The following is a 451,273-nucleotide window of genomic DNA, read 5'->3' on the forward strand; positions in this document are numbered from 1 at the left end:
TCGCGCCAGCCTTCCTCAAACGCAAAGCGGTAGATCTGCTTGGCCGCCGACAGCCTGCGCGCCCGGGTGGACCGCGCCAGTCCTTGCGCGTCGCAGTTGATCAGATAGGCCTCGATGTCGTCCTGGCGGGCTGTCAGGAAACCCAGGGTGCGGTGTTCCAGCCAGGCGGTCAGGTCCTTAAGGTCGCGGCCATAGGCCAGAAGCGTGTTCTGCGAGGCGCCCGCTTCGGCCGCCTGGGCGTCGAGGAAGGTTGATATCCATTGGAAATTTTCCCGTGGGGGCGCCATGTTACTGATGCTCCAGCAGCATCAGCTGCAAGGCGGCGCGGCGGGCGGTGTCCTCCAGCCCGACAGCGCGGAACGCGGCCAGCGCCGCGGTCAGGTCGCCCAGATTGCCGTCGGCGCCTTGGGCAAACAGCACCATGCTGCGCAGGATCGCTTCGCCCAGCTGGCCGTTGTTCAGTATTTGCCGGATCGCGGGCGGCACCGGGGCGGTTGTGTCAAACCCCAATGCTATGGCTTTAGCCATCGGCGACGGGGCGGCAGCGTCACCAGGCCGGCCCTGGGCCAGGGCTGCCAGGAACGGGTCATTTGCGCCGGCGGCCTGGGCATCATGCGCGGCCAATTCATAAGACGGCGACAACAGGCGGATGCGCCAGGCCAGCGCGGCGGTCCGGCCGCTCAGGCCTGCCCGCGCCAGCGGCTCGCCAAAGAGGTCGGCAAACACAGTTTCAGTGCCCGCCTGTTGCATCGCATCCCAGGTGCGGGGCAGCGAGCGGGCAATGGCTTCTGCGTTGCCGGAGCCAAGGTCGCTTTCCAGCTGCTGAACCGCTGCAACCCGGTCCCAGATCCCGCCGGAAGCGGCGGGTTTACGGGCGCTGAACAGGCCAAGATACTGATTGGGGTTGAGCGCCCCGGCTCGCGCCAGCCGCTCTGCCGCCTCCAGCTGCGCCTTCCAGCCGGCAATGTCGCGCAGATCTGCCGCGGCAAAGGCCGGTGGCAAGGGCGCGGTGGGCATCGCCTCGCCAATGGTCTCGAACAGGCGGAAGGTCAGCGGGTCCGGATCCGCCGGGCGGCGCAGCGGCGGCGCCTGCTCAAATAGATCGGGGTTCAAAAAACGGTCAAGAAGCTGCATCTGGTTTTCGGGCAGCAGCTCCAGCGCGTGGGCAGTTTCCATCATCAGTGCTGCCGTGGGCCAGTCGCTGCGCCGCGCTGCGCAAAAGATCCTGGCCGCGTAGCTGTCTGACAGATGCGGCGAGGCGGTGAGGGCGGCGCAAGAGGCGTCCTCGCTGCCGGTCAAAAGGGTGGCGTCAAACCAGCGCGTGAAACGGTCCTTGCTGTCCGTGGGGCCTGCATGTTCAACCAGAGCCTGGGAGGGATCCGTGGCCCCCAGCGCCAGCAGCCGGTCCAGCCGGGCCAGCAGAATCCGGTCGCCTGCCGCGGACGGCGGCCGGGATTCCGACAGCAGCAGTGTGAACAGCAACGCCTGCATCGCCGGGCTGCCGCGCACTGGAACGGTTTCAATCAGATGGCTCACATCATCGGCAGCGCTGCCGCGCCACAGATCGGCCGGCAGGCCGGTTGCCGAGGCCGGAACCAGCCCGATGGGCGGCACCAGTGTTTCCAATGGTGTGACCGAAACGGACGGAAATGCAGCCGTGCCTGCCACTGGCGGCTCCAGCAGCACAGTGCCTGGCAGCCCGTTGCGCGGCTGTGGCTGGTTCAGCCAGTCAATCGCCGCCAGGGGTTCATTTGCAAGCGCACTGCCCGCCATCACCACCCCGGCGGCAGCCGCCCTAATCCGCATTCAGCACCACCGGTTTGCGCACCTCAGTGCTGGGCGCGCGGAAATCCGCACCGAACCAAGGCCCTACATAGGCATAGCCCACCAGCCCGATAGCCGCCAGAACCGCCAAATAGACCAGATACTTAATCAATCGCCCCATGGTATATCCAAAGCCTGTTTCCTGCTCTTTTGCCCAAGTTATATATTCCCTTTTCCGCAAGATCACGTCATTCACTGAAGAATGAGCGAAAAAGAGCAAAGCAGCGGCCAGAAGGCAGCAGGCCCGGTGCCGGGGAAGTTGAAGAAGACCATCGTGATGGTGGGCATGATGGGCGCCGGCAAGACCGCCGTGGGGCGGGCGCTGGCGGCCCGGCTGGATGTGCCTTTCCTGGACAGCGACCATGAAATCGAGGCCGCTGCCAACATGACCATCCCCGAGATATTTGCCCGCGACGGCGAGCCGTTCTTCCGCCAAAAGGAACGCCAGGTGATCGCGCGCCTGCTGGAGGAGGAACGCGGTGTCCTGTCGACGGGCGGCGGTGCGTTTCTGGCGGAAGAAAACCGCAATGTGATAACCGCCAAAGGGGTCTCGGTCTGGCTGCAGGCCGATCTGGAGGTTCTTTGGAACCGGGTGCGCCACCGCGACACCCGGCCGCTGCTGCGCACAGCCGACCCGCGTGCGACCCTTAGCGGCCTGTACCGCGACCGGGTGCCGCTTTATGCCAAGGCGGATCTGACCGTTGTCTCAGATGGCCAGGCGGCAATTGAAACCATGGTTGACCGGGTGCTGGAAGCCTTGCAGGCACGCCCCGATGTATTGGAGTGGACATGATGGAACGCAGGGTTCACGTGCCTCTGGACGGGCGGGCCTATGATGTGGTGATCGGCCCCGGGTTGCTGGCGCAGGCGGGGGAGCGGATCAAACCGTTGCTGAAGCGGCCGCAGGTGGCGGTGCTGACAGACGAGACCGTGGCGGAAAAGCACCTGGAGGGTCTGCGCGCCGGGCTGGCAGCCGCAGGTGTTGAGATGACCGCGCTGGCGCTGCCGCCGGGCGAGGCGACCAAGGGCTGGCCGCAGTTCACCCGCGCGGTGGAATGGCTGCTGGAGCAGAAGGTCGAGCGGGGCGACGTGGTTGTGGCCTTTGGCGGCGGTGTGATCGGCGACCTGGCTGGATTTGCCGCTGCGGTGCTGCGCCGGGGCGTGCGGTTTGTGCAGATCCCGACCTCGCTCTTGGCGCAGGTCGACAGCTCGGTCGGCGGCAAGACCGGCATCAATGCGCCCCAGGGCAAAAACCTGATCGGAGCCTTTCACCAGCCCGCGCTGGTGCTGGCCGATACATCCGTTCTGGAGACCCTGACGCCGCGCGATTTCCTGTCCGGTTACGGCGAGGTGGTGAAATACGGGCTGCTCGGGGACGCCGGATTTTTTGCCTGGCTCGAAGAACACGGTCCCGCTCTGGCCGAGGGCGACGTCGCAGCGCGGGTTGAGGCGGTGGCGCGTTCGGTGCAGATGAAGGCGGATATTGTCGTGCGCGACGAAACCGAGCAGGGCGACCGGGCGCTGCTGAACCTGGGCCATACCTTCTGCCACGCGCTGGAGGCGGCCACCGGCTATTCCGACCGGCTGCTGCATGGCGAGGGCGTGGCCATCGGCTGCGCCCTGGCGTTTGAGCTGTCGGCCAAGCTGGGGCTGTGTTCCCAGGAGGATCCCAGCCGGGTGCGGGCCCATCTGAAGGCGATGGGCATGAAGACCGATCTGGCCGACATTCCGGGCGATCTGCCGGGGGCAGAGGTGCTGCTGGATCTGATGGGACAAGACAAAAAAGTTGTTGCCGGTCAGCTGCGGTTTATCCTGGCCCGCGGCATCGGCGAGGCGTTTGTAACGGGAGACGTTCCGCCGGAAACGGTGCTGGAGGTGCTGCGCGGCGCCGGGGCCTGAACCCGGAAAACAATACCGCAAAGCAATTAGGGCAGCCGCAGAGGCTGCCCAATTTATTAACATCCTAACTCCGGTCCTTAGCGGATCAGGCTGCGGCGCTGCTGCCAAAATCCTGATCTTCCCAGTCGTCGGCATCAAAATCGATCGCCGCCACTGGAGGCGCATAAGCCTCCGGACCACCCAGCGCGTTCTGAGCCGGGTCAACCTCGCCGACGGCAAACTGCTGGACCAGTTCGCGCAGTTCCTGGGCCTGCTCGGACAGTGAGGTGGTTGCAGCAGTGGTTTCCTCGGCCATAGCGGCATTTTGCTGTGCCATCATCTCCAACTCGCCAACGGCAGTGTTGACGTCGCCCATTTGCGAAGACTGTTCCTTCATATTGCCGGCAATCTCAATGACAAGGCTGGAAATCTCGGCGACTTGATCGTTTACCTCCGACATTGCAGTGCCGGCTTGGTCCACCAGTGCAGCGCCGTTCTTGACCTGTTCCGAACTGCGTGCAGTCAGCTCGTCAATCTGCTGGACTGCATCGGCGCAGCGCTGCGCCAGCATCCGCACCTCGCTGGCGACCACGGCAAACCCGCGGCCTGCTTCGCCGGCGCGAGCGGCCTCAACCCCGGCATTCAGTGCCAGAAGATTGGTCTGGAATGCGATATCCTGAATCACCTTGGTGATCTGCGAGATTTCCTGTGAGGACTCCTGCAGTTTGTCCATGGCGACAATGGTATCCTTGACCACCGCATCACAGGATTTAACCCCGTTCTGGGCGCTGTCCGCCAATTGTTCCGCCCGGCCGGCATTGTCTGCCGACTGCTGAACATTAGCGGTCAGCTCGCTGATCGAATGGGTGGTTTTCTCCAGCGTGGCCGATTCCGCTTCGGTGCGGTGGGCCAGGTCCATTGAGGCTTCGGCAATGGATTTGGTGCTTTCGTCAACGCTGCTGGTCAATTCGCCGATGTTGGAGATTGATACGCTCAGCGCCTGCAGCGAGTCGTTCATATCCATCCGGATCGATTTGAACTCTTCCGGGAAAAACTCTTTGATCGGCTTGTCCAAACGTTTGTGCTGGAGGTCCATCAGCGCTTCGCCGATGCGGCGTGCAACAGTCATGACTTCTTCGCGGCGCTGCTTTTCCTCCTCCATACGCTCTTCCTGTTTGCGCTGGGTCACAGTGCGCAGATCCACCACATTGCGGGCCACCGTACCAATTTCGTCCCGGCGGTTTGCACCTGGCACGTCAACGTCTGTTTCGCCGCTGCCCAGTTTCTTCAGCGCGCCATTCAGAACCGACAGGCTCTTGGTCATGTCGCGTGCGATGAGCGCGCTAAGGCCCAAAACCGCAACCAGAAGCACGCCGGTGAACACTGCCATTTCCGCCAGCAGAAACTTGTTGTCCGCATCGAATCCGGCCATGTCCCGTTCCAGGTGCTCGATCAGGATCCCCTCTTTTTTCTGGAGCACCTTCAGCGCTTTGCTGGCTGCCGCAAACCACTGTTCAGCCGTCATTTCGGTCTGGGCCCCGCCGTTTAGGATGCCTTTGCGGACGTCCTCGAACTTTGTCATTTCAGGCGAGGTGAACAGCCCCTTCACGGTTTCGCGGTCCTCCGCAGTTGCAAAGCCCATGAACATCGACAGACGTTCCTTGAACACTTCATGATAGGCGACAAAGGTCTCCCGGTCGGCCGGTTTCCAGCCATGCTTGAAGCCGGCAGCGCCGGCAGCCCGTTCCAGCCCGGCGGCATCAATTGCGCGCATGAAAAAGGACAGCGCGACGGCCTCCTGCGAGATCACCGGATTGTCTATGGATTTAGCCAATGACAGCCCGGTTTGAATGAGGGCCGCGTTCAGATCTGTGTAGTAGGAAAGGGTCCGCTTCAGCGAGAGCGTGTGCCCGTCGATCTTTTTGCGGATGTCTTTTTTCTTGGCCAGTTCGGCCCGGGCAAATTGGATGGCCTGCACTGCCTCAATCGGGAGGAGGGATTTATCAATGTGACTGATCTCGGCCAGATAGGCCTCCATCGCGGTGTTGTTTTGCAACCGGACCTGGACCAATTTGTCCGGCGCGGTGGTGGCAGAGCTTTCCAAATAGGAGGCGCTGAGGCCACGCTCCAGTTGCAAATTGTGAACAAGGCTGCTCATATGCTCGATCACCTCTCCGGCCTCGGCCGTGTTGACCTGCGCGTTTTTGTTCAGCTGAAGCAGTGTCTGCCCCATGAACCACAGTGAGAGCATCAGCGGGGCAGCCACCAGAATGGCGATCTTTGTTTTGACCGGCAGATGCCCTAGAAATCGCATACTCATAGTCTGAATCCTTGCTGCAAAAATACTGTCAGTTGAATTCAGCATATTCGATATGTCTTAATATTTGCCTATTGCACTAACCGCGGGCTGCCGCGCAGGCAGCGGGCTGATATGCTGGCGCCGGCGCACATCCGCTGCCCGGCAAAGCGTTCACTTCGGCGTCAATGGGGCGCGGCACTGCTGGTTTGGCCAATTTTGTTGGCGAGAATCCGCAGCATGATGGCCTGCGCCATATGAACAGCCGTATGGTCATCCAAGGCGGTGGTCTGCCCATCAGGATCGGTGGCGCGCTGGTTGGCGGCATCGGGGTTGGTGGCGCACCTGGCGGCCACCTGGACGAAGCCTGCGCACGCGCCGGGCGGGATGCAATCGGCGCCGAATGACCGGAGCGCAGCCTGCCACTCAGGTAGCAGGTGCCCTTACGACAGAGAGGTCTGATATGATGAAATGTGTTCTGGCTCTGATCCTGAGCGTCTTTTCCGCTTCGGCGCAGGCGCAGACTGCTCCCTCAGGGGCCGAGATCGCCAGCTATGGGGGATTGCATCGCGCCGCCCGTACCGGAGATCTTGTGGAAATTGCCCGCCTTATCGCGGCGGGCGCCGACCTTAATGCCCAGGACCGCCGGGGCCGCACTCCCGCCCATGTCGCGGCCTATGCTTCACACGATGACGCTCTGCGCGCCTTGGCTGAGGCGGGGGGCGGCATGAATGCTCTGGAGGGGCAGGCTTACGACGTGGTGACCATTGCTGCGGTGAACGACGACCCTGAACTTATGTCGCTTGCCATCGAGCTGGGCAATGACCCGGGGCTTACCACCAGCCCCTATGACGGCACCGCTTTGATCGCCGCCGCCCATTTGGGACATGTTGAGGTGGTCCGCCGCCTGATCGATGCGGGTGCACCGCTTGATCATGTCAACAACCTGGACTGGACCGCCCTGATTGAGGCCGTGGTTCTGGGCGATGGAGGATCAGATCACCAGGAGGTCGTCCAACTGCTTGTGCAAGCCGGTGCAGATCAGAGCATAGGCGACCGCGACGGTGTCACACCAATTCAGCACGCCAAGGCGAGGGGGTTTGAACAGATCGTTTCCATTCTGTTGCCCCGCAATTGATACTTCGCAGCGCCCTGCAACCGGTTCTTGCAACGAAGCGCAATAGATGGGCGACAGCAGCATCGCTTCGCAAAGATGCAAAATCAGCGAGTTCTGCAAGGAGTCCGGTGCAGCTGGCCAAAATGGAAGTTGTTCCCTGTTCAGGTATTTGCACCCATGTTCATATGGGGAAGTGTGAAACTAAACTTCGGACTCTGATGGATGGGGCAGGGCGGCTCTGAAACCCCTTATTTTATTGGGGGTCTGGAGTAGTGTCAGATTTTGTAGCACTGGTTGCAGCACCAAGTTTCGTAGCTGAGGCTTGGATTGTGTTTTTGTAACACAGATCAGACGCAGATTCGCGACCAAAACCCCAGAACGTAAAGCCTTCTGATGGAGTTGATAAGCTTCCCCGGCAGATCGGAAATCAATGCACCCTGACCCTAGCGGTGGCCTAAATGCACCCTGACCCTAGCGGTGGCCTAAATGCCCACTTCGCGTTGGATGATTTCAATATTGGCCTTCAAAAGTACATAGCCGACCTGCTTGAGGAAAAAAGTTGAGCCTGCTGTCCCTTACCCAACGTGCGGGATCTCACTTAGGGGCACGTTGCTTGTGCGCATGGCTCTCAGGCTTTCACAAGGCAGGCCGAGTTGAAGCGTCCCCATTTTAACTTTTCGCTCAAGGGCCTCAGGTTCGATCCCGAAGTAGTCCTTGGGCATTTGTCGGAATGGAACTTCTTCACACCCATCATGGCGGGCTAACAGCAACATCAGTGTGGTCACGGGTGTCTCAATGCCCCCTCAGCTTCAGCTCTTTCTTGGCGGCAGGGTAGTGGCCCGGCAGTGCTCGAAATGGGGCGCTGGAACTTGGGGCGAAAAAAGTGCTACACGGCGCCGTCGGTGCTACATTCTGTAGCACCGCACCCAAAAACGGGGCTAAATCGGGCCGAAACGGGGAAAACGCGCGAAATGGTGAATCCAAGAAACCAAGAAAATTCAGGGTTTTCCGACGTTCGGCGTGCTGCACGCCTATCCATTGCGCCGATGATGGATTGGACGACCTCCGATTGCAGGTATCTGCACCGGCTCTTGAGCCGGGAGGCGCTGCTGTACACCGAAATGGTGACCGCGCCGGCACTGGTGCGCGGCGGGGCGTTGCATTTGCTGGACTTCAATACCGCCGAACATCCCGTTGCTTTGCAGCTTGGAGGGTCTGACCCGGACGAACTGGCAGAAGCCGCGCGGCTGGGCGAACAGGCGGGGTATGACGAGATCAACCTCAACTGCGGCTGCCCCAGTGACCGGGTGCAATCCGGCGCCTTTGGTGCGGTGCTGATGCAGACCCCGGAACTGGTGGCAGATTGCGTCGCAGCGATGCAGGCAGCTGTGAAGGCTGAAGTCACTGTCAAATGCCGCATTGGTGTCGATGAGCAGGAGCCGGATGAGGTGCTGCCGGACTTCCTGGACAAAATCCGCGCGGCGGGCTGCCAGCGGGTGACGATCCACGCTCGCAAGGCTTGGCTGAAGGGGCTTTCTCCTAAGGAAAACCGGGACATTCCACCCTTGGATTATGATCTGGTGCACCGGATGAAGACGGCGTTTCCTGATCTGCATATCTCGATCAACGGCGGTATTGCGACGCTGGCCGAGGCCAAGGCGCATCTGGACCGCGGTCTGGACGGGGTGATGGTGGGCCGCTCGGCCTATCACCAGCCGGCCGGGGTTCTCTGTGCTGCGGACCCGGAGATTTTCGGGACGGGTTCTGTAAGCGATTCTGCTGAGGCGGTGATGCTTATGCTGCCTTACATCGAAGAACGGCTCGGCAACGGCGCTAAGCTGAACCAGATCACCCGGCATATGCTGGGGCTGTTTGCCGGCCGCCCCGGCGCGCGGCAATGGCGGCGGATGCTGTCCGAGGGGGCCTGCCGCGCTGGGGCCGGGCCGGAACTGGTGGAGCGGGCGCTGGCGCAGGTTGCGGACCGCGCGGCTGCATGACGCGGCGGCTCGCAGGCTATAGCCTTGTGCAAGCGGATTGCGGCGGCTAACCCTTTGCCGGTGAAGCCAGCCTTGAGGTGCCCTGCATGACTGATCCTGCCCTGACCGCCGCCCTATTGCCAGCGCCTGCGATAATGATGCAGATGGCAGGGCTGCTGCTGGTGATCGGCGCATTCGCCGGGGTTCTGGCAGGGCTATTGGGGGTTGGCGGCGGCATCGTGCTGGTACCGGCCTTCTTCTATGCTTTTCAAACACTTGGATATGGCGGCGATCAGCTGATGCAGATCTGCCTTGCGACCTCACTGGCGACCATTATCGTGACCTCTCTGCGCTCGGTTCTGAGCCATAACAGGAAGGGCGCGGTGGATTGGCAGATTTTGCGCAACTGGGGCTTTGGCATTGCGCTGGGGGCGATCGTCGGCGTTCTGGCAGTGTCTTCCTTGCGCTCCACCGTGCTGCAAGGGGTGTTTGGCGGGATGGCACTGGCGATCGGCTGCTACCTGGGGCTGGGCCGCGCCGACTGGCGGCTGTCTGAAGCCATGCCTAAGGGGGCCAAACGGCTTATGCTGTCTCCCTTGGTCGGGTTTTTGTCTGTGCTGATGGGCATCGGCGGCGGCAGCTTCGGAGTCCCTTTGATGACCCTGCACGGGGTGGCGGTGCATCGGGCGGTGGCGACCGCTGCAGGCTTTGGCGTGATCATTGCGGTGCCGTCGGTCGCGGGGTTCCTGCTGTTGGATCTGGACCCGGCCACGCGGCCTCCGTTCACCGTCGGGGCCGTTAATCTGGCGGCGTTTTTCATTGTGATCGCGATGACGCTGATCACCGCGCCCTGGGGCGTGAAGCTGGCCCATGCAATGGACCCCAAACCGCTGAAGCGGGTGTTCGGGGCCTTTCTGGTGCTGGTGGGGCTCAACATGCTGCGCAAGGCATTTGGATATTGAAGGCTATGAATACGCAATTCGAACAGTTTCAGGACAAGGGCTGGGTGCGTTTCGCCCAGGACCGCCAAGTGGCAGCTTGGGCCGCGGATGCGTTGCAGCATGGCATCCGGTCGCTGGACGACCCGGCCTGCGCTGAGTGGTTCCAGTGCGAACGGACCTGGTTCATTGGGGTCGATGCGCTGCCGAATGACGCTGCGGGCCGTCTGCCGGATGGCCCGCCGCTGTCCGGCGCGCCGGTGGAGTTCATTACGCAGAACCTTGGCGCGATCCCGGACCTGCACCGGGCGCAGGTGTCTTCGGTCTTTCCCGGCTATCCACGGCCGCGCCCGGGCGAAGGCGAGGCGGCCTTCCGCTACCGCGTCAAACGCGATGCGGCGCATGTGGATGGGGTGAAAATGTTTGGCGAGCACCGCCGCCGCAAGGTGGAGGAGCCGCATGCCTGGGTGCTGGGGATACCGCTGAATGAAAGCAGTCCCGATGCTTCACCCTTGGTGATCTGGGAGGGCAGCCACCACATCATGCGCCGCGCCTTTACTGCCGCGTTTGAGGGGTTATCGCCAGAGGACTGGGCGGATGTGGATGTGACCGACGCCTATACGGCTGCGCGCGCCGAGGTGTTCGAGACCTGCCCGCGGATCACTGTGCATGCCAAGCCCGGTGAGTCTTATCTGATGCACCGGCTGTGCCTGCACGGGGTTGCACCCTGGGGCGCGGCGGCAAATGCGCCGGAAGAGGGCCGCATGATTGCATACTTCCGCCCGGAGCTGGCGGATTGGACCAAGGGGTGGCTGGCGGAAGGGTGAGCTGCCGAATTTGATGTAAACACTGGCAGTCAAAGAGCATTGACCTTGGAGCAAGATGAAAAGGGTAATTCTTCCATTTTGATTGTTGGTGGCCCTTGTGCTGCTGGCTTACCAGTCCTTGATCGCTTGGGATGTGCGCAATACGAAACACTTCTATCGCGCCTATAGTTATTTTTTGACTGATGCCGCAGCGCTTGGGTGTCTTCGTAAGGAGACGCTGATAAAGGCCGCAAAGGCGAGGGGCTGGGGTTATGAAGATAACCGCCAGCCTCCGTACCGCTCCTGGTCGCCGGACGAATTTGCGGAAACACTCAGAGTGTTTGTGGAACCCCAGCTGAATTTTGCAAAAGAACCGGGTGTTACGCTTTTCTTCGATGAAGGGGGTTGCTTGATCTCGTAGCAGGCTGACGGCCGGTTTTGTCAAATGAGTAGCTAAGTGCCGAGAAACGCCCGGAACAAGCCGCAGGCGCCGGGCGAGCGCCTGCCCGTCCCGGCGGGCTGGCGCTTTTGAGAGGGCGGTTCGGCATTTCAGCCGGGGACTTGCGTTGCAGGGATAAAGCGGCAGTATCCAATCTTTGAGGCGCCATCCCACGGGCAGGCGCTCCCCTCTGATTCCATGATATGGCTTGGTAACACATTGGCTTTTTGGTAAATGTGTCTGGGTTGGTTAAATATGCAGGCTTTGCGAATAGGTCAGCAATTCAGCCTGAATGTTTCGCGCGCGAAACATTGGGTCAGTGCTTATTCCGCATGATTTACAGAGCCTTACCCAGCCGCGCGCCGCGCTAACTGCGCTTTAACCGGGCGCTGCGGCCGCCGCGGCGCTTGACCAGTTTGCTGGCGCGCTCCGGCAGATCGTTCATGATGCCGGCACGGTCCTCGTTGGTCATTTTCGACCAGTCGCGGATCTCGTCAATTGTGCGGTAGCAGCCGGTGCAGATGCGCGACTCGGGGTGGACGACGCAGATCTTGATGCAGGGGCTTTGGATCTCGTCCCGTTTCCATACGTCGTCAGTCATCATTCACCCGTTCTTCAAATGCCGCATCCGGTCCAATGCCCCCTGAAGAATATAGGAGGCCGCGACGTGGTCGATAACCTCTGCGCGGCGTTTGCGTGTCGTATCTGCCTCAAGAAGCGCTTTTTCTGCCGCAACGGTACTGAGGCGTTCGTCCCAGAAACCAATAGGCAGTTCGGTGAGCCGGCCCAGGTTGCGGGCGAAGGAGCGGGTGGATTGGCAGCGCGGCCCCTCAGAGCCGTCCATGTTGCGGGGCAGGCCAAGGACGATCCCGCTGATGTCGCGCATCGTGATGATTTCCAAAAGGCGGGCGGCGTCCAGTGAGAACTTCTTGCGCTTTACAGTTTCCAGCGGCGTGGCCACGGCACCGATGCGGTCGGAGACGGCGACGCCGATGGTCTTGGTGCCAAGGTCCAGCCCCATCAGTGCGTGCATCGGCGGTAGGGCAGCGGCGAAATCTTCGAAAACATCGTGGATCATTGTGCAATCCCCGCCTGTGCTGCGATGGTTTCCAGCAGCGCCAGCGCCTCCTGATCGGCGGCAAAGGCGTCGCGGGCCTCGCCATAAATCCTGCGGGCGCGGTCGGTGTCGCCGAGAACCGAAAGGGCGCCGATGAGCCGGGCCCATTCTTCGGCCGAGCCGCCTTCGGTTGCCAAGCGGTCCGACAGCCGGGTGACCATCCCGCGGATCATCTCCTGCCGGTCCTCAGCGCTGAGTTCGCTGGCGCCGGCCATATCCTCGGCACTGGGGCCGGGCAGGGCGGGGGCGGTGGTGCCGCCGGGTGCAATCGGCTGGTACTCAACACCGGCGCGAAAGGCCATTTCCTCGATCTGGCCTTGGATGCCCTTGATCCAGGGCGCGTCCGCGGGGCCTGCCCGCAGGGTTGCCGCCCATTCGCGGTAGGCCAGGTCCGGGCGGCCGATCTGCCCCAGCATCAGGCCCCAGTAATAGCGGGCAGGCCCGTGTGCGGGATCAATGGCGCGGGCTTTCTGCAGGTCGGTCTGGGCCTCGGGCGAGACATAGCCGCCGGCGGCCATGATCTTCAACTCGGCCAGTTCAGTGAAGTCGCGGGCATTGACCTGACCCTCTGCCAGCCGGATGTAATTGGTCTTGGCAGCATAGGCGGCCTGAAAATTACCAAGGTTCGCCTCGTGCTGCGCCAGCAGGGCCTGGCCCTGGGCATCGTCCGCACGTTCACTAGCCGTCTTGCGCAGCTGCTCTACCAGTGTGACGTAACCTTCCTCGACCTGCGGTTTGGGCAGGGCGGGCACTTCGGCCTCAGCCTCGGTTTGAGAGGGGCGGTTTTCGGCGCGTTCACCGGCCAGCTGGATACGGTCCTTCAGGCCCAGGTCGCCATAGCCCGGCGCGCCCAGCTGCCAGTAGATCCCCAGGGTGCCGCCGGTGATCAGCAGCGCTGTTGCTATGCCAAAGACCAGCGACAGGGTTTTAGGCTGCGAGCGTCCCGATTGCGCCTGCTGCAGCTGGGTATCGGCGGCCAGGATGCGGCGGGAAATCTCGGTTCGGATGCGGTCGGCGTCGCCTGCATTGATGACGCCGCGGGCAAGGTCCTTGTCCACTTCGCGCAGCTGCTGGCGGTAGACACGCAGGTCGTAGGCCGCGGCGGGTTCGCCCAATGTGCGGGCGCGAATAAGGATCATGGCCAGCAGAAAGGCTGCCGAGAACGCGATAAGGGCGGTGACTGTCCAGAAAATCATGCCGTCTCCGAAGTTTGGGTTGCATCTATATGCGGAGGCGGATGAACAAAAGGGTCAAACTGCCGCGCCCGGACGCCTCCCGTTGGATTGCGACCGTTTCTTATGTCGCAATATCGCAGAAACAGGGCGATAAACGGCACTGGTCTGTTATGCATTTCAGGCATACCCGCTACCAGACACGAACCATCGGATTCGCTCATGAAACGCTATTCAGCTTTTGCCGTCGCGCGGGAAGCCCTGCGCTATCACACCGGATGGGAGCGCGCCTGGCGCTCGCCTGAACCCAAACGCCATTATGATGTTGTCATCGTCGGGGCGGGCGGGCATGGCCTTGCCACTGCCTATTACCTGGGCAAGAATTTCGGCATTACCAATGTCGCAATCATCGAGAAGGGCTGGCTGGGCGGCGGTAACACCGGCCGGAACACCACCATCATCCGCTCGAACTACCTGCAGGACCCGTCCGCTGCGATCTATGAAAAGGCGCGCAGCCTGTATGAGACCATGTCGCAGGATCTGAACTATAACGTGATGTTCAGCCCGCGCGGCGTGATCATGCTGGCCCAGACCGAGCATGAGATCCGCGGCTACAAGCGCACCGCGCATGCCAACCTGCAGCAGGGTGTCCCGACCGAGTGGATCACCCCTGAGCGGGTCAAGGAACTGGTGCCGATCATCAACCTGCACGGTCCCCGTTACCCGGTTCTGGGCGGCTTGTGGCAGGAACGCGGCGGCACCGCCCGTCACGATGCGGTGGCCTGGGGCTATGCGCGGGCCTGTTCCGACATGGGCATGGACATCATCCAGCAATGCGAAGTCACCGGCGTGCGCACCGAGAACGGCCGCACCGTGGGTGTCGACACCACCAAGGGCGCGATTGACTGCGACAAGATCGGCATGATCGTTGCGGGTAATGCTTCGGTTCTGGCCGAGCGGGCGGGCTTCCGTCTGCCGATGGAATCGGTGGCCCTGCAGGCGATGGTCTCCGAGCCGATCAAACCCTGCATGGATGTGGTTGTGATGGCCAACACCGTGCACGGCTACATGTCCCAGTCCGACAAGGGCGAGATGGTCATTGGCGGCGGTACCGACGGGTTCAACAACTATACCCAGCGCGGTTCGTTCCACCATATCGAGGAAACCGTGCGCGCCCTGATTGAAACTTTCCCGATGGTGTCGCGTCTCAAGATGCTGCGCCAGTGGGGCGGCATTGTAGATGTGACCGGCGACCGCTCGCCCATCATCTCGAAAACGCCTGTGCAGAACTGCTTTGTCAACTGCGGCTGGGGTACCGGCGGCTTCAAGTCGATCCCGGGGTCCGGCTGGGCGATGGCAGAACTGATGGCCACCGGCCATTCGCCGCTGACCGAGGAGTTCTCGATGATGCGCTTCAAAGAAGGCAAGTTCATCGACGAGAGCGTCGCTGCGGGTGTGGCACACTGATGCCGCGCGCCGCCGCAAAATTCTTCGAAGAATTTTGCCAAGGATTTTTGAAAATCCTTGGCCCCCAGTTGGAGAGGTCCGCACAATGCTGATCCTTGAATGCCCTTACTGCGGCGTCAAAGCCGAAGAAACCGAACTGGCCGCGGGCGGCGAAGCGCATCTGAAGCGCTTTGGTCCCGGCTCCTCGGATGATGAGTTCCATGACTATCTGTTCATGCGCGAAAACCCCAAAGGCGTTCATTTTGAACGCTGGCGCCATTCCAATGGCTGCGGCAAGTGGTTCCACGCCGCCCGCTGCACCATGACGCTGGAGGTCTTTGGCACCTACACTGCCCAGACCGCCGTGCCGACGCAGGAGATCATGGACAAGATCACCGCAAAACGCCCCGGCTGGTCCTGGCGCGAATTCTCGGACGGTCAGAAATGATCCGCCGCCTGACTGAAACACCTGCTTTTCTTTTGAAAGGTCTGCGCACATGAGCACGCGTCTTGCCAAGCATGGCCGGCTGATCGACCGCTCCAAACAGATCGCCTTCACATTCAACGGCAAATCCATGAAGGGTTTTGCCGGCGATACACTGGCGTCCGCCCTTCTGGCCAACGGCCAGGTGATGATGGGCCGCTCGTTCAAATACCACCGCCCGCGCGGCGTTGTCGCATCCGGTTCGGAAGAGCCCAATGCGCTGATGCAGCTGGGTGTGGGCGACCGTTACGAGCCGAACCAGCGCGCCACCACCACCGAGCTGTTCTCGGGGCTGTCGGCGAATTCGCAGAACCACTGGCCGAGCCTGGAGTTCGACGTTCTGTCGATCAACAACAAGCTGTCGCGGTTTCTGACGGCTGGCTTCTACTACAAGATGTTCATCCACCCGCGCCCGCTGTGGAAACATGTGTATGAGCCGATCATCCGCAAATCCGCCGGTTTGGGCAATGCGCCTGACGCCGAGCTGAAGGATGCCGACACCTACGAGCACTTTTACTTCTTTGCGGATGTGCTGGTGATCGGTGGCGGCGTTGCCGGCCTGCAGGCCGCCAAGGCGGCTGCGGCCACCGGCGCCAAAGTGCTGGTGATGGAGCAGAACAACCATTGGGGCGGCCGGGCACCGGTCGACGGCGGCACCATCGACGGTGAAGCCCCTGACGCCTGGATCGCCAAGACCCTGGCCGAGCTGGGTGCGATGGAGAACGTTACGCTCCGCGACCGCTGCATGGTGTCGGGTGTCTATGACCACGGCTATGCCCTGGGCTATGAGCGTCTGACCGACCACGCGCCGGGCCAGGGCGGTCCGCGCCACCGTCTGTGGCGGGTCCGTGCCAGCCAGATCGTCACCGCAACCGGTGCCATTGAACGGCCGCTGTCCTTTGCGGGCAACGATGTGCCGGGCGTGATGCTGGCTGGTTCGATGCGCGACTATGTGGTGAACTGGGGCGTGAACCCGGGCCAGAAGGTTGTGGTTGCCACCAACAACGACGATGCCTACCGCACCGCATTGGTGCTGCATGAGGCCGGCGTCGAAGTGGTCCGTGTGGTTGACACTCGCGAAACCGGCGGCGGCGAACTGATGGAAGCAGTCCGCGAAAAGGGCATCCGGGTTGAGCTGGGCCGTGCCATTGCCAAGGTGAAGGACGGCAAATGCGTGACCCAGGTCTCCATCTGCGCTCAGAACGGTGAAGGCGGCGCCCGCGAAGACGTCGAAGCAGACGCGGTTGCCATGTCCGGCGGCTGGTCACCGGTGGTCCACCTGTGGTCCCACTGCGGCGGCAAGCTGACTTGGGATGACAAAAACGCCAACTTCCGCCCCGATGCCTCGCGTCCGCCGCTGGGCCATGACGGCAACGGCTTTGTGGTTCCGGCTGGTGCCGCAAACGGCGAATTCGGCCTGGGCGCGCTGCTGGAAGACGCGGCTGCGGCCGGCGCCAAAGCGGCTGAGGCTGCTGGCTTCCCGGCGAAAACCGTGGCGGCTGCCAAGGGTGTCTCTGAGAATGAGGCGCAGATGGAAGCGGTCTGGCTGATGCCGGCCAAGGCAGACATCAAACTGCGCATGAAGTCCTGGCTGGACTATCAGAACGACGTCAAGGTCTCCGACGTGCAGCTGGCTGCGCGCGAAGGCTATGAAAGCGTCGAGCACACCAAGCGTTACACCACGCTGGGCATGGCGACCGACCAGGGCAAATTGTCCAACATCAACGGTCTGGCGATCCTTGCGGACGCGCTGAACTCGGAAATCCCGTCTGTGGGCACCACCACCTTCCGTCCGCCGTACCACCCGATCTCGATCGGTGCGATTGCAGGTGAAGCACGGGCCGAGATCTTCCAGCCGGTGCGCAAGACGCCGATCTATGACTGGATGGACAAGAACGGTGCGGATTGGGAACCCGTTGGCCAGTGGCGCCGCCCGTTTGCGATCACCCAACCCGGTGAGGACCGTCATGCCGCGGTGAACCGCGAGGTGAAGAACACCCGCGAGAACCTTGGCCTGCTGGATGCCTCGACCCTGGGTAAGCTGATTGTCAAAGGGCCGGATGCGGGCAAGTTCCTGGACATGCTCTATACCAACATGATGTCCACGCTGAAGGTCGGAAAATGCCGCTATGGCCTGATGTGCTCGGAGAACGGTTTCCTGATCGACGACGGCGTTGTTGCCCGCATCGACGAGGACACCTTCCTGTGCCACACTACTACTGGCGGTGCCGAAAGCATCCATGGCCACATGGAAGAATGGCTGCAGACCGAATGGTGGGACTGGAAAGTCTATGTTGCCAATGTGACCGAGCAGTATGCGCAGGTTGCCGTGGTCGGCCCCAACGCCCGCAAGGTGCTGGAAAAGCTGAACGCGCAGGCAGGCGGCGGCATGGATCTGTCGAAAGAGGCGCTGCCGTTCATGGAATGGCGCGACGGTCAGATCGGCGGCTTTGATGCCCGCGCTTACCGGATCTCCTTCTCGGGCGAGCTGTCCTACGAGATCGCGGTTGCGGCCTCAGAAGGCCAGGCGTTCTGGGATGCGCTGATGGAAGCAGGCAAGGAATTCGGCGTCATGCCTTATGGCACCGAGACCCTGCACATTCTGCGCGCCGAAAAAGGCTTCATCATGATCGGCGACGAGACCGACGGCACCGTGATCCCGCAGGATCTGGGTCTGCATTGGGCGCTGTCGAAGAAGAAGGAAGACTATCTGGGCAAGCGCGCGCAGCTGCGGTCCCACATGGCGGATCCCGATCGCTGGCAGCTGGTTGGCCTGGAAACGGTGGACGGTTCGGTGCTGCCCGACGGCGCCTATGCATTAGGTGAAGGCGTCAACGCCAACGGCCAGCGCAATATGATCGGCCGGGTGACCTCAACCTATCATTCCGCGACTCTGGGCCGCGGTATCGCCATGGGCCTGATCAAACACGGCACCAAGCGGATGGGCGAAGTGGTTGAATTCCCGGGCACTGACGGCAAGACCTACAAGGCCAAGATCGTTGATCCGGTCTTCTACGACAAGGAAGGGGAAAAGCAGAATGTCTAAGGCTGTTTCCGTACTGAACGGCGCGCAGTTCTCCGGCCTGGCCAAGGTCGAGGATGCAGGCCTGCAGGGTATGATCACCCTGCGCGGCGATCTGGAGTCATCGGTTTTGAAGGCGGCTGTCAAGGCCGCCACCGGCGCCGAAGTTCCGGCCCGGGGTTCCATCACGGTTGCCGAAAACGGTGCCGCTGCCTGGATGTCGCCGGACGAGCTGCTGCTGCTGGTGCCCTATGAGGATGCGGTTGCCAAAACCGCGGAATTGGCTGGGGCGCTGAAAGGCGAACACGCGCTGGCGGCAAATGTCTCTGACGCCCGTGCCTTCTTCCGCCTGTCGGGTGAAGGTGCGCGAGAGGTGCTGGGCAAAGTGAGCCCGGTGGATTTTGACGCAGCGGTATTCAAGGCAGGCCAGTTCCGCCGTTCGCGCCTGGCACAGGTGGCTGGCGCCTACTGGTTGAACGAAGACGGCAGTTTTTACATCGTCTGCTTCCGCTCTGTCGGCGAATATGTGTTCAAATTGCTCAGCACGGCGGCGCATCCGCAAAGTAAAGTGGGTGTTTACTAAAGTTTTCACTCGCTTTTTGCTTGTGACGCCATCACGCGTCATTTACGGTGCCCTGGAGACCTTCCAGGGCATCTTTTTTTGTTTTTCGCTTCCCTGGAAGTTTACATTTTTACGATTGCAACTGTTTGATTTGATACCCTTTCTTTCAAGTGGGGGTAGGTTTTGTGACGATGTTTCAGGGAGCGGCTGATGGGTCTGCCGGCATGCGGAATTTTAGCACTGGCCATTTCACTGTCCGGGGGCGGGGCAGTGGCCGAAACAAGCTTTCGTTGCGATCTGAAACCGATTTCCGGCGTTACTTGGGTTCCCGGCCGGATTACCGTGCATTTTTCCGATGATTTCACCACTGCAAAGGTCACTGATGCGGCGTTTGGTGTGTCTGTTGCCGCTAAGGTTTCGCAGCGCAGCGAGACATCTTATGCGATCAGCTGGTCATTGCCCGGGCTTGCTGTGCTGACGGACAACGGGCAGGCAAAGCCGCGCTTCAGGGCTGTGCTGAACACCGCAAACCTGAAGATGAGCATTCAATCAATCCGCCCCGGGAGCACAGAGCAGCCGCCGCGCGGTTCCGGAACGTGCCGCCGGGAGCCGTCTTTGTCGCTGCTGGCCCAGAACCATATCGGTTGGAACTAGGCGGGTAATCTAAGGCCCGGCGGGGCAGGCTATGGGCTGCAGCGCAACTGCAGATTGCCGTTGCATCGGAGCCGGTATCCCTGCATCACTGCACAGCAAAAAAATGGAACCATCTAATGAAACGATATCTATTGGCTGCATCCATTCTGCTGTCAGCCGCGTCCGCCGCAGCGGCGGGAGGAAAAGACACCATCACATATGATTGCGCGATGAAGGTGTTTACCAACAATGGCTGGATTGCCCCGCGGGTGCTTGTCATGTGGGACGAAGAAAACCAGTCTGCGCAGATCTATGACGGGTATATACACAAACTGGTCGGAGAGCCTATTCCGGCTAAAGTCTCGCCGCGAAACGAAATTTCCTACAACTTGGACTGGCGGGTGAATAACATTCCGGTCAGCAATGCCCGAATGACGCTTGATGGATTGTATTCAGCTGTTTTGAATACCAAGCAGAACACTCTGTCGATCCGCGGCGTCATTACGGGTGTCGCCAATCAGCCGCGTGGCAAAGGTAAATGCATCGTCAAAAAAGGCTGAGGCCGGCATCGCGCCAGCCGGACCAGGCTGGCATCGCCTTTTTTGCACATAGACCTTGCGCGGAAATGGGGCCTTGGCTCTTGACCTGATAGCGCGCGCACAGCATGTATCTGCGCAGGAACGCAATCTTTTTCACAGGGGGCCCAAATGGCTTTTGAACTTCCCGATCTTCCTTATGCACACGACGCCCTGGCTGCCAAAGGCATGTCGGCCGAGACCCTGGAATACCACCACGACCTGCACCACAAGGCCTATGTCGATAACGGCAACAAGCTGATCGCCGGCACCGAGTGGGACGGCAAGTCGCTGGAAGAGATCATCAAAGGCACCTATGACGCCGGTTCTGTTGCCCAAAACGGTATCTTCAACAACATCTCGCAGCTGTGGAACCACAACCAGTTCTGGGAAATGATGGGCCCGGGCGCCAGCGCAATGCCGGGTGAGCTGGAAAAGGCGCTGATCGAGTCGTTCGGCTCGGTTGACGAGTTCAAGTCGCAGTTCTCCGCAGCAGGCGCCGGCCAGTTCGGTTCCGGCTGGGCGTGGCTGGTTAAGAACGCCGACGGGTCGCTGGCAGTGACCAAAACCGAAAACGGCGTCAACCCGCTGTGCTTCAACCAGACCGCACTGCTGGGCTGCGATGTGTGGGAACACTCCTATTACATTGATTTCCGCAACAAGCGTCCGGCTTACCTGACCAACTTCCTGGACAATCTGGTGAACTGGGAAAACGTCGCCTCGCGGATGTAAGTCCTGAGCGGCATGAATTCTGGAGCGCCCGGTCATCCGACCGGGCGTTTCTTGTTTGGACCGGCGGCTGGCGCGTATTGCGCACGGCCCGCCGGAACGGGGGAACGGTGATGACAGAGGCAGCCAAGGGCATACTGGCAATGGTCTCGGCCTGCGTGGTCTGGGGGCTGTCGGGGATCTACTACAATGCTTTGTCGCATGTGCCGCCGGAACAGGTGCTGTCGCACCGGGCATTGTGGTCGTTTCTGTTTTTTGCCGGCGTGCTGCTGTTTCAGGGCCGGATCGGCACCTTAACGGCAGCTTTCACCAGCAGGCGAAGCACATTGTTTCTGGTTCTCGCAACAGCGATGATCTCGCTCAACTGGTTTGTGTTCATCTCTTCAGTGCAGACCGGTTATGCCACCGAGGCGAGCCTGGGGTATTATATCTTTCCGTTGCTGAGCGTACTGCTGGGGCGGCTGGTCTTCGGTGAGCAGCTGACCCGGGCGCAGGTCGCGGCAGTCGGGCTGGCGGCACTGGCGGTTGCGGTGCTGTCCTTCGGGCTGGGCGCAGCGCCCCTGATTCCGCTGGTTCTGGCGGTTAGCTTTGCCCTTTATGGCGTTGCGAAGAAACAGATTCCATTAGGTCCGGTGGTGTCCGTCACCGCCGAAGTGCTGCTGATCCTGCCAGTGGCGCTGGCAGTGATCTGGTTCACCGGCGGCGCGGGTTTTCTGGACGGCACTTTGACCGCTGTGATGCTGGCGTTTTCCGGTATCCTGACCGGGCTGCCGCTGATCCTGTTCAGCTATGCCGCCAAACGGGTGCGGCTGGGGACGGTAGGTGTGTTGCAGTACCTGAACCCGACACTGCAGTTCCTGGTAGCGGTGCTGGTCTTTGCCGAGCCGTTCACCCCCTGGCACAGCGCCGCCTTTGCGCTGATCTGGAGCGCGGTTGCGGTGTTCTCGTTCTCGGCCCTGCGTCAGGAACGTGCGTCGCGCAGGGCGGCAATGGCCGCGACCGGGGTGTCAGCCCAGATCAGATAATCCGCGGTGTCCTGACCGGCAAAGCCCTGGCTGACGATATGGTCCAGCAGGTCGCGCAGCTTGTCCCAGTAACCAGCGGTGTTCAGAATCACGATGGGCTTGCCGTGCAGGCCCAGCTGGCGCCAGGTGAGCGCCTCGAACAGCTCATCCAGCGAGCCGGCGCCGCCGGGCAGCACCACGACCGCATCGGCGTTCCACAGCATGACCTTTTTGCGTTCATGCATGGTCTCGGTGACGACATAGGTGCTGAGATCGGATTTGCCGACTTCGCGCTTTTCCAGGTGGCCGGGGATCACGCCAAAGGTTTCGCCGCCCGCGGCCTGGGCGGCGCGGGCGACCTCTCCCATCAGTCCGACATCACCGGCGCCATAGACCAGCCGCATCCCGTTTGCAGCGAGTGCAGTGCCAAGATCCTGTGCGGCTTGGGTATAAGCGGGCAGCGCTCCGGCACGGGAGCCGCAATAGACACAGACGGATTTGATGCTCATCGGCCAGCCTTTCCGTGGAATTTCAAAGTGAAACGCAATTGGTGTTTTGACCCGTGATAGCGGGATTGGTAGGTTTGCTCAACTAAGCGGAAGGTAACATTCCGCAAATGCCGAAGGGATCGAAATGGCGGAAGCATCTGGAAGCGGGGGCCTGGGGGCCCTCACAATTGGCGGTATTGCCGGCGTGGCCGTGGTGCTGGGCGGCGTGGCGCTGTTCCAGCTTGGGGTGTTCGGCAGCGGCCAGCCAGGCAGCGGGACGGCGGACGGGCAGGCGGGCGGCCAGGCTGCAAATGGCGGCGCCGCATTCACGGGGGATGGAGATGAGTCCGGCCAGCCGCTGCAGAACCGGCCATGGGCCGAAGCTGAAAATGCGGAAACTGAAACTGCAATTGCGGCTCTTGACGCCTCCGGTGATGATGCTGAACCTGGCACCCCGTCAGCAGCCGCGACGGCTGCGGACCCGGAACCAATGCCGGAAGCCGCCGCTGTAACAGGATCTGCTGAAACAGCGGCTTCTGACAGCCCGGAGCAAGTTGAAGAGCAGCCGGTAACTGCTGAGGCTGAAACTGAAATTCCACCAGGTCAAACTGCCGGAGCTAAGGCGCAGCCGGAACAGATCGCCTTGGCCGAACCTGCGGTTGTTGCGCCGGACGCCGGTCAAGCGGCACCGCAGGCGCCAGATGCCGAGGACGGTGTTTTTGTTCTGGAGGCCCCCGAACTGGATCTGGTGCGGGTCGATACTGAGGGTGCAGCAGTGATTGCAGGGCGCGCGCAGGCGGGGGTGCGTGTTTCGGTCTTGCTGGACGGCGAAGTGCTGGAGCAGCTGGAAGTGCCGGCGGGCGGTGAATTCGTCTCTCTGACCACGATTGCGCCAAGTGGTGATGCAAGGGTGGTGTCGCTTCTGGCCGAACATGACGGGCAGACAAACGCCTCGGGGGCGTCGTTTATCCTGGCGCCGGCGGGTCCGGTTGCGCCCGTTGAAATGGCGGATGCAGCCGCCCAGACGGCGCAGTCTACAGAAACCGGAGCTGCACAGGCAGAGGCTGCGGAATCTGACGTCACCGCGCAAACTCAGGAACAGGTTGCGGCCCTGGACCTTGCAGCGGAGGGTGACGCGCAGCAGACTGCTGCCGAAGCCTCGGTTGCAGGAACGCCGGGTTCAGGCAACACTGTAGCGGGCACGGGGCAGTCAGCAGATGCGTCCGGAGCTGAGGCTTCGGCTACTGCAGCAAAGGTTGTGCCAGCCGGCGAACCCGAGGCGCCGCAACCGCAGGGCCAGACCGTGGCCGTTCTGAGGGCGGATGCGGATGGCATCGAGGTGGTGCAGCCGGCAATTCCTGCCGATCCGGAATTGAGCGACGAAGTGGCATTGGATTCAATCAGCTACAACGGCAGCGGCGGGGTTGAGCTGTCGGGACGGGCGCAGCCGCAATCACAGGTGCGGGTCTATGTTGACAACCGGCCGGTGGCCGAGCTGGGTGCCGCGGCAGACGGGCGCTGGAGCGGCCGGCTGGAGGATGTGGCGCCAGGCATTTACACCCTGCGCCTGGACGAGGTCGAACCGGCAAGTGGTGCGGTGGTCAGCCGTCTGGAAACCCCGTTCAAACGCGAAGCGCCCGAAACACTGCCGCAACCGGGCGGCGACGCAACGCCGGATCAGCCAGTGCCATTGATTCAGGCGGTAACAGTGCAGAAGGGTGATACGCTTTGGGCGATTTCGCAGCAGAAATACGGCAGCGGCTTTCTGTATGTCCGGGTTTTTGAGGCCAACCGCGGCGCGATCCGCAATCCCGACCTGATTTATCCGGGGCAAGTCTTTACTGTTCCGGAGTAACGCCACAGAACCGCGCCCCTGCGGCGCGTTTTTCCTGTCGGCCCCTCGCAAATCCGTGAACAGGTGAATATCTGAAGGGGTCAAGCCAGGAACAGACATGACCCAGACAGACCAGGCCGCCGTGCCGCTGCAAGCCGAAACCGCCGAAGACGAACGCCGCTCCGGCCTGCGCACCTTGCGCAGGGTGGGGCCGTATCTGTGGCCCAAGGATAACCGCGCCGTGAAGGTCCGGGTGGTGCTGGCGCTGGCGGTGCTGGTCCTGGCCAAGCTGATCGCGGTCTATACGCCGATGCTGTACAAAGACGCGGTCGACAGCCTCGCCGGGGAGGGCGTGCCGCCGCTGGCTTTGGGCGCCGTCGGGCTGACGGTGGCCTATGGCATGTCGCGGGTCCTGACCACTGGTTTTCAGCAACTGCGCGATGCAATCTTTGCCCCGGTCGGGCAGCGTGCCCTGCGGCGTTTGGCGCTGGAGACCTTTACCCATATCCACCGCCTGTCGATGCGCTATCACATCACCCGCAAGACCGGGGGCCTCAGCCGGATCATCGAGCGCGGGGTGAAGGGCGTCGAATTCCTGCTGCGGTTCATGCTGTTTTCCATCGGACCGCTGATCCTGGAGCTGACGCTGGTAGCGGTGATCCTGACGGTGCTGTTTGACGCCTGGTATCTGGCAGCCGTGGCCGGGACCATCACGCTTTATGTCTGGTTCACTTTTGCGGTGACCGAATGGCGGGTGAAGCTGCGCCGCGAGATGAACAAGCAGGACACCGACGCCAATCAAAAGGCAATCGACAGCCTGCTGAATTACGAGACGGTCAAATATTTCGTTGCCGAGGAACGCGAGGCGGCGCGTTATGACGGGGCGATGCGGGGCTATGCGCAGGCGGCGCTGAAAACAGCCTATTCGCTGGCAGCGCTGAATTTCGGCCAGAGTATGATTATTACTGCGGGCCTTATCGGGGTCATGGTGATGGCCGCGATCGGGGTGGAACGCGGTGCGCTGACGGTCGGCGATTTTGTCATGGTCAACGCCTATATGATCCAGATCACCGTGCCGCTGAACTTCCTGGGCACAGTTTACCGCGAAATCCGCCAAAGCCTGGTGGATATGGGCGAGATGTTCGATCTTCTGGAGCAGCCCGCCGATGTAAGCGACCGTCCGGGTGCGGGGGAATTGCAGGTCAATGGCGGCCGGATCACGCTGGAGGATGTGCGGTTTTCCTATGATGCCGGACGCGAGATCCTGAAAGGTGTCTCGCTGGAGGCAGAGCCTGGACAGACGGTGGCGATTGTCGGCTCTACCGGATCAGGGAAATCGACCATCGGACGGCTGCTGTTCCGCTTTTACGACGTCACCGGCGGTGCGCTGAAGATCGACGGGCAGGACGTGCGCGACGTTACCCAGAAAAGCCTGCACCACGCGATTGGTGTGGTGCCGCAGGACACCGTGCTGTTCAACGACACGATCCGTTACAACATCGCCTATGGCCGCGACGGGGCCACTCAGGCCGACGTGGAGCAAGCGGCGCGCGACGCGCAAATCCATGACTTCATCGCAGCCCTGCCAGAGGGCTACGGCACCCAGGTCGGTGAGCGCGGACTGAAACTGTCGGGCGGCGAGAAGCAGCGGGTTGGCATTGCCCGCACATTGCTGAAGAACCCGCCGGTGCTGCTGCTGGACGAGGCAACCTCGGCGCTGGACACCGACACCGAGCAGGACATCAAGGAAGCGCTGGCGCGGGCCGGGCAGGGACGCACCGTGATCACCATCGCGCACCGCTTGTCAACCATTGCTGAGGCGGACCGGATTGTGGTGCTGGAACAGGGAGAGATTTCCGAGACCGGCACGCACGACGAACTGCTGGCGCAGGATGGCCGCTATGCCCGGCTGTGGCAGCGCCAGCAGGCGGAAAAGGACACGGCCTGACGGTAAGCTGCGGAAAGGGCAGCGAGCGCAAATCGCTCACGGAAAAAGGCCGGTTCAGCAACCGGCCTTTCCTGTTTTGTGCAGTATTAAACCGGACTTAGAAATCGTCCCAGCCTGCGTTTGCTACTTTGGCAGGCATCGGAACTGCTGAATCGAATTCGATATCTTCACCATGTGCGCTTGGACCTGCCGGCGCTGTGTCTGCGGATGTGCTGCGCGCGGCCGGGGCGGCCAGCCCGGCAATTTTGAATTGAGCCACAACCTCTGCCAGCTTACCCGCATCGGTGTGCAGCATGTGGCCGGCAGCGGTGGCTTCTTCGACCATGGCGGCATTTTGCTGGGTGACTTGATCCAGCTGGCTGACGCCGGTGTTGATTTCGCTCAGGGCGGTCGACTGCTCGGCAGCGCCTTCTGCAATGTTGGAAACCAGTTCCGAGACAGTGTTGACACGGTCCACGATGCCGACCAGCGCCTCGCCGGTTTCATCAACCAGATCAACCCCTTGCTTCACGTGTTGTGAGCTGTCACCGATCAGTGTCTTGATCTCGGTTGCGGCATCGGCAGAGCGCTGCGCCAGAACCCGGACCTCGGAGGCGACAACGGCAAAGCCTTTGCCGGATTCCCCGGCTCGGGCCGCCTCGACACCTGCATTCAAGGCCAGAAGATTGGTCTGGAAAGCGATGTCGTCGATAACCGAGATGATCTGCGAGATTTTGATCGAGGATTGCTCGATTTCGTTCATAGCGGCAACCGCGCTCCGCACCACTTCGCTGCTGCCTTCGGCTTCCTGGCGGGCTTCCTGCATCGTGTGTTCCACGTTGCGGGCCCCTTCGGCCGCAGATTTCACAGAGGACGTCAGCTGCTCCAGCGCGGCGGCGGTTTCCTCCAGGGTGGCGGCCTGACTTTCTGTGCGGTTCGACAAGTCGTCTGAAGCGGTGCTGATTTCGGTTGCACCATTGTTGATGCTGCCGGTGGCCGAGATCACCTGTGTGATGGTCTCTTTCAGCGTGGTCACCGTGGTATTGAAGCTTTGGCGCAGCTGATCGTACTCTTCGGGGAAGGCCTCGTCGATGGAACATTCGAGGTCGCGGCTGGATAGACGGGCGAGATTTTCTTCAAGTTTGCCGATGACATCAATGCGGTTGGCATCGATGGAGGCGAGCTTGTCTTCAGCTTCTGCCAGCGCAGCACGGGTTTGCTCCATTGCGCGGCTGAGATTGCCGACTTCGGTGTCGGATTGCAGATATGCCGGCTCGAAATCGAAATCCTTGCGGGCAAGTCTGTCAAGGTCTGCCTGAAGGACACCGAACTGTTCGGTGAAAGACGTGATCAGGCGCCGGCCGATGATGCCGCTGGCAGTTAATGACAAGGCAACCGCCGCCAGGGTAAAGATCAACGCTTGGCGGGCATTGCTTTCTTCTTCCAATGTGAGAGCAATCATTGCGCCGGTAACTGCATTTTCAACATCCCTGAGGGAGCTGACCCAACCGGTTGCCCGCTCAAACCAATTCTGCGACGTGTAATCAGGTGCCGAATTGCCCGGGCCAGCCTCCAGAATTTCGGTGCGGATGCCGGGCAGCCCGGTTGCCTCCAGGCCCGCGCGGATGTCCAGCTCGGGCAGCAACCGGCCGAACGCAAGGCCGGCGATGTCGAGAAGCTGTTTCTCTACGGCTACGGTATCGGTGAACCAACGGTAGATATTCGGGGTGAAACTGCCCTGGCTAAAGCCGACTGCTCCCGCAGCCCGTTGCTGGCCTGCAGCCTCCTTGGCAAAGGCCAGGCTGACCAGGCCGGCGCTGTATTGCACCACTTCTGCGTTCTTCATCTGCAGCAGCTGGGCGCTTGTGTCGTGCAAAAGGCTGGTGATCATTGCGGAATAGCGGGTGCCCATCTGGCCCGGTGTCAGCGTCTGAGAGGTGATTGCCTCACGCAGCGCGGCAAGCTGTTCTAAATGCTTCAGCGTGCCTGCTGCTGTCTGCGGCACATCTTGCAACGCCTCGTCCGCCTCGGCTCTGGTGCTGTTCAGGTCATCTGCGCCGGATTCGCCGCCCGAAGACAGGTGAACTGCGGACAGGCCGCGCTCAACCTGCAGGAGGTGAATGACTTTCATCAATGAAACAGACTCGCTGGTCTGTGCCTGCGAGGATTTTGCACTTCGAAAACGATCCCAATCCGACAGAGCCTTGAAGCCGCCAATACCGGCGAGCGCGGCAAACGGGATAACGATAAGTGCCAGGATTTGTGATCGTAAAGACATTTCTGTTCCTCAAAAAATACGTGCAAATCCAGGGGAGCCTGCTTTCTCCCAACTTTAACGTGCGGAAAATAACATCTGGTGAACTTTGGTGGAGACGGGTCTTTTGCGGATGGAATGCCCGCTCACCGGTTGGAAACGGGCTGCAAAGGCAGCCCTAGCCGGACTGCGGCAGGGCCGGCCAGTGCTGCAAGGGTCTGCGCGATACGGGCATGGTCATTGCCCAAGTGGTGGCCGCCCTCAAAAACCACCTGCTGCGGTCCTGGCAAGCTGGAAGCCGGGCAGGCGCTGACGGTCTCTTTGCGGCCATACAGGCATAAAATCCGCTCGGGCGGCAGGCTGGCGGCCAAGGCGTCAATGGCCGGAGCCACCTCAACCGAGCCGGTCTTCCGGCCTAGCCACCCGCCAACGACGATTTCAAATCCGGTGTGCGTCTCCGGCGCAATCAGGCCGACACCTGCCAGCCGTGCCCGAAAACGCTCCGGCAGCTCAACGGCGGCGAAGGGCAGGGTGTTGGCGCCAAGCGAGAACCCCAGCAGCAGCACCTTGTCCCGCCCGAATACAGTGCGGAAATGTGCGTCTATGCGGACAAGATCCGCGGCGATCTGGTCCGGGCGTTTCTCCTGCCACATGTAACGCAGGCTGGAGATGCCGGCCACCGGAATGCCCCGTGCTGCCAGCCGGTCGGACACCTGCTCGTCAAAATTGGCCCAGCCGCCGTCGCCGGACAGAAAGATGGCGTAGGTGCCGCCGGCAGGCGCATCCGCATCCTGGTGAATAGTAAGAGGCAGACCGTCCAGGCCGGAACCTGCGGCGGCGGTCTGGGTGTCAAAGGCGTGATCGGTGCCCGCAAGGCGCAGGTAGCTTTGATAAAACGCGCGGCGCGGGTCGGGTTCTGGATCGACCACGGTGGCGCCGGCAATGCCGTTGGCGGCGGAGACGGTCCCCGGCTGCGTGATATCCAGCCATCGCACCGGGGCCTTTCCCGCCTGCGCGTCTGTCAGCGCGTTGCCTGCGCAGAGCACAGGGGACGCGTCGAAGTGCACGGTGACCAGCCCCTTGAAGCTGTTGGGCGCGGCGCCGGCGGCGTGGAGGGCGATGGCCGCGCCCTCGCCATAGCCGGACAGAACCGGCGTGCGGGCCAGGGCGCCCTGCTGCTGCTGGGTGCGGCGGGCGAGGCCGGACAAAAGCGGTGCGGCGGCAGCACAATCCCCGCCGGCCTGCGACAGCAGCGCCCGCCCGTCCACGCCGATAACCAGGGTATGCATGTCCGACAGGCGCTGCGCCCGGGCGGCCAGCTCTTTGCTCCAGCCTTCGGCGCCGGTGATGATCAGCGCTGTCGAGCGGGCCTCCTTGCCGTCCGGAATTATGACAGCGGATGGCTGCAGCCCGCGCGCATCCGATTGTCCGGGATAGGTGCCGGCGGTGAGAAACAACAGGGCCGCGGCCCAGGCGAACCCTTTGCGGAGATCAAGTTGCCGTGCCATGTGCTGCCTTCCGGGACTTATCCTCGTTTACCGGCAGAATAAGCATAACTTTCCTGCGGAACCGTGAACAGCGCCGGGGTCTTGCCAGGCAGAAGTTTACGCTGGGGAAGCCGTAAGCAGTATTCCCCATTGACCGGCAAAGCGACGTACCTAAAGTGCTGCCATTCCGGGATCAGCGGCACAGGCGCCGGCTGACCAGATCGAAAGGACAATCAGATGAAGACCCTTCTACCTGCCGCCGCCGCGGCTGCCCTCCTGGCCTTTCAGGCCCCGGCCTTTGCCGAGGACCTGGAATTCCTGCTGATCAATGACAGCAGCGCCGATTTGGTTGAGTTCAATGTATCCCCGGCGTCTTCCAGCAATTGGGAAGACAATCTGATGGATGGCGGCTATCTGGCGCCAGGTTATGAGATCGGTGTGGTGATTGCCGATGGCGCAACCACCTGCGTCTACGACATCCGCGGCAGCTTTGACGATGGATCCGAAGCAGAAGACTTTGGTCTCGATCTGTGTGATCTGGGTGAATACACCTTTACCGACTGATCCGGGCAACGGCTGGGAGCGCCCCGGCTGCTGCAAAGAAAAGCCCCGCCGGAGCGGGGCTTTTTTGTGGCCGGTTATTCGGCTGCGCGCAGGCGGCCCTGCGGTGCGGGCGGTTCGGGTTCTCCCTCCTCCGCCGGGGCTTCCATCGTTTCGGGGATCTCGCTTTCGACCCACTGGATTTCCGTCGTCGGCAGCTGGCGCGCCTTTTTGAACAGGCGCGAGTCCTGCGCGATGCGGCTGGAGCGGCCGCGGGTGATCCGCGACAGCGCCCGGCCCAAGGCGCGCATGTAGGTGGCGAACCACACCCGGATGGCCAGCAGCGAGGGGGTGACCACCAAGGTCAGCACCGTGGCGATGCCCAGGCCGAATACCACAGCGGTTGCCAGCTGTTTCCACCACAGCGCGGTGGGGCTGTCGATCGAGTAGCCGCCGTTGATGAAGTCCAGGCTGACGCCGAACATCATCGGGGTGAGGCCGGCCATCGTGGTGATAGTGGTCAGCAGCACCGGGCGGATACGTGCCTCGGCGGTGCGGATGATCGCCTCGATACGCGGCATCTGCTGGCTGAACTCCTGATAGGTGTCGATCAGCACGATGTTGTTGTTCACCACAATCCCCGCCAGCGCCACGATGCCGGTGCCGGTCATGATGATCGAGAACGGCTGTTGCATCACCATCATGCCGATCAGCACGCCGGTGGTGGACAGAACCACTGCCAGCAGCACCAGAGCCGCGTTGTAGAAGCTGTTGAACTGGGCCAGCAGGATCACGAACATCAGCGCCAGCGCGCCGGCAAACGCCTTGGACAGGAAAGCGCCGGATTCCTCCTGCTCCTCCTGGTCGCCGGTCCATTCCCAGCCGATACCGCGCGGCAGCGGGTCGCTTTCCAGCCACTCGGTAATGACGGCGATCCGCTCGTTCGGGTTTACCGGGCTGACCCTGGCACCGTCCTCAAATGCTGCCTTCAGCGCCTCAAGGCTTTCGGCACCCGTCAGCTGGACCAGCTGCAGGGTCTTGCCGTTGGGCGAGACGATGGTTTCTCCGGTTGCCTGCGTGCCTTCGGGCAGGTCCTTCAGCAGCGCCAAGCGGGTCATTTCGCCGGTATCCGGATCTTCGATCACGGCCTTGCTCAGACCCGCGTCCACGTCGGCCTTCACGTCATAGTAGCGCTCTTGGCCGATGCGGTTGATCTGGGCAAGTTTCGGCACCGGCTGGCGGGTGATGAAGTTGGACAGCGGCACCAGCCCGTCGGCAGTGCGGACCTTGAGGTTATCGAGCGTTGACAGCACCCGGTCCTGCTCCGGCAGGCGGACGCGGATATCGATTTCTTCGTCCGAGCTGTCCATCCGCATGTCGCCCAGCAGCACGCCGCGTGTCACAAGCTGCACCATCGCGCCTACGGTTGCCACATCGGCGCCGTAGCGGCCGGCCTTTGTCACATCGACGTCGATCTGCCAGTCAATGCCGGGCAGCGGCAGGCTGTCTTCGATCAGGATCAGTCCGGGGGTGTTTTCAAAATGCTCCCGTGCGGCCAGGGTGGCAGAGGTCAGGTCGTCCCAGCCGTCGCCGCGCAGGCGCAGGTGCACTGGTTTGCCGGAGGCAGGACCTTGCGCCAGGGCTCGGACCTCAACTTCGAACCCGGGCAGCTTGACCATTTCGGCGTTCAGCTCATCGAGAACGGTGTTGCCGTCGTATTCCTCGGCAATGAGTTCTTTTTCAAACCCCAGGTATTTGCTCAGCAACCCGCCGAACCAGCCGTCCAGCGGCTCGCTGTCGGTGGGGCGGTCTTCCCAGGGGATGATCTCAAACTGGACCTGGCCGATGGTATCAGGCGGCAGCTGCGCGCCCGAGCTGTCGGTGTTCAGCCCGCCGTCGCCGGCAAAGGAAAAGACGTTGATCACAGCGTGGTGCTGCAGGATGATATCTTCGGCGGCGCGGACCATTTCGTCCTTTTCCAGCAACGAGATGTTGCCGCGGGCGCGGACGTAGGCGGTGGCTTGCTCCGGTTCTGAATCCACAAAGAACTCAACGCCCAGGTTGTTCTCACCGAAGGTCTTGAACACCGTCATGATGGAGAAAGCGACCACAGCGATGGTCACAATGGGCATTACCGGGTTGCCGGCGATGAACTTGATCACATGGCCAAAGGGTGTGTGGTGGTAGCCTGGGACGACTTCTTTCTGCTCGCGTTCGATCTTGACCGCGCTAAGGGTGATGGAAGCGGCAAAGGAGGCAAGCGTGAAGACCAGCCCGCCAAACAGCACGCCGCCCAATCCGCCGGCCCCGCCGCCCAGCAGGTAAGACGGGTTCAGCATCTGCATGGCGCCTGCAAACATGCCCCACATGGCCACCGGCACCAAAGCGGCGCGCAGCCACCAGGGCGCGACCATGCGCAAGGCGCGCGAGGCGCCTTCAAACGTGCGGCTGATGCGGCCGGTGACACCGCCCATGACAGGGAGGTAGATCAGCGCAACCACCAGCGAGGCGGACAGCACGAAGATCATTGTGACAGGCAGCATTCCCATGAATTCACCGGGCACACCGGGCCAGAACAGCAGGGGCAGAAAGGCACAAAGCGTGGTCGCGGTGGAAGACACCACCGGCCAGAACATCCGCTGCGCCGCCTCGACATAGGCGTGCATCGGGCCGGTGCCCTCCTTGATGCGCTTGTCGGCGTATTCGACAATCACGATGGCGCCATCCACCAGCATGCCCACGGCCAGGATCAGACCGAACATCACCATGTTGGAAATGGTGACGCCCATCAGCGCCAGGAAGGCAAAGCACAAGAGGAACGAGGTCGGGATCGCAAAGCCGACCAGCAGTGCTGCACGGCTGCCAAGCGCGGACAGAACAACAATCATCACTAGCGCCACGGCGGTCAGAACCGAACCTTCAAGCTGGCTGACCATCGAGCCGACAACGCGGCTTTGGTCGTTGGAGGTGCCGACTTCGACCGCTGCCTGCAGTTCCGGCGGCCACTTGGCCTTGGACGTGTTGATGGTCTCCTTCACCAGGTTGACGGTGTCGATGACATTGTAGCCCTTGCGCTTGACCACCTGCAGCGCCACCGTGTCGCCGCCGTTAAAACGGGCGGTGCCGACCCGGTCCTCGAAGGTAAAGTTGATCTGCGCCAGCTCCCCAAGGGTAACCACACGGTCGCCGTTGGTTTTGACCGGCAGCTGATAGATATCCTTCACTTCGTCGAACGAGGAGGGGATCTTGACCGCAAAGGTGCCCTGCGCGGTTTCCACTTCACCTGCCGCAATCAGCTGGTTGTTGTTCTGCACAACATTGATCAGCTCAAGTGCTGTGACGTTATAGGCCTCCAGCCGCAGCGGGTCGATCAGCACCTCGACCATCTCGTCGCGGTTGCCGGCGATCCCGGCTTCCAGTACGGCGTCCAGGGCTTCAAGGTCGTCCTGCAAGTCCTTGGCAATACGCGCCATTGTGCGTTCCGGCACCGCGCCGGTCAGGTTCACAATGACAATCGGAAATTCCGAGAAGTTGATCTCGGTGATCGAGTATTTCTCGGCGCCTTCGGGAAACTCTGCCTCGGCCTTGTCCATGGCGTCGCGCACGTCGGCCATGATCGCGGTCTTGTCCCAGCCGAAATCAAACTCCAGCGCCACACCGGCATAGCCTTCGGCGGCGGTGGAGGTCATCTTATCGAGCCCGTCAAGGTCGGCCAGCTCGGTCTCCATCACCTTGACCATCAGGGATTCGGAATCCTCGGCCGAGATGCCGGGGAAGGGGACCGAGATGAACAGGGCAGGGATTTCGATATCCGGCTCGCCCTCCTTGGGCAGCATCGAATAGGCGACGCCGCCGACAAGCAGCGAGATTGCTATAAAGGCGAGGACCATCCGGGCACGGCCGGCAGCCCAATCGACGATGCCAATCACTGTTCAGTCTCCCGGTAGGTGGCCGCCACGGCGACGCCTTCGGTCACAAAATCCTGCCCCACCACGATCACATCCGCAGTTTCGGGCAGGCCGCCGAGCCAGACGCCGTCGGCCTCATCCCTGAGCAGTTGCACAGGGTAGAATACCACGGTGCTGTCGGAACCGACAACACGCACGCCCAGCTTGCCTTCGTTGTTCAGCGTCAGCGCCGATTGGGGCAGCTTATGCGCAAGCCGGCCGGCTGAAGAAATCGCAATATCCGCCGTTTGGCCGTCACGGATGCTGAGATCCGGGTTGGGCACGGTGATTTCCACCTCAAACGTGCGGGTGTTCGGGTCGGCAGAGCGGCTGAGGAAGGTGACTTCACCCTGCACCTGCTGGCCGGTTGCCAGCTCGGCCCCCGCCGTGGCGCCCAGGGTCACCTTGTTCACCTCGGCCTCGGGCACGTAGCCAACCAGCTTGATGGTGTCGAGCTGGATTACCGTGCCGCACAGGCTGCCGGGTTGCAACAGGCTGCCCAGCTCGGCGGTGTCGCTTTCCAGCAGGCCGTCAAACGGCGCAGTGATGGTCAGGTGGCTGAGTTCTTTTTCTGCTGTGGCCACGGCGGCCAGCGCCGTGCGCTCCGCCGCCTCGGATGAAGCCAGCCGGGTTTCCGATGCATAACCGCCCTGCGACAGCTTAGAGGAGGCGGTCAGATTGATCCGGGCTTCTTTCAGCTGGGCCTGCGCCTGCAGCAGCATGGCCGGGCGGGTGCCGGGGTCCAGCTCGCACAGAAGGTCGCCCTTCTTAACATGGGACCCTTTGCGCAGAGGTTCGGATATCACGGTCGATGTGATCTCGGCCCGGACTTCGACCTGACGGACCGCCTGGGTCTGGCCGCGCAGGATGACCGCGCTGCCGATGGTGCGCGCCTTGCTTTGCAGGGCCACCACGCCAACGCGCGTGTCTGCGGCTTGGGTCAGCGCCTGGCCGTCATCAGTGCCGGTTTCGGCCTCGGCTGCCTCCGGAGCATTCTCGCCCCGGGCAAAGGCCATCAGATCGTCGCGCTCAAACACAACCAGATAGAGGCCGGCCGTCACAGCCACTGCAGTCAGCATCGGAATGATACGCATATCGGGTCTTCCTGTTTCTTGTCTGGTCCCGGGTGCAAAATGAGCCATAGCCAGAATACGGCGGGGCCTGCTCACAACGGGAGTCGCGCGTATGTGATAAGCCTGATATAGGAGATGTCCATTCTAAACTAAGTGGTTTAGTTCACATTTCTTGCTTTTCTGGCGTAATTGCCGGCGTTTCTGGTTTAAACGCGCCACTTGGCTTGGGCTTTGAGCCGGGTTAAGAGGGGCGCAACGCATTCAATACCGGTTTGGGCGGAACGTCCGGGCCGCGCATATCAGGGGCTTTTCATGAGCGATACCGACAGCTTTATCGACGAGGTGACCGAAGAGGTCCGCCGTGACCGGCTTTTCCTGATGCTGAAGCGCTATGGCTGGATCGGCGGTGCTGTGGTGGCGCTGATCGTCGGCGGCGCTGCGTTTCGTGAGTACAGCAAGGCACAGGACCAGGCGGCGGCCGAAGCGCTGGGGGATGCGATCACCGCGGCGCTGGAGATTGACGGCAGCGGCAGCCGGTCCGAAGCGCTGGCTGCAGTTTCAGCCGAAAGCGCAGGCGGCGCGGCCATTCTGAAGATGCTTGAAGCCGGTGCGCTGGCGGACGCGGGGAACACTGCTGAGGCAGTGGCGCGGCTGGAAGCCGTGGCAGTCAATGGCGAGCTGCCGCTGATTTACCGCCATATCGCCAGTTTTAAGGCGCTGGCCCTGCAGTCCGGAACCCTGAGCGCCGGCGACCGGCGTCTGCAATATGAGGCGCTGGCCCAGCCGGGCGCGCCGCTGGCGCTGCTGGCATCCGAACAGCTGGCGCTTTTGGAGATTGAAGAGGGCAACAGCGCTGCCGCAATCACCCGGCTTCGCGGGATTGCGGCGGATGCGGCTGTGAGTGCGGACTTGAAAGAACGGGCCACTCAGGTGATTGTGGCGCTTGGCGGCTCCGTTGGGGATGCCTCTGCGCCTGAGGGGTAAGGCGCTCCGCGGATGGGAACTTGCGGAACACGAACGGCAGACAGGGCAGGGCAATGACAAAAAACAGAACTTTCTCCCGGGCACGGGCATTTTTGTGCGGCACCGCAGCGGTGGCAATTCTGGCCGCCTGTTCGGAGGAGGAGATCATCCTGCGCGGCGAACGCGAGGACATCCGTCCAGAGGCCGCAATTGAGGTGGTTAATCAATCCCGCGCGATTTCCTTGCCCAAGCAGGTGGCAAACGCAAGCTGGGCCCAGGGCCACGGCGCCGAGGCCACCCGCACATCGCATCCGGCGCTGTCGGCGGCGCCGCAGCGGATCTGGTCCGCGTCCATCGGCGACGGCGATGGGCGGCGCCAGCGTATCACCGCAACACCGGTTGTCGGCGGCGGGCGCATTTACGCGCTGGACAGCGCAGCACAGGTCTCGGCGGTATCGCCGCAGGGCCAGGTGCTGTGGCGCAGCACGCTGATCCCGGCAGCAGATGACGAGGGCCAGGCAACCGGTGGCGGTTTGGCCTATGACGATGGCGTGCTCTACATCTCCTCGGGCTATGGCGTGCTGACGGCGTTGAACGCCGCTGACGGCAGCCTGATCTGGCGCCAGGAGCTGGACGCCACCGGATCCGGCCAGCCGCGGGTCAGCGGCGGGCTGGTTTATCTGGTGGCTGGCGATGACACCGGCTGGGCGGTCAACACCAAAGACGGCCGCATCGCCTGGCAAATTGAGGCTTCGCCCTCGGCGTCGAACATCCTTGGCGCGCCTGCGCCTGTGGTGACCAATGATCTGGCGGTATTTGCCTTTGGATCCGGCGATCTGATCGCCACCTTCCGCCGCGGCGGCCTGCGGCGCTGGAGCGCGTCGGTCTCCGGCCAGCGCACGGGTCAGACCCTGTCGCGGATCAGCGATGTGACCGGTGCGCCGGTGGTTTCGGGCAAGCGCCTTTACGCAGGCAACAACTCAGGCCGCACCGTGGCGATTGATCTGGAAACCGGTGACCGGCTGTGGACCGCGCGCGAAGGCGCCTCTGGAACCGCATGGCCCGCGGGCGGCAGCCTGTTCCAGGTCAGCGACCAGAACCGGCTGCTGCGTCTGGATGGCGGCAGCGGCGAGGTGGTCTGGGCAGTGGATCTGCCTGGGTTTCTGAAGGACAAGCCCGGCAAGCGCGGTCGGATCCATGTGCATTACGGCCCCGTTCTGGCGGGCGGGCAGATCATTGTCGCCTCCAACGACGGCCTGCTGCGGTTCTTCAACCCGCAGGACGGCAGCCTGACGCGAACCATTGAAGTGCCGGGCGGCGCCACCACCGCACCGGTTGTTGCAGGGCGGACGCTTTACGTGGTTTCCTCCAAGGGTGAATTGCTGGCATACCGCTGATCCGTGTTTCCGGGTGGCGGAAGCCGCCCGGATGCGTTATGAGCCGCGTCTGAATCGCAGAAAGCTGGTCTGATGTCCTTTACCCTCGCCATCGTGGGCCGTCCCAATGTGGGCAAGTCCACCCTGTTCAACCGCCTTGTGGGCAAAAAGCTGGCTTTGGTCGACGACCAGCCGGGTGTCACGCGCGATTTGCGCGAGGGCGAAGCGCGGCTGGGCGACCTGCGGTTTACAGTGATTGATACCGCGGGTCTGGAAGATGCCACTGACAACTCGCTCGAGGGCCGCATGCGCCGCCTGACCGAGCGGGCGGTGGATATGGCCGATATCTGCATGTTTATGATTGATGCACGCACCGGCGTGACACCGACCGATGAGCTGTTTGCCGACATCCTGCGCCGCAAATCCGCCCATGTGATCCTGGTTGCCAACAAGGCCGAAGGCAATGCCGCCGAAGCCGGTGTGCTGGAGGCCTACAGCCTTGGCCTGGGCGAGCCCTTGCGCTTGTCCGGCGAGCATGGCGAAGGGATGCCGGATCTGTATTCGGTTCTGATGCCGCTGGCGGAGAAGTTTGAATCCGAAGCGGTGGATCATTCGCCGGTCACCGATGTGGTGCTGGACGAAGAAATCGGTGAGGACGAGGCTGAGAGCATTCCCGAGCCGACCGATGCCAAGCCGCTGCAGGTTGCTGTTGTGGGCCGCCCCAACGCGGGCAAGTCGACGCTGATCAACAAGATCCTGGGCGAGGACCGGCTGCTGACCGGACCCGAGGCAGGCATCACCCGCGATGCGATCTCGCTGCGGATGAACTGGAACGGCGTGCCGATGCGGGTGTTTGACACGGCCGGCATGCGCAAGAAGGCCAAGGTGCAGGAAAAGCTGGAAAAGCTGTCCGTGTCCGATGGCCTGCGCGCGGTGAAATTCGCCGAAGTTGTGGTGGTGCTGCTGGATGCGGATATCCCGTTTGAACAGCAGGATCTGCGGATTGCCGACCTGGCCGAGCGCGAGGGCCGCTCGGTTGTGGTTGCAGTCAACAAATGGGACATCGAAGACAACAAGCAGGAAAAGCTGCGCGACCTGAAGGAAGCCTTCGGCCGCCTGCTGCCGCAGCTGCGCGGCGCGCCTTTGGTGACGGTTTCGGCCAAAACAGGCAAGGGGCTGGACCGGCTGCATGACGCGATCATGCGCGCCTATACCGTGTGGAACCGCCGGGTGCCGACCGCGGCGCTGAACCGCTGGCTGGTTGGCATGCTGGAACAGCACCCGCCGCCAGCACCGCAGGGCAAGCGGATCAAGCTGCGTTACATGACCCAGGCCAAAAGCCGCCCGCCGGGGTTTGTGGTGATGTGCTCGCATCCCGATAAGCTGCCGGAAAGCTATAACCGCTATCTGGTCAACGGCCTGCGCGAAGATTTCGATATGCCCGGCACCCCGATCCGGCTGTATATGCGCGGCCAGGGCGACAAGAACCCCTACAAGGGCAAGCGGGCCAAGAATGCCGGCGCTTTGGCCAAGCATTTGAATAAGCGCGGCGGCGGATCCAGCTAGGGCAGGGTGCTCCCGCCCGGCCTGCGGCATTTCCAAAGAAATACCTAGGCCCGTTGGGCCCGGCGCCGCCCTGACGGGCGGCGCTGTTGCGTTGCGCGGGGCTGAGCGGCCTTTTGCCTGCTTCATGCGGGGCTTAGCCTCTCTGTGTTTCCTTCACTGCTGCAGATTGATACCTTTCAAGTTGAATGGATTATCCGGTGATAACCTTGTTTTTGCACAAGGCGGAGTTATCTGGAAACCTACTTTGGACGGGATGCGCGTTTTTTTGGACGGGATGCGCGTTTTGCACAGCTGTCACGCATCGGCTTTAGGGACGGGTTCATGGATCTGAGGACACATACGCGTCAATTCACACAACAGGACAACCGGCTGGCGTCGCTCAGCTATTTTGGAACATTTGCGGTCTACTTTGCGGCGCTTACCGTGGCTGTCGCCTATGCCGGCCAGTGGTTTGCGATGCTGCCGGCAGGTGTGGTTTTTGCCTTTGCCGCAGTGCGGCTGTATGTGCTGCAGCATGACACCGGGCATCACTCGCTGTTTGAAACCCGGATCCAGAACGAGATTGCCGGCCATGTGCTGTCGCCCTTCACCTTTGCGCCGTTTGAGGTGATGAAGCAGAACCACAATCTGCATCATTCCAACATCGGTAATCTGGAGCACCGCGAGACCGGCGAGATCCACACCATGACCGTGCGGGAGTGGAAGACGGCCGGGTTCTGGGAGCGGCTGGGCTACCGTTTGTACCGCAATCCGCTTGTGCTGGTGCCGCTTGGGGCGGCATTCACCTATTTTATCCGTTACCGCTGGCCCAAAAATACCCGGCGTTTCGGGGCGCTGGGGGTGGTCCTGCATAATATGGTGATCGTGGCCATGCTGGCGCTGCTGTACCGGGTGGCAGGGATAACCGGCATCTGGATCTGGCTGGCGTTTTCATTCCTGGGCGGCATGATCGGTGTTTTCCTGGTCTACCTGCAGCATAATTTTGAGGACACCTATTGGGACCGCCGTCCGGATTTGAACCCGCAGGTGGCGGCGCTGCAGGGGTCCTCGTGCCTGGATTTCGGCTGGATCTTCGACATGGCGGTGGCCAATATCACCCTGCATGATATCCATCATTACAATGCCCGCATCCCGTCCTACCGGCTGCGCCAGTGCCATTACAGCTTGCCGCCGGAACTGGGGCTGCGCCGGATCAAATTTGCCGAAGCAGTGCGAGCGCTGACGCTGAAGCTGTGGGATGAAGATAAGAAATGCCTGGTGCCCTTTCCGGGCTGAGGGGGGCATTTGATGTAAGGGGCCGTAACCTGCGCGAATAGTCCAGGCTCATCCGATCTTGCCGGCGTGGGGAAACCGCTGCTGCACAGCATCACGGGTATCGTAACCAGACCTGCGGTGGTACTGCTGGAGGCTGCCAAGGCTTAGACGGCTGCGGCTGCCGGGCCTTGCGTGCCTGAATATCTTGCGTGCCTGAATATAAGGAGACCCGGTTCGTGAACGGAAAGAGTCCAGAGAAGAAAGTGGTCAAACCATCGGCAGGTAAGGCTTCTGATAAGTTGCAGGGTGAGCTGAACGCCAAGCTGGAAGCCGCCGAGGCCGCGCGCCGGGCAGCGGAGGATAAGGCCGCCAAGGCGCAGGCCAAGGCCCGTAAAGCCAAGCGTAAAGCGGCGCAACTGGCGGTGGAATTTGCAGCGGCAAGAATTAAAGCCAAGCAGAAGGCCAAGAAGGTCAAGGCGAAAGCGAAAAAGGCCATCGAGAAAGAAAAGGCAAAGGCCCAGGCAATTCTGGCAGCCAAAGGTGCCGGCAAGAAGAAGATGAAGAAATAGCGCGTAAGGCGTTGAGTGAATAGAAAAAACCGGCACCCATATGGCGCCGGTTTCTGTCTTGCACTGGCGTTTGGGTCAGGCCAGTGCACCATCCGCGGTCAGGGTCAGCTTGCCGCCCAGATAAGGTGCCAGCACCTCGGGCAGTTTCACAGAACCGTCGGCCTGCTGGCCATTCTCCAGCACTGCGATCAGGCAGCGCCCCACTGCCAGGCCGGAGCCGTTCAGTGTGTGCACAAATTGCGGCTTGCCGCCATCAGCGGGCTTGAAGCGCGCATTCATCCGGCGGGCCTGGAAGTCACCGGTTGTCGAGACGGAGGAAATCTCGCGGTAACTGTTCTGACCTGGTAGCCACGCTTCGATATCAAAGGTGCGGCGTGCGCCAAAGCCCATGTCGCCGGTGCACAGCACCACGGTACGGTAAGGGACGCCCAGTTTCTCCAGCAACCCTTCTGCGCAGCGCAGCATGCGCTTTTGCTCGTTATCAGACTCATCCGGGTGGGTGATCGAGACCATTTCGACCTTTTCGAACTGGTGCTGACGCAGCATACCGGAGGTGTCCTTGCCCGCGCTGCCTGCCTCGGAGCGGAAACACTGGGTGTGTGCGGTGAGCCGGATTGGCAGTTCCGCTTCGTTAAGCACGTCACCGGCAACAGAATAGGTCAGCGTGACCTCGGATGTGGGAACCAGCCACCAGCCGTTCGTGGTTTGATAGCTATCATCGCCGAATTTCGGCAATTTGTCGGTTCCGTACATGGCCTCGTCGCGTACTAGGACGGGTGTCTGGGTTTCGATCAGGCCGTTTTCGTCCACATGGGTGTCGAGCATGAATTGCGCCAGCGCCCGGTGAACGCGGGCAACTGCACCGCGCAAGAAGACAAACCGCGCACCGCTGGTCTTGGTAGCGGTTTCAAAATCCATGCCGGCAGCAACGCCGGAAATCTCGAAATGTTCCTTAGCATCAAAATCTAGCGCCCTCGGCTCACCCCAACGGTTCACTTCGACATTGTCGTCCTCGTCTGCGCCCTGGGGCACGTCCTCGGCCGGCAGGTTAGCGATGCGGGCCAGCATATCGGTCAGCTGCTGATCCAACTCCTTGGCCTCGGTGTTCATCACCGCCACTTCGGCCTTCTTCTCGGCCACCAGCGCGCGCAGGCGTTCAAACTCGGCCTCATCGCCGCGGCCCTTGGCGGCGCCGACTTCTTTGGAGGCCTTGTTCTGCAGGGCCTGGGCGGCCTCTGCCGCCTGGATTTTGGCGCGGCGCGCCTCATCCAGCGCCAGGATCTCGGATGACACGCCCGCATCCCCGCGCCGCGCCACAGCGGCGTCGAATGCGGCAGGGTTTTCGCGGATAGCGCGGATGTCATGCATGAGAGTCTCTCCTAGCGTTGAATTGTGATTTGAATCAGTAGGCCCATCCTATGACGCAAGGGTGAACAAAGGGGAAGGGGCGCGCGCGGTCTATGTGCAACTTGGGGATGCCGGTCACTGGGCAAGCGGATTGGTCGGCCTTTCCCGGCACGGTATCCAGGCAATCCTGCAACGGCCTATCCCGGCTGCGCTTTTGCTTTGCGGCAGCCTTGCAACCCATCCCCCCAGCGCATAGGTTCCGCTGCAAATTTCCGGCATGAAACCTCATGCCGCTTTGACAGAAGGAAAATCCCATGGACAGTGGCGCAATCGCCCAATTTCTCCCGCTTATCCTGATCTTCGCGATCATGTACTTCCTGCTGATCCGGCCGCAGCAGAAGAAGGTGAAAGAACATCAGAAGATGGTTGATCAGCTGCGGGTGCGCGACCAGGTCGTGACCCAGGGCGGTCTGATCGGCAAGGTGTCCAAGGTCAAGGAAGACGGCGAGATTGAAGTAGAAATCGCCGATGGCGTGAAAGTGCGTGTCATCAAGGCGACCATTGCCCAGGTGCTGAGCAAAACCGACCCTGTGTCGTAAGCTTAGACCTGTAACAAACTGAAAAGGCAGGGCAATGCTGCAAATTGATCTCTGGAAGAGGGTGCTGATCTGGCTGGTGTGCGCGGCCGGCCTGATGCTTGCCCTGCCAAACGGATTTTACACCCGCGTCGAACAGGCCAACGACGCCGCGGCGGATATCATCGCCAAGGGCGGGACGCCGGAACGGTTGCAAGCGGTCGGTCAGTGGCCGTCGTATCTGCCGTCGGGGCTGGTGAACCTGGGTCTCGATTTGCGGGGCGGCGCGCATCTGCTGGCCGAAGTGCAGGTCGAAGACGTCTATGAGGCGCGGATGGATGCCCTGTGGCCGGAGGTGCGTGATGCGCTGCGGCCCGAGCGCGGCACTGTTGGCACGTTCCGCCGCCAGCCGGGGCAGGCGGATGAGATTCGCGTGAAAATAACCAAGCCCGAAGGCATGGCCCGTGCGCTGGAAGCGGTGCGCGAGCTGGCCAATCCGATTACCACATTGACCGGTGTGGGCGCCAACGACATTGAAGTTTCCGCCGAAGCCGGCACCCTGGTGGTGCGCTTGAGCGAGGCAGAGAAAATTGCCTCGGACGACCGCACCGTGCGCCAGTCGCTGGAAATCGTGCGCCGCCGGATCGACGAGGTCGGCACCCGCGAGCCGACCATCCAGCGCCAAGGCGCTGACCGGATCCTGATCCAGGTGCCGGGGATTGGCTCTGCTTCAGAGCTGAAGGCGATCATCGGCACCACCGCGCAGCTGACTTTCAACCCGGTTGTGGGCCGCGGCAGCGACGCAGATGCGGCGCCGGGTATCGGCAATAAGATCATCCCGTCACTGGATGAAAGCGGCATTTACTACACTATCGAAGCTGCTGCTGTAGTGACCGGCGAGGACCTGGTGGATGCGCAGCCCTCGTTCGACCAGAACGGCCGGCCTGCGGTGACGTTCCGCTTCAACACCTCCGGTGCGCGCCGCTTTGGCGATTACACGGCGGAAAACATCGGCTCGCCCTTTGCCATTGTGCTGGATGACGAGGTCGTCTCGGCCCCGGTGATCCAGTCGCATATCCCGGGCGGTTCGGGCATCATCACCGGTAATTTCAGCATCGAGGAAAGCACCAACCTGGCGGTTCTGCTGCGCGCAGGCGCATTGCCGGCAGGCTTGGAGTTCCTGGAAGAACGCACCATCGGCCCCGAACTGGGCCAGGACAGCATTGATGCGGGCAAGATCGCCACCATCGTGGCCTTTATCGCGGTGCTGGTGTTCATGGGGCTTAGCTATGGTCTGTTCGGCCTGTTTGCCAATGTGGCGCTGATCCTGAACATCGCGCTGATTTTCGGCATGCTCAGCCTCATTGGCGGTACGCTGACGCTGCCGGGCATTGCCGGTATCGTTCTGACGGTTGGTATGGCGGTGGACGCCAACGTGCTGATCTTTGAACGCATCCGAGAAGAGCTGAAGGCGGGCCGCGGTCCGGCCAAGGCGATTGACGAAGGCTACTCCAAGGCGCTGAGCGCCATTCTTGACGCCAATATCACCACATTCATCACTGCGGTGATCCTGTTCGCCATGGGCTCCGGCCCGGTGCGCGGCTTTGCGATCACCCTTGGGCTGGGCATTCTGACCTCGGTTTTCACCGCGATCTTTGTCACCCGGCTGATGATCATCATGTGGTTTGAACGGCGCCGTCCGAAAACGATTGAGGTGTGATATGCGGTTAAGACTTGTTCCTCAGAAGACCTCATTCGATTTCTTCAAACGTGCCAAGCTGTGGCTGGGCATCTCAGCCATGATGATGGTGGTGGGGGTTGCCTCCTTCCTGCTGCAGGGGCTGAACTTCGGTATCGATTTCCGCGGCGGCACAACTCTCCGGACCGAAGCGTCTGAAACCGTGGATGTGGGCGCTTACCGTGATGCCATTTCGCCGCTGGGGCTGGGGGATGTGTCGATCACCGAGGTGTTTGACCCGACCTTCGAGGAAGACCAGTACGTCGCGATGATCCGCATCCAGGCACAGGACGACGGCGAGGCAATCTCGGGCGATATGGTCGAGACGCTGAAGGTTTCGCTGGACGCGGTGGCACCGGGCATCAAGTTTGTGTCCGTCGAATCCGTTGGCCCCAAGGTCTCGGGTGAGCTGATCACCACGGCGATTTACGCGGTGGCCCTCGCGATCGGCGCCGTGCTTGTCTATATCTGGCTGCGGTTTGAGTGGCAGTTCGCGCTTGGCGCGGTGGCGGCCCTGGTGCATGACGTGGTGCTGACCATTGGTGTGTTCTCGGAACTGCAGATCAAGTTCGACTTGGCCATCATCGCCGCCCTGCTGACCATCGTCGGCTATTCGCTGAACGATACGGTGGTTGTGTTCGACCGGGTGCGTGAAAACCTGCGCCGCTACAAGAAAAAGGATTTGGCCGAGGTTCTGAATATCTCGATCAACGAGACCCTCAGCCGGACGGTGATGACCTCTGTCACCACGCTCTTGGCGCTGATCTCGCTGTATGTGCTGGGCGGCGACGTGATCCGCGGCTTTGTCTTTGCGATGATCTGGGGTGTTCTGGTCGGGACCTACTCGTCGGTCTTTGTGGCCTCCACCATCCTGCTGAAACTGGGGGTGAAGCGCGACTGGTCGAAACAGGCAAACACCACCGGCAACCAGTTCTCGAACATCGATGCTTGAGGCCTTTCAGGCAGCCCTGGCCACGCCGGGGTTGTTCTGGCTTTTGCTGACTATTGGAGCCGCGGGATTAGTCCGCGGCTTCACTGGTTTTGGCACCGCGATGATTTTTGTGCCCGTCGGCGCGCAATTCCTGCCCTCGGCAGATGTGGTGTTCCTGATGGTGCTGATGGGGGTGTTTTCCACCATCACCCTGTTCCCGCAGGCCTGGAGCAAGGCCGACAAGGCCGAGGTCGGCGCGCTGGCAATGGCCGCCGCTGTCACCGTTCCGGCCGGTCTGTGGGTGATGTCGCAGCTGGATCCGCTGACCCTGCGCTGGCTGGCGGCAGGCGTGATCGGGGTGACGCTGGCGGCAGTTGTTTCCGGCTGGCGCTGGCAGGGGCGGCTGGGCTGGCCCGGCCGGTTTGGCATCGGCGGGGCGGCTGGCATGGTTGGCGGCATGACCGGTCTGACAGGACCGGTGATCATTGTCTTTTACCTGGCTAATGTGCGTGATGTGGCGCGGGTGCGCGCCAACACCATCGTGTTTCTGGCGGCGCTGGATGTGGTGATTGCGGTCAACCTGGTCTTTGGCGGGCTGGCCAGCCTGCAGGCGGTGATCCTGGCCGCACTGCTGGGCATCCCCTATGTTGTCACCACGCTGACCGGCAAGGCGCTGTTTGATCCCAAGCTGGAGAAGCTCTATCGCTTTGCCTCCTATTCCGTGATTGCGCTGGCCGTGTTATCCAGCCTCCCGGTGTTTGACTGAAAGGACCCCCCCATATGCGCCTGAATGAAGTGAGCTTTTCCGACGCGCAGCCGATTGACGGCTATGGCGCAGGATTCTTCCGCATCGGCGGGCAGGTGCATCAGGGCGCGGTGCTGACCTCGGCGGCAGGGACATCGGCCTGGGGCCGCTATGCGGATGACGCGCCGCTGCTGGCGCTGGCGGGGGAGGTCGACGTGCTGTTCATCGGGACCGGCGCAGAGATTGCTCATATCCCGGCGGAACTGCGCAAAACGCTGGAAGGGGCCGGGCTGGGGGTTGAGGTGATGAACTCGCCCGCCGCCTGCCGCACCTATAATGTGCTGCTGTCCGAGGGGCGCCGGATTGCCATGGCGGCGCTGGCGGTCTGACTTTCTGAAGATGTATTTGACCTGCCGCAAAGCGGGATGCGGCTGCATGGTCTTTTGATGCGCGGGCACAACGGGATAAGCGAACTTCATGACATTGACTGTGACGGATCTGAGCGTGGCGCGCGGCGGTATACCGGTGCTTGAGGGCCTGAATTTTGCTCTGGCGCCTGGCAAGGCGCTGATCCTGCGCGGTCCCAATGGCATTGGCAAGACAACTCTGCTGCGCACTGTTGCCGGATTGCAGCCGCCGCTGAAGGGGCGAGTCGAAGGAGCCGAGGATCAGATCGCCTATGCCGCCCATTCAGACGGGCTGAAGCCGACGCTGACGTCGGCGGAGAACCTAACCTTCTGGGCCAGTGTTTTTGGCCGCAATGGCATTGAACAGGCGCTGGACGGGTTTGATCTGCAAGCCCTGCGAGACCGGCAGGCAGGTGCGCTGTCAGCGGGCCAGAAGCGCCGCCTTGGCCTCAGCCGGATGCTGGTTACCGGGCGGCCCATCTGGATCATGGATGAACCGACTGTAAGCCTCGATAAAACCTCGGTAGCGATGTTTGCTGATGCCGTGCGCACGCATCTGGGGCAGGGCGGTTCTGCCCTGATTGCCACCCATATCGATCTGGGGCTGGAGGCCGGGGTGCTGGACGTTGGCCCCTATAAGGCCAAGCCGCTGGCGCTGGATGACTTTGATGGAGGTTTCCTGTGATTGCGCTGCTGATACGGGATCTCCGGCTGGCCTTCCGGGCCGGCGGCGGCTTTGGCCTTGGCCTTGCGTTCTTTCTGATCGTAACTGTGATGGTGCCGTTTTCCGTCGGTCCGCAGTCCGATCTTCTGGCTCGCATCGCTCCAGGCGTTTTGTGGCTGGGCGCGCTGCTGGCCTGCCTCTTGTCCCTTGACCGGCTGCTGGCGCTGGATTGGGAGGACGGCTCGCTCGATCTGCTGGCCACAGCCCCCTTGCCCTTGGAAAGCACGGTGACGATCAAGGCGCTGGCGCATTGGATTACTACCGGGCTGCCGCTGGTGATGGCGGCACCGGTGCTGGGGGTGCTGCTGAACCTGCCGGCACAAGGCTTTCAATGGCTGGTGGTTTCCCTGTTGCTGGGCACGCCTGCACTGTCCGTTATTGGCACCTTTGGCGCCGCTCTGACTGTGGGGCTGAAACGCGGCGGGCTGCTGATGTCGCTTTTGGTGATGCCGCTGTATGTGCCGACGCTGATCTTTGGCTCCGAAGTGGCCCGCCGCGGGGCTGAAGGCATGGCTGTTCAAACACCGATGCTGCTGCTGGCCGGCATCTCCGCCGCCTCCATCGCCTTGCTGCCCTTTGCCAGCGCCGCTGTCCTGCGCGTCAATTTGCGCTAGGCGGTTTCAACGAGCCGTGAATTGAGAAACCCGAGAACAAGAGCTAAATAGCCAACATGTCGATCTGGAAATACGCCAATCCAAAGAAGTTCCTGACCACCACCGAAAAGGTGATGCCGGTCTTGTGGATCAGTTCTGCCGTGCTGATCAGCGCGGGGCTGATCTGGGGATTTTTCTTCACGCCTGACGATTACCGTCAAGGCTCCACTGTCAAGATCATCTTCCTGCATGTGCCTGCCGCGCTGATGGCCATTAACGCGTGGTTCATGATGCTTGTGACCTCGCTGGTCTGGGTGATCCGCCGCCATCACGTCAGCGCGCTGGCCGCCCGGGCTGCGGCGCCCGTGGGTATTGTAATGACGGTTATCGCGCTGATCACCGGTGCGATCTGGGGCCAGCCGATGTGGGGCACCTGGTGGGCCTGGGATCCGCGCCTCACGTCTTTCCTGGTGCTGTTCCTGTTCTACCTCGGCTACATTGCCCTGTGGGAGGCGATCGACAATCCCGACACCGCCGCGGACCTGACCTCAATTCTGTGCCTGGTGGGGTCGGTCTTTGCGGTGCTCAGCCGCTATGCAGTGAACTTCTGGAACCAGGGGCTGCATCAGGGCGCGTCGCTGAGCCTTGATGAAAAGGAAAACGTGGCTGATGCGTTCTCCAACCCGCTTTATGTCTGCATGGCGGGGTTTGTGCTGTTGTTCATTGCACTGGTGTTCTACCGCACTGGTACCGAAATCCGCGCCCGCCGCATCAAGGCATTGATGGCGCGCGAACGGCTGGAGGCCTGATGCCCGATCTTGGAAAATACGCCGATACGGTGCTGTCGGCCTATGGTGCCTCGCTGCTGCTGCTGTTGGCGCTGGTGGTGCTGACAATTCTGCGCGGCCGCAAGGTGCGCCGGGAAATGGAAACCCTGGAAACCCGGATGAAGCGCAATGGCTAAGATCTCTCCGCTGATGGCGGTCCCCGGTATCGTGTTTGCGGGTTTTGTCGGCCTTGCCCTGGTGGGCATGTTCCGCGAAGACCCCAACAGCCTGCCGTCCGCGCGCGAAGGCCAGCCCGCGCCGCCGCTAGCGCTGGACGAATTTCCTGGCAAGGAGATGTTCACAGACGAAACCCTGCGCGATGGCAGTGTGAAGCTGGTGAACTACTGGGCCAGCTGGTGCGCGCCCTGCCGGGCCGAGCATCCGAACCTGGAAGCGCTGTCCAACGAGGGCATTCCGGTTTACGGCATCAACTACAAGGACCAGCTGGCCAATGCCGAGGCCTTTTTGAATGAGCTGGGCGACCCTTACGCAGCGATTGGCCGCGACGAGAAGGGCCGCATGGCCATCGACTGGGGCGTGTACGGCGTGCCGGAAACCTATGTGGTGGACGGTGAAGGCAAAATTGTACTGCGTTGGGCCGGACCGATTACCCAGCGGGTGATCGAAAACACCCTGCGCCCGGCGATGGAAAAGGCGGCAGGTCAGTAAACAGGCGGCAGCGCCTTAGCCAGGATCATGCAGGGTGAAATTGCGGAAGTCCGGTTCCTTTGACGACAGCGCAAAGGCAAGCGTTAGGTCTTCCTGCTTGGAACGCCAAATCAGATACTCGCTGAACGCCTCCGCGCAAGTCCATCTTTGAAAGACCGAAATCTCGTCCCGGTCCGGGGCGAGAAGGGTTTCGGCTTGTTGGCATTCCGGAAAACCGCGAGCCGCCTCCACCATCTTTTTCACAAGAACTGCCAGCTCGGTGTATTTACCGGGCAGCGGGTGCAATTGAATGATCACAGCTTCCGTCACGAAACGCTCCATGTTCAGCGGGCTGGGCCAGCTTGACGGGCAACTGGAAACTTCTGGTAAATTTGCGCAAACGTCAGTCGAAGATGCTGAGATCCAGCGCCAGGCCTGTTCCCATCCAGATCGCGTGATCCCGATGATCAGCCAGGGCGTCACTGGTTTCCGGATGGGCAAAGACAATCAGCCCATCGCGGTTCAATGCCAGCCAAGGCAGCAACTTGGAAAACTGCTCCGGGCTGGCCTCCAGCTGGCAGGACCATTTGGGGTGCGGTCCGACGGGTTTTTCATGCATGCGCCCCATCTCTGCTCCAAAGAGTTCGGCAGCACGCTGGCAAAGAGCGCGGGCCTGCACTGCGGTGTTTTCATCAAAATAGATGTGGGCGTGATAGCCTGTGATGCTGTCTGTGTGTTTCATGCCACCACTTTTTCTAAGGTGTGTGCCCAAGGCAATCTGCAGATTGCGAACAGCCAGTGTGCAATGCAACGCAGTACCCGGCGGCACGGGCGCCATGCCGCGCTTTCAATACGAAGGCCGGGGTCTTATGGTACCGAAAAAGTCCGGAAATCCTGCTCCCGCCGCATGGTGGCGCTGCGGGCGTCCAGATCGCCGCGGTCGGCACGCCAGACCAAATAGCGCTCCAAATGGTCATTCGACTCCCATAGGTGGAAAACGGCAATTTCAAAACGCGCGCGGTTAATGCCGGCATGGGCTTCAATGCAGCCAGGAAAACGTCTGGTTTCCGGAAGCATTTCCAGAACTGCCTCAACGTGTTCGTCAAATGTGTCCACATCCGGGTAAACGACTGCTATTACAGCTTCTTTCATGATATTAGACCCGGTCAATCAAGGAGTGTCGCGAGGGGAAAAGATGTATTCATGCTTAATGTTTACACAGCTGAACCGGGCGGTATAGCAGGTATTGATACCAGGAATATATCGCTTTGGTTGTGCCTGCGCCAATTCGGAAAGACACTGGCAATGCCATTACAGGTTCTTTCATTTTACTGTGGGATAGGTCGGAAGCATAAGGCAAGCGGGAGCGGTAATGTGCAATCCTGCTAAGCTGGATACCGCCCGTATGGAGAAGGCTAGGAGAGTGGAAAAGCCGACTGGATTCGTCAAAGTGCTGCTGGCATGCTTTGCTGCCCTTAGCGGGTTGGCTGACACTGCGCGTGCCGACTCTGTACTGACATTCTGCTATGATCCCTATCCGCCCTACACGCTGGGATCCGGCGGCATTCCTGATGGCGGGCTGAAGGTCAAACTGCTGGAGGCCGTGACGGACCGGATTGACGGGCTAAGGGCCGTTGTTGTTCTGCTGCCTTGGCAGCGCTGCCTAGCACAGGCTGAATCCGGGGAGGCCGACGGCATCCTTCCGTTGTTTAAATCCACCGCGCGCGCTTCCTATCTGGCCTTCACTGAGCCGACCTTTCTGCAGACCAACACATTCTGGTACAACCGCGAGCGCTATCCGCAAGGGCTGGATCTTGACGAAGGATATGCGCGGATTTCCCGGCTGCGGCTGGGGATGGTGAACGGCAGCGTGATTGATCAGGAGATGGAACGCGCCTTTGAAAACAACAACCGGATCGTTCGCGGCGGCGATGTGGAAGGCCTGATGCAAATGCTGCTGTTTGGTCAGCTTGACCTTATCGCAATTGATGACGCGGTCGGGCGCTACCACGTCGTGCAAAACGGCTGGCAGAACAGAATTGCGTCTGTTGCCACTCCGATTTCCAGCACCTATTCGCACTTTGGCCTGTCGCGGAGTGCTGGCGCAGATGCCTATTTGGACGTGTTCAACCGGGTGATTTCCGAACTGCAGGCAGACGGCACGATTGCAGAGATCCTGAGCAGTACCATCGCTCCGTAGCCCGGACGGTCTGCAGCATCCCTGACATAAAAAGGGCGCCCGGCGGGCGCCCTTTCACATTTTCGCTTCACTGTTGTCTTACGACTTGGCCAGGTTCCGCAGCACATAGTGCAGCACGCCGCCATGTTCGATGTATTCGATCTCGGGTGCGGTATCGATACGGCACTTCAGCGTGATCTCTTTCACAGAACCGTCCGCCATGGTGATTGCGCAGGGCACTTCCTGCAGCGGCTGGATGCTGTCCAGTCCGCTGATCGACACGGTTTCCTCACCGGTCAGGCCCAGCGATTTGCGGCTGTCGCCGCCGGTGAATTCAAACGGGATCACACCCATGCCAACCAGGTTGGACCGGTGGATACGCTCAAAGCTTTCAGCGATCACAGCCTTGACGCCCAAGAGCGCGGTGCCTTTGGCCGCCCAGTCGCGCGAGGAGCCCGCACCGTACTGTTCTCCGCCGAACACCACCAGCGGGGTGCCTGCTTCCTGATGCGCCATCGAGGCATCAAAGATCGAGGTCTGTTCGCCATCGGGGCCTTTGGTATAGCCACCTTCAACGCCGTCCAGCATCTCGTTCTTGATGCGGATGTTGGCAAAGGTGCCGCGCATCATGATCTCGTGGTTGCCGCGGCGTGAACCGTAGGAGTTGAACTCGCGCGGCTGTACCTGACGTTCCAGCAGATACTGGCCTGCGGGCGTGGTGGTCGCGAACGAACCCGCGGGCGAGATGTGGTCGGTGGTGACCATGTCGCCCAGAACCGCCAGAACCTTGGCGTCCTTAATGTTCGAGATGGTGCCCGGCTCGGTGCCCATGCCCTGGAAGTAGGGCGGGTTCTGGATGTAGGTCGAGGTTGCGGGCCAGTCATAGGTTTCCGCATCGGTGGTCTCCACCGCCTGCCACTTCTCGTCGCCCTTGAAGACGTCAGCGTATTTCGACAGGAAGGCCTCGCGGGTGACGGTCTGCTCAACCAGTTCCGCAACTTCCTGGGTCGAGGGCCAGATGTCTTTCAGATAGACGTCATTGCCGTCCTTGTCCTGAGCGATGGGATCGGACGCCAGGTTGATGTCCATGGTGCCGGCCAGCGCATAGGCCACCACCAGCGGCGGCGAGGCCAGGTAGTTGGCGCGCACGTCAGGCGAGATGCGGCCCTCAAAGTTGCGGTTGCCCGACAGCACCGAAGTTGCCACCAGATCGCCCTCGGCAATTGCCTCGGAAATTTCCTGCTGGATCGGTCCGGAGTTGCCGATACAGGTGGTGCAGCCGTAGCCCACCAGGTTGAAGCCGACCTTGTCCAGATCCTCCTGCAGGCCAGCGGCCTCCAGATAGGCGGACACGACCTGCGAACCCGGTGCCAGCGAGGTTTTGACCCAGGGCTTGCGGTCCAGGCCCAGGGCCGCCGCCTTGCGTGCGACCAGGCCAGCGCCGATCATCACATAAGGGTTCGAGGTGTTGGTGCACGACGTGATCGAAGCGATCACGACCTTGCCCGATTCCATAGTGTAGTCTTCGCCCTTGACGGCGACTTCCTTGCCCATCGGACGTTTGAAGGTCTCTTCCATCTCTTTCGAGAAGGCGGATTTGGCACCGGTCAGTGCGACATAATCCTGCGGGCGTTTCGGGCCGGAAATCGCCGGAACGATGCTGCCCATGTCCAGCGACAGGGTGTCGGTGTAGACCGGCGCATAGTCCGCACCGCGCCAGAAACCGTTTTCCTTGGCGTAGGCTTCGACCAGCGCGATACGGTCTTCGTCGCGGCCGGTGTTGCGCAGGTAGCGCAGGGTCTCATTGTCGATCGGGAAGAAACCGCAGGTGGCGCCGTATTCAGGCGCCATGTTGGCGATGGTGGCCCGGTCTGCCAGCGGCAGACGGTCCAGGCCGGTGCCATAAAATTCGACGAATTTGCCAACCACGCCCTTGGCGCGCAGCATTTCCACGACTTTCAGCACCAGGTCGGTGCCGGTGGTGCCCTCAAGCATCTGGCCGGTCAGCTCAAAGCCGATGACCTCGGGGATCAGCATCGAAATCGGCTGGCCCAACATCGCGGCCTCGGCCTCAATGCCGCCAACGCCCCAGCCCAGCACGGCCGCGCCGTTGACCATGGTGGTGTGGCTGTCGGTGCCAACCAGGGTATCCGGATAGGCGACCTCATCCCCGTTCTGATCCACATCGGTCCAGACGGTTTGCGACAGGTATTCCAGGTTCACCTGGTGGCAGATGCCGGTGCCCGGCGGCACAACGCGGAAGTTGTTGAACGCGTTCTGGCCCCACTTCAGGAACTGGTAGCGCTCCATGTTGCGCTCATACTCGCGGTCGACATTCATCTGGAACGCGCGCGGGTTGCCGAATTCGTCAATCATAACCGAGTGGTCGATGACCAGATCAACGGGGACCAGCGGGTTGATCTTGGCAGCCGAGCCTTTCAGCCCCACGATGCCGTCGCGCATGGCAGCCAGATCGACAACGGCGGGAACACCGGTGAAATCCTGCATCAGCACGCGGGCCGGGCGGTAGGCAATCTCACGCGGGTTCTTGCCGCCGTTGGCACCCCATTCGGCAAAGGCCTTGATGTCGTCGGTGGAGACGGAAAAGCCGCCATCCTCAAAGCGCAGCATGTTTTCCAGCACCACCTTCAGCGCGGCGGGCAGCTTGGAGAAATCGCCAAAGCCTGCTTCGGTGGCTGCGGGGATGGAATAATAAGAGATCGACTTGCCGTTGACGCTGAGCGTTTTACGCGCTTTGGCATTGTCTTGTCCGACGGTGATAGGCATGTTTGGCCTCCCTCAAGGATTTGAAATCGGGGAATTCGCTGCCTGCTAAATGCATGAGGAAGATTAAGCATTCAATAGCCCAATCGCCGCAGGGGGCACTTTTGTATGCAATAGTACACATTTTTTGCGGTGCAACGGGCCTGCTCCGTTCAATCCCGGCTCAAAAATGATTGATTGGCGTATTTGCAGGCACATCTTTAGACCAGAAGCCTAACAAACGAAGCGGGCGATTCATGAAACTTCTGGCGTCGATCATTGCAGCTTGGGGCCTGGCCCTGCCGGTATACGGCCAATCCGCAGCGGAACCTGTGGTGGTAGAGCTTTATACGTCACAGGGGTGTTCGTCCTGCCCGCCGGCCGATGCACTGCTGCATGAGCTGGCTGCGCGCGACGATGTGCTGCCGCTGGCGCTGCACGTGGACTACTGGGATTACATCGGCTGGAAGGATCAATTTGCCAAGCCGTCCCATACCAAGCGGCAAAAGGGCTATGCGCATGCGGGCGGGCGCAGAATGATCTATACGCCGCAAATGATCATTATGGGTCAGGATGATGTGGTCGGCGCCGATGCAATGGAGGTGGCCGATGCCATCGGTAAACACCAATCCAAGCCGCGTCCGGTGTCGCTTTCGGTGGAGCGGAACGGGGAGGATCTGGTGATCCGGCTGCAGCCTCGGGTGCAGATGGGCGACGCGAGGCTGCTGGTGCAGTTGGTGCGCTATACGCCCGAAAGATCCGTCAATATCACCCGCGGTGAACTGGCCGGTAAGACCTTGAGCTATGCCAATGTGGTGGAAGACTGGCAAATCGCAGCGGAATGGGACGGGGCAGGGGATCTGGAACTGTCAGTCCCGGTGCCGGGCCGCCAGCCTGCTGCCGTCGTGGTGCAAGAGGCACCCTTTGGCCGGATCATTGCCGCTGCCCGCGCCGAGTAGCAGCCTGAGTCAGCCCGCCTCGGGATTTGCCTTCCTGCCGGGTTTGGGCAGCGGAACATAGGGTTTCCAGCGGCGGTGGATCCAGAACCATTGGCCGGTGTGCTTGCGCACGATGGCTTCCAGATCCGCGCTGAGGGATTTGGTCATGGTGAGCGGATCGGAATGCGGGATCTCAGCGCTCATCACGATCTCGAAGTCCAGACCGTTGTCCTGGCGCACCGCGTAAACAGGGATGACAGCAGCGCCGAATTTCAGCGCCAGTTCGGCCGGCACGGTAGAGGTGACCGCAGGTTTGCCGAAGAAATCGATCAGCTCTCCGCCCTGGGCGTGAAGATCAGTGACGATTGCCGCGATGCCGCCCTTTTTCAAATGCCGGACAAGCGCGACCATGCCGCGCTTTCCCTGTTCGAACAGGGGTTCGCCGTTGCCTTTGATTGCTGCCACGTAATGGTCGTTGAAATAAGGGTTGGCCATCCGGCGGTAAAGCGCACCCATCTCGAAACCGCGGGCAAACAGCGCTGCGCGGGCGGCATCGTAATTGCCGAAATGCGCCGTTGCCAGCAGGACCGGCCGTCCTGCTGCACGGGCCTCTTCCAGCGCTTTCAGGCCGGGGCCGGTAATGGGGGCAGCCTTGGCGCGGTCGTGAAAAGGGGCGCCGGCATAGATTTCGGCTATCATCCGGCCCGCATTATCGCTGACGTCCCGGTAAAGCGCGCGGGGATCAATTTCCGCCAGCTCGGGGCTGACAAGATCCAGGTTGCTGCGCACCCGCTTTTCGAACCCGGCCAGCCGGCCCATAGCTGTCACCAGCCGGCCCATCATGGGCACCCTCAACCCATAGGGGATCAGCCGCGTGCCAACCAGCAGCCCGCGCAGAAACAGGTTGCTGCCATAATATTTGACATGGCTCCAGGTGGAGAGCTCGGAAGGATCTACGGGCATGGCGTCTGGATGGCTGCGGCGCGGGAATGCGCCCGGAAGCCCGCATCATACGCAGCCGGACCGGCAGGTACAAGCCGCTCGCAGGCGCGGGCAGAATGGTCTGCGCGCCTGCCGTCCCGGCGCAAGTTGCGGATCTTAGCCGCCGTCCTCCTCATCGTCGTCGGATTTCAGATCAATCTCGCCTGTTGCCACCAAATCGCGCATCGCCGAGATGATCATGCTGAATGCCGCCTCGCCATCGCTGCGCTTGACCTTGCCGCGCTCGCCCACTTCCTCGCGGATATTGTCTGCCATCCGGCTGGACATGTTCTTGAGCAGGAATTCGTTGGTTGCCACGTCTTCCTCGTCGGTGGCAAAGGCCATGGCCGTGACCAGATCCGGCTGCGACAGCACCCGCATCAGCTTGGGCACGTCGATCGGCTGCATCCGTTCACCGATCAGCGCATAGGTGAAGATCGCCTTGCGCACCTTGGTGGCAAAATCCTCATCCTCTTCATCCAGCGCTGTCAGCACTTCATCACGTTTGGCTGCCGCCGCTTCGGTCAGAATGCCGCCAAGACGCTGCCCCGGAGTCTCATCAAAGGCGAGATCGGGCCGGGCTTCGACCTGAGCGGCAAGCGACAGGCCGATCCGGTCCACGGTGTCGGGCGTCACATTGGCGGTGTGGCTGACGGCATAGGTGATGCGGCGGGCAATCGGGCCGGGCAGATGCACCAGCATTTGCGCCGCTTTGGCGGTGTCCAGCTTGGACAGCAGAACCGCGGCCACTTCTGTGCTTTCCGCCTCGGCCAAGCCGGCCAGATCTTCGGGCGGCAGCTGTTTCAAGCGCTCCCATGGGTCACCGAACTGGCGCACACCGGCTTCCTTGCGCAGACGGCTGTGGGTGTGGCGGCTGATCTTGCCTTGCATCGCATTCAGCGCACCGGCCAGGCCATTGGGGAAATGCAGGCCAACGTTGTCCAGCAGATCGGCAAATTCGCCGACCACCGTATTCAGCGTATCGCGATCGACAATGCTCATCTTGCCCATCTGCTGGGTCAGCTCCAGCTGCAAGTCGTCCGGCAGCTCCTCCAGCGGGATTTCTGCGCCTTCATTCAGCAGCAGCCGGACGATAATTGCGGCCTTTGCCTTGCCGCTCAGCCCGCTGCCGCCCCCGCCGCCCAGAGGGGCCGGGGCACCGAACCCGCCCAGATCCGGCCCGCCAGAAGCCATCGGAAGCGCCAGCAAATTGTCTTGAGGCATTCTCGCACCCTACCAAAGATTCTTCTTGATCATCGAGGGCAGGATAGGCCGCAAGCCGTAAAGAAAGGCTGAAGCTAGTAGCTGTAAGTTGCACCTGTTTCCAAGGCGTTGCGCAGCGAAGCTTCGGCCCAGGTGCCATCACCGCCCCGTGCCTTGATCTCTTTCCACTGTATCAGGGCCGCGCCGTATTTCCCCTGATTCACAAGGCCTTGGCCCATATAGGAGCGGGCAAGTATGTTATCCGGATCCTGTTCAAGCGCCTGATCGTAATAGGCCTGCGCCAATTCCAAATTTCCCAGCTTGCGATGGGTGAAACCCCAATAGGTCAGCACCAAGGTTTCCTGCTGGTCCGGCGCCGCGCTCAGCACTGCCTGTGCATCCTGCTGGCGGCCCGCATAGGCCAGCTCGCGCGCCGCATTCAGCAGGTCCTGCTGGTTCAGGGACGATTTCTTGGGCCGCACGCAGCGTTTCTTGTTGGGGTCCCAGATCCGCTTGCCCTTGCAGGTCTTGGTGGTCTCGGAAGGTTTCGGCGGGTTCCAGTCATTGCCGCCTGCGGCATAAGCCGTCATCGGCAGGGTCAAGGCAGCGGCGAGAGCAAAATAACGCATGTCGTCATCTCCTGATGCTTAAAGTCGTGATCAATGTACCCTTACAACCCGCGGGCCGGCCAATTTATTCACATCAAAACTGCGGGAGATGAAAATAGTTCAGAAGTCATTCAGTCGGCAAGCGGTTGTGCAAAGGCGGTTGAGAACCACGCCAGAAGGAGTTCAAACCGGATCTTTCCTTTCTTCGTCCCAGCCTTGGTGATGCGGCCGCTCCCGACGGCACCAATGTGCCAAGGTGGGTCTGCAACGATCCACAAAGAAGAGCGGTCATGCCGGAGATTATCACGGTCGGGCTCGATCTGGCCAAGAATGTGTTTCAGGCCCGACAGGCAGATAGAGCGGAACAGCCTGTTCTGCGCAAGAAGCTGCGGTGGGGTCAGGTGCCGGCCTTCTTTAGCGAGTTGCAGCCCTGTGTTGTCACGATGAGAGACTGCGGTGGCGCGCATCACTTGGGCCGCGGGATCAGCATGCCAGGCCACGATGCACGCCTGATCCCGCCTGCAAATGTCAAGCCCTTCGTCAAGCAACAGAAGAACGATGCCGCCGATGCCCCGGAAAGCGGTCTGCCAGCTGGTGCGATCCCCACACTCAAGGTGCTGATCGCGGCCTTGACCCCGATGGAGGCAGAGATTGCCAAGCTCAATGCCGGGCTTCGGCCCGCTGATCTCTACGGCCATCGCACCCTTGCGCTGCCGCCTGGGACGTTCCGCAAGGCCCGCGATTTTGCGGCTTGGCCCAGCCTCACGCGCCGACAGCATTCGACAGGCAGCAAACAGCGGCTGGGGGCTGCGACGAGGTACAACATCACGAACTGGCCTTCGTACAGCGAGCCATTGATGCACCATTGGTTCGAGCACAATGGCGAGCGCACTAAAGCAACGCGGATTGCTGTCGGTCTTGATTGATCCCGGGATGATCTGGGTGCCGCCACCAAGCGGCAAACGGGGTCGGCTGCGGCAATTCAGTGACGTATCAATCCAGACGTGCCTGACCACTGCCCGGCATCAAAGCTGAGGATGAAGGCGGGCGGCTTGAAGCGCCACACCTGGCGCAAGATACACATCGGTATCGATGAGGAAACATTGGAAGTCCGGGCGATTGAGGTCACCAGCAGCAACATCGGTGACGCGCCCTTGTTGCCTGAACTGCTGAGCCAATTCGCGCCAGAGCTGGGCATTGAACGGTCACCGCTGCCGGGGCCTACGACACGCGCAAATGCCGCGACGCGATTGCAGCTCGCAATGCTCATGCTGTCATTCCACCGCGCAAGTACGCCAAGCCGTGAAAACCCGCAACTGCCGGAGCTACCACCCGAAGCGCGGCGGTCAACGCGTCGCGGTTCCTCGGCCGCGAGCTGTGGCGGCGATGGAGCGGATTTCACCGTAGGAGCCGCGTCGAGATATGAGCCGGATCAGAAAACGATCCGGGGAACCGTTTTCCGGGTGATTGGATGAACTGCCTGAAACCGTTGGGCCAGTCGTTGATGGCACGGGACTTCGAACGCCATGCCGCGGAAATCCAGGTCCGCGTTGCCGCGCTCATTCGCTACACCGCTCTGAGCATATCTGTCACAGAGCCCGTAGGGTAAGCCCGTCCTGGGAAAGGGGGAGTCTGCCCGTCATCCGATTTGCGCAACAAAGCCGTTTAGGTTCACCGTGGACTTCCGGATGCGCATCAGCTCAATCAGCAACCTGGCCCGCAAGTGGATATTCAGCAAAGGGCGGCTGATGGGGCGCCGCTCGGTTTTGTAAAATACTCCACACTGGCCTGCCGCACCCCGCCGGGGCCGATGTCCCGGGCGGGGAGAGGATTTTTCAAGTCGCTGGTCAGGAAGTCAACCTCGTCGTAGATGGCCGGTTTATTCTTGCAGTAGGCCAGATCCAGACCCAAGGCCGTCCCTTTGCCAAGGATCAGATTGCCGCTGTGAAGGTCGCCGTGGAAAGGCACGCGGTTGCAGGGGGCGGCCTGAAACTGTTGTGATTGACCAAGGAGCTGTTCCAGAAATGCAGAGTAGTGATCCGGTTGCGCGCAAACATCGTCACCAGCCGCTAGTTTGTCAATTTCGGTTAAAACCCAGTTCATCCAGAAGTTTTGCGGTTCGCAATGCTGGTATTTAGGAAGATGGTTAAGCCATTTTCCGCAACGCCGGAAACCTGATTGGCCTGTGCTTGTGATTGCGAGGTCCGCAAGGCATCCGAGGCGGTCCGGCCTTCGGCAAATTTGGTGATCTGAAAGTTCTTGTCTGCTCACAGGTAGACTGGGCCGGCAACCTCGCAGCCATTTGCCGCCGTGAAACGGGGGCGGAGCTGTTCGAACGGGCGGAACTCCCTTTCGATCCATGGGGTGCTGGAATTGACGTCTTTCTTGAGGATCAGAACGGTGCCGCTCTCATGCATGAGGGAGAACACCATCTGCTGCCGTCCCGGATCAGTGGACTAATGGATACAATTTACGCTGAAACAGCATTCCGGGCCTATGGCCGCCTGAAATTACTGCAGGTGGCGCCGGATCAGGGCTTCGCCAAATTCTGCAAACAATTGCATGGGCGGTATGAGCGATGCCTGGGTTAAGGTTTCCGTACCATTCCCTTTCAGGTGCAGGATGAACCCCGGATGAAGAAACGCCCCGCCATGCTGACGGGGCGTTCACATTGGTTTCCAGGAGCCGGTTTACTCGCCGAACACCCGCTTAAAGATCGTATCGACATGTTTGGTGTGATAGCCCATGTCGAATTTCTCGTTGATCGCCTCTTTGCCAAGGGCCGCAACCACATCGGTATCCGCCAGCAGCAATTCGCGGAAATCAACCCGGTCTTCCCAGACTTTCAAGGCGTTGCGCTGTACCATGGCATAGGCGTCTTCGCGGTTGACGCCGGCCTGGGTCAGTGCCAGCAGCACCCGCTGCGACATTACCAGACCTGGGAATTTGTTCATGTTGTCCAGCATGTTCTCGGGGAACACCAGCATCTTGTCGATAACACCAGCCAGACGGTGCAGGGCGAAATCCAGGGTGACGGTGGCGTCGGGGCCGATGCCGCGCTCAACGGAGGAGTGGGAGATATCGCGCTCATGCCACAGCGCCACGTTTTCCATTGCGGGCACAACGGTCATGCGGACCAAGCGCGCCAGGCCGGTCAGGTTTTCGGTCAGAACCGGGTTCTTCTTGTGCGGCATCGCCGAGGAGCCTTTCTGGCCCATCGAGAAGAATTCGGCACCCTCCAGCACCTCGGTGCGCTGCATGTGGCGGATTTCCACGGCAACGTTTTCGATCGAGGATGCGATGACACCGAGGGTGGCAAAGAACATCGCATGACGGTCGCGCGGGATCACCTGGGTCGAGATCGGCTCAGGCCGCAGGCCCAGCTGCTCGCAGACGTGATCCTCGACCGCGGGGTCAACATTGGCGAAGGTGCCGACGGCGCCGGAGATTGCGCCGGTGGCGACTTCCCAGCGGGCTTTTTCCAGACGGTTCTTGTTGCGGTCCATTTCGGCATAGAAACGGGCAAAGGTCAGACCCATGGTGGTGGGCTCGGCGTGGATGCCGTGGCTGCGGCCGACGCGCACGGTGTTCTTATGCTCCAGTGCGCGTTTCTTCAGCGCCGCCAGCAGCTTGTCCATGCCGTCCAGCAGAATATCGGCGGCACGCACCAGCTGCACGTTCAGGCAGGTGTCCAGCACATCAGACGAAGTCATGCCCTGATGCACAAAGCGGGCTTCTTCAGAGCCGACATGCTCAGCCAGGTGGGTCAGGAAGGCGATGACGTCGTGCTTGGTGACGGCTTCAATCTCGTCAATGCGGGCGACGTCGAATTCGACGTCCTTGGCTTTCCATACGGCATCAGCGTTTTCGCGCGGGATCACGCCGAGGTTGGCCATGGCTTCGCAGGCATGGGCCTCGATCTCGTACCAGATCTTGAATTTGGTTTCGGGCGACCAGATGGCGACCATTTCAGGGCGGGCATAGCGCGGGATCATGGGCGAAAGCACCTTTATGTGATTGTGCAGCAGATGCCGGGCCTATTAGATCAGGTAAGGCGTGACAGCAAGGCTGGGAGACGGACATGAGGCACATTGCCCTGATGATTGCGGTATCATTGACCGTTTCGCCGCTTGCGGCGGCGGAATGGCGGGCGTTGAGCGGAGAGGACGTGCAAGCCGCGCTGGCAGGGCGCAAGCTGGTCTATGGCAGCGGCGCCTGGCAGGAGTTCCGGGCGTCGGGACGGACGTTGTACAATGCCGGCCATGACAGCTGGGGCTACTGGGGGGTGCGGGACGGTAAATACTGCTCCACCTGGCCGCCGTCGGACCTGTGGGCCTGTTTTGTTTTGGAAAGCGATGGAGCGGCAATGCGGTTTGTGGATGAAAGCGGTGGCATCACTACTGGCCGCTACTCTGAATAACAGCAAGGGCGGTCTCCCGCCTGCGCTGCGGCCTTCTGGCGAAGGCCTGCCGCAGTTGGGCCCGGCGCCGCGCCTTGGCGCGGCGCCGGGCCCAAGGCCGCTGCCGTTGCAGGTTTCCTGCAAGGGCCGGGCGCGGGAGATCCGGGAATATTGAAAGTTAGGCAGTCGCCGCCTGGGGTGTGGTCTCCAGATGCGTCACCACCTTGGCGCCGCTCTCCAGTGTCCGGTGCACCGGGCATCTGTCTGCAATCTCCATCAGCTTGGCCCGCTGCTCCCCGCTCAAGGGGCCGCAGAGGTGGATCACACGGGTGAACTGGTCGATTTTGGCAGGTCCCGTCGGCTGGGCATCCTGGGCGTGCACCTTGTCATGGCTGACATCTACGCTGATCCCCTCCAACGGCCAGCCCTTGCGGCGGGCATACATGCGCAGCGTCATCGAGGTACAGGCACCCAGCCCGGCCGCCACAAAGCCGTAAGGCGACATGCCCCGGTTGGTGCCGCCATAGGCCAATGGCTCATCTGCAAAGGTGTGGTGATAGGGACCGGATTGCACATCCTGCAGGAACCCCTCCGGGTCCGCCTCGGTCACCCGCAGGATGCCTTCGGGGGCACCGGGCGGCGGCGCGGGCGGGGCCATTCTGACATAGCGCCCGGCCCAGGCGGCAATCACTTCGGCGGCATATTCTGCATCCGCAGCACGGGTGATCAGGTGATCGGCATCATCCAGGGTGACAAAGCTTTTGGGGTGTTTGGCCGCGGCAAAGATCGAGGCCGCATTGTCGATGCTTACTGTTTCGTCCCGCGGGGCATGCAGCACCAGCAGTGCAGCCTTGAGGCCGGTAATTGCAGGCTCCAGCGCTTCGGTGTTGATATCATCGACGAATTCCCTGCCAATGACAAAAGGCCGCCCGCCCAGGCAGACTTCGGCACGGCCTTTGGCTTCAATCTCGGGCAAGGCAGCGTCGAAATGATGCGAGACATGGCCGGGATCAAACGGCGCGCCCAGTGTCACCAAGCCTTTGACAGACGGGATGCCTGCCCGCGCCCGCAGCACCGCCGCGCCGCCCAGGGAATGGCCGATAAGCAACGAGGGCGCCATGCCGCGCGAGGCCAAATATTGCGCCGCCATGATCAGATCCGCGACATTAGAGCTGAAGGAGGTGTTTTCGAACTCCCCTTCGGAATGCCCCAATCCGGTAAAGTCGAACCGCAGCACCGCGATCCCCATCGCCGCCAGCCGCCCGGCAATCCGTCGTGCCGCCGGGATATCTTTGGAGCAGGTAAAACAATGGGCAAACAGCGCCGTTGCAAGGACCGGTCCCTCGGGCAGATCAAGGCGGGCAGCAAGGGGTGTTCCGGCATGGCCGGGAAAGGAGATGCGTTCAGCGGGCATGGGCGTGGCCTTTGTTGGGTGTTCTGCATAGATTGAGCGCGCAATGAGCCCTGAACAAGGCGGCAGCCCGCAACGTCACGGGAAGGTGAAGGCAGATGAGCGCAATAACTCTGAGCGGCGTTGGATGTTTCAAACCCCGGACAGCCCGTGACCGGGAAATGTGGCGGCGTTTGCGGGAGTTTTGCGAAGGCGAGCCTCAGGCCTTTGGCCGCAATGCTGAGACCGGCCATGTGACCGGATCAGCCTTTGTGATGTCACCGGACATGAAATGCGTTCTGCTTACCCATCACCGGAAGCTGGACCGCTGGCTGCAGTTGGGCGGCCATTGCGATGGCATTGCCGACGTGCCTTTTGCCGCGCTGAAAGAAGCTTATGAGGAAAGCGGGCTGTCCCGGATCAAGCCGTTGTCCGGCCAAGTGTTTGATGTGGATATTCACGAAATCCCGGAAAATGCGCAGGACCGCGCGCATCTGCATTATGATGTGCGCTATCTGTTTCAGGCAGAGGCCGGGGATATTGCGGTGAGCGGGGAATCCCACGCGCTGGCCTGGGTGCCGCTGAACCGGCTGCATGAGGTGACGGAGGCACCGGGTGTTTTGGTGCTGCGTGAAAAGCTGGCGCTGTTCTTAAGCGGAGGCGCCTGACGGCGCCGCAGGGTATCCCGGCCCCGCCTGTACAGGCGGGGCCGGCAGTTCAGGTCAGGCTTCCCCCATGAGTGCCTTGTCGAACGGGTATTTGGTCAGATTCTCGTAGCCGTCCGCAGTGATCAGCACCTGGTCTTCCAGCTTGATCGAAAAATCACCGCCTTCAGGGGAGATCAGCGCTTCGACACACAGAACCATGCCCGGTTCCAGGTCATAGTCAAAGGCGCCCTCGACCATCTGGTCCGGGTAAGCAACCAGCGGCCATTCATCGCACAGGCCGACGCCGTGCATCATGCAGCCGTATTTCTGCTTTTGGAACTGCGCATCCAACACATGGCAGCCGCGTGACAGTTCCTGGATGTTCACGCCGGGTTTCAGCATCTCCATATTGTGGCGGATGTGTTCGACGCCGTGCTGCATGGCATAGACCATATCGGCGCGCGGTTTTTCATCGCCGATCCACCAGCTGCGCGAGATATCGATGCAGATCCCGTAGGACCCCACCAGATCGGTGTCAAAGCTGATCATCTCGTTGTTCTGGATGATGCGGGGGCCGCATTCCTGGAACCAGGGGTTGGTGCGCGGGCCGGAGGCCAGCAGCCGGGTTTCGATCCACTCGCCGCCGCGACGGATGTTTTCCGCATGCAGCACCGCCCAGACGTCGTCTTCCGCGATATTGCCGCCGGGCACCTCTTCGCGGGCGAACCGTTCCATCGCGGCCACTGCGGTTTCGCAGGCGTGATGGGCGCAGCGCATTGCCAGGATCTCGTCCGGGCCTTTCACCGCGCGGCATTTTTCGGTCAGCTCTTCGCCAGGGAGGATCTCCAGGCCTTGCGCCTCCAGCGCGCGCAGCCCGTGCAGCATGACCTTGTCCACTGCCAGGCGCTTGTTGCTGCCGCTGTGTTCCTCCAGCAGTTTGCGGACCTCGTTGGAGAACACATCGGCGGCCACATCCACCTTGTCGCCGCGGTCGAAGTAGAACAGATCAGCGCCGGCGCGCTGTTCGCGCACCAGCGGGTTGAATTCGCTGAGGAACGGCGACTGTTTATAATCCCACAGCACCATATAGCCGTCAGCGCAGATCAGCAGGGCGCGAAACGGGTTGTGGGTGTTCCACAGCTGCATGTTGGTGCTGTCGGTGGCATAGCGGATGTTCAGCGGATCAAATACCAGAAGGCCGGCATAGCCGCGGTCGTTGATGAAACGGGTCAGCCGCTCCCAACGGAATTTGCGCATGGCCTGCAGGTCAGGAAGCTGCAGACCGGCCTCGGCCCATTCACCAAAAGCCAGCTGGGTCGGGCCGATCTCAACCCGGTCATTGTTGTTCGGGGTGTTGTCGCCCAGATTGGCGCCGCGGGTTGGATCAATTTTGCGGATGTCGCGGTAATGCTCGTTCATGCGTGGCCTCCGTCGCTGCACAGGTTTGTCCAGTGTGCAGCCGTCTATTGGCGGAAGCGCCGCAGAAAACGACGGGTTTTACAGTCGTTTCTGACCCTTGGGCATCGGATAATGTGAACCGTGAAGGTGGGATATCATCAAACGTGGCAGTCCGTGTTGATACACAGGGCCTATGGCACCAGCGGGCGGGCAGCCTGCACCATTCCGGCACTTTCCAAATACAGCAGCAAAGCTGTCAGAAGCATAAGATGGCTGATGAAGCGCAATCGGCGGGTGCCCGCAGTGCTGAAAGCGGCAATCGCCGTCGACCTGAGTTGATACGCCCAGCCGCGGTAGGGGCTTTGGGCTTGTTCCGGTTTACGGGCCCTGGCCTGAGCGCGATCCGTTTTCTGGATTTCTTCTGGTTCGCTTTGGGTAAGTCTGACGGCTTGGAACGCTTGGTCGCAGTGGGCATCAAGAGCCAGCGCAGCTTGATCAACCGGAGTGAAACATGCCCGGCCGCGCAGCCTGACAGGAGCGGGTTGTTCCCGCCGGGTTTCGGCTGGCCCTGGTGTGGCTTGCAGGCTGCTTTCCGGATTTGGCTCGAACACGCTCAGGAACTGTTCGCACGTCAGTGCCACATCGGATTCGCGCCATTCAACCGAAGTTGCCTCGACAGCAGGAAGCAGCCGCCGCAGCATTTCGGCCAGGAACAGCTCCGAAATCTCCTGATCGCAATAATCGGGAAAGGCGGGTGTCAGCGAAAGTTCCAGCAGTGCCGCGGGCTGCAGCATCGAGTTTGTCAGCCGGCTGGCGCGCCGCAAGGGGACCCTGCGCAGCCGTACAGTCACCAGGTAATGGTCACATTGAATTTTGGCTGTGTTTTCTGCCCGTGCCTCAATTGTTTCTGCCGGATGGCCGAAATCCTCGAGCGTGTCCACAACAGCCGAAACCGCTGCTGAAAGGGTCCCGGTATCGCGGGCTTCCAGTCCAAGCCTGCCTGTATACTGCACTTTCTCTGCCACCGTCCGGATCCTCCATTCAGGGTGCCGTTAAAAGAAGGATAAAATTTGAACGAGTTGAAAGTGGGGCGGAAAACACGGCGTCAGGCGAAACAGCGCGAACAGAGTTGCAGGAAACAGGGCGTTGTTGATGCTCTTGTTTTTATTGGGTTTAATTCGATGGGTTCGATTTGGGTGGCTGGATTGCGGCCCAATTGCGGCGGCCGGCGGACACATTGATGCCCTAGAGCCTACAATGGCGCGGGAATCATCTTCACTGTTCCTGGCGGTCAAAAGGGCAGACGCAATACAGCCAAAGGAGCAGGCAGAAACCTTGCCTGAAATTTTCTTGGTTGCGGCTTAGCCGTCGATCTGCCGCCCCATGATTGCGAGAGACTGCTGATAAACAGTTGCGGCGTTCCATTCTTTCAGAACCCGGTAGTTCGGCTCGCCCTGCTGATAGCCCTTGCCGGGTTTCCAGCCTTTTTGGCGCAGGTAATTGGCGGTGGAGGCCATCGCGTCCCCCATATTGTAGAAATCCACCCGCCCGTTACCGTCCCAGTCGATCCCGTATTGCAGCGCATTGCCGGGCAGGAACTGGGTATGGCCCAGCTCGCCGTGCTTGGCCCCCAGCGTGGCCGGGGTGATGGCGCCCTGATCCACCAATTTCAGCGCCCCTAGCGCATGCGGGCGGAAAAAATCGGAGCGGCGGCAATCATAGGTCAGCGTCACGATGGCGGAAACCACCTGGCTGTCGCCCATATAGTTGCCGAACGCGGTCTCCATCCCGTGGATTGCAATCAGAACGCCGGCGGGCACGCCGAATTTCCGCTCAAGTGCGGCATAAAATTCCGGGTTGCGCGCCTTGCGCTTGCGGCCCTGCGCCACGATGGTCGCCGAGCCGCGGATCTGCATGAATTTCTCCAGCGAGTATTTAAAGCTCTTCTGGTTGCGGTCAGCAGAAATCGTGCGGCGGGCATATTGCGCATTGGCCAGCGCCTGCAGCCCTGCCTTGCGCACGCCTGCGCGCTTGGCCTCGTTCTGAAAATCCCGCTTCCAGGCGTCAAACCCGGATGAGGTATTGCCGCAAGGCGCGGCCAGGGCAGGGGAAGCTAGCAGAGTGGAAATCAGGGCAGAGGCCAGCAGACGGCGCATGAAAGAATCTCTCAAATGTGACTCGTAGCTTTCAGCCTAACGTGCTGGCCGCGCGTGTCTAACGGGAAAAGCCGTGCATGGTTCCCATTTACCTAAGCAAAGGCTGTTCCGGCGGCCAGGGCAAGCCCGTCCGCCACCGCTGTCATGGCATTTCCTGTTTCAACGCGGGCGTTTGGACAGATGCTGCGCATTTGCGCCTGAACCGCCCCCAGCAGCGAAGAGCCGCCGACCAGCACGATCCGGTCCACGTTGCCAGCAGTAAGACCGGCCTGCGCCAGTGTCTCGGCAGCGCAGGCCCCGATGGCTGCGGTCTGTTCTGCCAGGGTCCGGTTCATTTCTGCGGCGGGCAACGGCACCGACAGGCCGCGCTGCAGCAGCTTCAGGTCGATCGCCGCCGCGCCGCCTGCGGTGTTGGCCTGGATCTTGCCGCGCTCAACCGCAAAGGCCAGTTCGTGCCCCAGTTCGTCCTCCAGCACGTCAACCAGCCGGGTCAGCCTGTCCGGTTCAACCGCATTGGCGGCCAGGTCCTTTGCGGCCCGGCGGTTCTCCGGACTGTAAAGGAACGGGATCATCTGCCAGGTGGCCAGATCGTTGAACAGCCGGTTCGGGGCCGGCAGGGTGCCGCCGCCAAAACTGTTGCGGATCTGGCTGCCGCGTCCCAGCAGCGGCATCACATGATGGATGCTCAGCTGCCGGTCAAAATCGGTGCCGCCCAGCCGCACCCCGTGCGAGGCCAGGATGCGGGTTGCGCCGTTTGCGTCCTGTTCAAAGGCGGTAAAGTCCGAGGTGCCACCGCCGATATCGACAATCAGCCCGCGGCCCGGCGCAGGTGCTGCAGCGCGCAGGGCGGCTTCGGGTTCATACAGGAACAGCACATCCTGAAAACCCGCCTCCAGGTAACAGGCGCGCAGGTCCTTTTCGGCCTGGATATTGCGGGCCTCATCCTTGGAATGAAACCGCACCGGCCGGCCGGACAGCGCGTGGGTGAATTCCATATGCGTCGCCGTCTCGGCGCGGGTTTTCATCTCGGCCAGAAAGCGGGCGATGAGGGTGCCGAAACTGATCCGCTCGCCGCCCAGCCGCCGTTCCTCATGCAGCAGCGGCGTGCCCAGCAGGCTTTTCAGGGCGCGCATGAAACGCCCCTCGTCACCGTTGATCAGCGCCCGCGTGGCGCTGTGGCCGATCCGCATGGCACGCGCGCCGTCCTCAAAAAACACAGCGGTAGGCAGGGTCTGCTCGCCAGGTTCCATCTCGACCAGCCAGGGCCGGCCGGCCACGGCAATCCCCGCCGCCGAATTGGAGGTGCCAAAGTCGATACCAAGGGTGTTGGGGGCAGTCATGGGAAGGCTCCTGTCTGCTGGGCTGAGCCGCGCGGAATACTGAAAGTGCCGCCCAAGAGCAAGAGGTGCAATAGAAAAGGGCGCCCCGAGGGACGCCCTTTCTAAACATGGTGCTGCAGCTTAGCAGCTGTAGTACATGCCGAATTCGACCGGATGGGGGGTGTGCTCGTACTTGTGCACCTCTTCCATCTTCAGCTCGATGTAGCCGTCGATCTGGTCTTTGGTGAACACGTCGCCCTGCAGCAGGAAGTCGTGGTCGGCGGCCAGCGCGTCAACAGCTTCACGCAAGCTGCCGCAGACGGTCGGGATGCCTTCCAGCTCTTCGGCCGGCAGATCGTACAGGTTCTTGTCCATGGCTTCGCCGGGATCGATCTTGTTCTTGATGCCATCGAGGCCGGCCATCAGCAGCGCGGCAAAGCACAGGTAGGGGTTTGCCGCCGGATCGGGGAAACGGGCCTCGACGCGCTTGGCTTTGGGGCTTTCGGTCCACGGGATCCGTACGCAGCCGGAACGGTTGCGGGCGGAGTAGGCGCGCAGAACCGGGGCCTCAAAGCCCGGGATCAGGCGCTTGTAGGAGTTGGTGGACGGGTTGGTGAAGGCATTCAGGGTCTTGGAATGCTTCAGAATGCCGCCGATGAAATACAGCGCTTCCTGGCTGAGGTCGGCGTATTTGTCGCCTGCAAACAGCGGCTTGCCGTCTTTCCAGATCGACATGTTGACGTGCATGCCGGACCCGTTGTCGCCATAGATCGGCTTCGGCATGAAGGTCGCCGATTTGCCATAAGCGTGCGCCACGTTGTGGATCACGTATTTGTACTTCTGCAGCTCGTCCGCCTGTTTGGTCAGGCTGTCAAAGATCAGGCCCAGCTCGTGCTGGCAGGAGGCAACCTCGTGGTGGTGCTTGTCGACCTTCATGCCCAGACGTTTCATGGTCGAGAGCATTTCGGAACGCAGGTCCTGCGCTTCGTCGGTCGGGTTCACCGGGAAATAACCGCCCTTCAGGCCCGGGCGGTGGCCCATGTTGCCCATCTCGAACTCGGCGTCGGTGTTCCAGGAACCGTCGGTTGCGTCTACTTCATAGGACACCTTGTTGATGGTGTTGGAGTAGCGCACGTCGTCAAACAGGAAAAACTCCGCTTCGGGGCCCATATAGGCCACATCGCCGATGCCGGAGGACTTCAGGTAGGCTTCAGCCTTCTGGGCGGTGCCGCGCGGGTCGCGCTCATAGGCTTCGCCGGTGTCGGGCTCAACAATCGAGCAATGGATGCAGAGGGTTTTCTCGGCATAAAACGGATCGATATAGGCAGACGTGGTGTCGGCCATCAGTTTCATGTCGGAGTTTTCAATCGACTTCCAGCCGGCGATCGAGGAGCCGTCGAACATGAAGCCTTCTTCGAGGAAGTCTTCGTCGACCAGGTCCACGTCCACGGTCACGTGCTGCAGGCGGCCGCGCACGTCGGTGAAACGGATGTCGACATAGGCGACGTCGTCTTCACGGAGAGTCTTGAGAACTGCGTCTACGCTCATTCCCTTAGTCCTTCTTTAGAGATGTCTTGGAGATTTTCTGTTAACTTACAACGCGTCCGGGCCGGTCTCGCCGGTGCGGATGCGGATGGCTTGCTCGACGGGCGAGACAAAAATCTTGCCGTCGCCGATCTTGTCGGTCTTGGCGGCGTCGACGATGGCCTCGATCGCTTGGTCGACCTGATCGTCGTCCAGCACAACCTCGACCTTCACCTTGGGCAGAAAGTCGACCACATATTCAGCACCGCGGTACAGCTCGGTGTGGCCCTTCTGACGGCCAAAGCCCTTGACCTCGATGACGGAAAGACCCTGGACGCCGACGTCCTGCAACGCTTCCTTCACCTCATCCAGTTTAAAAGGCTTGATGATGGCTTCGATCTTTTTCATCGGAATGGCTCCTCGCAAGCTTGTTGAGGGTGTCATTTCACTTCTAAATGAAGGCAGCAATGCGCGGCTGTGCAGCTGCGGCAATTCTGGCCAGGATTTGAGTGTCGCCGCCTAAAAATTAAGCACTGCGCCCAAGGATTGCGCAGAATTGAATCGGGAAAGAAGACGAGATGACCGAACTGCTGACCGCCGCCCAGATGCGGGCCATCGAACAGGCCGCCATTGAGTCCGGCGAAGTGACCGGGCTGGAGCTGATGGAGCGGGCCGGGCAGGGGGTGGTTGAGGCCATTTTCGAAGAGTGGCCAGAGCTGGCAGAAGAGCGAGGGGCCGACCCCTCGCGCTCCCCGGAGTATTTTGGGAAAGATGAAAAGCCGCGCCGGGCGGTGGTCCTGTGCGGGCCGGGCAACAACGGCGGCGACGGCTTTGTGGTGGCGCGGCTTTTGAAGGAGCGCGGCTGGGAGGTGGAGGTGTTTCTTTACGGCGACCCGGACAAGCTGCCGCCGGATGCGAGGGTGAATTATGAGCGTTTGGGTGCGGGCACTGTAAAGCCGTGGAGTACAGAAGCTGTTGGTAACGCGGAAGGGAGCCTTTTCGTGGATGCAATTTTTGGCTCTGGATTGTCGCGTGCGCCGGACAGTTCTGTCCTTGAGCCGCTGACCAAACTATACACCGAGGGCAGAACTTTGAACCGGATGGTAGCGGTTGATGCGCCAACAGGTCTTTGCATGAACAGTGGTCGCGCATTGTGCCTGGAATATGGTGGTAACTGGAGCTGGCTTACAGTCACTTTCCATAGATCCCGTATTGGGCATTTCGTTGACGATGGGCCGGGTTACTGCGGGAGCCTGCGCACCGTAGATATTGGGCTGGCCGGGTTTGAAGCCGGGAAGGGCTTTCTGGCCCAGCAAGATGATTTCCCTGGAATGAATGAGTGCGGCGGGACGAGCGGCGAGGGTTTTGTAAACCTCGTAGATCACCGGCGGTCAGGTTTACTGCCCAAAAATAGAGAAGAGCACAAATATTCCCACGGCCACGCCCTCATCCTCTCCGGCGGCCACGGCAAAACCGGCGCGGCCCGTCTTGCCGCCCGCGGCGCCCTGCGGATCGGGGCAGGGCTGGTCACCGTCGGTTCGCCTCGCTCGGCGATGTTTGAAAATGCCGCCAATCTGACCGCCATCATGCTTCGCCAGATCGACGGAGCACATGGGCTGGTGGAGCTGATGGAAGACGAACGGCTCAGCGCTATTTGCCTTGGCCCCGGCATGGGGCGCGGTGCGGATACGCAGGCGATGGTATTCGCCACATTGAAGGAAAAACGGGCAACCGTGCTGGATGCAGATGCGCTTACCCGGTTCGAGATGAAGCCGGAGGTGCTGTTTGAGGTTTTGCATGAAGACTGTGTGATCACCCCGCATGGCGGTGAATTTGCCAGGCTGTTTCCGGATCTGGCCGAGAAACTGAATGCGCCAGCCACCACAGGCCCGGCTTATTCTAAAGTGGATGCCACCCGCGAGGCGGCAATACGCGCGGGTTGTGTGGTGCTGTTCAAGGGGCCGGATACGGTGATTGCAGCGCCGGACGGCCGCTGCTCGGTCAATTCCGCGCATTACGAACGTTCTGCCCCCTGGCTGGCCACCGCCGGGTCGGGCGATGTGCTGGCGGGCTTCATCACCGGGCTGATGGCGCGCGGGTTCTCTCCGATGCAGGCGGCGGAAACTGCCGCCTATGTCCATGTGGAATGCGCACTGGAATTCGGCCCCGGCCTGATTGCCGAGGACCTGCCAGAGCAGATCCCCGCCGTGTTCCGCAAACTGGGGCTGTAACGCTCCGGCTCAGGCTGCCGGGCGCAGATCTTCGTCCGGTGCGGCTGCCGCGGCCAGTTCCAATCCGCCTGCATAAATCACATGCGGGCGGGAAAACTCCAGGATCGTCAGATCCATCATCTGCAGACCCAGATCACGGATGAATTCGCCATCCACCAGCTCATAGGCCGGCACCACTGCCTGCGGCTGGCCGAACATTGCCTTGGCGCGCCAATCACGGACCAGGACCCGCTGGTCCCAAGGGACGGTCAGGTCGCTGTCTGCGCGGGTGTCGCCAAGCGATCCGGCAGAAATGCACACGGCTTGCAGCATGGCGCGGCGGGTGCGGACCGCTTCTACCCGGGCCATGCCCTGGGTGCGGGTGATGAGGCTGCCGCCTGCTTTAACCTCTTCCGCTGCGCGCTCACCCTCGCGGGTCAGCACCAGGGTGCCGCGCAGCAGGCTGATGTTCTGACTGCCCTGATACAGGCGCCGGGGCTGTGCTTGGCCGCGCATCGCCAATTGCGCGCGCAATGCCGCATTACCAAACGGTTTCATGTTGTTACTCGCTCTGTCTGCCTCAGACTTTTTTGTGAATCTATGCCAGAACCGGATTCCAGGCCCAGCTTTTTCCGGCGAAAGCCTGCCCATTGTTGCAATTATGCGGACGGATTGTTGCTGTTTTGCACAGGGCGCCCAAGGACGCGTTTTCCGCTCGCATCCGCCGCTGTCCTTTGATAATCACCGCGTCACACAAAGCATTTTTGTGTGCGTGCGGGTGTGGCGGAATTGGTAGACGCACCAGATTTAGGTTCTGGCGCCGCAAGGCGTGGGGGTTCGAGTCCCTTCACCCGCACCAACTTGATTTTCAGGTAAATTTCTACAAACTCAGCGCAGCGAGTGTTCTGCGCTATGTTTTATACTCTTGATCATGTTCTTATTATGTTTCGGCGTGGCCGGGCTGTCTTGGATAGCTGCCTTTGCTTGGCCTGTTCTCATCCCAGCGGGTGGCAGGATCGACCCCAAGTGCCGGATCCTGCGAGGTGGGCGAACGGCAGCTTTGGTAAAATTCCTGGTACGCTGCATCGCTTGTTCCGAAACGATCCCCGGATCATTTTATTGAGGCTGGTCAACAGGTTCAGGGCGGCTCTACCCCAAACAGGTTGCGCTCTTTGGCCAGATAGGCGAGGCGCGCGGTTGACTTGCAGCCGAACTTTTGCCGCATCCGCAGAAAACTGGTTTTCACTGCTGATAGAGAGAGCGTGAACTGCTCTGCGATCTCATCATAAGACATCTCCTGCTGGATATGCAGGCGCAGCATCTCCAGTTCTTTCCCGGAAAGGGACGGGGGGGGAAGCAGCGAGTCAAAAAACTCGGTGACAACCATGCTCAGCCTGCGCATCTCGGTGTCCGAAAGCTCCCTGTCCTGCCGGGAAACAAACACCATCGATCTTTTTGACCCCGTCAGAGCCGCAAAGGCAGCGCCATATACCAATCCGTACCGCTGAGACTTTTCGAGTATCTGCAGAGGGTCGGGCAGCTGAATGGCCGACCAGCGTATGGCGCCTTCGTTCTTCAGCGCCCAATTGAATACAGGGTCATGAAGGAAGTAGTTTTCCCGGTCATACTGTTCCTTCCATTTTTCGTGGAAGGAACATTCAAAGTGCTCATACCCCATGATTGAAAAGTTGACCATGAGAGTGAAACCCGTGGTGCTTACTTCGTTGATCGCGGATCTGCAGGCCGAAAAAGCCTCGGCAATCTTTGTGCTGTTTGCTCCGTCCGAGGGCAGATTCGTTGTAATCACAGATTTTGGCATCTCAACCTTCCACCCCGAATGACTTGCGACTTAAGTCTCACTGCCGGCAACCTTGGTTGTCTTGCCCGCAACCTAGGTCGCATTTGATGTGACCAGAGTTGCAAATAGAATGCAACAGTCAGGTAGTTATGGACAAACGAAAATCTACCTTTAGGTGTAATTTCTGCGCAGGGAAGGTGGAAACCTGTACTGGAGATACATTTATGCAAAACGGATACGCCAGGAGCGAGGCCAAGGCCCGGACATGTATTGAAACTATGGTTGTCCGGTTTGAGCCGGTGCGGCTGCCAAAGTCACTGAGAAGTCCAGATCAGGATGTGCTGGACGCCTTTATGTCGTTGCGCAAGAGCGTGTTTGCGGACGGCAAAAACTGGCGCGTGTGGCTGTCCTGCCGAAGCGATCTGGATCAATACGATCACCTGGACGCCTACTACATTATCGCATTTGATCCTGCCACAGGCGAAGCGCTGGCCGGTGCGAGGCTGCTGCGCACAGACCGCGGGGGCCGCCATCCAGGCAGATCCGAAATGACTTATATGGTGCGTGATGCGGTCCGCGGCATGCTTCCCGGGCTGCCCACAGACCTGTGTGATGAAGAGCCGCCGTGCGATCCCGCGGTCTGGGAACTCACCAGGTTTGCATCGAATGGTGCCGCGGGAGCAGGGCAGCTGGTGTTGCAGCGGCTGCGGACATTTCTGCAGGAGCTGGGCGGAGAACGTTTCGTTTTTCTGTCTCCGCCGGTTGTCGCACGGCTTGCCAAGTCCTCAGGCTTTGCAAATGTCGTCCCGCTTGGCCCGCTCAGGGGCGATCAAAACGGCAAGTACCGCGTTTATTCTGCCGATGTGCCCCAGCCAGGAAGCAGCGAAGCGTGAAGATCTTTCTGTTTTTTTGCAGACAGCACAGCTGCGACGGCACTCACGGCCCCAGATGGAAATCCGAGCACTCCCGCATGTCAAAGATTAACACTCAGCAAAGTATTTCCGACTGGCGCATCCTGTCCGAGCTTCAGGGCATCCCGCGGGCGTCTCAATTCGTCATGATGGGCGGCGAAGTCAGGCTGGTGCGCGGGGAACAGTCAGCTGCGCCCGAATGCCGGTGGTCAGTTCAGCTGCACGGGTTTTCCGCACGCGGCGCCACATTGCGCGATGCGCTGGACAACTGGATAGTGATAGCTGGACTAAGCCCCTTCGGCATGCCGTAAGCGCTGGCCCGGCGTTCCAAGCGCATCGCCTTGGAGCAGGCTGGCCGCGGATGGCGCAGGCATTCCGGAAGCCATGCCGCGCAGCGGCTCTAGCTGGATCTGATCGCTTGGGTTCAAGGCGCAGGTTGGAAGATCTGATCCTTGCGGGACGCAGCGCACTGAAGTGCCCCGTTTGTCCGGGACGTTTTTTTGCCGGGCTCCGCTGCGCTGTTCTGTGCAAAAATGAATGCAGTATTGAGCGTGTGCGCAGGGTTGCAGAAATTGCATGCCCCCTCTGAGCCTGGTGATTGGGTGAAAGTGACCTTTTTCACCTAACGCATTGCCCATAGGCGGTTTCTTGCAGGCTTGAAGTTGCTGTAGGCAAAAATCCGCCTATTCATTTCTCCTGATCCCGGGGTGAATTTTCAACCCTGAAGGGGCGGAAAAACGCGTGATAGCTCCTGGCTCAAGCGGCGGTCTCAGGGATGGAGAGACATGCTGCTGACGGAACAGGAGACCTGAAGAAAATGAGCAATAAATTTGCAGCGCGCGCAGGCGCGGCCACTTTGGCAGCGGCGCTTGCAGCCCCGGCATTTGCGGGCCCGACTTACACCAATGACACTGGCGGCAGCTTCCGCTGGTACGGGCAATTCAACCCGTCGTTCCAGTCCTTTGATGACGGGCAGGAAGACTTTAACCGTCTGGTGGACAACGAGGCGTCAAATTCGCGCATCGGTTTTGAGCTTGAGCAAGCTTATGGCGAAAACACTTTGCGGTTCCGCTTCGAGACTGCCTTTGGCTTTCGTGGCTCGGACGGGGTCAGCCAGCTGACCATCGGCGACAACATCAGCTGGGACCGCACCAACATCCGCCATGTTGATTTCCAGTTCGACACTGCCAGCTATGGCCGCTTCTCGGCAGGTCAGGGCTCGATGGCAACCGACGGCATCACCGGCGCGGATTTTTCGGGCACCGGCCTTGGCGCCTCCAACTCTGTTGCCGACTCCGCGGGCGGCTATGCTTTCCGCACCACCGGCGGCGCTCTCAGCGGTGTGGATATCGGCGATGCCTTCACCGATCTGGACGGCGGCCGTCTGGGCCGGGTCCGCTATGACACCCCGGAACTGGCGGGTTTCACTCTGTCCACCTCTTACGGCACTGACGTGCTGAAGGACGCAAACGACCGCGAAAGCTATGACGTGGCGGTGCGTTGGGCCAATGATGACGCGGCAGGTTTTGCCATCGACAGCGGCATCGGCGCCTCCTGGACCGAAGAAACCGGCAAGGCCGACCAGCGCGATATCTCCGGCTCCTTCGCGGTGCTGCACAAGGCAACCGGCCTGTCGCTGAACCTGGCTGCGGGCGAGCGCGACATTGCGGGCACCTATGCCTATGCCAAGCTGGGCTACAAGGCAGATTTGATCGCGGCGGGCTCCACCGCGTTCTCGGTTGATTACTACGATGGTTCGGACATGGTGACCGCCGGTGACAGCGCCGAGTCCTGGGGCATTGCCGCGGTCCAGAAGATCGACGCTTACAATGTCGAAACCTATCTGGCCTACCGTGACTATTCCTATGCTGAAACCAGCGCCACCACCTATCAGGATGCCAATGTGATCCTGGCCGGTGCCCGCTGGAAGTTCTGAACCTTCCTCCCTCGGTTGCAGAACGGAAAACACGCCCCTTTGCGGGCGTGTTTTTCATATTCGGGCACCGGAAATCCGCGTGATTGCGCGGCAAACCGGCAATGCCTCTTGCGCCGGGGCGCCGGGGGAAATAGAAGACCGCAAATTGTCTGGGGGCGCCTGCGCGCACGCGCCCCGAATCTCTATGGGGTATAGGATGCAGGTCACCGAGACGCTGAACGAAGGTCTGAAACGCGGCTACGCTATCACCGTTACGGCTGCTGAGCTGAACGAGAAGGTCAACGAAAAGCTCGTCGAAGCGCAGCCGGAAGTCGAAATGAAGGGTTTCCGCAAGGGCAAGGTGCCGATGGCGCTGCTGAAAAAGCAGTTCGGCCAGCGCCTGATCGGCGAAGCCATGCAGGAAGCTGTTGACGGTGCCATGAACAAGCACTTCGAGGACAGCGGCGACCGTCCGGCGCAGCAGCCCGACGTGAAAATGACCAACGACGAATGGAAAGAAGGCGACGACGTCAATGTCGAGCTGGCCTATGAGGCGCTGCCGGAAATCCCCGAGGTCGACTTCTCCGGCGTCGCGCTGGAAAAGCTGGTTGTGAAGGCAGAAGAAGAAGCCGTCACCGAAGCGCTGACCAACCTGGCCGACACCGCCAAGGAATTTGAGGCCCGCGAAGACGGTGCGGCTGCAGAAGACGGCGACCAGGTTGTGATCGACTTTGTCGGCCGGATCGATGGTGAAGCCTTTGAAGGCGGCGCAGGCGACGACTACCCGCTGGCCCTCGGCTCCAACTCCTTCATCCCCGGTTTTGAGGAGCAGCTGATCGGCTCCAAAGCCGGTGAAGAAAAAGACGTGACCGTGTCCTTCCCGGAAGAGTACGGCGCCGAGCATCTGGCCGGTAAAGAGGCCGTGTTCTCCTGCACCGTGAAAGAGGTGAAGGCCCCGAAAGCGGCCGAGATCAACGACGAGCTGGCCACCAAATTCGGCGCTGACGATCTGGACGCGCTGAAGGCTCAGATCAGCGAGCGTCTGGAAGCCGAATATGCCGGTGCAGCACGTGCCGTGATGAAGCGTGCGCTGCTGGACCAGCTGGACACTCTGGTCTCCTTCGATCTGCCGCCGTCGCTGGTCGAGGCCGAAGCCAAGCAGATCGCGCATCAGCTGTGGCACGAGGACAACCCGGAAGTCGAAGGCCATGATCACCCCGAGATCGAAACCACCGACGAGCACAACACCCTTGCCGAGCGCCGCGTGCGCCTGGGCCTGCTGCTGGCCGAGCTGGGCCAGAAAGCCGAAGTCGAAGTGACCGACGCCGAAATGACCCAGGCGATCATGGCGCAGGCGCGTCAGTATCCGGGCCAGGAACGCCAGTTCTTTGAATTCATCCAGCAGAACGCTCAGATGCAGCAGCAGCTGCGGGCGCCGCTGTTTGAAGACAAGGTTGTCGACCACATCGTCGCGCAAGCGAAGGTTACGGAGAAAGAAGTCTCCAAGGACGATCTGCAGAAAGCTGTCGAGGCGCTGGACGAGGAGTAATCCTCTTAAGCCGTCAGCATTACGGAAAGGCCGCCTTTGGGGCGGCCTTTTTCGTTGCGGCCGGCCTTACAGAACAACCCGGTCCTGCAGCCATACCAAGGACGGGTAGGCGGCCAGCCAGATCCAGAAGAACCGGTTCAGCCCGAACAGGCAGGCATTGGCCAGATGGAACAGCGCGGCGGTGAACAGCGCCAGCACCAGTGTCTCGCGGCTGAACAGGGCCAGCGGAAACAGCACCTCGAACAACATCACAGCCCAGCCCATGAACCACAGCAGCCGCGGGCGGTCCGCCAGCCCGCGCAGGTCCTCGCTGACCGGGTAGGCGGAGAAGCGGAACACGTCCTGAAGCGCCCGGCCGGAGCGCCACTCGGGGTTCACGATCTTCACCTGGCCGGAAATGAAGTAGCAGATCACCAGCTGCCCGGCGAGATAGGCGAACGCGTATTCCTGCCACTGTTCAGAGGGCAGCCAGCGGGCTGCAGTGAGGCAGCAAAGAACCAGAAGGCTCATCTTGTCGCTGCCGCCGTTATAGGGGCCTTGGAACCGCTGCAGAATCAGCAAGCCCAGTCCGAGCAGTCCCAGCAGCACCCAAGGTGTGGCAATGCCGAACAGCAGGAACCCGGACATTATCAGGCGGGGTCCGTAAATCACCTGTTCATCCCGGAGCCCGGCCAGATGTTCGGCGCTTTGCTGCATAAAGGCGAGCGCCAGCAGGATCTCGGTCAGGCGCAGGGCCAAATCCAGTGTCATGCGGAGGCCACTCCAGCCACCAGATGCGGTTCGGATAGGTAGGTTACGGCCATGACCAGCCGGCCATCCCCGGCGCGGTCGGTGAAAACCAGCCGGAACTGCAGATAGGGCAGCCGGGCACCGGGCGGCAGCGTGCGCTCCAGCTCGGCGGTGATCCGGCGCAGGATCTCCTGCCGGCTGTGGCCGGACGGCGCCAGCGTCAGCCGTTCCGCGCAGCTGACCAGGAACAGGTTTTCGTTCCAGCGCGGGTTCCATAGCATCCGGCAGGCCATTGCCCAGGGCGCCAGATGCTGCGGGCGCGGCCGGAATTCATGCCACTGGGCTGGCGTGCTGGCGGCATTGGCAAGCATGGCCCATTCCACCCGCGGCGACGGATCCACCGCCTTGAAGAACCGCCAGGATGGCATCAGGGCAGGAAGCAGGAGTTTGATCAGGCTCAGCATGACGCCAGTTAAGCGGCTGCTGATTACAATTCCCCTAAAATGCAGGCCGCAGCCGGGTGCTCCCGCCCGTCCTTGCCGTCTTGCTGCGCAAGACAGCGCGTCCCGTTGGGCCGGGCAGCGCCCTGCCGGGCGCTGCGGCCGCCTGCGTCACCGGGGCTTCAGGGGCGCAGGCCGGTTTCCTTCAGCATGCCGCGGCGCTTGGCCTCGTGGTAATAGCCGCGGGAATAATGTTTGACGGCCTGATCCTGACTGCCGTCCGAGATCAGCCAGGCGCCGCGCAGGTATTTCACTGAGTATTGCAGGTTGGTGCCGGCATCCAGCAGGTCCTTGGGCTTGCCCTGGAACCCCATCGAGCGCGCGGTGGCAGGAAGGATCTGCAGCAACCCGTAATAGGGCCGGTTCACCGCATGGGGGCGGTGGGTGCTTTCGCGCACGGCCAGCCGGTGCACCAGGCTGCGCGGCACCTCGTAATGATCGGCCCAATAATTGATCTTTTGCCGCAGTTCGGGCGTTTCATTGGGGTACAGCGGAGGGGCGGTTCTGCTCGCCTCAGGCGGAGAGGCGGTGCTGCTGCAGGCTGTAAGAACAGCAGTTGCAAAAATAAAGATCAGAGTGGTCCGGCGCGTCATGCGGCCTCCGAAAATTGTTATCCGGAACCAGACTAGCCGCATCGCCGCAAGCTGCAACGGCGGTGTTGCCGGGGGTTCCCCGGACCGGCAGAGAACTGCCGGAACCAAGCAGATGTCCGCCTGTCCCAGCCCCGATCAGACGGCGGAAGGGTCGATCAAACTTTAGTCATTAGAGATTTGTTAAATATGGATTCCTACTACATATTGAGGATGCGCATTGAGGCAGAAACAACCCTCAGGGCAGTTAGCCCCTCACGCCTGTGGGGCCGCTGACCAAATCGGGCAGAGGGGGCCGCGGCTGTTTCCCAACTTTTCCGCGGTCCCTATAAGCGCCGGGTTCTACCTGAAACATGCATCACACCAGCAAATTCACCGGGAGCCGGTCATCGGATGGCCGCGGTTCTTCCTGTTGTTGGTGTTCATCATGCGCTGGCTGCACTCAAAGCCAACCGTGCCGTCTGCCGCGCAGAATACCCCGCGGATGACAGCACCTGCATCAGATCCTGCTTTGCCCGGCGCCTTGACGTTGTGCAGTGCCATCCTGGCGGCACTGGAACAGGTTCGCGCCAAACCGGGCGGCATCAGGCCCGCGCACAGGTGTGCGTCTTTGCTGCGATCTGCAGGTCCTTGACCTGTCAGCCTGGCGGCACTCCGGAGTTATGGGCTGCAGGACTGGGATCCGTCCTGAGAAGGGGGCTGCGCAGCAGACCCCGAAGGCGTGAATAACCCGTTTCCTGGTTTGATCATTCCCTGCGGCACCGGGTCGGAAATCGCCTCGGTTTTGAAGACCGGCGTGTCGAACCTGTGCCCGCGCAGCAACCGGAACAACAGCCGGCGGCGCAGGGCCAGTTCCTCTTGCTCCAATGATTTTTCCATATCACGGCCCCGTTTTTATCCTTCTCCCGGCACCATCCTGCCAAAGGAAGGCAAACGGGAGGTTTATGGGGGAGGTGTATGTTCCTACAACTTAGGACATCTTTTCAAACTGTTAAGGTAAAAAAGAAAAGGCCGCTCAATCGAGCGGCCTTTTCCCTGTTTCCCTGATCCGGTTGGATCAGTTGGTTTCTTCGCCAGCGGCGTCAGCAACCGGCGCGTCGTCGTCGTCAGACGCGGCGGAACCGATATCGTCGAACAGTTCCGAGATCTCGTATTCAGCAGCGGCTTCCTCTTCGGCGGCCAGCTCCTGGATCGATTTACCGGATGCCTGCAGTTCGGCTTCTTCGACCGAGCGGGCAACGTTCAGATTGATGACGGCTTCGACTTCCGGGTGCAGGCGTACGGAGACAGAATGCAGGCCGAGGTATTTGATCGGAGCGATCAGAGCGACCTGTTTCTTGTCGACGGTGAAACCGTCTGCGGTTGCAGCATCGGCTGCGTCGCGCGGGGTGACCGAGCCGTACAGCGCGCCCGCGTCCGATGCGGAGCGAATCACGATGAACTGCTGGCCGTCCAGCTTTGCCGCCAGAGCCTCGGCCTCTTTCTTGGTTTCCAGGTTGCGCGCTTCCAGCTGCGCTTTCTGGTCCTCAAAAGATGCGATATTGGCCTCAGAGGCGGTTTTCGCCTTGCCCTGCGGCAGCAGGAAGTTGCGGGCGAACCCGGGCTTTACGTCAACGACGTCGCCCATCTGGCCCAGCTTTGCAACGCGCTCAAGAAGGATAACTTGCATGTGCTTATCTCCTTACTTCACGGCGTAGGGCAGCAGGGCGAGGAAGCGGGCGCGCTTGATAGCACGGGCCAGCTCACGCTGCTTCTTGGCCGAAACGGCGGTGATGCGCGACGGTACGATCTTGCCGCGCTCGGAAATGTAGCGCTGCAGAAGACGGGTGTCTTTGTAGTCGATCGCCGGTGCGTTGTCGCCCGAGAAGGGGCACACTTTGCGGCGGCGGAAAAACGGTTTGGCTGCCATGGTTTAGCGTCCTTTTCTCAAGCTAAGATCAGCGGCGCTCGCGACGGGTGTCGCGTTCATCGCGTTTCTGCATCTGGACCGAGGGGCCTTCCTTGTGCTCGTCGACCTTGATGGTCAGGACGCGCATCACGTCGTCATGCAGACGCATCAGGCGTTCCATTTCCTGAATGGCGCCGGCAGAGGCGTCAGTCTTCAGGAAGGAGTAATGCCCCTTGCGGTTCTTGTTGATCTTGTAGGCCATCGTTTTGACGCCCCAGTACTCCTGCTCGACCAGCTTGCCGCCGTTGTCGGACAGAACAGCACCGAAATGTTCGATGAGGCCTTCAGCTTGCGAGTTGGACAGGTCCTGACGCGCAATCATGACATGCTCATAGAGTGGCATGCGAACTCCTGTTTGTGTCTAGGCGCATTTCATAGAACGGGCATTAAAGCTTCCGCTGCCCGGTCACGAGAGGCTGCGCGGATCGAAAATGTCGCGGAAGCAGGGCCTCCTATACAGGCTGCGGCTGAAAGAGCAAGGCAAAAGGGCGGTTTCACGCCGCCGGCCGCTGCCGCCGCTGCAATACCGCTAGCCCGCCGTATTGATGCCCCAAAGCAGGTCTTCACTGATTAACGAAGCCTTAACGCGGGCAGAAACCGCGGAGCCGGGCCATCCGGCAGGTGCAGCTTGAAAAAGGGCAATCAAATGGCAGTGACAGACCAAACCCCGCCGCAGGTTACCAAAACCCCCGGAGCCGCTGCGTTTGGTGCGATGGCAGCAGCTGTGCCGCTTAGCCTCAGACTCGAGGCCAATTGGAAGCTTCGGGTTGCGCTGCTTCGGGTTCTGGGGGCCGCGATGATCCTCAGCTCCACCGGATTGTGGCTGGTGCCGGGTTCCGGCGCCGATCCGGAAATGAACCTGATCAGGATCGGTATCTCGGTTGCCTTTTTGCTGATTGGTCTGGTGCTGATGACAACGCATGAACCGGGCAACCGGCCCGAAGCCTGCTTTGATCCGGTGCGGCGCGAACTGCGGGTGCTTCAGCGGGATGGCCGGGGCCGTCCGTGTACCGTGTTGCGCCGCAGCTATGACACCTTGGGCGGGGCGCGGCTGACGGCGGTGTCGGTGCAATTGTATGAGACCGACGGCAGCTTGCTGATCGAGCTGCCCATCGGCTCTGCCGCGATGCGCAGCCAGCTGCGCGACCAGCTCAGCGGTGCGGTGCGGATCCTGACCTGACCCGCCTTCACATTTTCGCGAGGAAAATCCGCCGGCCTTTCCGGCGGGTTTTGTGTTCGCCCGTTCACAGGTAATGTTGGTTTTTGCGGGCTTCCCTTTCGGGCGCATGCGCCGCATCTGTTGCCTCATGATATATTCTGACGGAGCTTTTCCCATGAAAACGACCCTGATTGCTGCCGCCCTGGCCGCTGTTGCTGTAACCGGCGCTGCTGCCGCCCCGGAAAAATACGTGCTGGATTCCAGCCACAGCCAGATCCTGTTTGACTACAATCACCTGGGCTACTCGACCACCTATGGTATGTTCGCCGGCTTTGAGGGCGAGATCATGTTCGACCAGGAAGACCCGGCAGCCTCCAGTGTCGCGGTGTCCATGCCGCTCAGCATGATGTTCACCGGCTGGCAGGCCCGTTTCGACCATTTCATGACCAAGGATTTCTTTGACGCAACCGAAGACGAAACTGTCAGCTTCACCTCCACCGCGATCGAAGTGACCGGCGACAACACTGCCAAGATCAGCGGTGATCTGACCCTGAACGGCGTGACCAAACCGGTGGTGCTGGACGCCAAGCTGAACCAGACCGGTGACCACCCGATGGCGAAAAAGCCCTGGGCCGGTTTTGACGCCACCACCTCGGTGCTGCGGTCGGACTACAATCTGGGCCAGTTCGCGCCTTTCGTCAGCGACGAGGTGAACATCAAAATCTCGGTCGAAGCGATGAAGGCCGACAGCTAAGGCTCAGCCTCTGCTTTGAAAGGCTTGCCGCCAGCTCCACCGGGGCTGGCGGTTTTTTGTTGCCCGGCCGCCAACCCGTCTTCTAGCCCGGAGATAGATCTGGCGTTGGATCCGGCGCCGGGCCCCTCGCCAAAGCGTGACAGAAGTTCATTGGTGTTCTCCTAGCCGCTGCGGCAGGCTGTAACCGGCCCCTCCGGCCGCTTAAAAAAGGAGGCATCATGTTTCGCCTAGGCTACTTCGTTTCAGCCGGTGCGGCATTGGCCCTCGCTGCCAACCTGGCGTTCACACCACCGGCTGCCGCCCATGATTCAGGCCGTGATACGGCCCGCGCCATTGCCGGGCTGATTGCTCTGGGTCTTATTGCCAAAAACCTGAATGACCGTAATGACCGTCACCGCGGCTACACGCATTCGTATCAGCCGCGCACCTACTACCGGCCGCATCGCGGCCGCGGCCATTACGCGGGCCGCCACAGGAACCATGACCGCGGCATACACCGCCACCGCACCCGCCACGGCGGCTATTACCGGCACCGTCACTGACATTTCGATGCGGTAAAACCTGTTGCGCAGAAACAGACCGGCTGAAACGGCACAGCGCCGCGCGTCAGCGCGGCGCTGTGCCCAAGGCTGCCAGGGGGATCAGCCCGCTGATCACCCGCAGGCGCGGGAGGGCTCCGGCCCCGGATCAACCGGCACCCGGATCTGCCAGCGCCCGGATTATTCCGCCCGTTTGGCCTCCAGCTCCACCGGAACCTCCACGGCAAACCCCAGCGAACTTTCATCCGGCAGGCTTTTGCCAATGCCGAAATCGAGACGGTTCAGGGTCAGCGTGCCGGCCATCATTGCGGTGCCGCCCTGCAGGTCCAGGCTGAAGGGCAGGGTGACCGGAACCGTCTGGCCCTTGATGGTCAGGGTGCCTGATGCCTGATATCCTGCGGCCAGCTTTTCGATATCCGCCTTGAACAGGGCAGTTGGGAAATTTGCGCTGTCAAAGTAATCGGCGCCCATGGCCTGACCGGCAACCGATCCCAATTCCAGAGACGGGATCGACACTGTCACCTCCACATCACCCGCCGGACCCGGGGCCGCGGGTTCCTCAAAGTTGATCACCGCAGCCCACTCGCTGAAACTGCCCGAAATGACGCTACCCATCTGGGTGACGGACAGGCCTAGTGTACCGGACTGCACCGCCCAGCCGCCCCCGGCCGCAGGGTCTACTGCCACAACTGGGGTCACGGTGCCTTCCGTGCCGTGATCCTGCGCGTTCCCGTGGCTGTGGTCATGACCGCCAAAGACACCAATGGCCGCGCCGCCGCCCAAGGCGCCGGCCCAGACCGCCAGCGCTGCCAGCACCGGCATCAGGCTGTGGCTTTGCGCGGGCGGCTGCGGCAGGTCAGCACGGCCCGGCAGCATCCGGCGCAAAGTGGCGTCGCGGTCCATCACATGATGCTTCAGCGCCCCGGCAATATGCAGGCCCAGCGAGGCGGCCAGGGTCCAGACCAGAACCCAGTGCAAGCCGCCGAAAAAATCCGCCGCGTGGTCGGACTTCGGCACAAACGGCAGGCTCTGCCCGAACGGCCACCAGATCGGCGCAAAACCGGTGGTCGCGGCGTGATGGATCCACCCCGACAGCGGCACCGCCACCAGCGAGCCGTACAGCAGCCAATGCACCATCTCCGCCGCCAGCGCCTCGGCCTTGCGATCGGGATGCAGCAGGCCGGGTTTCGGCTGGCTCAGCGCCCACAGGATCCGCAGCAGCGCCGTAAAGAACACCGCAACCCCCACAGTCTTATGCAATGAGAACAGCAGGGTGGCCCGTGCAATCACCGCCTGGCTGCCGTCAAAGCCGGGGCTTTGGATCTCATGCGCCAGCTCATTGGCGAAATACCCTAGCGGAAAGGCCGAGAAAATCAGCAGGGCGGTCAGCCAGTGAAACGTTTTGGCGACACTGCCGTAAGAGGTGAACGTGTTGGCACGGGACATTGGCGCGCATTTCCTTGTCAGATTCCGGTGGCTCTAACCTAACTGCGGGGGGCTGCGTTGCAACGGCAGGAATTGTCAGCCGGTGCACAGCTTTGGTGCGCAAAGTGCGGCTTTGCTTGTACGCAGGGGAAAGGCCCGCTAAATCAGGCAAAACGTTAAAACAGACGAGGTCTTCAATGACGATCGCATTTGTGTTCCCGGGACAGGGTGCCCAGACCATCGGTATGGGCAAAGCACTGGCCGAGGCTTATCCAGCCGCCAAAGCCATCTTTGACGAGGTGGATGACGCTTTGGGTGAAAGCCTGAGCCAGCTGATCTGGGAGGGCGACATTGAAACCCTTACCCTGACCCAGAACGCTCAGCCCGCGCTGATGGCCACCTCGATGGCCGCCATGCGCGCGCTGGAGGCCGAAGGCGTCACCATCGGCAAGGCCTCCTTTGTGGCCGGCCATTCCCTGGGTGAATATTCGGCGCTGGCTTCGGCGGGGTCGATTTCGGTCGCTGACACTGCGCGCCTCCTGCGCACCCGCGGTCTCGCGATGCAGAGCGCGGTTCCGGTGGGCGAGGGCGCCATGGCCGCGATCCTGGGCTTGGATCTTGAGGCTGTGCGCGCCGTGGCAGAGGAGGCCGCGCAGGGCGAGGTTTGCCAGGCGGCCAACGACAATGACCCGACACAGGTGGTGGTCTCCGGAACCAAGGCAGCGGTCGAACGCGCTGCGGTGATCGCCAAGGAAAAGGGCGCCAAACGCGCGGTGATGCTGCCGGTCAGCGCCCCGTTCCACTGCGCCCTGATGCAGCCCGCAGCTGACGCCATGGCCGAAGCGCTGGCGGGTGTGGACATCAAATCCCCGGCGGTGCCGCTGATCGCCAATGTGCGCGCCGACGCAGTGACCAGCCCGGATGAAATCCGCGCATTGCTGGTGGAACAGGTGACCGGCTCGGTGCGCTGGCGCGAAAGCGTGCAGGTGATGGCCGCCAACGGTGTGACCGAATTCTGGGAAATCGGTGCGGGCAAAGCCCTGTCCGGCATGATCCGCAAGATCGACCGTGCGCTGGTTTGCCGCCAGGTGGGCGCCCCCGAAGACGCCAAGGCTGCCGCCGAAGCATAAAGGGATTTAGCCGGCGCGCGCCCGTGCCGCGCCGGCCTCTGATATAAAGGACAAAAAAATGTTTGATCTGACTGGCAAGAACGCCCTTGTGACCGGCGCTTCGGGCGGCATCGGCGGCGACATCGCCCGCGCCCTGCACGCCGCAGGCGCCACCGTGGCCCTGTCCGGCACCCGTGAAGAGCCGCTTAATGCCTTGGCCGAGGAGCTGGGCGAGCGCGCCCATGTGCTGACCTGCAACCTGTCGGATGCAGAGTCGGTTGAGGCTCTGCCGAAACAGGCGGCTGCCGCCATGGGCTCTGTCGACATTCTGGTGAACAACGCGGGCATCACCCGTGACAACCTGTTCATGCGCATGAAAGACGAGGAATGGGAGAGCGTGCTGAACGTGAACCTCACCTCGACCATGCGCCTGTGCCGCGGCGTGCTGCGCGGCATGATGAAGGCACGCTGGGGCCGCATCATCAACATCTCCTCGGTCGTGGGCGCCACCGGCAACCCCGGCCAGGCCAACTATGCGGCATCTAAGGCCGGCATGGTGGGTATGTCCAAATCGCTGGCCTATGAGATCGCCAATCGCGGCATCACCGTGAACGCGGTTGCCCCGGGCTTTATCGCAACCGCAATGACCGACAAGCTGAACGATAGCCAGAAAGACGCGATCCTGACCCAGATCCCGGCCGGCCGCATGGGGGAATCGAAAGAAATCGCCTCAGCCGTTCTGTATCTGGCCAGCCAGGAAGCGGGTTATGTCACCGGCACCACGCTGCACGTGAATGGCGGCATGGCAATGATCTAAGCCCCGCGCCAACCTGTGCCATGCATTGCCCTGCAGCCTGCCTGCAGGGTATTTCCATGTCTGCCCCGGCCTGACCGGGCCGTAGGAACGGTGCAGGTTTCGCTGCCAAGCAGTTGAAAAGGAGCGGATTTGCGAAAAATTTGCTCTGGGCCTCTTGCAAGCACTTGATTACGGGGCCATCTGCACCCTTCATAGCCGCCAGAAGGCATCTGGCCCCGGCTGCTGTGACCAAGCGAAACCGTTTGCCTTGGCCGCGGTCTATGTTATAGGCGGCGCATATCTGTACTGGTGTTTCCCCAAGGGAGCCGCCGCACTGTCCCCGCCCGGCGGGGATTACAACGCCCGCTCCGGGCAATAACCACGCCGCCCGAACGGGCAAGGGCAGAACTGGGCAGAGTGCCCTGAAAGACGAGGAATAGACATGAGCGACGTCGCAGACCGCGTAAAAAAGATCGTTGTTGAGCACCTGGGTGTAGAAGAAGACAAGGTCACCGAAAACGCTTCCTTCATTGACGATCTGGGCGCAGACAGCCTGGACACCGTGGAACTGGTGATGGCGTTTGAAGAAGAGTTCGGCATCGAGATCCCGGACGACGCAGCCGAAACCATCCAGACCTTCGGCGACGCGGTCAAATTCATCTCCGAAGCGTCCTAAGCCACGCTTCCGGAGAACCGGACCCAGCGGCGTCTTCCCATCGGGGAAGGCGCCGTTTTCGTTTGTCCGGCAGGGCTCTGATTCCCATTTTGCCGGAAAATTTGCGGGGTGTTTGTTTGCGCTATCAAGCGACAGCTCCGCTGCGCCGCAATTGTTCCATAAATCGTCATGATACGGCGTTCCGGCGGCAGCGTTCCGTGCTAATCTCTTTGTAAGAGGCAAAACTTAGGAGATAGGCATCATGATGATTTACCCCACTATGGAGATTCAGAACGGCCGCTGCGTGAGCCTCGAAAAGGGCCGCCTGGATGAGCCGATGATCTGGCATGTGGATCCGGTGGAAACCGCCAAGGGCTTTGCGGCCGCCGGGGCGGAATGGATGCATGTGACCGACTTCAACGCAATTGAAGGCGATCACTGCAACGAGGAGCTGATCTGCGACATCATCCGCGGCGCCGGCATTCCGGTGCAGCTGGGCGGCGGCATCCGCTCACGCGAGCATGCCGAGCATTGGATCGACAAAGGCGCAGGGCGCGTCGTGATCGGAACGCTGGCCGCGCGCGATCCGCAGCTGGTTCAGGAACTGGCCAAACACCACCCGGACCAGATCGTGCTGGCCGTGGATGTATACCAGGGCCAGGTGATGACCGATGGCTGGCGCCAGTCCGGCGCAATCTCGCCCGAGGACTTTATCGCGGCGTTTGATTCCGCGCCACTGGCGGGAATCATTGTCACCGATATCGACAGCGACATGTCGGATCTCGAAGCTCAGCTTGGCCTGATTTCCGCCCTCGCGGAAAAGTCCCGCACGCCGGTGATCGCCAATGGCGTTGTGCGCAGCTCGGATGATGTTTCGCGCCTGAAATACATCTACAATATTTCCGGTGCGATGATTGGCCGGGCGCTGTTCCGCAAAACAGTGACTGTCGAGGAAGTTCTGGAAGTGGCCCGGCCCGAACCCGAGCCGGTCGCCGAGTTCCAATAAATCAATGCCTGCGGATTTTGGTCCGCAGGCGATTTTTTGCCCCTGTTGCGGCCATCCTTCGAGTGGCCCGGTACTGAAGGCAGGGATCCGGAAGGCCGGCAGCATGTTGCTGGATCATGCTTCGTTGGCGGCGGGTTCCGGTTGTTGCTGACCCGGTTGATTTGAATTGAGCAAGGCTTTCATATCGGCACGCAGCAGTTTGGCATTGAATTTGATGCCGAAATAGTCGGCGTTCTGCCACATAATCTGCGCGTCAAAAGACGCCACACCGGGCACCGAGGCGATTACAGCCTCTTTGATATTGAACTGCGGTTCGCGCGGTTCCTGCGGTTGCTCCAGCACCCGGATTTTTGCACCCACCCGGCTAATGTCCACAATTTTTGCAGGGAACCGGCGCTGGCGGCAGTGCAGGGTGCACGGCAAAGAGCAATGGTAACGGCGCCTTAGCCGCAAGCGTTTGCGCGTGACTCGCTCTGCCAAAAACAGGCCGGCGCCGGCGAGAAGCAGAGCTAAGAGAGAACTGGCAATAGCGGTCCTCCGCCGGTACGGCAGCAATGGGCCGAGGTTTGCCTGTGCCTGACCGATTTGCATGTCTTTCGGTACGAAATCGCAGGGCAAAGAAACGATCTGTCGGGATAAATTCTCCAGCAAGGCCCGTGCGCCCAGCCGCCGCGCACTGACCTCCGCCCGTTCCCGTCCATGGATACGGTATACTTCGAGAAGGCCTTTTTGTTGTGTAATCAACCTCATGGTAAGCGGTTCATAGGCCCCCATGCCCGACCTGCGCATCCGCATGCGCAGCGGTACGGCCGGGTGGTCAGCCATCCAATGGCGAAGGTTCTTGGCCTGGCCGTCCTGTTGCCCGGTCCGCAAATAATCCAGGAATTCACGCATCTCATGCCGCATAAGCGCGAGATCCGATTGCAGCATGCAGGTCGCCCTGGATGATGCGGCAGCCATGCCTGCACTGCCGCAAACCACAGCCGGGGAAATCGAAAGAGCGATAATCAATGGCCAGTGTTTCAATACAGGACCCTTCCGGTCATGAGAGGAAGTGCAGTCGCGGTGTTGGATGCAGTAGAACCACTCAATGGATAATTGGATACCGTTAACACCCTCTATGCGGGTATATAATTCACCATAAAACCGGCAACACCGTCCGGAGTTGCACCTTACGGTGTGTGACATTGGCCGGTGATTTCGGAACTGAAAAGACACGCAATGCGCCTGCCGCCTGGCAAGTCCGTGCGGGACATGTCAGGTTCGCGTGTCTTTTCCAGGCGGTTTCATTTGGAAGGGCAGTTGAATTGCACAGTTTTTGTGCTGGACCCGCCGGATCCTTTGGCGCGCCGGAGGGCTGTTATATACCGAGCCGCACTTCTTCACGCAGGCCGTCGCCCTGAAGCGGGAAGGCCTCAAGCAGGCGGTGCAATTGCATGAAGTTGAAATCCTTGGAGAATTGGACGCCGCAATAGCCGGGGGTTTGCCAGCGGACCTGGGCGTCCATTGTGTATCCGCCGAAATTGAGGGTCACCCGCCCAGACACTTCGCAAGGGCTGTCGGGGCGCACCTTGGCGCCGGCCCGGCTCAGATCGACCAGATGAGCTTGGACTGTCCGGCCGCCCGCCTGCAAGACGCAAGGCACTGCGCAGGGGTAGCGTTTCGTGCGGCGGATTTTGCGGATGCCGATCCGGTCCAGGAAATACAGCGCACTGCCGCCCAGAACCAGAAACGACAGCCAGGCAATTGCGGCATTTCTGATTTGCTGGCTCTGCCGTGCATCGCCCGCAGCCACGGCAACCAGCTTGCTGCCATTGCCGCTTTCCTTCACCCGGTCGCAGGGCAAAGCTTCGACACGGGTTCCGAATTCCGACGCCAGCACCGGGGTGCCCATATGGCGCGCAGTTTCAAGCGCGGCGGCCCGGCCCTGGCTGGAGAGGATTTTCAGCAGGACCTGCTGCTGCTGTAAAAGCTCCTGCATGCCGGCAGCGACGGATTGAATGCCAACCGCTTTCATCCGCTGCCGCATCGGCGCGGGCGGGTTTGTGCTGATCCAGCTGCGCAGATGCTGCACATAAAATGCATTCTGGCCGGAGCTGAGATAGGCGAGGAACCCCTTGGACGCCCGGTGCAGGTTCGACAATTCCTGATGCACAGCGCAACTGGCGGCTGCGCGTTCCGGCAGCAGTCCAATAACCAGTAAAAATGCAGTTAGCGGGAGCCAATTGCGCATGGCGGGGCCGTTCCTTTATGCCTTTGGACTAAAAGAATGACGTATAAATGCAAATGTGCCGTTAACGCAGGCGGCTTTTGGGGGCCGCCCAGACCGCCCAAGCTGCGCAGGGCACAGGCAGCAGCCACAGGGATGCTCCGGCGACCAGAGGCGCCTCTAAGCGCAATTTCCGCCGGCCTTGGCTTTGATCTTCCCAGTGGCGGAAATTTGCCAGTCTCTCGCGGCTGGCCGGCACCCGGATCTGAACCGCGGCTGGCAACGCCGGGACAGCAACATGGAAACCGGCGGAGCAGCGGCGGCAATTAAATCAGGGCACGGATCACCGGTGAAACAAGCATAGGCAATGTACTGTCAGCATAGCGGAGAGAAAAAGACGGGCTGGAGGAAAATTGGCCCAGACCTCCAGCCCGGTTTTGGCAATCCACGAGGACGGATGCCGAGTTCTGTCATCATCGCGCTATCAACCTAGGGGGTATTGGTTAACAATAAATTCCACTCTCGCAATCTCTCCGTGAAATGCACATTGCACATGGCGACACTGCAGATCAGCCCGCTCTTGCACCCAGCCGCCATTCCAAGCTATTTGAACGGACGGATTGCCGAGGCAAAGGAGAGCAAGGAATGCGTCGAGTAGTTGTCACCGGACTGGGCCTGGTCACCCCGCTGGCCAGCGGAGTCGAAGAAACCTGGTCCCGGTTGCTGGACGGCCAGTCGGGCGCGGGCCCGATCACCCTGTTTGACGCCGAAGCCAGCGGTGTAACCACCACATATGCCTGTGAGGTGCCGCGCGGCGATGGCTCCGAGGGCACATTCAACGCGGATGACTGGGTCATCAAGAAAGACCAGAAGAAGATTGACGACTTCATTCTATATGGCATCGCTGCTGCGGATATGGCTGTGCGGGACGCCGGCTGGACGCCCGAAGATGAAGAAAGCCGCCTGCGTACCGGCGTGATGATCGGCTCTGGTATTGGCGGGTTGTCGTCGATTGCGGACACCGCCGTGATGATCAAGGAAAAAGGCCCCCGCCGGGTGTCCCCATTCTTTATCCCCGGTGCGCTGATCAACCTGATCTCGGGCCAGGTGTCGATCCGCTTTGGCTTCAAGGGCCCGAACCATTCGGTTGTGACCGCCTGTTCGACCGGCGCCCACGCCATCGGCGATGCGGCGCGGCTGATCAAATCCGGCGACGCCGACGTGATGATCGCAGGCGGCGCCGAGGCCGCGATCTGCGAGATCGGTATCGCCGGCTTCAACGCCTGCAAGGCGCTGTCCACCAAACGCGCCGACGACCCTAAAGCGGCCTCGCGCCCCTATGACGCCGACCGCGACGGTTTTGTCATGGGCGAGGGCGCCGGCATCGTTGTGCTGGAAGACTACGAGCACGCCAAGGCCCGCGGCGCCAAGATCTATGCCGAGGTGCTGGGCTATGGCATGTCGGGCGACGCCTACCACATCACCGCGCCGTCCGAGAATGGCGAAGGCGGCGAACGCTCAATGAGGGCGGCGCTGAAAAACGCGGGCCTGGAGCCGTCTGCCATTGACTATATCAATGCGCATGGCACTTCGACCATGGCCGACACAATTGAGCTGGGTGCGGTTGAACGTCTGTTGGGCGACCACGCTGCCAATGTCACCATGTCTTCGACCAAATCGGCTACCGGGCACCTGTTGGGCGCGGCTGGCGCGATTGAGGCGATCTTCTCGATCCTGGCGATCCGCGATCAGGTTGCACCGCCGACCATCAATCTGGACAACCCCGCCATCGAAAGCCAGGTGGATCTGGCCCCCAACGCCAAACGTGAGCGTAAGGTTGAGATTGCTCTGTCGAACTCCTTTGGGTTTGGCGGCACCAATGCCTCGGTGATCTTCGGAAAGGCCGGCTGATGTGGCGCAGCCTCGCCTCCAACATGCTGACAGTGCTTATTGCGGCTTTGTTCCTGCTGGGCGGTCTGATCCTGTGGGGCAAATCGCAATACACCGCTGAAGGCCCGCTGGAGACAGCGATCTGCCTGCGGGTCGAGCGGGGCTCGAACATGGCACGGGTCAGCCGCGATCTGGAAACCCAGGGCGCGGTCGCCTCCGCCGCCATCTTCCGCCTCGGCGCCAAATACAGCGAGAAGACCGGCCAGCTGAAGGCCGGCAGCTTCCTGCTGGAACCGGGCTCTTCGATGGAGCGGATCATCGACGGGATCACCCATTCCGGCGCCTCCACCTGCGGCACCGAGATTGTCTATCGCGTCGGCGTGACCCGCACTCAGACCGTGGTGCGCGAATTGGATCCGGCGACCAATAAATTCGAGGAAAAGGCCGCCTTCATCCTCGGCGAAGGGGAGGCTCCTGCTGCCTATACCGAGACCCGCCAGGAGGCCGACACCCGTTACCGGATTGCGCTGGCCGAAGGCGTGACCAGCTGGCAGGTGGTTGAGGCGCTTAAGGCCATGGATGTGCTGAACGGCGACCCCGGCGAACGCCCGGGGGAGGGCCTCCTGGCGCCCGACAGCTATGAGGTCACCACCGGCACAGACCGTGCCGCCGTTCTGGCTGAGATGCAGGAGCGCCAGCAGCTGCGCATCAACGCCGCCTGGGAAAGCCGGTCCGCGGATGCTGCGGTCGGCAGCCCCGAAGAAATGCTGGTCCTCGCCTCGATCATTGAGAAGGAGACCGGCGTTGCCTCTGAACGCGGGGTGGTCTCCTCGGTCTTCACCAACCGCTTGAACCGCGGCATGCGGCTGCAGACGGACCCGACGGTGATCTACGGCGTCACCAAGGGCGAAGGTGTCCTGGGCCGTGGTCTGCGCCAAAGCGAGCTGCGCAAAGCCACGCCCTGGAACACCTATGTGATCGAAGGCCTGCCGCCGACTCCGATCGCCAATCCCGGCATGGAAAGCCTGGAGGCCGCGGTGAACCCTGAAGCCACGGATTATGTGTTCTTTGTTGCCGACGGCACCGGCGGCCATGCGTTTGCCGAGACGCTGGACGAGCACAACAGGAATGTGGCCAAATGGCGCGAGATCGAAGCCCAGCAGCAGAACAACTGAGGCTGATGCCAGGGCCGGAATTAGGGCCGGAATTTGTGCCGGGAAACAGTCTGCGGTGAGATATCCATGAGCAGGAAGGGCGCCCTTGGGGCGCCCTTTTTGGTGCAAGCTTTGGGGCCGCCGTTATGACAGGCCGGCTTCACGTGTAGATGCAGATGTAGAAATTTGTCCCGCTCTGGTAACCGCCGCATTTATCATAGAATTCAATGGTCGCCTTGACGGTTTTTCCAGCCAGCGCGCTGAACTGCGCGCTTAGGTCCACTGGCTGCATCGGCGTCACCACACCGGAACAGCCATTGCTGTAGTCATGTGAATATGTGGCGGTGTTCTCTGGATCGCTTTGGTCCGTCATGGTCAGTTTGACCACATCGTCAACGGATGTCTGGCCTTCGCCGCTGGGGCCGCCGGACATCACGATTGTGGCGTTTGCCGGAATGTTCACATAGTGGAGTGTGGCATCATAAAAGATCTTTCCGGCATCCCCGGGTACAGGTGTCGATTCCTGCGCGGTGGCGATCTGGTAGTTGGTCCAACCCATGTGCGGTTCCTCGTTATCAAAAAAATGACGTTGCTGCACGGCGTCGTGCAGAATTGACGCTACAATCCTGGATTGCATTTCGGGAAGGGTGATTTTGTGAAAGATGCGCATCATTTAAATCACCTCAGATTTATGAGCATCCGCCCTTGCCTTCCTCGTTTACAATGGCTTGGGCTGCTTTGCCCAAAGATGTGTGCCACCCGCCTGTGCGGCTGCCCGTTGCGCACCCACCGTTCGCAGCCCGGCCTGTAACTCTTGACTTTTGCTGATGGTTCGTGTATAGGTTGTATTGCAGCTGGAAGAAACAAGGACGGCCCCGGACTCCTCCGCCGGTGGCCGCCGTTCTTTCTCTTGTGCGGACAAAAAACGCATGAGGCAGACAAATTCATGACAGATCACCCAACAGACCAGGACGGCGCCGCTGTGCTGACGCGGCAGGTGCATTACACTGCCGATCTCCTGCGATCCCTGCAGGAGAGCATCCACCGCCTGCGCAACGAGGCAGAGGAGCTGCGCGAGCAGCTCGACGCGGAAGGCGCCGATGAAGCGACCGGCGCCAAAAGCCAGATCAGCAAGCTGGAACAGCTGATCCGCGATTGCCAGAAAGTGGAGAGACTCCTTGCAGAACAAAGCACCGAATTCGCCCGCATGCTCAAATCCGAACATGAACTCGATCTCGTCGCAGCACGCGCTGCTGTCGAGCGCGGACTTTCTGGCCTGCGTTCCGCTCTCGCTCCAGAACTGGTTCTTGAATGAGCTGGACCGCAAGTCGCTCTGCGCGCTGCCGCATCTCTTTGATATCTGGGCGCTGGACCACCAGCGGCCGCCGCCGGGCGGCTGGCGTGCCTGGGTGATCCTGGGCGGCCGCGGGGCCGGCAAGACAAGGGCAGGGGCCGAATGGATCCGCACCCTTGCCGAAGGGCCGCGCCCGCACGATCCCGGCACCGCCCGCCGCATTGCGCTGGTGGCGGAAACCTATGACCAGGTGCGCGACGTGATGATCCATGGCGACAGCGGTATCCTGGCCTGCTCGCCGCCCGACCGGCGGCCCAAATGGAAGGCCTCCGAACGCAAGCTGATCTGGCCCAACGGCGCCGAGGCGCAGGCGTTTTCCGCCCACGACCCCGAGGCCCTGCGCGGCCCCCAATTCGATGCCGCCTGGGCGGATGAGCTGGCCAAGTGGAAAAAGGGGCAGGAGAGCTGGGACATGCTGCAGTTTGCCTTGCGGCTGGGCCAGGACCCGCGCGTCTGCGTCACCACCACGCCGCGCAACGCACCGGTGCTGAAACGGCTGCTGGCCGCCCCCAGCACCGTGCAGACCCACGCCGCGACCGAGGCCAACCGTGCCAACCTCGCACCGTCCTTCCTGCAGGAGGTGCGCGCGCGTTATGCCGGCACCCGTCTCGGGCGGCAGGAGTTGGACGGGGTAATGCTGACCGATGTGCAGGGGGCGCTCTGGACAAACGCCGCGCTGGTCGCTGCACAGGTGGCAGAGGCTCCGCCGCTCGACCGGGTGGTGGTGGCGGTGGATCCAGCGGTCAGTTCGGGGAAATCCTCGGACGCCTGCGGCATTGTGGTGGCCGGTGCTGTCACCCAAGGCCCGCCGCAGGACTGGCGCGCCTATGTTCTGGCGGATTGCACCGTGCAGGGCGTTGGGCCGCTGGCCTGGGCCCAGGCCGCAATTGCCGCCCGCGATACCCATGGCGCCGACCGGGTTGTGGCCGAGGTCAACCAGGGCGGTGCCTTGGTGGAGACCGTTCTGCGCCAGGCCGACCCCATGGTGCCGTTCCGCGCCTTGCACGCAAGCAAAGGCAAATCCGCCCGCGCCGAACCGGCTGCCGCGCTGTATGAGCAAGGCCGCGTCAAACACCTGCCGGGGCTGGGAGAGCTGGAGGACCAGATGTGCCTGATGACCCCGCAAGGCTACCGCGGCAGCGGCTCGCCCGACCGGCTGGATGCGCTGGTTTGGGCCCTGCATGAGCTGATCATTCATCCAGCGGCGAAACTGCAGCTGCCGCAGGTGCGGGTCTTGTAGACGCAGCCCCGCCGCAGGCTGGGGGCTGCGGAAATGAAAGACCAGGGAATGGCAGCATGCAACGCTGCCATTTTCAGTTTTTACAATCGGTTACATCAAGGTGTTGCGCCCCCTGCGTACGCACCGCTGGCCAAATCTTCAGGCCTCTCTGTCATTAATCATCCTCAGCAAAGGCGCAACAGGCCCTCCGGCACAGAGCGCCCCAAACAGCAACCATGAGGAGCGGACAATGGTCTTTGACCTGCTGCGGCGCAACAAGCCCGAAACCCCGGAAACCGCCCTGGAACAGAAGGCCAGCCAGACCGCCCGCGTGGTCTCCTGGCAGGGCGCAGGCCGCACCGCCTGGAGCCCGCGCGACAGCGTCTCCCTGACCCGCAGCGGTTTTGCCGGCAATCCGGTCGGCCACCGGGTGATCCGTATGATCGCCGAGGCCGCCGCCGCGGTGCCGCTGGTGCTGCAGGACAGCCGCCAGCGCTATGACAGCCACCCCTGGCTGGCGCTTCTGGCCCGCCCCAACCCGGCGCAGGGCCAGGCCGAACTGCTGGAGGCGCTGTATGGACACCTGCTGCTGTCCGGCAACGCCTATATTGAAGCGGTGACGGCAGAGGACATCGCCCCGGCAGAGCTGCATGTGCTGCGCTCCGACCGGATGAACGTGGTGCCGGGGCCGGACGGTTGGCCCGCGGGTTTTGACTATGTTGTGGGCGGGCGCAAGCACCGCTTTGCCAACGATCCTGCCCAATCCCCGATCTGCCATATCAAAAGCTTCCACCCGCAGGACGACCACTATGGCCTGTCATCGCTGCAATCGGCGGCAATGGCGATAGATGTGCACAACGCCGCCTCCCGCTGGTCCAAGGCGCTGCTGGACAACGCAGCCCGTCCCTCCGGTGCGCTGGTCTGGAAAGGCTCGGATGGCCATGGCCGCATGTCAGAGGAACAATTCCGCATCCTAAGTGACGAGATTCAATCAAACTTTCAGGGCGCCAAAAATGCCGGCCGTCCGATGGTTTTGGAAGGCGGCCTGGACTGGAAGCCAATGGGCTTTTCGCCCTCCGACATGGAATTCCAGAAAACCAAGGACACCGCCGCCCGCGAGATTGCGCTGGCCTTCGGGGTGCCGCCGATGCTGCTCGGCATTCCCGGCGATGCAACCTACGCCAACTACCAAGAGGCCCACCGCGCCTTTTACCGGCTGACCGTGCTGCCCCTGGTCTCCAAGGTCACCGCCGCGCTGGCCGATTGGCTGACCGGCTGGACCGGCGAGGTCCTGACCCTGAAACCCGACCTTGATCAATTGCCCGCCTTGGCGGCCGAGCGCGAGGCGCAGTGGCGCCGGGTGTCTGGCGCGGATTTCCTCAGCACCGCGGAAAAGCGGCAGCTGCTGGGTTTGCCCGCAGAAGCCCCCGACGCGCCGCAAGCGGGGGGCGGACAGGATGACTGAGCACCCGATGCACGCATTCGATTGTTCACCGGGACTGCGCCTGTCCGCCCATGAGCGGGTCGCCCAGATCCAGAACGAGGCTGTGAACCGCCGTCTCGACCGGATCGAACAAATGATGGAACGGCTGGAGAAACGCCTCTGGCTCACTGTCTACGGCGTTGCCGCGGTGATCCTGGCGCAGGCCTTTCAATCCTTCTTGACGGTTCAATTGCCGTAACAACAACAACTTGCGAGGCAAATATCATGCAGGGACCACCCCGGCTTGAACATAAATTCGCACGCTTCGGCGAGGATCTCTCGCTGAAGGACGCAACAGAAATCAGCGGCTACGCCAGCCTGTTCGGCCAGACCGATCAGGGCGGCGATGTGGTGGTGCGCGGCGCCTATGCCGCCTCGCTGAAGGCGCTTCAGGATCAGGGCCGCACAGTCAAGATGCTGTGGCAGCACGACCCGGCGCAACCCATCGGCGTCTGGGACGAGGTGCGCGAGGACAAGCGCGGGCTTTACGTCAAGGGCCGCATCCTGACCGCCACTCCCAAGGGGGCCGAGGCCGCCGCACTGATCGGGGCCGGCGCCATCGACGGCCTGTCAATCGGCTATCGAACCGTGAAATCCAGCCGCGGTCAGGACGGCACCCGCCAATTGACCGAAGTGGAGCTGTGGGAGGTGTCGCTGGTCACCTTCCCGATGCTGCCCGCGGCGCGGGTGGCGGGCAAATCCTCCGCCCTGGATGCCGAGGCAGACGCATTGCGCGCACTGGCCACAGGCCTGCGCCAGATCACCAGTGACCTCAAGGCAGGACAACAATTATGAGCAACCAAGACCTCCCGGACATCTCCGGGGACATAGCGCCCCTGGCGCATGAAGTGAAACAGGCCGTCACCGGCTTTCTTCATGAATTCAAGGGCTTTCAGAACGACGTGCAATCAAGGCTGAAACAGGCAGAAGAGCGAGTGAACATGCTGGACCGTAAGACAATCTCTCAGAACCGCCCCCATCTGGCAGCCAGCCAGGACGCGGGCGCACCGCATCAAAAGGCGTTCAACGCCTACCTGCGCAGCGGCGATGACGACAGCCTGCGCGGGCTGGAACTGGAGGGCAAGGCGATGTCCACTGCCGTGGGCGGCGACGGCGGTTATCTGGTCGACCCGCAGACCTCGGAAACCGTCAAAGCGGTGTTGAACGCCTCCGCTTCGATCCGCGCTGTGGCCTCTGTGGTGCATGTGGAGGCATCGTCATATGACGTGCTGATCGACCACAGCGAAATGGGGGCCGGCTGGGCCAATGAAACCGGCCCGGCGGCAGAGACCTCCACCGGCACTATCGACCGCATCTCGATCCCGCTGCATGAACTCAGCGCGCTGCCCAAGGCGTCGCAGCGGCTGTTGGATGACAGCGCTTTTGATATCGAGGGCTGGCTGGCCGACCGCATCGCCGACAAGTTCTCCCGGTCCGAGGCCGATGCCTTTATCAACGGCGACGGCGTCGACAAGCCCCGAGGTTTCCTTGACTATACCGTGGCTGATAACGACATCTGGAGCTGGGGCAGCATCGGCTACAAGGCGACCGGCGTGGACGGCGAAATCGGCAACGGCGACGCGATCATCGACCTGGTCTATGCGCTGGGGGCGGAATACCGCGCCAATGCCACCTTCATTCTGAATTCCAAGACTGCGGGGATGCTGCGGAAACTGAAAGACGCCGATGGCCGCTTTCTGTGGTCCGACGGCCTGGCCGCGGGTGAGCCCGCACGTCTGATGGGCTACCCGGTGCTGATCGCCGAGGACATGCCGGATCCGGCCGCCAACAGCTACCCGATTGCATTCGGCGATTTCCGCGCCGGTTACACGATTGCCGAACGCCCGGACCTGCGGGTGCTGCGCGACCCCTTCAGCGCCAAGCCGCATGTGCTGTTCTACGCGACCAAGCGGGTCGGCGGCGACGTCAGCGACTTTGCTGCGATCAAGCTGATGAAATTCGGCGCGAGCTAACGCTTTGCGCTGATGGCGGACCGGCAGACCGGTCCGCCGGCGGGCATGCACCCCACAGTCTTTTGCCGTCCAGCTGCTCCCCTCCGTCCGAGCGGCAAGGGATGGTGCATGCCCGCCGAACCCCACCCGGACAGCAGATCAGGGCCGCAGCAGGGGAAGGCCCGCAGGAGTGAGATGATGATGCTGAGCGAAGTGACACCCGTGCCCGAGGCCGCCCTGCCGCTGGCCCAGTTCAAGGCGCATTTGCGTCTGGGCACCGGCTTTGGCGAGGACAGTCTGCAGGATGAGGTGCTGTTTGGCTTTCTGCGCGCCGCCCTGGCAGCGATCGAAGCCAGGACCGGCAAGGCGCTGATAACACGAGAATTCGAGCTGGAGATCCGCCACTGGCGCGACCGCGCCCGGATGATCCTGCCCATCGCCCCGGTGCAATCGGTGACCGGCGTTGCAATACGCGACGCCGGCGGTACCGAAACGGTTCTGGATGCCTCCCTTTATCACCTGGAGCGCGACAGCCAGCGCCCGCGTCTGTGCCCGGCAGGCAGCCTGCTGCCGGCTATTCCAACCGGCGGTCTGGCGCGGATTTCCCTGCAGGCTGGCATGGCCACGGACTGGGGCGGTTTACCCGCCGATCTGGGTCAGGCGGTGATGCTGCTGGCCGCGCATTACTACGAATACCGGGCCGACACCGGCCTCCATGGCGGCTGCATGCCCTTTGGCGTGACCAGCCTGATTGAACGCTACCGCAGCCTGCGGCTGACATTGGGAGGCCTGGTATGAAAAACCCCCCGAAACTCACCCGCAAGCTGGTGCTGGAAGACCCCCAGCGTGAGGCCGACAGCGCCGGCGGCTTTACCGAGACCTGGGTCGCGCTTGGCACCCTTTGGGCCGAGGTGAAGTCGCTCACCGGGCGTCTGAGCAGGGACAGCCTGTCATTGCAGAAATACCGGATCACCCTGCGTGCAACGCCCGAAGGCTTTGCATCCCGGCCCCGCCCGGATCAGCGATTCCGCGACAGCAACAGGATCTACCGTATTGATGCAATTGCAGAATCTGATCCAGATGCCCGCTACCTGACGTGTTTCGCGGTTGAGGAGGTGAGCGGATGACCTATGCCATCGCAGGCGGGCTGCAATCCGCCGTCTACACCCATCTGACCGGCGACACGGGCCTCACCGCTCTGGTCGGCGACGCGATCTATGACGCGATCCCCGCAGGCCCCTTGCCGCAGACTTATGTGGCATTGGGATCAGAGGAGGTGCTGGACCGTTCCGACAAATCCGCGGGCGGCGCCGAGCACCGGTTTTTTATCACCGTCACCACCGACACCGCCGGTTTTGCGGGCGCCAAGGCCACCGCCGCGGCGGTCTGCGACGCGCTGGTTGGCGCCTCGGTACCACTGACCCGCGGCCAGTTGACCGGCCTCTGGTTCGACCGGGCCAAGGCGGAACGGCTGAACACCGGCGGCCGCCAGATCACCCTGCGGTTCCGGGCGCGGGTGGATGACGTCTGAATATCAGGACACCCTTAAAACCAATTGAAATACCGGGAGAAAACCCATGACAGTTCAAAACGGCAAGGACCTTTTGGTCAAAGTGGACATGAACGGCGCCGGCCTGTTTGAAACCATCGCAGGCCTGCGCGCCACGCGGATCAGTTTCAACGCCGAAAGCGTCGATGTGACCAGCCTTGAAAGCCAGGGCGGCTGGCGCGAGTTGCTGGCTGGTGCTGGCGTGCGCTCGGCGAGTATCTCCGGTTCCGGCATCTTCCGGGACGAGGCGACGGATGAACGCGCCCGGCAGTTGTTTTTCGAAGGGCTGACGCCGGAATTCCAGGTCATCATCCCGGATTTCGGCATCGTGCAGGGGCCGTTCCAGGTCACTGCGCTGGAATATGCCGGTAGCCACAACGGCGAAGCGACCTATGAGCTGTCGCTGGCCAGTGCCGGTCAGCTCAGCTTTGCAGCGGTTTGACCAATGGTGAACCCGCACGCAGGCGAGGCGGAATTGCTCGTAAATGGAAGATCTTACGCGCTGAAGCTGACTCTTGGCGCGCTAGCAGGGCTGGAGGCCGCGCTGGAGGAAGGCGCGCTGGTGGATCTGGTGCAGCGGTTTGAGCAGGGCCGGTTTTCCGCCCGCGACGTGCTGGCGCTGCTGGCGGCCGGCCTTGAGGGCGGCGGGCATGACCTTAGCCGTGATGACCTGGCATCGGCCGCCATTACCGGCGGACCCATGCAGGCGGCGCGGGTGGCGGCGGAGCTGCTGGTGCGCAGCTTTGCTGTGCCGGAAGGCAAATGACCGCGCTCGACTGGCCTGCCCTGATGCGCGCCGGCATGGCAGGCCTCAAGCTGCTGCCGCGCGACTTCTGGCAACTGACCCCGGCAGAGCTGCGGCTGATGCTGGGCGAGGCCGTAGCACCGCAGCCGCTTGGCCGGGACCGGCTGGCGGCGCTGATGCAGGACTTCCCCGACATCCCGGGCCCTCAGGAAAAGGAGACAACAGATGGCTGACTCGTCATCAATGGCAGAACTGGAATTGCAAGGCGAGGCTTTGGGAGAAGCGCTGGACGGTGCCTCTGGAATGGCTGCTGTCTTTGCAGAAACGCTGGGCCGTGTGAAGGAAGGGTTTTCCGAAACCGGCCGCGATGCGCAGATACTGGACCGCAGTCTTTCCAATGGTTTGCGGCGTGCTTTTGACGGGCTGGTTTTCGACGGCGACAGTCTGTCGGAGTCGATGGACACGCTGGCGCGCTCGATGATCCGCACCACCTACAACGCGGCCATGAAACCGGTGATGAACCATGCCGGCGGGTTGCTGACTGACGGCCTCACCTCGCTGATCGGAAACATCCTGCCTTTTGCCGATGGCGCCGCCTTCAGCCAGGGCAAGGTGATGCCGTTTGCCAAGGGCGGCGTTGTCACCGGACCAACCGCATTCCCGATGCGCGGCGCCACCGGGCTGATGGGCGAAGCGGGGCCAGAGGCGATCCTGCCGCTGACCCGCGGCGCTGACGGGTCGCTGGGCGTGCGCAGCCAGGGCGGCGGCGGGGTCAATGTGGTGATGAATGTCTCCACCCCCGACGTCAAAGGCTTTGAACGCAGCCGCAGCCAGATCGCCGCACAGCTGTCCCGCGCGTTGTCACGCGGCGGGCGAAACCGTTAACTACGGAGGGTAACCTAATGAATTTTCACGAAGTCCGCTTTCCTGCTTCGCTCAGCTTCGGCTCGGTCGGCGGGCCTGAACGGCGCACCGATGTGGTGACGCTTGCCAACGGGTTTGAAGAACGCAACACCCCCTGGGCGCACTCCCGCCGCCGTTATGATGCCGGTCTGGGCCTGCGTGCGCTGGAGGATATCGAAACCCTGATCGCCTTCTTCGAAGCCCGCCAAGGGCAGCTGTACGGCTTTCGCTGGAAGGACTGGAGCGATTACAAATCAGCCCGGCCCAGCGCCGAGGCGGATTTCCGCGATCAGGTGATTGCCACCGGCGACGGCAGCACCGTAACGTTCCAGCTGGCCAAGACCTACCGGTCGGGGGAGTTCACCTATCAGCGCCCGATTGCCAAGCCGGTAGCGGGTTCTGTGCGGGTCGGCATCGAACAGGATGAGCTGCGCGAAAGCGTGGATTACCAGCTGGACACCGCCACCGGGTTGATCACGCTGGCGCATCCGCCGGAGGTCGGCCTTAGCATCAACGCCGGCTTTGAATTCGACGTGCCGGTGCGTTTTGATACCACTGGCATCCAGACCAGCGTGGCGTCGTTCCAAGCGGGTGAGGCGCCGGCGGTGCCGGTGGTGGAGGTCCGGGTATGAGCAGTCTTTCCAACGCATTGCAGGCCCATCTTCAGTCCGGCGTCACCACGCTCTGCCGGGCCTGGGCGCTGGAACGGCGTGACGGCACGGTGCTGGGGTTCACCGATCACGACTGTGTGCTGAGCTTTGACGGGTTGCGCTTTCAGCCAGGCAGCGGGCTGACGGCACGGGCCGTAAGCCAGGCCACCGGTCTGTCTGTCGACAACACCGAAGCGCTGGGGGTTTTAAGCGACGCCGCCGTGCGCGAGGCGGACATCGAGGCAGGACGTTTTGACGGTGCTGAAGTACGCTGCTGGCTGGTGAACTGGCAGGATGTCTCAATGCGCTGGCTGCAGTTCCGCGGTTCGATCGGCGAGATCCGCCGTGCGGGCGGTGCGTTCGAGGCTGAGCTGCGCGGGCTGACGGAGCTGCTGAACCAGCCGTTGGGGCGGATCTATCAGAAACCTTGCACGGCGGTGCTGGGCGATGCGGCCTGCCGCTTTGATCTGGAGACGCCCGGCTACGCGGTTGAGCTGCAGACCGTCGCAGTTGAGCGCAACGAGGTGTTCCATTGGGACGCGCTGCCGGGGTTTGAACCGGATTGGTTCGCCGGCGGGCGGTTGACGGTGCTAAGCGGAGCGGCTGCGGGACTGTGGGGCGCCGTGAAAGCGGATCAGACCAAGGCCGGCGGGCGCCGGGTCACCCTGTGGGAACCGATCCGTGCGGCAGTGGCACCAGGGGATATGGTCCGGCTGGAGGCCGGTTGCGACAAGCGCATGGAGACCTGCCGGCTGAAGTTCAACAATTTGGTGAATTTCCAGGGATTCCCGGACATCCCCGGCGAGGACTGGGTGATGGCGGTGCCGCGCCAGTCCGGCATGAACACCGGGGGCAGCAGACGATGAGCAGGGTGGTTCGGGCCGCCCGCGGCTGGATCGGCACGCCTTATGTGCATCAAGCCGCCTGCAAGGGTGCGGGCTGCGATTGCCTGGGCCTGATCCGGGGCCTGTGGCGGGAACTGTACGGGGCCGAACCCGAGGCGCCGCCCGCCTATACGATGGACTGGTCCGAACCGCAGGGGGCTGAGGCGCTATGGCGGGCCGCGGCGCGGCATTTGATGGCGAAACCCTTGTTTGAGGCTGCCGCCGGCGATGTGATCCTGTTCCGGATGCGCGACGGCTCGGTGGCCAAGCATCTGGGGGTGCAGTCCGCAGTTGGCGAAACAGAACCGGGGGCAGCAGCGGTCAAGCCGGGCCCCGCCTTCATCCACGCCTATGCGGGCCATGGGGTTGTCGAAAGCCCGCTGAGCCCCCCCTGGCAGCGCCGCATCGTGGCGCGGTTTCAATTCCCAAAGGAGCTGATCTGATGGCAACCATTCTTCTTTCTGCCGCTGGTGCTGCGATTGGCGGCACAATCGGCGGCACCGTGGCGGGGCTGTCCTCGGCGGTGATTGGCCGCGCGGTGGGCGCCACTTTGGGCCGGGTGATCGACGAGCGGCTGCTGGGCAGCGGCGCCGACCCGGTGGAGACCGGCAAGATCGACCGTTTCCGCCTGACCCAGGCCAGTGAAGGCACGCCAGTGACGCAGGTCTATGGCCGGATGCGGCTGGGCGGACAGGTGATCTGGACCTCACGGTTTCTGGAAACAGCCTCCACCACCAGCGGCGGCGGTGGCAAGGGACGTCCCAGTCAGCCGCAGGTGACCAGCTACAGCTATTCCGTCTCGCTGGCGATTGCGCTGTGCGAGGGAGAGGTCGCGCATGTGTCCCGCGTCTGGGCCGATGGCGAGGAAGTGGCGCCCAAGGATCTGAACATGACCGTCTACACCGGCAGCATGGACCAACTGGCCGATCCGGTGATGGAAGCGGTAGAAGGTGCGGGGCAGGTGCCCGCCTACCGCGGCACGGCTTACGTGGTGATGGAAAACCTGGACCTTGCCCGTTTTGGCAACCGGGTGCCGCAGTTTTCATTTGATGTGCTGCGCCCTGAACAGCCCGCCAGCAGCAGCCATGCGCAGGATCTGGGCCGGCTGGTGCAGGGGGTGGCGCTGATGCCCGGCACCGGCGAATACGCGCTGGCATCAGATGTAGTGCAGTATTCCGGCGGGCCGGGAGATGCCAAGCCGGCCAATGAGCATACGCCCTCCGGCCTCAGTGATCTCAAGACCTCGCTGAACGCGCTGGAGGCTGAGCTGCCGGCCTGCGGTGCGGCCTCGTTGATTGTGTCGTGGTTCGGCGGCGACCTGCGTTGCGGCGATTGCACGCTGAAACCCAAGGTGGAGCATAAGCACGCCGAGGGCAGCATGCCCTGGTCCGTCAGCGGCGTGACCCGCGCCGCGGCCGAGGAAGTGCTGAAGAAGGACGGTGAGCCGCTCTATGGCGGCACCCCGGCGGATGCCTCGGTGATCCAGTCGATCCGCGAGATGCAGGCGCGCGGCCTGCGGGTGATGTTTTATCCGTTCATCCTGATGGATCAGGCCGAGGACAACTCGTTGACCGATCCCTGGACCGGGGCGGCCGGCCAGCCGCATCTGCCCTGGCGCGGGCGGATCACACTGTCAGCGGCACCGGGGCAGCCTGGCTCTCCCGATGGTACCGCGGCAGCAGAGGCTGAGGTGGCGGCGTTTATTGGCACTGTCACGGCGGCGGATTTCACTGTGGGCGACGGTACTGTCACCTATACCGGGCCGCAGGAATGGAGCCTGTCACGCTTCATCCTGCATAATGCCGCGCTGTGTGCGGCGGCCGGCGGGGTGGAGGCCTTTTGCATCAGCTCGGAAATGCGGGCGCTGACGCAGATCCGCGGTGCCAGCGGCTTTCCCGCAGTTGCGGCGCTGAAGGCATTGGCAGCGGAGGTGCGCGCGCTTTTGGGGGCGGAGACCAAAATCGGCTATGCCGCCGACTGGTCGGAATACTGGGGCTATCAATCGCCCGGTGGCGACCGCTATTTCCACCTGGATCCGCTGTGGGCGGATGCCAATATCGACTTCATCGGCATCGACAATTACATGCCGCTCAGCGACTGGCGCGAGGGCGAGGACCATCTGGACGCGCAATCCGGCGTGCCGGCGATCTATGACCCGGATTACCTGCGCAGCAATGTCGAGGGCGGCGAGGGGTTTGACTGGTATTACCATTCACCCGAGGCGCGCGAAGCGCAAATCCGCACCCCGATCACCGACGGCGCCCATGATGAGCCTTGGGTGTGGCGCTATAAGGATATCCGCAGCTGGTGGGCAAGCGAGCATCACGAGCGGATCGGCGGCGTGCGGCAGGCGGTGGCGACCGAATGGGTGCCGCAATCAAAACCGGTCTGGTTCACCGAACTGGGCTGTGCGGCGATCGACAAGGGCACCAATCAGCCGAATAAATTTCTGGATCCGAAAAGCTCGGAATCAAAACTGCCTCGCTATTCCAACGGCTTGCGCGACGATCTGATGCAGATCGCCTATTTGCGGGCGTTTCTGGGCTATTGGGGGGAGGCCGCCAACAACCCGCTGTCCGAAGAATACGAGGGGCGGATGCTGGACATGGCCAACGCCTATGTCTGGGCCTGGGATGCGCGGCCGTTTCCGGCCTTTCCCAGCCGCATTGAAATCTGGAACGACGGCGAAAACTACCTGCGCGGTCATTGGCTGAACGGCCGCGCCGGGCAGCGGACACTTGGATCGGTGGTGGAGGAGGTCTGCCACCGCTCCGGTCTGTATGACATTGATGTCACTGGTCTTTACGGCGTGGTGCATGGGTTTGCGAACCCGGATGTCAGCGACGCGCGCACGGTGCTGCAGCCCCTGATGCTGCGGCACGGGTTTGATGCGGTGGAGCGTGACGGGCTGCTGAAGTTCCGGATGCGCCAAGGGACAGGCGCCGAGGCGCTGGCGCTGGCGCATTTGGCCGAGAATGACGAGATGGACGGCAGCCTGGAGCTGGCCCGCGCCAGCGAGGCAGAACTGGCTGGCCGGGTGCAGCTGCGGTTCACCGAATGGGGCGGCGACCATGCTGCCGGCTCGGTTGAGGCGGTGCTGCCGGATGAGGCGACGCATAGTGTCAGCCAGAACGAGCTGCCGCTGGCGCTGACCCGTGCCGAGGCACGCCAGGTGGTCAGCCGCTGGCTGGCTGAGGCGCGGATTTCGCGCGATACGGCGCGGTTCTCGCTGCCGCCCTCGATGCTGCATCTGGGGGCGGGGGATGTGGTCTCCCTGCCGGTGGAAGGCGGTGACCAGCTGTACCGGATCGACCGGGTGGAGCAGGCCGAGGCGCAGATGGTGGAGGCGGTTCGGATCGAACCCGGCGTCTATGATCTGGCTGCGGTGGCCGAAGAGCTGCCGGGGGTCAATGCCTTTGCCGCCCCCGGACCGGTGCTGCCGTTGTTCATGGATCTGCCCCTGATGCGCGGGGATGAGGTGCCGCATGCGCCGCATCTGGCGCTGACCGCGCAGGCCTGGCCCGGCAGCGTTGCGGTTTATGGCTCCGGGGCGGATGAAAATTATGCGCTGGAACAGGTGGTTGCGGCGCGGCAGGTGGTCGGGGTGACACAATCGCCGCTGTTCGCCGCCGGCTCTGGGCGCTGGGATCTGGGGGCGGATCTTCAGGTCAGGCTGATCTCCGGTTCGCTGGAAAGCCGAACGGCGGAGGCCGTGCTGAATGGTGTCAACGCGGCGGCCATCGGTGACGGCACATCCGGAAACTGGGAGCTGTTCCAGTTCCGCGAGGCAGAGCTGATTGCGCCGCAGACGTATCTGTTGCGCGGCCGGTTGCGCGGACAGCAGGGCACGGATGCGCTGATGCCTGAGGTCTGGCCTGCGGGATCATTTGTGGTGCTGCTGGACGGAACGCCGGTGCAGATGGAACTGGCGCCGGAAAAGCGGCGCCGGCTGCGCCACTACCGGATCGGCCCGGCGCGGCGGGCGCTGGAGGATCCGTCATATCTGCATCTGCAGGAGGCGTTTGAGGGCGTTGGCCTGCGCCCCTATGCGCCGGTGCATTTGCGGCTGGCAGGCGGCTTGGGGGCGGACATTGCGGTTTCCTGGGTGCGCCGGACGCGGATTGAGGGTGACAGCTGGGAGCTGGAGGAGGTGCCGCTGGGCGAAGAGATCGAATCCTACCGCATCCGGGTGATGCGCGGGACCACGGTGCTGCGGGAGGAGAATTCCGGAACGCGGGGCTGGACCTATCCGGCGGCACTGCAAACGGCGGACGGGGTGCAGCCGGGCGACAGTCTGGAAATTGCGCAGCGCTCCGCTCGGTTCGGCGCCGGACCTGCGGCCAAACATGTGCTGGGATGAGGCTTCCGGTGTTGCCGGGGGATGTCTCTGCCGTTGCACGGGCGCTGCTGGCGGTGCCGGAGAGCGACCGGCTGCACCTGTGCCGCCGTATCTTAAGCGGCGCGGCGGAGGCGGCGGCGCATTGCCGCCGGATGGGCCGTCTGCATCCGCGCTGGGGCGATGGGTCTCTGAGTGCGGCAGCCCGGCGGTTCGCACTGGCCGGTGAGCCGTTTCTGGATGATCCGGATTATCTCAGCTGCACCCGGCTGGTGCTGCGGGAACTGGCGGCTGTGATGGGCGCGGAGCGGAGCGCTCCCGCCCGCTGATCCATGCAGGGAACCTGCCCGGCCAGCCGTTGGGCGCAGCGCCGCCTGGCGGCGGCGCGGGTGTGTTGCAACTAAGGGCGGGCGCTCGCCCGGCGCTTGCGGCTTGATTCCGGGCGCAAAAGCCTGTCACCCCGAAGCGCATCTGATACAGCTGAGCGCCGCCGGGTCCAGCGCCAGCCGGGCGGTGATCTGCTGTTTGAGTTGCGCCTGATCCGACTCATTCATTTCAAAAATATGCCTCATCACGGGTTTGCGTTTGCTGCATTCCCCCTTAGATGGGTAGTCTGAGCGGAGAAAGGACGTTGACCCATGGCAAAAACACAGCAAGCCGTTACTCCGGTGGATCCCGTATGGGACCGCATCACCCGCGAAGCTGAGGAGGCCGTGGCCACCCAGCCGCTGATGGGCGGCCTGGTCCATGCCTGTATCCTGCACCACAAGACGCTGGAGAAGGCGCTGTCCTACCGGATCGCCGCCAAGCTGTCCTCAAACGAGATGTCGATGACAATCCTGCGGGAAATTGTCGATGACGCCTATGCGGACTGCCCGGAACTGGTCGAGGCGGCGCGAGCCGACCTGATGGCGATCAACGAGCGCGACCCGGCCAGCCACCGGCTGCTGCAGCCGATCCTGTATTTCAAGGGGTTCCAGGCGGTTCAGGCCTATCGGGTCAGCCATTACCTGATGGAGCAGGGACAAAAGGATCTGGCCTATTTCTTTCAGATGCGCACCTCGGAGATTTTCGGCATCGACATCCACCCCGGCGCCCGGATCGGCAAGGGGATCATGATCGACCATGCCCATTCCATCGTGATCGGCGAAACCGCGGTGGTGGGCGACAATGTGTCGATGCTGCATTCGGTGACCCTTGGCGGCACCGGCAAGGAAGAGCAGGACCGCCACCCGAAGATCGGCGATGGCGTGCTGATCGGCGCGGGTGCCAAGGTGCTGGGCAACATCAAGGTCGGCCATTGCAGCCGGATTGCTGCCGGGTCGGTGGTGTTGCAGGAGGTGCCGCCCTGCACCACGGTGGCGGGCGTACCGGCCAGGATTGTTGGCGAAGCGGGCTGTGATCAGCCTTCTGTCAATATGGATCAGGTGGTGCCGGCGGGGTCCCCTGCTGCGGAGTGAGGCACCCGGCGCCGGCCGCGGGATTTGAGTATTTGTAAGAAAGATGAAGGGGCGTTTGGCGCCCCTTTTTTGGTGGCCGGATTTGTGGGGTAAGGGACTGGGATCGCGCTTCTTTTCTTAGGCTTTCCAGCCTTGTTTCCGTCTGCGCTTGGGCGCTGGCTGAGCATGTGGTTCTGCTTCGGCGGCAACGCTTTGAACACCAGTCTTTCCTTGCGTGGCTGCGGCGGTCTTTCCTTGATCAGAGGGGCGGTGATGGGCATATGTTTTGGAAGCAATTGCAAACTGAGACGACAGGAACGGGGGAAAGACGATGATTTACACAACCGAAGGCCGCGGCCGTCTGTATGGGTCGATCCTGGAAACCGTGGGTGACACGCCGGCCATCCGGCTGAACCGGATCGCGCCGGATCATGTTCAAATGTATGTGAAGTTTGAGGCGTTCAATCCGGCGGGATCGGTGAAAGACCGGCTGGCGCTGAACATCATTGAGGCTGCTGAGCGCGAGGGCCGGCTGGCACCGGGGCAGACCGTGGTGGAGGCAACCAGCGGCAATACCGGGATTGGCCTTGCAATGGTTTGCGCCGCCAAGGGTTACCCCTTGGTGATCACCATGCACGACGGGTTTTCCGTCGAGCGGCGGCGGCTGATGCGGATGCTGGGCGCCAAAGTGGTTCTGACCCGCAAGGAGGACAAGGCCGTCGGCATGGTGGTGAAGGCCAAGGAGCTGGCCGAAGCAAACGGCTGGTTCCTGGCGCATCAGTTTGAGACCAAGGACAATGCCGACATCCATGAGAGCACAACTGCGCGGGAGATCCTGGGGGATTTTGACGGGCAGCGGTTGGATCATGTGGTGCTGGGCTATGGCACCGGCGGCACGGTCACCGGCCTGGGACGGGTGCTGAAGGGCGCGCGGCCGGATCTGCAGATCACCCTCAGCGAGCCGGCAAATGCGGCATTGGTGCAGTCGGGTGTGTTGCAGGCGCGCAATGATGAGGGCGAGCCGGCGGCGACGCATCCGGCGTTTAATCCGCATCCCATTCAGGGCTGGACCCCGGATTTCATCCCGCTGGTGCTGCAGGAGGCGCTGGACAAGGGCTATTTCGATAGGCTGGAGCCGGTAGGCGGCGACGAGAGCATTGCTTGGTCCAAGCGGCTGGCGGCGGAGGAAGGGATCCTGACCGGCATTTCCGGCGGAGCCAGCCTGGCGGCGGCAATCAAGGTGGCAGAGAGCGCGCCGGAAGGTTCCGTTCTGCTGGCGATGCTTCCGGATACCGGTGAGCGCTATCTGTCGACGCCGCTGTTTGACGGCATCGCGGCGGAGATGGACGCGGATGAGGCGGCGCTGTCGGCCTCGACGCCCGGCTATCAGTATTGAGAGGTTAGCGCGCCGCCGCTGATGGCGCGGGCGCGGCGGGTGTTGCGCAGGTGAGTATTTTTGAAAAGATGAAAGGGAGCGGGGCAGCTCCTTTTTCCGTCTGCGTTCAGCCGCTTGTCCGCGTGTTTTGAGGCAAAGAAAAAGCCCCGGTTTCGGCCGGGGCTTTTTACGTTTCGCAGTGAAGGCGGATCAGGCCAGCATCACCATCGGGTTTTCCAGGTTGTCCTTGATCGCGTTCAAAAGCTCCGCGCCAAGGGCGCCGTCGATCACCCGGTGGTCCACGGACAGCGTGACAGACATTACGGTGGCCACCGCCAGTTCGCCGTCTTTGCCGACGATGGGCTTTTTGACGCCGGCGCCAACCGCCAGGATGCCGGCATGCGGCGGGTTCACGATGGCGTCGAAATTGTCGATGCCGAACATGCCGAGGTTGGAGATCGCAAAAGAACCGCCCTGGTATTCATGCGGCGCAAGCTTGCGGTCGCGGGCGCGTTTGGCCAGGTCCTTCATCTCGGTTGACAGCGCAGAGAGCGACTTCATGTCGCTGTCCTGCAGAACCGGGGTGAACAGGCCGCCTTCGATGGCGACGGCGACAGCCACATCGGAGGCTTTCATTTTCAGCACCCGGTCGCCGGCCCAGACAGCATTGGCATCCGGCACCGATTGCAGCGCCAGGGCGCAGGCCTTGATGATGAAGTCGTTGACCGAAAGCTTTACGCCGCGGCCCTCAAGCTGTTTGTTCAGCTCACCACGGAATTTCAGCAGCGCATCCAGGGGGATGTCGCGGCGCAGGTAGAAATGCGGCACCGTCTGCTTGGCCTCGGTGAGGCGGGCGGCAATGGTTTTGCGCATGCCGTCCAGTTTGACCTCTTCGAAGTCGCGGCCCTCGTACATGCGGGCGACCATGTCTGCTGAAGGGCCGGTTGCCGGTGCTGCGGCAGCCGGGGCTGCGGCGGCGGGTGCAGCGTCTGCTTTCGGGGCAGCGGCGGCTTGCGGCTTGGCGTCCATCACGTCGGCCTTGACGATGCGGCCTTTGGGGCCGGAGCCCTTAATCTGGCTCAGGTCCAGGCCCTTGTCCGCGGCAATGCGGCGCGCCAGCGGTGACGCGAAGATCCGGCTGCCATCAGACGCAGCGGGGGCTGCCGGGGCTGGCGAGGCCGCGGCAGGAGAGGGTGCGGCAGCGGGCCCCGGCTCTGCTGCAGCAGCGGCAGGCGCTGCGGCGGGTGCGGAAGCTGTGCCGATGTCATCAGCGCTTTCGCCGTCTTCCAGCAGCACCGCAATCGGCGTGTTGACCTTCACGCCTTCAGTGCCTTCGGGCACCAGGATCTTGCCGACCACGCCTTCGTCCACGGCTTCGAATTCCATGGTGGCCTTGTCGGTTTCGATCTCGGCCAGCAGGTCGCCGGAGGAGACAGTGTCGCCTTCCTTGACCAGCCATTTGGCAAGGGTGCCTTCCTCCATGGTGGGGGACAGCGCGGGCATCAGGATTTCAGTGGGCATCTTGAGGCTCCTTACCGGTAGGTCACTTGCTTCACGGCTGCGACCACCTCATCCGTGGTGATCAGCGCGTGGCGTTCGAGATTGGCTGCATAGGGCATGGGCACGTCCTTGCCGGTGCAGGTGATGATCGGCGCATCGAGGTAATCGAAGGCCTGTTGCATCACTTCCGAGGCGATGTAGCTGCCGACCGAACCCTGCGGCCAGCCTTCCTCGACGGTGACCAGACGGTTTGTCTTCTGCACGGATGCGATCACCGTGGGCAGGTCCATCGGGCGGATGGTGCGCAGGTCGATGACCTCGGCTGAGATGCCGTCTTCTGCAAGTTTATCAGCCGCTTCCAGCGCATAAGTCATGCCGATGCCAAAGGAAACGATGGTGGCATCGGTGCCTTCCCGCCAGATCCGGGCCTTGCCGAAGGGGACGGTGTAATCGTCCAGCTTGGGCACATCAAAGGCGCGGCCATAAAGGATCTCGTTCTCGAGGAAGATCACCGGGTTGTTGTCGCGGATCGCGGTCTTCATCAGGCCCTTGGCGTCGGATGCCGAATAGGGCATCACAACTTTCAGGCCCGGGATCTGCATGTACCAGGCGGCATAGTCCTGGGAGTGCTGTGCGCCGACGCGGGCGGCCGCACCATTGGGGCCGCGGAACACCATCGGGGCGCCCATCTGGCCGCCGGACATATAAAGCGTCTTGGCCGCCGAATTGATGATGTGGTCAATCGCCTGCATGGCGAAGTTGAAGGTCATGAACTCGACAATCGGGCGCAGGCCCCCGAAGGCCGCACCAGTGGCGATGCCGGCAAAACCGTGCTCGGTGATCGGCGTGTCGATCACCCGCTTGGCGCCGAATTCGTCCAAGAGACCCTGGGAAATCTTGTAGGCGCCCTGATATTCGGCGACTTCCTCGCCCATCAGGAACACGTCTTCGTCGCGGCGCATTTCTTCGGCCATGGCGTCACGCAGGGCTTCGCGGACCGTGGTTTGCACCATTTCGGTGCCTTCCGGGTAGTCCGGTTCCAATGTCACGGAGGCGACCGGCGCAGGCGCGGCAGCAGCGGCGGGGGCTGCGGGCGCCGCAGGTGCCTCGGCGACCGGCGCTTCGCTGGCTGCGGCGGATGCCGGCGCAGCGGACGCGTCGTAGCTCTCGCCGTCTTCGACCAGCACCGCGATGGGCGTGTTCACCTTGACGCCCTCGGTGCCTTCGCCGATCAGGATCTTGCCGACGATGCCTTCGTCAACGGCTTCGAACTCCATCGTGGCCTTGTCGGTTTCGATCTCGGCCATGATATCGCCGGAGTTCACGGTGTCGCCTTCCTTGACCAGCCATTTGGCCAGGGTGCCTTCTTCCATGGTGGGCGACAGGGCGGGCATAAGAATTTCGGTTGCCATATCAGTTGCTCTCCGCAGGAGTGATCATTCCGACGATGTTGCCTTGACCGTCCTCAACATAGGCGCAGCGGCCAATGCCGGGATAGTCCTGGGGCGGCAGCGCCTCGGCGCCGCCGTTGCCAAGCGCCCAGCTGTAGCGCTCGTCACAGTCGCCGACTTCAAAGGTCATGGTGCCGCCGCGGACCGGGCCGCCGGCGGCAGGGGCATCGCCCATACGTTTCATCAGGCCGCCGGTCACGCCATGGGCCATGCCGATATCGGCGCCTTCGATCAGGTGATACGCCATATCTTCGCCGCCCGGCATCGGCTCAAACTGCCAGCCGAACAGACCGCTGTAAAAGGCCTTAGCAGCCTCAACATCCGTTGCGTGGATTTCGAAATGCGGCATCAGGCACTGGCCTCCTGCGGGACGTCGTCCGCATAGATGTCGGTCCAAAGCTCGTCGAGCGCGGGTTCCGGGCTTTCCTTGGCGAAATCTGCGGACTTGGAGACGATCTCCTTGATCTCCTTGTCGATCGCCTTGAGGTCGTCTTCGGTTGCGTGCTTGCCGGTCAGCAGCATCTCGCGGACCTGCTCGATCGGGTCGCGCTCCTCGCGCATTTTCTGGACCTCTTCGCGGGTGCGGTATTTGGCCGGATCCGACATCGAGTGGCCGCGGTAGCGGTAGGTTTTGACTTCCAGGATATAGGGGCCGTCGCCGCTGCGGCAGTGGGAGACGGCGCGCTCGCCGGCCTCTTTGACGGACAGCACGTTCATGCCGTCCACTGCTTCACCCGGAATGCCGAACGCCTTGCCGCGTTCCCAGATTTCGGCGCTGGAGGTGGAGCGCTGCTGCGAGGTGCCCATGGCGTATTGGTTGTTCTCGATCACGAAGACCACCGGCAGTTTCCACAGGGCGGCCATGTTGAAGGTCTCGTAGACCTGGCCCTGGTTGGCAGCACCATCGCCGAAATAGGCAAATGTCACGCGGCCGTTGCCCTTGTATTTGTCGGCAAATGCGAGACCGGCGCCGAGCGGCACCTGGGCGCCGACGATGCCGTGGCCGCCATAGAAATGCTTCTCCTTCGAGAACATATGCATGGAGCCGCCTTTGCCCTTGGAATAGCCGCCCTCGCGCCCGGTCAGTTCGGCCATGACGCCGTCCGGGTCCATGCCGCAGGCCAGCATGTGGCCGTGGTCGCGGTAGGAGGTGACGCGCTTGTCGCCTTCCTCGGCTGCGGCCTCAAGCCCGACAACAACCGCTTCCTGGCCGATGTAGAGGTGGCAGAAGCCGCCGATCAGACCCATGCCGTAAAGCTGACCCGATTTTTCCTCGAATCGGCGGATCAGCAGCATTTCGCGGTAGTGTTTCGTCAGCTCTTCGGCAGAAACGTTTGGTTTCTTTGCGCTTTTCCTAGCGGCCATGGTGGTCGACTCCCCCTGCAGGCTAGATAGTTTAGTGTTAAACCAATTGATACCCGGTTTTGACCCGGCTGAATAGTGTTATTCTGCCGCGGGGTTTCCGCCGCGTAAAAATCCGCCCATGGAACGCAAAAATGCCACGCAGCAAACAGCAAGCGCGGCACAAGCGGGGACGGACCGGAGGGCGTTTAGCGGATGACAATCTCGTCGGCGCGGACAAGGCCAAGCACCGAGCGGGCCTGCTCATCCAGGAGATCAAGGTCGAGATAGTCGTCGGACAGGCGGCGGGTCAGGTTTTCCATGCCGCCGATCCGGGACTGGAGACGGTCGAGATCCAGCCGCAGTTCTTCTGCTTCGGCTTGGATCTCGACCCGTCTGAACAGACCGAAGTCGCCCTGTACCGCCGCAAAGGTGAAATACGCGCTGAGCGCGAAGGCGATGGCAAAAAAGGCGATGGCGCCCAGCGACGGGCGATTGCTTCGGGTCACTTTGGAGGTGCCTGTATGTTACTGCTCAAGTTTTTGTTTTTGCGCCGTTTCCCGGCGTCTGCCCTTGTTATGCCACAACCGAATCGGCTTGTGAATCCTAAAACTGTCCAAAGCGGGGAAAATTTGCGGAAGGTGCTCGGTATTAACGTTGCTGAAACCGCTGTTGCTAGCAAACCCTCAGATGTTCATGTGCAATTTCGCGGAAGTCATCGGTAAAATTCTTGTCCGACGGATCGAGATTGAAAACCGCTTCTCTGATGCGTTCTAGGCCTGCACAATGGTACTGGTCTTCGGCCTGGTAAAGTTCCGTGGCATCACCTGTCTTGTCGATGGAGTGGAATTTGGCTTCCAGCAGCTGGCGCTCTGTGCTGTTGAGGCTGAGGCATGACCAGAGGTCGTATTTCGCCCGGTAGGATGCAAAGGCGTCCGGAAATTCATCCTCTGTGCCGGCGCCGTCCTCGGGCAACGATTTATACAGGGTGAAAAAGGAGCGGATATGGTCTTCCAGCGCAACAGTGGAGGCAATGTGCTTGTTCCAGACCTCAAAGCTCTCGGCGCTTGGGTCATCGGCCGGAACTTCTACCAGGTTGTTTGCGTGACTTGCAGGTGTTTCGTCCAGCCACGCGGCTTTCTCTGAGGTTGTCAAGGCGTGCCATTGCGGCGCGCAATAACGGTCGACGATCCCTATCAGGCGGGTGTTTTCCTCCGGTGTTCGGGATTCTTCAGACAGGACGGCAAGCACAAGCGCTGCTGTGCAAAGAAACAAAAACCCAGCCAAAAGCAGTCTAAAGGTTTTCATCAAAAATCCTCTGGTATTGGCGCATGACTGACAGCGGCATGCGGCGAAAATGCGGGGGTGTTTCAGGGGAGAGGGCAAATGGCGCAAAAGGCAGCTCAACAGAAAACCGCCGCAGAAGGAGGTCTGCGGCGGTCCGGTTCAGCCAACAGGTAGGCAGCTGTGCCGCTTCAGGTGCATTCCAGCGCCGCGACGCCGGGCAGCTCCTTGCCTTCCATCCATTCCAGGAAAGCGCCGCCGGCGGTGGAGATATAGGTGAAATCGCCTGCCGCGCCGGAGGCGTTCAAGGCGGCTACAGTGTCGCCGCCGCCGGCCACAGAAATCAGCTGGCCCGAGCGGGTCATGGCGGCTGCTTTCAGCGCAGCGGCGTTGGTGGCGGCGTCAAAAGGTTCCAGCTCAAACGCGCCAAGGGGGCCGTTCCAGATCAGGGTCTTGCTGTTTGCAAACACCTCGATGATGCGGGCAACGCTGTCGGGGCCTGCGTCCAGGATCATGCCGTCCTCGGGGCACTGGTCGGCGGGCAGGATTTCATGGGGCGCGTTGGATTCGAACTTCTTGGCGACCACGATGTCGGAGGGCAGGATGATCTCGCAGCCGGCGGCTTCAGCCTTGGCCAGGATTTCGGCTGCGGTGTCCTTCATGATGCGTTCGGCCAGCGAGATGCCAACCGGCAGGCCTTTGGCCACCAGGAAGGTGTTGGCCATGCCGCCGCCGATCACCAGGTGGTCGACCTTTTCAATGAGGTTGCCCAGAAGCTCCAGCTTGGTGGAGACCTTGGCGCCGCCGACCACGGCGGTCACCGGGCGCTGCGGCTGGCCCAAGGCGCTTTCCAGCGCTTGTAGTTCTGCCTGCATCAGGCGGCCGGCGCAGGCGGGCAGCAGGCGGGCGATGGCCTCGGTGGAGGAATGCGCGCGGTGAGCGGCTGAGAAGGCGTCGTTGCAGTAGACCTCGCCCAGGCGCGCCATGCCGGCGGCCAGGTCGGGGTCGTTCTTGGTCTCGGCGGCATGGAAGCGGGTGTTTTCCAGCAGCAGCACTTCACCCGGCTGCAGCGCGTCTGCGGCGGCCTCGGCCCCGGCACCAATACAGTCGGCGGCAAACAACACGCGGGTTTCAAAGGCGCGCTCCAGCGTCGGCACCAGCTGGTTCAGCGACAGGTTTTCGCGGCGCTCGCCGCCGGGACGGCCGAAGTGGGCCAAGAGGATCGGCTTGCCGCCCGCGGCCAGAATATCGCGCACCGAAGGGGCAATACGGCGGATGCGGGTGGAGTCGGTGACAACCCCGTCGACGATCGGCACGTTGATATCCACGCGCACCAGCACGCGCTTGCCGTTCAGATCCATGTCGTCGAGTGTTTTCCAGCCCATCAGCGAGACCCCTTATGGTGAAAATGCAGGTAAATCCGCGGGCTGTTTCGGGGGTTTTTGCGCATCAGTCAATGCTCCCTTGGCATTTCCGGGCGCGGGCCTTAGGTATCTGTGCAAATTTCGACGACAGGAGAGCCAGATGGCCGAGATTAAAGATCCCGAAAACACCGTTATTATTGAACTGAAAGACGGCAACGTCGTGATTGAGCTGCTGCCCGACGTGGCGCCGAAACACGCCGAGCGGATGAAGGAACTGGCCCGTGCCGGCGAATATGACAACGTCTGTTTTCACCGGGTGATCGACGGCTTCATGGCGCAGACCGGCGACGTGGCCAATGGCGACATGGAAGACGGTTTCAACATCCGCATGGCGGGCACTGGCGGTTCCGACCTGCCGAACCTGCCGGCCGAGTTTTCCAAGCTGCCGCATGACCGCGGAACCCTGGGCGCGGCGCGCTCGGCGAGCCCGGATTCGGCAAACTCGCAGTTCTTCATCAACTTCAAGGACAACCACTTCCTGAACGGCCAGTACACCGTTTACGGCCGTGTCATTGAAGGCATGGAGCATGTGGATGCGATCACCAAAGGCGAGCCGCCGGCAAACCCGGACCGGATGATCTCGGTCAAGGTTGCTGCGGATGCTTAAAAGCCTGTCCCTGGTAGCCCTGCTGGCGGCAGGGCCTGCCTTTGCCACCGGCCTGGAGGTTCAGGTCGAGGGCGAGGCCAACGGCACCATCAAGATCGACCTGTTCGAGGATGTGGCCCCCGCCCATGTGGCGCAGATCACCGCACTGGCCACTGAGGGCCAGTATGACGGGGTGGTGTTCCACCGGGTGATCGAGGGCTTCATGGCGCAGACCGGCGATGTTGAATTCGGCAAGGCCGGCGGCGACATGAGTGCTGCCGGGCGCGGCGGCTCCAGCCGTCCCGATCTGCCGGCTGAGTTTTCGGACCTGCCGTTTGACCGCGGTGTGGTTGGCATGGCCCGTTCGCAAAGCCCTAACAGCGCCAATTCGCAGTTCTTCATCATGTTTGATGCGGGCCACTTCCTGAACGGCCAGTACACGGTTGTCGGCAAGGTGACCGGCGGCATGGATGTGGTTGACGCGATCAAGCTGGGCACAGGCGGAAACGGCGCGGTGATCGGCCAGCCCGACGCCATGACCAAAGTGACCGTCACCGAATAAGCACCTCCGGTTTTCCGGAAAATCCAAAGCCCGTTCCCGGTATCCGGGGGCGGGCCTTTGCCGTTGCAGCCCTGCGCTGTGCCAGGCCACTGACATGATGTCACAAGCCTGTGTTTCCCACTGTTCAGTCCCGGCTTGTCCCGAATACTGGGGGTTCAGCGGGGAGCGTGTGATGCTGGGACGTTTGTTAATGAGTGCGGCTGTGTTTTTGCCCTGGATGGCGCAGGCCAGTCCCGCAGAGTGGAAACGGGAATGGCCGAAAACCGATTTCAGCCGGACGAGTGTCGGGGATTGGGGCCAGATCCGCTCTGGCGGGGTGCCCAAGGACGGCATTCCGGCGCTGGATGCGCCGCAGTTCACGGCGGCGGCCGAGGACCGGCGGCTGATGCCGCGAGAGCCGGTGATCGCGCTGGAGATAGAGGGCGCGCCGGCCCGTGCCTATCCGCTGCGGTATCTGACCTGGCATGAGATTGTGAACGACGAGGTGGCCGGGGTGCCGGTGGCGGTGACCTATTGCCCCTTGTGCAATTCCGCGATGACATTCGACCGGCGCACCCGGGCGGGGGTGCTGCGGTTCGGGGTCAGCGGCAAGCTGCGCTATTCCGATATGGTGATGTATGACCGCGAAACCCAAAGCTGGTGGCAGCAGGCGATCGGCACCGGCATTGCCGGCGAGATGAGCGGCCAGCGGCTGGCCAGCCTGCCCAGCTGGGTTGAAAGCTGGCAAGAGTTCAAAGCGCGCAACCCGGATGGTCTGGTGATGGCGCAGCCTGGCTATAACCGGCGCTACGGGCAAAACCCTTACCGGGGGTATGACACGTCGGAGTGGCCGTTTCTGTATGACGGCACCCCGCCGCCGCATGGGCTGGCACCGCTGGACCGGGTGGTGCGGGTCGGCAGCCGGGCCTGGCCGCTGGCGCGGCTGGCAAAGACGGGCGAGATCCGTGAGGCAGGCGTGGTGCTCAGCTGGCGGGCCGGGCAGGCCTCGGCGCTGGATGCGGGCACGCTGGCCAAGGGACGGGACATCGGATCAGTCCGGGTGCGCGATGCAAGCGGATTTGACGTGGCGCATGATGTGATGTTTGCCTTTGCCTTTCACGCCTTCTGGCCGGACGGGCGCTGGATGCTGAAATGACAAAAGGCGCGCCGCCGGGGCGCGCCTTGAGCAGGTCATTGACCGTGATGGTCAGAACAGGAAGTTGTCCGCGTCCTGCAGCTGCGCCACGGTGATGTCTTCCACCAGAATGGTGACATTGGCAAAGGAGACCAGGACATCGTCGCCTTGGCTTTCAAAATCCAGCTGGCTCAGCCGGCTGGCGCCGCGGCCGATGGCAATATGGTCCTCACCGGCGGTGAAATCGGTGATAGTGTCGTTACCGTGGCCTTTGTGGAAGACGAAGGTATCCGCCTGGCTGCCGCCGGTCAGCACGTCGTTGCCCTTGTGGCCCAGCAGCATGTCGCGCCCGGACTCGCCCTTCAGTGTATCGCTGCCGCCGCCGCCGACCAGCAGGTCGTTGCCCGAATTGCCGATCAGAACGTCCTTGCCATGGCCGCCCTTCAGCTCATCGGCGCCGCCGCCGCCCAGCAGCCTGTCGCCGTGTTTGCTGCCAATCAGCAGATCATCGCCCATGCCGCCAATCAGCAGGTCGCGTCCGCTGCCGCCCCAAAGGTCGTCATCGCCATCGCCGCCGTTGAGCGTATCGCGGCCGGCGCCACCCAGCAGGCGGTCATTGCCATCTTCGCCCAGCAACAAGTCGCTGCCGGACAGACCGGATAAGGTGTCATTGCCGGCGCCGCCCAAGATCAGGTCGCTGGAAAGCCCGGCGGATTTGTCTCCGGTCAGGGAATTGCCGCTGTAGCTGCCGGCTGTCAGGGCAAAGGTCCGGTTGGAAAACTCCAGCTGTTCGATCGAGGACACAATATCGCGGCCATCGCCCGAGTCGATTGTGACCGTGCTGAAATTTGAGGAGAAAGACGCATTGCCGAATGTGTCGGCAATAATCAGGCGATCCGTGCCGCTGCCGCCGTACAGCGTGTCGTCGCCGGTTCCAAGCTTGATTGTATCATTGCCGCCATGGGTGAGCCAGCGCTGTCCCTCGGCCATGTTGGAGGTGATGGTATCGCTGCCGGCCAGAATGGATGCTTCCAGACGTGCGCCGCTGGAAGATGCGAACGTGTAGAAGTTCATCGAAAAGCCGGAGAACGAAAGAACTGGAGTTCCGTAGGATGTGATGCTGAGAGACTTAAGCGTCCAGGAATAGGGGGACGCGGAGGAAAAATCCCCGGTCAGGCTGAAGCCAGCCCCGTTGGTGCCGGTAAAGACAATCAGGCTGGAAGTTTGCGTTGTAATGCTTGCGTTGGCAAAATCCGGAGAATTCAGGTCATTGAGCGACCATGTTCCGCTCGGATCATTCAAGTTTACTGTCGCCATTTCCTTTAAGTACCCTTCTCGATGTGCCGCGTGCCGGGCCGCAGCCTTGTATTTTCCGTGTTAACTATCGGTCTCAACTCGTGGCTGCAAGGTAAGGAATACAAGATACCGTTGCGGGATTGGCAGAATGCGGAGCTGCCCCGGTACAAAAAAGCCGCAGGCGTTGGCCTGCGGCTTTTGAAATGGTCATGCCGGATCCGGCAGTAACGGCGGATCAGCCCTCGGCTTTATGCGCGGCGGTGGCAGCTTTTACCGCTGCGGACGGCGCCGGGGCAGGCGCGGCTGCCGGGGCGGCCGCCGGGGCGGATTTGCGGCCGCCCGGGTTCAGCGGGTCGTCCTGGCGCTGTACGGAGCCTTCGAAGTGGGCGCCGCTTTCAATTGCGATGGTCTTGTGGATGATATCACCTTCGACGCGGGCGGTGGCGGTCAGGCGCACCTTCAGGCCGCGTACGCGGCCAACGATGCGGCCGTTGATGACCACGTCATCGGCGGTGACTTCGCCCTTGATGGTTGCGGTTTCGCCTACCGTCAGCAGATGCGCGCGGATGTCGCCTTCAACCGTGCCTTCGACCTGGATGTCGCCGGTGGTCTTGACGTTGCCTGTGATGTGCAGGTCCGAGCTGAGCAGCGACGCGGCGGGCTTGGCCTTGGGGGCGCTGGACCTGTAGTCGCTGACCGGAGCCGCCGGCGCCGCAGTGGGTGCCGGGGTCGCTTCGGCCTGTTTCGGCCCGGGCTCGTTGATTTTGCTCTTAGAAAACATTTCTCGCAGCCTTGATGTAGATCATGGGGTTTACAGGTTGCCCGTTGACCCTGACCTCGTAATGGAGGTGGGTCCCGGTGGACCGTCCGGTGTTACCCATATCAGCAATGTGATCCCCGCGCGAGACCCTTTGGCCCTTTGTCACGCGGAGTTTCGAGTTATGGGCGTATCTGGTTTCGATGCCGAAGGCGTGGCGGATGGTGACCATCCTGCCGTAGCCCGACTGCCAGCCGGCATGGGTGACGACGCCGTCGGCAGTGGCAAAGATATCGGTGCCGGTGCTGCCGGCAAAATCCGACCCTTTATGCAGGCGGCGGCCGCCGGTCTTGGGGTCGCGCCGGTAGCCGTAGCCGGAGGTCTGGCGCACCTGGCCCAGGTTCACCGGCGTGGCAAACGGCGCCTGCTGGGCGGCCAGGCGGTAAAGGTTCAGCTGATCCAGCTTGGCCAGGATGCTGTTGGCCCGCAGCGCTTCGGCTGTGGGTTCTTCACCGCGGGTCGACATTGCCAAAGGGGCAAGCGGCCCGCCCTGGCCGTTATAGCCGCGGCGGACCTGTTCCAGAATGCGCTCAGGCGGCATGCCGGCGTTGCGGAACATCTTGTCGAGCGGGGTGACAGAGACCGCCACCGCTTCTTCCAGCTGGCGGAAAATCTGGCTGTTGCGCTCGTCCATCAGCTGCAGTTCCAGTTCCAGCTCGTCGCGCTGGCCGATGGCGTCGCGGGCATCGGCCATGATCCGGTCGCGCTCGGCTGCGGTGTCCGACAGCACCCCGGCCAGCAGGTCCATCTGCGCCGAAGCGCTGGCGATGACGGCGTGGGGGGCGTTCTCGTCCTGGGTGTCTGCCTTGAGCTGCGCCAGGGATTTTCGGGCGGTGTCGCGCTGGCGCATGGTGTCGCGCAGGGTGGACTGGATAACCTCGATGCCGGTTTCCAGCTCGCGGCGGCGGGTTTCCGAGGCCAGAAGCTCGGACTGCATCATCGAAATCTGTGTCAGCGCCGCATTGAAACGGTCCTGCGCCGCCAGGGCCTCAACGGCGCGGATGTCGCGTTCATCGGAGATAGCGTTAAGCCGCTCGCGGTAGGTTTGCTGATCGCGTTTGGCCAATTCGCGGAAATTGCCCGACCCGATACTGTCCATCAGCACAATCGCGGTGGCGACAATGGTCCAGGCGGTAAACAGGGTAACGCCAGCGACGGCTGCCAGCTGGGTTTCCGAGCGCAGCCGGATGAAGCGTGTATCGTTGTCGGACTTCAGGAACACCCGCCGCTCGGGGAAGCGGCGTTCAAGGAAGCTGTGGATTCTGATCGCGAGCCGTGTGCGCAAAGTCTGGTCCCTGTCCCGTTCTGCACAGACCCCTCAAGGCGGAGCCGGTGCCTTGGGCGAAGTGAATAGACAGGGCGGGGCAATTGGGCAAGCCTGTTGACCCTTTGAGCAGGGAAGCGGCGGGAGGAGCCGCTTGATAGGCGGAAATTTGCCGAAGAAACCGGGGCTTGCGCCGGGGGGGGGCCGGCTAAGTTGCCGGGTTTTATCCGGACCTCAATCCGGGGAGCGGCCGATCAGGCGCAGGATAGCCACCAGAACAATCCCGTAAAGCACGTGGCCAGCCAGGGCGACCCAGGCGATTCCGGTGAAGTTCAGGAAGAACGGCAGCCCGGCGATGGCGGTGATGCCGCCGATGGCAAATACCCAAAGGCCAAAGCCATAGAGCGCAGACGGCAGCAACCAATGGGTGCCGCCTGCCACCCGGTTCCAGACGGGAGCAAATAGGAACAGCCAGCCCGCCGGGTAGCCGATCAGGCCGACCAGGTAGAGATGCACAAAATAACCGGCAAAATCACCTTTTGGCAGGCCCAGGCTGCCCAGAAGGCTGCGGGCCAGCCCGTGCGGCGACAGGCTGGCGAATCCGATGCCAGGGCTGATCACCTGCCCCCAAAGGTCAAAAGCGTTGGTGGCAAAGAAGCCGGAAATGAACATCAGGCCAAGGGTTTGGATATTGAACCCGGGGCAGGCGGGAAGGGTGCGGCGGTCGGCGGACGTCATGGCGGTTGGTCTTCCTGTGCAAGGGCAAGCTGGCGCTTTGCTTCTGCTCAACATCGGGACGGCGGCCGCAACGTCAATTCGCTGCGGTGCGATCTCACTGATTGGTGATCCGGCCCGGGCCTCGTTGCGAGGAGTGTTACAGGACCCTTTGGTGCGGCGGCGGCCGCAGGCAGCAGGTCCGGTTCAGCTGCCGGGCAGCACCCGGGCCTGATCGGCCAGCGGCCAGTAGAAATCCGGCGGCAGGCCGGCATCGGCGCGTTTTTCTTCGTTGAACGGCGGTTTGAGTGCGCCGTGGAAATACTTGCGCACCAGCGCGTGGAACACTTCCTTGGGATCCAGATTGTCCCGTCCGCAGAGGAAATTGAACCATTTGGAGCCATAGGCGACATGGCTGACTTCCTCGGCATAGATCACTTCCAGAGCGTCTACCGCCTGGGTGATGCCGGCCTTGCGGAAGACCCCGATCATGCCGGGAGTGACGTCCAGCCCGCGCGCCTCCAGCACCATCGGCACCACCGCGAGGCGGCCCATAAGGTCTTGCGCGGTGTCTTCTGCTGCGCGCCACATGCCGGCATGGGCAGGCAGGGCGCCATACTGGCTGCCCAGCGCTTCAAGACAGTCGCACATCAGGTTGAAATGTTTGGATTCCTCATCCGCCGCCTGGACCCAGTCGTCAAAGAATCCCATTGGCATCGGCACATGGGAAAACCGCGCGATGATGTCCCAATGAAGGTCAACGGCATTGAGCTCGATATGGGCCACCGCGTGCAGCAGGGCAATGCGGCCGGCCTCGGATCCCGGTTTGCGCTTGGGCACGTCGCGCGGATGCAGCAGCTCTGGCCGGTCCGGGCGGGCTGGGTGCATCGGCGGCGCGGCGGTGCCGATGGCGATCTCCGGCGCATCGCCTTTGCGGTAAGCGAACCACTCGGCGGCATGGCGGCGGGACAGCTCGGTCTTGGCGCGCCCATCTGCGGTGGTCAGCACCTCGGCGGCGCGTTCAGCAAGCGAAAGGGGCTGATGGGTCATGCGACGTCTCCTCAATCGGCGGGATGCGCCGGGTTCACCTGATTTGGCCGCCGGAGTCCAGAGCAGAAACCGGGGCGCTCCCGCGCCTGCGGGTGATCAGCAGGCTGATCACCCTGGCAGCCTTGGGCCGCGCCGCGCGCCGCCCCGCGGGCGGCGCCGGGCCCAACGGTGAGGGCTGCTCTTGCCAAAGAGCAGCCAGAGCGGGCGGGAGAGCCCCGGCTGGCGGATCAGAGCGCCCGGACGGCGGCCAGCACCTCGTCCACGTGGCCATCGACCTTAACCTTGCGCCAGATGCGGGCGATGCGGCCATCGGCGCCAATCAGAAAGGTGGAGCGTTCAATGCCCCAGTGCTTCTTGCCGTACATGCTCTTTTCCTTCCAGACGCCATAATCCTCGCAGACGGTGCCCTCTGCGTCCGACAAAAGCGGCGTGGTCAGCCCGTGTTTGGCGGTGAAATTCTCATGCTTCTTCAGGCTGTCCTTGGAAATCCCGAAAACGTGAGCACCAGCATCGGCGAATGCCTGCAAAGCCTCTGAAAAGCCGATGGATTCTTTGGTGCAGCCGGGGGTATTATCGCGGGGATAGAAAAACAGCACCACGGGCGCGCCCTGGAGGCTGGACAAAGTGACCTCTCCGCCGCCGCCGCGGGGCAGGGTAAAGGAAGGGGCGGGATCTGAAACGTCGAGCATTGGCCTGTCTCCGGTCATTTGCGCACATCATTGCGCGGCAAACATAACCCATGAGCAGCAAAGGGAAAGCTGAGATCAAACCTGCCGGCGAGAATAACCGCGCTGCTGCTGAGGCGGTGCCCGTGAAGGGTCCGGGGCCGGGTGCTGAAGCCGTGCCTGGACGAGGTTCGGAGCCAGGTACGGAACCGGGCGCGGTGCCAGGTCACGGCGCGGTGCAACGGCCTGCGCGCCGCCGCTGGCGCTGGCGGCTGCTGCGCGGGTGTATCTGGGTGCTGGCGCTGCTGAGCTTTCTGGCAGCCGCTGCTGTCTATTTCGGGATCGGCACCCGGCTGGATGCGCCGGATTGGGTGCGGAGCCGGGTGGAAACCCGGATTGAGCGGCATCTGAACGGGCTGCAGATCGAATTCGGCGCCATTCACGTGGTCGTGAACAAGGGCTTGCGACCGCGGGTCAGTCTGAAGGATGTGGTGCTGCGGCACCCGGATGGCACTCTGTTCGCACAGCTGGCCGATGCCCAGGCCAGCTTGGCGATGCGGCCGCTGCTGCGCGGCAAGCTGCAGCCCAAGCAGATTTCGCTGAACGGCTTGTTTGCGGCCCTGCGGCGCAACAAGGACGGTTCTTTTGCGATCAGCTTTGCCAGCGGCGGGCTGCCGTCGCGGCAGGCGGGCAATCTGGCTGAGCTGATCGAGCAATGGGACAGCCAGCTGCAAAAACCGGTGCTGGCCGCGCTTGCCGGCATGGAGACCAGCGCGCTGACGCTGTCCTACACTGACGACCGGCTGGGCCGCGCCTGGACCTTGGACGGCGGCCGGATCGGTTTGAAGCGCGACGGCAGCACGGTGTCCCTTTCGGCGGTGTTTTCGGTCCTGAGCGGACGCGGCGGCGTGGGCACAGTGGAGGCGAGTTACACCTCTGAGATCGGCAGCCCCGGCGCCGAGTTCGGGTTTCTGGTGTCGGACATCGCCAGCGAGGATATCGCGTTGCAAAGCCCGGCGCTTGGCTGGCTGGGGGTGCTGCGGGCGCCGATTTCCGGTTCCTTGCGCGGCGAGGTGTTCAGCGACGGCGGGATTGCTCCGGTGCAGGCCAGCCTGCGCATCGGCGAAGGTGTGATCCAGCCGGCCGCCCAGACCCGGCCGGTGCCGATCACCGGTGCGCGCAGTTACTTCACCTATTACCCGGCAGAGCAGCTGCTTAAGTTCTCGGAACTCAGCGTGCAAAGCGGCTGGGGGTCCGGGGTGATGCAGGGGCAGGCGAGCCTGGCCGGGGTGCAAAACGGGCAGCTGACCGGGTTGGTGGGGCAGCTGCGGTTTTCCGATCTGGAGCTGAACCCGCGCCGTCTGTTTGAAACTCCCGTCAAATTCCCCGGGGTTGATGCGGATTTTGACCTGAGCCTTGCCCCGTTCCGGCTGCGCCTGGGCGAGATGCTGGTGCGGGACGGGGACAGCCGCATTCATTTTGACGGCGATATCGGCGCCGGGCCTGAGGGCTGGGATTACGATCTGAACGGCAGCGTTGACCAGGTGTCTGTTCAGCGGGTCAAGGAACTGTGGCCGGAGCCGCTGGCGCCGAACCCGCGTCTTTGGGTGCGGGAAAACCTGCGGGACGGGAACGTGCGCAATGTCGGGTTTCACATGCGCGGGCGCGGCAGCGGCAAGCCCTTTGTCAGCCTGGATCTGGCCTTTGACGGCGCCGAGGTGGTGTTTCAGAAATTCATGCCGCCGGTGCGCAAGGCCGCGGGCCAGCTGAGTCTCTACGGCGACCGCTTTGTGGTGACGGCCTCCGGCGGAACGGTGACGGCTGAGCAGGGCGGCGAGGTTGAGGTGGCGGGCACGTCCTTTATCATACCGGATGTGTCGGCCAAGGACGGGACCCCTGGCATTGCCCGGATCATGGCGCGCGGCACGGCGACGGCGGCGCTGTCGCTGCTGAACCGGGAACCGCTGCGGGTGATGGATAAGGCGAACCTGCCGGTGGATCTGGCGGAAGGGCAGGTGGAAGCGGAGGGCACGCTGGCGCTGCCGCTGCAAAAGCAGGTGCCGGTAGAGGAGATCCTCTATCATTACCGCGGTACGGTTCGCGCCGTGGAAAGCAGAATACTGGTGCCGGGCCATGTCGCGGCGGCCCCGGTGCTGGACGTGGAAGGCAATCAGAGCCAAGTGCGCCTTAGCGGCGCAGGCAGCCTGTCCGGTGTTCCGCTGACGGCCAGCTGGCAACAGCGGATCGGCAAGGACGCGCCGCCGGACAGCCGGGTGGAGGGGACTATTGAATTGTCGCCGCAGGCGGTGGAGGCCTTTAATCTTGGCCTGCCGCGCGGGGCGGTCTTTGGCAAAGGCCAGGGGCAATATTCCGTGGATCTGGCCCCAGGGGCGCCGCCGCGTCTGGTACTGCAGTCGGATTTGGCGGGGCTTGGCCTGCGGATCCCCGAGATCAGCTGGCGCAAAGGCGAGGCGGCAAAGGGGGAGCTGTCGGTTTCGGCGCTGCTGGGCGAGACCGCCGCGGTAGAACAGCTGACGTTGCAGGCGCCTGGGCTGGCTGCCACCGGGAGTGTAGCCACGCGCAAAGGCGGCGGGCTGGATCAGGCGGTGTTTTCATCCGCACGGGCAGGGGATTGGTTCCGCGGGTCTGTGACTTTCCGCGGGCGCGGTGCAGCACCGCCCGCCATCGAGGTGACCGGCGGCCGGCTGGATCTGAACCGTTCGCCGTTTTCGGCAACCTCAGCCAGCGGTGGCGGCAGCAGCAGCGGCGGCGGCGGGTCGAGCCCGGTAACCCTGCGGCTGCAGAACCTGCAGGTGACCGACAGTATCGGGCTGCAGAATTTTCAAGGCCGGTTTTCCACCCAGGGCGGCATGAACGGCGAATTCACCGCCCGCCTGAACGGCCAGACCCCGGTGGCGGGCACCGTGGTGCCGCAGAACGGCGGCACCGCGGCGCGGATCCGGGCCAATGATGCAGGGGGCGTGTTCCGCTCGGCCGGGATGTTTGAACATGGCCGCGGCGGCCGTTTTGAGATGACCCTGATCCCGGCGGACAAGCCGGGCGAATACGACGGCAAGGTCAATGTGCGAAACATCCGGATCCGCAATGCGCCGTCAATGGCGGCGATCCTGAACGCGATCAGCCTGATCGGGCTGCTGGATGAGATGACCGGCCAGGGCATTCTGTTCACCAGCATGAACGGACGGTTCCGGCTGGGCGCCTCGCATCTGATCCTGCATCAAAGCAGCGCGGTCGGCCCGTCGATGGGGCTGTCACTGGACGGCAATTTTGACCTGGAAAACAGCCGGCTGAACATGCGTGGCGTGATTTCACCGATTTACCTGGTCAACGCAATCGGCAGAATTCTGGCACCGCGCGACGGCGAGGGGCTGATAGGTTTTACCTTCACCCTGCGCGGCACGGCGGATGATCCTGCGGTCTCGGTCAACCCGCTGGCGGGGCTGGCGCCGGGTTTTCTGCGCGAGATTTTCCGCGGCCCGGCGCCAAAGGTTCCAGGCCAGCAGCGCGCCTTTACGGCGGAAGAAGAAGAAGCGCAAGAAGAGCGCAGGCAGTTCCGGACACCGCGGGGCGCTGACAAGTGACCCTGACAAACGGCGAAAAACACCGTAGATTTCCCCTGCAGCACAGCCTATAGCGCGCGACATGAAACTCAGCGATTTCGACTTCGACCTGCCCGACGATCTGATTGCCACCCGGCCTGCCAATCCGCGCAGCGCGGCGCGGCTGCTGGTGGCTGCTGGCGGGGACCTGCATGATGGCCGGGTGACCGATCTGGTGCAATGGCTGCAACCCGGCGACCGGCTAGTGCTGAACGACACCAAGGTGATCCCGGCCCGGCTGAGCGGGCAGCGCCACCGTGACAGCGCGCAAGGCGCCGTGGCGGCCAAAATCGAGGCGACCCTGCTGGAGCCGCGCGCCGATGGCACCTGGGCGGCGCTGCTGAAACCGCTGAAAAAGATCAAGCCGGGTGAGGCGATTGTTTTCTCGGACGATCTGAGCGCAACGCTGGAAGGGATTTCCGAAGGCCAGGGGCATCTTCGTTTCAATCTGAGCGGCACGGATTTTGACACAGCGCTGGCTGAGGCCGGCGCGATGCCGCTGCCGCCCTATATCGCTGCCAAACGCGCCGCGGATGAGCAGGACAAGACCGATTACCAGACCGTCTGGGCCCGCAATACCGGCGCGGTGGCGGCGCCGACCGCCTCTTTGCATTTCGACGCAGCGCTGCTGGATGCGCTGACCGCGCGCGGGGTGGACGTATCCTATGTCACCCTGCACGTGGGCGCGGGCACCTTCCTGCCGGTCAAGGTCGAGGATGTGACCACCCACCGGATGCACGCGGAATGGGGCAAGGTCAGTGAGCAGGCTGCGGCAGAGATCGCCGCCACCAAGGCCGCTGGCTGCCGGGTGATCCCGGTTGGCACCACCGCGCTGCGGCTGATCGAAAGTGCAGCGAGGGACGGACAGATTCACGCTTGGGAAGGCGATACGGATATCTTTATCTACCCCGGATTTGATTTCCAGGTGGCGGATGCGCTGATGACCAATTTCCACCTGCCGAAATCGACCCTGCTGATGCTGGTGTCAGCGCTGATGGGCCAGGAAGAGATCCGCCGGATCTATGAACACGCTGTCGGCAACCGCTACCGGTTCTTTTCTTATGGCGACGCGTCGCTTTTGATCCCGGCTAAGGCGGATACACCTCAGAAAAGCGGCGCGAATCCATAGACAAGCGCCGCAACCATGACCCCGTATAGCGCAATCCGGGTCATGAAATTGAAATCTGAATCAGCGATACCGGCCACGCGAGCCTTGATCGCCCGTACATAACATTCAAATGTGATGGCAGCCCGTCCCTTGTGGAGGGCTGCTTTGCTTTCAAAGGAGGCATAAAATGCTGCAGGTGCTGTCGAGCGCATGGGCGCTGCTCTTGGGTATGATGCTGCTGATGGTCGGCAACGGCCTGCAGGGCACCATGCTGGGTGTGCGGGGCGAGCTGGAAGGGTTTTCCACCTTCCAGATGTCGATTGTGATGGCGGCCTATTTCGTCGGCTTCCTGGGCGGTTCGCGGCTGGCGCCGGAGATGATCCGCCGGGTTGGCCATGTGCGGGTGTTTGCGGCCTTGGCCTCATTCATTTCGGCGGTGATGATCCTGTATCCGGTGCTGCCGAATACCGTCGCCTGGGGGCTGGGGCGCGTGATCATCGGGTTCTGCTTTTCCGGCGTGTATGTGACGGCGGAAAGCTGGCTGAACAACTCTGCGGACAATTCGAACCGGGGCAAGGCGCTGTCGCTTTACATGATCGTGCAGATGGTCGGTATCATCGCTGCGCAGGGGCTGATTCAGGTCGGCGATCCAGCCGGTTACGAGGCGTTCATCATCGCCTCGATCCTGGTTTCGATCTCCTTTGCGCCCATTCTTCTGTCGATCTCGCCGACCCCGGCGTTTGACACCACCAAGCCGATGACCCTGCGCGAGATCATGCGGATTTCGCCGCTGGGCTGTGTCGGCATGTTCATTCTGGGCGGCGTGTTTTCCGCCCAGTTCGGGATGAGCGCGGTTTACGGCGCCGCTGCGGGGCTGAGCCTGGGCAACCTGTCGCTGTTTATCGCGACCTTCTATATCGGCGCCACTATCCTGCAGTATCCGCTGGGCTGGGTCTCGGACCGGATGGACCGGCGGCTGCTGATCATGGTGGTGGCGGCTGCAGGCGGCTGCGGCGCGGTGCTGGGCTTTTTCTACGGCATGGACTTTAAGATGCTGCTGGTTGCGGCCTTTATCATCGGCGGCCTGTCGAATCCGCTGTATTCGCTGCTGATCGCCTATACCAACGACTACCTTGAGCATGAGGACATGGCGGCGGCATCAGGCGGGCTGGTGTTCATCAACGGGCTGGGCGCCATTGCCGGCCCGATGATCACCGGCTGGCTGATGAGCGACGCGGTGTTTGGCCCGGCTGGCTTCTTTGCGCTGATTGCGGCGCTGATGTTCTTGATGGCCATCTATGCGGCTTACCGTATGACCCAGCGCGCTGCGACGCCGGTTGACGAGACCGGGAGCTTTGCCGCGATGTATCCCAGCTCGACGCCTGTGGCGGTTGAGTTTGCCCAGGAGTACGCGATTGAGACCGAGCTGGAAGAGCAGGAAACCGCCGGCGAGGAGAATTGATTGCGCTAACCAGCCGGAATTGTGAGGATTATTTCACACAGAGGTCTTGCCTGTCGCAATTTGTGACCCAAGGTTACTTGTAATGGTAATGTAAAATGGCCTGAAGTTAGGGTCAGGAAAAACTTGGAGTTACGACCGATGACTGGTCCCGAAGAGATACTTGCATTCTGGCTCGATAAGGTTGGGGAAAAGGGATGGTATCTGCAGGATGACGCGCTGGATCAGGAGATCCGCACGACGTTTCAAAAGACCTGGGAGGAGGCCTGCGAGGGCAGGTTTTCCTTCTGGCTGACCTACCCCAGCGGTACCCTGGCCTACATCCTCCTGATGGACCAGTTTCCCCGCAACATGTTCCGCGGCGAAGGCAAGGCGTTTGCCTCTGACCGGGCGGCGCTGTCGGCGGCCAAGGTGGCGATCAACAAGAAATGGGACAAGAAGATCGACGAACCGGCGCGCCAGTTCTTCTATCTGCCCCTGATGCATTCCGAAAACCTGTGCGACCAGGAACGCTGCATCCGGCTGATGCTGGAGCGGATGCCCCGGACCGGCACCAGCAACCTGCTGCATGCCCGGGCCCACCGCGAGGTGATCCGCCAGTTCGGCCGCTTCCCCTACCGCAACGAGGCGCTGCACCGCGCCAGCACCGCACCGGAGCTGGATTACGTGATGGCGGGCGGCTACGGCGAGACCGTGCGGCAAGTGCAAGCTGCCGGCTGAACCCGGATCTGAAGCAATAGAAAACGCCGCGCCCTGAAAGGGGCGCGGCGTTTTCTATTGGGGGGCGCCAGCCGCTGTCTTTCCCCGGTGAATGCAAAATTGTGCTGGCAGGATGTTTGCCTGCAGCATAGCCTGTTCAGACGGCGTTGCGCTGTTTCTTGCATGGCCGCTATGCCGCAGCAGAGGATGATTGCAGTGCAGAAAAAAATAGTTTAACGGTAAACTAGTTTTGGAACCTGTTCGAGGGCGAGGGAGCACCATGGCCGCACAATCTTATGACGTGATCGTAATCGGCGCCGGGCCGGGGGGCTATGTCGCGGCCATCCGTGCCGCACAGCTGGGTCTGAAAACCTGCATTGTCGAGCGCGAGCATATGGGCGGTATCTGCCTCAATTGGGGCTGTATCCCGACCAAGGCGCTGCTGCGCTCCTCTGAGGTGTTCCACCTGATGGAGCGGGCCAAGGATTTCGGCCTGAAGGCGGAAAACATTGGCTATGATCTGGACGCGGTGGTGAAACGTTCGCGCGGGGTGGCGAAACAGCTGTCCTCGGGCATCGGCCACCTGATGAAGAAGAACAAGATTGCTGTGGTGATGGGCGAGGCGTCCCTCCCGTCCAAGGGCAAGGTGTCGGTCAAGACCGACAAAGGCACCGAAGAACTGACTGCCAAGAATATCGTGCTGGCCACCGGTGCACGGGCGCGTGAACTGCCGGGGTTGGAGGCCGACGGCGATCTGGTCTGGACCTACAAGCACGCGCTGCAGCCCGTCCGCATGCCCAAGAAACTGCTGGTGATCGGCTCCGGCGCGATCGGCATTGAATTTGCCAGCTTCTACAATACGCTGGGTGCTGACACCACGGTGGTTGAGGTGATGGACCGGGTGCTGCCGGTGGAAGACGCCGAGATTTCGGCCTTTGCCAAGAAGGCCTTTGTCAAACAGGGCATGAAGATTATGGAGAAAGCCATGGTCAAGCAGCTGGACCGCGGTAAAGGCAAAGTCACCGCCCATATCGAGGTTGGCGGCAAGGTAGAGAAACAGGAATTCGACACCGTGATCTCTGCCGTTGGCATCGTCGGCAATGTCGAAGGTCTGGGGCTGGAAGAGCTGGGCGTCAAAGTCGACCGCACCCATGTGGTGACCGATGAATACTGCCGCACTGGCGTAGATGGCCTTTATGCCATCGGCGACATCGCCGGCGCGCCCTGGCTGGCGCATAAGGCGTCGCACGAGGGGGTGATGGTGGCGGAGCTGATCGCAGGCAAACACGCGCATCCAGTAAAGCCCGAAAGCATTGCCGGCTGCACCTATTGCCAGCCGCAGGTCGCCAGCGTTGGCTATTCCGAGGCGAAGGCCAAGGAACTGGGTTATAACATCAAGGTCGGGCGCTTCCCCTTCATCGGCAATGGCAAGGCGATTGCGCTGGGAGAGGCGGAGGGCATGGTGAAGACCATCTTTGACGCCAAGACCGGTGAGCTGCTGGGTGCCCATATGGTTGGCGCCGAAGTGACTGAGCTGATCCAGGGCTATGTGGTGGGCCGCCAGTTGGAGACCACCGAGGAAGATCTGATGAACACCGTCTTCCCGCATCCGACGCTGTCCGAGATGATGCATGAGAGCGTGCTGGATGCCTACGGCCGGGTGATCCATATGTAAGCTGCGCATGCAGCGGAGTTTGAAAAGGCGGCCTGTGACAGGCCGCCTTTTTCTTTGGCGGCTGGGCTCTGGTCCCGGCGCCGGGTCCGGGGTAACCAGAGGCTGATCAAGGGATACAACAAGGGCAGCAGCCATGACGGCATCCGGAAATTCGCGCTGGGGGCTGATCCTGGCGGTCTGGGGCGCAGGCCTGGGGGCGGCTGCGCAATACGGCAAGATCAGTGTGATCTTTGGCCGGATGGGGGAACTGTACCCGGAGGCGGGCAACGCGATCAGCTTTTCCGTGTCGCTGGTCGGGACTTTGGGCATTCTGCTGGGGGCTGTGGCGGGGCTGTATGTGGCGGCCTTTGGCTACCGGCGCACGCTGGTCTGGGCGCTGTGGGCGGGGGCGGCGATGTCTGCTTTGCAGGCGCTGCATCTGCCGTTCGGGGTGTTTCTGGCGTCCCGAGTGGTCGAGGGGCTGTCGCATCTGGGCATTGTAGTTGCCGGGCCGGTGCTGATTGCGCAGCTGAGCTCAGACAGTGGGCGCGGGCTGGCGATGACCCTGTGGAGTACCTTCTTTGCCGTCGCCTTTACCCTGCTGGCCTGGTTCGGCCTGCCGCTGGCGGATGCCTGGGGTCTGCTGGCGTTGTTTGGTGCCCACGCGGGCGTAATGGCGGGACTGGCGCTGCTGCTGGGCTTTTCTTTGCGCGATGTTCTGGTGCCGGAGCGGGGGCCGCTGCCGCGGCTTCGGGAATTGCCGGGGCTGCATCTGCCCATTTACCGGTCTCCCTGGACTTCGGCGCCGGCCGCGGGCTGGCTGTTTTACACCTGCTGTTTTGTGGCGGTGCTGACGGTGATCCCGCCTTATATCGCCGAGGACATGCGCGCTTTTGTGCTAGGGATGATGCCGCTCGCCAGCATTGCGGTGTCGATGACCCTGGGGGTGTATCTGCTGCGGTTCCTGCCGGGGGTGCGGCTGGCGCAGCTGGGGTTCCTGGCCTGTGCCGCTGCCGCCCTGTGGCTGTGGGCCATGCCCGGCGCGCCGGCCGCCTGTATCGCCATGGCGGGGGCTATGGGGCTGGTGCAGGGCGGCTCCTTTGCGGCGGTTCCGCAGCTGAGCAGCAGTGCGGCAGCGCGGGCGCAGTCCAGCGGTGCGATGGCGCAGATGGGCAATCTGGGCAATACCATCGGCACGCCGATGATGGTGCTGGCACTGGCTGGCGGCGGCTTTGGTGGCATGATGGCGGTGCTGCTGGTACTGTTCCTGAGCGGTGCTGCGGTGCATGGTCTGCTGTCAGCGCGGCGGCGCAGCATGGCGTAACGGGGCCTCTCCCGCCCGTCACCGGCCCCCGTGCCGGGGCCGTCGCCCGTTGGGCCTGGCGCCGCAAGCGGCGCGCCGGATTCCGGTTGAAATCCGGGCCGGAAAACGCGTGTTTTCCGGTTTGATCCGGGGTCGGCGCAACCTGCTGCCAGCTGCTGTCAGCAAGTTTTGTCCTGTTCGTGATATGTTCTTTTTTGGGGCTTGGCGTTTCCCGGTGCATTCCCTATTTGTATGGCGGGCGTTTGCCGCTGGTTTGGCAGGCGCGGGCACGGGGGCAATATGGCTGAGCTGAAATCCATCGAAGTACGCGGCGCGCGCGAGCATAATCTGAAGAACATCGACGTGGATGTTCCGCGCGATGAGCTGGTGGTGATCACCGGCCTTAGCGGCTCGGGCAAGTCCAGCCTGGCGTTTGATACCATCTATGCCGAGGGCCAGCGCCGCTATGTCGAGAGCCTGTCGGCCTATGCCCGCCAGTTCCTGGATATGATGGAAAAGCCGGATGTCGACCACATCAGCGGCTTGTCTCCGGCGATTTCGATTGAGCAGAAGACGACGTCGAAGAACCCGCGCTCAACCGTTGGCACGGTGACCGAGATTTATGACTATTTGCGGCTGCTGTTTGCCCGCGCAGGCACGCCCTATTCCCCGGCCACCGGCAAGCCGATTGAGGCGCAGCAGGTGCAGGACATGGTCGACCGGATCATGGAGATGGAGGACGGCACCCGCGGCTATCTGCTGGCGCCGATCGTCCGCGACCGCAAGGGCGAGTATAAGAAGGAATTCCTGGAGCTGCGCAAGCAGGGCTTCCAGCGGGTGAAGGTGGACGGCGAATTCTATGAGCTGGACGAGCCGCCGGTGCTGGACAAGAAGTTCCGCCATGACATCGACGTTGTGGTCGACCGGCTGGTGGTGCGGGAAGGCATGGAAACGCGGCTGGCAGACAGTTTGCGCACCGCGCTGGATCTGGCGGACGGCATCGCCATTTTGGAAACCGCACCCAAGGAAGGCGATCCGGAGCGGATCACCTTCAGTGAGAATTTCGCCTGCCCAGTCAGCGGCTTCACCATTCCCGAGATCGAGCCGCGGCTGTTTTCCTTCAACGCACCGTTCGGGGCCTGCCCGGAATGCGATGGTCTGGGGGTTGAGCTGTTCTTTGACGAGCGCCTTGTGGTGCCGGACCAGTCCCTGAAGGTCTATGACGGCGCCCTGGCGCCCTGGCGCAAGGGCAAGTCGCCCTATTTCCTGCAGACGATTGAGGCCATCGCCAAGCATTACCAGTTCAACAAGAACACTGTCTGGAAGGACCTGCCCGAGAAGGTGCAGCAGGTGTTCCTGTATGGTTCTGGCGAGGAAGAGATCATGTTCCGCTATGACGAGGGCGGGCGGGTTTATCAGGTCGAACGCACGTTCGAGGGCGTCATTCCGAATATGGAGCGGCGCTACCGCGAGACCGATTCCAACTGGATCCGCGAGGAGTTCGAACGTTATCAGAACAACCGCCATTGCCACCATTGCGAGGGCTACCGGTTGCGCGCCGAAGCGCTGGCGGTGAAGATTGCCGGCGTGCATGCAGGTCAAGTGGTGCAGCTGTCGATCCGCGAGGCGCTGGCCTGGATCGAGGATGTGCCGAACCATCTGAGCCAGCAGAAACAGGAGATCGCCCGTGCTATTGTGAAGGAGATCCGCGAGCGGCTGGGGTTCCTGAACAATGTCGGGCTGGAATACCTGTCTCTCAGCCGTAACTCCGGCACCCTTTCCGGCGGCGAGAGCCAGCGGATCCGGCTGGCGTCGCAGATCGGCTCAGGTCTTACGGGCGTGCTTTATGTGCTGGACGAGCCCTCGATCGGGTTGCACCAGCGCGACAACGACCGTTTGATCGGCACCCTGAAGAACCTGCGCGATCAGGGCAATACGGTGATTGTGGTGGAGCACGACGAGGACATGATCCGCCAGGCGGATTATGTGTTCGACATCGGCCCCGGCGCCGGGGTGCATGGCGGCGAGGTGGTAAGCCACGGCACGCCCGGAGCGGTTGCCTCGGACGTGAATTCGATCACCGGCCAGTATCTGTCGGGCACGCGGGAAATCGCGGTGCCTGCCAAGCGCCGCAAGGGCAACAAGAAGAAGATCAAGGTGGTCAAGGCCACCGGCAATAACCTGAAAGAGGTCACAGCCGAGTTCCCGCTGGGCAAGTTTGTCTGTGTGACCGGTGTGTCTGGCGGTGGCAAGTCGACACTGACGATTGAGACGCTGTTCAAGACCGCCTCGATGCGGCTGAACGGCGCGCGCCAGACCCCAGCGCCTTGCGAGAGCATCAAGGGGCTGGAGCATCTGGATAAGGTGATCGACATCGACCAGCGTCCGATCGGCCGTACGCCGCGGTCGAACCCGGCGACCTATACCGGCGCCTTTACCCCGATCCGCGACTGGTTTGCCGGCCTGCCGGAGGCCAAGACGCGCGGCTACAAACCCGGGCGGTTCTCCTTCAACGTCAAAGGCGGCCGCTGCGAGGCCTGCCAGGGCGATGGCGTGATCAAGATCGAGATGCATTTCCTGCCCGACGTTTATGTGACCTGCGAAACCTGCAAGGGCGCGCGCTATAACCGCGAGACGCTGGAAATCAAGTTCAAAGGCAAGAGCATTGCCGATGTGCTGGATATGACGGTGGAAGACGCGCAGGAGTTTTTTCAGGCGGTGCCGTCGATCCGCGACAAGATGGATGCGCTGATGCGGGTTGGTCTGGGCTATATCAAGGTGGGCCAGCAGGCGACGACGTTGTCGGGCGGCGAGGCGCAGCGGGTGAAGCTGTCGAAGGAACTGTCGAAACGCTCGACCGGGCGGACGCTGTATATTCTGGATGAGCCCACAACAGGCCTGCATTTCGAGGATGTGAAGAAGCTGCTGGAAGTGCTGCACGAGCTGGTGGAGCAGGGCAATTCGGTGGTGGTGATTGAGCATAATCTGGATGTGGTCAAGACCTCCGACTGGATCATCGACATCGGACCCGAGGGCGGCGATGGCGGTGGCGAGATTGTTGCGGCGGGCACGCCCGAAGCCGTGGCAGATGAGCCGCGCAGCCACACCGGGCGGTACCTGAAGGACATTCTGGCGGCACGGAAGGTGGCGGCGGAGTAAGGGCAGGGCACTGTCCCTCACGTTGGATGGAAGAGGGGCGCTGCCCCTCTTGGCCTTTGGCCAATTCACCCCGGAGTATTTCTAGAAAGATGAAAGGGGGCGGTTTCCCCCTCCTTTTTCATGCAGTCTGGGCAGCGGCGGGGCGGGCCAGTAACAGCGGCACCAGGAACAGCAGCAGGAAGGGTGTGTTCATCACCACATTGAACCAGGCGCCCGCAGCGAGCGAGCCGAGGCTGTCGGGGATGTACCAGGCCAGCAGCGCCGGGATCAGCAGGCGGCGGCCAAGCGCCGGGTCGGCGCTGTAGATATGCTCTGTGACCAAATAAATCAGCAGGCAGAAGCCGCACATCAGCCCGCCGCTGATTGCGGTCATCAGGGAGGCCGCGCCCGGGGTGAGCGCCTGGGCGCCGTCCAGCGGCAGGAAGGCGAGATCGATGAACAGGCTTAGTGCAGTGCCGAGCGGGGTGGCCAGCGCCAGCACCATGGCGAGGCCGAAAGCGGCAGAGAGAATCGAGACGATCTTAAGCATGCGGATTGATGCGGCGTGGGTCATTGAAAGCTCCTGATGATGTCTGCGCGCAGAATGCGGTCAGGTGCGGAAGCGAAACAATTACCTTGGAGGTAAGTGAACTTCTGATTGTGGCCGTCTATGCTGCGGCAAAAGGAGTCAGCTCATGGCGGAAGGTTTCGGCGCGGTTCTGAAGAAATGGCGCGGGCTGCGGCGGATGAGCCAGATGGCGCTGGCGCTGGAGGCCGGGGTCTCGGCGCGGCATCTGTCTTTTCTGGAGAGCGGAAGGTCGCGGCCGAGCCGCGGCATGGTGCTGCGCTTGAGCGATGAGCTGCAGGTGCCGGGCGGGGCGCGCAATCAGCTGCTGGCGGCTGCCGGCCTGGCACCTGCCTTTGCCCGGCGGAAACTGAACGATGCGGAATTGGCGCCGCTGAAACAGGCCGCTGAACAGATGATGATCGCGCATGAGCCGTATCCGGCGCTGATGATCGACCGGCATTGGCGGCTTTTGCGCCTGAACCGGCCTGCGGCCCTAATGCTTGAAGGCGTTGGGATCCGTGCGGGCTGCAGCCTGATTGAGGCTCTGCTGGAGAACGCCGGTCTGCGGGAAGCGCTGGAGAACCTGCAGGATATCGAACGGCTGAGCCTGGCCCGGCTTAGAACCGAGCTGGCCCATTTCGGCGAGGATCCGGTGCTGGAGCAGGCGGTGGAGCGGCTGCAGCGGATGGTGGCGGCCTCGGGCAGCGCACCGGAGGGGGAACTGCCCGCGGTGATCCCGGCCCGCTACCGGTTGGGCGGGCAGGTGCTGTCGTTCTTTTCCACCATTACCCAGTTCGGCGGCACTGGGGATCTGGCGATGTCAGAGCTGCGAATCGAAATGCTGTTTCCGGCTGATGAGGCCACGCGGGAGGCGATGGCCGCTATGGGCGGCCGCTAGCAGGCAGTGCGACCGGTCAGTTCGCCAGGTCAGTTCGCCAGGTCCGCCTCTGCACCGATCAGGCGCAGCACTTTCTGGGTCTCGCGGTTCACCTGATAGACATAGCCGCCGGCCTGAACATAGCTGCCAAATGGGTCCGGTGCCCATTCGCCGGGAGTCCCGATCCAGATGTATTCATCCAGAATATGGTCGCCGCGGCGGTAGAACTTCTTGGCATGGTCCGGCGGCACGCAATGCGATGAGGTCTTGGCCAGGCCCACCGGGCAGTGCAAACCTGCCTGGTCTGACTTGCCATGCCCGATGCTATTGCCCGCAGCAAGCGGAATAGCCACGGCACATGCGGCTGTGAGAACAATGATGGAAACAAAATAACGGCGTACCATTTACAACGGGTCCTTTCCTGGTCGCCTTTGACATAACGGGCCAGGCGCGAAATCCAAGAGGGCGGTAAAGCCGGCGGCGGCGGCCCGCCTGCAGCTGCTTACGCGGCGGCAAGAACCCGCGCTTCATGGCTGCGCAGGGCCAGCCGCGCCGCATTTCCGTATCCGCGGCCGGTTTCAGCGCAGAGTTCCGGGAACAATTCGCGGATTTCCGCCAAGGTGCCTGCGTCAAATCCTGCCGCTGTTTGCGGGCCGGGCTGGTAGCTTTCGCTGAGGGCGCCATCGGCCCAGAGAATCTGGTGGCGGCCGAACAGCAGGTGGACATACTGCGCTTCCTGCATCTCCAGCGCCGGGCGGATGGTGCTGTCGTTCACCAGGTCCTTTGCCTTGACCAGTACCTCACCCTCGCCGAACAGCAGCTCGGCGCGGCTGCCGGAAACCAGCATCCGGTGCTGCGGCGACACATAGAGGTCGCGGGTATTGCCGCAGCTGCCCTTGGCAAAGCGGATCGGAGCAGTTTGCGGCGTGCAGGCGATACGGCGGCTGCCCGCCCATTGCAGAACCTGAGGGCCGTTGTCGTAGGTCAGAACCTCCATGCCGGGGCGCAGATCCTCGACCCGCATCTCGCCGCCGGGCACCCGGATCATGGTGCCGCGCAGGAAGCAGGGAACCGTCTGGTTGATCTCAACCAAACCGGTGTCGGAGTTGCCCAGGCCGTTGTCTGCAGTGTAGTTGAAGTAAACGGTTTCCAGGTCGCCGTCGGTGACGACGGTCAGGGTGCCGTCGGCGTTCAGGGTGATCTGCTGACCGGTGGCCAAGGTCACGGTATCCCCGGCCGAGACGGCCTGGTCGTTGATATGGGTGATGGTCAGCGTGCCGGCGGCGGCGGTGTCGTTGTCCAGAACATCCACCACACGGGTCTTGTTGATCGCGATATCTTCCTGGTCATCCTGCGCAACCACCGCTGTCTGTACTGAGCCGCCGGCAATCAGCAGGTTGGTGTCATAACTGCTGTCCACAGTATCGGCGACGCCGATCTTGAGGGTGTTGATCTGCCCTGCATTCACCGGAGCGACAAAGGTCAGGGTGATGGTGAACCCGTCCATTTCGGTGTTGAACTGGTCGCCGGTGTTATCGACATAGACGTTTTCGGTGCCATCGTTGATATTGCCGATCGAGGCGGTGCCGTTGCCGATGGAGACCTGGGCCTCGACCCCGTTCACCCATACGCCGACCACGTCATTGTATTGCGAATTGGCGAACTCGGGGTATTCCTCGGACGACAGCACAAAGTCGATGGTCAGCAAGTCGCCTGCAGGAGTGAAGTCGATTTCCAGAAACGAGGCATCGCGGGTGGCGGCACCGGCCAGAGCGTTGAAATCCGCGTCGTTGTTGGCGCCGGTGGTATTGGTGCTGGTGTTGCCGCGGATGTTTGTGTTGGTGGTGCCGCTGCTGTTGGTAAAGTCGCGGGCGTAACCTGTCGACAGGATCACGCCGGAATCTGCGGGCGCAACGCCGGGTGTGGTTGTATCAGCGCCGGAATAGATGCCCGAAGACAGATTGTCGCCGCTGTAGCTGGCGCTTTCAACCGTGACGCCGTCGCCAAAGATTTCCTCCGCCATCTGGGCGGCAGTCGCAGAGGAGTTGATGTTCAGTTCCGTTGCCGTGGCCATAACAGACAGCGCGCCTCCGGGTGTGCGAGAATTTACGATCGCTTACCGGAATGCTGGGGAACTGAGACAGAACTGTGGCGGACTGGCGCCGAAATCCTGGAGTTTACTCGAATTTTAGGGATATTTTAAGAAAGCCGGATACAAGAGGCGGCCCGGAACAGGCCGCCTGACAGGTCATTTGTTCAAAGCCTGCGGTTGAAGAGGCAGGCCTCAGCCGTTGCGGCTGCGTGTCTCAAACCGGGGCAGCATGGCGGAAAAGTCCATGCCTTTGCCGTCTTCGTCCTCGACGAATTTCTTGTACAGCGCCATGGCCAGTTCACCCATCGGCGTGTCGGCGTCGGCGCTGGCCGCGGCTTGCTGGCTAAGGCCCAGGTCCTTCAGCATCAGCTCAGCCGCAAATCCGGGCTGGTAATTGTTGTCGGCAGGCGATTGCGGGCCGACACCGGGGGCGGGGCAATAGGCATTCATGGTCCAGCTATAGCCGGAGGATGTGGAGACCACGTCGAACATCTTCTGCCGGTCCAGGCCCAGTTTGTCTGCCAGCGCAAAGGCCTCGCAGGTGGCAATCATGGTGACGCCGAGGATCATGTTGTTGCAGATCTTGGCGGCTTGGCCAGCGCCGGCCTCGCCGCAATGCACAGCCTTCTGGCCCATGATATCAAACAGCGGTTCGGCGGCGGCAAAGGCATCAGCCGAGCCGCCGGCCATAAAGGTGAGCGTGCCGCCGGCCGCACCGCCGATGCCGCCGGAGACCGGGGCGTCCACGGACAAAAGACCTGCGGCGTCGGCCTGTTCGGCCACCGCGCGGGCCGAGTCCACATCAACGGTGGAGCAGTCGATGAAGGCAGCGCCCTTGGTCATCGCCGGGATGATCTCAGCGGCGACAAGGCGCAGGATGGCGCCGTTGGGCAGCATGGTGATGACGGCCTCTGCACCTGCCGCGGCCTCGGGGCCGGAGGCGGCCATGGTCACGCCTTCGATGCTGACATCGGCCATATCAAAACCGGTGACCTCATGGCCTGCCTTGGCTAGGTTGGCGGCCATCGGCCCGCCCATGTTGCCAAGCCCGATAAATCCGATTTTCATGTGAGTTCCTCCTCGAATGTCAGTGCATCAGCGCCCAAGGGCGCCAGCATGTCTTCAATCGCCTGGGCCGGCACCGGCTGGCCCGCATATTGCCATTTCGGATTGCGGTCCTTGTCAATGATCTGGGCACGGATGCCCTCCAGGAAATCGCTCTGGTCCATGGCGCGGAAGGTGAAGCGGTATTCCAGATCCAGCGCCCGGCGGATGGCAGGGCCATCAGCACGCAGGCGGCGCAGCATTTCCAGCGTGCAGGCCATCGACAGAGGCGAGTTGCGGCTAAGAGGCTTCAGCGTCGCGGCGGCAAAATCGCTGCCCTCGGCCTGGAGGCTGGCTTGAATGTCTTCCAGTGAGTCCTTGGCGAAATGGCGGGTGATATCCGCCAGTGCCGGGCGCAGCTTTCCTTGCGGAGCGGGCAGGGCGGCGTCCTCCACCAGTTTAGCGGCGCCGGTTTCTTCCAGCGCGGATATCAGCGCGGGCCATTGCTCTTGCGGGATGAAAAAGTCAGCAAATCCCGCAAGGATCGCGTCATCCGCGCCCATCCGGGCCGCTGTCATGCCAAGATATTCACCCAAATGGTCCGGCGCCAGCGCCAGCATCAGTGATCCACCTACATCCGGCACCAGGCCGATGCCGACCTCGGGCATGGCAATCTGGCTGGTCTCGTTCACCACCCGGTGGGTGCCATGGCAGCCGATGCCGACACCGCCGCCCATGGTGAAGCCCTGCATGAAACTGATCACCGGTTTCTTGTATTCAAAAATCAGCGCGTTCAGCCGGTATTCATCGCGCCAGAAGGTGCGGCCATAGCTGTAGTCGCCCTTGGTGCCGGTATCATACAGCTCGGCAATGTCGCCACCGGCGCAAAAGGCCTTGTCGCCCTCGGCATCGATCACCACCAGCTTGACGCTGTCGTCATCGGCCCAGCCGCGCATGGCGGCATCAATCGCTATGCACATCTCATAGCTCATCGCGTTCAGCGCCTTGGGGCGGGTAAAGGTGATGCGGCCAGCCTGGCCGGTCTTGCGGATATGGATATCACTCATCCTGGGTGCTCCATCGTGGTGTTGCGCCAGTGTGTTTTTGTCGGCTGCAGTTTACTCAGCTATCAGCTGGCGGGCGACGATCAGGCGCATGATCTCGTTGGTGCCTTCCAGGATCTGATGCACCCGCAGGTCGCGGACGATCTTCTCAACACCGTAGTCGGCCAGATAGCCGTAGCCGCCGTGCAGCTGCAGGCAGCCGTTGGCCACGTCAAAGGCGGTGTCGGTGACCATCAGCTTGGCCATGGCGCAAAACTTGGAGGCGTCATGCGCGCCGGTGTCCAGCTTCCACGCCGCCTGGCGCAGGAAGGTGCGGGCAGCCTGCAGGCGGGTTTCATATTCCGCCAGCCGGAACTGCAGCGCCTGGAACTGGTTGATGGATTTGCCGAAGGCCTTGCGCTCGGACATGTATTGCACGGTCTGGTCCAGCGCCGTCTGGGCGCCGCCCAGGGCACCCGCCGAAATGTTCAGCCGCCCGCCGTCGAGGCCTGCCATGGCGTAGGAAAAGCCTTTGCCTTCCTCGCCGATCAGGTTGTCCGCCGGGATCGCGCAATCGTCGAATTGCACCTGCGAGGTGGGCTGCGCCTTCCAGCCCATCTTGTCCTCCAGCGCGCCGAACGACAGGCCCTGCGCGCCATCCTCGACCACCACAGTGGAGATGCCCTTGGGGCCATCCTCGCCGGTGCGGCACATCACGACATAGGCGTCGGAGTAGGAGCCGCCGGAGATGAACGCCTTGGTCCCGTTCAGCACATAGCCCTCATTGCTGCGCTCGGCGCGGGTTTTGAGGGCGGCGGCGTCGGAACCGGAACCGGGTTCGGTCAGGCAATAGGAGAAGATCTTCTCCATCGTGCAAAGCGCGGGCAGCCATTTCTGCTTGGTCTCTTCAGAGCCGAACTTGTCGATCATGCCGCCGCACATGTTGTGGATCGACAGGAACGATCCAATGGCGGGGTCCGCCATCGCCAGTGCTTCGAACACCAGGGTGGCATCCAGGCGGGTCAGGCCGGAGCCGCCGTATTCCTCGGAGACATACAGCCCGCCAAATCCCAGCTCTGCCAATCGCGGCCACAGGGATTTGGGGATGGTGCCGTCTTTTTCCCACTGCCGGGAATGCGGCGCGATGTTTTCCTGGCCGAACGCATGGGCCATATCGAAAATGGCCTGCTGTTCCTCAGTCAGCGCGAAATCCATAAGCAGCTCCTCCCGTCGCTCAGATGAATTGAACAGTTGTTTATTTAATAGCGGGCACGCGGCGCTGAGGCAAGCTGCGCAAATGCAAAGCTGCCGTGCAGTGTAGCGGGTGTAGCGGGACACTTCGCGTTGCAGTGCGGGACACTTCCCGTTGCAGCAACTCGTTTTTGCGATTTCCCTGATTTTTATGCCTGAAACGGGGGGTTAGCCAGTCCGGATCTGCGCCGGTTCCGCGATTTGACGCCGCGATTTTGGGACACTTCGCATTGCAGTACGGGACACTTCCCGTTGCAAACTGCCTAGTTCCGCCGCCCAAAGTGTAAAAAAACGCCGGGCGGCGGAGGGTTTTTAAGGGCGCTTAAAGGGAGTGTTTTACGGGTTGGGCGGGACCTTGCCGCCGTTCGCAGCAGGTGCAGCCCAGGCGGAACCGTGTGGCGGCAATGCGCAGATTGCGACCCTATCGAACTTCATGTGAACCCCTCTTGCCGACACGGCCTGGAAAAACAACGGGCATCTTTTATGATGCCCGTTGTTTTACTTGATACCTTCACTGCAACTGTCGTTGTTCAAAAGTTATCCCATCCTTGGGCCACACGAAGCTCTTCCTGCTCGAATGCAGGTTCCGGATAGGAGTTGGATTGATCCGGCTTTCCAGGCCGAGAAACCAGTTCCCGGCCCTCAGATCCGTCTCTGAACTTGGACACTTCTTGAGTCAGCTGGCCTGCATCATTCGATAACATCTGGCTGGCCGCCGAAGTTTGCTCCACCATGGCTGCGTTTTGCTGAGTTACCTGGTCAAGCTGTGATACGCCCTGATTGATTTCCAGCAACGCTGTTGATTGCTCCGAAGCGCCGGTGGCAATTTCCTGAATATGTTCGGAGATAGTGGCAACGCTCTTAATAATCTGCTGCAGTTCTTCGCCGGATTTCCCAACAAGGTCGACGCCAGTGATCACTTGTTGGTTGCTCTCGCCTATCAACTGTTTGATTTCGCCAGCAGCGTCAGCTGATCGTTGTGCAAGCGCCCGAACTTCAGAAGCAACGACGGCAAAGCCGCGTCCGGCCTCTCCGGCACGTGCTGCCTCAACCCCAGCGTTCAGTGCCAGAAGATTGGTCTGGAAGGCAATATCATCAATCACACCGATGATCTTCGAAATCTGCTCTGAAGAGCTTTCGATTTTCGCCATAGCGCCAATTGCACTACCCACGACTTCGCCGCTTTGCACGGCAGAAGTTTTAGCTTCAGCCACAATGCCTTCGACCGTCCGAGCGCCCTCAGCAGATGCTTTCACGGTCGCAGTCAGTTCTTCGATTGCTGCAGCTGTTTCTTCCAAGGTCGCTGCCTGGCTTTCAGTTCGTTGCGAAAGATCATTGGCAGATTGTGAAATCTCATCTGCAGTGCGGCCAACCGCCGATGACACTTGCTTCACCGCCGATATAGACGTGCTAAGCTGTTCCAGAGAATGATTGAAGGTTTCTCCCAGTGTTCCAATGTCCGGCAGATCAGAAATCGCCACTCTGTGCGTCAGGTTGCCTTTGCTCAATTCCTGAAGCCCCTCTCCGATTTCTTCAAGGCCGCGGCGGCGTTCTGTGATGTCTGAAGCAACTTTTACAACCCGTTCCACCTTGCCATCTTCACCTTCAACTGGGGCATAGGTGGCCTGAATCCAGATTGTCTCACCAGATTTAGTCAATCGGGGAAACTGGTCCGAGAAAACCTTGCCATTCGCGAGGTCTGACCAGAACGATTTGTATTCAACGGTGGCGACTAGATCAGGTGAAACAAACATCGAATGGTGCCGCGCCTGGATCTCTTCTAGGCTGTAGCCTAACGCGTTCAGAAAGTTCTGGTTCGCAGTAATGATCGTTCCGTCTGGGTGAAACTGAATAGTCGCCTGTGTGCGATCGACCATGCCGGCGATGATCGCATTCATGTCGTCTTTTTTAGTTGTTTTTGGCTTCTTTGTCTTAAAAAACATTAGCTTTACTCCAAGGGTTTCTGGGCCGAACTCCTGTGGGTAAATGTGATAACTCGAAAATGATATAATATCGTTAAATGCCTGAGTGCCGATTGCCGAGGTGCTTTAAAAGGTGATTTCCTTTTGAAAAATCTGGTTATGAAGCCGGTGGGTGAAGTCAAAGGTTAGCGCAGGTAGTGACCTTGAGGCTACTATTGAGAAGAGCTTGTCGTGTGACCGCTTGGGGCGGTACGCGACAAGTCGTGCTGACTAAAGGTCGCAGGATGGTCAAGGTCCGCAAGGGGCTGCAACCGGCCCGGGCCTCCCGTTTCCGGGAGGCGGTTTGTTTCAGCTTTCAGCAGCGGGGCCGGCCATGGCTGCATCAAATGCGGCCCGCACAGCAAACCCGGCCAGATCTGCATCGCTGAGTGCGGCGATCTGCGCCTCCACAGCTTCTTCCGCATCAAAACAGCTCTGCACATGGGCCGCGACGGCAGCGGTGATCTGCTCCAGGTCGGCGCGCGTCAGCTTGATCCAGCCATCGGGGGCCTTCCAGGAGAACGGCTCGCTCTTGATGCCCAATTGCAGAGCAAACAGCGCCTCAGTGAGGTCTTCGCGGGTTGTGCGGTCGGTGCGGGCGTGGAATCCGCTGGGCAGCGTGATGCCGCCGTTTTGGATCTGCCACCGGGTTCCGGCCAGATCGGACAGGAGCGCCGCGCGGGCGGCTGCCGCGACCTGCTCAGCCGTGGTGATTTTCAGGGAGAACGTCATGCTGCAACCTCGCCGGTCTGGGGTTTGCGAACAATTGGGTCAGGCACCGGGCCGCTGGCGACGGTGAGCGTCGGCGGGACAACAGACTGGTCCGGCTCTGCAGTTGCCTCGAAAAAGAACCACCGCACCTGAACATGCAGCTCGCCATCGATCCGCTCGATGCGCCCTATGAACGGATGGTTTTCGCCTTCCGGTTCGGCAAAGCCGCCATCGGGGACATCGGACAGATCAAAGGACACGCCGCCCACAGTGATCACATCGCCGCTCACATTGGCGCTGGTTTCAGATTGGCCGGGAGGACCGGCCACACAGATGCAGGTTACTTTCATGATGATCTCCTTTAATACCAGCGGCCTTCGGCCCTGAGGCTGCAAGGCGTTGCAGTTCGCCCGCCCGCAGTGTCGTGCGCGTTCCAGGACACAGCCAAAACAGACGGCGCCCGTGCGCCACCAATGATGGCATTTGCAGAGGACCGGGCAGTGATATGAACGGTAAGATTTGTCGTCGTAGAGAAAGCTGCCGGGAAGTCCCAAACAGAGTCAGCGCCACTGTCCGCAGTGATGGCTTTAGTGCAGATTTGCGTCCCATCAGCGAAGCGCACCCACTCGCCAGTGGGGCCGCTGCCGCGCTTGGGGACTAGGCTGATCCAGTCCTGCAAAGCTCCGCCGTCCTTGATCCGCGTGAACATCTTACCGCTGGGATGCGCGATCAGGATTTGCGCCGCATTGTCGGCGTTGTACTGGAACTGAAGGAGACAGGAGCCGGAAGAAAACGCCTCGCCTGCTGGCAGGGTGGAATTTCCCAACACCGCGGAGGTCAGAAAGTAGGATCCGGATGTAGCGATGTCATCAATGTTGTCATTCGGGACCGGGGCGCCCTTGTCGCCCCAACCGAAGGCGTTTGTCAGTAGCAGCTTGTCTGCTGTGGCATCCGTCGCGCTGGACTGCACCGCCGCGCCGCTGGCAGCACCTTCCTTGAGGCGGAGCTGCCAATTGCCCCCGGCTTTCAGCGCCACCTCATTGCTGGATGGCCAGCCCAGGCCGGTGTCTTCATCGCCCAGCTTGACCACATCGGTGCTGAACTTGCCCTGTCCGGGGCCGTCCGCAACGGCTTGAAACGTGCCGGTCAGCGCCTGCACGCTGGCCACCACATCATGCGCCAGCGACATAGTGGGGAACAGCGCATAGATCTGCCCGGCCGCCGTTGCGCCCTGGTACATGGGGGTGATTGTCAGGAGCGTGCCGCTGCTGACCGCCAGCACCTCGTAAACCCGCCCGTCCGGGCCGACAAAGCCCCAGCCCGCCTGCGCGCTGCCAAAGAAGCTGGTGCCGGTGCCGGTGACGATTGCGCTGCCGTTCACAACGCTGACTGTTCCTGCCTTTGGCCATGCCATAGGGCTGCTCTCCTTATGTTACCTGGAACACTGTCCATTCGATTTTCGGGTTGTTGAAATAGACGCCGCCCCATGCTTCCAGATCGATGGCGAGAAACACCCGCTGATCGCTGCCGCTGGCCCAATGCGGGTCCACCAGGGCGGAAGGATCTTTGCGCCAAGCCGCTATTGGATCGGGGTTGGCGCCGCCGAAACCATTCCAGCGCGCCCCTGGCTGGATTGATGTATTGAGGGTCCAGAATGTGTTGTTGGGGTCCATGCCGCCTTGCGCAGTGCCGGTGGAGGAGATTGACGCAGCGGCGGCCAGGGCAACACGCTGCGCCTGCCAGACGTCCAGCTTGCCAACCCGGATGCCGGTATTCACAAAGGCCCAGCGGGCGCCGTTGCCGATTGCCCCCGGAGCCGTGAACGATCCCTGCGCCAGAACCATGGGCCGGGACAGAACCACCCCCGCCGCCTTGATCTGCCCGGTGTCAAAGTTGATCTTTATTCCGGCGGTTGGAATGCCGTTGGCATCCTGCGCGTAATCATCGCTCTTGATCACGTTTGCGATTTCAGCGCGCCCGATGGATGCCGCCCCAAGTGAGACGTTCTCCATGTAGACGTTCGCTGGATACACCCGGCCATTGATCGTGCGGTCCTCGGTATAGACCACAAAGGGGCTGCGCTTCTGCGCGCCATCAGGTGAGACGATGGCGAATTTGTCCGCCTGAAACGCAATCTCGGATGCGGGTTCTCCCTCGTCATCCAGATCAGACCGCACCACCATTCCGGCCACATGGCCGTTATTGTCGATGCGCAGGGTGTATTCCCCCATCACGCCATCCACAGTCTGCATGGTCTGCTGAATGCTGGTGCTGTTGTCGCCAACATCCGATTGCAATTGCGTGATCGCCGTGGCCTGGCTGGACACATTCCCTTCGGCACCAGTCACACGGGTGTCCAACTGGCTGAGGGCGGTGGCCTGTCCGGCAACATTGCCCTCGGCATCATCCAGACGGCTGTCCAGGCTGATGAGGCTCTGGCCGTGACTGGTGATAACACCTTCCGCACTTGTGACCCGCGCATCCAGTTGCGATTGCGCCGTGGCCTGGCCGGAAATACCCCCTTCCGCGTCGTCCAGGCGGGCTTCAAGGCTGATCAGGTTTTGACTGTGGCTGGTGATGGTGCCTTCTGCGGTGCTGACACGGGTTGTCAGCGCGCTGGAAGCGGAGGCCTGGGCGGCGATGTCGCCATCCAAGCGGACTTCCAAAGCATCAATGCTGCTGGCCAGTGCCGCATCGCCGCTGGCGCGCACCAGCTTTTCCGATTCAATCAGCGCCACGCTGTTTTCAATCGCCACGCCAAGGCTTGCCGTGATGGCTGCTGTTGCGCTGCGGTCATCATCCACCCGCGCCCGGATATCCTGTGTGGCATAGGCAATCTGGGTTTTCAGGGCTTCGCGCTGTTCATAGGCCAGCAGCAATTGCTCCAGGGTGGCAACATCCTGAGTGCCTAGCTGATCATGCAGGGTCCGCACGTCGCTCACCGACTGGGTGATCGCCGGGCCGTCCAGGGTGCTGATCTGCACCTCTGCCGAGGACAGGCGGCTTTCGGCGGCGTCAAAATCCGCCTGATCCACCTTCAGGGTGATGGCCTCTTGCGCGGCGTCGATATCCACTTCCGCCGAACTCAGGCGGGCGTCCATCCCGTCCACTTCGGTTTGCGTGGCCTTGAGGGCGATTGCCGCCTCCGCCGCGTCCAGATCCGCCTCAACCTGATTGACCCGCACCTGCAGCCCTTCAAACACCGGGAACTGGCTTGGATCTGTCAGCGCAATAGAAACCTGCTGGTTGACGTAGGCCTCTGTGGCAGTCAGGGAAATGCGGGATTCTGCGGCGGACAGCCGGATTTCCGCCTCGCTGATCCGTTCCGCTTCCGCAACCACGCCATAGATCCGCACCGTGCCGGTGTCCGGGTCCTGATAGATCCCGGCGTCCGCCATGCGGGCGTCTATTTTGGACAGTTCGGTCAGCATCCACAGCACTTTGTCCCCGATGACCCCCAGCGCTTCGGCGGCATGGAAGCTCTGCACATCGCGGATTTCCAGATCACGCTGCACCGCGCCTTCCAGCGGCGCGATCTTGTCCAGGACAAGCTGGTCATCCAGCGCGGCAGCGGCGGCATTGGCATCATCGGAAATTGCCTGCCAGGTCTCCTCGGCCAGCATGTCCGGCTGCAGCTTGAACGCGGGCGTGGTGACCGGCAGCCAGGCGGTCCACTTGGTGTCCCTGGTCTTTGAGATGGCCTTGGCGCGGGCCTCGTATTCGGTGCTGCCCTGCATCGGCTCCAGGCGGAAGGTGCCCAGCTCCAGATCGGCGGTGCTGGCGCTGAAGCGCTCGTCGTCGCCGTCCTTGACGCGGACCTGGAAAGAAACGCCGTCCGCCGTGAAGGCAAGGGAAGGGGTCCAAACTGCCCGGATGCCTACGCCGCGGACAATGCCGTTTGCGTCCTTGATCTCGATACCGGAGACGCCAAAGCCCGGCACCCCGGCGTCCTGGGTGACGATGGGCGCGGTGACCTGCGGCAGGTCCGGGGTTTCCAGCGCCAGGTCCGGATCAAAATCGCTGTGGTCCCATTCCCGCAGGCTGACAGAGACATTCAGCTTCAGCAGGTCAAAGGCCATCTCGGTGATGGTGAAGGTCTTGCCGCTGTAGCCGTACCAGCCAGAAGTGAAACGGGTCTTCAGCAGAGGCCGCAGGTTGGAATACTCAGGCGGCAGCGGCAGCCGGTGGGTACGGAAGCGGCGGTTTTCCTTCAGCAGCGCATTGCCGATCTGGCGCGCTTGCGGGGTGTTGAACACCATCGGCAGCTTCAGATCGAAGACACGCTCGCCGCCGTCTTCCGCTTCCCATTCCGGCCGGGTCAGCGTGACCGGCGCGGACGGGTTCCACAGCGCATTCGGGGACGGATGGGTGATTGTGACGGCGTTAAAGGCCTTTTCCAGGCCGGGAAAAGGGTCATGCTTCCAGCCTTCAGAGACCAGCAGGTCGTCTTCGGTCAGATCGGCTGCATAGGTGTCAACAGATCCCACCAGCGGATACCAATAGCCGCCCAGCTCGACAATCTCGGCATTTGCGGCGGCAAAGATCTCCTCAAGGAAATCGGCCGGCGGTTCTTCAAAGCGGATCTCCATGCCGCCGCGGAACTGCGGCCGGTTGTTGCTGCCCACACCCAGATCGCAGGCATCCATGGCCGCCGCCCATTCGGTGTAAGGCATGTCCCCGGCCGGAAAGCCGCCGCCCCAGACACTGCCGCAGGGCAGGGTAATGCCGCGCATGACTGTATAGGCCATGACCATCAGGTTTTCGGTGGGCTGCCAGGTCGATTGATCGTCCCAGCGCTGGGGTCCGTTGCCCCCGGCGGTGCTGTCCTGGCGCACATCATAAAAGCCCGGTCCGTTCAGCTCAAAGCGGACCTGCGGCCTGCCGTTCGGATATTGCTTGTCGCTGCGGTAGAAGGTCAGGATCGCATAGTTAAGGCCGGTCAGGATATGGTCTTCGGTCCAGGGCCGGTCGGGGTCTTCGGCATAGAGTTCGACCAGGCGCGGATCCGCTGCCAGTTGGCTGCCGTCATAAAACCGGATCCAGCCGTATCCCCAGCCGTCATCCGCGACTTTGTTCAGGATCTGGTAGCCGACGTTCGGGTCCCAGTCCGTGCCGATCTCCGAGTATTCGCCGTCGATGATCAGGCGGCGCAGGCTGGCGCCGGGGAGGTCGCCCAGCTCAATCACATGGGTCAGATAAACCCGGTTTTCGCCATGGCTGTTCTGATAGACCAGATGGCCTGCTGTGGCGAAGCGGCCAACAACCGAGCCTTGCGGATCTGTCCCGCCGGTCGTGGTCGCCGAGGTCTGAATGCCGGGGCGGCGCTGCTTGCGCTGCTGGAACTTCTTCAGCAGCAGCGAAATGCCGGTGGAAACCAGCGTCCGCAGCGCAAAGGCCGCGATTGCATTGGCGGCAACATATGCCTTGAAGGCGGTGCCAAGTGCCACCAGGACAGCCCCGACCGAGGCGGCCTCGGCGGGCTGGCACAGCACCAGCAGGAACAGCAGGGCATAAGACAGCAGCTTCATGGCCGGAACACCCGTTCCGCCCGGTCAAGGTGCAGGTAGTCCAGCCCTTTGAAGCCCAGAACATGGATCTGCGGGCCGCCGATAATCCCCAGTGCGGTGTGGCCGCCCTCGCTGATTGCGGCAATGTCGCCCGGCCGGGAACTGCCCCAGCCGTCGATTTCCGCCAAATGGGCCGCGGCCAGGTCGTCCAGATCCCGGTAGCCGGCGCCCTTCAGCTTGGTGCGGCCTTCATCAAGGCTGCGGTATTTGCCGCGCCAGGCGCTGGCCAGGTCAACGCCCGTGCAGGCCTTCACCCAGCCTGCCGCAAAGAACGCGCAGTCGAATTGCGACGGCTTCAGCACGCGCTTGGCAGCCCGGATGCCGCTCAGATAATCCAGCAGGAGTTCCGCCCGGTTTTGCATCAGGTCCCCCACGGCACCGGCCATTCACCGGCCACGTCGCTGTATTCGCGGCCCCGGTCGTCGGCGTTGCGGCGCTGCAGTTCGGCGTTTGAACGCTTCAGGGGCAGGCCCTGGGTCAGCTTGCGGGCGGGCGATACCAGGACAAGCTGGGTGAAACTGGGTTTGCCCTTGCCGCCCAGCTCCTCCGGCGCTTCGTTTAAAACGCCCTTAAACATGCGTTTAACCGGGGGCATCAGGTTGCCGGTGTCCAGGTCGAAGACTGCGGAATGGATCTGCACTTCAGCGTGGCGGGGATCATACTGCTGCAGGAGCTGCTTCACCTCGTCCAGCATCGGCGGCAGCTTGACCCGGTACTGCCGCACCTGAAAGCCAGGCGCCGCGATGATCGGGGGCACATCGATCACGGCACCCGCGCCGTAGTAGGTGCGGATCCCGCCATCGATCAGGAATTCCTGATGATCATCGCCGGTCCAGAACCCCAGGGTTTCCGGGGCGCCGGTGGTGCGGTTCCTGGCCTGAAACCACAGAAGGACGCGGGCGTCGGTGCCGCGGCGTTCTGCGAGCTGCTGCTGTGCTTGTGCGGAATAGCTCATGGTTACCTCAGCGTCTGCAGCCAGTTGAAAGAGCCGCCTTCGGTCACAGCCGAGCGGCCCTCGCCATACTGTGCGGTGGTGAGGGTGGCCTTCAGGACCGGGTTGCCCAGCGTGATCGCGGCACCAAGGGCAGCACCCGGCCGGATGAACGGGGTGACCTCGATGTCTGCGGCAACACCAGCACCAGAGGCCACCGCGCCGGTCGAAATGCGGTGGTAGGCGTAGCGGGTTGGATTGGCGCCATAGGTGAAGCCCAGAAGGTCGCCGCGGCTGAGGATGTAGCCCGCAGGCAGGCCGGAAATATCCAGCTCGCGGTTGTTCGGGTTCAGCGCCTCGATGACGGGTGCGGAGCTGCCAAGGATGAATTTTTCCGGGTCGGCCGCCGGGTGCGGCTGGCGGGTGTCCCACAGCAGAAAGGACGCGCCGGGTTCGTCCAGCAGCGACAGGCGCGCCTCGATGGCGGCAATGGCGCTGTGGTGGTCCTTGTCCAGGACAATGCGCCCGCCCCACAGGCGGCTGCCGAGCCGGTGCTTGATCACGTCGCCGCCGTGGGTTTCCGACGTGGTATTGGCGGCACCCGGCCGGGAGGTGATCCGGGCGATGGGCAATGTGTCAAAAAACTCGCTGAGGGGGAGGGGCCAGGCCAGTGCCATCATCAAACCTTGTATGGATCTTCAAGAGTGTCTTTCACGGTCGAGCGGGCGGGGCCTTGGTCATAGTCCCGGACCACCTCGACGCTGATTTCCGAGGCGCGTTCTTCCACCACCGCCTCGAACATCGGTGAGGGCAGAAGGCGGACTGTCATGGCCGGGCGGGTTTGCCCGGCCGCCGCCGACGGGGGCGCACTGGCGGCGGCGCCGGGAACAATTCCGCTTGCAAAACCGGGGATTTCCACGCCGTCATTCATCGCCTGCAGGATCGGGCGGTAGCGGCGGGTGGCCTTGGCGGTGATGACGCTTTCACCGGCAGACAACCGTGCCCGCACTTTGTCATCCCGGTTGCCGCCATCGCCGTAAACCATGCCAACAGTGCCGTCTGCGAAACCCAAGGCATTCAGGATGATATTCCCGCCGTCGCTGCCGGTGCTTTCACCGCCGCCAAACAGGCCGCTGCCGATGTTGAAAAGCTCGGCAAGAGGCCCCTTGCCAAAGAACACGGCTTCAGCGGCGGCGCGGATGATTGCTTCTTTGACGCGGTCCCAGGCGTCTGCGGCGGCATCGCCGCTGGACGTCAGCGCATCGCCCAGATCCTGGCCGGTTGCCTTCAGCCAATCAGCGGCCTCTTTGGTTTGCTCCAGCGCCTTTTCTTCTTCCAGCCGTTGGCGGATGATGGCTTCAACCGCCTTGCGTTCTGCATCGGTGGCGTCCTTCAAAACGTCCCGGTGCCGGATCATTTCCTGCATAACCGGGTCGGTTTCTTTCAGGACGTCCAGCCGCTCCCGCTCCCGCGCGATCAGCCGCTCAATGGCCTTTCGCTCAGAGTCATGCTGACTGGCACCACTGCCGCGGCGCGGCGTGCGCGGATTGGAGGGCAGATCCACGTCCGGCAGGCCCTGATCGCGGTAAATGTAATCCGGGTTTCCGGCGCCTGCGCCTTCGCCGCGCGGGTCGTTGAAATCCGGGTTCGCACGGATGCGGCCCATGATCTCGTTGCCCTGGGCTTCCAGCAGGTTGGTTTTCAGGCGGTGGGCTTCATCCGCGGCCAGGGTGATATTGCCCGCCATATCGGCATCGGCCACCCCGTTGGCAGCATCCCAGGCCGCCATCAGCTCGTCCTTCAGCTCCTCGGAAACATCAAGCGCGTCAACTTGCTGCTGAAAGGCCTCGCGCTCTGCCTGCAGCCGGAGTTCGGCGACTTCCACGCTGCCCGCGCCCTGTTCGTTCATAGCCTGGCGCAAGGCTGCTTCCTGCTGAAGCGATGCGATCAGCGTTTGAGCGTCCTGCTGCTGTTCTTGGGACGCCGTCCGGGTCTGGGCATAGTAGGCATAGGCAGAGGCCAGGCGTTCCTGGTAAGGGTCCCGCGCTTCATTTGCGGCGTTCCATTGCTCAAGCAATGACGCCTTCAGCTCGTCGCTGATCCGCAGTTCTTCGACCTTGGCCTGAAACGCTTCGCGGGCCTGGGCAATCTTGAGATTGTGAACCTCAGCCGACTTTTGGCCGTGCGCTTCAATGGCTGCGGTCAGAGCTTCTTCTGCAGCCAGTTCTTCGCTCAGAGCCTGGGCCTTGGCCTCGCTGGCCGCATCCCGGCCATCTTCCATAGCCTGAATTTCCCGCAGCTTCAGCGCCAACTGGCGGAGCATGGCCAGTTGGGCGTTTTCTTCTGCAGTGATTTTCCCGGAGAATTGGGCGGCGGCCTCGAAGCTGGCGATCAGCTCCTCTACTGCCTGCACCTGGTCCTGCACAGACCCGCTGGCCGCGGCGCCCAGACCTTCGAAGTCATTCAGGACTTCGTCAATCATGGCCTTATGAGTGCGGCGGAACTCCCCATAGAACACGTCAAAATCAAACAGGCCGCTGAGTTCCAGGCGGTCATCCAGGCGGAAGCTGTTCAGGTCCAGGCCGCTCTCATCAAGTGTAACTGCGATGGTGGCTTCGGCTTCGAGCTTGAGGGTGGTCAGAGCATTTTCGCGCAACCCGTCCAAAAGGATCTGGGCTTCCTGCCAGGCGTCACCGAATTTGGACTGCAGGTCATTTGTTGAGACCGATGCAGCCTCAGCGGCCTCGGAATAGGCCTTCATCTGGTTCTCAAGATCGCCGATGGCATCTTCAAAGGTGCGCGCTTCGTCGCTTGCACTGGTCAGCCACTGGAATAGGGCCGCACCGGCAGCGATGCTGCCAATGGTTAGCAGGTTCAGCGGGCTGATCATCCGAAGCAAGCCCTGGCGGAGCATGTTCACCGCACCGGCAGCGCCCGCGTTGCCGAATACCTGGGTGATTTGCGTACCTTGCTGGAGGGCAAGCTGAACAGGTGCTTGCCCGGCTGCAAGCATCACCCAGATATCATTGAACTGAGCGGTCAGGTTGCCGACTTGTCCGGCAGCAAGCGCGCTGTTCTGGCCGATCCGGACAACGTTGTTGGCCAGCCCGTCTTGCGCTGCATCGAGCACTTCAGCCTGGCCAGCCGCCGCGCCCGACGCCGTCCCCAGTTTTTTGATCTCGGCGGCTGCCTTGGCTTCTGCAAAACTCAGAACCTCAGCGGATTTCCCCGTGGCGTCTTTTGCCCCTTTCAGCTCCTTCAGCTCCTGAATGCCCTGAGAGGCATCCATCAAGACTTTTCCGGAGAGGACGAAGGGCATGATCAGTTTCCGCTGCTTTCGGCCAGAACGCCGCTTTCAATCATCTGGACCTTGGCAAACAGGTCCGGGGTCATTTCGGTGCCGCTGAATGCCCAGGCGGCCTGGGCGCCGGGGTAGTTCAATCCGGTGATGCGGCTGCGGCCGTCTGCCAGGGCGATCCGGTTCAACTGTGTGGCGGCGTCGAGGAAGGCTTCCACCGCCTCCGCATTTTGCCGCCAGACGCCCTCCGGATCTGTCCGGCCCGGCCGCCCTGCAGCCATCAGCTCTTTCGGGATGCCCAGGGTTTCGGCGTCTTCGTCTTCCTCGCACCGGGCGGGCGAGCTGCTGAACAATTTGCCCTGCACCCACGCCCGCCCGGCCCAGATCAGTTTCCCGGCAGAAGACCGTTCATGCCGTTGTGATAGGCCGCCATCAGGGCGATCCGGGCGTAGGGCAGTTTGAAGACGGTCTCGCGGATCTCTTCATTGTAGGGAATGGGCTTGCCATCCGCTCCGGCCAGGTCACCCAGGGAAGCCACAGCCTGGCGCAGGAACTCTTTGGTGCCCTCAATATCCGCCATGCCGAGACCGTTGAGTGCGTCATCGTCCATGGCGTTGAAAGTGGCCTTGAAGTCCTGCTCGTCTACGCCGTCATCTTTGGGCACACGGACTTTCACGGTGCGGGTAAAGGTGGGGCGCTCGATGATATTGAACACTGGGGTTTGCTCCTTTGGGATCAGGCGAGGGTCAGCGACCACTGGCTGTTCAGGGCGGCGGCGCGGGGCACCAGGCGCAGAGGCCATTCCTTGATGCCCTGGGACTGCGACAGCCCCGGCCGCTGCATCTGGGCAGTGGGCAGGTTGAGGGTGGCGATCTTTCCGGCCTCGGTGCCGTGGGTCAGAGCCACGGCGGGCTGGTCCATGTTCATGGCCATCTGGAACGGGTTGAAATCGGCCAGCGGCATGGCGTTCACTGTGGTTTCAAACAGTTCTGATTTGTCGGTGATCAGAATATCTTCAGAGCCGACCAGGAACCGCGGTTCAACCTTGTTGCCCAGGGCCAGTTTGGCGGTCTTCATGACCAGGCTGGTGCCGCCGATGGTGAATTCAGGGGTGTTGTTGTGGCTGACAATTGTCGGCTCGGTCCAGGATGCCAGGTCAACAGTCGGCGGCGCGGTGTCGGCGGGCAGCGTGAACAGGCCGGTGAGGTCGAACTTGATCTTGGGCGTAGCTTGGGCATCAAGCATAAACTCCGCGGTGCCGCGGGTGCCGAGCATGACATAGCGGGTGCCGCCGATGCTGATATGCACGGTCCCAGCCTCCTGGCCAGTCACGATGGGGCTGTACACGACGGAGGTGCCCGCAGTGATGGTTTCGGCAACCGCGCAAGCACGCAGCAGCGGCCCCCAGGCCGGGGGCGTGCCCGCAGCACCCGAAGCGCTGAGGTCCACGGTCAAGGCCAGCTTGGCGTGAATATCCGTCGGGATGGTGCCGTTGGCACTCATGCCGGGCTGTTCCAGGTCGCGGTCCTGGTCCTGGCCTTCCATCGGCTTGAAGGTCACATCATAACCCAGGATGGCATTGGCCGCCCCGGTCGGGGTGGCGTCGTCGCCATAGGTGCTTTCCAGCTTGAACAGGATGCGCTTGTCGCGCCAATATTCCGGGGCGGCCATTTATGCCTCCTTTTCCTTGCGGGCGGGTTTCGCCGGGGCCTTCGGCTTCGGATCTGCAGCGGGCTTTTCAACCTGCTTCAGTTTGCCGTCAGGCTGGCGGGTAAAGCTGCCGCCGGATTGGGGCAGGGGTGGCTTGCTCATGATGTGACCCTCAGTTCGGTGTTGATGGAAAAGACCAGCTCATAGAGGAGGCGGCCGCCGGTGATGGACAGCAGGCGGCCGCGGTCCACCTGAAACACGCCGGGGCCAGCCTCAGGCGCCCAGCCCGCCAGGGCAGAGGCAACGCTGGTAATGAGCGGGTCCACCTCTTCCAGCGCTTTGGCGCCGGTCTTGGATTGGCTGGGGGCTATCAGCAGCACGGAATAGGCACGGGCCAGCGCCTGGGTGAAAGCCCCGGTGCCCGCCTCGGCTTTGCCGCCTTTCAGGCCCGCGGGGGAGACCGTCGCCGTGGCATTCTGCGGCAGGCGGTTGCTCCGGATCATTTCGACCAGGTCAGCCACTGGCTTTGCCCGGTTGGACAGTTCCGGCACCTGGGCGTTCAAGCGGCTGACAATCGCATCCAGCATCAGATGAACCCTTTCAGGTTCTTGGCGGTCAGCGGGCGTTCGCGGTCGGTGACGCGCACGCCGTTGCCGGGCTGGGTGGCGGGTTCGACGCCAGCAACGGGCAGGCGGATCCTGCCGCTGGAAATCTTGTCCAGGGTCTCTTTGGCGTCCTTGTACTCGTCCTTGATTTTACCTTCGGGCGAGTAGGTGTGCAGCTTGTAGATAACGATGGCTTCCGCCAGCTCCTCGATGAGCGGCGGGGTCACACCCAGCGGCAGAACGTAGCGGCCCTGCAGATGGCCGTCGATCAGCGCATCAGCGCCTTCGATGGCGCCGACAACCACGGTGTCGTCAATCTGGCCGGTCGGTTCGTCTGCGCGGTCTGTCAGCTCAATCAGCAGACTGTCGCCGTACCGTTTCGCCAGCTTGCCCAGAGTGGTGTAGGCCATGGTGCCCTCAAATGATCAGGAAAAGGGGAAGGGATGGCAGCGCCAAAGGGGCGCTGCCGGTTTACTCGCTGTCCAGCGCTTGAACGACCTTCAGGCCTTCGAGCGTCTTGAACTCTGCCGGGGTCAGTTCAACCGTGTCGTTCTCAGTGTCCGGGGCGTAGGTTTCGCCGTTGTATTTCAGCTCGCTGAGAACACGGGCGCTGACCTTTTCGGCATCATCCTTTAGCGGTGCTGTGGTGCCTCCGGCGCGCCCTTCAGCCGCCGCAATGGCTGCCTTCAGGTTGTCGTTCGAGATGTTGCCGGGAAGATCCAGCTTCAGCTCCTTGGCGCGTGTGAATAGGGCTTTGCGTTCACTCATGACCGCCCCCTTATGCCGCCACTGCGTTCTGGATGTAGTAGCCGACGTCTTTGGCGACGATCACCTCTTTCACCCGCTCGCCGCGCCGGATGCGGTAGCCGCCCTGCAGGCCAATGTCCTTGTCCTCAATACGCCCGGCGATTTTGCCGCCGAATTCCGCAGTGAAGCCCCAGGTGATGCCGCCGCCCTGGGATGTTGCCATCTTGTTGATGTGCAGCAGGGAGATATTGTTGCCCCAGGCGCGCTGCAGGTTGGCAGCCTGGTTCGGTTTCGCGGCGTTGAAATAGGCATCGCCAATCAGCAGCCGCTTGATGCCCTCACCGGAAAACAGTTCAAGGAACTGCTGGCGGGTCACAATGCCTTCGCTGGTCAGGTTGCCTTTGACCGCGTTGACGAGTTTCGGGTGCGAAGACAGTGCCGTCCAGACTTTGCGCCCCATCACCATCGTGTTGGCCGGCATGATCAGCGTTTTTTCAAGCCCGGTTTTGATGATGCCAATCGGGTCGGAATTGGCGTAGTCGGAAAACTGGTCGCCGCCCGCCAGAGTGGTTTTGCGGCCGTCCGCATAATTGTCTGCATTGTGGACGGTACGGGCCACCCGCACTTCCCGGATGTTTTCAATGGTCTCGGATACCATTTCCACCGCATGGCCTTCGGGGTCGAAGTTCGACACGCCTGCAGCACGGGCAGCGGCAGCGGCGTCAATATCGGAAATCGGTACGGGAGCGTCCAGGCCGTAGTCTTCCACTTCGGACGTGCGCTGAGTGCCGCCGAATTCGAGCTGGTTGACCCGGCCTTTACGGCTGACACGCGCGTCGGGCGTATTGAACGCTTCTTCAACAGGGTATTCAGTCCAGCTGAACTTTTCGCCGGGCACGGTATGGCGGGGCATCACCTCATCGGCGATGCGGGAGGCCTCCGGGTTTTTGTAGCCGACCGCAATGGCGGTCAGGATCGGGTCAGATTGAAACGGGCGGGTAGGCGCCATGGTCAGATCCTTTCAGGAAATCAGGCTTCGTGCAGCAGGCCAGGGGCCAGGAAGGCCATGATGGTGTCGCCAGCGATGCCGGGTTCATCGGCAAAGCCGACAATGCGCAGGGTGGTGGAAGCGGTGGCCACGGCCAGGACGGCGGCGGCGTCGGCATCAGAGGTGAGCGGGTCACCGGCACTCACCGGACCGCCCAGGATCACGGGAACCAGACCGGCGCGGTGCACGTCGCACATGCCGCCCGCCGCAGCACCCATGCTGTCCGAAACGCCCAGGGACGCGGCGGTATTGCCGTCTGCCAGGTCAATTGTCTGGCCGTTTGCCGGATCAGCAAATTTGACGATGCGGCGGCCGGTGATCTCAGAAGCGGCTTCATAGCCGCGGATGAAGGCCGGGATCATGCTTTGCCCTCCTGCACAGCGTGCACCGCTTCGGTGATGCTGATTTCAAAACCGGCCTTGGCCTGCTGCAGTTGGTAGGCGGTGGCTTTGCCCGCCAGTTCGGTGGCATTCAGCGCCAGGCTGGTGCCGCTGCCGGGGGGTGTATCCGGCAGCAACTCGCCTTCCACCTTGGGAAAGCCATTGATCATCGCCTCGGTGCGTTCCGGGTTTTCCTGGTGCATGGTGATGAAGGTGTCGCGCTGCGGCTTTACGCCCATGCGCATGTCGGCAATGGCGCCGTCCACAAAACTGGTGGCGGCGGCTTTCTTGTTGCCTTCCTTCAGGGTGCTGAATTCATCCGACAACCCTTTCAATGAAGACTGCAAGGCGATGATTTGAGCATCCTTGCCGGTGGTGTCGGCGTTGGCGCTTTGGGCGGCAGTCAGAATATCTTTAGCGCCCGCATCTTCAGCGCAGCCCAGGGCAATGCCGATCTGGCCAAGCTGGGATTGCAATTCAGTGCTTTTCTCGCTGGGCTTTCGTGCCTTCAGCGCTTTGGTGATGTCCTCCTCGCTGGCATCGGCCGCAAGGCCCAGCAGCTTGGCGACGGTTTCCCGGAACGGCATGGTTTCACTCTCCTGGTTAAGCGCGGTCAGCCCGCGCAGATTTGGCTGATTGACGAGGGACGCCCGCGGGATGGCGACGATTTCCCGCCCGGCCGGCTGCAGCAGGGCGACAACCGGGGAAATGCCCGCAAAGGCGCGGTCTTCGAGCAGTTCACGGCCCTTGCCGGTCCATTCGACCTGGCCCCAGATGCCGTCTTCACGGGCCTGCATCCTGGTGATCCAGCCGCGTGCGGGGGCGGGAAGGCCCTTCGGGGCGGCAAGATCAGTCGCATGATTGACGTCGATCGGCAGCTTGCTGACCCCGTCAAAGCTGGCTGCAATGATCTTTTCTGCGTCGGTTACTTGATACGGCCCCCGGCTGTCGTTGGTTTGCACCAGGCCGGATTTGGTGGGCAGAAGATGCACCCAATCCGGAACCCCGGCGCCGTCGGCGCTGGGGAGTTCGGATTGGATCGCAATTGCGGTGGTCTGATACGTTTTTCCCATGCCAGCGAATGTCGCAGGACCGGAAAAGAAAAAATGCCCGCAACGGTTTGCGGGCACTTTGCTATTTCAGCGCTTCAGGCAGGTTGGCGCGGCAGATGCCGCCGGTCAACCCCGGCTGTTTGCCGCCGTTTCCAGCCACTCTTCCAGTTCCAGCACCATGTTGTCCTGGTCCTCATCGGAAAGGCCGATGAACTCGCGGGCAGGGATGCCGCCCCAAGGGATTGAAGACCCGTTTGAAGCGGTGCCAAAGGCGCCTTTGGCAGCCCCAAACTGCATGACAGCGGCCTGGATGGCATTGGAGCCGTACTCCAGCCCGTCCTTGTCGGCCTCATAGAACAGGCTGTTGCGCATGTCTCCGGATTGATTCAACGGCGCGCCATAAGAGAGGCCCAGCTTGGCGTAGCGGTCGATTGTCGTCTGGGAGCGGGGGGCAAAGGGGGTTCCGTCAGGGTTTTCGCCCTTCAGCATCCGGTCCTGAGTGGAGCTGATCAGGTATTCGCCCAGATCCGCCATGGCCTCGGAGGGGTCATCCAGTGCGTCCCGGAGCGCTTCCAGCATCGGGTCCAGGGTGTCCGTGTTGTAAACAAGTCCGCTCATGGCTATATTCTACCTGCTTTCGTTGGGGGCATCAGGCCGCCAGGCTCATAACCTGGAACCGTGTTCGGGCGTTCAGGCCGGGGACCCTTCGGAAGCTCTTCTTCCCCACATGGATTGAATTGCCAGCATCCGGCGCTTCTTGCCGCGGATCTCCATGGCCACTGTGTATGTGACGCCGCCAATCCGGCGCGAAAACCGGACCACGGGCAAACCGGCCCGTGTCTCGCCCGCCGCCTTGATGACGTCAGGCTGATTCAGAATGCGGGGCAGAAGCGCGTAAGTTTCCGCACTGATCGGGATCTGGCCGCGCAGGGCTTCAGAGGCGGCGCCGTGTCCCGAAAGGATGTGCCGCACTGCAGGCGCGTCCAGCGTGAAGTGATAGTTTTCCAGATCGCTGCCCAGCAGGTCATTCACCCGCTGCCGGTGCGCCTGGGTGAGGCGGCCCATGGTCCGGACCGGTTGAACCGCGCGGCCTTCCTGCACAGCTTTGGCATAGCGGCGCAGGTCGGTCATCAGTGACGGCAGATTGCGGTAGGCGCTGGACAGTGCATCCTGCTGGACTGCCGGGAAATCATCCAGATACGCACGGGCAATAGAGTACGGCCAGTTTACCGTCTTCTTGGCCATGGCCTGCACCAGGTCGGCAACAGACGCGCCGGGTGCCTGGCCCCAGCCTTCATCTATGCCGGCAGGCGCGCCGGTTTCGGCCAGGGGAGCATCCCAGCCGTCCCGGAGCTTTACACCCGGCTTGCCGCCGCGCCGGATCGCCCCGGCAATTGAGCGGGCGCCAAAGACATTGCAACTGCAGCCAAAGCCGTTCTGCGGAAAGGCAATCAGCCAGAAGCCGTGGCTTGAGGGAAGGATAAGCCCGTCCCAGGACAGGTGCTGCAGGCGCGGCTCCAAGGATCCGCCGTGCCGGTAGACAAGATAGGGGAAATTGCCGTCGCGGAGCTGCGCCCAGCGTCCGGCCATATAGCTGGTGCGCATATTGGTGCGGTAGATGGTGCGCATCCGCCAGTTGCGGCCTTTTTCGCTGCCTTCACCAGCCCAGCCGGTCCAGCCGCGCCGGGCGACGATGGCCCGAAAATCATCTTTGAACGCCTCAAAGCCGGTGCCTTCCACAATCGCCTTGTCCACCGCGGCGGCCAGATCTGCCAGCAAGTCGGCCTTTGCGGCTCCGGCTACGGCAAAGGATCGGTCGTGGGCCGCCCCTGCAAGGTCATCCCAGGCCGCCGTGGGAACCAAATCCCCCAGCCGCAGCCGGAAGGCCGCGGCCTGCTCTTTGAATGGCCGGCGGAAAGTGGCGGCCAGCGCATCAGTCACCGGCTTCATCCTCGGCAGCAGCCCGCCCGCCAGCCGCCGCCGCCGTGATGGCATCGGTCAGGGAAACGGTCAGCCCGGACGCGTCCAGATCGGAATAGGCGTTCAGCAGGATTTCCCGGAATTCCTCAAAGCTGGACGCCGCCTCAAACATGGCTTCAATCTGATCCAGCATCCCGTCCACCGCCGGGCCTGCTTCCAGCTCCAGACGGGCGGTCAGATCCGGAATTGGCGACACCCCCGAAAAATCGCCCGTAGAGGGCTGTTCGGACTGCAGGGCGGTATCGCCCCCTGAATTCCCGTTCCGGGTATAAAACCCCCCTTTAAAAATGCTCTCAGGGGTATTCCTGTTGCCTGCGCCCGGTTGCAATCCCGGCTGAGGCGGGGTTTCGGGCGGTTTGCCCAGGATTGCGTCTTTCGCCTTCGGTGCAGACAGCCCCAGCTTGTCCAGGACTTCTTTCTGAGAAACCTGCAGCCCGGCAGCAACCCAAGGCACAGTCGCGTCTGTCCAGGCCTTCAGGTCTTCTGCTTCAGGGCGCGCAATGACCAGGCGCGGGTAAACCTTCTGCGGCCCGTGGTTCAGGTCAATGAAGGGGCGCACCAGTTGGCGGTTCAGGATCGCTGCCAGCATCCGGCCATCGGCGCGTTCAATATCCTCCTGCACTTCGCGGTGCTCTTTGCCGGACCCAAGCCCGCCGGTAACCGCATCGGTGGTCGAGGTCTGCCCCAGGACGGCCTTTGACGTTTGCTTGTCCAGCCAGTCGGCGCGCTTTTCGTAAAGGTCGGACGAAGCGCCGACATTCGGGGCCGCAACAATATCCACCGACATACTGGCCGGCATGATGGCGGCGCAGTCGCCAGCGATATCAGCGACAGCTCTGAACAGTGTGTTTTTCTCGGCGTCCGATGTGCCAGGCGCGTATTTTCCGATTCTGATCGGCTGGCCGAATGTCTGGGTGAATATTGACCAGTCCCGCTGGGTGTAGGCCTTGAACATCCAGGACCAGCTTGCAATCCGGGCCAGACCGGACCGGAGATACAAGCCGGACTTTGCCGGCATTGGGGCAAAGATGAACTTGAAAGGAGACAAGGGCACTTCCCGGCCCTTGTCATCCAGCAGAAGCGGGGTGCGCAGATCCGTGCGGTCGAACCGAAACCAGCGCTGATCGCGCCATTCCAGGCGCTCCGGCTGATACTGGCCTTCGGAGTAATCCCAGATGATTTCCGTAAAGGAATAGCCTTTGCCCACGGCATCCAGGATGTTGAAAATTTCCTCGGTCAGCTCGTCCCGCTTCAGCCAGGCCCGGATCAGTTCGGCGTGCTTCTTTGCGTCGGGCGTGTCGGCGCCGGGTTCCACCGTGATTTCCAACTGGCTGACAGCCCGCTTGCGGGTGCCCAGAACGGCCAGGTAATGCGGGTCGCGTTCTTCAATGGTTTCCGCCAAGCCCATGTAGCGGATCGGGTCGCCGTGATCCGCCGCCCGCAGGATGCTGGCCAGGACAACAGGGTCCAAGCCATCAGCGGGATATCCAAAGACCGGCGAACGCGCGCCGCCAACTGTGGCGGCGGCGACCTCCTTGGTGAGTTCGGCACGTTTAACAGGGCGTTTAAAGGTGTCAAAAATCTTGCCCAGCCTGCCCATTAGCGGCCTCCCCAGAGCCAAAACCGGAAATTGCCGAACCAGCCGGTGCCGCGCACCCGGCCGGATGCGGTCGGCAAGGTTGCTTGAACCAGTTTTGCGCGCTCATTATTCCACTGCTTTGCCTGCTGCTGCGCGCGGCGTGCTTTGCTCCGCTTGCGCTCTTTCTTGCTGCGGGCCATCAAATCCCCCCTCTCAATTTTGCGCCCAGGGGCTGGCGCCACCACCCTTTGCCAACGCCCTGGGGCGTGCCGAACGGGTGGCCGCCATCGCTGTCCAGGCTGCCGTCTGCATGTTGTGTATTGGCGCCGCGGTAGGCGATTTCGGAATAATCCTGGCGGCTGGCGAAATAGGCCAGGGCGCTGGCCACGGCGCTGTCGCCGTGCCGGTCCAGCCCGTCCGTGCCTTTCATGCGGAAATTGTCGGGCACCTTAATGATGCCGTTCACGTACTGAAGGGACTGGTGGTCCTGCACCACGTCTTCGTGGGCGCACAGCACAATAGTCTTGTCGACGAATGCCTCAATGTAAGGCGGCATTTCACGCGAATACCATTCACGGCTGAAGCTCACTTCAATGATCCGCTCGCCGTACCGCTGGGCGGCCTTTTCGGCCAGGTAGGCGCCGTTGCCGGTTTTATCCAGCGCGCCTTTGATGAAGTTCGGGACCCGGTCGCAGATGTAATAGAGAATGTCCCGCTGCTGGTCGAACGGGATGTTGCGCAGTTCCACCAGCAGCTTGGTTTCCCGGACCAAGCTGCTGGTGATTTCCTGAATGACAATGTCGGTGGCGTCGCCGGAGCGGGCAAAGTCTTCGCCCATCACATGCTTGCCGTTTTCGTTCAGCCCTTCCAGCACTGGCTTCAGGTGTTCTTCGCACCAGTCCAGAGCTGTTTTCTTGCGGATCTCATCCGGGGCGTTCTTGAACTCGTCCGGCTGTTTCAAGCGGTGATAAGGCACGCCCTGTTTGGTGCAGGCTTCGATCTGGACGCGGGTCAGAGCGGCGCCTTCGGCCTCGGCCGGGATGGCGTCCAGTTCCTGGCGCATGGCAGCGGTGCGGGACCCGTAGGCGGTGCGGATTGTCTTTTCCCAGGCGTCCTGGCCTTTCTGGCTCCACTCTTTCTCCCGCATCAGGCAGACGCGGCGGTACAGGCCGTTTTCAACGGCATCGCCGAACGGGATGTGATGAACCTGGTAGGGGGTCTTTCCGGCCCTGGCTTCCCGGATCAGCTCATTGAACGGGTTCAGAATGCCGTTGTGGGTGGAGATAATCCGGACCTTGCCGCCCCAGATCAGCATCGCGCTTACCGCGTCAATGACTTCGCGCACATCCTTGTGGAAGGCGGCCTCATCAATAACAACGATGCCCTGCAAACCCCGGATGTTGGCCGGGTTGGAAGACAGCGCCTCAACCCGGTAACCGCTGGCAAAGGTGACCCGGTAAGCCGTGATGAACTTGCTGGTGCCGTCCTCTTTCTTATCCTCAAACAGGTGTTCTTCAATATCGACCAGCTCACCGGCGACTACCTTGGCGAAATGCGCAACATAGCCGATGAATTCCCGGCCCTTTTCCTTGGTGTCCCCGATGTAGAACACGTTGTCGCCGCCTGCGGCCTTGGTGCTGGCGGCGGTGAGCGTGTCGTCCAGGGCCTCAGCAAAGGTAATGCCGGTGCGGCGGCCTTTTTCAGCGATTTTCAGATCGCTGTTATCTTCCAGCCAGGTCTTCTGATGCTCCATCAGAATGCCGTCGGCGAGCGGGTCCAGGTCCTCCGGCAGATCCGCACCCAGGCGCAACCCGTCCGGAAGTGTTTCCGCATCGCGCGACAGGATCGGTTGCTGCGGGGCCAGATCAGCTTCGGGTTTCATGTGCGCAGGCCCAGCACGCGGTTGCGGATATTCTCTGCCCGTTCCGGCGAAAGCCCGGCCTCGGAAACCGCTTCATCCAGGCGGCCGGCCATTTCAGCCTGCGCTTCTTCGCGGGCTTTCTTGGCGACACGCTGGCGTTCTTCTTCCAGCATTTTTTCCCGCAGACCGGCCGAATGCATCAGATCTTTCAGTGTGCGGGCGAGGTTGGCCAGGCTCTTGGCGTCAATCTGGTCGCCTTTTTCTGCCACCGCTTGCATGAGCTGGAACATCGCCGCAGCAATCATCTGCATCAGCGCCCGGTGCATTCCGCTTTCGGCTTCAATATCCATGTCCGCAAGCAGGGTTTCTGCAATCGCGAAGGCATCGCGCTGGGTTTTCAGGAGCTGGGAGAAATTCCCGACCGCTGATTTTCCGACGCGGAGTTCCAGGCCTTTTTCATCCAGCCAGAAATTCAGATCCTCAGTGACGCCGTGAATGTCACCAAAGCCCCGCTCCTGCAGCGCAAGGGCAAGCCGTTGGCGGATCTCCAGCGGGACAAGGTCAAGTTTCTTGGGAGGCGGCATGTGTCAGCTCCCAGGGCGGGGGCGCTGAATTTTCGGATGGCGGGCGATGCCTTGGGCAATTTCAACGCCGCGTGTGGTGGCGGTGACCACTACGAAACTGCCGTTCCGCTCGATTTGAGCCAGGCCTTGCTCCTGTAGCCATTCGAGTTCGGTTTCGGTTTGGTCGCGAGTGTAGGCGATACCGACGCGCGGCAGTTGGCTGGACAGCATCGACACATTCGACGTGTAGCCGGGCGCATCCTCAATGAAGCGCAGAATTGCGATACGGGCATGTTCCCGCAGAGTTTCGTTGTAGTTCATCAGTTGCTCCCGTTCAGCAAATGGTCTTCATGCCTGGTCACAACGTTTTCCAAGCGGCCCATGATTTGCTGATTTCCTTCCAGGACCGCTTCCATCCGGCCCATGGTTCCGTTGATGCGCTCCATGGCGAGTTCTATCTTGTGAACGTCTTCGCGGGTGGGCATCGACTTGATGGATTGCTCGACAGAAATCAGCCTGTTTTCGTGCCGGTCCATCCTGTCTGAACCCTGCTTAAAACGCTCGTCAACGTTCGTCCGGCGACCGCTGATCCAGACGTAAACTGCGGTTCCCAAAGAACCGGAAAATGTCACCAGGGCCAGAACATTGGACCACGTGAATGTGGGGTCGAACTCCATCAGTGAAGCTCCCCCGCCGGTTCCGGTTCCGCCAGGCCGATGGCCTGAAACTCATTGCCGTGCCCAAGGACGCAGGCCGCGCCGCCTGGCGCGGTGGCCGATATCGTCCAGGCGCCGGTGTCCGGAGAAACGAACAGATGGATGGCGTTGCCGTTCTTGGCGAGCATTTCAGCCGCCGGGGCTTCGCCGTGATGCTCGAACAGAACAGCGGCCAGTTCATCGAAACGGGCATAGCACTGTGCAGCCGCAGCAATAGGCTGGGCGAACAGCCCCAGCGCTATGGCGGCGGTGAGGGCGAGAACCCTGATCACGCGGCACCGCCTTTCATACCGGCGATCACCGCATCCTTGTTCTTGGAGCCGACCGACGAGCCGAAATAGAAGTTCAGCACCTGGCTAAGCCCGGTGGCAAGCGAACCGATCAGCAGCGCCAGAACTGGGCCGCTGTCTACGGGCAAGCCGTTCAGGGTCACATAGGCCAGAACGGCGAAGAACCCGACAATCACCACCGCGGCCAGAATGCCGGGTGTGCGGTCCTTGGTTTGAACCTGGCGGGCGCGGGCGCTGGCGCGGTCATCGGCGGCGATGCGTTCCAGCTCGATGCCGGCGGCCTGAAGCTGGGCGGCAAACTCGGCGTCCACCTGTTTCAGTTTGGCCAGATCAGCGGCAGACGCGCCCAGGATGGCCTGTTCCACCTCGTCGGCGGAGGCGCCCTGGCGGCCCATGAACTGCGTGGCAAGGGCATCAACAGCCACCCCGGCCATCGGCCCGCCCAGGGCCGCCGCGACGGTCGGTGCAACAGCGCCCAGAAACCGGATGATTTTGGCTTTGTTCTTCATGTCTCAGCTCCTCGGAAACCAGGGCGGGAAAAGGTGACGGGGGCCGCGTAGCTCTTCACGATCCACCCCGCGATGCCGCCAAAAATGATCTTCAGCCATTCGCGCCCGCCGACGGTCACAGAGGCGATGACCGGCACGCGGGTTTCATCGGGGATTTGCGCGATCACGTTGGGATTGAAGCTGGGCCAGCGGCGCATATTGAGCGTGTCGCCGGGTGTGCTGATGATCACAAAATCATCGGCGGCGGGGGTTTCCGCATCGCCCAGTTCCGCCTCGGCCGGATCGGTGCGGCCAAGGATAAGCGACCGGATATGTTCCAGCGGGAAAAGCGGGTTGGTGTCCACCTTGCGGCCGGGGGAGACGTACCAATGCGTGGTAATGTCTTCGAGTGATGGAATGGACGAAAACAGCGTCTGCAGCAGGCCCACCAGCGCTGTGATTTGAGCCTCAGTGTAGGGCATCCACAGGCCGTGCCCGTGCTGAGGCGTTTCGGCTTCTTCAATGCCGTATTCCAGAATGCTGAATTTCTGGCCGAACCAGGTGCGGGCGGATTGCTCCGATGCCCGCGTCATGCGGCCGGGGTTCACCATCTCGATGCCGATGGAGAACCCATTGCACCATTCGCGGCCATGATACTCTGATTTCCCGGCGTGGCTGGCTTTCCGGTTGACCGGGACCTGCTGCTCGATGTGCCCGTCACGCTCGATCACAAACTGGACCGACACCTTGGCGTCGTTACTCTGCAGGTAGCGGGCGGCGTTGCCCTTTTCGATCCGGCTGGCGGTGTCGTGAAGAATGACCAGGCTGGGTACAATCTCGCGGCCAATCCAGCGCGCTTCCTTGAAATCTATACCAGTGACTCTGCCGTATTGGATGCCCATTTCCGGCCCCTTAAAACCCCATTTCAATAGGATTCAAATTGACGGGGGGCGGGCAAAAAAAATGCCCGCAACGGCTTGCGGGCTATTTTTCAGAAGAAGGACAATTGGGCCTCATCGCCGGGCGGCCGCTCGTCCAGGTACTTTCGCACAGTCACGTCAGACACGCTGAGCTTGCGGGCAATATCGCTAATATTCAAGCCCATTGAGCGGTAGACCTTGGCGCGCCATTTCTTCGCAATCGGGGTGCGCCGCTGCAAACGGTGGGACACAGAACCAAGAGCCCTTGCCTTCGCATAGCCGACAACGCCCACAAGCTTGGAGGTTTGCCGGGGCTTCAGGGAATACCTGACTTCGGTTCCGCCGAATGCTTCCAGAAACCTCAAGGTATCCTGAAGGCCAAGCACTTCAAAATAGGGCTGCACTTGGGCGGTGGGCCGGGGAAAGGTAGGGGTAACGTCGCCCATCAGCTCCTCCCATTGCGGTGTTTCCGCCGGGAGCGTTTGCCCGGAGTGCTTGCTGGGGTAACGGTTGTCACCACGCCGTTCTCAAGCACGTAGCGGCGGCCACCGCTGATCACAGCAGTTGCCTCCGGGTGGTCCTCAGCCAGTTCGACATTGCGGCGGATCCTGCGGCGCACGGCGTTGACGTTCAGTCCTTCGGCCAGTTCAAGGTGGCGGATGACGGCTTTGTCAGAAACGAAATAGCGGGGTGGCTTCATCGCTGATGATCCTCCCAGGCGAAGTCGATATCCGCCCGCTGGCCCCAGCTTTTCAGGGCCTGAATAACCTGGTCGATCTGATCATGCTGGCGCAGCATATCCACGTCGGCAGGAACCGATTGCCAGGTCTTTTCAAACCGGGAGCGGATGAACTTGTTTAAACCTTTGCGGCTGGGGTCGCGCAGTTCGCCGACAGCGCCCAATTCACGCCACAGAACGTGCACCAGGCGCAGGTCGGCGCGGGGCGCCTGTTTGTGCTTTTTGGCACCGCTGCTGGCTTTGAAACCATCCGATTTAAGGCGCTTTAAAACACTGTTTAAATCGGCCTCGGTCATGTCTTTCATGGAGGCTTTGCCGGTGACGGCAAGCTGCAGATCGCGGCGGCCGTCACTGTCGAGGCCCAGCTCACGGCAGCCGACGTGGATCTTTTGCTGAAGCGTTCGGGTCATCAGGAGGCCTCGCTCAACACGGCCGCAACCGGGTGGCTTGCAGCTTCGTCGGCTTCCATGCGCTGCCGCGCTTCGGCCATTTCTTCCCGCACGATGGCGTCAAATCGTTCCGGGGAAATGCGGGAGACCTCTGCCCCCTGTTTCAGCAGCGCCACCGCGTTTCCCAGCACACGGCCAGCCCAGCGTTGTTTCTGCGTGTAAACACGGAAGCTGCGCCGGGCTGCATCACGGATTTCGTCTTCGGTCATTGCCATGTTAGGGTTCCTGCTGCCGGTTTCGGATTGCTGCACGGGCTTCGTCGCGCTCTTTGCGCAGGATGCTGGCTTCCAAATGGCGGCCTATCAGGCTCGCCGCCATGAACGCGCCAAAGGCTTCAGCTGGCCACCACCACGCAAACGGCAGCGCGATGTAAGCCCCGTAATTCAATGCAACTGAAAGTGCTTTACGCTCCGTGCGCGGATCACGGCTGGGAGGCTGTGAAGAAGGCATAAGCCAATGCACTTCAAAGCCGTCGGCTTCCATGGCAAGGGCCTGATTAACGGGCATTTCAACGCTCCACAGGAATTCGCTGCCTTTCAAATGCACTGTGCTGCCTTCGGGGGCGGTGCTGAGGTCGGCGAATTTCGCGGGTTCGTGGGGTGCGTGTACGTCAGAAATTGGCATACAGTTTTTCCTCAAATTGGATTACTCGGCGAACTGGCGGGCCAAAGTGGCCTCCAGCACTGCGCTGCGGTTTTGGAGGACGCTCAGGGGCAGGCTCAGGGCCTCTGAAATCTCTTCCAGCTCCTGCGGCGTGGCGGCCAGCAGTTTGCCGTCCAGGCGACCGGAATTCAGCCGCATGGCATAGCCGCGTTCCAGGACCGCCCGCACACCGCCGGAAACCGGGCTGTCGTCGCCTGAAGCATTTGCAGGGCTGCGCTTGTCGAAAAGGGTCCTATGGTTCATCACAACAGCTCAAACCTTGGCCATATCCAAAGGCAGGCGCGTTTCACGCATCGCAGGGTTCGGTTCGCGCGGGTCTACGTAGTAGAAACGCACATAGGTGTTTGCTACGTCCCGGATGATGGCCTTCTCTATAGCATCCATGGCTTTCAGCCACAGCGGGTGGTCGAACTTATGTTCACGCAGCCCAAGGATGCCGTAGGTGTCGACGCGTCCTCGGCCGTTCAACTTGAAAACCCCGCTGACGATTTCCTTGATGGTGTCGCGGCTGTCTTCCAGCTCCTCTTCCAGAAACTCGAAAATAAGAGCCTTCGCAGATTCCAGCTCAGGCCCGAAACTGACCGATTTGGCGACTTCCCGGCGGATGACGAGCCGTCCGCAAATGCTCCGCAGCAGCAGGTTTCCTTCCTTGCCGCCGACGCGGACACCTAAGTCGTCCATCATCATTTCGGAATAGGCCGACATCTCTTGCAGAACATCGTTTTTCAAGCAGCCCATGCCGTCGTTCAGGCCCTCAGCGCGGGGAAAGAACTTTGTGACGAGGTCATGGGCAAGTTGCTGGCGTGGCTCCACTTCACTGTAGGCCACATAAGATCCATCAGGGCGTTGGATCAGATCTTCTTTCTTGGGTCGTTCAGTCATGAGTGGTTTTCCCTTGGCTGCTCATCAGATCAGGGCCGCCGCGCCCTGATGACCGCGCCCGGATGAACCGGGCGGGTTTCGCATCGGGTCAGGCGTTCAAGAGGTCTTTCACCGCTTTGTGGGCCTTGAAACTCAGCCCGGACGATGCCGCGATTTGCAGGCTTTCACCGGTTTTGGGGTTGCGGCCAGGCCGTGCGGGGCGGTCCTTGCGGGTGAAGCTGCCAAATCCGTGCAGCGATACTTCCTGTCCGCTCTTGGCCGCTTGGGTGATCTGTTCCAGGATGGCTTCAAGTGTGGCGCTTACGTCCTCCTGGGTGCGGTCTTGGTTTTCTGCAATGACGCGGATCAGGTCTTTCTTGGTCAGTTTAGCCGCCATGGTCTTGTCTCCTCTGGCTGGGTGGTGCGCGGGTTTGCGCGGGGTTCAGGCGCCTGTTGGGTCCAGGCGGTCGGCAATGCGGCGAAGGAAAACCCCAAGCCGGGTTTTGAAGGGAAGCCGCGCTTTCATTTTTCGAATTCCCTAAATGTCGGACGGGGTTGGAAACCGGACCTGTTCATCAGTCACCTTGATGAACAGTGCAGCGGCGGCAGGCCCGGTCCATGTTGATTGAGAACGGGTCGCTTCCAGTTTTGGCCCCACTCTTGAGGCGCCAACTCAGGCAGGTTTCGCTTGAAATTTCCTGTGCAAGTGCGGGGCAGTTGACCGGAGCGTTCATGTAGACTTCGCGGACCCGCTTCTCGATGTTTTCAAGGCTCGCGCTGTATGTACGGCTAATGACTTGGCTGACGGCCGTAGCGCTGATTTGCAAACGCTTGGAGACTTGGTTTTGAGAGGCCCTGTCGCATTCGGTTGCGAGCACTGTGATCCAATCCGGGATACCGCTTCCCCAGACGTCCTGTGCGATCAACAGCTTCTTGTTCATTAAATCCGGCCTCCTGCCGCCCAAGTGATTTTGTCCAGGTTTTCGTCAATCATGACCCTGACAGACCGCTTCATCGGAGCAATCGGCCCCGTGTCCCGGGCCAAGTAGACCTGTGTGTCGGGCCGAAGTTTCTGCTGCCCGCGTTGCAAACGGAGATAACCCGCCTGCAGCAAGTCCTTCAGATACCCGGTGACAATTTTCTGATTCAACTCTGGACGAGCCGGGTGTGCAGCCGCCAGAATGTCCCTCGGTGTTCCGAATTCCATCAGGCGCAGCGCAATCCAAATCGCGCCTTCATTAGAGTTGTTGTGATCAGCTACTGCCTGCCGGAATTCTGAATAGGATTTGACCGTCCAAAACGTCTTGTTGCCGTCCCTTGCCCAAATCTTCATTTGGCCGGCACGCTTCAACCTGCGGAAAAACCGGTCCCGTTCGTTAGCAGAGGACGCAGGGAGAGCTTCGCGCACCCCTTCCAGTGTGAAAAACTGTCGTGCAGAGACATAGTCCCAGACCCGCATTTCAGTCGGAGTGCTGGGTTCCGCCAATTCGGTAATGCCCGGGCCGCTACGGGCAAACACTTCGGCACCGTTTCCCCGAGCAACAAGGACAATTTCTCCGCTGCGTTCCAAGCTTTCAATAACGTTGGAAACCACGTGTCCCGGGTGCTGACACTCCTCTTTGATCTCGGATTTTGTGAAGGTCTCTTTGCCTTCAATGATTGCTATTAGATCGCGCTTGCAATCGCTCAGCTCGCTGATGCTCATACCTTCAAACCCTTGCGCGGAATTGGGGCTGAGTTGCTTTCGGAAAAATCAATATGTCCGGCCGTGGCTGCATCGACTTCGGCAAAACCATGGGCAACCGCCCATTCGTCAATCTGTACAAGTTCCTTGCAGATTAGGCGTGCACTGCCGGTGCAACGGTTGACAACAATTTCCAGCAGATCATTGCTGATAGTAACTCCGTCAGCGTAATAGGAAGCCAGCATTCGCGCGTCTGTCAGGTCCGAAGGCTGCGCTGGACACCAGGTGCAACGGCTGCTCAAAGCGCCGTGCATTTGCAAGTACTGCGGCAGTTCATCCGTTCCAATCAGTACAACTGTCGCTTGGCTGTTGTCGCCAAGCACACGAATTGTCTCCATGAACAGCTCTTGTTTGACGATCAGGTTCACTTCATCAAGCAGCAAGGTCGTGCCGCTAGAGCGCAAGGCGTCTATTAGCGCATCCATGTACTCGCCCCATTGGGCCGATTTGCGTAATGGCGGGAGGTTCATTGCGCGCGCAATGCTCTTTAGAAAGTGCTTTACGGTCCAGCCCTTGACGTAAGATACATGCACGGCATCAACCATGTTCAAGGCAAATGACGCTGAATATGTTTTGCCGTAGCCATATGGGCCATGAAACACACCAAATCCGGGCATGCCGAACTTACGGGAGTTGAGCTTTTCTATTAGCTCGGCCATTAGGGCGACATTGGTTAACGGTTGCAGCCCCTTACCGATGCTGTGCGATTGCGACATGTTAAGTCCTATCCTGTACTGTCCGTTACGGTTTCTGCTCCCGCACAGAGAGCTAGCCCGTGTTGTTTTGGTTGAGCTGATGCATCGCTAAACGCGCGCGGTATTCATGGTGGTTCTGGAACCGGCTCAGCCAGTCCAGCTCCGCTTTGCCAACCGGTTTCCCGGCCTGTGCGCGGTGTTCGATTTCCAACGCTTGTTCAAATCGCGCTTGGGCGGTTTCGGCGGGTTTGAAACCGGCTTCAGCGGGTGCGGGGTTCTGTGCCTTTGCTTTAAAGCTGACAACCAGAGCGTCCCGCGCCCGGTCTGCTTCTTTGGCGCGCTTGGCGGGTGCGGCATGACGCGGAGACGGCTTCGCAAATACGGGCTTCACCACTTTGGCTTCCACCAGTGCGGTGGTTTCCTTGCGGGTCCCGTTCAGATCGGCCCCAAGCTGTGCCGGCGTATGCGGCGCGTAGAGCTTGGCCAGTTCTTTTTCTTTTTTGACGATATCACGCTTCCGTTTAGCGGTGACGCGCGCATCCTCGTGGCTGAAGAAGCCGATTTTCTGCTGGCATTCGGCAAAGCCCAGGTGTGCGCCGTGGGGTGTGTAAATATGCACTCCGCTGTGCAGATCTTCGGGGTCAAACCGGATCACAATATTCCGGCCCGCCTCCTGGCTCATCCAGTCGCAGTGATAAACATTGCCCAGAAATTTCAGGCTGCCATTGTTTTTGTGAAGCTTGCCCGTCTCCTGCCCCATCAGCCACAGATTGCGCTGCTCCTCTGTCGCCCTCAGGATGTTGGCCGTGGCATAGCTTTCGGCAAAGGTTTCATCAAAGCTGCGGCCTGCAGCCGTATCCGTCCGGCGTCCTGTCCGGGCGTTGTGTTCTTCAATGCGCTCTTCCAGAACCGCAACGAATTCATGCAGAGGGACCGCGTGGGAGCCGTAATTTTCGGGTTTGGCATCTGGACGGTTTCCGACATACGCACCCGCGAAACGCACATCTTTGGCGATGTCATTCGCGTGACCGCCAAAGGCCCGCTCGATAGGTTTAGACTGGCCGCTTGCCGGTTGTGCCCAGGTCAGGTTGATGCCCAACAGCGTTAATACGCCGTGCGCATCATCATCGCGCACCTTGAACCGGAACCGGGTAGGGGACCCGCCCGTCATCCACTTGTTCGCAAATTCATGGCCGTTGTCGAACAGGCAACGCTTTGGGATGCCCCAATTGTCTACCATCTCCCCAAAGGCGGCCATCACCATGATTTTGTTAGGGTCACAGTCTACCCGCCAGGACAAAAATTTGCCTGAGTAAAGGTCCTGAAACGCAATCATCTGCGGGCGGCGGATCTTACCGTCCGGCCAACGGACGAAAACATCAAACTTGTGGCAATCCGCGTTCACAGCCTCCAGCGCATGCAGAGAGGATCTATCTCTGATCTGCGCGGGAAAGCAGCGCATCAGCCCGCGCGGGCCTTCGCGTTTGTACACCTGGGTGGTGCGCGGCACTTCGGCATCCATCCAGCGTTTTGCGGTTTTCAGGATTGGAAATTCCCAGCCCCGATGGCTCGCAACACGAACTGCGTCTCGGTAGCTCTGTGCAAATGTCGGCCCCTCCATCCGCAGGAAGGCACTTTTCAGCCAGTCCATGAACATTCTGAACTTGCTGCGGTCCTCAGTTTTGGTGCGCTTTTTGGGCGGCTGTGGCGCCAGATAGGCCAGGTGATCCGCCGCCGGAATTCCTTCAATCAGCCCCAGCCAATTGTAGATGGTGCGCGGGCTGATCTTGTATTCATCAGCAATTTCACCCACGGCCTGAACGTGAACTGTGCCGCTGCTGTGCAGAAGGCCTACTTTCGCAAGCGCATCCAGCCGCCGCGCCGCCTCTTTCTTGTTTTTCTGGGACAGCTTTTCATAGGCTACCCAAGCGGCGGCACGGTCGGGGCGCTCCGCCGGTACTGGCTCGGCGGCTTCCTGCATCACCAGTTTTTCACGGGCGGCAGACGGCAGAACAGACCAATGATACGACCACCCGCCGCCGCGCCCAGGTTTGCGTTTGATGGCGCCGGGCACCTTGCGCCAGCCGCTGCGTTCGGCAAAGGCGTTCACATTCTGCACGGTGCCCGGCAATCCCGGCAGCTTTGCCTCGGCAATCTCTGCCGCCGTCCACCATTCCTTTTCGGGTGCGATGCCGCTGTCCATCAACCGGCCTCCCGGTTGTGGGATTGAAACTTCACAACTTCAGAGGCGGGTGTTTCACTGTCTTCGGCATCCTGCAAAAGCTCCAGCAGCTCATCGCGGAATTTCTCCGCAAACTGCGTCCGTGCAGCTTTGGAACCGCGCCGCCAGGCGTCGGCCATCTTGGAAAGCTGCTGGTCCGTGGTGGATAGCACCGCCGCTCCGGGGGTCTTTTTGCGGGCCAGAACCTCTTTGGCGGATTTCGCTTCACCGCTGCCCAGGGCCGCGCAGATCGCACTGCGGTCTGTCTGTTCGCCGCATTTGGCGATGTGTTCCAAATCCGTAAACTGCACCTTATTCGGTGACTGCCGGAGCAGGGCAATTTCTTCTTTGGACAGTTCTTCACCGACTTTGATCAGACGGCGAATGTGCCGGTCTCCTTTGCCGAACACCTCGGCGGCATTGGCGGCAAAACTGCTAACGGACATAATGTCCGTTAGCACTCTGTTCTTTGCGCGCCCGCCTGCGCTGCCGCGCTTTGCTTCGGGGTTTTCCCGCTCATACAGCTCTTTATGCGCGGCCAGAAACACGGCCATATCCAGCGGCGTCAGCGGTGCGCCGGCCACATTTGCGTCCACCTCAATGCGGATGGCCTGGTCATTGGTGCATTCGCTGACCTTGACCGGCACTTCTTCCAGCCCGGCTTCCTTGGCGGCGGTCAGGCGGTGCAACCCGTCCATCAGCCGGTAGCCGTCTTTGACCCTGCGCACCAGCAGCGGCTGCAGGATGCTGCCGACCTCATGGATGGACGAAACAATGCTGGCAACCGCTGTGGGGGAGGCCGTGCGCAGGCGTTCTTCCACTTGGATATCAGCAGCCGGAAGGGTTTGAATTTTCTGCCAATTTGGAGGGGTCATTGGGGATGCTCCACTTTGATTGAATTCAGGGGTTTCAAGGGATGGCCTGCCGTTCTGTGCGGCATGGCCGGCGGTGTCAGCGCGCAGGGGCTTGAAGCTGCCCGTTATGATCTGCGCGCCGGGCATCAGTGCTTGCTAGCCAGGAAGTCGTTGAAATCGTCCAGGGCGCCGTCACCGGCCAGGCTGGCGACTAGATCCGCCACCCGGCGCTGTGTTTCAGCCAGGGCTTCAACTGCTGCGTCCACTTCTGCGGCACGTTCGCCGACCGTTTTCCAGCGGCGTGTCTGAGCCATCCTGTGACGGCTTGCAGCGATAACCAGGCGTTCGCGCTGCGCTGCGTATTCTGCTGCTGCGGCGCGCAGTTCGGTGGCCCGGTCAGGTACGGTTTTCTTGAAAAAGATATCGGTGCCGGTCATTTCAAAAAGGCTCCAAACAAGAACAGGAAGGGCAGGGCGAAGGCGCAGATGCTCCCAATAAAGTCGTCGAAAAGGTCCGAAGGACTTGGCCACACAGCGCGGAACTCTTGGCCCCAGGCCGTCCAAAATGGGACGGCGCTGGGACCCGCTCCGGCGAGTGGTAAGCGGGAATAAAAAGGCCCCGGCAGCGCATCCCTGCTGCCGGGAAGTTGAGCCAGGCCGCTGCTAGCAGGCGTGCGGGACTGGCTGGGAAGATTGGACAGGCAGATCATTTGTCGGCCTCGGATTTGAGGCGCTCTTCGAATTTCTTGAGGGCCTCAAGGCGGTCAAGGGCGTTTTCAATTTGCTCCATTTTTTCAACGGAGGGGAACTTGAACTGCTTGGCGAGCCAGTGGCCGTAGTAAGAGGGCTCCAAGCCAGCTTTCACGGAAAGCCCGCGCAATGATAAGCCGAGCGCATTGCGGCGTCTCTCGCACGCCTCGGTCATCCTCTTCCATTTCTCGTGGTCTTTGGTGCTGTGGCTAGTCATGTTCCGCAATCGCATGTTTTCGACTTATATATCGTATTATCGAGATTAATCGCGCGTTGTCAATTCGACTTATTAGTCGTATTGTTGAGACCAACTAAGCGTAGCGGTGGCGTGAGACGTGGAAGACTGGCGAGTAAGACTGAAGGCGGAGCTGAATCGGAAAAGGGCCGAGGAGGGCTTGCTTATAACCAAGCTGTCAGAGGCCTTGGGCTGGAGCCGTGACCGAGTCGGCAGGATGACAAATCCCAACAGCAATCCTGGGATTCAGGACGTCATCACCATGTGTGAGAAGGCCGGTATTTCAATAAGCTACGTGCTTACTGGTAAGAGGGAGGATCCCATTTATGACGGGGTCATCACCGAAATGTCGAAGCTGACGAAATCCGAACTCAATTCCTTGAAGAACCACTTGAGTTCGGCTCCCCTGAAGCCCGACCTTGACGAAGATCCCGACAGTAATTGAAGACCTTGTTAGCCTCATCCGGCTTCAGGGATAGTACGCGCATCACGAGTTCAAGTAGCAAGTCAGTGTTCATATTCGGCACAAGTTCAATTTTGGAATGTTCAATAATGGAACCTTTGGCATGACAGATAGCGATTGGCAACAACTAAGGGGTGAGTTGCTTGCATTCGGAAGGCGAGTGTCCAGCGACGGCTTCACGGCTGGATTTGATTTTATTGGGGGTATCCCGGCGGAAATCGTTACCACCTTCTCTGAGGACTGGTTGGCGGAGTACCAGGAGCGCGACTACTTGATGGTTGACCCGGTTGTCATTTGGGGAGCGCAACACGACGGCGTTAAATCCTGGAGCGAATTGTCGCGGCTGTTCCCCAATGTCTCCCCGAATGTAATCTCCATCGCCAGGGAGCGAGGAATGAAGCACGGAACTGTTGTTTCTATGACCGTCAACAGGAAGAAGGCGATTATCGGCATTACCCACGATGCCCTGGAGCTATCGGTCGAAGATCTCCGCGCCCTGCGCGGTCTCTTGGCGAATATGCTCATCGCCTGTCCCGAACGGCAGGAAGAGGTTCTTACCATGAAAGGGAAGAAGTACATTTCCCAGGTAGCCGAGGGGATGACGGACCAGGAGATTGCGAACTTGGAGGGCCGTTCCGTCAGGGCCGTTGCCGCTCTCCGCGAGCGAGTGACAGAAAAGCTAGGTGTGTTAACACTGCCGGCCGCTGTTCTGAAAGCTTACAAGTCGCGGATTATAGACTAATTAATCGCTGATTAGTTGTGCTGTTCAGCGTTACTCTACCGCTTTCAAACTCGGAGCGGTAAATGCAAAACGTGCTGATTGTAGACGACAAAAACATGGGGATTTACGGGGGGCTTCTGCACGAGCAGTTCAGGCAGCGTCACGCCCTCTTTGCGGAGGAACTCGCGTGGGACGTGCCCCGCTCATCTCAGATTGAACGCGACCAATACGACCGCGCAGAAACGGTTTACGTGCTGATTGAGGAGGGTGGGCGGCTGACCGCATATGCGCGGCTGCTTCCTACAACCGCGTCTGTGAATTACGGGTCCGCAGCCTTCAGCTACCTGGTGCGAGACGCTTGCTTGGGTAAGCTTCCTGGTATCCCCTCGGATATTTTAGAAGGCCAGGACCCGCCCCGGTCAGATGGCATCTGGGAGATGACGCGCGTCGAAGCCCAGGGGAAAAAGTCACTCGTGGCACTTTTTGAGGCGACCAATGCGTTTCTAGTGTCGCGAGGCGCACATAGTGCCATCACTTTCACCAGACGGAGCTTCGCTGGCATCCTCAACAAGCTGGGCTTTCGCACCGAAATACTCGGCAGAGAAGTGGACTACGGTGGCAAGCCATATTGCTCGATGATGACGACACTCATCAGTAGCCGAGAATAGAACTTTGCGTTGAAACTTGTCTGTTTGGACGCGCGCTGCATTCCCGCTGTGTAATCTTCATCAAGCGGTAGCGGCCAAGTGAACATAACGGTGCTTATAGGGTGAAAGCACCCGTTAGACCGGTCGTGCAGGGCGTCGGAGCGATTGGGAAATCGGCGCCCTGCTCATAGAGCACTAGGAACCCATCAATAGGTCAACTAAGCGGCAACCGGCTGGCAACTAGGCACGGTGTCGCGGCTGGCTTCACGGGCCGGCTATGCAAGCAAATCGCGCTGCTTTGAGTACTGCATGTGCGAGGCTTACCAAAGCAGCCGCTCAATGTTACCGATCGAAATGCTAATCCGCCCGCAAAGCAGGGCTTGAATGGTCCGACACAGGCGTAATGCCAGGAAAAGTGGACTAAGCACTCCGAATCAAAAAGTAAAACGCCGTCGTGGCGGTTGCACGGCGGCGTCTATATCTTGTTGTGAGTCGAAGCTCAGAACGAAATGTGGTAGCTCAATCGGGATTGCTCATTGCCATCTCTCCTTCTTTGTTGTGGCTCACACCACATCGTTGTTCAACATAGCCTGTCCTGCGATGATTTCAATCAGGTTAAGCCAAGGTCTGATTAAGTGACTATTTTTCACAGTTGGGCGAATGACACTTCGAGTCTGTTGATCCTGGCCATGAGACAAAGCGTTCCGAATGCCGCGCAGTCTATCAAGCGTATTTCGAACGCCGTTGTTTGAAAATGTCTCGAGCTCGTCCTTTTTCGTGATGAGAGGCTTTACCGAGTATCCGCCATCGAACTGAGTAGGAGTACAGAAGAAGTCCTTATGTCGCTCGACCTCGCACCACAGGTGTTTCATGTCGAGTGTAGCCATAACAAGGTGCTGGGCCTTTGGAATATCTTCGGTTGCGTGTTTCGTCGAGAGAGCTTCAACGACTGACTTCATCGTCTCGTCCAGGTCCGCCAGTGCGTGTGGTGCCGACAGCAGTTGGCGGATCTTCGACTTAGTCTGAACTTCAATAAAGTGGAAGGCTAGGTATTCCACAATCCGATAGCAGGTGAGGAAGGTGACGATCTCGTTGGAGGAAAGTGTAGCTTCGCGCCAATAGGCCAAAGCGTTGACGTCGATCTCACGACCGCGGATTTGTTCAGGAAACTGCCCGTGAAGGTATCTATCTCGTGCTTCATAGCCGGACAAGGCAGGGTCATGGATTAAGACCTGAGGAGCCTTTGTGTCATAATACGACATATAGGCGTTCAAGTTGTCGATTAAGCGGTCTAGGTGCTCCCAGGGCATGTCACCAAGTTGGATGAAAAACGATATCGGTTCACTTAGCGCGCGACCGGAGGGGGTGTTGCCCCCCCGCTCCTTATCTCGAGCTAGCATCATGAACGACATCATGTTTCGGTAGTTTGTGCTTGTGGAGTTGGTAACCGGAGACGCAGAAGAGGCTATGGACATGAGTTCCTCGGTAGACATTGCGAACCAGCACTGGTGAACTCTCCCAAGGAAGTGAAACTCGAAGTTTCTTTTCACAATAACTTGGCTGGATTCCGTGAGGCGGTACGCCGTCCATATCACTTCCAGCAATTGTTTATCGCGGTGATAGATCGCTGAATACTTTTCGGGCAGTGTGCAGGCATTCAACGCTTGAAAGAGCTGAGCTTGTGCTTCCATATCGCTGGGGACATGAAGAGCCACAGTCTTGTCTCCCCAGGGTTTTGCAATGGTAACACTTTGGTCTTCCTCGGCCACCAGCTGCGAATATGGGTTTTCTTTAATGAAGATTTCCAGGCTTTCAGTCGCTTCCTCAATATCAATGCTCACTGGGTGTTCCTTCAAATTCTACTTTATGCATGTGAATCATTGTGATCGTAACTTCCGGAAGAGTGGAGTCCGACGCCCTCACTGTACGCGTGATATAGCTAGCCTCAGACTTGTTGTCACGGCCGTTCAGCCCGAGCCAAAATCGCGTTCAAGTTCAGACTAAGTGCAGTGCGAGGCAAGTAGGCCCCACCGCCTTGTTTATAAGCGTTTAATTCCATTCTTGAACGCTTGACCAAACTTCGGCCCCTGTCGTTCAAGTTCGGGAAGACAGATTGCGGCGCCGTTCGTCTGCCATCCTGCCTGAATGCCCCAATTTATAGGCGTTTCAGGCAGCTTTCAGAGTTTGCAACGGGAAGTGTCCCGAAATTGGCCATTCGCGCTGTGTGGGCCATTCTTCCGGGTATTGAAGGACAAACGCTCCGCAGGCTGCTCCTGGGGTAGCCCTTCCTGAAAGCCCTTTTTTATATGGCCCCATCCGGGTTCTTCCGGCTTCCTCCGGCCTCTTCCGGTTACTGCAATATCAAGTGTCCCCTAACAGGGACACTTCGCGTTGCAGTGCGGGACACTTCCGGTTGCAGCAACTCATTTTCGCGAGTTCCCTGATTTTTAGGCGCAAAACCGGGGTTTAGCCAGTTCGGATCTGTGCCGGTTTCTCGATTTGACTCAGGGATTTCGGGACACTTCGCATTTGATACTCGAAAATCCGCTGCCCAGAACGAATAAGAACGCCAGGCGGCAGAGGGTTTTAAATGCCCATTAAAGGGGGGCTTTACGGTTTTTGAAGGCTTCAAGGCGGTTTGCCTCAAACCTCGAACTCCTTCTTCAATTCGAGATACGCGCGCGATGCAGCCATTGGGACCACCCCGTTACCGGCTGCAGCGGATCGGTCCACCCCGCAGGCCAGCCCATTATCCAATCGGTGAAGGCAGGGTTCTGCTGCAGCAGGGCTGTCCCCTTCGAGTGCGCGTCCCCAGCCAGCAAGGTCACCAGGCATCGGGGGGAAGAGGCCAGCGGCCCCGGCGTCCAGCCGGTGGCCTTCATCAGATCCCACATCACCGTCCAGCACAGCCCCGCTGTTCTCAGCGAGACCTGGCCCCCGGCCTGATTCTGATCCGCTACAAACAGGAAGCTGCCGGGCCCCATCCGGATCGAGGTCCGGTTGCCCCCCTGCTTGTACGTCGGCGTGGGCCAGAATGAAGAGCCTTTGCCTGATATGAGACCCGCCGACTTCAGCCGCCGATTGCACGCGCGCTGCAACCCGGTAGCCCATGCCTTGAAGGTCGCCGACGACGTCCTGCAGGCCAAGGGTGAGATGGCCGGCGACGTTCTCAAAGAAGCACCATTCCGGCTGCACTTCGCTGATAATGCGGGCGACGTCCGGCCAGAGGTGCCGGGGGGCCTGGTCGCCTTTGCGGTCACCGTTGAAGGTGAAGGGCTGGCAGGGATACTGGTGCGGTAGATGGTCCGCATCCGCCAGTTCCGGCCTTTTTCGCTCTGCTCCCCAGTCCAGCCGGTCCAGCCGCGCCGTTGTACAATGGCCCGGAAATTATCTTTGAACGCTGCAAAGCCAGTGCCCTCCACATCGGTTTTTTCCAATGCAACGGCAAGATCCGTCAGCAGGACGTTCCGGAATTCTTCAAAGCTGGACGCCGCTTCGAACATGGCTTCAATCTGATCCAGCATCCCATCCACCGCCGGGCCTGCCTCCAGCTCCAGGCAGGCGGTCAAATCCGGAATTGGCGGCACCCCCGGAAAATCGGCCGTAGAGGGCTGATCGGCCTGCAGGGCACGCGCCCTGAATAACCGTTCCGGGTATTACCTCCCCTATGAATGCTCTCGGGGGTATTTCGTTGATTGCACCTGGTTGGACACCCGACTGAGGTGGGGTTTCGGGCGATCTGCCCAGGATTGCGACTTTTGCATTCGGTGCAGACGGCCCCAGATTGTCCAGGACCTTTTACTGAGAAACCTGCGGCCCGGCAGAAACCCAAGGCACGGTCGCGTCGGTTCAGGTCTTAGGCTCGTCTGTTCGCTTAAGCGCCTTGTTATCTTCCTTGAGACTTCCTGCAATGCCGTCGAAAATTTTCTGGTTCGTGCTAGGGTTTTTCTGATCCACCGTGTGGTCCCTACGAGGGCAGAATTTGGCAAGGCGTGCATCCAGGTATGGGCAAAATGCAGGTTAGGTGTTTGATCCCATGGTTTGATGGTGGGATCTGCTCTTTGGAATGGAAGGAAGCATTATGGGACAAGTTCGTCACGGGAGCGCCACGCACTGTCACCTGGCAGGCGGTTTGCATGGCAAATCTGCCGAGAGGGCACGCACGCCATCAGAGCAGCAATACAGCGATCCGCTGCCCGGCAGGGTTATGCGAAGCATGATCCCGAAAGGGACAAGCTTCGATCGCGGCACTGAGCAAGGAGCTGGACATCAATCCCAAGACCGTTGCGAAGTGGCGCAAGCATGCGACGGTGGAGGATTTTAGGACCGGGCCGAAGGAGCCGCGTTCAACCGTTCCCTCCGAAGCGGAGGAGGCAATGATCGCCGCATTCCGGCGGCATACGCTACTGCCGTTGGATGATTGCCTTTATGCTCTCCAGCCGTCGATCCCGCATCTGACGCGGCCGGCGCTGCATCGGTGCCTTCAGCGGCATGGCATCTCGCGCTTGCCGGATGCCGCGGGTGACAAGCCAAAGCGGCAGCGGTTCAAGCGATACCCCATCCACTGCCCGGCAGTGCATGTTCACATGCATGAGAGGGGGGCTTCTTTCACATTGGCATCGCCGAGGTTCAGAAGGTGGAGGGCAAGCTTTATCTCTTCGTGGGCATTCACTGCCCGGCAGTGCATTCGCAACGCGAATGTCACGAGAGAGACCGGACCAGCAAGTTCGCCATCACCCAACTCGTGGACAAGGCAGATCGCAAGACAGCTTGGGAGCCCCTCGAACACCTGCTCAAAGCCGTTCCTTACCGGATACATACGATCCAGACCGATAACGGCATCCAGTTCCCCGAGCAGCTACGACAGATGTCCGAAGGTCTTCCTGTCAGCAATCGCGCTTGCCGCCCTCGTCATCTACTGGCTTTGAAACTCAAGGAGTCCAGAGCCTAGAGCGTTGGTCCCTACTTTTCCCAGAAAAGTCAGGCAGCGTTGTGTCGCAGCCAGGGATTCCTGCCGCGTTCGGTTGATCAGCCCCACTTGAATGGTCCAGTTTGATTGTTAGTGCATGACTGGCCTTGGGTCCATCTGGACGATGGTTTCCGGCGCCGGTGGGCGATAGCCCAGAGCACTATGAGGGCGTTTGGTGTTGTCGTGTTTCCTCCAGTCTTCGATGAGGATTTGCGCCTCGCGCAGGCTGTAGAAGATTTCGCCGTTCAAGAACTCGTCCCTGAACCGTGCGTTGAAGCTCTCGCAATATCCGTTCTCCCATGGAGACCCTGGTTCGATGTATGCGGTCTTCGCGCCAACAGCCTTGATCCAGTTCTGGACGGCCTGAGCAACAAACTCCGGACTGTTGTCTGAACGAATGAACGACGGCGCCCCGCGCAGAATGAACAGGCCGCTCAAGACATCGATGACGCTGCCTGAGTTCAGCTTGCGATCCACACGAATGGCAAGACACTCCCGACTGTACGCGTCGATGATGTTCAGTGTCCGGAAGGCTTTTCCATCGTCAGTGCGGCAATGCACGAAGTCATATGACCAGACATGGCTGCGCCGTTGTGGCCGAAGACGCGCACACGATCCATCGTTCAGCCAGAGCCGTCCCTTTTTCGGCTGTTTCATTGGTACTTTCAGCCCCTCTCGCCGCCACAGCCTTTCGACCCGCTTGTCATTCACATGCCAGCCAGCGTCCCTCAGCAAAGCCGCAATCCGACGATAGCCATATCGACCGTATTGTCCCGCCAGCTCGATCATGCCGGCCGCCAATCGTTCTTCATCAGCGCGGCCTACTGGCACTTTGCGCTGCGTGGATCGATGCTGTCTCAGAACCCGGCATGCCCGGCGCTCCGGGATGTGCAGTTCAGCACGAGCGCGATCAATGCAAGCGCGGCGGCGAGCGGGGCTTAGAAGTTTCCCTTCGCAGCTTCCGCCAAAATCAACTTGTCCAGCGTCAAGTCAGACACCGCCTTTCTCAGCCGTTCATTTCCTTCTGAAGACGCTTCAGTTCTTTCAGCTGGTCCGTGCCCATTCCACCGTACCTCAGCATCACGCTTGAACCAATGGCGCTGCGATGCTTCGATCTTCCAGCGATAAGACGTCTGTTCAGTCACACCAATCTGACGGATCGCATCCAGACGCGGCATACCTTGCCCAGTCAGAACCTCAACTTGCCGTAACTTCGTGACAGTCTCCTCGGGCTTTGGCCGTTTGTTGGCCATGGTATTCCTCCGTTTTCCTAAACATAGCGGAGGACCACTTCAGTGGGGGAAGACCAGCATGGCCGACAAAGAAAACAGTGAAATTGCAGAAATCGCGCGAAAGGACGGGCTGGATATTGCCGTGGATTTGAAGGGGTATACAAAGGACAACCGCCTGAACATCTTTAATGAACGGCTGGCTCCTTTAATGAACGGCTGGCTCCTGTGCATGTTGCATATCTGGGTTACCCCGGCACCAGTGGTGTCAAGGAAATGGACTACATGGTTGCTGATCCCGTCACGATACCGGCTCAATTGCGAAAGCACTATACCGAAAAAATCCTGTATATGCCCGACTGTTATCAGCCAAATGACGACAAACGCTCCGCATCGGCGAACAAGCCATCCCGTTCCGATGTTGGATTGCCGGAGGATGCGTTCGAATTTTGCTCTTTCAATAGTCCGTACAAGGTTTCACCCGAAGAGTTCGATATTTGGATGAAACTCCTGAAGAAGGTACCGGGCAGCGTCCTTTGGTTCTATTGCAATGAAAGTGAAGCTCAGAAAAACTTTGTCAAAGAAGCTAAGAAGCGAGGTGTTTCCGCCGACCGGATAGTTTTCGCCGGATTTGCAGATCAAAGTGATCACCTGGCCCGCTTGCCTCTTGCAGATATCTTTTTGGATACTTTTGCAGTGAACGCGCATACCACCGCAAGCGACGCTTTGTGGGCCGGGGTGCCTGTTGTCACCAAAATTGGCAAACAGTTTGCGGCGCGTGTCGCTGCCAGTCTACTCCACAACGTTGGAATGCAGGAACTTGTAGCCAGTTCGCCTCAAAAATATCATGCTCTTGCACTCAAACTGGCACGGGATCAAAAGTATTTTGCAGATGTGAAAGCAAGGGTCAAACAGGGGATCGCAGAAGGGCCTCTGTATGACACTCAAAAGTTTACTCGTAATTTCGAGGCCTTGATGGAAAAGGCCGTTGACCGGTTCAACGCGGGCCTGAAGCCGGAACACATCAGCTTGACCTGATCTCGGGTTAGCGGAATGCAACGGAGCGTAGTCACGTTTGCGCTCCGTTTTTTTGCAATTTTGAACCCGGTCTTCTGGCTACAGCAACCGGACCTGGGTGCCGATCTGCACCATTTCAAACAGCTCCTCGGCGTGCTGATTGTACAGGCCGATACAGCCGGAGGAGCTTTGCCGTCCGATCTTGCGGGTGTCGTGGGTTCCGTGCACCAGATAGGCCGGCCAGTCCAGATACATTGCCCGGGTGCCCAGCGGGTTGCCGGGGACGCCGCCCTCGATCCGGACCGGCAGGGTCGGATCACGCTCGCGCATGGAGGCGGTTGGGGTCCAGCTTGGGTTTTCCCGTTTGCGCACCACTTTGGTGTAGCCGCGTTTGGTCAGATCCTCGGTCATCGGCACAGAGGAGGGGAACAGCCGGTAGGTTTCACCATCCGCCCCCCAGTAGTGCAGCGCGCGGGAACTGATATCGGCGAGCAGGCAACCGGCGCCAAGCGTGTCGAAATGATCCTGCCAGTTCTGTTGGGTGAAGGCGGACAGGTTGCGCTGAACCGGCACTTCCTCACGGATTGCGGGTTCGTTTTGCTGAAAGGCGTCGGTGGATTGCGCGCGCAGGATGGCCGGGCTGGCCAAAGAGGCGCCGATGCCGGCCAGGGCGGCGCGGCGGGTGATGCGAAGTTTGGTCATTTTTCCTCTGCCAAGCTGCTCGAAAACTCCGCTGCAAGATAAGCAAGCGGACGGGTTTTCCTAGGGGCGGCATACTGGAATTGCCGCGCCTCACAAGCTTGTGTTGGGAAAAGCGGCGGAAGACCGCCGCCGGGGTCCGGGTTTCCCGCCTGGCTTCAGGCCTGCAGTTGGCGGGCCTGGGCAAAGGACAGCAGGCGCTTGCTGTCTTCGTCCCACAGGTGCAGCCGCGCATTGGCCAGGCTTTCGCGGATGGTCATCCGGTTGCCTTCGGACAGTTCCGCATGATCGCGCAACACTTCGGTCAGGCGGTAGAACGGGATGCGGCTGTAGAGGTGATGCACATGGTGGATGCCGATATTGGCGCTGATCCACTGCAGAACCGGCGGCAGCACATAGTGCGAGCTGCCATGAAGGGCTGCGTCATGCAGCTGCCAGTCTTCTTCCTGTTCCCATTGCGTGGTCTCAAACTGGTGCTGCACATAGAACAGCCACATGCCTGCTGTTGCAGCGACCAGTGTTGCCGGCACAAAGATCAGCAGAAGCGGCATCAGACCGCCAAAGTACCAGATAATGCCGACAGCTGCGAGGATCACCGCATTGGTGCCCATCGCGCTGATCCAGTAGCGGGCCTGGTTCATCAGACCGTAGGGAATGCGGTTTTGCAGGAAGAACAGGTAGCCGGGGCCAAAGCCGAACAGGGTCACAGGGTGGCGGTAGATCCGGTACATCAGCCGGTCCCAGCGTCCCAGTGCCCGGTATTCGGCCACCGTCATCGTGTGGATGTCGCCCATGCCGCGCTTGCCCAGGTTGCCATGGGTGCTGTGATGGATGGAATGCGTGCGGCGCCAAACGTCATACGGGGTGAGGGTCAGAACGCCGATGATGCGGCCGACCCAATCGCTGACATGGCGGTTGCGGAAGAAGGAACCGTGCCCGCAATCATGCTGAATGGTGAACAAGCGCAGCAGGAAAGCCGCGATCAGAATGGAGATCGCCAGCGTCAGCCAGTAGCTGACCGACAGCGACCACCAGGCCAGAGCCCAGAGCAGGAGAAAGGGGACAACCGTGACCGCCAGTTCAAACGCGCTGCGTCTGTGATCGGGTTCCCGGTACTGCGCGAGGACCTTCACCCAGTCGCGCGCCGTTTTCTCGGCCGCCTGCGGCCTGGTGGGGTCTGGGGAGTTGCTCATACGCCTGCCGTTTTATTTGTCTGATGCAGACCGGATAGACTACCAGACGCGTGGGGCAAGTGAAATTCTGCCGCAGGCCCGCCAAAACAGGGTCAATTCAGCCTAAACCGCAAAATAGTGATCGATTGGCCCCGGATTTTCGAAGTCTGATCAAAAAAATGAGGCCCCGGAAATCCGGAGCCTCTGAGTGTTTCCAGCCTGGCCGGAAGGTCAGTCCATTGCTTTGAAGTTGAACTCGCCGCCTTCTTTGATGCCTGAGGGCCAGCGCGAGGTCACGGTCTTGGTGCGGGAGTAGAACTTGAAGCTGTCGGGGCCGTGCTGGTTCAGGTCGCCGAACATGGATTTCTTCCAGCCGCCGAAGGTGTGATAGGCCAGCGGCACCGGGATCGGCACGTTGATGCCGACCATGCCGATGTTGACGCGGCTTGCGAAATCACGGGCGGTGTCGCCGTCACGGGTAAAGATCGCGGTGCCGTTGCCGTATTCGTGATCCATCGCCAGTTTCAGCGCGTCCTCGTAAGTTTCCGCGCGGACGGTGGACAGAACCGGGCCAAAGATCTCCTGCTTGTAGATCTCCATGTCCGGGGTCACGCGGTCAAACAGATGGGCGCCGACAAAGAAGCCGTCCTCGTAGCCCTGCAGTTTAAAGTCGCGGTTGTCGACCACCAGTTCCGCGCCCTGATCGACGCCGGACTGGATCAGGCCCAGGATGCGCTCCTTGGAGGCCGCGGTCACAACCGGACCCAGATCCACGTCGTCGCCTGCGGTATAGGGGCCGACTTTCAGTTTTTCGATGCGCGGGATCAGCTTTTCGATCAGCTTATCGGCGGTTTCCTCACCCACCGGCACCGCAACCGAGATTGCCATGCAGCGTTCGCCTGCTGCACCGAAGCCTGCACCGACCAGCGCGTCTGCTGCCTGGTCCAGATCGGCGTCGGGCATCACGATCATGTGGTTCTTGGCGCCGCCAAAACACTGCGCGCGCTTGCCGTTGGCGGTGGCGCGGGAATAGATGTACTGCGCAATCGGGGTGGAGCCGACAAAGGACACGCCTTGGATGATCTCGCTGTCGAGCAGGGTATCAACCGCTTCGCGGTCGCCGTTCACCACCTGGAACACGCCTGCGGGCAGGCCGGCCTCGACAAACAGCTCGGCCAGCATCAGCGGCACCGAGGGGTCGCGCTCGGAAGGCTTCAGCACCACGGCGTTGCCGCAGGCAAGGGCCGGGCCGACGTGCCACAGCGGCATCATCGCGGGGAAGTTGAACGGCATGATCGAGGCCACCACGCCCAGCGGCTGGCGCATGGAATACATGTCGATGCCGGGGCCTGCGCTGTCGGTGAATTCACCCTTCAGCATCTGAGGCGCGCCGATGCAGTATTCGATCACTTCCAGACCGCGCTGCAGGTCGCCCTTGGCGTCGGGGATGGTTTTGCCGTGCTCGCGGCTCAACGCCTCGGCCAGCTTGTCCATGTCGCGGTTCATCAGGCCGACCATGGCCATCATCACGCGGGCGCGTTTCTGCGGGTTGGTGGCGCCCCAGGCAGGCTGTGCAGCGGCTGCTTTTTCAATGGCGTCAGTGGTTTCCGCAACGCTGGCCATCGGGCAGAGATACTGCACTTCGCCGGTTGCAGGGTTGAAGATATCGTCAAAGCGGCCCGAGGTGCCGGAGACCAGTGCGCCGTTAATAAAATGGCCGAGTTCTTTCATCGGATCCTCCTCTGTTCATCTTGCCTTAATCCTAGGCTTGCAAAAATCATCGGAAAAGAGGAAAGATTTCAAAGAGGCTTTGCAGGAACGCAAAAGGTTAACAGAACGTTAGCAGCAAGACGGAGGACCCGGGCCAATGGATCCGCAGTGGGATGATATGAAAGTGTTTTTGGCGGTGGCACGGGAGGCAAGCCTGTCGGGCGCCGGCCGTATCCTGAAAATGGACCCTGCCACGGTGGGGCGGCGGGTCGCCCGGTTTGAGGCCGCACTGGAAACACCGCTGTTTGTGAAATCGCCGCAGGGCTATGCGCTGAGCGCTGCGGGCGACCGTCTGCTGGTCCATGCCGAAGCGGCCGAACAGGCCATGCGCGCCGGAACCGAGGCGCTGAGCGGACCCAGCGACACCATGTCCGGGCAGATTCGCATCGGCGCCCCGGATGGCAGCGCCAACTATCTGTTGCCGCAGGTCTGCGCCCGGATCGCCGAGGAGAACCCGGATCTGGACATCCAGATCGTGGCGCTGCCGCGGGTGATCAACCTCAGCCGCCGCGAAGCGGATATGGCAGTGACCGTCAGCGCGCCGACAGCGGGCAAGCTGCTGGTGCAGAAGATCTGCGATTACCGGCTGCATCTGGTCGCCTCGCGCCATTACCTGAAGAACCATCCGCCGATCAACGGGCTGGCTGATCTGAAGGGCCACAAAATGATCGGCTACATCCCCGACATGATTTTCGACAAGGAACTGGACTACCTCAACGACATCGGTGTCGAACGGGTGGCGCTGGCGTCGAATTCCGTGTCAGTGCAGATCAAGATGGCAGCGCAGGGCACGGCGATCTGCATTGCTCATGATTTCAGCTTGCCGGCCCACCGGATGCTGCGCAAGATCCTGACCGACAAGGTCAGCCTCAGCCGCAGTTTCCATCTGGTGCGCCACCAGGGCGACCAGCGCAGCGAGCGGTTGAACCGCTTTGCCCAGGCGTTGTCGAAAGGCATCCGCGACGAGGTGGCCCGGCTGGAAGCCTTGACTTAAAGCTGCGTTGCGGCACACTTAATTGAAACGCGCCAATATTATGGAGGTCTGCAACGTGCTCGTTCAGGTCATTTTGAAGTCCAAAGCCACCAACGGTGTGGTCACGATCAAGCCGGATGCCAGCGTGTCGGAAGCAGCCAAGCTTTTGGCAGAGAACAAATTCGGTTCCGTTGTAGTTTCCGCGGATGGAGAAAAACCCGATGGCATTCTGTCTGAGCGCGATATTGTCCGCGAGCTTGCCGCCACCGGGGCCGGCTGCCTGAGCAAACCTGTCAGCGAATACATGACGCGCAAGCTAGTGACCTGCACCAGCCAGTCGAATGTCGGCGGTGTGCTGCAGCAGATGACCGAAGGGCGTTTCCGCCATATGCCGGTTGTCGAAGACGGAAAACTTGTTGGGATCGTAACGCTTGGCGATCTGGTCAAAGCGCAGCTGGCGCAGGTGGCAATGGAGAAAGATGCCCTGCAAGGCATGATCATGGGGCACTAAGCCGCAGCGGCGGCGTCCGTATTTCTGCCCTCTTGCAATGATGGCCGCAAATATGTTTGCCTGTGCAAAAATTCTGACAAGGCAGGAGGCCGCCCATGCGTGTGGGTCTGTATCCCGGCACATTTGACCCGATCACCATCGGGCATATCGACATTATCCGCCGCGCCAGCGCGATGGTGGATAAACTGGTTATCGGCGTGGCAATCAACCGCGACAAGGGGCCGCTGTTTGACCTGGAAGAGCGGGTTGAGATGATCGAGGCGGAATGCGCCGAGCTTAGCACCGAAACCGGTACCGAGATTGTTGCGCATCCGTTTGAAAACCTGCTGATCAACTGCGCCCGCGACGTCGGCGCCCAGATCATCGTGCGCGGTTTGCGGGCGGTTGCCGATTTCGAATATGAGTTTCAGATGGTCGGCATGAACCGGGCGTTGGACAGCTCGATCGAGACCGTGTTCCTGATGGCAGAGGCTCGGCACCAGGCGATTGCCTCCAAATTGGTCAAGGAAATCGCCCGGCTTGATGGCGACGTGTCGAAATTCGTCACCCCGCTGGTCAATGACAAGCTGCTGGAGCGTCTGGGCAAGACCGCCTGAACCGGCGTGGCGCAATTCCGCTGCACAGTGCGGACCGCAAGCTGACCCGGCAGGGGCGCTGCCCCTCTTGGCCGCAGGCCAATTCACCCCGGGGTATTTTGCACCAGAAAGAAGCAAAACCGGCACAGGCGGCCGCGAAACCTGTGGAAGGCGGCCACAGGCCGGTCAGCGCCAGAAGGCGACCCAGTCGATCAGGGTAAACAGTTTCTTGCCCAGGAAGATCATGTGCTGATCGCCGAACATGGCAATGTCGATCACCGCGGCGGCAATCAGGAACACGCCGAGGGAAATGGCAATCCGGTTGGTCATCGGGGCTCCGCCGCAATAGAAAACGCCCGCCCAGATAACCTGAGCGGGCGTGAAGTCTCAAGGGGTTAGACTGAGATTAGCCCAGTTTGCCCATGGCAACGGCCACATCAGCCATGCGGACCGAGAAACCCCATTCATTGTCGTACCAGGCCAGCACCCGCACCATGCGGCCGTCCAGCACCCGGGTCTGATCCGGCGCAAAGATCGAGCTTTCCGGTGAGTGGTTGAAGTCGCAGGAGACCAGCGGTGCGGGCTCATAGCCCAGAACGCCCTTCATCGGGCCTTCGGCGGCTTCCTTGACGGCGGCGTTGATCTGCTCGGCGGTCACATCGCGGCCGGCGCGGAAAGTCAGGTCCACGGCGGAGACATTCGGGGTCGGCACGCGGATAGCAGAACCGTCCAGGCGGCCCTTGAGGTTCGGCAGTACTTCACCAAGCGCTTTGGCGGCGCCGGTTGAGGTCGGGATCATCGACATGGCAGCGGCGCGGGCGCGGTACAGGTCGCTGTGGCGGCGGTCCAGGGTCGGCTGGTCGCCGGTATAGGCGTGGATGGTGGTCATGATGCCATGCTCGATGCCAAACGCCTCGTCCAGCACCTTGGCCAGCGGTGCCAGGCAGTTGGTGGTGCAGGAGCCGTTGGAGATCATGGTGTCGGCAGCGGTCAGCTGGTCGTCGTTGACACCGAAGACGATGGTCTTGTCGACGTTTTTGCCGGGGGCGGACAGCAGCACTTTCTTGGCGCCGCGCTCAAGGTGCGCCTTGGCCTTCTCGCCGTCGTTGAACTTGCCGGTGCATTCCAGAACCACGTCGCAGCCCGACCAGTCCAACGCGCCCATGTCGTAGGTGGAGAACATCTGCATGTCGCCGCGGCCCAGGTTCATGGTGCCGTCGCCGATGGTCACTTCACCCGGGAAACGGCCATGCACGCTGTCGTATTTGATCAGATGCGCCGCGGTCTCCAGCGGGCCGGTGGCGTTCACCTTGATCACTTCGATGTCGTCGCGGCCCGAGGCGGCGATGTGCGACAGGGTGCAGCGGCCGATGCGGCCAAAACCGTTGATCCCGACTTTGATGGTCATGAGTTACGTCTCCAAGCGAGCAAAAACCTTTGACCGCCATATAGACCGGGGCTGATGTGGTCTAAAGAGGTAAAAGCGTCATTAAATGAAACTGTTAGCGCAAAAAGCGAGCGGTGGCGCTAACGGTTTGCGACGGTGGCGGTAACGGAAATCCGCTGTTCCGCCGCGGTGGCGCTAACGCTTGTGCTGCGGCGCGGAAGCGGGCAGATTGCCCCCGAACGCGGACAGGATTTGAGGGATTTGGCATGAGCGGTTTGCTGGCGCTTCTGGATGATGTTGCAGGGATTGCCAAGGTTGCGGCGGCCTCGGTCGATGATGTGGCAGCGGCGGCGGGCAAGGCCGGCGCCAAGACCGCAGGCGTGATCATTGACGACGCGGCAGTGACGCCCAAATATCTGCAAGGCTTTGCGCCTGCGCGCGAGCTGCCGATCATCTGGCGCATCACCCGCGGCTCGCTGTTCAACAAGCTGATCCTGTTGATGCCGGTGGCGATGCTGCTGGCCAATTTTGCGCCATGGCTAATCACGCCCTTGCTGATGCTGGGCGGCTGTTACCTGTGCTTTGAGGGGGCCGAGAAGGTCTTTCACGTGCTGTTCCCCCATGCCAGCCACGCCATCGACGAGGACATGAGCATCAAGGACCCCGGCCATCTGGAGGAGCAGAAGATCAAAGGCGCGATCAAGACCGATTTCATCCTGTCCGCCGAGATCATGACCATTGCCCTGGCCGCGATTGAGGCGCCGAATGTCTGGATGCAGGCGGCAACGCTGGCGGTGGTGGCGATTGGCGTCACGCTTGCGGTCTACGGTTCTGTCGCGGTGATCGTGAAGATGGACGATGTGGGCCTGTATCTGGCGGGTAATGCACCGACACCCATCGGCCGCGGTCTGGGGCGCGGGCTGGTCAAGTTCATGCCGGTGCTGATGAAGATCCTGTCGGTGGTCGGCACCGCTGCGATGCTGTGGGTGGGCGGCTCGATCATCATCCACGGGCTGGAGGTGTTGGGCTTTGGCTGGCTGGGCCATTTGATCCACGACTGGGCCTATGCCGTGGGACATGCAGTGCCTGCTGCCTGGGAAGGCTTTGCCGAGTGGAGCGCCAAGGCGGCGATGGACGGGGTGTTTGGGGTGGCGCTGGGGCTGCTGCTGATCCCGCTGGCGACCAAGGTGATTGGGCCTGTGATTAGTAAGTTCACCCAACCCTAAAGTGATTCCGAAGCCCCAAAGCTAGTAGAAACGAAAAGATAAGCCCAAGGACAGTTTGTATACCCGCGAAAAATTTCAGGACGGAAGGAAGTTGCTCCACCAACTTCTGCTCCACCAGCTTTCCTAAGCCAAAAAAACTAAAAGTATTGCTGAATGAATATCCCAGCCCTGTCCAAAATGGAGTTTCTGGTGAGTTATCAAGGACCGCAGAAGAGCTAACAAAATAACCAAGGTAAGCAGCACAGCCGAGGCCCACGAGGAAAAGCAATGAGGCTAATGGACGGCCAATAGAGTAACCGTAGTTAGAAAACCAACCGTAAAGCTTTACTAAGAGACTATACCATCCTTTGGGCTGCCCCTTAGCTCTGAACTCCAACCTCGTAAAAAAGTGGGCGTCCTCTGGGCGTTGCAATTCCTCCATCCGGCGACGTAAGGCCGTGAAGCTATTGCTTTCGATTTTTAACTGAAGCGGGGTGTAGGGCTCATGTGTCCCAAAGCGATCAATGGAAGGTGTTGGAAAACCCCAGTTCTCTGGTTTCAACGGAAAGACAGTGTCTTCTGGCAGTGTCGCTTCATAGAATTTCGGGCAGCCACCATAGAAAATAGTGTCGTCAAACCGGGCGGCTTCTTCAAACTTGGCTTTGGTGAAGTCAGCGTTCTTAAGCTGGGCTTTAGAGAAAGTTGCTTGCCGCCAGAATCTAGCATTTCTGAATTCAACAGCGTTACCAATCCATCCGATGTTACCCATCTTAGCCTCACGAAAGTAAGCAAAGCGTTGGAAGTGGGTGTCTGAAAAATGCGCAGCCGCCAGAATAGATTTTTGCATTGAAAAATTCATGCTGAATTTTGACCTGCTGAAATCAATCACGAACGGGAACACCCTGTTGGAAAGCAGAACAGACTTCTCAAACACCAGCTCGCGAAAAGAAATTGTGGAAAAGCCGTGCATAGCATCTGGGTCGGGTAGCTTCTCAAATGGAATGTTTGCTAGTTTGAAGCGTTCTTCAATGTGCTGAATTTCTCTATCAGATAATGGGCGCATCTCCTCAGGGTCAACCTCAAGTGTTTTAGCAAGGTTTTCCCTGAATTCCTGCTGCAGGGTATGAGCCATGAAGCCGTTCCAGATACGGCGGTTTTTCTTTTCGAAACTCCCATCGAAGCCAGCCGCATGTTCTCCGTGTGTTGTAGCCAACAGGTAAAACGGATTGCTTTCTGCCAAGGCTAAGCCAGTGTCGAGCATGTTAGGTAATCACTTTAAGGAATTCGCTTCTGTCAGGGTAAAGTGTTGGTCCTGATATGAAAAGGGGCGCTGTGGATAGCGCCCCTTAGGAATGTTTTGTTGGCTAACAGTGACTCAGCCCAGCAGCTCTTTCACCTTCGCCACCGTGCCCTCAGCCGTAATGCCGAAGCGTTCGAACAGTTCGCCTGCCGGGGCAGAGGCGCCGAAGCGGTCCATGCCGACGAAACCGGCTTTCTTCTCCTGGCCGCGCTCGCCCAGCAGCCAGCGGTCCCAGCCGCCGGCGCGCATGGCGGCCTCAATACCCACACGCACCGGGCCTGCGGGCAGGACCTTGCGGCGGTAGGCTTCGTCCTGCTGTGCAAACAGCTCCATGCAGGGCATGGAGACGACGCGGGTGCCGATGCCCATCGCTTCCAGCTTGGCCTTGGCTTCCATCGCAACGGAAACCTCGGAACCGGTGGCGATCAGGATCACCTGGCGCTTACCCTCGGCCTCGGCCAGCACATAGGCGCCTTTTTCGACCATGTTGGTCAGCTTGTGTTCGGTCCGCACGGTCGGCAGGTTCTGACGGGTGAGCGTCATCACCGAGGGGGTGTCCTTGGAGGTGAGGGCGATTTCCCAGGCCTCGGCGGTTTCCACGGTGTCGGCGGGGCGGAACACATAGGTGTTCGGGGTCGCGCGGCAGATTGCCAAATGCTCCACCGGCTGGTGGGTCGGGCCGTCTTCGCCGACGCCGATCGAGTCGTGGGTCATCACAAACACGGTCGGGATCTTCGACAGAGCGGCCAGACGCATCGCGGGGCGGGCATAGTCGGTGAAGCAGAAGAAGGTGCCGCCGTAAGCGCGCACGCCGCCGTGCAGCACCATGCCGTTCATCGCGGCCGCCATGCCGTGCTCGCGGATGCCCCAATAGACATAGCGGCCCTTGCGGTTGTCGGTGTCAAAGGTGCCGAGATCACCGGTCTTGGTGTTGTTGGAACCGGTGAGGTCAGCCGAGCCGCCGACGGTTTCCGGCATCAAGGGGTTGATGACGGCCAGCGCCATTTCCGAGGATTTGCGGGTGGCGACCTTGGGTTGCTCTTCGCTGACCTGCTTTTTCAGCGCCTTGATGGCGGCGGACAGTTTCTTGGGCGCGTCCAGCGCATAGGCGCGGTTGAAACGGTCCTGCTTTTGCGACGACAGCTCGGCAAAACGGGTTTCCCAGGCTTCCCGTTCGGATTTGCCGCGCGCACCGATTTCTTCCCACTGGGATTTGATCTCGCTCGGCACTTCAAAGGCGCCGCCGGTCCAACCATAGGCGTCCTTGGCCGCCTTCAACTGGTCCGCATCGGTCAGGGCGCCGTGGCCCTTGGAGGTGTCCTGCGCGGCGTGGCCCAGGGCAATGTGGGTTTTGCAGGCGATCATCGACGGTTTCTTGGACTTCTTGGCGGCCTCGATGGCCTCGTCGATGGCCTTGGGGTCGTGGCCGTCGATTTCCAGTACCTGCCAGCCCGACGCCTTGAAGCGCTGCACCTGGTTGGTGCGGTCCGAAAGCTCAACCGTGCCGTCGATGGTGATGTTGTTGTTGTCCCAGAACACAATCAGCTTGCCCAGCTGGTGGCGGCCGGCAAGGCCGATGGCCTCTTGGCTGATGCCTTCCATCAGGCAGCCGTCGCCGGCGATCACATAGGTGTGGTGATCGACAACCTTGCGGCCGTAATGGGCGCGCTGCATTTCTTCTGCCATGGCAAAGCCGACGGCGTTGGAGATGCCTTGGCCCAGCGGACCGGTGGTGGTTTCAACCGCGTCCAGCAGGAAGTTTTCCGGATGGCCCGCAGTCAGCGCGCCGGTCTGGCGGAAGTTCTTGATCTGATCGAGCGTGACCTGCTTGTCGCCGACAAGATACAGCAGCGAATAGATCAGCATCGAGCCGTGGCCCGCCGACAGGATGAACCGGTCGCGGTCCGGCCACTGCGGGTTGGATGCATCAAATTTGAGGTGCTTTTCGAACAGCACGGTCGCCACATCGGCCATGCCGATCGGCATGCCGGTGTGGCCGGAATTGGCGGCGGCGACGGCGTCCAGTGCCAGCGCGCGAATGGCGGCGGCCTTGTTCCAATGGTCGGGATTGGCGGTGCGCAGGGCTGTCAGGTCCACTTGGATCGTCCTTTGGCGTTAACAGGCAATTGCTGCGCTCAATAACAGCGATGCCGCAAAGATCAAGCATGGTTGCGCCTATGTCTGCTATGTTGCGCGAAGTTGGCGCGGCAAGTGGTTGAAAGACAAGGGGGGGTGTTTTATCCCTGAAAGGGAAGAACTGGCCCATGTCGGCGGCAGATGCGCGATTCGCGCGGGCGCCGGAATGAATATGGCACTGATGTGGACGGGTGAGGGACAGGCATGAACCAGATTGAAGAATTGCAAGGCCGCATCCAGGCGGCGCTGGAACGTATCGGCACCGGCACGGCTGCGCTGCAAGAGGCGCGCGAAGCGGATAAGGTCAAGGCCGCAGAGGTTGCTGCCGAGGCCGCTAAGGCGGCGGAAGCGGCTGCTGCCGGGGCCGCGACGGCTGAGATTGAACAGGCGCTGGAAGAAGAAAAGCTCGCCAATGCCCAGCTTGAAGAGCGGGTGAAGGTGCTGCGCGCACGGCTGCAGGAAGCCGGAAACCAGGCTCCCGCCGCAAATGAAGATATTGCGGCGATGGAAGCCGAGCTGCAGTTGTTGCGCAACGAAGCTGGCGATCCGGCGGAAAAGGAAGCCCTGCGCGGTGAAGTTGCGCGCCTAAAGGGCGAGCTGGAAGCCGCGGCAAATACCGCCGCCAGTGACAAGGAAGCGCTGGAAGACCAGCTGTCTGAAGCCCAGGCTGCCAATGACAGCCTGAAGGCTCAGCTGGAGGAGGCGTCGGCTGCTGCGGCAGCACCGGCGGAAGCGGCCCCGGCCCAGGACAGGGGCGCCGAGATTGAACGCCAGAATGAAACCCTGCTGCGGCTTGATACCGAACTGCAGCAATTGCGCCAGGCCAACGAGGAACTGCGGGCCTCCAACACCGCGCTGCGCGATGCAAATGCCCAAAGCCTGGGCGATGCCGGGCTGATCAACACGGCCATGGAAGCCGAGATCGAGGGGCTGCGCGCGGCGCAAGCCAGCGACCAGGCCCAGGTCAACGCGGTGCTGGCCAAGCTGGAACCGCTATTGGCCAATGCCCGCAACCTGCCGGAAGGGGAGGAAGTCTGATGCCCGAAGTAACGATAATGATCGGCGGCCGCGGCTTTGAGGTGTCCTGCCAGGAGGGTGAGGAAAGCTACCTGCATTCTGCTGCCAAGATGCTGGACGACGAGGCGCAAGTGCTGTCGGACCAGATCGGCCGGATGCCCGAGGCGCGGATGCTGCTGATGGCCGGGTTGATGCTGGCCGACAAAACGGCGGCGGTTGAGGACCGGATCAAGGAAGTCGAGGCCGTCCTGGCTGAGCGTGACCAGGAGCTGGCGGATCTGCGCGCCATGCCGGCACCGGAACCGGAGCGGATCGAAGTCCCGATCGTGCCGCCGCAGGTCGCCGAGAGCCTTGCCGAACTGGCCGCCCGGACCGAAGCGCTGGCACAGGAAATCGAAGAAAAAGCCCAACCGGCAGGCTGAGAACCCGCAGGCTGGGAACTGGCGCGGGCCTGCGCGGCAGCAGAGGAAAACGGCAAAATATTGTTCGTTTTCCGGCCTTTGCCGGACCCGCCGGAAACACTGTTTTTCATGTAATCAGGCCGCCCGGTGCTCGTCCGTGGCGAGTGTTTGCGGTAGCTTCACCGCACGGGCAGAAGTCCTGACGCAGTGGAGCCGCACAGAATGTACGAAGCATTGATCCTGGGAGTCTTGTTGCTGGCCGGCGCCTCGGCAAGTGCTTATGACTTTGACCTGCCGCTGCCGGAAGAAGAGCAGCCCGATACAGAACCCACAGAAAATTCCGACCGCCTGCAGCTTGGCGATGAGGCGGACAGCATTGATGCCGGCAGCGGCAATGACCAGGTGCGTGCCGGTGGCGGCGATGATACTGTCTCCGGCGGCCTGGGGCTGGACATCCTGCAAGGCGAGGGTGGCGCAGATCAGCTGTCTGGCGGCGAATTCCACGACATTCTGCTGGGCGGTGCGGGCGCGGATGTGCTAGACGGCGAAGGCGGCAAGGATATCCTGTTCGGCGGCACCGGCGACGACACGCTGATAGGCGGGGACTGGGATGATGTGCTGGCAGGCGGCGAAGGTTCGGACGACTTGTCCGGCGGGCGTGGCAACGACAATCTCTTTGGCGTCAGTGTTGACCCGGAGCCGGACGCCGGGACACTGAAATCTCTGCGCGACGGCAAGGTGCTGGCAGAGAATATTTTTGCCCTGTCCGCGGATGATGAGGCTGACACGCTGGACGGCGGCGATGGCAACGACTTCCTGGCCTTGGGGGCAGGGGATACCGCCATTGGCGGCAGCGGCAAGGACGTGTTTGAGCTGCACCGTGATCCGGATGCAAACGGCGTAATCACGATTAAGGATTTTGAGGCCGGCACCGATACCGTTCGGGTCGCTGGCGGCAATACCGGCGGTTTCAGCATCCAGCGGGAGGAAGACAGCGGCGATGCGCTTGTCCTGGAGAACGGCAAACTGGTTGCAAGGCTGCTGGGGGCCGGCGACAGTTTTGCCTTGGAAAACCTGGGCTTTTTGGGCAATGCATCCGCGAATGCAGGCTGACCCGGCCTGAATAGCCACCGGTTTCGCGGCTGTGATTGCAGACCTGATTTCACTGTTTCTCTATGGGGAACAAACCGTTTACGGCAATTTTTAGGCAAAATAACAACAAAATCTGGACCAATTTGAAGAATTCCCGTAGCTGAGTTGTGATGTATTTCTGCTTTCTACTTTTGGGGGACTAAATGATTGGCGCACTTGTTCTAAGCACATTGGCAGTTGCCGGCCTGGCGATCAGCTTTGATGACGGCGATGATAACGCGCCCGAGCCGGATCCCATTGATGAAAACCCTGAACCTGTACTGCCGGGAACCCTTCCTACGGATGGGCCGGACGATCTGGTCCTGGGGGATGAAGACGATGTTCTGGACGCAGGAACCGGGGCCGACCGGGTGCAGGCCGGCGGCGGCAATGATCAGATCTCGGGCGGCGAGGGCAAAGACACAGTTCTGGCAGGCGACGGCAGCGACACGGTGTCCGGCGGCGCGTTTCATGATCTGATTTACGGTGGCAACGGCAATGACCTCCTGTCCGGCGACGGCGGCCTCGACACGATTTTCGGTGAAGGCGGCAACGATACGCTGGACGGCGGCGACTGGAACGACTCGCTGGTTGGCGGCCTGGGCTATGACAGCCTGACAGGCGGCATCGGAAACGACGTTCTGATTGCCGGCGCCGGAAAAGACGTGGCCTATGGCGGCGAAGGCAACGACACTATCTCCGGCGGCGAATTTCACGACATTGCCTATGGCGGTGCCGGAAACGACTCGATTTCCGGCGATGGCGGTATTGATGTTCTGTTCGGCGACGGCGGCGACGATACGCTGGACGGCGGTACCTGGGATGACGACCTGATCGGCGGCGATGGCGCGGATGTTTTGAATGGCGGCGCCGGCAATGATGCTCTGAGCGGGGTAAACCTGACGCGGGACCTGACACCGGAAGAGGTTGCCAGCCTGCGTGACCAGGATGAGGGTGCAACGCTTGAGGGCGTCGGATTCTCCAACGCGGCAGATGGCGCCGATACGCTGGATGGCGGTGCCGGCAATGACTTCCTGCTGATGGGCGCCGGCGATACCGGAACCGGCGGCGAAGGTCAGGATGACTTCGGCCTGTATATGTCGCAGGACGCAACCGGTGTCATCACCATCACCGATTACACAGCGGGCGAAGACGTGGTTCAGCTGGTTTTTGACAATGGCAGCGAAACCGTGAATGCCGACGACTACAGTGTTGAAAATGATGCGGAAACAGGCGATGCGCTGATCCTGCAGCAGGGCGAGGTTGTGGCCCGGTTGCAGGGGGCCGGCGATACCTTTACCGCCGATGACCTGGTGCTGATCGACGCGGCGTAAAACCCCGCATCAGTCACGAAACAAAAAAGGCCTGCCGCAACGGAATGCGGCAGGCCTTTGTTATGAAAAGAGCCTTCAGCTTTTAACCGTTGGCTTCGCGGATCTTGTCGGCAGCATCCTTGTCAAAGGCGATGCTGTTCTGTTCGAACATGCCGTCCAGCTCGCCTGACAGGGTCATCTCGGTGATGATGTCGCAACCGCCGACGAATTCGCCCTTGATGTAAAGCTGCGGAATGGTCGGCCAGTCGGAGTATTCCTTGATGCCGGAGCGGATGTCCTCATCCGCCAGCACGTTCACATCGGTGTAGTCAACGCCGATGTAGTTCAGAACCCCAGCCACGCGAGAGGAGAAGCCGCACTGGGGCATTTCCTTGGTGCCTTTCATGAACAGCACCACGTCGCTGGCTTTGACGGTTTCGTCGATGCGGGATTTTACGTCGGTCATGTGTCGTTGTCCTTTTGGCGTTGCCACCGGTCGCGGTTTGTTAGGATATAGGGGAGAAGCTTCGGGAAAGTAAGCCCCGTAACCAGGGTCATCACTCTGGCGACCGCGTTTAGAAGCGGTTCAAATACTTGTTGATGATACCCGCACCCATTTCAGCTAAACGCTCCTGCTTTTCCAGTTTAAGCTCTGCTTCTAGTTCCGGATGTTTGCCGTCCAAAGGCATAAGCGGCATTTCCTTTGGCCGTGGCTTGTCCTTACGTTTGATAAACAACAAGGCTCCTAACACCAGAGCAGGCCATAGGAGAATGCCTGCCCAGAGAAGCCAAATTGAGTTCATGTTACTCCGGCGCTTTTGTCGTCAGGGCCAGGGCGTGCAGTTCGCCGTCGGGGCCGTCCATCTTGCCTTTCAGCGCGGCATAGACGGCGCGCTGCTGCTGGACGCGGTTCTTGCCGCGGAAGCTTTCGTCGACAACCATTGCCGACATATGCACGCCATCGGTGCCCGCCACCTGGATTTCGGCATCCGGGAAGCTTTCGCGCAGCAGTTCTTCAATTTCGTGGGCTTGCATGGGCATGCGGGGAAGTCCTTTGTCTGGTTTGCCAAAAATGTAGGTGTGCGGCAGGGGCTGTGCAAGCAGGATTAGGCGTGGTCTTGCGCAAAAGGCGCAATGCTTTCGACAAAATCAGGCACTGCTGCCAGGGCCTCCTGCACGGCGTCTTCCTCGAAATCCCAGACCGACGACGGTGCCTCCGGGCAGAGCGCGCGCGTCAGCTCCTCGCAGCGGTCCTGCAGATCCTTTGGCAACGGCAGCGCGGTGGCTTCCTGCAGCACCAACAGCGCCTCGTGGATCGGCCTCAGCACCCGCAGGGCATAGGTCATATGGGTCAGCAGATCCGGGTCGTCCTGCCAGGTCTCGCCGTCAAACAACACTTGCGTCACCCGCTGACCGGCACCGGCGCAGGAATAAGCCACGCAGCCTCCAAAGCCGCATTTGGCCAGGTCATTGTGAATGTTACAGCGGAAATCCGGGGCGAGGTTGGGGCAGGGGATGTCTGCCGCCTTCAACAGGCCGAAATCCTCATGTTCCTCAAACGGATAGGCCACACAGCACAGGCCTGCGCAGCGGCCGCAATCCTCGGTCAGTTCAGGTAGAGACATGGGGGAGCCTCCGGGGGAAAGAAAAAGGCGGGACGGCTGTGCCATCCCGCCCTTGTTCATGTATCAATCGCAGCCTGAAGGGGCCAGAAATCAAGCCACGGCAGCGGCAAAGCTTGAGCGGAAGATGTCTTTCAGCTCAGCCAGCGGGGCCTCGGAAGCACCAATCTTCACCATGTCGCCGCCGAACTTGCCGACAGTAACCAGCGGCACACCGGCCTGGCCGGCGGCCAGCATCAGCGCCTCGGCCTGATCAAAGTTGCAGGCGATCAGGTAGCGCGCCTGGTCTTCGCCGAAGACAGTCTGGGTGTCGCCCGCGTCAATCTGCACGCCGACGCCGGCTTCCTCGGCCAACTCGAACGCCGCCAGAGCCAAGCCGCCGTCGCCAAGGTCGGTGCAGGCTTTGATGAAATCGCGGTTGGCGCGGATGAATTCGCCGTTGCGCTTCTCAGCCTCCAGATCGACCGCGGGGGCGTCGCCGTCCTCGCGGTTAAAGACCTCGGCCAGCAGCGCCGACTGGCCCAGGTGGCCAATGGTTTCCCCCACCAGCAGGGCGACATGGCCTTCGCGGGCTTCGCCGGTGATCGGCTCTTCGCCCGCGGCAATCAGGCCGACGGCGCCGATGGTCGGGGTCGGCAGGATGCCCTTGCCGTCGGTCTCGTTGTACAGCGACACGTTGCCGGAGACGATCGGCATATCGAGCGCCGCAACCGCCTCGCCGATGCCCTTGATGGCGCCGACGAACTGGCCCATGATCTCGGGTTTTTCGGGATTGCCGAAGTTGAGGTTATCTGTTGTTGCCAAAGGCTTGGCGCCCACAGCTGTCAGGTTGCGGTAGGCCTCGGCCACCGCCTGTTTGCCGCCCTCATAGGGGTTCGCCATCACGTAGCGCGGGGTCACGTCCGAGGTGAAGGCCAGCTTCTTTTCCGTGCCATGCACCCGGACAATGCCGGAACCGGCGCCGGGCCGGCGGGCGGTATCGCCCATCACGGTGGTATCGTACTGCTCATAAACCCACTGCTTGCCCGCGTAGTTGGGCGAGGTGAGCAGCGCCTTGAGGCCATCAATCGGGTCGATGGTGGGCACATCGGCGTCGGTCAGCGGTTCAGCCGCCGGAGTCGGGATCCAGGGGCGGTCGTATTCCGGCGCGGTGGAGGCCAATTTGGACAGTACCAGATCCGCCTTCACCTCACCGTTGTGCAGGATCAGGAAACGGTCTTCGGCAATGGTCTCGCCGACGATGGCAAAGTCCAGGTCCCATTTCTCGAACACCGCACGCGCTTCGGCTTCCAGCGACGGCTTCAGCACCATCAGCATGCGTTCCTGAGATTCCGACAGCATCATCTCATAGGCTGTCATGTTCTCTTCGCGCTGCGGCACGTCTTCCAGGTTCAGCTTGACGCCCAGCTTGCCCTTGTCGCCCATTTCCACGGCCGAGCAGGTGAGGCCAGCCGCACCCATATCCTGGATCGAGATCACAGCGCCGGTCTGCATCAGCTCCAGCGTGGCCTCCATCAGGCGCTTCTCGGTGAAGGGATCGCCAACCTGAACGGTGGGGCGTTTTTCCTCGATGGTGTCGTCGAATTCTGCCGAGGCCATGGTGGCGCCGCCGACGCCGTCGCGGCCGGTCTTGGCGCCCAGGTACACAACCGGCATGCCAACACCCGACGCGGCGGAGTAGAAGATGCCGTCGGTCTTCGCCAGGCCCGCCGCAAAAGCATTCACCAGGCAGTTGCCGTTATAGGCGGGGTGAAAGCGGACTTCACCGCCCGCGCAAGGCACCCCAAAGCAGTTGCCATAACCTCCGATGCCCTCAACCACGCCGTTGACCAGTTGACGGGTCTTGTGGTGGGACGGCTCGCCAAAGGACAGCGAGTTCATCGAGGCGATGGGCCGCGCGCCCATTGTGAAGACGTCGCGCAAGATGCCGCCAACCCCGGTTGCCGCGCCCTGATAGGGTTCGATGTAGGAGGGGTGGTTGTGGCTTTCCATCTTGAAAACAACGGCGTCGCCGTCGCCGATATCCACGATGCCGGCGTTCTCGCCGGGGCCGCAGATCACTTGCGGGCCGTCGGTCGGCAGGGTGCGCAGCCATTTCTTGGAAGACTTGTAAGAGCAGTGCTCGTTCCACATCGCCGAGAAGATGCCCAGCTCGGTGAACGTCGGCTCGCGCCCGATGATTTCCAGGATCAGATCGTATTCGTCGGGCTTCAGCCCGTGATTGGCAATCAGTTCAGGCGTGATGGCGGGTTCCTGCATCCGTAAACGTCCCCAATGGCTGCGATTGCGCGCCTTTTAGGGCAAGGAGGGGCGCGGGGGAAGCGGAATTAGACGAATTCCGGCCAGATGCCGGCCAAGGCGTCTTTGCGCCGCAGCGGCTGGCCTGCTGAGCCGGGTTAAGCTTTAGTCTTTTCAAAGCGGTAGAATTGCGGGCGCGGAGCCGGACGGGCGCTGAAATTACAAGCATGACGAAAGTCCGCACTGGTTGGAAAAAGAAAGGAAATGACTTTGTTTTTTTCGTGCTGCTATCCAAGGGCATGTCCGGACCCAATGGCGGGCCGCCGCAAGCTGTCAGGATCAGGGCACGCTTATCAAGACCGCCTGTCGATCAATACCCCTTTGGGGCCAATGTGTTACGGCCAAAAAAAAGGCCGAGCACTAAGCTCGGCCGAAGTCCAACAGGGAGGTATGAAGGGGGGCGAAGCCGCCGCCTCCATGAGCTTCATTTAGGGCGCCGGGCCTGCCCCTTCAAGGGGATTAATGTCAAAGATGGGTCAATGCTGGTATGCGGAAATTGCATGGCTTGGGGTACTGCACCGGTTCGAACAAATCAAAACGGGCCACGCCGCTGCATTGCAGCGCGAATTTAGCCCGTTGATGCGCTGGCGCGGTTCAGAGTTTGCCCAGCTCTTTCATGTGTTTCCGGTGCGCCATGATTTCGGACTGCACAAAGTCGCGGAACGCGCCGACCCGCTGCGAATGGCGCAATTCTTCGGGATAGGCGAGGTAGACCGGAACGCTGTGCTGATCCTCTTCCGGCAGCACCTCGACCAGTTGCGGGAATTCCTCGGTCACATAATCCGGCAGGATACCAACACCCAGATTGTGCAGCACGCCCTGCAGCACGCCGAAGTAATTGTTCACCGTCAGCAGCGATCCCGGGTTATGCGCCATCAGCATTTTGCCCAGCACCGCGGCTGAGCCCACTTGGGCGGACCGCTGGTTCTGGCAGATCAGCCGGTGCTGGGAAATGTCTTCAACGGTTTCCAAGGTGCCGCGCTGTTCCAGATAAGACGGCGAGGCATAAAGCCCCATCCGCACCGTCATCAGCCGTTTGCGCACCAGATCGGCCTGGCTCGGCTCCTTCATGCGGATTGCCACATCAGCCTCGCGCATCGGCAGGTCCAGCACACGTTCCTCCAGCATCAGGTCGATCTTCAGATTGGGGTATTGTTCATACAGTTTGGTCAGCCGCGGCGCCAGCCACAGGGTACCGAACCCGACAGTTGTAGTGACACGCAGTTCGCCGAACACTTCCTCCTCGCTGTCGCGGATGCGGGCAGAGGCGGCTTCAAGCCGGGTGGACATGGATTGGGTGGCGTCAAACAGCAGCTCACCCTGTTCGGTGAGAATCAGTCCGCGCGCATGGCGGTGGAAAAGCGTCGCATTCAGGCTTTCCTCCAGTGCCCGGATCTGGCGGCTGACCGCCGATTGCGACAGATTCAGCCTGTCACCGGCATGGGTCAGGCTGCCCGCATCGGCCACCGCGTGAAATATTCTGAGCTTATCCCAATCCATATGCGTTACTTTCTGTGCGTTTGGGGCCGACTGTATGAAATCTTAGTTATGTATCAGTTTCGCTGACGCAAGCGAGCAAAAACGAAAAAAAAGCGGCTATTCAGGTCAGCATTTATGACCTATTCTTGGGGTCAGAAAGTGCAAGCTAATCCCGGTTGAGGAGGCCACGATGAGCACGCCGAAAATCTCACTTAATGATAAATACGACCTGACGAAATCGCCGGTGCTGCTGAACGGCACCCAGGCGCTGGTGCGGCTGATGCTGATGCAAAAGCACCGCGACCAGGCGGCAGGTCTCAATACCGCCGGACTTGTCACCGGCTACCGCGGTTCGCCCTTGGGGGCGGTCGATTTGCAAATGAGCAAGGCCGAAAAGCACTTGAAGGCGGCGGATGTCACCTTTCAGTACGGGCTGAACGAAGACCTGGCCGTGACCGCCCTATGGGGTGCGCAGCAGGCCGAGGTCCGCGGCGAAGGCAAATACGACGGTGTCTTTGGCCTGTGGTACGGCAAGGGGCCGGGTGTCGACCGCTCGGGCGATGCGATCCGCCATGCCAATATGGCCGGCTCGTCAAAACATGGCGGCGTGCTCCTGGCGATGGGCGATGACCACACCGGCGAAAGCTCCACCGTGCTGCACCAGTCGGAATGGTCGCTGCTGGACTGCTACCTGCCGATCGTCAGCCCGGCGGGTGTTCAGGAAATCCTGGACTACGGCATCTATGGCTATGCGTTGTCGCGCTTCTCGGGCCTGTGGACCGGCCTTAAGACCATGAAAGACACGATTGAGGTCACCTCGGTTGTGGATGCAAACCCGGACCGGATGCAGCTGGTCACACCGGAATTCGACATGCCGGCTGACGGGCTGAACATCCGCCTGGACGACGACCGCTTCCGCCAGGAAGACCGGATCATCGACTACAAGCGCTTTGCGGCAGAGGCCTTCAGCCACGCCAACAAGATGGACAAGCGCATGTGGGGCAAGCCCGGCGCCAAGATCGGCTTTGTGGCCGCCGGCAAGAACTGGCTTGATCTGGTGCATGCGCTGAAGCTGCTGAACATCGACGAAAACATGGCCGAACGGTTGGGGCTGACCACCTATAAGGTGGGTCAAACCTGGCCGATGGACATGAAGGGTTTCCACGATTGGGCCGAAGGGCTGGATCTGATCGTTGTGGTCGAGGAAAAGCGCAAACTGATCGAGATCCAGATCAAGGAAGCGATCTTTGACGACCGCCAGGGCCGCCGGGTCTATGGCTGGTACAAGGGCGGCGCCGGCAGCATGCACCGCGAGGAGCTGTTCCCGACCCGTTACGCGCTCGACCCGATCATGATCGCCGAAAAACTGGGCGGCATCCTGATTGAGGAAGGCCGCGAGACCGAGGCCATCCGTGCCGGCCTCGAAAACCTGTCAGAGGCCCGCCGCGCCGACAACGCCGAGGAAATCGCAACCCGCTTGCCCTACTTCTGTTCCGGCTGCCCGCATAACTCGTCAACCAAACTGCCGGACGGGTCCCGCGCCTATGCCGGCATCGGCTGCCACTTTATGGTGCAATGGATGGACCGCGAGACCACCGGTTTCACCCATATGGGCGGCGAAGGTGTCAACTGGGTGGGCGAGGCGCCGTTCTCCAACCGCAAGCATGTGTTCCAGAACCTCGGCGACGGCACCTATAACCACTCCGGCGTACAGGCGATCCGGGCCGCATTGGCCGAAGGCACCAACATCACCTACAAGATCCTCTATAATGACGCGGTGGCGATGACCGGCGGGCAAGCTGCCGAGGGCGGGCTGACCGCGCAACAGATCGCGCATGAGCTGACCGCGATGGGCGTCAAGACCATCGCCGTGGTCTATGACGAGAAGGAAGACGTCGACGCGGCCTTGTTCCCGGCGGGCATGCGGATGCATGAACGCGCCGAAATGATGAAGATCCAGCGCGAGTTCGAAGAGGTCGAGGGCGTCTCTGCCATCATCTACATCCAGACCTGCGCGGCTGAGAAACGCCGCCGCCGCAAGAAGGGCCAGTTTCCGGACCCGGATCAGCGGGTGTTCATCAATACCGACGTCTGCGAAGGCTGCGGCGATTGCGGGGTGCAGTCGAACTGCGTCTCCATCGTGCCCAAGGACACCGAACTGGGCCGCAAGCGCGCCATCGACCAGTCCTCCTGCAACAAGGACTTCTCCTGCGTCAACGGCTTCTGCCCGTCCTTCGTGACAGTCGAGGGCGCTAAGATCCGCAAGGAGGCGACGGCCGACATCGACCTGCCGCATCTGCCAAAACCGGAACTGCCGGAGATTGACGGCACCCACAACGTGGTAATCACCGGCGTCGGCGGAACCGGTGTTGTGACCATCGGCGCCATTCTGGCACAAGCCGCACAGATTGACGGCAAGGGCGCCGGGCTGATGGAAATGGCCGGCCTCGCCCAAAAAGGCGGCGCAGTGCATATCCACTGCCGGATTGCCAATTCACCCGATGATATCTCGGCGATCCGCGTCGCCACCGGCGAGGCGCATGCGCTGATCGGCGGTGACCTGGTGGTGAGTGCGGGGGCCAAGACCCTTGGCCTAACCTCTACCGGCCAGACCGGCGCAGTGGTGAACAGCCACGAAATCATCACCGGCGAGTTCACCAAGAACACCGAGTTCAAGGTGCCGTCGGACCAGTTGGAAGTGGCGCTGCAGGCCCGCTTGCGCGACCGGGTCGATTTGTTCGACGCGTCCGAACTGGCCCGCGCCACCATGGGGGATTCGATCTTCTCCAACATGATGGTGTTCGGCGGTGCCTGGCAGCGCGGCCTGGTGCCTGTCAGCCATGAGGCGGTCGAGCAGGCCATCACGCTGAATGGCGCTGCTGTTGAGCGCAACCTGCGCGCCTTCGATATCGGTCGCTGGGCGGTGCTGCACCCCGAAGACGCAGCCCGTCTGAGCCAGCCGGACGCATCAGAAAAGCCGAAAACCCTCGAGGAGAAGATCGCCTTCCGTGCCGATCATCTGGTGGCATTTCAGGGCAAAGGTCTGGCCAAGCGTTATACCAAACTGCTCGACGGCATCAGCGATCCCGCGCTCAAGGAAGCGGTGGCAAAGGGCTATCACAAGCTGTTGTCCTACAAGGACGAATACGAAGTCGCCCGCCTGCTGCTCGACAGCCGCGCCAAGGCGGAGGCGGAGTTTGAAGGCGATCTCAAGCTGTCCTATCACCTGGCACCGCCCATGCTGGGCGGCACCGATGCGGACGGGCGTCCGAAGAAACGCAAGTTCAGTGCAAGCATGGAGCGCGGGTTCCGCCTGCTGGCCAAGCTCAAACGCTTGCGCGGCACACCGCTCGACGTCTTCGGCTACACCGAAGAACGCAAGATGGAGCGCGCCCTGATCAAGCAATATGAAGCGGACATGATGGAGTGGCTGCCGAAAGCGGCGCCGGACATCATTGAGCCTTTGCTGGCATTGGCTGAATTGCCGCTCTCGATTCGCGGTTTTGGTCCGGTGAAGATGGCAAATGAGCAGAAAGCCGCGAAGCGCCGTGAGGAGCTGCTGGCAGCCCTGCGCCAGGGCGGCGTGCCGCTGAAACAGGCGGCAGAGTAACCAGGGGCAGGGCGGGGCACTCCCGCCCGCTCCGGACCATCCGCAGGATGATCCTTCCCGGTTGGGCCCGGCGCCGCGCTGACGCGCGGCGTTTGCCGTTCCGCCGCTTCTTTCTGGTCCTGAATACCCCGGGGTCCGGGGCAGCGCCCCGGTCTGGCTTTGCAGCAACGATACTTGCGGCGTTCTGGCGCCTATGGCTAAAGACACAAAAGCACTTATGGATTTCTTTCGCAAAGCGACGTATGAGCTTTCTTCAGTACCGCTCAAATCCTACGGGTACGGGGTTGAGTTCGAAGAGTAACACCACGCGTGAGAAGGCGACATGGCTGTAGGCATCTTTGATTCAGGACTGGGCGGGCTGACCGTCCTTGACGCCGTGCAGAAACGTCTGCCGGATTTGGATTTCCTTTATTACGGCGACAACGCCCGCGCGCCTTACGGTGTGCGCGATGCCGAAGATGTCTATCATCTGACCAGGGCTGCGGTCGAAGATATGTGGAGCAAAGGCTGCGATCTGGTGATCCTGGCCTGCAACACGGCCTCTGCGGCGGCGCTGCGCCGGATGCAGGAGGGCGGGCTGCCCAAGGGCAAACGGGTGCTGGGGGTTTTTGTCCCTCTCATTGAAGCGCTGACAGAACGGCAGTGGGGCGACAATTCGCCACCGCGCGAAGTCGAAGTGAAACACGTTGCGCTGTTTGCCACGCCTGCAACTGTCGCCAGCCGCGCCTTCCAGCGGGAATTGGCGTTCCGCGCCATCGGCGTCGATGTCGAGGCCCAGGCCTGCGGTGGTGTGGTGGACGCAATCGAGGACGGCGACATGATCCTCGCCGAGGCCCTGGTGCGCTCCCATGTGGATGCCCTGCAACGTAAAATGCCGCATCCGCAAGCCGCCATTCTGGGCTGCACCCATTACCCGCTGATGGAGCAGACTTTCCAGGCGGCATTGGGGCCGGGGGTCAAAGTGTTCAGCCAGGGCAATCTGGTTGCGGACAGTCTGGCGGATTACCTGGCACGGCATCCCGACATGCACGGCACTGGTGCCGGCGGTTTCTTCACCACCGGAAACCCGGGCCGTGTCAGCGACCGGGCGACCCAGTTTCTCCGACGGGAAATCACCTTTCAGGCCGCCTGAGACCAGACCGCGCGGAACCTTGTTCCAGGTCAAAGTGCACGGGCGCATTTCCACCTAATTCTCTCCGCAGATGGCTGCGGAACGGCATATCACATCGAAAGACGAGGTCTGACATGACCCATAAAGTGGCTATTCTTGGCGCTTCCGGCTACACTGGCGCCGAACTGGTGCGGCTGATCGCCCAGCATCCGAACATCGATATTGCGGCGCTCTCTGCCGACCGCAAGGCTGGCATGACGATGGCGGAAGTTTTCCCGCATCTGCGCCATTTGAAACTGCCGGTACTGTGCAAGATCGGCGAGATTGACTTCTCCGGCATAGATCTGTGCTTCTGCGCTCTGCCGCATAAGACCAGCCAGGAAGTAATTGCGGCGCTGCCCGCAAACCTGAAGATCGTGGATCTGTCGGCAGACTTCCGGCTGCGTGATCCGGCAGAGTATGAGAAATGGTACGGCAACCCGCACAGTGCCCTGAAACAGCAGAAAGAGGCTGTCTATGGCCTGACCGAGTTCTACCGGGATGAGATCAAGTCCGCGCGTCTGGTGGCCGGCACCGGCTGCAACGCAGCCACCGGTCAGTTTGCCCTGCGCCCGTTGATTTCGGCTGGGGTCATTGATCTGGACGACATTATTCTGGATCTGAAATGCGCCGTCTCAGGCGCCGGCCGGTCGCTTAAGGAAAATCTGCTGCACGCAGAGCTGAGCGAGGGCTACAATGCCTATGCCATCGGCAGCACCCACCGGCATCTGGGCGAATTCGACCAGGAGTTCAGCAAGATCGCGGGCCGCCCCGTAAAGGTGCAATTCACCCCGCATCTGCTGCCGGTCAACCGGGGCATTCTGGCGACCGTCTATGTAAAAGGTGACGCGCGGACGATCCATGAGACCTTTGCCAAGGCTTACGCAAATGAACCCTTTATCGAACTGCTGCCCTTTGGCGAGGCCCCCAGCACCCACCATGTGCGCGGCTCCAACTTCTGCCATATCGGTGTGGCGCAGGACCGGATCGAAGGCCGGACCATTGTGATCGCCGCACTGGATAACCTGACAAAAGGTAGCAGCGGCCAAGCCTTGCAGAACGCAAACCTGATGTTAGGTGAGACTGAGACCGAAGGTCTGATGATGGCGCCGCTGTTCCCCTGATCCGGGGGGCGGCGCAGGCAGGGACCTTGAAGTGAGGACACCATGAAGAACCTGAAGAAACAGCGCCGGATCCAGGTCATTGCCGTTGCCGTAGTGGCTTTGGTGGTTGCAACCGCCCTGATCGGCTATGCCATGCGTGACGGGATCAACTATTTCCGCTCGCCCAGCCAGGTGGCCGAGGCACCGCCGAAACCGTCCGAAGTGTTCCGCATCGGCGGGCTGGTTGAGGAAGGCACGCTGCAGCGCGGCCAGGGTGAAACCGTGCGCTTTGCGGTCACTGATGGCGGTGCGACGGTACAGGTTGCCTATACCGGTGTGCTGCCGGATCTGTTTGAAGAGAACCAGGGCATGGTCGGCACCGGGCGTTACGTGAACGGTGTCTTTGAAGCCTCTGAAATCCTGGCGAAACATGACGAGACCTATATGCCCAAGGAAGTCATGGATGCGCTGAAGGCGCAGGGGGTCTATCAGGAGCCTGAAACCTGAGACCGGTCTCTGAGCAAATGGCTCCCGCCCCAAATGCGCCTCCCTTCGGGGAGGCGTTTTGCGTTGGGCCGGGCGCCGCGCGGTGCGCGGCGCGGCAGCGTTCCTGAGGCGGTGTTGCGCAATATGCGTACGCCGCTGTCAGGAGATCTTTTCGTATTTTCACGATGATTGACTCACCAGAAAAGGGTGAGGTTCGATGCAGAGTGTAAAAGAAATCGCCGCTGAGATTGTGGCGCGGGAAGGCGGCTTTGTGAATGATCCGGATGACCCCGGCGGCGCCACCAAATACGGTGTGACCATTGGAACCCTGCGGCGGCTGGGGCTGGATGTGACCGGCGACGGGGATGTGGACGCCGGGGATGTGAAGGCGCTGACCCGCGCGCAGGCCGTGGCCATTTTCATCCGCCACTATTTCGAAGCGCCCCGTATCGCCAGCCTGCCGGAGTGCCTCCAGGCCACGGTCTTTGATATGTATGTGAATGCCGGCAGCAACGCGGTGCGCATCCTGCAGCGATTGCTGCGCGATATGGGGTACAGGGTTGCGGTGGACGGCACAATCGGACCGCAGACGGCAGGCGCCGCCGCCGATGCTGCCACCGTTGATGCGACGGGCCTGCGCGACGCCTATGGCATCGCGAGGCGCAATTATTATTTCCGTCTAGCGGACCGTCGGCCGGCCAGCCGGAAATATGCCCGCACCCGTGCCGGCGGCAAAGGCGGCTGGATCAAACGGGCCGAGGAATTCATCTCGCCGAACTACCATCTGAACCAGCAGGCCTTTCAGGAAAGGACCGCGGCATGGGGATGATTTCCGACCTACTGGGGCTTGTTTTTGGCAGCCAGCGTAATGTCTTGCGGGAAACTGCCGAAGTCTTTCGCGAAAACGCCGAAGCCGGCGCCGGTCGCGCACATGAGGTGCAGATTGCAGCGCTTGGCCAGTTTGGCACCGAATTTCAGCAGCCCGCAAAAGGCTGGTTTGACCGCCTTATGGATGGGGTGAACCGGTTGCCGCGCCCTCTGCTGGCGCTGGGGACGCTGGCGCTGATGGTGTCTGCGCTGAGCGACCCGGTGTGGTTCGCCGCCCGGATGCAGGGGCTCGCGCTGGTGCCGGAACCGTTGTGGTGGCTGCTGGGCGTTATTGTCTCCTTTTATTTCGGGGCGCGGCATCAGGTGAAGGCACAGGAGTTTCAGCACGGTCTGGCGGCCAGCATGGCCCGGGTTCCCCAGGCCGTCGAAAACATCGCCGCGCTGAACAGACTGCGGGCCGCTTCACCTGCGGCGGCCTCCACCGGAACTGACGCCGCAGCGCGGCTTCATGCCACGGGCGCAGAGGCAAACCCGGCACTTGAAGCCTGGAAAGCCCGTCGCGGCTGATCACATTTTAGCGGCTGCGGCGGCATGGCGCGGCGAATGCCATTGGCGCCCGCAGCAGACAGGCGTATAGGAAAATACATGATTACAGAGCTTGGCCACTTCGCCCTTATCCTCGCCTTCATGATTGCCATCGTGCAGGCCGTTATCCCCTTGATCGGCGCGCATAAGCGCTGGCCCGGCTGGATGGCCGTGGCGGAACCGGCGGCACAGGCGCAGTTCCTGTTCACCGCCTTTGCCTTTGGGGCGCTGACCTGGGCGTTCATCACCTCAGATTTCTCGCTGAAGCTGGTGACGCTGAACAGCCATTCGGCCAAGCCGATGCTGTACAAGATCTCCGGCACTTGGGGAAACCACGAGGGATCGATGCTGCTGTGGGTGCTGATCGTTGCCCTGTTCGGGGCCATGGCCTCGGTTTTTGGCGGCGGGCTGCCGCCAACGCTGAAGGCGCGGGTTCTGGCGGTGCAGGCAGCGATTGGTGTGGCGTTTTATGCCTTTATCCTGTTCACGTCGAACCCGTTCCTGCGCCTGGCGGTGCCGCCGTTTGACGGGCAGGATCTGAACCCGCTGCTGCAGGATCCGGGCCTCGCCTTCCATCCACCGTTCCTCTACCTTGGCTATGTCGGGCTGAGCATGGCGTTTTCCTTTGCCGTGGCCGCCCTGATCGAAGGCCGCATTGATGCCGCCTGGGGCCGCTGGGTGCGGCCCTGGACGCTGGCGGCCTGGATTTTCCTGACCATCGGTATTGGGCTGGGCTCCTGGTGGGCTTATTACGAGCTGGGCTGGGGCGGGTTCTGGTTCTGGGACCCGGTTGAGAATGCCTCGTTCATGCCCTGGCTCTTGGCGGCTGCGCTGCTGCATTCCGCCATCGTGGTGGAGAAACGAGAGGCGCTGAAAAGCTGGACCATCCTGCTGGCAATCCTGGCCTTTGGGTTCTCGCTGATCGGGACATTTATCGTGCGCTCGGGTATCATCACCAGCGTGCACGCCTTTGCCAATGACCCGGAACGCGGCGTCTTCATTCTGTTCATCCTGGCCTTCTTCACCGGCGGCGCGCTGACGCTGTTTGCCGCCCGCGCACAGGCGATGGAGGCCAAGGGCGTCTTTGGCATGGTCAGCCGCGAAAGCGCGCTGGTGGCCAATAACATCCTGCTGGCGGTCAGCTGCTTTGTGGTCTTCTTCGGCACTGTCTGGCCGATCCTCGCGGATATGCTGTTGGACCGCAAGCTGAGCGTCGGCCCGCCGTTCTTCAATTCTGCCTTCACCCCCTTCATGATCGCGCTGGGGTTGATCATGCCGGTTGGCGCCATGCTGCCGTGGAAACGCGGCCGGATCGGGCGCACAGCCTGGCAGCTGCGCTATGTGTTTGTGCTGGCAGTGTCGCTGGGCGTGCTGGCCTGGGCGCTGCAGACAGGAAAGTCCGCGCTGGGGCCGGTGGGGCTGTTCCTCGGATCCTGGATGGTGTTCGGCGCGCTGGCCGACCTGTGGCTGCGCAGTGGCAAATCGGGCCGCCTGCAACGGATGCTGCGGCTGCCGCGCGCCGATTGGGGCAAGGCCGTGGCCCATGGCGGGCTGGGCATAACCATCTTTGCCATCGCCGGCCTGACGGCCTGGGAGCAGGAGGATATCCGCGTGGCCCGCATTGGCGAACCCTTTGACGTCGGTGCCTTTACCCTGATGCTGACGGATGTCAGCCGCGAACAGGGGCCGAACTATTTCACCACCAAAGGCCGGGTCGAGGTGACGCGCAACGGCCAGCCCGAAGCGGTGATGTTCCCGGAAAAACGCGACTATCCAGTCAGCCGGATGCCAACCACCGAGGCTGCGATTGATTACCGTGTCACCCGTGACCTTTATGTGGTGCTGGGCGATCAGCAGGCCGATGGCAGCTGGACCATGCGCACCTATATCAAACCCCTTGCCAACTGGATCTGGGGCGGCTCGATCCTGATGGCGCTTGGCGGGCTGCTGAGCCTTAGCGACCGCCGCTTCCGCGTCGCCGCCGGTGCGCGCAAATCACCCGGAGCAGGAGTGCCGGCAGAATGATGCTGCGAATAATGATCCTGGCCGTGGCCGCGTTGCTGGCCGTCTCGGTGCTGGCACCGTCGCCTGCTCTGGCGGTGGAGCCGGATGAGGTTCTGGCCGATCCAGCGCTGGAAAGCCGTGCGCGGGAGCTGTCCAAGGACCTGCGCTGCCTGGTTTGCCGCAATGAAAGCATTGATGAATCCAATGCCGAACTGGCCCGTGATCTGCGTGTCCTGGTGCGCGAGCGGCTGGTGGCAGGCGACAGCGACGGCGAGGCGATGAGTTTTATCGTCGACCGTTATGGCGAGTATGTGCTGCTGCGCCCCACCACCGGCGGCGCCAACTGGCTGTTGTGGGCTGCAGGTCCGCTGATGCTGCTGGCCGCCCTTGTGATCGCCGTCTTCTATGTGCGGGGACGCGCCCGCGCGCCCAAGGCCGCCGAGCAGGGGCTGAGCGCCGACGAGCGGGAGCGGTTGCGGAAAATCCTGAAGGATTGACGCCGGGTCCGGCTTTCCGGCAGGCGGGCTTTCCGTCACCATACCGGCAAACGGCCAGGCACACGCGTTTCTGGCCCCTGAACGCAAGTTACGTGAGGCACTCCGATGGACTATAAGGAAATCCTGTTTTCTCTGCAGGACGGGCTGGCGGTTGTCACCCTGAACCGCGAAGCGCGCAAGAACGCGCTTAACAGCCGGATGCGGTCCGAGATCACCCATGCGATGCGCATGGCGTCTTCCGAGGCCCGCGCTGTGGTGCTGACCGGGGCAGGCGATGCGTTCTGCTCGGGTCAGGATCTGAGTGACGCTGGCAGCAATGGCGGCCAGCTGGATCTGGAGCGCACGCTGCGCGACGAATACCTGCCGATGCTGCAGGCGATTTATGATTGCCCGGTGCCGGTTGTGGCGGCCGTCAATGGCGCCGCGGCCGGGGCGGGCGCCAATCTGGCGCTGGCCGCCGATGTGGTGATCGCCGCCGAAAGCGCCTTTTTCATGCAGGCCTTCAGCAAGATCGGCCTGATCCCCGATGCCGGCGGCACCTGGTTCCTGCCGCGTCAGATCGGTCTGGCAAAATCGATGGGGGCAGCCCTGTTTGCCGACCGCGTCAGCGCCCGGCAGGCCTGCGACTGGGGGATGATCTGGGAAGCGGTGCCGGACGCCGAGTTCGAAGCGCATTGGCGCGCCCGCGCGGAATATCTGGCCAGCGGCCCCAGCAAAGCCTTTGCCGCCACCAAATCCGCCCTGCGCGAAAGTTTCGGGCGCACCTTGGCCGAGCAGCTGTCGGAAGAAGCGCATCTGCAGGGCCAATGCGGCAAGACCCGGGATTTCCTGGAAGGGGTGACTGCGTTCATGGAAAAACGCCCCGCGAAGTTCGAGGGGCGCTAAGGGGACTGGGAGACCTGGGGCGTTCGGCCCCGGTCCGCTCCTTACTCGATTATCCGAACCTGGACGGAATTCTCTGAAACCAACCCGCCAGCACCTTGCAGCCGGGCAAAAACCTCGCCATTGGCCAGCAACAGTGCGTCCTGCGCGTCGCTGTTTTCGTCCTGTTCGGATTCAACGGTGATTTCGGGCGCTGGTCCAACCCCATCGTGATAGTAGACGATCATGTCGTGATCGCGGTCATAGTCGGTTAAAACCACAGGCTCATCCCCGGCTTCGATCCAATCACCCAAGGCCAGATCATCATAACCTTCGCCCAGCGTTACGGTATCGCCTCTGCCTGCGACAACATTGTCGTCGCCGAACCCAGCCCGGATAACATCGGGGGCCTCGTCTATATCCTGGCTGACGTCGTATTCCAGTATGATGCGGACGTCCGGGTCGTCGTTGGCGGCCCATTCTCTGCCAGCTTCCAGTACATTGTCCGGATCAAAGGCGCTGGTCGACACAATGAAGTCGTTGCCTGCGTCCCCAATCAAGGTGTCGCTGCCCTTGCCGTCAATGATCGTGTCATGGTCGGAGCCACCCCGCAGGAAGTCGTCGCCTTCACCGCCAACCAGCAGATCCTGTCCGCCTTGGCCGAATAGCCGGTCATCCCCGCCATTTCCAGCCAGAATGTCGTGACCGTCATTGGCAAAGATCGTGTCATCCCTGGATGCACCGGAAAGGTCGTCGTTGCCCTTGGTTGCATCTGCGGACGTGTCGGCGGCAGGTTCTGAATCGTCATCCGAGTCCAGAACTGCAAATGTGCCCGCGGCCAGGGACAAGCCAAGCAAAACCAGTAGTTCCATTCCGTGAATCCCGTTTTTCTTTGGCGTGCAGCCTGGAGCATTCCGCTTGCATGCAATTCCGCCAAAGCGTGAAATTTGTTAAAAAATAACTACTTAGTTGAGGATTATCAGTCAATATTTTCAGGGTATTGTGCGATTTATGCAAAAAATTGGCCGGATCCTCCGGCATTGTCGCCACTCACGCAAGAATTCTACTGACAACTAGGCGGTGCCAGGCCGGGATCAAACCTTGTCAACCGCCAGTTCAGAATCAGTTCAGAATAAAAAACGCCCCGCAAAAAGCGGGGCGTTTGGACGTTCATTGCAACTGGCGGTCAGCGCTTTTCGATGTCGATGTAATCGCGCATGGTCTCGCCCAGGTACAACTGGCGCGGGCGGCCGATCTTGTTCTGAGGGTCAGCGATCATCTCTTTCCACTGCGAGATCCAGCCGACAGTGCGCGACAGCGCAAAGATCGGGGTGAACATCGACGTCGGGAAGCCCATCGCCTCAAGAATGATACCCGAGTAGAAATCGACGTTGGGGAACAGTTTCTTCTCGATGAAGTAGGGGTCGTTCAGCGCGGTCTGCTCCAGCTCTTTGGCAACCTGCAGCAGCGGGTTGTCCTCGACGCCGAGCAGGTCCAGAACCTCGTCCGCGGATTGCTTCAGCACGGTCGCACGCGGGTCGGTGTTCTTATAGACGCGGTGGCCGAAACCCATCAGGCGGAACGGATCGTTCTTGTCCTTGGCGCGTGCGATAAATTCAGGGATGCGGTCGACCGAGCCGATTTCCTTGAGCATTTCCAGGCAGGCCTGATTGGCGCCGCCGTGGGCCGGACCCCAGAGGCAGGCAATGCCGGCCGCGATACAGGCAAACGGGTTTGCGCCCGAGGAAGAGGCCAGACGCACAGTGGAGGTTGAAGCGTTCTGTTCGTGATCCGCGTGCAGGGTCAGGATGCGGTCCATCGCCCGGCTCAGGATCGGGTTCACGTGGTATTCCTCAGCCGGAACCGAGAAGCACATGTGCAGGAAGTTGGCTGCGTAATCCAGATCGTTCTTCGGATACACAAACGGCTGGCCGATCGAGTATTTATAGGCCATCGCGGCAATGGTCGGCAGTTTGGCGATCAGACGCACGGCGGCGACTTCGCGCTGCCACGGATCGGTGACGTCCAGCGAGTCGTGGTAGAAGGCCGACATCGCGCCGACCACGCCAACCAGCGTCGCCATCGGATGCGCATCGCGGCGGAAGCCGCGGAAGAAGTTGTGCATCTGCTCATGCACCATGGTGTGACGGGTCACACGGGTCTCGAAATCCTCCAGCTGGGTGACGGTCGGCAATTCGCCGTATAGCAGCAGATAGCAAACCTCGAGATAATGGGACTTCGATGCCAGCTGGTCGATCGGGTAGCCGCGGTGCAGCAGTTCGCCCTTGTCGCCGTCAATATAGGTGATGGTGCTGTCGCAGCTGGCGGTCGAGGTGAAGCCCGGGTCATAGGTGAACACACCTGCCTTCGCGTAGAGCTTGCGGATGTCGAGAACATCGGGCCCGGCCGTTGGCGAGAAAATGGGCAGCTCGTAAGTTTCACCATTCAGGCTGAGCGTGGCAGATTTCTGTGTCTCGGTCATGGATGTCCCTTCCTGTTACAGGCACGAGAGCGGCCGTGCAGGCGTCTTCATGCGGGGCAGCGCCTGCGCGGAGTCGCGCAGGGGTTGTGTTATCAAAACAGGCTTACCCGGGAGTTAAGGACCGGTCTCAGCCTGTTGCGTCTTGGAGCCGGGCAATGGTTTCATCGCGGCCCAGAATCAGCATCATATCGAACACCGAAGGCGTTACCGCCCGGCCCGCCAGTGCTGCCCGCAAAGGGCCTGCCAGCTTGCCGAACTTGGTATCATGGGCTTCTGCAAATGCGTTCAGAAGCGCCTCCAGATCGTCACGGACCCAGCTAGCATTTTGCAGCTGCGGCGTCAATTCACCCAGTATACCATCGGATACAGAAGATAGCGCCTTTTCCGCCTTCGCATCCCGGTCAATTGGCCGTGAGGTAAGGATAAAATGCGCTTTTTCAAGCAGTTCAGGGAAGGTGCGCGCCCGGTCCTTGAGGCAATACATCGCAGCCTGCAAACCCTGTGACTGCGCGTCATTCAGGGCAGTTTCTCCGGCTGCGTCCAGATATGCGCTGATTTCATGCCGCAGTGCGGCGTCGTCGCTAACGGCGATATGCTGACCGCTGAGATTCTCCAGCTTCTTGGTGTCGAACCGGGCCGGGCTTTTGCCGATACCGTCAAAGTTAAACCACGCCTTGGCCTGATCGTCCGTAAAAAATTCGTCATCGCCATGCGACCAGCCCAGACGGGCCAGATAGTTGCGCATGCCTGCCGCCGGATAGCCCATCGCCTGGTATTCCTGCGCGCCCAAGGCACCATGACGTTTGGACAGTTTTTTGCCGTCCGGCCCGTGGATCAGCGGGATATGCGCCCAGACCGGCACGTCCCAGCCCATCGCCTCATAGATCATCATCTGGCGGGCGGCGTTGTTCAGGTGGTCGTCGCCGCGGATCACATGGGTGACGCCCATATCGTGATCGTCGACCACAACCGCCAGCATGTAAACCGGCGTGCCGTCCGAGCGCAGCAGGATCATGTCATCAAGCTGATCATTCCTGATGGTGACGTCGCCCTGAACCTCATCTTTGATAACGGTAACGCCGCTTTGCGGCGCTCTGATGCGGATCACAAAAGGTGCATCCGGGTGGCTGGACGCATCGGCGTCGCGCCAAGGTGAACGGTAGAGGGTGGATTTGCCTTCGGACTTGGCTTGTTCACGGAAGGCGGCAATTTCGTCCTGGCTGGCAAAACACTTATAGGCTTTGCCGTCGGCCAGCAATTGCCTGGCAACTTCGGCGTGGCGGTCTGCGCCCTCAAACTGGCTGATCACCTCGCCATCATGGTCCAGGCCCAGCCATTCCATGCCCTGCAGAATGGCGGCGGTTGCCTCGGGCGTGGAGCGTTCGCGGTCGGTATCCTCGATCCGCAGCAGGAACTTGCCGCCGCGGCCCCGGGCATACAGCCAGTTGAACAGCGCAGTGCGGGCGCCGCCAATATGCAGAAAGCCGGTGGGAGACGGCGCGAAACGGGTGACAACCGGTTGGGTCATGAGCGGGATTTACCTTTTGGAAACCATGTGAGGTTTAGAGTTTCAGCCTGTCTACCGGGCCAGAAGGCGGGGGGCAAGCATGCGGCCGACCACAGCCATTGCAGACCTGCTGCAGGCGCAACGGGGACATCTGTTCCCCTGGACCCCGGTGTTTCTAGGGGCCGGGATCGGAGCCTATTTTTCTTTGAAGTTTGAGCCAGGCGCCGCCGAGTTTGCCGGGCTGGCGCTGTGTGCGCTGCTGATGGCAGCCGGTGCTATGTCCCGGCGGCCGCTGGCATTTTTGCTGTGGGCGCCAGCACTTACAGCGGCGGGGCTGTGCCTGGCCGGGGCACGGGCGCACCGGGTGTCGGCTCCGGTCCTGGATTTCCGCTATTACGGGGCGGTGGAGGGACGTGTCGTGGCTGTCGACCGCTCGCCGACCGACGCCCTGCGGCTGACTTTGGATCAGGTTCGGCTGGACCGGGTGGCGGCGGAAGATACGCCGGCCCGTGTCCGCATATCATTGAAAGCGCTGGAACAGGTGCCGCCGCCCGGCGCCAGGATCATGACCACCGCGCATTTGCTGCCGCCGCAGGGACCTGCCGAGCCCGGAGGGTTCGATTTCCGCCGCCATGCCTGGTTCAAGCAGTTGGGCGGTTTAGGATACACAAGGGTTCCGGTGCTGCTGGCAAAGCCACCCGGCCAAGGCCTGCCAGTGGACCGCCTGCGCCGGAATATGGCGCAGGGCTTGCAAGACCGTATTGCAGGTGAGACGGGCGGGTTTGCAGCCGCAATTACCACCGGCGACCGCAGCGGCGTGGGGCAGCAAACGCTGACTGCCCTGCGGCAAAGCAACCTGGCGCATCTGCTGGCGATCTCGGGATTGCATATGGGGCTGCTCACCGGATTTGTCTTTGCGGCGCTGAGAGTTGCGTTCAATCTGATACCTGTCCTGGCCCTGCGCTGGCCGGTCAAGAAACTGGCAGCGCTTGCGGCGCTGATTGCCGGCGCGGGATATCTTGCCTTGTCAGGCGGCAATGTGGCGACAGAGCGGGCCTTTGTCATGGTGGCGGTGATGTTTGGCGCTGTGCTGCTGAACCGGCGTGCGATTACCCTGCGCGCGGTGGCGGTTGCCGCATGGATAGTGCTGCTGCGGCGGCCGGAAAGCCTGCTGAGCCCTGGTTTCCAGATGAGTTTTGCCGCGACGGCTGCGCTGGTCGCGGTCTTTGCCGCGTTGCGGGACGGGGAGGTTCCGCTGGGGCCGCGATGGCTGCGGCCGGTTCTGGCGCTGGTGATTTCCTCTGCGGTGGCCGGGGCCGCAACAGCCCCCTTTGCCGCCGCGCACTTCAACACGGTGCCGCATTACGGGCTGCTGGCGAACCTGTTGTCGGTGCCGGTCATGGGATCGGTCGTCATTCCGGCTGCGGTGCTGGCGTTGTGCCTTGCACCGTTCGGCCTGGAAATGATCGGGCTGACAGTTATGCGATGGGGGCTGGACTGGATCCTGGCAGTTGCGCAGGCCGTCTCGGAATTTGAAGGGGCGCTGTCGCATGTACCTGCGCCCAGCCACTGGGTGCTGCCGCTGTTTGCTGCGGGCATGCTGTTTGCGGTGATCTGGCAAGGGCGGCTGCGGCTGGCAGGGCTGCTGCCGGCAGCATGCGCGCTGCTGATGTGGAACGCGGCAGAGCGTCCTGTTGTCCTGATTGCGGATTCCGGCGGGCTGATTGGCGTGATGACGCCGCAAGGCCGGGCCTTGTCCCGGGCCAAAGGGCAGGGGTTTACTGCGAAAATCTGGCTGGAGAATGATGGCGACCCGGCAGGACAAATCGCCGCCGCGGCGCGCTGGAGGGGTGAAACAGAGGCTTTGCCGATTTGGCAAGGGCCGGGATTCCGGCTGGTTCATGCGCCTGGGAAACGTAAGCTCGCGCAGGCAAGTGGCTGTAAAAAGGGAGATATCATCGTTTCCACGGTCACGGCGCAAACACCGGAAAACTGTCTGCTCCTGACACCGGCAGTGATGCGTCAAACGGGCAGCATCGCCGTGACCGCAACAGGCGGCTTACAGACATCCCGCAGTGTGTCGGGACAGCGGTTGTGGACTGGATGGCAGCCGGAGGGGGCTGAAATCAGCCGCCTCCGGAGGATTCTTGGCCAGGAAAACCCTTAATAAGTGCGGATCAGCCCAACCAGCTGGCCCTGGATCTGCACCTGGTCTTCCGGGTAGCGCCGGGTTTCATAGGCCGGGTTGGCGGCTTCCAGCGCGATCATGCTGCCCTGGCGCTGGTAGCGTTTCAGCGTGGCTTCGTGCCCCTCGACCAGTGCAACAACGATATCGCCATTATCAGCAGTACCGGTTTCACGGATCACTACGATGTCGCCGTCATTGATACCGGCCTCGATCATCGAGTCGCCCTTTACTTCCAGCGCGAAATGCTGGCCGTTTGGTGCGATCATGCCGCCCGGAACCGCCACCTGGTGTGACACCTGGCTGATCGCCTCTATTGGCACACCGGCGGCGATGCGGCCCATAACGGGCAGTTCCACCGCGGCCAGGCGCATTGGGTCTGCGGCGGCAGGGGCAGGCGCCGCGGGCTGCGCTTGGCCGCCGTCGATCACCTTTGGTGCAAAGCCTTGCGGGTCCGGCCCGCCGCCCAGGCTTTCCGGCAGGCGGATAATCTCAATCGCGCGGGCACGGTGCGGCAGGCGGCGGATAAAGCCGCGTTCTTCCAGTGCAGTGATCAGCCGGTGAATGCCTGATTTCGATCTTAGATCCAGTTCGACCTTCATTTCATCGAAACTGGGCGGCACACCGTCACGCTGCAGGCGTTTGTGAATGAATTCCAGCAGTTGCAGTTGCTTTTTTGTGAGCATCGCCGCTCCCTCCGCGCCTCGGGTTTTCTTTTGTTCTACGCATGTTCCCGTTTTGTGTCAATATCGCAGTCCCTGGCGTGGTGCAGAAGAGAACGCGCCTGGGGCGCGTGCCTCCGGCGGGGGTATTTTTGCAAAGGTGAAGGGGAGTTAGATCGGCAAGTATTGCACAGTATCGCCTATCCTGCGCGCGCCGTCCTTGGGCGGGCGGACCAGCAGGGCGTTGGCCTCAGCCAAAATGGTGAGCAGGGAGCTGTCCTGGTTGTCAAACGCTTGCAGCTGGCCGTTTTGCACATTTGCGCGCATGTAATGCTCGCGCGGGCCATTGGCCATCAGCGGGGCGCAAAGGGCGGCCGTCAGCAGCTGCTCCTGCGCCGGTGCAGGCAACCCCAGCATGGATCGCACCATCGGGGCCAGAAACACGTGGCCGCAGACCATAGCCGATACTGGGTTGCCGGGCAGGCCAACCATAGCAGCGCCATTCATCCGGCCGGCCATCAGCGGTTTGCCGGGGCGCATCGCAACTTTGTAGAAACTGCGCTCCATCCCAAGATCCTGCGCCACCTTGCCGACCAGATCATGATCGCCAACCGAGGCGCCGCCGATGGTGACAACCAGATCAGCGCCCTCGGCCAGTTCAAAGGCTGTGCGCAGCGAGCTTTCGGTGTCACGGGCGATAGGCAGGATGCGGGCAAGGGCGCCAATGTCTTCGAGCATCGCTTTGAGGCCAAAGGTGTTGGAGGCGATGATTTGGTCCGGTCCAGGCGTGCCGCCGGGCATCACCAATTCGTCGCCAGTGGAGATCAATGCAATCTCCGGGCGGCGGGTGACGGGTATCGCGGGGATGTTCATAGCGGCCAGCAAGGCAATGTCAGCCGGTGTCAGGCGCTTGGGGGCCGTGACGGTCTGGCCATCGGTGAAATCGCCGCCGCGGGGCCGGATATTGTGGTTGCTGCCGGGGGCGCCGGTGATGGTGATAAGATCCCCGTTGCGGGTTATATCTTCTTGAATAACAACGAAACTTGCACCTTCAGGCACCGGTGCACCGGTAAAGATACGCACGGCCTGGCCCGCGCCCGCGCGGCCCTGAAATGCGTGACCGGCGGCGGCTTCGCCGATCACCTTGAACATGGCGTGCAGTTCGACTTCCGCGGCGTTCACAGCGTAACCGTCCATTGCGGAGGCGGAGAACGGCGGCTGATCACGGCGCGCTTGCAGATCGGCCGCCAGCACCCGGCCTGCAGCCTGCGCCAGCGGAACCTGTTCGGTTTCAAGCTGTTGAACAAGCGATAAAAGATGCGCGCGGGCTTCGCTGACCGGGATCATTTACACCTCGTACTTACCTGATTTTCCGCCATCTTTCAGCGTCACACGGATGCCGCCGATCTGCATCGCCTTGTCCACGGCCTTGGCCATATCATAGACGGTGAGCGCGGCAGTGGAGACGGCGGTGAGCGCCTCCATCTCAACCCCGGTCTGGCCGGTGGTCTTGACCGTGGCCTCCACCCGCACGCCGGGCAGCTCCGGGTCCAGCGTCAGCTCTACCGCAACCTTGGTGACCGGCAGCGGATGGCAAAGCGGGATCAGATCCGGCGTCTTCTTGGCACCCATGATGCCGGCCAGACGGGCAACGGACAGAACATCGCCCTTCTTGGCACGGCCTTCGGCAATGATATCAAAGGTTTCCCGGGCCATGGTAATGTGGCCCTCGGCGGTGGCGATGCGCGAAGTTACCGCCTTGTCCGAAACATCAACCATATGGGCGTCGCCCTTGGTGTCGAAATGGGTGAGGCTCATTGCGGTCCTCCTTTACATCATACCGGGCATTAGCGGATTGGCGAGCAGCGCACGGGTGGCACCGGCGACATCGTCCTGCCGCATCAGGCTTTCGCCGATCAGGAAAGTGCGCGCACCATAACGGGCCATGTCGCTGAGGTCTTCAGGCGTGGACAGCCCGCTTTCGCAAACGATGGTGCGGTCGGCTGGCACCATGCGCGACAGTTCCCGGGTGGTGTCCAGTGTGGTCTCAAACGTCTTGAGGTTGCGGTTGTTGATGCCCATCAGCGGCGATTTCAGGTTGCAGGCGCGCTCCAGCTCGTCGGCGTCATGCACTTCCAGGAGCACATCCATACCCCAGTCAAAGGCGCTTTGCTCCAGTTCCTGCGCTTGCGCGTCCGAGACGGAGGCGAGGATGATCAGGATGCAGTCCGCCCCAAGTGCGCGGGCCTCGGCCACCTGATAGGTGTCGTACATGAAATCCTTGCGCAGCGCGGGCAGCGAACAGGCCGTGCGGGCCTGGGTCAGGAACTCCTTGGCGCCCTGGAAGCTGGGGGTGTCGGTCAGGACGGACAGGCAGGTCGCGCCGCCGTCCTCATAAGCCTTGGCCAGTTCGGCGGGTTCAAAATCAGGGCGGATCAGGCCCTTGGAGGGGCTGGCCTTCTTGATCTCGGCAATCAGACCGTAACCGCTGCGGTTGGCCTGCATCAGGCTGTCGGCAAAGCCGCGCACCGGGGAGGCTTCGCGCGCCTCGGCCTCGACCGCCTCCAGCGGTTTGGCGGCCTTGTCTGCGGCGACTTCCTCAAGCTTGTAGGCCTTGATCTTGTCGAGCACGTTTTTGGTCATGCCAGTTTCACTCATGCCTGGGCCTCCGTTGCTGCGTTCCAGTCTATGGCAGTTTCACCGCGGGCGGCGAGCCAATTGTTTACTTGTGAAAAGGGCCGGGACCCGAAGAAGCCGCGCCGCGCCGACAAGGGCGAGGGATGGGCGGTTTTCAGGATCAGGTGATCGCCCGGTTTGATATGTTTTTCAAGCTTTTGTGCAGCATTTCCCCAGAGAATGTACGCGGTCGGGCGCGCGGAGGTCAGTTCCAGCACCTGATGCACCAGATGGTGCCAGCCAAGGTGCTTGTGACCGTTTGCCTCGCCTGCGGGAACTGACAGGGCTGTGTTCAGCAGCAGCACGCCTTGACGCGCCCAGCCGCGCAGGTCTGCATTCGGGCGGGTGACACCAAGATCATCCTCCAATTCCTTGTAGATATTGGACAATGAGCGGGGAAAGGGGCGGACGTCCGGCTCTGCTGAGAAGGCGAGCCCATGGGCGTGGCCCGGCGTCGGATAGGGATCCTGCCCCAAGATCACAACGCGGGTGTTTTCCGGCTGGGTCAGCTCCAGCGCAGCGAACCGCTGGTGCGCGGGCGGCAGGATGGTCCGGGGATCTTCAGAAATTGCGGCTGAGATCCCGGGCCATTGGTTGGTGAAAAAGGGAAGACTGGACCAGGCGCCCAGCCCCGGCGGAAGATCGGTCATGCGGCTGAGGTGATCCGCGCCAGTGCCTCGACCTTTGATTTGGCCGCGCCGCTGTCGATGGACTCGGCCGCGCGCGCGACACCTTCCTTGAGGTCGGCAGCCTTACCCGCGACAACCAGCGCAGCGGCGGCGTTCAGCAGCACCGCATCCCGGTAGGCAGAGGGCGTGCCTTGCAGCAGCACCCGGAAGGCCATTGCGTTTTCTTCAGGGCTGCCGCCGATAATCTTGTCAAAACCGTGCACCGGCAGGCCTGCGTCCTCGGGGTGGAGTTCGACATCGCGGATGCTGCCGTCTTCCTCCAAAGCGGAGACCCAGCTGACGCCGGTAATTGTCAGCTCATCCGTGCCGTCAGAACCATGCACCAGCCAGGCGCGCTCGGACCCCAGGGCTTTCAGCGTTTCCGCCATCGGCCGGATCATCGCGCGGCTGAAGGCGCCGGTCAGCTGCCGTTTCACGCCGGCCGGGTTGGTCAGCGGGCCAAGGATGTTAAAGATAGTGCGGGTGCCAAGCTCGGACCGGGTGGGCATGACATGCGCCACCGCCGGGTGATGCATAGGCGCCATCATGAATCCGATACCGGCCTCATTTATAGCCTTTTCAACCACTTGCGGGCCGACCATCACGTTAATGCCCATCTGGGACTGCATGTCGGCAGTGCCGGATTTGGAGCTGAGGTTGCGGTTACCGTGTTTGGCAACCACCACGCCTGCGCCGGCCGCCACAAAGGCAGTGGCGGTGGAGATGTTCAGAGTGTTCTTGCCGTCACCGCCGGTGCCGACGATGTCCATGGCACCTGCCGGAGCTTTCACTGGGTTGCATTTCGAGCGCATCACGGCGGCGGCAGCTGCGTATTCATCCACGCTTTCGCCGCGGGTGCGCATCGCCATCAGCAAGCCGCCGATTTGGCTGGGCGTGGCCTCACCCTCAAACAGCAAGGTGAAAGCGGTTTCGGCTTCTTCGCGGGTCAGCGACCGTTCCGCCGCGGCGCCGATGAGCGGTTTCAGGCGGTCGCTCATGCGGACACCTGCATCACGTCGAGAAAGTTTTTCAGCAGCGCGTGGCCGTGCTCAGACGCAATAGATTCCGGGTGGAACTGCACACCGTGAATCGGCAGCTCCTTATGCTGCAGGCCCATGATAGTGCCGTCTTCCAGTTCAGCGGTGATTTCCAGGCAATCCGGCAGGCTGTCGCGCTCAACCACCAGAGAATGGTAGCGGGTTGCGTCAAAAGGCGTCGGCAAGCCTTTGAAAACACCGGTATCCTTGTGGTGCATCTTACCCATTTTACCGTGCACGATCTCGTGGCAGCGGATCACCTTGCCGCCAAACACCTGGCCGATGGTCTGGTGGCCCAGGCAGACGCCCAGCAAGGGTGTGCCGGTTTCAGCTGCGGCTTCGGTCAGCGCCAGGCAGATGCCGGCCTGATCCGGGTCGCAGGGACCGGGCGACAGCAGAATGCCTGAGGGCTTCATTGCCATGGCTTCCTGCACGTTGATGGCGTCGTTGCGGCGGACTTCCATTTCCGCGCCCAGCTCACCCAGATAATGGACGAGGTTGTAGGTAAAGGAATCGTAGTTGTCTATCAGCAGCAGCATCGTAGCGGGCTCTTTTAAGGGTGGCGGGCCGGGGCCGCGCCGCAGTATAGTGGTCGAAACATACATGTTCAGGGATACGGGGCAGCGTCAAGGGCAGGATAGGCGAATGCCGGAGTGAACAGAAACAGGGTTCGCTCAGGCACGTTGGTAAGGCGCGGCACCGAAAACGGATTGAGAGGCAAAACAGGCATGCGTGGATTTCTGGGCGGCGTGAGTGTCGGGGCATTGCTGGCCGCGGGCGGGCTGGCGATGCTGTCTTTGTCGGTGCCCTTGCCGGACAGCGGTGTCGATACCGCAGCGGGGCCGGCACCTGCCGCGCATGATCCTGGCGATGCGCCGCAGATGCCAAACGGCGGCACGGACGCCACGGACGCCGCCGGAGCGCCCGCCAGCAGCCAGGGACGTGATGCAGATCTTGTTGAGGCACAGCCGGCCGCGCCGGCCGAAACCGGTGGCAGCGATGACCTGAACGCGCTTGCAGGGGCGGATACCGCGCCGGCCGGCAAACCTGAGGTCGGGCAGTCAGCGGCGCTTATCGCTTCCGGCGATCCGGAAACAGCGGCAGCACCCGGTTTGGCAAAGGGGCCAGATGCGCCTCTGCCGCAGGCCGTTCAGCCGGCGGCGCCGCCGGCCCCGGGCGCTGAGGCTGCCGTAATAGCTGCCACCGAGCCAGCACCGGAACCCGCGCCCGAGGCGCCCGAAAATGCACAAGAGGATACAGCTGAGGCTGCGCAGCCTGAGGCCATGGTGGTTCCGGTTGAGACACCGCAGTCCGCTGCTGTTCTGGCGCCGGATATCGGCAGCGCGCCGCAGGCAATCACGCTGCCGGTAATCGGTGCGGCACCGGTTCTGCCAGAGGCCGGCGGCGACAGCGGTGAGAGTATTTCTGACAGCGAAACTGTTCCGGACTCTGCGGTTGCAGGGCAAGAGGCTTTGGCACCAAGTATCGGCACACCTGTTGTTCCGCTGACCGACCGGGACAAGCCGCAGGACGCCGGGTTTGCCACTGCGGCGGTATCCGGCCAGCCGCCGTTTACCGCCTATGCCGAACCTTTTGACAATCCGGAAGACCGGCCGCTGATGTCGATTGTACTGATCGACGACGAGGGGGCGGTCGGGGCCGAAGCGCTGGCGGAATTCCCCTATCCGTTGAGTTTTGCCATTGATCCGGAAGACCCGCAGGCTGCATCCAAGATGGCCGCGCGCAGGGCGGCGGGGTTCGAAGTTCTGATGCTGGCGGATCTGCCGCGATCTGCGTCGCCGCAGGACGCGGAGACCGCGCTGGAGGTTTGGCGCGGCAAACTGCCGGAAGCCATGGCGATCCTCGAAGGGATCGGGACCGGGGTGCAGGGCAACCGGGCGCTGGCGGATCAGGTTGCAGCAGTTGCGGCCTCGGCCGGCTATGGGCTGGTGACCCAGGACAGCGGGTTGAACACGGTGCAGAAATTGGCGCTGCGCGACGGCGTGCCGGCCGGTGTTGTGTTCCGCGACTTTGACGGCGCTGGTCAAAACCCGCGGTCGATCCGGCGGTTTCTGGATCAGGCGGCGTTCCGGGCCGGGCAGGAAGGCGCGGTGATCATGCTGGGACGGTTGCGCCCGGATACGATTTCAGCGCTGCTGATCTGGGGCTTGCAGGACCGGGCTGCCCGGATTGCGCTGGCGCCGGTCTCGGCCAGTTTGGAAGCAAACCTGCCGGCTAAGTGAAAACGGCGCCCAAGGCGGGCGCCGTGCCTTCGGCGAGGGTATTTTGAACCAGAAAGAAGCCGCAGCGCAGCCCTGCGCTGCAAGTCCTAGCGGTTGCCGTTGCCGGTAAAACGGGCAGCGTCCGCTGCCGCGCGGCGGATGGCATTGGATTTGTGGACGGTCTCCATATACTCCGCCTCTGGGTCGCTGTCATAGACCACGCCGCCGCCGGCCTGGATATAGAGGGTCTGATCCTTGACGATGGCGGTGCGCAGCGCGATGCACATATCCATGTCGCCGCCTGCCGAGAAATAGCCGACACCGCCGCCGTAGACGCCGCGTTTTTCCGGCTCCAGCTCGTCAATGATTTCCATCGCCCGAACCTTGGGGGCGCCGGAGACGGTGCCTGCGGGCATCCCGGCAAAGAAGGCGTCGAGCGCATCCTTGTCCTCAGCCAGCTCACCCACGACGTTTGAGACGATGTGCATCACGTGGCTGTAACGCTCGATGATGAATTTCTCGGTCGGACGCACGGTGCCGATTTTGGCGACCCGGCCGGTGTCATTGCGGCCCAGATCCAGCAGCATCAGATGCTCGGCCAGTTCTTTTTTGTCGGCCAGCAGGTCTGCTTCCAGCGCCTTGTCTTCTTCAGGTGTGGCGCCGCGGGGGCGGGTGCCTGCGATCGGGCGGATGGTGACCTCTTGTCCAAACACGCGGACCAGGATTTCCGGGCTGGCGCCCACCACCTGAAAGCCGCCGAAGTTGAAGTAGAACATGAAGGGCGACGGGTTGGTGCGGCGCAGGCTGCGGTAGAGCGCAAAGGGCGGCTGGGGAAACGCTTGCGTCCAGCGCTGTGCCGGCACCACCTGAAAGATGTCGCCCGCACGGATGTAGTCCTTGGCCTTTTCCACCGCGGCCATGTAGCCCTCTTTGGTGAAATTGCTGACCGGCGGCGCAACCTCATCCGCGTCGCCCAGATCGCGGCTTTCGGCAGGCATGGCACGTTCCAGATCGCGCACCGCGTCCATCACCCGCTCGGCGGCTTGGGCATAGGCGGCCTTGGCGGTCTGGCCGTCGCTGGACCAGACCGGCGACACCACTGTGACCTCGCCCTTGACCCCGTCCAGGACGGCAATCACCGAGGGGCGCAGCATCAGCGCGTCGGGCAGGCCGAGGGGGTCGGGGTTCACATCCGGCAAGTGCTCAACCAGGCGGATCATGTCATAGCCAAGGTAGCCGAACAGGCCGGCCGCAGCCTGCGGCAGATCGTCTGGCAGGTCGATCCTGCTTTCGGCAATCAACGCCCGCAGGTTGTCCATCGGGTTGCCGTCCTGCGGGGTGAAATCATCCGCATCAAACCGGGCGGAGCGGTTGAGGCTGGACTGCTCCCCATGGCAGCGCCAGACCAGATCAGGTTTCATGCCGATGATCGAATAGCGCCCGCGCACCTCGCCGCCGGTGACGGATTCCAGCATGAAGGCATCCTTTTGGGCGCCGGTCAGCTTGAGCATCAGCGACACCGGCGTGTCGAGGTCGGCGGCAAGGCGGGTATAGACGACCTGGTTCTCGCCGGCCTCATACGCCGTGGAGAATGTGTCGAAATCGGGGGTCAGAGCCATGGGTGCTTGCCTTGATTACTGGAAGTTTGCCTGCGCTGCATTCAGCGCCTGCTGGTCGACACGGGGTTCGGCGCGGGCCTGGACGTCTTGCACAAAGGCCTGGAACAGCTCTTGTGCCAACGCCTGGTCCAGCTGCGCCTGCAAAGCCTGGCTGAGCAGGTTCATGTCTTCACTGGCTTCCGGCGGCAGGATACCGTCAAGGCGGACAACCACGGCTGACTCCGCATCCTGCACCAGGCGGAAGTTTCCGACCTCCATTTCGAAGACCTGATTGACCAGGTCCGCGGGTACCGTGTCGATGTAGGCGGTGCGGGTCAGGCCGGTCTCGGTTTTGACCTCTGCGCCTTCGGCAAAGCTGCCAGCGGTTTCAGCCTGGGCCAGAAGCGCCTCGCCCTGCTCACGCAGCGCGGTGGTCAGGCGGTCGGCCTGCCATGCGGCGAGGACCTTGTCCTTGGCATCGGCAAAGGGTTCCGGACGTTCCGGCAGAACCTCGTCCAGGCGCAGGGCGAACAGGCTGCCATCGTCCAGGAAGTCCACAGCCGGGAAGTCCTCGGCGGTGACGGCGGCGGCGGCGGTGCGGAAGCCTTCATAAGCGGCGATGCCATCACTGGTATTGTCTGTCCAATGGATCTGAACCAGCTCCAGCCCGCTTTCGGTTGCCAGCTCTTCGAGCGTAGCACCACCGGCTAGAAGGTCGTCGATGTCTTCGGCCTGGGCCTCTACCAGACGGCGGGTGCGGTCTGAGGCCAGTTCCTCGCGCAGCTCCGGCGTCGCCTGTTCAAAGGTGGTGATCTGTGCCTCCAAGCGGCCGTTCACACGGTACAGTGCCGGGCCAAGATCCGAGGGCAGTGGGCCGGCCACATCGCCGACCTGGGCGGCAAACACATCGGTGCCCGCGGCGCCGAGAGCGCCCATAGTCACGTCGCCCATGTCAATGTCCTGCAGGGTCAGGCCGCGGGCATCAACCAGGCTTTCGAACGTCGCACCGCCGGTTTCCAACTGTGCCTTGGCGCTGGCAGCTGCATCGCCGTCAGCAAACACCAGGCGTTCCACCAGACGGCGCTCGGGCACTTGGTACTGGCTGGAGCGGTCATTGAACAGCTGGAGCAGGGCGGCCTCGTCAATCTCCACTTCATCCAGCAGCATCGAGGGGCGCAGCGCGGCGTAGGTGATCACCTTGGTTTCCGGCAGCATGAACTGGTCCTGTGCGGCCTCGTAGAAGGCTTGCAGTTCGGCATCCGCAGGAACCTGGGCGGTCAGCGCGATGTCAGCGGCATTGATCTGCACATAGGAAAAGCTGCGGCGCGCGCCGATGAAACCGGTCAGGGTTTCGGTCAGGATCCCCGGCATTTCAGTGCCGGACAGAACCGCGTTCTGGACGATGGTGCGGGCGGCTTCGCGGCGCAGATCGTCCTCGAATTCCTTTTCCGACAGGCCTGCGTTGCGAAGGGCAAAACTATAGGCTTCGCGGTCAAAGGCACCGTTCACGCCCTGGAAGGCATCAATGGCGCCCAGTTCTTCGATCAGGTTTTCGTCACCGATCGACAGGCCCAGGCCCTTCGCCTCGTGATCGAGCGCTGCCAGCGAGATCAGGCGGCCAAGGACCACCCGGTCCAGACCAAAGGCGCTGAGCTGCGCCATGGAGACGGCCTGGCCGGTTTGCGCCTGCAGGCCGCGCTGCTCGCGCTGCAATTCGCGCACATAGGTGCCGATGCTGACTTCCTCGTCGCCGACACTGGCAACCGAGGAGGCGGAGCTGGTGAAATTCACCGCGCCAAATCCGGCAAGGCCGACGATCAGCATCCCCATCAGGATCCAGACAAAGGTTTTGGATAGCTTTTTCATGCCTGCGGCCATGATGCCCTCTTTATTGTTCTGCCGTGCAAGGGGTCGCCTTGCAGCGGGAAATGCCGCTGACTGAATACGCGGCTGCCCGCAGAGGGGCAAGATGGTTGCGGATCAAACTGCTGCGTGATCAGGGATTAAAGGCGGCCAGCCGGTCAAACAGCGTCTGGATGCTTGTCCGGTCCACATTGGCAAAGGCGATGCGGAACTGGCGCGCGCCGGCCGGATCATCTTCGGGCATGAACATGGAGCCCGGCAGCATAAGAACCGAAGCCTCTGACACCAGCCGTTTGGCGACCTCCCCGGACGGCAGGTCGAACGGATGCGCGACATAGGCAAAATAGGCACCGCAACCGAGCAGCTTCCAGCCCTTGGCGGCCAGAACCGGAAATCCGTCTTCGATTGCCGCGCGGCGGTCGAGAATTTCCTGCCGCTCCCCGGCCAGCCAGCCCTGCAGGTTTTCAATCCCCCAAAGAGCGCCGGCCTGGCCCAGCTGCGAAGGGCAGATGGTGACGGTGTCCAGAAACTTCTCCATTTCGAACATCTTATCCGGTGAAGCAGCAACAGCGCCGACCCGGTGGCCGGTCAGCCGGTAAGCCTTGGAGAAGGAATAGAGGTGGATCAGGGTCCGGTCCCAGCCGTCCTGCTGGAACAGCCCATGCGGGGCGCCTTCGCGGCTGTCAAAATCGCGGTAGGTTTCGTCCACGATCAGAGCAATGCCCCTGGCGCGGGCCAGATCAAAGAAAGCCTGCACCAGCCCGGAAGGGTACTCCACGCCGCAGGGATTGTTCGGAGTGACCAGCACAATGGCGCGGGTGCGTGGGCTGATCAGCGCCTCAGCCGCGGCAAGCTCTGGCAGCATTCCGCCGCCAACCGGCAGCGGCACGGCAGTGACGCCGGCCATGTCCAGCCACATCTTGTGGTTGAAGTACCAGGGCACGGGGATGATCACCTCATCCCCCTCGCCGCAGAGCGCGGCAATCGCAGCGGCAAAGGCCTGGTTGCAGCCGGAGGTGATGCCAACCTGCTCTGCCCGCACGTCTGCCTGGTAGTGGCCGGAGATTTGCCGCGCCAGCGCCCGGCGCAACGGGTCATTGCCCAAGACGGGCCCGTATAGATGCGCCTCAACATCATTGAGCGCAGCATCCGCGAGTGCCTGGCGCAGACCTTGGGGCGGCGCTTCTGCCGGCGCGGCCTGGCTGACATTCAGCAGCGGGCGCTCTGGCGGGAATTCAACCCCGGCCACCCAGCGGCGCGATTCGACGATGGGCGAGACAAATGTGGCTTGGGTGCGGGGAAGGGGCATGTGAGGCTCCGGGCGGCGGCAGATAATGTCAGGTGCGCCGGACCGGGCGCCGGCACATGTCTGGCACGGCGGCATGGACAGCTCAAGCGGTAACGGCTGATGCCGCCATGGCCAAAGAAAAAGGCGCGCTGTAACGCGCGCCTTAAAACTCTTTCTGTCCGGGCGGGATCAATCCTTGCCGCGGTAGGGCTCCACATATTGCAGCGCCATGTCCCAGGGGAAGAAAATCCAGGTGTCCTGGCTGACTTCGGTGATGAAAGTGTCCACCATCGGCCGCCCCTTGGGCTTGGCATAGACGGTGGCAAAATGCGCCTTGGGGTACAGCTGGCGCACCAGATCCAGGGTTTTGCCGCTGTCGACCAGATCGTCGATGATCAGGATCCCTTCGCCATCGCCCATCAGACCGGCATCCGGGGCTTTCAGCACTTCGGCCTCACCCTGGGACTGGTGATGGTAGGACCGCACCGAGATGGTATCGACGGTGCGGATGTCCAGCTCGCGGCTGACAATCATCGCCGGCGCCATGCCGCCGCGGGTGATCGCCACGACTGCGCGCCATGCGCCTTCATCAGGGCCTTGCCCGTCCAGCCGCCAGGCCAAAGCGCGGCTGTCGCGGTGGATCTGGTCCCAGCTGATGTGAAAGCCTTTTTCGTGCGGCAGACGATCGGTCATGTTATTTGCTCCCCGCAAAGTCGCGTCAGCTTGCCGGAGCCCGGACAGCGGTCCGGGCGTCCATGTTTTCAGTTACTTGGAGATGTCCGGCGCATCCACCGCCTTCATGCCCACCACGTGATAGCCGGCATCCACATGCAGGTTCTCGCCGGTCACGCCCGAGCTGAGGTCGGACAGAAGATAAAGCGCGGATTTGCCGACGTCATCAGTGGTCACGTTGCGGCGCAGCGGTGAATTGTACTCGTTCCACTTCATAATGTAGCGGAAATCACCGATGCCGGAGGCGGCCAGGGTCTTGATCGGGCCGGCCGAGATCGCGTTGACGCGGATGCCGTCCTTGCCCAGATCCTCGGCCAGATATTTGACCGAAGCCTCCAGCGCCGCCTTGGCCACACCCATCACATTATAGTGCGGCATCACCTGCTCGGCACCGTAATAGGTCAGGGTCAGCAGCGAGCCGCCCTCGCTCATCATCTTCTCAGCACGGTTTGCCACCGCGGTGAACGAGAAGACCGAGATGTCCATGGTCATCTGGAAATTGCTGCGGCTGGTGTCGACATAGCGGCCGCGCAGCTCGTTCTTGTCGGAAAAGCCGATGGCGTGGACAACAAAGTCCAGCTTGCCCCATTGGGCCTCAAGCCCGGCGAACAAAGCGTCAATGGACGCTTCGTCCGAGACGTCGCACGGCAGCACGATATCGCTGCCCAGCTGCGCCGCCAGCGGGGCGACCCGCTTTTTCAATGCGTCGCCCTGATATGAAAAGGCAAGCTCGGCGCCGGCATCGGCGCAGGCCTTGGCAATCCCCCAAGCGATGGATTTGTCATTGGCCAGGCCCATGATGAGGCCGCGCTTGCCGGCCATCAGGTGATTAGACATGCAGGTTCTCCGCCTGTGATCTGTGAATTAGAGGGTGTTTAGTATGCCGCGCGGGCCGCTTCAAGGGTGCACGCCCTTGTCGCGGCGCCGGAAGCTGCATAGGTTGCTGCCAAATCCGCAAAGAGGTGCCCGATGACCGACCGTACAGGTATATTTGCAGGTGACGATCCGTTTGCCATCGCCCGGTCCTGGCTGGGAGAGGCGGAACAGGCCGAACCCAACGATCCCAACGCCATTGCCCTGGCCACGGTGGACGGGACCGGAATGCCGAACAGCCGCATGGTTCTGCTTAAGGAAATCGAAGACGGCGCCTTTGTGTTCTACACCAATTACGAGAGCGCCAAGGCGCAGGAGCTGGATCAGGCCGGCAAGGCCGCCTTTGTGGTGCATTGGAAATCGTTGCGCCGCCAGATCCGGGTGCGCGGCACGATCACCCGCGAAGACGGGCCGCAGGCGGATGAATATTACAAGTCCCGCTCGCTCAAAAGCCGGCTGGGGGCCTGGGCCTCAAAGCAATCACAGCCGCTGGACAGCCGCGGCACGCTGATGGCCGAGGTGGCCAAGGTCACAGCCATGAAGGGTCCGAACCCGGACCGTCCGCCGTTCTGGGGCGGTTTCCGCCTGGTGCCGGTTGAGATAGAATTTTGGGCAGATGGCGCATTCCGGCTGCATGACCGGTTTCGCTGGCGCCGCAATAATGCAGCTGCAGAATGGGAAATCCTGCGGCTTAATCCATGAGCGGAAATGGCAAAGGCTTACCTAGGGTCAAGAGTAATTTCATGACAATTTCTAGACTTTTTAGCTTGAAATCCAAGGTCAGAATCGCGCATCAGGGCACCATCAAAATAAAAAAAACGCGGTAGGGAAAAGTACGTGGCAGAAGATCTGAGCAGCTTGCAGCAAATCCAGGGGCTGGTGAAGTGGTTCGATCCCGCCAAAGGATACGGATTTGTCGTATCTGACGAGGGCGGCGCGGACATTCTGCTCCACGTGAATGTATTGCGTAATTTCGGCCAAAGCTCTGTCGCGGACGGCGCCAGGATCGAGATTGTCACCCATCAGACCGACCGCGGTGTCCAGGCGGTTGAAGTGATCTCCATTCAGCCGCCCGAACGTGATGATACCCCGGTGCTAAGCGATTTTGCCGAACTGGACATGACCAGCCTGCAGAACGAACCGCTGGAGCCTGCCCGGGTCAAATGGTTCGACAAGGGCAAAGGGTTCGGCTTTGCCAATGTCTTTGGCCGCGGCGAGGATATTTTCCTGCATGTCGAAGTGCTGCGGCAGTCCGGGCTGGCGGATCTGCAGCCGGGGGAAGCTTTGGCAATGCGGGTGATCGACGGCAAACGCGGCCGCATGGCGGTAGAAGTGCTGGCCTGGGAGGCTGCAATGCTCCCCGGCGACGAGGACTGAGATTGTGATGCGGCGCCTGCTTCACTGGAGCTTGGGCGCCTGCATGGCATTTGCCGCCGGCACCGCGCTGGCATCTGACTGCCAGCTTGCACAGGCCGATCTTCGCGGCGACTGGGGGCAGGCGGGATTTACCGTTGAAATTGCCGCTACAGAGGCGGAGCGCGCCCAAGGGCTGATGTTCCGCGAAGACCTGCCGCGCGGGGCAGGGATGCTGTTTGTCTATGACAGCCCGCAGCCTGCGGCGTTCTGGATGAAGAACACTCTGATCCCGCTCGATATTATTTTTCTGAATGAACACGGGCTGGTGACCTCGGTTCACGAGAACGCCGTGCCTGGCGATCTGACCCCGATTCCGGGGGGGGACGCTGTCTTTGCAGTGCTGGAAATCAACGGCGGGCTTGCCCGCAAATACGGTATCGCGGCAGGCTCGCAGATGCGCCATGAAATTTTTTCCCTCAGCGGCGCAGTTTGGCCCTGTTAGGGGTTTCCAAATCAGTTTGGCAGAGATAGGAAGGCGCACGGTCCGGGGCGTGGCGCAGTCTGGTAGCGCACCTGTTTTGGGTACAGGGGGTCGTGAGTTCGAATCTCGCCGCCCCGACCATACTTCTTCAATAAGTTGCAGCGAATCTTTGCCGGGTAAAACCCGGGGCAAAGATTCGCTTCCCGTATTTGGTGAACTGAAACTGCGTAGTTCAATCGGGGGTGCTATTGCTTTCTTAATGCACTGTTAAGACACCCTTAACCAATTGCCGCTGAGTCGCATCAAAAGGTTAATCGGAGGCTGGCTGTCCGAAGGTCCGTGGCAGGAAGCCACAAAAAATCGCTTCTAAGCTGTGCGCCCTGTTTTCAGCCGGTACAGCTGCATGGTTTTACACACCCATCACCTCTGGCCGGTACGGCCGCTGTCCTTCTGCAAGGCAGCAAGTCACTCACCCGTCAAAGGAAATCCGAACAGGCAGCAGCGCAGTCCGAAGACATTGAACGGGACAGGGCCTGTGGATGAATCAACGCCCCGCCGCAGACCCTGCAATCCGCGGAAACCGTCAACAGCAAAGATAGTTGCCAAAGTGTAAATTTGCCGTTGACCCTTAGTGTCCGAATACGCCAAATTGTGGACACCGGTTGCGACGGCACTAGATCTGGTGGGTGACAGAGCCGAAGCAACAACGCTGAAAACAACAGACAGCCCTGTGAGAATGGCCGGCGAGGGCCGCAAGCGCGCTATATGCGGCGTGCGACGGGTGTTTGTGTTTTCCGTGACCGGATCTGACTGGCGCTTGGGGGCGCCGCGGCAAATAGACGACGAATGCTTGAAAAGGGGCTGAGCATGAAGATCGAACGGAAGTTCACCAAACCCGGACAGGATGCCTATGCTGATCTGGCCTTTCTCTCGGCCACATCGGAGATCCGCAATCCGGACGGGACCATTGTTTTCCGGCTCGACAACATCGAAATTCCCGCATCCTGGAGCCAGGTCGCCAGCGACGTCATCGCCCAGAAGTATTTCCGCAAGGCCGGCGTGCCGTCGCGGCTGAAGAAAGTCCGTGAAAAAGGCGTTCCCGAATTCCTGTGGCGCTCGGTCCCTGCGGACGGCGCGGTGCTGGGCGGGGAAACCTCCTCCAAGCAAGTGTTCGACCGTCTGGCCGGCGCCTGGGCCTATTGGGGCTGGAAGGGCGGTTACTTCTCCTCCGAGGAGGACGCCCGCGCCTTTTACGACGAGATGCGCTATATGCTGGCAACCCAGCGTTCCGCCCCTAATTCCCCCCAATGGTTCAACACCGGTCTCCATTGGGCCTATGGCATCGACGGCCCGGCCCAGGGCCATCACTACGTCGATTACAAGACCGGCAAGCTGACCAAGTCCGACAGCGCCTATGAGCATCCCCAGCCGCATGCCTGTTTCATCCAGTCGGTCTCGGATGATCTGGTCAAGGACGGCGGCATCATGGATCTGTGGGTGCGTGAGGCGCGCCTGTTCAAATACGGCTCCGGCACCGGCACCAATTTCAGCCATCTGCGCGCCGAAGGCGAGCCGCTGTCCGGCGGCGGCAAGTCCTCGGGCCTGATGGGGTTCCTCAAAATCGGCGACCGCGCGGCGGGCGCCATCAAATCAGGCGGCACAACCCGTCGAGCAGCAAAAATGGTGATCGTGGACGCCGATCACCCGGACATCGAGCAGTTCATCGAATGGAAGGTGCTGGAAGAGCAAAAGGTTGCCTCCATCGTCGCCGGTTCAAAGATGCACGAAAAGATGCTAAATGGCATTTTCGAGGCGATCCGCAGCTGGGACGGCGGTGAAGCAGATGCTTATGACCCGGCGGTCAACACCGGGCTGAAGGCCGCGATCCGCGAGGCCAAGAAGGTGGCGATCCCCGAGACCTACGTCAAGCGGGTGCTGGACTACGCCAAGCAGGGCCATACCTCGATCGAATTCCCGACCTATGACACTGACTGGGACTCCGAGGCCTACAGCTCTGTCTCCGGGCAGAACTCCAACAACTCGATCCGGGTGACTAACGCCTTCCTGCACGCGGTTGAAAAAGACGCCGACTGGCAGCTGATCAACCGCACCGACGGCAAGGTCGCCAAAGTGGTGAAGGCCCGCGAGTTGTGGGAGAAGGTCGGCCATGCGGCCTGGGCCTGCGCCGATCCGGGCATCCAGTTTCACGACACCGTGAATGAGTGGCACACCTGCCCGGAAGACGGTGAGATTCGCGGCTCAAACCCTTGTTCGGAATACATGTTCCTGGACGACACCGCCTGCAATCTGGCGTCGCTGAACCTGCTGACCTTCCTGAAGGACGGGCTGTTCCAGGCGGATGACTTCATGCATTCCTGCCGCCTATGGACGCTGACACTGGAAATCTCGGTGATGATGGCGCAGTTTCCGTCCAAGGAAATCGCGCAGCGTTCTTACGATTTCCGCACCCTTGGCCTGGGCTATGCCAATATCGGCGGCCTTTTGATGAACATGGGCTACAGCTATGACTCGGATGAGGGCAGGGCGCTTTGCGGTGCGTTGACCGCGCTGATGACCGGCGTGTCCTACGCCACCTCGGCCGAGATCGCCGCGGAACTGGGGCCGTTCCCGGGGTATGCAAAAAACTCAGACCACATGCTGCGTGTGATCCGCAATCACCGCAACGCTGCAATGGGCAACGCGGACGGCTACGAGGCGCTGTCGGTCACGCCGGTGCCGCTGGATATCTCCAACTGCCCGGACGCGCTGCTGGCTGATCTGGCCGCCAGTGCCTGGGACGAGGCGCTGGAGCTGGGCGAAAAGCACGGTTACCGCAACGCCCAGACCACAGTCATTGCGCCCACTGGCACCATCGGCCTGGTGATGGACTGCGACACGACGGGCATCGAGCCTGACTTCGCCCTGGTGAAGTTCAAGAAGCTGGCCGGCGGCGGCTACTTCAAAATTATCAACCGTTCGGTTCCTTCTGCACTGGAGGGCTTGGGCTACAGCTCTGCCCAGATTGAAGAAATCGCATCCTACGCAGTTGGCCATGGCTCTATTGGCAACGCGCCGGGCATCAACCACACCTCGCTGGCCGGCCACGGCTTTGGCCCCAATGAGCTGGCCAAGGTGGACGCGGCACTGGAATCGGCCTTTGACATCCGGTTTGTGTTCAACCAGTGGACCTTGGGCGAAGATTTCTGCACCGGTGTGCTGGGCATCCCTGCGCCCAAGCTGAATGATCCGACCTTCGACCTGCTGCGCCACCTGGGCTTTACCAAGGCGGACATTGACGCGGCCAACGACCACGTCTGCGGCACCATGACCCTGGAAGGCGCGCCGCATCTGCAGCAAGAACACTATGCGATCTTTGATTGCGCCAACCCCTGCGGTAAAAAAGGCAAGCGTTTCCTGAATGTTGACAGCCACATCTGCATGATGGCAGCCGCCCAAAGTTTTATTTCCGGCGCGATTTCCAAGACCATAAACATGCCGAATTCGGCCACCATCGAGGACTGCCAGAAGGCCTATGAGCTGAGCTGGAGCCTGGGGGTTAAGGCCAATGCGCTTTACCGTGACGGCTCCAAGCTGAGCCAGCCGCTGGCGGCGGCACTGGTCGAAGATGACGACGACGCGGCAGAAGTGCTGGAGAGCGGCGCGCCGCAGGAGAAGGCAGCGGTACTTGCCGAAAAAATCGTCGAGAAAGTGATCATCAAGGAGGTGCTGAAGTCGCACCGGACCAAGATGCCGCAGCGGCGCAAGGGATATACCCAGAAGGCAGTTGTCGGCGGTCACAAAGTCTATCTGCGGACCGGCGAATACGAGGACGGCAACCTGGGTGAGATCTTCATCGACATGCACAAGGAAGGCGCAGGCTTCCGGGCGATGATGAACAATTTCGCCATCGCGGTGTCGGTCGGCCTGCAATACGGCGTGCCGCTGGAAGAATTTGTTGACGCCTTCACCTTCACCAAGTTTGAGCCCGCCGGCATGGTCCAGGGCAATGACTCGATCAAGAACGCCACCTCGATCCTTGATTACGTGTTCCGCGAACTGGCCGTCAGCTATCTGGACCGTACCGATCTGGCACATGTGAAGCCCGAGGGCGCAAGCTTTGACGACCTGGGCCGCGGCGAAGAAGAAGGCGTGTCGAACCTGAGCGAGCTGAGTGAAAACGCAGCCTCGCGGTCGCTGGAAGTACTGAAGCAAATCTCCTCGACCGGCTATCTGCGCAAACGGCTGCCGCAGGAACTGGTGGTGCTGCAAGGCGGCCAGACCGAAGTATCGGCACTGGGAACTGGAACTGATCCGGTTGCCGCGTTGCAATCGCTGGTGCCAGAGACCGGTGATGCACCTGTGCAGCCCGGAGGCGGAATGGATGCGCGCGTCAAGGCAAAAATGCAAGGCTACGAGGGCGAGGCCTGCGGCGAATGCGGCAACTACACGCTGGTCCGCAACGGCACCTGCATGAAGTGCAACACTTGCGGCGGAACCTCCGGCTGCAGCTGAAGAACACCGTCTGCGTCTCTGATTTTCCCTCGGTGGCGCAGACGGATACTGGAAGCGGTGATACTGCTTCCAGCGCTATCAGGAATGGGTGCGCCCGTTCTGAACACCGGGAAGGCCCAGGTAAGAAAACTTTCGGGCAGTCAATGAAGGAGCCTGACCGGTGATAACTGGCTTCCTCTGTTTTCAGGGGAAGCCATTTTCTTGACTGCGGGCGGGCTGTTTACTGCATCAGGTAAATCTCATAATGAGAATTATGTTAAATTATCACTCATCAACAGACCGCCTTAGCGCAGATTAAACATATAATTTTCAATCCCTTGCCGGACGCAGTAAACCTTCCTGTGCGACGCTGGCGATCAGCTGGCCGTCTTCCGTGTAAATAGATCCACGATTGAAGCCACGGCCGCTGCCGGTAAACGGTGCATCCATTGTGTAAAGATGCCAGTTCTCGAATTGAACCGGTGCATGAAACCACATTGCATGGTCCAGGCTTGCGGTCATGGCGCCGGGTTTGTGAAACGTCAGCCCATGCGGCCGCATCGACGATCCGAGCAAGCCAAAGTCGGAGGCATAAGCCATCAGGATATGCTGCAGCTCAGGACCGGCGCCTTTGGCAGCCTCCATTCTGATCCACATATGATTGATATCAGATGTGTTTTCCGGCTCCAACGGATCCCGCGGCGCAACTTCGCGGATCTCGAATGGCCGCGGCCTAGTGAATTCATCGCGTTTGGCCGGATCCACCCGGAATGCATTGCGCAGGAGGATTTTGTCGCGCGGCTCCAACGCGGCCGGCGTTGGAACATTCGGCATTTGGTGCTGATGCTCCCAGCCTGGTTCCGGTGCATGAAAGGATGACGCCAGGTTCAGGATCTGCTTGCCGTTCTGCATCGCCACCACCCGCCGGGTGGTGAAACTGCGGCCGTCCCGTGCTGGGTCAACCTCGTAAATGACTGGTCTGGACGGGTCACCCGGACGAATGAAATACGCGTGAAGAGAATGACATAAACGTCCGGAAACAGTTGCATATGCTGCCGTCAGCGCCTGTGCGATCACTTGGCCGCCATAGATGCGGGTCGGCGTTTCGCCGCCGGAACCCGATCCGCGGTAGAGATTTGTATCAAGCTCTTCCAGATCCAGCAGATCAAGGAGAACTTTGGCAGTATCCGGCATGTGCAGCGCTTTCATTGGTCTTTTCTGATGCAGAACGCTTATCTTAGCTGGAACTGCGGCAGTTGGAAGTCACTCGGCTATGGCGCCATGGATCAGCGCCTTGAGTTCCGGCCGTGCCGGGTATGAACTGGAAGGCGCCAGCTGGGTCAAAAACACCACCGACACATCAAGCTGCCGGTCCAGCCAAAAGAACGTTGACGCAATGCCGCCCCAGCTGAAGTCGCCAACCGATCCCGGGCACCGCGCCCGTGCCGGGTTCAGAACAACAGCGCCGCCTAGGCCAAAACCCATGCCCTCCATCGGCTGTTCGGCAAAGCTTTGCGGGCCCATTGAGGCAATGTCGCCTGTAAGGTGGTTTTGCATCATGAAATCAGCGGTTTGCGAGCTGATGATAATGCCGCTTTGACTGCGGCCGCGGCGCCGGAGCATTTCGGTGAATTTCATGTAATCATCAATTGTGCCGATCAATCCACCGCCGCCGGAGTGCATTTCAGCCCGCCAGAACGGAGAGTGCGGGTAACTATCTGTCAAGCGCAGGCTGTCGGCGCCGGTCACTGCGGAATTCAGCGCCATGGCGTCAGCCGCCAGCGGCGTATAGAGAGAGGCAAACCGGCTCCCTGCCCCGCTGGGCGGCTGGAACCCGGTCTCAGTCATTTCCAACGGTTCAAAGATTTCTTCTTGCAAGAACCGGCCCAGAGGTTTGCCTGAAACAACCTCTGCAACGCGGCCCAGCACATCAGTCGCAACGGAATATTCCCAACGGGTTCCGGGTTGGAAGGCCAACGGCAGCCCGGCAAGCCGGGTCACCATCGGGGCAAGTGATCCGTGGTCGGGCTTGAACAGCAGATCCTCCTGGGCCATGACTTCCGGCAGAACACCTGGGTTGAACGGGTAACTCAGCCCGCTGGTATGGGTCAGCAGCTGGTGCAGCGTCGGAGCAGCGCAAGGTTTGGTCTGGCTGATCTGGGTGGCTCCGGGTACTAGCGCCTGCATATCATTGAATTCCGGAAGGAAATCGCTGACAGGCGCATCCAGATGGAACAGCCCTTGTTCCAGCAGAGACATCACAGCCACAGACGTCACCGGCTTGGTCATCGAATAGAGGCGCACCAGCGTGTCACGGGTGAATGGCAGGTTCTCCTCGATGTTGCGCAGACCTGCCGCGTGGAAATACTGTTCCTCGCCGCGGCGGCGGATTAAAAGGGCGCTTCCCGGATATTTCCCTTCATCCACATAGCGTTGCTGCCAGCGCCTGATGCGTTCCAGCCGGTCTGATCTCATCGCTGTGCCCTATCACTGCTCTGCCTCTTCCATCCGGACTGTATACTGCCGTTCTAAAGGAGACGAGCCGGCAGACGTTGCATTTCTGGCATCGGGGCGCAGGTGCCGGAATAAGGGCAGAATAAAATTCAAAGGCCCCGATGACTGTTCTGACTGGAAATAGAAACGCTCAATTTGGAAATGGGCTGGAATTGAGTGCCGCGCAAATGCTTGCGGCGGCGGGATCAGTAAATTCCAAAATTTGAATTTTTCCAATTTATGCGCGTTTGCGTGTTCGCATTTGCAATAAATTTGTCTTAGAAGTTCAAAGGGAAGGACGAAAAGGAAACGGATCCGATGACGAGCATTCTGGTATTGAACGGCCCCAACCTTAACCTGCTTGGCACCCGGCAGCCGGACGTCTATGGCTCGGTCACCCTGGCGATGGCCGAACAGGCCTGCGCCGATCATGGTCAGAAACTCGGGGTTACGGTCAGCTGCTTCCAGTCGAACCATGAAGGGGCGTTGATTGATGCTATTCATGCGGCCAAGGGGCAGCATCAGGGGATCATCCTGAACGCCGGCGCCTATACGCACACGTCCATTGCCCTGATGGATGCGTTGATTTCCGTAGAGATCCCGGCCGTTGAAGTGCATCTCTCCAATATTCATGCACGCGAGCCGTTCCGGCACACCTCCTATATCGCCAAGGCGGCGCTGGGGCAGATTTGCGGTTTTGGCGCGCAGGGGTATCTGTTGGCGCTGGATGCGTTGAAGGCACATTTGGAAATGGCTGCAACAGCATGAAGGTAAAGGATTACCTGAATTTCATTTGCGGCGCTCAAAGCCTGGAAGAGCTGTGGCACGCGCATGTCCGGCAAATGTCCAGGTTCGGGTTCGACCGGCTGATCTACGGATACACCCGTTACAAGACGGAAACGTCGCTGGGGGATCCGGATGATTTTGTTATCCTGTCCAACCACAACAGCGAGTATTTGAACGGATTCCTGCATAAGGGGCTGTACTTCCATGCGCCGATGCTTCGCTGGGCCTTGGACAATGAAGGCGCCGGCAGCTGGCGCATTGTGCAGGACATGATTGCCGGCGGGACGCTTGGGCCCGAAGCCCAAAGAGTGCATGAGTTCAATCAGAAGCTCGACATGAATGCCGGTTATACCGTCAGTTTCTACTCTGCTTCTCCCCGCTACAAGGGCGCCATATCGCTGGCTGCAAAGCGGGGCATGTCTCAGGATGCGGTGGATGCGCTGTGGCAGAAGTCGGGCGATGACATCGTGCTTATGAATAATGTCGCCCATCTGAAAATCCTCACCCTGCCCTACACGGCACCAAACCGCAGCCTTACCAAACGGCAGCGGGAGGTTCTGCAATGGGTTGGCGATGGCAAAACCACTCAGGACATTGCACTTCTGATGGAGCTTACACCCGCGACGATTGAAAAACACCTGCGCCTTGCCAGGGAATCGCTTTCTGTCGAGACAACCGCCCAGGCTGTTTTGAAGGCGGCGTTGCACAATCAGATGTATATCATGGATGCCTAGGCAGCCGCTTGACCGCGGATGACCGGGCCGTGCTGCCGCCGCGCTGGCGTCAATTTCAGATTTCGCCCCGCCGTCTTTGATCGCTTGCAAGCGGCGGAAATTCAACCGGTTTTTCAATCCGGCCCGGCCTGAACTAAGCCGTAAGAGGTATGGAATTCTATACTACCGTTATAGGTTGATTTTCTGCATGTTGCCCCTGTTCCGTGAGTGGTGGCTTTAGCCTAGGAACTAATGGGTAACGACCCTTGTGATTTCAAGGCTCTCCTACCTGATCAGGGACAGACACGTATTGTTCTGCGTCTGTTCCGGATACAGAGGGGCCTCGCCCATCCCCATCAGTGGGGTCCCTCACATCCCTTTTGCGGGCTCCGTTCCTTCACAAATGCAAAGACCCGTTCAGCCACTGGGCCCTGCATTCCGCATGCCGGGGGCGATGCGCACAAAAAAACCGGCAGGGCTGTCCCTGCCGGTTCTTGAATTCAAGCGTAAAACTGAACAGCCCGAATTGGCCCGGATCAGCCCTGTGCGGCTTTGGCGACTTCGGCTGCAAAGTCTTCTTTTTCGACTTCGATGCCTTCACCGACTTCAACGCGGGCAAAACCGGTGATGGTTGCGCCTGCTTCTTTGGCTGCGGCTTCAACAGTCAGGTCCGGGTTCACAACGAACTGCTGGTTCAGCAGGGTCGATTCCGCGACGAATTTCTTCATCCGGCCAACGATCATCTTTTCAATCACCTGCTCCGGCTTGCCGGATTCGCGGGCGATGTCCATCTGAACCTGCTTTTCCTTCTCAACCACAGCGGCGTCCATGTCTGCTTCGGACAGCGCGGCGGGGTTGGCAGCTGCAATGTGCATTGCAATCTGCTTGCCGATCGCGGCGTCGCCGCCGTTCATGGCAACCAGAACACCGATTTTGCCCATGCCTGCGGTGGCGGCGTTGTGCACATAGGACACAACGGTTTCGCCTTCCAGCGCGGCCATACGGCGGACCGACATGTTTTCGCCAATGGTGGCGATCTTGTCGGTGATGGTGTCAGCAACAGTTTTGCCGCCCATGTCAGCCGCTTTCAGCGCTTCGACGTCCGAAACACCCAGCGCAGCCTTGGCGATACCGCCGACCATTGCCTGGAATTCAGCGTTCTTGCCGACAAAGTCGGTTTCCGAGTTCACTTCGACGGCAACACCTTTGTTGCCTTCGACGATCACGGCAACCAGGCCTTCTGCGGCGGTACGGCCGGATTTCTTGGCAGCCTTGGCCAGGCCTTTGGTGCGCAGCCAGTCAACCGCGGCTTCCATGTCGCCGTTGTTTTCGACCAGGGCTTTCTTCGCGTCCATCATGCCTGCGCCGGTGGATTCGCGCAGTTCTTTCACCATAGCAGCAGTGATTGCCATCTTAGGCTCTCCTCAATTCAAAAACAGATTTGGGGCAGGTGATACCCTGCCCCGCATGTCAGTTCCGTGACGGGACGGATCAGGCGTCAGCAGCAGCGGCTTCTTCAGCCACGGCTTCTTCGGCCGGCGCTTCTTCGAGCGCGCCCAGGTCAACGCCTGCGGCACCCAGCTGAGCGGACATGCCGTCAAGTGCCGCACGGGCAACCAGGTCGCAGTACAGCGAGATGGCGCGCGATGCGTCGTCGTTGCCCGGAATGATGAAGTCCACGCCATCGGGGGAGCAGTTGGTGTCGACAATAGCCACAACCGGGATGCCCAGTTTCTTGGCTTCGGCGATGGCCAGCGCTTCTTTTTTCACGTCGATGACGAACAGCAGGTCCGGCACGCCGCCCATATCACGGATGCCGCCCAGAGACGCTTCAAGCTTCTCCTGGTCGCGTTCCATGCCCAGACGCTCTTTCTTGGTCAGGCCTTCGGCGCCGCCCGCCATTTTCTCGTCGATTTCCTTCAGGCGGTTGATCGACTGGGAAACGGTTTTCCAGTTGGTCAGAGTGCCGCCGAGCCAGCGGTGGTTCATGAAGTACTGAGCCGACTTTTCAGCCGCTTCGGCAATCGGGCCGGCTGCCTGGCGCTTGGTGCCGACGAACAGGACGCGGCCGCCTTTGGCAACGGTGTCACGGACAACCTGCAGCGCCTGGTCCAGCATCGGAACAGTCTGGGTCAGGTCCATGATGTGGATGCCGTTGCGCGAACCGTAGATGAACGGTGCCATGCGCGGGTTCCAGCGCTGGGTCTGGTGGCCGAAGTGAACGCCAGCTTCAAGCAGCTGACGCATGGTGAACTCAGGAAGAGCCATGCTAATATATCCTTTCCGGTTTCAATCCTCGGCGGGGGTTCAGAGCAAATGCTCCAACCGGGGGTCCGTCAGGGATGTCTCCCCTGATCAGGCCAAACCCCGCCTGCGGGTTCGTAGGCGGGCTCATAGAGCAGAAATTGTCAGCTGACAATAGCGGAACCGGAAGAAACCGGTTCCCGCCTGATTTTTCAACCCTTCAAAGCGCTCAGGTGGCCGTCTTTTACCAGTTGCCCTGCGGCCGCAGCCAGCGCTTTGCGGTCCGCAAAATCCGCAACCTTCAAGGGCTGGTGGTAAGTCAGCTCCACCTGGCCCTGCCGCGGGGCTGCCAGGATCTTAAGAAGATGCGGCCCGAAATCCATATCTCCCCACCAGCCATAGAACCGCGCCGGGGCGCCAATGGGCGCGCGGTAGCGCACCGAAACAGGCTGGATATGCAGATCTGTGCGCAGTTTCTCAGAAAAGAACGCAGCAAAGAGCGTTGTTTTAAATGGCAAAACCCGCAAACCATCGGTAGAGGTGCCTTCGGGAAAAAACAGCAGCTTATGGCCGGCCAGCAGGCGCTGTTCAAACATGTCGGCCTGTTCCCTGGCTTTCTTGGGATTGCGTTCGATAAAGACAGTACCAGTGGCCCGCGCAAGCCAGCCGATCCCCGGCCAATTGGCAACCTCCGCCTTGGAGACAAAGTAGATCCGCTTGCGCGCATTGAGGGCAAAAATGTCCAGCCAAGAGGCATGATTGGCCACCACGGCCCCATTTTGACGCATCAGCGTTCCGCGGGTTTTGAAGCGGATCCCCAGAATGCGAAAGGCATTGCGGCAGACAAACTGCGTGATGAACGGCGTGGCCGGCCGCTGCAGGCCAAAGACCGGCCGCTCGATCAGCCGCAGGGCCAGCAATACCAGCAGCCCGCCAAAAACCAGCACAGCCAGCGGCAACCCGCGCAGCAGCACCAGCAACCAGCCCAAGGCGCTGATCCGCAACGGATCCGGCGCCTCTTCACTTTGCCAGCTGACGCTCATCCCCGGTCCTTGCCTCCGGCATATATCCTGCGCTGGCGGTCGTTCATTTGCGCGGTGTCCAGGATCAGGCACACATCGGTGGTGTTGAAGGCCTGATCGACAAAGGCGCCGTCGCCGACATATCCGCCCAGCCGCAGATATGCTTTGATCAGCGCAGGGGTTTCCACCATCGCACGTTTGCGGTTCAGATCACCTGCGGGTACCAAGTTCATGGACTGAAACGCTTTTGACCGTACACGCAGCTCGGGCGGCGCCAGATGATTGTGGTGCAGCATGGCCAGCGGATTGGCCAGCGCAGCGGTATCAGTGCCGTGAAAACTTGCAACCCCGAAAAGAACCTCGATACCGTGGGTCTCCACATAGTCTGCCAGCCCGGACCAAAGGTGGAACATCGCCATGCCGCCGCGGTAATCCGCATGCAGGCAAGAGCGTCCCAGCTCCAGCAGCTTGCGGCCGGACGAGCGCAGCACGGTCAGGTCATATTCATCCTCGGAATAAAACTGCCCGGCTTTCGCGGCCTGGTCATCGCGCAGCAGCCGGTAGACACCGACGACCATGCCCCTAGTGTCATCTATAACCAGCATGTGGTCAAAGAACGGGTCGAACTTGTCCCGCTCCAGCCCCGCATCATGGTCCACCAGCGCACCGCCGCCGCCAAGCTCGCGCACAAATACGTTGTAACGCAGCGCCTGCGCGGCGCGCAGCTCTGCGTCTGTTTCTGCAATCTTGACGGAAAATTCCGGCGGGCTGTCTTGCATTCGATCACCTTTGCGTCGATCAGGCTTGAGCGCATCCCTGTATTAAGGCAAAGAACGCGCAGCATTTAAGGCGAATTAGATGGGGTTCGTTAACTCTTCATAAACCGTTATGGATCAAAGACGGGAATAAGGGAGACGCGCGCTCCGTCAATCACAAGCTTGCCTTGGTCGGGGAAATTAACGGTGATCTTGCCGCCCGCGTTCGACTGCACCTGCCCGATGCCCCATTCAGGGTGATCCGGGTGCCGGACGAACATGCCGGGGGCTAAAATTGCGTTGAGGTCATTCATTGGCGGGTGGCCCAGTTCGGAGGAAGTATAAGTTATGGGTGTAGATAACGCCAATCTGGCTGCATTGGTAGGGTCCCGGATCTGCCATGATCTGATCAGCCCTGTCGGTGCCATAAACAACGGTCTGGAACTGCTTGGAATGGCTGGCAGCATGTCCGGCCCCGAGCTGGAGCTGATCTCAGACAGCGTCGCAAATGCCAATGCCCGCATCCGTTTCTTCCGCATTGCCTTTGGCGCTGCCGGCGACCAGCAGATGGGCCGGGCCGAGTTGATTTCGGTGTTGGAGGACATCAGCAAGGGCGGCCGGATCAATTACCAATGGTCGCCCCTGGAGGGGTGCACCCGCAGCGAGGCGCGCCTGTCCCTGTTGGCGGCACTGTGCCTGGAATCCGCCCTGCCCTATGGCGGCACAGTTAAGATTTTCTGCGCCGGCGGCAAATGGACAGTAATGGGCGAAGGCCGCAAGCTGAGCGTGGATGATGAGCTGTGGGCGCGGGTCAGCGGCGGCAATTCAAATGCCGAGATCACGCCGGCGCTGGTGCAATTTGCGTTGCTCCCCGAGGCCGCCAAGGAAGCAGACCGCACCGTCCGGCTGGAGCAGAGCCTGGAAAAGATCACGCTGCAGTTCTAATCTGCAGCAATTTTCGCAAAGAAACGCCGGGCCAACCGCCCGGCGTTTTGCATTTGATACCGATTAGGCCCTGGTGGCTCCGTCGCCGCGCACCAGGTATTTGAAGCTGGTCAGCTGAGTGGCGCCGACCGGACCGCGCGCGTGCATCTTGCCGGTGGCGATCCCGATTTCCGCGCCCATGCCAAACTCTCCGCCGTCGGCAAACTGGGTCGAGGCATTTTGCATCAGGATCGCGCTGTCGAGTTCAGCAAAGAACTTCTGAACCGCAGCCTCATCCTCGGTGATGATGCAGTCGGTGTGCTGGGAATGATGCGTGCGGATGTGCTGGATTGCTTCATCAATATCCGCAACTTGTTTGGCTGCAATGATGGAATCCAGATATTCCTTGCCCCAGTCCTCGGAGCTGGCAGCAATCATACCACTCGGACCGGGAAGACCGGCCTCAGCGCGGATTTCCACGCCGGCGGATGCCAGGGCTTCCAACACTGCTTTACCCAGCGTTCCTGCGATGTCCTGATGGACAAGCAGGCATTCCACGGCGCCGCAGATGCCGGTGCGGCGGGTCTTGGCGTTCAGCACCACATCCAGCGCTTTTTGCGGGTCGGCGGATTTGTCGAGGTAAACATGCACGATGCCTTCAAGATGGGCAAAGACCGGCACCCGGGCCTCGCGCTGGACCAGACCCACCAGGCCCTTGCCGCCGCGGGGCACAATGACATCGACATAGTCTGTCATGGTCAGCAGTTCCTGCACCGCCGCCCGGTCACGGGTCGGCACCAGCTGCACGGCGTCTTCAGGCAGGCCCGCAGATCTCAGGCCTTCAGCCAGGCAGGCGTGGATCGCCTGAGAGGAATGGAAGCTTTCCGAACCGCCGCGCAGAATGACCGCGTTACCTGATTTCAGGCAGAGCGCGCCGGCATCCGCGGTCACATTCGGGCGGCTTTCATAGATTACCCCGATCACCCCCAGCGGCGTGCGGACGCGCTGGATCTTGAGGCCGGTGGGCTGTTCCCACTCTTCCATCACTTCACCAACCGGATCGCGCTGTTCTGCCACCGCGCGCAGACCGTCCACGATGCCCTGGATGCGGGGCTCGTCCAGCATCAGCCGGTCCATCATCGCGTCGGACAGGCCTTTGTTCCGGCCGAACTCCAGATCCTTGACGTTTTCAGCGATGATCTCAGCCCGGCGGGTCCAAACCGCCGTGGCTGCGCCGATCAAGGCGGCATGTTTGCGCTCGGCACTGGCCGTGGCCAGGATTTGCGCCGCTTGCTTTGCACGTTTGCCAAGCTCCGCCATCACGGCGGGAATGTTTTCATTGTCTTTCATGTGTCTCGCGCCCTTGCCGGTCCTTTTATGGCACATCGGGTGCCTGCCGGCTGGAATAGATTATCAGATGGTCTGCTCAAAGCGCCATATCATCGCGGTGGATCAATGCGGCGCGGCCAGGATAGCCTAGCGTGGCCTCGATCTCTTGCGATTGGCGCCCCTGGATGGCGCGGGCCTCGTCCGCTGTATAGCGTGACAGCCCCTGCCCCAGTTTGCGCCCGTCTGGGCTAAGGATGGCCAGCGGATCGCCGCGGCCAAAGTCACCCTCCACATGACGCACACCTGCGGGCAGCAGGCTGTTACCTGACATCAGCGCGCGTGCAGCACCGTCGTCGATGGTCAGAACTCCGCGCGTTTTCATCGCGCTGATCCAGCGTTTTCGTGCGGTTTGCGGGTCGCCCTGTCCGGTGAACCAGGTGCACGATGCGCCATCTTCAAGTGTTTTCAAAGGGTTAAGTGGCGAACCTTCAGTGATTACCATGGCGCAGCCGGCTGCAGTGGCCATCTTAGCCGCCAGCAGTTTGGTGATCATCCCGCCTTTGGACAGGCCAGAGACGCCGTCGCCGGCCATCGCCTCAATCTCCGGTGTGATCTCGTCAATCCGGTCATAGCGTTCCGCTTTGGGATCCAGTGCCGGGTTTGCGCTGTAGAAACCGTCAACATCGGACAGCAGGATCAAGGCATCGGCGCCAACTGTCACCGCCACCTGTGCCGCCAGCCGGTCATTGTCGCCATAGCGGATTTCGTCTGTGGCGATGGTGTCGTTCTCGTTGACGATCGGCACCGCGCCCATCCCCAAAAGCGTTTCCAAAGTGGCGCGTGAATTCAGGTAGCGGCGGCGGTTTTCGCTGTCTTCCAGCGTTACCAGCACCTGCGCCGTAGTGATCCGGTGCGGCGCCAGTGCCTCCTCATAAGCGCGGGCCAGACGGATCTGGCCAACTGCTGCTGCGGCTTGGGATTGTTCCAGCGGCAGGTCCGCGCGCGGCAGGCCCAGCACACCCCGCCCCAAGGCAATCGAGCCGGAGGAGACCAGCACCACGTCGGTGCCGCCGGCCTTCAGCCAGGCGACATCATTGGCCAAGGAATGCAGCCAGCCTGCACGCAGCTCACCGGTTTTCCGGTCGACCAGCAGCGCCGAGCCGATCTTGACGACAATCCGTTTCGCCGACTTCAGGGCCGCCAAGGCGCTTCCTCCTCGACGGGTTTCATGCGGACGCGGTCATCGTCGATTTCTGCCCGGACCGCGCGCAGCACCTCGTTCAGACCTTCGCGGCTGACGCCGGACATCATCATGACTGGACCGCCAACTGCGGCCTCCAATGCGGCGCGTTTTTCGTCGCGCTCCTCCGGGTCGATCGCATCCACCTTATTCAGCGCAGTGATCCGGGTTTTGGTGGCCAGAACGCCGCCATAGGCTTCCAGCTCGCCGATGATGGTCTGGTAATCCTCAACCACTGTGTCGGAGGTGCCGTCCACCAGATGCAGCAGCACCGCGCAACGCTCCACATGGCCCAGGAAGCGGTCGCCGATCCCTTTGCCTTCGTGCGCGCCTTCGATCAGGCCGGGGATATCGGCCACGACAAATTCGGTATTGTCGATGCCGACCACGCCGAGGTTCGGATGCAATGTGGTAAAGGGGTAATCCGCGATCTTGGGGCGCGCGTTGGAGGTTGCCGACAGGAAGGTCGATTTGCCCGCGTTGGGCAGGCCAAGCAGACCTGCGTCGGCAATCAGTTTGAGGCGCAGCCAGATGGTGCGCTCTACGCATTCCTGGCCCGGATTGGCCCGGCGCGGCGCCTGGTTGGTGGCCGATTTGAAGTGCAGGTTGCCAAATCCGCCATTGCCGCCCTTGGCCAGCAGCACCCGCTGACCGACTTCGGTGAGATCCGCCAGAACGGTTTCCTGGTCTTCGTCCAGGATCTCGGTCCCCACGGGGACGCGCAGAATAATGTCGTCGCCATCCTTGCCGGTGCGCTGCCGGCCCATGCCGGACTGGCCGTTTTTGGCAAAGAAATGCTGCTGATAACGGAAATCGATCAGGGTGTTCAGCCCGTCGGTCACCTCGGCCCAGACCGAACCGCCCTTGCCGCCATCGCCCCCGTCCGGCCCGCCGTATTCGATATACTTTTCGCGCCGGAAGCTGACACAGCCGTTCCCGCCGGCGCCCGAGCGGATATAGACCTTTGTCAGATCGAGGAATTTCATGACAGCTCCTTAATGCGGCGGGATCCTGTGCCCGCCCGCGCAGTACACGTGTCCCGCCAAAGCCCCAGGGACCTGGCGGGAATGTTTCGTTTGCCTTACCGCAAAGCGCGCGCCGCGCCAATCACAGTTTTCGGCTGTAGGTCCAGGTCGGGACAGAGGCATCGCGGGCCACCGAATAGCTTTCGGCGTCGCCAAGGTAATCAAAGCCGCAATGGATCAGCACCCGGGCCGAGGCCGGGTTGTCCTGAAACACCGAAGCAAACATCGCTGCGTTGCTTTGCGGATTTGCATCCACCAATGCCTTTACCGCGGCAGAGGCAAGCCCGGTATTCCAAAACGGCGGTGCCGTCCAATAGGACACTTCCGACTGGTTGCGGTCCATCCGCTTGAGGCCGATCACGCCTTTCAGCTCGGCGTCGCCTTCGGCGGTGCCATCTATCACCCAGACATCCTCGTCCCGCTCTTCGGCCATGGCGCGGGCGACAAAGGCCTCGGCGGCGCCGGGTGGCAGCGGATGCGGGACCGAGCGGGTCATGCGGGCAACGCGCGCATCGCTGACGTAATGTTCAATCAGCCCGGCATCGGATTTTCGCAGCGGCCGCAAAATAAACCGTTCTGTTTCGATGGCCTGCTGACACACGATATGTTCCAAGTTCATGGACGTGCTCCTCCTCTGCCTGTGTACTTCTGGCGGCAATTGTCATTGTTGTTGCGGCGATGCTTTTCAGATGTGTTCGCCCTGCCCCTGGAGCAAGCCCCAAGGTCTTCAATTCGCGCAAAACTACTTGTTGGTCCGGCGTGAACACCGAACTGCAGCGGCACAAAATCGAGGGGGCTGGAAACAGCAGGAAAACTCATCATGAACTCGCAGACGCAAAAAAGAAAAGGGGGACCGGTCTTATAACCGATCCCCCTAAAGATTTCTTTACCCTTCGGGTCGGTTTACTCAGCGGCCTCCGCCACCGGGAGAACCGATACAAAGGTGCGGTTTTTCAGGCCTTTGCGGAAGGTGACAGCACCTTCGGCGGTGGCAAACAAAGTGTGATCCTTGCCAATGCCTACGTTTTCGCCCGGCCAGAATTTGGTGCCGCGCTGACGCACGATGATATTGCCTGCGATGGCCGCCTGGCCACCGAAAAGTTTCACGCCAAGACGGCGGCCCGCGGAGTCGCGGCCGTTACGTGAGGAACCGCCAGCTTTTTTATGTGCCATTCTCTCTCTCCTTAGCCTTTAGCCAGATCTTTGGCTTGCTCAACCCACTCGGGCTTCACTTTGACCGCTTCGATACCAGCAATGTCGTCTTCGGACAAGGCTGCGATCTGGGCAAAGGTGGTCAGGCCTGCTTCGTTCAGCTTTTTGACGGCAGCAGGGCCAACGCCGGTCAGCTGGGCCAAATCGTCCGAACCAGCAGCAGGTGCAGCTTTGGCAGCGGCTTTCGGAGCAGCTTTGGTTGCGCCCGATGCCAGGATCTCGGTGATCCGGACCAGGGTCAGCTTCTGACGGTGGCCTTTGGTGCGCTTGGAGGAGTGCTTCCGGCGGCGCTTCACGAAGTTGATCAGCTTTTCGCCTTTGATCTGGTCGATCACTTCTGCCTTTACGGCAGCGCCATCTACCAGCGGAGCGCCAACAACAGGTGCGTCGCCGCCAAGCATCAGAATTTCGTCGAACTGGATGGTGTCGCCAGCGTCTGCAGCAAGTTTCTCAATGCGGAGGATATCGCCCGCTTGAACCTTGTACTGCTTGCCGCCGGTCTTGAGGACCGCAAACATGTGCGTCTTTCCTTTTATACCCGCGTCCTACGGCCCCCTTGCGGGTGTTTCGGCAAATGCCGCCTCGAACAGCGCGCCCGTGTCATGGGCGTATTACAAATGAATCCCGGCGCACGGAGGCCGGGCCGGGATGCGGGCTTATGGTTCGGAATGCATCAGGTGTCAACCGTTTTCCACACCCTGCGCCAACAGCCTGTGCAGGATCAGATATCCTGCCCGGGTGTCAGCTCTGCCATCCGGTGCGCTAGTTCTTCAAAGCGGTTGGCTGTGATCTCATATTGCACAGCGTTGAGCAACTCATAAACCCGTTGCATGGGCGCCTCTTCCAGGGCCATGACATAGGCCTCGACTTCTGCATCGCTGAATTCCTGATAGGTATAGGCCGAGGCGGCCAGGCTGGAGGCCTGCAGGCTGAGGCGCAGTTCGCCCTCCTGCGCCTTCATCAGAGCCCGCAAGCCGTCGGCGTCCAGCTCCAGCTTGATCACCCCGGCAGCGGCGGCGGCCATAAGGAAGCGGAACTGGATCTGCTGCAGCGCCTTTACGCCTGCCTCTGCGGCATCAATTGCGGTTCCCATCCGCTGGTACATTGCGACACGTGTGCTGCCGTCCTTGACCATATCCGCGATAATGCGGTTGCCTGCCAATTGCTTTACCGTGTCATCTTCGACCTTATGCGAGGCGTTTTCCGCCCGCACCAGGCGCTGCCCCAGATCGCTGGCATAAAAGGCCGCCGCGTGATCCAGGGCTTCATCGTCCAGCGTGCTTTCGAGGATCTCCAGCGCCAGGCTGCGCATTTCAGCGGTATCAAAAACGTCCCCGGACAATTCGGTCCATTGGCTGCCAAAGGCGCCTGCATCCAGCCCCAGCATGTCCGGTGCGCTGGAGGCGGACAAGGCAATGCTGTCGAGCGCGACGTCAAAGCCGGTCACTTCCAGAAACGCCTCAACCCTCTCACGGTCTGCGGCCAGGCCGGTCTGCGGCACTCCCGCGGCAGCCAAACACAGCAAAGTCAGGATACGTAAAAGCACAGCGGGGGTTTTGAGCGGCATCTGCATAAAGCAAATTTAGGCAAAAACCTTTGGCTGGCAACGGCAAACCGGCTTTTTTTGCCACGGCCGCATTTCCCGCTTGCACGCGCCCGGAATCAACCTTAAACGCTGCCCCACCAGACCCCCGCGGAGAGGTGCCGGAGTGGTCGAACGGGGCGGTCTCGAAAACCGTTGAGCCTTCACGGGTTCCCAGGGTTCGAATCCCTGTCTCTCCGCCATTTTCCCCTTGATATCGATAGATAATTATCCGACCCGCCCGGATGGGATGGCCTCGGTGGTATTGGTCTATCTCGGCATAGTTTAACGACTTTTCGCCCTGTCAGCTGTGCTGGCTATGCCAGGATGCCCTCGCCCATGCCGCCGGAGGCGACCATTCGGATGTCCCAAAAAGACGAAGCCCCGCCAGGCTGGGCGGGGCTCGTAGCCGTGGGTGGTTTTCGCTTCGTCCAACAGTTGAACGCTGCCGGGATCGCGCCAACCAAATGAAGTGCGCGACATAAGCTGTTGATAAACGAAAAAGGCCGGACACTTCTGCCCGGCCTCTTGTTCAGTCTGACTGCACGGATCAGGCGCGGCGGCGGCGGCCGCCGGCGCGGCCGCCACGGCCACGGCCTTCTTCGCCTTCTTTGGCAGGCTCTTTGTTAAACTTGATCCAGTCGCCGCCATGCGGGTCGTTGTTGGTCAGGAAGTTGGCAGCGCGAATGGCCTCCATTTCCTTGCCGGCGCGCGGCATGGTGGAGCCAAGGCCGAACATCTGAACAAAGGCTTCATCTTCCATGCCCTCGGGCAGGACGATGCCGGCGGCTTCAACTTCCGCCCTTTTCTCGGCGATCTTCTTCTGCGTGATGGGCAGAGCCACCGGGTTCATAATCGCCGAGGTCATGCCCGCACCCATTGCCATCGGCAGGAAGGCGTTGTTGATGCCGTGACGGTTCGGCAGGCCAAAGGAGATGTTGGACGCACCGCAAGTGGTGTTCACGCCCAGCTCTTCGCGCAGACGGCGGACCAGGGCAAACACCTGCAGGCCGGCAGTCGCCATTGCACCAACCGGCATCACCAGCGGGTCAACCACGATGTCATGTGCGGGAATGCCGAAATCGGCAGCGCGCTCAACGATCTTTTTGGCGACGGCGAAACGCACATCGGGGTCTTCCGAGATGCCGGTGTCGTCGTTGGAGATCGCCACGACCGGCACATTGTATTTTTTGACCAGCGGCAGGATCTGCTCCAGGCGCTCTTCTTCGCCGGTGACCGAGTTCAGCAGCGGACGGCCTTCGCAGACTTCCAGGCCGGCTTCCAGCGCGCCCGGCACCGAAGAGTCGATGCACAGCGGCACATCGACCAGCCCCTGCACCAGCTCGACGATCTTCTTCATCAGCGGCGGCTCGGTCTCGTTCGGGTTCGGGTTTGAGTTATAGACCACACCCGCGTTGATATCGAGCACGGTGGCACCGGCCAGAACCTGTGCCACGGCGTCTTTTTCAACGGTGGAGAAGTCGCCGGCTTCCAGCTCGGCTGCCAGTTTCTTGCGGCCGGTCGGGTTGATGCGCTCACCGATCACACAGAACGGCTCGTCAAAGCCCAGGACCGCGGTTTTTGTTTTTGATTCTACGACTGTACGGGTCATTTTCGATCCTTAGGGTCTTAGGAGTTAACCGGCTTGGCGGAATCGCCGCCGTTGTTGATCGCCCAGGTGGCATTGGTCTTGATGCCGCCCAGCGGGAAGAAGTGGACCTTCTCGATTGCGAAATCGGGGTTGGCCGCCTTATGTGCTGCCAGACCCGCCAGAACCTCGCCCGGCTCATGCGGCAGCAGCAGCTTGGAGACGTCCTTGGCGCGTTTCTGCAGCACTTTGAGCGAAGGGCCGACACCGCAGGCGATTGCAAATTTGATCATGGTCTGCAGCTTGGCCGGGCCGGCGATGCCGATATGAACCGGCAGGTTCATGCCGCGGTCGCTCAGCTCGTTCACCCAGTCGATCACCGGCTGCGCCTCAAAGCAGAACTGGGTTGCCAGCGCCATCTCAGCGTCAGTGCGCTTGGAGAATTCCTGTTTCCAGTCCAGCGCCGCATAGGTGTTGGCACGGCCGCCCTTGGGGTCGATGTCCAGGTTCGGCTCGGGGTGGCCGGCAACGTGCAGGTTGGTAAAGCCCGCGTCGTCGAACAGGCCGGTTTCCAGCAGCTGCATCGAGCTGTCGAAATCGCCATGCGGCTTGGCTACGCCGCCGGCCAGGATCAGGCCCTGCTTGACGCCGGCTTCGCCCTGGTAGCGGTTGATCCAGTCGCCCAGCGTGGCCTTGTCCTTGATGATACGCGCCGGGAAGTGCGGCATCACATCATAGCCTTCACCGGCGATGCGCTTGGCAGTGTCGACCATGTCCTCGATCGGGGTGCCTTCGATATGCGCGACATAGACACGGGTGCCGGCGGGCAGCAGATCGCGGAAATCATCGACCTTGGCGGCGGTGCGCGGCATCACTTCGATGGAATAGCCTTTCAGGAAGGCTTCCATTTCGGGGGTGGCAGTCTGGCCAGCACCAGAATCGCGTTTCTTAAAGTTCAGCAAAGCCATCACGGCCTCCCATAGTGGTGTCAGGCTCACGCCCATCCGTCATTTGCAATCAGGGTCTTCAAGCGGTCCTGATCGTATTCTGTTTCCAAGCGGACTGCCTCGGCTTCGGCAACATCGGCCGCTTCGCCTTCGGCGGCATAAGGCGCGGCCTTGCGCCACTCGGCAAGATAGGCATCCGCGTCCTTGGCGTTCACCTTCATGGCCGCGCGGTCGATGGCCTGCTCGAACCGTTCTTCGAGCTGGCGTTTGGCGCCGCGGCGGCCTTTGCCAACGATGACTTGCGCGGGGATATCGCGCCAGTATACGATCGTAACGTCGGGCATGCCTAATTTCCTCCTAGCCTGGATAGACCACGTTCTAGAGCGGCGGCCGCCCGCACGTTGGTCGATTTTCGACAACACGATGGGATTGAGCGACGTTTTGCTGCCGGGACACTAGCTTTGTGCCGTTTCGAATGCCACAGGGGTTTCCCGCCAAAATATTCATGTGGATTATGAGATATCCTCGAAGCTGCGGAAATTGCTTCGCTTCCGCCGTCTGGCGCTTGCGCCGCTGCACCGGCGCCCCTATTGTTGTCGTTAACACGATAATCGGAGGGCGTGAATCATGGCGCCCAGGCGCTCGAAAGGTGCGGGCGCGTTTCCCAAAGCGGTCGAAACCCCTGCACCGGCCCGGCCCGATCCTGATGCGCTTTATGCTGCGCTGGATCTGGGTACAAATAGCTGCCGCATGCTGATCGCCCAGCCCAAGGGCAGCGGCATTCATGTGGTCGACAGTTTCTCCAAGTCGGTGCAGCTCGGCGCCGGGCTGGAGCGGACCGGACGATTGTCGCGGTCCTCGATGGCGCGCACCATCCAGGCGCTGCGGATCTGCCAGCAGAAATTGAAACGCAACAGGGTCCGGCGGATGCGGCTGGTGGCAACCGAGGCCTGCCGCCGGGCAAAAAACGCGCGCGAGTTCATCCGCCAGGTGAAGCGGGAAACCGGTCTGACGCTGGAAATCATCCAGCCGGAAGAGGAAGCGCGTCTGGCGGTGATTTCCTGCGCGCCGCTGGTCTCTACCAAAACGGATCAGTTGCTGGTGGTCGATATCGGCGGCGGCTCGACCGAACTGGTGTGGATCGACATCTCATCAGTCCCGCGGCGCGACCGCCCCTCTGCGATCATGCGGCTTCATAACGGGTTCCATACCACCGAAAGCCCGTTTCCCGCGGCCAAGGTGGTGGATTGGATTTCCGTGCCGCTGGGGGTTGCCACATTGCGGGACCAGTTCAACGATGTCGAAGACGACGCGGCACGTTTTGCGCTGATGAGCTGGTTTTTCGAGGAAAACCTGGCTGATTTTGCGCCCTATAAGAACGAACAGACCCGTACCGGGTTTCAGATTGTCGGCACATCGGGCACGGTTACAACTGTGGCAGCGTCGCATTTGGGGCTGAAACGCTATGACCGGACCAAGGTGGACGGGCTGCGGATGACCAGCGATCAGATTGACAAAGTGATCCGGGGGTATCTAGAACTCGGGCCTCTGGGCCGCCGCCGCGATCCCCGCATCGGCGAGGACCGCCAGGCGCTGATCATGTCCGGGTCTGCAATCCTGCAGGCATTGCTGCGCTGCTGGCCGACCGACCGGCTGTCGGTTGCGGATCGCGGCCTGCGCGAAGGGCTGCTTTATGCACAGATGAGCGCGGATGGCGTTCTGGAGGACGGCCCTTACTAGGCGGGGCCGGAAAAAATGGATATTTCCGGGCCGGAATTTTTACAGAATTCCGCGCACCGGCGCAAATGGTGACGATGATGGCAAAGACGCCGACAGGTAAGAACACATCCGGACGCGGTCAGCGCGATCTGAAGGTCAAGGTGAAATCCGCGCGCGGGCGCAAGCTCAGCTCGACGCTTTGGCTGCAGCGGCAGTTGAATGACCCCTATGTCAAACGGGCCCAGGCCGAAGGCTATCGCGGGCGCGCAGCCTATAAGATCATGGAAGTGGACGACAAATACCGCTTTCTGGTGCCCGGTGCACGGATCGTCGATCTGGGCTGTGCGCCCGGCGGCTGGGCGCAGGTGGCGGTGAAGCGCATCAATGCTTTGGGCGAGAAACAGGGCAAGGCGGTGGGCCGCATTATCGGCGTGGACCTGCAGGAAGTTGAATCGCTGGCTGGCGCCGAGTTCCATCAGCTTGATTTCATGGAGGACGGCGCCGACGACAAGGTCAAGGAATGGCTGGGCGGCAAGGCTGACGTGGTGATGTCGGATATGGCCGCCGCCAGTTCCGGCCACAAGCAGACAGACCATATGCGGATCATCTCGCTGTGTGAAACCGCCGCTTACTTTGCCTTTGACGTTCTGGAGGAAGGCGGCACCTTTGTGGCCAAGGTTCTGGCAGGTGGCGCCGAAGGCGAGTTGCAGAAGCTGTTGAAGCAGAAGTTCACCAAAGTGGCAAACATGAAGCCGCCCTCCTCCCGGTCGGACAGCTCTGAGAAATTTGTGGTGGCAACCGGGTTCCGGGGCTAAGGCCCCGTCAGACCCGGCGGCTGTGCGGTGCGGTCAGCGACCGCGTCGCCAGATCGCGCAGCAGGATAGCCTCATCACCCTCGCCGTCAGCCAGCCGGGACACCCGCAGCTTGCGGCTGACATGGCTGGCCATTTCACGCTGGCGCATCAGTTCAAACAGGCGCATGTGGCGCAGTTTGTTTTGCAGTTTTGTCATGATGGCCCCCTTCTGGATCCGCTTCTTCCTGAAGATCTAAAAGGTGATTGGGCCGCTAGATGGGCTCAAATGAGGCAGGACTGCCTTATTGTTGAAGAAATGGAAACAGTTGCTGAAAACCTGCAGCTTTCATGACCGGCCCATCCCGTTGGCGATCTCGATCAGCGCGCCGTTGAATTCCGCCCCCAGGATCAGGATAGCTGAATTCAGATAGAGGAAGATCATTGCGGCCATGGCGCCCGCAAGCCCTGCGTATGTGGCCGAGTATTGCGCAAATGAGCCGACGTAAAACGCAAAGCCGCTGCCGCAGGCCAGCCACAGCAGAAGGGTCAGGATTGCGCCCGGCAGGATCCGCCGCAAGCGGTGCACCCGGCCAGGCAGCAGCACATGGAACGCCAGCACCGCGCCAGTGGGAAGAGCCAGCGCCAGAATGCCCCTCAAGCCCTTTTCCCAGCCTTTTGGAACACTGTCGAAGGGCAGCAATTGCGCGATGTGCCTGACATAGAGCGGCAGTAGCACCTCAAACACGGTAACGGCCAGGATACCCGCCCCGCCTAGAACGACCAGCCCGATGCACAGCGCCCTCGACCGCCAAAACGGTCTTGTGTCCGTATCATGATAAGCCTGCACCATGGCGGTGCGGACGGCATCGACGCCATTTGATGCAAAATAAAGCGCAAACAGGCCGCCCAGAGTGACAAGCTGGGTATTTGATGTCTGCAGCACCGCTTTCAGTTCGGTCAGGATCGGCCGTGCCACCGCGTCCGGCCAAACGCTGAACACTTGTTCCGTCAGGGTTTCCATGGCGACGTCCTGCGACAGCAAACCGGCAACAGTCCCCGCCAGCGCCACAGTAAACAGAACAAACGGAAACAGCGCCAGCATCATCGACATGGCGATATGGCTGCTCATCACCCAGCCGTTTTTCCGGTTGAAGCGGCGGGCGGCGTCTAGCAAGGCTGCAGGCCAGCAGCGTAATGGCGGCAGGATTGGCATAGGCGTAAGGTTCCACAACCATTAGGAAATTGCCAGCGGCAAAGAACAAACACACTGATTTCCGCTTGCCGCAGCCCGGCCAAGTGTAGCAGGCACCGCCTTTCAGTATTAATTTGAAATCAAACCGCTATCTTAGGATCTCCAGATGTTTTGGATTGTTCTTAGCACCACGGCTATTGCCGCAACCTGGGCCGCTGCCGGATTTGCAGCCCTTCGTGCAGCCCGCACCGCGCGCACACCTCAAGGGGCCATTGGCTGGACCGTCTTCCTGCTGGCTGCGCCGATAGCCGCCCTGCCTGCCTACATGATCTTTGGCCACCACCGGTTCAAAGGGTACTGGACGGCTCGCCACGCTGCAGAACAGGCGGTTGCTGCGACGCGGACCTATACCAGCGCCCAATCCGGAGAGGCGCAGCAACTGCCGGTAAACACAGCGCCCTTTGAGGCCATTGCCGGCATGAACGTCTGCCACGGAAACGGATTGAAACTTTTGACTGATGGCGAATACACATTTAACGCCATCTTCGAAGCGATTGATAACGCGCAGGAATATATCCTTGTTCAATACTACATTCTGCGTGCGGACGGTGTCGGCAAACAGCTTCAGGCCAAGTTGATCGAGGCCGCACAGCGCGGTGTGACGGTTTGGTTCATGACAGACAGTATCGGCAGCCGGAAGCTGCCCCGCAGCTTTGCAGGCGCGCTGGAGGAGGCCGGTGTGAACATGGTTGATCCCGCGGTTCAACGGCCGCCTTGGCACCGGCTTCGGATCAATTTCCGCAACCACCGGAAAACCGTTATTGTGGATGGGCGGACCGGATTTACCGGCGGGCTGAATGCCGGCGAGGAATACATGGGGCTGGATCCTGTTATGGGTCCCTGGCGGGATACCCATGTGCGGCTCACCGGACCGGTTGTTCAGCAGCTGCAGCTTTCTTTTGCCGAGGATTGGCACTGGCGCACGCAAGAGCCGGTCCTGGATCTGCTGAACTGGGACGCTGAACCGTCACCGCAAGACCGGCCCGGCTTGATTGCTTCGACCGGCCCCGGCGATAGCATCGGCAACGGGTCCATGCTGTTTTTCTCGGCAATCACCGCTGCACAGGAAAAAGTTTGGCTGGCCTCCCCGTATCTGGTTCCGGATCAGGAGGTGCTTGCTGCCTTGAAACATGCCGCGTTGCGCGGGCTGGATGTCCGGATCCTTTTGCCGGAATCCATTGACCACCACCTGCCTTGGCTTGCGGGCTTTGCATTTTTTGATGAACTGCGGGAGGCAGGTGTTCATATCCTGCGCTACCGGGGCGGCTTCATGCATCAGAAATGTTTTGTTATTGATGACCGGATATCGGGTGTGGGCACGGCAAACCTCGACTACCGGTCATTCCGGCTGAATTTTGAAACTATGGCCTTGTTTTTCGACCCTCGGTCCGCGCGCGAAATCTCTGAAATGCTGGCCAGTGATTTCCAGCGTTCTACCGCGCTTACACAGCCGCTGGACCGGCAGGCATTGCGCATTCGATTGCTGGCTCCCGTGGCGCGGCTGCTGGCGCCTGTGCTTTAATTCCTTGCCCTATGTGTTTCTCCGTTCAAGGAAAACAGCCGCCCCATTGCGCTAACCAGAAAGGCCGTGCTGATACCAAAGCCGAATAACCCGGTGACTGCAGCAAAGGCGGCAAAAATCCGCAACGCCGGCCCTAGTACAACGTCGCCGTAGCCAAGCGTGGTATAAGTCGCCAGAGAGAAATAGACTGATGTGTTCCAGTCGCCGATCGCACCGACCAGGACAAAAGCAGCGGACCAGATCCAGACCTGAGCCGTATGACTGCCCAGAATTATGAAAATCGCCACCACCAGCATAATGCCGATCTGCCAGGGCCTGAAGGGTTTGGCAAAGCCCGCCGACATCCTGTTCAGCACGGCGGAACACAAAACCAAAACAGAGATTTCGAGGATCAGGCAGACACTCAGATAGACTGAGCCCCACAGCAACTGGTTCCATAGCGTCATCTTGGCTCTCCCGTCGGTGTAGGGCTGTGTTGGGGCTTTTCAGCAGCTTAGAAAGGTACTCCGCAACGCTTAACCATAAGAAAGCCGGATGGGCCAGCCTTTGTGCCGCACTGGACTTCTTCCTGGCGGAGGTATTGAGTGCCGTTGCAGGCATTGAAGACCAAAGCGCAGGAGGGTACCGCAGGATGGTTTTGAAGATCCGCAATGTTATCAAAACCTATCCGGGACAAACGCCGGAAAACGCTGTCTTGCGCGGGGTGTCTTTGGATTTGGCGGCTGGCAGCAGCCTGGCGCTGACGGGTGACAGCGGCTCCGGTAAAAGCACATTGCTGCACTTAGCCGGGGCATTGGATCGTTTTGACAGCGGCGAAATTGAAGTTGCCGGCACCCCGCTTTCAAACCTCAGAGACCGGCAGCGCGCCGCGTTGCGGCGAAAAGAAGTTTCTCTTGTTTTCCAGCAGTTTAATTTAATACCTTCACTCAGTATTTGGCAGAATATCGCGTTGCATGCGCGGTTGGGAAACCGGTGGGACCCTGATTGGGGGCAAGTGCTGGCGGACCGTCTTGGCCTGGCCGGTTTACTCGATCGCTATCCAGAGCAGCTCTCGGGCGGGCAGCAACAGCGGGTTGCCATTGGCCGTGCCCTGGCCTTGCGTCCCAAATTGCTGCTGGCGGATGAGCCGACCGGGAACCTGGATGAAACCGCCAGCGCGGCGGTGATGGACCTGATGCTGGAACTGGTCCGGGAGAGCGGCGCGGCCCTGTTTCTGGTCACGCATTCCGCAGCCATTGCCAGGATGCTGGACCAGCGCCTGCATTTGCAGCTTGGCCAGGCCGCATGATCCGCTCCGCGCTGAGTGCCATCCTGTCGCACTGGCGCCGGCATCCTCTGCAACTGGCAACGCTGATGGCCGGGCTGGCCCTGGCAACGGGGCTTTGGTCTGCAGTTCAGGCAATCAACGGCGAAGCCCGCGCCAGTTACGCACGCGCCGCCGAGCAGCTAGGCACAACAGCTGCGGACCGGCTGGCGCCGGAAGACGGCGCAATCCCGCTGCAGCAATACGCAAGCCTGCGCCGGTCGGGCTGGCAGCTGACCCCTGTTCTGGAAGGAACTGTCAGGTTCAAGCGGCAAAGCTTTGATATCATGGGCATTGATCTGTTAAGCCATCCGCTGGTTCCGGCCCTGGCCGAGGCGGCAGAGCAGGATGACACACCTGCACTGGATGCGTTGCTGCCGCCGGGCCGGTTTTTTGCACACCCGGAAACCGCGCAGGTGCTTTCTGCCGCGCAAAGTGAACACCCGGTCACCCAAACGGACAGGTTGCCGCGCGGTGTGCTGATCGCCGATATCAGTTTGGCCAGTCGGCTGCTGCGCCAGCCGGACAGTCTCAGCTACCTGATTATTCTGCCGGATCAATTGTCCGGCCTGACACCCCTGCAGCAACTTGCCCCGGGCCTGACCCGCATTCCAGCCCGGAACGCAGCGGCAGATACGGCGCGGCTTACCGACAGTTTTCACCTCAACCTGACAGCCTTTGGTTTGTTGTCCTTTGCTGTTGGGCTATTCATTGTTCAAGGGACCATCGGCCTCAGCCTGGAGCAGCGCCGCAGCATGATCCGGACCTTGCGCGGGCTGGGCGTTCCGATGCGGGTACTGGTTGCCCTGTTTTCAGCCGAGCTTGCGGTTGTTGCGCTGATTTCCGGGATTGCGGGGCTGGCCGGAGGCTATCTGGTGGCTGCAGCACTGCTGCCGGATGTTCAGGCCACGCTGTCCGGGCTCTACGGCGCCTCGGTGGACGGCGCCCTCAGCTTGCGTCTTGAGTGGGTTTTGTCCGGGCTGGCAATGGCCTGCGGCGGCACGTTCCTGGCCGGGGCGCAGGCGCTTTATGCCTTATGGCGGATGCCCCTGCTGGCCGCACCCGCAACCCAGGCTCGCGGGCAGCAGGCAAGCAAGTCACACCTGGCGGCGGCGATTGCAGGTGCTGTCTGTTTGCTTTCTGGAATTGTGGTCATCCTTATCTTTCAAGGACTTATTGCAGGGTTTATCTTTCTGTCCGGGCTTATGCTGGGGGCTGCACTGATGCTGCCGCTGCTGATCTCCGCTGGCCTGCGGATCGGGGCGCGGCTGTGCACACGTCCATTTGCCGAATGGCTGTGGGCCGACACCCGGGCGCAATTGCCGGGGATGTCACTTGCCCTGATGGCGCTGCTTTTAGCGTTGGCGACGAATATTGGCGTCGGAACAATGGTTTCCAGCTTCAGGCTCACCTTTACCGGTTGGCTGGACCAACGCCTGTCGGCTGAAGTTTACGTGACCACGACAAGCGATGAACAAGGAGCGAAGCTGACGCTGTGGCTGGAGGAGCGGGGCATAACCGTGCTGCCGTTCCGGCGCAGTGACATCCGCTACAAGGGGGCTCCGCTGCGGATATACGGCATTGCGGATGATGAGACCTACCGGCAGAATTGGCCGCTGCTGGAGGCGTTGCCGGAGGTCTGGGACCGTGTCGCCGCTGGAGAAGCCTTGCTGGTCAATGAACAATTTGCCCGCCGTCATGACCTTAGCCCCGGGCATTCTTTGGCTCTGGCACCGGACTGGGAGCTGACAATTACCGGAATCTACTCCGACTATGGCAATCCGAATGGGCAGGTGATCGTCTCCCTTGCCGCACTGCTGGCCCGCGCACCGGATATTCCCAACCGGCAGTTCGGGCTGCGGCTGCCTGCTGATGATGTGCCGGAGCTGATCAGCTCCATTCGTGAAGCATTTGAAATACCGCGGGAAAACATCGTTGATCAGGCGGGCATCAAGGCCCGCTCTCTGGGCGTCTTTGACCGGACCTTCACCATCACTTCCGCGCTGAACCTGCTGACCCTGGGAGTGGCCGGATTTGCCATGCTGACCAGCCTTCTTACCCTGTGGAGCCAGCGATTGCCGCAACTTGCACCGGTTTGGGCGATGGGTCTTAGCCGTCGTCAGCTGGCCGGTGCCGAAATCCTGCGCAGCCTGCTGCTGGCCGCGATCACCGCGGTTCTGGCCTTGCCGCTGGGCTTGGCTTTGGCCTGGGCGCTGCTTTCCGTCATCAATGTTGAGGCGTTTGGCTGGAAGCTGCCGATGTATCTGTTTCCAGGCGACTGGCTGCGGCTTATCCTGCTGGCCCTGCTGGCCGCGGTGGTGGCAGCCGCCCTGCCCGCGCTCCGTCTCAGCCGCCTGGATCCTGCGGAACTGCTCAAGGTGTTTGCCAATGAACGTTAGACCCATTTTCACGTTCCTCCTGGCTGGCTGGGCCACTGCAGCCCTGCCGCAGGGTTATGCCGGGCTTGGTACTGAGGCCGAGGGGTTTGCGGTACCAGAGCTTGGCCGCCAGCTGTCTTTTCCGCAGGATCACGGCGCCCATCCGGATTTCCGCATTGAGTGGTGGTACTTAACCGCCAACCTGACAGACGCCGGCGGCAAGGACTATGGCATTCAGTGGACCTTGTTCCGGTCCGCCTTGGCTCCGGGAGAGGCCGAGGGCTGGCAAAGTCCGCAAGTCTGGATGGCCCATGCGGCCGTGACAACGCCGGACCAGCACCTGTTCGCCGAACGCCTTGCCCGCGGCGGCGTGGGCCAGGCTGGGGTTTTGGCTGATCCTTTCGACGCCTGGATCGGGAATTGGCAGATGCGCTCCACAGGAGAGGCAATTGAAAAGATAGAGATAACGGCCTCAGGCCAAGAGTTTTCCTATGACTTGCAGCTCAGCGCTGATGGTCCGCTGGTGCTGCATGGAGAGGATGGTTATTCCGTGAAGTCCGCCAGCGGCCAAGCGAGCTATTATTATTCTCAACCGCATTATCAGGTGTCCGGAACGCTGGACCTGCCCGGCGGCCCGGTTGACGTCACAGGGCATGGCTGGCTGGACCGGGAATGGTCAAGCCAGCCGCTGGCAGAGGATCAAAGCGGCTGGGACTGGTTCTCGCTCAGCTTTGACAGCGGCGACAAGCTGATGGCGTTTGTTCTGCGTGGCGGGAGCGGTGATTTCACCTCAGGCACATGGATATCCGCAGACGGCAGTGTGGAAACATTGTCGCCTGGCGCCTTTCACGCCGAGGCGCTGGCTGCCAGCGATGTCCACGGCCGGCAGATCCCCACCCGCTGGCGTGCAAACCTGCCGGAGAAAGGCGTTTCCGTTGAGGTTCAAGCACTTAATCCGCAAAGCTGGATGGGAACCTCGTTTTCATATTGGGAAGGACCGGTGTCGGTCAGCGGCAGCCACTCCGGCAAAGGCTACCTTGAGATGACCGGCTACGAGTAAGGGCGCCCGCAGGCGCCCATAGTGTTTTCAGCGAACCACAAAGACCGAGCAGTCCGAATGCCGGATCACCCGGGCTGCATTGGGCCCGAGCAAATAGTCCTTCAAGTCCGGCTTATGCGCGCCGATCACGATCAGCCCGCTGCCCGCCGTTTCGGCCACCTTCAGGATCTCCTGATAGGCTTTGCCGGTGGCCACCAGATGGCGCACCTTGGCATTGCCTTCCTCTCCCAGCACCTTGATGCAAAGATCACGCAGCCGCTGGGTGGTGTCCTTGACCGCTTTTTGATGGTGGTGTTCCTCAAAGAAGCCCGACACCCAGCTTTCGCCAAAGTCCGGCAGGACGTTGACGACATCCAGCTGGGCGCCGTCCAGATCCGCCAGCCGGGCGGCCTGGGTCAGCACTTTTTCGTCGGACGCCGGATCACTCAGTTCCAATGCACACAGTACGGGTTTGTTCATGCCGCTACTCCTTCCTGTTCACGCGCACGACCGCGCTGCATCATTGCAATGAGGGCCACCAGCAGCAGCGCAGGGATAAAGATCAGCTCCTTGGGCAGCTGGCTGGCCGGGGCCTGGATCGTTGCAACCCGCACCGGTTCATCGGCGTAAAAATCAAAACTCTCCAGATTGGGTGCTGCCGGGGTGCCGAACATCGGCTCGTCCAGTTTCACAACCCCGTCTTCTTCCAGCAGCAGCAGCCCATAGGCATCCACCGCTTGCTGGCCGCCAGTGCCATCAGCGGTCAGGATCATGGTGGTGCCTTTGATCTCGGAGGTATCAAAATCAGGGCCTTCAACCGTGATCCTGAACTCCGCTCCCGCTTCCGCTTCGTCCAGGGCCTGAACCAGCTGGGCCGGCGGCACCTGCTCAAAGGGCGGCATCACCCGGTCCATGAAGAAGTCCGGCCGGAACAGCGCGAAGGCGGCGAAGATCAGCAGGATGCTTTCATAGATCCGGCTGCGGCTGACAAAATAGCCCATGGTGCCGGCAGTAAAGACCAGAATGGCGATGGTGGCCGATATCGCCACAAGGATGCCCTGTATCCAGGTCACATCGATCAGCAGAAGATCGGTGTTGAAGATGAACACAAACGGCAGCGCCACGGTCCGCAAGGAGTAGAAGAAGGCAATGAAGCCGGTGCGGATCGCATCGCCGCCCGACACCGCTGCCGCAGCAAAGCTGGCCAGCCCCACAGGCGGTGTCACATCCGCCATGATCCCGAAGTAGAACACAAACAGATGCACCGCGATCAGCGGCACAATCAGACCGGACTGGGCGCCGAGTTCGACCACCACACCGGCCATCAGCGAGCTGACAACAATGTAGTTCGCCGTTGTCGGCAGCCCCATGCCCAGAACCAGCGAGAGGATACCCACCATCACCAGCATCAGGATCAGGTTGCCGCCCGAAACAAACTCAACCAGTTCGGACATCACCTGCCCGACACCGGTCAGTGTCACGGTGCCAACGATCACCCCCGCAGTGGCCGTGGCCAGAGCGATGCCGATCATGTTGCGCGCGCCGTCGATCAGCCCGTTCCACAGGTCGTGGACGCCTTCCATAAAGGCATTGGCCATATTGCTTTGGCCGCGGAAAATCGCCTTGAGCGGTTTCTGGGTCAGCAGGATCACAAACAGCAGTGCGGTCGCCCAGAATGCCGACAGGCCGGGTGACTTCTGTTCGATCATCAGGAAGTAGACCAGAACGATGATCGGCAGCAGGTAATGCAGGCCTGCCTTATAGATCTCGCTCACAACCGGCAGTTCGACCTCTTTGGCGTTCGGGTCGTCCGGCACCAGATCGTCAACGCCGGAAGCCAGCCACAACAGGGCCGCATAGGCTGCGAACACAAGGGCTGCCAGTGTCAGCCCGGAGGCGCCCGGCATTGCCGAGGTGATCCATTTGACCGGGTATTGAACGCTATAGCAAAGGGCCGCAAAGCCGGCAAAGAACAGAGCCATGCCGCCAATGGTGCGGCCCATGGAAACAACGCGGTTGCCCAGCGTCGGCATGTTCCGCTTCACCGCCTCCAAATGAACGATATAGACCAGCGCGATGTAGGAAATCGCGGCGGGCAGGAAGGCATGGGTGATCACCTCGACATAGGAGATGCCCACATATTCCACCATCAAGAAGGCCGCAGCGCCCATCACCGGCGGCATGATCTGGCCGTTGACTGAGGAGGCAACCTCGACTGAGCCTGCCTGTTCGCTGGTAAAGCCCACCCGCTTCATCAGCGGGATGGTGAAGGTTCCGGTTGTCACCACATTGGCGATGGAGGAGCCGGAGATCAGACCGGTTGCGGCAGAACCCACCACGGCCGCCTTGGCCGGGCCGCCACGCAGGTGGCCAAGCGCACCAAAGGCCATTTTGATGAAGTAATTGCCGGCCCCGGCCTTATCCAGCAGTGCACCGAACAGCACAAACAGGAAGACAAACTTGGTGGAGACACCCAGGGCAATGCCGAACACGCCCTCAGACGTGATCCACATATGGCTCATCGCCTTCTTCAGGCTGGCGCCCTTCCAGCGGATGACTTCGGGCACCCATTCAGAGGAGCCAAAGAACACATAGGCCAGAAAGATAGTTGCGATGATCGCCATTGCCGGGCCAAGCGCGCGGCGGGCAGCCTCGAAAAGCAGGATCAGGCCCGCCAGCGCAAACCATTTATCCATGTCATCGGCAAGCCCGCCGGAATCGACGATTTTCTGATAGAAAATATAGCCGTACATGGCAATTACGGTGCCGGCCAGCGCGAAGACCCAATCCTGAATGGGAATATAACTCCGCGGGCTGGACTTCAGCGCCGGATAGGCGGCATAGGCCAGGAAAATGGCAAAGGCCAAATGGATTTGCCGGGAATTGTTCACCACACTGCCGGGCAGCAGCAGGTTGGAAACGGGTGAAGCCAGAATGACTTGGAACACCGACCAGATGACTGCGACGATAGCCAGGAACAGCCCCACACTTCCTACCGGATTACGGGCGCCTGCGTCTGAGGACGCGACAAGTTCCTGAAGCTCTTCTTCGCTGAGCGGCCGATTTCCCTGAGCATCGGATGCCATGGATAATCTCCCCTGTGGCCGCCGTTTTTCCGGGGCCTGAAATTTAAAGCCTGGGCAGCGGCCTCAGGCAAAACGGGGCGCCAAATGCGCCCCGTTCCTTATGTTGGGTGGATTACTCAATCCAGCCTTTTTCTTTGTAGTACTTGGCAGCACCGGGATGCAGCGGTGCCGACAGACCGTCTGCAATCATCTCTTCCGGCTTCAGGTTGGCGAAGGCCGGGTGCAGTTTCTGGAAGGCTTCGAAGTTTTCGAAGACGGAGCTGACAACGGCATAGACCGCATCGTCGGACACGTCCGCCGAGGTCACAAAGGTTGCGCCCACGCCAAAGGTCTGGGTGTCGTTGTCAGACCCGCGGTACATGCCGCCGGGGATGGTGGCGGTGCGGTAGAAGGAATTGTCGCCAACCAGTTTTTCAACCGCTTCGCCGTCTACGGTCACCAGGACCGAGTCACAGGCGGTGGAGGCTTCCTGAATAGAACCGGACGGGTGGCCAACGGTATAGATCATCGCGTCGATCTGGTTGTCGCAGAGCGCTGCGGACTGTTCCGCTGCCTTCAATTCGGTTGCCAGGGCGAAATCTTCCATACCCCAGCCTTTGGCGCCCATCAGCACTTCCATGGTGCCGCGCTGGCCGGAGCCCGGGTTGCCGATGTTGACGCGCTTGCCTTTGAGATCGTCAAAGGTTGAAATGCCGGAATCGGCGCGGGCCACAACGGTGAAAGGTTCCGGGTGCACTGAGAATACGGCGCGCAGACCTTCGAACGGGCCTGCTTCCTCGAATTTGGAGGTGCCATTATACGCGTGGTACTGCCAGTCAGACTGGGCCACGCCGAACTGCAGCTCGCCTTCGCGGATGGTGTTGATGTTGTAGACCGAGCCGCCGGTGGATTCGACGGCGCATTTGAAGCCGTGCTCCTTGCGGCCCTTGTTCACCAGACGGCAGATGGCGCCGCCGGTCGGGTAATAAACACCGGTCACGCCGCCGGTGCCAATGGTGATGTATTCCTGAGCAAATGCTGCGGGCGCCGCAAAGGACGCCGCCACCAATGCACCGATAGCCAGCTGGGTGTGTTTCATGATCAAGTCTCTCCCACTTGTCTTATGATTTGCAGCCTGGCGCGGAAGGCAGTGAAACCGTGGTTACGGTACCTGCACGGCCACGGAATTCGGCCCGCCAGACCGGGCATGTGCGGATTATTTCGCACGTGCAGAAGGGTTTCACCGGCACCCCGCCAAGTCAAGGGTGCTATCTATTGACGCACCCCGTAAACCCGCATTTTTCTCCTAATTGACGAAGGTTAGGTAATTTTCCCCGTCAAGGCCCGGGTGCATTCCGCCACCTCTGCACAAAGTTTTTTCTTGCAAGGAAAGTGACCGGTACAGCGATTCTTTCTGCGGGCAGCCGTGTTTCTACGCCACCTAACCTTGGCAGCCATTCCAGGCGGATTTTTGCAGCTTTGCGACGGTTTAAAAAACATCCTGGTGACAAATCATCCGGATGACGCTAATACGCACCACATAAAAATTGATCCGCGGTACTAAAAATTAACAAAGCGGACAGCATTAACGGGGAGCTTGCGGCAATGCTGCTGAGCCAAGTGATTACTGACAACCCGTCTTTGACGGATTTCTGGGCTTTGGAACGATGCGTTTCCGCTGAAGCCAGAAAGATACCCAGCGAGGCAAATGCGCCTTTGACCTGTGATGTGGAGCCGGAATTCCGCTGTACGCCACGGAAATGGGACCTGATCCTGTCGGCGGCCCATGACCGCGGATTGCGGGCGCGCCGCGCCTGATGCCCGGCTGATCGCAGCCAGCCCCGGCGGACCTTCGGTTCTGACGGAAGAAAAAACCCCGCCAGATGGACTGGCGGGGCGGGCTGTTTTACTCTGCCGGTTGGGCTGCCGGTGTGCGTTTGATGCGTTCGCGCATTCCCTGCATCATCGCATACAGCACCGGTACCACGATGACGCCAACCACGGTTGCTGCCAGCATGCCGCCAAAGACGGCAATACCGATGGCCCGCTGGCTGGCCGCGCCGGCACCCGAAGCAACCAGCAGTGGCACCACCCCCAGCAGGAAGGACAGCGCTGTCATCATCACTGCGCGGAAACGCTGTTTAGCGGCCTCCTGCGCCGCGTCGCGGATTGAGAGTCCGGCGGCACGCTGCTCCATCGCAAACTCGACAATCAGAATGGCGTTTTTCGACGCCAGGCCGATCAGCATGATCATCCCGATCTGCGTGTAGAGGTTGATGTCATTGCCGGCGATTGCCACCGCTGCCACCGCTCCGAACAGGGCTACGATCACCGACAGCAGGATGGCCACCGGCATCGTCCAGCTTTCGTATTGCGCGACCAGGAACAGATAGCCGAACAGCACTGCCATCGCCAGGATCACGGTAACCAGACCTGCCGAGTCCAGCTGCTGCTGCGCCGTACCGGTCCATTCAAAGGCATAACCCGGCGGCAGTGCCGTCGCGGCTTCCTCCTGCATCACCCGGATCGCATCGCCGGTGGACAGACCTGCCGCCGGCACAGCGGTAACAGTGGCCGAGCGGAAGATATTGTGCCGCTTCAGCAGCACCGGCCCCAGCACGTTTTCCACATCAATCAGAGTCGACAGCGGCACCATTTCACCTGACTGCGTCCGCACATACAGGCCGCCGATATCCTCGATCTTGTCGCGGTAGCTGCCCTCAGCCTGCAGCATCACCTTGTAGACACGGCCAAACAGGTTGAAGTCGTTGACATAGTAGGACCCCAAGAGTGCCTGCATGGTCTGAAACACCTCGGAAATCGGCACATTCAGCGTCTTGGCCTTTTCGCGGTCCAGATCGACAAACACCTGCGGCACATTGGCCCGGAAGGTTGTATAGGACTGGGCGATCTCCGGGCGCTGATTGGCCGAGTAGACCAGCGAGCCGACCGATTGCGCCAGATCCTGCGGTGTGCCGCCGGCGGTTTGCTGGATTGCCATTTCCACACCTGCGGACATGCCCAGACCCGAAATCGGCGGCGGGTTGAAGGCGACGATGCTGGCGGCGGCTTCCCCATTGGCAATGCCGTAGATCTGGCCAAGGATGGCATTGGGATGCAGCGCCTCGGTTTGCCGTTCATCCCAAGGGTGAAGGGAGGCGATGATCATGGCACCATTGGCCCCCGCCCCGTTCAGCAGGCTGAAACCATTCACCAGAACCGTTCCCTGGACACCGGGGATCTGCCGGATCTGCTCGTCGATCCGTCCGGTCACTGTCTCCGTCCGTCCCAGCGCCGCAGCGTCGGGCAGCTGCACATCCACAAACAGATAGCCGTTGTCTTCGGCAGGCAGGAAGCCCTTGGACGTAGAGTTGAAAATTGTGCCGGTGCCAAAGGCAACCGCCGCAATGATGGCCAGCCCGATCACCGGCAAACGCAGCAATCGGGTGACGATGCTCAGATATCCGCTGCGGACGCCGCCGATCATATTCTCGAACAGTGCCAGCAAGCCTTTTGGCGGGCCGGAGCGCGCCTTGAGCACAATGGAACAAAGCGCCGGCGACAGCGTCAGCGCGTTGACCGAGGAGATCACAACCGCAACCGAAATGGTCACCGCAAACTGCGAGTACAGCTTGCCGGTGATCCCAGGCATGAAGGTGACCGGCACAAACACCGCCAGCAGAACCAGGGTTGTGGCAATCACCGGACCGGTGATCTGCCCCATTGCCTTGCGGGTGGCCTCAGCCGGGGGAAGCCCCTCTTCGGCGATGATCCGTTCGACATTCTCCACCACCACGATGGCGTCATCCACCACGATGCCAATCGCCAGCACCAGTGCAAACAGCGAAATTGTGTTAAGCGACATGCCAAGCACCAGCAGGAAGGCAAATGTCCCGATCAGGGACACCGGGATGGCAATCGCCGGAATAATCGTTGCCCGGAAAGAGCCGAGGAAGATGAACACCACCGTGATCACCAGTGCAAAGGTCATCATCAAGGTGGAAATCACATCATTCAGCGACTGTTCGACAAAATCCGTGGTGTTGAACGGCACCGAATAGGAAACATCGTCCGGGAAATCCCCCGACAGCCGGTCCATCTCTGCCAGCACTGCCTCGGACACTGCCAGCGCATTGGCGCCGGGAGATTGGTAGACAGCCAGGATCGTCGCCGGCACGCCGTCGAAATAGCCCGAGGAACTGTAATTCGAAGCCCCCAACTCAACCTTGGAAATGTCCCTGAGCCGGACAGTGCTGCCTCCGTCGCCGGTGCGGATGACGATGTCCTCAAACTCAGCAACTTCAGTCAGGCGGCCCTTGGACTTGATGGTATACTGGAAGACCTGATCACCTGGAACAGGGGGCGCGCCCACCTGCCCGGCGGAGACTTCGATGTTCTGTTCACGCACTGCGTTGATAACATCGCCCGGCGAGATTCCGAGGCCTGCCATCTTGTTGGGATCCAGCCAGACCCGCATGGCGTATTCGAAATTGGTCAGGATATCTGCTTTGCCCACGCCGTCGACGCGGGCCAGGGCATCCTTGATGTTGATGGCGGCATAGTTTGACAAAAACACGTTGTCATACGAGCTGTTGGGCGATGTCAGGGCCGCAACCAGCAGCATGTTGGAGGAGCTTTTCTGTGTCACCACCCCGTTTGCCGTCACTTCGGCGGGTAGAGCTGCTGTTGCTTGCGCCACCCGGTTCTGCACGTTGACCGAGGCTATATCGGCATCAGTGCCGACTTCGAAGGTTACTGAGAGAGAATAGCTGCCATTGTCAGCCGACGTGGAGGACATATAGAGCATCCCATCCACCCCGTTGACCTGCGCCTCGATCGGCGCGGCGACACTTTTTTCCACGGTTTCGGCATTGGCGCCGGGATAGCTGGCGGTGACATTCACCACCGGCGGGGTGATTTCCGGGAACTGCGCCACAGGCAGCGCGAAGTAGCCGATCACCCCCATGACCGTCAGCACCAGAGAGATGACGATTGCGAATTTCGGTCTTGAAATGAATATGCTGGAAAACATTGCTTATTCTCCAGCCTGTGCGGCCATGACCGGGTCCACTTCGACACCGGGGCGGATCTTTTGCAGGCCTTCGACCACAACGGTTTCGCCCTTGGTCAGACCGTCCAGCACAATGATGCCGGTGCCCTGAACATCGCCAGTGACGATATAGCGCTGGGCCACCTGATTCTGATCGTCCACTACCAGAACAAACGGCCCCTGCTGATCGCGCTGGATCGCAGCCTGGCTGATGATGATCCGGTCAACTGCCTCCTGAGACTGCAGGCCGACGGTCAGAAAAGCGCCGTCCAGGATCAACCGGTGATCATTTTGAAACTGCGCCCGTACGGTGACGGCGCCGGTGGCTGGATCAACCCGGTTGCCGGCAAAGGCGATCCGGCCTTTTTCCTCCAGCTCGGCACCATTTGGCAAGACGACGAATACTTCCGGCGCGGTTTCAGTGTCAGAGCGTTCAATACCTTCGGCCTGAAGCTCCTGCAAAATCTCGACAAACTGCTTTTCGTTCAACGAAAAGGAAACATAAACCGGTGCTTCACGCACGATATTGACCAAAGCCGCGCCACTGGGGTTGACCACATCGCCGATGCTGACCTCGACCCGGCCGACCCGGCCCGAGAACGGCGCGTGGATTTCGGTATAGCTCAGATCCAATTCCGCCTGCTTGATCGCAGCCGCAGCGGCGCGCACCTGGGCTTCGGCCACCAGCTCATTAGCGCGGGAGGTGTCCCGGTCCGCCTCGGGCACCGAACCGCGTTCGAACAGTTCCTGTTTTCGGGCCAGATCCAACGAGGCGAGCTCCAAATTGGCCTCAGCCTGGGCCAGTTCGGCGCGGCGGCTTTCCAGCACCGCCTCATAAGCGCTGCGTTCGATGCGGAACAGCACGTCGCCCTTTTCCACCTCAGCACCGTCTTTGACCAGCACCTCCTCCAAGTAGCCGTTGACCCGGGCCATGATGTTTGCCTTGTCGATCGCTTCACCGCGGCCAATGAAGGTTGAGGTATCCTTGATCGGTTTAACCACTGCCTGCGACACCGAAACCTTTGGTGCAGCACCCTGCTGCGCAAACGCCGCATCCGAACTTACAAGGCCAACCGCTGCAATTGCTGCTAGTCCGGTCAAGCCGGTCAGGCCCCTGTTCCAGAAATTCTTCATCCTTGAGCCTTTCAATTTGACGAAAATAAACCGGGCGGCCGGTTTTCCGGTGCACCCGCTCGTTATAAAACTTAACCCTATTGAACACTGCGCGAGCTGCTGTCTGCAAGGAGCACGCGTGCTGGCCGGACAATTTCACTCAGAAACTCCGCGATAATCAAGCGGGCCTTTCCAACGAAACCTTGCGCGCAAGGCGCAATTCAGGGAAACCGGAAACAACTTGCCGGCCAATCCGGCACCGGCAGCTGCGCTGCAACGAAAAAGGGGAAACTCCGATGAAAGTGAATGGCACCCATTACCGCTCCCTTTGGTGGGATTATGATCACGATGCGCTGCAGATCATTGATCAGCGCTGGCTGCCGCATGACTTCCGTGTCCAGCAGGTAAACACGCTGCAGGAGTTTGCCGATGCAATTGTTGAGATGCGGGTGCGCGGTGCGCCGCTGATCGGTGCGACGGCTGCTTATGGCATGGCTCTGGCGATGCGGCTGGATCCGTCAGATGCAGCGATGGATCAGGCCTGGAGCTTTCTCAACGCCACCCGCCCCACCGCTATCAACCTGCGCTGGGCGCTGGATCGTTGCCGCAATCACCTGCGGCCGCTGGCAGCAGGCGAACGCGCCGCCGCCGCGCTGGTGCTGGCGCATGAGATCGCAGACGAGGATGTCGGGATCAACCGCAGCATAGGTGCGCACGGGTTGGAACTGATCAGGAAAATCGCCGCGAATAAGCCTGCGGGCGAGCCGGTCCGCCTGCTGACCCATTGCAACGCCGGCTGGATCGCCACCGTCGATTGGGGCACCGCCACCAGCCCGATGTATCAAGCGCATGATGCGGGCATTCCGATCCACGTCTGGGTGGACGAGACGCGTCCGCGCAATCAGGGCGCTCTGACCTCCTGGGAGCTGGGCAGCCACGGCATCAGCCACAGCTATATTACCGACAATGCCGGCGGCCATCTGATGCAGCACGGCCAGGTGGATTTGGTGATCACCGGCACTGACCGCACCACCCGCCGCGGCGATGTCTGCAACAAGATCGGCACCTATTTGAAAGCGCTGGCAGCCAAGGACAACAGTGTGCCTTTCTACGTCGCCCTGCCCTCGCCGACCATCGATTGGACTGTCGCGGACGGCGTTGCCGAAATTCCGATCGAAGAACGCAGCGAACGTGAAATCACCCATGTTCAAGGCAAGACCGAAGATGGCGCCATTGGCGTGGTTCAGGTCACCCCGGATGGCACGCCTGGCGGCAACCCGGCCTTTGACGTGACCCCGAACCGGCTGGTCACCGGTCTGATCACCGAACGCGGGATCTGCGAAGCCTCCGAAGACGGCCTGGCCAGGCTGTTTCCGGAAATGGCCGCCGCCAGATCCGCTTGAGACCGGAGGATTTTGCGTGAAGCCTCCTTATCAGGACAGCCGCGGGCTGCGGCAGGCAGTGATCGACGCCTGCCTGGAGATGAATGCCATGGACATCAATCAGGGCACTTCGGGCAATATCTCGGTGCGCGCGGGCGATATGATGCTGATCACGCCTTCCGGTGTGCCCTATGAAAAGATGACGCCCAAGGATCTTGTGAAGATACCACTGGACGGCAGCCAAGTACCGGACGGCCAGTTGAAACCATCGACTGAATGGCCTTTTCACCTGGCCATTCTGCAGGCCAAGCCCGCTGTCAGCGCGGTGGTTCACGCGCATCCTGTCTATTGCTGCGCTCTGGCAATGAACCGCCAGGCTATCCCTGCCTGCCACTATATGGTCGCGGCCTTTGGCGGCAACGATGTGCCGGTGGCAGATTATGCGCTGTTCGGCAGCCGGCAGCTGTCGGACAATATCACCCGCTCTTTGCAAAACCGCAGTGCCTGCCTGATGGCAAATCATGGTGCTGTCGCCACCGGAGAAAGCTTGCCGCGTGCACTCTGGCGGATGGGAGAATTGGAAGCGTTGGCAAAAGGTTATGCAGCGAGCCTCACAATCGGCAAGCCGCACATCCTGACTGAAGATGAAATGGAGGGAGTTACCGCTGCCTTCGCGGATTATGGTCTGAGGGACAGCCGCTGACGTTGCATCAGTGCAAAGCATGACCAATACGTGATTGCGGAATCTGCCGATGGAAGTGGGCAAAAAAGAACAAAGGCCTGCAGCAAGAACGCGCTGCAGGCCTTTGTTTTTATTGGTACCCAAGGCCGGACTCGAACCGGCACGCTGTCACCAGCGGGGGATTTTGAATCCCCTGCGTCTACCATTCCGCCACTTGGGCAACGTCCTTTTCCTAGCCAAGCCGGACGCCAAGGTCCAGAGGCAAAAAGGTACTTTACAGCCAAAAAATCAGCCCGTGGCAAATTCACCTGGCAGCAAAGGTTGACGGAATGCGGCGCGCATGCCACCTCATCTTGCAAAACCCGTTGAGGATGCAGGGCGCAGGATGCTGAAACCGCTATACAACCGGACGATGGCCCTGGCCGATCATCCAAAGGCGCTTTGGTGTTTGGCCGCTGTCGCCTTTGTCGAAAGCTCCGTGTTTCCGATCCCGCCGGATGTGCTGATGATTCCGATGATCCTGGCCCGCCCGTCCCGCGCCTGGCTGATTGCGCTAGTGGCCTTGGCGGCCTCGGTCGCAGGCGGTGTGCTGGGCTATGCGATTGGTGCGTTCTTTTACGAGGGCATCGGCCAGCCGGTGCTGGAGGCAATGGGCAAAGGCGATGCTATCGCTGAATTCAACACCCGGTTTAACGATTTTGGCTTCTGGGCTGTTCTAGGCGCCGGCGTCACACCGTTCCCCTACAAAGTAATAACCATAATGTCAGGCTGGACCGGTATGCCCATCGGCACCTTCATTGCCACCTCTATCCTCGCACGCGCATTGCGTTTTTTCATCGTCGCCGGGCTTCTCTGGAAATTCGGAACCCCAATCCGCGACTTTATTGAGCGCCGCCTGGGTCTGGTTTTCACGGCCTTCATGCTTGTCCTGTTTGGCGGCTTCCTACTGGTAAGGTTTATCTGATAATGCATCGTTTTTTGATTATCCTTGCGGCCGGCGGCTCTGCGGCGCTGCTGTTGGGCGCGCTGGGGTTCCAATACATTGGCGAAATGCCGCCCTGTAAACTGTGCTATTGGCAGCGCTATCCGCATGCCGCCGCCGCAGGGATCGGCGTATTGGCGCTGATCATTCCGGGCGCGCTGCTGCCTTATCTGGGCGCGCTGGCGGCTCTGGCCACAGCAGGCATAGGCGCCTTTCACACCGGGGTTGAACGAGGCTGGTGGGAAGGTCCGTCCACCTGCACGTCCGGCCCGATTGGCGGGTTGTCTCCGGATCAGCTGCTGGACCAGATCATGGCCGCACCGCTGGTGCAATGCGATCAGGTGCCTTGGGAAATGCTGTCACTGTCAATGGCCAGCTGGAATGGCATTGCGTCCTTTGGTCTAGCACTGCTTTGGGTCGCAGCCGCCAACCATGCCCGCAAGCAGGGTTAACCTTATGGAAAGTTGAGGTGCGGCAGATAACCCATTGATTATCCCGCAGCCTCCCCAGGCATCAGCTGTCCTTTTTAGTGGCGAGCAGCAGGTTTGTCTCGCTGCTTACAATCCCTTCAAAGGTGCGGATCTTGGCCAAAGCCGTGTCCAGGGTTTCCAGGGTCTCGGTGCCAAGTTCAACAATCAAATCCCAGCGTCCATTAGTCGTGTGAATGGCCCGCACCTCCGGCAACCCCTGCAGCTGCCGGGTAATCCGGCTGGTGCCGCGGCCTTCGATTCCGATCAGCATCAGCCCGCGGACCGGATCCCGCAGCACGTCTTCCTTAAGCACCACGGTAAACCCCAGGATGTCGCCCCGCGCCTGCAACCGCTCGATCCGTGCCCGCACTGTGGTGCGTGACAGGTTCAGCTCCAGCGCCAGGTCCGACAGCGACGCCCGTGCGTTGTGCCGCAGGGCCGACACCAGCCGCTCATCCGTTTTGTCCATTTCATGCCTCAAATTGACCAACTGCCAACCTTTATGAACAAAATGAGTGCTGGAATCCATCACATATCGGAGGTTTTTAGTATGAAAGCTAAGTTTTTGAGAGGCCAAAATGGTGACATCGCAACATTGCATCCTCATTGGCGCCCCGGTGGACAGTGGAAAACGCCGGGCCGGCTGCCTGATGGGGCCCGACGCCTACCGCACTGCCGGGCTTGCACCCGCACTGGAAAGCCTTGGCCACACGGTCGAAGACCTGGGAAACCTGACGCCGGAGTCCCATACCCCCGACAGCAATGACGGGCTGGTTTTTGCCCGAAATGAAACAATCGGCTGGACCGCACGTCTGGCACAGGCGGCTGAAGACGCGCTTGAGTGCGGTCTGCCGGTGTTCTTGGGCGGGGATCATTCGCTTTCGCTTGGCTCCGTTGCCGGGGCCGCAAACTACGCTGCCAAGGCAGGCCGGCCGCTGTTTGTTCTGTGGCTGGACGCGCATACCGATTTCCACACGCCTGAAACATCGGACAGCGGCAACCTGCATGGAACACCTGTTGGTTATTTCACTGGACGCAAAGGGTTCGAGGGCTTTCCTAATGTCACCAACCCGGTGCCGCAGGAGAATGTCTGCATGATCGGCCTGCGGTCTGTCGACACCCAGGAACGGCTTGCCCTGGAAGACAGCTCTATCCGCACCCATGACATGCGCCACATCGATGAGAACGGCATTGCAGGCCCGCTGAACCGGTTTCTGGAACATGTCGCCCAAGCCAATGGCATGCTGCATGTCTCGCTGGACGTGGACTTCTTGGACCCGTCCGTCGCCCCGGCAGTTGGCACCACCGTTCCAGGTGGCGCCACGGTCCGCGAGGCGCATCTGGTTTGTGAAATCCTGCATGACTCTGGGCTGATGACCTCTTTGGATCTCGTGGAATTGAACCCGTTTCTGGATGAACGCGGACGCACTGCGCATTTGATGGTGGATCTCTGCGCTTCGGCCCTGGGCCGCCGCGTCTTTGACCGCCCGACACGGAGCTACCAGTGACCAGCCTGCAAGCCCCCTCTGCCGTGGTCATGATCCGGCCGCATCATTTCCGCTCAAACCCGGAAACAAAGGACGATAACGCCTTCCAAACGCTGGCAAATACTTCGGCTGAAACGGCATCTGCCCAGGCACTGGCAGAGTTCGACGGCGCCGTGGAAACCCTGCGCGGCACTGGTGTTACCGTGCATGTCTTTGACGACACCACCATCAACACACCGGACAGCGTTTTCCCGAACAACTGGTTTTCCACCCATGCCGGCGGCCATGTTGCTGTTTACCCGATGTTCGCTGAGAACCGGCGCAAGGAACGGCGCTGGGATGTGATCGAACTGCTGAAGCGGGACTACCGGGTTCAGGATGTGATCGATTACTCCGGTCTGGAACAGGACGGGCTGTCGCTGGAAGGCACCGGGGCCATGGTGCTCGACCACATCGGCCGCATTGCCTACACGGTGAAATCCAATCGCGCCGACCCGATCCTGCTGGAGCGGTTTTGCACCCATTTCAACTTTGAACCCATGGTGTTCGAAGCCAAAGATGAAGCCGGCCGCGACGTTTATCACACCAATGTTCTGATGGGGATCGGCACCGACTACGCGTTGATTTGCCTCGATATGATCGTTGATCCCGCGCGCCGTTCCCAAGTCGCCGCGCGGCTGGAGGAAACCGGCCGCAATGTGATTGATCTGACGCAGGATCAGATCGCCAATTTTGCCGGGAACGCGCTGGAACTCACTGGCAAGAAACGCATTCTTGCACTTTCTGCCAAGGCGCTGGACGCATTGCGGCCGGACCAGATTGCAGAAATCGAAAGGAGCGCAGAGCCGCTCCCCCTGACCATTCCGACCATAGAAACCGCAGGCGGGTCGGTGCGCTGCATGCTGGCAGGCATCCACCTCAGCCCCCGTGAAAGGATTTCCGCATGACACAGCCTTCGGAAAAAGCACTGGTGCCTTTTGTCAGCGTCGACAATATGATGCGCCTCGTTCATCACATCGGCGTCGAGCAGATTCTGCGCGATCTGGCAGGTTATGTGGAAGACGATTTCAAACGCTGGGAGCTGTTCGACAAGACCCCGCGTGTTGCCAGCCATTCGGATGTTGGCGTGATTGAGCTGATGCCAACTTCGGACGGCGAGGCCTATGGGTTCAAATATGTAAACGGCCATCCCAAGAACACGTCCGAAGGCCTGCAGACTGTCACCGCCTTTGGGCTGCTGGCAGATGTCTACACCGGCTATCCGGTGCTGCTGACCGAGATGACCATGCTGACCGCCTTGCGCACCGCGGCAACCTCAGCAATGGCTGCCAAGTATCTGGCACCAAAAGGGTCAACCACGATGGCGATGATCGGCAATGGCGCCCAGTCGGAATTCCAGACCCTGGCGATGAAAGCGATAATCGGCCTGAAATCCGTGCGCCTCTATGACAAAGACACCGCGGCAACCGCAAAATGCGCCAGGAATTTGGAAGGTCTGGGGGTTGAGGTTGTGTCCTGTAAAACGCCGGAAGAAGCCATTGAAGGGGCCCAGATCCTTACCACCTGCACCGCGGACAAGCAAAACGCCACCATCCTGACCGACAACATGGTCGGCAGCGGCGTGCATATCAACGCGATTGGCGGCGACTGTCCGGGCAAAACGGAATTGGCAGCCGGCATCCTCAGCCGCTCTGACGTCTTTGTCGAATACCCGCCGCAAACCCGGATCGAAGGCGAAATTCAGCAAATGCCGGAGGATTTTGCCGTCACTGAGCTGTGGGAGGTGATTTCAGGCCAAAAACAGGGCCGCACCGGTGACCGGCAGATCACGCTGTTCGACAGCGTCGGCTTTGCGATCGAGGATTTCTCGGCCTTGCGTTACATTCGCGACCGCATCAAAGGCACGGACTATTTCATCGACCTGGACATGCTCGCAGATCCGGACGATCCGCGCGATTTGTTTGGTATGCTCCAGCGCGCCAAAGGCTGACCCAATGCAAAGGCGGCCCGCTAAACTGAGGCCGCCGGCACCTCCGGCCTTTTCGCCTGATCACCGCACTTTTGGCCCTGCAGGCGACGCTCAAGGGGATCTGAGCAACCGCGCCTAACGTAGGCTGGTACACAGGTGAAAAGGCCGGACACCTTAACTTTCAATATCTTAAAAACTTTTCTTCAGGCGTCCAATTCGGTATCCCAGTAAAGGAAATCCATCCAGCTGTCATGCAGATGGTTCGGCGGAAACTTGCGTCCGGTATTGCGCAGCTCCTCTGCGCCTGGACGGCGCGGCGGTTTGCGCAAGGACATGCCAGCCCGATGCAGCGATTTCGAACCCTTCTTCAGGTTGCAGGGGCTGCAGGCCGCCACCACGTTTTCCCAGCTGGTCACCCCGCCGGCCGCACGCGGCACCACATGGTCAAAGGTCAGGTCGCCCTTGCTGCCACAGTACTGGCAGTGGAATTCATCCCTCAAAAACAAATTAAAGCGCGTGAAGGCCACGCGCTTTTGAGGTTTCACATAGTCTTTTAGAACCACCACAGAGGGTATTCGGATCTCGGTGCTGGGACTGTGCACCACCTCGTCGTACTCAGCCACAATCGCCACGCGGTCGAGCCAGGCCGCCTTGACCGCGTCCTGCCAGGACCACAAGGACAACGGGTAATAGGATAATGGCCGGTAGTCTGCATTCAGCACCAGCGCCGGGTGCTGTTTCAGCGCCCCCGGAGATCTGACAAACTCTGCTCTGAAATCGCCATCCATTGTGAACGTCTTCCTCGCACTGATCTTCCGTTTTCCGGAACCAGAGCGGGGAAACCGCCCCAGCTTTCATTTGACTATATCTCGTGGTTAGCGCCTGACAAGCCCTGATGATCCACAATATCTCGGGATCTATCTAAGCTGATTCCGTGACAAAGCGGTGAAAGTTATCCACAAGCCTGTTTTGCGTTCCCTCTTGCTCTGCCTGATTGGCCCGCCTATTGCCATGCCATGACCCGCCTGATCCGCTTCAACAAACCTTATGATGTGCTGCCCCAGTTTACCGACCGCGGCAGCCAGGGCAGCCCCCGTGCCACGCTGAGCAATTTCATTGACTGCCCCGGTGTTTATGCTGCAGGCCGTCTTGACCGGGACAGCGAAGGGCTGATGCTGCTAACAGACAACGGCCGGCTGCAGTCCTGGATCACCGATCCGAAACATAAAATGAACAAGACATATTGGGTCCAGGTCGAGGGCACGCCTGGCGCTGAGGCTCTCAAGTTGCTTACAGAAGGCATTGAACTTAAAGACGGAATGACGCTGCCAGCCAAAGCCCGGCTGATGGATGAGCCGCCGGGCCTTTGGGCCCGCACGCCGCCTGTCCGGATGCGCAAGACCGTCGCCGACAGCTGGATGGAACTAACAATCCGCGAGGGCCGCAACCGGCAGGTAAGGCGGATGACAGCTGCGGCCGGACACCCGACGCTGCGCCTGATCCGCTATAGCATCGGCGCTTGGACGCTGGAGGGGCTGGCGCAGGGGGCGTGGGACGACCTTGAACCGCCCCGGGTGCCAGGACCGCCCAAACCTTCTCAGAAACCACCGTGCCGCCCCAAGGCATCTGCGCCGCGATCACCGGCAAGTGACAGGCCGCGGCGGCGCTGATATTCTGTCAGCATGCCACCGCAAGCCCCTGCCCCCAAAGCCATTCTGGAAACTGCGCTATATGCCGATGATCTGGACGCGGCGGAAGAATTTTATGGCCGGATCCTGGGACTTGAGCGGATTCAACGGATCGGTGACAGGCATGTCTTCTTTCGCTGCGGAACTTCGGTATTGCTGATTTTCAACGCTCAGGAAACCATAAAGCCGCCCGGCAATCCGCGTTTGCCGGTGCCGCCGCATGGCAGCAGCGGCCCGGGGCACATATGTTTTGCCCAGCCGCGGGCAGACCTGCTTTTGATGCGCGGCCGTCTGGTGGCATCAGGAGTTGCAATAGAGGCTGAGTTCGACTGGCCCAGCGGAGCACGCTCCCTCTACTTCCGCGACCCCGCCGGAAACTCGATTGAAATCGCCGAGCCACAGCTCTGGGCGTTTTGAATTGGCTGCAGCGCGCCGGAAAATTTGAATTTTCCGGCCAAAATTCTTGCCAAGAATTTTGCGGGTCCGCCGGGCCCGGCCCGGAGCGCCTCATCTTTGATGGGGCGGCACCAGGGCGGGAAATCTTTGATCCGGCGTTACAGCCCCAGTTTATCGCGCATAAAGGCCAAGGCGACGCTTAAGCCATCCGGTGCGATGCCATGGCCAGTGCCCTTTTGAATATGCGCAAAGACATCCTGAAAACCGGCCTCCTGCAGAGCTTCCGCCGCTTCCGGCAAGGATTGCACCGGCACCACGTCGTCCTGATCTCCGTGCACCAGCAGGATCGGCATTTTGGACACGGCTTCGTCCTTGAGCAGTTCAGGCGCCAGCAGACGGCCGGAAAAGGCTACAATGCCGGCCACCGCGTCTTCGCGCCGTGGAGCAATCTGCAGGCTCATCATTGTGCCCTGGCTGAACCCGAACAGCACCACCTGTTCCGGCAGCACGTCCTCGTCCACCATCAGCGCATTCAGGAAGGCATTCAGATCTTCCTCGGCCGCCTGCATGCCACGCATGCTTTCCTCTTCCGAGGAGCCGTCGATCCAGGGGATCGGAAACCACTGGTAGCCCATCGGAGCGCCGGCACAGGCCTCAGGCGCGTCAGGCGCGACAAACAGCGTATCCGGCAAATGTTCAGCCAAAGGGTCCGCAAGCCCCAGCAGGTCGGCGCCATTGGCGCCATAGCCATGCAGGAACACCACAATCGAGCGGATATCGCCGGAGAGCGGCTCTTTGCGGCCGGCATTCAGTACACGAGTCATCGGATCCCTTCCCTGTCCTTCGCCACCCGGTAATAGGCCCAGAGAATGCGCGCCGCAACCGATCGCCAGGGCGACCAGTCTTCGGCCATTTGCCGCAGTTCCCGGTCCTTGGGGCGGGCCGGCAGATCAAACAGCACCCTTGCAGCCTCCTGCAAGGCCAGATCACCGTGGGCAAAAACATCGGCCCGGCCCAGCGAAAACATCGCATAAATCTCAGCAGTCCAAACCCCGATCCCCGGAACTTCGACCAGACGTGCAATCACTTCTGCATCCGGAACGTCACGCAAAGCTTTGAAATCAATGCGTGCCTCTGCCAGCGCACGGGCATAGCGGATCTTTTGGCGGCTGAGGCCCGCTGCGCGCAATTCCTCATCCGTGGCCCACAGTATCTTACGCGGCCCGGTGAGCCTGGCGGCCTTCATCCGGTTCCAGATCGCCTTGGCGGAGGCCACACTCACTTGCTGGCTGACAATTGCGCTCAACAGTTCGGCAAACCCGTCCGGCTTGCGGCGCAGCGGCAAAGGGCCGGTCAGTTTCAATGCATCGGCAAACCGGCTGTCCTGCGCGGCCAGCCATTCGGCGCCCTCCCTCACGCAGGCGTCGCATTGGATAATCCGTCCCGCCCCCGGCAGGATTGTCTGTCCATATGACGCCACGTTACCCCCTGATTGGCGGCGGTTGAAAGAAACCGTGATCACAAGGTCCAGCCCGCTGGCTTGCTCCTGCACATATTCACAGCTACGCATCCCACATGACCATGAGCATGACCACCCCCAGCGACGCCGTCGCCAAGAAAAACGTTGCCATCCTGGTGCTGGCCCAGGCGCTCCTCGGCGCCCAGATGCCGATGATCTTCATCGTCGGCGGCCTGGCCGGGCAGTCGCTGGCCTCGAACCCCTGTTTTGCCACCTTGCCGATCTCGCTGATCGTGGCCGGGTCGATGATGGCGGCCACCCCGGTCTCAGCCGTCATGCAGCGCTGGGGCCGCCGGGCCGGCTTTTTCGCAGGGGCGGCCTTTGGCGCCTTGGGCGGGCTGGTCGGGGCTTATGGGTTGTACCTTGGCTCCTTTCCGATCTTTCTGATCGGCAGCCTGCTGACTGGCGTTTATATGAGCGCGCATGGCTTTTACCGCTTTGCAGCAGCCGACACGGCGTCCGAGGCGTTCCGCCCCAAGGCGATCTCCTATGTCATGGCAGGCGGGCTTGCAGCGGCCATTATCGGCCCGCAACTTGTAAAGGCCACCAGCCAAGCCTTTGTTATTCCGTTCTTCGGCACCTACCTGGCGGTAATTGCCGTGAACGTTGTGGGGGCAGTATTGTTTCTGTTCCTCGACATCCCCAAACCGCCAGCCCCCAGCGCTGACAGCCCCAAAGGCCGCAGCCGGATGGAGCTGCTGAAAACTCCGGTCATTGCTGTTGCAGTGATTTGCGCAATGGTTTCTTACGCGCTGATGAACCTGGTGATGACCTCCACGCCGCTGGCGGTGGTGGGCTGCGGCTTTACCGAAGGCAATGCTGCCGACGTGGTCACCTCACATGTTCTGGCGATGTATGTGCCGTCCTTCTTTACTGGCCACTTAATCGCCCGCTTCGGTGTGGAAAAAATTATGGCGGCAGGCCTGGTGATCCTTGCCGGTGCCGGTGCTGTTGCCCTGCAAGGCGTTGAAATCGAAAACTTCTTCATCGCGCTTGTGCTTTTGGGCGTGGGCTGGAATTTCGGCTTTATCGGCGCCACAACCATGCTGGCCGGCGCACATGAAAGCTATGAGCGCGGCCGGATGCAGGGGCTGAATGACCTTTTGGTCTTTGGCGGAGTTACCATGGCGTCGCTGGCTTCGGGCGGGCTGATGAACTGTTCGGGCGGCAACCCGGCCGACGGCTGGAGCGCAGTGAACATGGCGATGGCGCCCTTCCTGGTGCTGGCCGGCGGCGCACTGGTGTGGCTGGTGATGCGCCCTAAAGAAGCCTGACATATTCTCCCGCAATAAAAGAAAAGGCGCCCAATCAGGCGCCTTTTTCCTTGATTTCTATCTACCAACGGCCAAGGACCGCACGCCTCATCAGGCCGGTTCTTCGCCGGAATTCGCTTTGCCCTAATGCCCCCTGCGCCACCCGCTCCGGCTGTTGCAGCGCCTGTTTCAGAAAGGCCTCTGCCTGCCAGCCTGCCAGCAACGCCCTGCCTGCCGGTTTTGAGACAGCGCTGCGGTCTGAGCGGGCTTTAGTCAAATGCTCCAAGCCTTTGCGCGCCAAAGCTTGCACACCTTCCAAGGTGCCATCCAGCAGCGGAATACGCTTCTGCGCCTCCAATTCCGGAATGGCGCGCAACCAATTGGCAATACCCGCTCCATAGGCGAAGCCCCTTACCACGGCTTCATCCGCCTGGCCTAGTGACGCCGCTGCCATCCACATCAGCGAACCGCTGGTGCGGTTAATGTAGCTATCAAATTCAGCTTCATCCCCAAAGGGATCCTTATATATATCCCAACGCCGCGCCTCGGCCATGCCGTCGATGCAGGCAGCCAGTTCCGGCTTCAGCAGCCGTCCCAATGGCGTGGCTGCATAGTGGCGGCGGACAGAACCCCCTTCGGCAATCTCGGCGCCTGCATCACGCCACCATTGCACCCGCATTTCGGCAATCATACTCTCCTGGCTGGCCCAGGGCGCCCGCGCCAGTTCGATATTGAAAGCATAGAGCGCAAACAGCAACGGCCGCGCCTGAACTGGCGCAGCCATCGTGGCCAAAAACCGGTCCGGGTCGCTTTTCTGGACCAGCTCGGCGCAGGCCGTCAAATCAGCGTCAAACGTCATCCGCCTGCCCGGCCCCGCCGTCATGGATCAGCTTCCAGCGGATCGCGTCCAGCAGCGCCTCAAACGACGCATCGATGATGTTCGGGCTGACGCCAACCGTGGACCAGCGGTGGCCCTGGCTGTCTTCGCTGTCAATAATAACCCGCGTCACAGCCTCGGTGCCGCCCTGGGTGATCCGCACTTTAAAATCCACCAGCCGCATATCTTCCAGCTGTGCAGAATAGCGCCCCAGGTCCTTGCTCAATGCCCGCGCCAGCGCGTTGACCGGACCACGATCGCTGCCGGTGTCATCAAGGGACTCACTGACAGACAGCCGCTTTTCGCCATCGACCTTAACCACCACAACCGCCTCTGACAGGCTGACCATCCGGTTGTACTTGTTTTTGCGCCGTTCGACGGTGACCTTATAGCGTTTGACTTCAAAGAATTCCGGCAGCTGCCCCAGCTCCTTGCGTGCCAGCAGTTCAAACGATGCCTGTGCGGTGTCATAGGAGTACCCCTCCGCCTCCCGCGCCTTAATCCGCTCCAAGATCAGTGCCAGCGCTGGATTGCCGGTCTCAACACTCAGGCCCGCATCGGTCAAACGCTTGCGCAGGTTCGACTGACCGGCCTGGTTCGACATCGGTATAACCCGCGCGTTGCCAACCTTGTCCGGCACAATGTGTTCATAGGTCGAAGGATCCTTGAGGATCGCGCTGGCGTGCAGCCCCGCCTTATGGGCAAAGGCCGAGGCCCCCACATAAGCCGCCTGCCGCACCGGAACGCGGTTCAGGATATCGTCCAGCATCCGGCTGATCCGGGTTAGGCCTTCCAAAGCTTCGTGGGTGACGCCTGTCTCAAACTGGCTGGCATAGGGTTCCTTCAATAGCAGTGTCGGGATCAGCGCAGTCAGGTTGGCATTGCCGCAGCGTTCACCCAAGCCGTTCAGTGTGCCCTGGATCTGGCGCGCGCCGGCCTCCACTGCCGCGAGCGAGCAGGCCACGGCATTTTCCGTGTCGTTATGCGTGTGTATGCCAAGTTTCTCACCTGGAATTCCGGCGGCAACAACCTCTGAAACGATTTGTTTCACTTCCGATGGCAGGGCGCCGCCATTGGTGTCGCACAGCACCACCCAGCGCGCCCCGGCCTCCAGTGCAGCCCGGCAAGCATCAAGCGCATAACCGGGGTTATCCTTGTAGCCATCAAAGAAGTGTTCGGCATCAAACAACGCCTCGCGCCCCTGCGCCACGATATGGGCGACCGATGCACGGATGTTTTCCAAGTTCTCATCCAGAGTGATCCCCAGCGCCTGGGTCACATGGTAGTCATGGCTCTTGCCCACCAGACACACCGCTGGCGTTCCGGCATTCATCACCGCCGCCAGAACATCATCGTTTTCCGCTGACCGTCCTGCCCGTTTGGTCATGCCAAAGGCGGTCATCGTGGCGCGTGTATCAGGCGCTTCGTTGAAAAACGCACTGTCGGTCGGGTTCGCCCCCGGCCAGCCGCCTTCGATGTAATCAACACCAAGTCCGTCAAGTGCCTGGGCAATCTGCTTTTTTTCTGCGGTTGAGAATTGCACCCCTTGGGTCTGCTGCCCATCCCGCAAGGTGGTGTCGTAGAGATAGAGGCGTTCTTTTGCCATCACAGCCCCTCCAACTTGGCCGGGTTGAAGCCAGCACCTGGTACCAGCTCGACACCTGCCTTGCTCATCCGCACTTCCAAACCCGCTTCAACAAAGGCCGCCTTCAATCGATCAACTTCAGAAAACTCCTTCGTTTCCATGGCTTTCTGACGCGCTTTGAACAGGCTTTCTTCATAGCCGGAGAGATCCATTGACGGTCCGGCAGCCCACGCACCCATCTCATCTGTCAACAGCCCCAGAAAATTGGCAGATGCCAGCAGACCGGCTGCGTCACCAGCTGCCGCCAGCTTGTGCAGCTCCGCAATGACACCAGCGGTATTCAGGTCATCCGCCAATGCCGCCAGAACCGCGGCAGCAGCGCTGGACGCGGGTTCGATGCCCGCGGTCAGCGCCCGCCACTTGCGCAGCGTCGCCTCGGCCTCTTTTGCCTTTTTGTCAGTCCAATCCATCGGTTTGCGATAGTGAGTCTGCAAAAACACAAGCCGGATCACCTCGCCGGGATAACCTTGATCCAGCAGGTCACGCACGGTGAAGAAGTTGCCCAGGCTCTTGGACATCTTCTTGCCTTCGACCTGCAGCATCTCGTTGTGCAGCCAATACCGCGCAAAACTATCGTCGCCATTGGCGCAGCAGCTTTGCGCAATTTCATTCTCGTGGTGCGGGAACATCAGATCATTGCCGCCGCCGTGAATGTCAAAGGTCTCGCCCAGAAGCTCATAAGACATCGCCGAGCATTCGATGTGCCAGCCCGGCCGTCCGCGACCCCAGGGACTGTCCCAGCCTGGCAAGTCATCAGTGGAAGGCTTCCACAGCACAAAATCCATCGGGTTCTTTTTGTAGGGCGCCACTTCCACCCGCGCACCAGCAATCATGTCGTCCACCGACCGGCCCGACAGTTTGCCGTACGACTCTTTCCAGCTGTCGACTGCAAACAGCACATGACCTTCAGCCGCATAGGCGTGGCCCTTGGCGATCAGGTCGTCGATCATCGCCACCATCTGCGGGATGTATTCGGTTGCGCGCGGCATGTGGTTGGGCTGCAGCGCGCCAAGTTCACCCATGTCATCCAGGAACCACTGCGTGGTTTCCGCGGTGATCTCACCGATCGGACGTCCGCTTGCGGCGGCGCGCGCGTTTATCTTGTCGTCCACATCGGTGAAGTTCCGAGCGTAAGTCACTTCTCCCGCTCCATAAACCTCACGAAGTAGACGATAAAGCACATCAAATACCACCACTGGGCGCGCATTGCCCAGATGCGCCCGGTCATAGACCGTGGGACCGCAGACATACATCCGCACATTGCTGGCGTTGATCGGCTCAAAGACCTCCTTCTTGCGGGTCTTCGTATTCTGCAGCTTGATCTCTATGTCCATGGTACCCATGCCCGGTTCCTCTCCCATGCCCAGCCAAAAACGGCCGGCATCACCCGTTGCGCGCAGCGCGGGCTTAGCAACTTGTCAGAGAAATGAAAACGACAGAAACCGGCCCGCTGATATGTCAGCAGGTAATGCAGCAGTTAATGATGGTGCAATTTTGGTTCATGCAGGATGCTTAGCACGGGACATTCAGCCCGCCAAGCCTTTTGCCTCAAACGGCAACGACCGCCCGGTCCGTCTTGGGCCCGGACCGGGCGGCCCAGGGCGCGGCGGAACAGGAGTGCCGCGCCCGTAATTTTGGCAGGCTTAGAACTTGAAGGATGCGCGCAGCGATACCGAAGTGGCATCCGCCCCCACGCCCGAATTGCCGAACTGGTCGAACTCATGCTCCAGCACTTCGCCGCCGATTTGCCACTGGTCGGTCACCTGATAGGCAATGCCGACACCGTAGAACTCGCCGGTTTCACTCCCCAGCGAGCTGTCAGCTTCGGCCACGCCACCGGTCACATATGCCAGCACATTGCCAAAGTCATAGCCGGCCTTCACCTTGGCACGGGCAACCGAGTCAACAGTCGCACCGCCGCCCAGATCCAGGTCGGTTGCATCATATTCCAGTTCGCCGCCCAATACGAAACGGCCGAAATCATGGTTGTAGCCGCCGTGAATACCATAAGCGGTATCGTCTCCGGAGGCGCCGTTGCTGGCGTCTGCATCCAGCTGGCCGACCTGGCCACCCAGGTAGAAACCGGTCCAGTCGCCGCCATCATTGGCCACCGGAACAGGCGCCGGAGCTGGAGCGGGTTCAATTACCGGATCACTTACATTGCCGGCAAAGGCCGCACTGCCCATTACGGCGGCGATGGCTGTCATAGCTACGAAACGAGTCATTCAGACTTCTCCTTTTGCAGTCCCGGCGCAAGCTGTGCGCCGTTGTCAGCTACAAAAGGGTTCTGCACAGGAACTTCCAGAGCCGCGTTGATCACGCCTGCTGAACTGGCAGTGACTGGCCGAAAACCCTCGGACACGTGCGTCTTTCCGCCGGAATCCGCAGGCAGGAAATTGCCAAGCCATTGAAAACCGGCCTCCCCGGTCCTAGTGGCGGCAACGCTGCCGAATGTTCAAAAGACCGGGTCAGAACCGGAAAGCGGCACTCACCGACAAGGTCTCCCCGCGCGGGCTGGCAGTGCCGTCCCTTGGTCCGGCCTCGTGGTGAAGCAATTCTCCGGTCACCTGCAGCGCACGGTTCAACGAAACCCGCATGCCCAGGCCAAACAGCGGTCCATGCCGCGATCCGCTGGACGTTTCTGCCTGTACCCTGCCCAGGGTCACAAAACCGGTTGCAGGGCCAAAGTCATAACCCGCGTGCAACCGCAGCTGACGGGTTTCTTCCGCATGCACCGCTTGTGTCAGCAGGCCTGACTGCTCCATCGAGACAGTGCCTGCTAGGATCATTCCCCCCAGATGGCGGCCATAGGCAAATTGGAAGGAGCGTGTTTCACTTGTTGGTCTGCTGCCAGTTGCAGCAGCGGCCTGGCCTGTGAAACCGGAGGGCAACGGCCGCCATTCTTCTGCGGCAGATGTCTGAGAAATCAGAGCCGCCGCCGCAAATACCGCAGCTAGAGAGCACCTGTGTCTGGCCTTTTTAACCATCGGCATGTGGCTGTGCCTTTTTGAAATGCGCTGGATCAGCGCTCCATCCCCAGGATAACCAGTATAGCCATTAATGCTTAATATTTGGTTCCCGAACGCACTTTGCCAACAATGAACCACTGCGTGAAGCGTTAAAAATCGAGATTACAGCATTAAAAATGATGACATTTTAGGAAAAAGCTTGCGGCTTCTCAGGCCTCATGGCGTCCTCTGCTCAAATGAAAAACATGTCGTTTTTTTCACCAAGGTCGCTATTGTGCTAGAAACGACGCAAAAGCGTGCCAATTTGCAGGGAACTGAACAGGAGTCCGCATGCAAGGTGAACGCTGCCATGTCAGCCTTATCTGCCGCACCATCGGTGCGGCACGGGGCCGTGCGGCAAGGGGCCGGCCGCAGTGAGTTGACGTTTCAACACTTCAACTCACTCCTTCTGAAAGGCTCACAGAATGAACGATCAAGCCTCCCCGTCCCGCGCCGCCCGTAGCGGAGGGCGTAATGCCCGCCGTGCAGCCCGCGCCGCTGCATTGCCGGAACACCTGCGCCCGGTCCGCCCCGGCATGGAATCCACTGCGCTGAAGTTGCTCAGCCAGGCAGATATGGAAAAAATCCATGAGACCGCTCTGACCGCGCTGGAAGAAATCGGTCTTGCCGACGCGCCGCAAAGCGGTATCGATTATCTGACTTCTGTCGGCTGCGTGCTGGGGGATGACGGCCGCATCCGGTTCCCGCGCGCGCTGGTCGAAGACACCATCACCAAGGCAAACCGCTCCGTCACCTTGTACAGCCGGGATGGCAAGTCTGACCTGCAGTTGTCTGGCGGCCGGGTTCACTATGGCACTGCTGGGGCCGCGGTCAGCGTGGTCGACGTCCACGGCAAGGAATACCGTGATTCAACTGTGCAGGATCTGCACGACGCTGCGCGCATCTGTGATCAGCTGGACAATATCCACTTTGTCCAACGTCCGATGGTATGCCGCGACATCCCCGACAATCTTGAGATGGACCTGAACTCCATCTACGCGACCACCGCAGGCACGACCAAACATGTCGGCGTCTCTTTTAGCGAACCGGATTTCGTGAAGCCGGGACTGGAATTGCTGCACATGATTGCGGGCGGCGAAGACAAGTGGCGCGAGCGGCCTTTTGTGTCGAACTCGAACTGCTTTGTGGTGCCTCCCATGAAGTTTGCAACCGAATCCTGTGAAGTGATGGAGGAATGCATCAAAGGCGGTATGCCGGTGCTGCTGCTGTCGGCAGGCATGGCCGGGGCAACCGCCCCTTCGTCCATCGCCGGCGCCATCACCCAGGCGGTTGCAGAATGCCTCGCCGGCCTGGTTTATGTTAACGCTGTAAGTCCTGGTGCACCCGCTATTTTCGGCACTTGGCCCTTTGGTCTTGATCTGCGTACCGGTGCGATGTCCGTGGGCTCCGGCGAACAGGCGTTGCTGACTGCAGGCTGTGCTCAGATGCATAAATTTTACAACCTGCCGGGCGGTGCCGCGGCTGGCGCATCGGATTCCAAACTGCCGGATATGCAGGCCGGCTGGGAGCAGATGTGCTCTGCGGTCATGGCGGGGCTTTCCGGCCTCAACATGGCCTATGAAGCCGCCGGAATGCATGCGTCACTGCTGGGGTTCTGCCTTGAATCGCTGATTTTGGACAACGATCTGCTCGGCCAGGCACAGAGATGCGTTCGCGGCATTGAGGTGAACGATGAAACCCTCGCTCTGGACCAGATGCGCGCCACGTGCATGGGCGGGCCTGGCCACTACCTGGGCACCGATCAAACCCTCAGCCGGATGCAGGTCGATTATGTCTACCCGGATCTGGGTGACCGGACATCTCCCAAGGAATGGGTGGAGCTTGAAAAGCCTGACCTGATCCAAAAGGCTATTGCCAAGAAGGAGAAGATCCTGTCCCAGCGCGCATCCGCTCGGTTTGATGCCGCAACCGACATGGCAATCCGCGAGACGTTCAACATCCACCTTCCGGCTTAACCCGACATTCCAGATGCGCTGATACGGGCCGGAATTTTCCGGCCCGTCTTTTGTGACCAGCACAAAATCAGCACGCCTGGCTCGGGAACTCAGGGCGTTTTCCTGCCCCCTCAGCTATCTCAGCCAGTAAGTTAAGAAAATTTTCACAAAGCACTTTTGTCACACCCAATATGATGATAACCTTTTATTAACACGCGAAATTTTTCAGGTCTCCTCGCCTGAATACGGCGATCAGCCTGCAAAAACGCGCCTGTATTTGAGCAAAATGACTTTGAATAACTGCAAAGGTGTCTGCATTTGACCTGGCGTTAAGCGGGTTGACTTTGCGAAACTGCAAGGTGCTAGGTTTTTAGCCTCATTTGCGATCGGTTTCACTTCTGCAAGGCAGGGGCAAATGATCACCTGACAATCATTATAGAATGCCGATAGGAATTATTAAAATTAACCATCAGATGAACTTTTTCCGAAATTCTTTAAGGTTCTGACCCTCTACCCGCCTGCTCAATCAACACTTTCGGATCCAAAACTGCTGGCGCGTTTCGCACTACACCCCTGCCAGCCTTTGCGGAACTCCCGGTGTGCAGCCATGTTGCGGAAATGCATTTCAATAATGCGATAATGCAGCGCAGGGACAATTTCCCGCGCTGCTTGCTATGCTTAGAAGAAAGCCTGCAATCCGGTCTGAGCCCGGCCCAGGATCAAGGCATGCACGTCGTGGGTGCCCTCATAAGTGTTCACTGTCTCCAGGTTCACCATGTGGCGGATCACGTTGAACTCCAGGCTGATGCCGTTGCCACCGTGCATATCCCGCGCCATGCGGGCGATATCCAAAGCCTTGCCGCAGTTATTGCGTTTTATAATCGAGATCATTTCCGGCGCCGCATTGGCAGCATCCATCAGCCGCCCAACCTGCAATGATGCCTGCAGACCCAAAGTGATTTCCGTCTGCATGTTCGCCAGTTTCAGCTGAAACAGCTGGGTGTTGGCCAGCGGACGCCCGAATTGCGTGCGATCCAGGCCATATTGCCGGGCGGCGTGCCAGCAAGCCTCAGCCGCGCCCATTGCGCCCCAGCTGATGCCATAACGCGCGCGGTTCAAACAGCCGAAAGGACCTTTGAGCCCTTGAACATGCGGCAGCAACGCATCCTCGCCGACCTCAACACCGTCCATGACGATCTCACCAGTAATGGACGCGCGCAGGCTGGCCTTATTTTTTATTTTTGGCGCGCTCAGACCTTTCAAGCCCTTCTCCAGCACAAAACCGCGGATCTTGCCGCCATGGGCTTCGGATTTTGCCCAGACAACAAAGACATCAGCGATAGGCGCGTTGGAAATCCACATTTTGGAGCCGGTCAGACGGTAACCGCCTTCGGTCTTTTCAGCCCGGGTTTTCATACCGGCGGGATCAGAACCCGCGTCCGGTTCAGTAAGACCGAAACAACCGATCCATTCGCCGGTAGCAAGCTTGGGCAGGTATTTCCGGCGCTGTTCTTCGCTTCCGTATGCGTAAATCGGATACATCACCAGCGAACTTTGCACCGACATCATTGAGCGGTAACCGCTGTCGACGCGCTCCACCTCGCGGGCGACCAGGCCATATGACACATAGCCGCCGCCAAGCCCGCCGTATTCCTCCGGGATGGTGGTGCCCAACAGACCCATCCCGCCCATCTCGCGGAAAATTTCCGGATCAGTTTCCTCGTTTTCATAAGCGCTTAGCACTCGAGGTTGAAGTTTTTCCTGAGCATAGGCGCGGGCCGAGGCGGTGATCATCCGCTCGTCTTCAGTCAGCTGGTCCTCCAACCGCAACGGGTCTTCCCAATTGAAACGGCCCAGGTCCGGGGCATCTTTGGCGCGCAGGGCAGGTTTGTCAGTCATCTTGTCACCTCAGTGGTTCGCGAATTGGGCAAACCCTAACGCGAGGTGAACGGAAAAAACAGCGAGACTTTCGCAACAAACCATGACAAACACTCATACATGACTGTGCCGCGTAAATTCCTGCCCTCGATCTCCTCGCTGCGCGCGCTGGAGGCAGTGGACCGGCTGGGCAGCGCTTCGGCGGCTGCAGATGAATTGGCGTTGACACAAGGGGCCGTCAGCCGCCAGCTGCAGACGCTGGAACGGCAATTGGGGATGGAACTGGTGCAACGGCACCAGAAGCGGCTGGCCTTGACCACAGAGGCCCAGGATTACGCCGCCGAGATCCGCCAGGCATTGAACCAGATTGTGCAATCCACCCTTCGTTTACAGGCCGCGCCGCTGACCGGGTCGCTCAATCTGGCAATCCTGCCTGCCTTTGGCATGCGCTGGCTGATGCCGCGGCTGCCGGAATTTGCCCGGCTGCACCCGGATGTGACCATCAACATGGCGACCCGGCTGGAACCTTTCAACTTCGCCACTGAACCCTTTGATGCAGCGATACATTTTGGGGATGCGTCCTGGTCGGGCACGCAATCGCTGCTTTTGAAGCACGAGCAGCTTTTGCCGGTCTGTGCACCGCTGCTTCTGGAAGGGCGCAGCATTGATGAGGTCAAAGACATCCTGAAGCTGCCGCTGTTGCACATTCAAACCAGAACAAGCGCCTGGACCGATTGGTTTGAGCAGAATGGTATTGAAGCTGGTGCCAGCCTGGGCGGTACGATCTATGATCAATTCGCAACCATCACCCAGGCTGCGCTGCATGGGTTGGGTGTCGCCTTGATGCCGGATTATCTGGTCGAGCAGGATCTGGCGACAGGCCGCCTGGTGGCGCTGCATCCGGAGCCGGTGGAAACCGAAGGCGCCTATTACCTGGTCTGGCCGGAGCGGAAATCCAACGCGCCGGCGCTGATGAAGTTCCGCACCTGGCTGGCCGGGAAAGCCCAACCCGAAGACCCGCTGCCGCGCTAAAATCAGGGGGGCCATGCGTGCCCCCCCTTTACGCCATCCGTGTCCCCTGGTGCCGGTTCAGCCCAGATTTCAGCCTAAGGCGTAGCCAGCGCCGCGCACCGTACGAACGGGATCGTTGCCGCCGTGCTGGGTGAGCGCCTTGCGCAATCGGCCGATGTGGACGTCGACGGTGCGGGTGTCGACGTAGATGTCACGGCCCCAGACGCGATCCAGCAGCTGTTCACGGCTCCACACCCGGCCCGGTTTTTCAATGAAAGTGGAGAGCAGGCGGAATTCGGTCGGTCCCAGCTTGAGCGGATTGCCGCCCCGGCTGACCTTGTGGGTTTCGGCGTCCAGTACGATATCATCATATTCCAGCCGCACACCCACGGTAGAGGGCCGCACCCGGCGCAGCTGGCTGCGCACGCGGGCCATAAGCTCCGCCACCGAATAGGGCTTCACAACGTAATCGTCGGCGCCGGTTTCCAGGCCGCGCACCTTGTCCACTTCTTCGGACCTCGCGGACAGCATGATAACCGGGATATTGCGGGTTTCCGCGCGGGTCTTGAGGCGGCGGCACACTTCAATGCCGCTGAGGTTGGGCATCATCCAATCGAGGATGATCATATCCGGCATGTCCTCCTCAACCATCAGCAAGGCTTCCTCGCCGTCCTTGGCCCTGAGCACACGAAAACCGTCCGCTTCAAGGTTATAGGCCAGCACTTCCCGTTGTGCCATTTCGTCTTCTACAACCAGAACAGTGGGCTGATCGGCAGCCATTGGTCAGATCTCCTGCGGTGTGGTTGAGGTGGTGTCGAACTTCTTGCGGTCTTCCTCCGGCTTCTCGCCGGTGACCAGATAGATCACCTGCTCTGCAATCGCGGTCACATGGTCGCCCATGCGTTCAGTGTTTTTTGCGATGAAATGCAAGTGCATACAGGCCGAAATGTTGCGCGGGTCTTCCATCATGTGGGTCAGAAATTCGCGGAACAGGGCGTTGTACATCTGATCCACATCGCGGTCGCGCTCTATCACGTCGCGGGCCAGTTCCACGTCGCGCTGGATATAGGAATCAAGCGCGTCCTTCAACATCCGCTCTACCTCGCGCGCCATCCGGCGCAGGGCGGCGGCGCCTTCGCTGGTGTTCGGCCCCTGAGCCAGCACTGTGGTGCGCTTGGCCATGTTTTTCGCATAGTCGCCAATGCGTTCCAGGTTGCCGGCGATCTTCATCACCGACAGCACCAGCCGCAGATCGGAAGCCGCCGGAGCACGCAGCGCGATCAGCCGGGCGGTTTCCTCGTTGATCAATTCTTCCAGCCCGTCAATGGCCTTGTCGCCCTGGCGCACAGTCAGGGCCAGTTCCTCATCGCGGGTTTCAAGCGCCTTGGCGGCTTCGCGGATAGCGTCCTCGACCAGGCCGCCCATTTTCATGATCCGGGCCTGGATTGCCTCCAGGTCACGGTCGAAAGCAGATGCAATATGCTGTGCAGTCATTTGTTTTTCCTAAAGATCAGCCGATCCGGCCGGTAATGTAGCTCTCGGTGCGCGGATCTTCGGGATTGGTGAAGATCTGGCCGGTGGGACCGAATTCCACCAGATTGCCGAGGTGGAAGAAGGCGGTCTTCTGGCTGACGCGCGCGGCCTGCTGCATCGAGTGGGTGACGATCACCACCGAATACTGGCTGCGCAGTTCGTCGATCAGCTCTTCGACCTGCGCAGTCGCGATGGGGTCCAGCGCCGAACAGGGTTCGTCCATCAGCAGTACTTCGGGTTCAGTGGCTACAGCGCGGGCGATGCACAGGCGCTGCTGCTGGCCGCCGGACAGGCCGGTACCAGGGGCATCAAGGCGGTCTTTCACCTCGTCCCAGATGGCTGCGCGGCGCAGGGATTTTTCAACGATTTCATCCAGTTCCGCCTTGTTCTTGGCAAGGCCGTGAATGCGCGGGCCATAGGCCACGTTGTCATAGATCGATTTCGGAAACGGGTTCGGCTTCTGGAACACCATGCCGACCTTGGCGCGCAGCTGTACCGGGTCGACGCGACGGTCATAGATATCCTCGCCATCCAGCAGGATGTCGCCCTTCACGCGGCAGATATCAATGGTATCGTTCATCCGGTTCAAACAGCGCAGGAAGGTCGACTTGCCACAGCCCGAGGGGCCGATAAAGGCGGTGACGGTCTTGTCCTCGATCTCGACATTCACGTCTTTGATCGCGTGGCTGTCGCCGTAGTGGACGTTGACGTCCTTGGCGGCGATTTTGATTTTCTGTGTGTCCACGGTGTTTTCCATCAAGGTCATGTCGTTCATTGCACTATGCCCCCTTACCAGCGGCGTTCAAAGCGGCGGCGCAGGATCACGGCGAAAGTGTTCATGGTCACCAGGAAGATGAGAAGGATGATGATGCCGCCCCAGGCGCGTTCATAGAACGCCGGGTCGGCGCGTTTGGCCCATTCGTAGATCTGCGCGGGCATGGCGGAGTTCGGCGCCAGCAGGCCGTCGGCAATCGTTTCCGGCGCGTTGGAGGCGATGAATCCGACCATGCCGATCAGCAGCAGCGGCGCGGTCTCGCCCAGTGCCTGCGCCAGGCCGATGATGGTGCCGGTCAGGATGCCCGGTGCGGCCAGCGGCAGCACGTGGTGAAACACCGCCTGCATTTTGGACGCCCCGACACCCAGCGCGGCGTCACGGATCGACGGCGGCACCGATTTCAGCGAGGCGCGGGTGGAGATGATGATGGTCGGCAGAGTCATCAGTGTCAGCACCAGCCCGCCCACCAAGGGGGCCGAGGTCGGCAAGTGCATGTAGTTGATGAACACCGCAAGGCCGAGGATACCGAACACGATGGAGGGCACCGCGGCGAGGTTGGAGATGTTCACCTCGATCATGTCGGTGAGCCAGTTTTGCGGCGCGAATTCCTCAAGGTAGATCGACGCGGCCACACCAATCGGCAGCGCCAGCGCCAGCACCACCAGCATCATGAACAGCGACCCCAGCATTGCAACGCCGATACCGGCGGCCTCGGGGCGGGCATCGGAAGCATCGGCACCGGTGATGAAGTCGAGGTTGAAGGTTTTTTCCAGCACCCCGGCAGCAGCCAAAGCGTCAACAAGATCAAGCTGCTCGGCCGAGATGTTCTTGTCGTTGACGATGCTGTCGCGGGTCACCCGGCCCTTCAGGTAGCCGTCAACTCGGCCTGAGGCGAGGAAGCGGAATTCAACCGTTTGGCCGATCTGGTCCGGGTTGGCGATGACAAAATCGCGCAGCTGGGCGGCGACGTCCTTGGACAGGATGCCGGCCAGTTCCTTGGATTTGAGGCTGGTCTCAATGCCCAGCTCCGCTACGGCGGCCTCCATCGCGCCCTTGATGATCGGGGCATAACCGAAGGTGGTGACCTTCTTGATATCGGCCAGGTCGCGGTTGCCCTTCTTGTCGAGCTTGCCTTCCAGCAGGTCCACTTTCAGGGTGACAAATGTCTGCTGGAACGCACCGGTGCCCTTGCCGACGATGGTGGTCACCAGGATCGCCAGCATCAGCAGGCCGGCAGCGATGGCAGCAATACCATAAGCCTTGAACCGGGTTTCTGCCGCGTTGCGCTTTTTGGTATGCGGGGTTTGCTCCAGCAGCGAGCCGCCGTGTTTGCGCTGCGCGGAGGGGGATTGGCTGAGATCGGTCATCAGTCGTACTGCTCCCGGTATTTGCGCACGATATAGAGCGCCAGGACGTTCAGGCCGAGGGTCAGGACAAACAGGGTCAGACCCAGGGCAAAGGCAACCAGCGTTTCGGGGCTGGCAAAGTCGGTGTCACCGGTCAGCTGACTGACGATGCGGGTGGTGATCGTGGTCATTGACTCCAGCGGGTTGGCAGAGAACTTGGCAATCGCCCCAGCCCCCATCACCACGATCATGGTTTCACCAATGGCGCGTGAGGCCGCCAGCAGCACCGCGCCGACAATGCCCGGCAGCGCCGCCGGTATCACCACCTGGCGCACGGTTTCAGATTTGGTAGCGCCGAGGCCCAAGGAGCCGTCGCGCATTGCCTGCGGCACCGCATTGATGATGTCATCGGACAGCGAGGAGACAAAGGGGATCAGCATAATGCCCATCACCAACCCGGCAGTCAGCACCGAAGTGGCACCGGCCATCCACTCGACCCCCAAGAGGCCGCCCTTGCCAAAGAGGTCCGCCAGTGCCGGACCAACGGTCAGCAGCGCAAACAGGCCGTAAACGATGGTCGGGATACCGGCGAGGATCTCCAGCAGCGGTTTGGCAAAGGCCCGTACAGTGCCGCTGGCGTATTCCGACAGATAGATGGCTGCAAACAGGCCAACCGGCACCGCCACCAAAAGGGCGATAAAGGAGATATAGAGCGTACCCCACAACAGCGGCAGGATCGACAGCTCACTGTCGCCGCGGAAGTTGGGCGCCCAGGTGGAGCCGAAGAAGAAGTCCGTCCAACTGTGCAGGCCAAAGAAGTTTTTGGTTTCAAACAGCATCGACAGAACGATGCCGATGGTAGTCAGGATCGCCAGCGAGGCGGCAAGGATCAGCAGCGCCAGAATGGCCCGCTCCACCACATTCCGGGCACGGAAGTCCTTGTGGCTGCGGCTGTAGGCCCAAGCGAAACCGCCAAAGGCCAGCAGCGCGACAACCACGGTCATGGCGGTCCGACCGGTGTGCGATAGGTTGCGGTAGGTTTGGGCCGCCGTCAGGACTTCGGGCTGCACGTCCGAGCCAAGGGCCACGCCGACCTCACCCAGCAGGGAACGCACGTTCTGTTCGCCACTGCTGATGTCGCGCGCCTGGCGGGCGGTCAACAGCCCCTGTTCTACTGCACTGTCCAGCCCCTCGGCGACGCGGCGCACGTCGCTCATCACCAGGCCCAGGGTGGAATTTTCCGGAACCGCTTCAGCCGGGATTGTGCCGGAGACACGGGTCTCGATGAACATCGGCTGCGCCAGAAGCCAGATGGCCAGCGCCGTGACGGCCGGGACAAAGGCGGCCATCGCAACATGGTAGCCGTAATATGACGGCAGCGAGTGCAGGTCCCTCACATCACCGTTTGCAGTGGCAATCGCGCGGCGGCGGCCGCCGTAAAAGCCAGCGGCAGACAGTGCGAGCAGGAGGGCAACAAGCCAGAAAGTGGGCATGAAAAGCTCCGGTTTGGCGGTGGCGTATTTGCTGCGGCAGCCCTGCCGCGGAAAGAAAGCGCCGGGGCGGATGGCTCCGCCCCGGCGGGGGTCAATCGCACACAGGGCGTCTTAGGAGTTGCCGCCCATCACGGCCTCGTTGGAAACAGATTCCTGAGTGTCCGCCAGTTCCGGGTCGGCAACCAGACCGTATTCGGCCAGCGGGCCGTCTTCGCCGGCAACTTCGTCAGCCACGAAGAATTCAGCATATTCCTTCAGGCCCGGGATCACGCCGATGTGCGCCTTCTTCACGTAGAAGAACAGCGGGCGGGAGACCGGGTATTCGCCGGTTGCGATGCTTTCGGTCGAAGGCACGATGCCGGACATGGTGGCAACTTGCAGCTTGTCGGTGTTGTTCTCATAGAACGCCAGGCCAAAGACGCCGATACCGTCCTTGTTGCTTTCAATGCGGGCCAGGGTCTCGGTGTAGTCGCCGTCAATATCGACCGATTTGCCGTCGGTGCGCAGGGCGATACAGGCTTTCTCGGCTGCTTTCTTCTTGGCCTTGTCACTATCCCCTTCGGCGTGGGCCAGCAGGTGCTCAAACGCGCCGGTGGCTTCGCAGCCGGCCAGGATCACCTTGTCCTCAAAGACTTCGCGGGTGCCGTGTTTGGTGCCCGGAACAAAGGCCTGGATGTCGACAGCCGGGAAGTTGGCGTTCACGTCGGCCCAGGTTGTGTTCGGGTTGTCGACCAGTTCGCCGTCGACCATGATCTTGTCGGACAGCGCCAGAAACCAGTCGGTAGGGGTGTACTCAAAAGAATTGGCGTTGATGTCCGAGGCAAAAACGATGCCGTCATAGCCGATACGGACCTCGATGATGCCGGTCACGCCGTTTTCGGCGCAGGCGGCGATTTCCTTGTCCTTGATCTTGCGCGACGCATTGGCGACGTCGATGGTGTTCTCGCCCACGCCTTCGCAGAACCGCTTGAGACCAGCGGAGGAGCCGCCGGATTCCACAACCGGGGTCGGGAAATCGAAGTTTTCGCCAAAGGCTTCTGCCACGATCGAAGCATAGGGCAGAACGGTCGACGAACCGGCAACCTGCACCTGGTCGCGGGCAGCTGCTGCGGTGGCTGATACGGCGGCGATAGCCAGGGTGGAAGCGGTCAGTTTCACAAAGGACATTTGTGTCTCCAAGAGTTTCTAAGTTCGATCACCCCGTCGATGATCTAGGCCCCTCGTAGAAGCCGCTGATGAGCCTTTTGTGACGGCAGTGTAACAGCTGCATGACAAACCGCGTTTCGGCGGCAAAAAATGTGACACGAAAGAAGAAAACCGCCGCCGGGTGTCCGGCGGCGGCTTGGATGCCTTGGCAGTATTTTCAGAAAGACGGCCTACTTGGGCAGGATCACTGTGAAAACAGACCCCTGGCCCAGATCGCTTTCCACCCGCAGCCGTCCACGGTGGCGGTTGATGATGTGTTTTACAATGGCCAGCCCCAGCCCGGTTCCGCCCATCTCACGCGAGCGGTGGCTGTCGGCGCGGTAGAACCGTTCTGTCAGGCGCGGCAGATGAACGGGGTCAATGCCCGGCCCGTTGTCGATCACTTGAACACGGGCTGCAGGCACACGCACCGACGGCTCCCGTTCTGTAAAGCTAAGCTCGACGCAGACCCGGTCGCCTCCGTATTTGACCGCGTTTTCAACCAGGTTGGTGAACACCTGCTGCAGCTGATCCGGATCGCCAATGACCGTTGCACTGTCCTGCGGCGCCTTCAACTCCATTGAAACGCCGCGCGCCTCGGCGACCGGAGCGAGGGTTTTCAGAGTCGTAGCCAGATGGGCGGCCAGATCGACGCTCTGCTTGGGGCGCACCCGTTCTTCGCTTTCGACCCGGTTCAGCGACAGGAGGTCCCCGACCAGGCGGTTCATCCGGCTGGCTTCGCCCTCCATAATTGTCAGGAAACGGTCCCGGGCAGCGGAATCATCCTTGGCCGGGCCGCGCAGGGTTTCAATAAAGCCGATCAAAGCCGTCAGCGGCGTGCGCAGCTCATGGCTGACATTGGCCACAAAATCGCGGCGCATCTGGCTGGCTTGCTCACGTTCGGTAATGTCATCAAAACAAACCAGGGCCGCGCCGCCGCCAACAGCGCCAATGCCAGGGACATATCGCAGGGTGACCGTGTAAGCAGTGTCTTGGGCGCCGTCGTTGGACAGGTGCCGCGCGGTTCGCGATTCCTTGTCGTTCAGGCAGGCCTCGATGGCTGTGGCAACGCTGGGCTGGCGCAGGATGGTGGCGAAGTGGCGGCCCCTGATCCCCTGCCCCAGCAGCCCCTCGGCGCCGCTGTTCACAGCGATGAAACGTTCGGTCTGGTCCACCATCACGGCAGGCAGCGGGATCGCCGCCAGAAACCCGTCAATCTGATTGGTCGTCATCTGTACCCCGCGGTTACATTCCCAGCCTGTCTAGCGCCGCTGTGTAAAGCTGATGTGGCAGCCGGCCCGATTACAGCGGTTTCAGCTCTGCCCGGAAGCGGCGCATGTTGTCCTGATAGAGCTGCGCGCTTTGCGTGAGTTTTTCCGCCAACTCGGCGTCCACTTCACGCACCACCTTGCCCGGGCTTCCCATCACTAGCGAGTTGTCGGGGATTTCCTTGTTCTCGGTGATCAATGCCCCAGCCCCGATCAGGCAATTCCTGCCGATCTTTGCGCCGTTCAGGATGGTGGCGCCCATGCCAACCAGGGTGTTTTCACCAATAGTGCAGCCGTGCAGCATCGCCTTGTGGCCGATGGTGCAGTTCCTGCCGATGGTCAGCGGATAGCCTGCATCAATATGCATCACCACGTTTTCCTGCACGTTGGTGCCTTCGCAGATGCGGATTTCCTCGTGGTCGGCGCGAATGGTGACACCGAACCAGACCGAAGCGCCCGCCTCCATCACTACTTTGCCGATCAGGTTGGCATCCGGGGCGACCCAGGTGTCTTCGTGAAGCTGCGGCTGGTAATCCCCGAGTGCATACAAGGTCATGACTGTTCCTCGAACTGGGTTTGCAGAGTGCGGACGTGGTCCTGCAGCCGGGGCTGCTGGATGCGGCGCATCCGCTCGGCCTCGACAATGGTTTTCAGCCGGGCCTCGGTCTCGTCCAGATCATCGTTGACCAGCACATAATCATAATAACCCCAGTGGCTGATCTCATCCCAGCTTTTCAGCATTCGCTTGGAAATCACTTCCTCGCTGTCCTGAGCACGGGTTTCCAGACGGCGGCGCAGCTCGGTGATCGAGGGCGGCAGGATGAAGATCGACAGCGCGTGTTTGCCCAGGTCTGAATTGCGGATCTGGATTTCACCCTGCCAATCGACGTCGAACAGCACGTCCTGACCGGATTCTATGGTGTCTTTCACCGGGCCTGCGGGGGAGCCGTAGAAGTTACCGAACACATGGGCGTGTTCCAGCATGCCGCCTTCGGCCACCTTCTGCCGGAAGTCGTCTTCGGAGGTGAAATAATATTCGCGGCCGTGCTCCTCCCCCGGGCGCGGGGCGCGGGTGGTGGCGGAGACCGAGAATTTGAGGCCCGGGTCCCAAGCCATCAGGCGGCGGGCCAAAGTGGATTTACCGGCGCCCGAAGGCGATGAGAGGATGATCAAAAGGCCGCGGCGGTCCGCCATCTGGGCACTCCTTTTCTTATTCTATGTTCTGCACCTGCTCGCGCATCTGGTCGATCACGGTTTTCAGCTCAAGCCCGACCGCCGTCAAGGCGCTGTGCTGCGCTTTTGAACACAGCGTGTTGGCCTCGCGGTTGAACTCCTGCATCAGGAAGTCGAATTTACGGCCCACCGCGCCGCCCTTGGCCAGAAGATCGCGGGCAGCAGTCACATGGGCGCCAAGACGGTCGAGCTCTTCTGTCACATCCGCCTTGACCGCGATCAGGGCCAGCTCCTGGGCCACGCGGTCCGGATCAGCGCCATCGGCATTGTCCATGACGCGCGCCAGGTTGGTCTTAAGCGTCTCCGCCATTTTCAACTTACGCTCTTCGGCACGCTCCCCGGCCCGGGCCGTCAGCGCGGCGACCTGCTCCAGCTGACTGTTAAGGATTTGGGCAAGTGCGGCGCCCTCGGCTTCGCGCATTTGCACGAATTCCGCCACAAGGGTTTCCAATTCCTTGCTGAGTGCAGCGACCAGCGGTGCCGGATCATCGTCCCCCGCAGACTGTTCCAGCACCCCCTTGAACGTGAGAACTTCGGCGGCTGAAGCCGGGCGGATTTCCACCCGGTTCTGCTTGGCAATGGATTGTGTCTCAGCCAGCGACTTGATCACCGATTGCAGAATGGCACTGTTGATCCGCATCTGCGCGGTGCCGTCTTCGCTGCGCGAAACACGCAGGGTGAGCGAGACATTGCCCCGTGCCAGGGCTTTAGCCAGGGCCGACCGGACATGATTTTCAAGGCCTTCCAGCCAATCCGGCACCCGCAGCCGCAGATCCAGCCCCTTGGCATTGACTGATCGGAGCTCCCAGCTCCAGCTGTGCTGATCAGAGCTGCCTTGCGCCGAGGCAAAGGCGGTCATGCTGCGGATGGTCATGGGGCAGGCCCTCTTGTCGCTGGTGATTGATCAGCTCTACTGTCTCAAAAGTATAGGGTGCAAGCGCAATCGCATAACCTCGGCGCGCCTATCGCGTTAACCATTGCTTAAAGAAGTAGTCCAAATTTGAATTAGATTGTGTCATCTTAACTTCAGGGTAACCAAGCCGGCCCTAAGAGTTAACGCAGCCATCGGTTGCCGCAACCAAAGGGAAGGCCGGGGTTGAAGGGGATGAAGATATGATTTTTGGCAGCCGCAGCGGAACTGAAGTGCCGACAGGTCAAGACAAAGTTATTTCCATGAACCGCTTCCGCAAGGGCGGCTCGCAATCACCGCTGCGCCAAGCGGAAGCCTATTGGACCGCGCTGCGCCGCGGTGATGATGTGCCCAGCCGCTCGCAGATTGATCCGCGCGGGCTGGAGAACATCCTGAGCAATACATTCATTCTGGAACGGATCGCACCTGGCATTGCCCGCTTCCGCCTTGCCGGAACGCTGGTGAACGAAATGGCAGGTATGGAAGTGCGCGGCATGCCGGTGACGGCGTTCTTTACCACCGAGGCCCGCAAACAGCTTAGCTCGGCCATGGAGCACATGTTCGAAACCCCCGCCATTATTGAGCTGGAGCTGCAAATCGAAGCACCGCGCCAGCGCACACCGCGTGACGCCCGCATGCTCCTGCTGCCATTGCGCAGCGACCTGGGCGATATCAGCCGGGTTCTGGGGGTTCTGGTCGCGGATGAAGGGGCGGCCGCCACCTCGCAGCGTTTCTCGATCTCGTCGATCGAAATGCGTGCGGTCGGCAAAGCCCCTGGTACTGCCGGGTTCAAAGCCAAACCGCGGGATTCAGCCGCAGACGAGGGCCGGGACGCAAACCAGCCTAACCCGGGTTTTGCAGAAACCCAGGCGCGGTTCAAACCTGAACGTTCAATTATGGACGAGGCCAAGGCGCTGCTGGAACGCAGCCGCGCAGGTAAACTTGGGGAACCGGCAGATACAACCGCGAAGGCGGCGGACCCGAACGAAGGTAAGCGCAAGCGGGCTTCGCATCTGCGTTTGATTGTGAGCCGCGACTGACATGCAGGCGCCGGAATACGGCCCCGCCGCATAAGTATTTTCAATTCAAGTCCAAGGTCATAGCACTTGAAGCGACTGCGCCCCGAGGGAGAACCCCGGGGCGCCTTTTTTGCATGTGCAATGTTTCAAAAGGCCACGCGCCGTAACAGCGCGCGGCCTGTCCAGGCCTCAGCCAGCCTGGCGGGTGCTTTGAGAGGCCCGCAGGGCAGACAGTTCCTCGGCCACCAGGAAGGCCAGCTCCAGCGACTGGCTGGCGTTGAGGCGCGGATCGCAGGCGGTGTGGTAGCGGTCGCTCAGATCCTCATCCGTCACCGCGCGGACGCCGCCGGTGCATTCGGTCACGTCCTGGCCGGTCATTTCGAAATGCACGCCGCCCGGAATAGTGCCTTCGGCCTTGTGAACACCGAAGAAGTCGCGCACTTCGCGCAGAACACTGTCGAAGGGACGGGTTTTGTAACCGGTGGAGGATTTGATGGTGTTGCCATGCATCGGGTCGCAGACCCAGGTGACTTTGGCGCCCTCTTCCTTGACCGCCTTGACCAAGCGCGGCAGATGTTCACCGGCCTTGCCTGCGCCGAAGCGGGCGATCAGGGTCAGCTTGCCCTCTTCGTTCTCCGGGTTCAGGCGCGACATCAGCACCTTCAGGTCTTCGGCGGTGGTGGTCGGGCCGCATTTCAGGCCGATCGGGTTCAGCACGCCGCGGCAGAACTCGACATGGGCGCCGTCTGGCTGGCGGGTGCGGTCGCCGATCCAGATCATGTGGCCGGAACCGGCCAGCCATTTGCCGGAGGTCGAATCAAGCCGGGTCAGCGCTTCCTCATATTCCAGCAGCAGCCCTTCGTGGCTGGTGTAGAAATCCACGGTCGAGAATTCGTGGGTGGTGTCGGCGGTTATGCCGGCGGCAGCCATGAAATCAATGGTGTCCTGAATACGGTTTGCGATCTCGCTGTATTTCTGGACTTCCTGTTCATCGGTAAAGCCCAGGGTCCAGGAATGCACCCGGCTCATGTCGGCAAACCCGCCGGTGGAGAAAGCGCGCAGCAGGTTTAGCGTTGCAGCGGCCTGGGTATAGGCTTGCAGCATCTTCTGCGGGTTGGGAATGCGCGCGGCAGAGGTAAAGTCCAGCTCGTTGATGATGTCGCCGCGGTAGCTGGGCAGCTCAACGCCATCAATGATTTCGGTCGGCGCGCTGCGCGGCTTGGCGAACTGACCGGCCATACGGCCCACTTTCACCACCGGCACCTTGGCGCCATAGGTCAGCACCATCGCCATCTGCAGCATCACCATAAAGGTGTCGCGGATCGCATCAGCGCTGAACTGGTCAAAGCTTTCGGCGCAATCGCCACCCTGCAGCAGAAAGGCTTCGCCGCGCCCTGCAGCACCAATATGCTGTTTAAGGCGGCGCGCTTCGCCGGCAAAGACCAGCGGGGGGAATTTGGAAAGCTGAGCCTCGACAGCATTCAGCGCTGCCGCATCGGTATAGTCCGGCATTTGAACCCGCGGCTTGTTGCGCCAGTCCGTTTTTTGCCATTCGCTCATGACTTTATCTCCGCATCAGAGGTCTTTGGATTGTGTTGGGTGCTCTATACAAAATCCGCACCGGGGTGGCCAGTTTAGAATTGCGCCCACTTGACCCCGGGTCCAAGCTGTGAGCACGGTTTCCCGACCTGCCGCGGAGCGTGCTGCCGCGGCCCGAATTGTTTCTTGAAGGAAGCTCGCCATGCAGACGTCACGCAAGCCTGCTGATTCTGGAGTTGACGCCGGCCAGCCAAAGCGGTTCGTTTTTGTGCTTCTCGATAAGTTCACGATGCTTTCCTATGCATCGGCTGTCGAATGCCTGCGGATTGCCAACCGGATGCATGGGAAGGACACCTATGCCTGGACGCTGATCGGTGAGGGCGGTGAAACGGTGACCTGTTCGGCCGGCACCACGTTCAATCTGGACGGCGATCTGAGCGACCTGCACCGCGATGATGTGGTCATGCTGTGCTCTGGCATTGATGTGCAGGACTCCACCACCAAAAAGCTCTTGGCCTGGCTGCGCCGCGAAGCCCGCAAGGGGCTGACCATCGGCGGTCTTTGCACCGCCTCTTACACATTGGCCAAGGCCGGTCTGCTGGACGGCAAGCGGGCAACCATCCACTGGGAAAACGCCGACAGCTTTGCCGAGGAGTTCGACGAGGTTGACCTGACCAAATCGGTCTTTGTGATTGATGGCAACCGGTTGTCCACCGCAGGCGGCACCTCGTCCATCGATCTGATGCTCAAGCTGATTGCCAATGACCATGGCGAGGAGCTGGCCAATGCGGTGGCGGACCAGCTGATCTATTCGTCCATCCGGACCGATCAGGATACCCAGCGGCTGTCGATCCCGACCCGCATCGGGGTGCGCCATCCGAAGCTGTCAATGGTGATCCAGATGATGGAAGCCAATATCGAAGAGCCGATCAGCCCGTCGGTTCTGGCGCAGGACGTCGGCATGTCCACCCGCCAGCTGGAGCGTCTGTTCCGCCGTTACCTGAACCGCTCACCCAAGCGCTATTACATGGAGATCCGGTTGCAAAAGGCGCGCAACCTGCTGATGCAGACGGATATGAGCGTGATCAACGTGGCACTGGCCTGCGGCTTTGCCTCACCGTCGCATTTCTCCAAGTGCTACCGGGCGCATTACGACACCACCCCCTACCGCGAACGCGGCAGCAAGGCGGCAACGTACAAGGTGTGACCAGCGCTGCCAGCCCGCTGGTCAGCGCGATAGCCTGTATACCGCGCCCTCGCTTTCCGAAGCAAACCAGATACTGCCGTCGGGCGCCTCCTGCAGGTCACGGATGCGCCCGGTTTCGCCGCTGCGCAGCTGCTCCGCTTCGATAAGGGGCGTTCCCGAAAGGCGGGAAATGTAGTCGAATTTCAGCGAGCCGACAAAGATATCTCCGCGCCACTGCGGCCACATCCGGCCGGAGTAAATCATCAAACCGGACGGTGCGATGGACGGATCCCAGTACCATTCCGGCTGCTCCATTCCTGGTTTCGCGGTGCCTTCGCCGATTTTGCCCCCCGAATAATGGCGCCCATAGGAAATCACCGGCCAGCCGTAGTTGGCGCCCTTGCGGACCCGGTTCACCTCATCGCCGCCTTTGGCGCCGTGTTCCGCAACCCACAGGTTGCCCTGCAGATCCAGCGCCATGCCCTGCGGATTGCGGTGCCCGTAGGACCAGATTTCCGGCTGTGCGCCTTGCGTGCCAGTGAACGGATTGCCGGCAGGGACCGAGCCGTCGCGGTTGATCCTCACCACCGATCCCTGATGCAGCCGCAGGTTCTGGGCACTGGGCCGGTCGCCGCGCTCGCCCAGCGAAATGAACAGGCTGCCATCCCTCGCTTCCACCACACGGGCGCCGAAATGCCGCCCGCCCAATGCACCCGGTGCAGCTTCGAACAGCACCCGGACGTCTGTCAGGCGGGTGTTGTCCGGGCTGAGCCGCCCAACAGCCAGAGCGGTGCCTGCACCGCGGCCCTGACGCCTGGCAAAGGTCAAGAAAACCTCGCGGCTTTGGGTGAAATCCCTTGGCACCATCACATCCAGCAGGCCGCCCTGCCCTTCGGCGGCCACGGGAGGCACCCCTTTGACATGTTGTTTGCGCCCCGCGCGGACATGAAGCAACTGCCCATCGCGTTCAGTTACCAGCAGGCTGTCGTCCGGCAGAAAATCAATTGCCCAAGGCACATCAAAGCCATCGGCCATCATCGTTACATTAAGATCTCCCTGACTGGACGGGAGCTTTTCTGCATAAGAAGCCGTGAAAACCGTCATCAGCGCGGCGGCTACCGTCAAAAGGCGTGAGTACTGCAGCATTGAGGTCTTTTCCTTCTGTTGATTCCCTTGTAAATCCACGCCCGCGCTGCATCCGGGGATCATATGGAGGTGCAGCATAAACCAAGCGGCCCGGGGAAAACTGTTCCGGTTCAATAGGACTTTTCTTTTGGAACCGGCTTGCCTAGGGTCCGATGTGAACATTTTTGTTCCAACAATGGGAGTTTTCAAATGAAGAAACTGCTGATGGCCACTGCGGCCGCTGCGCTGACGGCTGGCACCGCATATGCCGGCGGCCACGCCAAGGAAGTGAAGCTCGGGATCCTGTTCGGATTCACCGGCCCGATTGAATCGCTGACGCCGGCAATGGCCAGCGGCGCCGAACTGGCGATGGAAGAAGTCACCAAATCCGGCAAACTGCTGGACAGCGCGACCGTCAGCTCTGTTCGTGCTGACAACGGCTGTGTCGACAACGGCCTGGCTGTGGCCAACGCCGAGAAAATCATCTCAGAAGGCGTCAACGGCATTGTCGGCGGCGATTGCTCGGGCGTGACCGGTGCAGTTCTGCAAAACGTGGCCATCCCCAACGGCATGGTGATGATTTCTCCTTCCGCCAGCTCGCCCGGGCTGAGCACAATGGAAGACAACGGCCTGTTCTTCCGCACCACGCCTTCGGACGCGCGCCAGGGTGAGATCATGGCAGACGTGCTGAAAGAGCGCGGCGTCTCGTCGATCGCACTGACCTACACCAACAACGACTACGGCAAAGGTCTTGCGGATTCGATCCAATCCGCCTTCGAAGCCTCCGGCGGCGAAGTCACCATCGTTGCGGCCCACGAAGACGGCAAGGGCGATTATTCGGCTGAAGTCGGCGCGCTGGCCTCGGCTGGCGGCGACGTTCTGGTTGTTGCCGGTTACCTGGACCAAGGCGGACTGGGCATCATCCAAGGCTCGCTGGACAGCGGCGCGTTTGACATGTTCGGCCTGCCCGACGGCATGATCGGCGATTCCCTGCCGCAGAACGTCGGCCCGGATCTCGATGGGTCTTTCGGCCAGATCGCAGGTTCGGACAGCGAAGGCTCGAAAGTTTTTGCTGAAATGGCCAAGGAAGCAGGCTTTGACGGCACGTCGGCTTATGCGCCGGAATCCTATGATGCCGCCGCGCTGTTCCTGCTGGCGATGCAGGCTGCCAATTCGACCAAACCGGCGGACTACATGGGCAAGATCCTGGATGTTGCCAATGGACCGGGCGAGCCGATCAACCCCGGCGAACTGGGCAAGGCACTGGAAATCCTCGCCGCTGGCGGTGAGATCGATTATCAGGGCGCTACCGGCGTTGAGCTGATCGGCCCGGGTGAAAGCGCGGGGTCTTACCGCGAAGTCGAAGTCAAAGGCGGCAAGATCGAAACCGTCAAGTTCCGCTGATACGACCCTGAAAAGACACAGAAAATGATCAGCCCGGGTTCCGCCCGGGCTGTTCCAAATTTAAAACGCCGCAAAATCGCGGCAGGGGATGAAATGTCATGATCGTCGTCGAGGACTTGCATAAGCACTTCGGCGGGTTCCATGCGGTTGACGGCGCTTCGCTGGAAATCGCTAAGGGGTCCATAACCGGTTTGATCGGCCCAAACGGGGCCGGCAAGACCACTTTGTTCAATGTAATCGCGGGTGTTTTGCCGCCGACCTTTGGCCGTGTCACCATGGATGGTGAGGATATCACCGGCCTGCCCCCGCATGAGCTGTTCCACAAGGGCCTCTTGCGTACCTTCCAGATCGCGCATGAGTTCTCATCCATGACGTGCCGGGAAAACCTGATGATGGTGCCAGGCGCGCAATCAGGCGAAACCCTGTGGAACACCTGGTTCGGCCGCAAGCGGATCGCCGACGAGGAACGCGCCCTGCGGGCCAAGGCGGATGAAGTGCTGGAGTTCCTCACCATCAGCCATATCGCAGATCTGAAGGCAGGACAGGTATCCGGCGGCCAGAAAAAGCTGCTGGAGCTGGGCCGCACCATGATGGTGGACGCCAAGATTGTCTTTCTGGATGAGGTCGGCGCCGGCGTGAACCGGACCCTGCTGTATACCATTGCTGATGCGATCAAGCGTCTGAACGAGGAGCGCGGCTATACCTTTGTCGTGATCGAGCACGACATGGAATTCATCGGCCGCCTGTGCGATCCGGTGATCTGCATGGCTGAGGGGAAGAAACTGGCCGAAGGCACTCTGGACGAGATCAAAGCGAATGAGCAGGTGATCGAGGCCTATCTGGGCACTGGCCTGAAGAACAAAGACAAGCTGGAAAACACGTGATGGATTGCTTTGCTGCTTATTGGGGCTCTGCCCCCGCCGCTGCGCGGCTCCCCCGGAGTATTTTCAGAAAGATGAAAGGGGCAGCGAATGTCTGAACCATTTCTGATTGGCGACTGCATGACAGGCGGATACGGTAAAGGGCCGGATATCCTGCATGATTGCACCATCGCCGTGAACCCCGGCGAGATCGCCGTCATTGTTGGCCCGAACGGGGCCGGTAAATCCACCGCGATGAAGGCAGTTTTCGGGATGCTGAACGTGCATTCAGGGACTGTGCGGCTGGGCGGCGAGGATATCACCGCGCTGTCGCCGCAGGACCGGGTGGTCAAGGGCATGGGGTTTGTGCCCCAGACCAGCAACATCTTCACCTCGATGACGGTGGAGGAGAACCTGGAAATGGGTGCCTTTATCCGAACTGATGATTTTTCCGGGACCATTGAGCAGATCTATAGCCTGTTCCCGATCCTGCGCGACAAGCGCAACCAGCCGGCGGGTGAGCTGTCCGGCGGCCAGCGCCAGCAGGTGGCGGTGGGCCGCGCACTGATGACCAAGCCCAAGGTCTTGATGCTGGACGAACCCACAGCGGGTGTTTCCCCCATCGTGATGGATGAGCTGTTCGACCGGATCATTGAGGTTGCCCGCACCGGGCTGCCGGTCTTGATGGTTGAACAGAACGCCAAGCAAGCGCTTGAGATCGCGGACAAAGGCTATGTTCTGGTGCAGGGGCGCAATGCCTATACCGGCACCGGCCAGGAGCTGCTGGCCGATCCCGAAGTGCGCAAATCGTTCCTGGGAGGGTGAAGCATGAAACTTGTAACATCTCCCATCTCACTTCTCATTACTATGCTACTACCCGCCAATTTCGCGAACGCGAAGGTTATGGAGTGCCACTTTGGAAGTGTTTGTTTAGATTCTCAGCTCTGTGTGGAAGAAAGTTACGAAATTTCAGTAAGCTACACGCCAAAGCCAGTTGGTCCAAGTGGGTGGATATCCAAAGCACAAATTAGCGATGTGAAGGAAAAGTGGACTGGGCTGTTTGCATTCCGAAATGGAGTATCAACCATCACTTCTGGCGAGTTCCACCAAGGTGAAGCGCACGAGCTCTTAGTTGCAGAAAATGGAGAAGCCCGCTTGATAGTAAAGAATGGCCGCGCTCCGGAAGTTCACTTCTATCAAGGTTCCTGCGAGGTGAATGAATAATGGATCTTCTCAACGCCCTTGTGGCGCTTACCAATTTTGTAGTCATTCCAGGGCTCGCCTATGGCAGCCAGCTGGCGCTTGGCGCGCTAGGTGTAACGCTGATCTACGGGATCCTGCGGTTCTCGAACTTTGCCCATGGCGACACCATGGCGTTCGGTGCGATGGTGACGATCCTGATCACCTGGCTGTTTCAATCGATGGGGATCAGCTTTGGAGTGCTGCCAACCGCGCTGCTGGCCCTGCCTTTTGGCATCCTGGGGACCATTGGCCTCGCGCTTCTGACCGACCGGACCGTTTACCGGTTCTACCGCGAGCAGAAGGCAAAACCGGTGATCTTTGTCATGGTCTCGCTTGGTGTGATGTTCATGATGAACGGTATCGTTCGCTTCATCATCGGCCCCGGCGACCAGCGGTTTGCCGACGGCGAGCGCTTCATTATCAAGGCGCGCGCCTTCAAGCAGATGACCGGCCTGAACGAAGGCCTGGCGATCAAGACCACCCAAGGCATCACCGTCATCACCGCGATCATCGTGGTGGCGGCGCTGTTTTGGTTCCTGAACAAGACCCGCACCGGAAAATCCATGCGCGCCTATTCGGATAACGAGGATCTGGCGCTGCTGTCGGGCATCAACCCGGAGCGCGTGGTGATGTACACTTGGATGATTGTGGCAGCGCTGGCGACCATAGCAGGTGTGCTTTACGGTCTAGACAAGTCGTTCAAGCCATTCACCTATTTCCAGCTGCTGCTGCCGATCTTTGCCTCCGCCATCGTGGGGGGCCTAGGCAGCCCGCTGGGCGCCATTGCAGGCGGATTCATCATCGCCTTCTCCGAAGTGACGATCACCTATGCCTGGAAAAAAGTTCTGACCTACGGGCTGCCGGACAGCCTGGCGCCTGACGGGCTGGTTCAGCTCCTCAGCACCGACTACAAGTTCGCGGTCTCCTTTGCGATCCTGATTGTTGTCCTCCTGTTCAAGCCCACCGGCCTTTTCAAAGGGAAAGCGGTATGACCGACACCATGAAACATACCCTTCTTTTCGTCTTTGTCGGCGTGATGATCCTGGCTGAAGGCATGACCGACTTCCTGTTCTTCTCCGGCTCCTGGAACTCGGCGCTGGTGATCCTGAACATGGGGCTGATTTCGGCCATTATGGCGATCGGCGTGAACATCCAATGGGGCTTTGCCGGGCTGTTCAACGTCGGCATTATGGGCTTTACCGCGCTTGGCGGGCTGGCTGTGGTGCTGACCTCAACCCCGGTGATCCCTGCGGCCTGGTCCTCGGGCGGGGTCAGCATTTTGATGGCGCTGGTGATGGGCGCCTTGACCGTGGTTGCCGGTGTGATGATCAGCAAATTCATGGCCCCCGGCAAACTGCGTGCTGTGGTGCTGGCTGGTATGATGATCGCGGGTTTCTTTGTCTACCGTGCGATCTTTGATCCGGCGGTTGGTGCGGTTGAGGCGATCAACCCGGCACTGCAAGGCAACATTGGCGGCTTGGGCCTGCCGGTGCTGCTGGCCTGGCCTGCGGGCGGACTGCTGGCTGCGGGTGCTGCCTGGCTCATTGGCAAGACCGCATTGGGCCTGCGTTCGGACTATCTGGCGATTGCCACGCTGGGCATCGCCGAGATCATCATTGCCGTGCTCAAGAACGAGGACTGGCTGTCGCGCGGTGTAAAAAACGTCGTCGGCCTGCCCCGTCCGCTGCCTTATGAAGTGGATCTGCAGAACGATCCGGGCTTTGTCGAGAGTGCCGCAGGGTTTGGTCTCGACCCGGTTCTGGCCTCGACCATCTACGTCAAGGCAGGCTATGCGCTGATGTTCACCGCGGTGCTGCTGGCGCTGCTGTGGATGGCGCAGATGGCGTTGAAAAGCCCCTGGGGCCGGATGATGCGCGCAATCCGCGACAACGAGACCGCGGCCGAGGCAATGGGCAAGAATGTGACCCGCCGCCATCTGCAGATCTTTGTGCTGGGCTCCGCGATCTGCGGCATTGCCGGTGCGATGATGACCACACTGGACAGCCAGCTGACACCGGGTACCTACAACCCGCTGCGTTTCACCTTCCTGATCTGGGTAATGGTGATCGTCGGCGGTTCCGGCAACAACTTTGGCGCGGTGCTGGGCGGCATGCTGATCTGGTTCTTCTGGATCAAAGTGGAGCCGATGGGCATTCTGCTAATGGAAGCTGTCACCTCTGGCATGGCCGAAGGCAGCGCTCTGAAGGCGCATCTGGTAGAGAGCGCCTCGCACATGCGGCTGTTCACGATGGGCTTGATACTGCTGCTTGTCCTCAGATTCAGCCCGCGCGGGCTGATCCCTGAAAAATAAAACAAGCGCCACCCTGGAGGTCCGGGTGGCGCTTTTGGCTTCTTTCTGGTGGTAAATACCCCCGCCGGAGGCATGGGTTCGGCGTCAGCCGAACCCATTCTTACTCTCAACGCCCTTTGAACAGGCTGCCGAGAATGCCGCGGACAATCCGGCGCCCGGTTGTGCCCTTCAGCTCCTTGATCACCGCTTCAGACATTGCCGAGGTGAAAGTGTCTTTCTTGCGGAAAACCTTTGCAGACGAGCGGCTGACCCTTGAACCGGAATACCGGCGGGCGGCGTTGAATTCCCGCGCCATCGGCTGGGGGGCCGCTTCTGCCGCAGCCTCGGATTCTTCTGCTTCCTCTGCCGCCGCCTCCGCTCGCTGTGCCAGGATTTCATAGGCCGACCGCCGGTCCAGCGGATTGTCGTATTTCCCCGCCATGTCCGAATTTTTCAGCATTTCCTCCCGCTCCTGAACCGTAAGCGGTCCAAGCTGGGTGCTTGGCGGGCGGATCAGCGTGCGTTCAACCACGCCCGGCACGCCTTTTTTCTGCAGCATTGAGGTGACGGCTTCGCCGACGCCAACCTCGCGGATAGCCTCTCCGGTGGAAAAACGCGGGTTCTCGCGGTAGGTTTCCGCCGCCAGTTTCAAGTTTCTGCGGTCCCTGGCGGTAAAAGCACGCAGCGCGTGCTGGATACGGTTGCCAAGCTGGCCGAGGATATCCTCCGGCACATCGGCCGGATTCTGGGTGACAAAATAGATCCCCACCCCTTTGGACCGGATCAGCCGCGCCACTTGTTCGACCTTGTCGACCAGCGCTTTCGGCGCATCCTCAAACAAGAGATGCGCCTCATCGAAAAAGAACACCAGGCGCGGTTTCTCAGGATCGCCCACCTCGGGCAGCTCTTCGAACAGCTCACTCAGCAGCCACAGCAAAAAGGTTGAATAGAGCCCCGGCGCCGCCATCAGCTTGTCTGCGGCCAAGATGTTGACCACGCCCTTACCGGCGTCATCGCACCGCATCAGATCGCTGAGCGCCAATGCCGGCTCCCCGAACAGGTCGGCACCGCCCTGATTTTCCAGCACCAGAAGACGCCGCTGAATGGCACCGATAGAAGCCGGGGACACATTGCCGTACCGCAGGGACAGCTGCGCCCGGTTTTCGCCTATCCAGACCAACAGCGATTGCAGGTCCTTCAAGTCCAGCAGCGGCAAGGCGTCTTCATCTGCCAGCCTGAACGCGATGTTTAAAATGCCTTCCTGCGCTTCGCTCAGCTCCAATAGCCGGGACAGCAGCAGCGGGCCCATTTCCGCAACAGTAGTTCGCACAGGATGGCCCTGCGTGCCATAAAGATCCCAAAAAGCGACCGGGCAGGCATGATAGCTGTAGTCGGCAAACCCGATTTTTTCCGCGCGCGAGGTGAAGGCGTCATGCAGTTTGTGGCTTGGTGATCCAGGCTTTGCCAAGCCGGACAGATCCCCCTTCACATCCGCCAAAATCACCGGCACGCCGGCATTGGAAAACCCTTCAGCCAGGATTTGCAGAGTGACAGTCTTGCCTGTGCCGGTTGCCCCGGCGATCAGCCCATGCCGGTTGGCGTATTTCAGTGCCAGCCCCTGCGGCGTGCCATAACCTTCGCCGCCGCCGCCCAGAAAGATACTGTCTGCCATGCCCGTCCCCTGCCTGTCTTTTTCCCTGTGGATAACAATACAACGTTAACTTTTCAGTGCGATAGTCAATCTTGCCCGCCCCCGCAAATGCGGTTGCCGTGGCGGACATTTCCTCCCTGTCAGACTGGCCGTGCCTTGTGCACGGCCTTCTTTTTCCGGCGGGACTGCCTGCAAAACAGGCAAATACCGCGGCGATCCGGACAGCCAGGGTTCCATTCCCCCTAAATTGAAGCCTGCGCGACTTTTTTTGAACTTGCATGTTGACCGATGGCCAGCCCTTTCGTAACGTCCTACGCAATAACTAAGTCGGCCAGTCCGACGGGGAGACACAACACGAAAAAGGGGGCCATCCGGTTCCCTTTTTTGTTCCGGTACAGTGACTTCCGGGCTTGAAACATTTTGCGCGGAATTCCCCGCAGATCATTTGTTATTGGCCTGACACCACCCGGCCGGCGTGGTAAACGCAAAACCAGCGTCTTTAGAAAAATGAGGCATTCATGTTGAAGTCCCTGACCCCGATCACGCTTGCCGCAGTGCTGGCCATGTCCGCCCCGCTGGCGGCACAGGAAACAGCCACGGAAGAGACTGCGGGGGCGGAATCCGCTGAGCAGACAGAACAAACGGAATCAACCGCAGATCAGCTGCTGGACCTGGGCGAACCGGTCAGCGACGGCCCTCAGGCCGGCGAGCGCTACTCCAAGGAAACCCACGGCGATTGGGATCTGGCCTGCATCAAAACCGAAAGCGGCACCGACCCCTGCTCGCTGTTGCAGGTGCTGGCAGGTCCGCAAGGCAACCCGATTGCCGAAGTGTCGCTGTTCCGTATCGACCAGCAAGGCGGCCAGGCCGTTGCCGGGGCCACCGTCATCGTGCCGCTGGAAACTCTGCTGCCCGCGGCTCTGACGATCTCGATCGATGGCGCCCCGGCCAAACGCTACAACTATTCGTTTTGCAACCAGCTGGGCTGCGTTGCACAGATCGGCCTGACCCAGGGCGACATCGACGCCTTCCGGAAGGGCAAGGAAGCCGTTCTGTCGCTGCGTCCGGCGCCGGCACCGGATCAAGTGGTGCAGATGAAGCTGTCGCTGAGCGGTTTCACCGCCGGCTTTGACGTTGTGGACGTGGTCAAGCAATAAGCCCGCTGGCATTGAAAACTGAAAACGCCGTGCGCCTTCGGGCCGCGGCGTTTTTCTTTGCTTGGTTCAGACCTTGCGCAGGGCCAGCACCGCGTTCAGCCCGCCAAAGGCAAAAGCGTTGGACAGGGCCACATCGACCTTGGCCTCGCGGGCCTCATTCGGCACCACATCCAGCGCGCACTCCGGATCGGGGTCTTCATAACCGATAGTCGGAGCGATCACCCCGTCGCGCAGCGCCATGATGCAGGCCAGCAGCTCCACCGCACCGGTGCCGCCGATAAGATGGCCATGCATGGATTTGGTGGAGGAGATCATCAGCCTGTCCGCATGGGGGCCGAAAACATCCGCGACGGCAGCGCATTCGGTCTTGTCATTGGCGGCGGTGCCGGTGCCATGAGCGTTGATATATCCCACCTCAGACGCGTTGATACGGGCATCCTGCAATGCTCCAGAAATGGCACGGGCGGCGCCCTGCTTGCTGGGCATCACGATGTCGGAAGCGTCCGAGGACATGGCAAATCCGATGACTTCGCACAGAATTTCTGCACCGCGTGCCCTGGCGTGCTCATACTCTTCGAACACAAATATGCCTGCGCCCTCGCCCTGCACCATGCCATTGCGGTTGGCGCTGAACGGGCGGCAGGCGTCCTTGGACATCACCCGCAGCCCTTCCCAGGCCTTGACCCCGCCAAAGCACAGCATGGATTCAGAGCCGCCGGTGATCATTGCCGGGCTCATACCCGAGCGCACCATCTGGAACGCTTGCGCCATCGCGTGATTAGAGGACGCACAGGCCGTGGACACGGTGAAACTGGGCCCCTTGAGGTTGAACTGCATAGACACATGCCCGGCTGCCGCATTGTTCATCAGCTTAGGCACCACAAAGGGGTGCACCCGGTTCTTGCCGTCCTCGTAAACGCTGCGGTAGTTCTCATCCAGCGTTTGCATGCCGCCGCCGGAGTTGCCCAGAACCACGCCGGCCTTGGCGGACAGATCGCCATGGAACTCCAGGCCTGATTGCTCGATCGCCTCTTTGGCCGCAGTCAAGGTGAACTGGGTGAACCGGTCATAGAGGCTCATCTGCTGGCGGTTGAACCGCCCTTCTGCCTCAAATCCGCGGACCTGGCCGCCGATGCGGATTGCCAGGCGGTCCACATCGCGAAACTCCAATTCTCCAATGCCGCAACGGCCTTCGCGCATGGCCTCCAGTGTGGCGGGCACGGAATGTCCCAGGGCATTGATGGTTCCAGCCCCGGTGATGACGACGCGCTTCATTGGCTATCTTACGCTTTTTCCAAAATCAGCTTGTCGATGCCTTCGACGATAGCCGCAACATTGGAAATGTTAAAATCACTGTTTTCGGGTTCGTTGGCATTGAAGGGAATCGAAACATCAAACTCCTCTTCAATGGCAAAGATGCTTTCCACCAGACCCAGGCTGTCGATGCCCAGATCCTCCAACGTGCTGTCGAGGGTCACATCCGACGGCTCAAGAACCGCCTGTTCGGCAATAATTGCAATGACCTTGTCCTGCGTGCTCATGTGGAGATCCCCGACGTTGTGGCTGAGGCAGATGTAGTAATTCGGCCGTTACTTGAAAACAGCCTTTTTTAACAATTCGATGTCACGCATCAAACGCGGCAGGCGGCGTTGTGCTTTATACATCTCAGTGTGGGTCTCCATCTTGACGCTGGGATAGCCCATGATCACCCGGCCTGCAGGCACGTTCGACAGGATCTTGGTGCCGCCGCCGGCGATCACCCCGTCGCCGATGAAAATATTGTCGACTACACCGCATTGGCCGCCCAGCACCACGTTGTTGCCGACATCGACAGAACCGGAAATGCCGGTCTGGCCGCATAGCAGGCAATCATTCCCGACCCGGGTGTTGTGGCCCACATGCACCTGATTGTCGAGCTTGCTGCCATTGCCGATCACCGTGTCGCGGATGGTGCCGTTGTCCAAAGTGCAATTGGAGCCGATTTCCACGTCATCACCAATGGTGACGGCTCCCAAAGAGTGGATGCGGACCCAGGCCTGCGCCCTGGCTTCGCCCTGATCGCCCATGGTCTTGCGGGCGTTTTCAGCACCGGAAACTTCGGGAGTGACATAGGAAAATCCATCGCCGCCGACGCGTGCGCCAGGCTGGGCGCGGAAACGGGCGCCGATGGTTGCCCGGGCGCCGATCGAGACCATTTCGCGCAATTGGGCGTCTTCGCCAATCACAACATCTGTTCCGATGTAACAATGCGGACCGATGATCGAGCGGGCACCGATTTCGGCGCCGGCACCGATGACAGCCAGCGGCCCGACTGACACATCCTCACCCAGCTTGGCCGTAGGGTCGATCACTGCAGAGGGGTGTATACCGGCAGCAAACCCCTGCCCCCGGTCCAGCATCGCGGTTACGCCGGACATGGTCAGGCGCGGACGCGGAGCAAAAATAGCGGCCTTCAGACCAAATGACTGCCAGTCCGCCCCCTCCCACAGCACCGCGGCCTGCGCATTGCCAGCTTTAAGGCCCTCGGCATATTTCGGCGCCATGGCCATGGCGATCTGATCTGCCTTTGCATCCTGCGGCTCCGCCGCGCCTGCAATTTGCAGGTCCAGGTCGCCCTGGGCTTCAATTCCCAGGGACTCAGCGATCTGGCGGATAGTGAACATGGCAGGCCCTTTCAGAATAATCCTGTGTGGGCCTGCTATTTACCCTTGAACGCCGGGCAGTACCACCCCTGCCCGTTCCAGTGCCGCCCAGATCTTGGCGTCGCGGCCATAGACATCGCGGCGGAACTCTGCGCGGCCTTTGCTGGACACAACGGCGGTCCGGTAGATGATATGCACCGGCACTTTCTGGTCCAGCGCCACCTTGGTTTCCTTGCCGCTGCTCAGGATGCGGTGGAAGAAATCTTTCGGGTTTTCGCTTTGCTTGGCCAGCAGCGCATAGGCGAATTCAAACGGTTGCGCCAGCCGGATACAGCCATGCGAGAATGCGCGCACTTCGCGGGCAAACAGGCTCTTTTGCGGGGTGTCGTGCAGATAGATGTTGTATTTGTTCGGGAACATGAATTTGACCAGCCCCAGCGCGTTGCGGCTGCTGGGCGGCTGCCGCATGGAGAACGGAAAGTTCCGCGCAGTATACTGTGAGAAATCAGCAGACCCTCGGTTCACCACCCGGCCGCGCCGGTCGGTGATTTGGATATGGCCGACCGCATTAGGGTTGCTCTGCAGCTTTGGCAGATACTCCTTGGTGATGATCGAGCGCGGCACATACCAGCTCGGGTTGATCACCATATGCTCCATCTCGTCGGAGAATTCCGGGCTGCGGCGGTCATGCGTGTTCTTGCCGATTACCGAACGGGTTTCAAAGGTCACATCGCCATTATCCACGATTTTGGCGGTGAAATCCGTCTGGTTGACCAGAATGTGCCGTTCACCCCGGTCCGGTGTCAGCCAGCGTTCACGCTCCATCGCGATGATTATAGACTTCAAACGGTTGGAGACAGGTTTGTTTACCTCGGCGATTGTGCCAGCGCCAGCCACGCCGTCGGTTTCCAATCCATGATCGGATTGGAAGCTTTGCACAGCCTGCTCCAGCGCGGCGTCATAGCTGCGTGCAGCGCTTCGCTGCAAATACCCCATTGCCATCAGACGATTCCGCAGGGCAATGACAGCCGGGCCCTGATCACCAGGTTCCAGTTTCTTGGCGTTGACACCCGGCCCCCAGCCGCCCGCCGCAAGGATCTGCTCCAGCCGCAGTTTTTCGCGCATCAAACCGCGGTATTGCGGCGATTCCGGCACCAGGCTGCGCATGTAAGCATAAGGCTGCTGATCCCGGATGCCCTCCAGAAAGCCGGTCCCGTCAACTGTATGTTTCTTGCGCACCATGCCATCGTCGATCCGCGACGGCACCAAAAGGCCAGTCTGCAGGTCAGTCGCATAATCCACCAGTGCCTGGCTCAGCGCGGCCTCGATGGTGCCGATATCACGTGTGGTGCGCACGCCGCGCATTTGCTGCAGCAGCGCGCTGACCTCGGCTGAACGGTCCGGCAGCCCATGGGCATTGGTTTCGTTCAACGCCGCTAACAAGGCGGTTCGGCGCTGGCGCGACGCGTCATCCGTGCCTGTCCAAATCGCCTGATATCCGTTTTCACGGTAGAATTTGGCCACGGCATCGCTGCCGGAGGCGGCTTCAGCCACTGCTTGGCGGAAAGCCGCCGAAATTTCAGCCTGCGCTGAACTGGAAACAGTCCCCGCGGTCAGGCCGCCCAAGGCCAGAGCAAAAAGCCCTGCTTTAATCCCCGGCAAAAAGTTTCCTGCGGATGCGCGCGTCATAATATCCGGTCCTTGAGCCGATTTTTGCTAATCTTAGCGGTGCCTATCTGAAATTCTGGTAAATGCCAGCCGGTGTTGTCCATTCACATTTGCGAAATGTTAACATTGATGCACCGATGCCGCGTCTAAGAAGCCCTGTTGCAACAGTCGCGGGGAAAAGTTCCATCGCCCTCCCCTTTTGCGCAAGAAATTGCCGAAAAACGGGCTATCCGTTCTAGTGCGGCAAACAAATGTTGGAACCAGATTCAGGCTGTGCCATACATGCCGCACGCTAACTAAGACAGTTGGCGAGCCCGTAACATCGGGCGATTAGGCAGGACTAGAAGCGTACGGGACGGCGCAGTGAAAATGGCGAAAACCACGGGCACGGGGATCTCCCGGCGTTCTCTTTTGGGTGTATTTGCTGCAACCGCAGTGGCAGCAGCCCCGACTTTTTCCAATGCAGCAGGCTTCTTGCGAGGCGGCGGTGATATCCGCCGGATCCGCATGTACTCTGGCCGCACTGGCGAACGGTTGGACATGGTCTACTGGATCGACGGCCAGTACATCAAAGACGCCGTCAGGGAAGTCAATCATTTCATGCGCGATTGGCGGACGGATCAGGTCAAGGACATGGACCTTCGCACCATTGATATCATGGCCGCCTCGCACAATCTGCTGGATGTGAACGAGCCCTTTATGCTGCTGTCCGGCTACCGCAGCCCGAAAACCAATGCAATGCTGCGCAGCCGCTCGCGCGGGGTGGCAAAGAACTCCCTGCATATGCGCGGCCAGGCTGCAGATCTGCGGCTGGCGTCGCGGTCAGTGTCGCAAATGGCCAAGGCCGCCGAGGCCTGCCATGCCGGCGGTGTCGGTAAGTACCAGCGTTCGAATTTCGTGCATATGGATTGCGGTGTTGTCCGCACCTGGCGCGGCTGACCGCCATATCTTTGCAAGAATGCAAGCCTGCATAGCCTAGTGCGGGCTTTTTGGGTTTCAGAAAACACACCAGCCCGAAACGCCTCCAGCTTTGGCCATGAAATTGTAAACAGCCGGTTTTTCCCGTTGCAGAGGCTGCAAAGCACGGTTATACCCCGCCTTAACGACGCACCTGTAGCTCAGCTGGATAGAGCGCTGCCCTCCGAAGGCAGAGGCCAGAGGTTCGAATCCTCTCAGGTGCGCCAAATTTCCCTGAAAACCCACCTAGACCCATCCATCCTGGCTACCAGCATTCGTTGCGAATGCTGTGCTGGAATGTTCATCATCCAAGCCTCCTGCGCCTTACTCCTGAAAATCGTTAACTGCGCTTGATAGCTCAGCCGCCGCCGCGTAAAACGCGAGGCTGCGAAGATAGTCTGGCGCTTCTTCGCCAAACGCTTTCAACACCTCCTCAGCCGGTTGCATGAAATCCCCGGCAAGTTCCGGCGGAGCTGAAAGAAACCTGCTGGCCCAAGCTTCATCGTCCAGCTCACCCCCAAAGAGCGTTCGGATTTCTTGAACGATATCTTCAAATATCCCCGGTTCGGGTGTGTTCAGCGCTGCGTTGACCAATCTTCTAAGCTCTGTGCCGCGCTGGCCTTGCAGGGAATAATGCACCGCGGCAACTTGGCGCTTGTTCAGATGCAGCGGCAAATATCCCAGGGCGAGGTGTCCCTTTCCAGGCTTTGAAATCACGTTGAAACCGGCGCTTCGCCCATCAGCCGAAACTGTCACGGAATCTATGGGGAGAGCGCTAATGCCCGTAGCGGATTCAAGAACCGATAAAAGTTCGGACTTTTCAATTGAGCCAGAGACCCCTGCATTTAGAGAGATGCCCGCGACCAGCACTTCCCGGCCTCTGAAAACCCTTGAGATTATCGCCCGCCCACGGAAATCATACGCCAGGACGTCAGCATACGGGCTGCATTCCGGATTGGCTTCAGGATAATACAATACGCTTTCTCCGGCAGACGGATCCATTTGGGTCAAGCGTTCGACGTCGAATTTGGCGAGTTTAGACATCGCAAAACGCCCAGCAGCGTCAATTGTTATGAGCCCCCCTGGCCCGGCGCCGCCTGATCCTGCGACAAGCAGTTCAGCGCTCATTGTCCCCAAGAACCCTGCCTCCTTACTGTCATGGGGACCTTTAATCGAAAGCGCGGGATAACATGTGTTTTTCTTATTGCTGCCGGCCCCCAGGATCCTTGTGCCTCTGTCTACATCAATCAGATCGCCCGGATAAATCGTATGGAGCTCTCTTGCAGGGAATGCCCCCAACGGCAGGAAGTAAAGCGCTTCCAACGCTCGGAACCGCGCTTGAACCTGTGTCACATCGGGAGAGGAATGCCCAAAACCGGGTAAAAAGGCTGCGGCAACCAGACTCACCGCCGCTGCATATCTTGTCACACGCATTAGAATACCCTCCGCTGTGCCTATAACCGCCAAGAGAGAAACTATGGCGTTGGCCCAGACTTTCTACCGCCAGTTCAGGATTTCTCAAAAATCCCTGCAACCCTAGGTTATGTTCCAATTCAGCGGCTTTGCTTCCCCGCACGCTGACTACAGTGCCTCAAGCGCCCTCAGATGCCCTGTTGTTTGCACGGGTAAAATTTCACAGCTTTGCATCCCTACTGCCGGAGTGCCTGGCTAAAGGCCTGCAGCAGGGCTCTTTGTCGCGGCGATTTGCCAAGGCTTGGTGGCCAGGTCAGCCAATAGCCTTCAATTATAGCCAGTTCCGGCGCATGCGCGCATTCCAATTGCCCCGTTTGCAAGAGATTTGCAGCCAAAGCTTTGGATCCCAAAACAACACCCATTCCCAACCGGGCAGCCCGCAAGGCATGCGCCATGGAATCTACAGACACTGGACCGGCATCAGGTTCCGTTTCGCCCGTCACTCTGGCCCACTCCGCCCAGCCCGGCCGTTCTCCGCGCAATTCTATGACCGGTAGCTGCCGCCACCCGGCCGCTTTTCCAGGTGCTGTCATTGGCTGCAGCAATTCATTTGCCAGCAAGACCCCGTCGCGCCCCTGCCAGCCTCCGCGTCCGTAGCGGATATGCAAAGCCCCGTCGGCCGCCTCGAACTCCAGCCGCTTAGGAACGGTTTCCGTAACCAGGCGCAGGTCCGGGTAAGTCTTTGAAAACAAGCTTAGCCGCGGCAGCAAAAGCATCTCCAGATGCGATGGCAATGCCGCAACCCTCAGCTCCCGGGCACTTTGGCCAAAGAGATTTTCGGTGCCTTGTTCCAGAGCGAGCAGAGTATCATGGACCAGCGGCAGGTAACTTTCGCCATCCACTGTCAGCGTCACACCGCGTGCTGAGCGAATAAACAACTGCCGCCCCAGCCAGGATTCCAGGTTTCGGATCCGCTGGCTGACTGCGGCCTGTGTGGCGCCGAATTCCTCCGCTGCAGCTGTGAAACTGCCAAGCCGGCCAGCTGCTTCAAACACCTTCAGCCAGTCGAGCGGCGGCAAGCCCTGTTTGGTCGCTTTCTTAGGCATTAGAAAACCTAACCCTCAAACCCCGATTTCCGTCGTTCTCTTGATGTCTCAGCCTCGGTATTAGCGCAAGGGAGAACCAAGCCAACCGGAGAGATCCCATGCCCCGTTCCGTAACCGCTGACACATCCGGCAGTTTTCTGACTTTGACTTTTGAAGACGGCCAGCAGAGCCGTTTTCACGCGATCTGGCTGCGCGACAATGCGCTGGATCCTGAAACCCGCGCACCGGGCAATGGCCAGCGCCTGATCACCATCGGCGACATACCCGCGGACACCAGGATCAGCACCGCATTGGTGGAAGACGGCGCCCTGACAGTGACCTTTGCTCCGGAAGGCAAGACTGTGACCTTCCCCGGAACATGGTTGAACTCACACGCCTATGACATTGACAAAGATACTAAGTTTGGCCGCGTTGCGCCGGGCATTCAGACCTGGAAAAGCAGCCAGCCGGCGCCCGCCTTTGACTGGAACGACGTGCAGTCCGACCCCAAGGTCAAGCGCGACTGGCTGGATGCGATTGCCCGTCTCGGCTTTGCCAAGCTGGTGAACGGCCCCGTCAAGGAAGGCGCGCTGATTGACTGTGCAGAGATGTTCGGTTTTGTGCGTGAAACCAACTACGGACGCTTCTTTGAAGTCCGCACCGAGGTGAACCCGACCAACCTTGCTTATACCGGCCTGGGGCTGCAGGCGCATACCGATAACCCCTACCGCGATCCGGTGCCAAGCTTGCAGATCCTGTATTGCCTGGAAAATTCTGCTGAAGGCGGCGACAGCATCGTGGTGGACGGGTTCCGTGCGGCGGAACGGCTGCGCGAAGAAGATCCGGAAGGTTTTGCGCTGCTGGCCGGCTACCCGGCCCGGTTCGAATTCAAAGGCTCCGACGGTGTGCATCTGCACTCGCGCCGCCCGATGATTGAACTTGCGCCTGATGGCGAGATGATCGGCATGCGCTTCAACAACCGGTCGTCGGCGCCTTTTGTGGACGTGCCCTTTGAGAAGATGGAGGCCTATTACGCGGCCTACCGGCGGTTGGGCGAAATCATTGACGATCCGGACATGGGGGTTTCCTTTAAGCTGGAGCCGGGAGAGAGCTTTATCGTCGACAACACCCGGGTGATGCATGCACGTCTGGGGTATTCCGGTTCCGGTTCGCGCTGGCTGCAGGGCTGCTACGCTGACAAGGATGGGCTGCTGTCGACCCTTAATGTACTGAACGCACAGATCGAGGGCTAAGTCATGAGCAAGCCGGAGTTCTCTATGCTGAGCCAGGACAACATTGTCGCCTTCATCGGCGATATCTTTGACCGCCGCGGCGACGAGGAATACCTGGGCGAGCCGGTCACCATGACCGAGCATATGCTGCAAGGCGCCACCATTGCCGAAGCAAACGGTCAGCCGGAAGAAATTATCGTAGGAGCACTTCTCCACGATATCGGCCATTTCACCAGCGAGTTCGGCACTTTCTCCATGGACGACACCGAAGACCGGTTTCACGAAGAGGCCGGCGCCGAGGTGCTGGAACAGTTCTTCCCTTCTGTGATCACCGACTGCGTGCGGTACCATGTGGCGGCAAAGCGCTACCTCTGCGCCACCAAGCCCGAGTATTTCAAGCGTTTATCAGAGGCTTCCGTGCACTCGTTGAACCTGCAAGGCGGGCCGATGAATGCAGAAGAAGTGACCGAGATGGAGAAGAACCCGAACCTCAAGCAGATCATCGCCGTGCGCTATCTGGATGAGGCTGGTAAACGCGCCGACATGGATACGCCCGATTACTGGCATTTTGCGCCGATGGTGCAGCGAATGGTCGACAAACACATGAATGCTTGAACTTTCGCAAAATGAAGCTGCCGGGACAAGTTGAAAACTCCCGTTTCCAGCTGCCTCAGTTCTGAAACACAAAACGGCGCCCGTTGGGCGCCGTTTTCGCGGGTCAGTGGCAGCTCGTCAGACAAACAACTCGTGTGCAAGCTCCAGCGCGTCGATCAGCGTGTCGACTTCTTCCTTGGTGTTGTAAAGGCCAAAAGAGGCACGGCATGTGGCGGATACGCCCAAATGATCCATCAGCGGTCCGGCGCAATGATGGCCTGCACGCACCGCCACACCTTTTTTGTCGAGGATGGTAGAGACATCATGAGGATGTGCGGCACCCTCCATGGTGAAACTGAAAATAGCAGCTTTACCAACAGCTTGCCCCTGCACATTCACCCAATTCAGACCGGTCAGACGCTGCATTGCATAATCGCGCAGCCCGCCCTCGTGCCTGGCGATATTGTCCATGCCGAGATCCATCATGTATTCCAGCGCTACGCCAAAGCCGATGGTCTGAACGATGCCCGGCGTGCCGGCCTCAAACTTCATTGGAGGATCATTGTAGATGATCTGCTCCTTGGAGACTTCCTTGATCATGTCGCCGCCGCCGATGAACGGACGCATCTCAGCCATGCGTTCAGGCTTGATATATATCGCGCCCGAGCCGGAGGGGCCGTAAAGCTTGTGACCGGTAATCGCGTAGAAGTCGCAACCGATGTCCTGCACGTCGACCGGCATGTGGACCGCCCCTTGCGAGCCATCGACCAGTACCGGCACCCCCTTGGCATGGGCGCCTTTGGTGATGGCCTTCACGTCCACCACAGTGCCCAGCACGTTTGAGCATTGCGTGACTGCAACCAGCTTGGTCTTGGGGGTGATCGCGTCGATCACCTTTTGCGGATCCAGGCTGCCGTCATCTGCCACGTCGACCCATTTCAGCACCACGCCCTGGCGTTCACGCAGGAAGTGCCAGGGCACGATGTTTGCATGATGTTCCATCACCGACAGGATGATTTCATCCCCCGCTTCAAACCGCGGCATGGCCCAGCCATAGGCGACCAGATTGATGCCCTCGGTGGTGCCTGAATTCAGCACGATGGTGTTTTCATCCCCTGCATTCAGGAAGCGGGAGATAATACCGCGTACGGCTTCGTACTTCTCGGTCGCGAGATTAGAAAGGAAGTGCAAGCCTCGGTGAACGTTGGAATATTCCTCGGAATAGGCACGTGTTACCGCGTCAATCACCACCTGCGGCTTCTGGGCGGACGCACCGTTGTCGAGATAGGTCAGCGGCTTGCCGTTCACCTCCCGCGCAAGGATCGGAAAGTCGGCACGGATTTTTTCCACGTCATACATTTTCGGGAAGTCCCAGATTGGCTGGGCCGATCAGACCCACGATAAACAGAAGGGCAAACACCAGGATCATGCTGGCCATCATGACAACCCCAAGCGACCGCCAGACAGAGCCGAACTTGTGCGCCGCATTGACGAAGTGCAAGAGGATAAAGAACACCATGATGTTCGCGGCAATATTCAGCAGGGCAGCCAGGGCCGGCATAACCAGCAGCATCGCAACAACAGCCGCGTTAAGGCCTGCTTGCAGCAATTGCAGCCAAGTCACCAGTGCAAGCAGCCCCGCCAGGTTTCCCTGACCGCCCAGCCATCGGCCGGTGGTTGCAAGCATGGCGATAAAGCTGATTTGCAGCAGCAGTATAACCGCAAAATAAGCGCCCGGCGCAAACCGCGGTATCAGAACCTCTGGCGGCAGCGGAAACAGCACTTGCTGCAATGTATAGACGCAAGTGTTCAGCACCACTGACAGCAGAAAGCCCGTCCATAGCGCCTCGCGCGGCCAATCCTGGGCCAGGATTTGATGCGCAGCATCCCGCGGCGATTTCACCGTCAGCAGGGCAAAGGCGGCCAGTGCGTTCATTGCTTTGCCCAATACCCTTGGATCATGCCGGACACCCAGAACCACAGAAAGACCGCACACCACAGTGCCCCCACCAGGTTCAAGGCGGGACCAGTCCCGATGAAGCCGGCGACAAGCCCGTTCAGCAAAATCAGCGGGCTGGCTGCCAGAAAAGCCCAGAACAGCGCCAGCCGGGCGCAGTAGGCCTCGCCCTTTCCGCCTGCCGCGCGGGCAATCCAATGCGCGGCCAGGGCCAGCACGTACAGGACCAGCGGCGCGATAAACACGATGCCCAGCAATGAACCGCCCAGCAGCATATTCAGCTCCTGACCCGACAGATGCGCCTCGCGCGCCAGCCTTGGCATCTGCGCCACAAAGGTCAGCACACAGCCGCTGAGCAGGAAAATCAGCAGCCGGTCTTCGCGCACGCCCATGTCCAGAAGCCGCGCAAACACCTTGCGCGGCCCCTTATAGGTCGCCGGGATATCCGTGGTGACGGACATCAGCGGCGCCGGGCCAGCCAGCCTTCGAGGCGGGAAACGATGTCGGCCGCGATCTCCGCGTCCTCGATCTCTTCCACCGCTTCGGCCAGAAAGGCCAGCGTCATCAGATCGGTCGCTTCGGCATGGGGAACCCCGCGGGAGCGCAGGTAGAACAAGCCTTCCTCGTCGATCGCGCCAGAGGTGGAGCCATGCGAGCAGGCGACGTCATCAGCGTAGATTTCCAGTTCCGGTTTAGCCAGAAACTGGCTGTCGCCGTCCAGCAGCAAGGATTGGGAAATCTGATATCCGTCAGTCTTTTGCGCGCCTTCTTTAACCAGGATCTTGCCCTGAAAAACGCCGGTCGCACCGTTGCGCAGCACCTTCTTGAACACTTGGCGGCTTTCGCAGTTCACCGCGTCATGGGTGATGAATACGGTGTCATCGTGGTGAAAGTCGCCATCGCCCACGCAGGCACCCGCAATATGCGCAACCGCATCGTCGCCGGTCAGCTCAATCACCGCCTCGTTGCGGGTCAGCACACCGTTCACGGTCAGGGTGAACGATTTGAACACAGACTCGGCGCCAAGACGGGTGAATAGATGCGTTGCCGCGCGGCGCTCGTGGTCCCGGCCCTGCGCCCGCACCAGATGCAGCTTGCCGCCATCGGCAATGTCGATCTCCATGCACTTATTGAAACGCGAGGCCGCCGGGCCGTTTTCCAGGATCGTCACTTCGGCGCCGGTTTCCACGCGAACCACGTGATGCAGGATCGCGTCGGAACTCTCATCCGAATGCACATAAGTAAAGTTGATCGGTTTGGAGACCTTACCGGTCACCCGAATCGCCACGCCGTCGGTGGCAAAAGCGGTGTTCAATGCCGCCAGCGGGCGTTCCACCGGGGTTTGGCCACGCGCTTCAAGAACACCGTACAAATCCTTGGCCCAATGGATATCTTTGCAGCAGATATCCTCGATCCGGTCGATGGTCAAACCTTCCAGCGACAAATCATCCGAGGCTTCAGCGTCGAAAACGCCATCGACAAATACAATGTTCAGCCGCTCAAAAGCGCTGAACATCGGTGTTTCCTCCGCAGCGAACACTGCGGCATTGAGAGCCTCAGCCTGCACCAGAGTTTCGGGACGGGTGTACTTCCAGTACTCATCCCGGCGGTTGGGCAGGCCCATGGTCTGGACCCGCGACAGCGCTGCCTGCCGGGCCGCCTTCAGGCAGCCGCTTTCCGGCAGGGTCAGCGCGGACAGCCGCGCCTCGGTTGCGCTTTGCTTTACTTCCGGCAGGGCCATTTACGCCTCCTCTGCCAGGATGCCGGCATAGCCGTTGTTCTCAACTTCCAGCGCCAGCTCGGGGCCGCCGGTCTTGACGATGCGGCCGCCTGCCAGGATGTGCACAACGTCCGGTTTGATGTGGTCCAGCAGGCGCTGATAGTGGGTGATCACCAGGAAGCCGCGGCCCTCGTCGCGCAGCGCGTTCACGCCTTCAGCCACCAGCTTCATCGCGTCGACGTCAAGGCCGGAGTCGGTCTCGTCCAGGATGCACAGCTTCGGCTCCAGCATCGCCATCTGCAGGATCTCGTTGCGCTTCTTCTCACCGCCGGAGAAGCCGACGTTGACCGGGCGCTTCAGCATGTCGGCGTCGATCTTCAGTGTCTTCGCCTTGGCGCGGATGATTTTCAGGAAGTCGGAGGCCGACAGCTCTTCCTCGCCACGGGCTTTGCGCTGTGCGTTCACCGCGGTGCGCAGGAAGGTCATGTTGCCCACACCGGGGATTTCCACCGGGTACTGGAACGCCAGGAACATGCCGGCTGCGGCGCGTTCTTCCGGCTCCATTTCCAGGATGTCTGCGCCTTCCAACTCGGCAGAACCGTCGGTGACCTCATAACCGTCGCGGCCGGACAGCACATAAGACAGAGTGGATTTGCCCGAACCATTCGGCCCCATGATGGCGTGTACTTTGCCAGCTTCGACTTTCAGGTCGACGCCTTTCAGGATCTGCTTGTCTTCGTCTTCAAGTTTGACGTGCAGGTTTTTGATTTCGAGCATTTTTTCCTCGTCTCACATGTCTTGCGGGCATACAGCCCACGATATTCCATGGCCCCAGCTGGAGCCGTTGCATTCTTATCCCAGCACCACTGCGGTGCCACTGGCCGAGACCATCAGCATGGACTGTCCCACCACTTCGTAATCCAGATCCACGCCAACAACGGCATTGGCGCCCTTGTCCCGGGCGCGGTCTTCCAGTTCGGCCAATGCGGTTTCGCGGGCATCCTGCAGCTTGCTTTCATAAGCGCCGGAGCGGCCGCCGACGATGTCGGTGATCGAGGCAAAGACATCGCGCACCACATTGGCGCCCATGATCGCCTCGCCCACCACGATGCCCTTGTATTCGGCGATCTGGTAGCCTTCGACGCTTGGTGTAGTCGTGACAATCATGCGCTTGCCTCCGTCTTTAGTTTTACAAACTTCGACAGGCGCATTCCCTTGCGAACCTCAGTTCCATAAGAACGTTTTCCTGTACCCAGTTCCGCCACATCGTTGGCAGAGTGCCCCTCCAATTCGGTCGCATACTCAATTCCAAATAGATGAATGGATGTGACCATTTCGCGTTTTTCGGCTTTCAAGTAGCGATCCTTCAGGACATCCGCCAACTGATCTGTCGTCATAGCTTACCCCACAGACCCTTCCAGCGAGATCGCAACCAACTGCTGTGCTTCCATGGCAAACTCCATCGGCAGCGCCTGCAGCACGTCTTTACAGAAACCGTTGACCACCAGGGCCACCGCCTCTTCCTCGTCCATGCCGCGCTGGCGGCAGTAGAACAGTTGATCGTCGTCCACCTTGGAAGTGGTCGCCTCATGCTCCACGCGGGAGGAGTTGTTCTTGACCTCGATATAGGGAACCGTGTGGGCGCCGCAGTTGCCGCCGATCAGCAGCGAGTCGCACTGGGTGTAGTTGCGGCTGTCCTTGGCTTTTGGGTGCATCGACACCAGGCCGCGATAGGTGTTTTGCGCCTTACCGGCACTGATCCCCTTGGAAACAATGCGCGATTTGGTGTTTTTGCCAAGGTGCACCATCTTGGTGCCGGTATCGGCCTGCTGCATGTTGTTGGCGATAGCGATCGAGTAGAACTCGCCCTGGCTTTCATTGCCGCGCAGGATGCAGGACGGGTATTTCCAGGTCACGGCCGAGCCGGTTTCCACCTGGGTCCACATCACCTTGGCGCGGTCGCCGCGGCAGTCGGCGCGTTTGGTGACAAAGTTGTAGATGCCGCCCTTGCCGTTTTCGTCGCCCGGATACCAGTTCTGGACGGTGGAGTATTTCACCTCAGCGTCTTCTTCGATGATGATTTCCACCACTGCGGCGTGCAGCTGGGCGATATCGCGCGCCGGGGCAGTGCAGCCTTCCAAGTAGCTGACATAGCTGCCTTTATCGGCGATGATCAGCGTGCGTTCGAACTGGCCGGTGTTTTCCGCATTGATGCGGAAATAGGTCGACAGTTCCATCGGGCAGCGCACGCCCGGCGGCACATAGACAAACGAGCCGTCCGAGAATACGGCCGAGTTCAGCGTGGCATAGAAGTTGTCAGAAACCGGAACCACGGTGCCGAGGTATTTTTTGACCAGCTCAGGATGCTCGCGGATGGCTTCGGAGATCGAGCAGAAAATGACGCCCGCTTCCTTAAGCTCTTTCTGAAAGGTGGTGCCGACGGACACGGAATCGAACACAGCGTCTACGGCGACCTTGCGGCCCTCGGCGGGCGCATTTTCAGCGCCCTCGACGCCGGCCAGAATCATCTGTTCTTTCAGCGGGATACCAAGCTTTTCATAGGTCGCCAGCAGCTTGGGATCGACCTCATCCAGAGACTTGGGCTTCACTTCCATCGACTTGGGGCGGGCATAATAATACTGATCCTGGAAATCGATTTCCGGATAATCCACCATCGCCCAGTCGGGTTCTTCCTTGGTCAGCCAGCGCTCATAGGCTTCCAGCCGCCAGTTCAGCATCCATTCCGGCTCTTCGTTCTTTTCCGAAATCAGCCGGACAATATCCGTGGTCAGCCCCTTGGGAGCGTATTCCATCTCGATATCGGTTTCCCAACCGTATTTGTAAGCACCGCCAACCTCGCGGACTGCGTCCACGGTTTCCTGGTCAACACCATCCTTGACTTGGGTCTGGTCCAAAGCGGCCATTTGTCTTCTCCTCATTCACGCCGCGCGGGCGCGATGTTTCTTTTCTTTTAACAGCCACGCATCGGCAAAGCGCAGCACGTCTTCTTCTGTTGTTTCCGGCCCCAGCGACACGCGGATTGCGCCCTGCGCCGTTGCCTCGTCATATCCCATTGCGGTCAGCACCGCGCTGGCGCGCACCTTGCCGCTGGAACAGGCGCTGCCCGCGCTGATGGCAAATCCCGCCAGATCCATCTGCATGACCTGGGTTTCGCCCTTCCAGCCCGGCGTCGCAAAACACAGGGTGTTCGGCAGCCGCCTCTGATCCTTCCCGACAAAAATAGTATGGCTTGCGCCAGACACAAGCGCCTTTTCTAGAATATTTCTAAGTTCTGCAACCCTGTCCCAGACACCATTTGCCAGATCTTTTGCCGCGGCTTCAGCTGCGGCGCCGAAACCCGCGATTCCAATGACATTTTCCGTACCGGAACGCCGGCCCATTTCCTGTCCGCCGCCTTTGATCTGCGCAGGCAGATCGGTGCCGCGTTTGATCACAACTGCGCCGATGCCCTTGGGACCGCCCAGTTTATGCGCAGAAATCAGCGCCATCTGCGCGCCCAGCCAGTTGAACGCCACCGGCAATTTACCAAAAGCCTGGGTCGCATCAGTCACCGCCAGCCCGTCCGGCAAGTGCTGAACAATGCCAGTTTCGGAATTGGCCAATTGTACTGTGCAGGATGCGGGATCGGTAACCCTGACCGTCCCGTCGGCACTTACCTCAAGATCTTCCACCGTCCAGGCACGCACTGCATCATGTTCCACCGGGGCGCCATGCAGCCCGCGGCCCGCCAATGCCAGCGATGCGCCTTCCGTGGATCCAGAGGTGAACACGATATCCGCCCCATCAGCACCAAAAGCGGTTGCGACCTGCGCCCGCGCCTTCTCAACCAACGCCTTGGCAGCGCGGCCTTCGGCATGCACCGACGACGGGTTGCCGCAAATATCCATCGCCGCGATCATAGCCGCCCGCGCCTCGGGGCGCAGGAGGGCGGTGGCATTATGGTCAAGATAAACGCGTGTCATAGAGTCATCTTTTTACGGATCGGTGCCGCCTCATACGCGGCCTTGCAGCATTTCGCAAAGCTTTCCCGCGAAATTTGTGCGGTATCCGTGCAGGGTCCGGAGAGACAAAGAAGGTGAAATCTTTGCACCTCATTCATCCACGACAGCAAACAGGCTGGGCACCGCCGGACATGGCGCCAGATCATTCTTGATCACATCCGACAGACGGGTTTGATGCAGAAACACATAGACATGCGCGCTCAAACCCTCCCACAGGCGGTTGGTCAGCGATTGCGCCCGGCTGCCGGACAGCGCGCCCGAGGCGCCTGCCCCTTTGTGCATCGCATCAACAGTTTCATCCACGGCAGACAGCACATCGACCACCCGGATCTCTGATGGCACCATCGCCAGGCGGTAGCCGCCGCCAGGGCCGCGCACCGACTCGACCAGTCCCGCACGGCGCAGCTTGACAAACAACTGCTCCAGATACGGCAACGAGATATCCTGCCGCTTGGAGATGTCCCCCAGCGGCACCAATTTGCCCTGCGGCTGCAGCGCGATATCCGCCAGCGCGACCATTGCATAGCGCCCTTTGGTGGAAAGCTTCATATTTTATCCCTCAAAACCAGGGCGCGAGTGTGAAAACATTGACCTTCCCCGCGTCTGTGCGTATCTCAGCCTGACGGTGTATGGCGAGGCCAGCGCCCTTGATTAGAACTGTTCTAAGATGCCCGACGGAACCCGTCAAGTTTTCTGCCGGCAGTCGCGAGAACGAGAGTAGGATTTGAACCACCCATGCCCGAGGTCATCTTTCCTGGACCCGAAGGCCGCCTCGAAGGCCGCTATCACCCGCAAAAAGAAAAAGACGCCCCGATCGCCATCGTACTGCACCCGCATCCGCAGTTCGGCGGAACCATGAACAACAAGGTGGTCTACAACCTCCACTACGCGTTCTACAACATGGGCTTTACGGTTCTGCGGTTCAATTTCCGCGGTGTCGGCCGCAGCCAGGGCGAATACGACCAGGGCGTGGGAGAGCTGTCGGATGCGGCCTCGGCGCTGGATTACCTGCAGTCGATGAACACCAATTCCAAGCATTGCTGGGTTGCGGGTTTCTCGTTCGGCGCCTGGATCGGCATGCAGCTGCTGATGCGCCGCCCGGAGATCACCGGTTTCATCTCTGTTGCACCGCCGGCCAACATGTATGATTTTTCCTTCCTGGCGCCCTGCCCGTCCTCCGGGCTGATCATCAACGGCACATCCGACCGTGTGGCGCCGCCTGCAGATACCGCCAATCTGGTTGGCAAACTGCATGAGCAGAAGGGGATCACCATCACTCATAACGAGATCGAGGGTGCGGATCACTTCTTCCAGGAACCGCATATGGACACGATGATCGGCGATGTATCCGATTACGTGAAGCGCCGCCTGACCGAGAACAGCCGCTGATGGGCACGATCGAAACGCTGGCGCAGAAACTGGCGGTCGATACGATCAAGGTACAGGAGGCCAGCGGCGAAGACCGGCTGTATGTGGAGGTGGGCCAAGTGCTTGGCGCCGCCTCCCAATCTTTGGAAGAAGCGTTTCTGACCGAAATGCGCGTACGCCTGGCTGAGCGCAAGGCGCGGGAGTTCCTAAATCAGAAAGTCAGCGCAATTCAGGCGCAGCTTGACGCAAAGGGCGACGCATGAGCGACCGGCTGGACGCGCAGTTCGCATTCTTGCTGAAAGCAGACAAGCTTCGCCGCATTGACCGCCAAAACCTGATCATTGATTGCAGCCGCCGCGAGAATTCGGCGGAACACAGCTGGCATCTGGCGCTTTATGCGCTGGTTATGGCGCCGTTTGCCGCGCCGGACGTGGAGATTTCCCGCGCGATCCGGATGCTGCTGCTGCATGATCTGGTCGAGATCGACGCCGGCGATCACCCGATCACGGATGACGTTGACTGGGACGCCGTCGCACAGGCAGAGCAAGCCGCCGCCAAACGCCTGTTCGGCCTGCTGCCCACGGACCAGGGCGCTGAATTCCTGGACCTGTGGCAGGAATTTGAGGCCGCGGCCAGCCCCGATGCGCGCTTTGCCAAACGGGTGGACCATTGCCAGCCGATTTTTCAGACGCTCTATGGCAGCAAACCGCTGGATTGGCATGTCGATGTGGTCCGGCAAAACCTGAACGGCGGGCGCGCAGCCGCGCTGCAGCAGGACTTCCCGGAAGCCTATCACCACGCATTGGCCCTCCTGAACGAAGATACCGGCTTTGACTGCGGCCACCTGACGGCCCGCCTGCCATTTCTGAATGAAGCGGACAAGCTGAAGCTGATCACCCGTGCGTCCAAGCTGGGCGATGGATCACGCCACGAAAACTCGGCCGAGCACAGCTGGCACATCATGCTGTATGCTTGGGTGCTGGCAGAGCACAGCGCCGGCCCGCTTGAGGTCGACCGGGTGCTGCAAATGCTGCTGCTGCACGATCTGGTCGAAATCGATGCAGGCGATGCGCCGATCCACGGCGTGATTGATCCCGCAGCCCTCGCGGCGCTTGCGGCCAAGGAAGAAGCCGCCGCTGACCGCCTGTTTGGCCTGCTGCCCCCGGACCAAGGCCTGCCTATGCGGGCCATCTGGGAAGAATTCGAGGTGGCAGAAAGCCCTGACGCTGTTTTTGCAAAAGCCATCGACCGGGTGCAGCCGGTTCTGCTTAACCTGCTGAACGGCGGCGGCAGCTGGGTGGATTATGACGTGCGTTTACCGCAGATCGACACCCGGGTTGGCGAAAAGGTCAACCGTGGTGCGCCCGGCGTCTGGCGTTATGTGCGGGCCAAGATTGAGCCCTGGTTCCGGGACGCTGGACGCCTGTAGCGGTGAACCGGCGGGGCACCAAGCCCCGCCAGCCCTGCCTCACGCGAGAAACGGTTGAAACGGCTGCGTTTCAGCCCCGCTCGCGGTAAGTGTCAGGAATTCACCGGGTTGCAGCTCGTTCCATGCGTCACCTGTGTCCTCAAGCGGTTCTGATACAACCGCCCATCCGTTCAAACTGCGGCTCCAGCGGTAATAGACCGATGGCGCAATACTGTCAGAGGAGTAGCGCGCCGCATAAAGCGTCTCTCCATCCGACATCGCTGCGGACAGGCGCATATGCGGGGTGCTGCCACGGGCGCGCGACAAAGCCTCCATGCAGCCCACCGCCCGCTCCAGCGCCGCTTTCGGATCTGTGTCCAAGCCTTCGCGCAGGGCCAGAAGAAACAGCACTTCGCTGTCTGTAGCCCCTTTGCGGTGCTCATAAAGCTCATCAGGAATGCACATATCGGCATGGCGGCGGAAGGTTTCGAAACCGCCGACCTGCCCGTTGTGCATGAAACTCCACCTGCCAACCGCAAAGGGATGGCAATTGTTGCGGCTGGTCGCGGATCCGGTTGAGGCCCGCACATGCGCCAGGAAAAGACCGGATTGAACCTGATTCACCAGCGCACGCAGATTACAGTCCGACCAGGCCGGGTAGACATCCCGGTAGAGCCCCGGCTCGGTCCGCTGCCCGTACCAGGCAATGCCGAACCCGTCGCCATTGGTTGCGGTCTTGCATTCAACCGCCTTCTGGCTTTGTGCAATCAGTGAATGCGCCGGGGTGGAAATGATGTCTTCCAAAAAGACCTTGGTACCGGTGTAGGCAGCCCAGCGGCACATATGTCGCTCCTTGTGTTGAAGATCCTATCAGGATTTATTTTCTGATCTAATCGCTGTAATTGGAATATTTCCCTAAAACAGATCGGATTTTTAATACAGCGTATCTGCGCACAGTCATCTGTTCACTGCCGCGGCGGCCGAAAATAAGGCAAACAGTGACGCATTGGGACTTCCTGCACTGCATTGAATACGGTACCGGAGATAGGAACACTGCTCCGCCGGAGGCCGGGCAAAACGCGTATACGGAGGCAGAGATGCCGGTTCACTATATCTACCTGATTATTGCGGTTGCAGCAGAAACCATTGGCACAACGGCCCTGCAGGCCAGTCAGCAGTTCAGCAAGCTTGGACCGTCGCTGATCGTTCTGGTTGCCTATGCGTTTTCCTTTTACATGATGGGGCTGACGCTCAAGTTCATGCCAGTGGGGATTGTTTATGCGATCTGGTCGGGTCTTGGCATCCTGCTGATAGCGGTTATTGCCTTCATTGTTTTTGGCCAGAAGCTGGATCTGCCAGCCGTGATCGGCATGGTGCTGATCATGTCCGGCATCATTATCATTCACCTGTTTTCCAAGTCTTCCGCCCACTGATCCGCATTTGCGGCTTCTTTGGACGGATTTCCTCTGGCCTTTGTGCGGGGTTCGGGCTATGCGCGGCCCAACTTCCTTACAAAGGCGAACGTCATGGACTTGCGCAACATTGCGATCATTGCTCACGTTGACCACGGCAAAACCACCCTGGTCGACGAGCTGCTGAAACAATCCGGCGCCTTCCGCGAAAATCAGGCTGTGGCGGAACGCGCCATGGACAGCAACGATCTGGAGCGCGAGCGCGGCATTACCATTTTTGCCAAGCCCACCTCGGTCGAGTGGAACGGCACCCGTATCAACATCGTCGACACCCCCGGCCACGCCGATTTCGGCGGCGAGGTGGAGCGGATCCTGTCGATGGTCGACGGCGTGGTGCTGCTGGTGGACGCCGCCGAAGGCCCGATGCCGCAGACCAAATTCGTGACCTCCAAGGCGCTGGCTTTAGGCCTGCGCCCGATTGTGGTTCTGAACAAGGTCGACAAGCCCGACGCCGAGCCCGACCGTGCGCTGGACGAATGCTTTGACCTGTTTGCATCGCTCGACGCCAACGAAGACCAGCTGGACTTCCCGCATATGTATGCCTCTGGCCGTAACGGCTGGGCTGATGCTGAACTGGACGGTCCCCGCAAGGATCTGCACGCGCTGTTCAATCTGATCGTGAACCACGTGCCCGAGCCGAAACAGATCAAACGCCAGGACGAAGATTTCCGGATGCTGGCCACCACATTGGGCAGCGACCCCTTTGTGGGCCGCCTGCTGACCGGCCGCGTCGAATCCGGCAAACTGAAGGTCGGCGCCACCGTTCAGGCCCTCACCCGCATTGGCCAGAAAATCGAACAGTTCCGCGTCACACGCATCCAGGCGTTCCGCGGCCTGGCACAGCAGGACATCGAGGAAGCCCAGGCAGGCGACATCGTTTCCCTCGCGGGCATGGCCAAGGCAACGGTGGCCGATACCATCTGTGCGCTGGCCGTGGATGACCCGCTGGACGCCCAGCCGATTGACCCGCCGACCATCACCGTGACCTTTGGCATCAACGACAGCCCGCTGGCCGGCCGCGACGGCAAGAAAGTCCAGTCGCGCGTCATCCGCGACCGCCTGATGAAAGAAGCCGAGTCCAACGTCGCCATCAAAATTGCCGACACCCCCGGCGGCGAAGCCTTTGAGGTTTCGGGCCGCGGCGAACTGCAGATGGGCGTCCTGATTGAGAACATGCGCCGCGAAGGGTTCGAGCTGTCGATCTCCCGCCCGCAGGTGATCATGAAAGAAGAAGACGGCAAGCGCATGGAGCCGGTCGAAGAAGCCACTATCGACGTGGATGACGAATACTCCGGCGCGGTGATTGAAAAACTGACCGGTGCCCGCAAAGGCGAGCTGGTCGAGATGAAGCCGGCAGGCGCAGGCAAGACCCGCATCATCGCGCATGTCCCCTCACGCGGGCTGATCGGCTATCACGGCGAATTCCTGACCGACACCCGCGGCACCGGCGTTCTGAACCGTGTGTTCCACGGCTGGACCCAGCACAAAGGCGCGATCCCGGGCCGCCGCGCCGGTGTTCTGATCTCGATGGAGAACGGCACTTCGGTTGCCTTTGCACTGTGGAACCTGGAAGAGCGCGGCAAGATGATGATCGGCGCCCAGGCCGACGTCTACACCGGCATGATCATCGGTGAGCACTCCCGCGAGAACGATCTGGAAGTGAACCCGCTGAAGGGCAAGAAACTGACCAACGTGCGTGCCTCGGGCACCGATGACGCGGTGCGTCTGACCACCCCGGTGACACTGTCGCTGGAAGAGTCGATTGCCTACATTAACGACGACGAGCTGGTCGAGGTGACGCCGAACTCCGTGCGTCTGCGCAAACGCTACCTGGACCCGCATGAGCGTAAGCGGATGGCCAAGGCCAACGCCTGATAGACATTAAAAAATACGGCGGCAGAAATCTCTGCCGCCGTTTTTCATTCTGCCGAAGTCAGAGCTGTGACGCTGTCGCCCAAAGCCACCCTGCCCGGCTCCACCACTTCGGCATACCAGCCGCCATGGCCGCGCATCGCGTTATAGCCGCCGTGGCCCAGAACCTCTTCCATCCGCGAACAGGGCGGACAGGGGCCGGTAACCTGCAAAACCGCACTCCCGACTTGCAGTTTGGCTTTGCGCAATGCCGCCAGATTGATCCCGGAAATGACAAAGTTCCGGCGCAGCAGTTCCGGCTGCAAATTGTCCAGCCCGGCAAGGGCCGCAATCACCGGCAGATGCTCAGCCTGGATTAATGTAACGGCGCGTTTGCCTTCATTGGCATGATCGCCGCAAAGACCCGCTGCCGTTACATCCGCAGTTTCCACTGTCAGATTTTCTTCCCGCCGCGTAGGGCGCAGGCCGATCCACGCCACCCGGCCCTGGCCAGCGTGGCGTTTCAGCATCTCCGCAAAAGCGGTGATCATTACTCGGAGGTTTCCACCACCATCAGTTCGCGTTCGGACGCGCCGCGCGCATGGCTCAGCGCTTCCTGGTACTCCGCACTGTGATAGCACTCGACTGCGGCGTCGACACTTGGAAATTTGGCGACAACATTGCGCGGGCGCTCCTTGCCCTCCAACTGCACGAAACGTCCGCCGCGGGCGACGAAGGTTCCGCCGTGCTTGGCGATGGCCGGCCCCGCCAGTTCGGCATATTTGCCATAGGCATCAGCGTCGGTGACGGTCACATGTGCAATCCAAAGTGCGGGCATCGGAGCCTCCCAAGGTATGATCTTTCCGGCAGATTAGGCGATTTGCCGGAAAGACCAAGCATTTTTTGACCAAATGGTCAGCCAGCCAGCACGGCCTCGGCTGCCTTGATCGCCTCGTCAGCGCCGGAAAAATCCTTGCCGCCGCCCTGGGCCATATCCGGACGGCCGCCGCCGCCTTTGCCGCCCACAGCCGGAACAGCCGCCTTCAGCACGTCCACGGCTGAAATTTCGCCGGTCAGATCGTCGGTCACGCCCGCGGCCACAGCAACCTTGCCATCCTCCTCGGCAATCAGCAGGATCACACCAGAGCCGATGTTCTGCTTGTGCGCATCAATCAGGCCACGAAGATCCTTGCCGGACACCCCTTTCAGAGCCTGGGCCAGGAATTTCTTGCCGTTGACGTCCTTGGCCTCGGCCCCGTTCCCAGAACCGCCACCCATCGCAACCTGCTGCTTGAGATTCGAAATCTCGTTCTGCAGCGCCTTGCGTTCGTCCATCATCGCCTTCAGACGGTCCATGACATCAGCAGGCTGCGCTTTCAGCGCAGTTGCAATCTCGGCCATCCGGCCTGCTTCGCGCTCCAGATGCTCAAACGCCGCGGCCCCCGTCAGCGCCTCGATCCGGCGCACACCAGCCGAAGACGCGCTGTCGCCAAGGATTACAAAGGTGCCGATGTCACCAGTCTGCTTCACATGGGTGCCGCCGCACAATTCGATGGAGTATGTGTCGCCATCGTGGCCCTTGCCGGTTGCCGCCCGGCCCATCGAGACCACACGGACTTCATCGCCGTATTTCTCGCCGAACAGCGCCTGCGCGCCCAGCTCCCGCGCATCATCCGGGGTCATGATCCGGGTGGAAACAGGAGTGTTTTGGCGAATGAAATCATTCACTTCCGCGCCGACCTTCGTCAGCTCCACAGCGCTCATCGCCTTGTTGTGGCTGAAATCAAACCGCAGACGGTCCGCAGCATTCAGCGATCCCTTCTGAGCCACATGTTCACCCAGCGCATTGCGCAGCGCCTCATGCAACAGATGCGTGGCCGAGTGGTTGGCCCGGATCCGGCTGCGGCGCGCGTGGTCGACCTCCATCGCGGCACCGAGGCCGACAGCAATTTCACCTTCGGTCACTTCGGCAATGTGCAGGAACAGCCCTTCCACCTTTTTGGTGTCGGTGATACGGGCCGCGCCGCCTTCGACGGTCAGCACACCGCTGTCGCCAACCTGGCCGCCGCTTTCACCATAAAACGGCGTCTGGTTCAGGATGATCTGAACCGTTTCACCCTTGCCCGCCGATTGAACCTGCGCGCCATCCTTGACGATGGCGGCAACCTGGCCTTCGGCTTTTTCGGTCTCATAGCCCAGGAATTCGGTCGGTCCTGCAGCATCGAGAATGTCGAAGTAAACCTTCACATCCGCCGCTTCGCCCAGACCGATGCCGCCAGCGCGGGATTTTTCCTTTTGCGCCTTCATCGCTGCATCGAAACCGTCGGTATCAACCTCGATCTCCTTGGCACGCAGCGCGTCCTGCGTCAGATCAAGCGGGAAACCGAATGTGTCGTACAATTTGAACGCAGTTTCACCGGGCAGGACATCGCCCTTGCCCAGATCGCCCGAGGCATCATCCAGCAGCTTCAGGCCACGGTCCAGCGTCCTGAGGAAACGGGTTTCTTCCTGCTCAAAGGTCTCTTCGATCAGCACCTGGCCCTGGCCAAGTTCCGGATAGGCCGCGCCCATCTTCTGCACCAGTGCCGGCACCAGTTTGTGCATCACCGGATCGGTGGCGCCCAGCAGCGACGCATGGCGCATCGCGCGGCGCATGATGCGGCGGAGAACATAGCCGCGGCCCTCATTCGACGGCAGCACGCCCTCAGCGATCAGGAAAGAACACGAGCGCAGGTGGTCCGCGATCACCCGGTGGTGCACGTTCTGATCCCCGAACGGATCGGAATTCGTGACATTTGCCGAAGCTTCAATCAGCGATTTGAACAGATCGGTTTCATAGTTGTCATGGGTGCCCTGCAGCAGCGCCGCAATCCGCTCCAGCCCCATGCCGGTGTCAATCGACTGCATCTCCAGATCAACCATCGAGCCGTCGGCGAACTTCTCGTTCTGCATGAAAACGAGGTTCCAGATCTCAATAAACCGGTCGCCGTCTTCCTCAGGTGAACCCGGAGGACCGCCCCAAATGTGATCGCCGTGGTCATAGAAGATTTCGGTGCAGGGGCCGCAAGGACCGGTATCGCCCATCTGCCAAAAGTTGTCGGAGGTTGCGATCCGGATGATCCGGTCCTCGGGCACCCCGATCTTCTTCCAGATTTCAAAGGCTTCATCGTCGGTGTGATAGACGGTGGTGTAAAGCCGGTCCTTGGGAACGTCGAGCTCCTTTGTGATCAGCTCCCAGGCAAAGGGGATTGCCTCATGCTTGAAATAGTCGCCAAAGGAAAAGTTGCCGAGCATCTCGAAAAACGTGTGGTGGCGCGCGGTATAACCCACATTATCGAGGTCATTGTGCTTACCGCCGGCGCGCACGCACTTCTGCGAGGAGGTTGCGCGTTTGTAGTCGCGGGTCTCAACCCCGGTAAAACAGTTCTTGAACTGCACCATACCCGAGTTGGTGAACATCAGGGTCGGGTCGTTGCGCGGCACCAGCGGGCTGGAATCCACCACTTCGTGCCCTTGTTTGGCAAAGTAGTTCAGAAAGGTTGAGCGGATATCGTTGAGCGTCGGCATATGCAGGATCTCTTGCGGGCTTAAATAAGCGGTCCGGGCAGGTTTACCCCCCAGCCGGCGCACTGTCTACAGCGCGAAGCGGCGTCTCCCATGAAAAAGGGCGCAGCTTGCGCCACGCCCTCGCATTTCAAATATTTGATCAGATTACCCGGCGCTTAGGCCTCAAGGATATCGTCTGCGCCGCTTACATCCGGACGGTCGAACTCCAGCCCGTGCGAGGCGCGGATCTTATCTTCGATGTCAAAGGCAATCGCCGCATTGTCCCGCAGGAAGGTTTTGGCGTTTTCACGCCCCTGCCCGATCCGCTCATCCCCGTAGGAGAACCAGGCGCCGGATTTATTGACAACACCCGCCGCCACACCAAGGTCCAGCAATTCCCCCATCTTCGAGATGCCTTCGCCATACATGATGTCGAACTCCACCTGCTTGAACGGCGGCGCCACCTTGTTCTTTACCACTTTGACGCGGGTCGAATTGCCGACCACCTCGTCCCGGTCCTTGATCGCACCGATGCGGCGGATGTCCAGGCGGACGGAGGAGTAGAACTTCAGCGCGTTGCCGCCGGTGGTGGTTTCAGGGGAGCCGAACATCACGCCGATCTTCATGCGGATCTGGTTAATGAAGATCACCATGCATTTGGAGCGGCTGATTGAACCTGTCAGCTTGCGCATCGCCTGGCTCATCAGCCGGGCCTGCACGCCGACGCTGCTGTCACCCATATCGCCCTCAAGCTCGGATTTGGGGGTCAGCGCCGCCACCGAGTCGACGACGACCATGTTCACCGCACCGGAGCGTACCAGCGTATCGGTGATTTCAAGCGCCTGTTCACCGGTATCGGGCTGCGAAATCAGCAGCTCATCCAGGTCGACGCCCAGCTTGGCCGCATATTGCGGATCCAGCGCGTGTTCCGCGTCGACAAAGGCGCAGACACCGCCCTTTTTCTGCTGTTCTGCAATGCAATGCAGCGTCAGTGTTGTCTTGCCCGAGCTTTCCGGACCGTAGATTTCGATGATCCGCCCCATCGGCAGACCGCCGATCCCCAGCGCGATGTCCAGGCCCAGCGATCCGGTCGAGCTGGCCTCGATCTCCTGCAAAGCCGTGCCATCGCCAAGCTTCATGATAGAGCCCTTGCCGAACTGCCGCTCAATTTGCGCAAGCGCGCTGTCGAGCGCCTTTTGCTTGTCACCGCTTACTTTATTTTTCATGGTCAAAAGATCCGCCATAGTCCCTTGTCCCTTTCTATGTGTCACACACCGGGGCGTGCGGCAATCACTGCTTTGTTCACCTCTTGTTCCTTATGGGATCAAAAAGAGAACATTGCAACAGAAAACTCTGTGTACCCACAACAAACCCAGGGTGTTAAAGAAAGATTGATGGTTAATCCGCAGCAAGAAACTTTACCGGGCAGTTAACGGAATGATGATATTTTTCAAAGAACGGCTGGCGCTACTCTCCGTTCCCAAGACCGGCACCACCGCCTTTCAGGCGGCTTTGCGCAACCGGGCAGATCTGGTGGTCTCCGACCCGCCGGAGCTGAAACATGCGCCGCTGTACCGCTACAACCGGTGGATCCGGCCGATGTTTGAGAAGGTCTGCGGTGCCGAACTGGAAGTCGCCGCAGTGATGCGGGAGCCGGTCAGCTGGCTGGGCAGCTGGTACAGGTACCGGCAGCGGCCGGCGTTGGATGGCAATCCGAATTCGACCAAGGATGTCAGCTTTGACGACTTCCTGCACGCCTATTGCAAAGGCAAACCGCCCGCCTTTGCCAATGTCGGCAGCCAAGCGAAATTCCTGGAGGCACAGCCAAATGGCTGCAAGGTCAGCCATCTGTTCCGCTATGAGGATCAGGACGCGTTGAAGCAGTTCCTGGAGCTTCGCCTGGACGTGGAAATCCGGCTGGAGCGCAAAAATGTCAGCCCTCAGGCAAGTCTGACACTAAGCCCGGAAGCCCAGAACCATGTCCGGCGAAAGCGTGCAGCGGAATTTGAACTTTACGATTCTATTCCAGTCCGTTGACCATAAAAAGCCGCCGGAACCGGCGGCTTTTACAGATCTGAATTTCTCAACCTTAATGCAGTTGCGCATGAACCGTTTCGGTCAACTGATTGAGCGAGAACGGTTTCGGCAGGAACACCGAATTCGGCACATCCGGGTCAGCCTCGCCAAAGGCTCCTTCGGCATAACCTGAAACAAACACCACGCGGGTATCAGGGCGTTCTTTCAGCGCCTGACGCACCCAGCTGGGGCCATCCATGCCGGGCATCACCACATCAGTGACAAAGACATCCACGGTCAGGCCGGGATCTTCCAGCGTGCGCAGTGCGTCCTCGGCAGATTCGGCTTCCAGTACCGTATAGCCCCGCATCCTGAGAGCCCGGGACGCAAAGGCCCGCACCGGAGCCTCATCCTCGACCAGCAGCACCACACCCTCGCCGTGCTGGGCGGCAACAGCTTTCTCCGTAGTCTCGGCCGGTTTTTCAGCGGCAAGCTGGTCGGCCTGCTGTTTGTAGACCGGAAAGAACAGGGTGAACTGGGTGCCGTGTCCCTTGACCGAGTCGACAAAGATGTAGCCGCCGGTCTGCTTGATGATGCCATAGGCCGTGGACAGGCCCAAACCGGTTCCCTCGCCAGTGCGTTTGGTGGTGTAGAAGGGTTCAAACACCTTTTGCAGCTTGTCCGGAGCGATCCCTACACCTTCATCGGACACTTTCACGGTGACCCAATCGCCGGCCGGAACTGTGGCGCGGTTCCGCTCCAGCGGTTTATCCAGCGCGATCACTTCCGTCTCGACCCGGATCTCACCGCCCTGCGGCATCGCATCGCGCGCGTTCACCACCAGATTCATCAGCACCTGTTCCAGCTGCCGCTTATCAGCCCGGATCGACTTCATCACCGGATCGTGGCTGAGGGTCAGGGTGACCTTTTCACCCACCAGCCGGTTCAGCAGATGGGTCAGGTCCGACAGCGTGTCCCGCACATCCAGGGTTTCCGGCTGCAGTGTCTGTTTGCGCGAAAACGCCAGCAGCTGGCTGACAAGCGAGGCCGCCCGGTTGGCGTTCTCGTGGATCTGGATCAAATCGCCATAGTCCTGGTCGCCCTGATCATGGCGCAGCAACAGCAAATCGCAGTGGCCGGAAATCGCGGTCAGCAGATTGTTGAAGTCATGCGCAACGCCGCCCGCCAGCTGACCGATTGCCTGCATCTTCTGGCTTTGCACAAATTGCGCTTCCAGCGTCTTCAACTCGGTCGCATCATTCAGCACTGCGATCAGCATCGGAGTGCCCTCTTCCACCACCCGGGTGAGAGTCACCTGAACAAAGACTTCCTTGTCAGCGCGCGACAGGCGCAGGAATTCAGACTTGTTCGGTGCCAGCCCGTCAGCCGTATCGCGCAGCCAGTCTGACATCGGGCGGCCCAACCCTTCCATCAGCTGGCCAAGCTTCAGATTGGCACAGCTTTCAACACCTAGCAGACGCAGGGCCATGCGGTTGCTGGTCAGAATTTCACCTGTAGGAGCAACCTTGAGGAACGGCACAGGCAGCGCTTCCAACCCGGCTTGGGCAGAGTCAAAACTGCCTTCGTCCACCTCCATCAGAAACAGTTCGCTGCGCCCCTGGGTGCGGTTCTTCTCGCTGACCAGCACCTGGACCGGGCCGGATTTGGTGCTGAGCGTATTGATCTGCCCGGGCATGACCGGCAGCGCAGGGAACAAACGGTCGGTGGATTTCACACGCTCACCGATCAGGCTGCGGGCCGCCTCGTTCATGAACAAAACAGCGCCAGTGCGGCCAACCGTGATCATCGGAACCGGCATCGTTTCCGCACCGCGCCCGTTGCCGCCGCGATCCAGGATATCCTCCACCCGCCACAGAAAGCTGCCGCCGTTCATCTGGTGAACCGCCAGCCGTACATGGCCGCGCCGGGTCACGATATCCTCGCGGGCGGCACCATCGACGCGGGCGCGGCTTTGCAACCGGTACAAAACAGCCGAAGGGTTAGCCAGGATCGACCGCAAAGTTCCTGCCAATGTGTCGCGGCTGCCGTCCTCGAACCGTTTTACAGCGGCCCCGTTGCAGGCATGGACCACTCCATCGCCGTCCGTGACAAAACTTGGCGTTGCATCTTTTTCGATAAAGCCGGTCAGCAGCTCCGCCGCCATCGACCGCGCATTCAGGCGCATCCGGGTTTGAATAACCATCAGCACCGCCACAGCCGCCAGTGTCAGCCCCACCATGACAAAACCGCGGCCCATCCAATCGGGCAGCGGCACCAGCCAGGGGCCTGACAGCAGCATCAGGGCCAGCAGCAGTGTCGCGGCCAGCCGGGCATGCTCGGGGGCGTAAACCCGCAGTTCCGGAACGGAAGTTTCTTGGCGACCGGACATTACGGCTCCATGGACAATGCAAAGTGACGCCATAACGCGGCGGTTTTGGTTAAAACCACGTTAAGAAACACAAAGGTTTCCCGGCGGAGACCCTAACAACCGCCCTTTGCGCGCGTCAACACAGCAACAAAGAAACCATCGGTGCCGTTTTGCACCTGCCAGCTTTGCTGCGCCGCCAGCGACCAGCCCTCGTTCTCTTGCAAAAACCTTTGAACTTGCTCAGAGTTTTCGCCATTCAGCACCGAGCAGGTGGCATAGGCCAGGGTCCCGCCAGGCGCTGTCAGGCCTGCCGCTGTGCGCAAGATATCTGCTTGGACCCGATGCAGGTCCTGCAGGTTTTCAGGCGTCAGCCGCCATTTACCTTCCGGCGCCCGCCGCCAGGACCCGGAACCGGAACAGGGGGCATCGCACAGCACCAGGTCAAACGGCCCGCTGCGCTCAAGGTCCGCCGTCAACAGCTGCTGCACCTGCACACCCGCCCGCGCCGCGCGTTCGGGCAGGTCTTTCATGCGTTTGGGATCGGCATCATGGGCAAACAGCCGGAGGTTCGCCTGCGCGGCCATGGCCAATGTTTTACCGCCGCCGCCGGCGCAGTAATCCAGCACCTTCATGCTGTCTTGCAATGGCAACAGCGCGGTTACCGCCTGGCTCGCTGCGTCCTGCAATTCAACAAAACCGTCCTGGTACATTTTTGTGTTGCGCAGCTTGCGGGCGCCTTCGGTCACGTCCAGCGCCGTGGCGGCGGCCGGATGCGGCCGGGTGGCGATACCGTCGGCGTTCAGCGCCTCTTGCGCCTGCGCAAGCGTGCCGCGGGCAATGTTCACCCGCAAATGCACCGGCGCACGGCTGCGCAGAGCCAGCGCTGCGGCCTCTGCCTGATCCCCAAGGCTGCTGCTGAATTCAGGCCACAGCCAATCGGGAATATCCAGTGCCTCGGCCCCTTCCGGCGGGGAAGGCAGCTGACGTTCCGCCTCGGTCAAATGTGCAGGCCCATACCCCTGTCCGCTAAAGACTTCGTCCGGGTCCTGTCCTGCTTCCCGCAGCGCGCCCAGAACCAGCCCTCGGCCGCTGTGCGCGCCGCCAAGGACTGCGTGCGACCGCTGGCACCGCACCGCTGTAAACACATGGTCACGCACTGCGGCGCGGTCTTTTGATCCGGCAAACCGGCTCCGTCGTCCCCAGGAGGTCAAAGCCTTTTCCGCAGGCTCGCCGTCCAGAATCCGGTCAAGAACCTCAATGGCCGCCTGCAGGCGGGCGGCGGGGGTCATGCCCCTGCCTTTTGATTGCACGCGGCCATCATCAGCTTATCCTGCCCGGTAGTTCGGGGCTTCACGGGTGATCTGCACGTCATGCACATGGCTTTCCTTCAGCCCGGCGCCGGTGATGCGGACAAAATTGCAGTTCTTGCGCATCTCATCCACGGTCGCACAGCCGGTATAGCCCATTGCCGCACGCAGACCGCCGACCAATTGGTGAACCACCGGCCCGGCGCCGCCTTTGTAGGGGACCTGGCCTTCGATGCCTTCCGGCACCAGCTTGTCGCTGGCCGCGTCCTTCTGGAAATACCGGTCCGCCGAGCCGCGCGCCATCGCACCCATCGAGCCCATGCCGCGGTAGGATTTGAACGATCGGCCCTGATACAGGATCACCTCACCCGGGGATTCATCCGTGCCGGCAATCATCGAACCAACCATGGCGCAGGAGGCACCTGCCGCAATCGCCTTGGCGAAATCGCCCGAGAATTTGATGCCGCCATCAGCAATCACCGGGATATCACCAGCCGCATTTGCGCAATCCATGATCGCAGTCAGCTGCGGCACGCCGACGCCGGCCACCATGCGGGTGGTGCAGATCGAGCCTGGACCAATGCCGACCTTGACTGCATCCGCGCCCGCATCAATCAGCGCGCGGGTGGCTTCAGCGGTGGCAACGTTGCCGGCAATCACCTGCACCGCGCCATACTGTGCCTTGATCCGCTTTACCGCGTCGATCACGCCTGCCGAATGGCCATGGGCCGTATCCACAACAACGATATCAACACCTGCGTCGATCAGCGCCTCGGAGCGGGCAAAGCCGCTGTCCCCGACCGAACTGGCGGCGGCAACCCGCAGGCGGCCCAGCTCATCCATGCACGCGGTCGGGTGCAGCACGGCCTGTTCGGTGTCTTTGAGGGTCAGCAGCCCGGTCAGCCTGCCATCCTTGTCGGAGACCAGCAGTTTTTCGATCCGGCGCGCCTTCATCAGCGATTTGGCTTCTTCCAGATCGGCCGGCTCCTGCAGCATCGCCAGATTGTCAGAGGTCATCATCACCGACACCGGCGTGCTGTCATCCGAGGCAAAGCGCATGTCGCGGTTGGTAACGATACCGACCACGCGGCCCGAACCATCCACCACTGGGAAGCCCGTCACCCGGTAGCGTTCCTGCAGCGCCTTGGCGTCGGCCAGGGTCTGGTCTGCGGTCAGCGTAATGGGGTTATAGACGATACCAGAGATAAAGCGTTTGACCCGGCGCACTTCGCGGGCCTGCTCTTCCACGTTCAGGTTCTTGTGGATCACCCCCATGCCGCCGGCCTGGGCCATGGCAATCGCCATGCGGGACTCGGTCACCGTGTCCATGGCCGAGCTTAGAAGCGGAATGTTCAGCGATACCGACTGCGTCACCCGGGTGCGCGTATCAGCGGTATTGGGCAGCACGCTCGACGCGCCTGGCACCAGTAGAACATCATCAAAGGTGAGAGCCTCACGAATCTGCATTGGTCATCCTCATGCATAACCCCGTTTGGCGGTGACCCTATGGCACAGAACCTACTGGGGGGAAAGAGGCAGCAGGCAAGAATTCCTGCACTGCAGCAATCTCTTTCGGGCGGCTCTGATCTGGGTCAATGCGCGCAGGCCTGCTTGGCGTATCAGAAAACCTGCAGAAATGATGCAGGATATTGCCATGCCCGCCCCATTGGAAAACGTCACTGTTCTGGACTTCACCCATGTTCTGGCCGGTCCTTACTGTTCAATGATCCTGTCGGATCTTGGCGCCGATATCATTAAGGTGGAACGTCCCGGAACAGGCGACGACACCCGCACTTTCCCGCCGTTCAAGGAGGGCGAAAGCGCTTACTTCGCCACCATCAACCACGGCAAGAAAAGCATCGCACTGGATCTGAAGGCGCCCGAGGACCGCGTGGTTTTTGAGCGGCTGCTGGCGCAGGCCGACGTGCTTCTGGAGAACTACCGTCCCGGCGTGATGCAGCGGCTGGGCTACGGCTGGGAGGATCTGCACGCCAGATACCCGCGGCTGATCTATGGTGCCGTGTCGGGTTTTGGCCACTCCGGCCCCGATGCCCTGAAGCCTGCCTATGACATGGTGGTGCAGGCCCGCGGCGGGGTGATGTCAATCACCGGCGAAAAGGACCGCGATCCGGTGCGCGTCGGTGCCTCGATCGGCGATATCGTGGCGGGCATGTTTCTGGGGCACGGTGTCCTGGCGGCCCTTTTGGACGTGCAGAAAACCGGTCTGGGCCGGTTCATCGATGTTGCCATGCTGGACAGTCAATTGGCGCTGCTGGAGCACGCCATCGCCATCACATCGGTTACCGGACAAGCCCCGCAGCCCTCTGGCGCCCGGCACCCGTCGATCACTCCGTTCGAAACTTTTCACGCATCAGACGGGCTGTTTGTTATTGCTGCCGGCAATGACACGCTATTTGCCCGGCTCTGTGACGCGTTGGATTTACCGCTTGCCGAAGACCCGCGTTTTGCCACCAATCCGGCCCGGTGCGAAAATGCACGCCTTCTGAAACGCTTGATCGAGGCGGTGACACTAGGGGACACCAAAGACCACTGGATCGGGGTTCTGACCAGGGCCGGCATTCCCACAGGGCCGATCCAGACAGTGGATCAGGTCCTGAAGGACCCGCAGATCCTGGCCCGCAATATGGTCGTCGAGGTTCTAGGCAAAAACGGTCGATCCGCAAAATTGTCAGCAGGCAATCCGATCAAGATGAGCGGCCTGCCGGACCCTGAAACCCGCGCCCCTGCCCCGCAACTGGATGGCGACCGCGCAGAGATTCTGGCGTGGCTGAAAGAGGTTGAGGCACAAGCCGTCCCCTGACAATCACCCAACTAAAAACCGCATCCCAAAGTCACCAAATATGGAAAAATGGCGCCAGCAGACGGGAAAATGCCGCCCATTGCCTTTCGCCTGCCGCAAAAGCCCATATGCTCCGCCTAAATTGCGGAATGAGAAGGCTACAGGCATGACTGACGAACCCCTCGTTGTGTTTACCCCATCCGGCAAACGCGGGCGTTTCCCCGCGGGCACGCCGATCCTTACCGCCGCCCGGCAGCTTGGGGTCGACCTCGACTCGGTCTGCGGCGGCCGCGGGATCTGCTCGAAATGCCAGATCACCCCGTCCTACGGCGAGTTTTCCAAGCATGGCGTGACCGCCGAGGAAGGCGCGCTCAGCGAATGGAACAAGGTTGAACAACGCTACAAGGACAAGCGCGGCCTGATCGACGGCCGCCGTCTGGGTTGTCAGGCCACCGTGCAGGGCGACATCGTGATCGACGTGCCGCCGGAAAGCCAGGTCCACCGCCAGGTGGTGCGCAAACGCGCCGAAGCCCGCGACATCACCATGAACCCCTCCACCCGCCTGTTCTATGTCGAGGTGGAAGAGCCCGACATGCACAAGCCAACAGGCGACATGGAACGGCTGATCGAGGCGCTGGACGCCCAATGGGACCTCAAGGGCGTCAAGACCGATCTGCATATCCTGCATGCGCTGCAGCCTGCCCTGCGCAAGGGCGGCTGGAAGGTGACCGTGGCCGTGCATCTAGGCGACGCAAGCCACCCGCCCAAAATCATGCATATCTGGCCAGGATTCTACGAAGGCACCGTGTACGGCCTGGCGGTCGATCTCGGCTCCACAACCATTGCCGCGCATCTGTGCGACCTGAAAACCGGCGAGGTCGTCGCCTCCTCCGGCATCATGAATCCGCAGATCCGCTTTGGCGAAGACCTGATGAGCCGGGTCTCCTATTCGATGATGAACAAAGGCGGTGATCAGGAAATGACCCGCGCGGTGCGCGAAGGCATGAACGCGCTGTTCACTCAGATCGCGTCTGAGGCGGAGATAGACAAGGCGCTGATTGTGGACGCGGTCTTTGTCTGCAACCCGGTGATGCACCACCTGTTCTTAGGGATAGACCCGTTCGAGCTAGGTCAGGCGCCGTTTGCGCTGGCAACCTCCAACTCCTTGGCCTTGCGCGCGATGGAACTGGATCTGAACATCCACCCCGCCGCCCGCGTCTATCTGCTGCCCTGCATCGCCGGCCACGTCGGTGCTGACGCCGCCGCGGTGGCGCTGTCGGAGGCACCTGACAAATCCGAAGATCTGGTGCTGGTCGTCGATGTCGGCACCAACGCCGAAATCCTGCTGGGCAACAAGGAAAAAGTCCTGGCCTGTTCCTCCCCCACTGGCCCCGCGTTCGAGGGCGCGCAGATTTCCAGCGGTCAGCGCGCCGCGCCTGGCGCCATCGAACGCGTCGAGATCAACCCGGAAACCAAGGAACCGCGGTTCCGGGTGATCGGCTCGGACATCTGGTCGGATGAGGACGGCTTTGCCGAGGCCATTGCCACCACCGGCATCACCGGCATCTGCGGCTCCGGCATTATCGAGGCGATAGCCGAAATGCGCATGGCCGGGGTGCTGGATGCCTCCGGCCTCATCGGCTCGGCAGAACAGACCGGCACGGCCCGCTGCATTCAGGACGGGCGCACCAACGCGTACATGCTTTGGGACAGCTCTGCCGAGGGCGGCCCGACCATTACGGTCACCAACCCGGACATCCGCGCGATCCAGATGGCCAAGGCGGCGCTTTATTCCGGTGCGCGCCTGCTGATGGACAAATTCGGCGTCGAAAATGTTGACCGGGTGGTTCTGGCCGGTGCTTTTGGCGCGCATATCTCAGCCAAACACGCGATGGTGCTGGGCATGATCCCCGACTGTGTGCTGGACAAGGTGACCTCGGCTGGCAACGCCGCCGGTACCGGTGCCCGCATTGCGCTGTTGAACACCGAAGCGCGCGGCGAGATCGAAGAAACCGTCCGCAATATCGAGAAAATCGAAACCGCCGTGGAGCCGCGTTTCCAGGAGCATTTCGTGAACGCATCAGCCATTCCGAACTCGGCCGAACCGTTCCCGATCCTTGGCACCGTGGTGACCCTGCCGCAGGTGAACTTCAACACCGGCGGCGGTGATGGAGAAGGCGCTGGCGGAGGCCGCCGCCGCCGCCGCCGCGGCTGACCTTTCCGCATAAAAATACGCTGCGGTGCCCTTGACCTCACTGGCGCCGCGGCATAATCCTTTGCTCAACGAGCGGGTATGGTGAAATGGTATCATGCGAGCTTCCCAAGCTTAAGGCGCGGGTTCGATTCCCGCTACCCGCTCCAAATCACCCAACACTTTTTCCTGACTTTCAATGTGAAAGCGGAAGCCGCCCCTGCGGTTCCGGTTGACGATACTGCATTAAAAGGGAAAATCGGGGCCACAAAGACAGCTTCCGGAGCGTGAGCCCCAGGTATTCCCGAAGTGTTTTTCCACTGCCCTGAGGCGCCGCCCATTGCGCCCATCCGGAAACACATGATTGCCAGCATTCCGCCAGAAGCGGCTGCGAGCGGCCCGGTTATAGGCTGCATGCGTCAGCACAGCCAAGGGCAGGCAAATCAAAGGTTTACAACGAACGCCCCGCCAGTCCTGACCTTCGCAGACGAAAATTCCCCGTAAAAGACGGACTCCTCGCCCTACCCTTAAATGGTCCCTTAACCAACAGGGGCAGCGGCCCGCAGGTATCGAGTGAATGTTTAATCAGCTTGGCGGGCCGCATCTTCAAACCGGCCTCACTTCAATCCGGCCTCACTTTGCCACCAGAATTCCGCGAAAGGGATGCTTTCACTGCCATTATTCGTGCGGCGGCAAAGCGTTGAACACTTCCGCAGACAACCGGCATAGCATGCTTTGGAAGCTCAACCGTCAAAGAAACCGGATCATTTGCAAACGTTCAGCAATTTTACGGACAATAATGAACTGTTCCCGCTATTGTTGACAAAAACAACTGCAAGACACTACATTTTTAACGGTATCTCCCGCGTTGGGTGTTGTTGGTTCTTGGGGTAATTGGAGATGGTTCTGGTTTCGGGCTCTGCCTTTTATGGCAGGGAAATGTGTTTCCTGGAGATGCTAATCTACTGAAAACGGCCCTGTCCGGCACTGTATTGCCAGTGGCCGCACAGCAGTCGTCCGCCTGCCAGTCGTGATATCCGTTTCGCCTATCAGCCACGCCCTGCAGCGGCCGGGATGCTTTGACTGTTAGGGACCGCCAAAAAGGGGATCGCAGGACGGCTGCGGAATGCCTGGGGCGATCCAGTTAACGCGCCGCTTACGGCAGCGCAGGCCAGCAGGGGGCAAAATGGCGACGATCAGCATCACGTCCGCAGACGCAATTGAAAGCATCGGATCCGGATTCGGCGGCTTGGTAACCTTCACGGTCACGCTGTCCGAGGTTCCGGCCGACACGGTCACTGTCCAATACCGCACCATCGGAGGCAGTGCGGATGAAAGCATCGATTTCCCGAAAACATCCGGCACCATCACCTTTGCTCCGGGCGAAGATACCCAGACGGTCGAATTCCGTGTCAGGCATGATACCCTCGACGAGACTGACGAGGCCTTTGTTCTGGAGCTTTTCAACCCGGCCGGCGCATCCTTTGCGGGGCGGTCAGCCGTGCTGCGGCAAAGCGCTTTTGTACTGGACGATGACGGCGCGGGTCTGGACCGGGCGGTCTTTGTTTCCTCACCGGTTGTGGTGGAGGGAAATGGCGGCACCCAGAAAGCGGATTTCACCATCCGCCTGTCCGAACCGGCCGCCAGCAGCCTCACGCTGGACTACCGGACCAAGAACGGCAGTGCCATCGCAGGCGTGGATTACCTTGCCAAATCCGGAAGTGTCACCTTCCAGGCCGGGCAGATGGAGAAGACGGTCCGGATCGACCTGACCGGAGACACTGCCTTGGAACCGTCAGAGTTTTTTCATCTGATCGTTGGCCCGGATGCCAGCCTTGGCGGAACTGCATCGGGTCTTTCGGGCACGGCCACGATCCTGGACAACGACGGCGGCAGCGGTTTACCGGTCTTGTCGCTGACCTCAGCCAATGCAGTGGAAAGCATCGGTTCGGGGTTTGGCGGCACGGTTGTTTTCACGCTGATGCTGTCGCGGCCCGCCGAAGATGCGGTCGAGGTGAACTACAGGTCAATGGCGGGCGCTGCTGACGAGGATATCGACTACCCTGGGTTTGACGGCACTGTGACCTTTGCCCCCGGAGAGACGCTGAAAACCATCGAAGTCCGCGTTCGCCATGACAGTCTCATAGAAACCGATGAGGATTTCGGCATCCAGCTGTTTGATCCAACCGGAGCCGCATTTGCGGGCGGCGCCAAGGTGCTGCACGCCTCGGCCTTCATTCTGGATGATGACGGCACCAATCTGGACCGGGCGCTGACCGTGTCCTCGCCCATTGTTTTAGAAAACAACAGCGGCACACGTTCGGTACTGTTCGAGGTGCAATTGTCGGATCCTGCGGCAACGCAGCTGGTGTTTGACTACGCAACCCGCGATGGCAGCGCGACTGCAGGGGAAGACTATACGGCTGCGTCGGGCAAATTGCGGTTTGCCCCTGGCCAGACCAAAACGGTAGTTGAAGTTGAGCTGTCCGGCGATAAGGCAGTGGAACCAAGCGAGTTCTTTCATCTGTCGGTGTCCCCGGGCAACGGGCTCGGCACTTCGGCCAATGGGCTGACCGGCACCGCAACGGTTCTGGACAATGATGGCGGCCGCGGCCAGCCGGTCATTTCGCTGGCCGCGGCCGACGCGGTGGAAAGCATCGGAGCCGGCTTTGGCGGCATCGTGGAATTTACCGTGACCCTGTCCAAAGCCGCCGCTGACACGGTGACCGTCAACTACCGTTCGCGGGCGGGTTCCGCCGACGAGGCTATTGATTACCCGGGCTTTAATGGCACCTTGGCTTTTGCGCCTGGCGAGACGTCCAAAACGGTTGAGGTCCGGGTCCGGCATGACAGCATTTCCGAGACCGATGAAAGTTTTGGCATCGAACTGTTTGATCCCGGCGGCGGTGTTTTCACCGGCAACTCCAAGGTGCTGCGCGCGGACGCCTTTATCCTGGATGACGATGGCGTCAATCTCGACCGGGCGCTGATGGTCTCCTCTCCAGTCATTGCCGAGGGCAACGGCGGCGCCCGCACAGCCCTGTTCGAGGTGCAAATCTCGGAACCGTCCGTCAACAGGCTGGTCTATGAGTACAAAACCCGCGACGGCAGTGCTGCCGCAGGTGACGATTACGTGGCGCAAAGCGGCAAGCTGCGATTTGCGCCCGGCCAGACCAAAGCGGTCGTCGAGGTGGAACTGACCGGTGACAGGACAATCGAGCCGTCTGAGTTCTTCAGCCTGGTTGTGGAGCCGGCCAGCAGCCTTGGCAGCACCGTTAAGGGGCTGGTGGGCACGGCGGTTATTCTGGACGATGATGGCGGCGGCAAACGCCCGGTGCTATCGGTTTCGGCAACAGATGCCGTCGAAGGCATCGGGGCTGGTTTCGGCGGTACTGTGGTTTTCACACTGACCTTGTCCAAACCTTCCTCCCAGGCAGTGACAGTGGATTACAATTCGGCAGCCGGATCAGCGACCGAAGGCGTCGACTATCCGGCTTTTGCCGACACGCTGAGCTTTGCCCCTGGTGAAACGTCAAAAACCGTCGGTGTGCGGGTGCGGCATGATAGCGAGATCGAAAGCGACGAGAGTTTCGGCATTGAACTTTCCGGTCTTGAGGGCGCGGTTTTCGCAGGCGGCAGCCGGGTGCTGCACAGCGATGCCTTTATCCTCGATGATGATGGCGTAAATCTGGACCGCAGCATTCAGGTAACCGCGACCCAGGCTGAGGAGCCCTCTCAAGGCGGCCGGTTTGCAGTCTTTGAAGTGACCCTGTCCGACTCCTTCAGCAGCACTGAGAAAATCCGCTATACCACCAAGGACAACAAGGCCAAAGCCGGGCAAGATTACGTAGAAACCAAAGGGGTGTTAACCTTTGCGCCCGGCCAGACCAAGGCCGCGGTGAACGTGGAGCTGCTGCCTGATTACCGGGCGGAAGGGACCGAAGCCTTCTCGCTGGTGCTGAAGCAAGGCAGCTTTCCAGCCGGATTGAACGTGACCAGCAGCATCACCGCCGCCAAGGCCCGGATCCTTGACGATGACATCAGGGGCACAGGCAGAAAGGACGAAATCGACGGAACTGGCGGGCCGGAGGGAATTTATGGCCGCGGCGGATCCGACAAATTGAATGGCCGCGGCGGCGCTGACTGGCTGGACGGCGGCACAGGCAATGACACGCTGACCGGCGGCAGCGGCGGCGATACGCTGCTGGGCAAATCCGGGAACGACAGGTTGCATGGCGGTAAAGGCGGCGACAGTCTGACCGGGGGCAAAGGCGCTGATCATCTTACCGGCGGCAAGGGAGCGGATGTCTTTGTCTTTTACAGCGGAGATTCCGGTACGGGGCCAAACAAACGCGACACGGTCACCGATTTCAGTCGCAAACAGGGCGATAAGGCCGATCTCAGCGAAATCGACGGCGACCGCGATGCATCCGGTGTTCAAGACCTGATGTGGATTGGCCGGGATGCGGAATTCTCAGGCGCTGGCGAAGTCAGGTTCGATACCGCCCGGTCGCTTTTGGAAATCAATCTGGACGGGGACCCGGCTGCTGAGATGCGAATTGATTTTGATGGCCTGGACGTATTCGGCGCGCGGGATCTGATATTCTGAGTGCGGCCCCATTGCCACCTGCCAGCGCGTGGTTCCGCAAAACTGTGCTAACCTGACGCGGTCCGCCTGTGCAGTGCGGGCGGACCGTTTTGAGAGGGAACCAGTATGAAACGTCATTGTTTAATTTTGGCACTGTTTTGCGCTTTCAGCGCGGGAGGCGGAATTGCCGGCACGACCTGGGACCAGGCAGGCACTGGAACGGGTATCTCGACCAGTTCTGTAACTGAAATTGCCGACGGGCACATGGTGATGCAAATCAGCAGTTCTTATGACAATTTGGAAATGGCAGATGCGGGCCATCCGATGAACGGTGCGTCAGGGCCGTGTTTCGGCGCGGTTGAGATTGCGTCCGGCAGCGTTGGCGGCGGCGGCATATGCGCCTTTACCAGCAGCACCGGCGACAAGGTTGTGCTGCATTGGTCTGCTGAAGCAATGGATCCGTCCGGCGCCCTGACCGGCAGCTGGAAACTGACTGGCGGCACTGGGCACTGGTCTGATGCCGAGGGCGGCGGCGGTTTCTCGTCATTGACAGACCCGGAAACCGGGAAATTCGTCAATACCATCACCAGCAGCGTGACACTGCCCTGAATTGGCAGCGGGGCTTGGCCTGCCCCGCCTGCACTAGCGCCTGTCTCAGGCCTTGGAATTGCGCACAAAGTCCAGCAAGGCCCGGGTGGACCCGTCCTTGCCCGCGTCATCTTTCTTCCCTGCCAGCAGCGGCATCAGGGAATCTGCCAGTTCCTTGCCCAGTTCCACGCCCCATTGGTCAAAGGAATTGATGCCTAGGATCACGCCTTCGGCAAACACCCGGTGTTCATAAAGCGCGATGATCTGGCCCAGCACATAGGGTGTCAGCTGCGGGTAGATCAGCGTGGTCGAGGGCCGGTTGCCCGGAAAAACCCGGTGGCGGGCCTGGCGCTGCAGCTCGGCGCCTTCATACCCGGCAGCCCGCATCAGCGCGCTGGCCTTCTTCAGGCTGCGTCCGCGCATCAGCGCTTCGGACTGGGCCAGGCAGTTGACCACCAGCAACCGGTGATGCGGCTCCAGCTCCGGCTCATGCCCCTTGGCTGCAACCAGGAATTCCGCAGGCACGACGGACGTGCCCTGATGCAGCAGCTGATAAAATGCATGCTGCCCGTTGGTGCCCGGCTCGCCCCATACGACAGGCCCTGAGGGATACGGCAAAGGCGCGCCATCCATCGCAACAGACTTGCCGTTTGATTCCATCTCCAGCTGCTGCAGATAGGCCGGCAGGCGCCGCAGCCGTTGGTCGTACGGCAGCACGGCGCGGGTCGGATGGCCGCAAACCTGATTGTGCCAAATGCCGGTCAAAGCCAGCATCACCGGCATGTTCTGTTCCCAGTCGGCCGTGCGGAAATGGTCGTCCATCGCCTTGCCGCCAGCCAGGAATTCACGGAAGCGGTCCGGGCCGACCGCCAGCATCAGGCTCAGCCCGATCGGGCCCCAGACCGAATAACGCCCGCCGACCCAATCCTCAAACCCGAACACATGCTCCCGCGGGATGCCGAAGGCTGCGGTTTCCTCTTCGGATGTCGACAGCGCCAGGAATTGGCGCGCAGCTTCACCACCGCCGGCCTCGACCCATCGCCGCGCGGTCGCGGCGTTTGTCATGGTTTCGACTGTGGTAAAAGTCTTGGAGGCAACGATCACCAAAGTTGTTTTAGGATCAATCCGTTGCAGGATGTCGTGAATATGCGCGCCGTCGACGTTGGACACAAAATGGCACCGCGGCCCGTTGTGATACGGTGCCAGCGCCAGCGCCGCCATCACCGGCCCAAGGTCAGACCCGCCGATGCCAATGTTCACCACATCGGTAAAGGGGCCGCCGGGGCCTGCCAGTTTGCCCGAGCGCACACGCCGTGCCAAACGCTCCATCCGCCCCAGCGTCGCGCGCAGAGGAGCACGGATGTCCTCTCCCTCGACGAACAATTCAGGACCGCCGGGATCCCGCAGCGCTGTATGCAGCACCGCGCGCTGCTCGGTTTCGTTGATCTCTTTGCCTTCAAACATCGCATCCCGCCGCCCGGCAACATTCTGCTGGCTGCACAATGCCGTCAGCGCCGCGCGCACTTCGGCGGTGATCTGCGTCTTGGAGTAGTCGAACAAAAGCGCTTCAAACCGTACGCTGAACGCGTCAGCGCGGTTCGGATCTTTTTCAAACAACCCGGAAATACTCTCGCCGCATTCCTGGGAACGCAGCAACTTCAAATCCTTGAACATATCAATCTTTCCTGAATTCAAGGCGCCCAATGCACGGTTACCTCGGACATTACGGCTTGGATTGGCGCGGTTTCCGGCGGCAATGCCAGCGCCTGTTCAAGCGCCCGGCGCTTGGCGTCCCCGAAAATCACCAAATGTTTGGCTATGGCGGCATCCAGCACCCGTGCTGTCAGGCTGATGCGCGCTTCGGGCTGGCTGTCAGGCCGCATGACAATAAGCGCAGGCGCATCCGCCGCCAATGCATCCTCGATCCCATCAGCACCTGGAAACAGCGAGGCCGTGTGCATATCCTCGCCCATGCCCAAAAGCAGGACGGACAGCGGCAATTGCGGCACAACCTGGCTTTCCAATTCCGCCAGCACCTCTTCGGGCTGACGTTCCGGCACATGAAACGGCAGCAATTTCGCCGCAGCTGCCCGGTTCTGCAGCAGCCGCGCGCGGATCATAGCTGCATTGGAACGCGGGCTGTCTGCGGGGACCCAGCGTTCATCCGTGGCCATAACCTGCACCCGGTCCCACTCAATGTCGGCTGCGCACAGATCGTCAAAGATCATCCCCGGCGTGGTACCGCCCGCCACTGCAAAAGAAGCCGCATCATGTGCGAGAAGATGGGTTTTCAGATCGCCTGCAATTTCATTGGCGACTTCGATCGCCAGCATGTCCTGATCAGGGTATTCGTTGAATTTCATGGGTTTATCCCTCTCCATTCACGCCCGTCGCGGCGCATCAGCAAATCGGCATCGCCGGGTCCGGTGCTGCCGCTTTCATAGGGTTTAGGCACATCGCCCCGGGACTTCCAGCCCGCAATCAGCGGATCCGTCCAGGCCCAGGCCGCCTCGACCTCGTCGCCTCTCATAAACAACGTCTGGTTGCCGCGCACAACATCCATGATCAGCCGTTCATAAGCATCCGGCGGATCGCCGCCTTCAGGTCCCAGCGCCTCGGCAAAGCTCATGTCCAGCGGCACATCCACCAGCCGCATTCCGCCCTGCCCCGGTTCCTTGATTGTCACGCTCAGCGTGATGCCTTCGTTGGGTTGCAAGCGGATTTTCAGGTGGTTGGCATGGCGCCCGGCCTCCGCCCCGAAGATCGAATGCGGCGCGTCCTTGAACATCACGTTGATGACCGAAGACCGGTTCACCAGCCGCTTTCCGGTGCGCAAGTAGAACGGCGTGCCCGCCCACCGCCAGTTGCTGATATGCGCCTTCAAGGCAACATAGCTTTCGGTGCTGCTGCGTGGATTGCTGACCAGCCCGCGGTAGGAGGGATGCGGGTCTGACGGGTCCAGGCGCGCCTGATACTGGCCGCGCACGATGTGATGCGGCTCTACCGGGTCCAGAGCGCGGATCACTTTCAGCTTTTCATCACGCACCGCGTCCGGGTCGAATTTGGCCGGCGGCTCCATCGCGATCAGGCACAAGAGCTGCATCAGGTGGTTCTGCATCATGTCGCGCATCGCGCCGGCGCGCTCATAATACTCCTCGCGCCCCTCGACACCTACGGTCTCGGCCACGGTGATCTGAATGTGATCGACATACTGGCTGTTCCACAGCGGCTCAAACAGCATGTTGCCGAACCGGACCGCCATCAGGTTCTGCACCGTCTCCTTGCCCAGGTAATGGTCGATCCGGTAAATCTGGCCTTCATCGAAATGACCGGCGAGCGTCCGGTTCAGCTCCCGCGCCGTTACCAGGTCATGGCCAAAGGGTTTTTCCACCACGATCCGCGTATCCGCATTGGCCAGCCCATGGCTGTGCAACCGTTCTGCCAGAGGGCCGAACAGACCCGGACCCACCGAGAAGTAGAACATGCGGACAGGCACCTCTTCGGCCGGCCGCAGCTTTAGGCTCAATTCCTGCCAGCCCTCTTCCCCCAACGCATCCAGCGCAACATAGCTGATCCGTTCAAGAAACGCCTCCAACGCCCCGCCGCCGCAGGCCTTGGACCCAGCATGCACGCGCAGCGCTTCAGCAACGATTGTGCGGTATTCGGCACTGGATAGGCCAGTACGCGCAGCCCCGATGATCCGCTCAGCGCCTGTCAGCTGGCCCGCGCAATGACGGCGGAACAACGCCGGCAGGATCTTGCGCTGTGCGAGATCGCCAGTGCCGCCAAAAATCACCAGGTCAAACGGGTCGACCGGTATCACACGCGAAACCATTCTTGTTCTTCCTGTTCAAGCCGGTGCAGGCGCAGCACACCGCCGCTCACATCCCTGTCATGTGCCTGCCCGGCTGCTTTCAATTCCTGCACAGTATAAGGTAGCTTCCCGCGAAAGGAACTGCCCCAAAGGACATCCGCATGAAAGACCTGCAAAAACCCGTCGCGAACCTAGGCAAGTTTCAAGACGCCTTTGTGACGGCCAATGGTCAGCAACGCGCATCGGTGCCGCTCAGCAATCCCGAGACCCTTTGGTTCAACACCGGCACGCTGTGCAATATCGAATGCACAAACTGCTATATTCTGAGTTCCCCCGCAAATGACGCACTGGTCTATCTGACCGAGGACGAAGTGCAAAGTTATCTCAGCCAGATCGGGGAACGCAACTGGCCAATCCGCGAAATCGGATTTACCGGCGGCGAACCGTTCATGAATCCTGAGATGATCCCGATGGCCCGCGCAGCGCTGGAACGCGGGTTCGAGGTTCTGATCCTGACCAATGCCATGCGCCCGATGATGCGCAAGACGGTCAAGGCCGGATTGCTGGCGCTGCGGGAGGGATTCGGGGACAAGCTGACACTGCGCATTTCGGTCGATCATCACTGCGCCGCCCTGCACGACAAAGAGCGCGGCGCCGGCAGTTTTGCCAAAACCATCGAGGGCATGGAATGGCTGCGCGATAACGGCGTTCGGATGGCCGTGGCCGGCCGCACCTTATGGGGTGAAAGCGAGACAGAATCGCGTGACGGATTTGCCGCCCTGTTTGCCGCGCATGGCTTTGCCATTGATGCGCACAACCCGGGTCAGACGGTATTGTTTCCTGAAATGGACGAGACCGTCGAGGTGCCTGAAATCACCACTGCCTGCTGGGATATTTTGGGGAAATCCCCGGACAGCGTCATGTGCGCCTCGTCCCGCATGGTCGTAAAACGCAAAGGCGCCAAGGCGCCCGCTGTGCTGGCTTGCACGCTGCTGCCCTATGCGCCTGAATTCGAGATGGGTGAAACCCTGGCCGAGGCGGAACGCCCGGTGCAGCTGAACCACCCGCACTGCGCCAAGTTCTGCGTTCTGGGAGGCGCCAGCTGCTCGGCCTGACGCCTCCTCTCTTGGGCGGGGCTTAGTAGTCCCAGTTGCCCACGGTGAAATTGCCGGCTGTCAATTCGACATCCGATGTGAATTCCACCAGGACGTTGCTGCCGAAATAGAGCTTGTCCGCGCTGTTATCCATGAACAGCCGGTCTTCCTCTGCGGTCTCCCATTCGTCCCGGTCGAACAGGACGTCTGTATCTCTTGGGATCGCCCGGCTGGATTCCTGGCGATCGAACACAAACACGTCTTTTGCAGCGGAAAAATCTTCAACAACTGCAACGGTCGAATAGGCATCCAATTCCACAAACAGACGGTCCCTGCCGCCGCCTGTCTTGATGGAGTCGGCTGCGTTCGCAAAGCTGCCGGTCAGGACATAGATATCATCCGACCCGCCGCCGGCATTCAGACTTTCTGAATGCATGCCTTCCAGAACAACTGTATCAGCACCCCTGCCGGTTTTGATCACCGCGTCCAGCCCGCCTGGCGATGCAATGGTCGAGCCATTGATGACAACTGTGTCTTTGCCGCTGCCGGTTTTCACGGTGATATCTGCAGTAACGCCCCAATTGCCGTTGAACTCAAAATAGTCCTTGCCGCTGCCGGTGTTCACCTTCAGGTCGCTCACGTCGGCGTTCGCGGTGTACAGGACGCTGTCCGCGCCGGCGAATGTGTCGACACGGATGCCGTTTTCCGATGCGTCGGCTTGCTGGAAGATATTCAGCGTGTCGTCCTTCACCCCGCTCTGGATGGTGACGCCGCCATCTCCCGCAACTTCGTTCAAAAATATGTCATAAAACCAATGTTCAACCGAAATGACGCTGGTCTCAATGGTATTCAGATCCAGAGTGGAGCCACCTGACATGACCGCAGATACTTTTGATTTTACAGTGTCGTAACCGCTGCCGCCGTCAAAGCTGAGCTGGCCGTACTTGCTGAGATTGTCACCGTCTGCGGTCACGCTGAAGCTCAACAGTTCCAGCGTGTCATCGCCGCTGCCGCCAAAGAAGCGGTCGGTCAGATCCGGAATGTTCACACCATCCGGTTCGTGATGATACAGCGTGAAATCATCGTCGCCGCCCCGGCCGTAAAAACTCTCCCGGATCGTCGAGGACGCCACAAAGATGTTTTCGAACTGGTTTCCAAAAAAGTTCTTGCGCATGAATCCCTGCCTGCTTTCCCTGTGCCCCGGGTCCCGATAGGAATGCCGTGAGCCGGCCCGGGTGCTTCAAACACTCATAGGATTAGGGCGGCGCCTGCATGCACGCAACGGCAAAGCCTGCCGCACGGCCCTGCAAACACATTAAAAAGCCAGCCGGTTCAGTGCAGCTGAAACTCTCCGACCACGTTGCGCCATTCTCCCGGGCCAATCATCTTGCGGTGATTAAAACGGACAGAATGCAATGGGCCTTCGATTTCCCGCTGCCAGAATTCGATGAATTCGAACAGCCGCGGATGGTCCGGGGCAAGGTCGTACTCCTGCCACACAAAGGTATTCAGAACGTGGATGTAGTCGGGCATACAATAGGTGAACTCCGCCGTGGTCAGCCCGTATCCCTTCAGCATCAGCTCGGTTTCTGTGGTCTCCATTTACAGCCTCCAAAATTTGCCCCCTCATACTGATGCTAGGCTGCTATTGGTTAATTTCCCCAAAAACAGTGTGTTACCGCTGTGTGAACGGCCTGTTTTCCGCTTTCCCGGCTGTTTGCTTGCGCCCCATATACGGTATCTGATAGGGTGCAAACACAATATATAGAGCCAGAAGAAAGAGCGGGCAGCCAACGTGAGCGATACGCCGGAAACTCCTGAAAACATGGATGAAAACCTGCCGGAACGGCCCGCCTATGACGGACCGACGGTATCCATTGAATCCGAAATGCGCACGTCCTACCTGGACTATGCCATGTCGGTCATCGTCAGCCGTGCCATCCCGGACCTTAGGGACGGGCTGAAACCGGTTCACCGGCGCATTCTCTATGCAATGCACGAATCCGGCAACACACATGACAAGTCTTACCGCAAATCGGCCCGCCCGGTTGGCGACGTGATGGGTAAGTACCACCCGCACGGTGACAGTGCGATTTATGACGCGCTGGTACGGATGGCGCAGGACTTCTCAATGTCGCTGCCGCTTCTGGACGGCCAGGGCAACTTTGGCTCGATGGACGGCGATAACCCGGCCGCCATGCGTTACACCGAAGTGCGGATGGACAAACCGGCGGCCTTCCTGCTGTCTGACATCGACAAAGAAACCGTCGATTTCCAGGACAACTATGATGGCAAGGACCGCGAACCGACGGTTCTGCCGGCCCGGTTCCCGAATATGCTGGTCAATGGCGCCGGCGGTATTGCGGTCGGCATGGCCACCAACATCCCGCCGCACAACCTCGGCGAAGTGATTGATGCTACCCTGGCACTGATCGACGATCCTGACCTGACCAGCGAACAGCTGATCGATTACGTGCCCGGCCCGGACTTTCCGACCGGCGGCGTGATGCTGGGCCGCTCCGGTGCCCGCAAGGCTTATCTTGAGGGCCGCGGCAGTGTGGTTATCCGTGCCAAGACCCGCACCGAGGAAATCAGGAAAGACCGCTATGCCATTGTTGTGGATGAGATTCCCTATCAAGTGAACAAGGCGGCAATGATCGAAAAGATCGCCGAGCAGGTGCGCGACAAAAAGATCGAAGGCGTCGCCCATGTGCAGGACGAATCCGATCGCAACGGCGTGCGTGTGGTGGTTGAGCTTAAGCGCGACGCGACCCCCGAAGTGGTGCTGAACCAGCTGTACCGATTCACGCCGATGCAGACATACTTTGGCTGCAACATGCTGGCGCTGAACGGCGGCCGCCCGGAACAGCTGACGCTGCGCCGGTTCCTGACCTCCTTCATCGACTTCCGCGAAGACGTGGTGGCCCGGCGCACCGCGTATCTGCTGCGCAAGGCCCGTGAACGCAGCCACATCCTGTGCGGCCTGGCGGTTGCGGTCACCAATATCGATGAAATCGTCACCACCATCCGCCAGTCTGCTGATGCGGCGGAAGCGCGCGAAAAGCTGATGACCCGCCGTTGGCCGGCCCAGCCGATCCTGGAATACATCGCGCTGATTGATGATCCGACCCATACCGCCAATGACGACGGCACCTATAACCTGTCGGAAACCCAGGCCCGCGCGATCCTTGAGCTGCGCCTGCAGCGCCTGACGCAGATCGGCGTGAAAGAGGTCACCGACGAGCTGGAAGAACTGGCCCGTAAGATCAAGGAATACCTTGAGATCCTGTCGTCGCGCGAGCGCATCATGGGCATCATCGCGGATGAGCTGCGCGAAGTGCGCAACAACTTTGCCGTGCCGCGCCGCACCGAAATCGTCGATTGGTCCGGCGACATGGAGGACGAAGACCTGATCGAGCGCGAGGACATGGTGGTGACCGTGACCTCCGGCGGCTATATCAAGCGTACTCCGCTCGCCGATTTCCGGTCGCAAAAGCGCGGCGGTAAAGGTGTATCGGGTATGCAAACCAAGGAAGAGGATGTGATCACCACCCTCTTTGTAGCCAATACCCATACCCAGCTGTTGTTCTTCACCACCGACGGCATGGTTTACAAGCTGAAGACCTGGCGCCTGCCGCAGTCCGGGCGCACCGGCAAGGGCAAGGCCATCGTCAACATCCTGCCGATCCCGACAGGGGTTTCGATTGCCGCCATCATGCCGGTCGATGTGCCGGATGATGAATGGGAAAACCTCCAGGTGGTCTTTGCCACCAGCGGCGGTGATACCCGCCGCAACCGGCTGTCGGATTTCACCAACGTCCGCCGCAACGGCAAGATTGCGATGAAACTACCTGAAGACGGGTCCGTCCAGCTGGTGAATGTCCGTATCTGTTCGGAAGACGATGACGTGATGCTGTTCACCGACTCGGGCCGGGCGATCCGCTTCCGCTCTACCGATGTGCGGGTGTTCAACTCGCGCGAATCCACCGGGGTGCGCGGTATCCGCCTCAGCGGTGAGGACCGGGTGGTGTCGATGTCGGTAATCCGGCACTCAAAATACACTCCGGAACAGCGCACCGCCTACCTCAAGATGCGCCGCGCCATGGCCGGTTTGACCGACGATGCCGAGGCCTCGGATGAGGATGCGCCCGAGGATCCGAACTTCTCGACCGAGCTTTATGCGGAAATGTCGGCGGCGGAAAACCTGATCCTGACCATCACCACCGGGGGTTCGGGCAAGCTGTCCTCCTCGCATGACTATCCAGTTCGCGGACGCGGCGGCATGGGTGTGACGGCGATGGACAAGGCGATGCGTGGCGGCGAGATCGTGGCCTCCTTCCCAGTGGAAATGGACGACCAGATCATGCTGGCCACCTCCAAAGGCCAGTCGATCCGGGTCCCGGTGGATGGCATCTCCTTCCGGTCCCGCTCGGCCGGCGGTGTCCGGGTGTTCAACACCGGCAAGGGCGAAGAAGTGGTTTCCGTCGCCTGGATTGCCGAGAACGGCGAAGAGGAAGACGGCGGCGGCGAAGAATAACCCCGCCGCTCAGCTTGAATGAAACAGCGCCGCCCCGGATCACCTGGGCGGTGCTTTTGTGTTTAACCGCTGCCTAATCTTTCTGTGGCAGACTATCGCTTGAGTTGTCTGCACCAAGGGATCGCCCCATGAACCTCTATCAATGCTCCATCGATCTGCATCATGAAGCCAAGGCGCTGAGTTTTGCCAGCGCGGTTGACCAATGGATGAGCTACCTGCAGGAACGCGGCGTGATCCTGGGCTGGCGGCTGCTGCGGCGCAAGCTGAACCTGGCCAGCGACAAATGCCGCGATTTCCTGCTGGAGATTGAGTTTAAGGACATGACCCAGCTGGATCAGGCCTTCAGGGTGCTGGGCGAACATGACGAGGAAGTAGAAAAGCTCTACTCCCATGTCACAGCCCTGATCGCCACGTCAGAGACCGGCCTCTACCGTCCCTTCCCGGATCCCGAGCGGGCGGAGCGGATGGCGCTGATCTGACGGTTTGCGATTCAGATCAGGGTTGGCGCCAGCACGAAGCTGGCAAAAATCAGATAGGCTACGGCTGTATGCATCAGTTATATCTCTGCTCTCATCCCCATGAGCATCCGAGAATACACCTAAAATGCGGCATTTCCGGGGCAGCAGATTTTCTGCTGCCGCCAGAATGCCTTAGCCGTGGTGCAAGGCCGATTCAGAGATCATAAAGCAGGCTGAACTTCTCTTCGAGATAGGCCAGCAGCGGTGTGTGGCTGGGCTCCATGCCGGATGCATGCACGATGGTATCGCGTGGGCTGCGCAACCCGCCGTGCTGTTGCAGGGATTCTTTCAGCCACCCGGTCGCACCCGTGGTGTCGCCCTCTGCCAACTGCATATCCAGCCCCGGAACATCCCGGCGCAACGCCTGATACAGGCAGCCGGCATAGACATTGCCCAAGCTGTAGGTCGGAAAATACCCGAACAGGCCCACCGACCAATGCACGTCCTGCAAACAGCCGTTTGACGGCTTGTCGACAGCATAGCCAAAGTCCGCCTCGAACCGGTCATTCCAGGCCGCCTCCAGATCCTTCACCGCCAGATCGCCGCTCATCAGTGCGCGCTCCAGGCCGAACCTCAGCATGATATGAAGGTTATATTGCAGCTCATCCGCCTCAGTCCGGATATAGCCCTTATGCACTGCGTTCACCGTGGCATAGAAGCTGTCCGCATCCGCAATGCCGAAATCGCCAAACGCCGCTTTCATCTCCTCAAACAGCCAGCCGGTGAACGCCCGGCTGCGGCCGATCTGGTTTTCATAGATCCGGCTTTGGCTTTCATGCACGCCCATCGACACGCCGCTGCCCAGCAGGGTCAGCAGGTAGTCGCGGCTGATGTTCTGCTCATAGGCGCCGTGGCCGACCTCGTGAATGGTCGAATAGAAGCAGTTGAACGGATCGACCTCACTGGTCCGGGTGGTGATCCGCACATCCAGCCCCGAGCCGGAGCTGAACGGATGCACTGCCTTATCAACGCGCCCGTGCGCCATGTCATAGCCGAAAGCTTTGGCGAGCTTCCGGGTAAGCTTCATCTGCGCCGCTTCGTCAAATATGCCTGCCAATCCCTTGGGCGCGGGCTTCTCCAGCACCTTGGCGCGAAGTTCCACCAGGCCAGGACGCATAGCGTCAAAGATCTCCGCGATCCCTGCCCCGGTCATTCCGTGCTCATAATCCTCGACCATGGCGTCATAGACATCGCCGCCCGCGGCCAGCGCCAGACCTTCTTCGCGCTTGAGGGCGACCACTTCCTCCAGCACCGGCACAAATGCGGCAACATCCTCATCCGCCCGCGCAGCGGCCCATTTGCCCTGCGCCTCGGATGTAACCTGGGCGATCTTCTTTGCCAGATCGGCGGGCACTTTGACGGTGCGCTCATAGCTGCGGCGGATTTCACGCAGCTGGGCTTCGCCTGCCTCATTCGGCGCAACTGCCTGCTCCAGCCACTCCGCCACCTGCGGGTCGCTGCGGCGGGCATGCAGAACGGCTTCGATCGCGGCCATCTCCTCGCCCCGCTGCGGCGCGGCCCCGCGGGGCATCATGGTTTCCTGATCCCAGCCCAGACGGCCTGCAATCTGCCCCAGCGCCTGGGTTTCACGCTGGAAGGCCATCAGTTCGTCAAATGCGCTCATAATTCAATGATCCTTGATCGAGGTTGCAATGGGATAGGCAGACAGGAAACGGGCGCGCAGGATCAGCACCCAGAGGCCGATTGCCACCAGCTGGTGGGTGATCGCGGCGTGCAGCGGTGCGGCATAGATCACAGTAATGATCCCCAGCAGCACCTGCACGGACAGCGCTGCAAAGACGGCGTTGAAGGCAAGACGGGTGCGCGCATGGGCAGAGCCGCGCCCGCGCAGCCAGGCCACCACGCCAAAGGCAAACAGCAAATACCCCGCCACCCGGTGAATGAACTGCACCAGGCCCGGGTTTTCAAAGAAGTTCTTCCACGCGGGTTCAATCATGAAAGGCTGCGGCGGGATCACCTGCCCGCCCATCAGCGGCCAATCGGTATAGGAGCGGCCTGCGTCGATGCCCGCCACCAGTGCGCCCAGCAGGATCTGCAGGAAGGCGAAATGCATCAGACCGGTGGAGAGGCTGAACAGCTTGGCCTCCTTGGCGCGGCGCGCCTGCATCAGCTCACGCTCCTCGCGGCCCAGCATCAGCACGTACCACGTGATGAAGCCAAGGATCACGAACGCCAGCCCCAGATGCACCGCAAGGCGGTAGGAGGCGACCGCGGTCATCCCCTCGCCCTGGGTGACGCCAGAGGCCACCATCCACCAGCCGATGGCGCCTTGAACACCGCCGAGAACACCGGGCAGCGCCAGCCGTCCTGCCCAGCCTGCCGGGACCTTACGCGCGACCAGAAACCCAAGGAAGCCGAGCGCCCAGACCACGCCGATGAAACGGCCCAGCTGGCGGTGGCCCCATTCCCACCAGTAGATCGATTTAAAATCAGTCAGTTCCATCCACTGGTTCTGAATGCGCCACTGGTCGATCTGCTGGTATTTGTCGAATTCGGCCTGCCATTCGGCTTCGGACATCGGCGGGATGGCACCGGTCACCGGGCGCCATTCAGTGATCGACAGGCCCGAGTCCGTCAGACGCGTCAGCCCGCCCACCACGATCATTGCCACCACCAGGGCGAACAGCACCATCAGCCAGGCGCGGATGCCTTTGCGGGCGCCGCCGCGGCCGCGGTCGATCAGCCCCGGCTGCGCTGCGGGGGCGTCCGTCTTCTCGCCCTCGACCTCTTCGAAAATGCTGCGCTTGCTCATGCTTGCCTCTTTGTCTGTGGTGCCAAGCTAGGGGCGGGTTATCTAAAGGTCCAGAGCGGCTTATTCGCCGCCGCGCTCTTTCCAGCGGACCATCTGGCGCATGATCCCGTGCAGCATCTGCACGTCGCTGCGGGTCATCCGCATCCGGGACCACAGGTTGCGCAGGTTGGTCTTCATGCTGTCGGCCTTTTCCGGCGGGAAGAAGAAGCCCGCCTGGTCCAGCCGGTCCTCATAATGCTCCACCAGTTTCTCGACCTCAACACCGCTTGCCCATTCGCCCTTGCGGCCGAGGTCAGTGGTTTCATGCTCCACATCGGCGGACTGGCGCATCCATTCATAGCCAGTCAGCAGCACGCATTGGCCCAGGTTCAGCGAGGCATAAAGCGGGTTCACCGGCACCGAGATGATGGCGTTGGCCTTGGCAATATCCTCGTTCTCGAGACCCGCACGCTCAGGCCCGAACATCACCGCCACCTTTTCGCCCGCTGCGATCTTCTCAGCCGCGATCTGCATCGCGCGTTCGGGACTGTAGACAGGTTTGGTCAATCCGCGCTGGCGGGCAGTGGTGGCGAACACATAAGTGCAATCGCCCAGCGCCTCGGGCACGTCGGCACAGAGCTGCGCCTCGTCCAGCAGGCGGCCCGCGCCCGAGGACATCGCCACCGCCTTGGGGTTCGGCCAGCCGTCGCGCGGTGCGACGATGCGCATCCGGTCAAGGCCGAAGTTCCACATTGCCCGCGCCGCGGCGCCGATATTCTCGCCCATCTGCGGGCGGACAAGGACAAAGGCGGGCTGGGGCGTATCGGTGGGCATCGTGTTCTCCGGCAAAATCGGCACTGCTGTACTGCCCGCACGGCGGCGGGGCAAGGTCCGGCGCGGTTTTGGACGGCATTTACCCGGGTTTCACTGCCGCAAATCCTTGCGTCCTGCCGGAAATCGGCTAAATACCTCCAATCGCCTGACACAATGGAGCACCGCTATGGGAAGCCCTGCAGAAGCACCTGAGCAGCCGCAGATCTACCTGATCTCCCCGCCGAGTTTCGAGCTGGGCAAGTTTCCCGGACAATTGGCACGGGTGCTGGACGAGGTTGACGTGGCCTGCGTGCGCTTGGATCTGGCCAGCCGCGACGAGGACACGCTGAGCCGTGCCGGTGACGCGCTGCGTGAGGTCACGATGGAACGCGACGTGGCTTTGGTGATCTCGGATCACCAGATCCTGGCCGAACGGCTGGGGCTGGACGGTGTGCATCTGACGGATGCGTCCAAATCGGTTCGTACCGCGCGCAAAGCGCTGGGGGCGGATGCCATTGTCGGCTGTTTCTGCGGAGCGTCCCAGCATGACGGTATGGTGGCGGGCGAGGCAGGCGTCGACTATGTAAGCTTTGGCCCTGTCGGAACTTCCGGTCTGGGCGACGGCGCCAAGGCCGAGGCCGATCTGTTCCAGTGGTGGTCCCAGATGATCGAGGTTCCGGTCGTGGCCGAGGGCGGCTTGACCGAAGACCTGATACGCAGCATTGCCCCCTGTACGGATTTCTTTGGCATTGGCGATGAAATCTGGCACGCAGAGGATCCGCTTGCCCAGATAAAGATCCTGATGCGGGCAATGGGCTGATCCATCAGCGGGTGTTTACAGGAACACCCGCTCGGCAAACCAGTATCCCCCTATCAGCGCGATTGTGACCGATGCCGGAATTGCCACCCGGCCGCGGTATTTCGGATGCCGCCCGAACCACAGGCGCACGCCGATGTAAGCCGCGGCAATTACCGCTAGCTGACCCAGTTCCACGCCGACGTTAAAACCGATCAGGGCGGGCAGGAACTGGCTGGACGGCAGGCCAAACGCGCCCAAAACGCTGGCAAAGCCCAGCCCGTGCAGCAGACCGAAGCCAAATATCACAAAAGTGCGCCAGCTGTGAAGCTTGCGGGCAAAGATGTTCTCGACCGCGACAAAGACAATCGACAGCGCAATCAGCGGCTCGACAATGGCAGCATTGACGCTGACCACCCCCAGCGCGCCCAGCGCCAGGGTGATTGTATGGGCCACGGTAAAGATACTTACTTGCAGCAGCAGCGGCTTCACCCGCGGGCTGAGAAAGAACAACCCCAGAACAAACAGGATATGGTCCAGCCCTTTGGGCAGGATATGGGTAAAGCCGACGGGGATGTATTCCACAAAGGCCTCGACCGGCGTCTTGGCCGCACCGCCCTGGAGCGGGATCGGGGGTGAAGTCTCTCCGCCCTGCAGGTAGCCAGTATAAGGCTCCTCCACCCCGTTCTGACGCAGCACCACCCCGCCGGACCCGGCAGGCCAGGCAATGCGCAGGCTGTCTGCGCCCGAAGGGATCGCACCGGTCAGTTCAAGAAAGGACGCCCGCGGCAGGCTTGTGTCACCGGCCTCTGGAATGGAAATGCCAGAGACGCGCAGCTCTACCGGGCCGCCGGCCTGCAGGGAAAAGGTCTCTAGCCACTCCTCGGCAAAGAGCTGAACCATCGGTTCCAATTCCTGAGCCTCCAGCGCGCGCAGCTCGTCATAATCGGCAGCCTGTGCGGTCTCATTTGTGTCGGACAGCCCATCCAGATTGATCCCGGCAACAAAGGCCTCAACGTTCAGACGCAGTTCCAGCGCAACCTGCCCGTCTTTCACCGTGAAATCGGCAATCACCGGTGTGACTTCATGGGCGCGGGCACTTCCAGCGCCTATTGCAACCATACTGAACAGCAGCGCAAATAGGATCCGCAGCCAAGTCACACTGCGCCCGACAGCCAAGGACAATTTCATGCAATACCGCCTGTTCTGCTCAATTCTCTGCGCCGGGCTGACATTGGGGGCCGCCCCGCTGTTATCCCACGAGTTTTGGATCGAGCCGGAAAAATATCAAGTGAATTCCGGTGCAACAGTGGTGGCCAGGCTGCGCAACGGGCAGGAATTCAACGGTGCCGAGCAACCCTATCTGGATCACCGGATCGCCCGGTTCGAGGTCATTAAGGGCGGATCAGCGTCCCCGTATGAGGGCCGGATGGGCGATATGCCTGCTTTCTCAGCGGATGAGACCGACAATGGTTTGACCGTGATCATCCACCAGACACAGCCGCAGACGCTGACCTATGACACATGGGAAGGTTTTCAGGCCTTCATTGACCACAAGGGTTTTGCCGGCATCCCCGGCCAGCATAACGCACGCGGCCTGCCAGACGCGGGCTTTGCCGAGCAATACACCCGCTATGCCAAGGCTTTGGTGTCCATCGGCAGCGGTGAAGGGTCCGATCTAGACACCGGTATGGAGACCGAGATCGTGGCCCTCGCCAATCCCTATACCGATGATCTGGCAGCGGGGTTTCCGGTTCAGGTTCTGTACCAGGGCAACCCGCGCCCGCAGGTGCAGGTCGAGGTCTTTGCTAAAGCCCCGGACGGCAGTGTCGCCATCAGCACCCAGTTGACAGATTCACAGGGGAAATCCGTCATCCCGGTGTTACCGGGGCATACCTATCTGCTGGACGCCGTGGTCCTGCGCCCTGCGCCGGAGGACAAAGATCACGTGTGGGAAAGCCTTTGGGCCGCGCTGACCTTTGCCGTGCCGCTACGCTGAAGCCGCTTGCAGAGGGCGGGTAAAGGCGGCAATAGGTCATTATGACACAAGCCTCTCATTCCCGGATACCTGCCATCCTGTGCATCGGATCGGTTCTGTGGGACATCATCGGCCGTTGCAGAACGGAAATGCAGCGCGGCTCGGACATGCCCGGGCGCATCACCCGGCTGCCCGGCGGTGTGGCCATGAACATCGCCATGACTCTGTCGCGGTTCGGTATGCAGCCTGCCCTGCTGACGGCCGTGGGCCGCGACCCCGAAGGCGACGAGCTGATCCATGCCTGCAGCCACTTCGGCCTGATCACCGACCACATCTACCGCTCCGAGGATCTGCCCACCGACCGCTACATGGCTGTCGAGGGCGCCAACGGGCTGATCGCCGCCATTGCCGACGCCCATTCGCTGGAGGCTGCAGGAGACAAGATTCTGCGCCCGCTGTCCGACGGCGCACTGGGTACCCCGGAGACCCCCTACACGGGTCAGGTTGCGCTGGATGGAAACCTTACATTGTCGCTGCTGGATGACATCGTCGCCAGCCCGGCCTTTGCCAAGGCAGACCTGCGGGTGGCGCCTGCCTCTCCTGGCAAGGCGGAACGGCTGCGCCCCTTCCTGACCCGCACCCGCGGCACGCTCTATGTGAACCTCGAAGAAGCCGGCATCCTGTGCCAGGCCGAATTCACCGACAGCGAAACCGCGGCACAGGCGATGCTGGACCGCGGCGCGGCGCGGGTGCTGGTCACCGATGGCGGCTCCTCTGCCACAGTGGCCGATGTCCAGGACGCCATCACCCTTGTCCCGCCCCGCGTCACGGTTGCCCGCGTAACCGGCGCAGGAGATACCTTCATGGCCGCCCATATCGTTGCCGAGGCACGGGGCGAAGACCGCAAGACCGCTTTGGCCTCCGCCCTCAAGGCTGCGGCCACCTATGTTTCAGGAGAACCCCCGCTGTGATCGAGATCCGCACTTCCTCCGAAGTCCAGGCCGCCAAGGCCGCAGGACAGGCCATTGTTGCGCTGGAAAGCACCATCATCACCCATGGCATGCCCTACCCGCAAAACGTCGAAGTGGCCGCCCAGGTGGAGCAGGACATCCGCGATGCCGGCGCCGTGCCCGCCACCATGGCCGTTATAAAGGGCGTGCTGCATGTGGGGCTTGAACCCGATCAATTGCAGGCGCTTGGCCAGGCGCAGGGTGTCGCCAAGATCTCCCGCGCCGACATGCCTGCTTGCATCGCCACAGGCGGCACCGGCGCCACCACGGTTGCGGCCACCATGATCGCCGCGCGTGTGGCCGGGATTGAAGTCTTTGCCACCGGCGGCATCGGTGGCGTCCACAAAGGCGCAGAATCCACATTTGATATCTCTGCCGACCTGATGGAACTGGCGCAAACCCCGGTGACGGTAGTTGCTGCAGGCGCCAAAGCCATTCTCGACGTGCCGAAAACGCTAGAAGTGCTGGAAACCCAGGGCGTGCCGGTCATCGCCTTTGGCCAGGACAGCTTCCCGGCCTTTTGGTCGGCGCAGTCAGATCTGAAGGCACCGCTGCGCATGGATGATCCGGCGCAGATTGCCCGCGCCCATGCCACACGGCAGGCAATGGGGCTGCCCGGCGGCCAGCTGATCGCCAATCCGATCCCGGCAGACGCCGAAATCGCGGCAGAGGAACTGGCCCCGGTCATCGCTCAGGCCCAATCGGAGGCGGATGAACAGGGCATCTCGGGCAAGGATGTAACCCCCTTCCTGCTGCGCCGCATCTTCGAGCTGACCGAAGGCCGTTCGCTTACCGCCAATATCGCATTGGTGCGCAACAACGCCCGGCTGGCGGCAAAGATCGCACAGGAACTGAACAAACTGGCACAATGACTTGATTTTCCGGGCGGATGCCATTGCTCCGCCCGCAATCAGTGCCTAGGTTCCACTCGAAATTTCCGCAAAGAAGCCACATGACCACGCCCTTCGACGAAGAACCTCACCGACGCCGCGGATTGTTTGCCAGCCTGCGTGCTTCCTTCTTTACCGGGATCGTCGTCATTGCGCCGGTGGGTCTGACCATCTGGCTCTTGTGGTCGGTGATGGGCTGGATCGACAGCGTGGTGCTGCCGCTGGTACCGCACACAGTCCGGCCCGAACAGTACATCGGCATCAACCTGCGCGGTGTCGGGCTGATCATCTTTCTGCTGTTCACAATCGTCGTCGGCTGGGTCGCCAAGGGCATCCTGGGCCGGTCGCTGATCAGCTTTGCCGAAAGCCTGGTGGAACGCATGCCGGTAGTCCGCACCGTTTATTCGGGCATCAAGCAGATTTCCGAAACCGTCTTTGCCCAATCGGAACGCAGTTTTGAAAAGGCTTGCCTTGTCCAATACCCGCGCAAAGGCATCTGGGCGATCGGCTTCATTTCAACCAACGCCAAGGGTGAGATCGCCAAGAAGGTCGAAACCAGCGGCGGCCTGGTCAGTGTGTTTCTTCCAACCACGCCAAATCCGACATCCGGTTTTCTGCTGTTCGTCCCCGAAGAAGATGTGATCGCGCTGGACATGTCGGTGGAGGATTCTGCCAAGCTGGTAATCTCGGCAGGCCTTGTCTACCCGAACCCCAAGGATCCTTCAAAACCGCTGGAAAACGGCAAGAAACCCGCGCTGAAAGAAAGCGCCTGACCTAGCTGAACATCGCCGGCAGATCCGTTGAAGATCGCACGCCAACATTCTCACCATCCTGTGCCAGGAAGTTCTCCGCCGCATCCCGCCCTGCCTGTTTCAGCCGCGCCAGGATCTGCGGCACCGGAAACAGCTTGGTGGTGACTGACAGCTGCGTCATCAGATCATCATCGGCAATCATGTGCACCCTAACCTGCTTCATCCGTCCAGCCTCAAGCGTGCCATCCTCCAGCAGCCGCTGCACAAAATTAATGGCGCGCAGCTCCCGCAGCAAGGACGAGTTGAAGCTGATCTCATTCACCCGGTTGCGGATCTGCTGCGGCGTTTTCGGAACCTCCTCGCGCTCCAGCGGATTGATGTTCACAATCACCACATCCCCCGGCAACTCTGGACGGAATAACGGAAACAGCGCCGGATTGCCGGTGAAACCGCCATCCCAATAGGCCTCCATCCGGCCGGTCTCCGGATCCTCGATTTCCACCGCCTGGAACATGTCCGGCAGGCAGGCCGAGGCAAGAATGGCGTCAGTGCTGATCCCGGCGCCCTCAAAGACCCGGATCTTGCCCGTGCGCACACAGGTCGCGCAGACAAACAGGTCCGGCCCGGCCCCGGCGCAGACATCATCGAAACAGAACTGATCGACAACCTCCTGCAGCGGGTTCTTGTAAAAGGGGCCGTAGTGATAGGGAGAGATCATCTGGCTCATGGTTTCCAGCGGCGAGAATGGCATCGCAGCCTCCAATGCACCGGTCCAGGCCACCGCATCAAACCGGGTCAGCCAATGGGCAAAGCGCATATCGCCTACCGCTCCCATCTGCGCCCACAAGTTGTCCAGCGCCGCCTTGGCGCCGGTCCGCCCGCCCTGAACCATGCCGGACTTGAAGGCCGCGCCATTCAACGCCCCAGCCGAGGTGCCGGTGATCCCGGCCACCTCAACCCCTTCATCCTCCAGCAGCCGGTCCATCACACCCCAAGTAAACGCCCCATGCGCACCGCCGCCCTGCAGGGCCAGATTAATGCGTTTCACCAAAATACACCTGCCTATTTCACCTTTGTGAAAATACTCCGGGGGTGAATTGCCCCCTTGGGGCAAGAGGGGGCCGGCCCCCTCCCGCCGCTTCCACGTACCGCCTACAGTGCCGTCCAGCCGCCATCGACACTCAGTGTCGTGCCGGTGATCTGCGCCGCTGCGTCCGAACACAGGAACACCGTGGTGCCGCCCAGCTGTTCCACAGTGGCAAATTCGCGGCTCGGCTGGCGCTCCAGCATCACCTTCTTGATCACCTCTTCCCGTCCCATGCCGTATTTTTCCATGGTGTCGGGGATCTGCGCCTCCACCAGCGGCGTTAACACATAGCCAGGGCAGATTGCATTACAGGTGATCGGCTCCTCCGCGGTTTCCAGCGCCACCGTCTTGGTCATGCCCACCACCCCATGCTTGGCTGCCACATAAGCCGCCTTAAACGGCGAGGCCGTCAGCCCGTGCGCCGAGGCGATATTGACGATCCGCCCCCAGCCCGCCGCGCGCATTCCGGGCAAGGCGGCGGCCATTGTATGGAAGTTCGAATTCATGTTGATCGCGATGATCGCGTCCCATTTATCCTGCGGGAAGGTATCGATCGGGGCCACATGCTGGATGCCTGCATTGTTCACCAGAATATCGCAGGCACCGGCCTTCGCAATCAGCGCCCGGCAATCAGCCCCCTTGGACATATCAGCCTGAATGTACTGGGCCTTGACGCTGAATTCACGGGCGAGCTCAGCTGCCAGCGCGTGATCCTCGTCCCGGTCGGTGAACGAATTCAGCACCACATCGGCCCCGGCCCGCGCCAGTTCGCGTGCAACCCCCAGGCCAATACCTGAATTTGATCCAGTGATAACGGCGGTCTTCCCTTGCAAGGACATCGGCAACTTTCCCTCGGCTGAATGAAACTGACGCCACTGTGCCATGCTGCAGATGCAAAAGAAACGCGTAAGACAGCGGATCGCCCCTTGCAACGCAGGGGCATTTCCCGTCAGAGGCAGTGTGGAAACGTCCGAAAAAAAACGCCCGCACAAGGCGGGCGTTAGTTATTGAGGCAGGTTTCATACAGGCAAGAAACCTATCGAGCAGTGACCTCTTTATAAGCAATTTCCGGCTTTCGTCCAAGCTAAAAGTTTGAAAAGACGAAAAAGCGCACTTAGCGTGCAGAAGCAAGAAAATAAGGGCAGAGCGGGATTGTTGTGAAACTGCGAAAAGAAAATTTCCTGAATCCCGGTGCAGCACTGGCCGGAATCACCTTGGCTTTTGCTGCGAATTTTGCGCAGGCAGAATCAGGTCATGGCATAGCTATGTATGGGGCGCCTGCGCTGCCACCCGATTTTGTGTCTTTACCCTATGCCAACCCCGATGCGCCCAAAGGCGGCAAGGTGGTTTTCGGCAATACCGGCGGCTTTGACTCGCTGAACCCGTTCACCCTTAAGGGGACCGCGCCGTGGCAGCTGAGGTTCTGGGGATACGAGAGCCTGATGGGCCGCACCTGGGATGAGCCGTTCACGCTTTATGGTCTTTTGGCCGAATCGATTGAGGTCCCCGAGGACCGCTCCTGGGTCGAATTCACCCTCCGGGAGGAAGCGCGATTCTCTGATGGCAGCCCGGTGACGGTCGAAGACGTGCTGTGGTCTTATGAAACCCTGGGCACCAAGGGCCACCCGCGCTATCGCGGTTTCTGGACCAAGGTGGCGCGGATTGAACAGACCGGACCGCGCAGCCTGCGCCTGACCTTCAATGCCAAAGACCGCGAGCTGGCGTTGATCGCCGGAATGCGCCCTATCTTAAAGAAGGCGCAATGGCAGGACAGGGAGTTCGGTGCCGATGACCTGCCCGGCGCCCCGATTGGCACCGGCGCTTATGTGGTCAAGAATTTCAAACCCGGCCGTTTCGTCACCTTGTCCAGAAACCCGGACTATTGGGGCAAAGACTTGCCCTTTCGGCGCGGTACCGGGAACTTTGACGAACTGCGGCTGGATTTCTTTGGCGATGCAACCGTGCTTTTTGAGGCCTTCAAGGCAGGCGAGCTGAGCGCGGTGCGCGAATTCAATGCTGACAAATGGGACAGCGTCTATAACTTCCCGGCCGTGACCCGCGGCGATGTGGTCAAAAGCGAAATCCCGCATCAGCGCCCCTCGGGCATGACCGGGCTGGTGATGAACAGCCGCCGCGCCCCGCTGGATGACTGGCGGGTGCGCGAGGCGCTGCTGCTGGCGTTCAATTTCGAATACATCAACGGCACCGTGACCGGCGGCGTGCAACCGCGGATCACCTCTTACTTCTCGGGATCCGGGCTTGGCATGCTGCCCGGCGCAGCTGCCGGCCAGGTCCGCACACTGCTTGCTCCGTTTGCAGACACGCTGTTGCCCGGGACGCTGGAAGGCTACGCGCTTCCGCAGGGCGATGGCAGCAAGCGCAACCGCAGAAATCTGCGCAAAGCGATGAAACTGCTGGCCGATGCAGGATGGAGCGTCACAGACGGCGTGCTCCGCAAGAACAATGGTACGCCATTGCAGTTCACGGTTCTGATCCGCCAAGGCGACGGCGAGATGAAGACCATCACTGAAATCTATGCACGCGCACTGGAGCGGTTGGGCATATCCCTAACGGCGGAAACCGTCGATAATGCCCAGTATGTCGAACGCCAGAGCGCTTATGATTTCGATCTCACCCGTTACCGCCGGGAGTTGTCGCTAAGCCCCGGCAACGAACAGCGCTATTACTGGGGCAGCGAGGGCATCAGCCAGCCCGGCAGCCGCAACCTTATGGGCATGGACAGCCCGGCTGCCGAAGCGATGATCGATGCCATGCTGACAGCAAAAGACCCTGAGGATTTCACCGCCGCCGTGCGGGCGCTGGACCGGGTTCTGACCGCGGGACGCTATGTCATTCCATTCTGGCGGTTCGATGCGGGGCGGATCGCCCATGTCAAGGAAATGCGGTTTCCGGAATACCTGCCGATCTACGGCGACCGGACCGGATTCATGCCGGATGTCTGGTGGTATCAATCAGACTGAGGCGCTGACCAGCGGCTGCCCACAGGCGGGGCAGTTGACTCACGGCTAATAATTCCATATTTCCCGAAATATGGAATCAACGATCGCAGATAAGCTCAGCGCCCTTGCACATCCGAACCGTCTGGCCCTGTTCCGCCTGTTGATGCGGCGCTATCCGGACGCTGTTCCAGCGGGCGAGATTGCCTCGGCGCTGGACTTCAAACCCAACACGGCTTCTGCTTACCTGTCAGTCCTGAAACAGGCCGGGTTGATCAGCCAGCACCGGACCGGAACTTCGCTGATGTACACCGCCGATCTGCCTGGCTTGCGCGGTCTGTTTGATAACCTGCTGACAGGCTGCTGCCAGAACCGGCCCGATATCTGCAGCCCTTTCACGAATGAAGAAAGGGCCATGCCGACGGTTGAGCACCCGTTTAACGTTCTGTTCATCTGTACTGGCAATTCCGCCCGGTCGCTGCTTGCCGAGGCCATTTTAAACCAATCCGGCGAAGGCAAGTTTCGCGCCTATTCGGCTGGCACCAACCCTTCGCCGGGACCGCGCCCCGAGGTGGCGTCCCTGCTGTTGGCCAAGGGCTATGACACCAGCGCGCTGCATTCCAAGGATCTGGTCGAGTTTTCAGCCCCGGATGCACCAAGCATGGATTTCATCTTCACCGTCTGCGACCACGCCGCCAATGAGGAATGCCCGGCCTGGCCCGGCCAGCCGATGAGCGCCCACTGGGGGATGGCAGATCCGGTCAAGGCGACCGGCACCGATGCCGAAAGGCACCTGGCGTTCCAGCAGGCCTATGGGTTGCTGCGCAATCGGATCAAAGCCTTTGCGGCGCTGCCCTTTGAAACGCTCGACCGCCTGTCGCTTCAGCATCAGGTTGACGGCATCGGCCGCGTAAATTCTTCCGACTAACCCAATAGAACGGTCAAAACCCATGAACATTCTTGTCCTCTGCACGGGCAACTCCGCCCGCTCCATCCTGCTGGAGTCAATCTTCAACACCCTGGGCTCTGGCCGCATCCGTGCGTTTTCTGCAGGCTCCAACCCCACCGGCGAGGTACATCCGCAATCGCTGGTTCTGCTGGAGGAACTCGGCCACGATACCGCCGGCGCCCGCTCCAAAAGCTGGGACGAGTTTGCCGTTCAGAGCGCACCGGAAATGGATATGGTGATCACCGTCTGCGCCTCAGCCGCGGGCGAAACATGCCCGATCTGGCCCGGCGCGCCGGTCCGCGCCCATTGGGGCGTCGCAGATCCGGCTGCCGCGGACCAACCCGAATGGGACACCGCCTTTCGCGCGGCTTATGCCACGCTGGAAAAGCGCGCCAAGGCGCTGCTTGATCTGCCGTTTGAAACCATGAACGCAACCGAGCTGACACAGCAACTTAAGCGGATCGGAGAAATCCAATGACTGTCCAAAAGCTGCTGGCCGAGGGGCTGGGCACAGCTATGCTGCTGGTCGGCGTTGTTGGCTCCGGGATCATGGCTGAAAATCTGGCCGGCGGGAACGTGGCGCTAGCGCTTCTGGCCAATGCTGTTGCCACCGGCTGCATGCTTTATGCGATCATCACTACCCTGGGTCCGATTTCAGGCGCCCACTTCAACCCGGCCGTGACCCTTGCCTTTGCCCTGCGCGGCGAACATGAATGGCGTGCGGTGACGCCTTACGTTCTGGTGCAGATCGGAGGCGGGATCCTGGGGGTCTGGGCTTGCCACGCAATGTTTGATCTTGCAGTTTTGCAAAGCTCTGAGACTATGCACCGAACAGGAACAGCGCAGTGGTTCTCCGAAATCCTGGCCACGTTCGGCCTGTTGTTCGTGATCTTCGGCGGGCTGCGGTCGCGTCCTGATACAGTGCCTGCTCTGGTTGGAATCTACATCACCGGAGCCTACTGGTTCACCTCTTCAACCAGCTTTGCCAACCCGGCGGTGACTATTGCCCGCGGCTTCAGCGACACTTTTGCAGGCATCTATCCGGGGCATATCCCGATGTTCATTGTGATGCAGCTGATTGCAGTTGGAATCGGCCATCTGGTGCTGCCCCGGCTGTTCGCACCGGCCTAGGCGCTGGCAAAAAACCGCTTAACACAGCGGCCTTGGGCTGATGCCCCGGGGCCGCCGTTACGCGACGGCAGAAAAAATGCTAGCATGAGGGTCCAACAACCATAATCAGATTGTCAGGGAGGCCCCCCCAATGCCTGTACAGACAGCAGCTGCCAGCTGGATTGACAGGATGCCCCGCATCAAACAGCGCTTTCCGCATCTGAAAGCCAGCAACGCGCCGTCACTTGTCGATGACCGGGACAGATTTGTTGCCTATTTGGCCCGCACCCATCATCTCACGCTGAACGAAGCCAGGGAAGAAGTGGACGACTTCCTGTATATCGAAAGCCTGCTGAGAGAGCTGGACGGGCGGACGCACTAGCCTCGCAGCCGCCTTTTGAAGCCCAGGCCTCAAGCCAGCGACGTCACCCAAAGGATCATTGCATCTTCGGGGCTGACAGATATGACATTGTGCCCCATGGCTGCGTCGTAATAGGCGCTGTCACCGCGGCGCATTTCAATCGGCTCGTAGAATTCCGTGTAAAGCTTGACCACCCCGGTCAGCACATACAGAAACTCCTCGCCGTCATGGCGCACCCAGCCGTCAAACTCATCCAGCGACCGCGCCCGCACCCGCGCCCGGTAGGGCAGCATTTGCTTGCGCGACATACCGTCCGCCAGCAGCTCGTGCTCATATGTTGCGGTGGCATGGGCTGAACCGTCACCGGATTTGGTCACCGTCATCCGCCCGTTCACCTGACCGCGCTGCGGCTGGGTAAACAGCTGCGGCACCGAGATCTGCAGGCCCACGGCCAGCTTCTTAAGCGCCTCGTAAGTCGGTGACATCTGACCGTTTTCGATCTTGGACAAGGTCGAACGCGCCAAACCGGCCTGATTGGCAGCATGTTCCAATGTCCAGTCCCGCGCCTTGCGCAGTTCGCGCACACGCGCACCCAGGTCCAATGGCTCTGCTGCGTCATCTCCGCCGTTTGCACGGGCGATGGTAATCAGGGACTTCGGGTCACGGCTTGTCATAGCCACTCTATAAGCCGCACCTGCGCAGCTTGCAACGCAGGACGGCGCGGGCTAGCCAATTGCCATGCTGTCCGTTTTTGATCAGGGGCCTTTTGCGCCCTGCCCTTCGCCTTTCAACCTCGCGGCCCATGTGCTGCGCCATGCCCGTCGGCTGGCGGCCAAGACCGCATTGTCGGTTCTCGCGGGCGATGCCTGCGAAGACTGGAGCTATGCCCGGCTTGAAGCAGCGGTGCGCGGAACCGGAACAGGGCTGCTTAAAGCGGGATTGAAACCTGGAGATATTGTGCTGATGCGGCTGGGGAACACGGTTGAGTTTCCCATCGCCTACCTCGGCGCCATTGCCGCCGGATTGGTGCCGGTGCCGACCTCAGCCCAGCTTACAGCGCCGGAAACCGCCCGGATGATCGCGGATTTGCAACCGGCAGCAGTTCTGCGCGATCCCGATGTCCCGTGCGCGAGTCACCCGCTTCAGATCAGCACCGCCGACTTGCTGGAAATGCACCGTCTGCCTCCCTGCAGCTACGCCCTTGGAGACCCGGACCGCCTCGCCTATGTAGTCTACACCTCCGGCACCAGCGGAAATCCGCGCGCCGTGGCGCACGCCCACCGGGCTGTTTGGGCGCGGCAGATGATGGTGGATGGCTGGTACGGGCTGACGCAGGATGACCGGCTGATGCATGCCGGTGCTTTCAACTGGACCTTCACGCTGGGCACCGGCCTGCTGGATCCCTGGGCGGCGGGTGCAACGGCGCTGATCCCGCAGCCCGGAACCCCGCCTCAGGACCTGCCCGCGCTGCTGCGCCGCCACCGCGCGACCCTTTTTGCTGCAGCCCCTGGCGTCTACCGGAAACTCTTGCAATCCAGCCCGCTTGTATTGCCGGACTTGCGGCATGGGCTTTGCGCTGGTGAAAAGCTCTCCCAGCATCTGCGCGCGGCCTGGGAGGCGGCAACAGGCCGCAGATTGTTTGAGGCTTTCGGCATGTCGGAATGCTCAACCTTCATTTCATCTTCGCCGTCCTGCCCCGCACAGGATGGGTCACTCGGGCAGCCGCAACCCGGCCGCAGAACCGCCATTCTGGGCAGCGGCGGACCAGTTCCCTTGGGAGAAGAAGGCACCATCGCCATCCACCGCTCGGACCCGGGGCTGATGCTTGGCTATCTGAATGCGCCTGAAGAAACCGCCGCCCGCTATCAGGGGGATTGGTTCCTGACCGGTGATCAGGGCGCAATGTCGAAGGACGGACAGATCCGCTACCTGGGCCGCGCTGACGACATGATGAATGCGGGCGGCTACCGCGTGTCCCCGATCGAGGTTGAAACCGCTTTGGTGTCCCATCCCGGCATCACTCAGGCCGGCGCCGCAGCGGTAGAGGTGAAGCCTGAGACCTTCATCATCGCCGCCTTCTATACCGGTCCCGAAGAGGTGAACGCCGCAGAGCTGCAAGCCTTTGCATCCCAGCGGCTGGCCCGTTACAAGCAGCCCCGCGCTTATGTGTATCTTGACGCCCTGCCCGCAGGTGCCAATGGGAAGCTGCTGCGCCGCGCCCTGCCCGCCCTGTTCAAAGGATGACCCAAATGACCACTGTCAAACTCGACATCCTGTCGGACCCGATCTGCCCCTGGTGCTATATCGGCAAGACTCATCTGGACAAAGCGCTGGCCGAGGTTCCGGATCATCCCTTTGTCATTGAATGGCATCCGTTCCAGCTGAACCCCGACATGCCGCGCGAAGGCATGGACCGGCGCGATTACCTGGAACGCAAGTTCGGCGGCAAGGAGGGCGCGGTGAAAGCCTATGCGCCAGTGATGGAGCACGCGGAAAAGGCCGGGCTGACCATCAATTTTGAGGCGATGACGCGCACGCCAAACACGCTGGATGCGCACCGGCTGATCCATTGGGCCGGAATTGAAGGCAAGCAGACCGAAGTGGTGGATGCCTTGTTCCAAGCCTACTTTGTGGACGCCAAGGACATCGGCGACCACAAAGTTCTGGCAGACGTCGCACGCGAGGCCGGAATGGATGCAGATGTCGCCGCACGCCTGCTGCAAGGCGACAGCGACGTTCAAGCCATCCAGGACCGCGACGCCCATTCCCGCAAGATGGGGGTAAGTTCAGTGCCGACCTTCATTGTCGCCAGCCAGCACGCCGTACCCGGTGCCCAGCCGCCGGAACTGTGGAAGCAGGTGATCGAAGACATCCAGCAGCAGCTGAAAGACGCAGAGGCCGAATAACCTCGCGGTAAACTGCTTAGCATCGCAACAATGCACAGTTTGCTGTGCAGCCGGGCGCTGGCCCGGTATGCGGATTCGTGATAGCGGAACCGGACAGCTCCCGGACCGGCCTTGTTCCCCGGAAACATTTGAAGAGCTGTTAGAGGTTTCAAATGTCACAACCCCAGGTTCACACTCCGGCCCACGGCATGGCCAAGGCCGAATTCATTGCGCTGATCGCGATGATGTTTGCCACCATTGCGTTTTCCATCGACGCGATGCTGCCCGCCCTGCCCGAAATCGGCCAGGCACTTAGCCCGGATGACATTAACCGCGCCCAGCTGGTGCTGACTTCTTTTGTGCTGGGCATGGGCATCGGCACGTTTTTTACCGGCCCGCTGTCTGATGCCTTTGGCCGTAAGACTGTCATTGCCGGCGGTGTTGCGCTGTACATCGCAGCATCTGCCGTCGCCTGGAAGGCGCAATCGCTGGAGCTGCTGCTGGCCTCCCGCATTGTCATGGGGCTGGGTGCCGCCGGGCCGCGGGTTGTCGGCATTGCCATCGTGCGGGATTTGTACTCGGGCCGGGAAATGGCCCGGATGATGTCGATTGCAATGATGATCTTCACCCTGGTTCCCGCCTTTGCACCGATGCTGGGTGCGGGCATCATTGCCTTTTCCAGCTGGCGCAGCATCTTCCTGGCCTTTGCCATTTTCGCCATCCTCATCGTGATGTGGATGGGCCTGCGCTTGCCGGAAACCCTAGCAGTGGAGAACCGCCGCCCCTTCCGTCTGCCGCTGCTCTTGGGCGCGGTGAAGGAAATGTTCGCCCACCCGGCTGTGCGCCTGTCTATTCTGGTGCAGACCCTTTGCCTGGGTATGCTGTTCACCATGCTGACCATGGTGCAGCAGGTCTATGACGTGATCTTTGACCGCGCTGGCAGCTTCCCCTTCTGGTTTGGTTTTGTGGCTTTGATGGCGGGTACTGCCAGTCTGTTGAATGCAGCCATCGTTGTCCGCGTTGGTATGCGCCGGATCGTGACATGGTCCTTGGCCGCCCAGGCCTGCTTTTCCGCGGTGATGCTGGTGCTCAGCGGCCAGGCGCTGCCGGAAACGCTGCTGTTCGGCCTGTTTGTCGCCTGGCAGACCAGCGTGTTCTTTCTGGCCGGCACCACGCTTGGCAATCTCAACGCGATCGCGATGGAGCCGATGGGCCATATTGCCGGCATGGCGGCCTCGGTCATTGGTGCGATCTCCACCGTTCTGGCCGCTGCCATTGCCGCGCCTGTGGGCCTGCTGTTTGACGGCTCGCTGCTGCCGCTGGCCTCCGGGCTGCTGACAATGGCCGGCCTTGCGTTCCTGCTGATGCTGCAAATGGCACGGGCTGAGGCGCAATTGCCCGCAGAATAACTATCTTGTCCGGGTCAACACCTCTGCCTAACCTCTCCAAATACTTGGGGAGGTTTTTTCATGGGTTACGATTATGATCTCGGCAGCCATTCCTGTCAGGTAACGGCAGCTTTGCCCGAGACGCAAAAGTGGTTCGACCGCGGCTTGGTCTGGACCTACGGCTACAACCACGAAGAAGCCGTCAAATGCTTCCAGCAGGCGTTAGCGCATGATCCCGTCTGCGCCATGGCCCATTGGGGCGTGGCCTATGCAACCGGCCCGAATTACAATCTGCCCTGGAACTTGCGGGACGGCAAAGGCCGTGCCGAAGATCTGGCACAGGCTTATGACGCCGCCCAATCCGCGCTGGCTTGTTTAGAGGGCTGCACCGAGGCCGAGCGGCAGCTGATCCTTGCCCTTCAGGCCCGCTACCCCCAGCGCGAGGCCACCGGGGACATGCACGCTTGGGACTACGCTTTCGCAGACGCCATGCGCGCGGCCTTTGCCGCCTGCCCGGATCATCTGGACCTGCGCACGGTCTATGCCGAAAGCCTGCTGAACCTGACCCCTTGGAAAATGTGGGACTTGAAAACCGGCCTGCCTGCCGAAGGGGCCGCGACATTGGAGGCGCAGGAGGTTCTGGAATGGGCAATGGAGAACGACCCCGGCGCGATGAGGCACCCCGGCCTGTTGCATCTATATGTGCATCTGATGGAGATGTCGCCAACGCCGGAAAAAGCCCTGAAGGCCGCCGATGTCCTGCGTACACTGGTGCCGGACGCAGGCCATCTGGTGCATATGCCGACCCATATCGACGTGCTGTGCGGTGACTATCACAGCGTGGTGCATTGGAATCAAAAGGCGATTGAGGCCGACCTGAAATACTACCAGCGCGAGGGCGCATTCAACATTTACACCGGCTACCGCCAGCATAACTACCACTTCGTTATCTTCGGCGCGATGTTCCTGGGCCAGATCGAACCTGCGTTGCAGGCCAATCAGGGTATTCTGGACACGACCCCGCAGGAAATGCTGCTGGTAGAAAGCCCGCCTATCGCGGATTTCTTTGAAAGCTACATGGCAATGCATCCGCACATCCTGGTTCGCTTTGGCCGCTGGGATGAGGCCATGGCGCTGCAGCTGCCTGAAGACACAGCGCTCTATTGCACCTTGACCGCCAACACCCATTACGCCCGCGCCATCGGATTTGCCGCAACCGGCCGCGTGTCAGAGGCTGAAGCAGAGGAGCAGCTGTTTCTGACTGCCAAGGCGAACGTGCCGGAGAGCCGACTGCTGCACAACAACCGTGTGGTGGATCTGCTTGAAATCGCAACCGAAATGCTGCGCGGTGAGATTGAGTACCGCAAAGTGAACTACGACGCGGCTTTTGCCCATTTGCGCCGCTCAGCTGAGCTGGACGATAACCTGTCTTACGATGAGCCCTGGGGCTGGATGCAGCCCAGCCGCCATGCGCTTGGGGCGCTGCTGTTTGAGCAGGGCCGCTCGTTAGAAGCCGAGGCGGTTTACCGTGCGGACCTGGGGTTGGATGGTACTCTGCCGCGCGCGTCGGTCCATCCGGACAATATCTGGAGCCTGAAAGGCCTGCATGATTGCCTGAAGGCCCGCGGCGAAACCGTTGAAATCCGGCACATAAAGCAGAAACTCGATATGGCGCTTGCCCGCGCCGACCAGGCGGTGGCCGCGTCCTGTTTCTGCGCACAGGCAGCAATGACGCCGGACAGCTGCTGCAGCTGAGCAAAATGTCTTCGAAGACATTTGCCAAGGAAATTCGAATTTCCTTGGCTCTGCGTGTCAAGCTTTCGCTTTTGCCTTGGCCTTTTTCTTCTCTGCCACGACTTTCTCTGCCAGGTCGCGGGCAATGGCAAAGGCGCCCTTGATCTTGTCGCTGTCTTTCTTCCAATCCCGGCGCACGACGATTTTGTTGTCCTTGACCTTGGCCAGACCGTTTTGGCCCTGGATGAACTCCACCAGCCCCTGGGGCGAGGCGAATTTGTCATTGTGGAATTGGATCGTTGCGCCTTTCGGCCCGCCGTCCATCTTGGCAATGCCTGCGCGTTTGCACATTCCCTTGATCCGCACCACCAGCATCAGTGTGTTGACCTCTTTCGGCAGCTTGCCGAAACGGTCGATCAGCTCAGCCGCAAAACCTTCCAGCTCCACCTTGGTCGACAGCGACGACAGGCGGCGGTACAGTCCGAGACGCACATCCAGATCCGGCACGTAATCTTCCGGGATCAGCACCGGAACGCCCAGGTTGATCTGCGGCGCCCATTGCGCATCGGCGTCCGAGAGGCCCTCCATCTCACCCGCCTTAATCTTGGCAATCGCCTCCTCCAGCATCGACTGGTACAGTTCATACCCCACATCGCGCATCTGGCCGGATTGCTCATCGCCCAGCAGGTTGCCGGCACCGCGGAGATCAAGGTCTTGCGAAGCCAGGGTAAAGCCGGCGCCCAATGTGTCGAGCGAGCCCAGCACCCGCAGCCGTTTCTCTGCCGCCGGTGTCAGCCGCTGGCGCGGTTTGGTGGTGAGATAGGCATAGGCACGGGTTTTCGAACGCCCCACCCGGCCCCGGATCTGATAGAGCTGCGACAGGCCGAACATGTCGGCGCGGTGCACCACCATCGTGTTGGCGGTCGGAATGTCGAGGCCCGATTCCACAATCGTTGTTGCCAGCAGGACGTCATATTTACCGTCATAAAACGCGTTCATCCGGTCATCAAGTTCGCCCGCTGCCATCTGCCCATGCGCCACCACATAGGTGAGTTCGGGCAGCTGCGCCTGCAGGAACGCCTCGACATCCGGCAGGTCAGTGATCCGCGGCACCACATAGAAGCTTTGCCCGCCGCGGTAATGCTCGCGCAGCAGCGCCTCGCGGATAGTGACGGTGTCGAACTCGCTGACGTAGGTGCGGATTGCCAGACGGTCCACCGGCGGGGTGCCGATGATCGACAGGTCCCGCACACCGGTCAGAGACAGCTGCAGTGTGCGCGGGATCGGTGTGGCCGTCAGCGTAAGCACATGGATGTCACTGCGCAGCTGTTTCAGCCGTTCCTTGTGGCCCACGCCAAAGTGCTGTTCCTCGTCGATGATCAGCAACCCGAGATTCTGAAACCTGATGTTCTTGGCCAGCACAGCGTGAGTGCCGACCACAATATCGACGGTCCCCTTGGCCAGCCCTTCACGGGTCTGGCTGGCCTCCTTGGTGCTAACAAAACGCGACAGCTGCCTGACCTGCAAAGGAAACCCGCGAAAACGCTCGGCAAAGGACGCCGCGTGCTGGCGCGCCAGCAGTGTGGTCGGGGCCACCACCGCCACCTGCAGGCCGGTCATCGCTGCGACAAAAGCCGCGCGCATTGCCACCTCGGTCTTGCCAAAACCCACGTCGCCGCAGATCAGCCGGTCCATCGGCTGGCCTGAGTGCAGATCCTCCATCACGTCCTCGATGGCGCGCAGCTGGTCGTCGGTCTCCTGATACGGGAAGCGGGCGGAAAATTCCTCCCAGGCATGCGGCGGCGGGTCCATCACCGGTGCCTTGCGCAGGGCGCGTTCGGCTGCAATGCGGATCAGCTTGTCCGCCATCTCGCGGATGCGTTCCTTGAGCTTGGCCTTCTTGGCCTGCCAGGCACCGCCGCCCAGCCGGTCCAGCAGACCTTCGTCATGGCCGTATTTGGACAGCAGTTCGATGTTTTCGACCGGCAGATACAGTTTGGATGCTTCGGCATATTCCAGCAGAATGCATTCATGCGCGGCACCCGCGGCAGTCACCACTTCCAACCCCTTGTAGCGGCCGATGCCGTGGTCCACATGCACCACCAGATCACCAGGGCTGAGCGACTGGGTTTCGGTCAGGAAATTCTCGGCCTTGCGGCGTTTCTTGGGTGCCCGGATCAGCCGGTCACCCAGCACATCCTGCTCCGAGATCACCGTCATGTCCGGCGCCTGGAACCCGTGTTCCAGCGCCCAGACCGCCAGGTGCAGGCCGCTTTTGCCGATCCGCGTGCCATCCGTCACCGGGATGGCTTCTGCAAGGCCTTCATCCTCAATCAGCCCGGTCAGACGTTCGCGTGCGCCTTCGGAGTAAGAGGCAATAAGAACCGGCCCCTCTTGCATCCGCGCCTTAATATGGGATGCCAAAGCCCCGAAAAGACTGATGCTTTCCTGCTGGCGCTCGGGTGCGAAGTTGCGCCCGAGCCGCCCGCCGGCGTCCACTGTGCCGGGACCCGAGGCCTGCGGCAGCGGATGCAGTTGCACCACACGATGTTCTGCCGATGCGGCCTCCCAAGCGGCATCATCCAGATACAGCAAACCCGGCGGCGTGGGTTTATAGACTGTATCAATCCGCCCCTTCTGCGTCATAGCGTGTTTGCGGGTTTCAAACTGGTCCTCGATGGTGTCCCAGCGCGCCAGCCGTGCCGGTGTCACCTGATCATCCAGTGTCACCGTTGCCTGCGGCAGATAGTCGAACAGGGTTTCCAGCTTTTCATGGAAGAACGGCAGCCAATGCTCGATCCCCTGATGCTTGCGCCCTGCACTCACTGCCTCGTACAGCGGATCATCCGTACCGGCGGCGCCGAATTCGATCCGGTAGTTCTGACGGAACCGGGTGATTGCTGCCTCGTCCAGGATCACTTCGGACACCGGCGCCAGCTCCACCACCTCCAGTTTCTCGGTGGTGCGCTGCGAGGCCGGATCGAACCGCCGTGCGCCATCCAGCACATCGCCGAACAGATCCAGCCGCACCGGGCCGCTTTCCCCCGGCGGGAAGATATCGATGATCCCGCCGCGCACCGCATAGTCGCCCGGCTCCATCACCGTCGGGCTTTGGGTGAACCCCATACGCACCAGGAAATTGCGCAGCGCGCCTTCGTCAATCCGGTGATCGACACGGGCGGTAAAGGCCGCCTCGCGCAGCACATCGCGCGCAGGCAGCCGCTGGCTGGCGGCATTCAATGTGGTCAGCAGCACAAACTGCTTGGGCATCTGATGCACCAGGGCCGCCAGCGTGGCCATCCGCGCAGCCGAGATATCGGCGTTCGGCGACACCCGGTCATAAGGCAGGCAATCCCAGCCCGGAAAGACAAACACCGGCATCTGCGGCGCAAAAAAGGCAAGTGCCGACCGCATTGCCTCCATCCGCTTGTCGTCACGCGCAACATGCAGAACCGGCGCGCCGGATTTTTGCACTTCCTTCAGGATCAGCCGGGCATCAAACCCTTCGGGCGCGCCGCCCATGGTGATTGCACGCTGTGCCATGCCTTTTCCTTTCCGGGTGTCCTCAATCGGTCTCAGCCCGCCTGTTAAAATGCCCCGATGGTCAGGTTTTGATACATGCCCCAGAACGCAGTGACCACAATGGAGATGACCCCGACGACCTGCACATAGAGCCGGCAAAACGCCAATCTTTTGCGCAGCTCCCCGCCCGTGGCACCGTCCTGCGAGATCCGGCGCGCGGTTGAAAAGCTGATCAGCCCGACCACAGCCATTGGAAACACCAGCAGGAATACAGCCTGGGCAATCTCCAGCAGGAATACAAAGCCAAGCACAGCCAGCCCGGACATCACGAAACAGGACAGCGCCACCAGCCAGGGGCCTGAAACCTCGGAGATGAACAGCAGGCGGTTCACATTGACCCGCACCATATCCTCCAGATCGCGTTCCGCCTGGCCGCCATTTCGCTGCGCCCGCTGGACCATGTCATAGGGAACCCCCAGGATCCTATTGCTGGCCGTCGACCAGAGCACCGCCAGCGCAATCCAGTACCACAGGTTGGAGAATGACCGCAGCTCAATCATCTCATAGATAATATGAAGCAGATCCACGCCAGCCCCCCGCTTGTGCCCGCAGATCCTCGGGCTGGAATTTGTCAACCGGCCCTATATCAACCGGGAAGCGCGCACAGGCAAGCCCCGCCTGCTGCACAAGTTTTTTGGCGCGGCGATTGTGCCCCTTGTTCCCGGGGCCGCTTCCATGCCACCCATAGGCAAGCCAAATCGAGAGACCGCCATGAAGCCCACCGTTGCGCCCTTTCCCGCCGCCCGCCTGCGCCGTACCCGTGCCAGCCAGGCCATCCGTGACCTGGTCCGGGAGAACACCCTGACGCCGTCTGATTTCATCTGGCCGGTGTTTGTCCGTGAAGGGGAAGGCATCGAAGAACCGATTGCTTCGATGCCCGGTGTGGTGCGCCGCTCAGTGGACAGGATTGCCGAAGCCGCGGTTGAGGCGCAGGCGCTGGGGATCCCGGCGATCTGCCTCTTTCCCTACACCGATGCCTCGCTCAAGACCGAAGATTGCGCCGAGGCCTGGAACCCCGGCAACCTGACCAACCGCGCAATCCGCGCGATCAAGGATGCGGCGCCGGATATCGCAGTGATGACTGACGTGGCGCTGGACCCCTACAATATCAACGGCCACGACGGTTATGTGGTCGACGGCGAGATCGTCAATGACGCCACCGTCGAGGCGCTGGTCAAAATGACGCTCGCTCAGGCCGATGCCGGCGCCGACATCATCGGACCGTCCGACATGATGGACGGGCGGATCGGGGCGATGCGCGGCGCGCTGGAAAAGGCCGGCCACCACAATGTGGCGATCCTGTCCTATTCGGCCAAATACGCCTCTGGCTACTATGGGCCGTTCCGTGATGCGGTCGGCGCCTCGGGCGCGCTGAAGGGTGACAAGAAAACCTACCAGATGGATCCCGCCAACAGCGACGAGGCGCTGCGGCTGATTGAGCGCGACCTGATGGAGGGCGCCGACATGGTGATGGTCAAACCGGGGATTGCATACCTGGACATCTGCCACCGGGTGAAATCCGCCTTTGGCGTGCCCACCTATGCCTATCAGGTCTCAGGCGAATACGCGATGATCCAGGCCGCGGCGCAAAACGGCTGGATCGACGGCGAAACGGTGATGATGGAAAGCCTGATGGCTTTCAAACGGGCGGGCTGCAACGGCATTCTGACCTATTTCGCACCCGCCGCGGCCCGGTTGCTGAACGGCTGACCCAGTCATTCAGTGCAGATACGGATCACTTCAGCGGGAAGCCGCCGCTGTCCAGATGGCAGCGGATGACAGGCAGCGGTTTTCCGCGTATACATTTGCCCAGAGCCGGAGCATACCGGCCTTGGAGCAAATCATTACAGGCACCTGAGAAATGAGCAGTTTTTCCTCTTCCCGCATGACCCGCCGCGGCTTTGCCCTGACGGCCCTGGCCGGCGCCGGCGTCACCGCCGCATGCGGCAACGGCATAGGCAACAGCAATGGCGCGACCATCGACGCCCGCGTTGATAGCACGCTGAACCAAATGTACAGCCAGTACCCCAACACCCGCACCCTGGCCGATAAGGCAACCGGCATGCTGGTAATGCCGCTGGTCACAGAGGCGGGCTTTGTATTTGGCGGGGCCTATGGGCGCGGCGCCCTGCGGATCAACGGCGTGACCGTCGATTATTACGCCACTTACAAGGGCAATGCGGGTCTGCAGATCGGCGCCCAGCAGTATGCGCACGTGCTGTTCTTCATGACCGAAGGCGCCTTGGCCGGCTTCCGCCGCTCGTCCGGTTGGGCGGCAGGCGCAGATGTGGAATATGTGATCAAGGACGAAGGCAACGCGCTGAGTGCCGACACCAATACCCTGACGTCCCCGGTGCTTGCAGTGGTTTTTGCCCAGGCAGGCCTGCGCGTTGGTGCGACCTTGGAAGGCACCAAATACACCCGTATCATCCCCTGACTGATCCGGGACGCGGCCGTGGCTCACGGCCTTCGCTTCTTTCTGGTTAAAAATACCTCCGCCGGAGGCATGGCCTTTCCCGCAGGAAAGGCCATTTTCCTTACCCTCAGTCCAGTTTGCGCAGCCGTTTGAACAGCGACGAGGTATCCCAGCGCCCGCCGCCCATCTTTTGCACGTCCTTGTAGAACTGATCCACCAGAGCTGTGACCGGCAGGCTGGCGCCGGTTTCATCCGCTGCATCCAGGCAGATACCCAGATCCTTGCGCATCCAGTCCACCGCAAAGCCATGCTCGAAATGATCGTCCAGCATGGTCTCGTAACGGTTGGCCATCTGCCAGCTGCCCGCCGCGCCCTGGCTGATCACTTCGACCACCGCGCGCCCGTCCAACCCGGCCTTCTCGGCAAAATGCAGTGCCTCGCTCAAGCCTTGAACAAGACCGGCAATGGCGATCTGGTTGCTCATCTTTGTCAGCTGCCCCGCGCCTGAGCCACCGATCCTGCGGCAGATTTTCGCGTAGGCATCAATCACCGGCTCCACCCGCGCATAGGCGCCTTCATCGCCGCCGCACATCACCGACAGCACCCCGTTTTCCGCCCCCGCCTGACCGCCGGAAATCGGTGCATCCACAAAGAACACGCCTTTCTCTTCAGCCGTGCCATGCAACTCGCGGGTCACGGTTTCCGACACTGTGGTGTGATCAACAAACACCGCGCCTTCGCGCATTCCGGCAAAGGCGCCATCCGGCCCCAGGCAAACCGAGCGCAGATCGTCGTCATTGCCAACACAGGCCATTACAAATTCCGCCCCCGCCGCAGCCGCCCGCGGTGTGGCGCCGAACTGGCCGCCATGCTCGGCGGCCCAGGCCTTTGCCTTGGCTTCGGTCCGGTTGTAGACGGTGACCTCATGGCCCGCGGCCTGCAGGTGCCCGGCCATCGGATAGCCCATGACGCCGAGCCCCAGAAACGCGATTTTTGCCATCTGCTTTTCCCCTGATCTGTCTTCGCTTATGTTGGCGCCAACCCTACCACCGCCGCCGCGGGGCGCAATCTGCCAAGCGGCTGGAAATGACAAAACCCAAGGGAAAACAACCGCTGATGGGACATCTTTTCCGCTGGCTTCTGCGCATAGCTGCCGGCCTGATTCTGCTGAGTGTTCTGGCCGCTGCGCTGGTCTATTACCTGGCGTCGCAGTCACTGCCTGAATACAACAAAGAGCTTTCCCTGCCCGGCCTTTCCTCGCCTGTCGAGATTGTCCGCGACAACGCCAATGTGCCGCATATCTTCGGCAGTTTCGGCGCCAGCGACGAGGATGTCTATTTTGGCCTCGGCTATGCCCATGCTCAGGACCGCCTGTGGCAGATGGCGGTGATGCGGCGCACCGCCAAGGGCCGCCTGTCGGAAATCTTCGGCACCCGCACGGTTGAGACCGACACATATCTGCGGCGGCTGGATATCTACCGTCTGGCGCAGGAGTCTGCGGCCGTGCAGTCGCCCGAGGCGATGACCGCGCTCAAGGCCTATGCCGCCGGCGTCAACGCCCGCCTTCAGGAGATCAATGAAGACGCGCTTGGCCGCGGTGCGCCGGAGATGTTCCTGTTCAACATGCCGGTTGCGCCCTGGCAGCCCGCCGACAGCATCGCAATCATGAAGCTGATGGCGCTGCAGCTGTCCGGCCACATGAAAGAAGAGATCCTGCGCGCCCGGACTTCGCTGGCACTGGATGATGCCGCCAGGATCAAGGACATCCTGCCGGATGCGCCGGGCAAAGGGCTGACTGCGCTGCCGGAGTATGCAGCACTGGTTCCCGATGTCCGGCAGTTCGCCACTGCCGAGCCCGCAGAGGAAGACAGCCTGCTGTTTCCGGTTGCTCCGCGCGGGCTGGCCGGGGCCTCCAACGCCTGGGCCGCCGCCCCGAGCCGTTCGACGGCGGGCGGCACGCTATTGGCCAATGATCCGCACCTGGGCCTCAGCGCACCCGGCATCTGGTATCTGGCACGGCTTGAACTGGGCACCGGCGGAGTGATCGGCGGCACCATCCCCGGCATCCCGGCGGTAATCGCCGGACGCTCAGACGTGCTGGGATGGGGGGTGACCTCGTCTTATCTGGACGATCAGGACTTGTTCATCGAACGCCTCAACCCGGAAAATCCTCAGGAGTATCTGAGCGTTGAAGGGTACAAGGAATTCATCTCCCGCCCGTCGATCATCAAGATCAAGGACCAGGCGCCGGTTACTTTGACCCTGCGCTGGACAGACAACGGCCCGGTGCTGCCCGGTTCGATGTTCAAGCTGGCTGAAATAACCCCGCCCGGCCATGTGGTATCGCTCAGCTGGACTGTGCTCAGCCCCAAAGATACCTCAATGAGTGCTGCCATCGGCCTGATGCGCAGCACCACAGTCCAAGACGCAATCATAGCCGGAGAAGGCTTTGTCGCACCTTCGCAAAACCTGACTCTGGCGGATAAGGACGCAATTGCGCTCAAGACCGTCGGCGCCTTCCCGCTGCGCGACGCCGCACACCAAAGCAAGGGCCGGATGCCAAGCCAGGGCTGGCGCCCGGAGAACCGTTGGCAAGGCCGCGCGCCTTATGCAGAAAATCCTGAGTTCACCAGCCCCGCAGGCGGCATCCTCGGCAATACCAACAACAAGATCCTGGACCGCCCCTTCCCGAACCACGTCTCCTTTGACTGGGGGGATACCCAGCGCATCCACCGCTGGGAAAAACTGATGCAGAACCGCGAAGTTCATACCCGCGACAGCTTTATCGAGGCGCAATTGGACACGGTCTCCTACACCGCCCGCACCCTTTTGCCGCTGATCGGGGCCGACCTGTGGTTCACCGGCGAGGCCGCCCCCGCCGGCACCCGCGAACGCCAGCGCCAGATCGCCCTGACCCTGCTGTCGGAGTGGAACGGTGAAATGAACGAGCATCTGCCGGAACCGCTGATCTATGCCGCCTGGCTGCGGGCGCTGCAGGCCCGGCTGATCACCGATGAGCTGGGACCGGTGGCCAAGACCTTCCGCCATGTGGAACCGTTGTTCATTGAACGGGTCTACCGCGATGTGGACGGCGCCGCCGTCTGGTGCGACGTGCGCCAAAGCGCTCCGCAGGAAAGCTGCACCGGCATGGCCCGGCTGGCACTGGATGATGCGCTGATCTGGATCGAAGAACGCTATGGCACCGCGCTGGAATCGCTGCGCTGGGGCGATGCGCATCAAGCCACGCAGGACCACCCGGTGCTGGGCGAAGTGCCGCTGCTGCGTTACTTCGTGAACATCCGCCAATCCACCAGCGGCAGCGGCAACACCCTGCAGCGCGGCAAGAGTTCAGGTAAGGACCCGGATCCGTTCCAGAACACCCATTCTGCCGGCTACCGCGGGGTCTATGATTTTGCCGACCCCGACAGTTCCGTCTTTATCGTATCAACCGGCCAGTCCGGCCATCCGCTGTCGCGCTACTATGACGACATGGCCCAGCTCTGGCGGCGCGGCGAATACATCCCGATGTCATTGGATGAGGATCTGGCCCGCGCCGCAGCTGTCGGCATTACCCGGATCACCCCCCGCCAATAATAACGGGACAATAAAAAAGGGCGCTGCGGCGCCCTTTTCCTTTTACTCTTGACGCAAGGCGTCACAGCCTCTCGTACTTTGCCTTTTGCCGGTCGGTCCACAGCACGGTAATGTCAAAACCGGTTTCGGTCTGTTCTTCGCTTTGAACCAGATCTTCCTTGAACAGCCAGGCGCGCTGTTTGCCCTCGGCAAACGTGAGTTTCAACAGCTCCTCGTGCCGCACGCCCTGCAACTGTTCGGCGATATCGGCCAGCAACCCGTCCAGCCCCTCGCCCGTCAGGGCCGAGATCGCATGAATACCGTCCTCACGTTCCGCACGCTGACGGCGGGCTTCGGCGTCGTCTTCGGGCAGCTGATCCAGCTTGTTCCAAACTTCGATCCGGGCGCGGTTTTCGTCCACTCCCAATGAGGTCAGGATGGCCTCGACGTCTTTGGCTTGCTGCTCGCTTTCATCATGGCTGATGTCGCGCACATGCAGGATCACATCCGCCGCCAGAACCTCTTCCAGCGTCGCCCGGAAAGATGCCACCAGTTCGGTCGGCAGATCCGAGATAAAGCCCACGGTGTCGGACAGGATCACCTCCCGCCCATCCGCAATCTGCACCCGGCGCATGGTCGGGTCCAGGGTGGCAAAGAGCATGTCCTTGGCCATCACCTCGGCCCCGGTCAGCCGGTTGAACAGGGTCGACTTGCCGGCGTTGGTATAGCCCACCAGCGCCACAATCGGATAGGGCACCTTGGCCCGCGAGGCGCGGTGCAGGGTGCGGGTTTTCACCACCTTGTCGAGCTGCCGGCGCAGGCGCACCAGCTGATCGTCAATAGCACGGCGGTCGGCCTCGATCTGGGTTTCGCCGGGTCCGCCGACAAATCCCAATCCGCCGCGCTGGCGCTCCAGGTGGGTCCAGGCCCGCACCAGCCGCGTCCGTTGATAGCTGAGCGCCGCCATCTCGACCTGCAGCACACCTTCGCGGGTGGCTGCACGGTCCGAGAAGATCTCAAGGATCAGGCCGGTCCGGTCGAGGATCTTGACCTTCCAGGCTTTTTCCAAATTGCGCTGCTGCACCGGGGACACCGACCCGTCAATCAGGACCAGTTCCACCTCATTTGCTTTCAGGATGCCCGCCAGCTCTTCGATTTTGCCAGAGCCGAACAGCATCCCCGCATGCGCCTTGGGCAGGCGCACAACATTGGAGCCGATCACATCAAGATCGGGAAGGGCCGCTGCCAGCGCAACGGCCTCATCAAGCGCAGGTGCAGCCTGGCGGCGCCTGCTGTCGGATTTGATTTCCGGATGCAGCACCCAGGCACGGGTCTGCGTCCTTTCATGCTCCATCAATTGGAGTCTTCACCCTCATAGAGACTGATCGGCTGGGCCGGCATGATGGTCGAAATCGCGTGTTTGTAGACCAGCTGCGACTGTCCGTCGCGGCGCAGCAGCACGCAGAAATTGTCGAACCAGGTGATCACACCCTGCAGCTTGACCCCGTTGATCAGAAAGATTGTAACCGGAACCTTGGTTTTGCGAACGTGATTCAGGAAGGCATCCTGAAGATTCTGTCTGTCCGAAGCCATTTTTTATTATCTCGCCTTTGTTCTTGCCGCGCGCTGCGGACCAGCACGCACATTAAATTCAGTATGGACGGAGAAAATGTAAGTTTCCACCAGAAAAACACTTTTCACCCTCAAGGGCGGTCAGCTGCGCCAAAGGTTGGGTGACAACAGCGCAATGAAGGCCAGGGTCTCCAGCCGCCCGAGAACCATCGCAATGCACAGGATCAGTTTGGCAGGATCTGTCAAAAGGTTCAGTACAATCGGCGTACTGCTGGCCGTATCAGCCAGCGGGCCGGTTGTTGACAGCGCCGCTACCGCCAGCACCAGCGATTGTTCAAAATCCGTGCCGACTGCGGCAAGCGCAGTGCTGACCACAGCCAGCGACAGGGCAAACAGCATGAAGAACACCCAAGCTACAAACGCTCCGTTCTTCTGCAAGCGCTTGGCGCGGTTGCCTTCGCTGCTGACCGAGCTGGGGTGCACCAGCCGCTCCATTTCGCGCAGACCATTCAGGTACAACGCGTAGACCCGCAACAGCTTGACCCCGCCCGCAGTGGTCGCAACACCGCCGCCGAACACCGCCAGCCCCAGCAGGATCATGCCCGGTGTTTCCAGCCCCGACCAGGCCTGGGCGGCTTCCCAATGCGTACTTTCAAATCCGGTGGTCGACAGGAAGGACAGCACCGTAAACAAGGTGCCCCAAAGAGCGTGCAGGGCTTGCGGCAGATCTTCACCGGCATCCACTTCATAGGCGGCCAGCCAATGGCGCAGGAACAGCAGCAGCGGCACCCCGAAAACGATCAGCAGCCCGGTTCGGAATTCCGGATCCTTGTCCAGCCGCCCCTGCCCCGCGGTGACCGTGTCGCTGGAGAAAGTCAGCCGCGACAGCGCGAAGAACATGAACAGGAACATCACCATCTCGCCCGCCAGGCCGCTGGCGGCATTCTCCACCCCGCCGATGGCCGATATCCCCGAGGTCGCCATCACCGACATCGCATGGCTGAGACCTGCCAAGGCCTGTTCGCCTGTGATCATCAACAACAGCCATAGCACAAGGGTCAGCCCGGCATAAACCGGCGCCAAGGTGCGCGTCACCAGCACCAGCTGGCGGCGGGGGTCCGCCCGCTCCATATGCAGCGGGGCGGCCGTGCCGCCGCCAGGCTCGCCCTTGGCAGTGACCTCAAACCCGCCCAGGGACATCGGCGCCAGCACCGCCGAGGCGGCCACCCACATCAAAAGACCGCCCAGCCAGCCGACAATCGCCCGCCACAGATGCACGCTGGGCGGCAGCCGGCCCGGATCGCCCCAGACATCGGCGCCGGTGGTGGTGATGGCGCTGACCATATCGAAATAGGCATTCAAAAACCGGGTGCTGACCAGCGCATCCTGAACCGGCACCGCCAAGAACAGCGGCAGTACGGTGAACGTCGCCAGCAGCGACAGCAATTGTCCCGGCATCCCGTAGCGCGGCACCCGGTTGCCCATTGACAGGCCGATCAGCACCACCAGTATTAGCCCGGCAACGCCGGCATAGAAAAAACTGCGCGAGGTGTGATGATCGTCCAACACCAGCGCATGAACGGCCGGCAGCCACATCGCCAGCGAAGCAATGCCCCAGATTAGCAGGAACAGCGGCAGGCGCAGCACGCCAATGGGAGCTTTGACCGGGCGGCGCATCCTAGAAATAGTCGATCGAAACCTGCAGCAGGCGCTCGACCTCAGGCACGTCCGCTGCCATGGCAAACAGCGCGATCACATCGCCCGCCTCGATCCGCATCTGACCGGAGGGGCGCAGCATCTCGCCGTTCTTCAGAACGCCGCCGACCAGAACGCCTTCGGGGAAGTCCGTCTCGCGGATCATCTGGCCGGCAATCGGCGAGGTCGACAATACCTCGGCCTCGATCATTTCAGCCTCGGCATCACCCAATGAGTAGACCTGCCGCACCCGGCCATATCGGATGTGGCGCAGGATTGAGCTGACGGTGGTGGAGCGCGGGTTGATATAGGCGTCGATGCCCAGATGCGGCAGCAGCGGCACCAGGGTCGGGTCATTGATCAGCGCAATGGCCAGCGGACAACCCTCGACCTTGGCGCGCACCGCGGCCAGAATGTTGGTCTTGTCGTCATCGGTCACCGCCAGCATCGCATCTGCTTTGTCGATACCCGCCTCGATCATCAGCGCCCGGTCCAGACCGTCGCCGTTCAGCACAATCGTGCGTTCCAGCGTTTCCGCCGCCCGTTCAGCACAAGCACGGTCGCGTTCGATCATCTTGGCCCGGATCCGTGTTGTGCTTGCCTCCAGCGCCTTGGCCACTTCCAGGCCGACGTTGCCGCCGCCGACCACAACCACCCGGTCCTGGCGGGTTTCCTGCTTGCCGAACACTTCGATGGTGCGGGGCACATCATCGGCGTGGCTGAACACATAGCAGCTGTCGCCGACAAACAGCTGGTCGCCCGGTTCCGGCGCAAACAAACTGCCGTCGCGCCGCACCCCGACCACAATCGCGCGCAAAGTCGAAAACAATTCGGTCAGCTGCCGCAGCGGTGTATTCACCACCGGGCAATCGGCATCGATCTGGATCCCCAGAAGCTGCGCCTTGCCGCCCATAAAGGTCTCGGTGTCAAACGCTGCCGGCGCCGACAGCCGCTGCATCGCCGCCGCCGCCACCTCGCGCTCGGGGCTGATCACCACGTCGATCGGCAAATGCTCGCGCTGATAAAGGTCGGAATAGATCGCGGTCAGATAGCTTTTGGCCCGCAGGCGGGCAATCTTGCGCTGAACCTTGAAGACCGAATGCGCCACCTGGCAGGTCACCATGTTGACCTCGTCCGAATGGGTGGCCGCGATGATCATGTCGGCATCCCGCGCCCCGGCCCGGTCCAGCACATCCGGATAGGAGGCAAAACCATGGATCCCCTGCACGTCCAGCGTATCGGTTGCCCGCCGCACCAGTTCCGGGTTGCTGTCGACAACCGTCACATCATTGTGCTCGCCGGACAAGTGCCGGGCGATCTGCCAGCCAACCTGGCCCGCGCCGCAGATAATGACCTTCATTTGCGTGTCCCTTGGCGGAATTTCGGGCGGAGTTTCGCCCGACGTGAATGACAGAAGCCGCTTTCACGGTCAATTTAATTGTAACTTGCTCTGATTGCAGCCATTCTTTGCGTATGTGCAAGGATCGAACGATCATGGCGGCCTTGGTCCTGCTGCTTGGCACGGCGGCCTGCGGACCGCTTCCTGTTTACTACAGGCAGGGGGCAGAAGTCTCGCGCCTGCAAAGTGATGAGCTTGGCTGTGCGGCGCAATCGCTGCGGGATGCGCCCGTCGCCAATGAAATCCGCCAGCATCCCCCGGTTTTCCACCCCGGCCGCAAAGTCTGTTCCGGCGGCAGCTGTTACTACCGGCCCGGCTATTGGGTGGATGGCGGCATCTACACGGTGGATGTGAATAAACCCCTGCGCCTGCGGCTGGAGAAATCCTGCATGGCGGCCAAGGGCTACCAGCAGGTCGCGCTGAAACGCTGCACCCGGCGCAACCCGGCCGCAGTAGCCGGACCGCAACTGGCCCCGCTGAGCGAAGCATCCTGCGCGCAACGCAACAAAGATGGCAGCGTCAGCATCCGCACCGGCGGCTAGGCGCACTCCCTTGCCGAAAATGCGCGGCAGGCTAACTTTGAATTGCGCCGCCGGATCAGGTAGGCTGGCGCCGGATTGTTTGTTGACCAGTATTTTTAAGAGAAAGGTACCCGATGCGGATACATTTCCTGTTTGCCGCGCTGCCTCTTGCAGCTGTGACAGCCGCCTGCGAACCAGTGGCCCCGATTGCCCCGCCACCGACAGCGGCCCCAGCGCCGGCACCTGCAACTTACAGCGCGCCGGCAACGCGGCCGGCACCTGCAGCGGCGACCAGGGCCCCGGTGATCCCGGCAGAAGAAGCGCCTGAACCCGCCTATCAAGGCGGCGGCGGCGGAGGTGGTGGTTCCGGCGGCGGCGGAGGCTGGGGTTAACCCCGGGCGCAGCCATGATCCCCCATCATTCCAGAATCCCCTCCCTTGCAGCAGCCCTTTTGGCCGGCACAGCGCTGCTGCCGGCAACGGCTGCCCAAGCGGCATATGAAACCAGCGAACGGGGCAATGCCCCGGAAACCGCCATCGTTGTCGGCATTCAGGACTATGACCACGTCTCCGACCTGACCAACACCCGCCAGGATGCCAAGGCCATGGCTGAAATGCTCAGCTCCTTCGGCTATACCGTCTATGAAGGTTATGATCTGGACAAACGCGGGTTTGAAGCGCTGCTGCGCCAGGCCGCTCTTAATATCCGCGACGGCACCCAGGTGTTCTTCTACTATGCAGGCCACGGTATTCAGCTCGGGCGGCGCAATTACCTGCTGACCAGCGACGCGGAACTTACTGGCATTCACGATCTGCCTTTCCAGTCAGTCACCCTTGACCGCGTCTCTGCCATTCTCGGAGGCAAGGCAGGCAGCCAGATCCTGATGCTGGATTCCTGCCGCGACAATCCGGTGCCGGATGCCAAGCTCAACGCTGAGGTCGGCGCCCAGCTGTATGAAGCGCGCGAAGGATTTGACGTGTTCCGCCCGCCGCTCAACACGCTGGTGGCGTTTTCCACCTCCCCCGGCGCCACGGCGCTGGATGGCGAGCCTGGCGGCAACAGCCCTTATACCGCCTCGGTCGTGCGTCATTTTCCGGACCGGCCTGACGAAGATGCAATGACTGTCCTTTCGGCAATACGCGGTGATGTCTATGCGGCGACCGGCAACACGCAAGTGCCTTGGGAAAGCTCGACGCTGATGCAGAAGGTCTATCTGCGCCCGGCAGAGCGGTCATTGAACATTGCCAAAGCTGAAGCCGAAACCGAAGCGGCAGGCCTTGACCGGATGCCCGCCGAACTGTCGGTGAAAATCCCATTGGGCCGCGCGCTGGAGCTGGCGCCGGAAATCAGCCCCTATGTCACCGCTGGCACAACGGTTTCAATTGTTGAATCGCCCTCGGCCGGAGTGACGTCGCTGCAAACCGGGGACAGCAGCGGTCTCAGCCTCAGCTATGCGCCGAAACTGACCGAGCTTCCTGCCCGCAAGGACGGCGGACAGGTCCGCAAGGACCGGATGGTGCTGCGCCTGGCCCAGGCCGGGGCAGTGCGCGACGTGACCGTGAACCTGGAAATGATCGCCCGGCAATGCGATCTCGAAGCCGGTGATCTGCTGGATCTGCAGGGGGTTGGCCTTTACCGTTACCCCAATGAAATCAACCTTAAGGATGCCGAGGCTGCCTGCCGCGACGCTGTCGGGGCCGCGCCGGATATCGGCCGCCTGCACTATCAGCTGGGCCGCGCGCTGCAGGGTCAGGGCCGCTTGATCGAAGCCTATGAAGCTTTTGAAAAGGCCGCAGAACTGGACCACGTCCGTGCCTATAACGCCGTCGCTTATCTGCATGTCACCCCGAATGTCGACCGCGAAACCGTGCCCATCCCCTACAACCCGGACAAGGCTTTTGCCCTATGGGACAAGGGGATCGAGGCAGGCGATCCCTTTTCGATGCACGCCCGCGGCAAGCGGCTTTTGCGAAAAAGCAGCACCCCAGAGGAAAAGCGGCGCGGATTTGACCTGCTGAGCCGCGCAGTGGAGCTGGGCCATACCTATTCGATGAACGAACTTGGGGTTTTCTTTCTGTGGAGCGGTGATGAATTGGCGCAGCCGGAGCGCGGCTTCTCCTACCTGCAGGCCTCTGCCGGGCGCGGCGATATCTATGGCACCGCCAACCTTGGCTATGTCTACCGCGATGGCGGCGCGGGCCAGGCGGTGGACAAAGAAAAAGCACGCGCGCTGTTTGCCGAGGCCGCACAGCTGGGCCATCCCCATGCCCCGGCTGAGATCGGCCGGATGATCATGGGCGGCGACCTGCCCGGCAGTGACGCAGCCGAAGCGTTGGAATGGTATGACATGGGGCTGTCGCGCGGCGACGCCTGGGGCGGCGCCAACGGCGCTTGGGTAGCCCTTAACAGGCTGCCGGACCGGATCCCCGCCCATGCTGCTGCTGCGCGGGCAGGCAAGGCGATGGCGCTGAATGATCCCGATGCACGCGCCGCAGCGCGGGAATTGCTGACCGGGATGGCCGAAACAGACGTTGCCGCAGGCACCCAGTACATCCTGCGCCAGCTGGGGGCCGGGATTGCCATCGACGGTCAGTTCGGCCCGTCCTCCCGCAAGCAACTGGGCAAATGGGCGCGCCAGGCAGGTTTGCCCGCAACTGTTCCCGGGGATGCCATCAGCCAGCTGCGACTGGCCGCGCAGGTCCATTTTGCACTGAACCCGATCCGCCAGGACCTGTTCTAGTCCCGTAATGCTGTACCGCCCGCGCCCGGTGGTGCCGGGCGCAAAGGCGGCCTGATCAGGCCTGTTCTTCCTCGGCCTCCACATGCGCCACCCGGGCGCCTGCCTTGTTGGAGGTCACAACCCCCAGCGACTTCAGCTTGCGGTGCAGCGCAGACCGCTCCATGCCGACAAACGATGCCGTGCGGCTGATGTTGCCGCCAAAGCGATTGATCTGGGTCAGCAGGTATTCGCGCTCAAACGCCTCCCGCGCCTCGCGCAGCGGCAATGTCGCCAGCGCACCGGACAGGACCACCCGGCCCTCCTCCTGCGGCTTGTCTTCTTCGCGCGGCAGGTCCTTGGCCTCGATCGGGCCGCTGCCATCACCAAGGATCAGCACCCGCTCCACCAGATTCTTAAGCTGGCGCACATTGCCCGGCCACAGCATGGTCTGCATCAGCGCCACCGCCTCTTCGGTCAGCACCCGCAGCGGCAGCCCCTGGGCTTCGTTGAACTGGGCTATGAAATGGCCGGCCAGCAGCGGAATATCCTCGCGCCGGTCCGCCAGCGACGGCACCGCAACCGGCACCACATTCAGCCGGTGATACAGCTCTTGCCGGAAACCGCCTGCTTCGATTTCAGCATCCAGGTCCTTGTTGGTGGCGGAAACCACCCGCAGATCGACACGGATTTTGTCCGAACCGCCAACCCGCTGGAACTGCTGATCCACCAGCACACGCAGGATCTTGGATTGCGTGCCCAACGGCATATCGGCAACTTCATCAAAGAACACCACACCGCCATGCGCCTGCTCCAGCAGGCCGGGTTCCACCCCGCGCTCCGAGGATTCGCGGCCGAACAGAACCTCTTCCATCCGGTCGGGTTCGATGCTGGCACAGTTCACCGTGATGAAGGGCGCGGAGGCCCGGTTTGAATTGGCATGGATATAACGCGCGGCAATCTCCTTGCCGCTGCCGGCCGGTCCGGTCAGCATTACCCTGCCGTTTGACTTGGTCACCTTGTCCAGCTGACTGATCAATGTCCGGAACGACGCAGAGGTGCCGATCATTTCCGCAGGGCCTGTATCCCTGCGCTTGAGATCCGAATTCTCCCGGCGCAGGCGCGAGGTTTCCATGGCCCGGCGGATCACCACCATCAGCTGGTCGATGTTAAAGGGCTTCTCGATGAAATCATAAGCCCCCTGCTTGATCGCTGCGACAGCAATTTCGATGTTGCCGTGTCCGGAAATGATCACCACCGGAACTTCCGGATTGTCGCGCTTAACCGCCTTCAGGATATCGATACCGTCCATCTGGCTGTCCTTCAGCCAGATATCCAGAATCATCAGCGCCGGTTCGGCGTCTTCCAGACGGGCCATGCATTCGTCGGAATTGGCAGCCTTTCGGGTGGCATAGCCTTCATCCTCCAGAATGTCCGAGACCAGTTCCCGGATGTCGCGCTCGTCATCTACAATCAGAATGTCACTCATGTCAGACCTGCTTTCACTGTGCTCTTGTTTGGCGCCGCTGCCCGGTTTGCAGCGGGCAGGCGGATTACCGCCATCGCGCCGTAATGCGCGTGTCCCTCGAATACCGGGGCATCTTCCAGCGTCAGCGTGCCCCCGTGCTCTTCGATGATTTTCTTAACGATCGACAGCCCCAGCCCGGTGCCCGCATCCCGCGTGGTCACATAAGGCTCAAACAGCCGTGCCCGGTCTTCGGGCAAGCCGATGCCGTTGTCGGCAATACGGACTTCATAGAAATTGCCTGCCTTGACCGCCGCCACCCGGATTTCCGGCACCAGCCCCTGCGGATTTTCCTTTATCTGCAGGCTTTCAATGGCTTCGCCTGCGTTTTTGATCAGATTGGTCAAGGCCTGGCCAATCATTGTGGCATCCAGATCCGAGGGCATGGCTGTCTCGGTCAGCTCCGCTTTGATCCGGACACCGGGCTGGCCCTGCTGCTGCAGGATAACCGCATCCCGCAGAAGTTTGACCAGATCCTCTTCGCGCCGCTCCGGTTCCGGCATGCGGGCGAATTTCGAGAATTCATCGACGATCCTGCGCAGATCATTGGTCTGGCGCACAATCACATCGGTCATGGATTGCAGCTGATCGCTGTTCTCCTCGCCCAGTTTGGGCGCGAATTTGCGTTTGATCCGTTCCGCGCTCAGCTGGATCGGGGTCAGCGGGTTTTTGATCTCATGGGCAATCCGGCGCGCCACATCGCCCCAGGCCGCCATCCGCTGGGCGCTGACAAGGTCAGTCACATCATCAAACGCCACCACATACCCCTCCAGCCGGCCCTGTTCCGACCGGCGCGGCGACATCCGCACCAGCAGGTTTTCCAGCCGGCCCTGACGCGTGACTTTGATTTCCTCCTGCACCACCTCGGCGCTGGTTTCGATCAATTCCACAAACAGCGGCCCGAACTCCGGCACCGCAACGGACAAGGCCAGGGATTGCTGATCCTCCTGCCAGTCCAACAGCCGCTCAGCCGAGCGGTTTACAAATGTGACACGCCCGTCGGCATCCAGCCCGGCAACCCCGGACGTTACCGATGACAGCACCGAATCAAACAGGCGGCGGCGGCGTTCAATCTGGCGGGTATTGTCCAGAAGGCGCCCGTGCTGCACCTTAAGTTCGCGCGTCATCTGATTGAAATACTGACCCAATTGGGAAATTTCATCGCCGCCGTCGTCAATCGGCACCTGCACGTCCAAATTGCCGGAGCCAACCCGTTGCGCCGCCACCGTCAGCCGTCCGACCGGACGCGACAACCGCTCGGCAAACCACATCCCCAACCACATCGCCGCCAGGATCAGAATCACTGCAAAACCGATATAAAGCAGCGCAAATTCAAACAGCACCCTGCCGCGCTCGCTTTCCAGCTGCTGATACAGATGGGCTGTTTCCTGGGTGTCATCCAGAAGGTTCAGAAGCTCGCCGTCCACATCGCGGCTGATGTACAGGAACCGGTCGACAAACGCCTCCAGCCGCACCAGCGCGCGGAATTCACTGTTGTTCCAATCCTCGATTAGCAGGAAACCGTCCGCACGGGCGGCACCGATCTGGCGGTTGTTCGGCTTCTCAAAATCGAATTCGTAAGACCGCTCGCCGCGCGCCCGGATCAGGCCGGCACTGTCGACGATATAAGCCTCGCGCAGCCCGCGCTGGATTTGCAGCTGGCCTTGCGACAGCACAAGACGAAGCTCTGCGTCATTGATGAAAAAACTACGGGAACGGCTGTTGTCCAGGTAACGCGCCAGTGCCCGGGCATCTTCGGTCAGGTCATTTTTCTGCTGCGTCTGATACGCGTCCGCCGCAGCCAGCGAGCTGCCGATCACCTGCCGCACCCGCTGGGAAAACCAGCCCTCCAGCCCGACATTCACCGTCAGCACAGCAAATACAGCCACGATGACTGTGGGGATCAGCGCCAGAAATCCAAAAGCGCCGATCAACCGCAGATGCAGGCGGGACCCCGCTGATTTAGAGCGCCGCGCCGCAAACAGCCGCACGATCTGCGCCATAACCAGCGCCGCGATGGCAAGGATATACACAAGGTCGGCCAGCAGAATCAGCCGCAGCGATCCGGACGAAGCCCCCTGCCCCAACGGACCGATTATAAGGAATGTCGCCAGTGCCAGCACCGGCCCCAGCACCACCAGCCCGATGGTGCCGATATTGCGCGCCCGGCGGGTTCTCCGCCACCGGTCCAAAGCCGCAAAAGGCCCGTATGCTGCCCTCAGATGTGACTTATGCGCCACTGACTGCCCTCATCCTGATGTGCGACTCTTTGCGAGTCACCGCCATATCTCGTGGCCCTGCCTAGGAAAATCACAACAAGGCCACATTTCTGTGGCGATATTACATCAGTTTGCGGCGGCGTGTCACCTCAATATCCAGATCGGTGATCTTCTTTCGCAAAGTATTCCGGTTGATCCCCAGCAATTCGGCGCATTTCGCCTGGTTGCCGCCGGTTGCCGTCAGCGCGATTTCGATCAGCGGCGTCTCTACTTCGCGCAGCAGCCGCATATAGAGACCCGGCGGCGGCAGCAAGTCGCCATGCAAATCGAAATAGCGCTGCAGATGGCGGGCCACGGACTCAGATAGCTTTTCATTGGCAAGACCTGCCACCGCAGGCTCCGGCCCGCTCTGCGGCCCCAGCACAGCGGCCGCATCGGACTCGCTGATTTCCTCATTGCGGGCCGTCAACGCCAGCCGCCGGACGGTGTTTTCGAGCTGGCGGACGTTGCCGGGCCAACCGAAATGGCGCAGCGCCTCCCGGGCGCCTTCACTCAGTTCGCGGTGCGGCGCGCCTTCGTTCTCAGCCCGGATCAGGAAATGCTCGGCCAGCAGCGGAATATCCTCCACCCGTTCCCGCAGCGCCGGCACTTGCAGCGCGGTGCCGCAGATCCGGTAGTAGAGATCCTGGCGCAGCTCCCCGGCCTCCATCGCCGCGGCCAGGTCTTTCTGACTGGACGCGATGAAGCGCGGGGCATGGTCGCCCGGTGTGTCCATCATCCGCACCAGCCGGGCCTGCGCTTCTTCCGGCAGGTCCGCCAATTCATCAACCACCAGCGAGCCGCCCTTGGCCTGGGCCAGCAGCCGCGCCGGGCCTTCCAGGTCGATCAATGCCGCGGCATCAGCGTGGATAAAGGGCAAAGTCCGCCGGTCTGAAAAATCATGAATAGCTTGCGCAATCAGGGATTTACCCGTGCCGCTTTCGCCAGTGATCAACAACGGCAGTTCCGTGTTCATCACTCTGGCGATCAGCCGGTACAGTGCCTGCATCACCTCGCTGCGGCCAATCAGCGGCAGCTCTTCCGGATGATCTGGCGCTTCGGTCTTTGCCGTGGCAGGCGCCACCCGCTTGGCCGCCAATGCTTTGGCCGTGCGCTTCATCAGCTCGGGCAGGTCAAAAGGTTTCGGCAGATAGTCGTAGGCTTCTGCTTCCTCCGCCTTGATCGCAGTCATGATGGTATTCTGCGCCGAGATCACGATCACCGGCAGACCGGGCCGGTCGGCCTGGATCTTGGGCAGCATCTCCAGCCCGTTTCCGTCCGGCATCATCACGTCTGAAATGACGGCATCGCCTTTCCCTTCGGCCACCCAGCGCATCAGCGTGGTCAGCGAAGAGGTCGCATGCACCTTGCAGCCCGCGCGCGTCAGCGCCTGGGTCAGTACGGTGCGGATGGTGCGGTCGTCATCTGCGACCAGAACGGTGCCGTCCATGGATCAGCTCTCCTGCGGTTTTGCGTCACGCGGCACGCGCGACAGCGACAGCCGGAACAGCGTGCGCCCGGGAACCGAGCTTACAGATATCCAGCCATTATGCTCCGAGAGGATCTTGCTCACCAACGCAAGCCCCAGCCCGGTGCCATTCTCCCGGCCCGATACAAACGGGTCGAATATGTCATCCTTGATTTTTTCCGGCAGCCCCGGCCCGTCGTCGCAGATTTCAATTTGCAGCGGCAAAAGCTTGCCTGTTCCATCACTGCGCCGCAGCCGGAAGGAATGCTCATAGAAAGTACGGATGGAAATATTTCCACCCTTATTATCAGCTGCTTCCGAGGCATTCTTAAGAAGGTTCAACACCACCTGCAGCAGCTGATCCGCATCCCCCCAGGCCATCGGCAGCGAGGGATCGTAGTTTTCCGTTATGGTCATGCGGGCACCAAACCCCAGCAGCGCCGATCGCCGCGCCCGGTCCAGCACATCATGCAGGTTCACCGGCTTGAAGGCCGGTCCGGTCAGGTTTCCGAACTGCTCCACCTGATCCAGAAGCTTCACGATCCGGCGGCTTTCGCTGACGATCAGGTCAGTCAGTTCCAAGTCTTCGGAACTCAGGTTCATACTCAATAGCTGGGCTGCGCCAGTGATCCCCGCCAGCGGGTTCTTGATCTCATGCGCCAGCATCTCCGCCATGCCGATGGCCGAGGCAGCGGCGGATTTGGCGGAATGGGTCTGTGTCATCCGCCCGGCCAGTTCGCGCGGGGTGACCATCAGCAGCATAACACCTTCCTGCCCTTGCAAGGGCGCGATCTGCACCCCGCATTGCAGCGGTGCCCGGCTGCCCGAACCGACGTCGATGTCGTTCACGAACAGCGGCGTGCCCTGAACACGGGCGCGGGCAAAGGCTTCTTCAATCGGCGCGTCAATGGCCAGCGTGTCCCAGACGGGCTGCCCTGCCAGCGCCTTGCGCGAGGTATTCAGAAATCCCTCAGCCGCCGCATTCACATCGGCAATCCTGTCCCGGGAATCGATCAGGAACGCGGGCACTGGCAGCGAGGCCCAGAGGGCGGCACTGTCCATCATGCGGCGGCCTCCGGCTGTTGCACGCTCAGCGCCTCAGGCAGCAAGGCCAATACGTCCTGCGGGTTTTTCCCGGTCAGCACAGCGCGGCGCATGGCGGGGCCGGATCCAGCCTCATCCATGTACCAGCCCAGATGCTTGCGGGCGACACGCACCCCCAGATCCAGCCCGTAAAACTCCAGCATCGCCTTGTAATGCTCTGAAACCATATGGATCAACGCATCACCTTCCGGCACATCCGGTGCCGGCGCACCCCATAGCTCATGGGCCACCTGAGCAAGCAGCCAGGGCTTGCCTTCGGCGCCGCGCCCGATCATCACGCCGTCAGCACCGGAGAATTCCAGCGCCCGGTGTGCGGTTGCAGTGTCCAAAATGTCGCCATTGGCCAGCAGCGGCACGCTGACTGCGTCCTTCACCGTCCGGATCGCCTTCCAATCTGCCGACCCCTTGTAGAACTGGCAGCGGGTGCGGCCATGAATCGTAATCATCTGCACGCCGGCTTCGCAGGCCCGCCGGCCCACATCCGGCGCGTTCAGGCAGTTGTCGTCCCAGCCCAGCCGGGTCTTCAGTGTGACCGGCACATCGACAGCCTCCACCACCGCCTCGATCAGTTTCAGCGCGTGATCCGGCGTTTTCAGCAGAGCTGAGCCTGAATAGCCATTAGTCACCTTCTTGGCCGGGCAGCCCATGTTGATGTCGATGATCCGCGCGCCCTGCCCGGCAACGTGTTTCGCGGCCTCGGAAATCCAGTATTCATCCCGTCCGGCCAGCTGCACTGCAGTATTTTCCACATCTGCGCTCAGCTCCGCCCGTTCGCGCACGCCAGGCTTGGCCTGTACCATCTCCTGGCTTGCCACCATCTCACTCACCATCAGCCCCACTCCGAAAGAGCGGACCAGATCCCGGAACGGACGGTCGGTGATTCCAGCCATCGGCGCCAATGCAATCGGCGGAGACATGGAGGTGGTTCCAAGCGTGAAGGACAACTGCCTAATCCTTGTGCAACTGAGACGTTTTTATCCGAAGCCTTTGCTATGCAGCAATGAAACTGCGCTTTGCAAGGCACAGCAAATCACCACTTGCCTATTTTTCAGGCACATTCCGTGGGGTGATTGCCTATCCCTGCGCCACCTCATAAACAAATGCCGAACTTATCATGAGGCCCGCATGACCACCGCAGCCCTGATCGTCGCCGCCGGCCGCGGCACCCGTGCAGGCGGCGGCACGCCGAAACAATGGCGTCCGCTGAAAACCCGCCGGGTGATTGACTGGACCCTCGAAGCCTTTGAAAAAGCAGGCGTGGATCTCACGGTGCTTGTGCTGTCGCCCGATGACACCGCCGCTTGGGGCGAATTCTCCGGGCACCCCAGCTTGATCCTGGCCGAGGGTGGTGCCGAACGCGCAACCTCTGTCCTGAACGGGTTGAAGGCCCTGGAGACGCATGGCGTGGAGAAAGTGCTGATCCACGACGCCGCCCGGCCCTGTGTCAGCAGTGATCTGATCCAAAGCATTCTCGATGCCTTGGACGAGATCCCTGCAGCAGCCCCGGCTCTTGCTGTGACCGACGCGCTGTGGACTGGCGCCGAGAACACCGTCACGGGCACTCAGGACCGCAACGGCCTCTACGCCGCTCAAACCCCCCAGGGCTTCCGGTTTCAGAACATACTGGCCGCACATCTGTCCCATCCCGGCGGCGCGGCGGATGACGTTGAGGTTGCGCGCGCCGCAGGTCTTGACGTTGCAATCATTCCGGGCGAGCCGGACAATATCAAAATCACCCGCCCCGAGGATTTCACCAGGGCGGAACGCATTCTGGGAGCTGACATGGATATCAGGCTTGGCAATGGCTACGACGTGCACCGGTTCGGCCCCGGTGACAGCGTGATCCTCTGCGGTGTGGAAATCCCGCATGAGAAAACCCTGCAGGGCCACTCCGACGCCGATGTTGGGATGCACGCCGTCACCGATGCGATCTATGGCGCACTGGCCCGCGGTGATATCGGCCAGCATTTCCCGCCCTCCGATCCGCAGTGGAAGGGTGCTGCCAGCGAGATTTTCCTGCGCCATGCCGCCAATCTGGCGCGAGAGATGGGTTTCACCCTGTCGAACGTCGATTGCACCCTGGTCTGCGAATACCCCAAAGTCGGCCCCCACGCGGCCCGCATGCGTGAAGTCATGGCCCAAATTCTAGGTATCGAGGCTGACAGGGTTTCGATCAAAGCCACCACGTCTGAACGTCTCGGCTTCACCGGCCGCGGTGAGGGCATCGCCGCCATCGCCACCGCTGCTTTGGTGAAGGCATGACCCCGGCGCAAGCAATCGGCACCGTCTGCGGCGTTGGTTACATCCGCCCGGCCCCCGGCACCTGGGGATCGCTGGCCGCCCTGCCCTTGGCCTACGGCTTGCATCAGCTGGGCGGCTTCCCGTTGCTGGCCCTGGCGACCCTTGCTTGCATCCCCGCTGGCCTCTGGGCGACCAAGATCATGACCGCCGGCAGCGACAACCACGACCCGTCGGAAATCGTGGTGGATGAGGTCGCAGGCCAGTGGATCGCGCTTTGGGCCATCTCCTATCCGGCCTGGGCGCATGGCATTCCTATCACCGCACTTTGGCCCGGCTGGATCAGCGCGTTCCTGCTGTTCCGCCTGTTCGACATCTGGAAACCGGGCCCTGTCGGCTGGGCAGATCGCCAGGAGGGCCCGTTTGGTGTTATGATGGATGATGTCATCGCCGGCATCATGGCCGCCATCGGCGTTGCCCTGCTGGCCGGCTTCTCGCACGGGGTACTGGGATTATGAGTGTGGATGTGGCAAAGCTGATCACCCAGGCAAAGGCGGCAGGTCTCACCATTGCCACCGCCGAAAGCTGCACCGGCGGTATGATTGCGGCGGCGCTTACGGATATTCCCGGCTCCTCCGCCGTGGTCGATCGCGGCTTTGTCACCTATTCCAACGACGCCAAGATGCAGATGCTGGGCGTAAAGACGGAGACTCTGGACGCCAAAGGGGCGGTCAGCGAGGACGTCGCGGCTGAGATGGCCGCAGGTGCGGTGACACAGGCAGGTGTTTCGCTCGCGGTCTCCGTCACTGGCATCGCCGGTCCCGGAGGATCAGAGTTCAAACCCGAGGGCCGCGTCTGTTTCGGCCTAGCCCGTGCAGGCTATCCGGCGGTCACTGAAACCGTGAACTTCGGCGCCATTGGCCGCGCCAATGTCCGAACAGCGGCCCGCGATCACGCGCTGTCTTTGCTGATGCAGGCAATTTCGTAAACCGGGTGCATTCCGGGCAGCGCCTGCAAAAGCCTGCCCAAAAAACCAGCACTTGCAAAAAAGCCGCCGAATTGTGCGGCTTGCAAACCTCTGCCGCTTTTTTTCGCGCAGGTTTTCCGCTTTCTCCTGACCTCACCGGTTTTTCAAGGGGAAGGAACACTCGGATGAACGGAGCGGATACCGCATGGATCATTGTGGCCACGGCCCTGGTCCTCTTCATGACATTGCCAGGGCTGGCCCTGTTTTATGGCGGGCTGGTACGTGCCCGCAATGTGCTCAGCGTCTTTATGCATTGCTACGCCATCGCCTGTTTAATGAGCGTTCTGTGGCTCGCATTCGGCTACACAATTGCCTTTGGCAGCGGCACCAGCGGCCTGTGGGGCGGGCTGGACAAAATGTTCCTGAACGGTGTCACCGCCGACAGCCTCTCCGGCACATTGCCCGAGGTTCTGTTTTTTGCCTTTCAGATGACATTTGCCATCATCACGCCCGCGCTGATCGTCGGCGCCTATGTGGAGCGGGTGGGCTTTGGCTTCGTCCTCGTATTCTCGGGTCTTTGGATGCTTCTGTGCTATGCGCCGGTGGTGCATTGGATCTGGGGCGGCGGTTTCCTGGCCGATGGCGGTATCTTCGGCGAAACGGGGGTGAAGGACTTTGCCGGCGGCATCGTGGTGCATGAAACCGCAGGTATCGCAGCGCTGATCATCGCCTTCTACCTTGGCCCGCGTAAAAACCGCGCCATCCCGCCGCACAATCCCGGCTATGTAATGATTGGCGCTGCAATGCTGTGGGTCGGCTGGTTCGGCTTCAACGGCGGCTCGCAGCTGGCCGCTGACGGCGGGGCCGCAATGGCGCTGACCGTAACCCATCTTTCAGCCGCCACCGCCTCGCTCAGCTGGGCATTGTGGGAAAAGATCAAATACGGCAAGGCCTCCCTTGTGGGTCTGGTCACCGGCACCATTGCGGGCCTTGCCTCAATCACGCCAGCCTCCGGCTTTGTCGGCCCGGTGGAAGCGCTGATCATCGGGGCCGTTGCAGGTGTCCTGTGTCAGGAAATGGTCAATCTGGTGCGCAACAAGATGCAGATCGACGACACGCTGGATGTGTTTGCCGTGCATGGCGTCGGCGGTATCTTTGGCACTATCATGATCGCCGTCTTCGGCGCCGGCACTTGGGCCGCGCAGCTGGGCGGACTGGCAATTGTCGGCGTCTTTACCGTGGTGGTGACCATCGTGCTGGTTAAAATCTCCGCTTTCATCACATCTTTGCGCGTGGATCTTGAAAGCGAGACCAACGGCCTCGATCTTTCAGTTCATGGTGAGCGTGCGTACGACATGAACAGCTGACCCCGGCTATGACGCATGCCGCCACTCACGGCAGACGGTGCAATTTCCGCACCGGGCGGGTCCCTTCGGGGGCCCGTCTTGCGTTCTAATCCAGCGGTTTCAACAGCCAGGCCTGTTCCAGCGCGTTGCAGCGTTCACCGATGCGGCCGTCAGCCGCACGTTCCTCAATCAGGGTGATCGCATGCCTCTCCCGATACAATGCTTGCACGGTTTCACCCGGCACCGAAAACGGCGGGCCATCCATCAAGGACTGATCATAGTCAAATCCGACCAGAAACTGCTGCGCACAGCCAGTAATGCGGTTGAGTTGCACAGCATATGCCTTGCGGTCCTCAGGCTTGACCGCAACCAGCGCCGCCCGGTCGTAAACCGTATCCACTGTGCCCAGATGCTCTGCCGTCAGCGCAAAGAAGTCTCCCGCAAAAAGGGTCAGACCGCCCGCCTGGAAACGTATAAGGTCCCCTTGCCGGATCATCTCAGGCTCCAGACGCTGGCGGGCAAAAGCCTCCTCAACAGCGCCCTGATTGAACTCAATCCCGGATACCTGCAGCCCTTGGCCGCACAGCCAATCCAGGTCCAGTGCCTTACCGCAAAGCGGCACAAAAACCGACTGGCCCGCGTGCAAGCCCAGCTTTGGAAAATGCCGCGTCAGCAGGGTGTTGGGCGCGTCTTCGTGAAAGCCGATCCGGTTCTCGCGCCAGCGCGCCTGCCAAAAGTCCTGTTCCATCCCGGCGCAACCCTTCCTGATTGATATTGAGACCAGCCCCGATACAACTTCAAGCCCGCCTCAAGTCAATTCAGAAATGCCGGTCAAGGTTGGTGTCAGTTGTAAAGCTCCGCCGCCCGGCGTTCAAAAGCGCGCACAATGCGCTGCATCGCCTCGTTGAAGACCACGCCGATGATGCCCTGCAGCACCGCGTTCTTGAATTCGAAATCAACAAAGAAAGACACATCGCAGGTGCCGTCCTCGCGCGGGGCAAAGGCCCAGTGGGACTTCATGTAGCGAAATGGGCCGTCCAGATATTCGGTATCGATTTTACGCTCACCCGGATACAGCGTCACCCGGCTGCCAAAGCGCTCACGGAACACCTTGAAGGAGATCACCAGATCCGCCTCCAACACTTCGGCCTCGCCCAGGGCTGCGCGGCTGCGGATGCGGGCGGCGGAACACCAAGGCAGGAATTTCGGGTATTGCGCAACGTCGGCAACCAGATTGTACATCTGCTGCGCCGAATAGGGCATCTGGCGGGTTTCCGAGTGTGTGGGCATCGGCCTGCTGATTTTCTGCTACAATTGTGCCGCGTCATGTCCTATGAACGCGCGGGAAATTCAAGGGGGCAGCCATGTCACAGCGTCCATATGTCATTGATGTGATGATCTCGGCCAAGGCCATTGCAGCACGGATCGAAGAGCTTTGTTCAGAAATTCATAGTGAATTCGCAGGCACCGACAAGCTGGTCGTGGTTGGCCTGTTGCGCGGCAGTTTCGTGTTCATCGCCGATCTGGTACGCGAGCTGGACCTGCCGATCGAGGTCGATTTCCTGGAGGCGTCCTCTTACGGCGACGCAATGGAAAGCAGCCGGGAAGTGCGCATTCTCAAAGACTTGCGCGGCGCCATTGAAGGGCGCGACGTGCTGGTCGTTGAAGACATCGTCGACACCGGCCACACGCTGAACCATGTCACCCACCTGCTGCAAAGCCGCAATCCGGCGCGGCTGAAATCCATTGCGCTATTGGACAAACCATCCCGCCGCGAGGTGGATTTCCGCTCGGATTGGGTGGGGTTTGAGATCCCGGACGAATTTGTCGTGGGCTACGGGATCGACTACGCGCAACGCAACAGGAACCTGCCGCATATTGGCAAAGTGCGGTTCACGGACGAGGGCTGATCCGCTTCCGGCCCGCCGCACCCCAAGAGTTTTGCATTCCTGCGTCCTGCACAACCACCCGCAGGTTCATTGCGCACGCATATGCATCAAAGCCACAATCCGCAGAAAAACGCACCCGGCCAAGCTGCGCAAGGAAACCGGCGCCGGACCGCCGGTTTCCACCCGCTTTCGGCGCTTTCCGGCGCAGCGGATTTGCCTTTTCCGTCAGCCTTGATCATCTGTGAGCCCAAAGCAGTGATCACAGGAAACCCGCAATGCAAAAGACCGCGATAGTGGCCGCAATTGCAGCAGCAAACCTCGCCCTTGCCCCCGCCGCGACCCTTGCCGGACCGAAAAAACAGGCGCCGGGCCACAACAACAGTGCCGCCTATCATGCGCCCGGCCAGGTGAAAAAACGCCAGGCAAGGCAAGGTCATATCCAGGGCGGCGACTGGATTTATGTAAAAGACTATGATCGCTGGGGCCTGAATCCGCCGCGCGACGGTCACCGGTACGTGCGTCAGAACGGCAAAATCTATGAGGTCGTGAAAGACACCCTTGCCATTATCGGCGCGGTTGCTGTTGTCGACGCGCTGCTGAAGTAACGCTCAGCCCAGCAGGTTTCTGACCGCCTGCAGGAAAATCCCGGCCCCGGCCGGGATCGCCGCATCCGGGAAGTCGTAATCCGGATTGTGCAGCTGCGGCTGATCCGTGCCGGAGCCGAGCCAGAACATCGCCGCTTTCGCCTGTTTGCCGAACTGGCCGAAATCCTCGGACCAGCGCTGCGGGTCGTCGCGCATCTGTGCCGGGCACCCCGCCGCTGCGGCAGCCGCACGCAGAACCGCGACCGCCTCGGGATGGTTGGTGCAAGCGTCAAAGACGTCATCAAATTCGATTGAAAATGTCAGCCCTTCCGCGGCGCAGGCCTGTTCCACATGCGCCGTTGCAGCAGCAATCAACTGCTCCATGCGGGCATCGGTGACGGTGCGCAGCGTGGCCCAAACCTCGCCATAGCCAGGCGCAATGCCAAAAGCGGCCTCGCCCAGCCGCGCGTGAGTCAGGGTGACTAGGGCAAACTCCGGCCCCAGTTCAGCGCCGCTGCCCAAATCCGCCAAGCCCGGCAGCAGCTGCGCTATGGCACCGGCGGGTGACACCCCGTCCTGCGGCGCGGCAGCGTGGGAGGTCTTGCCGGCCAGCTTGATCCGCATCCCGCGCGACGCGCAGTTGGCGGCACCGGAACACAAGGCAACCTGCCCCACCGGCAGGCCCGGCAGGTTGTGCAGCGAGAAAGCATAGTCCGGTGCAATCTGAGCGAAAGCCGGGTCGGCAATCATCGCCGCGGCGCCCTTGCCGGTTTCCTCGGCGGGCTGGAACAGCAGCACAACCCGGCCCCGTGCAGGGCGCTGTTCTGCCAGGTCCTCTGCCAGGGCGGCAACCATCGTCATATGGCCGTCATGGCCGCAGAGATGGCCGCGGCCCTGATGGGTGGAACGGTAGGGCTGATCCGAGAGTTCTTCGATCGGCAGGCCGTCAAGCTCGCAGCGGATCAGAACGGTGGGGCCGTCGGAAATGCCGTAAAAAACCGCGGCAACCCCGTGGCCGCCCAGCCCGGTCAGCAGCTGATCCGGTTCAAAATGGCGCAGGTAATCCGCCACCATGGCGGCGGTCTTTTCCTCGGCGCCCGACACTTCCGGGATCTGATGCAGTGCATGGCGTAAGGCGCGGAGCCGCGCCAGACGCTCGGGCGTCATGCAAGCCCCAGCTTCTTGTTGCGGGCCTCGCGCAGACGGGCAAAGTCGTCGCCCGCATGGTAGGAGGAGCGCGTCAGCGGTGTAGCTGAGACCATCAGGAAGCCCTTGCCATAGGCGGCTTTCTCATAAGATTTGAACTCCTCGGGCGTCACGAAACGGTCCACCGCATGGTGTTTCGGCGTCGGCTGCAAGTACTGGCCGATGGTCAGGAAGTCGATGTCTGCAGCGCGCATGTCGTCCATCACCTGTTTCACCGCCTGTGCATCCTCGCCCAGACCGACCATGATGCCGGACTTGGTAAACATCGACGGGTCCAGTTCCTTGACCCGCTGCAACAGCCGCAGCGAGTGGAAATAGCGCGCGCCGGCGCGGACCTCCGGGTACAGGCCCGGCACGGTTTCCAGATTGTGGTTGAACACATCCGGGCGCGCCTCCACCACTTTTTCCAGCACCGAGGAGTCGCATTTCAGGAAGTCAGGGGTGAGGATTTCGATGGTTGTATTCGGCGAGCGGTGGCGCACCGCCCGGATGGTTTGGGCGAAATGCTCGGCTCCGCCGTCCTCGATATCGTCGCGGTCCACCGAGGTGATGACAACGTGGTTCAGCCCCAGCTTTTGCACCGCATCCGCCACCCGGCCCGGTTCAAACACGTCCAGCGCCTCGGGCGGCTTGCCGGTCGCAATGTTGCAAAAAGAACAGGCCCTGGTGCAGACCTCGCCCATGATCATCATGGTGGCGTGGCCCTGGCTCCAGCATTCGCCGACGTTGGGGCAGCCCGCTTCCTCGCAGACCGTGGTCAGCTTGTTGTCGCGCATGATTTTATGCGTTTCAGCATAGCCCTTGCCGCCCGGCGCCTTGACCCGGATCCAGCTTGGCTTTTTGGGCTGAGCGTTGTCGGGACGATGCGCCTTTTCAGGGTGGCGCTGCTCCGGGATCTTTAGGTCTCTCACGTGGGTTTCCCTTCCGGCCTTTGGCGTTCTGCGCAGGTTTAACATAGCTGAATTGGCTTGGCACGGGCATATCGTCAACCCTGCCCTGCAGCCTTATCATGGCTCAAACTTCGCAAATGCGCCGTTTTCCTTTGCCAAAGTGACGCTGGGGAACACATAATTCACGCGGAGCAAGAAGATTTCGCCGCAAATCATTCCGGGAGGGACGCATGGCCAAGGAGCTGGAAAAGTTCAAAGCAGAGCATAAAAAGCTGGCTGCAGGCACCAAGACATACACCACCGCTGAGGGCGACAAGCTCAAGAAACGGGTTGGGATTTCACTGGGCAATGCCTGGGAGGGCGAGGATTATTTCCGCGAAAGCCTGGCCAAAGCGCGCAAGGACGGGGTCGAGTCCAAGAAGATGGCGGACCTGCAGAAGAACAAAAACTTCAAGGACGGGCTGACCACCTGGAACAAGGCGGTGGATATCCATCAGGAAGAGCTGGATGCCATGCTGGGCTTTTGCGGCGACGCCAAGGCGCATCTGGCGAAGCTGGACAAGCTGCTGGCCGAGATTACCAAGGATCTGAAAAAGCGGTCCAAGACGTCAGCCTCGAAAAAGGACATCGAGGCACTGCAGGACACGCTGGCCAAGGAAGCTGCCGAAGTAAAGAAAGCAGTGCAGTATGAGGGCAAGCTGAACGCGGCCCAGAAATTCTATGCCGCGAATTTCCAGAAGAACGTGGCCAAGATTCTGAAGGAAAGCGACGACTCTCAGGACAAGAAGCTGGATGCAACCGAGCTGCCGCAGCTGCTGGTGGACCGGAACCTGAAGAAATACACCAACCGGGTCGGGGCGCTGGTGAAGGCGATCAACGCCCATTGCGTATCGGCCATCGAAAAGGCCGGGCAAGACTTGAAGGCAGCAGCGCCGGATCTGAAGGCGGCGGCAGCGAAATACAAAGACCTGAAGAAGATCAACGACCAGTACCAGACGGTGAAAAAGAAGTTTCCCGGCATAATCAACGATTCCAAGGACAAGAAGAAGCTGCTGGCCACATTGAAGAAATTCAATGACCTTACCACGGCGGCCGAGCGTAAGCTGCGCGGAACCACAGTGACAATAAAGAAGGCAGCGGCCTGACCGGCAGCACCTCTCCTGATGGCATTAAAACCCGCGCCCGGTGTGCCGCCTTTTGGCTCCCGGATGGCGCATCTGCGGCGTCTTGTCCGGAACCTTCACAACTTGCTCACGGACTTGTTGATACCGGCTTAGAATCGTTTTAAGCCTGCCCGCCGAACGAACACCCACCTTCAGGAGCATTCCGAAATGAAAGCTGGCGTTAAGCTGCCCGACGTGACCTTCCACACCCGCGTCCGTGACGAAGCGGTCGAAGGCCCGAACCCCTTCCGCTGGGAAGACAAAACCACCGCTGATTATTTTGCAGGCAAGCGCGTTGTGCTGTTCTCGCTGCCCGGCGCCTTTACCCCCACCTGCTCGACCTACCAGCTGCCGGGCTTTGAAAACGGCTTTGCCGATTTCCAGGCCGAAGGCATCGACGCAATCTATTGCATGTCGGTGAACGACAGCTTTGTGATGAACAAATGGGCCGAAGCGCAGAACCTGGCAAACGTGGACGTGATCCCCGACGGTTCCGGCGAATTCACCCGCAAGATGGGCATGCTGGTCGCCAAGGACAACCTGGGCTTCGGCAACCGCTCCTGGCGCTATGCCGCCATCATCGACAACGGTGTTGTTGAAGCATGGTTCGAAGAGCCGGGCCTGTCCGACAACCACGGCGATGACCCCTATGGTGTCTCCTCGCCCGAGACCGTGCTGAAGCACCTGAAAGAAGCCAAGGCAGAAGTCGCCGCCTAAGGCGTTGCCAATTCAGGCAGTTTAACGGGTCCGCCAAATGCGGGCCCGTTTTCGTTTGCCGGGCTTGCGCGGTCAGCCGATCAGCTCAGCCTCCTGCGCGCTGGTCTCGCCGTAGTAATCTGCCAAATGCTGCAGGGCGATACGCAGCACCACCTTACCCGACCGGGCCGGCCAGCCCAGATTGCGCTCTGCTGTTTCCAGCCCTTCCAGATGGCAGCAACAGCGCAGAGCGATGTCGCTCAGCCCCATCCCCAGCGTCTGCAGCGCCTCTGTCATGCGCTTGCGCGCCGCAGCCCCGGCTTCCTGGCTGCTGCTGCGCAGCGCTTGGCTGCCGTTCGTAAAATACAGCTTCTCCTGCATCAGATGGCCGCTGATCTGGGCCAGCTCGAAATCCTCCCGCAGGCGCTTGCCGGCGCTGATCATGCCCGGGGTCAAAAAGGAATTGCCATCCTTGTCCGACAGCCGGGCCAGCATCTCCAGCGGCGTTTCGGATCCGCCGTAGCGCGGCTTGCGGCCATAGCTGGATTTGCTGCTGTCTTCGGGTGCCAGAAACGGCGTCTGGGCTTCGGCAAAGCCGCCCTCCAGACGGGCCCGCGCCCGGTTCTCCTGATCGGCAATAATCCGGTTCAAGGCGCTGCGCCCTGATGGGGTGATGGCATACCGGCTGATCCGGCTCCGGCGGGCACAGGAAATCCAGCCGGTTAAAGCCAAAGCACCGGCCAGCGGGCGCGAGACGGCCACCTTCTGCCCGTCTGCCTCGGTGCCTTCGCGCACGACCACGGCCATTTCCATGCCCTCAGCCGCAGCCAGAACCGCACCGCCGCGGCTCAGCAGGGTCAGGACACTGGCGGCCTCCTGCTCGAACCCGGCGGTCAATCCGCGCCCGGCCGGTTTGCCCGGGCTGGTGCCGGACTTGCTGGGTTTTCCGGAATGGCCGGAAGATGTTTGGTAACGCCCGGCAAGGTAGGTCAGAACTTCGTCGATCAGCGGATCATCCCGCAGGGTCTCCACCCGCCTGACCTGCCGCAGGATGGTGGAAGGATGACACCCGGCCTTGCGGGCCAATTGCCGGATCGGGCGGCCTGCCTCTGTGTGCTGAAGGTAACGGCATGTCTCAAGCGGCACCCAGCCAGGCAGGGACGCGTGCGGTATGTTTTGCATATATCAAGCCCCGGTCGTCAGCCAGGCCAGCCTGTCAGCCGCAATCAATAGCGTCTGAGGCTTTTCCACGTACGCCTGACTGTAGTTGAACAAATGCGCGGATCAGGCCCCATTGTTTCCAGAGAAAACATAATCATCACAAAACGTACCGTTCGCCGGTAGCCCCCTCGCCGCAACACCACAATAGGTTGTGATATAGCAGATCCGGTACAGAGAATTGAAAGGAGAGGACCATGCAGGACGTATACACCCGGCTTACATTGCTCCGGCGCCCGCGGATTCTGGCAAGGGCTGCCCGGCTGGGGGCGCAGAACTATAGCCGGCAGCGGGATCTGCGCCGGATTCTAGGGTACGGGACCCTGCCCAAGCCGGCCGCGGCCGTAATGCAGCTCCTGGAGCTGGAAAGCGCGCAGGACACCGCACGCAAGGCAGGTGAAGCGGGATATTCGCTGATCCGGCATGTGGATGTGCTGATCGCGCTGGCGGGCGAAGCCGCTTTCCTGCGCAATACTGCGACCCGGCCAAAAACAGAAACGGCGGCCCCACGGGACCGCCGTTCTGCTGCGGCAGAGGCGGCTGCCCCCTGCCCCTAAGCTGTAGCTGTAGCTGCGCGATTACATGAATGCGTCGGGCATCGAAGCTTTCTTTTCAGCCACATACTCGTCCAGAGCCATTTTGATGGCCGGGTCCAGCGCCGGCTGCTCGTAAGTGGCCAGCAGTTTCTCGACGCGGTTGGTCGCCAGCGCATAGGTGTCGCGCGCACCTTCTTCTTCCCACTGTTCAAAGGGTTTGTAGTCGAGCAGTTCGGATTTCCAGAAGGCCGATTTGAAGTTCTCCTGGGTGTGGGCGCAGCCCAGATAGTGGCCGCCGGGTCCGACTTCGCGGATGGCGTCCATCGCCTGGGCGTTTTCGTCCACCGACACGCCTTTGGCCAAGCCGTGCAAAACGCCCAGCTGGTCGGCGTCCATCACGAACTTCTCAAAGTCGGCGACCAGGCCGCCTTCGAGCCAGCCGCAGGAGTGCAACTGGAAGTTCACACCCGACAGAAGACCCATGTTGAGCGAGTTCGCGGTCTCATAGGCCGCCTGCGCGTCGGGCAATTTGGAGCCGCAGAAAGAGCCGGCCGAACGGTACGGCAGGTTCATGCGGCGGGCCAGCTGACCGGCGCCATAGGTGATGTGCGACGCCTCCGGGGTGCCGAAGGTCGGCGCGCCCGAGTTCATGTCGATCGAGGTCACCATGGCGCCGAAGATCACCGGCGCGCCTGCGCGGCACAGCTGGCTGTAGGCGACACCGGCCAGAACCTCGGCCAGAACCTGCGTGAGGGTGCCCGCAACCGACACCGGCGCCATGGCGCCGCCAACGATGAAGGGCGAGATGATGCAGGCCTGCATGTTCTTGGCGTAGACTTCCAGCGAGCCCATCATCACATCGTCGAAAGTCATCGGCGAGTTGATGTTGGTGAGCGAGGTCATCACAGTGTTGTTCTGCACGAACTCCTTGCCGAACAGAATGCCGGCCATATCGACCGAGTCCTGCGCCCGGCTGGGTTCGGTGACCGAACCCATGAACGGTTTATCGCTGAGGGTCATATGCGCCATCAGCATGTCCAGGTGGCGCTTGTTCACCGGGATATCGGTGGGCTCGCAGACGGTGCCGCCCGAGTGATGCAGCCATTTGGACATATAGGCGAGCTTCACGAATTTGTTGAAGTCGTCCATGGTCGCGTAGCGGCGTCCACCAGCAGCGTCGCGCACAAACGGCGGGCCGTAGACCGGCGCCAGAACCATGTTGCGGCCGCCGATAACCACGGATTTCTCCGGGTTGCGGGCGTGCTGGGTGAACTCCGACGGAGCTGTTTCGCACAGCTTGCGGGCCAGTCCGCGGGGGATGCGCACGCGCTCGCCGTTGACGTCTGCACCGGCTTCGCGCCAGCGCTCCAGCGCCGCCGGGTTGTCAACGAAGTTGACGCCGACCTCTTCCAGGATGGTATCCGCGTTGTATTCGATGATCTCCAGCGCTTCCTCGTTCAGGATCTCGAAGTTTGGAATGTTGCGCTCGATGTACTTCGCGGTCTCGATCTTGACGCTGGTGCGTTCGGCGCGGCGGGCGGCGCCGCCGCCACCCCGTGCGCGACGGCGCGGTGCTGCTTCTGTCATGGTTTATCCTCACCACAGGCATTTCATTGCGATGGGTATTATAGCCACCTCACACCACGCCGCCGCAGGATTACGGCCATTCAAGTTGAAAAGCGACATTGGCGGGGCATTTTGCACCGTTGCTGTGAACTTTCGCATACCCTGGCCAGGTTCAGGACCGGTCTGCCGTGAAAATCGCGGCTGCGGGCCGGCGCAGGCTCAAACCCTCTTGCGGAAAAGGCTTTCCTGCCCTATGGCGCGTGCATGACAGAGACATCCCATGACCGCCTTCTCATCATCGACTTTGGCAGCCAGGTCACGCAGCTGATTGCACGCCGCCTGCGCGAGCTGAACGTCTATTGCGAAATCCACCCCTATCAGAATGTCACCATGGAGTTTGTGCGCGAGCTGGCGCCCAAAGCTGTGATCTTCTCGGGCGGGCCGGACAGTGTGACCCGCGAAGGGTCGCCGCGTGCGCCGCAGGAGATTTTCGACTATGGCGTGCCGATCCTGGGCATCTGCTATGGCCAGCAGGTGATGATGCACCAGCTGGGCGGCAAGGTGGAAAGCGGCCACGGCACCGCCGAATTCGGCCGCGCCTTTGTCACCCCCACCGTGGAGACACCGCCGCTGCTGGAAGGCTGGTTTGCCAATGACAGCGACCGCGAGCAGGTCTGGATGTCGCACGGCGACCACGTGAGCAAGATCGCACCGGGTTTTGAGGTCTACGGTACCTCTCCCAACGCGCCTTATGCCATCACCGCCGATGTCTCCCGCAATTTCTATGCGGTGCAGTTCCACCCGGAGGTGCATCACACCCCGAACGGCGCCAAGCTCTATGAGAATTTTGTGCGCCTGGCGGGCTTCAGCGGCGACTGGACCATGGGCGCCTACCGCGAACAAATGATCGAAAAGATCCGCGAACAGGTTGGCGACAAGCAGGTGATCTGCGGATTGTCCGGCGGTGTGGATTCCTCAGTTGCGGCGATCCTGATCCACGAAGCGATCGGCGATCAGCTGACCTGTGTGTTTGTCGACCACGGGCTGTTGCGCAAGAACGAGGCGGAAGAAGTCGTCGCGATGTTCCGCGACAACTATAACATCCAGCTGATCCACGCGGATGAGCAGGAGCTGTTCCTGGGCGAGCTGGATGGCCAAAGCGACCCGGAAACCAAACGCAAGATCATCGGCAAGCTGTTCATCGACGTGTTCCAGAAACACGCCAACACGATTGAGGGCGCCGAGTTCCTGGCACAGGGCACCCTGTACCCGGATGTGATTGAATCGGTGTCCTTCTCGGGCGGCCCGTCAGTCACCATTAAATCGCACCACAACGTGGGCGGCCTGCCGGAAAAGATGGGGCTGAAACTGGTCGAACCCCTGCGCGAGCTGTTCAAGGACGAGGTCCGCGCATTGGGCCGCGAACTGGGCCTGCCTGCAAGCTTTATTGGCCGTCACCCCTTCCCCGGACCGGGCCTGGCGATCCGCTGCCCCGGTGAGATCACCCGTGAAAAGCTGGAGATCCTGCGCGAAGCCGATGCTATCTATATCGACCAAATCCGCAAGCACGGTCTTTATGACGATATCTGGCAGGCTTTTGTGGCAATCCTGCCGGTCCGCACCGTGGGCGTGATGGGCGACGGTCGCACCTATGATTTTGCCTGCGCCCTGCGCGCGGTGACCTCGGTCGATGGCATGACAGCCGATTACTATCCCTTCAGCCATGAATTCCTGGGCGAAACCGCCACAAGAATCATCAACGAGGTCAAGGGCATCAACCGCTGCACCTATGACATCACCTCGAAGCCGCCCGGCACCATCGAGTGGGAATGATCCGGCGGATCACAAAATTGGCCCAGTGGTTTGCTGCCGCTGGGCTTTTTACATTTTTGGCGGTGCTTTGCTGGACCTTCCTGTGGCCGGACAATGATCCAGCGGAATTGCCCGCAGCGAATGCAATCATCTGCCTGGGCGGCGGCATGTCCGCAGATGGCTCCCTGCACGCACCGACGCAAAAGCGGGTTGAGACCTGCGCCCGGCTTTACCACGCCGGGCGGGCACCGCTGGTGGTGTTCACCGGCGGGCGCGCGATTCCGGGCGGCCCGTCTGCGGGCGCGCAAATGGCGCAGCTGGCGCAACAGTTCGGTGTGCCGCCAGACGCCATCCTGATTGAGCCTGAGTCGCAATCGACTCTGCAGAACGCGCTGTTTTCCTTGCCGCTGCTGCCCGTATCGGAAAACCTGATCCTGGTGAGCGAGGCCTTTCACCTGCCCCGCTCCTGGGCGTCCTTCCGCTGGGCCGGAGCGCGCCGGCTGCAGCTTGCAGCATCTGAAAATGTGCGCCGGGATCCAGAAACCCGCTGGCCCAGCTTCAGTATTCTCTTGCGGGAAACCGCTGCGGTCTGGTTCAACCTGTTCAGGGCCGCCGCTTGGAGCGCTGCCTCCACCGTGGATTTGCAAAACGATGATTGGCTGCACTGATGACTGACAACGCCAAAGCCGCCCTTTGGATGATCGGCGCCATTGTCTCGTTTTCCGCCATGGCCATTGCGGGCCGCGAGGCCGGGCTGACCCTCGACACGTTCGAAGTCATGACCTACCGCAGCCTGGTCGGGGTGATCATCGTGGTGGCGCTGCTGACGGCGACGGGCAAATGGCATCAGGTCAGCCGGGCGCGGCTGGGCGTTCACGCTGTGCGCAATCTGTTCCATTTCACCGGCCAGAACCTGTGGTTTCTGGCGGTGACGCTGATCCCGCTGGCCCAGGTCTTTGCCTTGGAGTTCACCTCGCCGCTGTGGGTGATTATCCTGTCGCTGCTACTGCTGGGGGAAGTGCTGACCCGGCGCCGGATGCTGGCGGCGGCGATCGGCTTTGCCGGCATCCTGATCGTAGCCCGCCCCAGCCCGGACACCCTGAGCCTGGGTATCGGGGCCGCCGCCAGCTGCGCGATCTTCTTTGCCCTCACCGCGATCCTGACCAAACGGCTGACCCGGCACGAAAAAACGGCTTCTATTCTGTTCTGGCTCACCGCCATGCAGCTGGTGATGGGCCTGCTGGCGGCAGGCTGGGACGGCGACATGGCGTTGCCGGACGCCACCACCGTGCCCTGGCTGGTGCTGATCGGCATTGCCGGGCTGACCGCGCATTTCTGCCTGACAACCGCGCTGTCACTGGCGCCAGCCAGCGTGGTGGTGCCGGTGGATTTCGCCCGCCTGCCCGCCATCGCCATTCTGGGCATGGTGATCTATGGCGAAGCGCTGGATGCCTGGGTGCTGAGCGGTGCCGCTATCATCTGCATTGCAAATTACCTCAACATTGTTGCCAAGAAACCCGCAAAACCCGCTTAAGATTGACCGATTGCGGCAGGTTTCCGTGCCGTTAGCATTGATTTGACAAATTCCTGCCGGTTACGGTTCTGTGACAAGAAGCCGCAAAGGCTTTCGTACAGGGAGGAACCAATGAAAAAGATCCACGCTGCGCCCTTGGCGCTGGCGCTGCTGCCGGGTGTTGCCATGGCTGGCGGCGTTGACCGCTCCGGCCAAACTCTTGGCGCATTGTTTGAAGAGGGCACTTACGCCGAGTTCTCGATCGGCCATGTGAGCCCGGATGTCTCAGGCACAGCGATTGGCGCAAATTCAGGCGACATGGTCGGCTCGCACCTGCAACTCGGCGCGGCTTACAAACGCGACATCAATGACAAGCTGAGTTTTGCGCTGATTTTCGATCAGCCCTTTGGCGCCGATGTGGAGTATCCCGCCGGCACCGGCTATGTCTTTCAGGGCGCAACTGCCGAACTTAACTCCAACGCGATAACCGGTGTGCTGCGCTATAAGTTCAACCAGAACTTCAGCGCCTACGGCGGCGTGCGGCTGCAGACAATGGAGGCGGAAGTCTCAATCCCTGTGTTCGGCGGCTATGCAGCAAGCGGCGACCGCGATGAAAGCTTTGGGTATCTGGTGGGTGTTGCCTATGAGCGCCCGGACATCGCACTGCGGATTGCACTGACATATTTCTCGGAAATCGACCACGACGTCAGCACCACGGAAACCGGAGGCGGCCTGCCGGCACCGTTCACCTCGACAACTGCCATCAACACGCCGCAGGCTGTAAACCTGGATTTCCAGACCGGCATTGCCAAGGACACGCTGCTGTTCGGCGGCGTGCGCTGGGTGGAATGGTCCAAGTTCAACATTTCGCCCACCTTCTACACCGGCACGCTGATTGGTCGGCCGCTGGTGTCCTTTGCGGATGACCGCTACACCTACACCTTGGGTGTGGGCCGCAAGTTCAACGAAAACTGGTCGGGCTCGGTGTCGGTCAGCTATGAGGAAACACTGGGCGGCTTCCAGTCCAACCTCAGCCCGCAGGACGGCCGTTTGGGTCTGACCATCGGCGCCAAGTACAAGCAAGGCAACATGAGCATCTCCGGCGGTGTCAACGTTACCCGCGTCGGCAGTGCGCAAACTGTTGTCGACCCTGCGACGGCGTCGACTTCGCAATTCGGCGACAACACCTCGGTCGGGGTTGGCATCAAGGTCGGTTATCACTTCTGATCCTGCCGCAATTCCGGTTCCAGCCCCGCC

The 451,273-nt window shown here is 60.9% G+C and carries 430 protein-coding genes, 6 tRNA genes, 1 other RNA gene and 5 pseudogenes (1 of these 442 only partly in view); 197 read left to right on the forward strand and 245 right to left on the reverse strand.

Annotated features, from left to right (window positions below; all coding sequences use genetic code 11):
* The 3 genes in view from K3555_RS08045 to K3555_RS08055 are tightly spaced (at most 1 nt apart) and all read right to left on the reverse strand, a layout consistent with a single transcriptional unit that may run on beyond the window.
* Positions 1-287, reverse strand: partial view of a site-specific tyrosine recombinase XerD gene (locus K3555_RS08045; protein ID WP_260008073.1) — the start only. The gene continues 658 nt to the left of window position 1, outside the view; only the first 287 of its 945 coding nucleotides appear in the window; the start codon lies at positions 285-287; its stop codon lies off the left edge, out of view.
* Position 288: 1 nt separating this feature from the next.
* Positions 289-1,806, reverse strand: a complete 1,518-nt coding sequence (locus tag K3555_RS08050) for a hypothetical protein (protein WP_260008074.1) — start codon at positions 1,804-1,806, stop codon at positions 289-291.
* Positions 1,796-1,945, reverse strand: a complete 150-nt coding sequence (locus K3555_RS08055; RefSeq protein ID WP_169730813.1) for a hypothetical protein — start codon at positions 1,943-1,945, stop codon at positions 1,796-1,798. The genes K3555_RS08050 and K3555_RS08055 overlap by 11 nt, the downstream gene beginning before the upstream one ends.
* A gap of 81 nt (positions 1,946-2,026) precedes the next feature.
* Between K3555_RS08055 and K3555_RS08060 the strand changes: the two genes are divergently transcribed.
* Together K3555_RS08060 and aroB are read left to right on the forward strand one after the other, a co-directional pair.
* Positions 2,027-2,617, forward strand: a complete 591-nt coding sequence (locus K3555_RS08060) for a shikimate kinase (RefSeq protein ID WP_259991762.1) — start codon at positions 2,027-2,029, stop codon at positions 2,615-2,617.
* Positions 2,617-3,723 carry a 3-dehydroquinate synthase gene (aroB, locus tag K3555_RS08065; RefSeq protein WP_260008513.1) on the forward strand — a complete coding sequence of 369 codons (1,107 nt, stop codon included), beginning with the start codon at positions 2,617-2,619 and terminating at the stop codon, positions 3,721-3,723. Before K3555_RS08060 ends, aroB begins: the two co-directional genes overlap by 1 nt.
* A gap of 85 nt (positions 3,724-3,808) precedes the next feature.
* On the opposite strand, the gene K3555_RS08070 is transcribed toward aroB, so the two are convergent.
* Positions 3,809-6,022: a methyl-accepting chemotaxis protein gene (locus K3555_RS08070; protein WP_260008075.1), complete on the reverse strand. Its 2,214-nt coding sequence runs from the start codon at positions 6,020-6,022 to the stop codon at positions 3,809-3,811.
* A 164-nt stretch (positions 6,023-6,186) separates the two neighbouring features.
* Here K3555_RS08070 and K3555_RS08075 point away from each other — a divergent pair, with 164 nt between their 5' ends.
* From K3555_RS08075 to K3555_RS08100, 6 genes are all read left to right on the forward strand, one after another.
* Positions 6,187-6,405, forward strand: coding sequence for a heme-binding protein (locus K3555_RS08075; protein WP_260008076.1), 219 nt, complete (start codon positions 6,187-6,189; stop codon positions 6,403-6,405).
* Between the two features lie 56 nt (positions 6,406-6,461).
* Entirely contained in the window at positions 6,462-7,136 is a 675-nt protein-coding gene (locus K3555_RS08080; RefSeq protein ID WP_260008077.1) for an ankyrin repeat domain-containing protein, read from the forward strand.
* A 1,025-nt stretch (positions 7,137-8,161) separates the two neighbouring features.
* The gene (dusA, locus tag K3555_RS08085) at positions 8,162-9,112 is read left to right on the forward strand and encodes a tRNA dihydrouridine(20/20a) synthase DusA (protein ID WP_260008078.1); all 951 of its coding nucleotides are present in this window, start codon (positions 8,162-8,164) and stop codon (positions 9,110-9,112) included.
* 86 nt (positions 9,113-9,198) lie between these two features.
* Positions 9,199-10,053 (forward strand): sulfite exporter TauE/SafE family protein, encoded by an 855-nt coding sequence (locus K3555_RS08090; RefSeq protein WP_260008079.1) that lies wholly within the window; start codon positions 9,199-9,201, stop codon positions 10,051-10,053.
* 5 nt (positions 10,054-10,058) lie between these two features.
* Complete coding sequence (locus K3555_RS08095) at positions 10,059-10,856, forward strand: hypothetical protein (RefSeq protein ID WP_260008080.1); 798 nt, start codon at positions 10,059-10,061, stop codon at positions 10,854-10,856.
* Between the two features lie 97 nt (positions 10,857-10,953).
* A complete protein-coding gene (locus K3555_RS08100; protein ID WP_260008081.1) occupies positions 10,954-11,256 on the forward strand; it encodes a hypothetical protein in 303 nt (100 codons plus the stop codon).
* A 385-nt stretch (positions 11,257-11,641) separates the two neighbouring features.
* Here the strand turns inward: K3555_RS08100 and K3555_RS08105 are convergent, their stop codons facing one another.
* Genes K3555_RS08105 through ccmI form a run of 3 tightly spaced genes read right to left on the reverse strand, consistent with a single transcriptional unit; the run spans position 11,642 to position 13,587 of the window.
* The gene (locus K3555_RS08105; protein WP_027259205.1) at positions 11,642-11,875 is read right to left on the reverse strand and encodes a DUF1289 domain-containing protein; all 234 of its coding nucleotides are present in this window, start codon (positions 11,873-11,875) and stop codon (positions 11,642-11,644) included.
* A gap of 3 nt (positions 11,876-11,878) precedes the next feature.
* Entirely contained in the window at positions 11,879-12,352 is a 474-nt protein-coding gene (gene ruvX, locus K3555_RS08110) for a Holliday junction resolvase RuvX (protein WP_259991774.1), read from the reverse strand.
* Positions 12,349-13,587 carry a c-type cytochrome biogenesis protein CcmI gene (gene ccmI / locus K3555_RS08115; protein WP_260008082.1) on the reverse strand — a complete coding sequence of 413 codons (1,239 nt, stop codon included), beginning with the start codon at positions 13,585-13,587 and terminating at the stop codon, positions 12,349-12,351. Before ccmI ends, ruvX begins: the two co-directional genes overlap by 4 nt.
* A gap of 198 nt (positions 13,588-13,785) precedes the next feature.
* On the opposite strand from ccmI, the gene K3555_RS08120 reads away from it, so the two are divergent.
* From K3555_RS08120 to rarD, 8 genes are all read left to right on the forward strand, one after another.
* Positions 13,786-15,030, forward strand: coding sequence for a sarcosine oxidase subunit beta family protein (locus K3555_RS08120; RefSeq protein ID WP_260008084.1), 1,245 nt, complete (start codon positions 13,786-13,788; stop codon positions 15,028-15,030).
* 85 nt (positions 15,031-15,115) lie between these two features.
* On the forward strand, positions 15,116-15,457 hold the full coding sequence (locus K3555_RS08125; RefSeq protein ID WP_260008085.1) for a sarcosine oxidase subunit delta: 342 nt from the start codon (positions 15,116-15,118) through the stop codon (positions 15,455-15,457).
* A 49-nt stretch (positions 15,458-15,506) separates the two neighbouring features.
* Positions 15,507-18,539: a sarcosine oxidase subunit alpha family protein gene (locus K3555_RS08130; protein ID WP_260008086.1), complete on the forward strand. Its 3,033-nt coding sequence runs from the start codon at positions 15,507-15,509 to the stop codon at positions 18,537-18,539.
* Positions 18,532-19,098, forward strand: coding sequence for a sarcosine oxidase subunit gamma (locus K3555_RS08135; RefSeq protein ID WP_260008087.1), 567 nt, complete (start codon positions 18,532-18,534; stop codon positions 19,096-19,098). Before K3555_RS08130 ends, K3555_RS08135 begins: the two co-directional genes overlap by 8 nt.
* A 249-nt stretch (positions 19,099-19,347) precedes the next feature.
* The gene (locus K3555_RS08140; RefSeq protein WP_259991784.1) at positions 19,348-19,731 is read left to right on the forward strand and encodes a hypothetical protein; all 384 of its coding nucleotides are present in this window, start codon (positions 19,348-19,350) and stop codon (positions 19,729-19,731) included.
* A gap of 116 nt (positions 19,732-19,847) precedes the next feature.
* A complete protein-coding gene (locus tag K3555_RS08145; RefSeq protein ID WP_260008088.1) occupies positions 19,848-20,270 on the forward strand; it encodes a hypothetical protein in 423 nt (140 codons plus the stop codon).
* A 147-nt stretch (positions 20,271-20,417) separates the two neighbouring features.
* Positions 20,418-21,017: a superoxide dismutase gene (locus K3555_RS08150; protein WP_260008089.1), complete on the forward strand. Its 600-nt coding sequence runs from the start codon at positions 20,418-20,420 to the stop codon at positions 21,015-21,017.
* A gap of 110 nt (positions 21,018-21,127) precedes the next feature.
* A complete protein-coding gene (gene rarD / locus K3555_RS08155) occupies positions 21,128-22,039 on the forward strand; it encodes an EamA family transporter RarD (RefSeq protein ID WP_260008090.1) in 912 nt (303 codons plus the stop codon).
* Here the strand turns inward: rarD and K3555_RS08160 are convergent.
* Positions 21,976-22,527 (reverse strand): TIGR00730 family Rossman fold protein, encoded by a 552-nt coding sequence (locus tag K3555_RS08160; protein WP_260008091.1) that lies wholly within the window; start codon positions 22,525-22,527, stop codon positions 21,976-21,978. The genes rarD and K3555_RS08160 overlap by 64 nt on opposite strands.
* 124 nt (positions 22,528-22,651) lie before the next feature.
* Here K3555_RS08160 and K3555_RS08165 point away from each other — a divergent pair, with 124 nt between their 5' ends.
* Both K3555_RS08165 and K3555_RS08170 read left to right on the forward strand, forming a co-directional pair.
* Complete coding sequence (locus K3555_RS08165) at positions 22,652-24,361, forward strand: LysM peptidoglycan-binding domain-containing protein (protein ID WP_260008092.1); 1,710 nt, start codon at positions 22,652-22,654, stop codon at positions 24,359-24,361.
* Between the two features lie 97 nt (positions 24,362-24,458).
* A complete protein-coding gene (locus tag K3555_RS08170; protein ID WP_260008093.1) occupies positions 24,459-26,288 on the forward strand; it encodes an ABC transporter ATP-binding protein/permease in 1,830 nt (609 codons plus the stop codon).
* A 97-nt stretch (positions 26,289-26,385) separates the two neighbouring features.
* On the opposite strand, the gene K3555_RS08175 is transcribed toward K3555_RS08170, so the two are convergent.
* Positions 26,386-28,545 carry a methyl-accepting chemotaxis protein gene (locus K3555_RS08175; protein ID WP_260008095.1) on the reverse strand — a complete coding sequence of 720 codons (2,160 nt, stop codon included), beginning with the start codon at positions 28,543-28,545 and terminating at the stop codon, positions 26,386-26,388.
* A 122-nt stretch (positions 28,546-28,667) separates the two neighbouring features.
* Positions 28,668-30,029, reverse strand: a complete 1,362-nt coding sequence (locus tag K3555_RS08180; RefSeq protein ID WP_260008096.1) for an AcvB/VirJ family lysyl-phosphatidylglycerol hydrolase — start codon at positions 30,027-30,029, stop codon at positions 28,668-28,670.
* 216 nt (positions 30,030-30,245) lie between these two features.
* Between K3555_RS08180 and K3555_RS08185 the strand changes: the two genes are divergently transcribed.
* The gene (locus K3555_RS08185) at positions 30,246-30,572 is read left to right on the forward strand and encodes a hypothetical protein (RefSeq protein ID WP_259991801.1); all 327 of its coding nucleotides are present in this window, start codon (positions 30,246-30,248) and stop codon (positions 30,570-30,572) included.
* Positions 30,573-30,646: 74 nt separating this feature from the next.
* Here K3555_RS08185 and K3555_RS08190 read toward each other — a convergent pair whose 3' ends face one another.
* Together K3555_RS08190 and K3555_RS08195 are read right to left on the reverse strand one after the other, a co-directional pair.
* Positions 30,647-34,477, reverse strand: a complete 3,831-nt coding sequence (locus K3555_RS08190) for an efflux RND transporter permease subunit (RefSeq protein ID WP_260008097.1) — start codon at positions 34,475-34,477, stop codon at positions 30,647-30,649.
* On the reverse strand, positions 34,474-35,589 hold the full coding sequence (locus K3555_RS08195; RefSeq protein ID WP_260008098.1) for an efflux RND transporter periplasmic adaptor subunit: 1,116 nt from the start codon (positions 35,587-35,589) through the stop codon (positions 34,474-34,476). Before K3555_RS08195 ends, K3555_RS08190 begins: the two co-directional genes overlap by 4 nt.
* Positions 35,590-35,880: 291 nt before the next feature.
* Between K3555_RS08195 and K3555_RS08200 the strand changes: the two genes are divergently transcribed.
* The 5 genes from K3555_RS08200 to K3555_RS08220 all read left to right on the forward strand — a co-directional run bounded on the left by K3555_RS08200 (position 35,881) and on the right by K3555_RS08220 (position 41,296).
* Positions 35,881-36,552: a hypothetical protein gene (locus K3555_RS08200; protein WP_260008099.1), complete on the forward strand. Its 672-nt coding sequence runs from the start codon at positions 35,881-35,883 to the stop codon at positions 36,550-36,552.
* Between the two features lie 53 nt (positions 36,553-36,605).
* Positions 36,606-37,928: a PQQ-like beta-propeller repeat protein gene (locus K3555_RS08205; protein WP_260008100.1), complete on the forward strand. Its 1,323-nt coding sequence runs from the start codon at positions 36,606-36,608 to the stop codon at positions 37,926-37,928.
* Positions 37,929-38,000: 72 nt separating this feature from the next.
* On the forward strand, positions 38,001-39,473 hold the full coding sequence (der, locus tag K3555_RS08210) for a ribosome biogenesis GTPase Der (protein ID WP_259991810.1): 1,473 nt from the start codon (positions 38,001-38,003) through the stop codon (positions 39,471-39,473).
* A gap of 321 nt (positions 39,474-39,794) precedes the next feature.
* The gene (locus K3555_RS08215; protein ID WP_260008101.1) at positions 39,795-40,748 is read left to right on the forward strand and encodes a fatty acid desaturase; all 954 of its coding nucleotides are present in this window, start codon (positions 39,795-39,797) and stop codon (positions 40,746-40,748) included.
* A 188-nt stretch (positions 40,749-40,936) separates the two neighbouring features.
* The gene (locus K3555_RS08220) at positions 40,937-41,296 is read left to right on the forward strand and encodes a hypothetical protein (protein WP_259998855.1); all 360 of its coding nucleotides are present in this window, start codon (positions 40,937-40,939) and stop codon (positions 41,294-41,296) included.
* 75 nt (positions 41,297-41,371) lie between these two features.
* Here the strand turns inward: K3555_RS08220 and serS are convergent, their stop codons facing one another.
* Entirely contained in the window at positions 41,372-42,664 is a 1,293-nt protein-coding gene (serS, locus tag K3555_RS08225) for a serine--tRNA ligase (protein ID WP_260008102.1), read from the reverse strand.
* 293 nt (positions 42,665-42,957) lie between these two features.
* On the opposite strand from serS, the gene yajC reads away from it, so the two are divergent.
* From yajC to K3555_RS08275, 10 genes are all read left to right on the forward strand, one after another.
* Positions 42,958-43,242, forward strand: coding sequence for a preprotein translocase subunit YajC (gene yajC, locus K3555_RS08230; protein ID WP_024089858.1), 285 nt, complete (start codon positions 42,958-42,960; stop codon positions 43,240-43,242).
* Between the two features lie 34 nt (positions 43,243-43,276).
* Positions 43,277-44,938, forward strand: coding sequence for a protein translocase subunit SecD (gene secD / locus K3555_RS08235; RefSeq protein ID WP_260008103.1), 1,662 nt, complete (start codon positions 43,277-43,279; stop codon positions 44,936-44,938).
* Between the two features lies 1 nt (position 44,939).
* Positions 44,940-45,908 carry a protein translocase subunit SecF gene (gene secF / locus K3555_RS08240; protein WP_260008104.1) on the forward strand — a complete coding sequence of 323 codons (969 nt, stop codon included), beginning with the start codon at positions 44,940-44,942 and terminating at the stop codon, positions 45,906-45,908.
* Entirely contained in the window at positions 45,901-46,653 is a 753-nt protein-coding gene (locus K3555_RS08245) for a TSUP family transporter (RefSeq protein ID WP_259991822.1), read from the forward strand. The genes secF and K3555_RS08245 overlap by 8 nt, the downstream gene beginning before the upstream one ends.
* 14 nt (positions 46,654-46,667) lie before the next feature.
* Positions 46,668-47,021 carry an Mth938-like domain-containing protein gene (locus tag K3555_RS08250; RefSeq protein ID WP_260008105.1) on the forward strand — a complete coding sequence of 118 codons (354 nt, stop codon included), beginning with the start codon at positions 46,668-46,670 and terminating at the stop codon, positions 47,019-47,021.
* Positions 47,022-47,109: 88 nt separating this feature from the next.
* Positions 47,110-47,724: a heme ABC exporter ATP-binding protein CcmA gene (gene ccmA, locus K3555_RS08255; RefSeq protein WP_260008107.1), complete on the forward strand. Its 615-nt coding sequence runs from the start codon at positions 47,110-47,112 to the stop codon at positions 47,722-47,724.
* Complete coding sequence (gene ccmB / locus K3555_RS08260; protein WP_260008108.1) at positions 47,721-48,377, forward strand: heme exporter protein CcmB; 657 nt, start codon at positions 47,721-47,723, stop codon at positions 48,375-48,377. The genes ccmA and ccmB overlap by 4 nt, the downstream gene beginning before the upstream one ends.
* Before the next feature lie 56 nt (positions 48,378-48,433).
* Positions 48,434-49,165 (forward strand): heme ABC transporter permease, encoded by a 732-nt coding sequence (locus K3555_RS08265; protein ID WP_260008110.1) that lies wholly within the window; start codon positions 48,434-48,436, stop codon positions 49,163-49,165.
* The gene (gene ccmD, locus K3555_RS08270; protein WP_035920135.1) at positions 49,165-49,320 is read left to right on the forward strand and encodes a heme exporter protein CcmD; all 156 of its coding nucleotides are present in this window, start codon (positions 49,165-49,167) and stop codon (positions 49,318-49,320) included. The genes K3555_RS08265 and ccmD overlap by 1 nt, the downstream gene beginning before the upstream one ends.
* Complete coding sequence (locus tag K3555_RS08275; RefSeq protein ID WP_259991833.1) at positions 49,313-49,852, forward strand: DsbE family thiol:disulfide interchange protein; 540 nt, start codon at positions 49,313-49,315, stop codon at positions 49,850-49,852. Before ccmD ends, K3555_RS08275 begins: the two co-directional genes overlap by 8 nt.
* A gap of 15 nt (positions 49,853-49,867) precedes the next feature.
* Here the strand turns inward: K3555_RS08275 and K3555_RS08280 are convergent, their stop codons facing one another.
* From K3555_RS08280 to K3555_RS08290, 3 genes are all read right to left on the reverse strand, one after another.
* A complete protein-coding gene (locus K3555_RS08280) occupies positions 49,868-50,161 on the reverse strand; it encodes an antibiotic biosynthesis monooxygenase (RefSeq protein WP_260008111.1) in 294 nt (97 codons plus the stop codon).
* Between the two features lie 73 nt (positions 50,162-50,234).
* On the reverse strand, positions 50,235-50,573 hold the full coding sequence (locus tag K3555_RS08285) for a DOPA 4,5-dioxygenase family protein (RefSeq protein WP_260008112.1): 339 nt from the start codon (positions 50,571-50,573) through the stop codon (positions 50,235-50,237).
* A gap of 125 nt (positions 50,574-50,698) precedes the next feature.
* The gene (locus K3555_RS08290) at positions 50,699-50,983 is read right to left on the reverse strand and encodes an antibiotic biosynthesis monooxygenase (protein WP_129371064.1); all 285 of its coding nucleotides are present in this window, start codon (positions 50,981-50,983) and stop codon (positions 50,699-50,701) included.
* 220 nt (positions 50,984-51,203) lie between these two features.
* On the opposite strand from K3555_RS08290, the gene K3555_RS08295 reads away from it, so the two are divergent.
* Positions 51,204-52,031, forward strand: coding sequence for an ABC transporter substrate-binding protein (locus tag K3555_RS08295; protein WP_260008114.1), 828 nt, complete (start codon positions 51,204-51,206; stop codon positions 52,029-52,031).
* A 78-nt stretch (positions 52,032-52,109) separates the two neighbouring features.
* Here K3555_RS08295 and acnA read toward each other — a convergent pair whose 3' ends face one another.
* On the reverse strand, positions 52,110-54,797 hold the full coding sequence (acnA, locus tag K3555_RS08300; RefSeq protein ID WP_260008115.1) for an aconitate hydratase AcnA: 2,688 nt from the start codon (positions 54,795-54,797) through the stop codon (positions 52,110-52,112).
* 233 nt (positions 54,798-55,030) lie between these two features.
* Between acnA and K3555_RS08305 the strand changes: the two genes are divergently transcribed.
* The gene (locus tag K3555_RS08305) at positions 55,031-55,732 is read left to right on the forward strand and encodes a thioredoxin family protein (protein ID WP_260008117.1); all 702 of its coding nucleotides are present in this window, start codon (positions 55,031-55,033) and stop codon (positions 55,730-55,732) included.
* Between the two features lie 9 nt (positions 55,733-55,741).
* Here the strand turns inward: K3555_RS08305 and K3555_RS08310 are convergent, their stop codons facing one another.
* From K3555_RS08310 to K3555_RS08320, 3 genes are all read right to left on the reverse strand, one after another.
* Positions 55,742-56,674, reverse strand: a complete 933-nt coding sequence (locus K3555_RS08310; protein ID WP_260008119.1) for a lysophospholipid acyltransferase family protein — start codon at positions 56,672-56,674, stop codon at positions 55,742-55,744.
* A gap of 135 nt (positions 56,675-56,809) precedes the next feature.
* Positions 56,810-57,916, reverse strand: a complete 1,107-nt coding sequence (locus K3555_RS08315) for a flagellar motor switch protein FliG (protein WP_260008120.1) — start codon at positions 57,914-57,916, stop codon at positions 56,810-56,812.
* 74 nt (positions 57,917-57,990) lie between these two features.
* On the reverse strand, positions 57,991-58,524 hold the full coding sequence (locus K3555_RS08320) for a tetratricopeptide repeat protein (protein WP_260008121.1): 534 nt from the start codon (positions 58,522-58,524) through the stop codon (positions 57,991-57,993).
* Positions 58,525-58,793: 269 nt separating this feature from the next.
* Between K3555_RS08320 and K3555_RS08325 the strand changes: the two are divergent.
* A pseudogene (locus K3555_RS08325) lies at positions 58,794-59,321 on the forward strand (transposase); the annotation flags it as partial.
* Between the two features lie 61 nt (positions 59,322-59,382).
* Positions 59,383-60,112 (forward strand): annotated as a pseudogene (locus K3555_RS08330) (transposase).
* 122 nt (positions 60,113-60,234) lie between these two features.
* Here the strand turns inward: K3555_RS08330 and K3555_RS08335 are convergent.
* The 3 genes from K3555_RS08335 to purB form a co-directional block, all read right to left on the reverse strand.
* Positions 60,235-60,774 (reverse strand): aminoglycoside phosphotransferase family protein, encoded by a 540-nt coding sequence (locus K3555_RS08335; RefSeq protein WP_260008122.1) that lies wholly within the window; start codon positions 60,772-60,774, stop codon positions 60,235-60,237.
* On the reverse strand, positions 60,771-60,935 hold the full coding sequence (locus tag K3555_RS08340; protein WP_260008123.1) for a hypothetical protein: 165 nt from the start codon (positions 60,933-60,935) through the stop codon (positions 60,771-60,773). Before K3555_RS08340 ends, K3555_RS08335 begins: the two co-directional genes overlap by 4 nt.
* 258 nt (positions 60,936-61,193) lie before the next feature.
* Positions 61,194-62,498 (reverse strand): adenylosuccinate lyase, encoded by a 1,305-nt coding sequence (gene purB / locus K3555_RS08345; protein ID WP_260008124.1) that lies wholly within the window; start codon positions 62,496-62,498, stop codon positions 61,194-61,196.
* An 86-nt stretch (positions 62,499-62,584) separates the two neighbouring features.
* Between purB and K3555_RS08350 the strand changes: the two genes are divergently transcribed.
* The gene (locus K3555_RS08350; RefSeq protein WP_260008125.1) at positions 62,585-62,923 is read left to right on the forward strand and encodes a hypothetical protein; all 339 of its coding nucleotides are present in this window, start codon (positions 62,585-62,587) and stop codon (positions 62,921-62,923) included.
* Positions 62,924-63,080: 157 nt separating this feature from the next.
* Here the strand turns inward: K3555_RS08350 and K3555_RS08355 are convergent, their stop codons facing one another.
* A complete protein-coding gene (locus K3555_RS08355) occupies positions 63,081-64,316 on the reverse strand; it encodes a bifunctional alpha/beta hydrolase/OsmC family protein (protein WP_260008126.1) in 1,236 nt (411 codons plus the stop codon).
* 95 nt (positions 64,317-64,411) lie between these two features.
* Between K3555_RS08355 and K3555_RS08360 the strand changes: the two genes are divergently transcribed.
* Complete coding sequence (locus K3555_RS08360) at positions 64,412-64,960, forward strand: NUDIX hydrolase (protein ID WP_260008127.1); 549 nt, start codon at positions 64,412-64,414, stop codon at positions 64,958-64,960.
* A gap of 54 nt (positions 64,961-65,014) precedes the next feature.
* On the opposite strand, the gene dddP is transcribed toward K3555_RS08360, so the two are convergent.
* From dddP to K3555_RS08390, 6 genes are all read right to left on the reverse strand, one after another.
* Positions 65,015-66,358: a dimethylsulfonioproprionate lyase DddP gene (dddP, locus tag K3555_RS08365; protein ID WP_260008129.1), complete on the reverse strand. Its 1,344-nt coding sequence runs from the start codon at positions 66,356-66,358 to the stop codon at positions 65,015-65,017.
* A 170-nt stretch (positions 66,359-66,528) separates the two neighbouring features.
* Positions 66,529-67,362: a hypothetical protein gene (locus K3555_RS08370; protein ID WP_259998892.1), complete on the reverse strand. Its 834-nt coding sequence runs from the start codon at positions 67,360-67,362 to the stop codon at positions 66,529-66,531.
* A 336-nt stretch (positions 67,363-67,698) separates the two neighbouring features.
* On the reverse strand, positions 67,699-68,493 hold the full coding sequence (locus K3555_RS08375) for a lytic transglycosylase domain-containing protein (protein ID WP_259998894.1): 795 nt from the start codon (positions 68,491-68,493) through the stop codon (positions 67,699-67,701).
* A gap of 92 nt (positions 68,494-68,585) precedes the next feature.
* Positions 68,586-69,833 (reverse strand): Hsp70 family protein, encoded by a 1,248-nt coding sequence (locus K3555_RS08380; protein WP_260008130.1) that lies wholly within the window; start codon positions 69,831-69,833, stop codon positions 68,586-68,588.
* 120 nt (positions 69,834-69,953) lie between these two features.
* Entirely contained in the window at positions 69,954-71,360 is a 1,407-nt protein-coding gene (gene glnA, locus K3555_RS08385; RefSeq protein ID WP_027259157.1) for a type I glutamate--ammonia ligase, read from the reverse strand.
* Between the two features lie 45 nt (positions 71,361-71,405).
* Entirely contained in the window at positions 71,406-71,744 is a 339-nt protein-coding gene (locus K3555_RS08390; RefSeq protein WP_008554830.1) for a P-II family nitrogen regulator, read from the reverse strand.
* 170 nt (positions 71,745-71,914) lie between these two features.
* On the opposite strand from K3555_RS08390, the gene K3555_RS08395 reads away from it, so the two are divergent.
* A complete protein-coding gene (locus tag K3555_RS08395) occupies positions 71,915-73,567 on the forward strand; it encodes an NAD(P)H-hydrate dehydratase (protein ID WP_260008131.1) in 1,653 nt (550 codons plus the stop codon).
* A 9-nt stretch (positions 73,568-73,576) separates the two neighbouring features.
* Here K3555_RS08395 and K3555_RS08400 read toward each other — a convergent pair whose 3' ends face one another.
* The gene (locus K3555_RS08400; protein ID WP_260008132.1) at positions 73,577-74,104 is read right to left on the reverse strand and encodes a Hint domain-containing protein; all 528 of its coding nucleotides are present in this window, start codon (positions 74,102-74,104) and stop codon (positions 73,577-73,579) included.
* A 216-nt stretch (positions 74,105-74,320) separates the two neighbouring features.
* Here K3555_RS08400 and K3555_RS08405 point away from each other — a divergent pair.
* Positions 74,321-74,405: transfer RNA gene (locus K3555_RS08405), tRNA-Leu, on the forward strand.
* Between the two features lie 279 nt (positions 74,406-74,684).
* Here K3555_RS08405 and K3555_RS08410 read toward each other — a convergent pair.
* Positions 74,685-75,365 (reverse strand): autoinducer binding domain-containing protein, encoded by a 681-nt coding sequence (locus K3555_RS08410; protein ID WP_260008133.1) that lies wholly within the window; start codon positions 75,363-75,365, stop codon positions 74,685-74,687.
* A 128-nt stretch (positions 75,366-75,493) separates the two neighbouring features.
* On the opposite strand from K3555_RS08410, the gene K3555_RS08415 reads away from it, so the two are divergent.
* The 4 genes from K3555_RS08415 (at position 75,494) to tig (ending at position 79,719) form a co-directional block, all read left to right on the forward strand.
* Positions 75,494-76,237, forward strand: coding sequence for an acyl-homoserine-lactone synthase (locus tag K3555_RS08415; RefSeq protein WP_260008135.1), 744 nt, complete (start codon positions 75,494-75,496; stop codon positions 76,235-76,237).
* A gap of 77 nt (positions 76,238-76,314) precedes the next feature.
* Positions 76,315-76,566 (forward strand): hypothetical protein, encoded by a 252-nt coding sequence (locus K3555_RS08420; RefSeq protein ID WP_260008136.1) that lies wholly within the window; start codon positions 76,315-76,317, stop codon positions 76,564-76,566.
* Between the two features lie 506 nt (positions 76,567-77,072).
* Entirely contained in the window at positions 77,073-78,191 is a 1,119-nt protein-coding gene (locus K3555_RS08425) for a porin (protein WP_260008137.1), read from the forward strand.
* A 196-nt stretch (positions 78,192-78,387) separates the two neighbouring features.
* Complete coding sequence (gene tig / locus K3555_RS08430; RefSeq protein WP_260008138.1) at positions 78,388-79,719, forward strand: trigger factor; 1,332 nt, start codon at positions 78,388-78,390, stop codon at positions 79,717-79,719.
* Positions 79,720-79,785: 66 nt separating this feature from the next.
* Here tig and K3555_RS08435 read toward each other — a convergent pair whose 3' ends face one another.
* The 8 genes from K3555_RS08435 to rpsF form a co-directional block, all read right to left on the reverse strand.
* Positions 79,786-80,469 (reverse strand): HTTM domain-containing protein, encoded by a 684-nt coding sequence (locus K3555_RS08435; protein ID WP_260008139.1) that lies wholly within the window; start codon positions 80,467-80,469, stop codon positions 79,786-79,788.
* Positions 80,466-80,912 carry a hypothetical protein gene (locus K3555_RS08440; protein ID WP_260008140.1) on the reverse strand — a complete coding sequence of 149 codons (447 nt, stop codon included), beginning with the start codon at positions 80,910-80,912 and terminating at the stop codon, positions 80,466-80,468. The genes K3555_RS08435 and K3555_RS08440 overlap by 4 nt, the downstream gene beginning before the upstream one ends.
* A gap of 158 nt (positions 80,913-81,070) precedes the next feature.
* On the reverse strand, positions 81,071-81,541 hold the full coding sequence (locus K3555_RS08445) for a lytic transglycosylase domain-containing protein (RefSeq protein ID WP_260008141.1): 471 nt from the start codon (positions 81,539-81,541) through the stop codon (positions 81,071-81,073).
* A gap of 369 nt (positions 81,542-81,910) precedes the next feature.
* Entirely contained in the window at positions 81,911-82,081 is a 171-nt protein-coding gene (locus tag K3555_RS08450; protein ID WP_260008142.1) for a hypothetical protein, read from the reverse strand.
* A 117-nt stretch (positions 82,082-82,198) separates the two neighbouring features.
* Entirely contained in the window at positions 82,199-82,417 is a 219-nt protein-coding gene (locus tag K3555_RS08455) for a hypothetical protein (RefSeq protein WP_259998916.1), read from the reverse strand.
* 178 nt (positions 82,418-82,595) lie between these two features.
* Complete coding sequence (gene rplI / locus K3555_RS08460) at positions 82,596-83,207, reverse strand: 50S ribosomal protein L9 (protein ID WP_129371035.1); 612 nt, start codon at positions 83,205-83,207, stop codon at positions 82,596-82,598.
* A 12-nt stretch (positions 83,208-83,219) separates the two neighbouring features.
* Positions 83,220-83,447 carry a 30S ribosomal protein S18 gene (gene rpsR / locus K3555_RS08465; RefSeq protein WP_005852865.1) on the reverse strand — a complete coding sequence of 76 codons (228 nt, stop codon included), beginning with the start codon at positions 83,445-83,447 and terminating at the stop codon, positions 83,220-83,222.
* Positions 83,448-83,475: 28 nt separating this feature from the next.
* Complete coding sequence (rpsF, locus tag K3555_RS08470) at positions 83,476-83,829, reverse strand: 30S ribosomal protein S6 (RefSeq protein WP_027259123.1); 354 nt, start codon at positions 83,827-83,829, stop codon at positions 83,476-83,478.
* 303 nt (positions 83,830-84,132) lie between these two features.
* On the opposite strand from rpsF, the gene K3555_RS08475 reads away from it, so the two are divergent.
* The 3 genes from K3555_RS08475 to K3555_RS08485 all read left to right on the forward strand — a co-directional run bounded on the left by K3555_RS08475 (position 84,133) and on the right by K3555_RS08485 (position 85,941).
* A complete protein-coding gene (locus K3555_RS08475) occupies positions 84,133-84,666 on the forward strand; it encodes a hypothetical protein (RefSeq protein WP_259991906.1) in 534 nt (177 codons plus the stop codon).
* Positions 84,667-84,820: 154 nt separating this feature from the next.
* Positions 84,821-85,399 (forward strand): YceI family protein, encoded by a 579-nt coding sequence (locus tag K3555_RS08480; protein ID WP_260008143.1) that lies wholly within the window; start codon positions 84,821-84,823, stop codon positions 85,397-85,399.
* 218 nt (positions 85,400-85,617) lie between these two features.
* Complete coding sequence (locus K3555_RS08485) at positions 85,618-85,941, forward strand: hypothetical protein (protein ID WP_260008144.1); 324 nt, start codon at positions 85,618-85,620, stop codon at positions 85,939-85,941.
* 177 nt (positions 85,942-86,118) lie between these two features.
* Here the strand turns inward: K3555_RS08485 and K3555_RS08490 are convergent, their stop codons facing one another.
* On the reverse strand, positions 86,119-87,384 hold the full coding sequence (locus K3555_RS08490; RefSeq protein WP_260008145.1) for a cytochrome b/b6 domain-containing protein: 1,266 nt from the start codon (positions 87,382-87,384) through the stop codon (positions 86,119-86,121).
* 176 nt (positions 87,385-87,560) lie between these two features.
* Here K3555_RS08490 and fabD point away from each other — a divergent pair, with 176 nt between their 5' ends.
* The 4 genes from fabD to K3555_RS08510 all read left to right on the forward strand — a co-directional run bounded on the left by fabD (position 87,561) and on the right by K3555_RS08510 (position 90,929).
* Positions 87,561-88,493: an ACP S-malonyltransferase gene (gene fabD, locus K3555_RS08495; RefSeq protein WP_260008146.1), complete on the forward strand. Its 933-nt coding sequence runs from the start codon at positions 87,561-87,563 to the stop codon at positions 88,491-88,493.
* A gap of 58 nt (positions 88,494-88,551) precedes the next feature.
* Complete coding sequence (gene fabG / locus K3555_RS08500; protein ID WP_259998927.1) at positions 88,552-89,289, forward strand: 3-oxoacyl-ACP reductase FabG; 738 nt, start codon at positions 88,552-88,554, stop codon at positions 89,287-89,289.
* Between the two features lie 421 nt (positions 89,290-89,710).
* Entirely contained in the window at positions 89,711-89,944 is a 234-nt protein-coding gene (locus K3555_RS08505; protein ID WP_005982462.1) for an acyl carrier protein, read from the forward strand.
* A gap of 241 nt (positions 89,945-90,185) precedes the next feature.
* Positions 90,186-90,929, forward strand: a complete 744-nt coding sequence (locus K3555_RS08510) for a 1-(5-phosphoribosyl)-5-[(5-phosphoribosylamino)methylideneamino] imidazole-4-carboxamide isomerase (protein WP_259991918.1) — start codon at positions 90,186-90,188, stop codon at positions 90,927-90,929.
* A gap of 114 nt (positions 90,930-91,043) precedes the next feature.
* Here K3555_RS08510 and K3555_RS08515 read toward each other — a convergent pair whose 3' ends face one another.
* On the reverse strand, positions 91,044-91,859 hold the full coding sequence (locus K3555_RS08515) for a PilZ domain-containing protein (protein WP_260008147.1): 816 nt from the start codon (positions 91,857-91,859) through the stop codon (positions 91,044-91,046).
* Between the two features lie 430 nt (positions 91,860-92,289).
* Positions 92,290-93,162: a PilZ domain-containing protein gene (locus K3555_RS08520; protein ID WP_259991922.1), complete on the reverse strand. Its 873-nt coding sequence runs from the start codon at positions 93,160-93,162 to the stop codon at positions 92,290-92,292.
* 621 nt (positions 93,163-93,783) lie between these two features.
* Between K3555_RS08520 and fabF the strand changes: the two genes are divergently transcribed.
* On the forward strand, positions 93,784-95,049 hold the full coding sequence (gene fabF, locus K3555_RS08525; protein WP_259991924.1) for a beta-ketoacyl-ACP synthase II: 1,266 nt from the start codon (positions 93,784-93,786) through the stop codon (positions 95,047-95,049).
* Positions 95,049-96,203, forward strand: coding sequence for an endolytic transglycosylase MltG (gene mltG / locus K3555_RS08530; RefSeq protein WP_260008148.1), 1,155 nt, complete (start codon positions 95,049-95,051; stop codon positions 96,201-96,203). The genes fabF and mltG overlap by 1 nt, the downstream gene beginning before the upstream one ends.
* Positions 96,204-96,342: 139 nt before the next feature.
* Here mltG and K3555_RS08535 read toward each other — a convergent pair whose 3' ends face one another.
* Positions 96,343-96,855, reverse strand: a complete 513-nt coding sequence (locus K3555_RS08535; RefSeq protein ID WP_260008149.1) for a hypothetical protein — start codon at positions 96,853-96,855, stop codon at positions 96,343-96,345.
* Between the two features lie 45 nt (positions 96,856-96,900).
* Positions 96,901-97,407: a hypothetical protein gene (locus K3555_RS08540; RefSeq protein ID WP_260008150.1), complete on the reverse strand. Its 507-nt coding sequence runs from the start codon at positions 97,405-97,407 to the stop codon at positions 96,901-96,903.
* A gap of 82 nt (positions 97,408-97,489) precedes the next feature.
* Here K3555_RS08540 and K3555_RS08545 point away from each other — a divergent pair, with 82 nt between their 5' ends.
* The 19 genes from K3555_RS08545 (at position 97,490) to cysK (ending at position 114,092) form a co-directional block, all read left to right on the forward strand.
* Positions 97,490-98,776 carry a DNA-packaging protein gene (locus K3555_RS08545; RefSeq protein WP_260008514.1) on the forward strand — a complete coding sequence of 429 codons (1,287 nt, stop codon included), beginning with the start codon at positions 97,490-97,492 and terminating at the stop codon, positions 98,774-98,776.
* Positions 98,777-99,005: 229 nt separating this feature from the next.
* The gene (locus K3555_RS08550; RefSeq protein WP_260008151.1) at positions 99,006-100,220 is read left to right on the forward strand and encodes a phage portal protein; all 1,215 of its coding nucleotides are present in this window, start codon (positions 99,006-99,008) and stop codon (positions 100,218-100,220) included.
* Entirely contained in the window at positions 100,213-100,437 is a 225-nt protein-coding gene (locus K3555_RS08555; protein WP_027259106.1) for a hypothetical protein, read from the forward strand. The genes K3555_RS08550 and K3555_RS08555 overlap by 8 nt, the downstream gene beginning before the upstream one ends.
* A gap of 26 nt (positions 100,438-100,463) precedes the next feature.
* Positions 100,464-101,033 carry an HK97 family phage prohead protease gene (locus K3555_RS08560; protein WP_260008152.1) on the forward strand — a complete coding sequence of 190 codons (570 nt, stop codon included), beginning with the start codon at positions 100,464-100,466 and terminating at the stop codon, positions 101,031-101,033.
* A complete protein-coding gene (locus K3555_RS08565; RefSeq protein ID WP_260008153.1) occupies positions 101,030-102,211 on the forward strand; it encodes a phage major capsid protein in 1,182 nt (393 codons plus the stop codon). The genes K3555_RS08560 and K3555_RS08565 overlap by 4 nt, the downstream gene beginning before the upstream one ends.
* 177 nt (positions 102,212-102,388) lie before the next feature.
* Positions 102,389-102,988 carry a head-tail connector protein gene (locus tag K3555_RS08570; protein WP_260008154.1) on the forward strand — a complete coding sequence of 200 codons (600 nt, stop codon included), beginning with the start codon at positions 102,389-102,391 and terminating at the stop codon, positions 102,986-102,988.
* On the forward strand, positions 102,985-103,317 hold the full coding sequence (locus tag K3555_RS08575) for a head-tail adaptor protein (RefSeq protein WP_260008155.1): 333 nt from the start codon (positions 102,985-102,987) through the stop codon (positions 103,315-103,317). Before K3555_RS08570 ends, K3555_RS08575 begins: the two co-directional genes overlap by 4 nt.
* Positions 103,314-103,721, forward strand: a complete 408-nt coding sequence (locus K3555_RS08580; RefSeq protein WP_260008156.1) for a DUF3168 domain-containing protein — start codon at positions 103,314-103,316, stop codon at positions 103,719-103,721. Before K3555_RS08575 ends, K3555_RS08580 begins: the two co-directional genes overlap by 4 nt.
* 46 nt (positions 103,722-103,767) lie before the next feature.
* On the forward strand, positions 103,768-104,181 hold the full coding sequence (locus K3555_RS08585) for a phage major tail protein, TP901-1 family (RefSeq protein WP_027259100.1): 414 nt from the start codon (positions 103,768-103,770) through the stop codon (positions 104,179-104,181).
* Between the two features lie 3 nt (positions 104,182-104,184).
* Positions 104,185-104,505: a gene transfer agent family protein gene (locus K3555_RS08590; RefSeq protein ID WP_260008157.1), complete on the forward strand. Its 321-nt coding sequence runs from the start codon at positions 104,185-104,187 to the stop codon at positions 104,503-104,505.
* Positions 104,502-104,717 (forward strand): rcc01693 family protein, encoded by a 216-nt coding sequence (locus K3555_RS08595; RefSeq protein WP_260008158.1) that lies wholly within the window; start codon positions 104,502-104,504, stop codon positions 104,715-104,717. Before K3555_RS08590 ends, K3555_RS08595 begins: the two co-directional genes overlap by 4 nt.
* Entirely contained in the window at positions 104,710-105,369 is a 660-nt protein-coding gene (locus K3555_RS08600; protein ID WP_260008159.1) for a phage tail tape measure protein, read from the forward strand. Before K3555_RS08595 ends, K3555_RS08600 begins: the two co-directional genes overlap by 8 nt.
* Before the next feature lie 17 nt (positions 105,370-105,386).
* Positions 105,387-106,019: a DUF2460 domain-containing protein gene (locus K3555_RS08605; protein ID WP_259991949.1), complete on the forward strand. Its 633-nt coding sequence runs from the start codon at positions 105,387-105,389 to the stop codon at positions 106,017-106,019.
* Positions 106,016-106,903, forward strand: coding sequence for a DUF2163 domain-containing protein (locus K3555_RS08610; RefSeq protein ID WP_260008160.1), 888 nt, complete (start codon positions 106,016-106,018; stop codon positions 106,901-106,903). The genes K3555_RS08605 and K3555_RS08610 overlap by 4 nt, the downstream gene beginning before the upstream one ends.
* Positions 106,900-107,364: a peptidase gene (locus K3555_RS08615; protein WP_260008161.1), complete on the forward strand. Its 465-nt coding sequence runs from the start codon at positions 106,900-106,902 to the stop codon at positions 107,362-107,364. The genes K3555_RS08610 and K3555_RS08615 overlap by 4 nt, the downstream gene beginning before the upstream one ends.
* Positions 107,364-111,281 (forward strand): glycoside hydrolase/phage tail family protein, encoded by a 3,918-nt coding sequence (locus K3555_RS08620; protein ID WP_260008162.1) that lies wholly within the window; start codon positions 107,364-107,366, stop codon positions 111,279-111,281. Before K3555_RS08615 ends, K3555_RS08620 begins: the two co-directional genes overlap by 1 nt.
* Entirely contained in the window at positions 111,278-111,586 is a 309-nt protein-coding gene (locus K3555_RS08625) for a hypothetical protein (protein ID WP_260008163.1), read from the forward strand. The genes K3555_RS08620 and K3555_RS08625 overlap by 4 nt, the downstream gene beginning before the upstream one ends.
* Before the next feature lie 309 nt (positions 111,587-111,895).
* On the forward strand, positions 111,896-112,717 hold the full coding sequence (gene cysE / locus K3555_RS08630; protein ID WP_259991958.1) for a serine O-acetyltransferase: 822 nt from the start codon (positions 111,896-111,898) through the stop codon (positions 112,715-112,717).
* A 310-nt stretch (positions 112,718-113,027) separates the two neighbouring features.
* The gene (gene cysK / locus K3555_RS08635) at positions 113,028-114,092 is read left to right on the forward strand and encodes a cysteine synthase A (protein WP_260008164.1); all 1,065 of its coding nucleotides are present in this window, start codon (positions 113,028-113,030) and stop codon (positions 114,090-114,092) included.
* Positions 114,093-114,281: 189 nt separating this feature from the next.
* On the opposite strand, the gene K3555_RS08640 is transcribed toward cysK, so the two are convergent.
* The 7 genes from K3555_RS08640 to K3555_RS08670 all read right to left on the reverse strand — a co-directional run bounded on the left by K3555_RS08640 (position 114,282) and on the right by K3555_RS08670 (position 121,032).
* Complete coding sequence (locus tag K3555_RS08640; RefSeq protein WP_260008165.1) at positions 114,282-115,592, reverse strand: pyruvate dehydrogenase complex dihydrolipoamide acetyltransferase; 1,311 nt, start codon at positions 115,590-115,592, stop codon at positions 114,282-114,284.
* 11 nt (positions 115,593-115,603) lie between these two features.
* Complete coding sequence (locus tag K3555_RS08645; RefSeq protein ID WP_260008166.1) at positions 115,604-116,983, reverse strand: pyruvate dehydrogenase complex E1 component subunit beta; 1,380 nt, start codon at positions 116,981-116,983, stop codon at positions 115,604-115,606.
* Between the two features lies 1 nt (position 116,984).
* Complete coding sequence (locus K3555_RS08650; RefSeq protein WP_260008167.1) at positions 116,985-117,371, reverse strand: VOC family protein; 387 nt, start codon at positions 117,369-117,371, stop codon at positions 116,985-116,987.
* Positions 117,371-118,387 carry a pyruvate dehydrogenase (acetyl-transferring) E1 component subunit alpha gene (gene pdhA, locus K3555_RS08655; RefSeq protein WP_259991967.1) on the reverse strand — a complete coding sequence of 339 codons (1,017 nt, stop codon included), beginning with the start codon at positions 118,385-118,387 and terminating at the stop codon, positions 117,371-117,373. Before pdhA ends, K3555_RS08650 begins: the two co-directional genes overlap by 1 nt.
* A 185-nt stretch (positions 118,388-118,572) precedes the next feature.
* Positions 118,573-118,872 (reverse strand): septum formation initiator family protein, encoded by a 300-nt coding sequence (locus K3555_RS08660; RefSeq protein WP_129371000.1) that lies wholly within the window; start codon positions 118,870-118,872, stop codon positions 118,573-118,575.
* A gap of 166 nt (positions 118,873-119,038) precedes the next feature.
* Positions 119,039-119,758 (reverse strand): hypothetical protein, encoded by a 720-nt coding sequence (locus K3555_RS08665; RefSeq protein ID WP_260008169.1) that lies wholly within the window; start codon positions 119,756-119,758, stop codon positions 119,039-119,041.
* Between the two features lie 80 nt (positions 119,759-119,838).
* Entirely contained in the window at positions 119,839-121,032 is a 1,194-nt protein-coding gene (locus K3555_RS08670; RefSeq protein ID WP_260008170.1) for a phosphoglycerate kinase, read from the reverse strand.
* Between the two features lie 139 nt (positions 121,033-121,171).
* Here K3555_RS08670 and K3555_RS08675 point away from each other — a divergent pair, with 139 nt between their 5' ends.
* The 3 genes from K3555_RS08675 to K3555_RS08685 all read left to right on the forward strand — a co-directional run bounded on the left by K3555_RS08675 (position 121,172) and on the right by K3555_RS08685 (position 123,354).
* Positions 121,172-121,678: a peptidylprolyl isomerase gene (locus K3555_RS08675; protein ID WP_260008171.1), complete on the forward strand. Its 507-nt coding sequence runs from the start codon at positions 121,172-121,174 to the stop codon at positions 121,676-121,678.
* Positions 121,671-122,219: a peptidylprolyl isomerase gene (locus K3555_RS08680; protein ID WP_259998952.1), complete on the forward strand. Its 549-nt coding sequence runs from the start codon at positions 121,671-121,673 to the stop codon at positions 122,217-122,219. The genes K3555_RS08675 and K3555_RS08680 overlap by 8 nt, the downstream gene beginning before the upstream one ends.
* 172 nt (positions 122,220-122,391) lie before the next feature.
* Positions 122,392-123,354: a DUF3179 domain-containing protein gene (locus K3555_RS08685; protein WP_260008172.1), complete on the forward strand. Its 963-nt coding sequence runs from the start codon at positions 122,392-122,394 to the stop codon at positions 123,352-123,354.
* Positions 123,355-123,405: 51 nt separating this feature from the next.
* On the opposite strand, the gene K3555_RS24810 is transcribed toward K3555_RS08685, so the two are convergent.
* The 6 genes from K3555_RS24810 to K3555_RS08725 all read right to left on the reverse strand — a co-directional run bounded on the left by K3555_RS24810 (position 123,406) and on the right by K3555_RS08725 (position 129,163).
* On the reverse strand, positions 123,406-124,650 hold the full coding sequence (locus K3555_RS24810) for a calcium-binding protein (protein ID WP_311200031.1): 1,245 nt from the start codon (positions 124,648-124,650) through the stop codon (positions 123,406-123,408).
* Between the two features lie 214 nt (positions 124,651-124,864).
* Positions 124,865-125,410: a polymer-forming cytoskeletal protein gene (locus K3555_RS08705; RefSeq protein WP_259991977.1), complete on the reverse strand. Its 546-nt coding sequence runs from the start codon at positions 125,408-125,410 to the stop codon at positions 124,865-124,867.
* Positions 125,400-126,731, reverse strand: coding sequence for a M23 family metallopeptidase (locus tag K3555_RS08710; protein ID WP_259991979.1), 1,332 nt, complete (start codon positions 126,729-126,731; stop codon positions 125,400-125,402). The genes K3555_RS08705 and K3555_RS08710 overlap by 11 nt, the downstream gene beginning before the upstream one ends.
* A gap of 213 nt (positions 126,732-126,944) precedes the next feature.
* Positions 126,945-127,448 (reverse strand): hypothetical protein, encoded by a 504-nt coding sequence (locus tag K3555_RS08715; RefSeq protein ID WP_260008173.1) that lies wholly within the window; start codon positions 127,446-127,448, stop codon positions 126,945-126,947.
* 183 nt (positions 127,449-127,631) lie between these two features.
* The gene (locus K3555_RS08720; RefSeq protein WP_259991983.1) at positions 127,632-128,474 is read right to left on the reverse strand and encodes a ferritin-like domain-containing protein; all 843 of its coding nucleotides are present in this window, start codon (positions 128,472-128,474) and stop codon (positions 127,632-127,634) included.
* Between the two features lie 227 nt (positions 128,475-128,701).
* Positions 128,702-129,163: a peroxiredoxin gene (locus K3555_RS08725; RefSeq protein ID WP_260008174.1), complete on the reverse strand. Its 462-nt coding sequence runs from the start codon at positions 129,161-129,163 to the stop codon at positions 128,702-128,704.
* 50 nt (positions 129,164-129,213) lie between these two features.
* On the opposite strand from K3555_RS08725, the gene K3555_RS08730 reads away from it, so the two are divergent.
* Complete coding sequence (locus K3555_RS08730; RefSeq protein ID WP_260008175.1) at positions 129,214-132,741, forward strand: DUF3971 domain-containing protein; 3,528 nt, start codon at positions 129,214-129,216, stop codon at positions 132,739-132,741.
* Between the two features lie 61 nt (positions 132,742-132,802).
* Positions 132,803-133,888, forward strand: a complete 1,086-nt coding sequence (gene queA / locus K3555_RS08735) for a tRNA preQ1(34) S-adenosylmethionine ribosyltransferase-isomerase QueA (protein WP_260008176.1) — start codon at positions 132,803-132,805, stop codon at positions 133,886-133,888.
* Here the strand turns inward: queA and K3555_RS08740 are convergent.
* Positions 133,864-134,079: a hypothetical protein gene (locus K3555_RS08740; protein WP_259991990.1), complete on the reverse strand. Its 216-nt coding sequence runs from the start codon at positions 134,077-134,079 to the stop codon at positions 133,864-133,866. The genes queA and K3555_RS08740 overlap by 25 nt on opposite strands.
* Here K3555_RS08740 and K3555_RS08745 point away from each other — a divergent pair.
* From K3555_RS08745 to uvrA, 5 genes are all read left to right on the forward strand, one after another.
* Positions 134,055-135,329, forward strand: coding sequence for an MFS transporter (locus K3555_RS08745; protein ID WP_260008177.1), 1,275 nt, complete (start codon positions 134,055-134,057; stop codon positions 135,327-135,329). The genes K3555_RS08740 and K3555_RS08745 overlap by 25 nt on opposite strands.
* 138 nt (positions 135,330-135,467) lie before the next feature.
* A complete protein-coding gene (locus K3555_RS08750; protein ID WP_259991994.1) occupies positions 135,468-136,046 on the forward strand; it encodes a DUF924 family protein in 579 nt (192 codons plus the stop codon).
* Between the two features lie 259 nt (positions 136,047-136,305).
* Positions 136,306-137,700, forward strand: coding sequence for a dihydrolipoyl dehydrogenase (gene lpdA, locus K3555_RS08755; RefSeq protein WP_260008178.1), 1,395 nt, complete (start codon positions 136,306-136,308; stop codon positions 137,698-137,700).
* A 133-nt stretch (positions 137,701-137,833) separates the two neighbouring features.
* Positions 137,834-139,003, forward strand: coding sequence for an MFS transporter (locus K3555_RS08760; protein WP_260008179.1), 1,170 nt, complete (start codon positions 137,834-137,836; stop codon positions 139,001-139,003).
* A gap of 279 nt (positions 139,004-139,282) precedes the next feature.
* On the forward strand, positions 139,283-142,141 hold the full coding sequence (gene uvrA, locus K3555_RS08765; RefSeq protein WP_260008180.1) for an excinuclease ABC subunit UvrA: 2,859 nt from the start codon (positions 139,283-139,285) through the stop codon (positions 142,139-142,141).
* 118 nt (positions 142,142-142,259) lie between these two features.
* On the opposite strand, the gene K3555_RS08770 is transcribed toward uvrA, so the two are convergent.
* Positions 142,260-142,694: an excinuclease ABC subunit A gene (locus K3555_RS08770; RefSeq protein ID WP_260008181.1), complete on the reverse strand. Its 435-nt coding sequence runs from the start codon at positions 142,692-142,694 to the stop codon at positions 142,260-142,262.
* 121 nt (positions 142,695-142,815) lie between these two features.
* On the opposite strand from K3555_RS08770, the gene K3555_RS08775 reads away from it, so the two are divergent.
* Positions 142,816-143,586, forward strand: coding sequence for a helix-turn-helix domain-containing protein (locus K3555_RS08775; protein WP_260008182.1), 771 nt, complete (start codon positions 142,816-142,818; stop codon positions 143,584-143,586).
* Positions 143,587-143,615: 29 nt separating this feature from the next.
* Here K3555_RS08775 and K3555_RS08780 read toward each other — a convergent pair whose 3' ends face one another.
* From K3555_RS08780 to K3555_RS09030, 51 genes are all read right to left on the reverse strand, one after another.
* Positions 143,616-143,969, reverse strand: coding sequence for a hypothetical protein (locus tag K3555_RS08780; protein ID WP_260008183.1), 354 nt, complete (start codon positions 143,967-143,969; stop codon positions 143,616-143,618).
* A gap of 98 nt (positions 143,970-144,067) precedes the next feature.
* On the reverse strand, positions 144,068-145,639 hold the full coding sequence (locus tag K3555_RS08785; RefSeq protein ID WP_260008184.1) for a Hint domain-containing protein: 1,572 nt from the start codon (positions 145,637-145,639) through the stop codon (positions 144,068-144,070).
* A 210-nt stretch (positions 145,640-145,849) separates the two neighbouring features.
* Positions 145,850-146,725, reverse strand: coding sequence for a 3-hydroxyisobutyrate dehydrogenase (gene mmsB / locus K3555_RS08790; protein ID WP_259992010.1), 876 nt, complete (start codon positions 146,723-146,725; stop codon positions 145,850-145,852).
* Positions 146,722-147,768, reverse strand: a complete 1,047-nt coding sequence (locus K3555_RS08795; RefSeq protein ID WP_260008185.1) for an enoyl-CoA hydratase/isomerase family protein — start codon at positions 147,766-147,768, stop codon at positions 146,722-146,724. Before K3555_RS08795 ends, mmsB begins: the two co-directional genes overlap by 4 nt.
* 51 nt (positions 147,769-147,819) lie before the next feature.
* Positions 147,820-148,959, reverse strand: a complete 1,140-nt coding sequence (locus K3555_RS08800) for an acyl-CoA dehydrogenase family protein (protein WP_260008186.1) — start codon at positions 148,957-148,959, stop codon at positions 147,820-147,822.
* A 566-nt stretch (positions 148,960-149,525) separates the two neighbouring features.
* Positions 149,526-150,938 carry a methyl-accepting chemotaxis protein gene (locus tag K3555_RS08805; RefSeq protein ID WP_409201382.1) on the reverse strand — a complete coding sequence of 471 codons (1,413 nt, stop codon included), beginning with the start codon at positions 150,936-150,938 and terminating at the stop codon, positions 149,526-149,528.
* 327 nt (positions 150,939-151,265) lie between these two features.
* A complete protein-coding gene (locus K3555_RS08810; RefSeq protein WP_259985181.1) occupies positions 151,266-151,688 on the reverse strand; it encodes a DUF4376 domain-containing protein in 423 nt (140 codons plus the stop codon).
* A complete protein-coding gene (locus K3555_RS08815; RefSeq protein ID WP_259985179.1) occupies positions 151,685-152,017 on the reverse strand; it encodes a hypothetical protein in 333 nt (110 codons plus the stop codon). Before K3555_RS08815 ends, K3555_RS08810 begins: the two co-directional genes overlap by 4 nt.
* 11 nt (positions 152,018-152,028) lie before the next feature.
* Positions 152,029-153,081: a pyocin knob domain-containing protein gene (locus K3555_RS08820; RefSeq protein ID WP_260008187.1), complete on the reverse strand. Its 1,053-nt coding sequence runs from the start codon at positions 153,079-153,081 to the stop codon at positions 152,029-152,031.
* 13 nt (positions 153,082-153,094) lie between these two features.
* Positions 153,095-157,195, reverse strand: coding sequence for a DUF1983 domain-containing protein (locus K3555_RS08825; RefSeq protein WP_260008188.1), 4,101 nt, complete (start codon positions 157,193-157,195; stop codon positions 153,095-153,097).
* On the reverse strand, positions 157,192-157,596 hold the full coding sequence (locus K3555_RS08830; protein WP_260008189.1) for a DUF6950 family protein: 405 nt from the start codon (positions 157,594-157,596) through the stop codon (positions 157,192-157,194). Before K3555_RS08830 ends, K3555_RS08825 begins: the two co-directional genes overlap by 4 nt.
* Positions 157,596-158,189, reverse strand: coding sequence for a hypothetical protein (locus K3555_RS08835; protein WP_260008190.1), 594 nt, complete (start codon positions 158,187-158,189; stop codon positions 157,596-157,598). Before K3555_RS08835 ends, K3555_RS08830 begins: the two co-directional genes overlap by 1 nt.
* 2 nt (positions 158,190-158,191) lie before the next feature.
* The gene (locus K3555_RS08840) at positions 158,192-158,842 is read right to left on the reverse strand and encodes a hypothetical protein (protein ID WP_260008191.1); all 651 of its coding nucleotides are present in this window, start codon (positions 158,840-158,842) and stop codon (positions 158,192-158,194) included.
* Positions 158,843-158,844: 2 nt separating this feature from the next.
* Positions 158,845-161,454, reverse strand: coding sequence for a phage tail length tape measure family protein (locus K3555_RS08845; protein ID WP_260008192.1), 2,610 nt, complete (start codon positions 161,452-161,454; stop codon positions 158,845-158,847).
* Between the two features lie 32 nt (positions 161,455-161,486).
* The gene (locus tag K3555_RS08850) at positions 161,487-161,828 is read right to left on the reverse strand and encodes a DUF1799 domain-containing protein (protein WP_259985168.1); all 342 of its coding nucleotides are present in this window, start codon (positions 161,826-161,828) and stop codon (positions 161,487-161,489) included.
* A 20-nt stretch (positions 161,829-161,848) separates the two neighbouring features.
* A complete protein-coding gene (locus K3555_RS08855) occupies positions 161,849-162,178 on the reverse strand; it encodes a hypothetical protein (RefSeq protein WP_260008193.1) in 330 nt (109 codons plus the stop codon).
* 20 nt (positions 162,179-162,198) lie between these two features.
* On the reverse strand, positions 162,199-163,134 hold the full coding sequence (locus K3555_RS08860) for a phage tail tube protein (protein WP_260008194.1): 936 nt from the start codon (positions 163,132-163,134) through the stop codon (positions 162,199-162,201).
* Positions 163,135-163,275: a hypothetical protein gene (locus K3555_RS08865; RefSeq protein ID WP_024090508.1), complete on the reverse strand. Its 141-nt coding sequence runs from the start codon at positions 163,273-163,275 to the stop codon at positions 163,135-163,137. It lies immediately after the preceding gene.
* Positions 163,272-163,700 carry a hypothetical protein gene (locus tag K3555_RS08870; protein ID WP_260008195.1) on the reverse strand — a complete coding sequence of 143 codons (429 nt, stop codon included), beginning with the start codon at positions 163,698-163,700 and terminating at the stop codon, positions 163,272-163,274. The genes K3555_RS08865 and K3555_RS08870 overlap by 4 nt, the downstream gene beginning before the upstream one ends.
* Entirely contained in the window at positions 163,700-164,128 is a 429-nt protein-coding gene (locus K3555_RS08875; RefSeq protein ID WP_260008196.1) for a gp436 family protein, read from the reverse strand. The genes K3555_RS08870 and K3555_RS08875 overlap by 1 nt, the downstream gene beginning before the upstream one ends.
* Before the next feature lie 61 nt (positions 164,129-164,189).
* Entirely contained in the window at positions 164,190-164,486 is a 297-nt protein-coding gene (locus tag K3555_RS08880; RefSeq protein WP_260008197.1) for a hypothetical protein, read from the reverse strand.
* A gap of 10 nt (positions 164,487-164,496) precedes the next feature.
* Positions 164,497-165,474: a capsid protein gene (locus tag K3555_RS08885; protein WP_260008198.1), complete on the reverse strand. Its 978-nt coding sequence runs from the start codon at positions 165,472-165,474 to the stop codon at positions 164,497-164,499.
* 20 nt (positions 165,475-165,494) lie between these two features.
* Positions 165,495-165,875, reverse strand: a complete 381-nt coding sequence (locus K3555_RS08890) for a capsid cement protein (protein ID WP_260005261.1) — start codon at positions 165,873-165,875, stop codon at positions 165,495-165,497.
* Positions 165,872-166,966 carry a phage protease gene (locus K3555_RS08895; RefSeq protein WP_260008199.1) on the reverse strand — a complete coding sequence of 365 codons (1,095 nt, stop codon included), beginning with the start codon at positions 166,964-166,966 and terminating at the stop codon, positions 165,872-165,874. Before K3555_RS08895 ends, K3555_RS08890 begins: the two co-directional genes overlap by 4 nt.
* Positions 166,967-167,071: 105 nt before the next feature.
* Positions 167,072-167,563 (reverse strand): phage virion morphogenesis protein, encoded by a 492-nt coding sequence (locus K3555_RS08900; protein WP_260008200.1) that lies wholly within the window; start codon positions 167,561-167,563, stop codon positions 167,072-167,074.
* A gap of 72 nt (positions 167,564-167,635) precedes the next feature.
* Complete coding sequence (locus tag K3555_RS08905) at positions 167,636-168,895, reverse strand: phage minor head protein (protein ID WP_409201680.1); 1,260 nt, start codon at positions 168,893-168,895, stop codon at positions 167,636-167,638.
* Entirely contained in the window at positions 168,879-170,525 is a 1,647-nt protein-coding gene (locus K3555_RS08910; RefSeq protein WP_260008203.1) for a DUF935 domain-containing protein, read from the reverse strand. Before K3555_RS08910 ends, K3555_RS08905 begins: the two co-directional genes overlap by 17 nt.
* Positions 170,525-170,704, reverse strand: coding sequence for a hypothetical protein (locus K3555_RS08915; RefSeq protein ID WP_260008204.1), 180 nt, complete (start codon positions 170,702-170,704; stop codon positions 170,525-170,527). Before K3555_RS08915 ends, K3555_RS08910 begins: the two co-directional genes overlap by 1 nt.
* Entirely contained in the window at positions 170,704-172,386 is a 1,683-nt protein-coding gene (locus tag K3555_RS08920; protein ID WP_260008205.1) for a hypothetical protein, read from the reverse strand. The genes K3555_RS08915 and K3555_RS08920 overlap by 1 nt, the downstream gene beginning before the upstream one ends.
* The gene (locus K3555_RS08925) at positions 172,383-172,949 is read right to left on the reverse strand and encodes a DUF3486 family protein (protein WP_259985137.1); all 567 of its coding nucleotides are present in this window, start codon (positions 172,947-172,949) and stop codon (positions 172,383-172,385) included. The genes K3555_RS08920 and K3555_RS08925 overlap by 4 nt, the downstream gene beginning before the upstream one ends.
* Positions 172,950-172,952: 3 nt before the next feature.
* Positions 172,953-173,249, reverse strand: coding sequence for a hypothetical protein (locus K3555_RS08930; protein WP_260005251.1), 297 nt, complete (start codon positions 173,247-173,249; stop codon positions 172,953-172,955).
* Entirely contained in the window at positions 173,249-173,605 is a 357-nt protein-coding gene (locus tag K3555_RS08935) for a DUF2730 domain-containing protein (protein ID WP_259985134.1), read from the reverse strand. Before K3555_RS08935 ends, K3555_RS08930 begins: the two co-directional genes overlap by 1 nt.
* Entirely contained in the window at positions 173,605-173,916 is a 312-nt protein-coding gene (locus K3555_RS08940; protein ID WP_260005250.1) for a hypothetical protein, read from the reverse strand. The genes K3555_RS08935 and K3555_RS08940 overlap by 1 nt, the downstream gene beginning before the upstream one ends.
* Entirely contained in the window at positions 173,913-174,443 is a 531-nt protein-coding gene (locus K3555_RS08945) for a hypothetical protein (RefSeq protein WP_259985130.1), read from the reverse strand. Before K3555_RS08945 ends, K3555_RS08940 begins: the two co-directional genes overlap by 4 nt.
* A complete protein-coding gene (locus tag K3555_RS08950) occupies positions 174,440-175,324 on the reverse strand; it encodes an N-acetylmuramoyl-L-alanine amidase (protein ID WP_260008206.1) in 885 nt (294 codons plus the stop codon). Before K3555_RS08950 ends, K3555_RS08945 begins: the two co-directional genes overlap by 4 nt.
* 89 nt (positions 175,325-175,413) lie before the next feature.
* Entirely contained in the window at positions 175,414-175,788 is a 375-nt protein-coding gene (locus K3555_RS08955) for a helix-turn-helix domain-containing protein (RefSeq protein ID WP_260008207.1), read from the reverse strand.
* Positions 175,788-176,042, reverse strand: coding sequence for a hypothetical protein (locus K3555_RS08960; protein ID WP_260008208.1), 255 nt, complete (start codon positions 176,040-176,042; stop codon positions 175,788-175,790). The genes K3555_RS08955 and K3555_RS08960 overlap by 1 nt, the downstream gene beginning before the upstream one ends.
* Positions 176,039-176,491, reverse strand: coding sequence for a gp16 family protein (locus K3555_RS08965; RefSeq protein WP_260008209.1), 453 nt, complete (start codon positions 176,489-176,491; stop codon positions 176,039-176,041). Before K3555_RS08965 ends, K3555_RS08960 begins: the two co-directional genes overlap by 4 nt.
* A complete protein-coding gene (locus tag K3555_RS08970; protein WP_259985121.1) occupies positions 176,491-176,745 on the reverse strand; it encodes a hypothetical protein in 255 nt (84 codons plus the stop codon). Before K3555_RS08970 ends, K3555_RS08965 begins: the two co-directional genes overlap by 1 nt.
* A gap of 1 nt (position 176,746) precedes the next feature.
* A complete protein-coding gene (locus K3555_RS08975; RefSeq protein ID WP_260008210.1) occupies positions 176,747-177,154 on the reverse strand; it encodes a hypothetical protein in 408 nt (135 codons plus the stop codon).
* A 21-nt stretch (positions 177,155-177,175) separates the two neighbouring features.
* A complete protein-coding gene (locus tag K3555_RS08980; protein WP_260008211.1) occupies positions 177,176-177,436 on the reverse strand; it encodes a hypothetical protein in 261 nt (86 codons plus the stop codon).
* Positions 177,437-177,445: 9 nt separating this feature from the next.
* On the reverse strand, positions 177,446-178,075 hold the full coding sequence (locus K3555_RS08985) for a DUF3164 family protein (RefSeq protein ID WP_260008212.1): 630 nt from the start codon (positions 178,073-178,075) through the stop codon (positions 177,446-177,448).
* Positions 178,076-178,086: 11 nt separating this feature from the next.
* An RNA gene (locus K3555_RS08990) (hammerhead ribozyme type II) lies at positions 178,087-178,159 on the reverse strand.
* A gap of 4 nt (positions 178,160-178,163) precedes the next feature.
* Positions 178,164-178,451: an HU family DNA-binding protein gene (locus tag K3555_RS08995; protein ID WP_260008213.1), complete on the reverse strand. Its 288-nt coding sequence runs from the start codon at positions 178,449-178,451 to the stop codon at positions 178,164-178,166.
* A 178-nt stretch (positions 178,452-178,629) separates the two neighbouring features.
* Positions 178,630-178,995 (reverse strand): hypothetical protein, encoded by a 366-nt coding sequence (locus tag K3555_RS09000; protein WP_260008214.1) that lies wholly within the window; start codon positions 178,993-178,995, stop codon positions 178,630-178,632.
* A complete protein-coding gene (locus K3555_RS09005) occupies positions 178,995-179,759 on the reverse strand; it encodes a hypothetical protein (protein WP_260008215.1) in 765 nt (254 codons plus the stop codon). The genes K3555_RS09000 and K3555_RS09005 overlap by 1 nt, the downstream gene beginning before the upstream one ends.
* The gene (locus K3555_RS09010; protein WP_260008216.1) at positions 179,756-180,514 is read right to left on the reverse strand and encodes an AAA family ATPase; all 759 of its coding nucleotides are present in this window, start codon (positions 180,512-180,514) and stop codon (positions 179,756-179,758) included. The genes K3555_RS09005 and K3555_RS09010 overlap by 4 nt, the downstream gene beginning before the upstream one ends.
* A gap of 52 nt (positions 180,515-180,566) precedes the next feature.
* Complete coding sequence (locus tag K3555_RS09015) at positions 180,567-182,696, reverse strand: transposase domain-containing protein (protein ID WP_260008217.1); 2,130 nt, start codon at positions 182,694-182,696, stop codon at positions 180,567-180,569.
* Positions 182,696-183,589 (reverse strand): ParB N-terminal domain-containing protein, encoded by an 894-nt coding sequence (locus K3555_RS09020; RefSeq protein WP_260008218.1) that lies wholly within the window; start codon positions 183,587-183,589, stop codon positions 182,696-182,698. Before K3555_RS09020 ends, K3555_RS09015 begins: the two co-directional genes overlap by 1 nt.
* Positions 183,590-183,714: 125 nt before the next feature.
* Positions 183,715-184,005 carry a hypothetical protein gene (locus K3555_RS09025; RefSeq protein WP_260008219.1) on the reverse strand — a complete coding sequence of 97 codons (291 nt, stop codon included), beginning with the start codon at positions 184,003-184,005 and terminating at the stop codon, positions 183,715-183,717.
* A 268-nt stretch (positions 184,006-184,273) separates the two neighbouring features.
* Complete coding sequence (locus K3555_RS09030; RefSeq protein ID WP_260008220.1) at positions 184,274-184,534, reverse strand: helix-turn-helix transcriptional regulator; 261 nt, start codon at positions 184,532-184,534, stop codon at positions 184,274-184,276.
* A 118-nt stretch (positions 184,535-184,652) separates the two neighbouring features.
* Between K3555_RS09030 and K3555_RS09035 the strand changes: the two genes are divergently transcribed.
* The 3 genes from K3555_RS09035 to K3555_RS09045 all read left to right on the forward strand — a co-directional run bounded on the left by K3555_RS09035 (position 184,653) and on the right by K3555_RS09045 (position 186,404).
* Complete coding sequence (locus K3555_RS09035) at positions 184,653-184,997, forward strand: helix-turn-helix transcriptional regulator (RefSeq protein ID WP_260008221.1); 345 nt, start codon at positions 184,653-184,655, stop codon at positions 184,995-184,997.
* 121 nt (positions 184,998-185,118) lie between these two features.
* The gene (locus K3555_RS09040) at positions 185,119-185,757 is read left to right on the forward strand and encodes an autoinducer binding domain-containing protein (protein ID WP_260008222.1); all 639 of its coding nucleotides are present in this window, start codon (positions 185,119-185,121) and stop codon (positions 185,755-185,757) included.
* 62 nt (positions 185,758-185,819) lie between these two features.
* Entirely contained in the window at positions 185,820-186,404 is a 585-nt protein-coding gene (locus tag K3555_RS09045; protein ID WP_260008224.1) for an acyl-homoserine-lactone synthase, read from the forward strand.
* Positions 186,405-186,946: 542 nt separating this feature from the next.
* Here K3555_RS09045 and K3555_RS09050 read toward each other — a convergent pair.
* Positions 186,947-188,224: a hypothetical protein gene (locus K3555_RS09050; RefSeq protein ID WP_260008226.1), complete on the reverse strand. Its 1,278-nt coding sequence runs from the start codon at positions 188,222-188,224 to the stop codon at positions 186,947-186,949.
* An 802-nt stretch (positions 188,225-189,026) separates the two neighbouring features.
* A complete protein-coding gene (locus K3555_RS09055; protein ID WP_311200041.1) occupies positions 189,027-189,743 on the reverse strand; it encodes a DNA cytosine methyltransferase in 717 nt (238 codons plus the stop codon).
* A gap of 872 nt (positions 189,744-190,615) precedes the next feature.
* Here K3555_RS09055 and K3555_RS09060 point away from each other — a divergent pair.
* Positions 190,616-191,154 (forward strand): annotated as a pseudogene (locus K3555_RS09060) (hypothetical protein); the annotation flags it as partial.
* Between the two features lie 288 nt (positions 191,155-191,442).
* On the opposite strand, the pseudogene K3555_RS09065 reads toward K3555_RS09060, so the two are convergent.
* Positions 191,443-192,605, reverse strand: a pseudogene (locus tag K3555_RS09065) (IS3 family transposase).
* A 204-nt stretch (positions 192,606-192,809) separates the two neighbouring features.
* On the opposite strand from K3555_RS09065, the gene K3555_RS09070 reads away from it, so the two are divergent.
* Complete coding sequence (locus tag K3555_RS09070) at positions 192,810-193,619, forward strand: hypothetical protein (RefSeq protein ID WP_260008228.1); 810 nt, start codon at positions 192,810-192,812, stop codon at positions 193,617-193,619.
* A 78-nt stretch (positions 193,620-193,697) separates the two neighbouring features.
* Here the strand turns inward: K3555_RS09070 and K3555_RS09075 are convergent, their stop codons facing one another.
* The 3 genes from K3555_RS09075 to K3555_RS09085 form a co-directional block, all read right to left on the reverse strand.
* The gene (locus tag K3555_RS09075; protein WP_260008230.1) at positions 193,698-194,300 is read right to left on the reverse strand and encodes a L,D-transpeptidase; all 603 of its coding nucleotides are present in this window, start codon (positions 194,298-194,300) and stop codon (positions 193,698-193,700) included.
* Positions 194,301-194,455: 155 nt separating this feature from the next.
* A complete protein-coding gene (locus K3555_RS09080; RefSeq protein ID WP_259992026.1) occupies positions 194,456-195,490 on the reverse strand; it encodes a fatty acid desaturase in 1,035 nt (344 codons plus the stop codon).
* Positions 195,491-195,700: 210 nt separating this feature from the next.
* Positions 195,701-197,200 carry a CoA-acylating methylmalonate-semialdehyde dehydrogenase gene (locus tag K3555_RS09085; protein ID WP_259992028.1) on the reverse strand — a complete coding sequence of 500 codons (1,500 nt, stop codon included), beginning with the start codon at positions 197,198-197,200 and terminating at the stop codon, positions 195,701-195,703.
* A 136-nt stretch (positions 197,201-197,336) separates the two neighbouring features.
* On the opposite strand from K3555_RS09085, the gene K3555_RS09090 reads away from it, so the two are divergent.
* From K3555_RS09090 to coaD, 3 genes are all read left to right on the forward strand, one after another.
* Positions 197,337-198,233, forward strand: a complete 897-nt coding sequence (locus K3555_RS09090) for a LysR family transcriptional regulator (protein ID WP_259992030.1) — start codon at positions 197,337-197,339, stop codon at positions 198,231-198,233.
* 55 nt (positions 198,234-198,288) lie between these two features.
* Positions 198,289-198,723 (forward strand): CBS domain-containing protein, encoded by a 435-nt coding sequence (locus K3555_RS09095; protein ID WP_260008231.1) that lies wholly within the window; start codon positions 198,289-198,291, stop codon positions 198,721-198,723.
* 95 nt (positions 198,724-198,818) lie between these two features.
* A complete protein-coding gene (gene coaD, locus K3555_RS09100; RefSeq protein ID WP_260008232.1) occupies positions 198,819-199,319 on the forward strand; it encodes a pantetheine-phosphate adenylyltransferase in 501 nt (166 codons plus the stop codon).
* 165 nt (positions 199,320-199,484) lie between these two features.
* Here the strand turns inward: coaD and K3555_RS09105 are convergent, their stop codons facing one another.
* Both K3555_RS09105 and gap read right to left on the reverse strand, forming a co-directional pair.
* Positions 199,485-199,628, reverse strand: coding sequence for a hypothetical protein (locus K3555_RS09105; protein ID WP_259998996.1), 144 nt, complete (start codon positions 199,626-199,628; stop codon positions 199,485-199,487).
* Between the two features lie 76 nt (positions 199,629-199,704).
* Positions 199,705-200,706: a type I glyceraldehyde-3-phosphate dehydrogenase gene (gap, locus tag K3555_RS09110; protein ID WP_260008233.1), complete on the reverse strand. Its 1,002-nt coding sequence runs from the start codon at positions 200,704-200,706 to the stop codon at positions 199,705-199,707.
* Positions 200,707-200,951: 245 nt separating this feature from the next.
* Between gap and K3555_RS09115 the strand changes: the two genes are divergently transcribed.
* Positions 200,952-201,911, forward strand: coding sequence for a DUF808 domain-containing protein (locus K3555_RS09115; protein ID WP_260008234.1), 960 nt, complete (start codon positions 200,952-200,954; stop codon positions 201,909-201,911).
* Here the strand turns inward: K3555_RS09115 and K3555_RS09120 are convergent.
* Positions 201,898-203,151 carry a pentapeptide repeat-containing protein gene (locus K3555_RS09120; RefSeq protein ID WP_260008235.1) on the reverse strand — a complete coding sequence of 418 codons (1,254 nt, stop codon included), beginning with the start codon at positions 203,149-203,151 and terminating at the stop codon, positions 201,898-201,900. The genes K3555_RS09115 and K3555_RS09120 overlap by 14 nt on opposite strands.
* 114 nt (positions 203,152-203,265) lie before the next feature.
* A complete protein-coding gene (gene tkt, locus K3555_RS09125; protein ID WP_260008236.1) occupies positions 203,266-205,287 on the reverse strand; it encodes a transketolase in 2,022 nt (673 codons plus the stop codon).
* Positions 205,288-205,530: 243 nt separating this feature from the next.
* Here tkt and K3555_RS09130 point away from each other — a divergent pair, with 243 nt between their 5' ends.
* The 4 genes from K3555_RS09130 to K3555_RS09145 all read left to right on the forward strand — a co-directional run bounded on the left by K3555_RS09130 (position 205,531) and on the right by K3555_RS09145 (position 209,209).
* Positions 205,531-206,364: a colicin transporter gene (locus tag K3555_RS09130; protein WP_260008237.1), complete on the forward strand. Its 834-nt coding sequence runs from the start codon at positions 205,531-205,533 to the stop codon at positions 206,362-206,364.
* A complete protein-coding gene (locus K3555_RS09135; protein WP_259992050.1) occupies positions 206,364-206,765 on the forward strand; it encodes a cell division protein ZapA in 402 nt (133 codons plus the stop codon). The genes K3555_RS09130 and K3555_RS09135 overlap by 1 nt, the downstream gene beginning before the upstream one ends.
* Before the next feature lie 201 nt (positions 206,766-206,966).
* A complete protein-coding gene (locus K3555_RS09140) occupies positions 206,967-207,857 on the forward strand; it encodes a calcium-binding protein (protein WP_260008238.1) in 891 nt (296 codons plus the stop codon).
* A 182-nt stretch (positions 207,858-208,039) separates the two neighbouring features.
* Positions 208,040-209,209, forward strand: coding sequence for a calcium-binding protein (locus K3555_RS09145; RefSeq protein WP_259999010.1), 1,170 nt, complete (start codon positions 208,040-208,042; stop codon positions 209,207-209,209).
* Positions 209,210-209,291: 82 nt separating this feature from the next.
* Here K3555_RS09145 and grxD read toward each other — a convergent pair whose 3' ends face one another.
* From grxD to K3555_RS09175, 6 genes are all read right to left on the reverse strand, one after another.
* Positions 209,292-209,654 carry a Grx4 family monothiol glutaredoxin gene (gene grxD, locus K3555_RS09150; protein WP_259999012.1) on the reverse strand — a complete coding sequence of 121 codons (363 nt, stop codon included), beginning with the start codon at positions 209,652-209,654 and terminating at the stop codon, positions 209,292-209,294.
* A 109-nt stretch (positions 209,655-209,763) separates the two neighbouring features.
* The gene (locus tag K3555_RS09155; RefSeq protein ID WP_260008239.1) at positions 209,764-209,925 is read right to left on the reverse strand and encodes a hypothetical protein; all 162 of its coding nucleotides are present in this window, start codon (positions 209,923-209,925) and stop codon (positions 209,764-209,766) included.
* Positions 209,926-209,992: 67 nt separating this feature from the next.
* Positions 209,993-210,229 carry a BolA/IbaG family iron-sulfur metabolism protein gene (locus K3555_RS09160; RefSeq protein ID WP_019297755.1) on the reverse strand — a complete coding sequence of 79 codons (237 nt, stop codon included), beginning with the start codon at positions 210,227-210,229 and terminating at the stop codon, positions 209,993-209,995.
* Between the two features lie 65 nt (positions 210,230-210,294).
* A complete protein-coding gene (locus tag K3555_RS09165; RefSeq protein ID WP_260008240.1) occupies positions 210,295-210,813 on the reverse strand; it encodes a hypothetical protein in 519 nt (172 codons plus the stop codon).
* Between the two features lie 90 nt (positions 210,814-210,903).
* Entirely contained in the window at positions 210,904-213,069 is a 2,166-nt protein-coding gene (purL, locus tag K3555_RS09170) for a phosphoribosylformylglycinamidine synthase subunit PurL (protein ID WP_260008242.1), read from the reverse strand.
* A 633-nt stretch (positions 213,070-213,702) separates the two neighbouring features.
* Positions 213,703-214,608 carry a LysR family transcriptional regulator gene (locus K3555_RS09175; RefSeq protein WP_259992063.1) on the reverse strand — a complete coding sequence of 302 codons (906 nt, stop codon included), beginning with the start codon at positions 214,606-214,608 and terminating at the stop codon, positions 213,703-213,705.
* 169 nt (positions 214,609-214,777) lie between these two features.
* Between K3555_RS09175 and K3555_RS09180 the strand changes: the two genes are divergently transcribed.
* The 10 genes and pseudogenes from K3555_RS09180 to K3555_RS09225 all read left to right on the forward strand — a co-directional run bounded on the left by K3555_RS09180 (position 214,778) and on the right by K3555_RS09225 (position 225,735).
* Positions 214,778-218,197: an indolepyruvate ferredoxin oxidoreductase family protein gene (locus K3555_RS09180; protein ID WP_260008243.1), complete on the forward strand. Its 3,420-nt coding sequence runs from the start codon at positions 214,778-214,780 to the stop codon at positions 218,195-218,197.
* A gap of 178 nt (positions 218,198-218,375) precedes the next feature.
* Positions 218,376-218,498, forward strand: a pseudogene (locus tag K3555_RS09185) (acyltransferase); the annotation flags it as partial.
* A gap of 21 nt (positions 218,499-218,519) precedes the next feature.
* The gene (gene murI / locus K3555_RS09190; RefSeq protein ID WP_260008244.1) at positions 218,520-219,329 is read left to right on the forward strand and encodes a glutamate racemase; all 810 of its coding nucleotides are present in this window, start codon (positions 218,520-218,522) and stop codon (positions 219,327-219,329) included.
* A gap of 113 nt (positions 219,330-219,442) precedes the next feature.
* Positions 219,443-220,471: an N-acetyl-gamma-glutamyl-phosphate reductase gene (gene argC, locus K3555_RS09195; protein WP_260008245.1), complete on the forward strand. Its 1,029-nt coding sequence runs from the start codon at positions 219,443-219,445 to the stop codon at positions 220,469-220,471.
* 42 nt (positions 220,472-220,513) lie between these two features.
* Positions 220,514-220,957 (forward strand): cytochrome c maturation protein CcmE, encoded by a 444-nt coding sequence (gene ccmE, locus K3555_RS09200; protein WP_260008246.1) that lies wholly within the window; start codon positions 220,514-220,516, stop codon positions 220,955-220,957.
* A gap of 196 nt (positions 220,958-221,153) precedes the next feature.
* On the forward strand, positions 221,154-221,765 hold the full coding sequence (locus tag K3555_RS09205) for a holin-associated N-acetylmuramidase (RefSeq protein ID WP_260008247.1): 612 nt from the start codon (positions 221,154-221,156) through the stop codon (positions 221,763-221,765).
* The gene (locus K3555_RS09210; protein ID WP_260008248.1) at positions 221,756-222,331 is read left to right on the forward strand and encodes a holin family protein; all 576 of its coding nucleotides are present in this window, start codon (positions 221,756-221,758) and stop codon (positions 222,329-222,331) included. Before K3555_RS09205 ends, K3555_RS09210 begins: the two co-directional genes overlap by 10 nt.
* A gap of 78 nt (positions 222,332-222,409) precedes the next feature.
* Positions 222,410-224,374, forward strand: coding sequence for a heme lyase CcmF/NrfE family subunit (locus K3555_RS09215; protein WP_260008249.1), 1,965 nt, complete (start codon positions 222,410-222,412; stop codon positions 224,372-224,374).
* Positions 224,371-224,850: a cytochrome c-type biogenesis protein gene (locus tag K3555_RS09220; RefSeq protein ID WP_260008250.1), complete on the forward strand. Its 480-nt coding sequence runs from the start codon at positions 224,371-224,373 to the stop codon at positions 224,848-224,850. Before K3555_RS09215 ends, K3555_RS09220 begins: the two co-directional genes overlap by 4 nt.
* A 105-nt stretch (positions 224,851-224,955) precedes the next feature.
* Positions 224,956-225,735 (forward strand): enoyl-CoA hydratase-related protein, encoded by a 780-nt coding sequence (locus tag K3555_RS09225; RefSeq protein WP_260008251.1) that lies wholly within the window; start codon positions 224,956-224,958, stop codon positions 225,733-225,735.
* A 41-nt stretch (positions 225,736-225,776) separates the two neighbouring features.
* Here the strand turns inward: K3555_RS09225 and K3555_RS09230 are convergent, their stop codons facing one another.
* The 3 genes from K3555_RS09230 to gltX form a co-directional block, all read right to left on the reverse strand.
* Positions 225,777-226,583, reverse strand: coding sequence for a calcium-binding protein (locus K3555_RS09230; protein WP_260008252.1), 807 nt, complete (start codon positions 226,581-226,583; stop codon positions 225,777-225,779).
* A gap of 314 nt (positions 226,584-226,897) precedes the next feature.
* On the reverse strand, positions 226,898-228,193 hold the full coding sequence (locus tag K3555_RS09235; protein WP_129370948.1) for a citrate synthase: 1,296 nt from the start codon (positions 228,191-228,193) through the stop codon (positions 226,898-226,900).
* A gap of 127 nt (positions 228,194-228,320) precedes the next feature.
* Positions 228,321-229,721 (reverse strand): glutamate--tRNA ligase, encoded by a 1,401-nt coding sequence (gene gltX, locus K3555_RS09240; protein ID WP_260008253.1) that lies wholly within the window; start codon positions 229,719-229,721, stop codon positions 228,321-228,323.
* A gap of 79 nt (positions 229,722-229,800) precedes the next feature.
* Between gltX and K3555_RS09245 the strand changes: the two genes are divergently transcribed.
* Positions 229,801-231,867 (forward strand): ComEC/Rec2 family competence protein, encoded by a 2,067-nt coding sequence (locus K3555_RS09245; RefSeq protein ID WP_260008254.1) that lies wholly within the window; start codon positions 229,801-229,803, stop codon positions 231,865-231,867.
* On the opposite strand, the gene lexA is transcribed toward K3555_RS09245, so the two are convergent.
* The 7 genes from lexA to K3555_RS09280 all read right to left on the reverse strand — a co-directional run bounded on the left by lexA (position 231,864) and on the right by K3555_RS09280 (position 237,467).
* The gene (gene lexA, locus K3555_RS09250; RefSeq protein ID WP_259992086.1) at positions 231,864-232,571 is read right to left on the reverse strand and encodes a transcriptional repressor LexA; all 708 of its coding nucleotides are present in this window, start codon (positions 232,569-232,571) and stop codon (positions 231,864-231,866) included. The two genes, K3555_RS09245 and lexA, sit on opposite strands and share 4 nt — an antisense overlap.
* Positions 232,572-232,718: 147 nt before the next feature.
* Positions 232,719-233,894, reverse strand: a complete 1,176-nt coding sequence (glp, locus tag K3555_RS09255; protein WP_260008255.1) for a gephyrin-like molybdotransferase Glp — start codon at positions 233,892-233,894, stop codon at positions 232,719-232,721.
* On the reverse strand, positions 233,895-234,365 hold the full coding sequence (moaC, locus tag K3555_RS09260) for a cyclic pyranopterin monophosphate synthase MoaC (protein ID WP_260008256.1): 471 nt from the start codon (positions 234,363-234,365) through the stop codon (positions 233,895-233,897).
* Positions 234,366-234,377: 12 nt separating this feature from the next.
* Entirely contained in the window at positions 234,378-235,190 is an 813-nt protein-coding gene (trpC, locus tag K3555_RS09265; protein WP_260008519.1) for an indole-3-glycerol phosphate synthase TrpC, read from the reverse strand.
* Positions 235,191-235,201: 11 nt separating this feature from the next.
* A complete protein-coding gene (locus tag K3555_RS09270) occupies positions 235,202-235,873 on the reverse strand; it encodes a uracil-DNA glycosylase (protein ID WP_260008257.1) in 672 nt (223 codons plus the stop codon).
* On the reverse strand, positions 235,870-236,889 hold the full coding sequence (gene trpD, locus K3555_RS09275; RefSeq protein WP_260008258.1) for an anthranilate phosphoribosyltransferase: 1,020 nt from the start codon (positions 236,887-236,889) through the stop codon (positions 235,870-235,872). Before trpD ends, K3555_RS09270 begins: the two co-directional genes overlap by 4 nt.
* Positions 236,886-237,467: an aminodeoxychorismate/anthranilate synthase component II gene (locus tag K3555_RS09280; RefSeq protein WP_259992094.1), complete on the reverse strand. Its 582-nt coding sequence runs from the start codon at positions 237,465-237,467 to the stop codon at positions 236,886-236,888. The genes trpD and K3555_RS09280 overlap by 4 nt, the downstream gene beginning before the upstream one ends.
* Positions 237,468-237,656: 189 nt before the next feature.
* Here K3555_RS09280 and K3555_RS09285 point away from each other — a divergent pair, with 189 nt between their 5' ends.
* Positions 237,657-239,171 carry a divergent polysaccharide deacetylase family protein gene (locus tag K3555_RS09285; protein ID WP_260008259.1) on the forward strand — a complete coding sequence of 505 codons (1,515 nt, stop codon included), beginning with the start codon at positions 237,657-237,659 and terminating at the stop codon, positions 239,169-239,171.
* Between the two features lie 86 nt (positions 239,172-239,257).
* Here the strand turns inward: K3555_RS09285 and trpE are convergent, their stop codons facing one another.
* The 5 genes from trpE to fabI form a co-directional block, all read right to left on the reverse strand.
* Positions 239,258-240,769 carry an anthranilate synthase component I gene (gene trpE / locus K3555_RS09290; protein WP_260008260.1) on the reverse strand — a complete coding sequence of 504 codons (1,512 nt, stop codon included), beginning with the start codon at positions 240,767-240,769 and terminating at the stop codon, positions 239,258-239,260.
* A gap of 15 nt (positions 240,770-240,784) precedes the next feature.
* Positions 240,785-242,626: a SurA N-terminal domain-containing protein gene (locus K3555_RS09295; RefSeq protein ID WP_260008261.1), complete on the reverse strand. Its 1,842-nt coding sequence runs from the start codon at positions 242,624-242,626 to the stop codon at positions 240,785-240,787.
* 118 nt (positions 242,627-242,744) lie between these two features.
* Positions 242,745-243,920 (reverse strand): aminotransferase, encoded by a 1,176-nt coding sequence (locus K3555_RS09300; protein ID WP_260008262.1) that lies wholly within the window; start codon positions 243,918-243,920, stop codon positions 242,745-242,747.
* 168 nt (positions 243,921-244,088) lie between these two features.
* Positions 244,089-244,592, reverse strand: coding sequence for a xanthine phosphoribosyltransferase (gpt, locus tag K3555_RS09305; protein WP_259992104.1), 504 nt, complete (start codon positions 244,590-244,592; stop codon positions 244,089-244,091).
* Positions 244,593-244,664: 72 nt separating this feature from the next.
* Positions 244,665-245,468 carry an enoyl-ACP reductase FabI gene (fabI, locus tag K3555_RS09310; protein WP_260008263.1) on the reverse strand — a complete coding sequence of 268 codons (804 nt, stop codon included), beginning with the start codon at positions 245,466-245,468 and terminating at the stop codon, positions 244,665-244,667.
* Positions 245,469-245,600: 132 nt separating this feature from the next.
* Between fabI and pdxH the strand changes: the two genes are divergently transcribed.
* The 5 genes from pdxH to K3555_RS09335 all read left to right on the forward strand — a co-directional run bounded on the left by pdxH (position 245,601) and on the right by K3555_RS09335 (position 251,853).
* A complete protein-coding gene (gene pdxH, locus K3555_RS09315) occupies positions 245,601-246,206 on the forward strand; it encodes a pyridoxamine 5'-phosphate oxidase (protein WP_260008264.1) in 606 nt (201 codons plus the stop codon).
* A 135-nt stretch (positions 246,207-246,341) separates the two neighbouring features.
* A complete protein-coding gene (locus tag K3555_RS09320) occupies positions 246,342-246,881 on the forward strand; it encodes a cold-shock protein (RefSeq protein ID WP_259992109.1) in 540 nt (179 codons plus the stop codon).
* 7 nt (positions 246,882-246,888) lie between these two features.
* Positions 246,889-247,362 (forward strand): DUF192 domain-containing protein, encoded by a 474-nt coding sequence (locus K3555_RS09325; RefSeq protein ID WP_409201206.1) that lies wholly within the window; start codon positions 246,889-246,891, stop codon positions 247,360-247,362.
* A 43-nt stretch (positions 247,363-247,405) separates the two neighbouring features.
* Positions 247,406-247,482, forward strand: a tRNA-Pro gene (locus tag K3555_RS09330).
* A 726-nt stretch (positions 247,483-248,208) separates the two neighbouring features.
* On the forward strand, positions 248,209-251,853 hold the full coding sequence (locus K3555_RS09335; RefSeq protein ID WP_260008265.1) for a vitamin B12-dependent ribonucleotide reductase: 3,645 nt from the start codon (positions 248,209-248,211) through the stop codon (positions 251,851-251,853).
* Between the two features lie 309 nt (positions 251,854-252,162).
* Here K3555_RS09335 and K3555_RS09340 read toward each other — a convergent pair whose 3' ends face one another.
* Together K3555_RS09340 and K3555_RS09345 are read right to left on the reverse strand one after the other, a co-directional pair.
* A complete protein-coding gene (locus K3555_RS09340; RefSeq protein ID WP_260008521.1) occupies positions 252,163-253,026 on the reverse strand; it encodes an acyl-CoA thioesterase II in 864 nt (287 codons plus the stop codon).
* A gap of 69 nt (positions 253,027-253,095) precedes the next feature.
* Entirely contained in the window at positions 253,096-254,307 is a 1,212-nt protein-coding gene (locus K3555_RS09345) for a serine hydrolase (protein WP_260008266.1), read from the reverse strand.
* Positions 254,308-254,643: 336 nt separating this feature from the next.
* On the opposite strand from K3555_RS09345, the gene aroQ reads away from it, so the two are divergent.
* Both aroQ and K3555_RS09355 read left to right on the forward strand, forming a co-directional pair.
* On the forward strand, positions 254,644-255,093 hold the full coding sequence (gene aroQ / locus K3555_RS09350) for a type II 3-dehydroquinate dehydratase (RefSeq protein WP_260008267.1): 450 nt from the start codon (positions 254,644-254,646) through the stop codon (positions 255,091-255,093).
* Positions 255,090-255,845, forward strand: coding sequence for a LuxR family transcriptional regulator (locus K3555_RS09355; protein WP_260008268.1), 756 nt, complete (start codon positions 255,090-255,092; stop codon positions 255,843-255,845). Before aroQ ends, K3555_RS09355 begins: the two co-directional genes overlap by 4 nt.
* Positions 255,846-256,360: 515 nt before the next feature.
* Here K3555_RS09355 and tsf read toward each other — a convergent pair.
* The 5 genes from tsf to K3555_RS09380 all read right to left on the reverse strand — a co-directional run bounded on the left by tsf (position 256,361) and on the right by K3555_RS09380 (position 260,159).
* Complete coding sequence (tsf, locus tag K3555_RS09360; protein WP_259992119.1) at positions 256,361-257,236, reverse strand: translation elongation factor Ts; 876 nt, start codon at positions 257,234-257,236, stop codon at positions 256,361-256,363.
* A gap of 79 nt (positions 257,237-257,315) precedes the next feature.
* Positions 257,316-258,092, reverse strand: a complete 777-nt coding sequence (rpsB, locus tag K3555_RS09365; RefSeq protein ID WP_259992121.1) for a 30S ribosomal protein S2 — start codon at positions 258,090-258,092, stop codon at positions 257,316-257,318.
* A 188-nt stretch (positions 258,093-258,280) separates the two neighbouring features.
* On the reverse strand, positions 258,281-259,111 hold the full coding sequence (locus K3555_RS09370) for a 1-acyl-sn-glycerol-3-phosphate acyltransferase (protein ID WP_260008269.1): 831 nt from the start codon (positions 259,109-259,111) through the stop codon (positions 258,281-258,283).
* Complete coding sequence (locus K3555_RS09375; protein WP_260008270.1) at positions 259,108-259,869, reverse strand: GNAT family N-acetyltransferase; 762 nt, start codon at positions 259,867-259,869, stop codon at positions 259,108-259,110. Before K3555_RS09375 ends, K3555_RS09370 begins: the two co-directional genes overlap by 4 nt.
* Before the next feature lie 107 nt (positions 259,870-259,976).
* Positions 259,977-260,159 carry a DUF3553 domain-containing protein gene (locus tag K3555_RS09380; protein WP_259992127.1) on the reverse strand — a complete coding sequence of 61 codons (183 nt, stop codon included), beginning with the start codon at positions 260,157-260,159 and terminating at the stop codon, positions 259,977-259,979.
* A gap of 34 nt (positions 260,160-260,193) precedes the next feature.
* Between K3555_RS09380 and K3555_RS09385 the strand changes: the two genes are divergently transcribed.
* Complete coding sequence (locus tag K3555_RS09385) at positions 260,194-260,790, forward strand: histidine phosphotransferase family protein (protein WP_260008271.1); 597 nt, start codon at positions 260,194-260,196, stop codon at positions 260,788-260,790.
* A gap of 63 nt (positions 260,791-260,853) precedes the next feature.
* Here the strand turns inward: K3555_RS09385 and K3555_RS09390 are convergent, their stop codons facing one another.
* From K3555_RS09390 to K3555_RS09420, 7 genes are all read right to left on the reverse strand, one after another.
* Positions 260,854-262,119 (reverse strand): glutamate-5-semialdehyde dehydrogenase, encoded by a 1,266-nt coding sequence (locus K3555_RS09390; protein ID WP_260008272.1) that lies wholly within the window; start codon positions 262,117-262,119, stop codon positions 260,854-260,856.
* A gap of 76 nt (positions 262,120-262,195) precedes the next feature.
* Positions 262,196-263,302, reverse strand: coding sequence for a glutamate 5-kinase (proB, locus tag K3555_RS09395; RefSeq protein WP_259999076.1), 1,107 nt, complete (start codon positions 263,300-263,302; stop codon positions 262,196-262,198).
* The gene (obgE, locus tag K3555_RS09400) at positions 263,290-264,324 is read right to left on the reverse strand and encodes a GTPase ObgE (protein ID WP_259999078.1); all 1,035 of its coding nucleotides are present in this window, start codon (positions 264,322-264,324) and stop codon (positions 263,290-263,292) included. Before obgE ends, proB begins: the two co-directional genes overlap by 13 nt.
* 121 nt (positions 264,325-264,445) lie before the next feature.
* Positions 264,446-264,982 carry a GNAT family N-acetyltransferase gene (locus K3555_RS09405; protein WP_259992137.1) on the reverse strand — a complete coding sequence of 179 codons (537 nt, stop codon included), beginning with the start codon at positions 264,980-264,982 and terminating at the stop codon, positions 264,446-264,448.
* A gap of 284 nt (positions 264,983-265,266) precedes the next feature.
* On the reverse strand, positions 265,267-265,536 hold the full coding sequence (gene rpmA, locus K3555_RS09410) for a 50S ribosomal protein L27 (RefSeq protein WP_027258993.1): 270 nt from the start codon (positions 265,534-265,536) through the stop codon (positions 265,267-265,269).
* Between the two features lie 11 nt (positions 265,537-265,547).
* A complete protein-coding gene (gene rplU, locus K3555_RS09415; protein ID WP_259992140.1) occupies positions 265,548-266,093 on the reverse strand; it encodes a 50S ribosomal protein L21 in 546 nt (181 codons plus the stop codon).
* A gap of 203 nt (positions 266,094-266,296) precedes the next feature.
* Positions 266,297-267,148, reverse strand: a complete 852-nt coding sequence (locus K3555_RS09420) for a DUF2059 domain-containing protein (RefSeq protein ID WP_260008273.1) — start codon at positions 267,146-267,148, stop codon at positions 266,297-266,299.
* Between the two features lie 122 nt (positions 267,149-267,270).
* Between K3555_RS09420 and K3555_RS09425 the strand changes: the two genes are divergently transcribed.
* Positions 267,271-267,360 (forward strand) — tRNA-Ser (locus tag K3555_RS09425).
* A 347-nt stretch (positions 267,361-267,707) separates the two neighbouring features.
* Here K3555_RS09425 and K3555_RS09430 read toward each other — a convergent pair.
* The 3 genes from K3555_RS09430 to K3555_RS09440 are packed head-to-tail and all read right to left on the reverse strand — an operon-like array spanning position 267,708 to position 270,036.
* Entirely contained in the window at positions 267,708-268,769 is a 1,062-nt protein-coding gene (locus tag K3555_RS09430) for a methyltetrahydrofolate cobalamin methyltransferase (protein ID WP_259999082.1), read from the reverse strand.
* A gap of 17 nt (positions 268,770-268,786) precedes the next feature.
* Entirely contained in the window at positions 268,787-269,713 is a 927-nt protein-coding gene (locus tag K3555_RS09435) for a methylenetetrahydrofolate reductase (RefSeq protein ID WP_260008274.1), read from the reverse strand.
* A 26-nt stretch (positions 269,714-269,739) separates the two neighbouring features.
* Positions 269,740-270,036 carry a virulence factor gene (locus K3555_RS09440; protein WP_259992146.1) on the reverse strand — a complete coding sequence of 99 codons (297 nt, stop codon included), beginning with the start codon at positions 270,034-270,036 and terminating at the stop codon, positions 269,740-269,742.
* 283 nt (positions 270,037-270,319) lie between these two features.
* Here K3555_RS09440 and K3555_RS09445 point away from each other — a divergent pair, with 283 nt between their 5' ends.
* Together K3555_RS09445 and K3555_RS09450 are read left to right on the forward strand one after the other, a co-directional pair.
* The gene (locus K3555_RS09445; RefSeq protein ID WP_259992148.1) at positions 270,320-271,432 is read left to right on the forward strand and encodes a Ppx/GppA phosphatase family protein; all 1,113 of its coding nucleotides are present in this window, start codon (positions 270,320-270,322) and stop codon (positions 271,430-271,432) included.
* Between the two features lie 77 nt (positions 271,433-271,509).
* Entirely contained in the window at positions 271,510-272,226 is a 717-nt protein-coding gene (locus tag K3555_RS09450; RefSeq protein WP_259992610.1) for an RlmE family RNA methyltransferase, read from the forward strand.
* Between the two features lie 7 nt (positions 272,227-272,233).
* Here K3555_RS09450 and K3555_RS09455 read toward each other — a convergent pair whose 3' ends face one another.
* On the reverse strand, positions 272,234-272,422 hold the full coding sequence (locus K3555_RS09455; protein WP_259992150.1) for a hypothetical protein: 189 nt from the start codon (positions 272,420-272,422) through the stop codon (positions 272,234-272,236).
* A gap of 129 nt (positions 272,423-272,551) precedes the next feature.
* Positions 272,552-273,418, reverse strand: coding sequence for a YihY/virulence factor BrkB family protein (locus tag K3555_RS09460; RefSeq protein ID WP_409201681.1), 867 nt, complete (start codon positions 273,416-273,418; stop codon positions 272,552-272,554).
* Between the two features lie 145 nt (positions 273,419-273,563).
* Between K3555_RS09460 and cls the strand changes: the two genes are divergently transcribed.
* On the forward strand, positions 273,564-274,979 hold the full coding sequence (gene cls / locus K3555_RS09465) for a cardiolipin synthase (RefSeq protein WP_260008276.1): 1,416 nt from the start codon (positions 273,564-273,566) through the stop codon (positions 274,977-274,979).
* Here cls and K3555_RS09470 read toward each other — a convergent pair.
* Positions 274,976-275,425 (reverse strand): potassium channel family protein, encoded by a 450-nt coding sequence (locus K3555_RS09470; protein ID WP_260008277.1) that lies wholly within the window; start codon positions 275,423-275,425, stop codon positions 274,976-274,978. The two genes, cls and K3555_RS09470, sit on opposite strands and share 4 nt — an antisense overlap.
* 185 nt (positions 275,426-275,610) lie before the next feature.
* Here K3555_RS09470 and K3555_RS09475 point away from each other — a divergent pair, with 185 nt between their 5' ends.
* The 3 genes from K3555_RS09475 to K3555_RS09485 are packed head-to-tail and all read left to right on the forward strand — an operon-like array spanning position 275,611 to position 279,720.
* Positions 275,611-276,267 carry an ABC transporter ATP-binding protein gene (locus K3555_RS09475; RefSeq protein ID WP_260008278.1) on the forward strand — a complete coding sequence of 219 codons (657 nt, stop codon included), beginning with the start codon at positions 275,611-275,613 and terminating at the stop codon, positions 276,265-276,267.
* Positions 276,264-278,681, forward strand: coding sequence for an FtsX-like permease family protein (locus K3555_RS09480; RefSeq protein ID WP_260008279.1), 2,418 nt, complete (start codon positions 276,264-276,266; stop codon positions 278,679-278,681). The genes K3555_RS09475 and K3555_RS09480 overlap by 4 nt, the downstream gene beginning before the upstream one ends.
* Positions 278,671-279,720: a lipocalin-like domain-containing protein gene (locus K3555_RS09485; protein WP_260008280.1), complete on the forward strand. Its 1,050-nt coding sequence runs from the start codon at positions 278,671-278,673 to the stop codon at positions 279,718-279,720. The genes K3555_RS09480 and K3555_RS09485 overlap by 11 nt, the downstream gene beginning before the upstream one ends.
* 27 nt (positions 279,721-279,747) lie before the next feature.
* Here K3555_RS09485 and K3555_RS09490 read toward each other — a convergent pair whose 3' ends face one another.
* The 3 genes from K3555_RS09490 to K3555_RS09500 form a co-directional block, all read right to left on the reverse strand.
* On the reverse strand, positions 279,748-280,179 hold the full coding sequence (locus tag K3555_RS09490; protein ID WP_260008281.1) for a universal stress protein: 432 nt from the start codon (positions 280,177-280,179) through the stop codon (positions 279,748-279,750).
* Positions 280,176-282,785 carry a TRAP transporter permease gene (locus K3555_RS09495; protein WP_260008282.1) on the reverse strand — a complete coding sequence of 870 codons (2,610 nt, stop codon included), beginning with the start codon at positions 282,783-282,785 and terminating at the stop codon, positions 280,176-280,178. Before K3555_RS09495 ends, K3555_RS09490 begins: the two co-directional genes overlap by 4 nt.
* A 112-nt stretch (positions 282,786-282,897) precedes the next feature.
* A complete protein-coding gene (locus K3555_RS09500) occupies positions 282,898-283,863 on the reverse strand; it encodes a TAXI family TRAP transporter solute-binding subunit (RefSeq protein ID WP_259992163.1) in 966 nt (321 codons plus the stop codon).
* A gap of 506 nt (positions 283,864-284,369) precedes the next feature.
* Here K3555_RS09500 and K3555_RS09505 point away from each other — a divergent pair.
* Positions 284,370-284,582, forward strand: coding sequence for a hypothetical protein (locus K3555_RS09505; protein WP_129370899.1), 213 nt, complete (start codon positions 284,370-284,372; stop codon positions 284,580-284,582).
* 88 nt (positions 284,583-284,670) lie between these two features.
* Here K3555_RS09505 and K3555_RS09510 read toward each other — a convergent pair whose 3' ends face one another.
* Entirely contained in the window at positions 284,671-287,796 is a 3,126-nt protein-coding gene (locus tag K3555_RS09510; RefSeq protein ID WP_260008283.1) for an efflux RND transporter permease subunit, read from the reverse strand.
* A gap of 3 nt (positions 287,797-287,799) precedes the next feature.
* Positions 287,800-288,915 carry an efflux RND transporter periplasmic adaptor subunit gene (locus K3555_RS09515; RefSeq protein WP_260008284.1) on the reverse strand — a complete coding sequence of 372 codons (1,116 nt, stop codon included), beginning with the start codon at positions 288,913-288,915 and terminating at the stop codon, positions 287,800-287,802.
* Positions 288,916-289,223: 308 nt separating this feature from the next.
* Between K3555_RS09515 and mtnA the strand changes: the two genes are divergently transcribed.
* Together mtnA and K3555_RS09525 are read left to right on the forward strand one after the other, a co-directional pair.
* Positions 289,224-290,330: an S-methyl-5-thioribose-1-phosphate isomerase gene (mtnA, locus tag K3555_RS09520; protein ID WP_260008285.1), complete on the forward strand. Its 1,107-nt coding sequence runs from the start codon at positions 289,224-289,226 to the stop codon at positions 290,328-290,330.
* Between the two features lie 16 nt (positions 290,331-290,346).
* Positions 290,347-291,012 (forward strand): class II aldolase/adducin family protein, encoded by a 666-nt coding sequence (locus tag K3555_RS09525; protein WP_260008286.1) that lies wholly within the window; start codon positions 290,347-290,349, stop codon positions 291,010-291,012.
* Between the two features lie 113 nt (positions 291,013-291,125).
* Here the strand turns inward: K3555_RS09525 and K3555_RS09530 are convergent.
* A tRNA-Leu gene (locus K3555_RS09530) sits at positions 291,126-291,211 on the reverse strand.
* Positions 291,212-291,376: 165 nt separating this feature from the next.
* On the opposite strand from K3555_RS09530, the gene K3555_RS09535 reads away from it, so the two are divergent.
* Both K3555_RS09535 and K3555_RS09540 read left to right on the forward strand, forming a co-directional pair.
* Complete coding sequence (locus K3555_RS09535; RefSeq protein WP_259992612.1) at positions 291,377-291,955, forward strand: YqaA family protein; 579 nt, start codon at positions 291,377-291,379, stop codon at positions 291,953-291,955.
* A 2-nt stretch (positions 291,956-291,957) separates the two neighbouring features.
* Complete coding sequence (locus K3555_RS09540; protein WP_260008287.1) at positions 291,958-292,425, forward strand: disulfide bond formation protein B; 468 nt, start codon at positions 291,958-291,960, stop codon at positions 292,423-292,425.
* Between the two features lie 61 nt (positions 292,426-292,486).
* Here the strand turns inward: K3555_RS09540 and K3555_RS09545 are convergent, their stop codons facing one another.
* On the reverse strand, positions 292,487-292,912 hold the full coding sequence (locus tag K3555_RS09545; protein ID WP_027258961.1) for an Lrp/AsnC family transcriptional regulator: 426 nt from the start codon (positions 292,910-292,912) through the stop codon (positions 292,487-292,489).
* A gap of 112 nt (positions 292,913-293,024) precedes the next feature.
* Between K3555_RS09545 and rocF the strand changes: the two genes are divergently transcribed.
* Genes rocF through K3555_RS09560 form a run of 3 tightly spaced genes read left to right on the forward strand, consistent with a single transcriptional unit; the run spans position 293,025 to position 295,920 of the window.
* Entirely contained in the window at positions 293,025-293,951 is a 927-nt protein-coding gene (gene rocF, locus K3555_RS09550; protein WP_259999586.1) for an arginase, read from the forward strand.
* A complete protein-coding gene (gene ctlX / locus K3555_RS09555; protein ID WP_260008288.1) occupies positions 293,948-294,877 on the forward strand; it encodes a citrulline utilization hydrolase CtlX in 930 nt (309 codons plus the stop codon). The genes rocF and ctlX overlap by 4 nt, the downstream gene beginning before the upstream one ends.
* Positions 294,874-295,920, forward strand: coding sequence for an ornithine cyclodeaminase (locus K3555_RS09560; protein WP_134829868.1), 1,047 nt, complete (start codon positions 294,874-294,876; stop codon positions 295,918-295,920). Before ctlX ends, K3555_RS09560 begins: the two co-directional genes overlap by 4 nt.
* A gap of 182 nt (positions 295,921-296,102) precedes the next feature.
* Here K3555_RS09560 and K3555_RS09565 read toward each other — a convergent pair whose 3' ends face one another.
* Positions 296,103-296,687: an HNH endonuclease gene (locus tag K3555_RS09565; RefSeq protein ID WP_129370889.1), complete on the reverse strand. Its 585-nt coding sequence runs from the start codon at positions 296,685-296,687 to the stop codon at positions 296,103-296,105.
* A 228-nt stretch (positions 296,688-296,915) separates the two neighbouring features.
* On the opposite strand from K3555_RS09565, the gene K3555_RS09570 reads away from it, so the two are divergent.
* Together K3555_RS09570 and K3555_RS09575 are read left to right on the forward strand one after the other, a co-directional pair.
* A complete protein-coding gene (locus K3555_RS09570; RefSeq protein ID WP_260008290.1) occupies positions 296,916-297,569 on the forward strand; it encodes a pseudouridine synthase in 654 nt (217 codons plus the stop codon).
* 12 nt (positions 297,570-297,581) lie between these two features.
* Positions 297,582-298,004: a VOC family protein gene (locus K3555_RS09575; protein ID WP_259992182.1), complete on the forward strand. Its 423-nt coding sequence runs from the start codon at positions 297,582-297,584 to the stop codon at positions 298,002-298,004.
* Positions 298,005-298,141: 137 nt separating this feature from the next.
* Here K3555_RS09575 and K3555_RS09580 read toward each other — a convergent pair whose 3' ends face one another.
* Positions 298,142-298,807 carry an alpha/beta hydrolase gene (locus tag K3555_RS09580; RefSeq protein WP_129370886.1) on the reverse strand — a complete coding sequence of 222 codons (666 nt, stop codon included), beginning with the start codon at positions 298,805-298,807 and terminating at the stop codon, positions 298,142-298,144.
* Positions 298,804-299,463: a DNA-3-methyladenine glycosylase 2 family protein gene (locus K3555_RS09585; protein WP_311200034.1), complete on the reverse strand. Its 660-nt coding sequence runs from the start codon at positions 299,461-299,463 to the stop codon at positions 298,804-298,806. Before K3555_RS09585 ends, K3555_RS09580 begins: the two co-directional genes overlap by 4 nt.
* 95 nt (positions 299,464-299,558) lie before the next feature.
* Between K3555_RS09585 and K3555_RS09590 the strand changes: the two genes are divergently transcribed.
* Positions 299,559-300,776, forward strand: a complete 1,218-nt coding sequence (locus K3555_RS09590; protein ID WP_260008291.1) for an MFS transporter — start codon at positions 299,559-299,561, stop codon at positions 300,774-300,776.
* A 61-nt stretch (positions 300,777-300,837) separates the two neighbouring features.
* Here K3555_RS09590 and K3555_RS09595 read toward each other — a convergent pair whose 3' ends face one another.
* From K3555_RS09595 to K3555_RS09615, 5 genes are all read right to left on the reverse strand, one after another.
* Entirely contained in the window at positions 300,838-301,614 is a 777-nt protein-coding gene (locus K3555_RS09595) for a squalene/phytoene synthase family protein (RefSeq protein ID WP_260008292.1), read from the reverse strand.
* Positions 301,604-303,238, reverse strand: coding sequence for a citramalate synthase (gene cimA / locus K3555_RS09600; RefSeq protein WP_260008293.1), 1,635 nt, complete (start codon positions 303,236-303,238; stop codon positions 301,604-301,606). The genes K3555_RS09595 and cimA overlap by 11 nt, the downstream gene beginning before the upstream one ends.
* Positions 303,238-304,620 carry a cysteine--tRNA ligase gene (gene cysS / locus K3555_RS09605; protein WP_260008294.1) on the reverse strand — a complete coding sequence of 461 codons (1,383 nt, stop codon included), beginning with the start codon at positions 304,618-304,620 and terminating at the stop codon, positions 303,238-303,240. The genes cimA and cysS overlap by 1 nt, the downstream gene beginning before the upstream one ends.
* A gap of 300 nt (positions 304,621-304,920) precedes the next feature.
* Positions 304,921-305,502: an outer membrane protein gene (locus tag K3555_RS09610; protein WP_129370880.1), complete on the reverse strand. Its 582-nt coding sequence runs from the start codon at positions 305,500-305,502 to the stop codon at positions 304,921-304,923.
* Between the two features lie 243 nt (positions 305,503-305,745).
* Positions 305,746-306,066, reverse strand: a complete 321-nt coding sequence (locus K3555_RS09615) for a hypothetical protein (protein ID WP_260008295.1) — start codon at positions 306,064-306,066, stop codon at positions 305,746-305,748.
* A 644-nt stretch (positions 306,067-306,710) separates the two neighbouring features.
* Here K3555_RS09615 and K3555_RS09620 point away from each other — a divergent pair.
* Positions 306,711-308,261, forward strand: a complete 1,551-nt coding sequence (locus K3555_RS09620; RefSeq protein WP_260008296.1) for a trimethylamine methyltransferase family protein — start codon at positions 306,711-306,713, stop codon at positions 308,259-308,261.
* Between the two features lie 657 nt (positions 308,262-308,918).
* Here the strand turns inward: K3555_RS09620 and K3555_RS09625 are convergent.
* On the reverse strand, positions 308,919-310,139 hold the full coding sequence (locus K3555_RS09625) for an acyl-CoA dehydrogenase (protein ID WP_260008297.1): 1,221 nt from the start codon (positions 310,137-310,139) through the stop codon (positions 308,919-308,921).
* Positions 310,140-310,238: 99 nt separating this feature from the next.
* On the opposite strand from K3555_RS09625, the gene K3555_RS09630 reads away from it, so the two are divergent.
* Complete coding sequence (locus K3555_RS09630) at positions 310,239-311,150, forward strand: LysR family transcriptional regulator (RefSeq protein WP_260008298.1); 912 nt, start codon at positions 310,239-310,241, stop codon at positions 311,148-311,150.
* 69 nt (positions 311,151-311,219) lie between these two features.
* Here the strand turns inward: K3555_RS09630 and phoB are convergent, their stop codons facing one another.
* The 10 genes from phoB to K3555_RS09680 all read right to left on the reverse strand — a co-directional run bounded on the left by phoB (position 311,220) and on the right by K3555_RS09680 (position 320,836).
* A complete protein-coding gene (gene phoB / locus K3555_RS09635; RefSeq protein ID WP_259992203.1) occupies positions 311,220-311,909 on the reverse strand; it encodes a phosphate regulon transcriptional regulator PhoB in 690 nt (229 codons plus the stop codon).
* Between the two features lie 3 nt (positions 311,910-311,912).
* Positions 311,913-312,623 carry a phosphate signaling complex protein PhoU gene (gene phoU, locus K3555_RS09640; RefSeq protein WP_259992205.1) on the reverse strand — a complete coding sequence of 237 codons (711 nt, stop codon included), beginning with the start codon at positions 312,621-312,623 and terminating at the stop codon, positions 311,913-311,915.
* 16 nt (positions 312,624-312,639) lie between these two features.
* A complete protein-coding gene (gene pstB, locus K3555_RS09645) occupies positions 312,640-313,437 on the reverse strand; it encodes a phosphate ABC transporter ATP-binding protein PstB (RefSeq protein WP_259992206.1) in 798 nt (265 codons plus the stop codon).
* 14 nt (positions 313,438-313,451) lie between these two features.
* Positions 313,452-314,804, reverse strand: a complete 1,353-nt coding sequence (gene pstA, locus K3555_RS09650) for a phosphate ABC transporter permease PstA (protein ID WP_260008299.1) — start codon at positions 314,802-314,804, stop codon at positions 313,452-313,454.
* Complete coding sequence (pstC, locus tag K3555_RS09655) at positions 314,804-316,276, reverse strand: phosphate ABC transporter permease subunit PstC (protein WP_260008300.1); 1,473 nt, start codon at positions 316,274-316,276, stop codon at positions 314,804-314,806. Before pstC ends, pstA begins: the two co-directional genes overlap by 1 nt.
* Positions 316,277-316,387: 111 nt before the next feature.
* Positions 316,388-317,443, reverse strand: a complete 1,056-nt coding sequence (locus K3555_RS09660) for a substrate-binding domain-containing protein (protein WP_259992212.1) — start codon at positions 317,441-317,443, stop codon at positions 316,388-316,390.
* A 209-nt stretch (positions 317,444-317,652) separates the two neighbouring features.
* Positions 317,653-318,693: an ATP-binding protein gene (locus K3555_RS09665; protein ID WP_260008301.1), complete on the reverse strand. Its 1,041-nt coding sequence runs from the start codon at positions 318,691-318,693 to the stop codon at positions 317,653-317,655.
* Positions 318,694-318,763: 70 nt separating this feature from the next.
* The gene (locus K3555_RS09670; RefSeq protein WP_260008302.1) at positions 318,764-319,285 is read right to left on the reverse strand and encodes a gamma carbonic anhydrase family protein; all 522 of its coding nucleotides are present in this window, start codon (positions 319,283-319,285) and stop codon (positions 318,764-318,766) included.
* Positions 319,282-319,923: a guanylate kinase gene (gmk, locus tag K3555_RS09675; protein ID WP_260008303.1), complete on the reverse strand. Its 642-nt coding sequence runs from the start codon at positions 319,921-319,923 to the stop codon at positions 319,282-319,284. The genes K3555_RS09670 and gmk overlap by 4 nt, the downstream gene beginning before the upstream one ends.
* A gap of 16 nt (positions 319,924-319,939) precedes the next feature.
* Entirely contained in the window at positions 319,940-320,836 is an 897-nt protein-coding gene (locus tag K3555_RS09680; protein ID WP_260008304.1) for a YicC/YloC family endoribonuclease, read from the reverse strand.
* Positions 320,837-321,075: 239 nt separating this feature from the next.
* Between K3555_RS09680 and K3555_RS09685 the strand changes: the two genes are divergently transcribed.
* A complete protein-coding gene (locus K3555_RS09685; protein WP_260008305.1) occupies positions 321,076-321,912 on the forward strand; it encodes a PAS domain-containing protein in 837 nt (278 codons plus the stop codon).
* Positions 321,913-322,080: 168 nt separating this feature from the next.
* On the opposite strand, the gene K3555_RS09690 is transcribed toward K3555_RS09685, so the two are convergent.
* Positions 322,081-323,451, reverse strand: coding sequence for a class II 3-deoxy-7-phosphoheptulonate synthase (locus K3555_RS09690; protein WP_260008306.1), 1,371 nt, complete (start codon positions 323,449-323,451; stop codon positions 322,081-322,083).
* Between the two features lie 181 nt (positions 323,452-323,632).
* Here K3555_RS09690 and K3555_RS09695 point away from each other — a divergent pair, with 181 nt between their 5' ends.
* Positions 323,633-324,637: a GlxA family transcriptional regulator gene (locus K3555_RS09695; RefSeq protein ID WP_260008307.1), complete on the forward strand. Its 1,005-nt coding sequence runs from the start codon at positions 323,633-323,635 to the stop codon at positions 324,635-324,637.
* 21 nt (positions 324,638-324,658) lie between these two features.
* Here K3555_RS09695 and K3555_RS09700 read toward each other — a convergent pair whose 3' ends face one another.
* Entirely contained in the window at positions 324,659-325,762 is a 1,104-nt protein-coding gene (locus tag K3555_RS09700; RefSeq protein ID WP_260008308.1) for a PQQ-dependent sugar dehydrogenase, read from the reverse strand.
* 189 nt (positions 325,763-325,951) lie between these two features.
* Here K3555_RS09700 and K3555_RS09705 point away from each other — a divergent pair, with 189 nt between their 5' ends.
* From K3555_RS09705 to K3555_RS09730, 6 genes are all read left to right on the forward strand, one after another.
* The gene (locus K3555_RS09705) at positions 325,952-327,145 is read left to right on the forward strand and encodes an ABC transporter substrate-binding protein (protein WP_129370861.1); all 1,194 of its coding nucleotides are present in this window, start codon (positions 325,952-325,954) and stop codon (positions 327,143-327,145) included.
* A 98-nt stretch (positions 327,146-327,243) separates the two neighbouring features.
* Entirely contained in the window at positions 327,244-328,029 is a 786-nt protein-coding gene (locus K3555_RS09710; RefSeq protein WP_129370860.1) for an ABC transporter ATP-binding protein, read from the forward strand.
* A gap of 87 nt (positions 328,030-328,116) precedes the next feature.
* Positions 328,117-328,830, forward strand: a complete 714-nt coding sequence (locus tag K3555_RS09715; RefSeq protein WP_129370859.1) for an ABC transporter ATP-binding protein — start codon at positions 328,117-328,119, stop codon at positions 328,828-328,830.
* A 3-nt stretch (positions 328,831-328,833) separates the two neighbouring features.
* Positions 328,834-329,229: a hypothetical protein gene (locus K3555_RS09720; RefSeq protein ID WP_260008309.1), complete on the forward strand. Its 396-nt coding sequence runs from the start codon at positions 328,834-328,836 to the stop codon at positions 329,227-329,229.
* On the forward strand, positions 329,229-330,239 hold the full coding sequence (locus tag K3555_RS09725; RefSeq protein ID WP_260008310.1) for a branched-chain amino acid ABC transporter permease: 1,011 nt from the start codon (positions 329,229-329,231) through the stop codon (positions 330,237-330,239). The genes K3555_RS09720 and K3555_RS09725 overlap by 1 nt, the downstream gene beginning before the upstream one ends.
* Complete coding sequence (locus tag K3555_RS09730; RefSeq protein WP_260008311.1) at positions 330,236-331,558, forward strand: branched-chain amino acid ABC transporter permease; 1,323 nt, start codon at positions 330,236-330,238, stop codon at positions 331,556-331,558. Before K3555_RS09725 ends, K3555_RS09730 begins: the two co-directional genes overlap by 4 nt.
* Positions 331,559-331,664: 106 nt before the next feature.
* On the opposite strand, the gene K3555_RS09735 is transcribed toward K3555_RS09730, so the two are convergent.
* Complete coding sequence (locus tag K3555_RS09735; RefSeq protein ID WP_260008312.1) at positions 331,665-333,209, reverse strand: DUF853 domain-containing protein; 1,545 nt, start codon at positions 333,207-333,209, stop codon at positions 331,665-331,667.
* 497 nt (positions 333,210-333,706) lie between these two features.
* On the opposite strand from K3555_RS09735, the gene K3555_RS09740 reads away from it, so the two are divergent.
* Positions 333,707-334,345 carry an invasion associated locus B family protein gene (locus tag K3555_RS09740; RefSeq protein WP_260008313.1) on the forward strand — a complete coding sequence of 213 codons (639 nt, stop codon included), beginning with the start codon at positions 333,707-333,709 and terminating at the stop codon, positions 334,343-334,345.
* Positions 334,346-334,411: 66 nt separating this feature from the next.
* On the opposite strand, the gene K3555_RS09745 is transcribed toward K3555_RS09740, so the two are convergent.
* From K3555_RS09745 to K3555_RS09760, 4 genes are read right to left on the reverse strand one after another with little or no spacing between them, the layout of a single operon-like run.
* The gene (locus K3555_RS09745) at positions 334,412-335,620 is read right to left on the reverse strand and encodes a beta-ketoacyl synthase (RefSeq protein ID WP_260008314.1); all 1,209 of its coding nucleotides are present in this window, start codon (positions 335,618-335,620) and stop codon (positions 334,412-334,414) included.
* 8 nt (positions 335,621-335,628) lie between these two features.
* Positions 335,629-335,886, reverse strand: a complete 258-nt coding sequence (locus tag K3555_RS09750; protein WP_129370852.1) for an acyl carrier protein — start codon at positions 335,884-335,886, stop codon at positions 335,629-335,631.
* A gap of 48 nt (positions 335,887-335,934) precedes the next feature.
* Positions 335,935-337,008: a UDP-3-O-(3-hydroxymyristoyl)glucosamine N-acyltransferase gene (gene lpxD, locus K3555_RS09755; RefSeq protein WP_260008316.1), complete on the reverse strand. Its 1,074-nt coding sequence runs from the start codon at positions 337,006-337,008 to the stop codon at positions 335,935-335,937.
* A 39-nt stretch (positions 337,009-337,047) separates the two neighbouring features.
* Positions 337,048-338,676 carry a murein L,D-transpeptidase gene (locus tag K3555_RS09760; RefSeq protein ID WP_260008317.1) on the reverse strand — a complete coding sequence of 543 codons (1,629 nt, stop codon included), beginning with the start codon at positions 338,674-338,676 and terminating at the stop codon, positions 337,048-337,050.
* A 348-nt stretch (positions 338,677-339,024) separates the two neighbouring features.
* Between K3555_RS09760 and K3555_RS09765 the strand changes: the two genes are divergently transcribed.
* Both K3555_RS09765 and K3555_RS09770 read left to right on the forward strand, forming a co-directional pair.
* Positions 339,025-339,594 carry a DUF882 domain-containing protein gene (locus K3555_RS09765; RefSeq protein WP_129370849.1) on the forward strand — a complete coding sequence of 190 codons (570 nt, stop codon included), beginning with the start codon at positions 339,025-339,027 and terminating at the stop codon, positions 339,592-339,594.
* Between the two features lie 168 nt (positions 339,595-339,762).
* Positions 339,763-339,839, forward strand: a tRNA-Arg gene (locus K3555_RS09770).
* A 97-nt stretch (positions 339,840-339,936) separates the two neighbouring features.
* Here K3555_RS09770 and K3555_RS09775 read toward each other — a convergent pair.
* Positions 339,937-341,046, reverse strand: coding sequence for a hypothetical protein (locus tag K3555_RS09775; RefSeq protein ID WP_260008318.1), 1,110 nt, complete (start codon positions 341,044-341,046; stop codon positions 339,937-339,939).
* A gap of 215 nt (positions 341,047-341,261) precedes the next feature.
* Positions 341,262-342,131: a LysR family transcriptional regulator gene (locus K3555_RS09780; protein WP_260008319.1), complete on the reverse strand. Its 870-nt coding sequence runs from the start codon at positions 342,129-342,131 to the stop codon at positions 341,262-341,264.
* Positions 342,132-342,229: 98 nt separating this feature from the next.
* On the opposite strand from K3555_RS09780, the gene K3555_RS09785 reads away from it, so the two are divergent.
* Positions 342,230-343,363, forward strand: a complete 1,134-nt coding sequence (locus K3555_RS09785; RefSeq protein WP_260008320.1) for a gamma-butyrobetaine dioxygenase — start codon at positions 342,230-342,232, stop codon at positions 343,361-343,363.
* 3 nt (positions 343,364-343,366) lie between these two features.
* Positions 343,367-343,957 (forward strand): HD domain-containing protein, encoded by a 591-nt coding sequence (locus tag K3555_RS09790; RefSeq protein ID WP_260008321.1) that lies wholly within the window; start codon positions 343,367-343,369, stop codon positions 343,955-343,957.
* Between the two features lie 117 nt (positions 343,958-344,074).
* Here K3555_RS09790 and K3555_RS09795 read toward each other — a convergent pair whose 3' ends face one another.
* The 10 genes from K3555_RS09795 to K3555_RS09840 all read right to left on the reverse strand — a co-directional run bounded on the left by K3555_RS09795 (position 344,075) and on the right by K3555_RS09840 (position 352,184).
* Complete coding sequence (locus tag K3555_RS09795) at positions 344,075-345,295, reverse strand: cysteine desulfurase (protein ID WP_259992260.1); 1,221 nt, start codon at positions 345,293-345,295, stop codon at positions 344,075-344,077.
* On the reverse strand, positions 345,288-345,872 hold the full coding sequence (locus tag K3555_RS09800; protein ID WP_259999165.1) for a YIP1 family protein: 585 nt from the start codon (positions 345,870-345,872) through the stop codon (positions 345,288-345,290). Before K3555_RS09800 ends, K3555_RS09795 begins: the two co-directional genes overlap by 8 nt.
* On the reverse strand, positions 345,869-346,354 hold the full coding sequence (locus tag K3555_RS09805; protein WP_260008322.1) for a YIP1 family protein: 486 nt from the start codon (positions 346,352-346,354) through the stop codon (positions 345,869-345,871). Before K3555_RS09805 ends, K3555_RS09800 begins: the two co-directional genes overlap by 4 nt.
* Positions 346,354-347,634, reverse strand: a complete 1,281-nt coding sequence (locus K3555_RS09810; protein ID WP_260008323.1) for a SufD family Fe-S cluster assembly protein — start codon at positions 347,632-347,634, stop codon at positions 346,354-346,356. The genes K3555_RS09805 and K3555_RS09810 overlap by 1 nt, the downstream gene beginning before the upstream one ends.
* Positions 347,635-348,390, reverse strand: a complete 756-nt coding sequence (sufC, locus tag K3555_RS09815; protein ID WP_260008325.1) for a Fe-S cluster assembly ATPase SufC — start codon at positions 348,388-348,390, stop codon at positions 347,635-347,637.
* Between the two features lie 75 nt (positions 348,391-348,465).
* The gene (locus K3555_RS09820; RefSeq protein ID WP_260008326.1) at positions 348,466-348,780 is read right to left on the reverse strand and encodes a heavy metal-binding domain-containing protein; all 315 of its coding nucleotides are present in this window, start codon (positions 348,778-348,780) and stop codon (positions 348,466-348,468) included.
* Positions 348,777-349,010: a hypothetical protein gene (locus K3555_RS09825; RefSeq protein ID WP_260008327.1), complete on the reverse strand. Its 234-nt coding sequence runs from the start codon at positions 349,008-349,010 to the stop codon at positions 348,777-348,779. Before K3555_RS09825 ends, K3555_RS09820 begins: the two co-directional genes overlap by 4 nt.
* A 3-nt stretch (positions 349,011-349,013) precedes the next feature.
* Complete coding sequence (sufB, locus tag K3555_RS09830; protein ID WP_259992274.1) at positions 349,014-350,537, reverse strand: Fe-S cluster assembly protein SufB; 1,524 nt, start codon at positions 350,535-350,537, stop codon at positions 349,014-349,016.
* Between the two features lie 15 nt (positions 350,538-350,552).
* A complete protein-coding gene (locus K3555_RS09835) occupies positions 350,553-351,596 on the reverse strand; it encodes a cysteine desulfurase family protein (protein ID WP_260008329.1) in 1,044 nt (347 codons plus the stop codon).
* A 129-nt stretch (positions 351,597-351,725) separates the two neighbouring features.
* A complete protein-coding gene (locus K3555_RS09840) occupies positions 351,726-352,184 on the reverse strand; it encodes an Rrf2 family transcriptional regulator (protein ID WP_129370835.1) in 459 nt (152 codons plus the stop codon).
* Between the two features lie 186 nt (positions 352,185-352,370).
* Here K3555_RS09840 and K3555_RS09845 point away from each other — a divergent pair, with 186 nt between their 5' ends.
* The 3 genes from K3555_RS09845 to K3555_RS09855 are packed head-to-tail and all read left to right on the forward strand — an operon-like array spanning position 352,371 to position 354,432.
* A complete protein-coding gene (locus K3555_RS09845; RefSeq protein ID WP_134829836.1) occupies positions 352,371-353,024 on the forward strand; it encodes an alpha/beta hydrolase in 654 nt (217 codons plus the stop codon).
* Positions 353,024-353,266 carry a hypothetical protein gene (locus tag K3555_RS09850; protein WP_259992280.1) on the forward strand — a complete coding sequence of 81 codons (243 nt, stop codon included), beginning with the start codon at positions 353,024-353,026 and terminating at the stop codon, positions 353,264-353,266. Before K3555_RS09845 ends, K3555_RS09850 begins: the two co-directional genes overlap by 1 nt.
* Positions 353,263-354,432 (forward strand): HD domain-containing protein, encoded by a 1,170-nt coding sequence (locus K3555_RS09855; protein WP_260008330.1) that lies wholly within the window; start codon positions 353,263-353,265, stop codon positions 354,430-354,432. The genes K3555_RS09850 and K3555_RS09855 overlap by 4 nt, the downstream gene beginning before the upstream one ends.
* A gap of 39 nt (positions 354,433-354,471) precedes the next feature.
* Here K3555_RS09855 and K3555_RS09860 read toward each other — a convergent pair whose 3' ends face one another.
* The gene (locus K3555_RS09860; RefSeq protein WP_260008332.1) at positions 354,472-355,254 is read right to left on the reverse strand and encodes a class II glutamine amidotransferase; all 783 of its coding nucleotides are present in this window, start codon (positions 355,252-355,254) and stop codon (positions 354,472-354,474) included.
* A 254-nt stretch (positions 355,255-355,508) separates the two neighbouring features.
* Between K3555_RS09860 and K3555_RS09865 the strand changes: the two genes are divergently transcribed.
* Complete coding sequence (locus K3555_RS09865) at positions 355,509-355,844, forward strand: multidrug efflux SMR transporter (RefSeq protein WP_129370830.1); 336 nt, start codon at positions 355,509-355,511, stop codon at positions 355,842-355,844.
* Positions 355,845-355,937: 93 nt separating this feature from the next.
* The gene (typA, locus tag K3555_RS09870) at positions 355,938-357,758 is read left to right on the forward strand and encodes a translational GTPase TypA (RefSeq protein ID WP_259992286.1); all 1,821 of its coding nucleotides are present in this window, start codon (positions 355,938-355,940) and stop codon (positions 357,756-357,758) included.
* A 44-nt stretch (positions 357,759-357,802) separates the two neighbouring features.
* Here the strand turns inward: typA and K3555_RS09875 are convergent, their stop codons facing one another.
* The 4 genes from K3555_RS09875 to recA form a co-directional block, all read right to left on the reverse strand.
* Complete coding sequence (locus tag K3555_RS09875; protein ID WP_260008334.1) at positions 357,803-358,285, reverse strand: MOSC domain-containing protein; 483 nt, start codon at positions 358,283-358,285, stop codon at positions 357,803-357,805.
* Complete coding sequence (locus K3555_RS09880; protein WP_259992290.1) at positions 358,285-358,572, reverse strand: DUF1330 domain-containing protein; 288 nt, start codon at positions 358,570-358,572, stop codon at positions 358,285-358,287. The genes K3555_RS09875 and K3555_RS09880 overlap by 1 nt, the downstream gene beginning before the upstream one ends.
* 77 nt (positions 358,573-358,649) lie before the next feature.
* Positions 358,650-361,301: an alanine--tRNA ligase gene (gene alaS / locus K3555_RS09885; RefSeq protein ID WP_260008336.1), complete on the reverse strand. Its 2,652-nt coding sequence runs from the start codon at positions 361,299-361,301 to the stop codon at positions 358,650-358,652.
* Positions 361,302-361,456: 155 nt separating this feature from the next.
* Positions 361,457-362,524, reverse strand: a complete 1,068-nt coding sequence (recA, locus tag K3555_RS09890; RefSeq protein WP_259992294.1) for a recombinase RecA — start codon at positions 362,522-362,524, stop codon at positions 361,457-361,459.
* 193 nt (positions 362,525-362,717) lie between these two features.
* Here recA and K3555_RS09895 point away from each other — a divergent pair, with 193 nt between their 5' ends.
* On the forward strand, positions 362,718-363,317 hold the full coding sequence (locus tag K3555_RS09895; protein WP_259992296.1) for a gamma-glutamyl kinase: 600 nt from the start codon (positions 362,718-362,720) through the stop codon (positions 363,315-363,317).
* A 52-nt stretch (positions 363,318-363,369) separates the two neighbouring features.
* Here the strand turns inward: K3555_RS09895 and K3555_RS09900 are convergent, their stop codons facing one another.
* The 3 genes from K3555_RS09900 to guaB all read right to left on the reverse strand — a co-directional run bounded on the left by K3555_RS09900 (position 363,370) and on the right by guaB (position 368,438).
* Positions 363,370-365,685: an ATP-binding protein gene (locus tag K3555_RS09900; protein ID WP_259992298.1), complete on the reverse strand. Its 2,316-nt coding sequence runs from the start codon at positions 365,683-365,685 to the stop codon at positions 363,370-363,372.
* 92 nt (positions 365,686-365,777) lie between these two features.
* Complete coding sequence (locus tag K3555_RS09905) at positions 365,778-366,953, reverse strand: RsmB/NOP family class I SAM-dependent RNA methyltransferase (RefSeq protein WP_260008338.1); 1,176 nt, start codon at positions 366,951-366,953, stop codon at positions 365,778-365,780.
* 36 nt (positions 366,954-366,989) lie between these two features.
* Positions 366,990-368,438, reverse strand: coding sequence for an IMP dehydrogenase (gene guaB, locus K3555_RS09910; RefSeq protein ID WP_259999185.1), 1,449 nt, complete (start codon positions 368,436-368,438; stop codon positions 366,990-366,992).
* A gap of 187 nt (positions 368,439-368,625) precedes the next feature.
* On the opposite strand from guaB, the gene K3555_RS09915 reads away from it, so the two are divergent.
* From K3555_RS09915 to K3555_RS09935, 5 genes are all read left to right on the forward strand, one after another.
* Positions 368,626-369,792, forward strand: a complete 1,167-nt coding sequence (locus K3555_RS09915) for a CaiB/BaiF CoA-transferase family protein (protein ID WP_260008340.1) — start codon at positions 368,626-368,628, stop codon at positions 369,790-369,792.
* 145 nt (positions 369,793-369,937) lie between these two features.
* A complete protein-coding gene (locus K3555_RS09920; RefSeq protein ID WP_259999190.1) occupies positions 369,938-371,986 on the forward strand; it encodes an ASKHA domain-containing protein in 2,049 nt (682 codons plus the stop codon).
* 72 nt (positions 371,987-372,058) lie between these two features.
* Positions 372,059-372,132, forward strand: a tRNA-Gly gene (locus tag K3555_RS09925).
* Between the two features lie 1,016 nt (positions 372,133-373,148).
* A complete protein-coding gene (locus tag K3555_RS09930) occupies positions 373,149-376,571 on the forward strand; it encodes a Calx-beta domain-containing protein (RefSeq protein ID WP_260008341.1) in 3,423 nt (1,140 codons plus the stop codon).
* 249 nt (positions 376,572-376,820) lie between these two features.
* Complete coding sequence (locus K3555_RS09935; RefSeq protein WP_260008343.1) at positions 376,821-377,159, forward strand: hypothetical protein; 339 nt, start codon at positions 376,821-376,823, stop codon at positions 377,157-377,159.
* Between the two features lie 45 nt (positions 377,160-377,204).
* Here the strand turns inward: K3555_RS09935 and pgi are convergent, their stop codons facing one another.
* Genes pgi through zwf form a run of 3 tightly spaced genes read right to left on the reverse strand, consistent with a single transcriptional unit; the run spans position 377,205 to position 380,973 of the window.
* Positions 377,205-378,812, reverse strand: coding sequence for a glucose-6-phosphate isomerase (gene pgi, locus K3555_RS09940; RefSeq protein ID WP_260008344.1), 1,608 nt, complete (start codon positions 378,810-378,812; stop codon positions 377,205-377,207).
* Positions 378,813-378,829: 17 nt separating this feature from the next.
* A complete protein-coding gene (pgl, locus tag K3555_RS09945; RefSeq protein ID WP_260008345.1) occupies positions 378,830-379,501 on the reverse strand; it encodes a 6-phosphogluconolactonase in 672 nt (223 codons plus the stop codon).
* Entirely contained in the window at positions 379,498-380,973 is a 1,476-nt protein-coding gene (gene zwf / locus K3555_RS09950; RefSeq protein WP_260008346.1) for a glucose-6-phosphate dehydrogenase, read from the reverse strand. The genes pgl and zwf overlap by 4 nt, the downstream gene beginning before the upstream one ends.
* Positions 380,974-381,113: 140 nt before the next feature.
* Here zwf and K3555_RS09955 point away from each other — a divergent pair, with 140 nt between their 5' ends.
* The gene (locus tag K3555_RS09955; RefSeq protein ID WP_260008347.1) at positions 381,114-382,067 is read left to right on the forward strand and encodes a radical SAM protein; all 954 of its coding nucleotides are present in this window, start codon (positions 381,114-381,116) and stop codon (positions 382,065-382,067) included.
* 22 nt (positions 382,068-382,089) lie between these two features.
* Here the strand turns inward: K3555_RS09955 and K3555_RS09960 are convergent, their stop codons facing one another.
* Together K3555_RS09960 and K3555_RS09965 are read right to left on the reverse strand one after the other, a co-directional pair.
* The gene (locus K3555_RS09960) at positions 382,090-383,220 is read right to left on the reverse strand and encodes a hypothetical protein (protein ID WP_260008348.1); all 1,131 of its coding nucleotides are present in this window, start codon (positions 383,218-383,220) and stop codon (positions 382,090-382,092) included.
* A 158-nt stretch (positions 383,221-383,378) separates the two neighbouring features.
* Positions 383,379-383,648, reverse strand: a complete 270-nt coding sequence (locus tag K3555_RS09965; protein ID WP_027258878.1) for an usg protein — start codon at positions 383,646-383,648, stop codon at positions 383,379-383,381.
* Between the two features lie 193 nt (positions 383,649-383,841).
* On the opposite strand from K3555_RS09965, the gene gyrA reads away from it, so the two are divergent.
* Both gyrA and K3555_RS09975 read left to right on the forward strand, forming a co-directional pair.
* Entirely contained in the window at positions 383,842-386,583 is a 2,742-nt protein-coding gene (gene gyrA / locus K3555_RS09970; protein ID WP_409201682.1) for a DNA gyrase subunit A, read from the forward strand.
* Between the two features lie 128 nt (positions 386,584-386,711).
* Positions 386,712-387,062, forward strand: coding sequence for a DUF6614 family protein (locus K3555_RS09975; RefSeq protein ID WP_259992323.1), 351 nt, complete (start codon positions 386,712-386,714; stop codon positions 387,060-387,062).
* Positions 387,063-387,255: 193 nt separating this feature from the next.
* Here K3555_RS09975 and K3555_RS09980 read toward each other — a convergent pair whose 3' ends face one another.
* Genes K3555_RS09980 through K3555_RS09990 form a run of 3 tightly spaced genes read right to left on the reverse strand, consistent with a single transcriptional unit; the run spans position 387,256 to position 390,687 of the window.
* On the reverse strand, positions 387,256-388,725 hold the full coding sequence (locus K3555_RS09980) for a carboxypeptidase M32 (RefSeq protein WP_260008350.1): 1,470 nt from the start codon (positions 388,723-388,725) through the stop codon (positions 387,256-387,258).
* A gap of 3 nt (positions 388,726-388,728) precedes the next feature.
* Entirely contained in the window at positions 388,729-389,874 is a 1,146-nt protein-coding gene (gene ctaA / locus K3555_RS09985) for a heme A synthase (protein ID WP_260008351.1), read from the reverse strand.
* Positions 389,875-389,934: 60 nt separating this feature from the next.
* The gene (locus K3555_RS09990; RefSeq protein ID WP_259999206.1) at positions 389,935-390,687 is read right to left on the reverse strand and encodes an RNA methyltransferase; all 753 of its coding nucleotides are present in this window, start codon (positions 390,685-390,687) and stop codon (positions 389,935-389,937) included.
* 166 nt (positions 390,688-390,853) lie between these two features.
* Between K3555_RS09990 and K3555_RS09995 the strand changes: the two genes are divergently transcribed.
* A complete protein-coding gene (locus K3555_RS09995) occupies positions 390,854-391,486 on the forward strand; it encodes a thiamine phosphate synthase (RefSeq protein WP_260008352.1) in 633 nt (210 codons plus the stop codon).
* Between the two features lie 15 nt (positions 391,487-391,501).
* On the opposite strand, the gene K3555_RS10000 is transcribed toward K3555_RS09995, so the two are convergent.
* Entirely contained in the window at positions 391,502-392,653 is a 1,152-nt protein-coding gene (locus K3555_RS10000) for a HupE/UreJ family protein (RefSeq protein WP_260008353.1), read from the reverse strand.
* Between K3555_RS10000 and K3555_RS10005 the strand changes: the two genes are divergently transcribed.
* The 4 genes from K3555_RS10005 (at position 392,652) to K3555_RS10020 (ending at position 396,113) form a co-directional block, all read left to right on the forward strand.
* Entirely contained in the window at positions 392,652-393,461 is an 810-nt protein-coding gene (locus tag K3555_RS10005; protein WP_260008354.1) for a DUF4198 domain-containing protein, read from the forward strand. The two genes, K3555_RS10000 and K3555_RS10005, sit on opposite strands and share 2 nt — an antisense overlap.
* Before the next feature lie 41 nt (positions 393,462-393,502).
* Complete coding sequence (locus K3555_RS10010) at positions 393,503-394,411, forward strand: PfkB family carbohydrate kinase (RefSeq protein ID WP_260008355.1); 909 nt, start codon at positions 393,503-393,505, stop codon at positions 394,409-394,411.
* Positions 394,408-395,322 carry a pseudouridine-5'-phosphate glycosidase gene (locus tag K3555_RS10015; RefSeq protein ID WP_260008356.1) on the forward strand — a complete coding sequence of 305 codons (915 nt, stop codon included), beginning with the start codon at positions 394,408-394,410 and terminating at the stop codon, positions 395,320-395,322. The genes K3555_RS10010 and K3555_RS10015 overlap by 4 nt, the downstream gene beginning before the upstream one ends.
* 80 nt (positions 395,323-395,402) lie before the next feature.
* The gene (locus K3555_RS10020) at positions 395,403-396,113 is read left to right on the forward strand and encodes a DUF502 domain-containing protein (protein WP_259992340.1); all 711 of its coding nucleotides are present in this window, start codon (positions 395,403-395,405) and stop codon (positions 396,111-396,113) included.
* Position 396,114: 1 nt separating this feature from the next.
* Here the strand turns inward: K3555_RS10020 and K3555_RS10025 are convergent, their stop codons facing one another.
* On the reverse strand, positions 396,115-397,143 hold the full coding sequence (locus tag K3555_RS10025) for a patatin-like phospholipase family protein (RefSeq protein WP_260008357.1): 1,029 nt from the start codon (positions 397,141-397,143) through the stop codon (positions 396,115-396,117).
* Positions 397,144-397,244: 101 nt separating this feature from the next.
* Positions 397,245-398,018, reverse strand: a complete 774-nt coding sequence (locus tag K3555_RS10030) for a 3-hydroxybutyrate dehydrogenase (RefSeq protein WP_260008358.1) — start codon at positions 398,016-398,018, stop codon at positions 397,245-397,247.
* Between the two features lie 324 nt (positions 398,019-398,342).
* Here K3555_RS10030 and K3555_RS10035 point away from each other — a divergent pair, with 324 nt between their 5' ends.
* The 5 genes from K3555_RS10035 to K3555_RS10055 all read left to right on the forward strand — a co-directional run bounded on the left by K3555_RS10035 (position 398,343) and on the right by K3555_RS10055 (position 402,577).
* Positions 398,343-400,160, forward strand: coding sequence for an extracellular solute-binding protein (locus K3555_RS10035; protein WP_409201693.1), 1,818 nt, complete (start codon positions 398,343-398,345; stop codon positions 400,158-400,160).
* A gap of 70 nt (positions 400,161-400,230) precedes the next feature.
* Positions 400,231-401,064, forward strand: coding sequence for a helix-turn-helix domain-containing protein (locus tag K3555_RS10040; protein ID WP_260008360.1), 834 nt, complete (start codon positions 400,231-400,233; stop codon positions 401,062-401,064).
* A 22-nt stretch (positions 401,065-401,086) separates the two neighbouring features.
* Positions 401,087-401,563 carry an arsenate reductase ArsC gene (locus K3555_RS10045; protein WP_260008361.1) on the forward strand — a complete coding sequence of 159 codons (477 nt, stop codon included), beginning with the start codon at positions 401,087-401,089 and terminating at the stop codon, positions 401,561-401,563.
* A complete protein-coding gene (locus K3555_RS10050; protein WP_260008362.1) occupies positions 401,560-402,216 on the forward strand; it encodes an MIP/aquaporin family protein in 657 nt (218 codons plus the stop codon). The genes K3555_RS10045 and K3555_RS10050 overlap by 4 nt, the downstream gene beginning before the upstream one ends.
* A 130-nt stretch (positions 402,217-402,346) precedes the next feature.
* Positions 402,347-402,577, forward strand: coding sequence for a hypothetical protein (locus K3555_RS10055; protein WP_259992355.1), 231 nt, complete (start codon positions 402,347-402,349; stop codon positions 402,575-402,577).
* 29 nt (positions 402,578-402,606) lie between these two features.
* On the opposite strand, the gene K3555_RS10060 is transcribed toward K3555_RS10055, so the two are convergent.
* The gene (locus K3555_RS10060) at positions 402,607-403,230 is read right to left on the reverse strand and encodes a helix-turn-helix domain-containing protein (RefSeq protein ID WP_259992357.1); all 624 of its coding nucleotides are present in this window, start codon (positions 403,228-403,230) and stop codon (positions 402,607-402,609) included.
* A 64-nt stretch (positions 403,231-403,294) separates the two neighbouring features.
* On the opposite strand from K3555_RS10060, the gene K3555_RS10065 reads away from it, so the two are divergent.
* The 4 genes from K3555_RS10065 (at position 403,295) to K3555_RS10080 (ending at position 408,584) form a co-directional block, all read left to right on the forward strand.
* Positions 403,295-404,800: a class I adenylate-forming enzyme family protein gene (locus tag K3555_RS10065; RefSeq protein WP_260008363.1), complete on the forward strand. Its 1,506-nt coding sequence runs from the start codon at positions 403,295-403,297 to the stop codon at positions 404,798-404,800.
* Positions 404,797-405,462: a DsbA family oxidoreductase gene (locus K3555_RS10070; protein ID WP_260008364.1), complete on the forward strand. Its 666-nt coding sequence runs from the start codon at positions 404,797-404,799 to the stop codon at positions 405,460-405,462. Before K3555_RS10065 ends, K3555_RS10070 begins: the two co-directional genes overlap by 4 nt.
* 152 nt (positions 405,463-405,614) lie before the next feature.
* Complete coding sequence (locus K3555_RS10075) at positions 405,615-406,850, forward strand: multidrug effflux MFS transporter (RefSeq protein WP_260008365.1); 1,236 nt, start codon at positions 405,615-405,617, stop codon at positions 406,848-406,850.
* A gap of 60 nt (positions 406,851-406,910) precedes the next feature.
* Positions 406,911-408,584 (forward strand): hypothetical protein, encoded by a 1,674-nt coding sequence (locus K3555_RS10080; RefSeq protein WP_260008366.1) that lies wholly within the window; start codon positions 406,911-406,913, stop codon positions 408,582-408,584.
* Positions 408,585-408,641: 57 nt separating this feature from the next.
* On the opposite strand, the gene mfd is transcribed toward K3555_RS10080, so the two are convergent.
* Entirely contained in the window at positions 408,642-412,106 is a 3,465-nt protein-coding gene (gene mfd, locus K3555_RS10085) for a transcription-repair coupling factor (RefSeq protein ID WP_260008367.1), read from the reverse strand.
* A gap of 44 nt (positions 412,107-412,150) precedes the next feature.
* Positions 412,151-412,672, reverse strand: a complete 522-nt coding sequence (locus K3555_RS10090) for a component of SufBCD complex (protein WP_259999236.1) — start codon at positions 412,670-412,672, stop codon at positions 412,151-412,153.
* A gap of 184 nt (positions 412,673-412,856) precedes the next feature.
* On the opposite strand from K3555_RS10090, the gene hemB reads away from it, so the two are divergent.
* On the forward strand, positions 412,857-413,855 hold the full coding sequence (gene hemB / locus K3555_RS10095; protein ID WP_259999238.1) for a porphobilinogen synthase: 999 nt from the start codon (positions 412,857-412,859) through the stop codon (positions 413,853-413,855).
* A 151-nt stretch (positions 413,856-414,006) separates the two neighbouring features.
* Positions 414,007-414,582 (forward strand): YSC84-related protein, encoded by a 576-nt coding sequence (locus K3555_RS10100; protein WP_259999240.1) that lies wholly within the window; start codon positions 414,007-414,009, stop codon positions 414,580-414,582.
* Positions 414,583-414,688: 106 nt separating this feature from the next.
* Here K3555_RS10100 and K3555_RS10105 read toward each other — a convergent pair whose 3' ends face one another.
* On the reverse strand, positions 414,689-415,561 hold the full coding sequence (locus K3555_RS10105; RefSeq protein ID WP_260008368.1) for an NAD(P)-dependent oxidoreductase: 873 nt from the start codon (positions 415,559-415,561) through the stop codon (positions 414,689-414,691).
* 116 nt (positions 415,562-415,677) lie between these two features.
* Between K3555_RS10105 and K3555_RS10110 the strand changes: the two genes are divergently transcribed.
* On the forward strand, positions 415,678-418,155 hold the full coding sequence (locus K3555_RS10110) for a penicillin acylase family protein (RefSeq protein ID WP_260008369.1): 2,478 nt from the start codon (positions 415,678-415,680) through the stop codon (positions 418,153-418,155).
* A 61-nt stretch (positions 418,156-418,216) separates the two neighbouring features.
* Here the strand turns inward: K3555_RS10110 and hflX are convergent, their stop codons facing one another.
* The 4 genes from hflX to trkA all read right to left on the reverse strand — a co-directional run bounded on the left by hflX (position 418,217) and on the right by trkA (position 422,761).
* Complete coding sequence (gene hflX, locus K3555_RS10115) at positions 418,217-419,488, reverse strand: GTPase HflX (protein WP_260008370.1); 1,272 nt, start codon at positions 419,486-419,488, stop codon at positions 418,217-418,219.
* The gene (gene hfq, locus K3555_RS10120; RefSeq protein ID WP_005611588.1) at positions 419,488-419,727 is read right to left on the reverse strand and encodes an RNA chaperone Hfq; all 240 of its coding nucleotides are present in this window, start codon (positions 419,725-419,727) and stop codon (positions 419,488-419,490) included. The genes hflX and hfq overlap by 1 nt, the downstream gene beginning before the upstream one ends.
* A 120-nt stretch (positions 419,728-419,847) precedes the next feature.
* On the reverse strand, positions 419,848-421,383 hold the full coding sequence (locus tag K3555_RS10125; RefSeq protein WP_259992380.1) for a TrkH family potassium uptake protein: 1,536 nt from the start codon (positions 421,381-421,383) through the stop codon (positions 419,848-419,850).
* Position 421,384: 1 nt separating this feature from the next.
* On the reverse strand, positions 421,385-422,761 hold the full coding sequence (gene trkA / locus K3555_RS10130; RefSeq protein ID WP_259992382.1) for a Trk system potassium transporter TrkA: 1,377 nt from the start codon (positions 422,759-422,761) through the stop codon (positions 421,385-421,387).
* Positions 422,762-422,895: 134 nt separating this feature from the next.
* On the opposite strand from trkA, the gene K3555_RS10135 reads away from it, so the two are divergent.
* Complete coding sequence (locus tag K3555_RS10135; RefSeq protein ID WP_259992384.1) at positions 422,896-423,342, forward strand: hypothetical protein; 447 nt, start codon at positions 422,896-422,898, stop codon at positions 423,340-423,342.
* Between the two features lie 385 nt (positions 423,343-423,727).
* Positions 423,728-426,061, forward strand: a complete 2,334-nt coding sequence (locus tag K3555_RS10140; RefSeq protein ID WP_260008371.1) for a caspase family protein — start codon at positions 423,728-423,730, stop codon at positions 426,059-426,061.
* A gap of 55 nt (positions 426,062-426,116) precedes the next feature.
* On the opposite strand, the gene K3555_RS10145 is transcribed toward K3555_RS10140, so the two are convergent.
* The 5 genes from K3555_RS10145 to dusB form a co-directional block, all read right to left on the reverse strand.
* Positions 426,117-427,526: a sigma-54 dependent transcriptional regulator gene (locus tag K3555_RS10145; RefSeq protein ID WP_027258843.1), complete on the reverse strand. Its 1,410-nt coding sequence runs from the start codon at positions 427,524-427,526 to the stop codon at positions 426,117-426,119.
* A complete protein-coding gene (locus K3555_RS10150; RefSeq protein ID WP_260008373.1) occupies positions 427,523-429,802 on the reverse strand; it encodes a PAS domain-containing sensor histidine kinase in 2,280 nt (759 codons plus the stop codon). The genes K3555_RS10145 and K3555_RS10150 overlap by 4 nt, the downstream gene beginning before the upstream one ends.
* 100 nt (positions 429,803-429,902) lie before the next feature.
* Positions 429,903-431,270: a sigma-54 dependent transcriptional regulator gene (locus K3555_RS10155; RefSeq protein ID WP_260008374.1), complete on the reverse strand. Its 1,368-nt coding sequence runs from the start codon at positions 431,268-431,270 to the stop codon at positions 429,903-429,905.
* A gap of 3 nt (positions 431,271-431,273) precedes the next feature.
* Positions 431,274-432,353: a nitrogen regulation protein NR(II) gene (locus K3555_RS10160; RefSeq protein WP_260008376.1), complete on the reverse strand. Its 1,080-nt coding sequence runs from the start codon at positions 432,351-432,353 to the stop codon at positions 431,274-431,276.
* Positions 432,350-433,336: a tRNA dihydrouridine synthase DusB gene (gene dusB, locus K3555_RS10165; RefSeq protein WP_260008377.1), complete on the reverse strand. Its 987-nt coding sequence runs from the start codon at positions 433,334-433,336 to the stop codon at positions 432,350-432,352. The genes K3555_RS10160 and dusB overlap by 4 nt, the downstream gene beginning before the upstream one ends.
* A gap of 181 nt (positions 433,337-433,517) precedes the next feature.
* On the opposite strand from dusB, the gene K3555_RS10170 reads away from it, so the two are divergent.
* From K3555_RS10170 to K3555_RS10185, 4 genes are all read left to right on the forward strand, one after another.
* A complete protein-coding gene (locus K3555_RS10170; protein WP_260008379.1) occupies positions 433,518-434,654 on the forward strand; it encodes a bifunctional 2-C-methyl-D-erythritol 4-phosphate cytidylyltransferase/2-C-methyl-D-erythritol 2,4-cyclodiphosphate synthase in 1,137 nt (378 codons plus the stop codon).
* Entirely contained in the window at positions 434,651-435,148 is a 498-nt protein-coding gene (locus tag K3555_RS10175) for a phosphatidylglycerophosphatase A (RefSeq protein ID WP_260008380.1), read from the forward strand. The genes K3555_RS10170 and K3555_RS10175 overlap by 4 nt, the downstream gene beginning before the upstream one ends.
* The gene (locus tag K3555_RS10180; protein WP_409201684.1) at positions 435,145-435,618 is read left to right on the forward strand and encodes a CinA family protein; all 474 of its coding nucleotides are present in this window, start codon (positions 435,145-435,147) and stop codon (positions 435,616-435,618) included. Before K3555_RS10175 ends, K3555_RS10180 begins: the two co-directional genes overlap by 4 nt.
* Before the next feature lie 164 nt (positions 435,619-435,782).
* Positions 435,783-436,964, forward strand: coding sequence for an ammonium transporter (locus tag K3555_RS10185; RefSeq protein ID WP_260008381.1), 1,182 nt, complete (start codon positions 435,783-435,785; stop codon positions 436,962-436,964).
* Positions 436,965-437,049: 85 nt separating this feature from the next.
* On the opposite strand, the gene K3555_RS10190 is transcribed toward K3555_RS10185, so the two are convergent.
* The gene (locus tag K3555_RS10190) at positions 437,050-437,691 is read right to left on the reverse strand and encodes a thiopurine S-methyltransferase (RefSeq protein ID WP_260008383.1); all 642 of its coding nucleotides are present in this window, start codon (positions 437,689-437,691) and stop codon (positions 437,050-437,052) included.
* A 95-nt stretch (positions 437,692-437,786) separates the two neighbouring features.
* Positions 437,787-438,233: a type II toxin-antitoxin system RatA family toxin gene (locus K3555_RS10195; RefSeq protein ID WP_260008385.1), complete on the reverse strand. Its 447-nt coding sequence runs from the start codon at positions 438,231-438,233 to the stop codon at positions 437,787-437,789.
* A gap of 74 nt (positions 438,234-438,307) precedes the next feature.
* Here K3555_RS10195 and hpt point away from each other — a divergent pair, with 74 nt between their 5' ends.
* The gene (hpt, locus tag K3555_RS10200; RefSeq protein ID WP_259992403.1) at positions 438,308-438,853 is read left to right on the forward strand and encodes a hypoxanthine phosphoribosyltransferase; all 546 of its coding nucleotides are present in this window, start codon (positions 438,308-438,310) and stop codon (positions 438,851-438,853) included.
* 272 nt (positions 438,854-439,125) lie between these two features.
* Positions 439,126-439,437, forward strand: a complete 312-nt coding sequence (locus K3555_RS10205) for a hypothetical protein (RefSeq protein WP_311200038.1) — start codon at positions 439,126-439,128, stop codon at positions 439,435-439,437.
* A 3-nt stretch (positions 439,438-439,440) separates the two neighbouring features.
* Here K3555_RS10205 and K3555_RS10210 read toward each other — a convergent pair whose 3' ends face one another.
* Positions 439,441-440,583, reverse strand: a complete 1,143-nt coding sequence (locus K3555_RS10210; RefSeq protein ID WP_260008387.1) for an amidohydrolase — start codon at positions 440,581-440,583, stop codon at positions 439,441-439,443.
* Positions 440,580-441,533 (reverse strand): lipoyl synthase, encoded by a 954-nt coding sequence (gene lipA / locus K3555_RS10215; RefSeq protein WP_260008388.1) that lies wholly within the window; start codon positions 441,531-441,533, stop codon positions 440,580-440,582. Before lipA ends, K3555_RS10210 begins: the two co-directional genes overlap by 4 nt.
* Before the next feature lie 209 nt (positions 441,534-441,742).
* Here lipA and K3555_RS10220 point away from each other — a divergent pair, with 209 nt between their 5' ends.
* Together K3555_RS10220 and K3555_RS10225 are read left to right on the forward strand one after the other, a co-directional pair.
* On the forward strand, positions 441,743-442,657 hold the full coding sequence (locus tag K3555_RS10220; protein WP_260008390.1) for a hypothetical protein: 915 nt from the start codon (positions 441,743-441,745) through the stop codon (positions 442,655-442,657).
* Positions 442,658-442,843: 186 nt separating this feature from the next.
* A complete protein-coding gene (locus tag K3555_RS10225) occupies positions 442,844-443,392 on the forward strand; it encodes a peroxiredoxin (protein WP_259992413.1) in 549 nt (182 codons plus the stop codon).
* Between the two features lie 72 nt (positions 443,393-443,464).
* On the opposite strand, the gene K3555_RS10230 is transcribed toward K3555_RS10225, so the two are convergent.
* Entirely contained in the window at positions 443,465-444,553 is a 1,089-nt protein-coding gene (locus K3555_RS10230) for a helix-turn-helix domain-containing protein (protein ID WP_260008391.1), read from the reverse strand.
* 233 nt (positions 444,554-444,786) lie between these two features.
* Here K3555_RS10230 and K3555_RS10235 point away from each other — a divergent pair, with 233 nt between their 5' ends.
* Entirely contained in the window at positions 444,787-445,146 is a 360-nt protein-coding gene (locus tag K3555_RS10235) for a DUF6477 family protein (RefSeq protein ID WP_259992418.1), read from the forward strand.
* A gap of 21 nt (positions 445,147-445,167) precedes the next feature.
* Here the strand turns inward: K3555_RS10235 and K3555_RS10240 are convergent, their stop codons facing one another.
* Positions 445,168-446,712: a trimethylamine methyltransferase family protein gene (locus tag K3555_RS10240; protein ID WP_260008392.1), complete on the reverse strand. Its 1,545-nt coding sequence runs from the start codon at positions 446,710-446,712 to the stop codon at positions 445,168-445,170.
* Positions 446,713-446,955: 243 nt separating this feature from the next.
* On the opposite strand from K3555_RS10240, the gene guaA reads away from it, so the two are divergent.
* From guaA to K3555_RS10260, 4 genes are all read left to right on the forward strand, one after another.
* On the forward strand, positions 446,956-448,524 hold the full coding sequence (gene guaA, locus K3555_RS10245; RefSeq protein WP_259999275.1) for a glutamine-hydrolyzing GMP synthase: 1,569 nt from the start codon (positions 446,956-446,958) through the stop codon (positions 448,522-448,524).
* Between the two features lie 17 nt (positions 448,525-448,541).
* Entirely contained in the window at positions 448,542-449,171 is a 630-nt protein-coding gene (locus K3555_RS10250; RefSeq protein WP_260008393.1) for a YdcF family protein, read from the forward strand.
* Positions 449,171-450,037: a DMT family transporter gene (locus tag K3555_RS10255; RefSeq protein ID WP_260008394.1), complete on the forward strand. Its 867-nt coding sequence runs from the start codon at positions 449,171-449,173 to the stop codon at positions 450,035-450,037. The genes K3555_RS10250 and K3555_RS10255 overlap by 1 nt, the downstream gene beginning before the upstream one ends.
* Before the next feature lie 111 nt (positions 450,038-450,148).
* Entirely contained in the window at positions 450,149-451,243 is a 1,095-nt protein-coding gene (locus K3555_RS10260) for an OmpP1/FadL family transporter (protein ID WP_260008395.1), read from the forward strand.
* The last annotated feature ends 30 nt before the right edge of the window (positions 451,244-451,273 follow it).

Source organism: Leisingera sp. M527 (genome assembly GCF_025141525.1).
GTDB lineage: Bacteria > Pseudomonadota > Alphaproteobacteria > Rhodobacterales > Rhodobacteraceae > Leisingera.

What these genes read in the sequence shown, in the direction of transcription:
- K3555_RS08870 (WP_260008195.1), bottom strand. Translation starts at nt 163,700, where the DNA reads ATGCTGGATGCGATTGTCAGCCGCTTGAACGCCCAGGTGCCGGAACTG.
- K3555_RS08455 (WP_259998916.1), bottom strand. Translation starts at nt 82,417, where the DNA reads ATGGAAAAATCATTGGAGCAAGAGGAACTGGCCCTGCGCCGCCGGCTG.
- K3555_RS08720 (WP_259991983.1), bottom strand. Translation starts at nt 128,474, where the DNA reads ATGACCCATCAGCCCCTTTCGCTTGCTGAACGCGCCGCCGAGGTGCTG.
- K3555_RS09990 (WP_259999206.1), bottom strand. Translation starts at nt 390,687, where the DNA reads ATGCCCACCGATACGCCCCAGCCCGCCTTTGTCCTTGTCCGCCCGCAG.
- K3555_RS08985 (WP_260008212.1), bottom strand. Translation starts at nt 178,075, where the DNA reads ATGACTGAACGACCCAAGAAAGAAGATCTGATCCAACGCCCTGATGGA.
- K3555_RS09390 (WP_260008272.1), bottom strand. Translation starts at nt 262,119, where the DNA reads ATGAAAGACAATGAAAACATTCCCGCCGTGATGGCGGAGCTTGGCAAA.
- K3555_RS08395 (WP_260008131.1), top strand. Translation starts at nt 71,915, where the DNA reads ATGACCGAACTGCTGACCGCCGCCCAGATGCGGGCCATCGAACAGGCC.
- K3555_RS09775 (WP_260008318.1), bottom strand. Translation starts at nt 341,046, where the DNA reads ATGCGTGTGACAAGATATGCAGCGGCGGTGAGTCTGGTTGCCGCAGCC.
- K3555_RS09865 (WP_129370830.1), top strand. Translation starts at nt 355,509, where the DNA reads ATGCCGGTTCACTATATCTACCTGATTATTGCGGTTGCAGCAGAAACC.
- K3555_RS09930 (WP_260008341.1), top strand. Translation starts at nt 373,149, where the DNA reads ATGGCGACGATCAGCATCACGTCCGCAGACGCAATTGAAAGCATCGGA.
- K3555_RS08980 (WP_260008211.1), bottom strand. Translation starts at nt 177,436, where the DNA reads ATGAACCATAGGACCCTTTTCGACAAGCGCAGCCCTGCAAATGCTTCA.
- K3555_RS09355 (WP_260008268.1), top strand. Translation starts at nt 255,090, where the DNA reads ATGAAGGTAAAGGATTACCTGAATTTCATTTGCGGCGCTCAAAGCCTG.
- K3555_RS09485 (WP_260008280.1), top strand. Translation starts at nt 278,671, where the DNA reads ATGAACGTTAGACCCATTTTCACGTTCCTCCTGGCTGGCTGGGCCACT.
- K3555_RS09030 (WP_260008220.1), bottom strand. Translation starts at nt 184,534, where the DNA reads ATGACTAGCCACAGCACCAAAGACCACGAGAAATGGAAGAGGATGACC.
- K3555_RS09245 (WP_260008254.1), top strand. Translation starts at nt 229,801, where the DNA reads ATGCGGCCGACCACAGCCATTGCAGACCTGCTGCAGGCGCAACGGGGA.
- K3555_RS09455 (WP_259992150.1), bottom strand. Translation starts at nt 272,422, where the DNA reads ATGACAAAACTGCAAAACAAACTGCGCCACATGCGCCTGTTTGAACTG.
- K3555_RS08185 (WP_259991801.1), top strand. Translation starts at nt 30,246, where the DNA reads ATGAAGACCCTTCTACCTGCCGCCGCCGCGGCTGCCCTCCTGGCCTTT.
- K3555_RS08060 (WP_259991762.1), top strand. Translation starts at nt 2,027, where the DNA reads ATGAGCGAAAAAGAGCAAAGCAGCGGCCAGAAGGCAGCAGGCCCGGTG.
- K3555_RS10175 (WP_260008380.1), top strand. Translation starts at nt 434,651, where the DNA reads ATGACCCCGGCGCAAGCAATCGGCACCGTCTGCGGCGTTGGTTACATC.
- hemB (WP_259999238.1), top strand. Translation starts at nt 412,857, where the DNA reads ATGAAGCCCACCGTTGCGCCCTTTCCCGCCGCCCGCCTGCGCCGTACC.
- K3555_RS08890 (WP_260005261.1), bottom strand. Translation starts at nt 165,875, where the DNA reads ATGATCCCGGCCTTCATCCGCGGCTATGAAGCCGCTTCTGAGATCACC.
- K3555_RS09810 (WP_260008323.1), bottom strand. Translation starts at nt 347,634, where the DNA reads ATGGCCCTGCCGGAAGTAAAGCAAAGCGCAACCGAGGCGCGGCTGTCC.
- K3555_RS10020 (WP_259992340.1), top strand. Translation starts at nt 395,403, where the DNA reads ATGACCACGCCCTTCGACGAAGAACCTCACCGACGCCGCGGATTGTTT.
- K3555_RS08125 (WP_260008085.1), top strand. Translation starts at nt 15,116, where the DNA reads ATGCTGATCCTTGAATGCCCTTACTGCGGCGTCAAAGCCGAAGAAACC.
- K3555_RS09340 (WP_260008521.1), bottom strand. Translation starts at nt 253,026, where the DNA reads ATGCCGGATACTGCCAAAGTTCTCCTTGATCTGCTGGATCTGGAAGAG.
- K3555_RS09960 (WP_260008348.1), bottom strand. Translation starts at nt 383,220, where the DNA reads ATGCGCAAGAACTTTTTTGGAAACCAGTTCGAAAACATCTTTGTGGCG.
- K3555_RS08265 (WP_260008110.1), top strand. Translation starts at nt 48,434, where the DNA reads ATGTCGATCTGGAAATACGCCAATCCAAAGAAGTTCCTGACCACCACC.
- hfq (WP_005611588.1), bottom strand. Translation starts at nt 419,727, where the DNA reads ATGGCTTCGGACAGACAGAATCTTCAGGATGCCTTCCTGAATCACGTT.
- K3555_RS10070 (WP_260008364.1), top strand. Translation starts at nt 404,797, where the DNA reads ATGACCCAAATGACCACTGTCAAACTCGACATCCTGTCGGACCCGATC.
- K3555_RS09235 (WP_129370948.1), bottom strand. Translation starts at nt 228,193, where the DNA reads ATGACCGAGACACAGAAATCTGCCACGCTCAGCCTGAATGGTGAAACT.
- K3555_RS08900 (WP_260008200.1), bottom strand. Translation starts at nt 167,563, where the DNA reads ATGAGCGGACTTGTTTACAACACGGACACCCTGGACCCGATGCTGGAA.
- K3555_RS09880 (WP_259992290.1), bottom strand. Translation starts at nt 358,572, where the DNA reads ATGCCCGCACTTTGGATTGCACATGTGACCGTCACCGACGCTGATGCC.
- sufB (WP_259992274.1), bottom strand. Translation starts at nt 350,537, where the DNA reads ATGGCCGCTTTGGACCAGACCCAAGTCAAGGATGGTGTTGACCAGGAA.
- K3555_RS10240 (WP_260008392.1), bottom strand. Translation starts at nt 446,712, where the DNA reads ATGACAGAAGCAGCACCGCGCCGTCGCGCACGGGGTGGCGGCGGCGCC.
- K3555_RS08920 (WP_260008205.1), bottom strand. Translation starts at nt 172,386, where the DNA reads ATGAAACCCGAAGCTGATCTGGCCCCGCAGCAACCGATCCTGTCGCGC.
- K3555_RS24810 (WP_311200031.1), bottom strand. Translation starts at nt 124,650, where the DNA reads ATGGCGACAGTAAACTTGAATGATCCGAGCGGAACATGGTCGCTCAAT.
- K3555_RS08640 (WP_260008165.1), bottom strand. Translation starts at nt 115,592, where the DNA reads ATGCCCACTGAAATCCTGATGCCCGCGCTGTCCCCCACCATGGAGGAA.
- K3555_RS08320 (WP_260008121.1), bottom strand. Translation starts at nt 58,524, where the DNA reads ATGCGTTATTTTGCTCTCGCCGCTGCCTTGACCCTGCCGATGACGGCT.
- K3555_RS08615 (WP_260008161.1), top strand. Translation starts at nt 106,900, where the DNA reads ATGAGCAGGGTGGTTCGGGCCGCCCGCGGCTGGATCGGCACGCCTTAT.
- K3555_RS09335 (WP_260008265.1), top strand. Translation starts at nt 248,209, where the DNA reads ATGAAGATCGAACGGAAGTTCACCAAACCCGGACAGGATGCCTATGCT.
- K3555_RS08745 (WP_260008177.1), top strand. Translation starts at nt 134,055, where the DNA reads ATGCTGCAGGTGCTGTCGAGCGCATGGGCGCTGCTCTTGGGTATGATG.
- K3555_RS08205 (WP_260008100.1), top strand. Translation starts at nt 36,606, where the DNA reads ATGACAAAAAACAGAACTTTCTCCCGGGCACGGGCATTTTTGTGCGGC.
- K3555_RS08310 (WP_260008119.1), bottom strand. Translation starts at nt 56,674, where the DNA reads ATGCCCGTAGATCCTTCCGAGCTCTCCACCTGGAGCCATGTCAAATAT.
- K3555_RS09690 (WP_260008306.1), bottom strand. Translation starts at nt 323,451, where the DNA reads ATGAGCGAATGGCAAAAAACGGACTGGCGCAACAAGCCGCGGGTTCAA.
- K3555_RS09695 (WP_260008307.1), top strand. Translation starts at nt 323,633, where the DNA reads ATGCAGACGTCACGCAAGCCTGCTGATTCTGGAGTTGACGCCGGCCAG.
- queA (WP_260008176.1), top strand. Translation starts at nt 132,803, where the DNA reads ATGAAACTCAGCGATTTCGACTTCGACCTGCCCGACGATCTGATTGCC.
- K3555_RS09620 (WP_260008296.1), top strand. Translation starts at nt 306,711, where the DNA reads ATGAACGATCAAGCCTCCCCGTCCCGCGCCGCCCGTAGCGGAGGGCGT.
- K3555_RS09480 (WP_260008279.1), top strand. Translation starts at nt 276,264, where the DNA reads ATGATCCGCTCCGCGCTGAGTGCCATCCTGTCGCACTGGCGCCGGCAT.
- K3555_RS08895 (WP_260008199.1), bottom strand. Translation starts at nt 166,966, where the DNA reads ATGGGAAAAACGTATCAGACCACCGCAATTGCGATCCAATCCGAACTC.
- K3555_RS08290 (WP_129371064.1), bottom strand. Translation starts at nt 50,983, where the DNA reads ATGAAAGAAGCTGTAATAGCAGTCGTTTACCCGGATGTGGACACATTT.
- K3555_RS08995 (WP_260008213.1), bottom strand. Translation starts at nt 178,451, where the DNA reads ATGGCGGCTAAACTGACCAAGAAAGACCTGATCCGCGTCATTGCAGAA.
- K3555_RS08590 (WP_260008157.1), top strand. Translation starts at nt 104,185, where the DNA reads ATGGTGAACCCGCACGCAGGCGAGGCGGAATTGCTCGTAAATGGAAGA.
- K3555_RS09740 (WP_260008313.1), top strand. Translation starts at nt 333,707, where the DNA reads ATGTTGAAGTCCCTGACCCCGATCACGCTTGCCGCAGTGCTGGCCATG.
- K3555_RS09500 (WP_259992163.1), bottom strand. Translation starts at nt 283,863, where the DNA reads ATGAAACACACCCAGCTGGCTATCGGTGCATTGGTGGCGGCGTCCTTT.
- gpt (WP_259992104.1), bottom strand. Translation starts at nt 244,592, where the DNA reads ATGACCGATCGTCTGCCGCACGAAAAAGGCTTTCACATCAGCTGGGAC.
- K3555_RS10185 (WP_260008381.1), top strand. Translation starts at nt 435,783, where the DNA reads ATGAACGGAGCGGATACCGCATGGATCATTGTGGCCACGGCCCTGGTC.
- K3555_RS10000 (WP_260008353.1), bottom strand. Translation starts at nt 392,653, where the DNA reads ATGAAATTGTCCTTGGCTGTCGGGCGCAGTGTGACTTGGCTGCGGATC.
- K3555_RS08685 (WP_260008172.1), top strand. Translation starts at nt 122,392, where the DNA reads ATGCTGGGACGTTTGTTAATGAGTGCGGCTGTGTTTTTGCCCTGGATG.
- gmk (WP_260008303.1), bottom strand. Translation starts at nt 319,923, where the DNA reads ATGGCGGACCGCCGCGGCCTTTTGATCATCCTCTCATCGCCTTCGGGC.
- K3555_RS09325 (WP_409201206.1), top strand. Translation starts at nt 246,889, where the DNA reads ATGCGGCGCCTGCTTCACTGGAGCTTGGGCGCCTGCATGGCATTTGCC.
- K3555_RS10145 (WP_027258843.1), bottom strand. Translation starts at nt 427,526, where the DNA reads ATGAGTGACATTCTGATTGTAGATGACGAGCGCGACATCCGGGAACTG.
- K3555_RS09955 (WP_260008347.1), top strand. Translation starts at nt 381,114, where the DNA reads ATGAAAGACCTGCAAAAACCCGTCGCGAACCTAGGCAAGTTTCAAGAC.
- K3555_RS10065 (WP_260008363.1), top strand. Translation starts at nt 403,295, where the DNA reads ATGCTGTCCGTTTTTGATCAGGGGCCTTTTGCGCCCTGCCCTTCGCCT.
- cimA (WP_260008293.1), bottom strand. Translation starts at nt 303,238, where the DNA reads ATGGCAAAAGAACGCCTCTATCTCTACGACACCACCTTGCGGGATGGG.
- acnA (WP_260008115.1), bottom strand. Translation starts at nt 54,797, where the DNA reads ATGCCTATCACCGTCGGACAAGACAATGCCAAAGCGCGTAAAACGCTC.
- K3555_RS09015 (WP_260008217.1), bottom strand. Translation starts at nt 182,696, where the DNA reads ATGGACAGCGGCATCGCACCCGAAAAGGAATGGTGGACGGCGGCAGAG.
- K3555_RS09120 (WP_260008235.1), bottom strand. Translation starts at nt 203,151, where the DNA reads ATGCTCGACACTGGCTTAGCCTTGGCAGAAAGCAATCCGTTTTACCTG.
- K3555_RS08520 (WP_259991922.1), bottom strand. Translation starts at nt 93,162, where the DNA reads ATGCGCAATTGGCTCCCGCTAACTGCATTTTTACTGGTTATTGGACTG.
- K3555_RS08820 (WP_260008187.1), bottom strand. Translation starts at nt 153,081, where the DNA reads ATGGCATGGCCAAAGGCAGGAACAGTCAGCGTTGTGAACGGCAGCGCA.
- K3555_RS08080 (WP_260008077.1), top strand. Translation starts at nt 6,462, where the DNA reads ATGATGAAATGTGTTCTGGCTCTGATCCTGAGCGTCTTTTCCGCTTCG.
- K3555_RS09785 (WP_260008320.1), top strand. Translation starts at nt 342,230, where the DNA reads ATGCCCCGTTCCGTAACCGCTGACACATCCGGCAGTTTTCTGACTTTG.
- K3555_RS09575 (WP_259992182.1), top strand. Translation starts at nt 297,582, where the DNA reads ATGCCACCGCAAGCCCCTGCCCCCAAAGCCATTCTGGAAACTGCGCTA.
- K3555_RS09285 (WP_260008259.1), top strand. Translation starts at nt 237,657, where the DNA reads ATGCGTGGATTTCTGGGCGGCGTGAGTGTCGGGGCATTGCTGGCCGCG.
- K3555_RS09725 (WP_260008310.1), top strand. Translation starts at nt 329,229, where the DNA reads ATGGATCTTCTCAACGCCCTTGTGGCGCTTACCAATTTTGTAGTCATT.
- K3555_RS08675 (WP_260008171.1), top strand. Translation starts at nt 121,172, where the DNA reads ATGGCCGAGATTAAAGATCCCGAAAACACCGTTATTATTGAACTGAAA.
- K3555_RS08955 (WP_260008207.1), bottom strand. Translation starts at nt 175,788, where the DNA reads ATGGGCGACGTTACCCCTACCTTTCCCCGGCCCACCGCCCAAGTGCAG.
- K3555_RS08130 (WP_260008086.1), top strand. Translation starts at nt 15,507, where the DNA reads ATGAGCACGCGTCTTGCCAAGCATGGCCGGCTGATCGACCGCTCCAAA.
- K3555_RS08380 (WP_260008130.1), bottom strand. Translation starts at nt 69,833, where the DNA reads ATGACTGCCCCCAACACCCTTGGTATCGACTTTGGCACCTCCAATTCG.
- K3555_RS08775 (WP_260008182.1), top strand. Translation starts at nt 142,816, where the DNA reads ATGGCGGAAGGTTTCGGCGCGGTTCTGAAGAAATGGCGCGGGCTGCGG.
- tig (WP_260008138.1), top strand. Translation starts at nt 78,388, where the DNA reads ATGCAGGTCACCGAGACGCTGAACGAAGGTCTGAAACGCGGCTACGCT.
- K3555_RS08350 (WP_260008125.1), top strand. Translation starts at nt 62,585, where the DNA reads ATGAGGCACATTGCCCTGATGATTGCGGTATCATTGACCGTTTCGCCG.
- K3555_RS09995 (WP_260008352.1), top strand. Translation starts at nt 390,854, where the DNA reads ATGGGAAGCCCTGCAGAAGCACCTGAGCAGCCGCAGATCTACCTGATC.
- K3555_RS08865 (WP_024090508.1), bottom strand. Translation starts at nt 163,275, where the DNA reads ATGAGCAAGCCACCCCTGCCCCAATCCGGCGGCAGCTTTACCCGCCAG.
- K3555_RS08535 (WP_260008149.1), bottom strand. Translation starts at nt 96,855, where the DNA reads ATGATGCGCATCTTTCACAAAATCACCCTTCCCGAAATGCAATCCAGG.
- K3555_RS08835 (WP_260008190.1), bottom strand. Translation starts at nt 158,189, where the DNA reads ATGAGCTATTCCGCACAAGCACAGCAGCAGCTCGCAGAACGCCGCGGC.
- K3555_RS08825 (WP_260008188.1), bottom strand. Translation starts at nt 157,195, where the DNA reads ATGAAGCTGCTGTCTTATGCCCTGCTGTTCCTGCTGGTGCTGTGCCAG.
- K3555_RS08965 (WP_260008209.1), bottom strand. Translation starts at nt 176,491, where the DNA reads ATGACCCGAACGCTTCAGCAAAAGATCCACGTCGGCTGCCGTGAGCTG.
- K3555_RS08070 (WP_260008075.1), bottom strand. Translation starts at nt 6,022, where the DNA reads ATGAGTATGCGATTTCTAGGGCATCTGCCGGTCAAAACAAAGATCGCC.
- K3555_RS09800 (WP_259999165.1), bottom strand. Translation starts at nt 345,872, where the DNA reads ATGAACGCACTGGCCGCCTTTGCCCTGCTGACGGTGAAATCGCCGCGG.
- K3555_RS08970 (WP_259985121.1), bottom strand. Translation starts at nt 176,745, where the DNA reads ATGGCAATGACCGAAGACGAAATCCGTGATGCAGCCCGGCGCAGCTTC.
- K3555_RS08400 (WP_260008132.1), bottom strand. Translation starts at nt 74,104, where the DNA reads ATGAAACCGTTTGGTAATGCGGCATTGCGCGCGCAATTGGCGATGCGC.
- K3555_RS08295 (WP_260008114.1), top strand. Translation starts at nt 51,204, where the DNA reads ATGTGCAATCCTGCTAAGCTGGATACCGCCCGTATGGAGAAGGCTAGG.
- K3555_RS09580 (WP_129370886.1), bottom strand. Translation starts at nt 298,807, where the DNA reads ATGACTCGTGTACTGAATGCCGGCCGCAAAGAGCCGCTCTCCGGCGAT.
- K3555_RS10220 (WP_260008390.1), top strand. Translation starts at nt 441,743, where the DNA reads ATGGCCAAGGAGCTGGAAAAGTTCAAAGCAGAGCATAAAAAGCTGGCT.
- fabI (WP_260008263.1), bottom strand. Translation starts at nt 245,468, where the DNA reads ATGTCTAATCACCTGATGGCCGGCAAGCGCGGCCTCATCATGGGCCTG.
- K3555_RS09375 (WP_260008270.1), bottom strand. Translation starts at nt 259,869, where the DNA reads ATGCAAGACAGCCCGCCGGAATTTTCCGTCAAGATTGCAGAAACAGAC.
- K3555_RS09935 (WP_260008343.1), top strand. Translation starts at nt 376,821, where the DNA reads ATGCAAATCAGCAGTTCTTATGACAATTTGGAAATGGCAGATGCGGGC.
- pgl (WP_260008345.1), bottom strand. Translation starts at nt 379,501, where the DNA reads ATGAAATTCAACGAATACCCTGATCAGGACATGCTGGCGATCGAAGTC.
- rplU (WP_259992140.1), bottom strand. Translation starts at nt 266,093, where the DNA reads ATGTTTGCGGTCCTCAAGACCGGCGGCAAGCAGTACAAGGTTCAAGCG.
- K3555_RS09680 (WP_260008304.1), bottom strand. Translation starts at nt 320,836, where the DNA reads ATGACCATCCGCAGCATGACCGCCTTTGCCTCGGCGCAAGGCAGCTCT.
- K3555_RS09720 (WP_260008309.1), top strand. Translation starts at nt 328,834, where the DNA reads ATGAAACTTGTAACATCTCCCATCTCACTTCTCATTACTATGCTACTA.
- fabF (WP_259991924.1), top strand. Translation starts at nt 93,784, where the DNA reads ATGCGTCGAGTAGTTGTCACCGGACTGGGCCTGGTCACCCCGCTGGCC.
- K3555_RS09735 (WP_260008312.1), bottom strand. Translation starts at nt 333,209, where the DNA reads ATGGCAGACAGTATCTTTCTGGGCGGCGGCGGCGAAGGTTATGGCACG.
- K3555_RS09420 (WP_260008273.1), bottom strand. Translation starts at nt 267,148, where the DNA reads ATGCAGATGCCGCTCAAAACCCCCGCTGTGCTTTTACGTATCCTGACT.
- K3555_RS08105 (WP_027259205.1), bottom strand. Translation starts at nt 11,875, where the DNA reads ATGACTGACGACGTATGGAAACGGGACGAGATCCAAAGCCCCTGCATC.
- K3555_RS08450 (WP_260008142.1), bottom strand. Translation starts at nt 82,081, where the DNA reads ATGGCACTGCACAACGTCAAGGCGCCGGGCAAAGCAGGATCTGATGCA.
- K3555_RS09165 (WP_260008240.1), bottom strand. Translation starts at nt 210,813, where the DNA reads ATGTCTCTACCTGAACTGACCGAGGATTGCGGCCGCTGCGCAGGCCTG.
- ccmI (WP_260008082.1), bottom strand. Translation starts at nt 13,587, where the DNA reads ATGATTTTCTGGACAGTCACCGCCCTTATCGCGTTCTCGGCAGCCTTT.
- K3555_RS08440 (WP_260008140.1), bottom strand. Translation starts at nt 80,912, where the DNA reads ATGCTGAGCCTGATCAAACTCCTGCTTCCTGCCCTGATGCCATCCTGG.
- K3555_RS08550 (WP_260008151.1), top strand. Translation starts at nt 99,006, where the DNA reads ATGGTCTTTGACCTGCTGCGGCGCAACAAGCCCGAAACCCCGGAAACC.
- K3555_RS10005 (WP_260008354.1), top strand. Translation starts at nt 392,652, where the DNA reads ATGCAATACCGCCTGTTCTGCTCAATTCTCTGCGCCGGGCTGACATTG.
- K3555_RS09270 (WP_260008257.1), bottom strand. Translation starts at nt 235,873, where the DNA reads ATGACCGATCTTCCGCCGGGGCTGGGCGCCTGGTCCAGTCTTCCCTTT.
- K3555_RS09560 (WP_134829868.1), top strand. Translation starts at nt 294,874, where the DNA reads ATGACACAGCCTTCGGAAAAAGCACTGGTGCCTTTTGTCAGCGTCGAC.
- hpt (WP_259992403.1), top strand. Translation starts at nt 438,308, where the DNA reads ATGTCACAGCGTCCATATGTCATTGATGTGATGATCTCGGCCAAGGCC.
- K3555_RS08610 (WP_260008160.1), top strand. Translation starts at nt 106,016, where the DNA reads ATGAGCAGTCTTTCCAACGCATTGCAGGCCCATCTTCAGTCCGGCGTC.
- fabD (WP_260008146.1), top strand. Translation starts at nt 87,561, where the DNA reads ATGACGATCGCATTTGTGTTCCCGGGACAGGGTGCCCAGACCATCGGT.
- mtnA (WP_260008285.1), top strand. Translation starts at nt 289,224, where the DNA reads ATGAAAGTGAATGGCACCCATTACCGCTCCCTTTGGTGGGATTATGAT.
- K3555_RS10140 (WP_260008371.1), top strand. Translation starts at nt 423,728, where the DNA reads ATGATCCCCCATCATTCCAGAATCCCCTCCCTTGCAGCAGCCCTTTTG.
- aroQ (WP_260008267.1), top strand. Translation starts at nt 254,644, where the DNA reads ATGACGAGCATTCTGGTATTGAACGGCCCCAACCTTAACCTGCTTGGC.
- K3555_RS08250 (WP_260008105.1), top strand. Translation starts at nt 46,668, where the DNA reads ATGCGCCTGAATGAAGTGAGCTTTTCCGACGCGCAGCCGATTGACGGC.
- pgi (WP_260008344.1), bottom strand. Translation starts at nt 378,812, where the DNA reads ATGTTCAAGGATTTGAAGTTGCTGCGTTCCCAGGAATGCGGCGAGAGT.
- K3555_RS08145 (WP_260008088.1), top strand. Translation starts at nt 19,848, where the DNA reads ATGAAACGATATCTATTGGCTGCATCCATTCTGCTGTCAGCCGCGTCC.
- K3555_RS09440 (WP_259992146.1), bottom strand. Translation starts at nt 270,036, where the DNA reads ATGCCCGACGTTACGATCGTATACTGGCGCGATATCCCCGCGCAAGTC.
- trpD (WP_260008258.1), bottom strand. Translation starts at nt 236,889, where the DNA reads ATGAGCGACCGCCTGAAACCGCTCATCGGCGCCGCGGCGGAACGGTCG.
- K3555_RS08165 (WP_260008092.1), top strand. Translation starts at nt 22,652, where the DNA reads ATGGCGGAAGCATCTGGAAGCGGGGGCCTGGGGGCCCTCACAATTGGC.
- purL (WP_260008242.1), bottom strand. Translation starts at nt 213,069, where the DNA reads ATGCAGGAACCCGCCATCACGCCTGAACTGATTGCCAATCACGGGCTG.
- K3555_RS08875 (WP_260008196.1), bottom strand. Translation starts at nt 164,128, where the DNA reads ATGGCCTACACCACTCTGGGCAAGCTGGCGAAACGGTACGGCGACAGT.
- K3555_RS09435 (WP_260008274.1), bottom strand. Translation starts at nt 269,713, where the DNA reads ATGGCTTTGCTGAACTTTAAGAAACGCGATTCTGGTGCTGGCCAGACT.
- K3555_RS08565 (WP_260008153.1), top strand. Translation starts at nt 101,030, where the DNA reads ATGAGCAACCAAGACCTCCCGGACATCTCCGGGGACATAGCGCCCCTG.
- K3555_RS09780 (WP_260008319.1), bottom strand. Translation starts at nt 342,131, where the DNA reads ATGCCTAAGAAAGCGACCAAACAGGGCTTGCCGCCGCTCGACTGGCTG.
- K3555_RS08410 (WP_260008133.1), bottom strand. Translation starts at nt 75,365, where the DNA reads ATGCCAAAATCTGTGATTACAACGAATCTGCCCTCGGACGGAGCAAAC.
- K3555_RS09795 (WP_259992260.1), bottom strand. Translation starts at nt 345,295, where the DNA reads ATGTATGACGTGGAAAAAATCCGTGCCGACTTTCCGATCCTTGCGCGG.
- trkA (WP_259992382.1), bottom strand. Translation starts at nt 422,761, where the DNA reads ATGAAGGTCATTATCTGCGGCGCGGGCCAGGTTGGCTGGCAGATCGCC.
- K3555_RS09025 (WP_260008219.1), bottom strand. Translation starts at nt 184,005, where the DNA reads ATGACCGGCACCGATATCTTTTTCAAGAAAACCGTACCTGACCGGGCC.
- argC (WP_260008245.1), top strand. Translation starts at nt 219,443, where the DNA reads ATGACCCATAAAGTGGCTATTCTTGGCGCTTCCGGCTACACTGGCGCC.
- K3555_RS09905 (WP_260008338.1), bottom strand. Translation starts at nt 366,953, where the DNA reads ATGACCCCCGCCGCCCGCCTGCAGGCGGCCATTGAGGTTCTTGACCGG.
- K3555_RS08075 (WP_260008076.1), top strand. Translation starts at nt 6,187, where the DNA reads ATGGGGCGCGGCACTGCTGGTTTGGCCAATTTTGTTGGCGAGAATCCG.
- pdhA (WP_259991967.1), bottom strand. Translation starts at nt 118,387, where the DNA reads ATGGCCGCTAGGAAAAGCGCAAAGAAACCAAACGTTTCTGCCGAAGAG.
- K3555_RS09705 (WP_129370861.1), top strand. Translation starts at nt 325,952, where the DNA reads ATGAAGAAACTGCTGATGGCCACTGCGGCCGCTGCGCTGACGGCTGGC.
- obgE (WP_259999078.1), bottom strand. Translation starts at nt 264,324, where the DNA reads ATGAAATTCCTCGATCTGACAAAGGTCTATATCCGCTCGGGCGCCGGC.
- K3555_RS10210 (WP_260008387.1), bottom strand. Translation starts at nt 440,583, where the DNA reads ATGACGCCCGAGCGTCTGGCGCGGCTCCGCGCCTTACGCCATGCACTG.
- K3555_RS08960 (WP_260008208.1), bottom strand. Translation starts at nt 176,042, where the DNA reads ATGAAGCCACCCCGCTATTTCGTTTCTGACAAAGCCGTCATCCGCCAC.
- K3555_RS09085 (WP_259992028.1), bottom strand. Translation starts at nt 197,200, where the DNA reads ATGAAAGAACTCGGCCATTTTATTAACGGCGCACTGGTCTCCGGCACC.
- K3555_RS08555 (WP_027259106.1), top strand. Translation starts at nt 100,213, where the DNA reads ATGACTGAGCACCCGATGCACGCATTCGATTGTTCACCGGGACTGCGC.
- K3555_RS09730 (WP_260008311.1), top strand. Translation starts at nt 330,236, where the DNA reads ATGACCGACACCATGAAACATACCCTTCTTTTCGTCTTTGTCGGCGTG.
- K3555_RS08905 (WP_409201680.1), bottom strand. Translation starts at nt 168,895, where the DNA reads ATGAAGCCGGTGACTGATGCGCTGGCCGCCACTTTCCGCCGGCCATTC.
- cysK (WP_260008164.1), top strand. Translation starts at nt 113,028, where the DNA reads ATGATTTACACAACCGAAGGCCGCGGCCGTCTGTATGGGTCGATCCTG.
- K3555_RS09345 (WP_260008266.1), bottom strand. Translation starts at nt 254,307, where the DNA reads ATGAGATCAGACCGGCTGGAACGCATCAGGCGCTGGCAGCAACGCTAT.
- K3555_RS09140 (WP_260008238.1), top strand. Translation starts at nt 206,967, where the DNA reads ATGTACGAAGCATTGATCCTGGGAGTCTTGTTGCTGGCCGGCGCCTCG.
- K3555_RS10100 (WP_259999240.1), top strand. Translation starts at nt 414,007, where the DNA reads ATGAGCAGTTTTTCCTCTTCCCGCATGACCCGCCGCGGCTTTGCCCTG.
- K3555_RS09565 (WP_129370889.1), bottom strand. Translation starts at nt 296,687, where the DNA reads ATGGATGGCGATTTCAGAGCAGAGTTTGTCAGATCTCCGGGGGCGCTG.
- K3555_RS09000 (WP_260008214.1), bottom strand. Translation starts at nt 178,995, where the DNA reads ATGAACAAGAAGCTGTTGATCGCACAGGACGTCTGGGGAAGCGGTATC.
- K3555_RS09445 (WP_259992148.1), top strand. Translation starts at nt 270,320, where the DNA reads ATGGCGCCCAGGCGCTCGAAAGGTGCGGGCGCGTTTCCCAAAGCGGTC.
- K3555_RS10040 (WP_260008360.1), top strand. Translation starts at nt 400,231, where the DNA reads ATGGAATCAACGATCGCAGATAAGCTCAGCGCCCTTGCACATCCGAAC.
- K3555_RS08540 (WP_260008150.1), bottom strand. Translation starts at nt 97,407, where the DNA reads ATGTTCGGATTTGAGCATGCGGGCGAATTCGGTGCTTTGTTCTGCAAG.
- K3555_RS09685 (WP_260008305.1), top strand. Translation starts at nt 321,076, where the DNA reads ATGATTTTTGGCAGCCGCAGCGGAACTGAAGTGCCGACAGGTCAAGAC.
- sufC (WP_260008325.1), bottom strand. Translation starts at nt 348,390, where the DNA reads ATGCTCGAAATCAAAAACCTGCACGTCAAACTTGAAGACGAAGACAAG.
- lpxD (WP_260008316.1), bottom strand. Translation starts at nt 337,008, where the DNA reads ATGTTCACTATCCGCCAGATCGCTGAGTCCCTGGGAATTGAAGCCCAG.
- K3555_RS09460 (WP_409201681.1), bottom strand. Translation starts at nt 273,418, where the DNA reads ATGCCAATCCTGCCGCCATTACGCTGCTGGCCTGCAGCCTTGCTAGAC.
- K3555_RS10190 (WP_260008383.1), bottom strand. Translation starts at nt 437,691, where the DNA reads ATGGAACAGGACTTTTGGCAGGCGCGCTGGCGCGAGAACCGGATCGGC.
- K3555_RS08425 (WP_260008137.1), top strand. Translation starts at nt 77,073, where the DNA reads ATGAGCAATAAATTTGCAGCGCGCGCAGGCGCGGCCACTTTGGCAGCG.
- K3555_RS08200 (WP_260008099.1), top strand. Translation starts at nt 35,881, where the DNA reads ATGAGCGATACCGACAGCTTTATCGACGAGGTGACCGAAGAGGTCCGC.
- tsf (WP_259992119.1), bottom strand. Translation starts at nt 257,236, where the DNA reads ATGGCAATCACTGCTGCTATGGTGAAAGAACTGCGCGAATCCACCGGC.
- hflX (WP_260008370.1), bottom strand. Translation starts at nt 419,488, where the DNA reads ATGGAGCATGAAAGGACGCAGACCCGTGCCTGGGTGCTGCATCCGGAA.
- K3555_RS09105 (WP_259998996.1), bottom strand. Translation starts at nt 199,628, where the DNA reads ATGACCAACCGGATTGCCATTTCCCTCGGCGTGTTCCTGATTGCCGCC.
- K3555_RS09835 (WP_260008329.1), bottom strand. Translation starts at nt 351,596, where the DNA reads ATGACACGCGTTTATCTTGACCATAATGCCACCGCCCTCCTGCGCCCC.
- ruvX (WP_259991774.1), bottom strand. Translation starts at nt 12,352, where the DNA reads ATGATCCACGATGTTTTCGAAGATTTCGCCGCTGCCCTACCGCCGATG.
- K3555_RS09670 (WP_260008302.1), bottom strand. Translation starts at nt 319,285, where the DNA reads ATGACCTTGTATGCACTCGGGGATTACCAGCCGCAGCTTCACGAAGAC.
- K3555_RS08760 (WP_260008179.1), top strand. Translation starts at nt 137,834, where the DNA reads ATGACGGCATCCGGAAATTCGCGCTGGGGGCTGATCCTGGCGGTCTGG.
- dusA (WP_260008078.1), top strand. Translation starts at nt 8,162, where the DNA reads ATGATGGATTGGACGACCTCCGATTGCAGGTATCTGCACCGGCTCTTG.
- K3555_RS08580 (WP_260008156.1), top strand. Translation starts at nt 103,314, where the DNA reads ATGACCTATGCCATCGCAGGCGGGCTGCAATCCGCCGTCTACACCCAT.
- K3555_RS08050 (WP_260008074.1), bottom strand. Translation starts at nt 1,806, where the DNA reads ATGCGGATTAGGGCGGCTGCCGCCGGGGTGGTGATGGCGGGCAGTGCG.
- K3555_RS08800 (WP_260008186.1), bottom strand. Translation starts at nt 148,959, where the DNA reads ATGGATTTCGCGCTGACTGAGGAACAGCAGGCCATTTTCGATATGGCC.
- K3555_RS08485 (WP_260008144.1), top strand. Translation starts at nt 85,618, where the DNA reads ATGTTTCGCCTAGGCTACTTCGTTTCAGCCGGTGCGGCATTGGCCCTC.
- K3555_RS10135 (WP_259992384.1), top strand. Translation starts at nt 422,896, where the DNA reads ATGGCGGCCTTGGTCCTGCTGCTTGGCACGGCGGCCTGCGGACCGCTT.
- mltG (WP_260008148.1), top strand. Translation starts at nt 95,049, where the DNA reads ATGTGGCGCAGCCTCGCCTCCAACATGCTGACAGTGCTTATTGCGGCT.
- K3555_RS08705 (WP_259991977.1), bottom strand. Translation starts at nt 125,410, where the DNA reads ATGTTTTCTAAGAGCAAAATCAACGAGCCCGGGCCGAAACAGGCCGAA.
- alaS (WP_260008336.1), bottom strand. Translation starts at nt 361,301, where the DNA reads ATGCCGACGCTCAACGATATCCGCTCAACCTTTCTGAACTACTTTGCC.
- K3555_RS10080 (WP_260008366.1), top strand. Translation starts at nt 406,911, where the DNA reads ATGGGTTACGATTATGATCTCGGCAGCCATTCCTGTCAGGTAACGGCA.
- phoB (WP_259992203.1), bottom strand. Translation starts at nt 311,909, where the DNA reads ATGGCTGCCGATCAGCCCACTGTTCTGGTTGTAGAAGACGAAATGGCA.
- cysS (WP_260008294.1), bottom strand. Translation starts at nt 304,620, where the DNA reads ATGGGTACCATGGACATAGAGATCAAGCTGCAGAATACGAAGACCCGC.
- secD (WP_260008103.1), top strand. Translation starts at nt 43,277, where the DNA reads ATGCTGCAAATTGATCTCTGGAAGAGGGTGCTGATCTGGCTGGTGTGC.
- K3555_RS08305 (WP_260008117.1), top strand. Translation starts at nt 55,031, where the DNA reads ATGAAACTTCTGGCGTCGATCATTGCAGCTTGGGGCCTGGCCCTGCCG.
- K3555_RS08730 (WP_260008175.1), top strand. Translation starts at nt 129,214, where the DNA reads ATGAGCAGCAAAGGGAAAGCTGAGATCAAACCTGCCGGCGAGAATAAC.
- K3555_RS08925 (WP_259985137.1), bottom strand. Translation starts at nt 172,949, where the DNA reads ATGCCGCCTCCCAAGAAACTTGACCTTGTCCCGCTGGAGATCCGCCAA.
- K3555_RS09510 (WP_260008283.1), bottom strand. Translation starts at nt 287,796, where the DNA reads ATGTTTTCCAGCATATTCATTTCAAGACCGAAATTCGCAATCGTCATC.
- K3555_RS09220 (WP_260008250.1), top strand. Translation starts at nt 224,371, where the DNA reads ATGATGCTGCGAATAATGATCCTGGCCGTGGCCGCGTTGCTGGCCGTC.
- K3555_RS10195 (WP_260008385.1), bottom strand. Translation starts at nt 438,233, where the DNA reads ATGCCCACACACTCGGAAACCCGCCAGATGCCCTATTCGGCGCAGCAG.
- mmsB (WP_259992010.1), bottom strand. Translation starts at nt 146,725, where the DNA reads ATGAAAATCGGATTTATCGGGCTTGGCAACATGGGCGGGCCGATGGCC.
- coaD (WP_260008232.1), top strand. Translation starts at nt 198,819, where the DNA reads ATGCGTGTGGGTCTGTATCCCGGCACATTTGACCCGATCACCATCGGG.
- lexA (WP_259992086.1), bottom strand. Translation starts at nt 232,571, where the DNA reads ATGCTCACAAAAAAGCAACTGCAACTGCTGGAATTCATTCACAAACGC.
- K3555_RS09610 (WP_129370880.1), bottom strand. Translation starts at nt 305,502, where the DNA reads ATGACTCGTTTCGTAGCTATGACAGCCATCGCCGCCGTAATGGGCAGT.
- K3555_RS09920 (WP_259999190.1), top strand. Translation starts at nt 369,938, where the DNA reads ATGACTGACGAACCCCTCGTTGTGTTTACCCCATCCGGCAAACGCGGG.
- fabG (WP_259998927.1), top strand. Translation starts at nt 88,552, where the DNA reads ATGTTTGATCTGACTGGCAAGAACGCCCTTGTGACCGGCGCTTCGGGC.
- rpsR (WP_005852865.1), bottom strand. Translation starts at nt 83,447, where the DNA reads ATGGCAGCCAAACCGTTTTTCCGCCGCCGCAAAGTGTGCCCCTTCTCG.
- K3555_RS08415 (WP_260008135.1), top strand. Translation starts at nt 75,494, where the DNA reads ATGGACAAACGAAAATCTACCTTTAGGTGTAATTTCTGCGCAGGGAAG.
- K3555_RS09205 (WP_260008247.1), top strand. Translation starts at nt 221,154, where the DNA reads ATGCAGAGTGTAAAAGAAATCGCCGCTGAGATTGTGGCGCGGGAAGGC.
- K3555_RS08845 (WP_260008192.1), bottom strand. Translation starts at nt 161,454, where the DNA reads ATGGATGCCTCTCAGGGCATTCAGGAGCTGAAGGAGCTGAAAGGGGCA.
- K3555_RS09630 (WP_260008298.1), top strand. Translation starts at nt 310,239, where the DNA reads ATGACTGTGCCGCGTAAATTCCTGCCCTCGATCTCCTCGCTGCGCGCG.
- K3555_RS09615 (WP_260008295.1), bottom strand. Translation starts at nt 306,066, where the DNA reads ATGATCCTAGCAGGCACTGTCTCGATGGAGCAGTCAGGCCTGCTGACA.
- K3555_RS09405 (WP_259992137.1), bottom strand. Translation starts at nt 264,982, where the DNA reads ATGAACTTGGAACATATCGTGTGTCAGCAGGCCATCGAAACAGAACGG.
- K3555_RS09595 (WP_260008292.1), bottom strand. Translation starts at nt 301,614, where the DNA reads ATGACGTTTGACGCTGATTTGACGGCCTGCGCCGAGCTGGTCCAGAAA.
- K3555_RS08975 (WP_260008210.1), bottom strand. Translation starts at nt 177,154, where the DNA reads ATGCCAATTTCTGACGTACACGCACCCCACGAACCCGCGAAATTCGCC.
- K3555_RS08805 (WP_409201382.1), bottom strand. Translation starts at nt 150,938, where the DNA reads ATGTTTTTTAAGACAAAGAAGCCAAAAACAACTAAAAAAGACGACATG.
- serS (WP_260008102.1), bottom strand. Translation starts at nt 42,664, where the DNA reads ATGCATGACATCCGCGCTATCCGCGAAAACCCTGCCGCATTCGACGCC.
- K3555_RS09820 (WP_260008326.1), bottom strand. Translation starts at nt 348,780, where the DNA reads ATGATTGTCACGACTACACCAAGCGTCGAAGGCTACCAGATCGCCGAA.
- K3555_RS08420 (WP_260008136.1), top strand. Translation starts at nt 76,315, where the DNA reads ATGTCAAAGATTAACACTCAGCAAAGTATTTCCGACTGGCGCATCCTG.
- K3555_RS09790 (WP_260008321.1), top strand. Translation starts at nt 343,367, where the DNA reads ATGAGCAAGCCGGAGTTCTCTATGCTGAGCCAGGACAACATTGTCGCC.
- K3555_RS08170 (WP_260008093.1), top strand. Translation starts at nt 24,459, where the DNA reads ATGACCCAGACAGACCAGGCCGCCGTGCCGCTGCAAGCCGAAACCGCC.
- K3555_RS08885 (WP_260008198.1), bottom strand. Translation starts at nt 165,474, where the DNA reads ATGGCGCCTACCCGCCCGTTTCAATCTGACCCGATCCTGACCGCCATT.
- K3555_RS10105 (WP_260008368.1), bottom strand. Translation starts at nt 415,561, where the DNA reads ATGGCAAAAATCGCGTTTCTGGGGCTCGGCGTCATGGGCTATCCGATG.
- K3555_RS09280 (WP_259992094.1), bottom strand. Translation starts at nt 237,467, where the DNA reads ATGCTGCTGCTGATAGACAACTACGATTCCTTTACCTACAACCTCGTC.
- uvrA (WP_260008180.1), top strand. Translation starts at nt 139,283, where the DNA reads ATGGCTGAGCTGAAATCCATCGAAGTACGCGGCGCGCGCGAGCATAAT.
- K3555_RS09710 (WP_129370860.1), top strand. Translation starts at nt 327,244, where the DNA reads ATGATCGTCGTCGAGGACTTGCATAAGCACTTCGGCGGGTTCCATGCG.
- K3555_RS08215 (WP_260008101.1), top strand. Translation starts at nt 39,795, where the DNA reads ATGGATCTGAGGACACATACGCGTCAATTCACACAACAGGACAACCGG.
- K3555_RS09160 (WP_019297755.1), bottom strand. Translation starts at nt 210,229, where the DNA reads ATGCCCATGCAAGCCCACGAAATTGAAGAACTGCTGCGCGAAAGCTTC.
- K3555_RS09915 (WP_260008340.1), top strand. Translation starts at nt 368,626, where the DNA reads ATGCCCGCCCCATTGGAAAACGTCACTGTTCTGGACTTCACCCATGTT.
- K3555_RS09300 (WP_260008262.1), bottom strand. Translation starts at nt 243,920, where the DNA reads ATGCCCCTTCCCCGCACCCAAGCCACATTTGTCTCGCCCATCGTCGAA.
- pstC (WP_260008300.1), bottom strand. Translation starts at nt 316,276, where the DNA reads ATGCCCACTTTCTGGCTTGTTGCCCTCCTGCTCGCACTGTCTGCCGCT.
- K3555_RS09540 (WP_260008287.1), top strand. Translation starts at nt 291,958, where the DNA reads ATGCATCGTTTTTTGATTATCCTTGCGGCCGGCGGCTCTGCGGCGCTG.
- K3555_RS10050 (WP_260008362.1), top strand. Translation starts at nt 401,560, where the DNA reads ATGACTGTCCAAAAGCTGCTGGCCGAGGGGCTGGGCACAGCTATGCTG.
- rplI (WP_129371035.1), bottom strand. Translation starts at nt 83,207, where the DNA reads ATGCAAGTTATCCTTCTTGAGCGCGTTGCAAAGCTGGGCCAGATGGGC.
- K3555_RS08930 (WP_260005251.1), bottom strand. Translation starts at nt 173,249, where the DNA reads ATGAACTACAACGAAACTCTGCGGGAACATGCCCGTATCGCAATTCTG.
- yajC (WP_024089858.1), top strand. Translation starts at nt 42,958, where the DNA reads ATGGACAGTGGCGCAATCGCCCAATTTCTCCCGCTTATCCTGATCTTC.
- K3555_RS10045 (WP_260008361.1), top strand. Translation starts at nt 401,087, where the DNA reads ATGAACATTCTTGTCCTCTGCACGGGCAACTCCGCCCGCTCCATCCTG.
- K3555_RS09545 (WP_027258961.1), bottom strand. Translation starts at nt 292,912, where the DNA reads ATGGACAAAACGGATGAGCGGCTGGTGTCGGCCCTGCGGCACAACGCA.
- K3555_RS09175 (WP_259992063.1), bottom strand. Translation starts at nt 214,608, where the DNA reads ATGGATTGGGATAAGCTCAGAATATTTCACGCGGTGGCCGATGCGGGC.
- rpsF (WP_027259123.1), bottom strand. Translation starts at nt 83,829, where the DNA reads ATGCCACTCTATGAGCATGTCATGATTGCGCGTCAGGACCTGTCCAAC.
- K3555_RS08315 (WP_260008120.1), bottom strand. Translation starts at nt 57,916, where the DNA reads ATGCCTCAAGACAATTTGCTGGCGCTTCCGATGGCTTCTGGCGGGCCG.
- K3555_RS09975 (WP_259992323.1), top strand. Translation starts at nt 386,712, where the DNA reads ATGAACCTCTATCAATGCTCCATCGATCTGCATCATGAAGCCAAGGCG.
- K3555_RS09075 (WP_260008230.1), bottom strand. Translation starts at nt 194,300, where the DNA reads ATGACCAAACTTCGCATCACCCGCCGCGCCGCCCTGGCCGGCATCGGC.
- K3555_RS10235 (WP_259992418.1), top strand. Translation starts at nt 444,787, where the DNA reads ATGCAGGACGTATACACCCGGCTTACATTGCTCCGGCGCCCGCGGATT.
- K3555_RS08600 (WP_260008159.1), top strand. Translation starts at nt 104,710, where the DNA reads ATGGCTGACTCGTCATCAATGGCAGAACTGGAATTGCAAGGCGAGGCT.
- K3555_RS08095 (WP_260008080.1), top strand. Translation starts at nt 10,059, where the DNA reads ATGAATACGCAATTCGAACAGTTTCAGGACAAGGGCTGGGTGCGTTTC.
- ctaA (WP_260008351.1), bottom strand. Translation starts at nt 389,874, where the DNA reads ATGAGCAAGCGCAGCATTTTCGAAGAGGTCGAGGGCGAGAAGACGGAC.
- moaC (WP_260008256.1), bottom strand. Translation starts at nt 234,365, where the DNA reads ATGAGCCTCACCCATTTCGACACCAAGGGCGACGCCCATATGGTTGAT.
- K3555_RS08055 (WP_169730813.1), bottom strand. Translation starts at nt 1,945, where the DNA reads ATGGGGCGATTGATTAAGTATCTGGTCTATTTGGCGGTTCTGGCGGCT.
- K3555_RS09470 (WP_260008277.1), bottom strand. Translation starts at nt 275,425, where the DNA reads ATGACGCTATGGAACCAGTTGCTGTGGGGCTCAGTCTATCTGAGTGTC.
- K3555_RS10160 (WP_260008376.1), bottom strand. Translation starts at nt 432,353, where the DNA reads ATGATGGACAGTGCCGCCCTCTGGGCCTCGCTGCCAGTGCCCGCGTTC.
- K3555_RS08780 (WP_260008183.1), bottom strand. Translation starts at nt 143,969, where the DNA reads ATGGTACGCCGTTATTTTGTTTCCATCATTGTTCTCACAGCCGCATGT.
- zwf (WP_260008346.1), bottom strand. Translation starts at nt 380,973, where the DNA reads ATGGTTTCGCGTGTGATACCGGTCGACCCGTTTGACCTGGTGATTTTT.
- K3555_RS09090 (WP_259992030.1), top strand. Translation starts at nt 197,337, where the DNA reads ATGGATCCGCAGTGGGATGATATGAAAGTGTTTTTGGCGGTGGCACGG.
- K3555_RS10125 (WP_259992380.1), bottom strand. Translation starts at nt 421,383, where the DNA reads ATGCGCCGCCCGGTCAAAGCTCCCATTGGCGTGCTGCGCCTGCCGCTG.
- K3555_RS08180 (WP_260008096.1), bottom strand. Translation starts at nt 30,029, where the DNA reads ATGGCACGGCAACTTGATCTCCGCAAAGGGTTCGCCTGGGCCGCGGCC.
- K3555_RS09380 (WP_259992127.1), bottom strand. Translation starts at nt 260,159, where the DNA reads ATGAATGACCTCAACGCAATTTTAGCCCCCGGCATGTTCGTCCGGCAC.
- K3555_RS09215 (WP_260008249.1), top strand. Translation starts at nt 222,410, where the DNA reads ATGATTACAGAGCTTGGCCACTTCGCCCTTATCCTCGCCTTCATGATT.
- K3555_RS08605 (WP_259991949.1), top strand. Translation starts at nt 105,387, where the DNA reads ATGAATTTTCACGAAGTCCGCTTTCCTGCTTCGCTCAGCTTCGGCTCG.
- K3555_RS09765 (WP_129370849.1), top strand. Translation starts at nt 339,025, where the DNA reads ATGGCGAAAACCACGGGCACGGGGATCTCCCGGCGTTCTCTTTTGGGT.
- K3555_RS09385 (WP_260008271.1), top strand. Translation starts at nt 260,194, where the DNA reads ATGGGTGTAGATAACGCCAATCTGGCTGCATTGGTAGGGTCCCGGATC.
- K3555_RS09370 (WP_260008269.1), bottom strand. Translation starts at nt 259,111, where the DNA reads ATGAGCGTCAGCTGGCAAAGTGAAGAGGCGCCGGATCCGTTGCGGATC.
- K3555_RS09895 (WP_259992296.1), top strand. Translation starts at nt 362,718, where the DNA reads ATGATGATATTTTTCAAAGAACGGCTGGCGCTACTCTCCGTTCCCAAG.
- aroB (WP_260008513.1), top strand. Translation starts at nt 2,617, where the DNA reads ATGGAACGCAGGGTTCACGTGCCTCTGGACGGGCGGGCCTATGATGTG.
- mfd (WP_260008367.1), bottom strand. Translation starts at nt 412,106, where the DNA reads ATGGCACAGCGTGCAATCACCATGGGCGGCGCGCCCGAAGGGTTTGAT.
- phoU (WP_259992205.1), bottom strand. Translation starts at nt 312,623, where the DNA reads ATGACTGCACAGCATATTGCATCTGCTTTCGACCGTGACCTGGAGGCA.
- K3555_RS09115 (WP_260008234.1), top strand. Translation starts at nt 200,952, where the DNA reads ATGAGCGGTTTGCTGGCGCTTCTGGATGATGTTGCAGGGATTGCCAAG.
- K3555_RS08795 (WP_260008185.1), bottom strand. Translation starts at nt 147,768, where the DNA reads ATGAGTGATATCCATATCCGCAAGACCGGCCAGGCTGGCCGCATCACC.
- K3555_RS08570 (WP_260008154.1), top strand. Translation starts at nt 102,389, where the DNA reads ATGATGCTGAGCGAAGTGACACCCGTGCCCGAGGCCGCCCTGCCGCTG.
- guaB (WP_259999185.1), bottom strand. Translation starts at nt 368,438, where the DNA reads ATGCAGATTCGTGAGGCTCTCACCTTTGATGATGTTCTACTGGTGCCA.
- K3555_RS09855 (WP_260008330.1), top strand. Translation starts at nt 353,263, where the DNA reads ATGAGCGACCGGCTGGACGCGCAGTTCGCATTCTTGCTGAAAGCAGAC.
- K3555_RS09745 (WP_260008314.1), bottom strand. Translation starts at nt 335,620, where the DNA reads ATGAAGCGCGTCGTCATCACCGGGGCTGGAACCATCAATGCCCTGGGA.
- K3555_RS09665 (WP_260008301.1), bottom strand. Translation starts at nt 318,693, where the DNA reads ATGACGACCAATCAGATTGACGGGTTTCTGGCGGCGATCCCGCTGCCT.
- pstB (WP_259992206.1), bottom strand. Translation starts at nt 313,437, where the DNA reads ATGAACGACATGACCTTGATGGAAAACACCGTGGACACACAGAAAATC.
- K3555_RS08575 (WP_260008155.1), top strand. Translation starts at nt 102,985, where the DNA reads ATGAAAAACCCCCCGAAACTCACCCGCAAGCTGGTGCTGGAAGACCCC.
- ccmE (WP_260008246.1), top strand. Translation starts at nt 220,514, where the DNA reads ATGAAGAACCTGAAGAAACAGCGCCGGATCCAGGTCATTGCCGTTGCC.
- K3555_RS08725 (WP_260008174.1), bottom strand. Translation starts at nt 129,163, where the DNA reads ATGCTCGACGTTTCAGATCCCGCCCCTTCCTTTACCCTGCCCCGCGGC.
- K3555_RS08785 (WP_260008184.1), bottom strand. Translation starts at nt 145,639, where the DNA reads ATGGCCACGGCAACGGAACTGAACATCAACTCCTCTGCGACTGCCGCC.
- K3555_RS08750 (WP_259991994.1), top strand. Translation starts at nt 135,468, where the DNA reads ATGACTGGTCCCGAAGAGATACTTGCATTCTGGCTCGATAAGGTTGGG.
- K3555_RS08120 (WP_260008084.1), top strand. Translation starts at nt 13,786, where the DNA reads ATGAAACGCTATTCAGCTTTTGCCGTCGCGCGGGAAGCCCTGCGCTAT.
- K3555_RS08160 (WP_260008091.1), bottom strand. Translation starts at nt 22,527, where the DNA reads ATGAGCATCAAATCCGTCTGTGTCTATTGCGGCTCCCGTGCCGGAGCG.
- grxD (WP_259999012.1), bottom strand. Translation starts at nt 209,654, where the DNA reads ATGACCGACGTAAAATCCCGCATCGACGAAACCGTCAAAGCCAGCGAC.
- K3555_RS08810 (WP_259985181.1), bottom strand. Translation starts at nt 151,688, where the DNA reads ATGACGTTCTCCCTGAAAATCACCACGGCTGAGCAGGTCGCGGCAGCC.
- K3555_RS08915 (WP_260008204.1), bottom strand. Translation starts at nt 170,704, where the DNA reads ATGGCCCGCAGCAAGAAAGAGCGCAAGCGGAGCAAAGCACGCCGCGCG.
- K3555_RS09010 (WP_260008216.1), bottom strand. Translation starts at nt 180,514, where the DNA reads ATGTCGCAATCGCACAGCATCGGTAAGGGGCTGCAACCGTTAACCAAT.
- K3555_RS09840 (WP_129370835.1), bottom strand. Translation starts at nt 352,184, where the DNA reads ATGAAGCTTTCCACCAAAGGGCGCTATGCAATGGTCGCGCTGGCGGAT.
- K3555_RS10055 (WP_259992355.1), top strand. Translation starts at nt 402,347, where the DNA reads ATGCCTGTACAGACAGCAGCTGCCAGCTGGATTGACAGGATGCCCCGC.
- cls (WP_260008276.1), top strand. Translation starts at nt 273,564, where the DNA reads ATGTTTTGGATTGTTCTTAGCACCACGGCTATTGCCGCAACCTGGGCC.
- K3555_RS08475 (WP_259991906.1), top strand. Translation starts at nt 84,133, where the DNA reads ATGGCAGTGACAGACCAAACCCCGCCGCAGGTTACCAAAACCCCCGGA.
- K3555_RS08935 (WP_259985134.1), bottom strand. Translation starts at nt 173,605, where the DNA reads ATGGAGTTCGACCCCACATTCACGTGGTCCAATGTTCTGGCCCTGGTG.
- ccmD (WP_035920135.1), top strand. Translation starts at nt 49,165, where the DNA reads ATGCCCGATCTTGGAAAATACGCCGATACGGTGCTGTCGGCCTATGGT.
- K3555_RS09900 (WP_259992298.1), bottom strand. Translation starts at nt 365,685, where the DNA reads ATGTCCGGTCGCCAAGAAACTTCCGTTCCGGAACTGCGGGTTTACGCC.
- K3555_RS08515 (WP_260008147.1), bottom strand. Translation starts at nt 91,859, where the DNA reads ATGCTGCAATCGGATCTCGCGCTTATGCGGCATGAGATGCGTGAATTC.
- K3555_RS08135 (WP_260008087.1), top strand. Translation starts at nt 18,532, where the DNA reads ATGTCTAAGGCTGTTTCCGTACTGAACGGCGCGCAGTTCTCCGGCCTG.
- K3555_RS10170 (WP_260008379.1), top strand. Translation starts at nt 433,518, where the DNA reads ATGACCACCGCAGCCCTGATCGTCGCCGCCGGCCGCGGCACCCGTGCA.
- K3555_RS09535 (WP_259992612.1), top strand. Translation starts at nt 291,377, where the DNA reads ATGCTGAAACCGCTATACAACCGGACGATGGCCCTGGCCGATCATCCA.
- K3555_RS09045 (WP_260008224.1), top strand. Translation starts at nt 185,820, where the DNA reads ATGCAAAACGTGCTGATTGTAGACGACAAAAACATGGGGATTTACGGG.
- K3555_RS09020 (WP_260008218.1), bottom strand. Translation starts at nt 183,589, where the DNA reads ATGACCCCTCCAAATTGGCAGAAAATTCAAACCCTTCCGGCTGCTGAT.
- K3555_RS09145 (WP_259999010.1), top strand. Translation starts at nt 208,040, where the DNA reads ATGATTGGCGCACTTGTTCTAAGCACATTGGCAGTTGCCGGCCTGGCG.
- rarD (WP_260008090.1), top strand. Translation starts at nt 21,128, where the DNA reads ATGACAGAGGCAGCCAAGGGCATACTGGCAATGGTCTCGGCCTGCGTG.
- K3555_RS09130 (WP_260008237.1), top strand. Translation starts at nt 205,531, where the DNA reads ATGAACCAGATTGAAGAATTGCAAGGCCGCATCCAGGCGGCGCTGGAA.
- K3555_RS08740 (WP_259991990.1), bottom strand. Translation starts at nt 134,079, where the DNA reads ATGCGCTCGACAGCACCTGCAGCATTTTATGCCTCCTTTGAAAGCAAA.
- K3555_RS09715 (WP_129370859.1), top strand. Translation starts at nt 328,117, where the DNA reads ATGTCTGAACCATTTCTGATTGGCGACTGCATGACAGGCGGATACGGT.
- K3555_RS08815 (WP_259985179.1), bottom strand. Translation starts at nt 152,017, where the DNA reads ATGAAAGTAACCTGCATCTGTGTGGCCGGTCCTCCCGGCCAATCTGAA.
- K3555_RS09180 (WP_260008243.1), top strand. Translation starts at nt 214,778, where the DNA reads ATGAGCACGCCGAAAATCTCACTTAATGATAAATACGACCTGACGAAA.
- K3555_RS08355 (WP_260008126.1), bottom strand. Translation starts at nt 64,316, where the DNA reads ATGCCCGCTGAACGCATCTCCTTTCCCGGCCATGCCGGAACACCCCTT.
- K3555_RS08880 (WP_260008197.1), bottom strand. Translation starts at nt 164,486, where the DNA reads ATGAGTGAACGCAAAGCCCTATTCACACGCGCCAAGGAGCTGAAGCTG.
- glnA (WP_027259157.1), bottom strand. Translation starts at nt 71,360, where the DNA reads ATGAGCGTAGACGCAGTTCTCAAGACTCTCCGTGAAGACGACGTCGCC.
- K3555_RS08830 (WP_260008189.1), bottom strand. Translation starts at nt 157,596, where the DNA reads ATGCAAAACCGGGCGGAACTCCTGCTGGATTATCTGAGCGGCATCCGG.
- K3555_RS09495 (WP_260008282.1), bottom strand. Translation starts at nt 282,785, where the DNA reads ATGGCATCCGATGCTCAGGGAAATCGGCCGCTCAGCGAAGAAGAGCTT.
- typA (WP_259992286.1), top strand. Translation starts at nt 355,938, where the DNA reads ATGGACTTGCGCAACATTGCGATCATTGCTCACGTTGACCACGGCAAA.
- glp (WP_260008255.1), bottom strand. Translation starts at nt 233,894, where the DNA reads ATGATCCCGGTCAGCGAAGCCCGCGCGCATCTTTTATCGCTTGTTCAA.
- K3555_RS08245 (WP_259991822.1), top strand. Translation starts at nt 45,901, where the DNA reads ATGCTTGAGGCCTTTCAGGCAGCCCTGGCCACGCCGGGGTTGTTCTGG.
- K3555_RS09850 (WP_259992280.1), top strand. Translation starts at nt 353,024, where the DNA reads ATGGGCACGATCGAAACGCTGGCGCAGAAACTGGCGGTCGATACGATC.
- K3555_RS08195 (WP_260008098.1), bottom strand. Translation starts at nt 35,589, where the DNA reads ATGCGTATCATTCCGATGCTGACTGCAGTGGCTGTGACGGCCGGCCTC.
- K3555_RS10180 (WP_409201684.1), top strand. Translation starts at nt 435,145, where the DNA reads ATGAGTGTGGATGTGGCAAAGCTGATCACCCAGGCAAAGGCGGCAGGT.
- trpC (WP_260008519.1), bottom strand. Translation starts at nt 235,190, where the DNA reads ATGACCAAAAACGTGCTCGACAAGATCAAGGCCTACAAGCTTGAGGAA.
- murI (WP_260008244.1), top strand. Translation starts at nt 218,520, where the DNA reads ATGGCTGTAGGCATCTTTGATTCAGGACTGGGCGGGCTGACCGTCCTT.
- secF (WP_260008104.1), top strand. Translation starts at nt 44,940, where the DNA reads ATGCGGTTAAGACTTGTTCCTCAGAAGACCTCATTCGATTTCTTCAAA.
- pdxH (WP_260008264.1), top strand. Translation starts at nt 245,601, where the DNA reads ATGACCGACCGTACAGGTATATTTGCAGGTGACGATCCGTTTGCCATC.
- K3555_RS08480 (WP_260008143.1), top strand. Translation starts at nt 84,821, where the DNA reads ATGAAAACGACCCTGATTGCTGCCGCCCTGGCCGCTGTTGCTGTAACC.
- K3555_RS08090 (WP_260008079.1), top strand. Translation starts at nt 9,199, where the DNA reads ATGACTGATCCTGCCCTGACCGCCGCCCTATTGCCAGCGCCTGCGATA.
- K3555_RS09135 (WP_259992050.1), top strand. Translation starts at nt 206,364, where the DNA reads ATGCCCGAAGTAACGATAATGATCGGCGGCCGCGGCTTTGAGGTGTCC.
- K3555_RS08375 (WP_259998894.1), bottom strand. Translation starts at nt 68,493, where the DNA reads ATGCGCCGTCTGCTGGCCTCTGCCCTGATTTCCACTCTGCTAGCTTCC.
- K3555_RS08505 (WP_005982462.1), top strand. Translation starts at nt 89,711, where the DNA reads ATGAGCGACGTCGCAGACCGCGTAAAAAAGATCGTTGTTGAGCACCTG.
- K3555_RS09625 (WP_260008297.1), bottom strand. Translation starts at nt 310,139, where the DNA reads ATGACTGACAAACCTGCCCTGCGCGCCAAAGATGCCCCGGACCTGGGC.
- K3555_RS08715 (WP_260008173.1), bottom strand. Translation starts at nt 127,448, where the DNA reads ATGACGTCCGCCGACCGCCGCACCCTTCCCGCCTGCCCCGGGTTCAAT.
- K3555_RS10230 (WP_260008391.1), bottom strand. Translation starts at nt 444,553, where the DNA reads ATGCAAAACATACCGCACGCGTCCCTGCCTGGCTGGGTGCCGCTTGAG.
- K3555_RS08840 (WP_260008191.1), bottom strand. Translation starts at nt 158,842, where the DNA reads ATGGCACTGGCCTGGCCCCTCCCCCTCAGCGAGTTTTTTGACACATTG.
- K3555_RS10060 (WP_259992357.1), bottom strand. Translation starts at nt 403,230, where the DNA reads ATGACAAGCCGTGACCCGAAGTCCCTGATTACCATCGCCCGTGCAAAC.
- K3555_RS08620 (WP_260008162.1), top strand. Translation starts at nt 107,364, where the DNA reads ATGGCAACCATTCTTCTTTCTGCCGCTGGTGCTGCGATTGGCGGCACA.
- rpmA (WP_027258993.1), bottom strand. Translation starts at nt 265,536, where the DNA reads ATGGCACATAAAAAAGCTGGCGGTTCCTCACGTAACGGCCGCGACTCC.
- K3555_RS08445 (WP_260008141.1), bottom strand. Translation starts at nt 81,541, where the DNA reads ATGACGCGCCGGACCACTCTGATCTTTATTTTTGCAACTGCTGTTCTT.
- der (WP_259991810.1), top strand. Translation starts at nt 38,001, where the DNA reads ATGTCCTTTACCCTCGCCATCGTGGGCCGTCCCAATGTGGGCAAGTCC.
- K3555_RS09660 (WP_259992212.1), bottom strand. Translation starts at nt 317,443, where the DNA reads ATGTCCTTTGTGAAACTGACCGCTTCCACCCTGGCTATCGCCGCCGTA.
- K3555_RS09505 (WP_129370899.1), top strand. Translation starts at nt 284,370, where the DNA reads ATGCTGCTGAGCCAAGTGATTACTGACAACCCGTCTTTGACGGATTTC.
- ccmA (WP_260008107.1), top strand. Translation starts at nt 47,110, where the DNA reads ATGACATTGACTGTGACGGATCTGAGCGTGGCGCGCGGCGGTATACCG.
- K3555_RS09230 (WP_260008252.1), bottom strand. Translation starts at nt 226,583, where the DNA reads ATGGAACTACTGGTTTTGCTTGGCTTGTCCCTGGCCGCGGGCACATTT.
- recA (WP_259992294.1), bottom strand. Translation starts at nt 362,524, where the DNA reads ATGGCGGATCTTTTGACCATGAAAAATAAAGTAAGCGGTGACAAGCAA.
- K3555_RS10075 (WP_260008365.1), top strand. Translation starts at nt 405,615, where the DNA reads ATGTCACAACCCCAGGTTCACACTCCGGCCCACGGCATGGCCAAGGCC.
- K3555_RS09490 (WP_260008281.1), bottom strand. Translation starts at nt 280,179, where the DNA reads ATGAACAAACCCGTACTGTGTGCATTGGAACTGAGTGATCCGGCGTCC.
- K3555_RS09980 (WP_260008350.1), bottom strand. Translation starts at nt 388,725, where the DNA reads ATGAGCGCATTTGACGAACTGATGGCCTTCCAGCGTGAAACCCAGGCG.
- K3555_RS09860 (WP_260008332.1), bottom strand. Translation starts at nt 355,254, where the DNA reads ATGTGCCGCTGGGCTGCCTACACCGGTACCAAGGTCTTTTTGGAAGAC.
- K3555_RS08670 (WP_260008170.1), bottom strand. Translation starts at nt 121,032, where the DNA reads ATGGGCTGGAAAACACTCGACGACATGGATCTGAACGGCAAGCGCGTG.
- K3555_RS09700 (WP_260008308.1), bottom strand. Translation starts at nt 325,762, where the DNA reads ATGCTGCAGTACTCACGCCTTTTGACGGTAGCCGCCGCGCTGATGACG.
- K3555_RS08945 (WP_259985130.1), bottom strand. Translation starts at nt 174,443, where the DNA reads ATGAAGAACAAAGCCAAAATCATCCGGTTTCTGGGCGCTGTTGCACCG.
- K3555_RS09590 (WP_260008291.1), top strand. Translation starts at nt 299,559, where the DNA reads ATGACCATGAGCATGACCACCCCCAGCGACGCCGTCGCCAAGAAAAAC.
- K3555_RS08360 (WP_260008127.1), top strand. Translation starts at nt 64,412, where the DNA reads ATGAGCGCAATAACTCTGAGCGGCGTTGGATGTTTCAAACCCCGGACA.
- K3555_RS10225 (WP_259992413.1), top strand. Translation starts at nt 442,844, where the DNA reads ATGAAAGCTGGCGTTAAGCTGCCCGACGTGACCTTCCACACCCGCGTC.
- K3555_RS09040 (WP_260008222.1), top strand. Translation starts at nt 185,119, where the DNA reads ATGACAGATAGCGATTGGCAACAACTAAGGGGTGAGTTGCTTGCATTC.
- gap (WP_260008233.1), bottom strand. Translation starts at nt 200,706, where the DNA reads ATGACCATCAAAGTCGGGATCAACGGTTTTGGCCGCATCGGCCGCTGC.
- K3555_RS08650 (WP_260008167.1), bottom strand. Translation starts at nt 117,371, where the DNA reads ATGCCGCATTTCGAAATCCACGCAACGGATGTTGAGGCTGCTAAGGCC.
- gltX (WP_260008253.1), bottom strand. Translation starts at nt 229,721, where the DNA reads ATGACCCAACCGGTTGTCACCCGTTTCGCGCCGTCTCCCACCGGCTTT.
- K3555_RS08585 (WP_027259100.1), top strand. Translation starts at nt 103,768, where the DNA reads ATGACAGTTCAAAACGGCAAGGACCTTTTGGTCAAAGTGGACATGAAC.
- K3555_RS08770 (WP_260008181.1), bottom strand. Translation starts at nt 142,694, where the DNA reads ATGACCCACGCCGCATCAATCCGCATGCTTAAGATCGTCTCGATTCTC.
- K3555_RS10260 (WP_260008395.1), top strand. Translation starts at nt 450,149, where the DNA reads ATGAAAAAGATCCACGCTGCGCCCTTGGCGCTGGCGCTGCTGCCGGGT.
- dddP (WP_260008129.1), bottom strand. Translation starts at nt 66,358, where the DNA reads ATGAACGAGCATTACCGCGACATCCGCAAAATTGATCCAACCCGCGGC.
- K3555_RS09005 (WP_260008215.1), bottom strand. Translation starts at nt 179,759, where the DNA reads ATGAGCATCAGCGAGCTGAGCGATTGCAAGCGCGATCTAATAGCAATC.
- K3555_RS09570 (WP_260008290.1), top strand. Translation starts at nt 296,916, where the DNA reads ATGACCCGCCTGATCCGCTTCAACAAACCTTATGATGTGCTGCCCCAG.
- K3555_RS08910 (WP_260008203.1), bottom strand. Translation starts at nt 170,525, where the DNA reads ATGGGCAGGCTGGGCAAGATTTTTGACACCTTTAAACGCCCTGTTAAA.
- K3555_RS09430 (WP_259999082.1), bottom strand. Translation starts at nt 268,769, where the DNA reads ATGACCCGTACAGTCGTAGAATCAAAAACAAAAACCGCGGTCCTGGGC.
- K3555_RS09845 (WP_134829836.1), top strand. Translation starts at nt 352,371, where the DNA reads ATGCCCGAGGTCATCTTTCCTGGACCCGAAGGCCGCCTCGAAGGCCGC.
- K3555_RS08860 (WP_260008194.1), bottom strand. Translation starts at nt 163,134, where the DNA reads ATGGCCGCCCCGGAATATTGGCGCGACAAGCGCATCCTGTTCAAGCTG.
- K3555_RS08285 (WP_260008112.1), bottom strand. Translation starts at nt 50,573, where the DNA reads ATGAAACACACAGACAGCATCACAGGCTATCACGCCCACATCTATTTT.
- K3555_RS09080 (WP_259992026.1), bottom strand. Translation starts at nt 195,490, where the DNA reads ATGAGCAACTCCCCAGACCCCACCAGGCCGCAGGCGGCCGAGAAAACG.
- K3555_RS10010 (WP_260008355.1), top strand. Translation starts at nt 393,503, where the DNA reads ATGACACAAGCCTCTCATTCCCGGATACCTGCCATCCTGTGCATCGGA.
- K3555_RS08680 (WP_259998952.1), top strand. Translation starts at nt 121,671, where the DNA reads ATGCTTAAAAGCCTGTCCCTGGTAGCCCTGCTGGCGGCAGGGCCTGCC.
- K3555_RS09295 (WP_260008261.1), bottom strand. Translation starts at nt 242,626, where the DNA reads ATGGCCGCAGGCATGAAAAAGCTATCCAAAACCTTTGTCTGGATCCTG.
- K3555_RS09210 (WP_260008248.1), top strand. Translation starts at nt 221,756, where the DNA reads ATGGGGATGATTTCCGACCTACTGGGGCTTGTTTTTGGCAGCCAGCGT.
- rpsB (WP_259992121.1), bottom strand. Translation starts at nt 258,092, where the DNA reads ATGGCTCTTCCTGAGTTCACCATGCGTCAGCTGCTTGAAGCTGGCGTT.
- K3555_RS09225 (WP_260008251.1), top strand. Translation starts at nt 224,956, where the DNA reads ATGGACTATAAGGAAATCCTGTTTTCTCTGCAGGACGGGCTGGCGGTT.
- cysE (WP_259991958.1), top strand. Translation starts at nt 111,896, where the DNA reads ATGGCAAAAACACAGCAAGCCGTTACTCCGGTGGATCCCGTATGGGAC.
- K3555_RS08560 (WP_260008152.1), top strand. Translation starts at nt 100,464, where the DNA reads ATGCAGGGACCACCCCGGCTTGAACATAAATTCGCACGCTTCGGCGAG.
- K3555_RS09965 (WP_027258878.1), bottom strand. Translation starts at nt 383,648, where the DNA reads ATGGAGACCACAGAAACCGAGCTGATGCTGAAGGGATACGGGCTGACC.
- trpE (WP_260008260.1), bottom strand. Translation starts at nt 240,769, where the DNA reads ATGGCTCTGACCCCCGATTTCGACACATTCTCCACGGCGTATGAGGCC.
- K3555_RS09750 (WP_129370852.1), bottom strand. Translation starts at nt 335,886, where the DNA reads ATGAGCACGCAGGACAAGGTCATTGCAATTATTGCCGAACAGGCGGTT.
- K3555_RS10030 (WP_260008358.1), bottom strand. Translation starts at nt 398,018, where the DNA reads ATGTCCTTGCAAGGGAAGACCGCCGTTATCACTGGATCAAATTCAGGT.
- K3555_RS08275 (WP_259991833.1), top strand. Translation starts at nt 49,313, where the DNA reads ATGGCTAAGATCTCTCCGCTGATGGCGGTCCCCGGTATCGTGTTTGCG.
- K3555_RS08950 (WP_260008206.1), bottom strand. Translation starts at nt 175,324, where the DNA reads ATGGGCATCCAATACGGCAGAGTCACTGGTATAGATTTCAAGGAAGCG.
- K3555_RS08340 (WP_260008123.1), bottom strand. Translation starts at nt 60,935, where the DNA reads ATGGTGTTCTCCCTCATGCATGAGAGCGGCACCGTTCTGATCCTCAAG.
- K3555_RS08625 (WP_260008163.1), top strand. Translation starts at nt 111,278, where the DNA reads ATGAGGCTTCCGGTGTTGCCGGGGGATGTCTCTGCCGTTGCACGGGCG.
- K3555_RS08390 (WP_008554830.1), bottom strand. Translation starts at nt 71,744, where the DNA reads ATGAAAAAGATCGAAGCCATCATCAAGCCTTTTAAACTGGATGAGGTG.
- purB (WP_260008124.1), bottom strand. Translation starts at nt 62,498, where the DNA reads ATGATCCCGCGCTATGCCCGCCCTGAAATGGTCGCCATCTGGTCGCCC.
- K3555_RS09760 (WP_260008317.1), bottom strand. Translation starts at nt 338,676, where the DNA reads ATGACGCGCGCATCCGCAGGAAACTTTTTGCCGGGGATTAAAGCAGGG.
- K3555_RS09475 (WP_260008278.1), top strand. Translation starts at nt 275,611, where the DNA reads ATGGTTTTGAAGATCCGCAATGTTATCAAAACCTATCCGGGACAAACG.
- K3555_RS08510 (WP_259991918.1), top strand. Translation starts at nt 90,186, where the DNA reads ATGATGATTTACCCCACTATGGAGATTCAGAACGGCCGCTGCGTGAGC.
- K3555_RS10255 (WP_260008394.1), top strand. Translation starts at nt 449,171, where the DNA reads ATGACTGACAACGCCAAAGCCGCCCTTTGGATGATCGGCGCCATTGTC.
- K3555_RS10110 (WP_260008369.1), top strand. Translation starts at nt 415,678, where the DNA reads ATGGGACATCTTTTCCGCTGGCTTCTGCGCATAGCTGCCGGCCTGATT.
- K3555_RS08175 (WP_260008095.1), bottom strand. Translation starts at nt 28,545, where the DNA reads ATGTCTTTACGATCACAAATCCTGGCACTTATCGTTATCCCGTTTGCC.
- K3555_RS10155 (WP_260008374.1), bottom strand. Translation starts at nt 431,270, where the DNA reads ATGGACGGCACCGTTCTGGTCGCAGATGACGACCGCACCATCCGCACC.
- guaA (WP_259999275.1), top strand. Translation starts at nt 446,956, where the DNA reads ATGACAGAGACATCCCATGACCGCCTTCTCATCATCGACTTTGGCAGC.
- lpdA (WP_260008178.1), top strand. Translation starts at nt 136,306, where the DNA reads ATGGCCGCACAATCTTATGACGTGATCGTAATCGGCGCCGGGCCGGGG.
- K3555_RS08435 (WP_260008139.1), bottom strand. Translation starts at nt 80,469, where the DNA reads ATGACACTGGATTTGGCCCTGCGCCTGACCGAGATCCTGCTGGCGCTC.
- K3555_RS08490 (WP_260008145.1), bottom strand. Translation starts at nt 87,384, where the DNA reads ATGTCCCGTGCCAACACGTTCACCTCTTACGGCAGTGTCGCCAAAACG.
- K3555_RS09875 (WP_260008334.1), bottom strand. Translation starts at nt 358,285, where the DNA reads ATGATCACCGCTTTTGCGGAGATGCTGAAACGCCACGCTGGCCAGGGC.
- pstA (WP_260008299.1), bottom strand. Translation starts at nt 314,804, where the DNA reads ATGACCGATCTCAGCCAATCCCCCTCCGCGCAGCGCAAACACGGCGGC.
- K3555_RS08595 (WP_260008158.1), top strand. Translation starts at nt 104,502, where the DNA reads ATGACCGCGCTCGACTGGCCTGCCCTGATGCGCGCCGGCATGGCAGGC.
- K3555_RS09450 (WP_259992610.1), top strand. Translation starts at nt 271,510, where the DNA reads ATGGCAAAGACGCCGACAGGTAAGAACACATCCGGACGCGGTCAGCGC.
- K3555_RS08645 (WP_260008166.1), bottom strand. Translation starts at nt 116,983, where the DNA reads ATGGCAACCGAAATTCTTATGCCCGCCCTGTCGCCCACCATGGAAGAA.
- K3555_RS08150 (WP_260008089.1), top strand. Translation starts at nt 20,418, where the DNA reads ATGGCTTTTGAACTTCCCGATCTTCCTTATGCACACGACGCCCTGGCT.
- K3555_RS09825 (WP_260008327.1), bottom strand. Translation starts at nt 349,010, where the DNA reads ATGACGACAGATCAGTTGGCGGATGTCCTGAAGGATCGCTACTTGAAA.
- K3555_RS09805 (WP_260008322.1), bottom strand. Translation starts at nt 346,354, where the DNA reads ATGTCCGTCACCACGGATATCCCGGCGACCTATAAGGGGCCGCGCAAG.